Annotated in this window: 406 protein-coding genes, 7 tRNA genes and 3 pseudogenes (2 of these 416 running past the window's edge); 219 read left to right on the top strand and 197 right to left on the bottom strand. The window is 36.8% G+C overall.

Annotation, left to right across the window (positions count from 1 at the left end):
* The 5 genes from G525_RS0102455 to hemN all read right to left on the bottom strand — a co-directional run.
* Positions 1-543, bottom strand: partial view of an SCO family protein gene (locus G525_RS0102455; protein ID WP_027124735.1) — the 5' portion only. It extends 174 nt beyond the left edge of the window; the window shows 543 of its 717 coding nt (coding positions 1-543); it begins with the start codon at positions 541-543; its stop codon lies beyond the left edge, outside the window.
* A 5-nt stretch (positions 544-548) separates the two neighbouring features.
* Positions 549-1,325, bottom strand: a complete 777-nt coding sequence (locus G525_RS0102450) for a formylglycine-generating enzyme family protein (protein WP_027124734.1) — start codon at positions 1,323-1,325, stop codon at positions 549-551.
* A 73-nt stretch (positions 1,326-1,398) separates the two neighbouring features.
* On the bottom strand, positions 1,399-2,847 hold the full coding sequence (nirK, locus tag G525_RS0102445; protein ID WP_027124733.1) for a copper-containing nitrite reductase: 1,449 nt from the start codon (positions 2,845-2,847) through the stop codon (positions 1,399-1,401).
* A 132-nt stretch (positions 2,848-2,979) separates the two neighbouring features.
* Positions 2,980-3,810 (bottom strand): universal stress protein, encoded by an 831-nt coding sequence (locus G525_RS0102440; RefSeq protein ID WP_027124732.1) that lies wholly within the window; start codon positions 3,808-3,810, stop codon positions 2,980-2,982.
* An 85-nt stretch (positions 3,811-3,895) separates the two neighbouring features.
* Positions 3,896-5,260 carry an oxygen-independent coproporphyrinogen III oxidase gene (gene hemN / locus G525_RS0102435; protein WP_027124731.1) on the bottom strand — a complete coding sequence of 455 codons (1,365 nt, stop codon included), beginning with the start codon at positions 5,258-5,260 and terminating at the stop codon, positions 3,896-3,898.
* Between the two features lie 208 nt (positions 5,261-5,468).
* Here hemN and G525_RS0102430 point away from each other — a divergent pair, with 208 nt between their 5' ends.
* From G525_RS0102430 to G525_RS0102355, 13 genes are all read left to right on the top strand, one after another.
* Positions 5,469-6,053, top strand: a complete 585-nt coding sequence (locus tag G525_RS0102430; protein WP_027124730.1) for a superoxide dismutase family protein — start codon at positions 5,469-5,471, stop codon at positions 6,051-6,053.
* Between the two features lie 107 nt (positions 6,054-6,160).
* A complete protein-coding gene (locus tag G525_RS0102425) occupies positions 6,161-6,691 on the top strand; it encodes an RNA polymerase sigma factor (RefSeq protein WP_027124729.1) in 531 nt (176 codons plus the stop codon).
* Position 6,692: 1 nt separating this feature from the next.
* Complete coding sequence (locus G525_RS0102420) at positions 6,693-7,514, top strand: anti-sigma factor (RefSeq protein ID WP_027124728.1); 822 nt, start codon at positions 6,693-6,695, stop codon at positions 7,512-7,514.
* A gap of 397 nt (positions 7,515-7,911) precedes the next feature.
* Entirely contained in the window at positions 7,912-8,052 is a 141-nt protein-coding gene (locus G525_RS22180) for a hypothetical protein (protein WP_157491860.1), read from the top strand.
* A 179-nt stretch (positions 8,053-8,231) separates the two neighbouring features.
* Positions 8,232-10,781, top strand: a complete 2,550-nt coding sequence (gene uvrA, locus G525_RS0102410) for an excinuclease ABC subunit UvrA (protein WP_027124726.1) — start codon at positions 8,232-8,234, stop codon at positions 10,779-10,781.
* Positions 10,782-12,058: 1,277 nt separating this feature from the next.
* Entirely contained in the window at positions 12,059-12,313 is a 255-nt protein-coding gene (locus G525_RS0102400; RefSeq protein ID WP_027124725.1) for a hypothetical protein, read from the top strand.
* 869 nt (positions 12,314-13,182) lie between these two features.
* Complete coding sequence (locus G525_RS0102395) at positions 13,183-13,587, top strand: VOC family protein (RefSeq protein WP_027124724.1); 405 nt, start codon at positions 13,183-13,185, stop codon at positions 13,585-13,587.
* Positions 13,588-14,722: 1,135 nt separating this feature from the next.
* Entirely contained in the window at positions 14,723-16,201 is a 1,479-nt protein-coding gene (locus G525_RS0102380) for a potassium/proton antiporter (protein ID WP_027124723.1), read from the top strand.
* Between the two features lie 371 nt (positions 16,202-16,572).
* Entirely contained in the window at positions 16,573-17,910 is a 1,338-nt protein-coding gene (locus G525_RS0102375) for an amidohydrolase family protein (protein ID WP_245577714.1), read from the top strand.
* Between the two features lie 152 nt (positions 17,911-18,062).
* Positions 18,063-18,479, top strand: coding sequence for a hypothetical protein (locus tag G525_RS20040; protein WP_051209700.1), 417 nt, complete (start codon positions 18,063-18,065; stop codon positions 18,477-18,479).
* Between the two features lie 59 nt (positions 18,480-18,538).
* Positions 18,539-18,892 (top strand): bleomycin resistance protein, encoded by a 354-nt coding sequence (locus G525_RS0102365; RefSeq protein ID WP_027124721.1) that lies wholly within the window; start codon positions 18,539-18,541, stop codon positions 18,890-18,892.
* Between the two features lie 280 nt (positions 18,893-19,172).
* Entirely contained in the window at positions 19,173-19,883 is a 711-nt protein-coding gene (locus G525_RS0102360; RefSeq protein WP_027124720.1) for a hypothetical protein, read from the top strand.
* A gap of 574 nt (positions 19,884-20,457) precedes the next feature.
* Positions 20,458-21,630 carry an LETM1-related biofilm-associated protein gene (locus G525_RS0102355; RefSeq protein WP_027124719.1) on the top strand — a complete coding sequence of 391 codons (1,173 nt, stop codon included), beginning with the start codon at positions 20,458-20,460 and terminating at the stop codon, positions 21,628-21,630.
* On the opposite strand, the gene G525_RS0102350 is transcribed toward G525_RS0102355, so the two are convergent.
* From G525_RS0102350 to G525_RS0102335, 4 genes are all read right to left on the bottom strand, one after another.
* Positions 21,631-22,386 carry a LytR/AlgR family response regulator transcription factor gene (locus tag G525_RS0102350; protein ID WP_027124718.1) on the bottom strand — a complete coding sequence of 252 codons (756 nt, stop codon included), beginning with the start codon at positions 22,384-22,386 and terminating at the stop codon, positions 21,631-21,633.
* A 173-nt stretch (positions 22,387-22,559) separates the two neighbouring features.
* The gene (locus tag G525_RS0102345) at positions 22,560-22,874 is read right to left on the bottom strand and encodes a 2TM domain-containing protein (RefSeq protein WP_027124717.1); all 315 of its coding nucleotides are present in this window, start codon (positions 22,872-22,874) and stop codon (positions 22,560-22,562) included.
* On the bottom strand, positions 22,874-24,208 hold the full coding sequence (locus G525_RS0102340; RefSeq protein WP_027124716.1) for a 2TM domain-containing protein: 1,335 nt from the start codon (positions 24,206-24,208) through the stop codon (positions 22,874-22,876). Before G525_RS0102340 ends, G525_RS0102345 begins: the two co-directional genes overlap by 1 nt.
* Positions 24,209-24,226: 18 nt before the next feature.
* Complete coding sequence (locus G525_RS0102335) at positions 24,227-24,850, bottom strand: tetratricopeptide repeat protein (protein ID WP_027124715.1); 624 nt, start codon at positions 24,848-24,850, stop codon at positions 24,227-24,229.
* 597 nt (positions 24,851-25,447) lie between these two features.
* On the opposite strand from G525_RS0102335, the gene G525_RS0102330 reads away from it, so the two are divergent.
* From G525_RS0102330 to G525_RS0102310, 5 genes are all read left to right on the top strand, one after another.
* Positions 25,448-26,152: an alpha/beta hydrolase-fold protein gene (locus G525_RS0102330; protein ID WP_027124714.1), complete on the top strand. Its 705-nt coding sequence runs from the start codon at positions 25,448-25,450 to the stop codon at positions 26,150-26,152.
* Positions 26,153-26,184: 32 nt separating this feature from the next.
* Entirely contained in the window at positions 26,185-27,147 is a 963-nt protein-coding gene (locus G525_RS0102325) for an ATP-grasp domain-containing protein (protein ID WP_027124713.1), read from the top strand.
* 68 nt (positions 27,148-27,215) lie between these two features.
* Entirely contained in the window at positions 27,216-28,310 is a 1,095-nt protein-coding gene (locus G525_RS0102320; protein ID WP_027124712.1) for a carboxylate-amine ligase, read from the top strand.
* A 10-nt stretch (positions 28,311-28,320) separates the two neighbouring features.
* Complete coding sequence (locus G525_RS0102315; protein ID WP_027124711.1) at positions 28,321-29,139, top strand: type 1 glutamine amidotransferase; 819 nt, start codon at positions 28,321-28,323, stop codon at positions 29,137-29,139.
* Between the two features lie 6 nt (positions 29,140-29,145).
* Positions 29,146-30,345 carry a hypothetical protein gene (locus tag G525_RS0102310; RefSeq protein WP_027124710.1) on the top strand — a complete coding sequence of 400 codons (1,200 nt, stop codon included), beginning with the start codon at positions 29,146-29,148 and terminating at the stop codon, positions 30,343-30,345.
* A 299-nt stretch (positions 30,346-30,644) separates the two neighbouring features.
* Here the strand turns inward: G525_RS0102310 and G525_RS0102305 are convergent, their stop codons facing one another.
* The 3 genes from G525_RS0102305 to G525_RS20035 form a co-directional block, all read right to left on the bottom strand.
* On the bottom strand, positions 30,645-31,847 hold the full coding sequence (locus G525_RS0102305) for an ATP-grasp domain-containing protein (protein WP_027124709.1): 1,203 nt from the start codon (positions 31,845-31,847) through the stop codon (positions 30,645-30,647).
* A 123-nt stretch (positions 31,848-31,970) separates the two neighbouring features.
* Positions 31,971-33,383 (bottom strand): leucyl aminopeptidase family protein, encoded by a 1,413-nt coding sequence (locus G525_RS0102295; protein ID WP_027124708.1) that lies wholly within the window; start codon positions 33,381-33,383, stop codon positions 31,971-31,973.
* A gap of 5 nt (positions 33,384-33,388) precedes the next feature.
* Positions 33,389-34,159, bottom strand: a complete 771-nt coding sequence (locus G525_RS20035; protein WP_051209698.1) for an alpha/beta hydrolase — start codon at positions 34,157-34,159, stop codon at positions 33,389-33,391.
* Between the two features lie 229 nt (positions 34,160-34,388).
* Here G525_RS20035 and G525_RS0102285 point away from each other — a divergent pair, with 229 nt between their 5' ends.
* The 13 genes from G525_RS0102285 to G525_RS0102220 all read left to right on the top strand — a co-directional run bounded on the left by G525_RS0102285 (position 34,389) and on the right by G525_RS0102220 (position 48,979).
* Positions 34,389-35,363, top strand: a complete 975-nt coding sequence (locus G525_RS0102285; RefSeq protein WP_027124707.1) for an NAD(P)H-quinone oxidoreductase — start codon at positions 34,389-34,391, stop codon at positions 35,361-35,363.
* Positions 35,364-35,814: 451 nt separating this feature from the next.
* Entirely contained in the window at positions 35,815-38,571 is a 2,757-nt protein-coding gene (locus G525_RS0102275) for a T9SS type A sorting domain-containing protein (RefSeq protein ID WP_027124705.1), read from the top strand.
* A 251-nt stretch (positions 38,572-38,822) separates the two neighbouring features.
* The gene (locus G525_RS0102270) at positions 38,823-39,872 is read left to right on the top strand and encodes an ArsO family NAD(P)H-dependent flavin-containing monooxygenase (RefSeq protein WP_211222897.1); all 1,050 of its coding nucleotides are present in this window, start codon (positions 38,823-38,825) and stop codon (positions 39,870-39,872) included.
* A gap of 273 nt (positions 39,873-40,145) precedes the next feature.
* Positions 40,146-40,580 carry a BLUF domain-containing protein gene (locus tag G525_RS21595; RefSeq protein WP_051209694.1) on the top strand — a complete coding sequence of 145 codons (435 nt, stop codon included), beginning with the start codon at positions 40,146-40,148 and terminating at the stop codon, positions 40,578-40,580.
* 450 nt (positions 40,581-41,030) lie between these two features.
* Entirely contained in the window at positions 41,031-41,420 is a 390-nt protein-coding gene (locus G525_RS21590; protein WP_157491858.1) for a hypothetical protein, read from the top strand.
* Positions 41,421-41,590: 170 nt separating this feature from the next.
* Positions 41,591-41,902, top strand: coding sequence for a YncE family protein (locus G525_RS21585; protein ID WP_027124702.1), 312 nt, complete (start codon positions 41,591-41,593; stop codon positions 41,900-41,902).
* Positions 41,903-43,063: 1,161 nt separating this feature from the next.
* Positions 43,064-44,908 (top strand): PLP-dependent transferase, encoded by a 1,845-nt coding sequence (locus G525_RS0102250; protein WP_027124701.1) that lies wholly within the window; start codon positions 43,064-43,066, stop codon positions 44,906-44,908.
* 116 nt (positions 44,909-45,024) lie between these two features.
* A complete protein-coding gene (locus G525_RS0102245; RefSeq protein ID WP_027124700.1) occupies positions 45,025-45,654 on the top strand; it encodes a DsbA family oxidoreductase in 630 nt (209 codons plus the stop codon).
* Positions 45,655-45,903: 249 nt separating this feature from the next.
* Entirely contained in the window at positions 45,904-46,233 is a 330-nt protein-coding gene (locus G525_RS0102240) for a DMT family transporter (protein WP_027124699.1), read from the top strand.
* 99 nt (positions 46,234-46,332) lie between these two features.
* The gene (locus G525_RS0102235) at positions 46,333-46,596 is read left to right on the top strand and encodes a hypothetical protein (RefSeq protein ID WP_027124698.1); all 264 of its coding nucleotides are present in this window, start codon (positions 46,333-46,335) and stop codon (positions 46,594-46,596) included.
* Positions 46,597-47,093: 497 nt separating this feature from the next.
* On the top strand, positions 47,094-47,525 hold the full coding sequence (locus G525_RS20020) for a GNAT family N-acetyltransferase (protein ID WP_245577713.1): 432 nt from the start codon (positions 47,094-47,096) through the stop codon (positions 47,523-47,525).
* Between the two features lie 84 nt (positions 47,526-47,609).
* On the top strand, positions 47,610-48,449 hold the full coding sequence (locus tag G525_RS0102225) for a helix-turn-helix domain-containing protein (protein WP_027124697.1): 840 nt from the start codon (positions 47,610-47,612) through the stop codon (positions 48,447-48,449).
* Positions 48,450-48,580: 131 nt separating this feature from the next.
* A complete protein-coding gene (locus G525_RS0102220) occupies positions 48,581-48,979 on the top strand; it encodes a GlcG/HbpS family heme-binding protein (RefSeq protein ID WP_027124696.1) in 399 nt (132 codons plus the stop codon).
* A gap of 280 nt (positions 48,980-49,259) precedes the next feature.
* Here G525_RS0102220 and G525_RS0102215 read toward each other — a convergent pair whose 3' ends face one another.
* Positions 49,260-50,435, bottom strand: coding sequence for a dicarboxylate/amino acid:cation symporter (locus tag G525_RS0102215; RefSeq protein ID WP_027124695.1), 1,176 nt, complete (start codon positions 50,433-50,435; stop codon positions 49,260-49,262).
* A 1,225-nt stretch (positions 50,436-51,660) separates the two neighbouring features.
* Between G525_RS0102215 and G525_RS0102210 the strand changes: the two genes are divergently transcribed.
* On the top strand, positions 51,661-52,464 hold the full coding sequence (locus tag G525_RS0102210) for a hypothetical protein (protein ID WP_027124694.1): 804 nt from the start codon (positions 51,661-51,663) through the stop codon (positions 52,462-52,464).
* Positions 52,465-52,921: 457 nt separating this feature from the next.
* Positions 52,922-53,428 carry a GreA/GreB family elongation factor gene (locus tag G525_RS0102200; RefSeq protein WP_027124693.1) on the top strand — a complete coding sequence of 169 codons (507 nt, stop codon included), beginning with the start codon at positions 52,922-52,924 and terminating at the stop codon, positions 53,426-53,428.
* A 213-nt stretch (positions 53,429-53,641) separates the two neighbouring features.
* On the opposite strand, the gene guaB is transcribed toward G525_RS0102200, so the two are convergent.
* The 9 genes from guaB to G525_RS0102155 all read right to left on the bottom strand — a co-directional run bounded on the left by guaB (position 53,642) and on the right by G525_RS0102155 (position 67,467).
* Positions 53,642-55,114: an IMP dehydrogenase gene (guaB, locus tag G525_RS0102195; protein ID WP_027124692.1), complete on the bottom strand. Its 1,473-nt coding sequence runs from the start codon at positions 55,112-55,114 to the stop codon at positions 53,642-53,644.
* 203 nt (positions 55,115-55,317) lie between these two features.
* On the bottom strand, positions 55,318-57,741 hold the full coding sequence (locus tag G525_RS0102190) for a TonB-dependent receptor domain-containing protein (protein WP_027124691.1): 2,424 nt from the start codon (positions 57,739-57,741) through the stop codon (positions 55,318-55,320).
* Positions 57,722-59,086 (bottom strand): HTTM domain-containing protein, encoded by a 1,365-nt coding sequence (locus G525_RS0102185; RefSeq protein ID WP_027124690.1) that lies wholly within the window; start codon positions 59,084-59,086, stop codon positions 57,722-57,724. Before G525_RS0102185 ends, G525_RS0102190 begins: the two co-directional genes overlap by 20 nt.
* Positions 59,087-59,154: 68 nt before the next feature.
* Positions 59,155-60,273: an imelysin family protein gene (locus G525_RS0102180; protein ID WP_027124689.1), complete on the bottom strand. Its 1,119-nt coding sequence runs from the start codon at positions 60,271-60,273 to the stop codon at positions 59,155-59,157.
* Between the two features lie 94 nt (positions 60,274-60,367).
* Positions 60,368-61,570: a DUF4856 domain-containing protein gene (locus G525_RS0102175; protein ID WP_027124688.1), complete on the bottom strand. Its 1,203-nt coding sequence runs from the start codon at positions 61,568-61,570 to the stop codon at positions 60,368-60,370.
* A 153-nt stretch (positions 61,571-61,723) separates the two neighbouring features.
* On the bottom strand, positions 61,724-62,584 hold the full coding sequence (locus tag G525_RS0102170) for a hydroxymethylglutaryl-CoA lyase (protein ID WP_027124687.1): 861 nt from the start codon (positions 62,582-62,584) through the stop codon (positions 61,724-61,726).
* Positions 62,585-62,760: 176 nt separating this feature from the next.
* On the bottom strand, positions 62,761-63,375 hold the full coding sequence (locus G525_RS0102165) for a LysE family translocator (protein WP_027124686.1): 615 nt from the start codon (positions 63,373-63,375) through the stop codon (positions 62,761-62,763).
* 122 nt (positions 63,376-63,497) lie between these two features.
* Positions 63,498-64,529 carry a quinone-dependent dihydroorotate dehydrogenase gene (locus tag G525_RS0102160; protein WP_027124685.1) on the bottom strand — a complete coding sequence of 344 codons (1,032 nt, stop codon included), beginning with the start codon at positions 64,527-64,529 and terminating at the stop codon, positions 63,498-63,500.
* A 70-nt stretch (positions 64,530-64,599) separates the two neighbouring features.
* A complete protein-coding gene (locus G525_RS0102155; protein ID WP_027124684.1) occupies positions 64,600-67,467 on the bottom strand; it encodes a TonB-dependent receptor in 2,868 nt (955 codons plus the stop codon).
* 410 nt (positions 67,468-67,877) lie between these two features.
* Between G525_RS0102155 and pepT the strand changes: the two genes are divergently transcribed.
* The gene (gene pepT, locus G525_RS0102150) at positions 67,878-69,119 is read left to right on the top strand and encodes a peptidase T (protein ID WP_027124683.1); all 1,242 of its coding nucleotides are present in this window, start codon (positions 67,878-67,880) and stop codon (positions 69,117-69,119) included.
* 86 nt (positions 69,120-69,205) lie between these two features.
* On the opposite strand, the gene yajC is transcribed toward pepT, so the two are convergent.
* The 4 genes from yajC to G525_RS0102130 form a co-directional block, all read right to left on the bottom strand.
* Entirely contained in the window at positions 69,206-69,505 is a 300-nt protein-coding gene (gene yajC / locus G525_RS0102145) for a preprotein translocase subunit YajC (protein WP_027124682.1), read from the bottom strand.
* Positions 69,506-69,518: 13 nt separating this feature from the next.
* Entirely contained in the window at positions 69,519-70,082 is a 564-nt protein-coding gene (locus G525_RS0102140; protein ID WP_027124681.1) for a DUF1573 domain-containing protein, read from the bottom strand.
* A gap of 67 nt (positions 70,083-70,149) precedes the next feature.
* On the bottom strand, positions 70,150-71,094 hold the full coding sequence (gene nusB / locus G525_RS0102135) for a transcription antitermination factor NusB (RefSeq protein WP_245577712.1): 945 nt from the start codon (positions 71,092-71,094) through the stop codon (positions 70,150-70,152).
* 109 nt (positions 71,095-71,203) lie between these two features.
* Complete coding sequence (locus G525_RS0102130) at positions 71,204-72,304, bottom strand: Glu/Leu/Phe/Val family dehydrogenase (RefSeq protein WP_027124679.1); 1,101 nt, start codon at positions 72,302-72,304, stop codon at positions 71,204-71,206.
* 138 nt (positions 72,305-72,442) lie between these two features.
* Here G525_RS0102130 and G525_RS0102125 point away from each other — a divergent pair, with 138 nt between their 5' ends.
* The 3 genes from G525_RS0102125 to G525_RS0102115 all read left to right on the top strand — a co-directional run bounded on the left by G525_RS0102125 (position 72,443) and on the right by G525_RS0102115 (position 77,416).
* Positions 72,443-74,197: an ABC transporter ATP-binding protein gene (locus G525_RS0102125; protein ID WP_027124678.1), complete on the top strand. Its 1,755-nt coding sequence runs from the start codon at positions 72,443-72,445 to the stop codon at positions 74,195-74,197.
* A gap of 242 nt (positions 74,198-74,439) precedes the next feature.
* Positions 74,440-74,829, top strand: a complete 390-nt coding sequence (locus G525_RS0102120; protein WP_027124677.1) for a PUR family DNA/RNA-binding protein — start codon at positions 74,440-74,442, stop codon at positions 74,827-74,829.
* A gap of 79 nt (positions 74,830-74,908) precedes the next feature.
* Complete coding sequence (locus G525_RS0102115; RefSeq protein WP_027124676.1) at positions 74,909-77,416, top strand: M14 family metallopeptidase; 2,508 nt, start codon at positions 74,909-74,911, stop codon at positions 77,414-77,416.
* Here the strand turns inward: G525_RS0102115 and G525_RS0102110 are convergent.
* Positions 77,411-78,460 (bottom strand): 1-acyl-sn-glycerol-3-phosphate acyltransferase, encoded by a 1,050-nt coding sequence (locus G525_RS0102110; protein ID WP_245577711.1) that lies wholly within the window; start codon positions 78,458-78,460, stop codon positions 77,411-77,413. The genes G525_RS0102115 and G525_RS0102110 overlap by 6 nt on opposite strands.
* Before the next feature lie 10 nt (positions 78,461-78,470).
* Positions 78,471-78,806, bottom strand: a complete 336-nt coding sequence (locus G525_RS0102105) for a tRNA-binding protein (RefSeq protein ID WP_027124674.1) — start codon at positions 78,804-78,806, stop codon at positions 78,471-78,473.
* 42 nt (positions 78,807-78,848) lie between these two features.
* On the opposite strand from G525_RS0102105, the gene G525_RS0102100 reads away from it, so the two are divergent.
* The 3 genes from G525_RS0102100 to G525_RS0102090 all read left to right on the top strand — a co-directional run bounded on the left by G525_RS0102100 (position 78,849) and on the right by G525_RS0102090 (position 81,628).
* A complete protein-coding gene (locus G525_RS0102100; RefSeq protein WP_027124673.1) occupies positions 78,849-79,412 on the top strand; it encodes a thioredoxin family protein in 564 nt (187 codons plus the stop codon).
* A 76-nt stretch (positions 79,413-79,488) separates the two neighbouring features.
* Positions 79,489-80,760: a hypothetical protein gene (locus tag G525_RS0102095; RefSeq protein ID WP_027124672.1), complete on the top strand. Its 1,272-nt coding sequence runs from the start codon at positions 79,489-79,491 to the stop codon at positions 80,758-80,760.
* Between the two features lie 298 nt (positions 80,761-81,058).
* The gene (locus G525_RS0102090) at positions 81,059-81,628 is read left to right on the top strand and encodes a hypothetical protein (RefSeq protein ID WP_027124671.1); all 570 of its coding nucleotides are present in this window, start codon (positions 81,059-81,061) and stop codon (positions 81,626-81,628) included.
* On the opposite strand, the gene G525_RS0102085 is transcribed toward G525_RS0102090, so the two are convergent.
* Both G525_RS0102085 and G525_RS21965 read right to left on the bottom strand, forming a co-directional pair.
* Positions 81,615-83,138, bottom strand: a complete 1,524-nt coding sequence (locus G525_RS0102085) for a GH3 family acyl-acid amido synthetase (protein ID WP_027124670.1) — start codon at positions 83,136-83,138, stop codon at positions 81,615-81,617. The two genes, G525_RS0102090 and G525_RS0102085, sit on opposite strands and share 14 nt — an antisense overlap.
* 26 nt (positions 83,139-83,164) lie before the next feature.
* Positions 83,165-83,482 (bottom strand): four-helix bundle copper-binding protein, encoded by a 318-nt coding sequence (locus tag G525_RS21965; protein ID WP_084647681.1) that lies wholly within the window; start codon positions 83,480-83,482, stop codon positions 83,165-83,167.
* Positions 83,483-83,723: 241 nt separating this feature from the next.
* Here G525_RS21965 and G525_RS0102075 point away from each other — a divergent pair, with 241 nt between their 5' ends.
* On the top strand, positions 83,724-84,326 hold the full coding sequence (locus G525_RS0102075) for a beta/alpha barrel domain-containing protein (protein WP_027124668.1): 603 nt from the start codon (positions 83,724-83,726) through the stop codon (positions 84,324-84,326).
* Between the two features lie 15 nt (positions 84,327-84,341).
* On the opposite strand, the gene G525_RS0102070 is transcribed toward G525_RS0102075, so the two are convergent.
* On the bottom strand, positions 84,342-86,495 hold the full coding sequence (locus G525_RS0102070) for a TonB-dependent receptor (protein ID WP_027124667.1): 2,154 nt from the start codon (positions 86,493-86,495) through the stop codon (positions 84,342-84,344).
* Between the two features lie 158 nt (positions 86,496-86,653).
* On the opposite strand from G525_RS0102070, the gene G525_RS0102065 reads away from it, so the two are divergent.
* From G525_RS0102065 to G525_RS0102055, 3 genes are all read left to right on the top strand, one after another.
* Complete coding sequence (locus tag G525_RS0102065) at positions 86,654-87,322, top strand: lysoplasmalogenase (RefSeq protein WP_027124666.1); 669 nt, start codon at positions 86,654-86,656, stop codon at positions 87,320-87,322.
* A 157-nt stretch (positions 87,323-87,479) separates the two neighbouring features.
* On the top strand, positions 87,480-87,974 hold the full coding sequence (locus tag G525_RS0102060) for an RNA polymerase sigma factor (RefSeq protein WP_027124665.1): 495 nt from the start codon (positions 87,480-87,482) through the stop codon (positions 87,972-87,974).
* A 4-nt stretch (positions 87,975-87,978) separates the two neighbouring features.
* On the top strand, positions 87,979-88,620 hold the full coding sequence (locus tag G525_RS0102055) for a hypothetical protein (protein ID WP_027124664.1): 642 nt from the start codon (positions 87,979-87,981) through the stop codon (positions 88,618-88,620).
* A 198-nt stretch (positions 88,621-88,818) separates the two neighbouring features.
* Here G525_RS0102055 and G525_RS0102050 read toward each other — a convergent pair whose 3' ends face one another.
* Positions 88,819-89,628: a lysophospholipid acyltransferase family protein gene (locus tag G525_RS0102050; RefSeq protein WP_027124663.1), complete on the bottom strand. Its 810-nt coding sequence runs from the start codon at positions 89,626-89,628 to the stop codon at positions 88,819-88,821.
* 87 nt (positions 89,629-89,715) lie between these two features.
* Entirely contained in the window at positions 89,716-90,357 is a 642-nt protein-coding gene (locus tag G525_RS0102045) for an NUDIX hydrolase (RefSeq protein WP_027124662.1), read from the bottom strand.
* 6 nt (positions 90,358-90,363) lie between these two features.
* Here G525_RS0102045 and G525_RS0102040 point away from each other — a divergent pair, with 6 nt between their 5' ends.
* Complete coding sequence (locus G525_RS0102040; RefSeq protein WP_027124661.1) at positions 90,364-91,071, top strand: peptidylprolyl isomerase; 708 nt, start codon at positions 90,364-90,366, stop codon at positions 91,069-91,071.
* Between the two features lie 62 nt (positions 91,072-91,133).
* The gene (locus tag G525_RS0102035; protein WP_027124660.1) at positions 91,134-93,290 is read left to right on the top strand and encodes a M3 family metallopeptidase; all 2,157 of its coding nucleotides are present in this window, start codon (positions 91,134-91,136) and stop codon (positions 93,288-93,290) included.
* 406 nt (positions 93,291-93,696) lie between these two features.
* Here G525_RS0102035 and G525_RS0102030 read toward each other — a convergent pair whose 3' ends face one another.
* The gene (locus G525_RS0102030) at positions 93,697-94,323 is read right to left on the bottom strand and encodes a trimeric intracellular cation channel family protein (protein WP_027124659.1); all 627 of its coding nucleotides are present in this window, start codon (positions 94,321-94,323) and stop codon (positions 93,697-93,699) included.
* A 309-nt stretch (positions 94,324-94,632) separates the two neighbouring features.
* A complete protein-coding gene (locus G525_RS0102025) occupies positions 94,633-95,349 on the bottom strand; it encodes an RDD family protein (RefSeq protein WP_027124658.1) in 717 nt (238 codons plus the stop codon).
* A gap of 24 nt (positions 95,350-95,373) precedes the next feature.
* Between G525_RS0102025 and G525_RS0102020 the strand changes: the two genes are divergently transcribed.
* The 6 genes from G525_RS0102020 (at position 95,374) to azu (ending at position 101,446) form a co-directional block, all read left to right on the top strand.
* Complete coding sequence (locus tag G525_RS0102020; RefSeq protein ID WP_027124657.1) at positions 95,374-96,357, top strand: stage II sporulation protein M; 984 nt, start codon at positions 95,374-95,376, stop codon at positions 96,355-96,357.
* Positions 96,358-97,086, top strand: a complete 729-nt coding sequence (locus tag G525_RS21580) for a hypothetical protein (protein WP_157491857.1) — start codon at positions 96,358-96,360, stop codon at positions 97,084-97,086.
* Positions 97,083-98,288, top strand: a complete 1,206-nt coding sequence (locus tag G525_RS21575) for a DUF4350 domain-containing protein (RefSeq protein WP_051209690.1) — start codon at positions 97,083-97,085, stop codon at positions 98,286-98,288. Before G525_RS21580 ends, G525_RS21575 begins: the two co-directional genes overlap by 4 nt.
* 4 nt (positions 98,289-98,292) lie before the next feature.
* Positions 98,293-99,336, top strand: a complete 1,044-nt coding sequence (locus tag G525_RS0102005) for an AAA family ATPase (RefSeq protein WP_084647680.1) — start codon at positions 98,293-98,295, stop codon at positions 99,334-99,336.
* 71 nt (positions 99,337-99,407) lie between these two features.
* Complete coding sequence (locus G525_RS0102000; protein WP_027124655.1) at positions 99,408-100,739, top strand: DUF58 domain-containing protein; 1,332 nt, start codon at positions 99,408-99,410, stop codon at positions 100,737-100,739.
* 200 nt (positions 100,740-100,939) lie between these two features.
* Complete coding sequence (gene azu / locus G525_RS0101995; protein WP_027124654.1) at positions 100,940-101,446, top strand: azurin; 507 nt, start codon at positions 100,940-100,942, stop codon at positions 101,444-101,446.
* Positions 101,447-101,539: 93 nt separating this feature from the next.
* Here azu and lplA read toward each other — a convergent pair whose 3' ends face one another.
* Positions 101,540-102,541 carry a lipoate--protein ligase gene (lplA, locus tag G525_RS0101990; RefSeq protein ID WP_027124653.1) on the bottom strand — a complete coding sequence of 334 codons (1,002 nt, stop codon included), beginning with the start codon at positions 102,539-102,541 and terminating at the stop codon, positions 101,540-101,542.
* Positions 102,542-102,840: 299 nt separating this feature from the next.
* Between lplA and G525_RS0101985 the strand changes: the two genes are divergently transcribed.
* The gene (locus G525_RS0101985) at positions 102,841-103,302 is read left to right on the top strand and encodes a hypothetical protein (protein ID WP_027124652.1); all 462 of its coding nucleotides are present in this window, start codon (positions 102,841-102,843) and stop codon (positions 103,300-103,302) included.
* An 87-nt stretch (positions 103,303-103,389) separates the two neighbouring features.
* On the opposite strand, the gene recQ is transcribed toward G525_RS0101985, so the two are convergent.
* Positions 103,390-105,591, bottom strand: coding sequence for a DNA helicase RecQ (gene recQ, locus G525_RS0101980; RefSeq protein ID WP_027124651.1), 2,202 nt, complete (start codon positions 105,589-105,591; stop codon positions 103,390-103,392).
* An 86-nt stretch (positions 105,592-105,677) separates the two neighbouring features.
* On the opposite strand from recQ, the gene G525_RS0101975 reads away from it, so the two are divergent.
* From G525_RS0101975 to lptB, 3 genes are all read left to right on the top strand, one after another.
* Positions 105,678-106,643 (top strand): KpsF/GutQ family sugar-phosphate isomerase, encoded by a 966-nt coding sequence (locus G525_RS0101975; RefSeq protein ID WP_027124650.1) that lies wholly within the window; start codon positions 105,678-105,680, stop codon positions 106,641-106,643.
* Positions 106,643-107,479 carry a twin-arginine translocase subunit TatC gene (gene tatC, locus G525_RS0101970; protein WP_027124649.1) on the top strand — a complete coding sequence of 279 codons (837 nt, stop codon included), beginning with the start codon at positions 106,643-106,645 and terminating at the stop codon, positions 107,477-107,479. The genes G525_RS0101975 and tatC overlap by 1 nt, the downstream gene beginning before the upstream one ends.
* A 232-nt stretch (positions 107,480-107,711) precedes the next feature.
* Positions 107,712-108,452, top strand: coding sequence for an LPS export ABC transporter ATP-binding protein (gene lptB / locus G525_RS0101965; protein ID WP_027124648.1), 741 nt, complete (start codon positions 107,712-107,714; stop codon positions 108,450-108,452).
* A 154-nt stretch (positions 108,453-108,606) separates the two neighbouring features.
* On the opposite strand, the gene G525_RS0101960 is transcribed toward lptB, so the two are convergent.
* The 3 genes from G525_RS0101960 to G525_RS0101950 form a co-directional block, all read right to left on the bottom strand.
* On the bottom strand, positions 108,607-109,098 hold the full coding sequence (locus tag G525_RS0101960; RefSeq protein ID WP_027124647.1) for a hypothetical protein: 492 nt from the start codon (positions 109,096-109,098) through the stop codon (positions 108,607-108,609).
* 200 nt (positions 109,099-109,298) lie between these two features.
* Positions 109,299-110,174: a DUF808 domain-containing protein gene (locus G525_RS0101955; RefSeq protein ID WP_027124646.1), complete on the bottom strand. Its 876-nt coding sequence runs from the start codon at positions 110,172-110,174 to the stop codon at positions 109,299-109,301.
* Between the two features lie 52 nt (positions 110,175-110,226).
* Complete coding sequence (locus G525_RS0101950) at positions 110,227-110,988, bottom strand: CDP-alcohol phosphatidyltransferase family protein (RefSeq protein WP_027124645.1); 762 nt, start codon at positions 110,986-110,988, stop codon at positions 110,227-110,229.
* Between the two features lie 486 nt (positions 110,989-111,474).
* Here G525_RS0101950 and G525_RS0101945 point away from each other — a divergent pair, with 486 nt between their 5' ends.
* Both G525_RS0101945 and lnt read left to right on the top strand, forming a co-directional pair.
* Positions 111,475-112,545 (top strand): putative type IX sorting system protein PorV2, encoded by a 1,071-nt coding sequence (locus tag G525_RS0101945; RefSeq protein WP_027124644.1) that lies wholly within the window; start codon positions 111,475-111,477, stop codon positions 112,543-112,545.
* A 182-nt stretch (positions 112,546-112,727) separates the two neighbouring features.
* Positions 112,728-114,317 carry an apolipoprotein N-acyltransferase gene (gene lnt / locus G525_RS0101940; RefSeq protein ID WP_027124643.1) on the top strand — a complete coding sequence of 530 codons (1,590 nt, stop codon included), beginning with the start codon at positions 112,728-112,730 and terminating at the stop codon, positions 114,315-114,317.
* 275 nt (positions 114,318-114,592) lie between these two features.
* Here the strand turns inward: lnt and G525_RS0101935 are convergent, their stop codons facing one another.
* A complete protein-coding gene (locus G525_RS0101935) occupies positions 114,593-115,048 on the bottom strand; it encodes a DUF4442 domain-containing protein (RefSeq protein WP_027124642.1) in 456 nt (151 codons plus the stop codon).
* A 144-nt stretch (positions 115,049-115,192) separates the two neighbouring features.
* On the opposite strand from G525_RS0101935, the gene G525_RS0101930 reads away from it, so the two are divergent.
* The 6 genes from G525_RS0101930 to G525_RS0101900 all read left to right on the top strand — a co-directional run bounded on the left by G525_RS0101930 (position 115,193) and on the right by G525_RS0101900 (position 121,949).
* Positions 115,193-115,639, top strand: a complete 447-nt coding sequence (locus tag G525_RS0101930; RefSeq protein WP_027124641.1) for a DUF4870 domain-containing protein — start codon at positions 115,193-115,195, stop codon at positions 115,637-115,639.
* A 194-nt stretch (positions 115,640-115,833) separates the two neighbouring features.
* Positions 115,834-116,178 carry a PadR family transcriptional regulator gene (locus G525_RS0101925; RefSeq protein WP_027124640.1) on the top strand — a complete coding sequence of 115 codons (345 nt, stop codon included), beginning with the start codon at positions 115,834-115,836 and terminating at the stop codon, positions 116,176-116,178.
* Positions 116,171-118,000, top strand: a complete 1,830-nt coding sequence (locus G525_RS0101920) for a PspC domain-containing protein (protein ID WP_027124639.1) — start codon at positions 116,171-116,173, stop codon at positions 117,998-118,000. Before G525_RS0101925 ends, G525_RS0101920 begins: the two co-directional genes overlap by 8 nt.
* Before the next feature lie 95 nt (positions 118,001-118,095).
* Entirely contained in the window at positions 118,096-118,812 is a 717-nt protein-coding gene (locus G525_RS0101915) for a head GIN domain-containing protein (protein WP_027124638.1), read from the top strand.
* A 111-nt stretch (positions 118,813-118,923) separates the two neighbouring features.
* Entirely contained in the window at positions 118,924-119,760 is an 837-nt protein-coding gene (locus G525_RS0101910) for a GIN domain-containing protein (protein ID WP_035478763.1), read from the top strand.
* 449 nt (positions 119,761-120,209) lie between these two features.
* Positions 120,210-121,949 (top strand): thiamine pyrophosphate-dependent enzyme, encoded by a 1,740-nt coding sequence (locus tag G525_RS0101900; protein ID WP_027124636.1) that lies wholly within the window; start codon positions 120,210-120,212, stop codon positions 121,947-121,949.
* A gap of 273 nt (positions 121,950-122,222) precedes the next feature.
* On the opposite strand, the gene trxB is transcribed toward G525_RS0101900, so the two are convergent.
* Positions 122,223-123,203, bottom strand: coding sequence for a thioredoxin-disulfide reductase (gene trxB / locus G525_RS0101895; RefSeq protein WP_027124635.1), 981 nt, complete (start codon positions 123,201-123,203; stop codon positions 122,223-122,225).
* A gap of 225 nt (positions 123,204-123,428) precedes the next feature.
* On the opposite strand from trxB, the gene G525_RS0101890 reads away from it, so the two are divergent.
* On the top strand, positions 123,429-123,824 hold the full coding sequence (locus tag G525_RS0101890; protein ID WP_027124634.1) for an arsenate reductase family protein: 396 nt from the start codon (positions 123,429-123,431) through the stop codon (positions 123,822-123,824).
* Between the two features lie 65 nt (positions 123,825-123,889).
* Here the strand turns inward: G525_RS0101890 and G525_RS22170 are convergent, their stop codons facing one another.
* The 4 genes from G525_RS22170 to G525_RS0101870 all read right to left on the bottom strand — a co-directional run bounded on the left by G525_RS22170 (position 123,890) and on the right by G525_RS0101870 (position 125,656).
* The gene (locus G525_RS22170) at positions 123,890-124,057 is read right to left on the bottom strand and encodes a hypothetical protein (RefSeq protein ID WP_157491856.1); all 168 of its coding nucleotides are present in this window, start codon (positions 124,055-124,057) and stop codon (positions 123,890-123,892) included.
* Between the two features lie 35 nt (positions 124,058-124,092).
* Entirely contained in the window at positions 124,093-124,254 is a 162-nt protein-coding gene (locus tag G525_RS21960; RefSeq protein WP_084647679.1) for a DUF1328 family protein, read from the bottom strand.
* A 116-nt stretch (positions 124,255-124,370) separates the two neighbouring features.
* Positions 124,371-125,024, bottom strand: coding sequence for an SOS response-associated peptidase family protein (locus G525_RS0101875; protein WP_169514419.1), 654 nt, complete (start codon positions 125,022-125,024; stop codon positions 124,371-124,373).
* A gap of 182 nt (positions 125,025-125,206) precedes the next feature.
* Entirely contained in the window at positions 125,207-125,656 is a 450-nt protein-coding gene (locus G525_RS0101870; RefSeq protein ID WP_027124632.1) for a ferritin-like domain-containing protein, read from the bottom strand.
* A 609-nt stretch (positions 125,657-126,265) separates the two neighbouring features.
* Between G525_RS0101870 and G525_RS0101865 the strand changes: the two genes are divergently transcribed.
* The gene (locus G525_RS0101865) at positions 126,266-127,303 is read left to right on the top strand and encodes a helix-turn-helix transcriptional regulator (protein WP_027124631.1); all 1,038 of its coding nucleotides are present in this window, start codon (positions 126,266-126,268) and stop codon (positions 127,301-127,303) included.
* A gap of 14 nt (positions 127,304-127,317) precedes the next feature.
* On the opposite strand, the gene G525_RS0101860 is transcribed toward G525_RS0101865, so the two are convergent.
* From G525_RS0101860 to G525_RS0101850, 3 genes are read right to left on the bottom strand one after another with little or no spacing between them, the layout of a single operon-like run.
* Entirely contained in the window at positions 127,318-127,521 is a 204-nt protein-coding gene (locus tag G525_RS0101860) for a hypothetical protein (RefSeq protein ID WP_027124630.1), read from the bottom strand.
* Between the two features lie 3 nt (positions 127,522-127,524).
* Complete coding sequence (locus tag G525_RS0101855; RefSeq protein WP_027124629.1) at positions 127,525-127,875, bottom strand: phage holin family protein; 351 nt, start codon at positions 127,873-127,875, stop codon at positions 127,525-127,527.
* A gap of 9 nt (positions 127,876-127,884) precedes the next feature.
* The gene (locus G525_RS0101850) at positions 127,885-128,271 is read right to left on the bottom strand and encodes a YtxH domain-containing protein (RefSeq protein WP_027124628.1); all 387 of its coding nucleotides are present in this window, start codon (positions 128,269-128,271) and stop codon (positions 127,885-127,887) included.
* A gap of 241 nt (positions 128,272-128,512) precedes the next feature.
* On the opposite strand from G525_RS0101850, the gene G525_RS0101845 reads away from it, so the two are divergent.
* From G525_RS0101845 to G525_RS0101835, 3 genes are all read left to right on the top strand, one after another.
* Positions 128,513-129,877 carry an NAD-dependent succinate-semialdehyde dehydrogenase gene (locus tag G525_RS0101845; protein WP_027124627.1) on the top strand — a complete coding sequence of 455 codons (1,365 nt, stop codon included), beginning with the start codon at positions 128,513-128,515 and terminating at the stop codon, positions 129,875-129,877.
* A gap of 11 nt (positions 129,878-129,888) precedes the next feature.
* Positions 129,889-130,041 (top strand): hypothetical protein, encoded by a 153-nt coding sequence (locus tag G525_RS22355; protein WP_169514418.1) that lies wholly within the window; start codon positions 129,889-129,891, stop codon positions 130,039-130,041.
* Between the two features lie 195 nt (positions 130,042-130,236).
* Positions 130,237-130,701: a hypothetical protein gene (locus G525_RS0101835; protein ID WP_027124626.1), complete on the top strand. Its 465-nt coding sequence runs from the start codon at positions 130,237-130,239 to the stop codon at positions 130,699-130,701.
* A gap of 12 nt (positions 130,702-130,713) precedes the next feature.
* Here the strand turns inward: G525_RS0101835 and G525_RS0101830 are convergent, their stop codons facing one another.
* From G525_RS0101830 to G525_RS0101790, 9 genes are all read right to left on the bottom strand, one after another.
* Positions 130,714-131,544 carry an endonuclease/exonuclease/phosphatase family protein gene (locus G525_RS0101830; RefSeq protein ID WP_027124625.1) on the bottom strand — a complete coding sequence of 277 codons (831 nt, stop codon included), beginning with the start codon at positions 131,542-131,544 and terminating at the stop codon, positions 130,714-130,716.
* Positions 131,545-131,604: 60 nt separating this feature from the next.
* A complete protein-coding gene (locus tag G525_RS0101825) occupies positions 131,605-132,402 on the bottom strand; it encodes a glycerophosphodiester phosphodiesterase family protein (protein WP_035478756.1) in 798 nt (265 codons plus the stop codon).
* 215 nt (positions 132,403-132,617) lie between these two features.
* Entirely contained in the window at positions 132,618-134,159 is a 1,542-nt protein-coding gene (locus tag G525_RS0101820; protein WP_245577710.1) for a glycerol-3-phosphate dehydrogenase/oxidase, read from the bottom strand.
* Between the two features lie 116 nt (positions 134,160-134,275).
* The gene (scpA, locus tag G525_RS0101815; RefSeq protein WP_027124622.1) at positions 134,276-136,471 is read right to left on the bottom strand and encodes a methylmalonyl-CoA mutase; all 2,196 of its coding nucleotides are present in this window, start codon (positions 136,469-136,471) and stop codon (positions 134,276-134,278) included.
* Positions 136,464-137,834: a methylmalonyl-CoA mutase subunit beta gene (locus G525_RS0101810; protein ID WP_027124621.1), complete on the bottom strand. Its 1,371-nt coding sequence runs from the start codon at positions 137,832-137,834 to the stop codon at positions 136,464-136,466. Before G525_RS0101810 ends, scpA begins: the two co-directional genes overlap by 8 nt.
* Positions 137,827-138,150: an FtsB family cell division protein gene (locus G525_RS0101805; protein WP_027124620.1), complete on the bottom strand. Its 324-nt coding sequence runs from the start codon at positions 138,148-138,150 to the stop codon at positions 137,827-137,829. Before G525_RS0101805 ends, G525_RS0101810 begins: the two co-directional genes overlap by 8 nt.
* A gap of 1 nt (position 138,151) precedes the next feature.
* Positions 138,152-138,760: a uridine kinase gene (udk, locus tag G525_RS0101800; protein ID WP_027124619.1), complete on the bottom strand. Its 609-nt coding sequence runs from the start codon at positions 138,758-138,760 to the stop codon at positions 138,152-138,154.
* 46 nt (positions 138,761-138,806) lie between these two features.
* Entirely contained in the window at positions 138,807-139,214 is a 408-nt protein-coding gene (locus G525_RS0101795; RefSeq protein ID WP_027124618.1) for a c-type cytochrome, read from the bottom strand.
* A 2-nt stretch (positions 139,215-139,216) separates the two neighbouring features.
* Positions 139,217-140,323 (bottom strand): PQQ-dependent sugar dehydrogenase, encoded by a 1,107-nt coding sequence (locus tag G525_RS0101790; protein WP_027124617.1) that lies wholly within the window; start codon positions 140,321-140,323, stop codon positions 139,217-139,219.
* Between the two features lie 112 nt (positions 140,324-140,435).
* On the opposite strand from G525_RS0101790, the gene G525_RS0101785 reads away from it, so the two are divergent.
* Positions 140,436-140,510, top strand: a tRNA-Pro gene (locus tag G525_RS0101785).
* Between the two features lie 175 nt (positions 140,511-140,685).
* On the opposite strand, the gene G525_RS0101780 is transcribed toward G525_RS0101785, so the two are convergent.
* The 5 genes from G525_RS0101780 to G525_RS0101755 all read right to left on the bottom strand — a co-directional run bounded on the left by G525_RS0101780 (position 140,686) and on the right by G525_RS0101755 (position 144,979).
* Positions 140,686-141,921 (bottom strand): ABC transporter permease, encoded by a 1,236-nt coding sequence (locus G525_RS0101780; RefSeq protein ID WP_027124616.1) that lies wholly within the window; start codon positions 141,919-141,921, stop codon positions 140,686-140,688.
* Between the two features lie 394 nt (positions 141,922-142,315).
* Positions 142,316-142,717, bottom strand: coding sequence for a hypothetical protein (locus G525_RS0101770; RefSeq protein ID WP_157491854.1), 402 nt, complete (start codon positions 142,715-142,717; stop codon positions 142,316-142,318).
* A gap of 13 nt (positions 142,718-142,730) precedes the next feature.
* On the bottom strand, positions 142,731-143,570 hold the full coding sequence (locus G525_RS0101765; RefSeq protein ID WP_027124614.1) for a sterol desaturase family protein: 840 nt from the start codon (positions 143,568-143,570) through the stop codon (positions 142,731-142,733).
* Between the two features lie 4 nt (positions 143,571-143,574).
* The gene (locus tag G525_RS0101760) at positions 143,575-144,477 is read right to left on the bottom strand and encodes a hypothetical protein (protein WP_157491853.1); all 903 of its coding nucleotides are present in this window, start codon (positions 144,475-144,477) and stop codon (positions 143,575-143,577) included.
* A gap of 7 nt (positions 144,478-144,484) precedes the next feature.
* Positions 144,485-144,979, bottom strand: a complete 495-nt coding sequence (locus tag G525_RS0101755; protein ID WP_027124612.1) for a YkgJ family cysteine cluster protein — start codon at positions 144,977-144,979, stop codon at positions 144,485-144,487.
* 66 nt (positions 144,980-145,045) lie between these two features.
* Between G525_RS0101755 and G525_RS0101750 the strand changes: the two genes are divergently transcribed.
* A complete protein-coding gene (locus tag G525_RS0101750; protein ID WP_027124611.1) occupies positions 145,046-145,741 on the top strand; it encodes a class I SAM-dependent methyltransferase in 696 nt (231 codons plus the stop codon).
* A gap of 147 nt (positions 145,742-145,888) precedes the next feature.
* Here G525_RS0101750 and G525_RS0101745 read toward each other — a convergent pair whose 3' ends face one another.
* From G525_RS0101745 to G525_RS0101730, 4 genes are all read right to left on the bottom strand, one after another.
* Positions 145,889-147,505, bottom strand: coding sequence for an amidohydrolase (locus tag G525_RS0101745; protein ID WP_027124610.1), 1,617 nt, complete (start codon positions 147,503-147,505; stop codon positions 145,889-145,891).
* Positions 147,506-147,592: 87 nt separating this feature from the next.
* The gene (locus G525_RS0101740; protein WP_035478752.1) at positions 147,593-148,546 is read right to left on the bottom strand and encodes a Fic family protein; all 954 of its coding nucleotides are present in this window, start codon (positions 148,544-148,546) and stop codon (positions 147,593-147,595) included.
* A gap of 153 nt (positions 148,547-148,699) precedes the next feature.
* The gene (locus G525_RS0101735; RefSeq protein WP_027124608.1) at positions 148,700-150,427 is read right to left on the bottom strand and encodes a porin family protein; all 1,728 of its coding nucleotides are present in this window, start codon (positions 150,425-150,427) and stop codon (positions 148,700-148,702) included.
* A 102-nt stretch (positions 150,428-150,529) separates the two neighbouring features.
* Entirely contained in the window at positions 150,530-153,550 is a 3,021-nt protein-coding gene (locus tag G525_RS0101730) for a tetratricopeptide repeat protein (protein ID WP_027124607.1), read from the bottom strand.
* 368 nt (positions 153,551-153,918) lie between these two features.
* Between G525_RS0101730 and G525_RS0101725 the strand changes: the two genes are divergently transcribed.
* The 3 genes from G525_RS0101725 to G525_RS0101715 all read left to right on the top strand — a co-directional run bounded on the left by G525_RS0101725 (position 153,919) and on the right by G525_RS0101715 (position 156,752).
* Positions 153,919-154,602: a cell division ATP-binding protein FtsE gene (locus tag G525_RS0101725; protein WP_027124606.1), complete on the top strand. Its 684-nt coding sequence runs from the start codon at positions 153,919-153,921 to the stop codon at positions 154,600-154,602.
* Between the two features lie 312 nt (positions 154,603-154,914).
* On the top strand, positions 154,915-155,814 hold the full coding sequence (locus tag G525_RS0101720; RefSeq protein ID WP_027124605.1) for a glycosyltransferase family 2 protein: 900 nt from the start codon (positions 154,915-154,917) through the stop codon (positions 155,812-155,814).
* A complete protein-coding gene (locus G525_RS0101715; RefSeq protein ID WP_027124604.1) occupies positions 155,811-156,752 on the top strand; it encodes a glycosyltransferase family 2 protein in 942 nt (313 codons plus the stop codon). The genes G525_RS0101720 and G525_RS0101715 overlap by 4 nt, the downstream gene beginning before the upstream one ends.
* Here G525_RS0101715 and G525_RS0101710 read toward each other — a convergent pair.
* Positions 156,735-157,130 carry a sugar 3,4-ketoisomerase gene (locus G525_RS0101710; RefSeq protein ID WP_035478749.1) on the bottom strand — a complete coding sequence of 132 codons (396 nt, stop codon included), beginning with the start codon at positions 157,128-157,130 and terminating at the stop codon, positions 156,735-156,737. The two genes, G525_RS0101715 and G525_RS0101710, sit on opposite strands and share 18 nt — an antisense overlap.
* Positions 157,120-157,953 carry a glycosyltransferase family 2 protein gene (locus G525_RS20000; RefSeq protein WP_084647678.1) on the bottom strand — a complete coding sequence of 278 codons (834 nt, stop codon included), beginning with the start codon at positions 157,951-157,953 and terminating at the stop codon, positions 157,120-157,122. The genes G525_RS0101710 and G525_RS20000 overlap by 11 nt, the downstream gene beginning before the upstream one ends.
* 55 nt (positions 157,954-158,008) lie before the next feature.
* On the opposite strand from G525_RS20000, the gene G525_RS0101700 reads away from it, so the two are divergent.
* Positions 158,009-159,148 carry a glycosyltransferase gene (locus G525_RS0101700; protein WP_027124602.1) on the top strand — a complete coding sequence of 380 codons (1,140 nt, stop codon included), beginning with the start codon at positions 158,009-158,011 and terminating at the stop codon, positions 159,146-159,148.
* A 77-nt stretch (positions 159,149-159,225) separates the two neighbouring features.
* Here G525_RS0101700 and G525_RS0101695 read toward each other — a convergent pair whose 3' ends face one another.
* The 5 genes from G525_RS0101695 to typA all read right to left on the bottom strand — a co-directional run bounded on the left by G525_RS0101695 (position 159,226) and on the right by typA (position 165,909).
* Positions 159,226-160,518, bottom strand: coding sequence for an O-antigen translocase (locus G525_RS0101695; RefSeq protein ID WP_027124601.1), 1,293 nt, complete (start codon positions 160,516-160,518; stop codon positions 159,226-159,228).
* Positions 160,519-160,536: 18 nt separating this feature from the next.
* Complete coding sequence (locus tag G525_RS0101690) at positions 160,537-161,841, bottom strand: O-antigen translocase (protein ID WP_027124600.1); 1,305 nt, start codon at positions 161,839-161,841, stop codon at positions 160,537-160,539.
* On the bottom strand, positions 161,842-162,945 hold the full coding sequence (locus tag G525_RS0101685) for a DegT/DnrJ/EryC1/StrS family aminotransferase (protein WP_027124599.1): 1,104 nt from the start codon (positions 162,943-162,945) through the stop codon (positions 161,842-161,844).
* Positions 162,942-164,027 (bottom strand): GNAT family N-acetyltransferase, encoded by a 1,086-nt coding sequence (locus G525_RS0101680; RefSeq protein WP_084647677.1) that lies wholly within the window; start codon positions 164,025-164,027, stop codon positions 162,942-162,944. Before G525_RS0101680 ends, G525_RS0101685 begins: the two co-directional genes overlap by 4 nt.
* 82 nt (positions 164,028-164,109) lie before the next feature.
* Positions 164,110-165,909, bottom strand: coding sequence for a translational GTPase TypA (gene typA / locus G525_RS0101675; protein WP_027124597.1), 1,800 nt, complete (start codon positions 165,907-165,909; stop codon positions 164,110-164,112).
* Between the two features lie 387 nt (positions 165,910-166,296).
* Here typA and G525_RS0101670 point away from each other — a divergent pair, with 387 nt between their 5' ends.
* From G525_RS0101670 to G525_RS0101650, 5 genes are all read left to right on the top strand, one after another.
* The gene (locus G525_RS0101670; RefSeq protein WP_027124596.1) at positions 166,297-166,656 is read left to right on the top strand and encodes a hypothetical protein; all 360 of its coding nucleotides are present in this window, start codon (positions 166,297-166,299) and stop codon (positions 166,654-166,656) included.
* A 175-nt stretch (positions 166,657-166,831) separates the two neighbouring features.
* Positions 166,832-167,650, top strand: coding sequence for a 3-deoxy-8-phosphooctulonate synthase (gene kdsA / locus G525_RS0101665; protein ID WP_027124595.1), 819 nt, complete (start codon positions 166,832-166,834; stop codon positions 167,648-167,650).
* Between the two features lie 14 nt (positions 167,651-167,664).
* A complete protein-coding gene (locus tag G525_RS0101660; protein WP_035478747.1) occupies positions 167,665-168,528 on the top strand; it encodes a hypothetical protein in 864 nt (287 codons plus the stop codon).
* A gap of 2 nt (positions 168,529-168,530) precedes the next feature.
* The gene (locus tag G525_RS0101655; RefSeq protein WP_027124593.1) at positions 168,531-168,995 is read left to right on the top strand and encodes a GNAT family N-acetyltransferase; all 465 of its coding nucleotides are present in this window, start codon (positions 168,531-168,533) and stop codon (positions 168,993-168,995) included.
* Positions 168,996-169,030: 35 nt separating this feature from the next.
* The gene (locus G525_RS0101650; protein WP_027124592.1) at positions 169,031-169,510 is read left to right on the top strand and encodes an SRPBCC family protein; all 480 of its coding nucleotides are present in this window, start codon (positions 169,031-169,033) and stop codon (positions 169,508-169,510) included.
* Here G525_RS0101650 and G525_RS0101645 read toward each other — a convergent pair.
* The gene (locus G525_RS0101645; protein ID WP_027124591.1) at positions 169,507-169,866 is read right to left on the bottom strand and encodes a DUF1801 domain-containing protein; all 360 of its coding nucleotides are present in this window, start codon (positions 169,864-169,866) and stop codon (positions 169,507-169,509) included. The genes G525_RS0101650 and G525_RS0101645 overlap by 4 nt on opposite strands.
* Positions 169,867-169,872: 6 nt before the next feature.
* Positions 169,873-170,574, bottom strand: coding sequence for a tetratricopeptide repeat protein (locus tag G525_RS21570; protein ID WP_051209686.1), 702 nt, complete (start codon positions 170,572-170,574; stop codon positions 169,873-169,875).
* Between the two features lie 448 nt (positions 170,575-171,022).
* Here G525_RS21570 and G525_RS0101625 point away from each other — a divergent pair, with 448 nt between their 5' ends.
* From G525_RS0101625 to G525_RS21565, 7 genes are all read left to right on the top strand, one after another.
* On the top strand, positions 171,023-171,652 hold the full coding sequence (locus G525_RS0101625) for a hypothetical protein (protein ID WP_027124590.1): 630 nt from the start codon (positions 171,023-171,025) through the stop codon (positions 171,650-171,652).
* Positions 171,653-171,807: 155 nt separating this feature from the next.
* Entirely contained in the window at positions 171,808-172,101 is a 294-nt protein-coding gene (locus G525_RS0101620) for a winged helix-turn-helix domain-containing protein (RefSeq protein ID WP_027124589.1), read from the top strand.
* Positions 172,102-172,177: 76 nt separating this feature from the next.
* On the top strand, positions 172,178-173,569 hold the full coding sequence (locus G525_RS0101615; protein WP_027124588.1) for a DUF4153 domain-containing protein: 1,392 nt from the start codon (positions 172,178-172,180) through the stop codon (positions 173,567-173,569).
* A gap of 347 nt (positions 173,570-173,916) precedes the next feature.
* A complete protein-coding gene (locus tag G525_RS0101605) occupies positions 173,917-174,429 on the top strand; it encodes a hypothetical protein (RefSeq protein ID WP_245577709.1) in 513 nt (170 codons plus the stop codon).
* On the top strand, positions 174,426-175,055 hold the full coding sequence (locus G525_RS0101600) for a SanA/YdcF family protein (RefSeq protein ID WP_027124586.1): 630 nt from the start codon (positions 174,426-174,428) through the stop codon (positions 175,053-175,055). The genes G525_RS0101605 and G525_RS0101600 overlap by 4 nt, the downstream gene beginning before the upstream one ends.
* Before the next feature lie 21 nt (positions 175,056-175,076).
* Positions 175,077-175,457: a ribosomal maturation YjgA family protein gene (locus G525_RS0101595; RefSeq protein WP_211222896.1), complete on the top strand. Its 381-nt coding sequence runs from the start codon at positions 175,077-175,079 to the stop codon at positions 175,455-175,457.
* A gap of 451 nt (positions 175,458-175,908) precedes the next feature.
* Positions 175,909-177,810, top strand: coding sequence for a TlpA family protein disulfide reductase (locus tag G525_RS21565; RefSeq protein WP_051209684.1), 1,902 nt, complete (start codon positions 175,909-175,911; stop codon positions 177,808-177,810).
* Between the two features lie 52 nt (positions 177,811-177,862).
* On the opposite strand, the gene G525_RS0101585 is transcribed toward G525_RS21565, so the two are convergent.
* Both G525_RS0101585 and G525_RS0101580 read right to left on the bottom strand, forming a co-directional pair.
* Positions 177,863-179,065 carry an NAD(P)-dependent oxidoreductase gene (locus G525_RS0101585; protein ID WP_027124584.1) on the bottom strand — a complete coding sequence of 401 codons (1,203 nt, stop codon included), beginning with the start codon at positions 179,063-179,065 and terminating at the stop codon, positions 177,863-177,865.
* 337 nt (positions 179,066-179,402) lie between these two features.
* A complete protein-coding gene (locus G525_RS0101580; protein ID WP_035478744.1) occupies positions 179,403-180,275 on the bottom strand; it encodes a DMT family transporter in 873 nt (290 codons plus the stop codon).
* A 316-nt stretch (positions 180,276-180,591) separates the two neighbouring features.
* Here G525_RS0101580 and G525_RS0101575 point away from each other — a divergent pair, with 316 nt between their 5' ends.
* Complete coding sequence (locus G525_RS0101575) at positions 180,592-181,041, top strand: hypothetical protein (RefSeq protein ID WP_157491852.1); 450 nt, start codon at positions 180,592-180,594, stop codon at positions 181,039-181,041.
* Between the two features lie 151 nt (positions 181,042-181,192).
* On the opposite strand, the gene G525_RS0101570 is transcribed toward G525_RS0101575, so the two are convergent.
* The 5 genes from G525_RS0101570 to G525_RS0101550 form a co-directional block, all read right to left on the bottom strand.
* Positions 181,193-181,789 carry a hypothetical protein gene (locus G525_RS0101570; RefSeq protein ID WP_157491851.1) on the bottom strand — a complete coding sequence of 199 codons (597 nt, stop codon included), beginning with the start codon at positions 181,787-181,789 and terminating at the stop codon, positions 181,193-181,195.
* Positions 181,790-181,812: 23 nt separating this feature from the next.
* Entirely contained in the window at positions 181,813-182,787 is a 975-nt protein-coding gene (locus G525_RS0101565) for a hypothetical protein (protein WP_027124580.1), read from the bottom strand.
* A 195-nt stretch (positions 182,788-182,982) separates the two neighbouring features.
* A complete protein-coding gene (locus tag G525_RS0101560) occupies positions 182,983-183,933 on the bottom strand; it encodes a lipid A deacylase LpxR family protein (RefSeq protein WP_027124579.1) in 951 nt (316 codons plus the stop codon).
* 51 nt (positions 183,934-183,984) lie between these two features.
* Positions 183,985-184,764, bottom strand: a complete 780-nt coding sequence (locus tag G525_RS0101555; RefSeq protein ID WP_027124578.1) for a TIGR03915 family putative DNA repair protein — start codon at positions 184,762-184,764, stop codon at positions 183,985-183,987.
* A gap of 1 nt (position 184,765) precedes the next feature.
* Positions 184,766-186,028 carry a putative DNA modification/repair radical SAM protein gene (locus tag G525_RS0101550; protein WP_027124577.1) on the bottom strand — a complete coding sequence of 421 codons (1,263 nt, stop codon included), beginning with the start codon at positions 186,026-186,028 and terminating at the stop codon, positions 184,766-184,768.
* Positions 186,029-186,339: 311 nt separating this feature from the next.
* Here G525_RS0101550 and G525_RS0101545 point away from each other — a divergent pair, with 311 nt between their 5' ends.
* From G525_RS0101545 to G525_RS0101500, 10 genes are all read left to right on the top strand, one after another.
* A complete protein-coding gene (locus G525_RS0101545) occupies positions 186,340-188,544 on the top strand; it encodes a RelA/SpoT family protein (RefSeq protein WP_027124576.1) in 2,205 nt (734 codons plus the stop codon).
* 25 nt (positions 188,545-188,569) lie between these two features.
* Entirely contained in the window at positions 188,570-189,031 is a 462-nt protein-coding gene (locus G525_RS0101540) for a Fur family transcriptional regulator (RefSeq protein ID WP_027124575.1), read from the top strand.
* Between the two features lies 1 nt (position 189,032).
* A complete protein-coding gene (locus G525_RS0101535; RefSeq protein ID WP_027124574.1) occupies positions 189,033-190,304 on the top strand; it encodes an adenylosuccinate synthase in 1,272 nt (423 codons plus the stop codon).
* A 228-nt stretch (positions 190,305-190,532) separates the two neighbouring features.
* Positions 190,533-192,341: an OstA-like protein gene (locus G525_RS0101530; protein ID WP_245577708.1), complete on the top strand. Its 1,809-nt coding sequence runs from the start codon at positions 190,533-190,535 to the stop codon at positions 192,339-192,341.
* Position 192,342: 1 nt separating this feature from the next.
* Positions 192,343-193,524, top strand: coding sequence for an aspartate aminotransferase family protein (locus G525_RS0101525; RefSeq protein WP_027124572.1), 1,182 nt, complete (start codon positions 192,343-192,345; stop codon positions 193,522-193,524).
* A gap of 169 nt (positions 193,525-193,693) precedes the next feature.
* Positions 193,694-195,106: a tetratricopeptide repeat protein gene (locus tag G525_RS0101520; protein WP_027124571.1), complete on the top strand. Its 1,413-nt coding sequence runs from the start codon at positions 193,694-193,696 to the stop codon at positions 195,104-195,106.
* Between the two features lie 39 nt (positions 195,107-195,145).
* Positions 195,146-196,156 carry a DUF368 domain-containing protein gene (locus G525_RS0101515; protein ID WP_027124570.1) on the top strand — a complete coding sequence of 337 codons (1,011 nt, stop codon included), beginning with the start codon at positions 195,146-195,148 and terminating at the stop codon, positions 196,154-196,156.
* A complete protein-coding gene (locus tag G525_RS0101510; RefSeq protein ID WP_027124569.1) occupies positions 196,157-197,176 on the top strand; it encodes a DUF368 domain-containing protein in 1,020 nt (339 codons plus the stop codon).
* Positions 197,169-197,903, top strand: a complete 735-nt coding sequence (locus G525_RS0101505) for a shikimate dehydrogenase family protein (RefSeq protein ID WP_035478838.1) — start codon at positions 197,169-197,171, stop codon at positions 197,901-197,903. The genes G525_RS0101510 and G525_RS0101505 overlap by 8 nt, the downstream gene beginning before the upstream one ends.
* A gap of 98 nt (positions 197,904-198,001) precedes the next feature.
* On the top strand, positions 198,002-200,083 hold the full coding sequence (locus tag G525_RS0101500; RefSeq protein ID WP_027124567.1) for a DUF349 domain-containing protein: 2,082 nt from the start codon (positions 198,002-198,004) through the stop codon (positions 200,081-200,083).
* Between the two features lie 345 nt (positions 200,084-200,428).
* Here the strand turns inward: G525_RS0101500 and mazG are convergent, their stop codons facing one another.
* From mazG to ruvX, 4 genes and pseudogenes are all read right to left on the bottom strand, one after another.
* Positions 200,429-201,205 carry a nucleoside triphosphate pyrophosphohydrolase gene (mazG, locus tag G525_RS0101495; protein ID WP_027124566.1) on the bottom strand — a complete coding sequence of 259 codons (777 nt, stop codon included), beginning with the start codon at positions 201,203-201,205 and terminating at the stop codon, positions 200,429-200,431.
* A 407-nt stretch (positions 201,206-201,612) separates the two neighbouring features.
* Positions 201,613-202,008: pseudogene (locus tag G525_RS0101490) on the bottom strand (DUF5606 family protein); the annotation flags it as partial.
* A 68-nt stretch (positions 202,009-202,076) separates the two neighbouring features.
* Positions 202,077-202,667, bottom strand: coding sequence for a peptide deformylase (gene def / locus G525_RS0101485; RefSeq protein ID WP_027124564.1), 591 nt, complete (start codon positions 202,665-202,667; stop codon positions 202,077-202,079).
* A 79-nt stretch (positions 202,668-202,746) separates the two neighbouring features.
* Positions 202,747-203,157, bottom strand: a complete 411-nt coding sequence (ruvX, locus tag G525_RS0101480) for a Holliday junction resolvase RuvX (RefSeq protein ID WP_027124563.1) — start codon at positions 203,155-203,157, stop codon at positions 202,747-202,749.
* A gap of 304 nt (positions 203,158-203,461) precedes the next feature.
* On the opposite strand from ruvX, the gene G525_RS0101475 reads away from it, so the two are divergent.
* The 8 genes from G525_RS0101475 (at position 203,462) to G525_RS0101440 (ending at position 211,086) form a co-directional block, all read left to right on the top strand.
* Positions 203,462-204,277, top strand: a complete 816-nt coding sequence (locus tag G525_RS0101475) for a 2,3,4,5-tetrahydropyridine-2,6-dicarboxylate N-succinyltransferase (RefSeq protein ID WP_027124562.1) — start codon at positions 203,462-203,464, stop codon at positions 204,275-204,277.
* Positions 204,278-204,305: 28 nt separating this feature from the next.
* Positions 204,306-205,424, top strand: a complete 1,119-nt coding sequence (locus tag G525_RS0101470; RefSeq protein ID WP_027124561.1) for a glycosyltransferase family 4 protein — start codon at positions 204,306-204,308, stop codon at positions 205,422-205,424.
* Positions 205,421-206,509 (top strand): glycosyltransferase, encoded by a 1,089-nt coding sequence (locus tag G525_RS0101465; RefSeq protein ID WP_027124560.1) that lies wholly within the window; start codon positions 205,421-205,423, stop codon positions 206,507-206,509. The genes G525_RS0101470 and G525_RS0101465 overlap by 4 nt, the downstream gene beginning before the upstream one ends.
* Before the next feature lie 72 nt (positions 206,510-206,581).
* Positions 206,582-207,337, top strand: a complete 756-nt coding sequence (locus G525_RS0101460; protein ID WP_027124559.1) for a glycosyltransferase family 2 protein — start codon at positions 206,582-206,584, stop codon at positions 207,335-207,337.
* Between the two features lie 68 nt (positions 207,338-207,405).
* Positions 207,406-207,963 (top strand): L-threonylcarbamoyladenylate synthase, encoded by a 558-nt coding sequence (locus G525_RS0101455; protein WP_027124558.1) that lies wholly within the window; start codon positions 207,406-207,408, stop codon positions 207,961-207,963.
* Positions 207,964-208,033: 70 nt separating this feature from the next.
* Entirely contained in the window at positions 208,034-209,455 is a 1,422-nt protein-coding gene (locus G525_RS0101450) for a CCA tRNA nucleotidyltransferase (RefSeq protein WP_027124557.1), read from the top strand.
* Positions 209,456-209,510: 55 nt separating this feature from the next.
* Positions 209,511-210,530: a COX15/CtaA family protein gene (locus G525_RS0101445; RefSeq protein ID WP_027124556.1), complete on the top strand. Its 1,020-nt coding sequence runs from the start codon at positions 209,511-209,513 to the stop codon at positions 210,528-210,530.
* A 37-nt stretch (positions 210,531-210,567) separates the two neighbouring features.
* Positions 210,568-211,086: an IS1096 element passenger TnpR family protein gene (locus G525_RS0101440; RefSeq protein WP_027124555.1), complete on the top strand. Its 519-nt coding sequence runs from the start codon at positions 210,568-210,570 to the stop codon at positions 211,084-211,086.
* 24 nt (positions 211,087-211,110) lie between these two features.
* Here the strand turns inward: G525_RS0101440 and G525_RS0101435 are convergent, their stop codons facing one another.
* Complete coding sequence (locus G525_RS0101435) at positions 211,111-212,187, bottom strand: hypothetical protein (protein ID WP_027124554.1); 1,077 nt, start codon at positions 212,185-212,187, stop codon at positions 211,111-211,113.
* Positions 212,188-212,285: 98 nt separating this feature from the next.
* Here G525_RS0101435 and G525_RS0101430 point away from each other — a divergent pair, with 98 nt between their 5' ends.
* From G525_RS0101430 to G525_RS0101410, 5 genes are all read left to right on the top strand, one after another.
* Entirely contained in the window at positions 212,286-213,182 is an 897-nt protein-coding gene (locus tag G525_RS0101430; RefSeq protein WP_027124553.1) for an ABC transporter ATP-binding protein, read from the top strand.
* An 18-nt stretch (positions 213,183-213,200) separates the two neighbouring features.
* A complete protein-coding gene (locus G525_RS0101425) occupies positions 213,201-214,025 on the top strand; it encodes an ABC transporter permease (protein ID WP_027124552.1) in 825 nt (274 codons plus the stop codon).
* 221 nt (positions 214,026-214,246) lie between these two features.
* Positions 214,247-216,712, top strand: coding sequence for a T9SS type B sorting domain-containing protein (locus tag G525_RS0101420; protein WP_027124551.1), 2,466 nt, complete (start codon positions 214,247-214,249; stop codon positions 216,710-216,712).
* A gap of 348 nt (positions 216,713-217,060) precedes the next feature.
* A complete protein-coding gene (locus G525_RS0101415; protein ID WP_027124550.1) occupies positions 217,061-221,887 on the top strand; it encodes a T9SS type B sorting domain-containing protein in 4,827 nt (1,608 codons plus the stop codon).
* A gap of 185 nt (positions 221,888-222,072) precedes the next feature.
* A complete protein-coding gene (locus G525_RS0101410; protein ID WP_035478835.1) occupies positions 222,073-226,887 on the top strand; it encodes a T9SS type B sorting domain-containing protein in 4,815 nt (1,604 codons plus the stop codon).
* Between the two features lie 245 nt (positions 226,888-227,132).
* On the opposite strand, the gene G525_RS0101405 is transcribed toward G525_RS0101410, so the two are convergent.
* Positions 227,133-227,666: a lipid-binding SYLF domain-containing protein gene (locus G525_RS0101405; RefSeq protein ID WP_027124548.1), complete on the bottom strand. Its 534-nt coding sequence runs from the start codon at positions 227,664-227,666 to the stop codon at positions 227,133-227,135.
* A gap of 227 nt (positions 227,667-227,893) precedes the next feature.
* Here G525_RS0101405 and uvrB point away from each other — a divergent pair, with 227 nt between their 5' ends.
* Positions 227,894-229,897: an excinuclease ABC subunit UvrB gene (uvrB, locus tag G525_RS0101400; RefSeq protein WP_027124547.1), complete on the top strand. Its 2,004-nt coding sequence runs from the start codon at positions 227,894-227,896 to the stop codon at positions 229,895-229,897.
* Positions 229,898-229,990: 93 nt separating this feature from the next.
* Here uvrB and G525_RS0101395 read toward each other — a convergent pair whose 3' ends face one another.
* Positions 229,991-230,392, bottom strand: coding sequence for a hypothetical protein (locus G525_RS0101395; RefSeq protein WP_027124546.1), 402 nt, complete (start codon positions 230,390-230,392; stop codon positions 229,991-229,993).
* Between the two features lie 263 nt (positions 230,393-230,655).
* On the opposite strand from G525_RS0101395, the gene G525_RS0101390 reads away from it, so the two are divergent.
* A complete protein-coding gene (locus G525_RS0101390; RefSeq protein WP_027124545.1) occupies positions 230,656-231,462 on the top strand; it encodes an alpha/beta hydrolase in 807 nt (268 codons plus the stop codon).
* A 135-nt stretch (positions 231,463-231,597) separates the two neighbouring features.
* A pseudogene (locus tag G525_RS0101385) lies at positions 231,598-231,849 on the top strand (DUF1456 family protein); the annotation flags it as partial.
* A gap of 271 nt (positions 231,850-232,120) precedes the next feature.
* Here the strand turns inward: G525_RS0101385 and sucC are convergent.
* Complete coding sequence (sucC, locus tag G525_RS0101380) at positions 232,121-233,311, bottom strand: ADP-forming succinate--CoA ligase subunit beta (protein WP_027124543.1); 1,191 nt, start codon at positions 233,309-233,311, stop codon at positions 232,121-232,123.
* Positions 233,312-233,549: 238 nt separating this feature from the next.
* On the opposite strand from sucC, the gene lysA reads away from it, so the two are divergent.
* From lysA to G525_RS0101355, 5 genes are all read left to right on the top strand, one after another.
* A complete protein-coding gene (lysA, locus tag G525_RS0101375; protein WP_027124542.1) occupies positions 233,550-234,758 on the top strand; it encodes a diaminopimelate decarboxylase in 1,209 nt (402 codons plus the stop codon).
* Positions 234,759-234,862: 104 nt separating this feature from the next.
* Positions 234,863-235,900, top strand: a complete 1,038-nt coding sequence (locus G525_RS0101370; protein ID WP_027124541.1) for an AI-2E family transporter — start codon at positions 234,863-234,865, stop codon at positions 235,898-235,900.
* A gap of 489 nt (positions 235,901-236,389) precedes the next feature.
* Complete coding sequence (locus G525_RS0101365) at positions 236,390-239,518, top strand: S41 family peptidase (RefSeq protein ID WP_027124540.1); 3,129 nt, start codon at positions 236,390-236,392, stop codon at positions 239,516-239,518.
* 429 nt (positions 239,519-239,947) lie between these two features.
* Complete coding sequence (locus G525_RS0101360) at positions 239,948-240,718, top strand: hypothetical protein (protein WP_157491849.1); 771 nt, start codon at positions 239,948-239,950, stop codon at positions 240,716-240,718.
* 112 nt (positions 240,719-240,830) lie between these two features.
* Positions 240,831-241,601: a DUF1206 domain-containing protein gene (locus tag G525_RS0101355; protein ID WP_027124538.1), complete on the top strand. Its 771-nt coding sequence runs from the start codon at positions 240,831-240,833 to the stop codon at positions 241,599-241,601.
* 51 nt (positions 241,602-241,652) lie between these two features.
* On the opposite strand, the gene G525_RS0101350 is transcribed toward G525_RS0101355, so the two are convergent.
* The 13 genes from G525_RS0101350 to G525_RS0101285 all read right to left on the bottom strand — a co-directional run bounded on the left by G525_RS0101350 (position 241,653) and on the right by G525_RS0101285 (position 254,517).
* Positions 241,653-242,207 (bottom strand): hypothetical protein, encoded by a 555-nt coding sequence (locus G525_RS0101350; protein WP_035478833.1) that lies wholly within the window; start codon positions 242,205-242,207, stop codon positions 241,653-241,655.
* A gap of 31 nt (positions 242,208-242,238) precedes the next feature.
* Positions 242,239-242,580, bottom strand: coding sequence for a hypothetical protein (locus tag G525_RS0101345; RefSeq protein ID WP_157491847.1), 342 nt, complete (start codon positions 242,578-242,580; stop codon positions 242,239-242,241).
* A gap of 139 nt (positions 242,581-242,719) precedes the next feature.
* Positions 242,720-244,099, bottom strand: coding sequence for a M20/M25/M40 family metallo-hydrolase (locus G525_RS0101340; RefSeq protein WP_027124535.1), 1,380 nt, complete (start codon positions 244,097-244,099; stop codon positions 242,720-242,722).
* Positions 244,100-244,242: 143 nt separating this feature from the next.
* Entirely contained in the window at positions 244,243-245,121 is an 879-nt protein-coding gene (locus tag G525_RS0101335; RefSeq protein WP_027124534.1) for a PPK2 family polyphosphate kinase, read from the bottom strand.
* A 25-nt stretch (positions 245,122-245,146) separates the two neighbouring features.
* Positions 245,147-245,704: a hypothetical protein gene (locus tag G525_RS0101330; RefSeq protein ID WP_027124533.1), complete on the bottom strand. Its 558-nt coding sequence runs from the start codon at positions 245,702-245,704 to the stop codon at positions 245,147-245,149.
* A 5-nt stretch (positions 245,705-245,709) separates the two neighbouring features.
* Positions 245,710-246,873 carry a sigma-54-dependent transcriptional regulator gene (locus tag G525_RS0101325; RefSeq protein WP_027124532.1) on the bottom strand — a complete coding sequence of 388 codons (1,164 nt, stop codon included), beginning with the start codon at positions 246,871-246,873 and terminating at the stop codon, positions 245,710-245,712.
* 571 nt (positions 246,874-247,444) lie between these two features.
* Positions 247,445-248,758, bottom strand: coding sequence for an ABC transporter permease (locus tag G525_RS0101320; RefSeq protein WP_027124531.1), 1,314 nt, complete (start codon positions 248,756-248,758; stop codon positions 247,445-247,447).
* 2 nt (positions 248,759-248,760) lie between these two features.
* Entirely contained in the window at positions 248,761-249,687 is a 927-nt protein-coding gene (locus G525_RS0101315) for an ABC transporter ATP-binding protein (protein WP_027124530.1), read from the bottom strand.
* Between the two features lie 255 nt (positions 249,688-249,942).
* Positions 249,943-251,061, bottom strand: a complete 1,119-nt coding sequence (gene dnaJ / locus G525_RS0101310) for a molecular chaperone DnaJ (protein ID WP_027124529.1) — start codon at positions 251,059-251,061, stop codon at positions 249,943-249,945.
* Positions 251,062-251,100: 39 nt separating this feature from the next.
* Entirely contained in the window at positions 251,101-251,631 is a 531-nt protein-coding gene (locus G525_RS0101305; protein WP_245577707.1) for a nucleotide exchange factor GrpE, read from the bottom strand.
* 480 nt (positions 251,632-252,111) lie between these two features.
* On the bottom strand, positions 252,112-253,020 hold the full coding sequence (locus tag G525_RS0101295; protein ID WP_027124527.1) for a TIGR01777 family oxidoreductase: 909 nt from the start codon (positions 253,018-253,020) through the stop codon (positions 252,112-252,114).
* Between the two features lie 294 nt (positions 253,021-253,314).
* Positions 253,315-254,007 (bottom strand): tRNA (5-methylaminomethyl-2-thiouridine)(34)-methyltransferase MnmC2, encoded by a 693-nt coding sequence (gene mnmC2 / locus G525_RS0101290; RefSeq protein ID WP_027124526.1) that lies wholly within the window; start codon positions 254,005-254,007, stop codon positions 253,315-253,317.
* 3 nt (positions 254,008-254,010) lie between these two features.
* Positions 254,011-254,517: a DUF4920 domain-containing protein gene (locus tag G525_RS0101285; protein ID WP_027124525.1), complete on the bottom strand. Its 507-nt coding sequence runs from the start codon at positions 254,515-254,517 to the stop codon at positions 254,011-254,013.
* Between the two features lie 104 nt (positions 254,518-254,621).
* Between G525_RS0101285 and G525_RS0101280 the strand changes: the two genes are divergently transcribed.
* A complete protein-coding gene (locus G525_RS0101280) occupies positions 254,622-255,689 on the top strand; it encodes a branched-chain amino acid aminotransferase (RefSeq protein ID WP_027124524.1) in 1,068 nt (355 codons plus the stop codon).
* 103 nt (positions 255,690-255,792) lie between these two features.
* On the opposite strand, the gene G525_RS0101275 is transcribed toward G525_RS0101280, so the two are convergent.
* Positions 255,793-256,179, bottom strand: coding sequence for a pyrophosphohydrolase domain-containing protein (locus G525_RS0101275; protein WP_027124523.1), 387 nt, complete (start codon positions 256,177-256,179; stop codon positions 255,793-255,795).
* 164 nt (positions 256,180-256,343) lie between these two features.
* Here G525_RS0101275 and G525_RS22465 point away from each other — a divergent pair, with 164 nt between their 5' ends.
* Positions 256,344-256,529: a hypothetical protein gene (locus G525_RS22465; protein WP_027124522.1), complete on the top strand. Its 186-nt coding sequence runs from the start codon at positions 256,344-256,346 to the stop codon at positions 256,527-256,529.
* Between the two features lie 400 nt (positions 256,530-256,929).
* Here G525_RS22465 and G525_RS0101260 read toward each other — a convergent pair whose 3' ends face one another.
* Entirely contained in the window at positions 256,930-258,981 is a 2,052-nt protein-coding gene (locus G525_RS0101260; protein WP_027124521.1) for a dipeptidyl-peptidase 3 family protein, read from the bottom strand.
* A gap of 93 nt (positions 258,982-259,074) precedes the next feature.
* Between G525_RS0101260 and G525_RS0101255 the strand changes: the two genes are divergently transcribed.
* Positions 259,075-260,031 (top strand): GyrI-like domain-containing protein, encoded by a 957-nt coding sequence (locus G525_RS0101255; protein ID WP_027124520.1) that lies wholly within the window; start codon positions 259,075-259,077, stop codon positions 260,029-260,031.
* On the top strand, positions 260,028-260,396 hold the full coding sequence (gene crcB / locus G525_RS0101250; RefSeq protein ID WP_027124519.1) for a fluoride efflux transporter CrcB: 369 nt from the start codon (positions 260,028-260,030) through the stop codon (positions 260,394-260,396). Before G525_RS0101255 ends, crcB begins: the two co-directional genes overlap by 4 nt.
* A gap of 190 nt (positions 260,397-260,586) precedes the next feature.
* On the opposite strand, the gene G525_RS0101245 is transcribed toward crcB, so the two are convergent.
* On the bottom strand, positions 260,587-261,189 hold the full coding sequence (locus G525_RS0101245) for a DUF1684 domain-containing protein (protein ID WP_027124518.1): 603 nt from the start codon (positions 261,187-261,189) through the stop codon (positions 260,587-260,589).
* A 296-nt stretch (positions 261,190-261,485) separates the two neighbouring features.
* Between G525_RS0101245 and G525_RS0101240 the strand changes: the two genes are divergently transcribed.
* Genes G525_RS0101240 through G525_RS21555 form a run of 4 tightly spaced genes read left to right on the top strand, consistent with a single transcriptional unit; the run spans position 261,486 to position 264,211 of the window.
* Positions 261,486-262,709 carry an MDR family MFS transporter gene (locus G525_RS0101240; protein ID WP_051209681.1) on the top strand — a complete coding sequence of 408 codons (1,224 nt, stop codon included), beginning with the start codon at positions 261,486-261,488 and terminating at the stop codon, positions 262,707-262,709.
* Positions 262,710-262,721: 12 nt separating this feature from the next.
* Complete coding sequence (locus G525_RS0101235; protein WP_027124516.1) at positions 262,722-263,702, top strand: YpdA family putative bacillithiol disulfide reductase; 981 nt, start codon at positions 262,722-262,724, stop codon at positions 263,700-263,702.
* A 10-nt stretch (positions 263,703-263,712) separates the two neighbouring features.
* The gene (locus tag G525_RS21560) at positions 263,713-263,958 is read left to right on the top strand and encodes a hypothetical protein (RefSeq protein ID WP_051209680.1); all 246 of its coding nucleotides are present in this window, start codon (positions 263,713-263,715) and stop codon (positions 263,956-263,958) included.
* Positions 263,915-264,211 carry a hypothetical protein gene (locus tag G525_RS21555; protein WP_157491846.1) on the top strand — a complete coding sequence of 99 codons (297 nt, stop codon included), beginning with the start codon at positions 263,915-263,917 and terminating at the stop codon, positions 264,209-264,211. The genes G525_RS21560 and G525_RS21555 overlap by 44 nt, the downstream gene beginning before the upstream one ends.
* A gap of 7 nt (positions 264,212-264,218) precedes the next feature.
* Here G525_RS21555 and G525_RS0101225 read toward each other — a convergent pair whose 3' ends face one another.
* Positions 264,219-264,662 carry an Lrp/AsnC family transcriptional regulator gene (locus tag G525_RS0101225; RefSeq protein WP_027124515.1) on the bottom strand — a complete coding sequence of 148 codons (444 nt, stop codon included), beginning with the start codon at positions 264,660-264,662 and terminating at the stop codon, positions 264,219-264,221.
* Between the two features lie 117 nt (positions 264,663-264,779).
* Here G525_RS0101225 and G525_RS0101220 point away from each other — a divergent pair, with 117 nt between their 5' ends.
* Positions 264,780-265,175 (top strand): hypothetical protein, encoded by a 396-nt coding sequence (locus tag G525_RS0101220; RefSeq protein ID WP_027124514.1) that lies wholly within the window; start codon positions 264,780-264,782, stop codon positions 265,173-265,175.
* A gap of 75 nt (positions 265,176-265,250) precedes the next feature.
* Here the strand turns inward: G525_RS0101220 and G525_RS0101215 are convergent, their stop codons facing one another.
* The 3 genes from G525_RS0101215 to G525_RS0101205 form a co-directional block, all read right to left on the bottom strand.
* Positions 265,251-265,790, bottom strand: coding sequence for a sigma-70 family RNA polymerase sigma factor (locus G525_RS0101215; RefSeq protein WP_027124513.1), 540 nt, complete (start codon positions 265,788-265,790; stop codon positions 265,251-265,253).
* 264 nt (positions 265,791-266,054) lie between these two features.
* Positions 266,055-266,186 (bottom strand): hypothetical protein, encoded by a 132-nt coding sequence (locus G525_RS22760; protein WP_281170377.1) that lies wholly within the window; start codon positions 266,184-266,186, stop codon positions 266,055-266,057.
* A 558-nt stretch (positions 266,187-266,744) separates the two neighbouring features.
* Complete coding sequence (locus tag G525_RS0101205; RefSeq protein ID WP_027124512.1) at positions 266,745-270,167, bottom strand: methylmalonyl-CoA mutase family protein; 3,423 nt, start codon at positions 270,165-270,167, stop codon at positions 266,745-266,747.
* 230 nt (positions 270,168-270,397) lie between these two features.
* Between G525_RS0101205 and G525_RS0101200 the strand changes: the two genes are divergently transcribed.
* The 3 genes from G525_RS0101200 (at position 270,398) to G525_RS0101190 (ending at position 271,778) form a co-directional block, all read left to right on the top strand.
* Positions 270,398-271,108, top strand: a complete 711-nt coding sequence (locus G525_RS0101200) for a DUF4197 domain-containing protein (protein WP_027124511.1) — start codon at positions 270,398-270,400, stop codon at positions 271,106-271,108.
* Positions 271,109-271,269: 161 nt separating this feature from the next.
* On the top strand, positions 271,270-271,470 hold the full coding sequence (locus G525_RS0101195; RefSeq protein ID WP_027124510.1) for a Lacal_2735 family protein: 201 nt from the start codon (positions 271,270-271,272) through the stop codon (positions 271,468-271,470).
* 80 nt (positions 271,471-271,550) lie between these two features.
* Positions 271,551-271,778 (top strand): Lacal_2735 family protein, encoded by a 228-nt coding sequence (locus G525_RS0101190; RefSeq protein ID WP_027124509.1) that lies wholly within the window; start codon positions 271,551-271,553, stop codon positions 271,776-271,778.
* 194 nt (positions 271,779-271,972) lie between these two features.
* Here G525_RS0101190 and G525_RS0101185 read toward each other — a convergent pair whose 3' ends face one another.
* The 3 genes from G525_RS0101185 to prfA form a co-directional block, all read right to left on the bottom strand.
* Entirely contained in the window at positions 271,973-272,764 is a 792-nt protein-coding gene (locus tag G525_RS0101185; RefSeq protein ID WP_027124508.1) for an ABC transporter substrate-binding protein, read from the bottom strand.
* A gap of 78 nt (positions 272,765-272,842) precedes the next feature.
* Positions 272,843-273,667: an orotidine-5'-phosphate decarboxylase gene (gene pyrF, locus G525_RS0101180; protein ID WP_027124507.1), complete on the bottom strand. Its 825-nt coding sequence runs from the start codon at positions 273,665-273,667 to the stop codon at positions 272,843-272,845.
* Between the two features lie 34 nt (positions 273,668-273,701).
* Entirely contained in the window at positions 273,702-274,778 is a 1,077-nt protein-coding gene (prfA, locus tag G525_RS0101175) for a peptide chain release factor 1 (protein WP_027124506.1), read from the bottom strand.
* A gap of 455 nt (positions 274,779-275,233) precedes the next feature.
* Here prfA and G525_RS0101165 point away from each other — a divergent pair, with 455 nt between their 5' ends.
* Positions 275,234-275,896, top strand: a complete 663-nt coding sequence (locus G525_RS0101165) for an ATP-binding cassette domain-containing protein (RefSeq protein WP_027124504.1) — start codon at positions 275,234-275,236, stop codon at positions 275,894-275,896.
* A 161-nt stretch (positions 275,897-276,057) separates the two neighbouring features.
* Here G525_RS0101165 and G525_RS0101160 read toward each other — a convergent pair whose 3' ends face one another.
* From G525_RS0101160 to G525_RS0101135, 6 genes are all read right to left on the bottom strand, one after another.
* A complete protein-coding gene (locus G525_RS0101160; RefSeq protein ID WP_027124503.1) occupies positions 276,058-278,610 on the bottom strand; it encodes an adenosylcobalamin-dependent ribonucleoside-diphosphate reductase in 2,553 nt (850 codons plus the stop codon).
* A gap of 417 nt (positions 278,611-279,027) precedes the next feature.
* Positions 279,028-279,984, bottom strand: a complete 957-nt coding sequence (locus tag G525_RS0101155; protein ID WP_027124502.1) for a DUF3078 domain-containing protein — start codon at positions 279,982-279,984, stop codon at positions 279,028-279,030.
* A 30-nt stretch (positions 279,985-280,014) separates the two neighbouring features.
* A complete protein-coding gene (locus G525_RS0101150; RefSeq protein ID WP_027124501.1) occupies positions 280,015-281,193 on the bottom strand; it encodes an AIR synthase related protein in 1,179 nt (392 codons plus the stop codon).
* A gap of 243 nt (positions 281,194-281,436) precedes the next feature.
* A complete protein-coding gene (locus G525_RS22165) occupies positions 281,437-281,586 on the bottom strand; it encodes a hypothetical protein (protein ID WP_157491845.1) in 150 nt (49 codons plus the stop codon).
* 228 nt (positions 281,587-281,814) lie between these two features.
* Positions 281,815-284,001 carry a glutamine synthetase III family protein gene (locus G525_RS0101140; protein ID WP_027124500.1) on the bottom strand — a complete coding sequence of 729 codons (2,187 nt, stop codon included), beginning with the start codon at positions 283,999-284,001 and terminating at the stop codon, positions 281,815-281,817.
* 122 nt (positions 284,002-284,123) lie between these two features.
* Positions 284,124-285,077, bottom strand: coding sequence for a calcium/sodium antiporter (locus G525_RS0101135; RefSeq protein ID WP_027124499.1), 954 nt, complete (start codon positions 285,075-285,077; stop codon positions 284,124-284,126).
* Positions 285,078-285,363: 286 nt separating this feature from the next.
* Between G525_RS0101135 and G525_RS0101130 the strand changes: the two genes are divergently transcribed.
* The 3 genes from G525_RS0101130 (at position 285,364) to G525_RS0101120 (ending at position 288,749) form a co-directional block, all read left to right on the top strand.
* On the top strand, positions 285,364-286,251 hold the full coding sequence (locus tag G525_RS0101130; RefSeq protein ID WP_027124498.1) for a hypothetical protein: 888 nt from the start codon (positions 285,364-285,366) through the stop codon (positions 286,249-286,251).
* A gap of 177 nt (positions 286,252-286,428) precedes the next feature.
* Positions 286,429-286,824, top strand: a complete 396-nt coding sequence (locus G525_RS0101125) for a BlaI/MecI/CopY family transcriptional regulator (protein WP_027124497.1) — start codon at positions 286,429-286,431, stop codon at positions 286,822-286,824.
* Positions 286,825-286,826: 2 nt separating this feature from the next.
* Positions 286,827-288,749 (top strand): M56 family metallopeptidase, encoded by a 1,923-nt coding sequence (locus tag G525_RS0101120; protein ID WP_035478736.1) that lies wholly within the window; start codon positions 286,827-286,829, stop codon positions 288,747-288,749.
* A gap of 67 nt (positions 288,750-288,816) precedes the next feature.
* On the opposite strand, the gene G525_RS21550 is transcribed toward G525_RS0101120, so the two are convergent.
* Together G525_RS21550 and G525_RS21545 are read right to left on the bottom strand one after the other, a co-directional pair.
* Positions 288,817-289,053, bottom strand: coding sequence for a T9SS type A sorting domain-containing protein (locus G525_RS21550; RefSeq protein ID WP_169514417.1), 237 nt, complete (start codon positions 289,051-289,053; stop codon positions 288,817-288,819).
* Between the two features lie 30 nt (positions 289,054-289,083).
* A complete protein-coding gene (locus G525_RS21545; RefSeq protein WP_027124494.1) occupies positions 289,084-289,587 on the bottom strand; it encodes an endonuclease in 504 nt (167 codons plus the stop codon).
* A gap of 256 nt (positions 289,588-289,843) precedes the next feature.
* On the opposite strand from G525_RS21545, the gene G525_RS0101105 reads away from it, so the two are divergent.
* The 7 genes from G525_RS0101105 (at position 289,844) to G525_RS21540 (ending at position 296,122) form a co-directional block, all read left to right on the top strand.
* Positions 289,844-289,996, top strand: coding sequence for a hypothetical protein (locus G525_RS0101105; RefSeq protein ID WP_027124493.1), 153 nt, complete (start codon positions 289,844-289,846; stop codon positions 289,994-289,996).
* Between the two features lie 66 nt (positions 289,997-290,062).
* Positions 290,063-291,304, top strand: a complete 1,242-nt coding sequence (locus G525_RS0101100; RefSeq protein WP_027124492.1) for a DEAD/DEAH box helicase — start codon at positions 290,063-290,065, stop codon at positions 291,302-291,304.
* Positions 291,305-291,365: 61 nt separating this feature from the next.
* Positions 291,366-291,692, top strand: a complete 327-nt coding sequence (locus G525_RS0101095; RefSeq protein ID WP_027124491.1) for a DMT family transporter — start codon at positions 291,366-291,368, stop codon at positions 291,690-291,692.
* Positions 291,693-291,919: 227 nt separating this feature from the next.
* The gene (locus G525_RS0101090; protein ID WP_051209675.1) at positions 291,920-292,903 is read left to right on the top strand and encodes a hypothetical protein; all 984 of its coding nucleotides are present in this window, start codon (positions 291,920-291,922) and stop codon (positions 292,901-292,903) included.
* A 5-nt stretch (positions 292,904-292,908) separates the two neighbouring features.
* Positions 292,909-293,268 carry a DoxX family protein gene (locus tag G525_RS0101085; protein ID WP_027124489.1) on the top strand — a complete coding sequence of 120 codons (360 nt, stop codon included), beginning with the start codon at positions 292,909-292,911 and terminating at the stop codon, positions 293,266-293,268.
* A 51-nt stretch (positions 293,269-293,319) separates the two neighbouring features.
* Complete coding sequence (locus tag G525_RS19975) at positions 293,320-295,203, top strand: M1 family metallopeptidase (protein ID WP_035478733.1); 1,884 nt, start codon at positions 293,320-293,322, stop codon at positions 295,201-295,203.
* Between the two features lie 391 nt (positions 295,204-295,594).
* On the top strand, positions 295,595-296,122 hold the full coding sequence (locus G525_RS21540; RefSeq protein WP_051209673.1) for a hypothetical protein: 528 nt from the start codon (positions 295,595-295,597) through the stop codon (positions 296,120-296,122).
* Between the two features lie 52 nt (positions 296,123-296,174).
* Here the strand turns inward: G525_RS21540 and G525_RS0101070 are convergent, their stop codons facing one another.
* Complete coding sequence (locus G525_RS0101070; protein ID WP_027124488.1) at positions 296,175-296,858, bottom strand: M15 family metallopeptidase; 684 nt, start codon at positions 296,856-296,858, stop codon at positions 296,175-296,177.
* A 30-nt stretch (positions 296,859-296,888) separates the two neighbouring features.
* Here G525_RS0101070 and G525_RS0101065 point away from each other — a divergent pair, with 30 nt between their 5' ends.
* From G525_RS0101065 to G525_RS0101045, 5 genes are all read left to right on the top strand, one after another.
* A complete protein-coding gene (locus tag G525_RS0101065) occupies positions 296,889-297,485 on the top strand; it encodes an alpha-ketoglutarate-dependent dioxygenase AlkB family protein (protein ID WP_027124487.1) in 597 nt (198 codons plus the stop codon).
* A gap of 367 nt (positions 297,486-297,852) precedes the next feature.
* A complete protein-coding gene (locus tag G525_RS0101060) occupies positions 297,853-298,773 on the top strand; it encodes an alpha/beta hydrolase (RefSeq protein WP_027124486.1) in 921 nt (306 codons plus the stop codon).
* A 624-nt stretch (positions 298,774-299,397) separates the two neighbouring features.
* Positions 299,398-300,699 (top strand): DUF819 family protein, encoded by a 1,302-nt coding sequence (locus tag G525_RS0101055; RefSeq protein WP_051209730.1) that lies wholly within the window; start codon positions 299,398-299,400, stop codon positions 300,697-300,699.
* A gap of 118 nt (positions 300,700-300,817) precedes the next feature.
* Positions 300,818-301,510 (top strand): DUF4369 domain-containing protein, encoded by a 693-nt coding sequence (locus G525_RS0101050; RefSeq protein ID WP_027124484.1) that lies wholly within the window; start codon positions 300,818-300,820, stop codon positions 301,508-301,510.
* A 104-nt stretch (positions 301,511-301,614) separates the two neighbouring features.
* Positions 301,615-303,933, top strand: a complete 2,319-nt coding sequence (locus tag G525_RS0101045; protein ID WP_035478730.1) for a transglycosylase domain-containing protein — start codon at positions 301,615-301,617, stop codon at positions 303,931-303,933.
* 210 nt (positions 303,934-304,143) lie between these two features.
* On the opposite strand, the gene G525_RS0101040 is transcribed toward G525_RS0101045, so the two are convergent.
* From G525_RS0101040 to idi, 5 genes are all read right to left on the bottom strand, one after another.
* Positions 304,144-304,217, bottom strand: a tRNA-Thr gene (locus G525_RS0101040).
* A 58-nt stretch (positions 304,218-304,275) separates the two neighbouring features.
* Complete coding sequence (locus G525_RS0101035) at positions 304,276-304,545, bottom strand: hypothetical protein (protein ID WP_027124482.1); 270 nt, start codon at positions 304,543-304,545, stop codon at positions 304,276-304,278.
* Positions 304,546-304,619: 74 nt separating this feature from the next.
* Positions 304,620-305,591 carry a type I phosphomannose isomerase catalytic subunit gene (locus G525_RS0101030; RefSeq protein WP_027124481.1) on the bottom strand — a complete coding sequence of 324 codons (972 nt, stop codon included), beginning with the start codon at positions 305,589-305,591 and terminating at the stop codon, positions 304,620-304,622.
* 43 nt (positions 305,592-305,634) lie between these two features.
* The gene (locus tag G525_RS0101025; RefSeq protein WP_027124480.1) at positions 305,635-306,045 is read right to left on the bottom strand and encodes a 6-pyruvoyl trahydropterin synthase family protein; all 411 of its coding nucleotides are present in this window, start codon (positions 306,043-306,045) and stop codon (positions 305,635-305,637) included.
* Complete coding sequence (idi, locus tag G525_RS0101020; protein WP_027124479.1) at positions 306,042-306,569, bottom strand: isopentenyl-diphosphate Delta-isomerase; 528 nt, start codon at positions 306,567-306,569, stop codon at positions 306,042-306,044. The genes G525_RS0101025 and idi overlap by 4 nt, the downstream gene beginning before the upstream one ends.
* A 126-nt stretch (positions 306,570-306,695) precedes the next feature.
* Here idi and G525_RS0101015 point away from each other — a divergent pair, with 126 nt between their 5' ends.
* Both G525_RS0101015 and G525_RS0101010 read left to right on the top strand, forming a co-directional pair.
* Positions 306,696-308,285: a peptide chain release factor 3 gene (locus tag G525_RS0101015; protein ID WP_027124478.1), complete on the top strand. Its 1,590-nt coding sequence runs from the start codon at positions 306,696-306,698 to the stop codon at positions 308,283-308,285.
* Between the two features lie 195 nt (positions 308,286-308,480).
* On the top strand, positions 308,481-308,708 hold the full coding sequence (locus tag G525_RS0101010) for a (4Fe-4S)-binding protein (protein WP_027124477.1): 228 nt from the start codon (positions 308,481-308,483) through the stop codon (positions 308,706-308,708).
* Positions 308,709-308,788: 80 nt separating this feature from the next.
* On the opposite strand, the gene G525_RS0101005 is transcribed toward G525_RS0101010, so the two are convergent.
* From G525_RS0101005 to G525_RS0100880, 26 genes are all read right to left on the bottom strand, one after another.
* A complete protein-coding gene (locus tag G525_RS0101005; protein ID WP_027124476.1) occupies positions 308,789-309,106 on the bottom strand; it encodes a DUF3467 domain-containing protein in 318 nt (105 codons plus the stop codon).
* Positions 309,107-309,241: 135 nt separating this feature from the next.
* Positions 309,242-313,543: a DNA-directed RNA polymerase subunit beta' gene (rpoC, locus tag G525_RS0101000; RefSeq protein ID WP_027124475.1), complete on the bottom strand. Its 4,302-nt coding sequence runs from the start codon at positions 313,541-313,543 to the stop codon at positions 309,242-309,244.
* A 92-nt stretch (positions 313,544-313,635) separates the two neighbouring features.
* Positions 313,636-317,448 (bottom strand): DNA-directed RNA polymerase subunit beta, encoded by a 3,813-nt coding sequence (gene rpoB / locus G525_RS0100995; protein ID WP_027124474.1) that lies wholly within the window; start codon positions 317,446-317,448, stop codon positions 313,636-313,638.
* A gap of 213 nt (positions 317,449-317,661) precedes the next feature.
* The gene (gene rplL / locus G525_RS0100990; RefSeq protein WP_027124473.1) at positions 317,662-318,036 is read right to left on the bottom strand and encodes a 50S ribosomal protein L7/L12; all 375 of its coding nucleotides are present in this window, start codon (positions 318,034-318,036) and stop codon (positions 317,662-317,664) included.
* 59 nt (positions 318,037-318,095) lie between these two features.
* Positions 318,096-318,617 (bottom strand): 50S ribosomal protein L10, encoded by a 522-nt coding sequence (gene rplJ / locus G525_RS0100985; protein ID WP_027124472.1) that lies wholly within the window; start codon positions 318,615-318,617, stop codon positions 318,096-318,098.
* Between the two features lie 18 nt (positions 318,618-318,635).
* Complete coding sequence (gene rplA / locus G525_RS0100980) at positions 318,636-319,325, bottom strand: 50S ribosomal protein L1 (RefSeq protein ID WP_027124471.1); 690 nt, start codon at positions 319,323-319,325, stop codon at positions 318,636-318,638.
* Between the two features lie 12 nt (positions 319,326-319,337).
* The gene (gene rplK, locus G525_RS0100975) at positions 319,338-319,775 is read right to left on the bottom strand and encodes a 50S ribosomal protein L11 (RefSeq protein WP_027124470.1); all 438 of its coding nucleotides are present in this window, start codon (positions 319,773-319,775) and stop codon (positions 319,338-319,340) included.
* 68 nt (positions 319,776-319,843) lie between these two features.
* Positions 319,844-320,401: a transcription termination/antitermination protein NusG gene (gene nusG, locus G525_RS0100970; protein WP_027124469.1), complete on the bottom strand. Its 558-nt coding sequence runs from the start codon at positions 320,399-320,401 to the stop codon at positions 319,844-319,846.
* Positions 320,402-320,415: 14 nt separating this feature from the next.
* A complete protein-coding gene (gene secE, locus G525_RS0100965; protein ID WP_027124468.1) occupies positions 320,416-320,610 on the bottom strand; it encodes a preprotein translocase subunit SecE in 195 nt (64 codons plus the stop codon).
* Positions 320,611-320,710: 100 nt separating this feature from the next.
* Positions 320,711-320,783 (bottom strand) — tRNA-Trp (locus tag G525_RS0100960).
* Between the two features lie 62 nt (positions 320,784-320,845).
* On the bottom strand, positions 320,846-322,033 hold the full coding sequence (gene tuf, locus G525_RS0100955) for an elongation factor Tu (RefSeq protein WP_027124467.1): 1,188 nt from the start codon (positions 322,031-322,033) through the stop codon (positions 320,846-320,848).
* A gap of 66 nt (positions 322,034-322,099) precedes the next feature.
* Positions 322,100-322,171: transfer RNA gene (locus G525_RS0100950), tRNA-Thr, on the bottom strand.
* Positions 322,172-322,371: 200 nt separating this feature from the next.
* Positions 322,372-322,444, bottom strand: a tRNA-Gly gene (locus G525_RS0100945).
* A 233-nt stretch (positions 322,445-322,677) separates the two neighbouring features.
* Positions 322,678-322,759: transfer RNA gene (locus G525_RS0100940), tRNA-Tyr, on the bottom strand.
* Between the two features lie 66 nt (positions 322,760-322,825).
* Positions 322,826-322,899: transfer RNA gene (locus G525_RS0100935), tRNA-Thr, on the bottom strand.
* 101 nt (positions 322,900-323,000) lie between these two features.
* Positions 323,001-323,303: a ribosome hibernation-promoting factor, HPF/YfiA family gene (gene hpf, locus G525_RS0100930; protein WP_027124466.1), complete on the bottom strand. Its 303-nt coding sequence runs from the start codon at positions 323,301-323,303 to the stop codon at positions 323,001-323,003.
* A 71-nt stretch (positions 323,304-323,374) separates the two neighbouring features.
* Complete coding sequence (locus G525_RS0100925; RefSeq protein WP_027124465.1) at positions 323,375-324,283, bottom strand: tyrosine-type recombinase/integrase; 909 nt, start codon at positions 324,281-324,283, stop codon at positions 323,375-323,377.
* Between the two features lie 93 nt (positions 324,284-324,376).
* The gene (gene rpsU / locus G525_RS0100920; protein ID WP_027124464.1) at positions 324,377-324,571 is read right to left on the bottom strand and encodes a 30S ribosomal protein S21; all 195 of its coding nucleotides are present in this window, start codon (positions 324,569-324,571) and stop codon (positions 324,377-324,379) included.
* Positions 324,572-324,667: 96 nt separating this feature from the next.
* Positions 324,668-326,044 carry a carboxypeptidase-like regulatory domain-containing protein gene (locus G525_RS0100915; RefSeq protein ID WP_245577706.1) on the bottom strand — a complete coding sequence of 459 codons (1,377 nt, stop codon included), beginning with the start codon at positions 326,042-326,044 and terminating at the stop codon, positions 324,668-324,670.
* Between the two features lie 318 nt (positions 326,045-326,362).
* Entirely contained in the window at positions 326,363-327,529 is a 1,167-nt protein-coding gene (locus tag G525_RS0100910; protein ID WP_027124462.1) for an acyl-CoA dehydrogenase family protein, read from the bottom strand.
* 17 nt (positions 327,530-327,546) lie between these two features.
* The gene (locus G525_RS0100905; RefSeq protein ID WP_027124461.1) at positions 327,547-328,422 is read right to left on the bottom strand and encodes a ComEA family DNA-binding protein; all 876 of its coding nucleotides are present in this window, start codon (positions 328,420-328,422) and stop codon (positions 327,547-327,549) included.
* Positions 328,423-328,430: 8 nt separating this feature from the next.
* Positions 328,431-330,503 carry an amino acid carrier protein gene (locus G525_RS0100900; protein WP_027124460.1) on the bottom strand — a complete coding sequence of 691 codons (2,073 nt, stop codon included), beginning with the start codon at positions 330,501-330,503 and terminating at the stop codon, positions 328,431-328,433.
* 230 nt (positions 330,504-330,733) lie between these two features.
* Positions 330,734-330,961, bottom strand: a complete 228-nt coding sequence (locus G525_RS22460) for a PspC domain-containing protein (RefSeq protein ID WP_027124459.1) — start codon at positions 330,959-330,961, stop codon at positions 330,734-330,736.
* Positions 330,962-330,997: 36 nt separating this feature from the next.
* On the bottom strand, positions 330,998-332,272 hold the full coding sequence (locus G525_RS0100890) for a DUF2851 family protein (RefSeq protein WP_027124458.1): 1,275 nt from the start codon (positions 332,270-332,272) through the stop codon (positions 330,998-331,000).
* 90 nt (positions 332,273-332,362) lie between these two features.
* The gene (locus G525_RS0100885; RefSeq protein WP_027124457.1) at positions 332,363-332,545 is read right to left on the bottom strand and encodes a CPXCG motif-containing cysteine-rich protein; all 183 of its coding nucleotides are present in this window, start codon (positions 332,543-332,545) and stop codon (positions 332,363-332,365) included.
* Positions 332,546-332,552: 7 nt separating this feature from the next.
* Positions 332,553-334,460: an ABC-F family ATP-binding cassette domain-containing protein gene (locus G525_RS0100880; protein WP_027124456.1), complete on the bottom strand. Its 1,908-nt coding sequence runs from the start codon at positions 334,458-334,460 to the stop codon at positions 332,553-332,555.
* A gap of 84 nt (positions 334,461-334,544) precedes the next feature.
* On the opposite strand from G525_RS0100880, the gene G525_RS0100875 reads away from it, so the two are divergent.
* Positions 334,545-334,943, top strand: coding sequence for a DUF983 domain-containing protein (locus tag G525_RS0100875; protein ID WP_027124455.1), 399 nt, complete (start codon positions 334,545-334,547; stop codon positions 334,941-334,943).
* A 47-nt stretch (positions 334,944-334,990) separates the two neighbouring features.
* Here the strand turns inward: G525_RS0100875 and G525_RS0100870 are convergent, their stop codons facing one another.
* From G525_RS0100870 to G525_RS0100830, 9 genes are all read right to left on the bottom strand, one after another.
* Complete coding sequence (locus G525_RS0100870) at positions 334,991-336,037, bottom strand: NAD(P)/FAD-dependent oxidoreductase (protein WP_027124454.1); 1,047 nt, start codon at positions 336,035-336,037, stop codon at positions 334,991-334,993.
* 147 nt (positions 336,038-336,184) lie between these two features.
* Positions 336,185-337,084 (bottom strand): type IX secretion system ring subunit PorN/GldN, encoded by a 900-nt coding sequence (porN, locus tag G525_RS0100865; protein WP_027124453.1) that lies wholly within the window; start codon positions 337,082-337,084, stop codon positions 336,185-336,187.
* Positions 337,085-337,155: 71 nt separating this feature from the next.
* Entirely contained in the window at positions 337,156-338,694 is a 1,539-nt protein-coding gene (porM, locus tag G525_RS0100860) for a type IX secretion system motor protein PorM/GldM (protein ID WP_027124452.1), read from the bottom strand.
* A 46-nt stretch (positions 338,695-338,740) separates the two neighbouring features.
* Positions 338,741-339,382: a type IX secretion system motor protein PorL/GldL gene (gene porL / locus G525_RS0100855; RefSeq protein ID WP_027124451.1), complete on the bottom strand. Its 642-nt coding sequence runs from the start codon at positions 339,380-339,382 to the stop codon at positions 338,741-338,743.
* A 67-nt stretch (positions 339,383-339,449) separates the two neighbouring features.
* Positions 339,450-340,820 (bottom strand): T9SS ring complex lipoprotein PorK/GldK, encoded by a 1,371-nt coding sequence (gene porK, locus G525_RS0100850; RefSeq protein WP_035478726.1) that lies wholly within the window; start codon positions 340,818-340,820, stop codon positions 339,450-339,452.
* Between the two features lie 170 nt (positions 340,821-340,990).
* Positions 340,991-342,157, bottom strand: coding sequence for a formimidoylglutamase (locus G525_RS0100845; protein ID WP_027124449.1), 1,167 nt, complete (start codon positions 342,155-342,157; stop codon positions 340,991-340,993).
* Between the two features lie 3 nt (positions 342,158-342,160).
* On the bottom strand, positions 342,161-344,692 hold the full coding sequence (gene topA / locus G525_RS0100840) for a type I DNA topoisomerase (protein WP_027124448.1): 2,532 nt from the start codon (positions 344,690-344,692) through the stop codon (positions 342,161-342,163).
* Between the two features lie 154 nt (positions 344,693-344,846).
* Positions 344,847-346,076 (bottom strand): LVIVD repeat-containing protein, encoded by a 1,230-nt coding sequence (locus tag G525_RS0100835; RefSeq protein ID WP_027124447.1) that lies wholly within the window; start codon positions 346,074-346,076, stop codon positions 344,847-344,849.
* 46 nt (positions 346,077-346,122) lie between these two features.
* Complete coding sequence (locus G525_RS0100830) at positions 346,123-346,905, bottom strand: hypothetical protein (protein ID WP_027124446.1); 783 nt, start codon at positions 346,903-346,905, stop codon at positions 346,123-346,125.
* Between the two features lie 168 nt (positions 346,906-347,073).
* Between G525_RS0100830 and miaB the strand changes: the two genes are divergently transcribed.
* From miaB to groL, 7 genes are all read left to right on the top strand, one after another.
* Positions 347,074-348,516, top strand: coding sequence for a tRNA (N6-isopentenyl adenosine(37)-C2)-methylthiotransferase MiaB (gene miaB / locus G525_RS0100825; RefSeq protein ID WP_027124445.1), 1,443 nt, complete (start codon positions 347,074-347,076; stop codon positions 348,514-348,516).
* 75 nt (positions 348,517-348,591) lie between these two features.
* The gene (locus G525_RS0100820) at positions 348,592-349,866 is read left to right on the top strand and encodes a sigma-54 interaction domain-containing protein (RefSeq protein ID WP_027124444.1); all 1,275 of its coding nucleotides are present in this window, start codon (positions 348,592-348,594) and stop codon (positions 349,864-349,866) included.
* A gap of 22 nt (positions 349,867-349,888) precedes the next feature.
* Complete coding sequence (gene lptE / locus G525_RS0100815) at positions 349,889-350,395, top strand: LPS assembly lipoprotein LptE (protein WP_027124443.1); 507 nt, start codon at positions 349,889-349,891, stop codon at positions 350,393-350,395.
* A 77-nt stretch (positions 350,396-350,472) separates the two neighbouring features.
* Positions 350,473-351,357: a tetratricopeptide repeat protein gene (locus G525_RS0100810; RefSeq protein ID WP_342662715.1), complete on the top strand. Its 885-nt coding sequence runs from the start codon at positions 350,473-350,475 to the stop codon at positions 351,355-351,357.
* 3 nt (positions 351,358-351,360) lie between these two features.
* Complete coding sequence (secG, locus tag G525_RS0100805) at positions 351,361-351,711, top strand: preprotein translocase subunit SecG (protein ID WP_027124441.1); 351 nt, start codon at positions 351,361-351,363, stop codon at positions 351,709-351,711.
* A 171-nt stretch (positions 351,712-351,882) separates the two neighbouring features.
* Positions 351,883-352,158, top strand: coding sequence for a co-chaperone GroES (locus tag G525_RS0100800; RefSeq protein ID WP_027124440.1), 276 nt, complete (start codon positions 351,883-351,885; stop codon positions 352,156-352,158).
* 115 nt (positions 352,159-352,273) lie between these two features.
* Positions 352,274-353,902 (top strand): chaperonin GroEL, encoded by a 1,629-nt coding sequence (groL, locus tag G525_RS0100795; protein WP_027124439.1) that lies wholly within the window; start codon positions 352,274-352,276, stop codon positions 353,900-353,902.
* A 192-nt stretch (positions 353,903-354,094) separates the two neighbouring features.
* Here groL and G525_RS0100790 read toward each other — a convergent pair whose 3' ends face one another.
* From G525_RS0100790 to xrtF, 5 genes are all read right to left on the bottom strand, one after another.
* A complete protein-coding gene (locus G525_RS0100790; RefSeq protein WP_027124438.1) occupies positions 354,095-354,457 on the bottom strand; it encodes a heavy-metal-associated domain-containing protein in 363 nt (120 codons plus the stop codon).
* Positions 354,458-354,723: 266 nt separating this feature from the next.
* A complete protein-coding gene (locus G525_RS0100785) occupies positions 354,724-356,976 on the bottom strand; it encodes a TonB-dependent receptor (protein ID WP_027124437.1) in 2,253 nt (750 codons plus the stop codon).
* 311 nt (positions 356,977-357,287) lie between these two features.
* Positions 357,288-357,731: an HYC_CC_PP family protein gene (locus G525_RS0100775; protein WP_245577705.1), complete on the bottom strand. Its 444-nt coding sequence runs from the start codon at positions 357,729-357,731 to the stop codon at positions 357,288-357,290.
* Positions 357,732-357,751: 20 nt separating this feature from the next.
* Positions 357,752-358,189: an exosortase F system-associated membrane protein gene (locus G525_RS0100770; RefSeq protein ID WP_035478721.1), complete on the bottom strand. Its 438-nt coding sequence runs from the start codon at positions 358,187-358,189 to the stop codon at positions 357,752-357,754.
* A complete protein-coding gene (gene xrtF / locus G525_RS0100765) occupies positions 358,182-358,733 on the bottom strand; it encodes an exosortase family protein XrtF (RefSeq protein WP_084647675.1) in 552 nt (183 codons plus the stop codon). The genes G525_RS0100770 and xrtF overlap by 8 nt, the downstream gene beginning before the upstream one ends.
* A gap of 91 nt (positions 358,734-358,824) precedes the next feature.
* Here xrtF and G525_RS0100760 point away from each other — a divergent pair, with 91 nt between their 5' ends.
* Entirely contained in the window at positions 358,825-359,283 is a 459-nt protein-coding gene (locus tag G525_RS0100760; protein WP_027124432.1) for a GAF domain-containing protein, read from the top strand.
* A gap of 82 nt (positions 359,284-359,365) precedes the next feature.
* Here the strand turns inward: G525_RS0100760 and G525_RS0100755 are convergent, their stop codons facing one another.
* Positions 359,366-360,616: an ABC transporter permease gene (locus G525_RS0100755; protein ID WP_027124431.1), complete on the bottom strand. Its 1,251-nt coding sequence runs from the start codon at positions 360,614-360,616 to the stop codon at positions 359,366-359,368.
* A 206-nt stretch (positions 360,617-360,822) separates the two neighbouring features.
* On the opposite strand from G525_RS0100755, the gene purH reads away from it, so the two are divergent.
* From purH to rodA, 6 genes are all read left to right on the top strand, one after another.
* The gene (purH, locus tag G525_RS0100750; protein WP_027124430.1) at positions 360,823-362,352 is read left to right on the top strand and encodes a bifunctional phosphoribosylaminoimidazolecarboxamide formyltransferase/IMP cyclohydrolase; all 1,530 of its coding nucleotides are present in this window, start codon (positions 360,823-360,825) and stop codon (positions 362,350-362,352) included.
* Positions 362,353-362,530: 178 nt separating this feature from the next.
* Positions 362,531-363,559 carry a rod shape-determining protein gene (locus tag G525_RS0100745; RefSeq protein ID WP_027124429.1) on the top strand — a complete coding sequence of 343 codons (1,029 nt, stop codon included), beginning with the start codon at positions 362,531-362,533 and terminating at the stop codon, positions 363,557-363,559.
* A 9-nt stretch (positions 363,560-363,568) separates the two neighbouring features.
* Positions 363,569-364,393, top strand: coding sequence for a rod shape-determining protein MreC (gene mreC / locus G525_RS0100740; RefSeq protein WP_027124428.1), 825 nt, complete (start codon positions 363,569-363,571; stop codon positions 364,391-364,393).
* Complete coding sequence (locus tag G525_RS0100735) at positions 364,386-364,892, top strand: hypothetical protein (RefSeq protein ID WP_027124427.1); 507 nt, start codon at positions 364,386-364,388, stop codon at positions 364,890-364,892. The genes mreC and G525_RS0100735 overlap by 8 nt, the downstream gene beginning before the upstream one ends.
* A complete protein-coding gene (gene mrdA, locus G525_RS0100730; protein ID WP_027124426.1) occupies positions 364,889-366,832 on the top strand; it encodes a penicillin-binding protein 2 in 1,944 nt (647 codons plus the stop codon). The genes G525_RS0100735 and mrdA overlap by 4 nt, the downstream gene beginning before the upstream one ends.
* A gap of 3 nt (positions 366,833-366,835) precedes the next feature.
* The gene (gene rodA / locus G525_RS0100725; RefSeq protein WP_027124425.1) at positions 366,836-368,113 is read left to right on the top strand and encodes a rod shape-determining protein RodA; all 1,278 of its coding nucleotides are present in this window, start codon (positions 366,836-366,838) and stop codon (positions 368,111-368,113) included.
* A gap of 304 nt (positions 368,114-368,417) precedes the next feature.
* Here the strand turns inward: rodA and G525_RS0100720 are convergent, their stop codons facing one another.
* Positions 368,418-371,048 (bottom strand): valine--tRNA ligase, encoded by a 2,631-nt coding sequence (locus tag G525_RS0100720; protein WP_027124424.1) that lies wholly within the window; start codon positions 371,046-371,048, stop codon positions 368,418-368,420.
* A gap of 188 nt (positions 371,049-371,236) precedes the next feature.
* On the opposite strand from G525_RS0100720, the gene G525_RS0100715 reads away from it, so the two are divergent.
* Positions 371,237-371,662 carry a DUF1573 domain-containing protein gene (locus G525_RS0100715; protein WP_027124423.1) on the top strand — a complete coding sequence of 142 codons (426 nt, stop codon included), beginning with the start codon at positions 371,237-371,239 and terminating at the stop codon, positions 371,660-371,662.
* A gap of 52 nt (positions 371,663-371,714) precedes the next feature.
* Here G525_RS0100715 and G525_RS0100710 read toward each other — a convergent pair whose 3' ends face one another.
* Positions 371,715-372,959 (bottom strand): retropepsin-like aspartic protease, encoded by a 1,245-nt coding sequence (locus tag G525_RS0100710; RefSeq protein ID WP_157491844.1) that lies wholly within the window; start codon positions 372,957-372,959, stop codon positions 371,715-371,717.
* Between the two features lie 204 nt (positions 372,960-373,163).
* Between G525_RS0100710 and G525_RS0100705 the strand changes: the two genes are divergently transcribed.
* The 4 genes from G525_RS0100705 (at position 373,164) to G525_RS0100690 (ending at position 376,940) form a co-directional block, all read left to right on the top strand.
* Entirely contained in the window at positions 373,164-374,354 is a 1,191-nt protein-coding gene (locus tag G525_RS0100705; protein WP_027124421.1) for a pyridoxal phosphate-dependent aminotransferase, read from the top strand.
* Complete coding sequence (gene murB, locus G525_RS0100700; RefSeq protein ID WP_027124420.1) at positions 374,354-375,367, top strand: UDP-N-acetylmuramate dehydrogenase; 1,014 nt, start codon at positions 374,354-374,356, stop codon at positions 375,365-375,367. The genes G525_RS0100705 and murB overlap by 1 nt, the downstream gene beginning before the upstream one ends.
* Before the next feature lie 226 nt (positions 375,368-375,593).
* Complete coding sequence (locus G525_RS0100695; RefSeq protein ID WP_027124419.1) at positions 375,594-376,121, top strand: RNA polymerase sigma factor; 528 nt, start codon at positions 375,594-375,596, stop codon at positions 376,119-376,121.
* Positions 376,122-376,133: 12 nt separating this feature from the next.
* Positions 376,134-376,940, top strand: coding sequence for an anti-sigma factor (locus tag G525_RS0100690; protein ID WP_027124418.1), 807 nt, complete (start codon positions 376,134-376,136; stop codon positions 376,938-376,940).
* A 75-nt stretch (positions 376,941-377,015) separates the two neighbouring features.
* Here the strand turns inward: G525_RS0100690 and aqpZ are convergent, their stop codons facing one another.
* Positions 377,016-377,702 (bottom strand): aquaporin Z, encoded by a 687-nt coding sequence (gene aqpZ, locus G525_RS0100685; RefSeq protein ID WP_027124417.1) that lies wholly within the window; start codon positions 377,700-377,702, stop codon positions 377,016-377,018.
* A 189-nt stretch (positions 377,703-377,891) separates the two neighbouring features.
* On the opposite strand from aqpZ, the gene G525_RS0100680 reads away from it, so the two are divergent.
* From G525_RS0100680 to G525_RS0100650, 8 genes are all read left to right on the top strand, one after another.
* Positions 377,892-378,095, top strand: coding sequence for a hypothetical protein (locus G525_RS0100680; protein ID WP_027124416.1), 204 nt, complete (start codon positions 377,892-377,894; stop codon positions 378,093-378,095).
* A 6-nt stretch (positions 378,096-378,101) separates the two neighbouring features.
* Positions 378,102-379,214, top strand: a complete 1,113-nt coding sequence (locus G525_RS0100675; RefSeq protein WP_027124415.1) for a glycosyltransferase — start codon at positions 378,102-378,104, stop codon at positions 379,212-379,214.
* Complete coding sequence (locus G525_RS0100670; protein ID WP_027124414.1) at positions 379,205-379,750, top strand: RNA polymerase sigma factor; 546 nt, start codon at positions 379,205-379,207, stop codon at positions 379,748-379,750. The genes G525_RS0100675 and G525_RS0100670 overlap by 10 nt, the downstream gene beginning before the upstream one ends.
* A 2-nt stretch (positions 379,751-379,752) precedes the next feature.
* Positions 379,753-380,364: an Nramp family divalent metal transporter gene (locus G525_RS22800; RefSeq protein ID WP_342662714.1), complete on the top strand. Its 612-nt coding sequence runs from the start codon at positions 379,753-379,755 to the stop codon at positions 380,362-380,364.
* Between the two features lie 72 nt (positions 380,365-380,436).
* On the top strand, positions 380,437-380,967 hold the full coding sequence (locus G525_RS22795; RefSeq protein ID WP_342662713.1) for a hypothetical protein: 531 nt from the start codon (positions 380,437-380,439) through the stop codon (positions 380,965-380,967).
* Between the two features lie 51 nt (positions 380,968-381,018).
* Positions 381,019-381,897 (top strand): lipoyl synthase, encoded by an 879-nt coding sequence (gene lipA, locus G525_RS0100660; RefSeq protein WP_027124413.1) that lies wholly within the window; start codon positions 381,019-381,021, stop codon positions 381,895-381,897.
* Positions 381,897-382,901, top strand: coding sequence for a type I glyceraldehyde-3-phosphate dehydrogenase (gap, locus tag G525_RS0100655; protein ID WP_027124412.1), 1,005 nt, complete (start codon positions 381,897-381,899; stop codon positions 382,899-382,901). Before lipA ends, gap begins: the two co-directional genes overlap by 1 nt.
* A gap of 42 nt (positions 382,902-382,943) precedes the next feature.
* Positions 382,944-385,175 carry an ATP-binding protein gene (locus G525_RS0100650; RefSeq protein WP_027124411.1) on the top strand — a complete coding sequence of 744 codons (2,232 nt, stop codon included), beginning with the start codon at positions 382,944-382,946 and terminating at the stop codon, positions 385,173-385,175.
* On the opposite strand, the gene lpxK is transcribed toward G525_RS0100650, so the two are convergent.
* Both lpxK and G525_RS19960 read right to left on the bottom strand, forming a co-directional pair.
* Positions 385,168-386,172 carry a tetraacyldisaccharide 4'-kinase gene (lpxK, locus tag G525_RS0100645; RefSeq protein ID WP_027124410.1) on the bottom strand — a complete coding sequence of 335 codons (1,005 nt, stop codon included), beginning with the start codon at positions 386,170-386,172 and terminating at the stop codon, positions 385,168-385,170. The genes G525_RS0100650 and lpxK overlap by 8 nt on opposite strands.
* A gap of 28 nt (positions 386,173-386,200) precedes the next feature.
* Entirely contained in the window at positions 386,201-386,722 is a 522-nt protein-coding gene (locus G525_RS19960) for a hypothetical protein (RefSeq protein ID WP_051209672.1), read from the bottom strand.
* A 74-nt stretch (positions 386,723-386,796) separates the two neighbouring features.
* Between G525_RS19960 and G525_RS0100635 the strand changes: the two genes are divergently transcribed.
* The 3 genes from G525_RS0100635 to msrA all read left to right on the top strand — a co-directional run bounded on the left by G525_RS0100635 (position 386,797) and on the right by msrA (position 389,451).
* Positions 386,797-387,891: a Nif3-like dinuclear metal center hexameric protein gene (locus G525_RS0100635; protein ID WP_027124409.1), complete on the top strand. Its 1,095-nt coding sequence runs from the start codon at positions 386,797-386,799 to the stop codon at positions 387,889-387,891.
* A 2-nt stretch (positions 387,892-387,893) separates the two neighbouring features.
* Positions 387,894-388,676, top strand: a complete 783-nt coding sequence (locus G525_RS0100630) for a zinc ribbon domain-containing protein (RefSeq protein ID WP_027124408.1) — start codon at positions 387,894-387,896, stop codon at positions 388,674-388,676.
* Between the two features lie 124 nt (positions 388,677-388,800).
* Positions 388,801-389,451 (top strand): peptide-methionine (S)-S-oxide reductase MsrA, encoded by a 651-nt coding sequence (msrA, locus tag G525_RS0100625; protein ID WP_027124407.1) that lies wholly within the window; start codon positions 388,801-388,803, stop codon positions 389,449-389,451.
* A 44-nt stretch (positions 389,452-389,495) separates the two neighbouring features.
* On the opposite strand, the gene G525_RS0100620 is transcribed toward msrA, so the two are convergent.
* On the bottom strand, positions 389,496-390,299 hold the full coding sequence (locus G525_RS0100620; protein ID WP_027124406.1) for a class I SAM-dependent methyltransferase: 804 nt from the start codon (positions 390,297-390,299) through the stop codon (positions 389,496-389,498).
* Positions 390,300-390,369: 70 nt separating this feature from the next.
* Here G525_RS0100620 and G525_RS0100615 point away from each other — a divergent pair, with 70 nt between their 5' ends.
* From G525_RS0100615 to G525_RS0100550, 13 genes are all read left to right on the top strand, one after another.
* Positions 390,370-391,035 (top strand): hypothetical protein, encoded by a 666-nt coding sequence (locus tag G525_RS0100615; RefSeq protein ID WP_027124405.1) that lies wholly within the window; start codon positions 390,370-390,372, stop codon positions 391,033-391,035.
* 379 nt (positions 391,036-391,414) lie between these two features.
* Entirely contained in the window at positions 391,415-392,683 is a 1,269-nt protein-coding gene (gene kynU, locus G525_RS0100610) for a kynureninase (RefSeq protein ID WP_027124404.1), read from the top strand.
* Between the two features lie 64 nt (positions 392,684-392,747).
* The gene (locus G525_RS0100605) at positions 392,748-394,151 is read left to right on the top strand and encodes an FAD-dependent oxidoreductase (protein WP_027124403.1); all 1,404 of its coding nucleotides are present in this window, start codon (positions 392,748-392,750) and stop codon (positions 394,149-394,151) included.
* A gap of 116 nt (positions 394,152-394,267) precedes the next feature.
* On the top strand, positions 394,268-394,723 hold the full coding sequence (locus G525_RS0100595) for a RidA family protein (RefSeq protein WP_084647674.1): 456 nt from the start codon (positions 394,268-394,270) through the stop codon (positions 394,721-394,723).
* Positions 394,724-394,798: 75 nt separating this feature from the next.
* Positions 394,799-396,277: an aldehyde dehydrogenase gene (locus G525_RS0100590; protein ID WP_245577703.1), complete on the top strand. Its 1,479-nt coding sequence runs from the start codon at positions 394,799-394,801 to the stop codon at positions 396,275-396,277.
* Positions 396,278-396,393: 116 nt separating this feature from the next.
* Entirely contained in the window at positions 396,394-397,176 is a 783-nt protein-coding gene (locus tag G525_RS0100585; protein ID WP_027124400.1) for an SDR family oxidoreductase, read from the top strand.
* Between the two features lie 336 nt (positions 397,177-397,512).
* Positions 397,513-398,043, top strand: a complete 531-nt coding sequence (locus G525_RS0100580; protein WP_027124399.1) for a 3-hydroxyanthranilate 3,4-dioxygenase — start codon at positions 397,513-397,515, stop codon at positions 398,041-398,043.
* A gap of 123 nt (positions 398,044-398,166) precedes the next feature.
* On the top strand, positions 398,167-399,255 hold the full coding sequence (locus G525_RS0100575; RefSeq protein ID WP_027124398.1) for an amidohydrolase family protein: 1,089 nt from the start codon (positions 398,167-398,169) through the stop codon (positions 399,253-399,255).
* Positions 399,255-399,653 carry a hypothetical protein gene (locus G525_RS0100570; protein WP_027124397.1) on the top strand — a complete coding sequence of 133 codons (399 nt, stop codon included), beginning with the start codon at positions 399,255-399,257 and terminating at the stop codon, positions 399,651-399,653. The genes G525_RS0100575 and G525_RS0100570 overlap by 1 nt, the downstream gene beginning before the upstream one ends.
* Complete coding sequence (locus G525_RS0100565) at positions 399,650-400,291, top strand: O-methyltransferase (protein ID WP_027124396.1); 642 nt, start codon at positions 399,650-399,652, stop codon at positions 400,289-400,291. The genes G525_RS0100570 and G525_RS0100565 overlap by 4 nt, the downstream gene beginning before the upstream one ends.
* A 1-nt stretch (position 400,292) precedes the next feature.
* On the top strand, positions 400,293-401,177 hold the full coding sequence (locus G525_RS0100560) for a LysR substrate-binding domain-containing protein (protein WP_027124395.1): 885 nt from the start codon (positions 400,293-400,295) through the stop codon (positions 401,175-401,177).
* 74 nt (positions 401,178-401,251) lie between these two features.
* Entirely contained in the window at positions 401,252-402,172 is a 921-nt protein-coding gene (locus G525_RS0100555) for a YeiH family protein (protein WP_027124394.1), read from the top strand.
* Between the two features lie 110 nt (positions 402,173-402,282).
* The gene (locus tag G525_RS0100550) at positions 402,283-403,380 is read left to right on the top strand and encodes a transporter substrate-binding domain-containing protein (protein WP_027124393.1); all 1,098 of its coding nucleotides are present in this window, start codon (positions 402,283-402,285) and stop codon (positions 403,378-403,380) included.
* A 45-nt stretch (positions 403,381-403,425) separates the two neighbouring features.
* On the opposite strand, the gene G525_RS0100545 is transcribed toward G525_RS0100550, so the two are convergent.
* The 6 genes from G525_RS0100545 to G525_RS0100520 form a co-directional block, all read right to left on the bottom strand.
* Positions 403,426-403,716 (bottom strand): Sec-independent protein translocase subunit TatA/TatB, encoded by a 291-nt coding sequence (locus G525_RS0100545; protein WP_027124392.1) that lies wholly within the window; start codon positions 403,714-403,716, stop codon positions 403,426-403,428.
* A gap of 84 nt (positions 403,717-403,800) precedes the next feature.
* Positions 403,801-406,107 (bottom strand): M1 family metallopeptidase, encoded by a 2,307-nt coding sequence (locus G525_RS0100540; RefSeq protein WP_027124391.1) that lies wholly within the window; start codon positions 406,105-406,107, stop codon positions 403,801-403,803.
* A 60-nt stretch (positions 406,108-406,167) separates the two neighbouring features.
* Entirely contained in the window at positions 406,168-406,668 is a 501-nt protein-coding gene (locus G525_RS0100535; protein WP_027124390.1) for a DUF6702 family protein, read from the bottom strand.
* Between the two features lie 62 nt (positions 406,669-406,730).
* Positions 406,731-407,501: a peptidase associated/transthyretin-like domain-containing protein gene (locus G525_RS0100530; protein ID WP_027124389.1), complete on the bottom strand. Its 771-nt coding sequence runs from the start codon at positions 407,499-407,501 to the stop codon at positions 406,731-406,733.
* Positions 407,498-408,268: a hypothetical protein gene (locus G525_RS0100525; protein ID WP_035478716.1), complete on the bottom strand. Its 771-nt coding sequence runs from the start codon at positions 408,266-408,268 to the stop codon at positions 407,498-407,500. The genes G525_RS0100530 and G525_RS0100525 overlap by 4 nt, the downstream gene beginning before the upstream one ends.
* Before the next feature lie 19 nt (positions 408,269-408,287).
* On the bottom strand, positions 408,288-409,100 hold the full coding sequence (locus G525_RS0100520; protein ID WP_027124387.1) for a carboxypeptidase-like regulatory domain-containing protein: 813 nt from the start codon (positions 409,098-409,100) through the stop codon (positions 408,288-408,290).
* 222 nt (positions 409,101-409,322) lie between these two features.
* On the opposite strand from G525_RS0100520, the gene pepE reads away from it, so the two are divergent.
* A complete protein-coding gene (pepE, locus tag G525_RS0100515; protein WP_027124386.1) occupies positions 409,323-410,030 on the top strand; it encodes a dipeptidase PepE in 708 nt (235 codons plus the stop codon).
* Between the two features lie 153 nt (positions 410,031-410,183).
* On the opposite strand, the gene G525_RS0100510 is transcribed toward pepE, so the two are convergent.
* Positions 410,184-410,609, bottom strand: coding sequence for a GNAT family N-acetyltransferase (locus tag G525_RS0100510; RefSeq protein ID WP_027124385.1), 426 nt, complete (start codon positions 410,607-410,609; stop codon positions 410,184-410,186).
* Between the two features lie 142 nt (positions 410,610-410,751).
* On the opposite strand from G525_RS0100510, the gene G525_RS0100505 reads away from it, so the two are divergent.
* On the top strand, positions 410,752-411,480 hold the full coding sequence (locus G525_RS0100505; RefSeq protein WP_027124384.1) for a M15 family metallopeptidase: 729 nt from the start codon (positions 410,752-410,754) through the stop codon (positions 411,478-411,480).
* An 84-nt stretch (positions 411,481-411,564) separates the two neighbouring features.
* On the opposite strand, the gene G525_RS0100500 is transcribed toward G525_RS0100505, so the two are convergent.
* The gene (locus G525_RS0100500; RefSeq protein ID WP_027124383.1) at positions 411,565-411,948 is read right to left on the bottom strand and encodes an ankyrin repeat domain-containing protein; all 384 of its coding nucleotides are present in this window, start codon (positions 411,946-411,948) and stop codon (positions 411,565-411,567) included.
* A 145-nt stretch (positions 411,949-412,093) separates the two neighbouring features.
* Between G525_RS0100500 and gpmI the strand changes: the two genes are divergently transcribed.
* The 5 genes and pseudogenes from gpmI (at position 412,094) to G525_RS0100475 (ending at position 416,554) form a co-directional block, all read left to right on the top strand.
* Positions 412,094-413,611 carry a 2,3-bisphosphoglycerate-independent phosphoglycerate mutase gene (gene gpmI, locus G525_RS0100495; protein WP_027124382.1) on the top strand — a complete coding sequence of 506 codons (1,518 nt, stop codon included), beginning with the start codon at positions 412,094-412,096 and terminating at the stop codon, positions 413,609-413,611.
* Between the two features lie 55 nt (positions 413,612-413,666).
* Positions 413,667-414,080, top strand: a complete 414-nt coding sequence (locus G525_RS0100490; protein WP_027124381.1) for a BT0820 family HAD-type phosphatase — start codon at positions 413,667-413,669, stop codon at positions 414,078-414,080.
* Positions 414,081-414,371: 291 nt separating this feature from the next.
* Positions 414,372-415,190 (top strand): type I methionyl aminopeptidase, encoded by an 819-nt coding sequence (map, locus tag G525_RS0100485; RefSeq protein WP_027124380.1) that lies wholly within the window; start codon positions 414,372-414,374, stop codon positions 415,188-415,190.
* A gap of 152 nt (positions 415,191-415,342) precedes the next feature.
* A pseudogene (locus G525_RS19955) lies at positions 415,343-415,646 on the top strand (GxxExxY protein).
* A 140-nt stretch (positions 415,647-415,786) separates the two neighbouring features.
* On the top strand, positions 415,787-416,554 hold the full coding sequence (locus tag G525_RS0100475) for a class I SAM-dependent methyltransferase (protein WP_027124379.1): 768 nt from the start codon (positions 415,787-415,789) through the stop codon (positions 416,552-416,554).
* A gap of 220 nt (positions 416,555-416,774) precedes the next feature.
* On the opposite strand, the gene G525_RS0100470 is transcribed toward G525_RS0100475, so the two are convergent.
* Both G525_RS0100470 and G525_RS0100465 read right to left on the bottom strand, forming a co-directional pair.
* Positions 416,775-417,836 carry an FAD:protein FMN transferase gene (locus tag G525_RS0100470; protein ID WP_084647673.1) on the bottom strand — a complete coding sequence of 354 codons (1,062 nt, stop codon included), beginning with the start codon at positions 417,834-417,836 and terminating at the stop codon, positions 416,775-416,777.
* 9 nt (positions 417,837-417,845) lie between these two features.
* On the bottom strand, positions 417,846-418,223 hold the full coding sequence (locus tag G525_RS0100465) for a hypothetical protein (protein ID WP_027124377.1): 378 nt from the start codon (positions 418,221-418,223) through the stop codon (positions 417,846-417,848).
* Between the two features lie 212 nt (positions 418,224-418,435).
* Between G525_RS0100465 and G525_RS0100460 the strand changes: the two genes are divergently transcribed.
* The 3 genes from G525_RS0100460 (at position 418,436) to G525_RS0100450 (ending at position 421,204) form a co-directional block, all read left to right on the top strand.
* Complete coding sequence (locus G525_RS0100460) at positions 418,436-418,900, top strand: hypothetical protein (RefSeq protein WP_027124376.1); 465 nt, start codon at positions 418,436-418,438, stop codon at positions 418,898-418,900.
* Between the two features lie 548 nt (positions 418,901-419,448).
* Positions 419,449-420,480: an AAA family ATPase gene (locus G525_RS19950; protein ID WP_084647672.1), complete on the top strand. Its 1,032-nt coding sequence runs from the start codon at positions 419,449-419,451 to the stop codon at positions 420,478-420,480.
* 1 nt (position 420,481) lies between these two features.
* On the top strand, positions 420,482-421,204 hold the full coding sequence (locus tag G525_RS0100450; RefSeq protein ID WP_027124375.1) for a YggS family pyridoxal phosphate-dependent enzyme: 723 nt from the start codon (positions 420,482-420,484) through the stop codon (positions 421,202-421,204).
* Positions 421,205-421,413: 209 nt separating this feature from the next.
* Here G525_RS0100450 and nqrF read toward each other — a convergent pair whose 3' ends face one another.
* From nqrF to G525_RS0100415, 7 genes are all read right to left on the bottom strand, one after another.
* Positions 421,414-422,721 (bottom strand): NADH:ubiquinone reductase (Na(+)-transporting) subunit F, encoded by a 1,308-nt coding sequence (gene nqrF / locus G525_RS0100445; RefSeq protein ID WP_027124374.1) that lies wholly within the window; start codon positions 422,719-422,721, stop codon positions 421,414-421,416.
* 8 nt (positions 422,722-422,729) lie between these two features.
* Positions 422,730-423,461: an NADH:ubiquinone reductase (Na(+)-transporting) subunit E gene (gene nqrE / locus G525_RS0100440; protein ID WP_027124373.1), complete on the bottom strand. Its 732-nt coding sequence runs from the start codon at positions 423,459-423,461 to the stop codon at positions 422,730-422,732.
* An 85-nt stretch (positions 423,462-423,546) separates the two neighbouring features.
* Positions 423,547-424,191 carry an NADH:ubiquinone reductase (Na(+)-transporting) subunit D gene (locus G525_RS0100435; protein WP_027124372.1) on the bottom strand — a complete coding sequence of 215 codons (645 nt, stop codon included), beginning with the start codon at positions 424,189-424,191 and terminating at the stop codon, positions 423,547-423,549.
* 6 nt (positions 424,192-424,197) lie between these two features.
* The gene (locus tag G525_RS0100430) at positions 424,198-424,947 is read right to left on the bottom strand and encodes a Na(+)-translocating NADH-quinone reductase subunit C (RefSeq protein ID WP_027124371.1); all 750 of its coding nucleotides are present in this window, start codon (positions 424,945-424,947) and stop codon (positions 424,198-424,200) included.
* A 3-nt stretch (positions 424,948-424,950) separates the two neighbouring features.
* Positions 424,951-426,177, bottom strand: a complete 1,227-nt coding sequence (locus tag G525_RS0100425; RefSeq protein WP_027124370.1) for an NADH:ubiquinone reductase (Na(+)-transporting) subunit B — start codon at positions 426,175-426,177, stop codon at positions 424,951-424,953.
* A 10-nt stretch (positions 426,178-426,187) separates the two neighbouring features.
* Entirely contained in the window at positions 426,188-427,543 is a 1,356-nt protein-coding gene (locus G525_RS0100420) for a Na(+)-translocating NADH-quinone reductase subunit A (RefSeq protein WP_027124369.1), read from the bottom strand.
* A 447-nt stretch (positions 427,544-427,990) separates the two neighbouring features.
* Complete coding sequence (locus G525_RS0100415; protein ID WP_027124368.1) at positions 427,991-431,407, bottom strand: T9SS type A sorting domain-containing protein; 3,417 nt, start codon at positions 431,405-431,407, stop codon at positions 427,991-427,993.
* Positions 431,408-431,738: 331 nt separating this feature from the next.
* On the opposite strand from G525_RS0100415, the gene G525_RS0100410 reads away from it, so the two are divergent.
* The 4 genes from G525_RS0100410 to G525_RS0100395 all read left to right on the top strand — a co-directional run bounded on the left by G525_RS0100410 (position 431,739) and on the right by G525_RS0100395 (position 437,274).
* A complete protein-coding gene (locus G525_RS0100410) occupies positions 431,739-432,992 on the top strand; it encodes a type IX secretion system plug protein (protein WP_027124367.1) in 1,254 nt (417 codons plus the stop codon).
* A 137-nt stretch (positions 432,993-433,129) separates the two neighbouring features.
* A complete protein-coding gene (gene apaG, locus G525_RS0100405) occupies positions 433,130-433,516 on the top strand; it encodes a Co2+/Mg2+ efflux protein ApaG (RefSeq protein WP_027124366.1) in 387 nt (128 codons plus the stop codon).
* 330 nt (positions 433,517-433,846) lie between these two features.
* Positions 433,847-435,472: an L-glutamate gamma-semialdehyde dehydrogenase gene (gene pruA, locus G525_RS0100400; protein ID WP_027124365.1), complete on the top strand. Its 1,626-nt coding sequence runs from the start codon at positions 433,847-433,849 to the stop codon at positions 435,470-435,472.
* Between the two features lie 227 nt (positions 435,473-435,699).
* The gene (locus tag G525_RS0100395; protein WP_027124364.1) at positions 435,700-437,274 is read left to right on the top strand and encodes a T9SS type A sorting domain-containing protein; all 1,575 of its coding nucleotides are present in this window, start codon (positions 435,700-435,702) and stop codon (positions 437,272-437,274) included.
* 43 nt (positions 437,275-437,317) lie between these two features.
* On the opposite strand, the gene rsmG is transcribed toward G525_RS0100395, so the two are convergent.
* Complete coding sequence (rsmG, locus tag G525_RS0100390) at positions 437,318-437,947, bottom strand: 16S rRNA (guanine(527)-N(7))-methyltransferase RsmG (protein ID WP_027124363.1); 630 nt, start codon at positions 437,945-437,947, stop codon at positions 437,318-437,320.
* Positions 437,948-438,093: 146 nt separating this feature from the next.
* On the opposite strand from rsmG, the gene G525_RS0100385 reads away from it, so the two are divergent.
* From G525_RS0100385 to G525_RS0100365, 4 genes are all read left to right on the top strand, one after another.
* A complete protein-coding gene (locus G525_RS0100385; RefSeq protein ID WP_027124362.1) occupies positions 438,094-439,194 on the top strand; it encodes a fatty acid desaturase family protein in 1,101 nt (366 codons plus the stop codon).
* A gap of 10 nt (positions 439,195-439,204) precedes the next feature.
* Entirely contained in the window at positions 439,205-440,389 is a 1,185-nt protein-coding gene (locus tag G525_RS0100380; RefSeq protein ID WP_027124361.1) for a pyridoxal phosphate-dependent aminotransferase, read from the top strand.
* Positions 440,390-441,169: 780 nt separating this feature from the next.
* The gene (locus tag G525_RS0100370; protein ID WP_027124360.1) at positions 441,170-444,274 is read left to right on the top strand and encodes a SusC/RagA family TonB-linked outer membrane protein; all 3,105 of its coding nucleotides are present in this window, start codon (positions 441,170-441,172) and stop codon (positions 444,272-444,274) included.
* Positions 444,275-444,284: 10 nt separating this feature from the next.
* A complete protein-coding gene (locus G525_RS0100365) occupies positions 444,285-445,841 on the top strand; it encodes a RagB/SusD family nutrient uptake outer membrane protein (RefSeq protein ID WP_027124359.1) in 1,557 nt (518 codons plus the stop codon).
* Positions 445,842-446,298: 457 nt separating this feature from the next.
* On the opposite strand, the gene G525_RS0100360 is transcribed toward G525_RS0100365, so the two are convergent.
* Positions 446,299-447,792: a TrkH family potassium uptake protein gene (locus tag G525_RS0100360; RefSeq protein ID WP_027124358.1), complete on the bottom strand. Its 1,494-nt coding sequence runs from the start codon at positions 447,790-447,792 to the stop codon at positions 446,299-446,301.
* Positions 447,793-447,895: 103 nt separating this feature from the next.
* On the bottom strand, positions 447,896-449,245 hold the full coding sequence (gene trkA, locus G525_RS0100355) for a Trk system potassium transporter TrkA (protein ID WP_027124357.1): 1,350 nt from the start codon (positions 449,243-449,245) through the stop codon (positions 447,896-447,898).
* 208 nt (positions 449,246-449,453) lie between these two features.
* On the opposite strand from trkA, the gene ubiE reads away from it, so the two are divergent.
* On the top strand, positions 449,454-450,182 hold the full coding sequence (gene ubiE, locus G525_RS0100350) for a bifunctional demethylmenaquinone methyltransferase/2-methoxy-6-polyprenyl-1,4-benzoquinol methylase UbiE (RefSeq protein ID WP_027124356.1): 729 nt from the start codon (positions 449,454-449,456) through the stop codon (positions 450,180-450,182).
* Between the two features lie 37 nt (positions 450,183-450,219).
* Positions 450,220-450,933 carry a type IX secretion/gliding motility protein PorT/SprT gene (gene porT, locus G525_RS0100345; protein WP_027124355.1) on the top strand — a complete coding sequence of 238 codons (714 nt, stop codon included), beginning with the start codon at positions 450,220-450,222 and terminating at the stop codon, positions 450,931-450,933.
* Between the two features lie 70 nt (positions 450,934-451,003).
* On the opposite strand, the gene G525_RS0100340 is transcribed toward porT, so the two are convergent.
* Positions 451,004-451,729: an RNA methyltransferase gene (locus tag G525_RS0100340; RefSeq protein WP_027124354.1), complete on the bottom strand. Its 726-nt coding sequence runs from the start codon at positions 451,727-451,729 to the stop codon at positions 451,004-451,006.
* Positions 451,730-451,846: 117 nt separating this feature from the next.
* Between G525_RS0100340 and tamL the strand changes: the two genes are divergently transcribed.
* The 3 genes from tamL to accD all read left to right on the top strand — a co-directional run bounded on the left by tamL (position 451,847) and on the right by accD (position 456,734).
* On the top strand, positions 451,847-454,381 hold the full coding sequence (gene tamL, locus G525_RS0100335; RefSeq protein ID WP_027124353.1) for a translocation and assembly module lipoprotein TamL: 2,535 nt from the start codon (positions 451,847-451,849) through the stop codon (positions 454,379-454,381).
* 311 nt (positions 454,382-454,692) lie between these two features.
* The gene (gene fbaA, locus G525_RS0100330) at positions 454,693-455,760 is read left to right on the top strand and encodes a class II fructose-bisphosphate aldolase (RefSeq protein ID WP_027124352.1); all 1,068 of its coding nucleotides are present in this window, start codon (positions 454,693-454,695) and stop codon (positions 455,758-455,760) included.
* A 116-nt stretch (positions 455,761-455,876) separates the two neighbouring features.
* Complete coding sequence (gene accD / locus G525_RS0100325) at positions 455,877-456,734, top strand: acetyl-CoA carboxylase, carboxyltransferase subunit beta (RefSeq protein ID WP_027124351.1); 858 nt, start codon at positions 455,877-455,879, stop codon at positions 456,732-456,734.
* Positions 456,735-456,828: 94 nt separating this feature from the next.
* On the opposite strand, the gene G525_RS0100320 is transcribed toward accD, so the two are convergent.
* Positions 456,829-457,926, bottom strand: coding sequence for a sensor histidine kinase (locus G525_RS0100320; RefSeq protein WP_027124350.1), 1,098 nt, complete (start codon positions 457,924-457,926; stop codon positions 456,829-456,831).
* A 210-nt stretch (positions 457,927-458,136) separates the two neighbouring features.
* Here G525_RS0100320 and rpsO point away from each other — a divergent pair, with 210 nt between their 5' ends.
* The 3 genes from rpsO to proC all read left to right on the top strand — a co-directional run.
* Positions 458,137-458,406, top strand: coding sequence for a 30S ribosomal protein S15 (gene rpsO, locus G525_RS0100315; protein ID WP_027124349.1), 270 nt, complete (start codon positions 458,137-458,139; stop codon positions 458,404-458,406).
* Between the two features lie 290 nt (positions 458,407-458,696).
* Positions 458,697-460,949 carry a polyribonucleotide nucleotidyltransferase gene (locus tag G525_RS0100310; RefSeq protein WP_027124348.1) on the top strand — a complete coding sequence of 751 codons (2,253 nt, stop codon included), beginning with the start codon at positions 458,697-458,699 and terminating at the stop codon, positions 460,947-460,949.
* Positions 460,950-461,254: 305 nt separating this feature from the next.
* A protein-coding gene (gene proC / locus G525_RS0100300; RefSeq protein ID WP_027124347.1) for a pyrroline-5-carboxylate reductase crosses the window boundary here: on the top strand, positions 461,255-461,373 show its start. It continues 685 nt past the right edge of the window; 119 of the gene's 804 nt are visible here — the first part of the coding sequence; its start codon is at positions 461,255-461,257; its stop codon lies beyond the right edge, outside the window.

Here is a 461,373-nt window from a genome sequence, read left to right as displayed (position 1 = left end):
AAATTCGCGTGTGTTGTCTTCTGAAGATCGAAGAAACACCCATGGCTCTTTGTCCATAGCATTTTCTTCAGCAAAGGCTTTTAAACGTTCTGGAGTATCCGTTTTTGGGTCGATGCTCACAAGGACCATTTTCACGTTTTCTTTGGTGTTTTTTGTAAGTTTTGCTTCAATATTTCTCATATCTGCCACCAATCTTGGGCACGCTGCTTTACATGAGGTATAAATCATGACCGTCACCAGAACATCTCCTTTTAAGTCTTCAAATTGGAGATCTTCTCCGTTTTGATTCGTCCAAGTAGATTTTAGGTTAAAAATGGAAAGCTCTGATATTTCACCTGAGGCTTTCTTTTCTGAAGGTTCTACTATTGCCAGATCCATTTTACAAACCGGACAACTTCCTGGTGCATCGTACGTTTTCTCGCCTTCACATGCCATCGGACACTGATATACGGCGCGCTCATCTGTTGATGTATGGCTTTCATTTTTACAAGCAGTCAATCCTAAAAAAAAGAGGCTACAAAGTATAAATACTATTTTTTTCATAATTTTTATGGGATTTCAATATCCTTGGCACATCTAAATCCGAGATTCTTTATCGCGTAATTGGCCTTGATACTTCCTCTAAAAGCGTAGCGCATAAACGCTGCGTAATTCATTAAATCTGTAGCACCCAACGAGGCGCTTCCACAGAATAGATTGTCGTCTTTTTCGTTATCTTTTCTTGATTCTCCTGACATCAACACCGAATTAAAATCCGAAGTCCATTCCCAGACCAAACCATGCAAGTCATAAACGCCCCAGAAATTCTTAGGATTTTCACCAATCAGATTTTCATTGGATCTTGGTGCTTCGTACCATGACAGGATCTGTTCGTTATATGATTTTTTGATACGGGCATCTTTAACGGTTTCATCAGACATGGCGGCATATTCCCATTCGTCCATAGTCGGCAAACGTTTACCCTGACAGTCGCAATACGCCTTGGCCGCAAACCAACTGATATAAGTCACTGGACTGTTTAAATTGGCGTCATCATTGATTTCAAGATCATTTTTCCAATTTCTGAGATACATCTTGTCAGCGAATATTTTTTTGGCGTTTGATTTTTGCCATTCTGGATATTTCGCAACAAACGCCATATACTCTTTATTGGTCACTGGATAAACATCCAAATCAAAATCCTTGACTTCAACTACAGTAGAATCCCTTCCGTATAAAGGGATGTAACGGGCTCCATCGATACGTGCCATACCTTCAGACTGTCCATAACTAATTGTGTGTATTAAGATCAAAACAAACGACAATCTGAAGATATTGGTACGCATAATTGGGTTTTATATTAACAATTTCTAGTTTCTAAGAGTAATCAATTTTGACTTCGATCACAATTTTGAGACTCTATTTTTTAGATTTCACTTTCTTTACCATTTCAGTGGTCACCACCGTTTTATTATTGCCCCAGCTATTATAAACATAAGTCAATACATTGGCAACTTCTTCTTGCGAAATCATTTGTGCGGTCATGATACTGTTGTATTTATTACCATTGACAGTAATCTCTCCACTTAATCCGTAAAGTACTGCTTCAATAGCTCTATCAACATCCGCATTTAAATAATCTGAATTTGCCAAAGGAGGGAATGCATTGGCGATCCCTTGTCCTTCTGCTTGGTGACAAGCAATACATGTTTGACCGTAAATCTGTTTTCCAAACTTCATTTGCTCATCAAACGATTTTGCAGGAACATCAGATTCTTTAATCTCATCTGTAGTTGGCATTTTTTGGATTCCTGGTCCTTCTGGAAGGTAAATATTATCCATTTGCTCTCCTGAGTAGATTTTTTCATTTTCTTCACCAGTAACATTCAACAGACCTAAAGCACCTTTATTGAACGCTCTAAATATAGAGTGATCCACCAAAACATAAGATCCAGGAACATCTACCTTAAATTCTACCATGGCTGCACCACCGGCAGGAATCAATGTGGTTTGGACGTTGCTATTTACAAGTTCCCCACCTTCAACGTGAACCTTATCAAATATTTCACCAATCACGTGGAAAGATGACACCAATCCAGGACCGCCATTACCAACAAAAAGTCTTACGGTCTCGCCCACTTTAGCAGTTAAGGCTCCGTCACCGGTCAATGCACCAACACTTCCGTTAAACACGACATAATCCGCTTTTTCATCCACAGCTTTTTGCATGTCAAAAGCCTGTAAACCACGCTCACCATTTGGACCTGCTGTATAAAAATCACCTTGCATCACATAGTATTCTTTATCTACTGGAGGTAAACCGCCTTCTGGCTCTATCAAAATAAGACCATACATCCCGTTTGCAATATGCATTCCTACAGGCGCAGTGGCACAATGGTAAACGAACAATCCAGGAGCTAATACCTTAAAGGAAAAGACCTTTTCGTGACCTGGAGCTACAAAAGAAGATTCTGCACCTCCACCTGGCCCATTGACCGCATGTAAATCAATATTATGAGGCAACTTATTATCTGGGTGATTTTGCAAATGGAATTCAATTTCATCGCCCACTCTAGCTCTAATAAAACTTCCTGGAACTGAACCTCCAAACGTCCAATAAACATAACGAACCCCATTTGAAATTTCACCTTCAGCTTCAAGAATTTCCATCTTCACGATGAGCTTTTTCGCTTTACGCTTCCCTACCGGCGCCGGTACATGTGGCGGTGCGGTTAGTTCTGCAATCATCTCGCGATTGACAGGAATCTCTTCGGTTGAAGCATATTCGGTTTTCTTTTCTTTAAAACAGCTGAACATTAATAATAAGGACAGCAGTGATATTGTTTTTAAAAATGGTAGTGATTTCATGTTATATTTGTTTATGGTTCAAAATTAGTTCGTTAAATTTAGTTAAAATATGACAATTATCATATATCGGATATTTTTGTCCTATTTAACAGAACTGTTTTAGGGGTGTCGTCGTCCTACCCTTCTCCTTCATTAAATTTTAAGGGTCAGGACTGGCAAGTTTGCTCGGTTGGCCATATCTTCAGAAATACTTCCTTCAAAAAAATGCGCCAAACCTTTTCTACCATGGGTTGGCATCACAATGAGATCGGCACCAAAAAGATTCGAAAAATTCATAATTCCTTTCTGAATGGAATAATCTGACACATAATGGACCTTATTTAAATTGTTCATATTCCCTTCCGCCTTCATTAAAAAGTTAGCTACATTTTGTTCCATTTCCGTAGTACTCTTAAAGTTCTCACCCGGAACATTCACGTATAACAAATGGATATTGGCACCTTCACCTAGAGTTTTTAATGCCCGTTGATAAACGTCCACACTCTTTTCAGAGAAATCAGATGCAAAAACGACATTTTCAAAACTAAGATTGGTTGGCTTTTGCTTTATGACCAATACCGGAAGATCAGAATGACGTACAACTTTTTCAGTGTTTGACCCAACAAAAACCTCAGTAAAGCCACTCACACCATGGGAACCCATCACTATTAAATCTGCTTGATGCTCTTCAGCCACGACACTCACCTCACTAAACACTTTGGAATGTTTGACAATAGGCGTAATTTTCACGCCTTCAAGATAATCCCTGGTCAAAAACTCTTCAAAGCGTTGTTGCGCAAGTTTTAGAAAAAATACAATTTTTGGTTTTGGACCATCATTGGATGCCGTCAAAATAGAATCGGACATTTCCAACATATGTAATGCCAATATTTCAGCATCATTTTTTCTAGCCAATATAGCCGCCGCCTCAAGCGCATACTCTGAATATATTGAAAAATCTACTGGTACAATTATTTTATTCATGATGTTATTTTTTTAGTGCTATTATTTTAAAATATGAGGATTTAAGCAAAGGAACCAAACGGATCACTAAGGTTATACATTACCCCTATACGGTCATTGAGAACAATCGGGTTTGTGGTTGCTTTCGTTTTAATAGCAAGTCGAAAGCCATACAAATATTCCTTACAAAGGGTTTGCCTTTTTCCGTGAGGATCAATTGTGTGGCATTGCTCATTACTAAACCATCATTTTCCATTTCTTCCAAATCTTTTAAAACTTCTGGTAATTCGTCAAAATACAGCCGATCGTCATTCCAAGAGGTTTGGAATTGACACATTAAATTTAGGATGTGCTGCCTGATGATCAAATCTTCGGCATTGAGGATATGACCTTTAACCACTGGAATAATCCCTTCATCCACCAAATGGTAATAGTCCTCAATACTCTTCACGTTTTGCGAAAAACCGTACCAACTATCACTTATAGATGACACCCCCAATCCAATCATTGCCTTAGTTTTTGAAGCTGTGTATCCCATAAAATTACGGTGCAAAGATGTATTGTCCATAGCTTGGTAAAGCGAATCCGATTCTAGAGCAAAATGATCCATTCCAATTTCATGGTAGCCCGCTTCAGCAAGCAAGATTTTGCCCAATTCATACTGTTGACGCTTGGCTTCTCCTGAAGGCAAATTACTTTCATTAAATCCGCGTTGTCCATTTCCTTTGATCCATGGCACATGCGCATAGCTATAAAAAGCGATTCTGTCTGGTTTTAAAGATTTGGTCTTTGCAATAGTTTCTTTAACGTGCGCCTCTGTTTGAAATGGCAGCCCAAATATAATATCGTGGCTCACAGACGTATATCCAATGGCTTTGGCCTGTTCCGTAACCCGTTTGACATTTTCATAAGGCTGGATTCTATGAATGGCCTTTTGCACCACTTCATTATAATCCTGAACGCCATAACTCACCCGTCTAAAACCGAGATCATAAAAGGTTTGCAAATGCTGTTCCGTAGTGTTATTAGGATGGCCCTCAAAGCTAAACTCATAGTCTTCGGCTAAGGTTGCCCGTCTTAACAAGCTATTGATAAGCAGATTTAAATGTACTGGCGAAAAAAATGTTGGCGTCCCACCACCCAAATGCAGCTCTTTGATCTTTGGTCGTGAGGGCAATAGATCACAATACAAATCCCACTCCTTCACCAAAGCATTTATATACGGAATTTCAACACTATGTTGCTTTGTAATTCTCTTATGACAACCACAAAACGTGCACAGACTCTCGCAAAATGGCAAATGAATATAGATACTGATGCCTTCTTCGGCATTACTCTCTTCAAATGTTCTATAAAGCGATTCTTTCCATGCCTTCATGCAAAATGTACTGTCGTCCCAGTAGGGCACCGTTGGATAACTTGTATATCGCGGTCCTGCCACATTGTACTTATCAATTAAAGACCTTTTCATGCGTACGATTTGATTAAATTTTGGTCAAATGTATTCTAAATAAGGTAAAAAAAATATGATATAAGTCATGCCAAACGCTCAATAAAAATTAATTTTAAACCCATTATCAATAGGAGTTTACTGCGTTGATAAATATTTTTTAGAACTAATAGTAATATTCAGCCAAATTAGCAGTAATTTTAATAATTAACCACTAAAACAATTAATCATGAAACGATTATCATTTATAGGGCTTGCAGTTTTCGCATTGACTCTAACCACCTCTTGTAAAAATGAGAAAAAGGAATCTACGGTAGAAGAAATGAAAGACGAAATGCCTATGGAAACCCCAAAAAAGGAGGTTAAAAAAATGCAAGTAGAATTAGAACCAAAAAGCGACAGCAATGTGAAAGGCAATGCTGTTTTTACTGAAGAAGATGGTGTTGTTACTATGGTTGCGGTACTTAGCGGACTTACTGAAGGTGAGCATGCCATTCATCTCCATGAAAAAGCAGATTGCTCAGCAGCTGATGGTACATCGTCAGGAGGCCACTGGAATCCAACCAATCAACCCCACGGTAAATGGGGAAGTCCTGAAGGCTACCATAAAGGTGATATCGGGAATTTCACGGCAGATTCCAATGGGAATGGAACCATTACAATTACTACTGACGAATGGTGTATTGGTTGCGGTGATACCGACAAAGACATTGTAGGAAAAGCAATTATAGTGCACGATGGCGTTGATGATTTCACAACACAACCAACAGGTGATGCTGGAGGACGCATAAGTTGTGGAGGAATTATTCAATAAGACCTTTTACGTTAGACAAATAACATAAACAAGTCGCTCTAAAAAGCGGCTTTTTTTGATTTTTTTATTATTTTACCATCTTTAAAAGCCACCATAAAAAAAGGCATATGCAATTAGAACTATTGATTTCGAAATTTCAAGAAAAAGACGAAAAGGCTTTTGAAGAGCTCTACACGATGTATAGTGATAGCATGCATGGTGTTATTTACAACATCGTGAGAGATCATGATATTGCGGAAGAAATCATGCAGGGTGTTTTTATAAAAGCTTGGAACAATGCCAGCAGTTACTCTGCAGAAAAAGGCCGTTTTTTCACTTGGATTTTGAACATTGCCAGAAATGCGGCCATTGATAAAACCCGATCTAAGGCTTTTAAGAATTCCAAAAAAAACCTCGCCGCTGAATATTTCGTAGATATCTTGCAACACAGTGATAACTTAGATGAACAAACCGATGCCATTGGTATTAAGAAATTTGTGAGCCAGCTTGCTAAGAAATGTATTGAGGTTATTGAACTTTTATACTTTAAGGGATACACCCAAAAGGAAGCCTCTGAAACTCTTGATATGCCTATTGGCACCATCAAAACCCGGAACAGAAACTGCATTAAGGAATTAAGAACTATTGTACTCAAATAACATGGATATAACCGCTTATATAGACTCTGGAATTTTAGAACTCTACGTCGCTGGTGCGCTCTCTGAAAATGAAAATAAAGAGGTTTACGAGCATATGCGCAAACATCCGGAAATTCTTCATGAAGTATTAGAAATTGAAGCTGCCATTATTAAGTTAACTGCCACCACCTCTCGCAACACCAATGCCAGATTGTTTGAGTCCATAAGACAGAAATTAAAACCTAATGGATCAGATACGGCTACTGAACCCAAAGTAATTTCCATTGCCAAACCTAAATATAATTGGCTCACCTATACTGGATGGGCAGCAGCAATTCTTATTGGGGCAGCGTTGTTCTGGACCTTAAACCAAAACCAAGAGTTGGAAACTAGACTTGTAGATACGCAAATTGAAAAAAACAATCTCGAAGAGCAGATTGCAAATTCGAAAACAGATCTTGAAGCTACCAAAAATTTCCTGAACGTTTTACGCGACAAGAACATTATTGTTGTGCCTTTGGGTGGGCAGGGAGAATTTGCGAATACCTATGCCAAGGTCTATTGGAACAAGAAAGACAACAGTATCTATTTAGATGCCCAAGGTCTTCCTGAAGCCCCCGCTGGCAAAGTGTATCAAGTTTGGTCGTTAAAACTGGACCCTTTGACACCAACAAGTTTGGGTACCATTGACGATTTCAATACGGACGATAACAAAATATTTACCATAGCAAACGCTAATGAAAGTGAAGCCTTCGGGATTACCTTAGAACCAGAAGGCGGTAGTGAAACCCCAACGATGGATCAGTTGTATACCCTAGGAGTGGTGAAAAGCTCAGAATCTTAGAATTTTTTTATTTTATAATAAGTAAGCACTAGCATTTGTTGGTGCTTTTTTTGTGTCAAAAATGCTGGGTAATTTTAAAGGGAGATGTTGCACGGGTTTCATTTTGAACCCGATGTTTTAAAAATTCGCCTAAAACAGAATTTGGTTATGGATCGATTTAAAATTGGATAGAAACGGTGATTGCATCAATAAACTTGATAAGACTTTCAAATTAACCGAAAACGCTAATCCTATAAAACGCAAATTAAAAATACAACTCGAGAAATAGCTTTTAAAAAATGGAAGGAAACAATAAAACAAGAAATAGAAAATGACAGTTTACGCAAGTCTTTTTTGCGTTCGCTATTTAAAAAAATATATTTCATTTATCAAAAATAGACAAAACGAAATCTATTTAATGCCTGATGGAATATCGTCACGTGTAACAACCTACAGAAAAGCGATTGATACGACCTTAAAAAGTGAGGATAAACTTATAGACTTATATTACGCTGGCAGCGCTAAAATTTTGGTAAAAGAAGAAAATGACAGTATTTGATATGGGATTACCTTAAAATCCTTATCGGACAATTGGACAAAGGCAAAATCAGGCCAATGCTCATACTATGTTGCCAATAAAAATTAAAAGCAAATCTTTTGGAACAGATGTCTTTATAAACTTCAAAATTAAAAGTGTTATCAATCGTTCTTGGTGTAGTTTTTGCTTAATTTGTGCCTATGAATAAACCTATTGAGAATACATCCCAAAATAATGGCTTCGTTTCTATTCGAGGCGCACGACAACATAATCTTAAAAATATATCTTTGGAAATTCCACGTGATGCTCTGGTAGTTTTTACAGGAATTTCTGGTTCCGGGAAATCGTCCCTTGCTTTTGGCACCTTATATGCTGAAGCCCAACGGCGGTATCTTGAATCCGTATCGCCATATGCACGGCGACTTTTTCATCAAATGCCAATTCCTGAAGTTGACGAGATTGAAGGTCTTCCACCCGCAGTGGCATTGCAGCAGCAACGCGGTTCAGGTACTACCCGATCTTCAGTGGGCTCCGTAACCACTTTGTCGAATTTGTTGCGGATGTTATATTCACGTGCTGGCGATTATCCACCTCATCAACCTTTGTTATATGCCGATTCATTTTCAACCAACACCCCGGAAGGCGTCTGCCCCACCTGCCATGGTCTTGGTAGAATTTACGAAGTCACAGAAAAAAGCATGGTTTTGGATGACAGCCTGACTATTCGGGAAGGCGCTGTAGATTCTTGGCCAAAAGCATGGCAGGGAAAAAATCTTCGTGACATTTTAGTCACTTTACAATATGATGTGGACGTGCCTTGGAAAGAGCTTCCGAAAAAAGACCGCGACTGGATTTTATTTACAGACGACAAACCAAAAGTGCCTGTATATCGAAATCTTGATAAGAATGATGTGCAAATTGCCATCAAAGAAAAGCGGGAACCAAGTTATATGGGAACGTATACAGGTGCCAAAAACCTAGTATTGCACACGTTTGCTAATACGCAAAGCGCCATGATGAAAAAACGCGTGTCAAAATATATGCTGAGCAGTGAATGTCCTACCTGCCACGGGAAACGTTTACGCCCAGAATCGCTATCCGTGACTTTTGCCGGTTATGACATTGCTGATATTTCAAGATTGCCATTAAAAAAATTACGTTCCATTTTTTCTCCTTATAATGATGGTTCAGCTCCAAACTTGGCCAAATTTGGGGGGAAATCTACTGAAAAAGGCATTGTGGCACAACGGATTGCCGAAGATCTTGTGGCAAGAGTTGACATTTTATTGGAATTGGGACTGGGCTATTTATCTTTGGAACGTAGTACGCCTACCCTATCCCCTGGCGAACATCAGCGTTTAAGACTGGCGACTCAGGTGCGTAGTAATTTATTTGGGGTTGTGTATGTCTTAGATGAACCTTCGGCAGGATTGCATCCCGCTGATACCGAAGCATTGCTTAAAACACTGGATCGATTGAAAGCTTGCGGGAATTCGCTTTTTGTTGTGGAGCATGAAATGGATGTGATTCGTCATGCCGATTGGTTAGTGGATGTAGGTCCTGATGCTGGTGAAGGCGGCGGAGAAATTTTATATAGTGGTCCGCCCGCTGGTTTAAAAAATATTTTAAGATCTAAAACTAGAGAACATTTTTTTAATTCGCTCCCATTCAAAAAACCTGAACCGAGGAAACCTTCGGGATGGCTCAGTTTAAGCGGCGTTACCAGAAACAATTTAAGCAAGCTTCAGGCATCTTTTCCTTTAGGCGTATTGACCAGTGTTACTGGTATTTCTGGCTCGGGTAAAAGTAGTTTGGTAAGTCAGGTTTTAGTAGAGTTGATGTCCACTCAACTTGGAAACAGCCATTCTTCCGAAAAAGAAGAAGAGGATGAAGATCATTTACAAGAAGACGTCGTAGAAACCATAGGTGGTGAAATAACTGCAGGCTCAGAAAACATAAAACGTATGGTTGTGGTCAATCAGAAGCCAATTGGCAGGACCCCACGCTCCAACTTGGCAACATATACGGGCTTATTTGATGTGGTACGAAAATTATTTGCATCAACAAAATTGGCGAAATCACGCCATTATAGGGCTGGTCGGTTTTCATTTAATGTAGGAAATGGCCGCTGTCCTAATTGTGAAGGCGAAGGCTTTGTAATGGTTGAGCTTTTGTTTTTGCCAAGTGTGTATGCACCCTGCCCTGTTTGTGAAGGCACGCGTTATAATCCAGAAACTTTGGAAGTTACCTATCGTGAAAAAAACATTGCCCAAGTTCTTGGGATGACCGTCAATGAAGCAGCTGAATTTTTCGAACAAGAAGATCGCGTCATCCGTCCGCTTAAGGTGTTGCAAGAAGTTGGTTTGGGCTATTTACGCTTGGGCCAACCTGCTACGGAACTTTCCGGTGGGGAAGCTCAACGGATAAAGCTTGCAAAAGAACTACAGCGCTTGAGTCGAGGGACTACACTCTATATTTTGGATGAGCCAACAACCGGCTTGCATCCAACAGATGTTGAGAAACTACAACTTCAACTGGCAAGATTAGTGGATGCGGGCAATACGGTAATTGTGGTAGAACACGATATGCAAGTCATTGCTGCAAGTGATTGGGTTATCGACATAGGCCCCGGTGCCGGAGAAGAAGGCGGAAAAGTTGTAGTGGCAGGAACTCCCGAAAAGGTATCACAAAACAAAGAAAGTAAAACAGCAGTATATTTAGCTAGGACTCTAAACCGCCTCGAGGGCTAACTCACGACGTGGATAAAGTCCAGACTCGGCTTTACTTATTCCTCTCATTCATCAAATGTCTTTTAAATAAGTTATTCTTCTTATATGAAAGTTTTGGAAAAAAGACGTGTTTTTAAAGCTCATGGAGTTGAATGTCCTAAATACGGATTATAGGCCATGGTTTGACCTAGGCTCCTCAGTGAAATTCCCATAGCAAAAAAGCGTCGCCAGGTGGGATGTTCCAAATTAGTTTTGTATTTTTAATGGTTATATTATATGATACAGTTCAAGTGACGCAAGTCGTATAAAATGGCAATAAAAGATTTAAGTTTTGATAAAAATTTGGGCAATAGCAATAGTGCTTTTTTTAGTGGTCACTTTTCTTGTCATAAAATTTTTTGAAGGTTTTATGAAAAAAGAAACTACTGAAAAAACGCGAAAAAACTGGGGAGCACGGATGTATTATTGGCACTTCATATTGATGATTAGTGGCGGGGCAACAACTTTAATAGTATTTCTTTTAAAATGGGGCAATGTCTTGAATTTCTAAAAAAAAAAAAAAAATGAATAAATAAACATTGAACAGAGGCTTGATTTCATTTTTTTTAAAGTAACAGATCAAAATTAAAATATCCGAAATCGGATACTTTGACTTTGTTCCCATTCAAATCAAATTGCTATTTGGACTTGATAAGTAATAAGTGTAATTATCAGAACTATTTCAAATTGACAATTTTTAATTATCGGGAACTTCTTACTAACTAAATTGGGGATATGCGCCAAAATTCAACATTGGGAATTTTCCCCAACCCTGCTCACCATTAGACTTGTGCTGTGCTTCTCAACTTGGCTAATTATTATGAGCGATATGATTAAGAATAAAATCTATAATAACACTTTTTGGATTTTCTCAATGTATGTCATTCCAAGCATTACAACATTTTTTTATCTGACTCAAAGAAACAAACTGTTAAGACTTGGCAAGAGATTCTCGCAACCGACTCTAAAAACTTTAAAGTCCTAAAACACTATTTTAAGTTTTACTCTTAAGAAGTTTCGTCAGAGCGTCAGGTTCATATTAATTGACGCCAAAGTGGCTAATTAAATCATAGCTGTAGAAATGGGAATATCCATATCAATTTTTAAGATAGTAATAAGTATTATCATTGAATAGTCATACTTTATCGCGTAAAAAAACAAATAACAATCTCCAAGCCGATTCTTCTCCTTTTCCAAGTTTTATTATATTGCAATAAAACACCTTAACACTTGTTATAACACCGTATTAAAATAAAATTATGAGTGATTTATCAAATATTAAAACAGACATTGAAAATTATGCAAAAGATTCAAATTTGACTGAATTACAAATTGTGGAAAAACTTGAAAATCATTTCTTCAATAAAAAAGTCAACGAGAATTTAAAATTATACAAGAAGGGAAAGAAAAAAGTGAGTGAAATCACAAAAGATCTCAAAATATCCCCGAGAAAATTTTACGCCATTTTAGAACAGAAAAAAATTAAACACAAGACTTATAATAAAAACAAATAAACCTCAATCTCAAGAGCTTTATGAATCAATAGTCAAAAGTGTTTGTTTCATATAATTGGTCTTTAAATGTCTTAACCGTAATTCCAAGCATCTTAATCTAAGTAAAAAATACTTGATATTGAGGAATTTGAAACTGAAAACTATATCGTACCGAAGTTTAAGCTACACAAAGCTCAATTCGCTCAAATAGGGGTGGAACTTAGGCTCAACCCATTCAAAAAACACAATCGGGCGTAAGGATTCATAACACCTTAGTGTCAGATTTTCTAATTTCAAAATTAAGTTTCACCATAAATTTTATGGCATGGAAAAAATAAAATAGAGTTTTTACTCAAACCATATTATAAAACCAACCCTCAGAAAATGACTTGATAAAAAAGGTATTGTGCTAAATCCCGAGTTACATTGAAAAATTTAGAATTCTTTGAAATTGATCTCAACACAGAATTAAAATTACTCGATTTTTGTAAAATGATTATTTGAAATCTTCATTGGTTTTTGTAAATATGACAGGGTTATTATTTATTATTATTATTATTATTATTATTATTATTATGCATTGGGTCACCCTGAACAAGAGCTGACTACTTATGTGATTGACTAATTAAGATCTGGTAAAACCGCAATTGGTTTGAATATTTGGCTTGTATTTCGGACATAACCCATCATCCCAATAGTATCAATTTAGAGATGAAAAAGTGCTCAATCAAAACTTACAATTAAGACCGACCATTAGTAATCACAGCATAATATGGCTTTATTATTCATAAAGAAATGCTCTGGCCGTAATGTCTTCAAACTCTAAATTTCTTGCCTTAGGAAAAGTATGGTGTCATCAATCTAAACTATCTTTATGTTGATTTAACAATATGGAACAAATTCTCATCAATTTACCGGCCACAGACCTTAGGACATCAGTGAAATTCTATGCTAGTCTTGGATTTTCAACAAAACCATTATTCTCAGACGAGTACCAGAAATGTATGGTTTGGAGCGATCAAATCTATGTTATGCTCATGTCACCTGAAAAATTTAAAACCTATAGCCAAAGGCCAATCCCAAATTTAAAAGATGGCACAATGGCATATTTCACGCTCCCGGTTGAGAGTCTTTCCAGAGTCAATGAGATTGTTGAGAACGGATTAAAAGCAGGTGGCAAGGAACCAACACCCATGATCAATGAGAGATTTATGCAAATTAGAAGAATTGTGGATTTAGATGGTCATATGTGGGATATTCTATATATGGACCTCTCTAAATTTAAGAAAGGTTGAAGTTTTGATCCCATCCCAAATCCGTTTGTGTTTAGTTCGAACTAGGTCTCTGTGTTGAAAAAGCGACGATTTTTCATGTTTAACTAGAAGTCTGTTGCATTCGTGATATAGATTAAGGATTTAACTCACAACATTTCAGCAAAAGAATCAGGTACATCCGTGAAATTCTTATTCAAATTTTTAAAAACTGAAGTGAAAAGCTGGGAACCGCACAGTTTCGACATTCTTTGAAGCTGCTGAAATAATTATTCATTTATAAACTCGCAATAAATTAAATAGCAGATTATCACATTATTATTAAAAATCTCATTGACAATCAAATAAAACTCAAAACACCATCTTTAATTTAAAACAGTTTTGTTTTTATCTTTGAGTACACTCAACGCTATATTATTTACTATTTTAGCCTTATCCTTTGCTTTTTATTGAAAGGTTCTCTCTTCTCACAAACGAACCAATCTTTTAAAAATCCTACAACACAGCAATTGGACTCTTTAAAAAGTGAATTAAAAATTCTTTTCAAAAAATGACCAAGCCTTTAGACATATCTATATTGAAGCCAAAAATATATTGGGAAAAGACTCTTTTGAAATGGCATACTTCTGGGAAGTGGTTGAAGCTCAGTACAAAATTCTGATAAACCAACTGACATCGATTCTTGATAAATTTGGTTGGCTTGGAATATCCCAAGTGGGCAGGCTCGCAACTGGCACACAACGGCGTATGTTGCAGCACGATTCTGTTGCTTCACAAGAAAAATATGCATGATTACTAAAAGCCTCTGTATTAAAAAAGAATCCCAAGCAGTCCATTATGCCCGCCTGGTATACAGATTGCTCTAACCCTAATCAAATGCATTATATGGGTCTCAAATTAATTATAATTCTGAACCGCACTCCTTTTATGAGATAGATGCGCCAGAATTAATCGACACAAGAAGAACGGTAATTGGACTTAAATCCATTATGGAATTATCGGCAGCTCAAAATTTAGAAAGGCCTATAACTAACAATCGACCATCTTAAAAATTTTGAGATATGTCTCCAAAGTCAAAACCAGATTTTTATTTTGGCAGCAATATTCGTAAAAATAAAAAGAAGTATCTTCGCGAGAATTGGTATTTTAAAATAAAAGCATGATTCTAACCACTGAAAACATTCTATTAGTTGGCTCTATTTTACTTTTTATAAGTATTATTGTTGGTAAAACTTCTTATAGATTTGGTGTTCCTACACTCATATTGTTTTTAGCCATAGGCATGTTAGCAGGTTCTGAAGGCATAGGTGGGATCCGATTTGACAGCCCAAAAAGCGCACAGCTTATAGGCATAATTGCACTTAACTTCATTTTATTTTCTGGGGGCCTGGACACCAATTGGAAATCCATAAAACCAATCCTTGGAGAAGGTATTGCCTTGTCGACTTTAGGGGTTTTACTGACCGCTCTGTTGCTGGGAACATTTGTGTATTATGTTACCGATTTCACCATTTATGAAAGCATGCTTTTGGGTTCTATAGTATCGTCAACCGACGCTGCTGCGGTATTCTCAATTTTACGGTCAAAAAGTCTTGCCTTGAAAAAAAATATCCGGCCTACTCTAGAATTGGAAAGCGGAAGTAACGACCCGATGGCCTATGTATTGACCATCGCGTTCTTGACTTTAGTGATCAATCAAGATCAAAGTGTTGCATCCATTGTCCCTATGTTTTTACAACAAATGATTGTGGGTGCAGGTGCAGGTTTTGGATTTGGAATAACCAGTAAATATATCATTAACAGAATCAACCTTGGATTTGAAGGCCTCTACCCCGTTTTAGTGATTGCGTTGATGTTCATCACCTTTTCAGCTACTGATTTTGTTGGAGGCAATGGCTTTTTGGCCATCTATATCTGTGCAGTATACCTAGGAAATCAAGACATTATTCAAAAGAAAACCATTTTAAAAATGTACGATGGTTTGGCTTGGCTGATGCAAATTGTGTTGTTCCTCACCTTAGGACTTTTAGTCTTTCCTTCTGAAATAGTTCCATATATCGGGGTTGGCATGCTCATTTCACTGTTTTTGATTCTTGTGGCGCGCCCAATAGCTGTATTTATAAGCCTGATGTTCTTTAAAATGAAATTGAGAAGACGCTTCTATATTTCTTGGGTAGGCTTGCGTGGCGCTGTGCCGATTGTATTTGCAACCTATCCGCTTTTAGCGGGCATTGAAAAAGCAGATATGATTTTTAGTATCGTTTTCTTTATTTCGGTAACCTCTGTACTGATTCAAGGAACCTCGTTATCGGTTGTTGCAAAATGGTTGAAGGTTGGCATTCCGGAAAAAGCAAAAAAAATCACCGAAATAGACCAACTTCTCTTGGATCTACCAAAATCTTCTATGCAGGAATTTGAGATTTTACCCGACTTTTTTGCAGTAAATAAACGTATTGTTGATGTGAACTTTCCCTCATCCGCATTTATTGTCACAATAAAGCGTAACAAACAATACATCCGTCCGGGTGGTTCGACAGTCATTCATGCTCATGATATTTTAATGGTGCTTGCCGATACTCCAGATGAGTATCTTAAAGTTAAGGAGTCCCTCCAAAAGCCTCATTATTCTTTGATATAAATACATGCTATCAAAATTGGCACATGCTGAATATCGTCATAAACGCGTCAGCTCGCTAAATACTATTAAATCAAGACCCTCGGGAAATTAAACTCTCAATGATGGATCAAAACTTCCATTGCTATTTTCCTCCAACAATTTTAGCTTTATTATAAGACATTATTTCTTCATAAAACCACAAAAAACTTATAAACTAAAGTAGCCATACCAGCCCAACACATATTCTGTTGAGGCTTTAACTTTAGTTGTGACCAACAAAAACTCATGACTTACCTAACTCCTTATCTAACGAGCTGATTACACGTTTTTAATCATTTTTTTGTACTTTAAGGACTTCTAAAGCGACAGTTGTATGCTAACACATGGACGGAATGACTCCTAAACAAACCATTCATAAATATGAAAGCAACATGTATAGAGTTTTCTTGATCTTAATATACATCATTTATTTGCCAACATTCTTGGTCGCACAACAAAAGGAAACCTATATTAAAGCCGGTCTTTTCTATGATAGTCAACAAAACGTACTTTTAAAGAATAAAATTATCTATGTAAAAGGAACACGGATTGTTTCTATAGGGGACTTTAATTCTCTCCCTAATGATAAATATGTCATTGATTTATCAGAGTATACCGTACTCCCAGGTCTCATTGATGCTCATACCCATGTTCTTTTTTCACAGGATGCTGATGCTGATTTCTCTGAACACAGCATTCAATCGCTTACCATGGAAACCGATGCTTTACGAGTGCTTAGAGGTGCCAAAAGAGCCAAATCCTATTTAGATGTTGGGATTACGAGTATCAAAGATCTTGGCAATTCGGGGCTTTTTCTTGACGTAGCACTTCGAGATGCCATTAATGAAGGCACTATTGAAGGTCCGCGCATTTTTGCCTCAGGACCAATTATTGCTGCCACTGGCGGACAAATTTACGGAGTAGCTCCAAAGCATCAGAGTATTATCGATCTCGAATACCGGATCATAAAAAGTGTAGAAGATGCTAAAATAGCCGTCAGAGAGCACATAAACCAAAACGTAGATCTCATAAAAATAGCTGCAGATAATCTCCCAAACAATACCCGTCTGAGTATAGACGAAATAGAGTCCATTGTTAAAACAGCACATAGCTACGGTTTGACGGTAACTGCCCATACGGTCTCTAACCAATCTGCTTGGGATGCTATTAAAGCCGGTGTTAATGGTATTGAACATGGTTTCAATATTGCAGATTCCACGTTAGCCTTGATGGCTAAAAATAAGATTTTTCTTGTACCTACTGAAAATAGTAGAGCCTACATGAACATCTATGCAAACCTTGCGGGTCTTGAAAAAGATAATTTGGGTTGGATTGATAAATATATTGATACTTTAAAAAATAGATTAGCAAACGTAATCAGCAAAGGCATTCCTATTGTAGCTGGTTCAGATAATTATACAAATATTGGCGTATCTGCAGGAAAATCATCTCAAGATATGTTCCGCGCTTATTTTGAAGCCGGCATGAAACCCTTAGACATATTGCAAGCTGCAACATACACCTCAGCGTTACATTTAAATAAGGAAAACGAAATTGGTGTTTTAAAACCTGAAGCCTATGCAGATATCATTGCAATAAAAGGCGATCTCAATACTGATTTTGTTAAAAGTGTAGAAAGCATTGTTTTTGTCATGAAAGATGGCGAAGTATATTACCAACAATCCAATTAAAGAGTTCCCTTGATGGTAGCATAACGAAAAGTGGATCTAAAGACGGCACCTCTACTTAAATCATAAGTATATCATCTTCTTTAAATCATGTTTTAAAAAATCCAATTAAAAGCATTATTTTTATATCTAAAGCTCACCTTAAATCAGAAGATATGAAAATCAAGTATCCAAAAAAAAGACTTCGATTTCAGCTAATTCAGGCATGTATATGGCTTTCGTTTGGTGTTTTGGGCTTTGTTTTTGATACATCTCTTGTTTTTACAATTGGATATTTAATCTTAGGGCTACTTCATATGGTTCACTATGTATTTGAAAAATCAAAACAATATTTAACTATCGATAACGGAATCCTCACGAGAAACAAACTGACGCCCAAAAGCATCAACCTAAATAAACTCATACAAATCAAAAAAATTGCGGGTGATTATCTACTAAGAACCCATCATGACGAGCTAAGAATCAATACGGCCTTTATTGAAAAAAGTTCCCTCATCGAGTTGGATAAGATGTTGGATCAAATCAATCTGATAGATGAAATCCCGTTAGATATGCAATCAAGTCCGCCATAATCATTGCCCTATCCAAAACAATTTTTGATATCTAAATGAAAACTTAAATACGTTGACACATGCTTACTGCCGTTCATCCAAAGCTTCCAATGCGAAATAAAAGTGCCACTAGAGCATTCTACGATCGCTTAGGGTTTACAGAATTTGGAAACGTAGATTTTGACAATTATTTAATGCTTCAAAGAGATGACATTCAAATTCATTTTTTTCAATTCAAAGATCTTGATCCACAAGAAAATTACGGACAAATTTATATCAGGACTGATGCTATTGAAATGTTATATCAATCATTTATAGATAAAATGTTGAGCATCCATCCAAATGGAAGCATAGAAACAAAACCTTGGGGTCAAAAGGAATTTTCAATGTTAGATCCTGACCATAATTTATTAACTTTCGGACAGGCTGTTTAAACCAAATCATATGCAGACAAAAAGGATTATTGGCACAATCTTATTAATTTCTGGCTTTATACTTTATCTAGTTTCAGAAAAGTCCATTGCTTTTCTGATCTCAAGTCTTTTGGTTGCCGCTAGCATTGCGCTACTTGTAACGAAAAATAGAACACCAACAAAAAAACCGAAGAACAGCGGTCACTAAAATAAAACGTGTTATGCAAATCATGCAATCTTTTGAAAATCGTCATCAACAATCATAATTCATATAAGCTAAATCACACTAAATTTTAACGTCATGACAAATTTAAAGTTAGCGCTCCTTTGTATTTTTACATCTTTTGGCATTCAGGCGCAAGGTATTATTGGAGCTTGGGAAAACGATACGACTTCTGAAAGTGGCGACCAGTTAAAAACCGTAATAACTTTTGTAGATGGGTATTTAGCATCAACAACCTTTAATGCAAGCACTGGCAAATTTATCGCAACTCACGGCGGGAGTTGGACATTAGAAGGTGAAGTCATGACAGAAAAAGTAGAATTTGACACTACTAATTCTGATCGGGTTGGTACCGAAATATCTTATAAACTGGCCATTTCTGATAATGAAATTGACATTTTAGATACACATTTGAAATTCGATAGAATAGATGCTGGTGGCCCTGGAAAATTGCAAGGCGCCTGGTTAATGTCGGGTAGAATAATAGATGGCCAAGCGCAAGTACGCAATAAGGATAGTCCTAGAAAAACGATGAAAATTCTATCAGGGAGTCGATTTCAATGGATAGCTTATAATACGGAAACAAAACAATTTATGGGTACTGGCGGCGTAACCTACACCACCATAAATGGTGACTATACTGAGCGCATCGAATTCTTTTCAAAAGATGATTCTCGGGTAGGACTTGACTTAAAATTCAAATATGAGTTGGTTGATGGACAATGGCACCATAAAGGACTATCTAGTAAAGGTGATCCTATCAATGAAGTTTGGCGGTTGAGAGATTAGGTACACTAATCCTCATATCATAGTGTTTTACAGAACGAACACCATCTCTTCCCCAACTCGATTCACTATTCAATTTAAAAGATTGCGCGTAGTCTGGTATCTTTGCACCATTATCAATTGAATGTGTCATTATAACTAGTGAATCTTTATTAAAACAGAAAAGCACCTAACCATATTGCTACAGTTAAGCACTTTCCACTAACAAAAAAACTCTAAAACTACCACAACTCACATGGATTCTTTACAAGAATAACCTTGATTCTTCCTGTTAGCGTTAATTCCCTCAAATTAACAGTACTAAAACCTCCTTTTTCAAATATAATAGTCTAGATGAACACAATAAACGCTCTGATCATGCATACGAAAAAAGCAGTAGTTCAGTTTTTATAAAGTTCAAAAATGAAAATTATTTATTTTTATGCTGTTGAATTTTAGGTGTTCCCAGCGCCACTTCTCGATCAAAAACGTCAACCAAGCCAAAAGAAAAGAAATTTATTTAATGAAATAGAATGATTAAAACGTGACAGTCCACATCTTAAATTAATTACCTTTGCACTCTAATTGAGTGACGACTATGAATCCTTCTGCTTCTGGCTGGATAAAGAAATTATTAAAGGAAGTATCTACGGATGACACCTTTTTGAACAAACCTCTTGACACTTTTTATCAAGAATTAAAACGTTGTGGATTTATTTATGGGAGCAATGTTGGGATTGTGAACAACGCCTTACCTAAAAATGACCTTACCGATGAAGAATTGTGCAAGGCGAACCTAATCCTGGCCTTCTTCTATTTTTATAGTAAAAACCCTTCTGAAGAAAAATTTATTGATAGCGTCATCAGTTTTTACAGTGCTATTACGGTAAGCAAAACGTCTATTTTTGATTCTATTTTAGGCAAAAAGAAATCTGCTGCCCTTTTGGAAGACCTGATTGATAAACGCATCCATATTGATGATAATATTTTTACGAAAAACTTCAATTACTTCATTATAAATGCGCTGCTTTTTGTAGATGTCATTGCTTATAAAAAATTTTTAGAGACCAATAGCGTTTCTGACCACTATTTACAGGCTATAGAAAACGCCATTGAAACCATTGTGATTGAAGTGTTTGAATCCAAACATCAAAAAAGCAAATACGACGATAGTTTAACCAAACTTTTTAAAGTATCCAGACGTTATCATAATAATGAACCCATGGATTATGGTGATGCAATCAGTGCCCTTCAAACTAATTTAGAAAAACAATACACAATTGACCTTGCCTGTATGGCGTCATGGACAGATAAGTTAATAGATCAATCTGAGAACAAATTCTTGATCCAATTTTGCAATCATCTCAATCTAGATCCAAGCATTTTGGAGCACTCTATTTTGGATATTGACGGCTTTTATTCTCAAAACGATAACCGCATCGCCACTTTAGGTTCTCGGAATTTTGTTCAGAGCTTTTATGATAACTCTAGTAAAATGGTTATCAAACTCATAAGCAGAAATAGCAAGCGTTTGGTAAAGGAACTTAGGGAAAGTAAGGAATTAATGGTGCTTTTGACAAAATCCACCCAAAGAGACCTGACAGATGAAGAACATAAAAAAATTCAGGAACAACTGATGGATATTTTTAAATCCATACCAAGTTTGGCAATTTTCATGTTACCAGGTGGTGCCATTTTACTGCCGTTATTTATCAAATTTATTCCAAAGTTGTTGCCTTCAGCATTTGATGATAATAGAATTGACGATTAGCTACTCCAACCAATCCTTAAAATCCTTCACACGTTCTCTGGCTACAATAACATCCTGTTCATTATAAGTGTTCAATTTAATTTGCAGTCGGGAATTGGTATAGCTGATCATATCCTTAATCGCGTTGATGTTCACATAGAATTTTCTGCTCACCCGAAAAAACAGTTTGGGCTCTAAGTCTGAATCCAACTGTTCCAAACTAATATCTAAAAGATAATTTCTCCCGTCTTTAGTATAGGCATAGGTACCCTTATTTTCGCTATAGAAACACTCAATATCTTCAATAGCAATTAATTTAAGATGTTGCCCTAGCTTGACCGAGAACCGCTTTTTATAAGTGAGGTCCAAGGGGTTGACCAATAGTTTTCGGATGTCGTCAAAATCAATCACTACAGGTTTCTGAGTTGGCAAACGCATTTTATACTTAGCAATTGCCTTTGCAAGATCTTCTTCGTCTATAGGCTTTAACAAATAATCAATACTATTAAGCTTGAACGCTTGTAAGGCATAGGCGTCATAGGCGGTTGTAAAGATAACGGCGGAATTGATTTCTAGAGCTTCAAAAATTTCAAAGGACAAACCATCACTTAGTTGAATATCTAAAAATATCAAATCAGGATGTTTATTTTCTATAAACCAAGCAATGGATTCTTCAACAGAGTGCAGCATGGTATGCGCCTCAATCATTAAATTACCCAACATGCGCTGCAAACGGCGTGCAGATGGTTTTTCGTCTTCTATGATGATTACATTCATTTGTATTAGGAATTAGGTGTTTGGTATTAGCGAATAGTAAATCGATTTGAGGTTTGAGGAATTATAATCTTGGTGGTAGAATGTTGTCATCCTAAAAACACACAACCTCTTGATTCTTGAATCCTGATTCCTGATACTTGATACTAAATACTGAAATCCTGATTCTTAAACCATTATTCCCATTTGCTCTTCCGATCTTTCTCCATAATTTCTTTGATCTTTTTTTCTTCCCAGTTTCTGCCTAAAACGATATAAGGCATAAATACGGAAAGACCGTGCGCTAAAAGTCCAATGCCCCAAAAAAAGAGCGTTGTAAAATTTTGCCATTTAAAATAGCTTTCTCCTGCGTCCAGTTGCTGAATATTGACAACTACGATCATCAAGTTTATTACCACATATACCAATAAATGACTATAAAATCCGCTCATTCTCTTGACGCGCTTCTTGGCGCGTTCATAACGTTCCTTTTCAAAATAATTAGGTTCCATCAGTTCCATGTTTTAGTGTTCTGCTCTTTTTCCAAAATTTCTTTTATTTTTCGCTCTTCCCATTCTTTTCCGTACCCAAACACCCCAAAGGCATGAAAAATGACACCCATCCCCCAGCCCAACATAGGAAACCAGAACCATTGATAGCTCCAAGAGGTTTTATAATTAATGAATATTAAAAAAGGAATGACCACGCAGTAGGATACTAAGTTCCCAAAGAAGCCTTTAATATCTTCCACTCTCTTTTTTGCCCGATGATAGGCGTCTTGTTCGTTATATAAATATTTTGTATCCATGATAGCTGTTTGTTTGGTCAAGATTGGTATTTTCACTTTAAAGAAAGTGCTTGATTCGTCTATCAAAACATTTCTTTTGGTTAGAATATCATATCTGTTGACTATGTTTTGTAGCCCTACTCCTTTTCGTGTTTGAAGGACTTCTTTTTTCTGCAAATTATTCTGTACCACTAAATAGTTGTCTTCTACCGTGATTTTAATGTGTAAAGGTTTTGCTTCACTCACGGTATTATGTTTTATGGTATTTTCTAATAGTAATTGTAAGGATAACGGTACCACTTTGGCATCGGTATGGTTAAAATTTTCAGGAATTTCGAAATTAATACTGTTTTCAAAGCGCATCTTTAAAAGATCCATATAGGTTTTGGCAAATTCGAGCTCTTCCGCCACTGTAACCAGCTCCTTATCTTTCTGTTCTAAAACATATCTGTAAATTTTTGATAAGGATACTGTAAAGCGCTGTGCATTATCGGGGTTTTCCTCAATGAGTGACGTCAACACATTTAAGCTATTGAACAAAAAATGAGGATCTATCTGATTTTTGAGGCTTTCAAATTGCGCACTGGCCGTGTTCGCAATAACTTTTTGTTCCTTAATCTTATTCTGTTGGTACCGATTATAGAAATAAACAAAATGAAATATAATAACAATGGTCAGGGTAATCCAAAGTCCAAATCGATACTGGCTCCAACGTTGCGTGCTTATAAAATCAATTAGAGAGACCCCTCGATAAATGACATATTGAAATCCGTTTAATACCATCAAGCCAATCATGGTTATGACCACCGAACCCACAATCCCAATAACAATACGTTTGATTCCCTCTTCTTTTTTCCAATTTAATTTTTCGAGATACGCGAAGTAATAATAATTAGAATATCCCAGCAGAAAACTATACAATTGATAAAAACTGAAATCCACTAAAAAATCATTCAAACTCTCATATCGAAATCCGCCATAGATTATATTTCCTGCCACAAAAACTAAGCATCCTATAAAAAAAGTAATCAGAACGTTATGTATTGGTTTCCTTATCATGGGCTCTTTATGATTGTGTTAATTGTTACAGGATCTTAATACCGATTCGGCGTGCTCTCGTCCCCAATTAGGATAAAAAGGTTTTTCAGGTTTAAAGTTAGCAAAAAGTTCAATGGCTTTTTCTACATCCTTACAAAACGGCGCGGTATCCTGTCCAAAATATCGGGCACTTCCCATGTTCCACTCTGCTCTACCAAGCACGACCATCGGATTATTGGGAGCCAATGCATAGGCTCTATTGTACAATTCCGATATTTTTGCTGAATATTTCATGCCATAGGTCATCCCGTCAAAAGCGACCCAATTGGTCAAGATTTGCGCTTGCATAACTAAGATATCTGCATTGTCCCTTACCACGCCCATGGCTTCATTAAGAGCGTTTTGAGCCTTTTCCAATTGAGCTTTTACGATATCAGCATCCTTCTCTTCCCAAGTTTTTAGACTGTTTAATTGCGCAATATAATAATTTGGCAACCATTGATCAGGTTCTGCAGCAGCGATCCGTTCAAAAAGTTGTTCCGCTTCCGTCCATTGGTTATTCTTCCAAAAGTCAAATGCTTTTTGCATGCCTTTGTCATAATTGCTTTGTGCCGACACCATCCCGGTCACAAATAATACGGTAATAATAATTAACTGTTTCATGTCATTAAGTATTGGTTTATAAAGTCAAATATCGATGTACCTTATAAACCCATGAAATAGGATTGACTGAATTGTTATATCATAAGGATGAGTTGTAAAGTGCTGACAAAAACATCTCTTCAATAACACTTTTCATGATTAAAATCTTGATGCTATTTTAACCTTCACCAAAACATCTATTAAAATTGTGCAATTTATTTTAGATGCGTTGTGAACGCTTTCCTAAAATCAACCCTATAAAATAATTTGGCAAAAACCTAACAATTGAAGCGAGACTAATTAAAACACAATGTTTTAACGCTATTTGAGATTAAGAAGCGACCTCGGCAGGTTAATTTAAAGGCAATAACGAATTACAAATACAGATTAAAACATCATTTTACTTAAAAAAGACGCTAAAAAATTAAAATTCCCTCATATTCTTTATGTTTTCCATAAAAATTTAAGAATGCCACTACATACTATGGGATTTAAAATTAAAAAAAGTATATTGTTGTATTCATTCTAAAAAAGAATCGAATGGATTAAACTTTCACACATTTAGAAGAAATCGATTCCATTTTAAATCACAATCTTAACTAATTTAAAAATAACCCTTTGAAAGAACAACATCACAAATGGTACTCTCCTACGCTCAGCAAGGACATAGAAATGCTCGTTTTTGGCCACTCAGGATATCCCGTTATACTTTTCCCAACTACAATGGGTAAACACAATGAATGTAGAGACATGAAACTTGTGGATTCTGTACGCTGGTTTGTAGAGCAAGGTAAAGTTCAAATTTACTGTCCAGACGGCATTAATGAATTGAGTTGGTACAATAAAAAAATCCATCCCTCACAACGCGCCAAAAATCATAGTTGGTATGATCAGTTTATTTTAAATGAATTGGTCAATCCTATCTGTACTGACAAGAAGCTGAATAAGGTGGCTGTTGCAGGTCCTAGCTTTGGCGGTTATCAAGCATCAAACTTTGCGTTTAAACATCCAGAAAAAGTAAGTCATATGTTTAGTATGAGTGGTGCATTTGATATCAAATCATTTGTAGACGGTCATTATGATGACAATGTGTTCTTCAACAACCCTATAGATTTTCTTCCTGGCAGTAACCATCCCGATTTATGGAAAATGAAAATTATCCTAGGCGTTGGTGAATGGGACATTTGTTTGGAAGCCAATGATAAGATGGCACAAATACTTCGGGACAAAAACATTCCTTTTTGGTATGATGTCCGAAGATGGGCAAAACATGACTGGCCATTATGGCGTCAAATGTTTCCTGAATACCTCTCAAAATTATAATTAATCAAAATTTACAACCAAAACTGATATACATGAAGAAAATAGGCATCCTATTCGGAAAAGAAAACACATTCCCTCAAGCATTCATTGATCGTGTCAATGAAAAAAAAGTAAAGGGTATTGTCGCAGAAGCTGTTTCCATAGACATGGTAGAACAAGCTAAACCAACAGATTACGCGGTTATTATTGATAGAATTTCTCAAGACGTTCCCTTTTATCGCGCCTATCTTAAAAATGCAGCCATTTCAGGAACTGCCGTTATCAATAACCCTTTTTGGTGGAGTGCTGATGAGAAGTTCTTTAACAATGCTTTGGCAGAAAAAGTAGGTGTCCCGGTACCAAAAACATTTATTTTACCTACCTCTCATCGTCCACCAGATACGAGCGAGGAGTCGTTCCGTAATATGAAATTCCCTTTTGCTTGGGAACATATGTTTGATACCATTGGATTTCCTGCCTATATGAAACCTCATGATGGTGGTGGTTGGAAAAGCGTCTATCGTGTAGAAAATCCACAAGATCTTTGGAAAAAACATGGTGAGACAGAGAATTTGGTGATGATGCTCCAAGAAGAAATCAACTTTACGGAATATTTTAGATGTTACGTTTTAGATACGGACAACGTTCATATTATGCAATATGAGCCAAGAAATCCGCACCATTTACGATACGTGATTGATGGCCCACCCGTCAAAAAAGAAATACTGGACCTGGTCAAAAAATATTGTATCCGTTTGAATAAAGCATTAGGCTATGACTTTAATACGGTGGAGTTTGCTATCCGCGACGGCATTCCTTATGCTATTGATTTCTGCAACCCAGCACCAGATGCAGACATCAATTCCGTAGGTCAAGAAAATTTCGATTGGATTGTTGAAAATGCTGCCAATATGGCCATTAATAAAGCCAAACAATACAAGAAAGATAAAATGAACCTTACCTGGGGGACATTTGTCAAAGATCAGATTACTGGCAAGAAGACTGCTTTTAAATAAAGATTCACGGACCTTTCAGAAGCGATTCTTCGAGACTGGAAGGTCTTCACATAAACCACCCCGATTATATGAAATTCACATTAGGCATTGAAGAGGAATATCAGGTCATCTGTCCAACAACGCGGGAACTCATCTCGCATGACCAACAAATTGTTACAGTAGCCGAAAAAATATTAAATGATCAAGTCAAGGCAGAAATGCACCAGGCGGTAGTGGAAGTTGGGACCAATATCTGTCAGGACATTACGGAGGCCAGAAAGGATCTCACCCATTTGCGGAAATCAATTTCGGAAATTGCAGGATCTTTAGGGTTTAGGATTGGTGCTGCAGGCACCCATCCTTTTACGAAATGGGAAACACAACTCATTACCCCAAATCCAAGGTACGCCGAAATCGTTGATGAACTTCAAGATACAGCGCGTTCAAACTTGATTTTTGGACTCCATGTTCATGTGGGCATAGAAGACAAACAATTGGCTTTGCACTTAACTAACGCCATGCGCTACTTTTTACCGCATTTATATGCTTTATCAACCAATTCTCCGTTTTGGGAAGGAAGAAATACGGGATTTAAATCCTTTCGTTCAAAGATCTTCGATAAATTTCCAAGAACAGGTATTCCTGGGATTTTCCAAACCGTGGCTGAATATGAACATTATATCGATGTGTTGATCAAAACAAAATGCATTGACAATCCAAAAAAAATATGGTGGGATATTCGCATCCATCCCTTCTTTCCAACTTTAGAAGTACGTATTTGTGATGTACCCATGACCGTAGAAGAAACCTTAAGTATTGCGGCACTAATCCAAGCATTGGTTGCAAAACTTTACAAACTGAGAACGCAAAACCTCAACTTCATGCTCTATCATCGGGCCTTGATAAATGAGAACAAATGGCGCGCCAGCAGATACGGACTTGATGGCAGTATGATCGACTTTGGCAAGGAATGTGAAGTGCAAACCAAGGAATTAATGTTAGAATTGCTTGATTTTGTAGATGATGTTGTGGATGAACTCGGTTCCCGTAAGGAAATAGAACATGTAAAAACCATGATGCTAAATGGCACTGGGGCTGACAGACAGCTTGCCATTTTTGAAGAAACCAAGGATTTAACTAAGGTGGTTGACTATATTATGGACCAGACCATTTTAGGTACTTAGAAAAAATTACATGCTTAAAGACAAATTTAAAGTAGCCATTCTTGATATGAACAACAACCAAGCTAACCAAGGCTTACGTTGTATAGCGGATATTGTGAGAGGGTTTGATGATGAAGTAGATTACACCATATTTAATGTTAGAGGTGCACTTGAAATACCTGACAACTCCTTTGATATTTATATTTCAAGTGGCGGACCTGACAGTCCACTTGAAGATGGTCCGTGGCGGATTCCATATCTCAATTTAGTTCAAGAACTGTGGGATTTCAACAAAACCTCGCAGCACCAAAAGAAATATATGTTCTTTATCTGCTATTCGTTTCAAGTAGTGTGCGACTATTTTAAATTGGGAGAAATGAAACCAAGACGAAGAACTTCTTTTGGAGTTTTACCGATCCATAAAACTAAAAAAGGTTTAAAAGACCCCCTTTTAGAAGGCCTTGATGACCCATTTTATGCTGTGGATTCACGGGATTGGCAATTGGTTCAACCTCGTTTAAATGTATTCAAAGAACAAGGCGCTTCCATTTTAAGTCTCGAAAAAATACGAAGTCATGTCAGTTATGAACGCGCCATAATGGCGGTTCGTTTTTCAAAAGAGTTTGTAGGCACCCAATTTCATCCCGAAGCCGATCCTGTGGGCATGAGGGCGCACTTTTTGGGAGAGGCCAATAAGCTCAAGGTCATTGCGAATTTTGGCGAGGAGAAATACGATGATATGATGGACAAAATGGATGATCCCGATAAAATCATCAGAACCCATAAAATCATTTTACCCAAGTTTATTGAACGCGCCATGAAACAACTATCATCTCAATTAATCTCATAATATATTATGATTGCCACCTTACGCAAGGCGTTTAACGCTCAGTTTTCTGAAGAAAAGTATGCCGGAATGCTGGCAGACATCATCGCACAATTTGACTATACACCTAAGTTTAAAATTGCAGAAACACCGGTGTTCATTCCAAAGGAGTTAAAAAAGAAGCTGATTGAAGCTTGTGAAGATATTATGAAAGTCATTGATCAGCCCAATTTCAAGGAACTGACAGAAGGCGCATTCTTTAAAGACAGCATGAAAGTGCCCAATGAGGATGATCATTCAAAATTTATACAATTGGACTTTGGCGTATGTTTGGATGAGAACGGTAATTTAACTCCAAAACTCATAGAACTTCAAGGGTTTCCTTCACTCTATTTTTTCCAGGAATTTATAGGTGGCATGTATCGAAAGCATTATGAAGGCATTCCACAAGATTTTTCACAACACCTGAACGGATTGACCTCAGAAGACTATATTGAATTGTTACGCACAGAAATTGTTGGCGATACAGATCCAAAACAAGTCATTCTTCTTGAAATTGAACCAGAAAAACAAGCTACGGCCATTGATTTCTTTGCAACCGAAGCATTACTGGGCATCAAAGTATTGTGTATTTCAAAACTAATTAAAAGAGGTAAGCAATTATTTTATGTTGATGATAATGGCTCAGAAATTCAAGTATTAAAAATTTACAACCGTATTATTTTTGACGAATTGGATCAACGACCCGATTTAATTCGCGAATACGATTTTAAGGATGAGGTAGCTATTGAATGGATAGGCCATCCTAATTGGTTTTTCAGAATCAGTAAATACACGATGCCATTGTTAAAAGGCGATTATGTACCAAAATCCTATTATTTAGACCAACTTGAAAACATTCCAAATGATTTAGAGAATTACGTGCTTAAACCGTTGTATTCTTTTGCGGGAGCAGGGGTTCAGATAAATGTGGACAAAGCAATGATTGACGCGGTTGAGGACAAATCGAACTACCTGTTGCAAGAAAAAGTGGCCTATGCACCCATTATCGAAACGATGGATGAGCCCGCAAAATGTGAAATAAGAATGATGCTACTTCATAATAGCGAAATCAATAAGACTGAAATTGTCAGCAACCTCATCCGAATCAGTAAAGGTGAAATGGTGGGTGTTAAATACAATAAGTACAAAACTTGGGTTGGAGGCAGTACGGGTTTTTTTGAACCTTGATGTTTTGAAACCCGAATGACGCTGATCAGGAAGATACTCACTGATTTATTTTTATCTCCTTAATGATATGGAAGAATCGCTTAAATATTGATTTGAAGCAATGTTACCCAGAGCGCCACAAAAAAGACAGAGAGTTTTTCATATTATAAGAACTCGGAGAAAATCATAATCCTCACGGATTTACGCAGAACACCAATTATTCAACAATTGAATATCCCTAAGTCAAACTCCGAAGGTATTATGAAATTCTTTCAGACTGACTACTAATAATTCCTATTGCCAAATCATTAACTCGTTAATTACAAACTCTTATCCGGTGCAGGAATGCTCGCATGAAAATCTGAAGCAATGCGTTGTGTATAGTTATCCAACAATTCCATAACTCTGTCGCTACTGTCAGATACTACAATCATTCCAATATGCCATTTTTTATGCATTCGCCATACAATTTCCGGATCATTAAAGCTCGAGGTATCAGGATTCTCAAATTTGCTTAAGGATACAACGATCCCTGCATATTGATTTTTGATTTTTGGCAACTTATAAGTTTCCTTTCTTAGCGTTGCTGATTCAATTCTCGCCCATTCACCCCAGAGATTAATCCCAGAAGCAAGTTCTACCATTTCCGCTAAATTGGCACCGCCAACTCTTGAAGAGGTTTCCAAGAAAAACATGTCTCCAGTTTCTTTAGAAACAATAAACTCAGTGTGGGAGGCGCCAAATTGCATTCCGAAAGCCTTCATGACCTGGGCATTCATCTTGCTTAGATCTTTCTCTAATTGAGTTCCCATTTCACATGTTGCTGATCTAAACACCCCACCACCATGGGCCACTTCAAACGGAGTGTCCAAATATTTGCTTGCACGGGAGAACACAACTTTACTGTCTACTATCAAACTATCGACGTGATACACATCTCCAGGTGCAAACTTCTCTATCAAGTAATTATCGCGTTCATCCTTTAGCACATTGACGATCTGCCACAACTCTTCCCGACTGTTAATTTTCCGAATCCCAGTTGCCGACGCTTCCAAACGAGGTTTTAACAGCCACGGCGGACTTACGTGATCAGCATACGCATTGATGTCAGCATCATGAAAAAGTGCCGTAAATTCAGGCACATTGATGTTTTCCGCTTTTGCTTTTGTTCGCATCGCTAATTTATCTCTAAAATAATGTGACGTCGTACGGCCCATTCCGGGCATTCTAAAATGTTCTCTTAAAAGTGCTACTTTTTCAACATCAAAATCGTCAAGCGCCACAAATCGATCAAATTTTATTGTTCTAAATTTATAGGCAATACCTTTAGTGACATCATTTTGATCCCAGTTATCCACGTAAAACACGTCGTCAATTGCTTCCCAAGGCCAAACCTCATGCTCTAATTTCTTCTTGGTCAATAAATAGACGTTATTACCTTCAGCCTTACAACTTTTAATGAAATCAGCACCTTTATGATACGTCGTAACGCATAGAAAATTAAGCGGTTTTTTATTGGACATGTGTTATGGAGTTTTATTAGCTGTATTTTTAAAACTAGAAATCTCAAGATTGATCAAAGGCCTTAAAAAGCGGTGCTATTTGTTAGTTTATTTGAATTTTGATACAAAATACAAAATAAACACTTAGTTTTCTGCAATCTGCTTAATATAATTAGTAATCAATTGCACGCCATATCCACTAGCCCCTTTCATCTTAGAATATGGTGAATCACCGAAAGAAACACCTGCTATATCCAAATGCATCCACGCTTTATGATCCTCTGTAAAAGCTTCTAAAAATTTGGCAGCAGTAATGGCACCTGCAATCGGTTTACCACTAAAATTACGCAAATCAGCAATATCACTGTGCAAATCACTTTCATAATCTGAAAACAACGGCAATGGCCAAACCCGTTCATTGGTATCAAAGCCTATTTTTGAAAGTTGCTGTGCCATCTCAATATTGTTGGTAAACATGCCGGCTGCCGCATACCCCAAAGTCTGCACGACACTCCCCGTTAAGGTGGCTAAATCAATCACTTGTTTTGGCTGGAACTTTTTAATAATATAGCTTAAACCATCGGCCAAGACCAAACGGCCTTCGGCATCGGTATCGATTATTTCAATAGTTTTTCCTGAAAAACTGTTGATTACATCTCCAGGTCTGTAACTCTTGCTATCCACAGCGTTTTCGGCAGATGCCACCACGCCCACAATATTCACATCAAGTTTTAATTTAGCCGCTAATTCTACAACACCCAAAACAACCGCCGCACCCCCCATATCACTTTTCATATAATGTAAATTGGTAGAAGATTTAATCGATAATCCTCCGGTATCAAAGGTAATGCCCTTACCTACCAAACCAATATCAACCGAAGCGCCTTGTTTTGGCATATATTCCGTCACAATGACCACTGGCGGATTAGCACTCCCTTGACCTACCGCCAAAACGGCGTCAAAACCTTGTGCTTCAAGTTCCTTTTGATGAAGAACGGTACATTTATAATTGGAAGTCTTAGCGGATTTTTCAGCCCAATCTCCTAAAAATTCAGGTGTTTTCTGGTTTGCTGGTGCATCTACCAAAGTTTTAATCCGATTGATGGTCGCACCAATGGCTTTTGCTTCTTCAAGACTATTTGTAATGTCTTTTCTATTGACAATCTCAAAAGTAATGGCATTGACCTCGTCTTTCTTTGTTTTAAAAGTACCAATGTCGTAGGCCGACATTTCAAGTCCTATAACAGCCTTTTGAAGTTCTGCATCAGAAAACCCTTCGGTAACCACTTGAATAGGTGCTTTCCAATATTTTTTATAGTCAAAGCTCAGCTTTCTAAAAGCTTCATCAATCTTTACGGCATCCTTTTCTTCTCCGATACCCAATAGATAAACCCTATTACCTTCTGGACCATAAAGCATTTGAACGGTAGAAAACTCACCATTAAAATCAGGTTCTTTGATGGTTATAAATTGAGTGAGCTGCTCTAATTTTCCTTTTTTACAAGGCACAATAACATCTTGATGTGTATTAACTTTTGAAACGTATTTAAAGATCATAGTATTTAATTAAAATAGAGCCATTTAACGGCTTTAGGAAACTCGTGTCTCCAATATATTTCGGCATGAACACCAATTTCATTGAGTGAAAATTTAAATTCAATGGCGTGATTTTCAACCATTTTCTCTCTAAAGATTGCCTCCAATCTTTGGGCATTTGGCAAATGCTCCTCACTTTCCATGCCACCAGAATAGAGGTAAATTTTTGATTTCTGCAAAGGATGGAACGAGGTGGTCTGATTAAAAATAACTTTTGAAATCCACAGACTTGGTGAAAAAATCATCATTTTTCCAAACACTCCCGGGTTCTGCAACCCTGCATACAGACTGATCAAACCTCCTAAAGAACTACCACCAATACCTGTATTTTGAAAATCTGTAAGCGTTCTATAATTTTTATTGATATATGGGATCAGTTTCTCAATAATGAACTGGATGTAAAAATTTCCCTTTCCTTCACCGTAACGCGGATGGTAGTAGGGTAAATATTCATTGATGCGCTCCTGATTACCATGGTCAATAGCAATAATGATGATATCGCTATAACCTTCCTGAGCTAATTTCTCCAAAGATTTATCTATGGCCCAATCGCCAAATGGCGCCATGGGATTGAATAAATTTTGTCCATCCTGCAAATAAAGTACAGGATAATGTTTATCTGTGGTATAATAATCATGAGGCAATAAGGCCGAAATCTTACGTGTAGCCTTCAAATGTGGGATCTCATACGCCTCTTCAATAACCTTTATAATAGGTCTAAACTCCGTCACTAACATTCAAAATTGTTTAAGAGAAACGAAAATACATTTTTATGGTTTTATAATGCAATTAATTGTGATTTTATGTTAACAAAGATGTCACCTGTATGTACTGGCGTATGCTCTGTAATTTAGAGATAGTCTATAAAATTGAAGAATCAAATCTATTTTATGACCCAAAAAGCTTATCAGATATACACTGCTTCTAAATATAGTATCTTTATGGAACTCTAATCAAAAAGCATCTATGAAAGCGATACATATTATAAAATCTGGAGGACCTGAAGTATTACAGCTGCAGGAAACCCCAAAACCGAAACCTGAAAGACATCACGTATTAATCAAAGTAAAAGCCGCAGGCGTCAATCGGAGCGATATCAACACCCGAGAAAACACCGACGCATATGGCAAAGGAGCATCAAAAACCTTGATTCCTGGTTTGGAAGTGTCAGGTGAAATAGTTGAAATCGGCATGGGCGTTAAAAATATACAAGTTGGGGATCAGGTCTGCGCCCTCATCCCCAACGGTGGCTATGCCGAATATGTTGCTGTAGAAAGTTCGCATTGTCTACCCATACCACAAGGTATCAACTTAATAGATGCGGCCGCCCTACCGGAAACTATTTTTACAGTTTGGTTCAACGTGTTTCATCTGGGCCAACTTAAGCCAGGAGAGAAATTACTGATTCACGGGGGAACAAGTGGTATTGGCACCATAGGTTTACAAATGGCCAAAACGTTGGGATCCCTAGTTTACAGCACCGTAGGTAGTGCTAAAAAGATGGCATTTCTAAACGGAATGAATCTCGGAACCGTCATCAACTATAAAAACCAAGCCTTTGAAACACTTTTAAAAGATGAAAAAATAGATGTCATTTTAGACATGGTTGGTGGCGACTACACCCAAAAGAATCTTGACATCTTGAATGACAAGGGCCGTCTCATCAATATCAATGGGATGAAAAGTATGACGGCCCAAATTGATCTGTTTACAATAATGCGCAAAAATCTAACTTTGACAGGAAGTCTCTTAAAGCCACAATCGGACCAAGTCAAAACCATGATTACAAAAGCCGTTGAAAAGAATATTTGGCCACTATTTAGTTCTAAACAAATTCATCCTGTGATTTATAAAACATTCCCATTACAAGAGGCGTCAGAAGCCCATCGTCTGATGGAGAGCAGCAGTCATATTGGAAAAATTTTATTGACGATGGATTAAACCCGTTTCAATTTAAGACCTATAATCCAAAAAAACACCGCAGCGAGGTACCTTTTTAGGAACGAACCGTATATAATCAATGCGCTCAATAAAAAAGGTTGATCAATTTTCTAAGAGTTAATGTCTTATAGTTAATTCAAACTTTATTCTTTAGCGAGCAATTCTTTACTAAAAATCCATTTATTCTTCTGTAGTCATGGAGTCCGATAAAGCTCCTCATTGGCTTCTATTTTAATAGGGTGTTCAAAGCTCATTTTAGAAGCATAGCAATTCCCCCTACCCTTATGTTTTAAAGTTTTGATCCTCACAAAAATAATTGTCCATGATATCGATTTATCAACTAAATTCGATAAAAAAATAGGGCGACATTTAACCTGATCCGGCACATCATTTAGGTGAGAGTAAAGACCTCTCAAAATCAACTGAACCGTATTGTTATAAAGCATAATTTATGAAAAGACTTCTACTCTGCCTTAGCCTTGTTATTCCCTTTTGCCACATCCTTTCCCAAGAACCGTTACTCCCAATAAAAAGCGAATCGTTCGGGTTAAACAACCACACCAATCGGGATATCTCTTACTTTTCGCATATCGATTCCAACAAAAACCTCTTTGTAGTTGGCACTACTGAAAACGACTCCACCTTTACAGATGTCATTATCTTAAAACTTTACAAAAACCATAATGAGCTATGGCGGAAAACTGTCTCACAAAAAACAGATCTATCTTATGATATTCCTGAAAAGTCATTCTTAAGCCCCACCAATGAACTCTATATTGTAGGTAGAAGTTCCTTACACGCTTCCTTAAAAAATGGTGTGATTTTTATTATAAAATACAGTGCGGACGGCACGCTTCTATACCATAAAACCATCGGAACTAATGATGGCACCGATTATTTTGATTACGACTATATGAATGCCAATTTAAACGCCGATGGCTCACTGAGCTTAGTGTACGCGCCCATTGATCATGTCGAATTAACTGGACATAACTTCGTGTTCTTGAAAATAAACAACCAAGGTGACATCATCCGTTCTTTTACAAAAGAAATCATCAACAATGGGGTTATCGCAAAAGTTGAGAACGACCAGTTTTATCTTTTGGCCAAAGAACCTGTTGGCGACCTTAATTCGAGCTATACCTTTAAGTTTTATAACATCAAGAACGAAAACACCCAATCCAATTTCGAGATCACGGATGCTGCATTTTTAAAGTATTATGAAAACGCCTCCTTGGTTTATCACGCTAAAATAGCCACGGACAATGATGGCAATTTCTATATCACAGGTCAGAACAACTCCACTCACGCCACGGTAGACAAGATCCATATGGCAAAGATTGACACGCAAACCAATGTGCTCAGCTATTCCATGACCACTTCTAACAGTAATAAATACTTTTTTGTGGATGCTTTTGTAAATGCGCAAAATCAACTTATCACGGTTGCCAATAATCTAAACACGAAGGCGATTGATTTTATCCATGTGGACGCAAATAACAGTTTACAAACCCAAACAAGTCCTTCCGACAAGTTAGCCACTGGTTTTAAAATGAATGCCGATGGCAGCTTTTTTCTAACCACCAGCAATTCCAATATCAGGTTATTCAACAACGATTTAACAGAGCTGAAATCCTTCGATACCTCCGACAGTTTCGGATTGTCAGATTTCTCAAAAATTGACGACCACGCCATAGCCGTGACTGGAACCAGTTACGAAAAGATGTTTCCTAATTCAGAGTTTTATACCCAGTTGGACATTCATACCGAGAAAATAATTGAGACCCAAATAACCCATCGGTATTCCTTTTCTGGTATTGGCACTTCAAGAGTCTTTCAATTGTATGTCATCGTCGATCATGACAATAATTATTTGGTGTTCCTAAATGAGAAGATGGGTCCAGAATATTTAGGAAAGGGAGGCATTGAACCTCCACTCAATAATCGGGTCATTAAATTTGATTCCAATTTAAACAAGCTTTGGGAAGTTGGCATCCCTGATCATATTTTTAGTATTGTCTATCATCAAAATAGGACTATTGATTATTTCTTCGACGAAAACAATGATCTTTACTTCAATTTACCCAGAGCTGGAAATTATTATGGGGTGGGTTACGATATGTACAAACTGAAGCCCGATGGTGTTTTTGAGTTTATGTACAACAGTCATTTTGCCGATCTATTTCGTAGAAGCGGAGACCGCATCTTCATGGCTTCCAACTATTTTATCTATGAGGATTCTACAAAACTGACGGTTTTACATAAAGAAAACGGCAATATCCTTAACGTCATTGATCTTGGACATGAAAAGGTTTTAAATATCTTTTCCATTGGCAGTGACACTTACTTTTATACCTATGAAGCCATCACCAATAACACGCCCGATTTCTTCCATCTCTACAAAAATGGGGTGAAGCTCTTTACCAGAAACTTAGAGCATAATTACGGGATTTATCCCATGGAGGTGGATGCAGAAGGCAGCTTGTTTTTTGTTACAGATAGTGGACCTGACCGCAGACTCAATAAACTGGACATCAATAATAGCTATACATTTTATGAATCCGCCGTCAAGATTACCGGATTCAAGCAATACCTTAACGGTACTATTTTTGTCGCCCTCGACAATGGACACAGCTTAATATTGGATGAAGACCTGAATTTCTTGTCCCACTCAGAGGCAAAAGTGAATTTTCAAACATATTTAAAAGCTTGGGGCAATTATATGCTCCTAGGGACAGGCTATCAAAAAACCATGACCATAATTGACGAACAAGGCGATATTGTTAACTACTTCCAACTTCAAAGCATGTTGGATGATACTGCCCTATTTGATAAGAACGGGAATTTAATCATGGTTGGGAATTTTGGAAACAGAATCTATACTTTTAATGAATATGCTTGGTACAGAGGCTATATCCACAGTTATGGTACGTTGGAGTCCCTTTTGAGTCTCGAGGACTTTGCCGATGACCTCACAAAAAATAATGTGTTGATCTATCCAAATCCCACCTCAAACATCCTAAATATTAAAGTAAAACATCAGAACATTCAAAAGGTAATGCTCTATAATCTATCTGGCAAACTATTGAAGACTTACACTCAAAGTAGCATCGATTTGCGACCTTTTGATACTGGTCTCTACCTCATCAAAATTTTAACCGATTCTGGTGCGATCATTAACTCAAAAGTTATTAAAAATCAGAAATAAGGTCCCGCTTAACAGCTTAACGAAATGGATTTTACAAAGTAGTTTTGTATTTTTAAGGTCTCGTGGTGACAACCAAGTCTGCCCTCGAAAAAAACTAAACCGACACCAGATATGAGTATTACGGATAGAATCATTTTCGGCATCCTTATCTTATTCATCTTGGCCCATTTCATTTCACTTTACAGTTCCTTTTCAAGAACTATGAAAAGTCCAAGGTCGGCAAGATTTTTATTGATAAAAAAATATTTAAAGTGAAAATTTACGATCTCATCATCATTGGTGGCGGACAGGCAGGACTTTCAGTGGCCTATTTTTTAAGACGAAGCGGTCTGGATTATCTGATTTTGGACGATCAAGACGAAGCTGGCGGAGCGTGGTTACACTATTGGGACAGCCTTAAATTGTTTTCACCTACCGACTACAGTTCCCTGTCGGGGTGGCAAATGCCAGAAACCAAAGAAGAATACCCGCTGAGGGATGAATTTATTGCTTATCTCAAAGCCTACGAAGCCCGTTATGAGTTTGCGGTGCAAAGAAACACCTTGGTCCATCGGGTCACCAAGGATAATGCGCTTTTTAAGATGGCAACCAATAATGGAAATTTTTATGCGAAGACCGTGGTCAGTGCCACTGGCACGGCCAAAAATCCCTATCTACCATCCTATCCAAATCAAAGCACTTATCAGGGCGTACAACTTCATGCGGTGGAGTATCGAAATGCAGACCTCTTTAAAGATCAAAAAGTTATGATCATAGGCGGGGGTAACTCCGGCGCCCAGATCTTATCTGAAGTTTCAAAAATAGCCAAAACCACCTGGGTTACCTTAGATCCTCCGCAGTTTCTTCCAGAAAACATCGATGGACGCTACCTGTTTTATCAAGCTAATTCCAGTTTTTTTGACGCGACTACAGATTCCTTTAATCGCCAGGTATCCTTGAGTGATATCGTTCGGGTTGAAAGTGTTAGAGATGGTTTAGAACGGGATGTTTATCACGCAGTCAGACCCTTTGCCTCGTTTTATAAAGAAGGCGTGGTCTGGAAAAATGGCGACAGGGAAATTTTTGACGCCGTAATCTGGTGTACCGGTTTCAAACCCAATCTTCAACATTTGGAAGCTTTGGAGGTGGTGGAAAATAATCACATCGCTACCAAAGCTACCCGCTCCATAAAAGAACCTCAGCTTTGGTTGGTAGGTTATGGTTCTTGGACCGGATTTGCTTCTGGCACCATCTATGGCGTTGGTAAGACAGCCCGGTCCACTGCTAGGGAACTAAAAGCCCATTTTAAAAAACGGCTTTAGTGTCGATAGTCTTATTTTATTATAGTTGGTGATTTGCCACCATTTTTAAATGGGTAAAATATTAGTATTTAGAAGCATAATAAAATACCCTTTTCAATTACCGATAAGCACTCTACACAAAACAATATTATACGTATCTCTATGATGATCAGCGAAGAATTGGAAATTAATTAGGGGCTTTTTAAGGGCTTTTTTTAAAATGTGTACTTTTACCACACATTTGATGGAAGCATATGACATCGTGGTTTTCCATATACGAGAATAAAACATGATATGTATCAACTAAATTACCGTTCAAAATCAAAATCAGGAATAGATTATAAAGATCTAGAAGACATTCTAGCAGAGGCTAATGCTCAAAATTCAGCGTTAAACATTTCAGGATGTCTCATATACCACAACAACAGTTTCGTTCAAATTTTAGAAGGAAGAAAAAAGGACGTCTTGCATATTTATGAAAAAATCAAGAATGATAACCGGCATCATGAGGTGACTTTACTTTGGGCAAACGATGTAGACAAGCGGTTTTTTAAAGAATGGCACATGGCGTATTACCGACCGAATGATAGTAACTTGAGACAATTCGTGGATGACTTATTGTTGCTCACTGAACTCTCAGAAAAACCTTCGAGCTCACTGTTGACCTTTTGGGCATCAGTGCGCAAAATACTGCTTGGGGGCAATATCAAAGAACTTGAGCGCGTATAATGCTTTTGATAAACTTATGATAGCTATAGTTTTCTCTCTATGACAATCTTCTATTGAAAACCCGAATGTTTCAATAAGACCTTAATCCCACAATCATTTATCACCAAGTCTCTCCACCCTCTTGCTTTCAGCATTTTACTTAATCTGAGTGCCATTGTTCTTTGTTCCCGTCATTTAAAATGCTTGCATTCGCGCTTTAACAACCTTATTATGACACTAAAAAACACGAGTCAAATAGATGTATATCAAGCCAATCACTATCAGATAATTGAGTTCTCTGTAGGAAAACCCGAAAAAAGAGTATAATTTAGAGCATAAATAAAAGAAGCTTTTTAATGCCGCACATATGGCTATTCAACCTAAAAAGCTCAATAGTAACACTGGATACCAACTTTTTATTCCTATTTCAATCATGCAAAAGCCAATATAAAACTTAATAATATACCAAAAATGAAACACATTACTTGTCTATTTATGATTGTATTATTTACAACCAGTTGCAAACACAACAAAGCCGCAAAAAAACCTCTAACTGAAGATCAGAAAACGCCAACTGCAACCTTCATGTCCGAGACCTTAGGCTTGACACATTGCGAATCGGCTGTTTATGACGTTAAAAATAACATTATCTACGCCTCTTTGATAGGCAATAAAGAGAAAGGTGATGGCTCCATTGCCACAATAGACCTCGATGGAAAGCTTATTGACGCAACATTTATAAGTGCGCTTAATGACCCAAAAGGCATTGCCATTACTGAAAATCGACTTTACGTATCGGACATTACGGAACTCGTTGAAGTGGATTTAACAACCAGAGAGATACTAAAAAACACACCCTAGAAGGTCTTCAGTTTTTAAACGATGTAGCTATTGATCCTAGCGGAAATGTTTTTGTTTCTGATACAGGATCCTCCAAAATATATCAGCTGGATACCGATGGCAATTTTAGCCTATGGTTAGCGGATGACGATTTAGACAGCCCCAATGGCTTATTAATCCAGGACAACACCATGTATGTCGCATCTTGGGGAAGCCAACCCAATGGCGGTCGCGTATCTAAAATAGATATGACCACAAAAACTATTGACACCTTAACCGCCATCATTGGTAATTTGGATGGCATTAGACCTTATGATAAGGGCCATTTAATTATCTCAGATTGGAACAGTGGTACTATTCATTTAGTAAACTATAATGGAGAGACACAACACGTCCTTCAAGTTGGCCAAAGTGTAGGTGATATTGCTTATATCCATGAAAAGAATCTATTATTGCTACCCATGAATAAGCAAAGTCGACTATTATTCTACAAACTACAATAACCAGCAAATTTGAAAATGTTTATACCAAACAAAGATAAAATAAAATAGTGTTTTACTTTTTCTCTTGTCAGTTTTCAGTCTTTCCTGTAAAGAAACATCAGAAAGACCGCTATTGGCAGAACGTCTGGAACAGGTTGATACTAAAATAAATATCAAAGAACTTGAAGCGGATGTCGTGAGGTGGTGGTATTATCCGTCATATAATATCTGACTATCATCAAATTTTAAAGGTTTGAATAAAACCTCAGAGGACATAGAAATAAAACAAATTCTGATAAATTGACTCCGGGAGATTTCATTCCGATAAGTTCAAAATCTGAAAATGAGATTGATCTATACAAACTTCACAAATTGGACTATTTCGCCAATAATGACATTGCTAAAATCATAAAAAACGCAGCTTTGAACGATTTGAAGCATTTCGAATGAAAGGCTCTAAATTTCCTAAATTTGAGTTCACCGACCTTAGCGGCATTTATTATACATCTGAAAATTCGGGATGAAAAGCTATTATAGTAAAAACGTGGTTCATTAACTGTACAGCTTGTGTTGCAGAATTCTCAAAATTAAACGAGTTTTTGGAGAAATACAAAGACAACACTGACCTCATTTTTATAAGCTTGGCACTAGACTCAAAACCTGAACTGGAGGATTGTTAAAAAGAAGAATTTTCATTATCATACGGTTCCTGATCAAATTGATTTTATTGAAAAATCACTTAACCTACGAACCTATCCAACTCATTTAGTTATCAATAAAAACAAGATCATTCTCAAGGTTGTCAACAAGGCATCGGAAATAATTAATTTCTTAGATGAGAACAAGCTTTTGAAAAATGAAGCGAATCTTTTAAATCTACCACCTCCGCCTTCGCTCAGAGAAATATATAATCCGTCCTTATAGGTTTTATAAAATCAACTACTTGGAACAATTCTCAGTTCAAAAAAATTAAAATTATGCTCGCTCGAAGTACTGATCAGACAGGTTTTCTAGCAGCCGTCTCATCAATTGGATGGTTAAGTTCTCAAGTACAAAATAAACCCTTATACTGAAGGACATTTGTTATTCTGAACGAACAAGAACGCGGCCCAGAATCCCAATAGAAGACTTTTCAAAACCCTCTAATTATTGTACCTTCACCCCTTATTTAAAGACAACTTTATGGAAGATAAAAAAAGAAGTGAGTACATAAAAAACGTGTTAAAAAAGATGCCAATTGGCTGGTTGACTACCACCACACATCGGCTTGATATTTATAATGAAGACTTGGCAAAAACTCAGTTTTTAAATCAGTTTGAGTCGTTATACCATGAGAATAATTATGAACGAACGGCACTGCATAATTTGCCTACCGCATACGACTATATAAGACTAGGTCATCCACTGTCCTGTGTATTGGAGTGGGAAATTGCGCACTCAAACACTCTAAATCCAGAAAACGTCATCAGTTTCTCGTCGAGAACAGCTCCTATTCTGGCCATTCTAAGAAAAAATTTATTGGCAGCTAAAAACACCCAAATTGTTTACACGAATAGGTTACCGGATCATTTTGATGCGCAACTCATAAAGAATGTTTATGGGTATGAATTTGAGTTGAAACAGGTTGAAACAATTGAAAGCATAACTGATTTTGAAGGAAGTACCGTGTATATTTCCCAAAATGATAACCTTCATGACATTGAACTTATCCCAAATATTGATTTCTTTATTTCCACACATCCTCAGCTTGGCAGTATCATCTTGGTTAACGATACCCAAGATGAAAGTTATATCTCAGAGATTCAACATGTCAGAAGAAGAGAGACCATTGCCATGACACCCGCCAATTGTCTTGCTGCCTTAAATTTGCTGATCGATAACTCTTTTGTTATTAAGCAAGATTCTCAGGTTAACGCTAACAAAACACGTGTTGAGACAATCCTTAATGAAATAACCAACACTAGGTCTAAAGCTTTAATGGCTTCTAGTGGATTATCCATACAGTATGCCATTATGATGGGGCTCATTGACAGTGCTCAAGAACAACATAAAGGAAAAAACATCAAATTTATTGTGCCTCCCAACTGTTATGGTGGGACCAATGATCAGGCGCGACGAGTTGCATCCTGTCTTGATAATGTTGAAGTGGTTGATTTATTAGTGGATGGTGATAATGATATGGTGGAAAGTATTGCCAATATTTTGGACCGTATAGCCAATGAAGACGCCATTCCATACATCATTGCAGAAATCCCGACCAACCCAAGGGTTGAAGTTCCTGATCTCAATAAATTAAAAGAGGTTTTAAGCACAGAACGTCGCACAAAAACAGATCACCCTGCTATCGCTCCGGTGTTTATTTTAGATCAGACTTTTTGTCCGAACGTTCACTTTCTAGGGGATGAGGACATCCTTTCAACGGTAAGCTCCATTTCATACGCCAGCGGATCAAAATTTCCAAGTGGTGGATCATGCACTGCGGGCTACTGTGTAGGAAATAAAAAAACGGATGCTTTGATGGACAAAATAGAGGTGCATCTCAGGCTCTGTGATAATGAGGCCACCCCTCTTCAAATGGAAATATTGGCCAACCAACTGCCATCCATGAATCAAAGGATCACGGATGCCTATAAAAATACCCGCGAATTTGTAAACTTTATTCACGACGTCTTACCGGCGGCGAAAATCAATTTTGTTTCAGAGGGGTTGGCCGCTGAAGGCTTTACCCCATCGGTGTTTTCATTAGATCTTCCCACCAAAGGAAGTACACCCGAAGAAAGAGAATCCTACAAAAGAGCTTTGAACCTCAAATTAATCAATTTAATGATCACCGAAATACCCGATGAAAGCAAGTTCTGCGTCAGCTATGGACAGTTAAAAGGCTGTTATTGGACGATTCCCGCAACCTCAACGCAAGGAACCACCAAAGAAGGAGACAAAGACTATATTGTAAGGGTATCCGTGTCGCCAGATTTGGATTTGGAACGCCATAAACAAGTCTTTTTAAAGTTTGTTGAAGGTATTTAATTGGAGTTATGTGGAGCGCATTCAGCCGTTCTTGAAAACAAGTGAATATTAAAAACATGCTTTACACGGCTGAACACTAAAAATTAACATTAATTAATAATTTAATCGAAAAGAAAATGACAATCACAATTTGGTCGGATATCAGATGTCCGTTTTGCTATATCGGAAAGCGTAAATTAGAAAATGCACTGTCGCAATTCGAGCATAAAGATGACGTTACTATTGAATGGAAAAGTTTTGAGTTGGACCCAAATCTTAGAACGAACACCAATATCAACAGTTTGGATTATTTCGTAAATAAAGGGGCCAACAAGGATCAAATCAACCAGATGTTTTCGAACGCCACCGCTATGGCTAAAGAAGTGGGCATAGAATTTAATTTAAACGATGCTGTAGTTGCCAATTCCTTCAATGCACATAAGCTCATGCACGCTGCTAAAAAAATCAACAAACAAAATGAGGCCAAGGAACTATTATTAAAGGCCCATTTTACAGATGGAAAAAATATTGATGACCTAAAGGTCTTAGTTGCAATTGGAGAGCGCTTAGGTTTTGAAGCAACAGACCTTGAAAAACAATTAAACGATACGGCTCTGGATAAAAAGGTTGCCGAAGATCAAATACAGGCAAAAGAAATAGGCGTCACTGGAGTGCCATTTTTTGTATTCAACAATAAACATGCACTTTCTGGAGCTCAGCCAGAAGAGGTGTTTTTAGAGGCACTAGAGAAGGCTTATAACGAATAGGTTGTCTTCCATCAAAAGATGATAATTTACTTTAAGAATTAAAAAATCAGCATCAGCGTGTTTTAATACTGATGCTGATTACTTTAAAGAGGATCAAAAGTAAGTTTATAGCAATTTTGGAACGGCCTCAACACAAATATACCGCCAAACAGTCGTTAAAACCTCTATTCATACCACTTGTGCATCGTGCCGAAAAAAATAGTTTCTGTTCCTTCTGATTTGTTGTTTCTTTACCTAAAATTAGACCTTATGAAGTATCTTTTCCTATCCTTAGCCATTATCTTTGAACTCATCGGCACCAGTTTTATGCAAGCCTCAAACGGATTTTCAAAGACGATCCCTACCATTTTAACCATCCTTGCCTATACGGTCTGTTTTTTCTTTTTCTCACATGCTTTAAAATCAATCCCTTTGGGAATTGCTTATGCCATATGGGGAGGCTTGGGAATTGTGCTCTCTGCAATAATTTCAGTGGTTATTTTTAAACAATCTTTAGATTTTCCTGCCATCATTGGAATAATCCTAATAGTCACCGGAGTGTTTGTGATGAATTTTTTCTCAAAATCAGCTGTCAACTGATATTGTCATCCCTGCGCATTTTAAAATTGCCTCTAATCCCATTCTTTTCAAACGTCATAGTGCACTTTAACAATTTATTTAAATGTTTAACTTGTAACCATGAATAAAAACAAACTAATTTCTGGAGGAACAGGTATTTTGGTGGGATATGTGCTCATGATTCTGTTCATCGATATTCTATCAAAACCAAATAATGTGCCCCTTGCTTTAAAACCCATAGAAAGTATTGCAACCTACTTTTTCGGATTTACCTTTACGATGGGCACTTTCGGATGGGTTTTGGGAAGCCTAATTTTGATTGGATATTTAATAATATTCTATTTTATCGGAACTTGGATCAACAAACTTACGTTCAAAAATTAAAGACTCAACTTATCAAATATCCAACTACATAATTGAAATGGCCTGAACCGAGAGATACAATGAATCTAAAGGTCATCTGTAGTTCAATAAGCATTAGAGTTCCGACAGATCAGTATTAAGCTATTTCAATTGGAATTTTGTATATTTAAAAGTTGATCACGAGGATAATTACCTGACAAGTCTTTAGAATCGTCTTAGACCAAATCTTAAGCTGATGAAGAAAAACGCGATCTCACAACTCATTATAATTCTTACTTCTATTTCAACCACACTATATGTGATTTTTGAATTTGATCTGGCTAAATTTGGATCTTGGCTACTACTAATCTGTAGTTTGCTTATAACAATCTCAATGCTTTTATCAATCAAAGCGCGGAATAAAAGCAAATTAAACTCATAGATTTAAAGAATAAATCATAGATTAGGAGAGATAGATATCTTTATACAAACCTGGTTATTGACATCTAATTAATAAAGGCCAAAATCAAACTACTATAATGAACATCACACCCAGTACGTTTGCAGACATCAATACCATATTTGAGCTGTACGATGCCGCAACCGTCTATCAAAAATCTGTAAACAACAAGAGTTGGAGCAGATTTGAAAGCGCACTCATCGAACGAGAAATCAGTGAAAATCGGCATTTTAAGATTATGGAAGATGATATTATGGCCTGTAGCGTCGTCATTACTCTTAAGGATCCTGTTATTGGCAAAGGTTCAGCAATTGATAAGGCCATCTATCTACATCGAATTGCTACACATCTAAATTTCAGGGGACGCTCCTATTTAAAAAAGATTGTGGAATGGTGCATAGCCTATGGAAAGCAAAGACAAATAGAATACATCAGAATGGATACCCATAGTGGAAACGATGGATTAAACACACATTATATCCGTTCTGGCTTTACATACAAAAGAATTTAGGAAATTGAATGGACTAGTGATCTTCCTGAACATGATAAGACCGGCCCGTTCAGTCTATTTGAAATGAAACTAAAATAGTGAGACATGCCCATAGAAAACATTCCTGAAATATATCTTTCAAAGACAACTGAAAGACCAGATTTATTCGTCTATGATTTTAAAATGACCACCGATATAGTGAGAAGTAAGGTCAACCTTAGCATGAATATGTTCAGTTTTCTCCAAGTAGGCAAAAAACAGGTCCACTTTGCAGGAACCTCTATTGCAGTAAACAAAGACCAATCGCTACTCCTGAAAAAAGGCAATTGGCTATGGACGGAATTATTAGAAACCGAAGCTATCTATTACTGTAAACTCTTATTTTTTTCCGAAAAAATACTGATGGAGTTTTTAGAAAAACATACGACCAATATGGTCTCAGCTATAGACGATAACCCTTATTTCATCATAAGAAATGATAGTTATATGATGTCATATTTAAACTCTCTATCCACTATTGGCAATGCTCCTGCCGTATTCATGGAAAATCTACTGTATGTGAAATTTGAGGAATTGATGCTTTATCTTATTCAAAAATATGGACCAAGTTTTGAAGGATATCTGCAATCATTAATAGCCGACACTAGTTCGCCTTTTAAGAAAATTGTTGAAAGTAAAATTCACTCCAACTTAAAACTGGAAGAAATTGCTTTTTTATGCAATATGAGCCTTTCCACCTTTAAACGTCATTTCATGAGCGAGTACAACGTATCCCCTGGGAAATGGTTACAGGATAAACGATTACAAAAAGCAAGAGAAACTTTAAAAGAAGGCGTTTTAAAACCATCTGACATTTACGTTGATTTTGGATATAACAATCTCTCTAACTTTAGCATTGCTTTCAAGAACAAGTTTGGCTTTAGCCCGAGCGAAACACCGTCATAACTTCATTTCTGTTCTCATTTTTATATTTTGACCTGTTTTCATAAGTTATTGAACTGATTTAGTAAGTCATTACCGCAGTCATCGTGGTATCTTTGCATCAGAAATAATCACACAACTAAAACGATAACATTATGAATATTACTTTAGAACAAGCAGAAAAGGCTATTGCAGCTGCAAAACGAAAAGCAGCTTCAATTGATACAAAAATGAATATCGCTATTGTAGATGCAGGAGCGAATTTAGTGGCATTTGCAAGAATGGATGGTGCATGGTTAGGCTCTCTTGATATTTCTATTAAAAAAGCAAAAACAGCTCGTTTTTTCGACATGAATACAGGAATCGTTGGTGAATTATCACAACCAGGTGGTTCATTATATAATATTGAGCATTCTAACAACGGGTTAATTACTTTCCCTGGTGGAATTCCAATTAAAAACGCAAAAGATGAAATCATCGGCGCTATTGGCGTAAGCGGAAGTTCTGTTGAAAATGATCATGCTGTTGCAGGAGCTGGTGCAGAGACCATATAAATCAGTACGTACAATAAAACTACAAAGAGGATAATTAGATTTAAATTATCCTCTTTGTCATTTAATAAAATTACATGAAGACACCAACAACCCAGATCTAAAAAATAGACTGCCAAACAGTTGTGAACCAAAAAAAACACCGAAGTTTTGGCTAAGTTGGATTCTCAGCAGCATTCAGAACCATTGTGAGCGCATTACTTATTACTTTTAATGCTTTTGTGCCCTTGCTACTGCCAACTGATCATAAACTCACATGTTCATTAAGATGCTGTATAACATTTTAAACCACCCATTCCTCTTTAGTTATTTTATTAACCACCAAGGCTATAGCACCATCTCCTGTAACATTACACGCTGTTCCAAAACTATCCATTGCAATATATAATGCAATCATCAATCCCAGCATTTCTTCATTAAATCCCAGCATGGATTGTAAGATGCCTACTGCGGCCATGATTGCACCGCCCGGAACTCCTGGCGCAGCAATCATTGCAATGGCCAACACAAATATAAATCCTGCAAACAGTGTAAAACTGAAAGGCACACCTTGTAAAATCATCAAGGCCATGGCACACGCCGTAATTTTCATCATACTTCCGGATAAATGGATCGTAGCGCATAATGGCACGGTAAAGCCTGCTATTTTCTCTGAAACCCCATTTTTTAAGGCCTGCTTTAAGGTGACCGGAATGGTAGCCGCCGAAGACTGCGTACCTAATGCTGTAAAGTAGGCAGGCATCATCGTGGCCAACAACTTAAAGGGATTTCTTTTTGTTAACAGTCCAGCGATGGTGTATTGCAACAAAATCAATAAAATGTGCAAGGCGAAAATGACGCCAATAATACTTAAGAATACAGAGAAGATAGAAAAGACCTGTCCGCTAAAAGACATGCCCGCAAAAATGCCTAAAATAAAGAGTGGTAAAAGAGGTACAATAACGTTTTCAATTAATTGCATGATGATTTTCTCAAAATCTTTGACCACCAATTTCAAACTTGACTTTTCTTGATAAGAAAGCCCTAACCCGATAACAAATGCCAACACGAGGGCGGTCATGATATCCAATACTGGAGGAATATTTAGACTGAAGTAAGGCGTTAATTCTCGTCCGGATTCAGTAATTTCAGCAGTATGGTTTACACTTGATTCTAAAAGTTGTGGGAATATATTGGAGGCCGTAAAGTAGGTCATAAATCCTGAAAACAAGGTCGATCCATAGGCTATAGCAGCGGTTAGCAATAACAATTTACCGGCGCCTTTGCCCAAGTCGCAAATGGCAGGCATAATCAACCCCATGATGATCAACGGAATGGAAAAACTTAAAAACTGTCCGAAAAAAGCATTAAAAGTTGTAAAAATTCTATTGATAGATTCAGGAAGGTACAGGCCAAACACAGTTCCTAAAACTATGGCCATAAAAACTTTAAATAATAAATTTGAAAATAAACGCTTCATAATATACAGCTATTGCTTTAAGACTCTAGTGATTTGCTTTGTCGAATTTATTTAGAGTTCGCAAATATACTGTCAATGTCAAGAAAGAACGTCCTACCCTGCTTCTTTTTTATAGGTTAGTTTTTTATTTGTGCCATTATCGCAAATTGGAAAATATCTTTGGTTTCGAAAATAAGTAAGTTAATCGTTCTCTTAAACACAGTATTAATCCTGCTATTTTAAGTTGTAGTTCACTTAGTTATTAATGCTAAGAATATAGATGTCTTAATTTGAAGAAAGGTTCTTTGAAAGGCCTCCAATTGACAGTTTCTTTCCTCTGACTGTTTAAACTGTTTGTTAATTGTATAAGTTCTGTTTTAAGATCTCCATCGTCCTTATTGATAATATTTTCCAATTTCAACGAAAAAACTAGTGAATACACTTTTGTGATGATTATCCTCAAACATACAAACCAATAATTCTTTCTCCTTACATAAAACTTCATTAGAGATCCTGTTTCCAATTCAAGTATTTTCGACTGTTCTTGATCGCTACGAATTCAGAAATACCCAATCCCATTCCTATCAAACTTAATGTTGTGCCCAATTCAAGGTTATAGCGTTAAAAACGCACCACAACCTAATCCCCCATTCGTATCCAAGCAATTGCTAAAGACTTGTAACAAAAACTAACTTAGTTATTTGGTAATACTCGGTGTCAGTATAACTTAGAAAATCATAAAGTAAACATAACAACGATATGGTTCATTCTAATATGCCCAAAACTATTCAATTTCTTAAAGATCCAAATGGGGTTTCTGACGGAGAAATTGGTTACAATTAAATTCTGAGCAAATCGTGGTTAATCCAACCTACTCTTGGTTGTATCAAGACTTTATGGGACCGTTCCAAGAATTATCTCCAATTCTAAAAGCAGCCTCACCCGATTTAAAGCATGGGGTTGAGAGTGCTTTAAAGGCGACCACTATGTAAATATTGAGTTAGAATAATTTATTAATACAAATAAATATTTTTAAAGAATTCATATATTAGGTGTATAGTATTGTTGTTCAGTCATTTGAAGAGTCAATAATAGCTTACTATTAAAAAAAGATAAAAGACCATTATTTTATAGTAGACTAATGTTTTGAAATATAAAAAAAGACCTATTAACTATCGTCATCAACCATCTCAGAGCATTTAAAAACAATTAATTTAATCAACAAGCAAATAAACATCCAAAAAAAATGAAAAAACTCAACTTACTCTCGCTTTTCGCATTACTGTTTTCAGTAGTCCTGTCCGCTCAAGAAGCTACAACAGATCCTGGAGGATCAGCCCAGGCCAATAACCCATTGGCCAATATGACTGCCCTCAATTTTCATGACTATTACGTTCCTAAATTGACGGATGCCCCAAACGATGCCTATATGAACACCGCCTGGGTCCGATTTGCAAAACCCTTTGCAAGCGGAAAACTATTACTTCGTGTTTCAGCACCATTAGGAACCATTGCAATGCCAAATCAAAACACAGGATATGTAAATGCCGTTAACGGATTGGGTGATATCAATGCATTTTTATCTTACAATTTTGTTTCAGAAGCCACAAAAACTATTGGTATTGGTCCCTTATTATCTGCACCTACAGCAACGGAAGACATTTTAGGTAGTGGCAAATGGCAAGGTGGTTTTGCGTTTGTAGCATTTATCGCAAATTCACCAATCTTTCAGTTTGGTGGATTAGTGACATGGCAAGCATCTTTTGCTGGGGACGATGAGAGATCTAGTACAAACTTTGCCTCCGTTCAACCATTCTATTTTTGGCAACTTGGAGGTGGAACCTATTTGAGGGGTGCACCAATTTGGGTTTTCGATATTAAAAATGACAGTTACGCTGTGCCTCTGGCTTTAGGACTTGGGCAAGTTATAAAAGTAGGTAACACGGTATTCAATGTATTTGTTGAACCGCAGTATTCCGTACTTCACAATGGCACACAAGCACAATTTCAAGTATTCACGGGGATCAACCTACAATTTAGCAAGCCATAAATACTACTGAAGGGATGGTTATTTTTAACCTAATCCAGCTTTACCAATCATAAGCTCAACTGAACAAACTGGTTAGCAGTTACCGATCTTTCAGATGCCATTGGTATTATCAATTTAATTTTTGAAGAAAAGTAATGAGAAATTCAATACTAAATCAATATCACTTCATTATGAAAGCACGTGGCAATAAAGCGGCTACCGTAATACGGTAGAATGGACATTATCGGTCGCTATCTTCAGGACTCATTCTTTTTCAAAATTAAAATTTTCAATCACTTGACCTAGAAAGCAGACAAATCTGCACACCCATTATATTATGATATCATTGGAGCGGTATTTGCAGTGAATCAGTACCCAAAAGAAGGACGCACCGTTAGTGCAATTCCTATTTTGGATAGTGTTCCAAATTCTTTAATTTTAAGAAAAAGGAATTTTAATAATAGAAACACAGATTACCATGAGTAGAGGATTTGTAAAAGAAGAGGATCAGGAAGAGGTACCATTTGTAGCCCCGCGAGCAGATTTACCAGAAGGTGCTACCAACTATATGACCCAAGTTGGGATGGATGAACTGCTTTCTGAAAACGAAAAACTTACTGCTGAGCGCGATCAGTTGGATATCACCGACGAGAAAGAACAACGCATTGCAACCAATTATATTAATGCCAAACTCCAATTATTAAATCAGCGCATCTTCAGTGCCAAAATTGTCGACCTCAGCAAGCAACCCCAGGATGAAGTGCGTTTTGGAGCTTTAGTGAGCCTAAAAATTGGCACCGATAAAAAACTACAACATTATCAAATTGTGGGTGTAGATGAAGCGGATATTTCTAAAGGAAAAATATCTTTTATTTCACCAATTGCGCGACTCTTGACCGATAAAAAAGTTGGCGAAACGGCCGTATTAAAATTAGCAAAAGAAGATCGGGTTTTCGAAATTATGAAAATTATATATCCTAAATAGTGTTGTGATATAAAGAATCGAAACCGCTTCATATATAGAACAAAGAGTTGATTGCAACAAGCTCATAGACAGATTTTATTCAAAAAAATCACCCAAATACCTTGCTTTAAAACGTTTCAAAATAGCAGGATGTGCAAGATAGCCACAAAAAAACACGACCAATTAAAGTCGTGTTTTTTTTATAATTATCCTGCTTTCGCAGAAATAAATAGCTTATCTTGAATAATTTGGAGATTCTTCAGTAATGGTCACATCATGTGGGTGACTTTCATTTATTCCTGAAGAGGTGATTTTTACAAATTGGCCTGTTTCCTTCAAAGTTGCAACATCCTTAGCACCACAATAACCCATCCCTGCACGTAATCCGCCAATAAACTGGTGGATACTTTCAATAACTTCACCTTTGTATGGTACTCTACCTACAATTCCTTCTGGTACCAATTTTTTAATATCATCTTCCACATCCTGGAAGTAACGGTCCTTACTGCCTTGTTTCATGGCATCTATAGATCCCATTCCTCTATATGCCTTAAATTTCCGACCTTCATAAATAATCGTTTCCCCTGGAGATTCTTTAGTTCCTGCCAATAATGATCCCAACATTACAGTATCTGCCCCAGCTGCAATAGCTTTAGGAATATCACCGGTATAGCGAATTCCACCATCTGCAATCACCGGCACCCCAGAACCTTTAATAGCCGCGGCAACTTCCAAAACTGCCGAAAACTGTGGATAACCAACACCAGCAACCACGCGTGTGGTGCAAATGGAACCTGGTCCAATACCCACCTTGATGCCATCAGCACCAGCTTCTACTAAATATTTAGCAGCAGCACCAGTGGCAATATTGCCTACAATAACCTCTAATTCAGGAAATTGCTTTTTAATGGTTTTGAGCATCATTACCACACCTTTGGTGTGACCGTGCGCCGTATCAATAATTACCGCATCTACGCCAGACTTCACAAGCGCCCCTGCTCGATCCACTGCATCTGCAGTCACGCCAATAGCGGCCGCAACACGTAAACGACCAAATGTATCCTTGTTTGAAATAGGCTTGGTAGTTAGTTTTGTAATATCCCGAAATGTAATTAAACCCGCAAGTTTATAATTTTCGTCAACGATAAGTAATTTCTCGATTTTGTTCTTTTGAAGAATCCCTTCGGCATCTTGCAAAGACGTGCCAATAGGCGCAGTTACCAAATTATCTTTGGTCATCACTTCCACAATAGGCCGTGAGCCATCTTTTTCAAATCGTAAATCACGGTTGGTCACAATCCCTTTTAATACACCATTCTCATCAATAATAGGAATGCCACCAATACTATGTTCTGCCATATTTTGGGTAGCGTCCAATACTTTTGCCGTTAAGGGCAAAGTCACTGGATCTGTAATCATACCACTTTCTGCACGCTTCACTTTACGCACTTCATTGGCTTGTTGTGCAATGCTCATATTCTTGTGCAAAACACCAATACCGCCTTCTCGTGCCATGGCAATGGCCATAGAACTTTCAGTGACGGTATCCATAGCAGCGGATACAATAGGAATATTGATCTTGATATTTCGCGTAAACTGAGATTGGATATTGACCTCTCGGGGAAGGACTTCTGAATAAGCTGGGATGAGTAAGACATCATCATAGGTCAATCCCTCGCCTACTATTTTGCTTTCGTGTGCTGTCATTGCAATTGTAGTTTAATTGCGTGCAAATTTACGGAAAAATAATTGTATATGTGGCGCATCCGAAATTTATTCTCATGGCTAAATCCGATACGAAAATCTAAGATGAAAAAATTACTTCACATTAACTTTTAACGAGAACATTTAGATTCCATTTTTATGATGTAATCAATAAAAAGCGCTGAATGCCTAAAAAAGGACGCTTCTTATATTTTAATTTGAAGGGTCATATACCAGTTTCGCGGGGCTGAAGGAATGATTCCTGGTCCGGGATATCCCGTGGCTCGTCTTGTAAAGTAAGCATGATTGAATATATTGTTGATGCCCATTTCCAATTTAAAACGCTTGTAGGCATACGATAAAGACACATCCATAATATCGTAACTTGGTATTTCACCAATAACACCACTGATATTTGCGGACTGCGAATTGGTGGCATCGGTAAATTGTTGCGAGAGAAAGGTGTATTGGATATTGGCCAAAAGGTTACGATATCCGAATTTAAAACCGGTCTTAATATTCACATCTGGCACAAATTCTACCTGATTTCCTACGACACCAGATTGCTCAGAATTGGTATATTCAGAATTGATAAATGACGAATTGATGAAATAATTCATACTAAACTCATTATTGAGCTTTAAGATTTTCTTCAGATTAAAATCGAATAATGACTCCACGCCAAACATGACAGCGTCACCTACATTCCCACGTTCACTAACGATCCTACCATCTGAAAGTACCTTTTGAACAAAACCAATCCTGCCATTATAAAACAATCCAAAAACACCTAAATCATAAGATATCATATTTTTGAAATTGCCGCGCACGCCGATATCGGTAGTGAACCCCTTTTCATCCGTGATATTTGGATTGATGGCAAACGTAGGATTATTGATATTAATATCTGAATAGGTTACAGAACGGTAGTTTTGAGAAATGTTCCCATAAGCCTCAAAAGCGGCATTAGGTTTATAACTCAAACCCAATCCCAAGAGCACGAAGGATCGCTCAAAATCACGATTATCATCTACAATTTCCTCAAAGATGACATTACCTGCAGCATCTGTATTGATACGTTTGTAAAAGCCTTCACTTTGTGTTTTTATATACTCAAATCGAAATCCTGGGGTAATCGAAAACTGATCGGTAGCATAAAAAATGTTTTCTCCAAAAACAGCCGTATTGAAATTTGGAAAATCGAAGTTGGACTGGCTTGAATAATTTGGATAGCGCTCTGATTGGATCTCAAAATCTGGACCGATGCCATCACTCCCGGGACGTTGTTCTTCTCCATTGTTGGCTTGGTAGAATTTTGTGCCCACTAGAAACGTGGAGGCTTTATCAAACAATTCATATTTACTCAATATCCGAGCTTCAAAACCATAGTTTTTAAATTCTCCCTTAATCAAATCTCGTTCTTCCATAGGATCAATTTGATCCACACGATTGGTTCTAAATCCGAGCGCATAACGTGAGGCTTTGAGACCAAAGGCATTGAAGCTGAAATTGGTGTTGTCTGAAAACTTATGATCAAAATTCAAGTTGTACAATAACCAATCCACCTGAAACCAATTGCGTTCTCTGTTACTTTGATAAGGATCATTTTCAAACATTTGGTCCGTAAGTCCACCGCCCTGTTGTGCCAAATAGCGTAAGTAACTCACTTCACCATTAAGTGACGTATTTTTATTAAACTGATATCCAATATGGACATAGGCGTTTTTGGATTCAAATTCGGAATTCGGTCGGAAGCCATCCCCCTTTTTATAATTAAAATAGCCATAATAACTCCACTTGTTTTTTGTACCGCTGACACTGGTGAAATTGGTATAAAGACCGAAACTGCCCAAGGTATTTCTAGTAATCAGCTCAAAAGGTTTGTTCGGATTAGGTGCTTTCATCTTAAAATTTATCAGGCCTCCAAACTGAGTACCATATTGTAAAGACGCTGCACCACGAATAATCTGAATCTCACTTAAACCCTCAGACGCTGGCGTGTAATAGCTTTCAGGATAGCCCAAGACATCTGCACTGATATCATAACCGTTTTGTCTGGTGTTGAAATTGGCGGTTCTATTAGGGTCTAATCCGCGTCCGCCAACATTAAGCTGTAATCCAGCATCATCATTTTGATAAATGTTCAATCCCGCCACCTGGCTGTAAATTTGGCGCGCGTTATTTGATGCTAAATTGGCCATGGATTGTTCCACTAAAACCACTTCGGTTTTCTTTCCAGCAAAAATCGAGGTGCCTTCCACATCCTTCAATCGGGACAATTCAAAAACCTTAGTCTTTCGTGCTGTAATTTCAACTTCAGACAAAGCACCGCCTAATTCTTGGAGAGCAATATTTAATGTTTTATCATTGGTAACCTTTAGTAATACTTCCTTCGCCTCAAATTCATAAGAAAAAAAGACAAGCCTGAGCTCCCCTTTTGTGGTTTGAAATCTATATAAACCAGACCCATCTGTTTTGGTCAATAAGCCAGAAACCTTGTCATAAACTTCTACATTCGCAACTGGCTGTTGGGTTTGGGAGTTGGTTACAATTCCTGAAACTGTATTTTGAGACAGCGCTGAAAGCCCTACCAAACACATTAAAAAAACACTAAAATCCTTTAATTTCATCATTGAATGGTAAAATCCAGTTTTTATGCCGGAATGATTCTTTTTCTTTATATAAATCGACCGTTGTATCAACATAAGGTTGACTCAATCGACCGTTAAGTGCGACATAACTTTCCGCAAATACTTGAATATTTTTATGGCCTTGGCTTTTGAAATGGTCTCCCAAATAATGGGCATATTCCAAAATAAAATCCGGTTGAAAACTCATCTGTTTCTCTTGAAGCGACGTTAAGAAATCTGAATTATCAACTAAAAAACTTTGCCCCGTTTCTGCATCCACAATTTTAAAAGTGGTGTAACCCATCTTCTCCATAAGCATCACACGCCACGAAAACCGATAGCCTTCTTCCGTCCAAAACAATTCATTGGGATATAACAGATAACGAAAAGGAAACGCCATCTGGAAAACAAAAAACAAGGCAACGATAGGAAGTATTATTTTTTGATTTTTATACTGATAACGCTCAGTTCTGAATTTTGACGAATTGACTTTAAATGGCTGTAATAAGGTTTTAATTAAACCTAAAATACGATGGTGTAAATCGGCATCAAAGAAAATCAGCGCCGTGACAATCATGATATAGGGAAACATTCCGATAGGGAATAAAACACGCGTAAATACATGAAAGAAAACCACCAATCCAAAAGCAAACCAACGGGTCCGTTTGACTATCAATAAAAAAGGAATGCACAAATCATAGAGCATTCCGGACCAACTCATGGCAAAATGGAACCATTCCTGTTGCATGAATGAGTTGCCTACAAATGGTAAATCATATTTAGATGGTAACCAAATTCTTAGAGGCATGGCCTTAAATAGCCAATCGGAATTAACTTTGGCCAATCCAGCATATATATAGACGATACTGACCAATAACTTAATGCTGTCAATGGTCCATTTTGGAATGGACGTAAACGTTTTCTTTTTAATAAGATTGTCAACGGAAAAATAGGCGTTTGCAGGTAAAAATATCATTAGGAAACTCAACACGCTTATAAAATAATAATGGTTGAGATAAGCAGTCTTGTCCATGAGCTCAATGTAGGTGAAGCTCAAAAAAAAGGCGATGATTGCCAAACGATATTTCAGCCCGATGGCTACAAAAAATGCAGAAATGCCACAAACAGCAAAAATAAGATAGGTGTATTCTCCAATAGGTTGAACCCATTCAAAACCATAATAGGAAAAATGGAACTTTGGTAAAACATAGAGCGTTTCTATCCAACCATGCCACCAGAAGCGAACAATGCTAAATAGCATCATCACGCCAAAGCCAATCCGAAAAACTGCTAAAGGCGCGGCGGAAGTTTGTTTATTGAGATATATTTTAAAACTAGTGCTCATAAAACCAAAAAAAAGATTCTCTAAATCATTTAAAGAATCTTCTTTGTCTTTTTTATTTCATTTAAACATTAATCGCCATCAGCATCTACATAATCCACACTAATATTAAAAGCCTGAACCATATCCACCTTTAAATAAACTACCGCACGCTGCAAGGCATCATAAGCGTCAGTCATTTTTGAATTGTCAGAGGTGATTTGCGTACTAAAATTTGAATTTAATCCTTCGATTTCAGTTCTTGCCAAATCGAATTGATTATTAATAAGACTACTCAACTTTTGGCCTTCTTTATTGGTGTTTAAATAATCGAGATACGTTTTAAAACTTGGACCAGTAGCAGTTCCATTAAACGATTTTCCATTAAAAACATCCTGAACCGCATCTAAAGCTTCTAAACTCAGAGCTTTTGAAACTTCTTGATTGTAATACGCTTCTACCTTATCAGGTAAAGGCGTTGTAGAAAACACTCCTGCTGGAATTCCGATCTTATTGGCGCGCAAGCCTTTTTCATAGTAGAAAATAAAATCGTTTACAAATTTGTTCAAAGAGCTTGTTGCTGTGTTTTGTGATGAATTGACAAATTGGTCACGATAAATTGTTGTCCAATCCGTGATGACTTGTTGTGTCAAATTATCCATTTGATTGATCACGTCCATCAAATAATCCTTATAACCTTGCGCATTGGCATCTGTTGAGAATTTTGAAATAATTCCTGCGTCATCAGTTGCAACACCGTATAATAAATAATCTAAAGCCGGGAAGCCTTGTGCATCATGGTAACTTGGTGCATTCAAATCATAAGACCCAGTTGATACACCAGTTTCAATATCAGCAACAGTTACCGGATAAATGTTCATATAGTAATAATACTGGTTTAATGCCTCTGCTTTTCCAATATTATACATTTCCAAGCGTTGCCATGCGCTATAGGCCGTTAGCCAATTTTTTCGTGTGGCATCCAATGTGCTTTGATTTGGTGTGGCCACAAAACTTTCAATAGAACCTTTTAAAGTGGTTAATTTTGGAGCAAAATCTTGATAGGATGGAATGATGATATTATCAGCAAGATTTGTCAATAATGTGGATCGGTCAAAATTATCAGTCGCTCCTCCCTTTGACGAATCATCTGAAGAACTACAGGCCACTATGAGCGCTAACCCAAAAAATAAAGCTATTTTTTTTAACATGGAAATTGATGTTTTCTTAATAAAGATGCAAATTTAAAGAAGAAGTGATTGCATTCCTAATAATGCAATCACTACCTCGTCAATTATTGTTTTTTTAGTTAGCTGCTTCTTCCACAGTAAATCCAAATTTTGAAGCAATAGCTTCAGACATGCTGTCTAGAACTTCAGGGGCAACATCCCAAAATCCGTTACCGTCCATCAATGCATCCATAAAAGCGGTCACTTCTGCATGCGTGAAATAAGGCGTGTCCGTGTTTGGCTGTCTTGTAAATTGTAAGCTATTGATAAATCCTAAGGCTTCAGATAAAGCATGAAAAGCTTTAGCATGATCTTCAGCGGCCATACCAATTTTTCCACCTTGTAAATAGTGAACTGCACGAACCGCTGGAACTATCGAAATATTTTCTCTGATAATTGCAACCTGCGCATCTCTTACTTCATAATTTTTTGCAACAATTGCAGCTCTACCCAATTTTAAGGCATCATAAACCTCTGCAGCTGTTCCTGCAAAATCAGGATCTGAATCAACTTGTTTTAAATAAGTATTTAAAAAGCTGTCCGCTCCTAAAACTGGAACTGAAGGATCAACCTCATTTCCGTACAAATAGCCGTAGCCTTCATCCCACTTGTGTTCCATTGTCGTGTAGAATTTGCCTTGGTCAACAACACCGTTGTTGTTGTTTTCGATATTTGAAGCCTCATCCAAGACAGAAGTGCTTAAATAGTGGTTTAACATTTGATCGATCATTAGACCGCCAATTAATGTTTTTGCCACAGCTTGATCCAATTCTAAACCTTTGGCATCCACATATCTCATCGTTCCGCCACCGGCTTGTTGTAACTGACCGGCCGTACCTGCAGTTGCAGTCACATCCCAATTTGCAAATACTGTGGTGGCTTGTTGCTCAATCCAAGAATCCATAAGACCCTTAATTTCGTTGGATACTGTGGTATTGGCTGCAAAATAATCTTTTGATGCTGCTACTTTACTACGTACATTTTTGCCAGAGGCATTTAAATTAGTATCCGAAAAATCGCTTTCACCTTCAAGGTGTGCGAACATTGCCTGCAACTCGGCAGCTGATTTCGTATTGTCTTTTAAAGCAGATCGCAATTCCATGGCCATTTGAATTCTTGTAGTTTGACCATTAAAATCGACGGTAGAATTACCATCTCGTGTAAACTTATAAGTTAAAGGGGCTTCCACCTCGTTAATTGGGTTGTTGACGTCATCATCACTTGAACATGATGTAAATAGCGCTGAAGTAATGGCTATTCCTAATAAAATTTTTCTCATTATTATTTAGTCTTAATATAAATAGTGGTTTAATTATGGCACAAAAGTAAGACATGGAATTAAAAAAATTAAAGCTTATTTAGATTAATTTAAAATAAGATTCTAACTATTGCTTCAACTAATTGAAAACATGGGCATAAGCAGTAAGGAAATTTAATGGTAAGACTTGAAAATTTTTGTGGCCTCATTATAGGCGCTTTCAAAGCTCAAGGCATTGAGATCATTATGTTGCTTTGAAGTGAAATAAGAGAGCAGTTTTTCAGTGGGCATATTTCCCGTCAATTCATCCTTTGCCATTGGACAGCCACCAAAACCTTGGATGGCACCATCAAAACGTTTACAACCTGCATTGTAGGCTGCATCCACTTTCTCAAACCACGTGGTAGGCGTGGTATGAAGATGCGCTCCAAATTCAATATTTGAATACTCTGGAATCAGGTTCGAAAAAAGATAATGAATATTTTCAGGATTTGACGTTCCAACCGTATCGCTCAAAGACAAGATTTTTACCCCCATTTTAGCCAAGCGTTCGGTCCAATCGCCCACAACATCAACATTCCAAGGATCGCCATAAGGATTTCCAAAGCCCATAGAAATGTAAACCACTACTTCTTTATTCGTTTTATCGGCGATTTCCAAAATCTCTTTTAAAGTCACAACCGACTGGGCAATAGTTTTATGGGTATTGCGCATTTGGAAGTTTTCCGAAATTGAAAACGGGTAGCCTAAATAATCGATTTCAGAATGCTGCGATGCCTCTTCAGCACCTCTTGTATTGGCAATAATGGCTAAAAGCTTGCTTTGGGTTTTGGAAAGATCGAGTTTGGATAACACTTCAGCAGTATCTACCATTTGCGGAATGGCTTTTGGAGACACAAAACTACCAAAATCAATGGTATCAAAACCAACACGTAATAAGGACTGAATATATTGGACTTTTTTTTCTGTGGGAATAAAGTCTTTGATGCCTTGCATGGCATCCCGTGGACATTCAATTATTTTAACGTGTTGCATGGGATCAAAGATATAAATTCCTGCGACGGCAGGAATCTTTCACTCAAAAAAATTAATAGGAGTTCCTAATGGCATATAATTACCAATAATGGTGATTGAATCTCAATAAAACAGAACTTTAAAGAAGCTTATCTTAATAGCCAAGATTACGCTTATTTAGTTCTATGCACTCATTACTAATCTACAATGATATAAAGTGCAATTCCAACAAAAACAACAATTTGCAGCCATTTTAAGAAAACACCAACCCCTTTTCTTTTCAAAATGAATTCAGAAATACGTCCAGCCAATACAGCTATGCCACTAAAAGTGAGAAACGAAACCAACATAAACGTAATTCCTAAAATATAAAATTGAACAACAGTATTTCCATCCTTATCCCACAAAAACCCCGGAAAAAACGCTAAAAAGAAGATCATCACTTTCGGGTTTACCAAATTCATGATCACTCCGGTTTTAAAAAGCTGCGCATAAGATTTCCGCGGCGCGTTATCCTCCCATGATATGTGTTCGTCACTTCTATAAACTTTGTAGGCCAAATAAAACAAATAACAGGCTCCCAAAACTTTTATCGCATAAAAAAGTTCAGCCGAGGTAGTAATAATTGCCGATATCCCAAATGCCAAAAATGTGGTGTGGACGATGCATCCGCTTATTAAACCAGCGGTGGTTGCGATGCCGCTTTTAGTCCCGTTAATCAGCGACTGGGTGAGCACGTATATATTATCAGGTCCTGGAGAAATGGCGAGGGCAAGCGTGGCAATTGAAAAAGAGAGGAGTATTTCTATCATAAAAAAAGACCAAAGTACGCTATGGTAAGAAAGGTAAGACTTTCATGTATTCTAAAATCTATTATCTTGTTAAAGGTTTCAACGCTACACCACTAAAATGTTTGATATCTAGGAATTTTTAGTCATCTCGCCAATAGCGCTTTATTAATGTCCTTTATCAATTGTGGCCCTTCATAAATAAAACCGGTATACAACTGAATCAAATCTGCACCAGCGTCTAATTTCTCCAATGCATCTTGAGACGAATGTATCCCTCCTACTCCAATAATTGGAAATGCCTTATTACTTTTTTGTGATAAAAATCGGATCACTTCAGTAGATCGCTGTGTTAAAGGTTGACCACTTAAGCCGCCCATTTCTGCCTTGTTTTCACTTTTTAGACCTTCTCTAGAAATAGTTGTATTGGTAGCGATGACACCATCAATTTTAGTGGTGGATACAATATCTATGATATCCAGAAGTTGCTCATCGGTCAAATCTGGTGCAATTTTAAGAAGGATGGGTTTGCGTTTCTCTTTCAAATTATTTCTATCTTGTAGTGTTTGCAACAAATCGCTCAAGGGTTTTTTTTCCTGTAGCGCACGTAAATTTGGGGTATTAGGAGAGCTCACATTGACCACAAAATAATCAACATAATCAAAAAGTGCTTCAAAACAGATGATATAATCATTGACTGCTTCTTCATTTGGGGTGGTTTTATTCTTACCAATGTTTCCACCTATCAAAACATGATTTTTATTTCCTACCATTGGGTTCTTTTTCAACCGTTCAATGGCCTCCTCCACACCACCGTTATTAAATCCCATTCTGTTGATAATGGCTGCATCTTCCTTCAGTCGGAACAAACGTGGTTTTTCGTTTCCAGCTTGTGGCTTAGGCGTAATGGTTCCGATTTCAATAAAGCCAAAACCTAAATTGGAAAGTTCCTTATAAAGCTTGGCTTCTTTATCAAAACCCGCAGCAAGTCCGACGGGGTTGGGGAATTTCAAACCAAAAAATTCGCGTTCAAGACCTTTGTCTTTTACTTGATAAGCGTTTCTAAATAATCCGCCACATCCAAAACTATGCGCAGCTCTTATGAGTTTAAAGGTAAAATGGTGCACAGCTTCAGGATCGGATAAAAAAAGAAGCGGACGAAGAAAAGATTTATACATAGTTAGCAAAAATAAAAAACTACCCAAAGATAGGGTAGTTTTAAGATTATATAGTTTTAAAATTTTACTATTATTTAAGCGAAATACTAAGTCTGGCAAATAAAAATCGTCCACCAATACCAAATTGCTGTGCTCTCCTAGACCAGTCAAATCGACCATCACTACGGTTGTTCCCCATTCCGTTAATGTCTTTGCTCACGCGGTCTGGATAGATGTCAAATAAGTTATTTGCACCTACAGTAAGCATAAAGCTATCAGAAACTTTATAACCTACGGAAAGGTCTGTCACTATTTTTGAACCGAACACCTCTTGTAAATCTACATTTGTGGTCGCTTCCGTCACTTCTCCAAAATACACATTTCGTAGGAAAAAGTTAAAGTCACCCATGCTCAAAGTATTGAACAGGTTTACTTTGGTACGCGGTACTGCTTCTTCCAAATAAATACGGCTATCTTCTGGAAAGTAAGTATCCACTAAACCAGCATCTTCAAGAACCCGGGACGCATTTATCGGTCCCACTTGTTTGGTTTGAGAAAACGTTGCAGACAAATCATTTTTCAATACCATATTGCTTCCAATATTCATACTTTGGGTAATCACTAAATCGATCCCTTTTGACTCTGTATCAATAGCATTGGCGAAAAAGGAAGCTGCCGTGGCATTGGCCTGGGATAATAAATTATCGAGCTCTGTCCCTGTTCCGGGGCCTTCAAATTGTCCGGTATAAACCACGCGGTCGTCTATGCCCACAAAATAACCATCTAGCGTAATATTAACTCGAGCTTCAGGCCATTTTACGGTAAAACCTGCACTAATACTTCTTGAGGTTTCTTGTTTAAGTTCTGGAATTCCCAATAATTTTGCCGCACGACTATCATTGGCAAATGTTCCCACCTCTTGAGGATCTCCATTTTGATCAAAAATTGTGGAAGTTGAATTAAAGTACAATTGATGTAATGAAGGCGCTCTAAAACCAGTATTCCCCGCAACTCTAAGATTTAAGCTTTCATTGACTTTGAAAAGCGCTGCCAATTTAAAATTAATAGTCGATCCAAAATCTGAATAATTCTCAAATCGTGTGGCAAGGCTCAATAAAAACGCATCGGTAATATCAGCTTCTAAATCGAGGTAACCCGCAACACTGTTTCGTCCTCGATTGACTTCGTTTTTCGGACTAAATCCCGGAAACACTTGTGAACCACCTGGCCTTGCACTTCCAAAGAAATCTACAGATGGTTGTTGCGTAGAGGTCGTTATGGCTTCTCCTGTGGCAGTATACTGCTCATAGGAATCCTTTTGTCCTGCAACTATTTCGTAATTTTCAAGACGGTATTCCGCTCCAAATGCAACGTTAAGCCCGGAGAAAATATCCTCATAAAAATTATTAAGATCTAAATTTACGGTGTTCTGTGAAAAGTTAAACCCACCCGCATCAAAGGTTGTTGGTGAGGCATTTTGCAGTGACGCGTTAAAGGTATTTCCAATTACATATAAAAAAGCATTCCTACCATAGGTATTACTGAAATCAGCATTCCAATTTCCTACTTTGCCCTTAATACCCACTGAAAGTGACTGGTCACTAATTGTAGAGTTTATTTCTGGTAAAAATCCGTTCATATAGGCTGGAGTATAAGTCCGGCTCTGGTTTGGCAAACGATAGAAACCTCCAGAATTTCCTGTACGTGAACTGAGACCGCCAAATGAATATAACTCAGAACCATTGTCGTCTAATGGTAACGAAAAGTTAGTAAAAAACCGTCCTCCTCTAACTTCTGATTGTCCAACCCTCATATTAAAATCGGATCGGGTCATGTTTCTGCTCGCTAACTCAGCATCTGTATTATTTGCGCTTAAGATAGTACGAAGATCTGCTTTTGAGACGTTAGGGTCAAGATTAAAACCTGCCTGGTTTCCGTATTTGATAACGTCCGATACATCATCGTCCAAAAGTTTAGTGATATCATACCCATCATTAGAAGCAACACGCTCTATAGTATTATATTGGTTAAAAATACTGCCTTCCCATTCTTTCATACGATTGTAGTCATCTCTATAATCAAAATCACCAGTAAAGTTGATATAACCTCCTCTATCTCCAAGTTTCAATCCGTAGTTTGCACTGATATTGGTGGTAGCACCATCAACACCTCCTGTTTGCTCATTGGCGTTGCTAGTAAAATTTGCTCCAGTGGTCACAATTAACTTCAATTCCTCAGTGGCGTTGTCTAGCACAATATTGATAACACCGGCAATGGCATCACTACCATATTGTGCGGCGGCACCATCTCTTAAAACCTCAATACGTCTTATTGATGCGGTCGGAATCGCATTTAAATCCGTTCCAACACTTCCTCTTCCAAACGTTCCGTTAACATTGACAAGTGAGGATGTATGGCGTCGTTTCCCATTAATTAAAACCAAAACTTGATCTGGCCCAAGACCTCTCAATGACGCAGGGTCAATATGGTCAGTTCCATCGGCAATGGTTTGTGTATTGGATGTAAATGAAGGCGCCACAAAATTTAAGATCTGATTAAGATTCACTTGTGGACTCACTGAAGCAAGTTCAGAAACGTCAATGACATCTACCGGAGATAATGAGTTAACGGCAGTTCTCGCAGGATTTCTACTTCCAATCAGAGTGATTTCATTTAAAGAAACACCTGCTTGCATGGTCACATTGAGTGTGGTGCCTTCTACTGTTTTTTCAAGATTATTGTATCCCACATAAGAAAAGACCAATTTCTGTCCTATATCGGCTTTTATCTCATAATGACCATCAAAATCTGTTATAGTTCCAGACAATGTGCCTTTGACTACAATTGTCACACCACTTAAAGGTTCGTTATTCTCATCTTTAACCACCCCAGACACCTTCTGGGCATAAAGCGAATAGGAAAAAAGAATTAAAAATAGCAATAGGTAATTTTTTTTCATAATGACTTGTTTTAAGGATTAGGTTGTTTGTATGTATTTTACTGAAAATTTATGAGCTAAAACCTTTGAATAGTGATAATATAAAAGAATACTATTCGACCAATCAAATTTTACAATGTATCTTGAAAACTTTAAGATCGATTTATAATAAATTAGTTGTGCCTGCTATAAAACCTCTTGAGCACAATAATAAAAAAGCGGAGTAAGCTAATGTAGTAAGGTGAAATATTTCCTAAAGGAAATGTGATTTTTATACCATCTTTACCAAATATATAAAAACAATTCAAAAATCTAGCTAAAATAAAGGAAATACTATATTCTTCAAGAATAGGCAATAATAATTAAAATGCATTTAACAGTGTCATTCTTGTACTGAATATTGTTTATTTTGCACAATAAATTAAAAAAGTATGATTAACAAACAGCACATCATTGATAGATTTATAAGTTACGTTACCATTGACACGGAATCTGACCCAAATTCTGAAACAACGCCAAGTACAGAAAAGCAATGGGATCTAGCTCATTTACTGGTTAAAGAGCTTACCGCCATTGGCATGAAGGACGTTTCTATTGACCAGAACGCTTACATCATGGCCACGCTACCCAGCAATGTTGACCATAAGGTTCCTGTTATAGGATTTGTGTCACATTTTGATACTTCTCCTGATTTTACAGGGGCAAATGTCAAACCTCAAATTATAAAAAATTATAATGGCAAGGACATTGTTTTAAATGCTGAAGAAGATATAGTGCTTTCCCCTGAGCTTTTTGACGATTTGTTACAATATAAAGGACAAACACTTATTACCACTAACGGAAATACGCTTTTAGGCGCAGATGACAAAGCTGGAATTACGGAAATAGTCTCCGCTATGGAATATCTGATCCAGCATCCAGAAATCAAACATGGTGAAATACGCGTAGGTTTTACTCCTGACGAAGAGATTGGTCGTGGCGCGCACAAATTTGATGTTGAAAAATTTGGTGCTGAATGGGCCTACACCATGGACGGCAGTCAAATTGGAGAATTGGAATATGAAAATTTCAATGCAGCCGGTGCCACGGTAAAGGTAAAAGGCAAAATTGTCCATCCAGGATATGCCAAGAACAAGTTGATCAATTCCATCTACATCGCTACGGAGTTCATTAACTCATTACCCTTATTGGAGACTCCAGAACATACGGAAGATTACCAAGGTTTTTTCCACTTGGCGAGTATTCAGGGTGCTGTTGAAGAAACGGTTTTAAAATATATCATTAGAGACCATGACAAGGCTCATTTTGAAGCTCGCAAGGAAGCCATGCTACAAATGGCCTTTGATTTAAATTCACAATACGAAAGAGAAGTTGTCACCATTGAGATCAAAGATCAGTATTTCAATATGAAGGAAAAGATTGAGCCGGTGATGCATATTGTAGATATTGCTGAAGAAGCCATGCTTGCACTTAATATCAAACCCATAATAAAACCAATACGAGGTGGCACAGATGGTTCTCAATTAAGTTATATGGGATTACCATGCCCAAATATTTTTGCAGGAGGTCATAATTTTCACGGACGTTACGAATATGTGCCGGTCGAAAGCATGATCAGAGCTACGGAAGTTATTTGCAAAATCGCGGAATTGACGGCGTTGAAGGAGTTTTAATTCAATTTCAAAATAAAATTCCCAAATTATAGAACACAAAAAAGCCACTTCATTTGAAGTGGCTTTTTGAAGTTATAAACAAAACTTTATTTTGTTGTTACAGTCGCTGGATCAACATTGAGTTTTTGGCTCATCTCCATTGAAATTGCAGAGCGATCAAACTTGATCTTTCCTGCTAAAGTTTCAATAACACAGCTGCTATCTTTATCATTTAGGTCAACAATTTTACCGTGCATTCCGCTTTTGGTAATGACTTTGTCTCCTCTCTTTAATTCACTTGCAAACTTTTTCTCCTTTTTAGCGCGCTTCATTTGTGGTGCAATCATAAAAAAATACACTACAGCAAACATTGCTATAAAAGGTAAAAATGAACTTATTCCTTCCATTAATTCTTAATTATTAGTCGTGATTGTGGCCTTCGTGACCAGGTTGTGTGCTATACTTACGAGCCGGTTGTTGCATTATAGATTGTGTTCCTGCAGCTGGCTGCTGAACCATTGGCTGATTTGACGCATTCGGATCTCCTTCAACCATTGCTTTAATTCTTACAGTCTCAGCACCTTTTTCGGTATTTGTTGTCATGGTAATGGATTTTGAAACAACTCCATTTCCTTTCCCGTCAAACTTTACCTTAAATTCACCTGTTTCTCCTGGAGCAACTTGTTTGGTCCAATCAGAAGGCACAGTACATCCACAAGTACTTTGGATATTACTTACTACTAGTGGAGAGCTTCCCGTATTAGTATATTTAAAAACTTTTTCAACAGGTGTTCCATGTTTTATAGTTCCAAAATCATGCTCTACCTCTTCAAAAGAAAGCGATGCAAAATTTCCAGAACTAGCATCTCTCTGTGCTGCCTCCGCCACATTTTCTGATTTAATTTTGGCTGTAGCGTCTTCTTTACAAGACATAAATGCCACCATACAAAGTGCGCTAACACCTAACATCATTTTTTTCATCATATTTTGTTTTTGATTATCGTTCTATTAATAATAAATTTGAGGGTGTAAAAATAGCAATTTTTTCTTGTTACATCAACCCTCGCCCAACTTTATTTAGTTCGCCATTCTCCTTGTACTCCTTCACAATTTTATCCAATATTCCATTAATGAAGAAACTACTCTTGGGTGTAGAGTATTCTTTAGCAATGTCAATATATTCGTTAATGGTAACTTTTACAGGGATTGATGGGAATTTTTGGAACTCGCAAATGGCCATATGTAACAAAATAGCATCCAAATTGGCAATACGTTCAGCATCCCAATTTTTGGTTTTGGCGGCCACCTCTTGGCTGAATTTTGATTTATTTAATAATGTTTTTCTAAATAAAGCAGTTGCAAATTCCTTATCCTCAGTATCTTTAAACAATTTTGGAGTGAAATAATTGGCCTTATTTTCTTTTTTGAGCTTTCGAAGCAGTTTTAAAATTCCAGTATTTACCACTGGTAAATCATCCAACCAAGTCAACTTTTTGTCCTCAATATAGTCATACAACTTATCATTAGGTGCAATAATCTCACTAAACACATCAATAATGAAATTCTTGTCTTCCTTAAAGTCTGAAACACTATTGGACATATACTCCTTATATAAGGTACTTTCTAAAATACTCTTGAAAATGATATCAACATATTCAAAATCAAGATACCAATAATCCATCTTGCGCTTTTCAATATCAATCTGAAGCGCTCTGTCTTCACTCAACAATTGTAAAACTTGATTATTGATGAATTTCTTATTAGGATTTTTTTCTTCTTGGGTTGCTAAAATCTTTCGTTGGGACTTATCCTGATAATCTTCTGCACGCTTTTGCACTTCAATTAAAAGTGACAGCAGCATAAGATGCAAATCGTACATATTATCAAGACTTTTGAGCAAGAATTTCTCGTCTTGGATGAAATCATCACTTTCACCACCATCAAACGCATAAAGGGTTTGCATCACTTTAATACGAATATGTCTTCTATTTAGCATTTGTAAGAACCTATTAAATTAAAAAAGACGAAAAGCTTAATTTGCTTTTCGCCCTGCAAAAATACTATTAATTTATAACTACAAAACAAAATTATGAGATATATTGACCTTATTTTGAAGCTTCGCTTTTTCGTTTCGCAATCCGTTCCTTTGCCATATTTAAAGCAGCTATGTTGGGCGTGACATCAGTTGCGGCAGCACGTTCTAAAATTTCCAAGGTGGTATTATAGATGTTTTCTGTCTTCCGAATGGTTTCTTGTTTGCTATGTTTTTCTATTTCGGCATACACGTTTATAATTCCCCCTGCATTGATCAAAAAGTCTGGTGCATAGACAATCCCCTTCTCTTGCAACATTTCACCATGTCTATCATGAGCCAATTGGTTGTTGGCTGAACCGGCAATAATCTTAGCTCTAATTTTATCAATAGTGGCATCATTAATAGTAGCACCAAGCGCACAGGGTGCATAGATATCCATGTTCTCACTGTAAACATCATCACCTTGATAGATAGCAACCTTAAATTTATCTCTTACGATTTCCAATCGTTCCTCATTAATATCCGTGATAGTTACCTTTGCTCCTTCTTTGACCAAATATTCAACCAAAGCTTCCCCAACACTGCCTACGCCCTCTACAAATACCAATTTACCTTCCAAGACATCTGAACCAAATTTATACTTTGCCGCAGCCTTCATTCCCATCAACACCCCATAAGCGGTAGTTGGAGACGGGTTTCCAGAACCGCCCTTACTCTCTGATATTCCAACAACGTAAGGCGTAACTTCTCTTACGGTATCCATGTCTTCAGTGCTCATTCCTACATCTTCTGCCGTAATATATTTGCCGCTAAGCGAGTTCACGAATTGTCCAAAGCGGCGCATTAATTCTGGAGTCTTTTGAGTCTTAGCGTCTCCAATAATAACTGCTTTACCGCCACCTAAATTCAAACCGGTAATTGCAGATTTGAAGGTCATACCGCGCGAGAGTCTTAAGACATCATTGAGAGCCTCCCATTCGTTGACGTAATTCCACATTCTTGTACCACCAAGCGCTGGTCCTAAAACCGTATTATGAATGCCAATTATTGCTTTTAAACCAGTATCTTTGTCGTTGCAAAAAACAATTTGCTCGTGATCATCGAAAGAAAGTTGTCCAAAAACAGGATCTGCCTTTGCAAGTTCTTTAGTACTCATAACTTTTGATTCCATAGGATTAGATTTAGTTCTCTATTTTTTTCTTAAACGATATAAAAGTAACATTAAAAAAATAAACCAATATTAAAGTATTAGTAAAATTATAATCGCTAAACTGGAATATTCTGAAATGCAACCGGTCTTTATTACTAAATGAAAGAGTTACAACACGTCAATAAATATTTTTACAAGTACAGATATAAATTACTCGCAGGTATTTTAATTACCATTGTTGCAAGGATATTTCTTCTTTTTACGCCAGAGTTAGTGGGTAATTCTGTTGATATTATTGATAATTACAGAAAAGGCATCACCTCAGATTTAGGAACGGTTAAAAGCGAATTGCTCCTCAACATATTTTATATTATTGGCGCTGCAATTATAGGTGGTGTCTTTACCTTTTTGATGAGACAGACCATCATTTACGTGTCGCGACAGATAGAATACGATTTAAAAAACGAAGTCTATCAGCAATACCAACGGTTATCCTTAGATTTTTACAAATCTAACCGCACAGGCGATTTGATGAGCCGTATTAGTGAAGATGTGGGCAAGGTCCGAGAATACGCTGGTCCTGCGCTGATGTACAGTATCAATACGGTTACCCTTTTTATTATTGCTCTTATACTGATGTTCAACTCAGCACCTACACTGACTTTGTACACCATTATCCCCTTGCCAATCCTCTCTTACTTTATTTATATTTTAAGCAAAGCCATCCACAAACGCAGTACCGTAGTACAACAATGGCTGGCAAAACTGTCAACCTTTACACAGGAAACATTTAGTGGAGTTAGCGTGATCAAGTCCTACGGGATTGAAGACGTAACCAATGCTGACTTTGATAAATTATCTTCAGAAAGCAGACAAAAAAATATTGACTTAGCTAAGATTCAAGCTCTATTTTTTCCGTTAATGATCTTTTTAATTGGGCTAAGTAATATTATAGTGATCTATATAGGTGGAAAACAATATATTGATGGCGAAATTGAAAGTTTAGGCGTTATTGCCAAATTCATTATTTATGTCAACCTTCTTACCTGGCCGGTAGCTACTGTAGGCTGGGTAACTTCCGTAGTTCAACAAGCTGAAGCCTCACAAAAGCGGATCAATGAGTTTTTAAAACAAGAACCCAGCATAAAAAACAATACTACAGAGCCTTCTCACATTGAAGGGAAAATCGAGTTTAACGAGGTTACTTTTACCTATCCTGACACCAATATAACCGCGTTGAAAGAGGTGAGCTTTACGCTCCAAAAAGGGGAAACCATGGCCATTATTGGTAAAACAGGATCGGGAAAATCGACCATCTTAGATCTTATTGGACGACTATACGACGTCAACTCAGGTGAGATTAAAATTGACAACACGCTTATCGAAAATTTAAATTTAACCAGTTTAAGAGATCACATTGGTTATGTGCCCCAAGACGCATTTTTGTTCTCTGACTCCATTAAAAACAACATCATGTTTGGAAAAGAGGATGCGACAGAAGAAGAAGTGATCACCGCTGCTAAAAATGCCGATGTCCATAAAAACATCAAAGGTTTTAGCAAGGGATACGATACGGTTTTAGGTGAACGCGGAATGACTTTATCAGGCGGACAAAAGCAACGGATCTCCATAGCACGAGCGATTATCAAAGCACCGCAGATTTTATTGTTTGACGACTGTTTATCGGCGGTAGATACTGAAACTGAAGAAAAAATCCTGAACAATCTAAGAACCATTACTAAGGGCAAAACAACCGTCATTGTCAGCCACCGAGTGTCCTCAGCCAAAAGTGCCGACAAAATTATTGTTCTCGATGCCGGGAAGATTATACAAACAGGCAATCATGATACCTTAATAGGTGTGGATGGCTATTACAAAGAACTCTATATGAAACAGCTTACAGAAAACCAATAAGATTTCTGAACTCATGAATTCGAAAAATTTAAACCAATCCTTTGCATTAAACGCTTTAAAAAACTTAACAGATTCAAAACCTAGCCACTAAAGCGTTTACGTTCTGTTGCATGCCATCCCCTCTAGAGACATAAGAAAAAGATTCTTAATAGTTCCTTAAAAGAAATATCAAAAATGTTGGTTACTATTCTTTTTTTTTAGATTTTTGGTACGTAAACTGTTACTAATTAAAATAAAAATTTATGAGTGATCACGGAATGATGGAGAAAGAGGAAATATTCTCTAAAGTATTGCGCGCAGGAAGAAGAACGTATTTTTTTGACGTTAGAGCCACAAAGGCTGGGGATTATTACCTTACTATCACAGAAAGTAAAAAATTCACAAATGACGATGGTTCTTTTCACTACAAAAAGCATAAAATTTATCTTTACAAAGAGGATTTCAGCGAATTTAATGAGATTTTAAAAGAAATGACAGATTACGTCATTGACGAAAAAGGTGGCGAAGTGATTAGCGAACGTCATCAAAAAGATTTCAAAAAAGATGAATTCGATTCAGAAGACACCACTTCAGATTCAGCCTCAATTAAACCTGTTGAAAGATTTACAGACATCAATTTTGAGGACATCTAAACTATAAGAACCTAAAAGAATAATTAAACCGCGACTTTGAGTCTCGGTTTTTTTATATTTATACTTTAACTATATCCATATGAAATTTCTACTCAATCTTCTTCTTCTATCCTCTTGTTTGATCTATGGTCAAAAGGAAACTGACCTATCTTATTATTTGCCCCAAAACACTAGCTATAACGCTGCCATTCCAACACCACAATCGGTTATAGGGCATGACGTTGGTGAGTGGCACATTACTCACGACAAGTTGGTGGAATACATGAAGGCGCTCGCAGAGAGTTCAGATAGGATTACCTTAGAAAACAGAGGATCAACCTATGAAGGTCGTCCTTTAATCCTGCTCACCATTACCTCTCCAAAAAACCATCAGAATATTGACAACATCCGTCAGCAACATATTGCAGCCACTGAAGACAACAATTCAGTAAACACCAGCAATATGCCTATTGTAGTCAATCAAGGGTTTTCCATACATGGCAATGAACCAAGTGGTTCCAATGCTGCGCTTTTGGTCGCTTATTATCTCGCTTCCGCAGAAAGTGATGACGTCAAAAACCTGTTGGACCACGCGATCATACTTCTTGACCCTTCATTCAATCCTGACGGGTTACAGCGTTTTGCCTATTGGGCAAATTCCAATAGAAGTAAAAACCTGAACCCTGATCCCAATGATCGGGAATATAAGGAAGTTTGGCCAGAAGGAAGAACCAATCATTATTGGTTTGATATGAACAGGGATTGGTTGCCAGTGCAATTGCCAGAATCTAGAGCTAGAATAGAGACTTTTCACAAATGGCTGCCTAACATTTTGACTGACCATCATGAAATGGGCACCAACTCGACGTTTTTCTTTCAACCGGGAATTCCGAGTAGAACCCATCCTCTAACCCCACAACTCAATCAGGATCTGACTAAACGCATCGGTAATTTTCATGCCAAAGCGCTCGATAAAATTGGCTCATTTTACTATACAGAAGAGAGTTTTGACGACTTTTATTACGGAAAAGGCTCTACTTTTCCTGACATTAACGGAGGCATCGGCATTCTTTTTGAACAAGCCAGTTCTAGGGGTCATGTTCAGGAAAGTGAAAACGGACTATTGACATTTCCGTTTACCATTCGCAATCAGTTTACTGCGGCCTTATCTACTTTAGAAGCCGCCAAAGAAATGCGCGAGGACATCTTAAACTATCAACATGACTTCTTTAAAAACGCACGAAGTGAAGGCAACAAGGAGAAAGGAAAAAACATTGTTTTTGGTGATGCTAAAGATGCTGCCAAAACCTTTGAATTGGCAGAAATACTAAGAAGACATCAAATTATTATCCATGAGCTCAAAGAAGACGCTACCATAGATGGCAAGAAATTCAAGAAAGGCTATAGCTATGTCATTCCAAAAAATCAGAAAAACACCCGTTTAATCAACGGCATGTTTGAAAAGCGCACCACATTTAAAGACAGCTTGTTTTATGATGTATCGGCGTGGACCTTACCATTGGCTTTCAACTTAGATTATGCTGAAGGGGTGGCTTCATCAAATTTGGGTAATCAAGTGACGCAATTAGAAATGAAACCGGGCCAAGTTGCTGCAAAAAGCAGCTATGGTTACCTCATGGAATGGCACGAATATTATACGCCCAAAGTCCTCAATCAAATTCTTAAAAACGACTTACGAGCAAAAGTTGCGATGCAACAATTTGGCATCAACGGAAAAGAATATGATTATGGAACCATTTTGATCCCTGTGCAAAATCAGTCCAAAAACACCGATGAACTCTACGCTTTTTTAAATGAGTTAGCCAAAGAAGCACATGTGCAAATAGATGCTGTTTCAACGGGCTTGTCCTCTGGTATTAATTTAGGAAGTAATCAGTTTAAATCTTTGACACTTCCAAAAGTGGCCCTTATTATTGGAAATGGTGTTTCCTCGTATGATGCGGGTGAAATCTGGCATTTGCTTGACCAACGTTATGATATGATCGTCACGAAATTGGACACTGACAATTTAGGCCGTGCAGATCTCAGTCGTTACAACACAATTATTCTGCCAAGTGCCAGTCTCAACAAGGCAGACACTGAGAAATTGGCTGGTTGGGTAGAAAATGGCGGAACGCTGATAGGTTTTAAAAACACCTTACGATGGATGAACACCAATAAATTTATGAAATTGGATTTTAAAAAATCTGAAAGGGTTGCTAAAGACATCACTTACGAGCAACGCGCAGACTACAATGGCGCTCAAGTCATAGGAGGTGCTATTTTTGAAGCCAAATTGGATCGCTCCCATCCCATTAATTTTGGTTATAAAAACGACAAATTGCCATTATTTAGAAATTCAACGCTTTTTGTAAAAGCAGATAAACAGAGTTTTAATAATCCGATCCAGTACACTAAAAATCCACTTTTGAGTGGCTATATCTCTAAACCAAACTTAGATAGCTTGGCCATGACTGTACCTTATCAAATGCAGCGCATGAAACGCGGTAAAGTAGTTGCTTTTACTGACAATACCAACTTTAGGGCATTTTGGTTTGGCACCAATAAACTGATGATGAATGCCATATTTTTTAGGGAAGAATTATAATTTAACCGCAATCAGATCTAATAAAAACACACTCACAAGGTACAAAAGCGCATAAAACAATCCGAAACTCAACCCTAATACTGTTGCCATGAGCAACATAAAAATGGGCACAACCGTTATAACTAAGGCAAACCGGAAGGTTGCCGTAAATTCAGGTTCCTTAACTTTTGGCTCCAAAATAAATTTCCAAATGCCATATGGAAGAAAAAGACTAATGGCCAATACGACTTTGGCTACAGATTTTATCCTGTTTTTTGATGTACTTGATCGTGTTTGGCAATTATTAAAATTATCCGCCAGGCATTGATTGACAACTTTAGGATTAAGAAAATCTGCGTTACAACTTTGTAATTTCTGAAGTGTCACTGTGTAATTATCACAATCAATATGAGTAGTGAGCTTGGTCAAGGCCTCATAGACATCGTGTTTTAATCTTAATACTGAAGAATTTTGAGCCAAGGGCACGTATTTCTCTACTGATAAGGGCGCACCAAAATGCAACACTACATGATCTCCAAAATCTTCTGGAGCCTTGTAGTTGAAACCGACGGGCACCAACTGAATGTCAAGTTGGGGATGGTCAGTTATTGTTTCTGCTATGATTCGTGTAAAACCCTTACTTAAAGGTCTTACATAGCGTTTTATGTTATGGTTTCCTTCCGGAAATAATACGATCGCATTTTTATCATAAAGCAGTTGGGAACAGTTTTTAAATACCGTCTTGTTCTTTGATAAATTATCCCATCCATCTCTTATGCGATACACAGGTATCATCAACAAGCTTTGGAGAAACTTACTGATCCATGCTTTCTGAAAAACGCTGGCACGGGTTAAAAAATAAGAAAACTGGCCCCTTTTTGTAGCAATCAACAGCGGATCCATAAGACCATTCTGATGGTTCCCCAGATAAAGTCGGGCTTGATCTGGTTTTAAAGGTACTTCATAATTGATTTCAATCTTTTTAAAATAAAAAAATAAGGCCAATCTGAGATAACTCCGCATACTGTGCAACAATAGCAATTGCATTTTGGTACTTTTCTTCAATATTCACAATTTAAACTACTGTTGAACCATTTTTAACCCGGACTTCTGGACTTAATAAGTAAACATCTTTATTATCTACAGCTCCAATCACCAAACATTCACTCATAAATTTGCCAATCTGTTTTTTTGCGAAGTTAACAACCGCTACAATCTGCCTGTCCAATAGCTCTTCTTTCGAGTAAAGCGTGGTAATTTGTGCTGAAGATTTTTTAATTCCCAAGGGACCAAAATCAATAAGTATCTGATAGGAAGGGTTTCTAGCTTCAGGAAAATCATTGACTTCAACAATAGTTCCTACCCTTAAATCAACTTTGGAAAAACCCTCAAAAGTCATTATCTTTTCCATAAATAAAATTTAAAATAAATCATAAGATAAAAAAACAATGTCATGGCCCAAACTCCCTCAAATATGCTGCCACTAGGTACCAAAGCACCTTATTTTAATTTGCTGGATACCCTAAGCGATGAAAAGCTTACTTTAAATGATTGTAAGGGCATCAAAGGCACGGTCGTCATGTTTATTTGCAACCATTGCCCATTTGTAAAACATGTCAATTCAAAATTGGTGAAATTCGCAAAAGATTACAAATCAAAAGGCATTAATTTTGTAGCTATCTCTAGTAATGATGTCATTAAATATCCTCAAGACGGACCAGAATTTATGAAAAAAACTGCTATTGATGAAGGTTACATTTTTCCATATTTATATGATCAATCCCAAAATGTTGCCAAAGCCTATAATGCAGCGTGTACACCAGACTTTTATTTATTTGATTCCAATTTAGAATTGGTTTATAGAGGGCAATTTGATGATTCACGACCAGGAAATAGCATTCCTGTTACCGGAGAAGACATCAGTAATGCGCTCAATGCGTTACTCAACAACCAACCAATATCCAACGATCAAAAACCCAGTATTGGATGTAATATTAAATGGCGGAAGGAGCATTAAAAATAAATGTATTACAATTTAAATTGAAATAATAAATCTAATTTTGCTCCAAATTCAATACTAAGACCAGCATATCATGAAAAGGATTTTTCTAATTTTAATCGGAGTTCTTATCTTTTTTATCATTTTGATTTATTGGTCTCTAAACAGTACCCCAGAAAATTACAAAACCTCAGCCATTGTCAATCATGACAATATCAATTCAATTAATTTTCAAGATTACGATTCGCTCACCATTGCTGCGAGCACGCTATATGAAGCCAATGAATTAAAAAAATTGATGCAAGGTGAACATTATCGGAAAGCATGGGCCACCCCAATAAAGGTTCCCGTAGTTTTTTTAGACACGCTTTTAGGGGGGCTTACCATTATAAAAGAAGGAGGCGGCAACCAAACAAAATCTCTAAAGCTTAAGGATAGTATCGGTAATAAATATGCCTTAAGAAGTATTAATAAAACTCCTGCACCATTAGTACCAGAATTCGCAAAAACCTTAGGACTGGAAAACATCATTGTTGATGGTATTTCTGCACAACATCCCTATGCCGCAACAGTAGTCGCAACGCTGGCCGACGCAGCGCACATTTTACATACCGCACCGCAACTCGTTTTTATTCCGAAACAAGAGACCTTAAAGGAGTACAACGAGAATTATGGAAATAAACTCTTTCTCTTTGAACATGAAACTGAAAGCGATACCAACTGGACGGTTATTAAAGATGTGCGTACCATTATTGAAACGGATGACTTACAAAAGCTAAAATTAGAGCTAGGCACAGCACTAAAGATTGATGAACATGCCTTAGTGAGGGCAAGACTGTTCGATCTAATTATTGGCGATTGGGACAGGCATGCCAAACAATGGGGATGGGTCATTAAAAAAGAACAGTATGGAGAAATAGCCATTCCGTTGCCAGGGGATAGAGACAATGCTTTTTTTACCATTAGCGGCATCATTCCTAATATTATTTCAAATAAAAATGTCACACCGGAAGTGCGGCCATTTCAAGATGAAATCGAATATCTTCCTGGTTTGATTCACGATTTTGATGCCTATTTTCTAAAGCGTACACCCCAAACAGTATTTGTGGAAGAAGCACAGCAACTGCAATTATTATTGACCGATACGATGATTGAAAAAGCCATGCGACAATGGCCTAAGCAGATTTATGAGTTAGATGGACTTGACATTGAGAAAAAATTAAAAAGCAGAAGAGACGAAATAGTGACCTACGCAAAAGAATTTCAACGAATTTTAAATGAAAAGGACTATCCAACAGCACCATTAAAAGGTTCAGAAAACCTTGATCTCAATGGCCATTACTTGAAGTGTTTTGAATGCTTCTAGACTATCTTTCTCATAAAACTCGTGAAAACAGGAAAAAACGGTTCTATAAACCGCCTTTTTCAAATTGTGGAGCAAAAAAATTGATAACATATCGGTGTTAAAAAAAACACCGTTAAAGGCTCAAAAAATAGTCCTATTCCTTCGGGTGGAATGTCTTAAAAGATATCAACTTTAATCCTTTTACTCTTACGTTAAATAAAAGTAAAATTGGCTAATTTTCTCTCAAAATAAATGTATTTTATGCTTTAGACTTATGAAACACCTCATTTATTTAATACTATTAATTTTTAGCACTTCAATGAACGCACAACATATAATTCCTGATTCCATAGCAAAAGAAATCAATATTGCGCTGGCACATTATCCAGAACTTAAAGACACACAAATAGAATTCAGATTTAAAAAAAAGATCAAAAAATCCACCATGCAGGCAAGACCTACTTTTGGTAGCTTCTTTAGAAGTGGAAAGAACAGACGCTATGTCGTTTTGATAAGTGAAACTATTAAAATTACCGACAAAAGGTTTCTTACTAAAGATATTCCTTCTGACATTCTTGTAGGGTGGATTGGTCATGAATTGGGTCATATCATGGATTATACCGACAGAAGCAAACTTAATTTGATGTGGTTTGGAATTAAATATGTATTTTCTGATAGTCATATTGTAGAAGCTGAACGTGCTGCAGACACCTACGCCGTAGAGCATAACATGGAAGAGTACATTTTGAAAACCAAGGATTTTATTCTGAATAACGCTGAAATACAAGATGCCTACAAACTCCGGATTAAAAAATATTATTTATCTCCAGAAGAAATTATGGACATCATAGAAAAAAGAAATTCAGAAGCAGAAGCTATAGTTCCTTAACAAACGCCTCCCATTCCTTGAATTTATCTTCGTTCATCACGCGTTCCATTTTTACTTGACCACCCTTTTTCTTATTGGCGCCACTCCATTCATGAAACACTGACGGATTTACAAATTTCACCTTAACCCCTTTTAAGGCTTTACTTCGGGCAACTTTATAATTTTTGTTGGCAGCCTTTAAGAAATTATCTAAACTTTCTGAAACTTTCATCGCATCGTGGGCATCTTCAGTTCCAATATACCAACAATGGTAAAACTCATCATCTTCACAACGCTTTGCGCATATGGTATATTCAGGAATTTTTGTAGAAAACTCCGCTTCCAGATGCTTCATGGCATCATCCATTTTATTGACTGATAATTGAGATCCTACGGTATTAAGGAAAAACTTAGTACGCCCGGTAATTTTTATCTCAGCACGTTCTACATCCGTAAACGCAATAGTGTCTCCAATTTCATAACGCCACGCCCCACTTACCGTACTCATTATTAGAACATAATCTTGATCTAATTGTACCTCTTTTAAAGTAATGGAAGGCGCATCCGTTATCAAGGAACCATCCTCATTGATATATTCGGGTTTAAAGGGGACAAATTCAAAGTAAACTCCCTCATCAGTCACTAATTGCATCGCATCAGTATCCGGTCGTGCTTGGAATGCCACAAATCCTTCTGAAGCCAAATAAGTATCTATAATGGTTATAGGATGGCCCATAAGAGCATTGAAACTTTTTTCATATGGTCCAAAAGCAACACCTCCAGAAGTAAAAACTTGAAGGTTAGGCCAAATTTCATGGATATGGTTCAGGTTATGGTAACTGATCACTTTTTGAATCATTAGTTCAATCCAAGATGGAATTCCGCTTAAAGCACCAATATCCCAATTTTCAGCATTTTCAGCAATCCGCTGTACCCGTGCATCCCAATCATCAATTTTAGAGATCTCCTCTCCTGGCTTATAATAACTTCTAAACCAAAACGGAATATTGCTGGCACTAATGCCACTTATCTCGCCTTCTAAATGATCATTGTGTTCTTTCAACTCTGTGGAACTGCCAAGCATCATAATTTCCTTTTCAAAAAAATCGGCTGGAAAATCAAAATTACTTAGGGCAAACACCTGTTGAATACCCGTATTTTTAATGGCATCAATCATCTCGTCAGTTACAGGAATCCGCTTGCTTGTTTTTCCGGTCGTGCCAGAACTCAACGCAAAATATTTAGGATGCCCAGGCCAAGTGACATCATCTTCACCATCTTGAAGTCGATACCACCATTCTTTTTGAATTTTATTATAGTCAAAATAAGGAACCTTGATTGCAAAAGCGCTCGCAGGATCTTCTGATTCTAATAGCGTTTCAAAATCATAATGTTTGCCAAAAGCGGTATGCTTAGCCTTATTTAAAAGTTTTTCTAAAACTTCTTTCTGTTCTTGAACAGGATTTTTTTCTGAAGACAAGGAATCTTTGACATCAATGAATCCTTTAATAATATTGCCTAGTATTGCCATGGGCTAAAAATAAAAATAAGATAAAATTATGCTGCCATTTTTCGACATTCTTCAGCACATCTTTTGCAAGATTCTGCACATTTTTGACAATGTTCATGCTCATGTTGACCACATTGCTCCGCACACCAATCGCAAATTTCTGCACATAGTTTACAATATTCTGCTGCATGATCACTATCTGCAGCCATCATTTTGATGGACAACAAACACGCATCTATACATTCTATACAGCACTTTGGACAATCATTCATACTTTTCATTCCCGCCATTTCAACGAGGCAGTTTTGACAATCTACCAAACATTTTTGGCAGGCTTCGATACATTTTTGATACGCTGTTTTCATAATAAATAGTTTTACGCAATATCTTTAATTTACACATGGCATAGTGTTGCAATTAATAAAAGCTTTAACTCTTTTCACTTATCCTATTGTCCTGCATCACCAATTCCCCAAAATTTATTATTTTGAAAACTTCCTTGTCTTGTTTTCGAGAATCTTTGAAGATATTTGTAATCTCTGATATCAATAGAGAATAGCAGTCCTGAATTGTTCAAAATTCAGGTTACAAATATATTTTTAGATAATGATCATACTTTTAGCCTCCCAAGAAGACATAAAAAATGAAGCACAAATTCTGAATCAGCTTTTTGAGTTTAGTTTAGAGTGTTATCATCTAAGTAAACCTTATAAAAACCATCAAGAACATACCGATTTTTTAAATGAAATAGATTCAAATTACCTGAATAGAATTGTCCTCCACAATTTTCATGAGTTAACCAATGAATTTGATATAAAAGGAATCCATTTTGAAGAAGAGATACGAAGAGCTTATATTGAAACCCCTACCCGCTATTTTAAAGATTTGAATCTGTTCGGGAAAACGATCAGTTCTTCTTTTCATGAATTAAAGGAATTAGATGCTAGCGACTTTGAATTTGATTATCATATCCTAGACCTTGGAACATTTTCGACCTCCAATCCAAATCACACGATCAAAGAACCGGATGTCAACCTTATCGATAAGGCAATTATTGCTATGGGAGATATTAATAAAAATCATATTCGTGAAGTCCTTGATTTAGGCTTCAAAGGCGCTGTTATATCTAAAAGCATCTGGGAAAGCGATGAGCCTGTACAAAGTTTTATCGATCTAAAAGCTATTTATGATACTCTTATCAAACTATAAGCGAAAGGCTATCATTTACAAATTATCCAATTGATTATCGGTTCCATCGTCACTTATGGTCCAAAAGAAGCCTACAAAAAAGAACTGATCAGCAGCCGGCCGTAAAGGTCTTCTTACAAATTCTCCCGTTGCATCTGCCATATTCGCATATTGATACCCATTGATGTTTTTAAACCCTAAGACATTGTTCACCGAAAAATATAGAATCTTTTGAGGACTTAATAAATACGCCCAATTCAGACTTAAATTATTATAGGATTTCGTTTTGGCATTCAAAAATCCATCCTGATTCGGATCCGTATAATTTCTACCAGAAGCAAATGCATAACTGAACCCTACTTGACTTTTTAGAGCATCTATCCAATATTTGCCCACAACGGAAATATTGTGCGTATTGACAAAATTTGGCTGTGTGGCATAAGGATAGTTCTTGTAATCTCTTTCAGTGTCCAAAATTGAATAGCTCACCCAATAATCGACATTCTTGATGTTTCTATTATCACGCCAAAACATATCGATCCCCTTGGCATAACCACTGCCTGAATTGTCAAAATTAGTATCAAAATTTATAAATTCTGAATCGTATTTTACCAAACCTTTATATTGTTTGTAGTAAGCTTCTGCCCTAAAAATCCGACCTTCGACATTGAATTGATAATTAAAAATATAATGGGTTGTATTTTGCGGACTGAGCGCTTGATCGAACTTTAAAATGTCGTTACTCGGATTTTGATAAAAATTGCCATACGCCAATGATACCTGACTGCTTTTAGTGGTCTTGTAAGCCAATGATACACGTGGCGCAACATCTGTAGCCTCCAGTAACTGACTATAATCTGCCCGCAGACCAGCCTTCAATGCCAACTTTTTTGAGAAAATAACATCCGTCTCAACAAAGGCAGCTGTAATGTTATTGGTAAAACCATACACCGTAGTAGGATTTACTTCGTCCTGAAAAGCTTCATTAAAGCGACTGGAAAAATACTCTGCACCAAAATTTAGTTTAAATCGGTTGCTAAATCGGCGTTTCAATTTAAATTTTGCGTGATACGAATTTTCAACATTGTCGATATCGCTATCCAAAATGCTTACGTCAGTTGGGCCGTGTGTGTAACTTAAGCCACCAAAAACAGACCAGACGTTGGTCAACATGCCTTGATAGGAGCCATTAAAATAGAGGTTCTTATTGTTGAGTTTGAAATGGACGCCTTCAGAATAGTTGATATCCTCTTGGGTCAATTCAAAGTTGGACACATCAAAAGCCGTGTAAAGTTTTAGTTGTCCTTTATCAAAATGACGTCTGTAAACTGCTTCTCCTGAAGCCGATTCAAAAGGCTTCTCCCATTCATTTCGATCCGGAAAAAGCGCAATATATGGTGCCAAATTAATATATGACGCATTCACACTTAGCGAGCTTTTATTCCATTTTTGGGTATTTCCAACTCCAGCCCCCAAGGTCATTAACGAAATGTCCGTTTTATTCTGATCCGCTTCATCGATCGTATTGAGCAAAAGAACGCTTGAGAGTGCCTGACCATATTCAGCAGAATAACCACCTGTTGAAAATGTTATCCCATCAAACAAAAATGGAGAATAGCGCCCACGAGTTGGCGCATCATTAGTCGTTGGACTATAAGGCGTAAACACACGGATGCCATCAATAAAAATTTGGGTTTCTTCAGCTTCTCCTCCGCGCACAAATAAACGTCCGTCCTCAGCTACGGTCGTTGTTCCCGGTAAAGTTTGCAGCGCTCCTACAAAATCGCCTAAGGCACTTGCAGTAGTTACCACATCCAAAGGTTTTAATACCGAAACTTTGCTGTTATCTCCAGCTTCAAAAGTGCCCGCCGAAAGAACTACGGCATCCAAGGTATTGACATCTTCCCGAAGTTTAATCTGCATCTCAGTCATGGTTTTAACCTCTGCAAGTTTTTTATAGGTCTCAAAGGAGAGAAAGGAAACAATAAGCATTTGTGTGCCAGTTTCGGATGTCGTAAAGGAAAACGCACCTAAAGTATTTGTTGTGCCACCATCGTAAGCCCCTTCCAAAAACACATTGGCACCTTCAATTGGCAATCCTTTGAAATCGGTAACCCTGCCTGAAATTTTCGTTTGGGAATTGCTAATTGAAGCAATCAAAAGTAGTAATAAGGTAATTAGAAGTTTCATAATGACGGTCTGATTTATTGATGGCACAAATGTGGAGCGAATCAGGCAGAATGAAAATTCAGAAGTCCCGAACTGTTATAATTTAAGGATGAATTGCAGATTGAAGAATTTAGCCTTTTATACGATCATTTTAGTATATTAGAAGCAAATTCCAGCCCATGTTGACCAAGACCGATAAACATTTCGCAGTATTATTTTTCCTACTTATCGTTGCGGAGCTCGTCTGTGGAAGTGTAGAACGTCTTTCAACATGGCATTATATTACAAAACCGTCGTTGCTGATTGCTTTGATTTTCTATTTCAACAACCAAAGCAAAACCCTGAATTTAAAAACAAGAATTTTCACCCTAACAGCTTTGGGTTTTTCCTTATTGGGCGATATTTTATTAATGTTTGTGGACCAATCCCAAAACTTCTTTATGTTTGGTTTGATTTCATTTTTGCTGGCACACATTTTTTATTGTTATATTTTTCTCACCAATAGAAATTCTAAAAAGAATCCAATGGGCTTAATTTTGGTTTTACTCATTTATGCCATTGGCCTTTTTTATCTGATGAAAGATGGCTTACAAGACTTATTGATTCCCGTAATTATTTATATGCTCTTCATTTTATTAATGACCGTAACCGCATTTTTGAGATATAGGACACCTGCTTCAAATAGTTACATGTTGGTTTTAGTGGGCGCTATATTATTTGTAGTTTCGGACAGTATCCTAGCCTTAAACAAATTTTATATGCCTTTCGGTTTTGCAAGCTTTAGCATCATGCTAACTTATGCTTTGGCGCAGTATTTTATCGTCTTAGGACTTTTAAAACAACCATAGGCTTTATCAATACTGAACAACTAAATAATTGCATATAAAACATTTAAACCATATTATAGAAAGTTTTAATTCAACTCAATATTGAGGTAAAAATAAACTAAAAAATCTGTAACAATCCCCATAAACCAACTACTAATACTGCAACTAACTAATTGATTTGGACAAAGAATTAGAACATAATTTTGTTGCGTTGCTTGAAGAGCATCAAAATATTGTGCACAAAGTTTGCCGACTCTACACTAACCATAGAGAGGCGCATAATGATTTATTTCAGGAAATCACCATCCAATTATGGAAGGCCTACCCGAAGTTTCGTGGTGATGCTAAATTTAGCACGTGGATGTACCGTGTGGGTTTAAACACAGCCATTACTTTATATCGGAAATCTAAGCGTACAATTAATACGTACGAACTGGACATCTATCAGTTTAAGATAAAAGCGGAAGATTATGATGACACGGAAGAGCAGCAATTAAAACTACTCTATTCAGCAGTCCATCAATTAAATGATATTGAAAAAGCACTTGTCTTGCTTTATTTAGAGGATAAAGATTATAAAGAGATAAGTGAAACCTTGGGAATCAGCGAGGTGAATGCGAGAGTAAAAATGAACAGGATCAAGAACAAACTAAGAACAATATTAAATCCGTAATTATATGGATGAATTAGAACTATTAAAAAAGCATTGGAAGAAACAGGATACCGAATACCCTCAGGTTTCCGCCAATGACATCTATAAAATGATCCTAAAGCGGTCATCGTCCATTGTTAAGTGGATTTTTATCATCAGTATATTAGAATTTGCCTTATGGACGTTTCTTTCCTTTTTCTTAAAAGATCATAAAGACGCACAACATTTCGATAAATTTGATTCAGACTTTCTTCTAATCCCATTAACTGTTTTAGGTTATATCATATTGATTTATTTTTTCTATTTATTCTACAGAAATTTCAAAAGGATTTCCGTTACCGACAGTGCCAAGGTTTTGATGGAGAACATTCTTAAAACGCGGAGAACAGTAAAAAACTATGTGTTTTTCAATTTAGCGTTCATGGCCATTACTTTTGTTGCCGTTCTGTATATTGAATTTGATCAGGACAAAGCCTTCATCAGCAAAGCGCAAACGGCTGCCGCTAACGGAGAAGTCTTTATGTTTTATGCTAAGACAATTTTGATTGTGGCCGGGGTTCTGGCCGTTTTTGGAGCGGTTTTACTGTTCTTTTACTGGCTAATTTATGGCTTGTTGTTAAGAAAGCTAAATAGAAACTATAAAGAATTGAAGAAGCTGGAAATGTAGGTCACTGGCAATTCAGAAGTTATCAATATTCCCTATTGAATGTTAGGTTTGAGCTAGATATGCATATTTGCCAGATGGCTAGATAGAACCCTTCTTCGCTTGATTCTTATAGAAGTTTCTTAATAAATGAACTTCAAAAAACACTAAAATTCTTGTCTAAAAACTTTAGTATGAAAAGTTGATTAAATCAGAAACCTATCAATCCTCAATCTTATATCTGCGAAGTCTGTTCAACTCTTCTTGAGCCATGATCTCCTCTTGAGGAATTACTTTTAGAAATGATGCATGCTGCTCAATGGCATATTCAATTTTCTCCACGATTTGATCAATACTTTCGTTTTCGTAATCGATATCCAATGGGGCTTTTATTTCCATTGATTGTAGAATATTTTTCTTTTTAACGCGCAGGCCTTTTTTATCGAAAGAGCGTCTAAAACCGTCAATCACCACGGGCACCACAACGGGTTTGTAGCGTTTAATAATATGTGCGGTCCCTTTTCGAATAGGTTTAAATGGTGTCGTTGTGCCCTGCGGGAAGGTAATGACCCATCCATCGTCCAGAGCCTTAGAGATCATCGTAATGTCACTCATTTTCACTTGCCGATTCACTTCTTTTCCTTCGGCCCTCCATGTGCGTTCAATACTGATTGAACCGACATACGCGAATATTTTTGGCAACAAACCAGATTTCATGGTTTCCTTGGCCGCCACATAATAAATATTCAATTTTGGATCCCATAAATAACCGATATTCTTAATATTATCCTCCCTATTACTCAAACTCGCATTAAAGACATGAAACATCGCCACAACATCTGCAAAATAAGTTTGATGATTGGAAATGAAAAGTACGTTCGTGTCCGGTAGGTTTCTGATAATTTCAGACCCTTCAATATGAAGTTCATTAAACCCTCTAAAACGTCTGTGAGTCATGGCACCCAATATGCGGATAAGCCATTTTTTCACAAAAAGTATGTGTCCAAAAGGGTTTCTCTTAAATAATCCCATTATTTTATTTATGTATTATAATTTACTAGTCAATTCACTAGGCAACTTCAATATATTTCAGAAAACAAATTTAGTAAAAACCTCAACTTAGAGCACAGTTTTTATCAAGTCTTTTATTTCGCTGAGCATCATGGCTGTTGCTCCCCAAACCGTATGGCCATTCAATTTAAAAACTGGCACCTCTACCTCCTTATTTAAAGAAGTCATGAGCATTTGGGTACCCACATGATCTTCATTTATAAAATCGTTGAAGCTCACCTCAATCAAGTCCTCCACCTCATCATCTTGTTTAATGAATTCTGGTGTTTGCTGAGTTATGCCCAAAAAAGGATAGACCGTAAAATTACTTGGCGGAATATACAAGGTGCTCATTGCCTTTAAAACCTTGATGGCACCAATAGGAACCCCTACTTCTTCAAAAGTCTCCCTGAGCGCTGCATATTCCAACGACGGGTCTTCAGGTTCTAACTTTCCTCCAGGGAAACCTACTTGCGCAGAATGTACGCCACTATAGGTTTTTCTCAAAATCAAAATCAATTTGGTTTGATGTTCCAAATCAGGATAAAATAATGCCATTACACCCGCCTTTCTAGAATTTTTCATTAGCTCGCCCTGTCTTTCAATCAGCTTTAACCGATAGGAAGGGGACATTTTAATCTGTGAATCATTTCCTGGGAGTGGAATATGTTCTATTTTTGAGATAGATTTTAAAAATGTATCAAAATCCATTCAGATATGAGAATTTTAATGTTCGTGGGTGTATGTATCATGTTTCTTAATTGTGAAGATAAACAATCTCGTCAAAACAAAAATGATTCGCCTAAAGATTCTTTAACCACAGAAACCCATCACACTGAAAAAGAGCCTTCCGTAAAAAAACAACGGAAGTTCCCAAAACTTACGGATCAGAATGCAATGGATTTTTTCTTGAAATACGACAAAGAACACAAGGAAAACAAAGTGCGCATTACTACCGATTTTGGAACTATAGATATTCTTCTGTATGATGAAACCAAATTCCACCGTGCCAATTTCATCTTCTTGACCAAACAGCACTATTTTGACAACACACAATTTTATCGCATCGTCAATAACTTTGTCATCCAAGGAGGCAATAGTGACGACATGTCGATAGCAGAAAGACGACAAGAAATTGGCCAATACCTGCTGCCTCCAGATACCAATCGTGGTTACGTGCATGACAGAGGTGCGATTAGCATGCCCAGTAGCGAAATTGACAATGCCTATAAATTGGCCTCACCCTATCAATTCTTTATTGTGCAACAACAAGGAGGTGCCCATCATCTTGATGGCAGTTATACTGTTTTTGGAAGAGTGACCAATGGCATGGACGTGGTTGATGAAATTGCTGCTCAAGAAACCGATGGCTCAGAATGGCCTCTAAAAAACATCTACATCCGTAACGTTGAAATTATAAAATAATTAAGAAAATTGCCCTTTAATTTCGATATCTTGGAAGACTTTAAAAATTAACACTAAAACCAATGACAAAAAACAACCTGAAACACATTAAAACCTTGAGTTTATTTGCGCTTATTGCTTTTTCAAGCTGTAAAGAAGAAGAAAAAAAGGAAAACACTATGGCTACAAATGATAATGTCCTCCTACAAGAATGGACAGGCCCTTATGATGGTGTTCCGGCATTTGACAAGATGAATGTAGAAGATGTTAAGGAAGCTGTTGAAAAAGGAATGGAGCTAGGCTTGGCAGATATTGAGAAAATAGCCAACAATCCTGAACCTGCAACTTTTGAAAATACAATAGTTGCCATGGAACGCTCAGCAAAAGAGCTCAATCGCGTTTTTACATACTACGGAATTTTGAGCAGCAATATGTCCTCTCCAGAATTTAGGGACATTCAAGCCGAGTTAGCCCCTAAGCTGTCGGACTACAGTTCTAAAATATCCCAAAACGAAAAACTGTTCCAACGGATTAAAACCGTCTATGACGCCTCACAAAAAACACCTCTAGAAGCCGACCAGCAGCGTGTGGTTGATTTGACTTACAAAAGCTTTGAAATGAATGGCGCTAATTTAAACGCTGAGCAAAAGAAACGCTACGCTGAAATCAACAAGGAACTGTCATCAATCTATACCAAATTTTCGAACAACATTTTACATGACGAAGAGAATTATGTGACTTATTTAAATGAAGATCAATTGGGTGGACTATCAGAATCTTTTATCAAATCAGCTGCTAAAATAGCTTCAGATAAGGGCGAAGATGGAAAATATGCCATTACCAACACACGTTCTTCCATGGATCCGTATTTGACCTATTCTACTGAACGCGAACTGCGCAAGCAGGTATGGACCAACTATTATTCCCGTGGTGACAATGGTGACGAATATGACAACAACGATTTGATTGCACAAATCTTGAAACTTCGTAAAGAGCGCGTTGGGCTGATGGGCAATGACAATTATGCAGAATGGCGCTTACAGGACAGGATGGCTAAAACCCCAGAAAACGCAATGGATTTAATGATGGCTGTTTGGCCAGCTGCCATTGCACGGGTCAAGGAAGAAGTAGCGGATATGCAAGCTGTAGCCAATGCCAACGGCGACAAAATTACCATTGAACCTTGGGATTACAGATATTACGCCGAAAAAGTACGCCAAAAGAAATATGATTTGGATAGTGAAGAAGTTAAACAATATCTACAGCTTGATCAATTGACTCAAGCCTTGTTTTACACTGCCGGACGTTTGTTCAATTATAACTTTACGCCAGTAAAGGAAGGCAGCGTACCCGTTTTTCATGAAGATGTAAAAGTCTGGGATGTTACCGATAAGGATTCAGGCGAACATATTGGCTTATGGTATTTGGATCCGTTTGCTCGTGAAGGAAAGCGTTCTGGCGCTTGGGCAACCACATACCGTAGTCATACGACTTATGATGGCGACGAAACCGTTTTGGCGTCAAACAACTCCAATTTTGTAAAACCTGCTCCTGGTGAGCCTGTTTTAGTGTCTTGGGATGATGCGACGACATTTTTCCATGAGTTCGGTCACGCCTTGCATTTCTTTTCTTCAAATGTAAAATACCCAACTTTAAATGGTGGGGTTAGAGATTATACAGAATTCCAGTCGCAATTATTAGAGCGCTGGTTATCTACTGACGAAGTGATCAACCAATTTTTGGTACACTACAAAACTGGTGAACCTATCCCGACAGCATTGGTTGAAAAAATTAAAAAAGCATCCACGTTTAACCAAGGATTTGGAACGACAGAGTTTTTAGCATCAGCTTTGATGGACATGAAATTGCATTTGGCTGATCCCGAAAATATTGATATCGACAAATTTGAGCGTGAAACATTAAACGAAATGGGCATGCCAAAAGAATTGGTGATGCGTCACAGAACCCCTCAGTTTGGCCACGTCTTTTCAGGTGAAGGTTACGCTACAGCATATTATGGGTATATGTGGGCAGATGTTTTAACGGCAGATGCGTCAGAAGCATTTAAAGATGCACCAGGTGGTTTTTACGACAAAGAAATGGCTGATAAATTAGTGAAATACTTATTTGCACCAAGAAACTCTATGGATCCCGCAGAAGCCTATCGCTTGTTCAGAGGTCGCGACGCAAAAATTGAAGCTCTATTAAGAGACAGAGGTTTCCCTGTTCCAAAAAGTTAAATTTTAATTTTCTCATAAATTGAAAGCCACGCTAAAAAGCGTGGCTTTCTTATTCAGACTATTACAACGGGAACGGGCTAAAAAAAGCTTGTGAGATTTAAAAAATTCTTGATTCCAATATTGAAGGAAGATGTTTAAAGCAACCGGAAGAACAAGCCCGCCACAATAAATGGTAGGGAAACTTACCTGATAAAATTATTGGGCAAACCGCAATAGAGGCATTTGAAAAATACTTTTAATACCGACTGTAGGTCTGTTGCATTAGTGAAATATCAAGCAAAATATGTACTCATGACTTTTCAGCAAAGGGTCTGTGAAAATCAGTAAAATCCGTGTCAAAATTTTTAGAAGTTAAGCAAGACTCCCTCAACTAGATATCTATATGTCATTTCAAAGCCCACCTAAACTACGCTTTACTTTTGTTGTCACTCTTATACAAATTCGGTAAACTGATATTGAATTTTAAGGCAATTAACCTGACCGATATAACCACAGCACCCGCAATCATGAAAATCACGTTATCTTCTATTGGAAAGCGTCTTAAAAGAAAATAGGTGATGCCTCCCAATATACAAGCTGTGGCATAAATTTCCTTTGTTCTAAATATGACAGGAATTTCATTTGACAAAATATCTCTGATCACTCCACCAAAACAAGCTGTTATTGTTCCCAGTGAAATACAGATAATCGGATGCAACCCGGCCGTCAAACCTTTTTCAATACCCACAACTGTATAAAGCCCAATTCCGATGCTGTCAAAAAGCAGCAACGACGTACGCAAATAATTAATTTTCTGTTTAAAAATAATTGTAAAAACAGTAGCTCCAAAAATGACGTAAACATAAGTCATGTTGGTCATCCAGGTTACTGGCGTCAACCCAATTAAAATATCCCTTAAAGTACCCCCGCCTGCTGCCGTCACGAAAGCGATTATCAGCACGCCAAAAGGATCCATTTTTTTACTCATCGCTACCGATACACCAGAAATTGCAAAGGCAATCGTACCGAGAATGTCAAGGGTTTGTAGAAACATAGTTTTTCTAGAAAGTTATTTAGCGGTCAAAGATAACAACACCTGTTGAGCAATCAGAAATTTTAAGGGATTAAAATATCAATTTGCGTGTTTTATGTTTTTACAAAACCTCTAGAGATGAAAGGATTGAAAACAGTAAGTTCAAAATCTTGATGAGGTCTGAAATATGAGACTTTTATATGCTTTAATAGATAATAAAATTTCAGAATCGTAAGTCCATAACAAAATCAGGATAAGCCCTTCAACTGGGATCAGGACAAGATAAGTGACTCACACACATTTTCCGAAAAGGAAAATATGGTTCGCTGCTTACATACTTTGCGTATAGTAATTATAATCTTTTAAAATGGTATCTATAAATTGAATATCATTGCCATGAATCGCCTTTACGCCAATAACCTCTGTGATTTTGTTGCGAAGTTTAATCAAGGTTTGATAATCATTGGCTAATCTCGCTGTTGAGAAAGTGTCTTTAATAATCCGCGCATCATTATCAGAAAGCTTTATCACTGTTGGATATGTGGGCTGGTAATCATCTTGTAAATCTTCTAAAATTGTATGTCTGATACTCACTTTATCCCTTAACATTATCACAGAGGTTCCAGCGGCCATATCTCCCAAGCGCTGTGACCGTTTACTAAAAAGAATGACGAAGAACCCCAGCCCGAATATATAAATATCCACAATTCTAAAAAACCAACGCACTACATAATCAGCGAGGGAGGCTTGATACCCATCAATTTTCACCACTTTTATCTTCATCAGTTTTTTACCAATGGTCTGCCCTTCCAGGAGCGCTTCCAAGATCAAGGTATAAAACACAACAGGTAGACCTAGCAATGTATTAATACCAATCTGCGACCATTGATCCATGTCCTGAAAAGCTCCAATACTCATGTTCAACAAAGTGATATAGCCAATTTTGATAAGCATATCGATAATAAACGCCAACAAACGTTCCCCAACCCCTGAAGCGGTAAAATTAATTTTTACATTTTGGGTAGTGTTAATTTGTAACTCTGACATATTATATTTTATTTTAACAACTGTATGAGAGAAGTTGCGTTTATTAAACAAAATAAAGAAAAATGGCTGAGTTTTGAAACCGCCATTTTCAATAATGATTTTAAAAATCCAGACGAACTCGCTTCTCAATATATTCAATTGATCAATGATTTGGCCTATGCGCAAACTTACTACCCCAAAAGTAAAGTAATTACATATTTAAATCAATTAGCGGCAAAAGCTTTTCAGAAAATCTATAAAACGAAGCGCGAAGACACCAATAGGATTGTCGCATTTTGGAAAACGGAAATTCCGTTGATTATGTATCAATACAGAAGGTTTGTTTATATCGCCTTCATCATCTTTACCATTTTTACATCCATTGGCGCATTTTCAGCGGCGAATGATGGCGAATTCGTCCGTTCGATTTTAGGTGACGAATATGTCAATATGACCTTAGAAAATATTGAAGCTGGTAATCCCGTGGCAGTTTATAAAAGTGGCAGTAACTGGGGGAGTTTTATAGGCATAACCGTAAATAATTTACGGGTTGGCATTATTGCTTTCGTTCTTGGCGTTTTTGGCGGACTTGGGACCGTCTATATTTTATTTAAGAACTGTATTATGTTGGGCTCTTTTCAATATTTTTTTTACGAAAAGCAAGTCTTTTGGGAAAGCGTAAGAGGCATCTGGATTCACGGCTCCATGGAGATTTTTGCCATCGTCATTGAAGCCGCTGCAGGACTAATCTTAGGTGCAAGTATCTTATTTCCGGGAACGCACTCAAGATTCACATCCTTTAAGCAAGGGGCCAAAACAGGTGTTAAAATAGTGATCAGCACCTTTCCATTTACGTTCTTCGCTGGATTTCTAGAAGGATTTATCACAAGATATTCCCAAGAAATGCCCAAATTGATTTCGGTTGGTATTATCTTGGCAACTTTAGGATGTATTAGTTACTATTATCTAATTTATCCATTTGTTGTAAAGAAAAAACGTGATGCGCAATTGGTGCCCATAATAACTTAAATGAAACTTAACCTGTCCTTAATTTTTATCGCCTGCATGCTTCTGCTCCATGTGAATACGTCACTCTGGGCCAATACTTCTTTGCAGCCACCCCAAACCAAACGTGAATTTAACGAAGGGTTTAAAGACAACTATTCAGGTAGAAAATACAATTATGAAGGTAAAGCCGTGGTGCGCTCTACACCTTCAAAATATGGTGATGCTTCAAAGTATTCTGAAGAAACCCCCAATATTAAAGAAGATGATACTACTGACAGTTCTTCTTTCGATTTCAACGTATTCAATTGGGTTTTTATTCTTATTCTAATCGTAGCCGTGGCTTATTTGGCCTATACCCTTTTAAATGATGGCAGTAGCCGATTGTTTTCTTCAAGAAATAACGAAAAATTAAAAGCCTATGGTGAAATTACGGCTGCCAATATAGAACATGCTGACATCAAGGCGCTGATTACCAATGCGGAAAACACTAACGATTATAGATTGGCCATTAGATATTATTATTTATTAGTTTTAAAACAGCTGACTCTTAAAAATTTCATTAAATATGAGGACGACAAGACCAATGCGGATTACATGAATGCCATTGCATCACACAAATTCAGCAAGGATTTTTCATACACCTCTTATATTTATAACTACACCTGGTATGGCGAGTTTACCCTAAACTTAGAACAATACCAATTGGCAAAAAAAAGCTTTGTTCAACTAATTAAAGAGGTCAACTCATGAACAAAACGGTAATTACCCTATTAATTATTGCAGCAACCATCATTACGGTTGCCATTACGTTAGACTATAATAGCAATCGGAAAATTGATTGGGAAGAAAGTTTTAATGAGAAAAGTAACAAGCCTTATGGCGTTAGTGTGCTTTATAAGGAATTACCAAACCTTTTTGATGGCCAGAAATTAAAAACCATCTACTATTCACCTTATAACTATTTTTATGCCAACTCAGATGAAGGCTATGGCGATCACATAGCAGCAGGAAATTATGTTTTAATTGGAAATTCCAGCTATTTGGAAATTGGAGATATTGAGGAGCTGCTCATTTTTGCAGGAAACGGCAATACGGTTTTTATGTCAGACTACACTTTTCCTCAACCGTTGTTGGACACTTTGAACTTAGCGGTTAAAGTTTTAAAAAACAAAGACAGCGTTGCAATGTTGGGCTTTAATAACAGGAATTTCAGCTCTAAAAACACAACCATTGACAAAAGTGAAAGTACAGCCTATTTTTCAAAATTTGAAGCTGAATCATACAAAACTTTGGGGTATGTAAACGAAGATCTTAATTTGATCAATTTTCTGAAAATCCCTTTTGAAGATGGGCATATCTATCTGCATTTAGAACCTAAGGTTTTTACAAATTATAATATCCTGAAGGATGATCGCTACCTTTACGTTGAAGGCGTCCTCTCCTATCTACCAAATGCCACTATCTATTTTGATTCCTACACAAAATACTTCGATTCGTATTATGGCGATGCTGAAGAGAGGTCAAATTTGAGCTGGTTTCTGCAACAAACCTCCTTTAAATGGGCTTGGTATCTAGCCCTAATTTTAACGGTGTTATTTATGATTTTCAATGCAAAAAGAAGACAACGCATCATCCCCATAATAAAGCCGTTAGAAAACACCACCGTGGGATTTGTGAAAACAATTTCCAACCTTTATTATGAAACCCAGGATCATAAAAACCTCATTGATAAGAAAATCACCTATTTTTTAGAGAAAATAAGAGCTGATTACAATTTAGACACTACCAATTTAAACGAAGAGTTTATAATCAAACTCTCCCAAAAATCTGGCAAAAACAAAGAAACCGTTAAAAAAACCATTAATTTCATCAATTGGTTACGGACTAAAAATGAGTTTTTTGAAGACAATCTTTTAAAACTCAATAAACACATCGAAGAATTTTATTCATAAACTTATGGAAAACCAAGACCTTTTTGAAGGACAACCCCCTACAGATTCAGAAATCAATCACGAAGCAACCTCACAGGATTTAATATTCACCAATCGTTTGGATCTTTCTGAGTTACAGGAAAATGTGCAAAAGATGAAAGCGGAAATTGGAAAAGTCATTGTTGGACAAACAGACATGGTTGATATGCTTTTAGCATCCTTACTTGCGAAAGGACACTCCTTAATTGAGGGCGTCCCTGGTGTGGCTAAAACTATTACTGCAAAATTGATGGCAAAATCACTCAGTGTTGAGTTTAGCCGAATTCAATTTACGCCAGATTTAATGCCCAGTGATATTTTGGGCACTTCAGTATTCAACTTAAAATCGACAGAGTTTGAGTTTAAAAAGGGCCCTATTTTCAGCAATATGATATTGATAGACGAAATCAATAGAGCGCCTGCAAAAACACAGGCAGCATTGTTTGAGGTTATGGAGGAACAGCAAATCACCATTGATGGCAATTATTACAAATTGGAATCGCCGTTCATGGTTTTGGCAACTCAAAACCCGATAGAACAAGAAGGAACTTATCGTTTGCCAGAAGCACAATTAGATCGTTTTCTATTCAAGATTGAGGTAGGCTACCCTAATCTTGAAGAAGAAATTGAGATTTTAATGCGCGAACATAATTTACAAGACCGAGTTAAAACAGATGCGATCACCCCATTTTTAACTGCCGAACAAATCACCACATATCAAGCATTGGTGACTCAAGTGTTAGTAGAAGAACATTTGTTAAAATATATTGCCGATTTGATTATCGCAACCAGAAACAATCAGTTTTTGTATTTGGGAGCGTCACCACGGGCGTCCATTGCGATTTTAAAAGCCAGTAAAGCTTTTGCAGCAATGTCTGGTCGGGATTTTGTAACGCCTGAAGATATCAAACGTGCCGCAATTCCTGTTTTGCATCACCGAGTTATTGTTACGCCAGAACGCGAGATGGAAGGCATCACCAGTTCAGACGTGATTAAACAGATTATTGAGAATGTTGAGATACCGAGATAATTTTCTATCTTCAGTCGAAGAAGTCTGCGGCAAAAAAAATGTATAATTTGAGATAAAATCACAAAATAAGCTTGAAAATCTTTAAACCATTTTACATACAGCCTCGGTTTTTCTATAGTGGATTATTCATTATAGCTCTCTTTGTATTCAGTTATTTTGTTCCAATTTTATTTGGGATTGCCCAACTCTCAATTTTAGTGGTGCTTTTGCTACTTTTTCTTGATGTTTTAATCGTATTTCTAGGAAATAATAAAATTATTGGCCATCGTATTTTACCTGATAAATTCTCAAATGGCGATAATAACGAAATAGAAATCAACATTCTAAACACGTATCCGTTTGAAACTTATCTGACCATTATTGATGAAGTGCCTATTCAATTTCAAGTGCGTGACTTTGAGCTTAAGTTAAAAGTAAGACCTAAGAAAGAAAATCGGATTCGTTATATTCTCAAACCAACGGAACGAGGGGAATATCATTTCGGGAATCTTAACATCTATGCTTCAACCAAAATAGGACTTGTTGCCAAACGCTTCCGTTTTGAGAATGAAGCCATGGTGCCCACCTACCCTAGTTTCAAGCAACTGCGCAAATTTGAATTACTGAATATCAACCACAGTCTTCAGGAGTATGGAATAAAAAAAACACGGCGGATTGGTCATACCATAGAGTTTGAGCAAATTAAAGACTATGTTTTAGGTGATGATTTACGAACCATTAATTGGAAAGCGACAGCTAAGAAAAACAGTTTGATGGTCAACCAATTCCAAGATGAAAAATCACAACCTATCTATTCTATTATTGATAAAGGGCGTGTCATGAAAATGCCTTTTGATGGATTAAGCTTATTGGACCATGCTATCAATGCCACATTGGTCCTCAGTAGTATTGCATTGAAAAAGCACGACAAAGCTGGAATGCTTTCCTTTTCAAAAAAAGTAGAAAACATGGTAGTCGCACAGCGACGAAGCTCACAAATGCGATTGATTTTAGAAGCACTTTACAACGTTAAAACTGATTATTATGAAAGTGATTTTAGCCGACTTTACGCCCACATCAAACGCAATATTACCCAGCGCAGTCTAATCTTACTCTATACCAATTTTGAAACCTTAGACAGTTTAAACAGACAATTGGCCTATTTAAAAGCCATTGCGAAAAATCATCTTATTGTGGTGATTTTCTTTAAAAACACAAAATTGAACAGTCTTGTTGAGGAGAAAGCAGATACGATTCAGCAGGTTTACGATAAAGTAATTGCTGAAAAATTCGCTTTTGAAAAAAGATTGATTGTCCAAGAGTTAAGAAAATATGGTATCTACTCCATTTTAACGACGCCAAAGAACTTGACGATTGACACGATAAATAAATATTTGGAAATTAAATCAAGAGGATTGCTTTGATTTTATTTAAAGAGGTTGCAATTCTGGACAGAAATAATATGATGTTATGTTTTAGGAAGTTTGTAGAACGTTTTACGCCGTGTTCTAAACTGAATGCTTTTCAATAATTACAGTTAAAAATAAAGGTAGGGATGGTTTGAAAATCGCAAAATTCGGGTTAATTTTGTATTTCACACAATTTTAATATAAATACTAAAATAATGAAAAAGTTAGTTGTAGTATGTTTAGCAGCCCTTGCATTTAGCTGTGGTGAAGACAAAAAAGAGCAAAAAACAGAAATGAAAACGGAAACCAAAGTGGAAAAAGCAGCTCCTGCTGCAGCCGATTCGAAAGAAGCGGTTGTATCCATTGAAGGTAACGATCAAATGCAATTCAATAAAAAAGAAATTCGCGTTAAAGCGGGTCAAAAAGTGAAACTTACATTGAAGCATGTAGGTAAAATGGAAAAAGCAGTTATGGGACATAACTGGGCATTACTTACCCAAGATGCTGATGTTGCCACTGTTGGTAACGCAGCTGCCATGGCAAAGGATAATGATTATATCCCTGCAGACATGACTGACAAATTCATTGTTCACACGAAAATGATTGGTGGAGGTGAATCTGTTACTATTGAATTTGATGCTCCAGAAGCAGGAACTTATACGTATATGTGTACTTTCCCAGGGCACTACGCTTTGATGCAAGGTAAATTTATTGTTGAGTAATTACTCAATTTAATAAAAAAACCAAAAATGCCGTAATGAAAATTACGGCATTTTTAGTTTTATAATCTTCGGCTATTTATGACAACTGGAACTTCATTCATCTTCGCCATAGATTAAATCTATAAATTCGTCTTTTGCTATATCACCAAAATATTCCTTGATTTCTAAATCTTTTAATAGCCCAGAGATATCTTCTTTTTCATAGCGTGCACCAATTAATAAGTGTTCAAGGTTTTCCACGGGTTCCTTTCCAAAGAAATCTCCAAAGATTTTAAAGTCGATAATATGTCCTTTTTCCACAAAAATTCTTAAATCAATTTCTCCAATAGGAAAACGCTTGTTACGTTGGACATTAAATTTTGGTGAACGTCCGTAATTCCAATCCCAAGTGTCGTATTTCTCTTCTTTTAGGTGGTGTACGGCTTGCCATTCCTCTGGCGTTAAATGATAGCTTTCAAAAGGTTCACTTTCCTCATAAAGGCCCTCAAGCAGGAGTTGCCGGAACTCATTAATATCCAATGGCGTTTTTAAATATTCTGAAATATTTGCCACACGACTTCGTACCGACTTATGACCTTTAGATTGGATTTTACTCATTTTTACATTGAGCGCATTGGCAACTTCACCTAAATCTGTATCCAACAATAAAGTGCCATGGCTGACCATCCGCTTGCCAGTAGAAAATTGGGCAGTTCCAGAAATTTTCTTTTCGTCAACCTGAATATCATTTCTGCCTTTTAACTCAGCATTAAGACCCAATTTATTCAACACCTTAATTACAGGCGCCGTAAATTTCTTGAAATTATTTAAGCTTTTTCCATCGTGATTGGTAATGAAACTAAAATTAAGATTTCCAAAATCGTGATATACCGCGCCACCACCGGACACGCGCCGGACAATGTGGATATTATTTTCAGCAACGTAATTATGATTAATTTCTTCAAGTGTGTTTTGATTACGCCCTATTATTATGGATGGCTCATTGATATAAAACAACAGATAATCATGGTCCACACTAAAATTACGCAACGCATATTCTTCCAAAGCTAAATTTAACTTCGGATTGGTGTTGCCTTCGTTTTCTATAAAAATCATGTTTTTGTTATGTTTTATACAAATATAATTAATTGTTGATAGGAATGAGGGATTATGAATTTGGGAATATGATTGGGAATTGTTCTTATGATCGCACAAACTCACCTACGATTTAAAAAGAAGTTACAATAAAGGATGGATTTTTGCTACAAATTGGCATCCAGAACTATAAATACAGTTACCATTATTTAGTCAAGAACAAGCAAACTTGAAATGTCTCAACCTGTCTGTAACTTTTGTTTAGGAGGGAAACTTGGATTTTTAACCTTATAAGATTAGTTTTACATAAATTGATTACAATGAAATTTTCTATTACAAAGTTAAGAGCCGCCTTGGGAGATATTAAGGCAATGGAGAAGTTGCATGTTGACACCTATACTGAGGATATTATTAATGATGTTGAAGGCGAACCTTTTGCCATTTCAGAGACCAATGTGATGTATGCTGGCTTTAGTGAATTGGCAGGTTATCATTATTTTAAAACCATTATTATAGGGACCTTTCAGATTAAAACATTTAAAGGTGCAAAACTGACTGTTGTGGGCGAAGATTTTAAGTTGGAATTGAAATCAGATATGGAGGAATTGGCATCGGATTTTTCCAATGTTTCCAGACGAAGCATCACTCAAATTGATTTTGAAATCAATGAAGAAGATCTTTCAAAAGTCTCTAAGTCTAAAATTCAATCCCTTCAGCTTTCCGCTAAAAAAGAACAAGTGCTTTTTAGCATTATTGATATAGCAAAAGACGAAGAGGAATAATGATCTCAGACAAAGACGCAAAATTGAGGAAGCAAGAACGGATGACTTCAGACTAAAATCTGAGACTAGAACCTGAGGCCTGAAAACTCAATTCGCCACTTCACTTATAAATTTAATTCGGTATAAACGTAACTCTTCATCATCATAATCGCCATCAAACTCATCTATCGCCACATCAATTTTATCGGTTTTTGATTCCATAAAATAATCATGGATTTCTTCTTGCTGGTCTTCATCTAGAATATCATCGATCCAATAATTAATATTCAATTTGGTACCTGAAAAAACGATAGCTTCCAACTCCTTGATAAAGTCTTTCATGTTCATCCCTTTGGCTGAAGCAATATCGTCCAATGGTAATTTCCGATCAATATTCTGAATAATATAGAGTTTTAAAGCGGAATTGGTTCCTGTGCTTTTCACAACCAGATCGTCAGGTCTGATGATGTCATTCTCCTCTACATAGTCGGCAATAAATGCGACAAAATCCTTACCATATTTTTTGGCCTTTCCATCTCCCACCCCATGAACATTACTCAACTCTTCCAAAGTAATTGGATATTTTAGAGCCATATCCTCCAACGATGGGTCCTGAAAAATGACAAAAGGTGGTACTCCCAATTTTTTAGCATTACGCTTTCTTAGATCCTTTAGCATATTCATTAATCGCTCATCCGCTACTGCACCTTCGCTTTTTGAGGCTGTAATAATACTTTCGTCTGTGGTTTCATCAAACACATGGTCTTCTGACATCATAAAAGAAAATGGCGATTTCAAATACTCTTTTCCTTTGTCCGTCAAACGCAACACGCCGTAGGTCTCAATATCTTTCTTCAGTAGTCCAGCTACTAACACCTGACGGATCAACGCCATCCAATAGCGCTTATCCTTATCTTTTCCTATACCAAAAAATGGTAATGCGTCTGTTCTATGAGAAACGATCAGGGCATTGGACTTTCCTGTAATGACGTGCACCAAGTCTTTGGATTTGTATTTATCGTTGGTTTGCTCTACCGTATTCAATAAAACCACGACATCATCTTGCGCTTCATGCTGTTTCTTTGGAAAGCGTACGTTGTCATCCATATCGCCACCATCACCTGTCTCGTTATCAAACTCCTCACCAAAGTAATGAAGAATGAATTTTCGTCTAGACATGGAACTTTCAGCAAAAGCAACTACTTCTTGGAGCAAAGCATGTCCAATTTCCTGTTCGGCAACAGGTTTTCCAGACATGAACTTTTCTAATTTCTCAATATCCTTGTAGGCATAAAATGCCAAGCAATGACCTTCACCTCCATCCCGACCTGCACGACCTGTTTCTTGATAATAACTTTCTATACTTTTGGGGATATCATGATGAATTACAAAGCGTACATCAGGTTTATCGATACCCATTCCGAAAGCGATAGTGGCCACAACTACATCAACATCTTCCATCAAAAACATATCCTGATGTTTCACCCTTGTTTTTGCATCTAACCCTGCATGATACGGCACTGCTTTAATACCGTTTACTTGTAGCACTTGGGCCAACTCTTCTACACGTTTACGACTCAGGCAGTAAATAATACCGGTCTTTCCCTCATTTTGTTTAACAAATCTGATTATATCAGAATCAACATTTTTGGTTTTCGGACGAACTTCATAATATAAATTTGGCCTATTAAAAGATGCCTTAAACGTGTTGGCATCTGTAATATCCAAACTTTTAAGAATATCTTCCTGTACTTTAGGTGTCGCAGTGGCTGTTAACCCTATAATAGGTATATTATCTCCAATGCGCTTAATAATATGTCTAAGATTTCTATATTCAGGTCTGAAGTCATGACCCCATTCACTAATGCAATGTGCCTCGTCGACTGCCATAAAAGAAATGGTGACACTTCTTAGAAACTCAACATTCTCCTCCTTTGTGAGCGATTCTGGAGCCACATAAAGCAATTTTGTGATCCCGTTCTTTATGTCCTCCTTTACTTGCTTGATTTCGGTCTTGTTCAATGATGAGTTTAAGACGTGCGCCACACCATCATTTGAAGATACCGCCCTGATGGCATCCACCTGGTTTTTCATTAACGCAATTAAAGGTGACACGATAATTGCTGTTCCTTCTTTTATTAATGCTGGCAACTGATAGCACAACGACTTTCCTCCACCTGTAGGCATAATTACAAAAGTGTTGTCTCCCCTTACTAAACTCTTAATAACGCTTTCTTGAAGACCCTTGAATTTAGAAAATCCAAAGTATTTTTTTAGTGCTGCATGTAAGTCAATTTCTTCTTTACTCATTAATCCCTATTAGTATTTTATATACATTTGCATAGGATTAAAGATACTAATTTCTTTAGATGCATCAAACCCAAAAATCACAAATTTTGAATATTAAAAATTCTATCCTAGCTACGGCAAAAAAAACTATTGACTTAGAAAGCTCCGCAATCTCGAATCTTGCTACCTTGTTGACTGATGATTTTGCAAATGCCGTAGAATTGATCTACAGCTCCAAAGGCAGAGTGATCATTACCGGAATCGGAAAAAGTGCCATTATTGCCAATAAAATTGTTGCGACGCTCAACTCAACAGGTACCCCTGCTGTTTTTATGCATGCCGCAGATGCAATACATGGTGATTTAGGACTTATTTTACAGGATGATGTGGTCATTTGTATTTCTAAAAGTGGAAATACTCCAGAAATTAAGGTACTGATCCCATTAATTAAAAGCGCGAATAACAAAATGATTGCCATTACGGGAAACATCACCTCCTTCTTAGGGCAGCAAGCTGACTATGTCTTAAACACTTTTATTGAAAAGGAAGCCTGCCCAAATAACTTAGCACCTACCACTAGTACCACTGCCCAATTGGTTATGGGAGATGCTCTTGCCATTGCACTAGTGGAATTACGAGGGTTTTCGAGTAAAGATTTCGCCAAATATCACCCGGGAGGTGCGTTGGGCAAGCGTTTGTACTTACGCGTGCGAGACCTATCTTCCATCAATGAAAAGCCTCAGGTTAATATGGATACCAATGTGAAGCAGGTTATTGTTGAAATTTCCGAAAAAATGCTGGGCGTTACCGCGGTTGTTGAAGACGGACAAATTATTGGGATTATTACAGACGGTGATTTAAGACGGATGCTGACCAAGAACGAAGCTTTTATTCAATTAACCGCAAAAGATATTATGAGTTCTAACCCTAAACGGATAGACGAAAACGCTATGGCCGTGGAAGCCTTGGAACTTATGGAAAACAATAAAATCACCCAACTTTTGGTTGAACATAAAGGCAAATATGCAGGTGTAGTGCATATACAAGACCTTATCAAAGAAGGAATTATCTAATGACTAAAACAACCACAAACGAGATGTCTTTTTTGGACCATCTCGAAGAATTACGCTGGCATTTAATTCGGATCGTACTCAGCATTGTTATTGCAGGATCCGTCGCATTTATTTTTTCAAAATGGATTTTTGACGTCATTATTTTCGGACCGAAAAGCATGGATTTTCCAACCTATAAATACTTGTGCAAACTAGCCACTTTTTTCAATTTTGATTCTACGTTTTGTGCTGAATCTTTTCCCTTCAGCATTCAGAGTAGAACCATGGGAGGCCAATTTTCTGCAGACATATGGACTTCCATATATGCGGGGTTTATTATTGCTTTTCCATACATCATCTATCAATTATGGCGCTTTGTCAGTCCTGGACTTATGGAGAACGAACGGAAAAGCTCACGTGGTTTCATCATCGTTTCGTCATTATTGTTCTTTGTTGGTGTACTATTTGGATATTATGTCATCACCCCATTATCCATCAACTTTTTAGGCACCTATTCTGTTAGTAGTGAAATTACCAACCAATTTGATATCAGTTCCTATATAAGTTTGGTAAGGTCGTCTTCTATTGCGGCTGGCTTTGTATTTGAATTGCCAATCATTATTTATTTCTTGACAAAAATTGGACTGGTGACGCCGCAAATCCTTAAGAAATATAGAAAATATGCTTTGGTAGGCGTACTTATCATTTCTGCCGTCATTACACCGCCAGATGTAGCCAGTCAAGTTATTGTAGCTATTCCAATTTTAATTCTATATCAGGTAAGCATCTATATTTCGGCCATCGTAGTCAGGAACCAAAACCGTCAAGCTAAGAGAAATAAAGCCAAAAAGGCCTGATTGTAAAAAACACTATCTAGAAACAAGCTAATAACAGGATATTACAAAGCTAAAATAAATAAAGCTCTTGCATTTCAATCTTAGTTGCCGGTCCTTTAGTGATTCCAAACTTAAGCGGTACCAACGATTTTCCGGAAACTTTGGAGCTTCAAGGTTAAACTTTTTATAAAAAGGAATTGGTTTGTTAGGTGTGCTCTAGTATTTTACTATTTTTATACCTACAATTGAATTTATGAAATTAAGTGCATCAAATTTAATGAAATCCTACGGCGGGCGCCAAGTGGTCAAAGATGTCTCTCTCGAAGTTAATCAAGGAGAGATTGTTGGACTTCTCGGTCCCAATGGTGCTGGTAAAACCACGTCGTTCTATATGATTGTTGGATTGATTAAACCTAATGGTGGTAAAATCTATTTGGATGATAAGGAAATCACTAAATATCCGATGTACAAACGCGCGCAACACGGCATTGGGTATTTGGCACAGGAGGCTTCCGTATTTAGAAAACTGAGTATTGAGGATAATATTCTAAGCGTACTACAAATGACAAAGCTGTCAAAAAAAGAGCAGCTTGACAAAATGGAATCGCTGATTGACGAGTTTGGTTTAGAGCATATCAGAAAAAGTAGAGGCGATTTATTATCTGGTGGAGAACGTCGGCGAACAGAAATTGCACGTTCACTCGCTACAAACCCTAACTTTATTTTATTGGATGAACCTTTTGCCGGTGTGGATCCTGTGGCTGTAGAAGACATTCAAAGAATCGTTGCCCAATTGACCAAAAAGAATATTGGTATTTTGATCACAGACCATAATGTTCAGGAAACCCTTGCCATTACAGACAGAACTTATTTAATGTTTGAAGGCAATATTTTAAAGGCCGGTAAACCAGAAGAATTGGCTGAAGACGAGATGGTACGTAAAGTATATTTGGGTCAGAATTTTGAGTTGCGCAAGAAGAAAATTCTATTCTAAATTGACGGATCTTTAATAGATATTTCTAACCATCCTTAAGGTTATTGCAAATCCAATTATTATAAATCACCCACACTATCGTTAAACAACTATTTAATATATAAAAAGAGCCAATTCAAATAAGAATTGGCTCTTTTTATATATTATAGAATGATTACTGTTTCACCAATATGATTTGTCCAACGTGAGCTCCAGCACAATCAGTACCAGTAAAATCAATTACCATGGCATTATCCCCTTCTCTCAAAACTCCACTACCTGTAAAGACAGCTTCACAGTTTCTTTGAACGTCATCTAAACGAAATGAAGTCAACTTGGTTCCATCTACTTTGATTAAAAAAGTTCCATCGTATTCAGCATCACTACAGCACACTTTAAAATTTGATGTGTAAAAAAATGTTCCTGTCAACTCGTTATTTTCTGAGCTTTCCACTTTCGCAGAAATTCCAAAATCAACATACTCTTTTGTAGGAGTTGTGGAATTCCAAGTTCCCACATAATTACCTTCTAAATAAGTTAGATCTTGCTCTTCAACATGATTATTGTCATCGTCACTGCTGCATCCTAAGAAACAGAGAAGAACAATTGGAAGAATAAACATGCTTACCTTTTTTAAATTTCCTGTAAATTTGATCATTTTCTTCATCGTAGGTTAAGTTTTAAATTATACATACTGCAAAGATACAAGTTAAGTCATTCTGGAGTATCTGTAATGGATCAAATCGTAATTCATTTAAGATATATGACTATTTTCCCCAAAAAGCTGATTAAATAACCACGCGCTAAGTGATATATTTTATCTGATTCTGCCAGAATATATTGAACACTTAATAAAATTGCGCTTGATTACTTCTTAAATACACCAATCAACTTTTTCATTCCGTTAAACATCAATAAGGCCACAAAGCCAATAGCCACACCTACAATAAATTCTCTAATTAAAGAAGGCCAAGTTTCTAAAAAGTGATGAAAAAAGTCCAGATTGTGTACAAAAATACCACCGGACACAAGCAACAAGGCAATGGTACCAATAACTCCTAAACTCTTGATGACCCAGGGTAAAGCATTAACCAATAAATGACCAAAGAAGTCTGAGATGCTTTTCTCTCTATCATTAAAGTTAATCAAGCTATATCCAAAATCGTCCATTCTCACAATTAGCGCCACAATTCCATAAACGCCAACAGTTGCAATCATAGCCACTATGGTTACCACCAAAATCTGATTGAGCAGTGGTATACCCATTACGCTGCCCAACGCGATAATTACAATTTCTACGGATAAAATAAAATCGGTGACAATGGCTGATTTTATTTTCGACTTTTCAAGTTCTACAATTTCAGACGGACTCAGGTCTGCTTTATCTAATATGTCAGAATTATGATGATGAGGCACTAAATATTCATAAACCTTTTCCGCGCCTTCATAAGCCAAATATATACCGCCCAGCACCAATATTACGGTAACCGCAATTGGAAAAAAAGCACTTAACAAAAAAGCAACCGGCAGTATTATAAGTTTATTGATAAATGAACCTTTAGTAATGGCCCATAACACGGGAATTTCTCTTGATGCGACAAAGCCAGATGCTTTTTCGGCATTTACTGCCAAATCATCTCCTAAAATACCAGCCGTTTTTTTTGTTGAAATCTTGGCCATGGAGGCCACATCGTCCATAATAGCGCCGATATCATCTAAAAGTGCAAAAAATCCTGAACCCATTAATAATTGTGATTTAGTTAAAGAATGAAATTGGTGTGATGAAATAGATCACTTATTTCGTCAATGATTTTGAAAACAAAGATAATAAGACATAAAAAATAATGATCATGGGTATCGCCAAAAACTGGAATAGAACTATAAATATCACGCTCATAATGATAAAAACATAACGTACGGCATTTGTTTTAAAACTCCATTCTTTGAACTTTAAGGCAAAGAGATTGACATTTGCATTTAGCAAATAGCAGCTTAAAAAAGTCATCGCCACCAAAAACCACGGATTTAATATCACCGTATTAATGGCATTGCTATTTTGGAATTCCATAATCAAGGGTAAGGAAATAATCAACAAGGCATTGGCAGGCGTTGGCAATCCTTTAAATGAAGACTGCTGGTCTTCGTCCAGATTAAATTTTGCTAATCGATATGCAGACGCCAGTGTGATAAAAAAACCAACAAATGCTAATGGTGCATAATGCTCAAGACCTTCAAATAAGGAAGAGCTACTCCATAATGCTTCAGATCTTTCCGAAACTGAATGGCCTACAGACAAGTTCAGAAGTTTGAACATCACAATCCCTGGCACCAAACCACTAGTTACCATATCTGCCAAAGAATCCAGTTGTAATCCCAAGGGACTCTGCACATTCAGTTTTCGAGCGACAAGTCCATCAAAGAAATCAAAGAAAATTCCGAGAAACATAAATAAGGCGGCAGCCACAAAATTGTTCTGTACAGCAAATAATACCGCAATACTTCCACTGAACAGATTGAGCAGCGTAATGATATTGGGAACATGTCTTCTAAAGGCCATAATATAAGTTTGTGTAAAAATAGCAAACTATTTTTATAAGAATATGCTTATAAGCAATTATTGAAACCTTAAATACTCAAATTGTTGATCAGCGTTCCTATAACTACAGTGGTCTAAGTAAAATCAAGAGAAAGTGCACAATCTAAAATAATATCATGTTTTAATAAAATATGTTATACTCAGGATATTCTATAAAACAAGCGTAGAGATTAAATTGTTGAAATCTTTAGAAGTCCTAAAGTTATAAAGGAAATGACTTAATATTGAAAAAGGCAACATGCTCCTTGTTTATATATTTAGCTCATATCCCATGGAAGTGCGGGATTAGTTCTTCCATTAAAATCTAATGCGCTCAGCTTTTAAGTTTTGGGTTTCCATCCCGCAGGAATGCGGGATTAGTCCTGCCATCAAAACCTAATGCGCTCCGCTCTTAAGTTTTGGGTTTCACTAATAAAAATAATGTGCATCTTTGTAAAAATTTTGCGATTGAAAACAACCAGTATTTTGGCCCTCCTGCTTCTGACCATGATTACCTACGGTCAAACAGCCCGTAAATACTCCAATGAATTTATGAATATTGGTGTAGATGCCGCGGCATTAGGGATGAGCAATGCCGTTGTATCACAATCTGCAGATGTCAATTCTGGATATTGGAATCCAGCAGGCCTAATTTTTATTGAAGACAGCCAAATTGCCTTAATGCATTCTAGTTATTTTGCAAATATCGCCAACTACAACTATGCGGCTTTTGCAATGCCATTGGACAATAGAAGTGCAATAGGAATTTCGTTGATCCGGTTTGGAGTGGATGACATTTTGGATACTACACAATTAATTGATGATCAGGGCAATATTAATTACGATAGAATAAGTCTTTTTTCTACTGCGGACTACGGTGTGACCTTTTCTTATGCGCGCAAAATTCCACTTGACGGATTTAGTTATGGTGTCAATGCAAAGGTCATCCGACGTATAATTGGTGATTTTGCCTCTTCATGGGGCTTTGGGCTCGATTTGGGCATCCAATTTCAATCGCAAAATGATTGGAAATTCGGTTTGATGGCACGTGATATCACGACCACTTTCAATGCATGGACCTTTGACAAAGATAAGTTAGAAACCATAAAAGACGCTGTTGATGGGCAAAACCAAGACGTTCCTGAAGCTACTGAGATTACTATTCCAAAACTACAATTGGGAATGTCCAAAAAGTTCATATTCCGTTATGACTATTCCTTAGTGACTGCCTTAGATCTCAATGTGCGTTTTGAGCAAAATAATGATGTCATATCTACTTCTTTTGCCAGTATTACGCCTTCTTTAGGCTTTGAGTTTGGGTATACAGATTTGGTGTTCCTAAGAGCTGGGATTGGCAATTTCCAGAATGAATTACAAATTGACAACTCTGAAAACATTACCTTTCAACCTAATTTTGGGGTTGGTTTTAAATACAGAGGTATTGAAATTGATTATGCATTTACGGATATAGGCGACCAAAGTGCTGCGCTCTACTCTAACGTCTTTTCCTTAAAATTAGATTTTAGCATCTTTCGATAAATTCTAAAAGCATTTTTGTTTTTGAAGCCTATTTACCTATACGCAACATTAGCGAAGGCGGTAACTGTGAGCTCTGATTCTCAAATCTTGCCGTACTATCTTCTTGTCTTGACTCCTGTTTCTTTATTATTTGTTCTAAACACATGCTACTTATTTACTAAATTTGTTCGTAAATTTCCCCAATGAAAAACTTCATTTTTGCCATACTTTCAGGATTACTTTTAGCATTTGGATGGCCTACTTACGGATTTCCAGTAGTACTATTTTTAGGTTTTGTTCCAATTTTATTGGTGGAACGCCAAATCAGGCTCTCCAATATCAAATGGAAAAAATTGAGACTCTTTGGATACAGCTACCTCAGTTTTGTCATTTGGAATTTCATCACCACCAATTGGTTACAATATGCCGATATCTTTGGTGCCAGTTTTGCCGTATTGGTAAATTCAATGCTCATGGCACTAATGATGGTCATTTATCATAGTATTGCTAAAAGAGCCACAGTTAACATCAGTCTCCTATTTTTGATGTGTTTATGGATGGCTTTCGAAAAATTACATTTAGGATGGGATTTTTCGTGGCCATGGTTGAATTTAGGCAATGCATTTTCAGAATATTTTAGTTGGATCCAATGGTATGAATATACGGGAACGTTTGGAGGCACATTATGGATCTGGATTTTAAATATATTGTTCTTTAAGGTCATTTTAAAATATCAACTTCAAAAATCAGTAAAGAAAATTAAAACCAATAGTATCATTATTTTAAGTGTAATCATTGTGCCAATTATAGTTTCTTTAACACTGTATTACACTTATAAAATTGAAGGACAACAGCTTAATGTGATTGCTCTACAACCCAATATCGATCCCTATTCTGAAAAATACAATGTTCCCAATGACGCTATTGCTGATCTTTTAGTGAACTTGGCGGACACAAGAATAAAGCCCCAAACAGACCTTGTAGTCGCTCCAGAAACGGTGTTTGCAGACAATGTTAAAATCCATGAGTTGAGTAACGCCTATTTTAAAAGAAAATTGGATGTGTATATTTCCGAACATCCCAATATCAATATTTTAACTGGTATTTCTTTCGTGAATTTTATTACGGATAAGGCGTTGGTCAAAAAACAATCCAATTACCACAAAAGTGGATTTTGGTATGATGATTACAACTCGGCAATGCTTCTTAATACGAGCGACAGCGTACAACTTTATCACAAATCGAAATTAGTGGTGGGTGTGGAAACCCTCCCTTATCAAGACGTTTTAAAGCCCTTAATTGGTGATTTTATGATCGATTTGGGTGGAACCTTAGCCATGAAAACCACACAAGACGAACGTGATGTATTTGTTACCTCCAATCCAGCTTTAAAACCGGCTCCCATTATTTGCTATGAATCGGTATACGGCGAATTTGTAACAGGCTACGTGAGAAATGGTGCCACAATATTGACCATTATCACCAATGACGCTTGGTGGGGCGAAACACAAGGGCATAAACAACATTTGAGTTATGCGCGCTTAAGAGCAATTGAGACCCGTAGAGATATTGTCAGAAGCGCGAATACTGGGATTTCTGCGCTTATCAATGCCAAAGGAGAGATCATGTCATCATTGCCGTACGGAACCCAGGGGGCTTTATCAGGTAAAGTTACGGCTAATGAAAAAATGACCTTCTACACCTGGGCTGGCGATTATATTGCCCGTATCGCAATTTTTATTGCGTTATTCGTATTTCTTATCACTATGTTTAGAAAACCAAAAGTAACCTAGAAGTCATCTCTTGCTTTTTAAATTACACGAAACGGATGATAATATTTTATTACAGCCGTCTAGTGAAAAATATTTGAAGTCAATGATTCCATTTAAAAATAAAAGTTTCCTCGGAGTTTTAAAATAACACCATAATTTTAGAAACTATTGATATGAAGAGTGAATGGTCAATTTTAGTGTAAACACTTGGTATTTATCAATTAATTGCAATCAAGTCTTTGTTCCTTATTCTATAAACGAAATGGTCTAGATACATTATTGAACAACAATAAATTCTAACTTCTAACTTTTATCGTCCATTCAAAATTAAAATTTGAAACTTCAATCCCTTCTTGATTGGTGCCAACGGAATTCATCCAAATAGTTTGGCCTTCACCAGTTTCAATGGTTTTCTTTATTGCTGCATCAACTTTATGGCCATCAATACAAATAAAATTAATGCGCCCTGTTGCTTTTTTCGTAAATGAAGCATTATTGGTGGCCACTAACATAGAAATTGGCTTCCCACTTTCTTTAATTTTTGACATTACCAAAGCACCTGTAGTCAACTCTGCTGCCATGCCCTGAACCGCCCAGAACATAGAATTGAAGGGGTTTTGATTGATCCATCGGTGTTTGACGCTAACTTTACACTGTTGGTCATCAATATATTTTGCCCTAACCCCACAAAAAAATGCTGATGGGAGTTTAAAACTTAAAAAAGCATTGAGTTTTCTTGGTGATATTTCCATTTTCAAGATTTGTTAAGTGCTAATTTATCAATTTAAATCCAATTCCCAATTTGTTAATTTTATGTTAAATTACAGTACTGTGTTTTGCATAATACCTTCTTTTAGATATATATTTGCATTAGCAACTATTATATATCCTTAAAAATGATCGACAATCACCAAAAGAACATCGCCACTTTTATCCATTTATCAACATTTTCGAGATTCATATTTCCTTTTGGAAATTTTATAGGGCCAATCATTTTATGGGTCACCAATAAGGACAAATCTGAATTTGTTAATGAACACGGTAAACAAGCCATAAATTTTCAAATCAGTATCTTACTTTATGCCATCATCTTGGGAGCATTAACCATTCCATTTTTTATTTTCGGTATTCTAGGCCAGATTAATCTTTTAGATTTTAATGGATTTGACAATTTTCATATCAATATAGGTAAACCTTCTCCCCTACTTTATATTACTGGGGGCTTTGGAGTTTTGGCCATTACAGGATTTATTTTAGAAATAGTATTTATTGTAGTGGCGAGTTTAAAGGCTAGAGACGGTGAACTTTACAAATATCCTCTAACTATTAATTTTTTAAAATAATAAATTTGACAAATCAATCAATCAATGAATCAATCAATCAATCAATCAATCAATCAATCAAAAATCAAACAGTTTTCCATTATCAAATCAAGTGACGACCTAACAAAAACATTGTCAAATATCTTCGATTAAAACGCAAAAAGTTTCCTGCGCAAAGTCCTAAAAGCATGAGACAATAAACACAGAAAAGAACTATGAAAATTGAAAATACGAAAGCACAAATGCGGAAAGGTGTTTTAGAATACTGCATCCTCTCGGTCCTGAAAGATGAAGATGCTTATGTTGCCGAAATTTTAGGCACCCTTAAAGACGCAAAGATGCTCGTAGTGGAAGGAACTATCTATCCGCTACTGACAAGGCTAAAAAATGCTGGTCTTTTAAATTACAGATGGGAAGAATCTACGTCTGGCCCACCACGTAAATATTATGGCCTCACAGAAACGGGCAAATTATTCCTTCAGGAATTAACCACCACTTGGAATGAATTACAAAATGCAGTCAACCTAGTAACCAACTCAAAAAAATCAAGAAATGAATAAGACAGTCAACATAAATTTAGCAGGTATATTTTTTCATATTGATGAAGATGCGTACCTCAAATTACAACGCTATCTTGAGGCTATAAAGCGTTCATTTACAGATTCGCAAGGGCGCTCTGAAATCATTGCTGATATAGAAGCTCGTATTGCAGAACTCTTTAATGAGCGTGTACAAAATGACAAGCAAGTCATCAGAATAAAAGAAGTTGATGAAGTAATTTCCATTATGGGCCAACCGGAAGACTATCTTGTAGATGATGAAATTTTTGAAGATGAACCTCAAAGAGATTTCCATCAAAAAAGTAAAAGTACATCTTCTAAGAAACTATTTAGAGATACTGACAACTCCTATATTGGTGGGGTTGCGTCAGGTATAGGCCATTATTTAGGCCTTGATGCCATTTGGGTGCGATTACTTTGGATCTTGTTGGCTTTTGGCTCTGGTGGCACTTTTATTTTTATATACATCTTGTTCTGGATCTTGGTGCCTGAAGCGCTAACAACTGCAGAAAAGTTGACCATGACTGGAGAACCTGTCAATATAAGCAATATTGAAAAAAAAATTAAAGACGGATTTGAGAATGTTTCACAAAACGTTTCAGATGCTGTAAAGAATATAGATTTACCCCGACAGGGCAACAAGATTAAATCAGGTTCAAAAAGTTTTTTTGATGCGCTTGGAGAAATTATTCTTTTTTTCTTAAAGGTCATCGGTAAATTTATTGGTATTATCCTTATCCTTATTGGCGCTTCTACTTTAATTGCACTCATCGTTGCTCTATTCTCAGTTGGCGTTGCAGATGTGATCCATGTTCCAGGCATTGATTTTATTGATGCAACTAATGCGGCCAATATTCCTATCTGGATGATGTCCTTATTACTTCTATTTGCCATTGGCATCCCCTTCTTCTTTATTTTCTATTTAGGACTGAAGATATTGGTCAACAATCTTAAGTCTATAGGACAGATTGCCAAGTTTTCTTTACTAGGGTTATGGCTCATGGCCATCATTGGATTGGTAATTATAGGCGTAAAACAAGCCAGTGAATACGCTGAAGATGCGCTTGTGCAGCAAACTGAAAGCACCGTCCTCACAGGTAAAGACACCATATACATAGAGATGTCCCACAATAAGTCTTATAGTAAACAATTTGGAAGACATAGCAATCAGTGGAAGCCAGTTTATGATCATAACGACAAAAAACTCCTCTATTTAACCGATGTCGAACTCATTTTAAAGTCTACCAAGGATTCAGTCGCATCTATTAGGGTTGACAACAGCTCGAGAGGCAACAATTATAAAAATGCCAAAAAGAGAGCTGAGAACATTAATTACAATTATAAGATCACTGGTAACAAATTGGAACTTGATGGGTTTTTGACCACTGCTTTTGAAAATAAATATCGCGATCAAGAAGTTGAAGTAACGATTTATCTTCCTGAAGGTTCTATTTTATTCGTTGATCAAAATACGCACTCGTTTCACCGAAATTACTACAACAGAACATTTTATAAAAATGGTAGGGATGCTGAAAACTCTAGAGAAATCAATAATAATACTATTCTGACAGACGGAATGGAAGGCCACTATTTACAAATTATGAACACTGAAATCAAATGTCTGGATTGTCCTGAGCATTTTTATTATAAAGCGGATATCAACGACGATTCTTCCGAATTTAAGCTTGACGAAAACGGACTTAGAATTAAAAACGACAATAACTCTGTTGACATCAACAAAGAGGGCATCCAATCAAAAAATGATCGGGTAAAGGTGAATATTGATAATAATGGTATAGAAATCACGACGGAAGACAATTAACAACTGGTCGCGATAATTCAACAGTTCAGAGGATCTGATTAGTACTGGACGAAGATTTAAAAGATATTTGATAACGTAACAAAATTAAAACAATCATGAGCACTCTCATCAAAATTATTACCGCCTCCATTTTAAGCTTAACCCTTAGTTCCTGTAATTTAGGTTTGGGAAGAATGGGTAATGGGAACGTCATTACAAAAGAACGCTCTCTCATTGGTGATTTCGACCATATTGAAGTAGTCCACGGACTGGATGTTTATTTGGTACAAAGCGAAACTGAACACCTCACTGTTCAGGCCGATGAGAATTTGCATGACATTATTATGACTGAGGTAGAAAATAACACCCTTAAGATCTACGCTGATGAAAACATAGCATCTTCCACAACTAAAAAAATTATGGTCAATTTTAAAAATGTTTCTAAGATTTCGTCCACAAGTGGAAGTGCTATTTATAGCACAAACACAATTACAGCCGAAAACCTAGAACTTTATACTGCCAGTGGAAGCGATATGGAGTTGGATATAAAGGTAAATAACTTAAATTGTACGGCATCCAGTGGTAGCGACTTAACCGTAAAAGGCACAGCACACTCTCTGACTGCTAATGCTTCAAGTGGCAGTGATATCCATGCGAAGAATTTAAGTACCCAAACTGTAAATGCAAAATCATCAAGTGGTGCAGACATTCTAGTCAATGTTTCAAAAGAGTTGACTGCCAAAGCTGAAAGTGGAGGCGACATAATTTATGTAGGAAATCCAGAAAAAGTCAACGAATCAAAACAAGTTTCTGGCAGCGTTAGAGCACAATAAACAGGGCAACTAGCCCATTTCAAGACATGCTTTTAGAGCCATTTCAAACCTTAATAAAAGTTTGGGATGGTTTTTGTTTATATTTGTTCCTATAAATTTTAAATAGTCAGAATGAATAAAATCATTTTTGCATTTTTATTGGTTTTAATCTCCACCGCCTTTGCCTCAGCACAAGATGATGAAAAAATTAAAGGTGATAGAAATGTAACCATAAAGCAAACTTATATTGATCCTTTTAATACAATTGTTGTAGGTGAAGATTTTTCCGTTGAAATCATTTATAACAGCAAAGCTTCAGTTGAAATAGAAGCAGACAGTAATCTGCATGAATACATACTGTTTGAAGTAGTTAATGGCACACTCACGTTTAAGACCACTAAAAATATCACCTCTAGCAAACGTATGAATATCAAAGTTAATTATGCCGATGGCCTTGAGACAATTGAAGTTTTGGATAATGGTGAAATCCGTTCCTTGACTTCCTTGGAACTAAAAAATACAACTTTAACCACTACGGGCTCATCTCGTGCGTATCTCAATATAAAAACAAATGAGCTTAAATATACGGCATCAGATAAAGCTAGGGCCAAATTAAATATCAATGCCGAAAATGCTGTAATTGTTCTAAGTGACAATGTGAAGATAGAGGCGCTTCTCAATTCAAAATCTGCGAAAATAGACCTCTATCAACGTGCTTCGGCAAAACTAGACGGCACCATTGAAACCACTCAATTACGCGTTGACAATTCTTCCAGCTTTAGCGGTAAGGAATTCTTGACAAAAACCTGCAACCTTATTGCCGATTTAAGCAGTTCTGCCACTATTCGCGTTAGCGAAAATATTACCATTGAGGCTACTGGAAACAGTGAGGTATATTTGTACAATGAGCCAAAAATCACACTCACTAAATTTGTAGGAAACTCCAAACTGCAGATGAAAGAGCGGTAATCGTTTCGCCATAACCACCTGAATTCCTAAAGAAAATAAAGTATTATTCAATACCTTAGGTTCATTAAATTCCTTTTACTCAAGTTATTCGATTGCAGCGACGTCTGAAAGAAGTTCAATCACATTTTAATTGGATAATAACTAAGTGCAGCACTATCCGGATCCTTGAAGTTATAAACTTCACCCAATCTCAAGCTATCTCAAGGTTAAAATTTCAAGCTCCACATAAATGATGCCTCTTCTCATTTAGTGGTTACGGAGGAGACCAATCCTAAATTGAGCATAAGAGCTTTTAAAAAACGACCTTTCCCATTTAATTTACGATGAGGATTTTTGTGAATAAAAGATAAAATCCGTCAAATGTACTACCTGATCAACGCTCCCACAATTAACGCGCTCTTAACACAAAGTAAAGTTTTCGCTAGTATCTTTAAGAAAAAAGCAAAAATATGGCAAAAAATGTAGCTGATTTATTAGTAGAGAATCTGGTAAATGCAGGGGTTAAAAGATTATATGCAGTTACCGGAGATAGTTTAAACCCTATTAATGATGCCGTGCGGCGTGATGGGCGGCTGGAGTGGATTCACGTGCGCCATGAAGAAGCTGGCGCCTATGCCGCTTCCATGGATGCTGAACTTGATGGTATTGGTTGTTGTATGGGCAGTAGTGGTCCGGGTCATGTCCATTTGATCAACGGCCTGTACGACGCAAACCGCTCTGGCAACCCGGTAATAGCTATTGCCACCACAATAAACGCCAATAAAATTGGAGTGGAAAATTTTCAGGAGACCAATGTCGTCAAACTCTTTGACGATTGTAGCAAATACTGTGTAATGGCAAACACACCACAACAAGCGGCCCAGGCATTCCAATCGGCCATTCAACATGCTATCCAGAAGAAAGGCGTTGCAGTCGTCGGTTTGCCCGGTGATGTATCTGAGGCCGATGTTGAAAAGGTCAGCACTTCTCATAAAAACTACTATACCAACTCTATTCTTACTCCAGGAAAGGAAGACATGCAAGAGTTGGCTAAGGTTATTAATTCCAATAAAAAAGTGATGTTATTTTGCGGTTACGGTTGCAAAGACGCACAGAAAGAAGCGATGCTACTTTCGGAAAAATTAAATGCGCCTATGGGCTACAGTTTCCGCGGAAAAATATTTTTTGACAAAATCAACAATCCCTATGCTATAGGTTTAAACGGTTTACTGGGCAGCAAATCAGGATTTCAAGCCATGCACGATGCTGATTTGGTCATTTTATTAGGAACGGATTTTCCTTATAGCGATTTTATACCAGAAGAAAATACCATTATACAAATAGATCATAAACCTGAACGCATTGGACGCCGCGCCAAAGTGGATTATGGCTATGCCGGAAACATTAAGGATACCATTGAAGTATTGCTTCCCTTATTGGAGAAAAAATCCGACGATGGATTTTTAAAGGGTATGCGAAAATTGCACGATGAGCAAGAGGAAAAATATGCATCTTATGTACAAGAAAAATCCAAGGAAAAAAATATACATCCTGAGTTTGTAGCGTCTGTTATTGACGACATTGCGGCAGACGATGCTATTTTCACCGTGGATACAGGAATGTCTGCCGTCTGGGCTGCCCGTTATATTAAGGGAAAACGCGACCGATACCTCACCGGTTCCTTTAATCATGGCTCAATGGCTAACGCTATGCCTATGGCTATCGGTGCAGGACTTTCCAGACCAGATCGACAAGTTATTGCCTTATGCGGAGACGGTGGCATAAGTATGCTTTTGGGCGACTTAATGACTATAAGCCAATATAACATCCCAGTTAAAATCATTATTTTCAATAATCGCTCTTTAGGCATGGTTAAATTGGAAATGCAAGTGGCTGGATATCCCCAATGGCAAACTGACATGAAAAATCCAGATTTTGCAATGGTTGCTGAGGCCATGGACATTAAATCATGGAGTGTCAGTGAATGCAAGGATGTAAAAAACACTTTGCAGGAAGCCTTGGCTCATAATGGTCCTGCCCTAGTTAATATTTTTACAGATCCAGATGCGTTAGCCATGCCTCCAAAACTTGAATTTAGTCAAGTAAAAGGCTTTGCAAAAAGCATGGGTAAATTAATGTTGAATGGCCAAGCGGCGGACGTGATTGATACCGCAAAATCCAATATGAAATATTTGAAAGAACTGTTCTAGCAGTTTGAATAAATTATAAAAACTTTCTGGATTCACAAATTCACAAATCCGTCAATCTGCATCAAAACCCTTAAAAGACTATTTACTTCTTTTAAATGAGGTCATCAAGAAAACTGATGAATCATAGCGATTCAACATTGAAATGTCATTGGTATAATGAATTAAATTTTATATTTTGTGTGTAAAAAAAAATGCCTAATGTATAGTTTGCAACTATAACCTTAGGCATTTTTAAATTATTAGGATAAAATTTTTAAATTTATATATTGGTATTTAATAGTTGGTAGCAGTATTAACCTCAAATGTCGAGTCAATCGATGCTAAATAACGTTCAGCATCCAATGCCGCCATACAACCCGTTCCTGCTGCTGTAATAGCTTGCCTGTAAACATGGTCCGCCGCATCACCAGAAACAAATACCCCATCTATATTTGTTTTGGAAGTCCCTGGTACATTGATAATATAACCTGTTGGATCTAAATCCAAGAAGCCTTTAAAAATATCGGTATTTGGTTTATGTCCAATGGCCACAAAAAATCCTGTTGCTGGTATTTCATGCACCTCATCTGTGATATTATTTTTGACTCTGACACCAGTCACTACTTGTCCATCACCTAGAACTTCATCAGTATTGGTATTATACAATATTTCGATATTTGGAGTATTCTTTACTCTTGCCTGCATAATTTGTGAGGCTCTAAACTCATCACGTCTTACTAACATTGTAACTTTTTTACAAAGTTTGGACAGGTAATGAGCTTCTTCACACGCAGAATCTCCGGCGCCTACGATCACAACTTCTTGATTTCTATAGAAAAATCCATCACAAACTGCACAAGCGGAAACACCTCCACCCAATTGTAAATATTTTTGTTCTGAAGGTAATCCAAGATACATTGCTGTTGCGCCTGTAGAAATAATCACAGTCTCACAGTGAATTTCTTTATCATCTTGAACCCATACCTTATGCACATCTCCCAAGAAATCAACTTTAGATATCCAACCATCTCTTACGTCAGTTCCAAAACGTTCGGCTTGTTTTTGTAACTCTATCATCATTTCGGGGCCTGTAATACCATCGGGATATCCTGGAAAGTTTTCAACATCATTGGTAGTTGTCAATTGCCCTCCTGGCTGTGTTCCTTGGTAAAGTACGGGATACATATTAGCTCGTGCCGCATAGATTGCTGCAGTATAACCTGCTGGCCCTGAACCTATAATCAGGCATTTTACTCTTTCAATTGAATCTGACATAATTATAATAAGTTTAGAACTTACAAAAATAGAAATTTTGCAGCAATACTTCCATTAATATCATTAAAAGTTATTATGTAACAATTGGTTCAGACAATACCAAATTTTAAACTTTTTTTTATATATTTAGTAGTTGGCGGGAACCGGATGTCAATTCCAATAATACCCTAACTACTAGCGACATATTGACATAATAATCAAAACTAATTTTAATTTTAAATTCGAATGGGCGTGATTTCAACAGATAACAATGAAATAAAATTATATTTTCATTCTGAAAGTTCTATAGGTAAACAAATACAAGCATATGTATTAGCTTCAGAAAGAAAAATTTTAACGATAGACATATCCAAAACTACGGTTACAGGAACCCAATGGACAGAATTGGCTAAAGGCTTAGGAGTTCCTGTTTCAGGACTGATCAACAAGGAGCATCCAGATTTCACTCAGCATTACGATAAACGCGTTGATTTAGATGCTGACGATTGGTTAAAAATCCTTGATAAGAATCCTATTGTATTATCTAAACCAATTGCTATTATAGGCAAAAAATATGTGCAACTTGAATCGCCATCTGATTTTATCAAATATATTGAACCGGATAGTAAAAGTATTCACTAAAAAAAGAGGCCATTTATAAATAATGGCCTCTTTTTCTTATTATATAAATGCAAACTTTACATTTATTAGTTGACAGCGTCTTCAACATCATCCACAACGTCATCAATTGCATCTCCTACGTCATCAGCCGCTTTTTCAACACCGCTTTTATTCGTTTCTCTACAACTTGTAAAAGTTGTCATTACAGTTCCTAAAGAAAATAGGACCATAAAAGTCATCATTAGTTTTTTCATAATTTTATATTTGGTTTGAAGTTAAAAGTACATTTTTATTTTTTTAATCCTCCTCTTAATAGAGATAAAATGAAAAGGACTATAAAAATAAAAAAGAAAATCTTAGCAATACCAGCAGAAGCTCCAGCGACACCGCCAAATCCTAAAATACCTGCGATAATTGCAATTACTATAAAAATAATAGTCCAACGTAACATAATTTTGAGTTTTTAAGTTAATGTATGATAAAGGTAATTAATAAGGATTCATGCGCTTAACGCAATTAAAACAGAATTTAACTCATAAAGAATGGGTATCTAAAGAAGCAAAATATTCAGGTTTTAATGATAAAATGTCCACTTTCATAGGGCTCATAATAAAATTTCATCGAACGATGTTCTACGCACAATTGTTTCAACTGAGCTAAAGATGTTGAGGTATCAAACCATTGTTTGAGTTCATGATCATTTAAAACAAGGGGCTTTAAATTTGAGATATTGGGAACATCTTTAAAAGATTCATTGATTTGAGTCACTACTAATGAGCAGGTTATAAAACCATCATTCAGTTCATTGAACACACCGGCTATAGCGAATGGTTCAAAATCAGGCAAATGTACATGACAGCGTTCCACAGTACCATTGGTGAGCCACGTGGTAAAAAAGCCGGTAGACAAAATAATGCATCTTCTTTTCTCAAGGATATCCATGTATAATCCATTGTCGTTTTGAAGCGTCTCGAATTTAACATTTAAAGTGTTTACTACATCCTGAAAAACACTCCAATTATCTTCAAAGTTTTCTGGTAACAACCCCCAGATGGCGTAAACTGCTTTATGTGGATCAGAAATAGTTATCACAGAAATCGTTGATTCCATTAAGCCATCAATTACGCCTTGAGGCTTATAAAGGTTAGGAAACTCAAAGTTGACATGAAACTTTTTCTCAATGGATTCCCGATTGGCTATATTGGATATTTTATAAAACATTGCAATATTTATTAACATGTAAGTAAATCATATTTACTTGTGTTTTTTAACTTGAATGCATCAATTGGTAACGCAAATAAATGCAAAATAGCGAATCCTAAAAAGTACACACTATTGTGGTCAGCAAAAAAAAAGACACTTAAATTAGTGTCTTTTTGGTGCTTTTTCTGTTTTTACATTGATCAACTTAAATCTTCAAGTCTTTTGATATTAACCAGACCGTGCTCAATCGTGTTTTTTTGCGTTTCCAAAAGCTGTCTAGTTGAACCAGGAAGTGCGGTATCACTCAACACATCTTTATATTCTTCTACCGCGGCTTTCTCGCCTCTAATTGCTTCTTCCAACATGGACTCATCGTCATCAGAAGAAAACCATGATTTCACTTCCATCCAAGTACGGTGGGCTGCTCCTGTAACACTGCCACCTTTATCAGGCTCTTGTCCTAAATTCTTTAACTCCGACTTTAATTCATGTCCAAAATTATAACGTTCTTGCGCCTTTCCTGAAAAGTAAGATTTAAGACCTACATGCTTAGAATTTTCTGAGGCTTTTTTAAAACCTTCTTCTGCATCATAGTTCTTTTCCAACAAATCATTTAATTTATTTCCTAATCTATCTGTGTAAGCACTCATAGTATTTAAGTTTTTATGGTTGTCATAAAACTACCAAACGAATAAATTAGGGATTAATCCATTACAAAATATAATTAACCCTTATCAACGGCTTTAAAAAATTAGTTATGATCGCATCATAATTACGCAAAGTTAACTTTCAAAAGTGAGGTAAAAACCAACCATATGTTAAAGCATTGAAGCATGAGGATTTCAATCTGGATATTAAAGTTAAAATTCTCTGTATCCCACTTGGCAAAATAAATTTGAAACGGTCAAGAAAACTTAAATTTAAAACAAAAGAAAACCTCAGCATTTTTGAAGTGTTGCTGAGGTCGTCCTTCCTAACTAACCAACCAGTGTAAAGAGTATGAAACTCTTTGTATATTTCAAAATTAATGAGATATGAATTCGCGAACGTACTTAATCCCAAAAAAGTTTGACTGTATTCAATTTTACCTTTTGACACGACAGAAATAGTATAAATTTGTGAAGAACATTGATCAGATGTAGAACTTGATTAAACATTATTTATATTTGTTTAACAATAAGTACCTGACCCCATTTCATTTTACCTGTCTAAATTTTTAAAATTTAAAGAACCAACCTTTTATTAATTTTTGAGAAGTTATGATAAATGTAATTCTAAGTGCAGAGACCACCGAAGGTGCAGTTAAACAAATGCAAAGTTATTTTGGGGGTGAGATTTCTGAACGTTGGGGTGAATACACCTTAGCGTTTGATAATGATACCGCGAAAGGGTGTGTGAGATGTATTTCATTTGATTGGGGAGTAAGCTTGCTCGAGATTGATGCTATTTTTTTTGAAGACGTTTTGTTCGTTAGCGATAACGGAAGCTCTAATCCCATACATTTTACGTATTGTTCTCAAGGGTGCTACAGAACCAGATTCGAGAATGAAACGCAGTTTCAAACCGTTGAACAATTTCATTCGTCCATCATCGTTTCCAAAACAGGCTTAAAACTCTACTCGTTTTTACCCAAGGACATTCATATCATTCTCAACAACATTCGAATTGTCCGGAAGGAGTTTCTTAAAAAACGTAATAACCAACTTTCTGAACTTAATGAAAATCTTTATCGGGTTTTTGTAGATGATAAAGATGAAAAGGAATTTGCCTATTATGGTCCTATTCATTTAAAAATGGAGGACTACGTAAAAACTTTACGCGATTTAAAAACGGAAGGAATGACACGTGTTCTGCATATTGAAGGGGAAGTATATCATTTACTCTCCATGCACATTGCTCGACATGATAAATACCAAAATAACGATGTCATCCCAAGCACTCTCTTAAAAGATGAGCTAAAGATTATTAGGCGTCATGCAAAGAAAATATTGGATGATCCCTCATTAAATTATAATTTAGATCAAATATCTAAAGATTCTGGTCTTTCTCAAGCTAAATTACAGGAGGGATTCAAGTTTCTATACGCAAGAACAGTCACCGAATATATAAGGCACGTGCGCTTAGAAGCTGCGCGAGATTTAATGAACACCACCGATCTGAACATTTCTCAAATTGTATATACCATAGGATTTACAAGTAGAAGTTATTTTTCGAAAATATTCAAGGAGAAGTATGAAATGACTCCTCACGAATTTAGAAAGCAGGTTGTGATGGTGAATGTGGAAGAGACTGAATAAAAAAGATAATAAAATTATCTTCTAATCAACTTTTTAAGCAGTACAAGAACACCATATTTTCCAGCAAACTTCAATCCAGTGTTCACCCAGTTAAGAGGTTTCATATCTTCCTGAAAATCATTCTTTAGACCTTTAATCTCTTCCCAAGCAATTTGTTTTTCAAGGCTCAGCCGATTTAAATCATAGTCGATTTCGTCAAACGATTTATAGGTTTTCATGAGTTATGATTTAAAGAATTTGGATTGTAACTTACTAATTATTCTGGCATCAACTAGATATCTTACCTTGTAGATAATGAAAGCGATGATTAAAAATAGTGCTCCCACTATAAGATAACCTAAAGCATAGCTTTGTAGAAGTTCACCAATGGCAATAGCACCAGCTATAGCCAATAAAATTAAACCTATAAATAATACAGCACCAATTATAAGCGCTTTGCCTGCCATACTAATGGTGTAGGACAATTGCTGAAAGACTTTTAATTTGAAATATTCGTAAGATTTATCAATATATCTTTCACCAATATCTGATGCTTTATTGGAGGTATTATTTATAGATTCAAAAATGTTCATATTTTAAAATTATGATTTTTGTAGTTTCTTGTTTTTTTCTTTCAAAGTAGCCAATTTATTTTCCAATGTAGTAATTACATCTTCAGTTTTATGACTTGCATCAGATACAATATATTCTACTTTTTCATCTAATGTCATTTTCTTTGCTTGCACAGAGTCTACAAAACTATCTCTTAAATGAGATGCTCTATCTGCTAAATGAGATGCCTTATCAGAAATAGTATCTCTTGCAGCCATGGCTCCTTCAGCAAATCTATCCTTTGCCGCTAAAGCTTCATCTGAAATTCGTTGTCTTGTATGCACACCTTTATCTGGTGCAAATAAGATTCCTAACGTTGCGCCAATTGCTGTACCAGCTAAAATGCCAATAAGTGTGTTACTGCTATTATTTCCCATAATATTCGTTGTATTTTAAATTGTTAATATTAATTTTTTGAGTCTTAACAAAACTATAGTAGAAAACAAACAAGGGTTGTCTCAAAACATTAAATTTTTGACTATTACACGATAACACTTGCGCTCTCAAAATATTTCTTATATTTTCGATAAGAACTCATTCACATTATAACAAATGTAAGCTTGAAATCCTAAATGTTAAAGCCATTTATAACGAATTTAACATTAAAAGTAATTAATTATGAAAAAATCCATTAAAACTATCAATCCGTTCAACAATCAAGATATTAAAGAATATAAACTGCATACAGCTCAACAGTTGTCTGATATCCTGGAGTGTTCAAATACCACCTTTTACAACTGGCGACAAACATCCATTAAGGAGCGTTGTAGACTCCTAATGAATCTGGCTCAAATTCTAGAGGACGATAAACGGGATTTGGCCAAACTGATAACCCAAGAAATGGGCAAGCCCTATTTAGAAAGCATTGCTGAAATTGAAAAATGCATGACCTTATGTGATTTTTACGCCACCAACGCCGATGATTTTCTAGCTGATGAACTCATCGAGACTGATGCCTCGGAGAGTTTTATCAGTTACGATCCGCTGGGCACAATTTTGGCCATTATGCCATGGAACTATCCCTTTTGGCAAGTCATGCGATTTGCAATCCCAACCTTAACCGCAGGAAATACGGCTATTTTAAAACACGCTGCCAACGTTTCGGGTTGCGCCATGGCCATAGAAAAACTTTTTGAAAAAGCAGGCTTCCTTAAAGGCTGTTTTACAACCATCCTCGCCAGCCATGATGCCGTGGAAAATCTTATAGCGAATGATAGGATTAAGGCCGTCACATTAACAGGTAGTGAGAAGGCTGGTCAATCCATTGCCGCCATCGCTGGAAAGCACCTCAAGAAAACGGTTTTGGAATTGGGTGGAAATAATGCCTGTATTGTTTTAGATGATGCGGACTTAGACAAATACATGGACGTCATTGTTCATGCCAGAATGCAAAACGCAGGACAAAGCTGCATTGCGGCAAAACGATTTATCGTTACTGAAAACATTTACGATGATTTTTTAAAACGGTTTAAAGAAAAAGTAGCTGCACTAAAATCTGGAGACCCGATGGATAAACACACCACCATAGGCACTTTGGCGAGAGCTGATCTAGGAGAAACTTTGAAAAAGCAGATTGAGGATTCCATCCAGTTGGGAGCAACAGTTGTTACTGGCAACAAACTAAATAAAGCCTATTTTGAGCCCACAATATTAATAAACATTACTAAAGACATGCCCGTTTTTAAAGAAGAAACCTTCGGGCCAGTGGCTCCAATTATGAAGGTGAAAACTTCTGAAGAAGCCTTTAGAATGGCCTCCGATACAAATTACGGCTTAGGAACGATGGTATTCACCCAATCTATTGAAACAGCCCAAAACTATATTGACACCATTGAAGATGGGGCCTATTTCGTGAACGAATTAGTAAAATCTGATGCTCGACTTCCGTTTGGTGGTACAAAATCATCAGGCTATGGTCGGGAACTCTCTAAAGAAGGGATTCACGAATTTGTAAACAAGAAAACAGTATTTATTAACCACTAAACAAAAAACTTATGAGTTTTATTAAAGAGGAAGAGGAAAAAACAAACGATTATATTTTTCAAAAGGATGCCACCACAAAGTCTACCACCATGTTTGTGGCCATTGTCTTGGTTGTTTTAATCATTGGAGTCATTATATCGGGCTTTTACTTTGAATGGTTTTAATTTGGGATCTAGACGTCCCAGGCTAACTAAAATTAATGAATATGGTGCGTCCATACTTTAAAATCGGTAATGAAAACTGTGTTTGAGATCATAATGCACTTTAGATGTGCGAGTTAATTGATTATTAAATGAGATAAGTCCTCTATTTTTTGTAAATTAGAAAGACAATTATATAATAATCAAAAACTTAACCTTATGAAACTCTCATTTCTATTTATAGTGATTATAGCATTCAGCGCTTGTAACAATCAGAAAAACCCGGAAATAACGACCAAAACGGAGACAGAAGATCATACTCTAAAACTTAATGGCACTTGGGAAATGATCGGTTATTATAATTATGTGGATAATAAAGTCACTGATTCTTTTCGAACCAACGACGGTTTTAGGCAAGTTAAAATGTATACAGACAAAAAAGTCATGTGGAGCAAAAATGTACCGTCCGATTCTAGTGAATGGTTTGGATATGGGAATTATAACGTTCACGAAAATGAACTTAATGAAACCTTGGAATACGGATCAGAAATGATGCGCAGAATAATTGAAGAGAAAAAAGAATTCAATTATGAACTTGTATTAGAAAAAGATAAATTCAGCCAAATTGAAATTGACGACGATGGCAATCGACTTTATTCTGAGAATTATAAACGCATTGAATAAATCGAGTTAATCTTATTTCAAGTTAAATTGAACAAAAACAGGAAAATGGTCTGAAGGAAATTTCAAATTGATGGCGCTTGAAAGAACGGCATATTTTTCGACCTCAATTTGATTTGAAACCATGATGTAATCTATTCTTTGAGTTACAGGTTCATTATATTTAAAACCATTAAACGTACCTTCTGGTCCAAAGACATACTTCGCCTGATTTCTAGAATCCAAAAACTGCAGCTTTAAACTAGTTACCAGTTCAGAGTCTGGTTCTACATTAAAATCTCCCATAATCAGCACAGGATAATTCTTTGTGTTCACCGCTTTAATTTTCGCTAAGATAAGCTTCATTCCTTCCTTTCTGGCCACTTCCCCAATATGATCAAGATGGGTATTGAAAACCCAGATTTTCTTGTTATTCTCTTTTAATGTAAACAAACCAAATGTGCAAACTCTTGGATAAGCAGCGTCCCAATCTGTGGATACCTGGTCTGGAGTTGTTGAAAGCCAGAAGGTGTGTTCTTGTGCAACACTTACTTTCTTGCTGTTGTAATAAATGCCTGAATGTTCTCCTTTTTGCTCGCCATCACGTCCTTTCCCTATAAACTTATAATAGGGTAAGGCTTCTTTTAAATCTGCAACCTGATTTGGTCTTGCTTCTTGAACTCCTAAAATGTCAGGTTCTAAAAATAAAATTTGGGAACTTAAAAATCTCTTTCTATGGGGCCAAGCATTTTCATTGTCAGAAGCAATATCCAGACGTAAATTATAAGTCATAACTCTGACTTCTTGACTTTTAACATCATTGTATCCCATCAAAAACACAAAAAACAGAACTATAGCTCGTTTCATAATTCAATTATTTTTAATGAAGAATCATTTGTCTCCAAAACAAAAAATTCATCCTTTCTACTATTTTGCTAATTTTATTTTGACGCGTTCAAATAATAATTCTGGTTCATTTGTGGTAATATAATCGAATCCCTCATTTAAATACCAATCCATATCATCCGATTTATTAATAGTCCAAACGTTCAATTTTAAATTAAGGCTTTTGGTATTCTTAATCCATTCCGGATTCTTTTTATATATATTCGCAGCATAATCCAAACCAGAAATACCTACGTCATTTAAGGCAACAGGAGACATCGAGCCATCTAAAAGCTGGGTTTTTGCCTTAGGATTTATTTCTATAATTCTCTTTAATAATTCATCACTAAAACTAATATAATATGACATATAACTTTCTGCTTTGAGCTCGCTCACGAGGTCTAGAACTTTTTTCGCCATTATGGCATTCCGACCTTCCATTTTTGACGGTTTGATTTCGCAAACTAATCCGGTGCTTCTATTGTTATCCATACCCGCAATCAGAAAATCTCTCAGAGTTGGAAGAGGCTCGTCATTGGACAATTTATGTTTGGACAATTGCGAATAGGGTGTATCTTCAATAATCAAACCCTTAAAATGCGGATCGTGGGTTACGACCAACACAGTATCCGAAGTCATACGAACGTCAAATTCTGAACCAGCACAACCTAATTCAATAGCATATTTTAAGGCTGCAATAGAATTTTCAGGAAAATTGTGAGCCTTAAAGGCGCCTCTGTGTGCAATGACGGGGTTTTTGGCAAATGCAATAGTATCTACCTTAGTCGATTTACAGGAATTAAAGCTTATAAAAGACAAAACAATGAATATGAAGCGCATGATGAAAACGTTATGGCTTCTAAAAATATGAAAATTCCAAGAACAATTGGCAACGTCAGCATTATATTTTCGTTATGAAAGCGTATGTTGATAAAGGCTGAACACTTTCCAAAATGACGTATGAACCGGCATTTTTTATAGGTGACTGTTCTAAAGACCAGTCCAGTATTGTAAAGAAATAGTGAAATGTGATTTTAAAAATAGACAGGCGCAAATTATAATATATACTGCGCCGTCAATTTAATGAATTCATCAATTTGCGATTGCTTCCAAGCATCATCTTTTGCTAAATGACTTGCTAAGATCTCCGCTACTACAGGTGCCACGGCTCGTGCAGCTTTGGCATCCAAAAACAAAATACGCACCCGTCGTGCCAAGACATCCTCAACAGTTCTTGCCATTTCATTCTGAACTGCCCAAACCACTTCAGCCTTAAGGAACTCCAATCGTCCGTGCAATTTTTCTCCCAAATTTGAAGACCTTTCTATCAATCGTTTAATATGTTTTTGATCGGTACCATAAACATAAAGATGATCCGTATCATCGGCTGAACCACCTGCACCGTGAATACTAATATGCTTGGTTTGACACTTCCTATTTGGTAATTTTCCTAATGAAATACCCTTGTTAATGGTATCTTGGGCCATCTTTCTATAAGTGGTCCACTTACCTCCAGTTATGGTTATTAAACCAGATTCAGAAACTATAACTTTGTGGCTCCTTGAAATTTCCTTAGTTTTTTCTGAAGCATCTTTAGGAGCAGCCAGAGGCCTTAGTCCTGCAAAGACACTTAAAACGTTTGATCTCGCAAGTTTTTTATTTAAATATGCATTTGCAGTTTCCAAAACAAAATCAATTTCAGTCTCCAAAGGTTTTGGTTCCAAACTATGGCTATTCAACAACGTATCTGTTGTGCCAACCACTACCCGATTATGCCAAGGCACTAAAAAGAGCACTCTCCCATCTGCCGTTTTTGGAATCATAATGGCATCTTTACCAGGCAAGAAAGAACGGTCCAAAACCAAGTGAATCCCCTGACTTGGCCGTACTGTATTTTTGGCATCCTTATTATCCATTTGCTGGATGTTATCAGCAAATACGCCTGTAGCATTAATGACCACTTTAGCCTTAAACGCATATGCTTTATGAGATTCGTTATCTACAGCGTTAACGCCATAAACTTTTCCTTTGACATCATTTTGCAATTGGGTTACACCAAAGTAATTTAACACTGCTGCGCCATGCTCGATAGCCGTTTGCGCCATATTAATTGCCAGACGTGCATCATCAAATTGGCCATCATGATAGACAATTCCACCTTTCAGATGTTCTTTTTTAAGTGTCGAAAGTCGAAAAGCAGCATCCTTTTTAGATATTCTAACGGATTTTCCGAAGCTCAATTTTCCGGATAAGAAGTCGTATGTTTTTAGGCTAATCGTATAAACAAATGTATCCCACCAATTATAGGTGGGTAGAATAAATGATTGGTTATTGACCAAGTGGGAGGCATTCTTTAGCAGCAAACCTCTTTCGTATAAGCCTTCCTTGACCAGATCAATATTGCCTTGGGCCAAATAGCGCACACCGCCATGAATGAGCTTCGTGCTTCTGCTAGAGGTTCCTTTGGCAAAGTCAGATTGTTCCAAAAGCAAGGTGCTGTAACCTCGTGTCGCGCTATCCAAAGCAACTCCTAATCCTGTAGCACCACCTCCAATAACAATGACATCCCAATCCTTGTTATTATCTATTTGTTTCAATAAAGAGGTTCTGTCAAACAATATTTAGAATTGGTTTTCAAAAAATGAATAAAACATGACATGTAAATAAAAGGAGTATCGATAAAAATATTGTGAAAGCGAATTGAAAAAATGTATCAATCTAGCAAAATCTCCAAAATTTGAATGGCAGCCTCACTGATTCTCGTTCCAGGACCGAATACTGCAATTGCGCCTGCATCAAATAAATACTGATAATCCTGTTTAGGAATAACGCCACCTACAATAACCATAATGTCCTCACGACCGTAATTTTTCAATTCTTCAATAACCTGCGGCACCAAGGTTTTATGACCTGCCGCCAAAGATGAAACTCCAAGGATATGGACATCATTTTCCACCGCCTGTTTTGCAGCTTCTTTTGGTGTTTGGAATAACGGACCAATATCGACATCAAACCCAACATCAGCATATCCTGTTGCGACCACTTTTGCGCCTCTATCGTGCCCGTCCTGTCCCATTTTTGCAATCATGATTCTAGGACGACGACCATCTTGTTCGGCAAATTTATCAGCCAATTCTCTTGCTCTTTTGAAGGAGCTATCGTCTTTAATTTCTTTACTGTACACCCCTGAAAATGATTTAATTTGTGCTTTATATCGACCGAAAGCCACTTCTAATGCATCACTAATTTCACCTAAAGTAGCGCGTTCTCTAGCTGCTTCGACTGCTAAGGCTAGTAAATTCTCATTCCCAACAAGGTTGGAATCTGTTGAATCAGGCTCGGAATTGATACTAGAATTGGAAATGTTTTTTGCCGCTGCAGTTAAATTGGACAGTGCTTTTGCAACGTTATCAGAATTTCGCTCAGCCTTTACTCTATTCAAGCGCTCTATTTGAGAAAGTCTCACCGTTTGATTATCGACTTCCAAAGTTGAAATAGGGTCTTCTTTTTCTAGCCTGTATCTATTGACACCCACAATAATATCCTGGCCGGAATCTATTCGCGCCTGTTTACGTGCTGCAGCTTCCTCGATTCTCAATTTTGGAATACCCGCTTCAATAGCTTTTGTCATTCCGCCCAGATCTTCAACTTCAACTATCAACTCCCAAGCTTTCTGAGCGATATCATGGGTCAATTTTTCCACATAATAACTTCCAGCCCATGGATCGACTGTTTTTGTTATGTGAGTCTCTTCTTGTAAAAATAACTGTGTATTTCTGGCAATTCGCGCTGAAAAATCAGTAGGCAATGCAATTGCTTCATCTAAGGCATTGGTATGTAAGCTTTGAGTTCCCCCAAAAGCCGCCGCCGCCGCTTCAATGGTCGTTCTCGCTACGTTATTAAAAGGATCTTGCTCAGTTAAGCTCCACCCAGACGTTTGGCTATGGGTGCGCAATGAAAGCGATTTATCGTTTTTAGGATTGAACTGCTGGACTATTTTCGCCCATAACATCCGCGCTGCGCGCATCTTGGCGACTTCCATAAAGTGATTCAATCCGATGGCCCAAAAAAAGGATAATCGCGGCGCAAAGGTATCTATATCCATTCCGGCCTCTAGTCCTTTTTTGATATATTCCAATCCATCAGCAAGGGTATATGCCAATTCAATATCACACGTTGCTCCTGCTTCTTGCATATGATAGCCAGAAATACTGATGCTGTTGAATTTTGGCATGTTTTTGCTGGTATATTCAAAAATATCAGAAATGATCTTCATGGACGGTGTAGGCGGATAAATATAAGTATTCCGCACCATAAATTCTTTTAAAATATCATTTTGGATAGTGCCTTCCAAGTACTCAGGCTTCACTCCTTGCTCCTCAGCCGCCACGATATAAAACGCTAGAATGGGCAGTACGGCACCATTCATCGTCATAGAAACTGACATTTTATCCAAAGGAATCTGATCAAAAAGAATTTTCATATCCTCTACAGAATCAATGGCCACACCCGCCTTTCCGACATCTCCTACTACGCGTTCATGGTCAGAATCATAACCCCTGTGGGTGGCCAAATCAAACGCTACCGATAAACCTTTTTGTCCGGCGGCCAAGTTCCGTCTGTAAAAGGCATTACTTTCTTCAGCGGTTGAAAAACCGGCATATTGACGGACGGTCCAAGGTCTGCGCACATACATCGTGGAGTATGGCCCGCGAAGATTTGGTGCAACGCCGGCAATAAAATTGAGATGTTCAATGGAATTCAAATCCGCTTTGGAGTATGTCGCTTTTATCTCGATATCTTCGGCAGTTAGAAAAGTGCTTGGTTGGTACTGTTCTTCAGAAGAACTTCCTTCTTTTGCCTTTTGGCTTCTCTCCAAAGTGATATGTTGTATATTCTTTCTATTCATCTTCCAATCGTTTCTGTTCAACAGTCTCCGCCAATCGTTTTTCGATAATAGGTTCGATCAAGGTCTTTACTGGATTCTTTTTAACAAAAGGATATAACTCCAACTCATGCTTCATTGTATCACTAGCGTTCGGGTGTTTATTGGTACCCAACAATATCAATTTACCGGTATCAAACTGTCTCTGTTCTTTGTCGGCACATTCCTTAATTTTCTTTTGAATGGTACCTTCCTTAAGCTGATATAAAAAACCACCATTGGCTTCTATATCCTTAAACAGATCCAAAGCCTTTTCCGCTAATTGATCAGTTAGACTTTCTATATAATAAGCGCCATCTGCAGGGTTATTCACCTTGTCAAAATAACTTTCATGTTTTAAGATCAACAATTGATTTCTTGCAATGCGTTCTCCAAACTCGTTGTCCTTATGGTAAAAGGCATCGTAAGGCAAATTACAGATACTATTGGCACCACCAAGAACGGCGCTCATACATTCTGTGGTAGTCCGCAGCATATTGGTATTATAATCGTAAAGTGTCTTATTGCGTTTTGTTGGGTCAACAAAAATAAAACAGTCCGTATTATAACCAAAAGCTTCTGACAATGTCTGCCATAATTTTCTTAAAGTGCGAAGTTTGGCGATCTCAAAGAAATAATTGGTGCCTACCGAAACGTTGAAGGTGACTTTTATAGCCCGTTTTTCGGCATCAGAAAACAGGGCATCAAAAAAGTTCAAATACTCATTAGCCTGTGCCATAGCGTAGGCCAACTGTTGCACCATATTGGCACCTGCATTTTGATAGAGTCCAACATTAACTGTAAATGAATTTGTATGCCTAACAATGGCTTCAAATTCTGAATGGTCAGATTTTAGGTTTTCAAACCAATTTCCGGATTTTGCAAGATTACCGATAATATCGGTTTGAAGATGAATGTTTTCCCTGGCAGGAATGACGTTAAGTTGTTCAGCAAATTTAGCTGACAGGAAATGGCACTCAAAAAAAATAATGGTTTTAGTCAAATTGATATTAACCAAAAGGTCTTTGATATTGACATCTTCAGAAGGCAAAACGAACTTGATGCTTTCCGCCCCGCGTTCAAGAGCATTGATCGCTTTAAAATTTGATTTTTCAACATTCGCCACGAAAATAGTTTGGCAAATTTGCCATTCAGTAGCTTTTGCATCAGAAACATCCGGAGATGCCTCAAAGTTATCCGCATGGTAAAAAGGTTTGACATGAATGCCTTCATCGGTTTTCCAGATAAGCGTTTCATTATAATCGGCACCTTTTAGATCATATTGAATGAGTTGTTTCCATTGTTTGGAAGACACTTCAGCAAAATCATCAAATAGCTTTTTAGTCATTTTCATTTTGGTTACTTATACTATCCTCATATTCGATAATATATATTTCTTCATTCTCCCTTTTCATATAGTATTTCTCCCGAGCCAATCGTTCCAATCCTTCTTCAGTGCTCAAGGCTTTTATGGCTTTTTTATCTTTTAGGATCTCTTTTTTGAAAAAATCCCGCTCATTCTCCAAATCGTCCATTTCTGAATTCAATTCGTGATGGATCAAAAAGGAATTGGCATCAAAAAACAACATCCATATCCCAAATCCCACAAAAATGATGACGTACAGATTTTTAAATCGTTTTATATGTTTGCGATTGATTTTCAAATTATACTAAACGTTGGTTAATAATAGATTTCACAATATCAACTGCCACAGTATTATACTTATTGTTTGGAATGATGATATCAGCATATTCTTTCATCGGTTCGATAAACTGTTGGTGCATGGGTTTTAGAGTGTTTTTGTAGCGGGCCAACACTTCATCCAAATCACGACCACGCTCTGAGATATCACGTTTCAATCGCCTAATCAAACGTTCATCACTATCTGCATGCACAAAAATTTTGATATCGAACATTTTGCGCAATTCCGGATTGGTCAGAATTAAAATACCCTCAACAATCATTACTTTTCGTGGATGCGTTAAGATGGTATCTCCTGTTCTGTTGTGTTTTAGAAACGAATATACAGGTTGATGGACATCTTTTCCTTCGCGTAAATCTCTCAAATGGCTTTCCAATAATTCAAAATCAATAGAACGTGGATGATCAAAATTAATTTTTTCCCGTTCATGAAAACTCAAATGGGTGGTATCCATATAATAGGAATCTTGAGAAATCACCCCAACTTCACCCTCAGGCAATTCATTTAAAATTTGATTGACGACCGTTGTTTTTCCACATCCTGTACCGCCAGCAATTCCTATAATAAGCATTCTCTATGGTTTAAATTTCAGGGCAAATTTAACCAAATATAAAGAACTACTCTCTCTCAACTTTAGAAACTTCAGTAACGGTTACCATTTTGTCATCTTGATTTCCCCAAGAATTTAAAATATAGTTCATGACATCTGCAACCTCATTATCGGAAAGTCCTAATGCGGCCATCGCGCTGTTATATTTAATACCGTTCACCGTAATTTCTCCTGACATTCCATGTTTAACAGCCTTGATACTTTCTTGACGTTTTTTCAATAAATAATCTGAGTTGGCCAAAGGCGGAAACGCTTCAGGCACGCCTTTTCCATCTGGCATATGGCAGCTCATACAAAAATCCTCATATACCGCGGCTCCCTTTGCAATACTCTCTTTCATTTCTGGCGTTTGCGCTGGAGCTGAGCTACAAGAAAATATTAGAGTTAAAAAAAATAGAACTATGTTTGTTTTCATAATTATTTATTTGGCAGCAATTTTACGATTCCCAAATTTTCAATGCCTACATAAATATAGCCATCAGGCCCCTGGTTGATACTTCTCACACGACCCAATCCATCTAAAAACCGTTCTTCTTTCACAACTTTCCCGTCTTTTAAAACAACTTTATCCATATAATTAAATTTTAAGGACCCTACCATTAAATCTCCTTTCCAACCTGGATAAACCTCACTGGTTATAAACGCCATTCCACTTGGTGCTATTGAAGGGTCCCAATAATGAAGCGGTTGCTCCATTCCTTCTTTTTCAGTTATATCAGTAAAACTTGTTCCTACATAATTGACACCAAAACTAATAACGGGCCAACCATAGTTGGCGCCCTTTTTAATGATATTAATCTCATCACCCCCTTTTGGTCCATGTTCATGCGTCCAAACCTCTCCCGTTTCAGGATGCACTACCATGCCTTGCGGATTACGATGTCCATAGGAGTATATTGCTTTTTTAGCGTTTGCATCATTTACAAATGGATTGTCATTGGGCACAGAACCATCGTCATTAAGACGATAGACTTTGCCACCATCTCTCGTAATATCTTGCGGATTGACGTCTCTTTCGCCTCGTTCTCCAATAGTAAAATAAAGATAACCATCGTTATCAAAAACAATACGCGAGCCAAAATGCTGCCCTTTGGTTGTATTTGGAGTGGCTTTGTAAAGCAATTTCTTGTCAATAAGTGAATTGTTTTCAAATTTAGCGCGCATCAATGCAGTGTTTCCACCCTCTTCATCACCCTCCGAAGAAGCGTAAGTAAAGTAAATCCAACCATTTTTCTCATAATTAGGATGCAGGACGATATCCATTAATCCACCTTGGCCTCTGTTATAAATATCTGGCAGCCCATGAATTTCTATTTTTTTTCCGTCCTTAAAATGAATCATTTTCCCCTCTTTCTCATTAATCAACATTGATCCGTCGGGTAAAAATGTAAAGCCCCACGGGATGCTCAATTCTGGAACTACGACCTCATGGCCATGTTCAGTATTGATCGGATTCTTATCCTGAGCACAAGAAGTTACGCCAACAAATGCAAATAGTAAAATAATAAAATTCTGGAGTTTCATACAATTCGTCTTTAATCTCTAAATTTATAAATAATAATTGTTACTATTCAAAGAAAAGCTATATATTTGCACCTTGATTTTAAAAAATAAAATCGATTGAAGATAACCAATTCGGGGTGTAGCGTAGCCCGGTTATCGCGCCGCGTTTGGGACGCGGAGGTCGCAGGTTCGAATCCTGCCACCCCGACAAAATAGAGGTCGTCACGTCTAAAAGCGTGACCATCCTTATCAGAAAAAGCTTAATAAATCAAAGATTTATTAGGCTTTTTTAATTTTTTAGCCTTCCCCAAAACATTTGGCGTGGACCACTCGAATACGCTTTTATTGGTAAGTGTTATGAAAAAGAAAGACTTCCAATTAAATCAATCAAAGCGCATCGCCTTAACCGGAGAAATCTTAGTGATGATAATGGAAGGAATTATAAGCATTAATAAACAAACGATAAATGTTCCTAAATTAAGCATTAAAATATAGTCTAAACTAAGGTAGACTGGAGCTTCAGACACGTAATATTCTTTAGGATTCAAAGCTACAATTCCAAAATACTTCTGTGCAAATAATAATCCCAAACCAATTAAATTGCCCCATAACAATCCCAATCCTATGAGATAGGTAGCGTTATATAAAAATACTTTTCTAATACTCCAATTGTTGCTTCCCAAGGCCTTTAAGATGCCAATCATTTGGGTTCGCTCCAAAATAAGAACCAATAAAGCAGTAATCATATTGATACCCGCTACAAGAATCATAATGCCAATAATACCGTAAGTGTTATTGTCAAAGATACCAATCCATTCAAAAACAGAAATATATTTCTGCTGCACGGTGGTTGCATCAAGATCTGAGGGAATAGTGTCATAAATTTCAATCCCTTTGGTTTCCATTTGATTAAAGTCATCAAGAAACACCTCAAAATTCCCCACTTGCTCCTCGTCCCATTTATTGAGGCGCTGCACTTGACGAATATCTCCCATAACAAATTTCTCATCCATTTCCTTCATTCCAGAATTGTAGATGCCCACAATCTCAAAAGCTCTTAACCAAGGCATCTGATCAATGTTTTCTTTCTTAAATACAGTTTGGAAAGAATCGCCCAGCTTAAATTGCAATCGGCTCGCTAAATATTGAGATATCACAACTTCATTGCTCATCTCTCCTGAGTAATTTGGCAATCTCCCCTCCATTAAGAACTCTTCAAAATAATGCCAATTATAATCTGAGCCAACTCCTTTGAGCACAATACCCTCAAAATCAGTCTCTGTACGAATTACTCCAAATTTGGTAGCTGTAGCCTGAACGTGCGCAATCCCTTTAACATCCTTAAACTCTGGATAAAAGTCTTGGTTTTTACTGATAGGAATTTCAGATTCATCGGAAGCATTACTGTCATAATTTGTAATAGCGACATGACCATTAAACGCAACAACCTTATCTCTTATTTTTTGCTGTAATCCGATTCCTGTAGCAATTGCGATAAGCATCACAACCATACCGATAGCAATGGCCGAAATACCAATTTTTATGATAGGTGCAGACACACTACTTTTATAAGCCTTACTACCTATAATGCGTTTAGCTATAAAAAACTCGTAATTCAAAATTTTATGATGCCTTTAAAGTTGTTCAAAAATACATCATTCCAGATAATAATGACGATTGTTTTTATTTTGATTTCTGGTAGAAATGGAATCAAGAATACGCTCTACGAAGTATAAAACATAGAGGAGGAAGACAGAGCACAGCGTTCGGACCCCGAATGAACTATCAACTGACGACTTCCCTCTATAGATTTTTAAATTCGGTGCCAATCGCAAGTGAAACCAATTAAATCTACGGAAAAACAAATGCGTTGGAATTATTGGCAATCAATTGAATGTTATTTTCAAAAAACACAGAAAAAGAGTTATATAGCATTAATAATCTAAAGTACATTTAGGTTTGCTAAAAATGTTTTAAAAAAAATTTTAAACTTGAGAAACAATAGACCATGGGCTAATTATTAGCAGGAACTCCTTTTTCAATTTTCAGTAACGCTTCTTCTTTAAATTCATCAAGTATCTGAACGACAAATACAATACGCTTTTGATCTTGTCGCACCACAAAAACATGTCTTCCCTTAGTAAATGTAGTGAGCGGGATCTTTAAAAGGTTTTCAAACACGTATCTATCAAACTCTCTCTTTTGTGCGTTATTTATGGAATACACGTAATCAATTCTATCTTTACTTTGCAAAATTAAGGTGTCGTTAGTTTTGCAGAGTTCGTGAGAAAGCCCTTTGGCGGATATGTTTAAATTTTTTCGCAGCACAGCATAATTTTCTTGAGCTCGAAAATTTTGGAACCAAAAACAGAACATGAGCGTCCATAAAATATAGCTGTAGTTTTTTCTAATCATAAAAAGATTGGACTTATTTTACCGTTTCAGCAGTCGTTGGTTTTCTATACTTATGAAATGGCTGTACCAACAATTCACTAATATTACCATTCGTAACCTCATCTGGAAAAGTATCCACACCATAAATGATTTTTTCTCTATCCAAAACCATAAAAGTCCCAAACAAGCGATCCCAGATAGAAAATATATTGCCATAATTAGAATCTGTAAAAGGCAACACATTATGATGATGAACTTTGTGCATGTCTGGTGATACTATAAAATAGCTCATGAGTCGATCTAATTTCTTAGGCATTTTAATATTGGCATGTGTAAATTGAGTGGCAATTAGTGATATGGATTGGTACAGAAAAACTAAGGCTATGGGTGTACCGATGATAAATACTCCGAAAAGCGTAAAAACAAATCGGATAACACTTTCCAATGGATGATGTCTGTTTGCAGTAGTTGTGTCAACATGATGATCTGTGTGATGAACCAGATGAACCATCCATAAAAGTTTTACTTTATGCTCTACAAAATGCGGCAGATAAGCGCCAACAAAATCAAGTAACATCACCCCAATTAAGGCATATAACCATAAGGGCATTTCTGGCAACCAATTGATAATACCAAACTCGTTAACCTTTACCCAATCGGCAGTATGCAACAACAATAAGGCTAAGCCAAAATTAATCGCCACTGTAGTTAGCGTGAAAAATATATTGGGTAAGGCGTGTCTCCATTTCATGTAAGTAAATTTGAAAAGTGGCAGCACCCCTTCCAAAACCCAAAACAAGGTAATACCTCCTACAAGAATAATACTTCTGTGAAGTGAGGAAATGGTTTCGAAATAGTTAAAGATTGGCTCCAAAATATCAACGATGAAGATTAATAATTAATTCAGCTTTCTTCAAATTTACTGAAGAAACCTTATTTTTCCATAGCGCTGCATTTTTTTTATCCTTTCTCAGCTGATAAGCAGTATAATAAAGAAAAGAAATGAGAGATTCATTGGTGTCATCAATTTCAGTAGTGTCAAACCTTTTTAAGGAGCGAATTACTTTTCCCGGTCTATCCTCGATGAGATATTGAGACAGCCGGAACAAGCTACTTGTATTTTTATATTTCGTCCTATTCTCTGCATCTGCCTCCATTAAATAGCCGTCAGCCTCGTCCAAATATATGTTAGCCAATTTTATCATATTTTCCCGGACCTTATCATTCACCAAGATTGCATAGTTCATATACTTAGATCCTAATCGGAAAGCCGTACCAAAATTCCTCTGCTCTGAATAATTCTGCAATTCAGCTTTTAAAAATGACGTATTTAAAGCGTAGGCCCCAATGAACTCCGATAAGTTAAAAAATGCTTCTGGAGACCATGAGATATTAACAATATTGAAATTGGCATCCATTATTTTAATATTATCATCCTGAAATTGAGCGATATAACTTTGACTCCGAGTATCCTTTATTTGATCATATAACTCGGCGTAAAGATCTTCACTAACCTTCACAGGCACAAAATAATCCCAAATGATTTTATCTATTTCCTGATTATCAAACATACTATCAAAAATGATTTCATTTCCATTGGCATCATTCATAATGACCGGATAGGGTATTAGAGCAGCATTTTCCCACATCACAAAGAGAAATTTATCCTGGACCAAAGCAACACGCTTTGCAGCGCGCAATGATGTCAACCATTCTTGAGACATACATAACTGGGACGTAGCTATGGCTAACATTATAAACAGCAGAAACTTTTTCATCATAATCACTTTAAAATTTTATTCGTTTTTTCATTTCCTCTACAATATTAAAGGCTGCAGGACAAATGGCCACATTGTTCATTGTAAGATTCGAAATTTGCTGAAATTTTTTTCTATCGGTATGTGGAAATTCTCTACATGCCTTTGGTCTAACTTCATAAATGGAACAATAATTATCAGCACCTAAAAACGTGCAAGGCACACTTTGTAACACATAATCATTATCTTCATCAACTCTCAAATAGTGCGCAATAAACTGTGATGGCTTTAATCTGAAATGCTTGGCAATCCGCTCCACATCTTTATCGGTAAACAAAGGCCCCGTCGTTTTACAGCAATTGGCACATTTGAGGCAATCAGTGCGTTCAAATTCTTGCTCATGCAGTTCCTGCATAATATAATCCAATTGTTTAGGCGGCTTCTTTTTAAGCTTTGCAAAGAAGGTTTTATTTTCCTTATGCTTATCTTTGGCGAGCTTTGGGAGATTATCAATAATGTCTTGCATAGTGTAAAAATAATACATTTAAAACATAAGATTTCCGTCTAAGCGGAAATGAAAAAAAATATTTCAATGAAAGACATTTTTGGAAAAGCATTATTGGATTATTTCAGCGGTGATTTTACGGTAAATATTGTGACCTCCACAAATATTTCTGATGATGATGAATTACCACTCGCCTACCTGTTCCGAGAATATAAGGATATGTCTAAATTAGAACAAAAAGCATTGCATCTGGCAAAAGGAAAAGTGCTTGATGTAGGCTGTGGCGCTGGAAGTCATAGTTTATATCTTCAAAATAAAGGTTTAGATGTTAAAGCAATCGATGTTTCTGAAGGTGCCGTAGAAGTGACCCAAAAACGAGGTGTTAAAAATGCCAGTTTAACTTCCATATTAGATGAAACAGAAACTTTTGATACCATTTTGTTAATGATGAATGGCACCGGAATTTTTCAAGAACTCTCAAAAACGCCGCATTATTTAAAACATTTGAAATCTCTTTTAAATCCAGATGGCCAAATTTTGATAGATTCTACAGATATCAAATATATGTATGAGGACGATGATGGCGGATATTGGCAGGATATGCATGCCAATTACTATGGAGAACTAGATTATCTTTTGAGCTACAAAGGAGAAGAAGCACCACTTACCACATGGCTCTATCTGGATTTCAATACCTTATTGACGGCTTGCAAGTCAGTAGGTCTAAATTGTGAATTGGTGATGGAGGGTGAGCATTATGATTATTTGGCGCGTATATTTTAGGAGTTGTGACACAGAGATTCACGGAGAAATCACTGAGTGTCGCGGAGAATATTATTAAAATTAGAAATTCTGAGTGCACACCTGTTTAGCGCTGTGCTTCTCTGAGAGCCTCTGTGCATCTCCGCGATATAGCTTTAACTCAAGATCTTATTGTTTCTCCCCACCCACAAAAGTCTGCTCCACCTTGATATTCGGGATGTCGTGGATCTCAGCAGTCATAATATCTTTATCCAGAATAATAAAATCAGCAAATTTCCCTTTTTCAATACTCCCCTTTTCATTTTCTTCAAAATTGGAATAGGCCGCCCAAATGGTCATTCCTTTTAAAGTTTCTTCACGGGTCAATGCATTTTCCATTTGATAGCCACCTCTTGGGAACGACTCCAAATCCTGACGTGCTACTGCTGCATAAAAGGTTAAAAATGGACTTACCTGCTCCACCGGGAAATCTGTCCCTAAAGCAACTTTTCCGTAGGCCTCCAATAACTGTTTAAAAGCATAGGCACCTTTAACACGTTCAGCACCCAAACGCTCTTCTGCCCAATACATATCTGATGTTGCGTGGGTAGGCTGAACAGATGGCATCACGTTTTTATAGAGCTCGAAATCTTCTGGAGATACAATTTGCGCATGCTCTACACGCCAGCGTCTACCGTCTTTATCCTTGAGTACTTTATTATAGGTCTGTAATACCGCATGGTTTGCCGAATCGCCAATGGCATGCGTATTCATCTGAAATTCAGAATTTGCAATACGTTCTGCAGCAGCATTAAAGGTTTCCATATCCGTAACCATTAATCCAAAATGATTTGGTTTATCACTGTATGGCGCTCTTAGCATGGCGCCCCTTGAGCCCAAAGCCCCATCAGCATAAAACTTAAAACTGCTCACGTTCAGTTTATCATTTTTGCGAACCCCTTTTTTAAGATAATGATCAACATTTTCCTGTGATCCCGAAATCATAGCATAAATTCGAATTTTCAAATCGCCGGATTGTTGCAAGCTATCAATAAGTTCAATCACTTCCTGAGATAAACCTGCGTCATCAACCGTAGTCAACCCGTAATCCAAACATATTTTTTGAGCATCTAAAAGTGCGTTAATAGTTTCTTGTCTAGAAGATTTCGGCCAATGTGCCATCACTAAATTCTCAGCATTATCGACTAAAACACCTGTTAACTGCCCGTTTTCAATAACCACTTCACCTCCGCTTACGTTACTGTCCACGGTCACTTTTCCCAAATCTAACGCCGCTTGATTGGCTAAAATGGCATGGCCGTCAATACGTGTTAACACGATCGGCGTATCAGGATATAAGGCATCCAACAAAGCTTTATTAGGAAATTCCCTGACCTCCCAGCTATTTTGATCCCAACCGCGACCGGTTATAAAATCTAAATTTTTCTCGTTTTGAAAGTCGCTGATGCGTTGAATGATTTCTTCAAAACTTTTGGTGCCTACCAAATCCACAGATTGTTGGTTTAATCCCAGGCCCAAAAAGTGACAATGGGCATCAATAAAGCCGGGAACGATGGTTTTGCCGTTGGCATCAATAATAGTGCTAGAAGCATATTTATCCTGAATAGCTTGTGAACTTCCTATTTCCAGAAATTTACCATCTTTAATGACGAAAGCTTCGGCATTGTCAAAATCATCATTTACAGTATAAATATTGCCATTTATAACGATAGAATCGACCTCTATTTTTTCATTTTCACAAGAAAAGATGAGGGCTATATAAAGGAGAACTAATAGTTTTTTCATCGTAATGATTGGTTTTAGTTGGAAATTGGTTGTTTGGTTGTACTGTAAAAATAAGAAAAGCATTTCAAATGAAATACTTTTCAAAACTCATCTTTTACGTTTTCTTTTTTTTACATAATCGTCTATTGCTTCTTTTGTTGTGAGCCAATTTCTACCTTCTTTATAAGCATCAATCTTACCTTTACGGGCCAAGAGACTGATATATTCCTGTCCATACGGTAGATTTTCTTCTTCTACCAAGTTTGATATTTCCGTATATTCTGAAGTGTTTCCTGGCATTGCATTTAGATAAATATTAAGGGTACGTTCAAGAGCATGTGCCATCAAAAGCATCAATTTTCCATAACGCCCCTTATTGGCATCATTGAGTGCGGCATAGTATTTTGCACGATCATTGGTTAAAATGATAGCTGGCGGAAAACCATGTTTCATCAAAATTAAGTTCATTGCCAACCTTACGGTTCTGCCGTTACCATCAAAAAAAGGATGTATCCAAACAAACCTATGATGAAACACCGTGGCAAGCTCAACAACGTTTAAATTTAAAGGATTCTCATTTATAAAGGTAAAAAGGTCATCCATGAAACCAGAGACTTTTATGGCATTTGGAGGCACAAAATTTGCTCCTGAAATACGAACACCACCATTGCGAAGTCTACCTGCAAACTCCTCTTCAATAGCATTCAGCACCATGCCATGAAGAGATAGGATTTCATTAATGGAAAGCATTTCACATTTCGCTACCAATTTATAAAGAAGATTTATGGCCCGCTCATGATTTTTTGCTTCAAAATGTTCTCTGAGTGATTTCCCTTTAATAGTAATCCCATCTTGCAATATCATTTGAGTTTCTCTTAAACTCAAGGTGTTTCCTTCAATACTATTGGAGTTGTAAGTCCACTCAATTGTCAAAGCTTCCCTTATTTTATTTATGGCCATTGAGGGCAAAGGCCTGTGCTTTTTTAAGTGCTCAAGCTTCATTTCAAGACGCTCGAAAAACGGCATCAACTCTTCACGATATGTGAGATCTATATCTTTCACTTCACAAAGATATAATTTATATCGGATATATCTAAATTTAACCCTATCCGATATTAATATTTTTTCAGTTATGACAAAAAAAGCACTCCGATATGGAGTGCTATTCTTAAAATAGTATATTTTAAATTTTGGAAACTATTCTTGAGATCCTGTTTAGAAATCAAACTGATAAGTGGCTCCCGCTAAAAACTGAATGCCCTGAACCGGTGTATTCAACCAACGTTGATAGTCGTTATTTGCAATATTGTTAGCCTTTACATAAAACGAAAGTTGGTCATTTAAACGGTATCCTACATGCGCATTGGCATCAAAATAACTATCTAATGCTAGTGTTTGTTGGATAGGTTCTAACGTTTCATATTCGAATAGTTGATCTTTGCGTTCGCCTACATAAAACATGCCTGCTCCTGCAAACCAATTTTCGTCAATTTGATAATCCATAAACAATGAAGCCTTTAGATCTGGAAGATTCCAAGCTTCTGCTTGATTGTCCGTATTATAGGAGAAATATTCGGCTTTAACGCCCAACTTAAAATTTCTGTTCACATCTACATTCAACTCTCCTTCAAATGCTATAGTTTTGACGTCATCATAGACCATTCCAAAAGAATTTCCATTCTGATAATCTTCAGTTGCAGCAACCATAATTGGATTCGCACTGTACAATGCTTTATTATTTTCGTTCAAAAAATGTCCACTCACACTATAACTAATACTGTTGGATAATTTCCCTTTTAAACCCGCAGAAAGATCATATTTCTTATCAGTCGGTTCAATATATAGCGTAGGAGATACAAACGGATTTGCTTGGGCGAAATCATAATAGGAATTTTGCTTTAATCCGCCTTCAAACCCTCCAAAAGCAATCATCAATTCGTCAATTATCCTTAAGCTTGCTTTAATGTTTGGATAAATATGTAATTTGCTAGCGCCAAAATCTCCAGTATTGTTCTTATATACCAAATTCACGCCCAAATTAAGGGTTAAATCATCTTGAGTCAACTGATAGCTTGGTGCGATTCCAAAGCTCACATTGCCGTATTTCAATTCATTTTCCGTATAATAATCTCTATCAAAAGAGCCTCCTATATAATCGATGGTGACTTCAGCTGTTATCAATTCATTCTGAATAGGAACATCACCAGAAGCTTTGACCACAAATCGATTTTCACCAGAACCTTGGTTGTCTCCAAATCTTCTAAAACGCGCACTGGCATCTTTAAAAAAGTAATCATGCAGTTTTACTTTTGCACCAACATTACCTCCATAAAATGAATGGCTCCCGTTAATGCCCTCCGCAGATGTCGCATCAAAATAAGGTTGTGGCAATCCATACCAGTTGAATTTTTGATACAAAGCGCCGCCATCGACCGTCCAGGACAAATCCCTAAGTCTTTGACTGTAGTTCACGTTCAGGTGAGTGTCAATAAAATCATCATCCAACAAAAGTCCATTAATACCTCCACCAGAAGAATGGTGCGACAAATAACCGCCTACGTTTTCTCCTCTGCCCAACTCTTGGTTCAGATAGACTTCTCCTAAAATTGTGGTGTAACTCCCTACGCCCAAAGAGGCATAATTATCATATAACTTTACAGCTTTAGCTTTGTTGACCGTAGCAGCCTTCCCCTTGGCTGGGGTAAAGGTGGAGGCTACAGGTATTGAGAATATGTTGTATTTAATCTTCTTTTTTGCCGTATTGACATCATCATCCAAAATTGCAGTTTCCTTTATTTTGAAAGCATCAGCAACGGTCGGCGTATACGGCTTGACTACAGTCACCACTTCAGGATCTAAAGTGTCTTTGGTGCGTTCTTGTGCAAAAGAGGCCGTACTTATTAATACCGCGGTGAAAACTATATAATTGATTTGTTTTAGCATTATTTATAGTGTTAAATTCTAACTATGAAATTTCAGACTCCAACAGGAAGTGGCATACATGCTCTCGAAATATTTTCAGGAGAGTTGTGCCCTCGCAGGAATTTAGTTATCTGTTATGATTGATGAGTTTGTTTTTGCTTCTTGTGCTTTGATTGTATTGAGTTGTGCTTGTGCTTCTTGAACTACATCAGTAAATTCAGGGAAGTTTGAGACCACACTTTCTAAAATATAAGTAGCTTGAAACGCATCTTTTAAGGCATAAAAATTCTTAGCCATGACCACCAAGCCTTTCGCACTAAAATATTTATAACTACCGTAATCCTTGGCCAATTTTTGTGCCGTTGCATTGGAAGCTTCGTAATTACCTTCCTTGTTTTTAAAGTAAGCGTTATAATATAAAGCTTCTGCCGCTAGTGCACCAGTGGCAATTTTTTCCACAGTTTCGTATGCTGATTTCGCCTTGGATTCATTTCCGGTCTTAATGGCGGAACGCGCAATGATAATCTGGGCGTCACTTTTTACCTTATTATCCAGTTTTCTCCCTGAGAGCACCTTTTCTGCATAATTTTCGGCTTCTTTATACTTTTCCTGTTGGTAATAAGCATTCATCAAATTGGACTGCGCATAAGTAATATTGTGCGGATAGTCCGCTTCCGTTTCTAATTGTTTTAAAATCGGGATGGCTTTGTTCCATAACGAACCATTTAAATAAATCTCTGAAAGTTTTACCATGGCTTGCTCCGTATATTCGCTTTTTGGTTTATTGACCACAAACTCATAATGAAGCTGTGCATTTTCTGGAAGCAATTTCTTAGAATATAATTCCGCCAGGTAAAAGTGTGATTTTAACGCATTTATTCCATTAGGAAATTGGTTGATATAACCATTGAACTGCTTAATGGCATTATCCGTTTTGTTTTCCAAATACTGCTTTTCTGCCGCCAAAAATGTCGTATTATCCAAATCAGCATCGGTAACTTCCACGTAATCCAAGGTTTTTACCCACGCTGCATATTCATCTACCCTACCTAAATCAATATAGATTAACCGTGCAGTGGCAACTGCTTGAATGGCTTCTTCACTGCTAGGATGATTTCTGGCAACATTTTTAAACTTGCCCAAAGCTTGCTCATTCTGATTTGCATTATAATAGATCAGACCTTGTCTTAAAATTGCTTTTGAATTAAATACTGAGTTTTTGTACTCCGCATTCAATCGGTCATACATAGCGATTGCCTTATCGTTTTGGTTCGCTTTTACGTAAGAATTGGCCAATTCATACATGGCATCATCTCTTAAAGACGATTTACCATAGCTATTGATAAACCTGTTCAATTCCTGAATTTTGGTACTGCCCTGACCAATATAGCCATAACTCATTGCTTTTTGAAAATCGGCATAATCTGGTTCAATTTGCTTTAAAGCGATAGCTTTATCATAAGCACCAATGGCATCCTTATAATCTGACGATACAAAATAACCATCTGCCAATCTTAAATAGGCATCATTCAATCGCAATTTGTCATCCTTATGTTCATTGACAAAACTCTTGAAATGCTCCGTTGATTTTGTATAGTTTTTCTGTTTGAAATACGTATAACCCAAATTATAATCGATGTTGATCATCTCAGGAGTTGAAGCCGCTTCATTTTGTTGCTTAAATTGCCTGAACCCGATTAAAGCCTCATCATAGTTACTAATATGATAATCTGTTTCTGCTTTCCAAAATGTCGCTCTTGCAGTAAATTTCGCATCACGAGGTTCCTTAAGAGATTTTTCAAACAATTCTTTTGCTGCCCTGTAATCCCCTTCATTATAAATTTCAATTCCACGGTAAAAGGCCACCTTTTGATAAGCCACCTTATTTTCAAAACTGTTTTTACCTTCCAACAATCGTAAGGCTTCCTTGTAGTTTTTTGAGGTGATATATGAATCGATCAATAAGGTTTCTATTTCCGTTTTGCTCGCTGTTTGTGAATACTTATCCAGATAACTGGTCAACACTTGTGGTACGGATTGGTACGGATTGCCAATTTCATAACTTAGCTTTGCATAATTCAACCAAGCATCTTCTTGGATCTTTAAATCATAATCCATTTGCGACGCATTCCTAAAAGCGTTCAAAGCTTCTTGCTTCTTACCCAAATTCACGTAACTCTCACCTAAATGGTAATAGGCGTTTTGAGCAACACTATTGTTGCCTCCAATAATCTTATTGAATTCAGAGATGGCTTTCTCAAAATCATTTTGTTTGTAATAGGCGTAACCCAGCTGATAATAATCGGTATTGCTCCATTTTCCTTTTTTACCGTTATAAGCGGTTAAATACGGAATCGCTTCTTTGTATTTTTGAAGGTTAAAATAGCTTTCGCCAATAATTTTAGACAATTCTGATTTTTCTGTCGGATTGCTTTTTTTCATTTGCTCCTGAGCAAGTGCAATAGCCTTTTCAAATTTTCCGAGCTTGAAGTTTAAATCAGCTTGATAATAGGAAAGTTTTTCCTGATATTTCACATTATCGCTAACCTGTTCAAAGTACTCATTTGCCCGATCATAATCATCACCTTCATAAGCCATAAATCCGATATAATATTTCGCTTGTGATCCATATTCTTTGGAATTCACTACACGATTGAAATATTTCTGTGCTTCTACCTGATCTTTGGTACTGTATAAACTGTATCCATAATTGAACGAGAATTTATCACGTTCAGCAATGCCAATGCTTCCTTCATCAACTTTATCATACCATTTTCTGGCGTAGGCGTATTTACCATTTTCAAAATAGTAATCTGCAACGTCCATAAACGCCGTATTTCGCTTGGTGCTCGTTGGGTGTTTTTCAACAAAATCTTCAATCAGCGCATCTGCGTTGATCTGATTGAGGCGCACGGCACAATTTGCATAATAATAAGTGCAATCTGCTTCCAACTGTTCATTGTCCGTAGCATCTTTTACCTTATCAAACATACTTTGAGCTGCTTGATATTGTTTATTATTATATAAAGTCAGTGCTTTTTGATAATCGACCAATTCATTAGTATAGGTAGCCGATTGCTGTGCGTAAGAATATCCTATAAACATTAGGAAACTTACAAAAAATGTGAATTTTTTATGAATCATTAAGTCCGTTTTTTTTTGACGATCAAAGATACTTGAATCTTAAATCTATAACGAAGGAAAAATTGTTTAATTATACACGAAGTTATTAAAAGTCGTCAGTCTACAGTCGTCAGTCTGCAGCGTACCAGTCGACATACAGTCTTTAGGGAAAAGATCTATCTATTCAACAATTTACAGTAAAACTAAACTTTCTTACAGTCTAAAGGACATCCCTACTTTCACCGACAAACTGTTGCGCAAATAAACAGGGACTTAACGACTGATAATTGCCAACTGATGACTGCCAACCACCATCTCATTTTCGAAAAGTTTGATATTTGATTTTTTTAATAATACATTTACAACTCTTAAAAAACTCACGTAAAAAAATGTCTGAAACTGTTTTAGAATTAAAGGATGTCTCCATATATCAGGGGGACAGCATGGTGTTGTCTGAAGTAAATGTTGAAATGAAAAAAGGGGACTTTGTGTACCTTATCGGTAAGACAGGAAGCGGGAAAAGTAGTTTTATGAAAACGCTTTATGGCGATTTGGAATTGACTACGGGTGAAGGCCATATTGTCGATTTTGATTTGAGAAAATTAAAAGAAAAAGACATTCCTTTTTTGAGACGTAAATTGGGGATTGTTTTTCAGGATTTTAAATTGTTGCCGGACAGAACGGTTAATAGCAACTTAGAGTTTGTTTTAAAAGCCACAGGCTGGAAAGACAAAAAAGAAATCAAGGAACGTCTTGAAAAAGTTCTTAATAAAGTAGCAATGAAAACTAAAGGGTTTAAATTCCCACACGAGCTTTCAGGAGGTGAGCAACAGCGCATTGCCATAGCAAGAGCTTTATTGAATGACCCTGAACTCATTTTAGCCGATGAGCCGACGGGGAATTTGGATCCGCAGACGAGTATTGAAGTCATGGAAGTCTTACGGGAAATCAACAAAAACGGCAATACCATTCTCATGGCGACACATGATTATGCACTCTTACTCCGCTACCCGAGTAAAACTTTAAAATGCGACGAAAACAAGGTTTTTGAAGTGGTGCAGCGTAAAGGTTAATTTACCACGAAACATAAAGCTTCAGAAATCGCTACCATTTCATGAACTATTAAGGTTAATATCTTTCGATTTACTTCACAAATCGCGGGTTATTATTAGCTGCGTGTCTTATACTTTCATCCTTATTTTTCCATGGATGAGCGAATGTTGCGCTCCCACAAAAGGTCTTTTAAAACACTCGTTGATAATTCCATTTAAAACAGAGGTCTTCCGTTTTTTAAGCACTAAATAGATCATCTCAATTTATTTCTTTTATAATAAGGCTCTTTTTAGTGCTTTAAAAAATGTAAATTTAAAACTTATTCGCTTGTAATGATTTCGGTATTAATCCCTGTTTATAACTATAATATTGTCGCATTGGTTAAAGAACTTCATCGGCAACTTACAGAAGCTAAAGTTATATTTGAGATTTTAGCGCATGATAGTGGTTCTGAGGCTCGTTTTATAGAACTCAACAAACAAATCAATACCTTTAAATTTACAAATTACAACCCTTCTAAAATGAATGTTGGTCGTGAGCAGACACGCCAAGTCCTTGCCCAAAAAGCAGAATATAATTGGTTACTATTTTTAGATGCTGATACCATGCCCGCAAATTTAGATTTTATCAAAATATATTTATCTTATCTCACTTCAAATTATGATGCGGTTTTTGGAGGCATTCTTTATGATGAAAAGAAGCCTGAAAACGACTCTATGTTGCGTTGGATATATGGTCATCAACGTGAAACCATTACTGCAGAAATACGAACCAAAAAACCTTATCGCACTATTGTATCTGCCAATTTTAGCATCAGAAAAGAAATCTTTATTAATTTAAATGGTCAAATTAGTGGCAAAGGCTATGGCTATGATGTTTTATTTTCTAGTCTGCTGAAATCGCATTCCATCAAAGTTGCCCATATTGATAATCAGGTGGTCCATTTGGGTATCGAAAAAAGTCATGTTTATCTGACCAAAACAGAAGAAGCCATCAATATTCTTTTGAAACTTTATAAAGAAGGAAGAATAGATCATGATGACAATGGTTTGGTAGGATTTTGTACGAAATTAAAAAAATACCAATTACACCATGCGTTCGCTTATTTTTATAGAAAATACGCATCGCAAATGAAATCGCATCTGCTAGGAAAAAACCCGTCAATTTATATGATTCAGCTCTATAGAATATCCTATATGTGTTATAATTTTAAAAGGGATATCGTAAAATGAATTGTTTTTGCTCTATAATCATTCCGCTTTACAACAAAGAAAAGCATATTCAAACCACAATAGCATCGGTATTGGCGCAAACGCTTCAGGATTTTGAAATTATTATAGTCAACGATGGCTCCACTGATGGCAGCAAAAACGCGGTTGAGACGTTTACAGATCAGCGTATCAAGGTTTTCGACATTGAAAACCGAGGGGTTTCTAATGCCCGTAATTACGGTGTTGAGCAAGCTTCTTCAGATTTGATCGTTTTTTTGGATGCCGATGATGTATGGAAACAGAACCATCTAGAAAATCTAAGAACACTTTTTGAGCAGTTTCCAAATTGCGGACTTTATGCCTCCGCTTATCTAAAAAAAGACAAAGAAATAAATATTCCTTCAGTATTTAATACTATTCCTACCATTAAAAATTGGAGAGGTATTGTAGAAGATTATTTTGAAGGGTGTTATATCGACAGTATTGCCTGGACCTCTGCCGCAATGGTTCCCAAAATTGTGTTAAACGAGTTGGGAGGTTTTAATATCAATTGTGATATGGGAGAAGACATCGATTTATGGATTAGGATTGCTTTAAAATTCCCTGTGGCTTTTAGCAACCAAGTGACGGCCATATATAATTTAAATGCTGACAATCGCATCTCAAATTCTAACACAAATTTGAAACAATTTATAGATTTGGATTCTTATGAAGAAGCTGCAAAATCAAATTCTAGTTTAAAGAAATATCTGGATCTCAACCGATTTTCCATTGCCATCCAATATAAATTAGCAGGAAATAAAGAGAAGGCAGCAGTGTTGATCAATAAGATTGATCTGAATAATTTGAATTCAAAACAGCGCACTTTGTTAAAACTGAATAGAACGGCTTTGAAACTTGCATTGCATATAAAAAGTGGGCTTCACAATTCAGGAATTCTATTAAGTAGCTTTAGATGATTTGAAGTCTTCATAATCCCTGATATATTCACTCTCGTCAAATTCCGTTGAAGCCAATACCAAGCACACCGCACCGGAAGAGAAATTCTCAATCTCTCGCCATACGCCAGTTGGAATATACAAACCAATATTAGGCTTATTCAACATTATTTTTTTTCGATTTTCACCATCATCTACTATAATTTCAAAGCTCCCACTCAAAGCAATTACAAAAGATTCTTGCTTCAAATGAGAATGCCCGCCTCTATACGCATCACTAGGAATATCATATAAGTAGTACACACGTTTGATTGCAAAAGGAATGCAATCTTTTTCAATAATTGACAAATGACCTCTAGGATCGGCAATTTTAGGAATATCTAATAATTTAACCTTCATAAAGCTTATCAATTTCGCCCGACTTGAGCAGGGATTTATATTTTGCAATTCCGTTTAAACCCATTTGAAACTTAGTTGGCATTTCTTTAAACGAAATATAATGGTGTCTGTATATAAAAAGCACATATTTCAACAACCAAAGATAACTCAAATTGCCATAAAAGCGATGCGCTAAGGCTGATCGTGCAAAAAGGGCATTGTCACTCCCCATCAAACCTCCAGAACTTTCGTTGGGATGCCGAACAATGGTCTGAGAAACATGAATCATCTTTAAACCTTTATCATAAGCACTCCTCAAGAATGCATATTCTGTCTCCCCCTCAAACACAGATCCAACCCCAAAATAGTGATTAAAATAAATTTGGTGTTCTTTAAATACCTGCCTTTTGAAGGAGATGACCCAAGTAAAAATTTTCTTTAAGGATTTCTTAGAATGCAACCCTTCTGGATAATAATCAGTAAACAGCTGACCTTCCTCATTAATGGCCTCAAAGGAAATCATGGCAACATTTGGATGGGCAGAATAGGCCGCTTCAATATGCTGTTTCAAATTGGGCTGATAAACAATATCATCATCGCCCATTAAGCATACATCTTTAGAGGCATGTCTTATAGCCAGGTTCCGACTTGCTGGCGAACCTCTTTCTAAAGAATTGATGACTTTTATATTAGAACGGTCAGAAACGAGCCATTTATCCTCATCTGTTTGGTTGACAATAATGATGTCAAAATCATCAATTGCATTCAATGAAAATATCGCATTTAAGAAACTCAAATCCTCCCTAAACATAGTAGAAATGAGTATTTCAAATGATATCTTCATAAAGTGAGTTCTTCTAAAAGGTGTTTTATTACTTTTGTTCAAAAGTAATATTTTTATGCGGATATTGTTGGTTGGTGAATATAGCAGACTCCATAATTCTCTTAAAGAAGGGCTTGAAGCTTTAGGACATGAGGTTGTGATTATCGCCAATGGGGATGGTTTTAAAAATTATCCTGTTGACCTTAAAATTGACCATTCGTTTCATCATCCGATCCTAAAAAAATTCAAGGTCGGGTTCTATAAGCTCACTTCAATGGACTTAGGTGCTTACGAAATCTTTTTCAAAGCAAAATTTCATTCCAAAAAACTCAGAGGATTTGACGTGGTCCAGTTGATTAATGAATATGCATTAAAAGCCTCACCCAGTTTGGACATCACGTTCTTAAAACAGCTTTTAAAGCATAATAAAAAACTTTTTCTACTCTCCTGTGGCATTGACTATCAATGTATGCGCTACATGATGGATGGAAAATTCAACTATAGCATCATGAGTCCATATTTAAAGGATCCTTCACTGAAACCATTATATAAATTTCAATTGGAATATTTGAATGATTCTTTTAAAAACCTTCACGATTTCATATATAAAAATGCTCAAGGTGTGATTGCTACAGATATGGATTATCACCTTCCTTTATTAGGTAATAGATCTTATTTAGGATTGATTCCAAATCCAATTAACACAGATAATATTGCATATCTTCCCATTGAGATTACTGATAAAATTAAAATATTTCACGGTATCAACACCTCGGCAGTGGTCAAAAAAGGAAACGAGTATTTTTCAAAAGCCCTAAAAATTATCGCTGATAAATACAAAGACGAAGTAGAAGTTGTTACTACCCACAGTCTGCCTTATGATCAATACATAAAAATCTACGATGGCTGCCACATTTTAATGGATCAGATATATTCTTTTGACCAAGGCTTTAATGCCCTTGAAGCCATGGCCAAAGGAAAAGTGGTCTTTACAGGTGCGGAGCAAGAGTGGTTAGATTATTACGGCGTTGAAGAAGACACTATAGTCATTAACGCTTTACCAAACGTGGATTACTTAGTCAAAAAACTGAGTTGGTTGATTGAAAATCCTCATAAAATCTTAGAAATTTCGAAGAACGCAAGGGAGTTTGTCGAAAGGGAACATTATTACAAAGCCATTTCACAACAGTATTTAAACCTGTGGGACAAAAACTAAGTCACTAACTCCACTTCTGTCATATGACATTAATTAAAGTTTTCAAAAACCACAATCACATAGAATCTAATCTAGCCCTATTCTTCAAGTTTTCCAAAAAGAGCGTTTTTGAACACCATTAGTATTAAAATAATATACACAACATAATTTACAAAATGTGCCATTGTGGCTCCAATAACGCCATATTTATCAATTAGAAAAATACTGGCAAAATACAAGGTTGCAAAGGACAAACCTTCTGTGATCAGATACTTCCAAAACATGCCCTTTGCCAAAAGTTGGGTCGCAATTATAACTGAAATGACCTTGATAAAATCGCCTGTCAATTGCCAAAAAAAGAGATCTTCGACGGGTGTAAAATCCTCTGAAAAAACCAACAAAATAATAATATGTCTCAAAAAATAGGTGGTAATTAACATCAATGCAATTATTGGCAGAATAGTTTTAAAGAGCATGTAAAGTTCACGTCTAAATTCCCTATGTGTTTGGATTTCTGAAAAGCGGGGCAGCACATACAATGTAAGCAGAGAGGTGACAAACATTAAATAATAGCGAGACAACCGGTTCATGGCTTCCCAATATCCGGCCTCAACAATAGATTGGGTATCGATAATATAATTTCTAATGGAGAGCATGACCAAAGGTGCCAACAATGCCGTGAAGAGAGACATTATAGAAAATGAGCCAAGTTTTTTAAGTTGGTTGAATTTAAATTGCTTGAAGGAAATGAGTGAAAACAAGTCAACGTTCTTAGAAATACTAGTCATGGTAATGATGAATATTAAAACTTCAGAAAGTACTACCGCTAATAAAGCACCTTGGATTTGACGGAAATAAATTAGAAAAACCGTCAGGAGTGTACCAAAAACATGACCAAAAATTTGGATTGCTACAATTCTTTTAAAATCAGAAAGTCCGTTTAAATAGCCAAGAACTATAGAATTGATGGCATACAAAGGTAAGCCTATAGCGATAATTTTTATTATATAACCATAGTCATTACGCTCAGTAAACAATATGAGATTCATATAGTCCGCACTAAAAAAAACACCTATCCCTATTACTATCGATGAAGCCAGAACGCTATAAGATACTGTTGACAAGGTTTGGGAAAGCTTAACGGTATTGTCCTTAAATTCAGCTACATATTTGACAATCCCGTTGTAAAACCCCAGTGTTGAAAACGATTGTAGGGATGTAAAGAAATCTCTCAAGTTCCCTACAAGTGCCAATCCAGAAGGTCCAATGTAAAATGCTATAAATTTTGAAGTGATAAATCCGGCAAAAATTCGTGTGATAACCGATACCGAGTTTAGTGAGGCTATTTTAATTAAAAGATTATTACTGATATAGTCCTTAATTTTTTTCATGGAATGATTTAAAAACACTTAGTCCTCATTCTGCTCATTCAATATCCCAAAAAGCGACGTCCCAAATATCAACAAAATAATACCATAATGCATCAAATAGCTTACAAAGTGTCCCATAACTGCCCCTTCAACACCATAAATATCAATCAAATATACACTAGACAGATACATGATGATCAACAAAAAAATCTCAATGATGATAAAATGGGTAAACATTTTTTTGGCAATAAATTGATAGGCAATCACTATGGATAGCACTTTTACAAAATCACCCAACAGCTGCCAAAAAAATAACGCTTCAGTGGGCTCAAAAGCCTCAGAAAACATGAGCGGTACCAAAAATGATCGTATTAGGTAAATAACGATCAATCCTAATCCAAAAAGAGGCATCGTCCTTTTGTAAAAACTAAAAACCTCCTTCCTAAATTCCTGCTTGCTTTCAATTTCACTGAACCGCGGCAGAAAGTATAGGGTCAACAACGAATTTATGAACATGAGATAATAATCTGAAATGCGCTGCATGGCTTCCCAATATCCAGCTTCCTTAATCCCTACTTCATCAATAATATAGTTTCTGATCACGATGGAAACCATTGGGATGGCTATGGCCGTAACTAAAGCCATTACTGCAAATGGCGCAAACTTTTTTAACACCCCTAGATTAACGTTGGATATTCTTAAAGATGATGTCAGACTGCGTTGATTTACAAACCCAACAAAAGTAATCAGTAAGATAAGTGACGGAGCAACCACAGCGGCAATTAAAGCACCGTCAATATTATTTTGATAAATTAAGAGCAAAGTCACTGAAAGTCCCAAAACCTGACCAATGATATTGATGATCAATAAGATTTTATACTTTGAAAAGCCGTTCATGATGGCAAAGCTGAACATATTCAACGCATAGAATGGCAATGCCAAAGCCATTATTTTAATGACATACGCATAATTATAAAAAGAAGAAAACAGAAAATCATTAATCGATTCTGCATTATAATAGCTAATAAGAGAAATAAGGATCGTTGAGAAAAATCCTAAATAATAGGCCGTGGATAGGGTTTGGCTCAGTTTAAAAGCATCATTCTTTACCTCTGAAATGGATTTGACCAGTCCATTATAAAAACCTAAGATTGAAAAAGTATGCATTACACTTATAAAGTTCCTGAGATTGCCGATGAGCGCCATCCCTTCTGCTCCTATAAAAACTGCTATGGCTTTAGAGGTTAAAATCCCCGCAACAATTTTAGTAATAATGGTTGCCGTATTGAGATTGGCTACCTTAAACAGCACATGCTCATTAATATAGTTATTGAACTTCCCCACTTAATACGCGTTTAAAACATTAATAACAGTGGACACCTCTTTCTCCGTCATAACCGGACTTATAGGAATACTAATAATAGTTTTATGTATCTCTTCAGTAATTGGAAACTTGCTATGCTTAAACATTGACAATGCTTCTTGTTGATGCGGCGGAATAGGATAATGCACCAAATATTCAATATCACAAGACTCCAAATAATCTATAAAGATGGATCTGTCCTTGACTCTGACAACAAATACATGAAAAACGTGATCTTGGTCTCCACTATAAAACGGAAGTTTTATTCTTTTATTCTTTACCTCTCTTAGATATCTTTTGGCGATATCTTGTCGCTTCGCATTATCCTTATCTAGTGATTTTAATTTGATATTCAAAAATGCAGCCTGAAGTTCGTCCAACCTGCTATTGACACCTATAATTTCATTCACGTACTTTGTTGAGCTGCCATAATTCCGCATGGCTTTAAGGGTTTCGGCTAAATTTCCATCATTTGTGGTAACTGCACCTGCATCGCCCAGAGCCCCCAAATTCTTACTGGGATAAAAACTAAATGCTGCAGCGTCTCCAAAAGCTCCCGCCATTTTCAACTTAGAACTTATAGCTGCGCCATGCGCTTGTGCCGCATCTTCAACAACTAACAGACCTTCTGATTCAGCGATGGTTTGGATGGCGTCCATATTTGCTAATTGGCCGTAAAGATGCACTACCAAAATAGCTTTAGTGTTCTTGGAAGTATGTTTCTTTATTTCTACAGGTGAAATATTATAAGCTTCAAGATCAGGCTCAACGAGAATTGGTTTCAATCCAGCATTGAGTATCGAAAGAATGGAAGCGATATAAGTATTGGCAGGAACGATCACCTCATCATTCGGCTGTAATTTTCCCAAATGTATATAACTTTTAAAAATCAAGGTCAAAGCATCCAATCCGTTGGCTGTTCCGATACAGTATTTGGTCCCACAATACCTTGCAAAATCAGTTTCAAACTGTGCCACTTCAACTCCTAAAACATAATGCCCAGAATCTAAAAAACTCTTAAAACGGTCTTGAAAATTCTTCTCAAAACGCTCATTAATCTTATGGAGATCCAAAAATTTTATCATTTCAGGATTTTTTTTAAGTCTGTATAATTCTTCGTCTGTATTTGATAAAAATCCTGTGTTATGGTTCGGGCCCCAAAACCCTCTTTCCAAAATTGAAGCCCCTCATTTATATTTTCACCTCTATTTTCGTTTGAAGTACCAAAATCAAAATAGCGCTTATCTGCATAAAACTTACTAATCAAATAATCATGCAGAGCGTCCAAACTTCCTAAAGTATTTTTATCAGGATTTCCAGAAATATATTGACAATGCGCCACATATTCTGTCTCAAATATGGTTGCACCGGCTACAATTTCTCCGCCATGGTAAACATTGAATTGTTTTATATTTTCAGGAAATTTGTGCTTTAAATCTACTATTTCCTCAAGCGAATGCACAGGAATGGCATCGTGTTTATTTTTTAAGTTAGGTTTGAGAATCACATTCCAAAACAGCTCAAAATTATCGTCATTTACAATCTCTAAGTCGTACTTTTGTGCACGTTTGATACCTTCTAGCCGACTGGCCGAAAAGTTAATTTTATTCTGATTATCAATGACTGAAAGCACATCTCTCCTAACCAATTCTGCCTTTAAAATGAAATTCAGATAACGGACTTCTTGGGATGGAATACGATGATAAATGGAAGGCATTTCCTTTAGATATAATGTAATGATGTTTTGTTCTTTAAGAAACTTCAAAAGCAACTCAAAACCATGCAATACGATTTCAAATCTTATATTATTAGGTAACAAAAGCCCGCCATAAGTCAAGCCTTGGTGCGAGTAAACTGTATCTCCAACCCTATTAGCAGGCATCAGCGCTACCAATTTTTTTTTATCAAAAATCATCAAAGAAAAATCCTCAAACCTATCCTGATGATACTCCATAAAATCGCGCTGAAATAAAAAAGTAGCATTTTTGGAATCGGACACAAAGGCATTCCAAACCGACTTAAATTTGGGCTGATATAGTTCAATAGAATACGCTTTCAAAAGCCTGTAGGAGTTAGAAGATTTTATAATGTAATTCAGCTTCCAAAATACAATATTTTTAACGAAGGTTTTGGATGTCGTTCTAATTATTCGTTCAACTTCAAACATTCTTCGTCATCTCTTATGACCCTAAACAAAAAAAAGGAACTCCAATTGGAATTCCCTTTTAAAATGATATCAAATAATGATATTATACTGTTTTGTTTCTCTTACGTTCTACTTCTGTTAAATAGATTTTACGTATTCTTAAATGGTTTGGAGTAACCTCAACATATTCGTCTTTTTGGATATATTCTAAAGCTTCTTCCAAAGAAAATTTAATAGCAGGAACAATACGTGCTTTATCATCAGCACCTGAAGAACGTACGTTACTCAATTTCTTGGTTTTTGTGACATTAACCGCCATATCATCACCACGAGAATTTTCTCCAATCACCTGGCCTTCGTAAATATCTTCTCCCGGATCAATAAAAAACTTACCTCTATCCTGCAATTTATCAATAGAATAAGGAATCGCTTGACCTTTCTCCATAGATACCAATGAGCCATTTTGTCGTTCTGGAATACCACCTTTAAGTGGCTGGTATTCTGTAAAACGGTGAGACATAATAGCTTCACCAGCTGTAGCTGTCAATAATTGGTTACGTAAACCAATAATACCACGTGATGGAATAATAAATTTACATACCATACGGTCGCCTTTGGCTTCCATACTTAACATTTCACCTTTACGCATGGTCACCATTTCAATGGCCTTACCTGATACGGCTTCTGGTAAGTCAATGGTCATCTCTTCAACTGGCTCACATTTCACACCATCAATTTCTTTGATGATTACCTGAGGTTGACCAATTTGGAGCTCATAGCCTTCACGACGCATCGTTTCTATCAAAACAGACAAATGCAAGACCCCACGGCCAAACACCATAAATTTATCTGCACTATCGGTTGGATTAACACGCAATGCCAAGTTTTTCTCAAGCTCTTTAGTTAAGCGATCTTTGATATGGCGAGAGGTGACGAACTTTCCGTCCTTACCAAAAAATGGCGAATCATTAATGGTAAATAACATACTCATTGTAGGTTCATCAATGGCGATCGTCTTTAATCCTTCAGGATTTTCAAAATCGGCAATAGTATCTCCAATATCAAATCCTTCCAATCCAACTAAAGCACAAATATCTCCAGTTTGAACCTCATCCACTTTTCTACGCCCTACGCCTTCAAAAACGTAAAGTTCCTTTATTTTTGATTTAACGATTTTTCCATCGCGTTTTACCAAAGAAATATTCATTCCTGTTTTTAAAATCCCGCGCTGTAAACGACCAATCGCAATTCTACCAGTAAATGAAGAGAAGTCCAAAGAAGTAATCAACATTTGAGTAGTTCCTTCTTCAATTTTAAACGATGGCACATGTTCTATTACCATGTCCAATAACGGCTCAAGAGAATCGGTTGGATTTTTCCAATCGGTACTCATCCAATTATTTTTAGCAGAACCGTACACCACTGGAAAATCCAATTGCCACTCTTCCGCACCCAATTCAAACATCAAATCAAAAACAGCTTCATGTACCTCATCTGGCGTACAGTTGTCCTTGTCAACCTTATTGACGACAACACAAGGCTTTAAACCTAAATCAAGTGCTTTTTGAAGCACAAAACGTGTTTGCGGCATAGGCCCCTCGAACGCGTCAACCAACAGCAAAACACCATCAGCCATGTTCAATACACGTTCAACTTCACCTCCAAAATCCGCGTGACCAGGAGTGTCAATAACATTTATTTTTGTGTCCTTATAATTAACAGAAATGTTCTTAGAGGTAATCGTAATTCCTCTTTCACGTTCCAAATCATTGTTATCAAGAACTAAATCGCCAGTGTTTTCGCTTTCACGAAATGTGTGACAGTGGTACATAATTTTATCAACCAAGGTGGTCTTACCGTGGTCAACGTGTGCAATAATTGCAATATTTTTTATCTTTGCCATATATATGGTGCCATTTTTCAGCGTGCAAATGTACGCTATTTTTTTTTCACAAGCATTCTTGAAACTTCAGGAATTTTAATTTTTTTTTAGTTCGGGAATTTTATTTGCCATTTTAAAACCGGCACATAACGCATTGAACTTGACAAAATTACCCTCTACAACTTAAAATAGATCTCGATTTTTTATAGTTAATAAAATGTTATTGTTCCGATTTTAGACACTTTCAAAAGGTATCTTACGTTCTAGAATTGATAAATGGTAAATAGCCATTCCTATTAAAAATTTTGAATAATTGGCAATTGACGTCTGACCATTTATGGCCCTAAACCCTGTAACTTAAAAAATATCAGGTATAGATAAATGGATCAAAACATTTAAAATTTACAGATGAAAGCAATTAAAGCATACACAAATTTTATCCCTTACTTCTATTTTATAGCAGTGATTATTTATTGGTTTACTGATGTCAACAGAAGTCAAGGCCTCACCGCCTATCCTATTCTATTATTTGGAATTCCGTTTTTGTGGCAATTGATCAAACCTAATGATAAGCTTAATTTCTCATTGGGCATCACTTTTGTCTGTCTCTCCTCGTATATCATATTAGCTTATTTGTTCGACTTTTTGAACATTGTCAACCTTTCTTATGACACCAAACGATTTTTAATTATGGGAGGGTTTTTCGTTGTTGGAAATTTTGTTATGGCACTCTGGATGATTAAAAATAGTATCAGGAAAGCGTTTTAAAGATCTCTTTTCAGCCTCAGGAATGATCGTCGGTCCTATGCAGCTTTCCCAACCTTAATTGCCCCCAAATTCCCTTTTGAAATAGCGATACTGTTTAATATCATAAATCCATATTAAAGAGTCATAAATGCGCACATTATTTTCCGTAACTTTGCACATTTAAAATAATAGACCAATGACGCTCAACGACGTTCCAAAAATAAAACACACAACTGCCAATAATTTCTTTTTACTTTGTGGACCATGTGCCATTGAAGGAGAAGATATGGCCTTACGTATTGCCGAAAAAGTAGTAGCAATTACAAACAACCTCCAAATTCCTTATGTTTTTAAAGGAAGTTTCAAAAAAGCAAATCGGAGTAGAATTGATAGTTTTACGGGAATTGGTGATGAGAAGGCCTTAAAAATACTTCGTAAAGTCTCCAAAACATTTGATGTTCCCACTGTTACGGATATTCACGAAATTTCAGATGCTAAAATGGCGGCCGAATATGTAGATATTTTACAGATTCCTGCTTTTTTGGTGAGACAAACAGATTTGGTGGTGGCCGCTGCAGAAACCGGAAAAGTTGTCAATCTAAAAAAAGGACAATTCATGAGTCCAGAAGCCATGAAACATGCCGTTCAGAAAGTAAAGGATGCAGGTAATGAAAAAGCTTGGATTACAGACAGAGGAACCATGTTTGGTTATCAGGATATGATTGTTGATTTTAGAGGCATTCCTACCATGCGCAAATATGCGCCTACCGTCTTGGACGTGACCCATTCTCTGCAACAACCTAATCAAAGTATTGGTGTTACTGGTGGCAGGCCTGATATGATTGAAACCATTGCCAGAGCTGGAGTTGTCAACAACGTTGATGGCCTATTTATTGAGACTCATTTTGACCCCGCAAACGCTAAAAGTGATGGCGCTAATATGCTACATTTAGACAACTTGGAAAAACTGCTGACCAATTTGGTGGCTATTAGAAAAACAATCAACGCTTTATAAAATTACCTTTTAAAATGTTTAAAAAAATTCAAACACCATTCCTTGGTGGAATCCTTTTTTTGCTCACATTAAACAGCTTTTCACAAGATCTCAAAGAACCTACAAAATACACAGCCACTAATAAAGGTAAAATCTTTATAAGTTGGGGAGGAAATAGGTCGGCTTTTACAAATTCTGACATTACTTTTAAAGGTGATGATTACGAGTTTACAATACAAGACGTCACGGCGCACGATAAACCCAAAGGTTGGCACATTGATTATATCAATCCTGTACGGATGACCATTCCGCAAACCAATTTTAAGTTGGGATACTTTTTTTCGGACCATTATACGATATCTCTAGGGGTAGATCATATGAAGTATGTAATGGATTCTAACAAAAACAGGGTCGTCAATGGCTATATCGATTTACCGTCCAATGAAATAGGATCAATATACAACGGTGTTTATGAGCAGCAGAACTTTTTGGTTTCTGATGAATTTTTACAATTTGAGCATACCGATGGATTAAATTATGTATACGCAGAAATTGCTAGATATGACGATATTTCCTCCATTTTCAACATTCAAAACACTGATAAGTTTCAAATAAATATTACAGAAGGCATTGGCGCAGGGGTGCTATACCCAAAGACCAACACCAAGCTTCTTAATCGCGAACGTTATGATGAATTTCATATTGCAGGCTTTGGGGTTTCTGCAAGTGCTGGTTTGAACTTCACCTTCTTTAAACACTTTTTCATTCAAGGCGATTTAAAAGGCGGATATATTAATATGGGAGATATTAGAACCACCCACAACCCAAGTGAAAGCGCCTCTCAACATTTTTTCTATGCGGAGAGCGTGTTTAGTTTAGGCGGTATTTTTAGAATATAATTATGATAGATATTAGACAAGCAACACTAGAGGATGTTCCGGAAATAACTGCTATTTACCGAGATACAATCCGTACCATCAATAGTAATGATTACTCTGAAAAACAAATTCAAGTTTGGTCTTCTGGTGCTGATGACCTCCAAGAATGGAAAGATCGGATTCAAAGCACCTACTTCCTTGTTGCAGAAATCAAAAATCAAATCGTTGGTTTTTCTTATCTCATCAACGGAAATCACATGGATGGATTATATATTCACAAAGATTTCCAGAGGCGTACCATTGGATCAAAACTGCTCCGCATCATGGAATCAAGAGCATCTGTCAACGGGTTTGAGGTTCTGAAAAGTGACGTGAGCATTACAGCGTTTGATTTTTTTGATTCTCACTATTACGAAGTGGATAAAAAAAAGAAAAAGAGTTATAAAGGGTTAGCGTTTGAAACCTTCGCGATGTACAAGGATCTTTAACGTCAACTATTATTAGCAGGATATAAATTTCGAAGATGCCAAAAATTGTCCTGAAGACCTTCATTAATGCAAATCAGCAAATCGTTTTTGATTTGTCGCGTAGTATTGATCTTCATAAAATATCCACTCAAAACACCAAGGAAACTGCCATTGCTGGAAGAACTAGCGGACTTTTGGATTTAAACGAATCAGTAACTTGGCGCGCCAAACATTTTGGATTTTATCACCAACTGACTTCAAAAATTACAGAATTATACCACCCTCATTATTTTGCAGATGAAATGGTCTCTGGGATTTTTAAAAATTTCAAGCACGAACATCATTTTAAAGACGCCACTAATGGTACGCTTATGACGGATATCTTCACCTATTGTTCGCCTTATGGGGTTTTAGGTAGATTGGCAGATCAGTTCTTCCTTAAAAAATACATGTTCGAATTTCTTTCAGAACGAAATCAGATTATTAAAGAGTATGCAGAGTCCGAACGTTGGAAAGCCATTCTTGAAAAAAGCTAGTTCAAAAACTTAAATGCCCTAAAGTGATAGGCTTGTTTAAGCATTTCGATGACAATCTCATCATCAATAGCTTCTACACTTTTATATCGCAAGGACTTCATACGCTTTCGATTATCGGTCACGAGAAATTCTGTCAACTCGGTAAAACGGGCAGCATTCCAGAACACGAGATCTACATAATCTTTAGATTGGTTGATGTAACACAAAGGACGTTTATCCACATAAACAATTGGCATGTGCCATTTAAACAACAGCTCATTATCAGGAACAGTCACATCAATTAAAAGTTGCAGGTGCATAATAATTGACTGGTATGGTTCTGATTGCTTTAAGATATAGGCTTCTGCCGGCTTCATAATTAATTACTCTGATATTTTCAAATAGTCGTCGAGAGGCACCAACATGTTAGTGGATTGACTCATTTGGTCTGAAAGAGCTTGAGCTGCGGTAACCATTGCAGAAGTTAAGCCACTAGTTCTTGAAATATTATTCCTTGCTTGGTTTTCAGGAGAAGTATCCATCATTGTTGACATAAGCAGAAGTGCGACGCCCGCAACCTTGTTTTCTTTCACACCCTGACCGCGGATATATAACATTCCGAGATTACCAACAGCCAATCCATCACCTTGAACCGAAGCCTTACGATACCACTCATTTGCTTTATGGAAATCCACCGATGTTCCAATTCCATTTTCAAAGCACACACCAAGATTAAATTGTGCAGCCGAATTGCCCTGTAGAGCAGATTCGTTATACCAATAAACTGCTTCCTTTGGATTTTTAGTAGTCCCAAGACCTTGTTCATACATGAGTCCAACATTGTACTGAGCGAAAACATGCCCTTCATTAGCCGCGGCCAAAAATTCTTTATATGTCAACGGCATATTGTTGACTTCGGCCGCCTTAAGCGCAGCTTCAAAATGGGCTATTCCTTTAGCTGAATTAGCGCCATTTTCTGGTGCAGCATGGGATATTTCCTCTTGAACCGGAGTAGTTATTTCTTCTTGAGCTGGAGAAACCTTCTCTTGAGGAGGACTATTAACTTGTCCTTTACAGGATATCATAACCAGCAGACATGCGCTTAGCAAAACGATCCGAAACGTGAAGCGTACTTTTTTCAATGGTTTCATTTTTCATTTATTTTTAAAAGAAATTTTAACGATCGGTAACCGACGAGCTTTTAAATATCTTTTGGTTAAAATTAAAGCGGCTTTTTATTACATTATCAAAAATAGCAGTTCATTAACGAAATAAGGTTGCTAGTGCTATTTTTATTTTAAAATTTAATTGAGAATTAAGGCTGCTTATCAATACTCTGTACATTTGTTTTCATCGTTTTCCACGCTGAGAGTGGTCAATTCAGAAACGTACAAATTCCCTCAAACTATCGCTCATCTCCTATCTCTCACCAATAACTCATACACATAATCCACCATTGTTCCAAAAATAATAAACTTTTTACTTGCACGCATGAACAAAATAAATTTACTTTGTAATTCAAAGTACTTTAGCATGAAATCAAAAGACTATCTAAAAGACATCAGTGAGATTAAGAATATGATGCATAAATCTTCTCGGTTTATTTCGTTGAGTGGATTGTCTGGCATACTTGCCGGTATGTACGCTTTAATTGGCGCTTTTATAGCATACACTATTATTAAAGATGCCAACGCCATCATAAATCCTGGAGTAGGATACTTCGCCGCTTTTGACGCTGTCGGCACTCTATTCTCAATTGCTGTTGCGGTGATTTCACTTTCAATTATTACAGGAATTTTCCTAACAGTCAAAAAAGCAAAAAAGAACAATGCGCGTATTTGGGACGGTTCGTCCAAAAGGCTAGTTATAAACTTCTTAATTCCTATTGTTACGGGCGGGCTTTTTTGTTTAGTATTGATAGATCAAGGCTTGTTTGGCCTGATTGCTCCGGCAACACTGATTTTTTATGGCTTGGGCTGTATCAATGCCAGCAAATACACATTGGGTGACATTCGATATTTGGGGTTAATTAATGTCGCTTTAGGACTCATCGCTACACAATTTATCGGATATGGTTTGTATTTTTGGGCCTTTGGTTTTGGGATTATGCATATTGTATATGGGGCTTTGATGTATTTTAAATATGAGACTGATGGGAAGTAGCGTTGGTAAGCGCTCGCAGAGTCATGGAGACGTATATTTAAATGACTCTATATAATGATGCCCTCGACCTGCTTAATGCCCATTCAGAACGACAGATTAGAAAAACTGATAATTACATTTTTAACTTTGATATTTCTGCTTTCGCAGGAAATAGTATGAGCATTATTGATAATATAAATAAAGTATTTGATCATAGAATCCGTTTAGGAATCATGTCTGTGTTGATGGTCAATGAATACGCCGACTTCAACGCCCTAAAAGAACTTTTGGAAGTGACTGACGGCAATTTGGCAAGCCATACAAAAGCGCTTGAAAATGCAGACTATATCAAAGTAGAAAAACAATTCATTGGTAGAAAACCAAACACCCGTTACAGCACCACCAAACTAGGGGAAGCCGAATTTAAAAAACACATCGTAGCTCTTGAAAAACTCATTAAAAAATCCTAGAAATCTTTATTCTGTATGCCCAAACATTTTTTTTATCAATTCACTTTGAAAAACAAAGTACTTTAAAAATTAAACTATGAAAACTATTACCACCATCCTTGCCGCACTTCTATTCAGCACCTTATTTTATGGCCAGAACATCGGCATCAATCTTTCAATCCTTAGTTTAATGACTATCGTTGTTTTAATACTGACACATCCCACAATAGCCAGACAAAAAACGACCATAGTGTATATTTCAACCTATATTCTATCTGCGATTATGGTCTTTTATAACCATTCCGTACTCGCAATATTTTCAAATTTTGTTGCATTTTTCACTCTCATTGGAACATTTTCAGAATCACGATCTTCTATGTATATCCGTTGGCTAAATGGCCTCTATTCTACTATTGCTGGATATTTCCATAGAAAAGTCAACTCAAAACACAATCCAGAACAACCAATTTCGAAAACCATTATTGATTATCTACAGCTCGCAAAATTGATTGGTATTCCTCTAGTTATCGGTATTGTATTCGTTCTTTTATATAAAAATGGAAATCCTGTTTTTAATGACGTCATTGGGGAAATTCATTTTGACTTTATCAATTTTCAATGGTTGCTCTTTACTGCACTATGTTTTTTTCTATTCAACAATATCCTAACACCGGTAGCCATTAATCCCGCTACAGAACAAGACCTCATCACTGATAATCACCTGTACCCATCTGAGCCACTTCTTCAAATTAAACTTAAAAAAGAACAACAATTAGGCATTGTGCTGCTGGCGTTGCTCAATATCTTATTGGTCTTTTATAGCGTCACGGATATTTATGATTTGATTATCAATACCAGCGTCACAGCTCCAGCTTTATCAAGTCAGGTCCATGATGGCATTAACGCCTTGATTGCGTCTATTATCATCGCCATTATTATCATTCTTTATTTTTTTCGAGGCAATCTCAACTTTTACAAACAAAATAACACACTTAAAAATCTTTCCTATTTATGGATCATTCTCAATATTGGCTTAATCATCTTAATTACCGCAAAAAACACTAATTACGTCGCAATTTTCGGGCTTACCTATAAACGTATTGGCGTTTTTATCTATCTCTTTTTGACCTTGGTTGGTCTAGTGACTACATTTTTTAAGGTTCGAAACATTAAAAATTTATGGTTTCTATTTAGAGTCAATACACAGGTTGCATTTGTTGTATTGATAGGATCGAGTTGTATAGATTGGGATTATGCCATTACAAATTACAATTTGAATAATGTCAAAGGTATCGATATGGGCTATTTGATTGACGTCATCGACAATAACGCTACCTCACTCTATAACTATTCTGAACAGCATCAAGTTCCTGACCACTATAAAAAACGTATCCGAGATAAATATATCGATTTCATTGAAACCGTCTCTCATAGAAATTGGCAGGAATGGACCTATGACAACCTCAAAATCAGTAAATCTTTTGACTGATGGACCTACTTCAAAATTTGTTTAAATCGACCATTTTGGCAACCTTAACTTTTTTGGTTAATCATATTTTCAAAAACTTTTGAGGCAGACATGTTCTTATTGCTGATCCTTTCAATAATTCCTGTCTTTAGTTGTTGTGCAATAGTGATCAGCTTCACAATCTATCCATTTTTTCGAGCATTCGAAAAGAAGAGCGACCCTAAAGAAATTGGTTTTAATAGGATCTTTCCATATTACAGTACGCTAAATTTTGGTCTATGCTCTTATTTCATCGTGTCCAGTAATTTTGAAAATCACGTTGTTGCATTTTTCATGGCCTCATTCATTACGACGTCATATTCTTGGATGTGGTTCTCAAAGACGAATGCTTCATGACGGGCTATAGAAAACAACTGATTTCATGGATGTTTGTTATGTCTCAGAACATTTTCCCCAAACTTTTTAAAAATCATGAACCTTGGAGGACTTATAGGGCAGAGCTCCTCACCTCTCCCGAAAATACTATTGGAAAATATTTGGGATTATTCTTAGAAAAATACGGTCTTGAATTGATTTCAAAAGTTGAACGCCATCCCTATCACACGATAACGAGATATGGCCCCAAAGTGGAAGATGAAATTGCATTGCACTATTTGTGTTTAAGCAATGGCAAAAGAAGTCTGTATATGTATGGTGCCATCTTACTCGCAATTTTACCTGAGTATTACAATTATTATCTCAGATCCTTTCGATTAGGAAAACAAGGCAACCCATTTCACCATTACGATTATAAAAAATTGTTAAATGTACCGATAGATGATTTTCGACAAGCTATCTTTTCAACAAGAGAATTTAAACTCGTCAATCGTCCACTCATATGAAATTTCTAAAAATTATTTTACTCCTTATTCTCTTTATAGTTCTTGCATTGGTTTCAACCAACTATTGGATTATTTATAAGGCCCAAGACCATGTGTACACCAAAATTAGTGACCTTCCCAAAAATAAAATTGGTCTGTTATTAGGTACCAGCAAATATGTTGCGAAAGGTCAAATAAATCACTATTATACCTATCGGATTGACGCTGCCGTTGCCTTATTTAAAGCGGGAAAAATTGATATTATCTTAATCAGTGGTGACAATGGCAACGAATATTATGATGAACCCACGACGTTTAAAAATGATCTCATGAAAAGAGGAATCCCAGAAAAAAGGATTGTGTTGGATTTTGCGGGTTTTAGAACTTTGGATTCCGTAGTTAGAGCCAAAGAAGTTTTTGGACAAGATGCTTTTACCATTATTTCTCAGAAATTCCATAATGAGCGTGCCATCTATTTGGCCAAGAACTTCAATATCGATGCTATTGCTTATAACGCGAGAGATGTTGATAATCGTTATGGACTAAAAACCAGGGCAAGAGAATATTTGGCAAGAGTAAAGGCTTGTATTGATGTTTTATTCAATGTTCAGCCGAAATATTTAGGTGAAAAATTAAAAATCGAATAACGTATGGCATTTGAATTCAACATGAGGTATTTTCTTTGGTTTCTTTTTCTTCTGGCAACAGAAACCGCCATTGCCATCTTTTTAAAATCAGGATTTATCCGCCATACTTTTGGCGATTTTTTAGTGGTCATTTTATTGTACTGTTTTTTCAGGAGCTTCTGGAACACTAAACCTAAAATTGTTGGAATCACAGTAATACTAATTGCCTATACCATCGAATTTTTGCAACTATTCAATTTCTTAGAATACATGCATCTAAGTCACAGTACTGCAGCAAAACTCATTTTTGGCAACACGTTTCAATTTGGTGACTTGCTTGCCTATACCCTCGGAATTATAACTATACTCTTCATTGAACATCAATTTAATTCAAATGGAACATCTCAAAACTCTCGTTTTTAATCGGTTCAACACAGTAGCCATGCTAACGGTCTCTATGGCTCTAAGCATTGTACTTTAAGTCTCCGAATGAAACTCAACCAATCTTTCTCTATCTTATTTCTGATCTGGAATTTATTTTTAGCTGTAATACCATTTCCTTTAACTAGTTCGGGATGTATTTGGAACGATAGTTAAGATATAATTCATGGGAAATCATACAATATCCTGCTCAGCTGTTTGAGGATGTTTTTACCATTTTACGGCACGTGTCCTTACCTTGACCTTTAGTCTTTTCCTAAGTGTCAGTTATTGGCATTTAAAGGTTTGATCCACACCGAAAATCCAAATAACATTTAACATCGACTGATCTCCAAGATTCCACAAACCAATTCTTATCAATTCAATATCACACTCAATTAATGAATAACTGAATTTTCTGTATTTTTATGATCAAATAAATCCAAAATACCACATGAAAAAAATCTCTATTTACTCATTTTTAATGCTTTTTACATTTTTCTCCTGTAAACAGGAATCTGAAAAGAAAACGCAATCACTAACAATGGGGCAATTGACCATCTCCAATGAGCATCCTCAACCTGGTAAAAATCTAGATCTGGTTTACGCGAGCGAAGATGAAATCGAAGCATTTTATGCCTACATGGTGGGGGAGAACAACTATCCTTTAGACATTGATTTTTCAGAATCAGATGGCCAGCAAAAAGCATCAATAAAAATTCCAGATTCTGCCGTCGCATTTGCTGTTATCATAAAAGCTGATGACACCTATGATGCCAACGATAAGAAAGGGTATCTGGTAGCCTTATATACTGAAAATGGCGAACAGATTTCTGGTAGCAAATCGGCATTATCTTACTTTGCAATAACAGATGGTCGCTATTACGATATTAAAGGGGATGCCAAACAAACTATGGAAATCTTAAAAACTGATTTAAATTCAAATCCTGGACTTAAAAGCACTTGGGAGGTGCCCTATTTACAACTGGTTTATAAAAATGACAAATCAGAAGGCGAAAAACTAGTCCGCGACTATTTAGATTCCTTATCTAAAAAAACTGACCCATCAGAATTAGAATATGCCTCAATGATGCACCTATACGACATGATGGGCCAACAGACTAAGTATGATTCTATTAATGCTGTAACCGTTGAGAAATTCCCAAAAGGTTCGGCTGCTCGTAATGCCATGTATATGCATTTTGATGAAGAAACGGATCTCGATAAAAAATCAACAATTTTAACCAACTATCTAGACCTAGCAAAAGCCGATAATACTAGTGATTTTATGGCTAGTACGTTAGCAAAAAAACATTATGAACTCAATGATATGACCAACTTCGAAAAATATCTTTCGATGGTTGATGATAAAATCAATAGAGCTTCTACATTAAATAGCCTGGCATGGCCATTGGCTGAAAGTGGCAAAAACTTAGATAGCGCTGAAAAGATGTCTAAACAATCGGTGGATTTAATCATTTCGTTACAGAAAAATCCAGAGCTAAAATCTGATTATTCCACTAAAAATCAATATTTAAAAAGCTTAGATTCTCGATTCAGAATGTTTGCTGACACTTATGCTTTGATATTATTCAAACAGGACAAAGTCAAGGAAGCTATTACCTACCAAGAAAAAGCACAAGGCCCAAAGGCTGATGATCCTGAAGCAAATCAACGTTATATTGAATATCTATTAGCAGACAATCAATATGAACTTGTTAAAAACAAGTCGGAAAATTTCATCAAGTCAGGCCATGGCACTGCAAAAATAAAAGAGGCTTTTAAAACGGCATACCTTAAAGGGAATCCGTCGGCAACAGATGTGGAGGATAAATTGGCCGTCTTGGATGAAGCAGCCTATAACAAGCAAGTTGCTGACATTAAAAAAACGATGCTCGATGAAGAAGCGCCAGCCTTCACTTTAAAGGATATGGCCGGGACAGACGTGTCTTTAGCATCTTTAAAAGGTAAAACAGTCATTTTAGACTTCTGGGCCACTTGGTGTGGACCGTGCAAAGCATCTTTCCCAGGCATGCAAGAGGTGGTCACAAAATACAAAGACAATGATAAAGTGGTCTTATTATTCGTGGACACTTTTGAACGTGGAGCCACTAGAAAAAAAATGGTAGAAGATTTTATCAAGCGTAATAACTATGATTTCCATGTGGTTTATGATTCTGAAATTGAAGGCACGAGAGATTTTGAAGTTGCCGGAAAATATGACATTACAGGAATTCCTACAAAGGTGATTATTGGACCCGATGGACGCGTGAAATTTAAATCGGTGGGCTATAGTGGTTCCAACGAAAAACTGATCAAGGAAATGGACATTATGATTGATATCTTAAAGTCCTAATCGCGATATTTATCTCATGAAAAAGCCTGAAATTAAGATTTCAGGCTTTTTTTTATTTCCCATCAACATAAGCTTGTAGATAGTCAAAACGTTTGGTGAGTTGTCCGTTTTCAGTAATTTTGGCACGTTTAAGAATGCCACGTTCATCATCATTAAAGAAAGCGGGAATGACGCTCTCTAAAAACATCTCTCCAAAACCTTCGCTGGCATTCTTTGGAAGCTCGCAAGGCAAATTATCAACCGCCATGACGGTTATGGCACCTGGAGCATCAAAAGCAACTTCCTTTTCAGTTTTAGCATTATAGCCGTAAAATGGATCAGCAATTGTTGAAGCTCTTAAGGTTGAAGCAACCGGACCATCAATATCACAACTGATATCTGCCACAAGGTTGATCTTAAAATCTGCAGATTTTACATCTTTTCGAGAGAATAAATAAGGTGCATTGTTGCCATAAAAATGTCCCGCAATAAACATATCGCTCTGTTTGGCATAAGGCATAAAATTACTCACGTATCCTGTTGGATCCTTATAAAACTGTTGTTTATTGCCCACTTTTCCGTCCTTACGTTTGTTATATTCCATGACATCCACCATACAATATACAGGTTCTGTAAACTTTGACGTGAGAAACAGGGCGTCACCTATTTCCTTTATTTCCAAATGATCTAGAATTTCTTTGGCACCATGGGCCACCTTTCCAGTTCCTGAAAGCACTATTTTTATTGCTGGAATACTAATTTTATCCAACTCGGTCTTTACCTCATTTAAATCAGAAAGCGTTTCAACTTTAGGCAAATTGAATAATCCATCCCTAAGGCCTAATGCCCTAAAAGCGTTATATGCGCCAACTAAACCGGCGTAACGGCCAAAACCAATCAAGCGTGTACCGCTTTTGTTAACGATGGTTTCATGATCATACAATTCGATATTCTTTTCCAGAATTGCCCGTAGCAACTTCCTATTGTAAGATTGCTTTTTGATTGTATGCGAAAAGAAAAAGTATTTTTTACCTGGAATCAAAGCTTCAATTGGCACTTCCTTTACCCCGATCATCACATCTGCATCAGAGATATTGTCGGTTACTTCAAACCCTAAAGCTCTATAAGCTTCATCTGGAAATACCCTAATATCACTTGACTCTACAACAAATTCTGCGTTAGGAAATTTTAACCTTGCTTCCGCTAATTCCCTAGGAGAAAATACGACGCGTCTGTCTGGTGGATTTTTTCGTTCTTTGATTATGGCAAATTTCATATAATTTTATGGAATTAGGTTAAAGACAAACTTAGTGATGCAGTTATTTCGCCATGATCCTGAAAAGCCAAAAATATCTTTTTAAATATCGTCAACTATGGAATGAGGACTGCACACTGAGTTATTTTTTACGAAAATAAGCGGATTTGAAAGTTCTAGCAAGCATTCGCTAATTAAAATATTCGCAGCTTAAGACGGACAGAATCGCACGCCGTTTCATATTGTAGAAACTGTAGGATCCAAGCAGCCATTCAATCACTCTTTTTAACAATGATGTAGGCACACTTACAATGAAAGAAAAATTTCACTCAGAGGTGAACTATCGGAATTGGTAATTTTAATCTTTTGTTTTTTTAAAAAATGCTTTTTCGTAAAACGTGAGTCGGATACCAAAAAGAAGTACAAATCCGCCAATAACCATTTGAAGGGAGATCTGTTCATCAAGTAACCACCAAGCCAATATGGACGCCAATACCGCTTGTCCCAACAAACTAACAGATACTCGTGTGGCGCGCATATGTTTGGTGGCAAAGCTGATCAGCAACCACGCCAAAAGCTGACATACCAGTCCTTGAATAACCAATACCAACCATCCCTCATCAGAAAACCCGCCAAAAGGTTCATTCAAGGCATAACTTAAAACACCCAGAGCAACCACAGAAGAAAGTAAACTGATGGTCATGAAAGTCATCACTTCCATCTCTCCCAAAATCCTTTTACTAGTTAACATATAAATGGCATAAAGCATTCCCGAAAGAATTCCAAAGGTAAATGCCAAGTTGAAGTCGAAGTTCAAAAACAAATCAAAACCCACTAAAAGCACCATTCCAGCAATGGCCACTATAGTACCAATCCAAAAATTTTGTTTCGGTTTATCTTTAAGAAATAGAAAGGCACCAATTCCCACCCAAACTGGCGATAAATTTGTCAACAGGGTGGCTTGCGTTGCGGTGGATTGCTGTATTGCAATATTCCAAACGCCTACATCCAGACCAAAAACGACCCCACATATAACAGAGAGCCAAAATGTTTTTCGGGAAGTTACCTTAAACTGTTTTGTAATCAGCACATAAGGCAAAATCACGGCAGAAGCGATGGCCATTCTATAGAATGCCGATATCAGCCCTGGCGTTAAATTTAACTTTACCAAAATTGGAAATATTGAAATGCAGATGATTCCGATAGCCAATGCAATCCTTGGTTTTGTCATATCTATAATTATTAATTATGAAGCCCGCAAAATTAAGATTTAAAACCATTAGCAATAGATACTAAATGAGTTTGTTTTGATACTATATTATCCTAAAAAATAATTAAAAAGATTCATGAGTGTATCAATACTATTAAATTTAATACTGTAATTTTAAATCTGTCCGCTCTATAAGATTTAACTTCGCATCATTTTATTTAAGATTGAAATGGTGTTTTTTTTATGAATGCGTATTTTTACATTCCCACGTGAACATCAGGACGATGGTGGTATTTACCTTGTTTTTTATTTAGATCAATATAATTTAACCGTAAACATGAGATTTCATACTTCAATTTCAGAATTCAGAACCAGACTTTCAAGTTCTGAAAGTCAAGCAAAAATAACCAAGTCTGATCTTGATCAATTTTACATTCAGCTCAAAACCTTTGACTCTAGATTCAAACTATTCCCGAAGTATTATCACAACTATATTGAGAATCTAAATCGTCTGCGGCCAGATCTAGATGACACCCACCCAGATTGGACATTTCTAAAAATCGCTTTAGCAGATAAAAAGTCGAAACCTACGAAAACCCTACCTATTTTTGTGTACCATATAAAATATGTCTATAAAATAACTTCACCACTTTTTATTGCCCACCAAAAAAAGCAGAACCTAAAGAAACTAAATGCACCGGCAAAACTTGAAGCAAAAAATAACAAACCCAAATCGTCAAAAGAATGGATAAGAGTTCCCATGCCACGAAATCAACCTAGAAAATGAGAATACCATTCATTTTACCTATCAATTAATAACAAATTTTATTAGGGTTGATTATTTTGTCTCAATGCCCAATTCCATGAACAAAAAACGCTATAACTTTATTGCCCCAATTATAAAGATAGGATCAATCAGACCAAAATGTTGTTACGCTCTATTTTCTGTTATTATAGAATTCGATGGCTTTTAAATAATTCTTTCCCAATGGCTCCGTTTGACCATTCAAAAAACCATTCAGTTCAGGGTGGTTCTCATCAATCCAGCTCAAGAGTTTCGTTCTGTTTTTGAGAAATAGGATATCATTAAAAACCAAATACTTGGTTCTTTCAACGCGATCAATTTTATGATCATTAAATCGTATAGTTTCATTCCAAACTATGGGTTCTTCGTGAAGTAATAAGATTCTTTTATCGATTTTTGAGATTTTTGCTTTTACAACTCCATTTTCTTGTGCAATTTCAAGGATTTCGTATTGGGGTTCAAATACTGAATCCCATTTCAACCATTCGACATAATCTTTTCGAGAAAATTTTTCTTCATAATCATCTTCACATTCTCTGACGACGACACTATCACCTAACAGGGCGCCAATTGCAGAATCATCTGAAGTATCAAGACTTTTATAGTAGCGTTCAGCAAGAACTAAGATGTCATCTTCTTTTTGAGAAGATTTGCACGAAACAAAGCCAATGGCCATAAATAGAGCGAGTATTAGTTTTTTAGCCTCTCTATTTTGTTTTAAATACATCATTAAAACTTCTCTTAAAATAAATGTTAGAAGGGCAGATTAATAGATTTTGGCAGCACAAAGTCTTTCGTGTAAGGATTCTCAAGAAAACTAAGTAGCGGTCTTTGTGGTTGGAGAATATCATCCTTTTCAATACCGTAAACCTGCCAGTAATTGGAAAGTAACTGGGCAAATATATCTTCATTCCAAAAACCAAAAAGTGGCGCTTTACCGTCTGAGTCAACTTCTATTGTAATCCCATGATCATCGTTTCCGATTTTGTATTCGGGTACGTACTGTAAGATATAATCGGTGTAATGAAACCGAGCGTACAACTCTTCAAACTGCACAGGATGCAAAACATGACCTTCTATTTTCTCTAGGACCTCTTTTTGCTTTTCTTCGATAACTCCATTATCCTGTAAACAGGCAATAAATCCAAAACCATTGACGCCAAAAGAGAACATTAGATTAATCGTATCGTCACGATAACTAAAAATATCAGAAGAATATTTCAACGGAAATACAACGATGCTCCATGGTTTTTTCCCAACAAAAGAAATTGGTTCAATAATAGATTGTAGCATGAGATGAAAGTGGCCAAAGCGTGCTTTCAAAGAGGGTGAAAGTTCAAAATCTTCCCCTTTTCTTAACAGTCGGTCTCTTTCATATACCATTTCATAATACAACAAACCATACACCATTCTACCCGTCCATAGAAAAAGCAATTTCTCATCAAGATCTGCCATGCCCTCGAATCCATTTTTATAAGCGTCTTGAATTTTTAGATCCAACTCCTCAAAAGCCTGCTTGACTTCTGGGGAACACGGTAATTTAAGATCTTCATAATGATAGGATTTTGCTTTATCCATCATTTCCACCCGTTCATGCCCGAATTTAAAATGTGCCATGAGCCACTTAGGAAATACGGTCATTTCTTCAGTGGTCAAAACTCCAGAAAGAAAGCAAAAATGCTCATCAAAAATTAGATCCTTAAAAGGGTTAAAAAGTAATTGGGACATAAGTATTCAGAAAATTAATAGTATGTTTAGGCAAAGTTAGCCATAAACAACCGCTTCTTTTGGGAATTTAGATAGAAATTATAGCATTGCTAAAAACATAAACTTCCAAGCCAATGGATCTTCTCATTTATTTGAAGCAACCAAGTAAATAATCTGGGTAAAAACAAATATCTATTAGGAATCTGACCTGTTTTCTTAAAAAGTAAATCCTATCTTGATGCCTCCCCATCCTGCAGAAGTACCTGATTCAAATTCTCTGGTGATAAGTGACCGTGTATATTCAAAATAAAGCGTTCGGGTCTGTAGCACCAATCCATAGTTGAACTGCGCAGTCAATCGCGCCACTTGCTTATCATCTATTATATATGCACTTTTCTTATTGAAGAGGCCGCCTTGCAATGTGGCATCATAACCAATTACCGAAACCATCGGTTGCATATAGGCATAAAGATTAAATTTTCTTTTAGCAGAAGAAGAGAAAGGAGCGTTTAAGATTCCAAAACTACTATTCAACCCGAACGATGCGTTAGTATAGAGTGTTCCTAAATTTCCAGAAAACTGAGCCTGCAAAGACCATAAATCAAGAATTCTTACTAATTGTTTTTCAAAGTTGAGTCCGTAATTTACGACCAGATCATTCTTTATCTGGTGTTGCCAGCCCAATGGAATATCATTTCCCGTTGCTTCATGGATGCCTACTTGCATCTCTTTACCAAACGCTCCAGGGCCAATAAGTCCGAGACTCAAAGACGACGTTAATCGTGTTTTTCGTAAGGTATTTGTGGTACTCACAAAACTCTTCAACATAATGGCAGCGGCAAAAGGTCTGTCGCCATACTGAATTTCAGGACGCTCATAAAAGCGCGGCGTATAGCCAATATGCTCAATCGCCAACCCATAACGTTTGATTTTCTCTTTTGGAGCAAGTAAAATCTTGTTAATTGGATTCTTTTTTAGGCTAGGCATCACCAACTCAAAACTGTAACCTTGCGTGTAATTCCGATCTGTGGCATCAAAATAATCATTGTCATAATTAAAACGAAAATATGTGTCGTTTTCAATATTGCGATAAGAAACGGTGTAGTCAATTTTTTGGGAAAATAGAACTGTAGGAAAAAAGACGCATAGAAAAAGATAGGTGTTCACGTCCTACTTACGTTAAAAAAAGGTCTTAGGTTTTCAACAATAAAAAAAGGCCTAGCGCAACTTTTCGCTCAAATACTTCCAATACCTCTTGGGCACATGTTGCACATGCAATTTGATATTTTTTCTTGAAGGAATATTGGTGCTCTCAAAATAATCTTGCCACAAGGTTTGAAACTCCAATTCCTCAACGGCAAAATAATCTATGGAAGTTTTTGTCGCATCAAAATTCTCGGGCAAAGTTAAATAGATGATGTCCACCTTATTTAAATCGTAAAACAATCCGTAGTGGCGTTTTAAGTCATAAATGATCCATTTTTGATCGGCATATCTTTTTTCAAAATGATTTGAAATAAGCGGAAGCACATCAAAATCAGGTTCGATATTCGCAAAATAAACATGGTCTTTAGTTAATTTAAAACGCACAAAAGCTTCCATTCTATGCTTTTCTCTACCTACACTTTTAGCAATTTGAGAAATCTTTAACACAATTGCGTTTGAAAAATCAGATTCTATTGAAACTTTACTCCTGAGAGCTTGCTGAATATAAACCAATAAAAGCGATTCTACATGGACTTGCTCACTTAAAAACGCATAGTACAAACGCAAACTTCCTATAGCCGTTGACTTCTGTTTAAGGCCCTTCCATACCCGATCGGCCTTTTGTAAATCTGTCACAATCTCAGTAGAACTTCCAAATAATGATTCTTGCACATTGTCACTTTTCTGGAAAGAAACACTTTGCAATCTTAATTCGTAAATATGGAAGATGCACGTAAGAAAGCCATCAAAAGTAGCGTCATAAATAAGAGTATGCTCCTCTGTTATTAACATCTTATTCAAAAAGGTTCAATTGCGGACTTAATATTTTCTGATATTTACTTGTCGAATTTTGCAAGATGATGGATTTTAACTGAGGTCCTGTCAAATCTCTTCGTTCAAAATCTCGAGAATCACAAACTAAAAAATACTTTGCTCTATTCAACGCAACGCCCATGCGTTTAAGATGTTCCCAATTTAACTTTCGAAATTTTCTTGCCTGAATTATTTTACCAACGGACTTCATTCCCAATCCCGGAATTCTAGCCAGCATCAGTTGATCTGCTTTGTTCACATCAACTGGAAAATGTTCCATATTTCTTAAAGCCCATCCTAATTTTGGATCGACATCCAAATCTAGATTTTGATGCTCATTATTCACTATTTCATGCACTTTAAATCCATAAAAACGCATCAACCAATCTGTTTGATACAACCTATTTTCTCGGAGCATCGGCACATCTGTGCCTATTTGTGGTAAACGGGAATCATAACTTATAGGAATATATCCAGAATAATAGACACGCTTTAAGTTGAATTTTTCATAGAAATAATTGGACGTCCACATGATCTGTTGATCTGTTTCACCACTGGCCCCAATAATCATTTGTGTACTTTGACCTGCCGGTGCATATTTTGGCGTACTTTTAATAATATGCTTCTCAGATTTATATTGAATAATTTCGTTTTTCACCTTTAGCATCGGCTTAAGGAAATCTTCCCGGTTTTTTTCGGGTGCCAGTAATTTCAAACCTTCTTTTGTAGGAATTTCTATATTCACACTTAACCGATCCGCGTAGAGTCCAGCCTCTTTCATTAATTCATCTGAAGCTCCAGGTATGGACTTTAAATGAATGTAACCATTAAAGTTTTCTTCCAAACGCAATTTCTTCGCCACTGCTACCAAGCGCTCCATGGTATAGTCCGCACTTTTAAAAATACCTGAACTCAAAAACAAACCTTCGATATAATTCCGACGGTAAAAATTAATGGTCAAATCCACCACTTCCTGAACCTGAAACGCTGCTCTTTTGATATCATTACTTTTGCGGGTGACGCAATAGGCACAGTCAAAAATACAATGGTTGGTCAATAAGATTTTCAGTAATGACACACAACGTCCATCTTCAGTATAGGAATGGCAAATACCCATTCCCGTGGCATCTCCAAGACCTTTGTTGGTATTGTTTCGATTGCTCCCACTGGAGGAACAAGAGACATCGTATTTAGCAGCGTCGGCAAGAATTTTTAATTTCTCCTGGGTTCGTTCGAAGGACATCATTGTATTTAGGGTAGTTTAACTAATTACAAAAGTAAAATTTACCGACCATCACGTTTACCTATAAACCTTTATTATTTAGCTTAAAAACATAGACGTCTCCATCCTATCCAAAACCTTATGGACCTCCATAAAAAAATCAACCTAGATTTTTTAGTTGGAAGAGCTAGCCTACCTACTTAAGAACTCCAAAAAAAGAAAACTTGACCATAAGAGAACATCTGCCCACTATTCTAGCACGACGCACGATAATCAAAGAATTCTCCCCGAAAAATATTGCCCATTTACTTTCTTTGTATTACATTTAGTTTATGACAGAAGTTGATATAGAAAAGGAAAATGCCGCCATTGCAAAAGCCTACAAGGAACTGCTCAAAGTAAGTTACCAAACCCTTACCGTTGACGATAAAAAACTGATAAGACAAGCTTTTGATGTTGCCGTTGATGCACATAAAAATCAACGACGAAAATCAGGAGAAGCCTATATCTTTCACCCCATTGCGGTGGCAAAAATTGTAGCTCAAGAAATTGGGCTTGACGCGACGTGCATTGCTGCGGCGTTATTGCATGATGTGGTAGAAGATAATCCTGACTACACCCATGAATTCATTGAAAAAAAGTTTGGTAAAACGGTATCGCGCATTGTTGATGGGCTTACAAAAATATCATCATTGAGTAAAGAGGCTGATGTCTCTACGCAAGCCGAAAATTTTAGAAAGATGCTGTTGACGCTCAATGATGATGTACGCGTTATCATTATTAAAATTGCAGACCGCCTCCACAATATGCAAACCATGGATTCTATGCGTCCTGATAAACAGGAAAAAATAGCGTCTGAAACACTTTATATCTATGCGCCATTGGCCCATCGGATTGGGCTTTATAATATTAAAAGTGATCTTGAAGATCTAGGTCTAAAATATACGGAACCTGAAGTCTATAAAGATATTCACAACAAAATAAAAGAGAGCAAAGAAGAGCAAGATGCATATATTCAAGCGTTTTCTAAGGTAATTGTAGATTCTTTAGACAAGGAAGGTTTGAACTATGACATTAAAGGACGCCCTAAATCCATCTACTCCATCCGTAGGAAAATGCTCAAACAAGGTGTTTCATTTGATGAAGTGTATGACAAATTTGCGGTACGAATTATTTACAAATCGGATTTTGCCAATGAGAAATTTCTCGCTTGGAAAATCTATTCTATTGTGACGGATCACTTTATCCCGAATCCTATAAGATTACGGGATTGGATTTCCTCTCCTAAATCAACTGGATATGAAGCCTTGCACATTACTGTTATGGGTCCTAAGGGACGTTGGGTAGAAGTGCAGATTCGAAGTGAGCGCATGAATGAGATTGCCGAAAAAGGGTACGCAGCACACTACAAATACAAAGAAGGCAATGCTGAAGACGCATTGGATACTTGGATTGACAAACTGCAAGAAGCCCTGGAAAGTAATGAAACCAATGCTGTAGATTTTGTGGAGCAGTTTAAGCTCAATTTATATTCTAAAGAAATTTATGTGTTTTCTCCCAAAGGTGATTTAAAGTCTTTGCCTAAGGGTGCAACACCGCTCGATTTTGCCTTTAGTATCCACACTGAAATTGGCATGAAAACCAGAGGGGCAAAAGTCAACGGAAAATTGGTGCCTTTAAGCCACGAACTCCAAAGCGGTGACCAAGTAGAAATACTGACCTCAGAAAACATAAAACCTAACAGCAACTGGTTGGATTATGCAACCACAGCTAGGGCGCGAAGTAAGATTAAATCGTCATTAAAAGACGAAAAGAAAGAAGTTGCAGAAGAAGGCAAGGAAATTTTAAGACGAAAATTAAAGCAGCTCAAGATTACTCTAGATGAAAAGTCCATTAATGAAATGGTCGTTTTCTTCAAACTAAAAACCAGTTTAGACCTCTTTTTTAGAGTGGGCATTGGCTCTATAGACAACCCAATGCTTAAGGATTTTGCTTCCTCACGTAGCAACGCTTTTATGAGCTATATCAAAAGTAAGATCCGAAAGCCAACGGTTGTTCAAAATATCGATAAGGACGAAATCACTGCCAAATACGACATGTTGGTATTTGGTAAGGAGGAAGAAAAACTGGACTACAAACTTTCTGCCTGCTGCAACCCTATATCTGGTGATGAAGTATTCGGGTTCCTAACCATAAATGAAGGTATAAAAATCCATAAAAAGAACTGTCCAAATGCGTTGAGCCTGCAATCAAATTATGCCTACAGAATTATGCAAGCCAAATGGATTGACTCTTCACAGCAGGAATTTGCCGCACAAATCACCTTATCTGGAATTGATAATATGGGACTGGTAAACACCATCACAAAAGTAATTTCCAGCAACATGCATGTTAACATGAAAAGCATTAGTTTTCAAAGTGATGACGGTGTTTTTTCGGGTAAAATCAATGTGGTGGTTAAAAATAATACCATGCTTAATAAACTCATGGATAATCTAAAAAAAATTAACGGGATTGATAAGGTCACAAGAGTTTAAAAAGTGTAAATTTGCAGCATAACTTATGAGTCTAAAAACAAAACATAGCAATCAGGAAATCGTAAAGAACGTGTTCACCACCTTTTTAGAAGGGAAGGGGCATCGCAAGACACCTGAACGCTATGCCATACTTCAGGAAATTTATGATAGTGAAGAACATTTTGATATAGAATCTCTCTACATCAAAATGAAAAACAAAAACTATCGTGTGAGTCGTGCAACGCTTTATAACACTATTGAACTATTATTGGAATGTGCTCTGGTGCGAAAACATCAATTTGGTCAAAATCAGGCACATTATGAGAAGTCCTATTTTGATAAGCAACACGATCACGTTATTTTAACAGATACCGGTGAGGTCTTCGAATTCTGCGATCCAAGAATCCAATCGATCAAAAAAACGATTGAAGAAGTCTTTGACATCTCTATCACCAACCACTCACTTTACTTTTACGGAACAAAAAACGAACAATCTAAAGAATCTTAAAATGGCAGTAGATTTACTACTAGGATTACAATGGGGAGACGAAGGCAAAGGAAAAATTGTCGATGTAATGACCTCAAAATACAATATTATTGCACGCTTTCAAGGCGGACCAAACGCTGGGCACACCTTGGTTTTTAATGGCAAAAAACACGTGTTGCATACCATTCCATCAGGGATTTTCCACGAAGACACTGTCAATTTAGTGGGCAACGGGGTGGTCATTGATCCTGTCATTTTCAACAAAGAACTGGATAAACTTGAAGAACAGCATGTAGACTATAAAAAGTCATTGTTGATTTCTCGTAAAGCACACATCATTTTACCAACACACCGTTTACTAGACGCTGCAAGCGAAGCTTCTAAAGGAAAAGCCAAAATCGGTTCCACCCTTAAAGGTATCGGCCCAACGTATATGGACAAAACCGGTAGAAATGGGATTAGAGTTGGTGATATAGAATTGGTGGATTGGAAAGATAAATACCGTGCTTTAGCCGATAAGCACGAAGCCATGATTGCGTTTTACAATGTTGAATTACAATATGACCTACAAGAACTTGAAAATGAGTTCTTCAAATCTATTGAGGTCTTAAAAACATTGACATTTATTGATTCTGAAGAATATTTACACCAAGCACAAAAAGAAGGTAAAACTATTTTGGCGGAAGGGGCACAAGGTTCATTATTGGATATTGATTTTGGAACTTATCCTTTTGTAACCTCTTCAAATACTACTGCAGCAGGCGCTTGTACAGGTTTAGGTATTGCACCTAATAAAATTGGTGAGGTCTTTGGGATCTTTAAGGCTTATACGACAAGGGTTGGTTCAGGACCTTTTCCTACTGAGTTGTTCGACGAAGTTGGAGAAACCATGGGCAGGGTTGGTAACGAATTTGGCGCTACCACCGGACGTTCACGTCGTTGTGGGTGGTTAGACTTAGTAGCTTTGCGTTATGCTTGCCAAGTGAATGGCGTGACCAAATTAATTATGATGAAAGGCGATGTCCTTTCAGGATTCAAAGATTTAAAAGTGTGTACCGCCTATAATTATAAAGGTGAAATTATTCACCATTTACCATATAACATCGAGGCAGAGAACGTTACCCCTATCTATACTGACTTTAAGGGATGGAACGAGGATTTAACCGAAATGACTGATGCCTCCAAAATGCCACAAGCCTTAGTAGATTATATTGAGTTTTTGGAAAAGGAACTCGAAATTCCAATTACTATAGTATCCGTTGGTCCAGACAGAAAGCAAACAATTGTAAGATAAGTTTAGAAACGAGCCTGCCTGTGCAATCAGGCAGGTTTCATAGTTTGACACCAACCGAGGCGCAATTTGTATTGTCTATATCTTTGAAGTCATGTTTAAACGGTATCATAAGTGTAATATAAGTGTACCAATCATAAGAGATTGTTGAATTTAAGAATCATCATTACTATGAGAAAGACGCCTAAATTTATGTTAACACAAAATAATTCCTAAACAACAGAGTTACTTTTGAAAACCACTTGTTACACCTTGAAAGCATTATACGTTTTTGCAGCTATATTTTTAGGCTTGAACTTGTCGGCAACTTCACAAACTAAAAAACTCAAAAAAATCCGCGTAGAATATTCAGGTTTTGTCGATTCTGACAGCCTAAGAGGTCCTGGCGTTTCCGTTTTCACAAGAGATAATACCCAACAGGTTCACTTTACCCATGAAGGCATTAATTTATGGTGTGACCAAGCCGTCTATTACGAAAAAGAAGATTTTATTGAGGCCTACAGCAATGTAGTCATGAAACAAGGTGACACCATTACTATGACAGCTAAATATGCCGAGTATAGTGGTAAAACCCAATTGGCATTTGCAAGCGGCGATGTGGTATTGGAAGAGCCAAAATCTGTCTTAACCACAGACACACTTCATTTTGACCGTATAAAACAACAAGCCTACTACCAAAACAAAGGGAAAGTCGTAAGAGACACTTCTGGCACTATTACCAGTCAAATTGGTCGCTACTATATGAACAGCAAGAAATATCAGTTTGTTCAAGATGTGGTTTTGGTCAATCCACAATACACGTTAAATACGGAACATCTTGATTTTTATACAGAAACAGGACATGCGTATCTTTTTGGCCCCTCTACAATCGTCGGTGAAACCAATACCATCTATGCAGAACGCGGATTTTACGACACCAATAACGACACGGGGTATTTTGTTAAAAACTCAAAGATCAATTATGAAAATCGCGTTTTTGAAGGGGACAGCATGTATTTTGACAGAAAAATAAGTTTTGCTTCCGCAACCAACAACATTGTTGTTACAGATACCATTAACAACAGTATCGCACGCGGGCATTATGCTGAAATTTGGCGCGCCAAAGATTCTGTATTTATAACCAAACGCGCTTTGGCGATTACAGTCCAAGAGAAAGATTCTATTTACATGTATAGTGATACGTTAATGGTAACCGGAAAGCCAGAACATCGGATCACCAGAGCTTATTATAACGCTAAAATATTTAAAAGTGATTTGAGCGGAAAAGCAGATTCCATTCATGCCGATCACAAATCTGGATTGACACAACTAATTAATCTGGAGCGCTTCTCCTCTACTGACATTTTCACCGTCAAACGAAGGCCAATTCTTTGGAATCTCGGCAATCAAATGACGGGAGACACCATTCACCTGATCTCTAATCCCAAAACGGAACAACTGGATTCTCTCTTGGTTTTTGAAAATGCCTTCTTAATTAGCAAAGACACGCTTGGCGCTGGGTTTAATCAAATTAAAGGACAACGGCTGATAGGACTCTTTAAGGACAATGATCTTTATAATGTGGATATCATTAAAAATGCAGAGGTCATTAACTATTCAAGAGATGATGATCAGGAATTGATTGGTATCAACAAATCCAAATCAGGGAAAATCAATTTGAAAATCTTGGAAGATTATAAAATCATTACGTTACTAGATGAAGTGGATGGCGATATATGGCCAGAATCAGAGTTTCCAGATAATGCACGAAAATTAAGAGGTTTTGATTGGCGTGAAGAAGAACGCCCAAAGAGCGTTGAAGATTTGTTTAAAGATGATCCCCCTTTAATACTACCCATAATTAAAGGTTTAGATGATTATATTCCTCAGGAGGAATTCTTTGATGAGGCCTTGATGCAACGTGTGGAGGATGCCAAGCCAAAAGATTCCAAAAAAGATGAGGAGCAAAAAGCGTCACGTACCATCCCTAAGCAAGCGCTTAAAAAAGCGGATTCATCCAATGTAAATAAAGTACAAGAACCCAAGAAAAAGGACAATTAAAATGACGAGCGATTTCTTACAGTATCAAGCACAAACCACACCGCATCCTTTAGCCTTAGAAATTTCTCACGCTGAAGGCTGTTATGTTTTTGATACGAATAATAAACCTTACCTCGATTTTATCGCGGGTGTTTCTGCTTGCACTTTGGGGCATCGTCATCCAAGAGTGGTCAAAGCAATAAAAGATCAGTTGGACAAATATATGCACGTTATGGTTTATGGCGAATATATCCAACAACCGGCCGTGGAACTCACTAAGTTATTGGCAGAACATTTGCCAGAATCCTTAGAATGTACTTACCTCGTCAATTCTGGGACCGAAGCTGTTGAAGGCGCCCTAAAGCTGGCTCGCCGAGCAACTGGCAGAAGCCAAATTATAGCTGCACACCACGCATACCATGGCAACACTATGGGATCTATGAGCGTCATGGGTTACGAAGAACGGAAACAGGCATTTAGACCCTTAATCCCGGATGTCAGTTTTATTAACTTTAATAATAAGGAGGATTTAAATCAGATCACGAGAAAAACGGCGGCCGTCATATTAGAGACCATCCAAGGAGGCGCAGGTTTTATTGAACCCTATGAAAATTATCTAGCGAAGGTAAGAACACGCTGTGATGAAGTAGGTGCTTTATTGATTTTAGATGAGATTCAACCAGGGGTAGGTCGTACTGGGAAATTATTTAGTTTTGAGCATTACAATTGTATTCCGGATATTTTAGTAACTGGCAAAGGTCTAGGAGGCGGAATGCCAATTGGCGCCTTTTCAGCATCAAAATCAATGATGCACACCTTACAGAATCGACCAAAACTAGGACACATCACTACATTTGGTGGCCATCCTATTATAGCTTCTGCCGCCTTGGCAACATTAAAAGAAGTTACAGAAAGTACTTTAATGGCCGAAGCGGTTGAAAAAGAACACGTATTCAGGAAACATTTAGTCCATCCATTAATTACTGAAATTAGAGGTCGCGGATTAATGCTGGCCGCCATGACACCATCCGCAGAGATCACAAATCAACTGATTTTAAAGGCGCAAAGTAGAGGTTTGATACTATTTTGGTTACTTTTTGAGCCAAAAGCCATCCGGTTAACACCACCATTAACCATTTCAACTGCCGAAATCATCGAAGGTTGTCAACTTATGATCGAAATTTTAGACGAAATTCAATCATAATTCCTTAGGTTTGCACAGTTGACAACTTGCTGTAAATTAAGCAATAAACTAAGAAAAGGACGATGAACGGTCAATACTGTTAATTAATTTGTTGAAAACATTCGTCTTTAAATCCTCTTTTCTCTAATGTTAACGTTACATTTATTTCAACGAACAATACCAAGTGCTTATGGAGTTTAGTCAACATGACGACGACGATAATTATTCGCTAACAAAATTTGAATCCATGTTAAAAACAAACAACGTGTTGTTTTTTGATTCAAATGAGTTTGAAAATATAATTCAATTCTATTTTGAAAACGGCCGAATTGCGCTTGCAAAAAAAGCTGTCAAATTAGGATTGGAGCAGCACCCTTCATCCATAATTTTAAGGCTTTTTCAAGTTGAAATTTACATTTTGGAAGACAAACTGCCACATGCAGAAAAGCTTCTGGACGCTCTCTATATCTTGGAACCATCCAATGAGGAAGTCTATATTCAAAAGGCCAGTATTTTATCAAAACGCAACGAGCACCAAAAAGCAATTGATACCTTAAAAATAGCTTTGAAATTATCAAATACAGAAGAAGATGAAGCCGATTTACACGCATTAATTGGTATGGAGTATCTTTTCATGGATCAATTTGATAACGCAAAGACCTATTTTATCAAATGTTTGGAGTTGGATATGGAAGATTATTCCGCACTCTATAACATTATTTATTGCTTTGAATTTTTAGATCTTCACGACGAAGCCATAGATTTCCTTAACCGTTATTTGGACAAAAATCCGTATTGCGAGGTAGCATGGCACCAATTGGGGAAACAATATTTCTCTCTAAAAGATTATAAAAAATCATTGGCAGCTTTTGAATTTGCTATTATTTCAGACGATACTTTTGTGGGAGCCTATCTTGAAAAAGGAAAAGTCTTGGAGAAAATGAAGAAGTTTGACGAGGCCATTGAAAACTACAATATGACCTTGGCACTTGATGAACCAACCTCTTTTGCTCTATTGAGGATTGGCAATTGTTACGAGAAGTTAAGTGCGGATGATCTTGCCGTGCAATATTACTTCAAAACAGTCCATGAAGACCCTTTGTTGGATAAGGGATGGATTGCCATTACGAGGTTTTACAACAAAAAGAAAGATTACCATAAAGCACTTTACTATATCAACAAGGCCATTAATATTGATGCCGATAATGTTAAATATTGGAAACTTTATGCTCAGATCAACCACCGCCTGAATTTTATTGAAGAAGCAGAACGTGGCTATAAAAAAACGTTGGATCTAGGAAACTACGAATTGGACACATGGCTTGCAAGAGCTGATGTACTTATTAAGTTAGGCGAACATGAAGCCTCGGCACTCAGTTTGATTCAAGCGTCGGAATTTTATCCAGAAACCGCTGAAATTGAGTACCGATTGGCAGGAATATATTTCACCCTCTTTGAAAACGAAAAAGGGCAATACCATCTCAAAAACGGATGGCTTCTCAATTCTGAATTATGTTTTATTTTACAGGAACTTTTTCCATTAATTGCTGATCATCAAATGGTGGTCAATATTATTTCAAATTCGAAAAAAACCTCCAAGTAAATTTATATATCTTTACGCTTCTTAGACGTAAAATAAAAAATGCAAAGACGCTTTTCAGATTACCTATTCATTTCACTTAAAGGGATTGCCATGGGTGCAGCCGATGCTGTACCAGGAGTTTCGGGAGGTACCATAGCTTTTATTTCCGGTATTTATGAGGAATTAATTACCACCATTAGCGGAGTCAATTTAAGTCTATTGACTACTCTAAGAAAAAGTGGTTTTGCTGCTTTTTGGAAACAGCTCAACGGTAACTTTTTGCTAGCCCTACTCATAGGAATAGTCATCAGCTTTATTTCTTTTATGAGGCTAGCCAAATACTTGATTGAACAGCATCCGGTACTCATATGGTCGTTTTTCTTCGGACTCATTGTAGCCAGCATCTTCTTTGTTGGAAAACAAATAAAAACATGGAATTTAAGCGCCATTGGTTCCTTAATATTTGGAACACTCGCGGCTTTTTATATTACAACATTACCGTCAATGGCAAATAATGACAGTTCCATTTTCTTGTTTTTTGCGGGAGCATTGGCCATTTGCGCAATGATTTTACCGGGTATTTCCGGATCGTTTATCTTGGTTATTTTGGGCGCTTATAAAACACTTAGCGATGCCTTAAGCATTTTTGATTTTAAGAAAATAACCATTTTTGCCGCTGGAGCAGTGATTGGATTATTGAGTTTCAGCAGGGTGCTAAAATGGTTGTTCAATAACTATAAAAATACCACTTTGGCGGTTTTAACAGGGTTTATTTTTGGTTCTCTAAACAAAATTTGGCCTTGGAAGGAAACCTTGACCGTTTTAGAAAAAGCGACGGGACAGACTGTTCCCGTTTCTAATATCACGGAATATGGAACGCTTGAAGTCTATCAAAGACAGATCAACAACTTTGAAACCTTAAAAATGGTGTCCGAAAAAAGTGTACTGCCACTTCATTATTCAGAAATCAACCAAGCGATTGATCCACAAATTGCAATGTCCATTGTACTTATGGTAGTCGGATTTTTAACTATCTTCATCCTTGAAAAAGTAGGCTCCAAAACTCCATAAATGCAAAGCACCAGAACCTTTTCTGACAAACTTTTCCTGGTCATAAAAGGCTTGGGGATGGGTGCTGCAAATAAGGTTCCTGGTATTTCTGGTGGTGTAGTAGCGTTTGTGGCAGGTTTTTATGAAGAGTTTATCTATTCACTCCAAAAAGTAAACAAAACAGCCTTTAAACTTCTCTTTAACGGCCGATTCAAAAGTTTTTTCAATTATGTCAACGGGCGCTTTTTGAGTCTGCTCTTCCTTGGTATGATTATCAGTTATTTCAGTATTTCTAAAATCTTGGATTATTTTCTCATCCATTACGAACTGTATATCTGGAGCTTGTTTTTTGGGATGATCGTAGGTTCAATCTATTATATCAACAAAGATTTTAATGACTGGAATTACAAAACTATAGTTTCTCTTATTATAGGCATAAGTCTGGGCATAGGGATTAGTTTTTTGGATCCCGCCAAAGAAAATGACAATCTGTTTTTTGTATTTTTCTGTGGAATTATCAGTGTTTCTGGGATGACACTCCCAGGTTTCTCTGGATCTTTCATCCTAATTTTATTAGGCAATTATGTATTGTTATTAGTAGATTCCGTCAATGCGCTTTCTGACACGTTCTATGAGATTATTGTTGGGGACTTTAGTTTTTTAAAGAATTCCGAACGGATCAGAATGCTTCAAGTACTCATCGTTTTTACCATAGGTTCAGTAGTGGGATTAGTTACCTTTTCGCATATGCTAAGTTATATCCTAAAACATTACAAGAGCATTACTACAGCCTCAATCATTGGTTTTATTGTTGGTTCGTTAGGCGTTGTTTGGCCATGGAAACACACTATTTATAGAATGACGGATGAAGGAAACTTGATCTATGATTCAACCGGCAAAAAAATAGTCTCTAATTATGAACGATTTATTCCTGACTTAAATAGTGAAACATACTTAGCAATTGTTTACATTGGAGTAGGAATTGCAATCGTCCTCGCATTAGAGTGGTATGGACACAAAACAAAAAAAATCAATGTCTAAATTTGGACTTATCGGTAAGAATATTTCGTACTCATTTTCTAAGGCGCACTTTACGGCCAAGTTTGAAAATGAAGAACTTCCTTATACCTATCAAAATTTTGATATTGAGGATATATCAAAGGTTCCCGAAATTTTAAAACAGGAAACTGATATTGTAGGCCTTAATGTCACCATCCCATATAAAGAACAAATCATTCCTTACATAGATAGCCTCCATAGAACGGCAGAAAAAATTGGAGCCGTAAACACCATAAAATTTTATCCATCAGGAAAAACTAAAGGTTTTAACACGGATTACTACGGATTTACAAAATCCATCGAGCCTTTCCTAAAATCTCACCATAAAAAAGCCTTGATTTTGGGTACTGGTGGCGCTTCAAAGGCGATTGCTTATGCCTTAAAAAAACTCAAGATTCGTTTTGAATATGTATCAAGAAGCCCCAATCCAAAAGCGGCATACGTTTATGCAGATCTCACGGAAGACATTATCAATGCACATCAAGTTATCATCAACTGCACACCCATTGGCACCCATCCTAAGGTGAATGAATGCCCCGATATTCCCTACGACGGAATCACAAAAACACATTTACTTTTCGACCTCATCTATAATCCCACACAAACCAAGTTTTTGATGTGCGGAGAAATCCAAGGGGCCGCTATTTGCAATGGTTCAAAGATGTTGGAGTATCAAGCGGAAAAAGCTTGGGAAATCTGGACTAAATAACCGAAATCGCTTAAAATCACAGGTTACTCTTTTGTAATCTGAGGCGTTGTTAGTATATTTACTTCTTTAGAAAAGCAAGAAATTTAATTATTATGACAATGTCAGAGAAAGATAACCTGCAGGATGCAGATGGAAAAGAGATTTTAAAAGACGAGGCTATCACTTCTGATAATACAGTCTCGAAAAAGCAATCCTCAACAAGCGGTAAAGGTGCAGGAACTGAAGAGACTGTAACAGCTGATCCTTTGGAAAATAAAGAAGCAGATAGTGAAGATTCGGCTCCTGAAACCTCAAATCAGAAAGATTCCATTGCTCCTACTTCAGAAGTTGCTCCTGAAGCCGAAAAGAAGACAGCTACTTCAGAAGAAACACCTGGAAAGAACAAAGATGCCTATGTGGACGAAATTGAAGAATCCAACGCTGAGGACGCTGAGGATGAGAGCAATGTAGAACGCCATAATTTGGAAGATAAGGACTACCACGCCATGACCATGGAGCAGTTGGCAGATGAGTTCGAAAACTTATTAAAAAACAAAAAAGTACAAACCATAAAATCTCATGTTGATGAGATTAAAACAGAGTTCAATTCTAAATTTTCCGAAATTCTTGAAGAAAAGAAAGAAGACTTTTTGAACGAAGGCGGAAGTGAGATTGATTTCTTTTATTCAAGTCCGCTTAAAAAACGCTTCAATACGCTTTATAAGGATTATAAAAACAGTCTAAATGCTTATTATAAAACCTTAGAAACCAATCTAAAATCAAACCTTGAAAACCGAATGCGTATTATTGAGGATATCAAAGGCCTCATCAATGTTGAAGAAAATATTAACACCACCTATAAGTTTTTCAAGGACTTACAAGAAGAATGGCGCAATGCCGGTCCAATTCCGAGGGATAAATACAATAATGCATGGAATACCTACCACCATCATGTAGAAATATTTTATGACTTTTTACACCTCAATCGTGATTTACGCGATATGGATTTCAAGCATAATCTTGATCAGAAACTAAAAATTATCGATCGTGCTGAAGAATTGGCTAAAGATGACAATTCTAACAGAGCTTTCAGAGAATTACAGGTACTCCATAAAATGTGGAAAGAAGATTTGGGACCTGTTGACAAGGAACATAGGGAAGTTATTTGGGAACGCTTTAGCAGTGCTACCAAAACAATCCATGATAAACGTCAAGCATATTACGCCGATGTAGATAAAGCTCACGAAGCGAATCTTGAAAAAAAGGAAGCCATTATCGCTAAGATTGAGGAAGTAGCAAAAGATAACCTCAGCTCCCATCAAGCATGGCAAAACAAAATTAAGGTTATTGAAGGCCTCCGTACTGAGTTTTTCAACGCTGGTAAAGTTCCCATTAAGGTGAATGAAGCCACTTGGGCAAAATTCAAATCTGCAGTAAGGTCTTTCAACAAAAATAAAAATAACTTTTATAAAAACTTAAAAAAAGACCAGTACACCAATCTGCAAAAGAAATTGGAACTGATCAAAATAGCTGAAGATAATAAGGATAGCGACGATTTTGAAACCGTTACGCCATTGATGAAGAAAATCCAAAATGATTGGAAAGCAATCGGTCATGTCCCTAGAAAGGATAGTGACAAAATTTGGAAACGTTTTAAAGCGGCATGTAACCATTATTTTGACAAACTCAATGCAGAAAAGAATGCAGCCAATAAAGACCAAGAGAAAGCATTTGAACAGAAATCAAAACTGCTTGATGAATTAAAAGATTTGAAATTAAGCGGAAATCCAGAAGAAGATTTAGAGACGATCAAGCAAAAAACTGAGGAATGGAATACTTTAGGTCAAGTTCCACAAAATAAGCGTTTTATTGAAGGCAAATTTAACAAAGCGGTCGATGGTTTGTTCAACAATTTAAAAATGGACAAATCTGAAGTGGAAATGATTAAGTTTGAAAATAAATTAGAGCATCTCTCTCAACCAGATGACACGAGACTATTGGATAATGAACACCATTTTATCCGTAAGAAAATTGATGAAGTTAGAGGAGAGCTAAATCAGCTTGAAAACAATCTTCAATTTTTCTCGAATATTGATGAAAGTAATCCTTTAGTTAAGGATGTTTTGAATAATATCGAAAACCACAAGGAAAACTTAGCGGTTTGGGAAGAGAAGTTTAAGAAGTTAAAGGAACTCTATTAACAGCTTTCTTTCACAGATATTGAACGTCCAACTTTTCCTAAGGAGAGGTTGGATTTTTTTTTCCGCATTATAGTTTGTCATTGCCAGCCTTGGGTGGGCACACCCAATAACGACTTTAAATTTTCAGTATTCACTAAAAAATACGAATAGCCTTAAAAATCAAATCCTACCTGTGAAAACAGGTAGGATTTTGACCCCTAACTAAACTAAATTTTTAACCTTAACTAATACCGCTTAAAATATAATTAAGATTACCTACTTATGATTATGAAACTTTAAGTTAAGTTCCAATATATCATATATACGTCTGCAATGCCATATTTGGATTACGGGATTGAAAATAAATCATACCTTTTTTGCTTCTTCCCAGAAAGCATCCATTTCCATCAACGTCATTTCAGATAAAGGCTTATTGATTTCCCGAGACTTAGCCTCTAGATATTGAAATCTTTTGATAAATTTTTTATTAGTGCGTTCCAGGGCATTTTCTGGATTTATTTTTAAAAAGCGCGCATAATTGATAATTGAGAATAGAACATCTCCCAGTTCAGCTTCCATTTTATCGGCATTTCCATGGGTTATTTCAATTTTCAACTCGTTCAGCTCCTCCTCTACTTTTTCATAGACCTGTTCTGGATGTTCCCAGTCAAATCCTACTCCTGCCACTTTATCCTGTATCCGGTTTGCTTTAACCATTGCCGGGAGGCTTTTTGGAACGCCTTGCAAGACACTGGTGTTGCCTTTTTCCTTTAACTTAATCTGTTCCCAGTTGCGTTTAACATCATCTTCATTTTCAACTTTGACATTACCATAAATATGTGGATGGCGTTCAATGAGCTTATCGCAGATACCATGACACACATCTGCAATATCAAAGCTATTGGTTTCACTACCTATCCGAGAATAGAAGACAATGTGTAATAAGACGTCTCCCAATTCCTTTTTGACCTCATTCAAATCCTTATCCAAAATAGCATCCCCAAGTTCATAAACTTCCTCAATGGTCAAATGTCTGAGCGTTTCCATAGTCTGCTTTTTATCCCACGGACATTGCTCGCGCAATTCATCCATAATGGTTAAAAGTCGGTCAAAGGCTTGTAATTGTTTTTGTCTGCGTGTCATATAGATTTTTTTTCGTCTGAAATCCAAAATTACAAAATTGAAAAAGCTAAATGCCGTTAATGTGTGGAATCTTAAAAATAGAATTAAGCACAAAATACTAAGAATGAAGAAAGATCGCCAAGAAAAAACTGTACTAGAAGTTTAAAACAGCTCATACCAAATTTTATTTAAAAGAAAAACCCACAATATTCTAATGACATCGTGGGCATGGTAAATAAAGTATCAAGTTTTTATACTTAATACTCATATCTTAATTCCTATTACGTTTTTCTAGCGCTTGTGTTTTTGGTAGATCCACCTTTCTTGGAAGCCGAAGCTTTTGGAACCACATTTTTAATGGTGGTTGGATTAGAAGTTGCTTTAGATTGAGCCTCATCAACTTTGGCTGCATTTGACTTATCTTCTGGCGCTTCATCAAGTGCAGATAATAAATCATTTGTCTGCAACATATTATACCACTGAATTACTTTCTTGATATCACTTGGGTACACACGATCTTCATCATAATCTGGCAACACTTCAAAGAAATATTCCTCTAATTTATCCTTAGAATCCTTATGACTGATTGCCGTTTGTTTGCCACCTTCCTTTTCACGTACTTTCTTCAATACCTCACGTAATGGCACCTCTTCAGTAAGTGTGTACATCGCAATCTCGCTCAACACACTCACGTTGCTGTGAATATTAACGGTAATCCGTTTATTATCGAGCAACGATTCAGCAACAAAACCGCTTCGGGTTTGGGTTACTATTTTATATAGTCCTGGTTTTCCTGAAATGGATAAAATCTTATCTAAACTCATATTCTTTATATGCTTTTTATATTTTGAAGTTGACAAATATATACTTTTGCCCTTATGGTTCTAAAAAATTAACGTTTCTTTTTCATGGCAGGAAAACGCATTTTATAATCTACGCTAATGTTTCCTTTAGAAATATTATTCAATCTACTTTTTATCAATCGCTTTTTTAGGGTTGATAGTTTATCGGTAAATAAGATACCGTCAATATGATCGTATTCATGCTGAATCACTCGGGCAATAAGTCCGTCGAATTCCTCCACGTGTGTATTAAAATCTTCATCCTGATATTGGATTTTGATTCTAGGCTTTCTAAAAACATCTTCCCTAACTTCAGGAATGCTTAGACAACCTTCATTAAATGCCCATTCATCTCCAGTTTCTTCCAAAATCTCAGCATTGATGAACGTACGCTTAAAATCCTTTAACTGTGCCTGTTCTTCTTTGGTCAAATCTTCATCCTCAGAAAACGGTGATGTATCCACCAAAAACAACCTAATGGCAAGCCCAACTTGAGGCGCCGCCAAACCAACACCGTAAGCATCGTACATGGTTTCAAACATATTAGCGATAAGTTCATTGAGATTGGGATAGTCTTTAGCAATGGCTTCCCCTTCCTTTCTCAGTACAGGATCACCGTAAGCAATAATAGGTAAAATCATTAGTCTTTAAATTTACGATTGCAAAAGTACAATTCTTATTAGGATTTTTGAAACTTGAAATAAAATTGTTAATCACCGGCTATTGATGATACAAATAACTTTGTAGAATGATGGTCGCACTAATTTCGTCCACTAAAGCTTTATTTTTACGTTTTCCTTTTGAAAGCCCACTGTCAATCATGGTTTGCATCGCCATTTTTGAAGTGAAACGCTCATCGACGCGCTTAACTGGCATATCTGGAATGTTCTTGGAAAGTTTGTTCAAAAAAGTTTGAATGGATGCTTCACTTTCAGAAACGTCATTATTCATTTGTTTGGGTTCACCAACTAGAAACAATTCCACTTTTTCTTTTGAAATATAATCCTTTAAAAACGGCAATAACTCTTTGGTGGCCACGGTGGTTAATCCGGAAGCAATCATCTGATATTCATCGGTTACTGCAATGCCAGTCCGTTTTGTTCCATAATCTATTGCTAAAATTCTTGCCATAGTGGTTCCCACAAACGAGGGTGTCTTTTTTAAATTAATAGTATACAAAGTTACATCAATTAAATTACGGACTCAAAATATCTTAAATCTAATCTATTTCAATCCTTATATGCCTTGTCTTAGCAGTAATTTACAATGTTCCGCAATTGAAAAAATCACACCAAGTCAGAGGTTACCAATTACTGTGTAGAATCTTAAAAAAACATAGTATTTCACTGAAGTGCACAGAGAATTCGCAGAGATCCTCGGAGAAGTTTTATAAAATCAATTATACGTTTATCTTTGTGTAAATTTAAATTGAGACATGAAACAACTCCAACATATTATAGAAAACGCCTGGGAGAACCGCGAATTACTCGCAGATAAAGTTACTATAGAAAGCATCAGAAGCGTTATTGATTTATTAGACGAAGGAACATTAAGAGTTGCAGAGCCAACCACAAATGGATGGCAAGTTAACGAGTGGGTCAAAAAAGCAGTAGTTCTTTATTTTCCAATTCAAAAAATGGAAACTTTTGAAGTGGGCATTTTTGAGTATCACGATAAAATTCCTTTAAAACGAGGCTATGCAAATAAAGGCATACGGGTGGTTCCTCATGCCGTTGCGAGACATGGTGCATATATTAGTAAAGGTACCATCTTAATGCCAAGTTATGTCAATATTGGTGCTTATGTTGATGAAGGTACGATGGTTGATACTTGGGCAACCGTAGGCAGTTGTGCTCAAATTGGCAAAAATGTGCATCTCTCTGGTGGTGTTGGTGTTGGCGGTGTTTTAGAACCATTGCAAGCGGCCCCGGTAATCATTGAAGACAATGCTTTTATTGGCAGTAGATGTATTGTGGTAGAAGGTGTAAAAGTAGAAAAAGAAGCCGTCTTAGGCGCGAATGTATGTTTGACCGCCTCAACAAAAATCATTGATGTGACCGGTCCTGAACCTGTAGAGATGAAAGGTATTGTACCAGCTCGCTCTGTGGTGATTCCTGGGAGTTATGCGAAAGAATTTCCTTCAGGAACCTATAACGTGCCATGTGCTTTGATTATTGGAAAGCGCAAAGAAAGCACCAATAAAAAAACGTCATTAAATGAAGCCTTACGCGACTATAATGTGGCGGTATAATGGTTACTTTTAAAAGATTAAAAAGCTTATGAATATTGGTTTTGATGCGAAGCGTATTTTTCATAATACTACAGGACTCGGTAATTATGGAAGAGACCTGATACGCATTCTGAATACATCATTTCCAAAAAATACATTTTTCTTATACAATCCAAAACCCAGAAAAGTAGATAGGTTTCAACTTACTGATCAAACTATTGAGGTTCAACCCAAAGGATTCTTTTGGAAAAAATTTTCCTCAATTTGGCGACAAGGGCCTATGGTAAAGCAATTACTAGAACATAATATTGTGCTTTATCATGGTCTGTCTGGTGAAATCCCTAAAGGTCTAAAAAAAGCGAATATCAAAAGTGTAGTGACCATTCATGATTTGATCTTTATCAGATATCCTGAGCTCTATTCATTTTTTGACCGGAAAATCCATTTTAAGAAATTCCAATTTGCGGCAAGCAACAGTGACAAAATTATTGCCATTAGTGAGCAGACAAAAAAAGATATTGTAGAATTTTTGAAAGTTGATCCGACTAAAATCGAAGTTATCTATCAAGGCTGCAATAATGCTTTTAAAAAACAATACCCGCAAAAAGAAACTGAACAAACAAGAATTAAATTCAATTTACCTAATGACTATATCTTGAATGTTGGGACCGTGGAAAAGCGCAAGAATCTGCTCAACTTAGTCAAAGCTATTGAAAATTCAAATACTACCTTAGTAGTGGTTGGGAATCATAAATCTACGTATGCCGAAGAGACAAAAGCATATATCCGCTCCAAGGGAATGAAGGACCGCGTACTTTTCTTGAAAAACGTAAGTACAGAAGAACTCGCGCTGATTTATCAAATGGCGACAATTTTTGTTTATCCAAGTATATTTGAAGGGTTTGGAATTCCTATTATCGAAGCGCTATATTCATGCACACCTGTCATTACTTCTAAAGAAAGTTGCTTTAGTGAAGCGGGCGGTCCCGATTCCATTTATATACATCCTGAGGATTATAAATCTATTGAAACGGCCATTCAAACTGTTTTAGAAAATATAGAACTTCAAGAGAAAATGAAAACGAAAGGATATAATTATGTACAAAAGTTTAACGATGATGTGATAGCGAAACATGTCTTTGACACCTATAAAAGTCTGGTCTCATGAAAACGATTTGCTTTTTTAACACGGTAAACAAATGGGGAGGTGGCGAAAAATGGCATTTAGAATCCAGCATATACATGCAGAAAGAAGGGCACGATGTACTCTTGATATGCAATGAAGGAAGTGAACTTCATAAACGTGTGCAAGAAACAGAAGTTAAACATTTGGTAATCAAGATCAATAATCTTAGTTTTCTAAATCCACTCGCGATTCTTAAAGTAAAGAGGATTCTTGAAAAACATCATGTTGATATCATTATTCTAAATCTTTCGAGAGATTTAAAAGTAGCTGGATTGGCAGCAAAATTAGCTGGAGTAAAACGAATTATTTACCGAAGAGGCAGTGCCACCCCAATAAAAAATACAGTACTAAATCGTTTTTATTTCAAATCTGTAGTAAATGATGTTTTGGCCAACTCCATTGCCACAAAAAAAACAATTCTTGAGAAGAATGCCTCCTTGTTTCCTGAGGATAAAATTAAGGTCATATATAACGGAATTGAGGTTAAAGATTTTTATAAAGAGGGATGCCACCCTCTTTATTCCAAACAAGACAATGAATTGATCTTGATTAATCTTGGTCGGATGGAGTTTGAAAAAAATCAAAAATTTTTAATTGAAGTCGCTCAGGAATTGAAATCCAGAAAACTTAATTTCAAACTTATTATTGGTGGTGATGGTAGGTTAAGAGAAGATCTTGAAAAGTTGTCTGAAACGCTCAATGTGTCGGACAAAGTCATTTTCCCAGGATTTATTAAAAACCCAAAAGACCTAATGTATACCGGTGATGTGTTTCTCCTATCATCTTTATGGGAAGGTTTCGGTTATGTTCTTGCAGAAGCGTCACTCTGTAAAGTACCAATAGTTGCATTTAATGTGGCCAGCATACCTGAAGTCGTCCTTGACAATGAAACAGGTTTTCTTACGCCTCTCAATGATCTTCAATTATTTGCTGATAAAATTGAATTCCTTTACCACAACCCTGAAATTAGAAAAGATATGGGCTTGAAAGGCCACAATTATGCGGTCAATACATTTGATAGCAAAAAAATACAACGCGCAATTGCCAACTACTTAATTGATGGCTAAAGGTTGGATTCCATAACACAAAAGCCTTATTTTTGCAATGAAACTTCGCGTTCAATAAACCTAACATTTGGCATGCAAAAACTAACTGCTATTATTCCTGCAGGTAATGAAATTCAAAATATTGAAGCCGTTATCGGATCTGTCGGTTTTGCTGATGAAATTCTAGTGGCAGATAGCTTCAGTATGGACGGTACTTATGAAAAAGCGCAACAACTTGCAACAAAAGTGGTCCAACGAGAATTCCAATATCCGGCATCTCAGAAAAATTGGATAATTCCGCAGGCAAAGCATGAATGGATTTTATTGGTTGACGCAGATGAACGGGTTACGCCAGAATTAAGAACCGAAATTTTAGAAGTCTTAAAAAATCCTGATGCAAAATATGTGGCCTATTGGATAGGAAGAACCAACATGTTTATGGGGGAACGCGTCAATTATAGTGGTTGGCGTAATGATAAAGTGATTCGCCTTTTTAAGCGTGATTTTTGCAAGTACGAAGACAAACATGTCCATGAAGAAATTATTGCAAATGGTCATATTGGTGCTCTACAAAATAAACTTCTTCATCACGGTTATACGTCTCTCGACAAATATGTAGAAAAAATGAACCGGTACGCAACGTGGCAAGCTAAAGATTATGATCATAAAACTGGGAAACTAACCCCCTACCATTTTATGCTTAAACCCTTCTGGGGATTTTTCAAACATTTTATCGTTCAGAGCGGATTTAGAGATGGTGTGGTTGGTCTGACCATAGGATATATGCAAGGGTACGTGGTGTTTATGCGCTATGTTAAATTATGGCTGCTGCGAAAGAATAGGGAGTGATTTTGGGGTGTCAGTTGTGGGTTTGGGGTTTTGAGTTATGAAGAATATTCAATTTCAAATTAAAATTTATGCAAAAGGAAATATCGAATGCTTTACAGGTTTTAAGAGACGGTGGACTTATACTCTATCCGACAGATACGGTTTGGGGAATTGGCTGTGATGCCACCAATGCTGAGGCTGTAAAAAAGGTGTTTCAACTTAAGGAACGTGAAGATCATAAAGCACTAATTTGTTTAGCGGCCGATGATCGGATGTTGAGCAAGTATGTTAAGGAAATTCCGAGTGTGGCTTTTGATCTTTTTGATATTTCAGAAGAGCCCATCACCATTATTTATGATGATGCCCAAAACTTAGCCAAAAATTTAATTGCTGAGGATAATTCCATCGCAATTAGAATCCCCAATGACGATTTTTGCTTTCAGTTGATCAGACGCTTTGGGAAACCTATTGTATCAACCTCAGCAAATATAAGCTCTCACTCCACTCCAAGATCATTTGAAGAAATAGAGTCTGATATTTTAAAAGGTGTGGACTATGTCGTAAATTTGCATCGCGAAAAACGTTCTACTAAACCCTCTTCAATTATTAAGTTGAGTGCTAATGGGAGAATGAAAATTATTCGGTAACAAAATTCCAACATTCAAAATCCAAATTCCAAGAATCCATTTGAAATTTGGAATTTGACATTTATATATTATGAAGGAACAAGCCCTAGAACATCCTGTTTTCAAGATCATCTCTCAATCTGCAGAAGAGTTAGGAATCGATGCCTATGTGATTGGTGGCTTTGTTCGCGACTATATTCTAAAACGTGGACAACATAAAGATATTGATATTGTTGCCATTGGTAGTGGCATTGCACTTGCTAAACAAGTTTCAAAAAATATTTCAAACCATCCTAAGGTCCAAATATTTAAAACTTATGGCACCGCAATGTTGCGCTATGAGGATATTGAAATAGAATTTGTAGGCGCACGGAAAGAGTCGTACAGTGAAGAAAGTAGAAATCCAATAGTTGAGAACGGTACTTTGGAGGATGATCAGAACCGGCGTGATTTCACCATCAATGCAATGGCTTTAGATTTGAGCGCTTCAAATTTTGGTGTCTTATTGGATCCTTTTGATGGGATAACCGATTTGGATGCGAAAATTATCAGAACACCATTAGATCCAGATGTTACTTACAGTGACGATCCGTTGCGAATGATGCGTGCCATCCGTTTTGCTACACAGCTTAATTTCACTATAGAAAAAACATCACTTGAAGCCATATCAAAAAACAAGGAGCGCATCAAAATCATTACCAACGAGAGGATTGTGGTAGAACTCAACAAAATCATTGAAAGCGACACACCTTCGATTGGATTTTTGTTATTGGAACAAACTGGCCTATTGGATTATATTCTTCCGGAATTGACAGCGTTAAAGGGAATTGACGAAAAAGAAGGTCAACGTCACAAGGATAATTTTTACCACACGCTGGAAGTCCTTGATAATATTGCCCAAAACACGGATGATCTATGGTTGCGTTGGGCAGCACTTTTACACGATATTGGAAAAGCACCTACAAAAAAATTCAGTAAGAAAGTAGGTTGGACATTCCATGCCCATGAATTTGAAGGTTCAAAAATGGTCTATCACTTATTCAAACGTTTAAAAATGCCATTGAATGATAAGATGAAATTTGTTCAGAAAATGGTGTTTATGAGCTCCAGACCTATTGCGCTGGCGCAAGATGTTACCGATTCTGCGGTTAGGCGTTTGGTTTTTGATGCAGGCGAGTATGTTGATGATTTAATGGTGTTGTGCGAGGCAGATATCACTACAAAAAATCCGAAGAAATTTAAAAAATATCACAATAATTTCAAACGTGTTAGAGATAAGATTATTGAAGTTGAAGAACGCGATCAGATCAGAAATTTCCAACCTCCAGTTTCTGGAGAAGAAATTATGGAGGCCTTTGGTTTAAAACCTTCACGAGAGATTGGAATGATCAAGGAATCTATAAAAGAGGCCATTTTGGAAGGTGAAATACCGAATGATCACAAAGCCGCTTATGATTTGATGTTAGAGGAAGGGAAACGTTTGGGACTAGCAGCAGTAGGGATTAGGGATTAGGGAAATATTTATTTTTAGATTCAATTTTATTTTGAATTTCAATTTCAAATAAACAATGGCAAAACAAAAAGATAACAAGAAGGTCATCTATTGGCTTCTAACGGGTTGTACACTACTTTTTATCATGGTTGTAGTTGGTGGGATTACTAGATTAACGGATTCTGGCCTATCCATTTCAGACTATAAGATCATTACGGGCACCATTCCTCCGTTGAATGATGCAGAGTGGCAGGAAGCTTTTGATCTTTATCAACAATATCCTGAATTTCAAAAGCTGCATTCACATTTTACTTTATCAGATTTTAAAGGTATTTATTTTTGGGAATGGCTACATCGTGTCATCGGAAGGTTGATTGGTATGGTCTTTATCATCCCGTTTATCTATTTTCTACTAACCAAACAATTGACTTCCAAAACTATCAATAAATGTCTTGTCCTGCTTTTTCTTGGTGGGTTTCAAGGTTTTTTAGGTTGGTACATGGTTAAAAGCGGATTGGTAGATATGCCAAACGTAAGCCATTACCGTCTATCCGCTCATCTAACAACTGCCTTCTTCACGTTTGCAGCCACTCTTTGGGTGGCTCTGGATTTAAAGTTTCCCCATAAGAAATCCATTGACAAAAGCTTCAGAAATCTTATTATTAGTGGTTATACCGTTTTGGCAATCCAAATTATTTATGGTGGTTTTGTTGCAGGTTTAAAGGCAGGCTTATTGCACAATCATTGGCCATTTATGAATGAAGGTAAATTTATCCATGAATCAGCTTATGCCATTGATCCGTTTTATTTAAACCTAATTGAGAACCCAAGTGGCATTCAGTTTGTACACCGTACCATTGCGTATGTGGTCGTGATATTTATTGGCATTATCTGGTATCGTGGCAAACAAATGGCACTGACCTCAATGCAAGACAAAGCCATCAATAGCCTTCTCATTCTTGTGTGTTTTCAATTTTTATTGGGCGTACTAACCATCATATATGGCGTTCCGTTATGGCTGGGAGTGGCACATCAAATTGGCGCATTCTTCCTCCTTTCTGCCATGACATTTACCTTACATCGCTTTAGCAGATAATAGAAAAAGTCTTACCTTTGCAAATCAAAATTTACCCATGGTTTACAGATTCAGAATTATTCTTGACAACGACACTGATGATGATGTTTTTAGAGATATAGAAATAAGAGATACAGATACTCTTGAAGATTTACACAATAGCATAACCCAAGCGTTTGGGTTTGATGGTATTGAAATGGCCTCCTTTTATGTGAGTGACGAAGACTGGAATCAAGGTGAAGAAATCTCAATGTTTGATACTGGTGAAAGTTACGACGAAAGCAGAACCATGGGAGAAACTCCCTTAAATACAGTTGTTAAAGAATCACAAACTAAATTAATTTACGTGTACGATTTTTTCAGCATGTGGACATTTTACGTGGAATTGGCTGAAATAGTTGAAGAAGTTGAAGGCACAAATTATCCAAATTTGATGTTTGTATATGGACAAATCCCAACGGAAGCCCCTCAAAAATCATTTGAAGCTGAAGATGACTTTGATGATTATGATGAGTTTGATGATGATTTTGACGTTGAAGATTATGAGAATATGGATTTTGATGAGAATTGGAACTAAAAGGACAACTTTTTACTTTGACATTTAATAACCTCGCATACCCTTAAACTCCTTCATATTTACAGTTTCATAATTCCGCTTAACGAAATCGAGGGCGTTTTTTACAATTTCACCCATGTTCTTACTGCGTTTAAATTTCAAATCTTGGGTATAGTCAAAAATCGTCATTTTCAAAAGCTTGATATGTTCTGGTTTGGAAAGCGTATCAGCCACCATACAATCCAATAATTCTCGAATACGTTCGTGATAACTGATTAATCTTTTGGCTACTATGGAACGTTCTTCCAATTTATATTGATCAATGGATGCTTGTTGAAATTTCTCCTGCACCAATTGCACCATTGCCAAATTCTCCTTAAAAAACTGTGGTCGGTATACGTTAAACTTACCTTCATAACTTTGCTGATCAAAATCGATCGCCCTAATTTTATAAACTACGTGATCAAAATCATGTGTAGGGACTATCACATAGTTATAAGAACGCATATCACCTAAAAGCCTAATCATACAGCGCTCGTTAAATTTCACAAACTCTTTTGCAATTTGCGATTTTTCTGAAGGTGTACAATTGGGCAACATGTTTTTTATAAATTCATCTCCAGGAACTCCAGCAATATGTTCTTCTATTAAGGTATTCTGAAATACCAAAAAATTCAAGTTATAGGGTGACAGCATGTGTTCCAATTCCAAGCCATAGATACGAGAAGCATCGGCCCTTTTAACATAAAAATAGGTGTAGTTATCATTTAAGATGTTCCGGATCTTGATGCGGAAAGGTTTAGAATTTCCAAAAGTGCAGTAATCAATAGCATCAACATTTAAAAATGAGACATCACGATCATTTCCGTCGGAATGCAAACTGCTGTAGACTTTTTTCAAACTTATATCTATTTCCTGACGTTCAAATTCATTAAAATACACCCTTATCCACAGTGTATCGTTATCATCTTTATCGTAAAGTGTAATGGCCCCTTGAAAGCGCAACAAATCCTCATAAAAAATAGGCAGTCTAATATTTCTGTTATATTCAGAAAGATACTCGTGCAATTTCTCCGTTACGGGATATGAGGGTTTACGTAATGATATTTTAAGATCTTCCATAATTTTTGTGTTATTCCAAATGTAAGATTTTATATTTACAGATGTAACAAAATTATGTATCACTCGTCATACTTGTAACTAATCAATCAGAAAACATCTTGGAAAGTATACTAACCATCAAAAACCTAACCAAAAAATTTGGTTATTTGACAGCGGTCAAAGATTTGTCTTTTACCATCAATAAAGGCAATGTTTACGGAATTCTGGGTCCTAACGGGAGTGGTAAATCCACCACTTTAGGGATTGTGCTTAACGTAGTCAATAAAACTTCGGGTGAGTTTAGTTGGTTTGACGGTCAGACTACAACTCATGATGCTCTTAAAAAAGTGGGTGCTATTATAGAAAACCCCAATTTCTATCCTTATATGACGGGGTATCAGAACTTAAAATTAGTTTGTAGAATTAAAAATGTGGATTACAGTAAGATTGATGAAAAGCTTGCTGTTGTTGGACTTTTGGATCGAAAGGATAGTAAATTTAAAAACTTCTCCTTAGGAATGAAGCAACGTCTCGCCATTGCCTCTGCGCTCTTAAATGATCCTGAAATATTAATTTTAGATGAACCTACCAACGGCTTGGATCCGCAGGGTATTCATCAAATTCGGACTTTGATTAAACAGATTGCTAGTGAAGGCACGACCATCCTCTTAGCTTCCCATCTTTTGGACGAAGTAGAAAAAGTCTGTTCTCATGTTCTTGTTCTTCGTAAAGGAGAACGGTTATACTCAGGTCGTGTGGACGAAATGATTTCTAGTCATGGTTTTTTTGAGCTAAAATCGGTTCAACATGGCACTTTGGTGTCGTTTCTTCAGAACAATCCAGATTTTATCAGCGTAAAAGAAGAAGGCGAGCTCATCACCGCATTCCTAAACCAGCCTATGGATGCCTCAACTTTTAACAAACTCATGTTTGAAAAAGGCATCACACTTTCCCATTTGGTAAAACGCAAAGAAAGTCTGGAAGAACAATTCCTCAAATTAACTGACAACAACTAATCCATCAAAGCCATATTTATGTTACGACTCGTCAAATTAGAACTACAAAAACTACTCTTAAACAGAGCGAGTGTAGTCCTCATATTTATTTCCTTTGTACTGCCTTTTACGGTTTTGATACTTTCTTCCATAAAAATTAATTTCTTCGGATTTTTTACTTTGGAATTGGGAGAGCTCGGGATTTTCAATTTTCCAATCATTTGGCATATTACCACCTATTTCGCAGCCTTCTTTAAACTGTTTTTTGCGATAGTTGTTGTCAGTATGATCGGTAATGAGTATAGTAACAAAACCATCAAACAAAATCTGATTGATGGATTGAGTAAAAAGGAATTTATACTTTCTAAATTTTATACCATTGTATTATTTTCAGTTTTAGCCACTGTTTTAATTGCCGTGGCCTCTTTTTTCATCGGACTTTATTATTCAAGTTACAATGAAGCCTCTATTATTTTCAGGGAAACCGAGTTTTTATTGGCCTATTTTATAAAATTGGTAGGTTTTTTCTCTTTGTGTCTGTTCTTTGGTATGTTGCTAAAACGCTCTGCATTTGCCTTGGCTTTTCTTTTCGTCCTATATATTTTTGAATGGATTGCGTTTTGGATTATATTAAGGGCCACGAGCTCTGAGATTGCCTGGAAAGTAAAGAATTTTTTCCCCTTAGAGTCTATGCAAAATTTAATCAAGCAACCCTTTCAGCGATTGATTATGACCAAATACCCCGAAAATATTGACATGGCTTATGACTATGCCGTTTATTGGTATGAACTAGTAATTGTTCTGGGTTGGACAGCAATTTTCGTTTTTTTATCGTACAGATTATTAAAACAACGTGATTTATAATATATTTGGTGGAATTGCTACGGACGTTAAAAATCACTATTAAGGCTTATTAGAAATTAAGTTTTTTAAAAAATAGTGTTTAAAAAAGAAGTCAAAGGGACTTCAACCTTAAACTATGATGTAGACGGATGTGCAAATAACCAAACATATTGAATTCTTAATTCAGATTATGATCAAGTCCTGTCTCTTATCGTTCACTATATGCTAAACCGTTTCACTTTTTGAAAACACTTCTTAAGTTTCTTCTGTTATTTAGTGCTGTGTTCTTTATTCAAATCAGCCATGCCCAAGATCTCATAAAAGGCCCCACGGATTGTAGTGATGCTGTAATTGTTTGCGGAAATTCCAGCGTGAATTTAGACGTTAGTGGCATCGGAATTCAAGAATTGAACAATTCAAATACCTGTGGAAGTAGTGAGCACAATAGTATCTGGCTGCAGGTAACTTTGGTCACCGATGGTACTATGGGCTTTATCTTAAGACCAAATAGCAGCGCCATTGAAGAAGACTATGATTTTTTTGTTTTTGGACCGAATGTTTCTTGTAATAATATTGGACAGGCCATTAGATGTTCAACTACAAATCCAGCAGCAGCTGGAGCTAGCAACAATCTAACCGGGATGAATGAAAGCTCCTTTGACACTTCGGAAGGTCCTGGTCCACAAGGAGACAGTTTTGTCAGATGGCTGGATGTCTCGGCTGGTGACACATATTTCATCGTCATTGACAGACCCATTGGAAATAGTGGCTTTGTATTGGAATGGACAGGAACTGCTCAATTCTCATCCCCTCCAGTCAATCAAGCAAACACTTTATTAACCACTATTGATTTGGAAGAATGCGATACTGTATTACCTTATAACGATGGTTTTACGAGTTTTGAATTAGAGGAAAACACACCTCTAATTAGAGGAACTCAATCTGATATTGCAATTAGTTACCATTTGGATGAGAGTGATGCCATCCTCAATAAAGATCCGCTTTCTAGTCCGTATACAAATATTGAAAATCCGCAAAAGATTTCGGTAAGGATCACAAATACGATCACCGGGTGTTTTGAACTTGCCGATTTCTCGCTTAATGTCAATTTAGGACCTGATTTTGAGCAACCAACCATCTTCTATGAATGTGATGCCGATGGAGACAACAACAACGGACGAACCTATTTTGATCTGGAATCCAAAAGTGTCGAAATTCTTAAGGGCCAAGATCCTTCTGCGCTCAACATAAGTTATCATAAGGATTTCGCTGCCGCAGAAAAAAGCACACCTACTTTGCAGAGTCCATATTATAATGAAGTCGCCAATCAACAGCAAATATATGTCAGGATCGAGGACGTAAACAACCCCAATTGTAGAAAAATTATTCCCTTGGATCTTGTGGTCAATCCGCTACCCAGCGCTTTTGACACGACACTCATCCAATGTGATGAGGACGACATTTCTGATGGCTATACCATCTTTAATCTCATCCAGGCTAAAGATGCCATAACAGGCGGGATAAGTGATAGAAGCCTGAGTTTTTACACAAATCTGACCGATCTTAAAAATGACCTAAATGAAGTTAATAGCAATGCTTTTTTAAATTATTCAAATTCGCAGGTGCTAAATGTAAAAGTTACCAATGATTTGACTGGTTGTTTCAGCGTTGCTACATTAACGTTAGAGGTCAGTACCACGGCTGCCAATGATGCACAATTGAACGCTTGTGACAATGATGGCATTGAAGATGGCTTCTATACGTTCACTCTTTCTGACGCCGATACTCAGGTTTTGAATAACTTGCCCATTGGGCTCGAATTAGTGTATTATGAAACTTACGAGGATGCGCTCCTGGAAACTAACCCATTGCCGAACAGCTTTATGAATACACAGGTTCATTCACAAACTATCTTTGCCAGGGTAGAAAACAGCAATGCCTGTTACGGCATTAGCGAAGTAGAACTCACTGTTTATAAAATGCCTGATATTGAATTGAAGACTGAGGCCATTTATTGCCTAAACAATTATCCGGAAATGATCACCCTTAGTGGTGGGGTGATTGGTGATACCTCCAGCAATTATACCTACAGTTGGTCTTTGGACAATCAGTCTTTAAATGATAGCTCTTCTGAAATCATGGTGAATTCACCGGGAACCTATTCAGTAAGAGTCACCAACAGTCATGGCTGTTTTAAAGATAGAACAATAAGTGTACAGCCTTCAAATATTGCCACCATTTCCAATATTGATATTGATGATGGTTCCCGAAATAACGTCATTTCTGTGATGGCTATTGGCGAAGGTAATTATGAATATGCACTTGACGTCAGAAATGGACACTATCAGAAAAGCAATACTTTTGAGAATGTTGTCCCTGGTTTTCATACGGTTTATGTTAGAGATAGCAACGGTTGCGGAATAACTGAAGAACTTATTTCGGTAATTGGGTTTCCAAAATATTTTACACCAAACAATGATGGTTTTAATGACCGTTGGCAAGTGTATGGTATTAACGAACAATTTCAAGCCAATAGCACCATTTATATTTTTGACAGAAAGGGCAAACTACTCAAGGAACTAAATCCACTCAGCAGCGGTTGGGACGGTACATTTATAGGGAAAGAAATGCCAACAAGTGATTATTGGTTTTCTGTAACACTGCAAGACGGTAGGGTTTTTAAGGGTCATTTTACACTGAAACGTTAATCGATTAGGTTAATGTTCTTCTTATTTTTCCATATGCTTTTACCTTTGTCAGCTCAGAGTGCATTTAGATATTGATTAAAAGAACAAAACCACTTCCTTAGTTATTATTTAGGGAATTCATTCACCTTCCACATATAAGAGCCTCACTTCTATATTGAGAAGAACACAAAGGTCTTACTTTTCAAGTTCTTGGCATTATTTTACGAACAAATGTTAATCTTACATGCTGTTTGTCGTATTATTTTGCATTTCATCTAATAATAAACTACTTTTCACCCTAATTAAAGCTCAAGAATCTCCTCCTGCCCATAAAAGAGATTCTCGTTACTCAGACTTAACCTATAAAGAATGAAATCGTTCCAAATTTCCCTCCTTGTTTTTGCATGTATTTTGTGTAACAATGCATTCAGTCAACGTATCACTGTAACTGGCAATGTCAGTCCACAGGAACTTATTGAAAATCATCTTATTCAAGGCTGTGTAGAAACCTCTAACATCGCCTCTCCCGTGAATGGATCTATCAACGGATTTTCAAGTTTTGGTTATTTCGAACGTGGAAACTCTAACTTTCCTTTTAAAAATGGCATAATTTTATCAACGGGAAATGTAACGTCTGCAGGTAATAAGACCATAGGAAAAACCTTAAATGAAGGTGAACCTAATTGGCTTTCAGACCCCGACCTTGAAACTGCCTTAGGCATTTCAAACACTCTCAATGCAACTGTTATAGAATTTGATTTCGCATCGCTTTCCAATCAGATTCAGTTTAATTACCTCTTAGCATCTGAAGAATACTATGGAAATTTTCCTTGTGAATATTCGGATGGTTTTGCTTTTTTAATCAAACGGGCCGGAACCAATGACCCTTATACAAATATCGCACTAATTCCTGGCACCTCAACCCCTGTTAACACCAATACCATTCATAACGAAATTGTGGGTTTTTGTTCGGAATCAAACTCCGAATACTTTGAAGGCTATGGTCTTGGAGACACCAATTACGATGGCAGAACAAAGGTGATGACCGCCATTGCAAATACCGTTCCTGATGTCGTCTATCACATTAAACTAATTATTGCCGATCAAACAGATTCAAATTATGATTCCGCCGTTTTCATTGAAGGCAATAGCTTTTCTGCTGTGGTTGACTTAGGAGAAGATATTACCACTTGTGCCGATCAATTGGTACTTAATGGGGACATCGACAATCCCGAAGGCATCTATTCATGGTTCTTGGAGGATGCGCTTCTTTCTGGAGAAACAGCATCGACCTTAGCTGCCCATGAATCTGGAAACTACACTGTAAAAATTAAAATTCCCTTAGGAAGTACTTTTTGTACCATTGAAGACAGCGTTTCGATTGTATTAAGTTCAACCCAGACGGCTTCACCTATTGCCGATTTTGGACTATGTGATGATATTTCTGGAGATGGCGTAGAGGTTTTTGATCTAAAAACTAAAGATGCCGATGTTATTAAGGCGGTTCCTAAATCTGATTATACAATTTCATATCATTACAATAATCAAGATGCCCTAGATAATAGCAATGCCATCAAGGATCCGATTACAAATACCAGTAACCCGCAATCTGTTTTTGTAAGGATTGAAGACATCAAAAATGGCTGCTTGGCCTATTCTTCTTTTAATATTGTGGTGCATGAACTACCACAGATCACAACACCTTCAGACCTTATTGCTTGCGATGAGGTTGCACAAAATGGCTTGACATCAATTGACCTGAATCAAAAAAATCATGAAATAACCAATGGTGTCTCTGATTTAATAGTCTCCTATCACCATACACCAACTGAAGCGGATGTTGGAGACAACCCAATTGCTTCTCCATACTACAATCAATCAAAAATGGAGCAATTATATGTTCGTATTGAACACCCTAAAACAGGATGTGCCAGTACAACAACGCTTAATATTATTGTATTGGATAATCCCATCATCAACAGAGAGGAGCACTTCCTAGACGCTTGTGATCCCGAACATGATGGTTTCACAAATTTCAACCTTAATGAGATTACTCCAGATGTCTTGAATGGTTTAACGGGTGTGTCCGTAAGCTTTCATGAGTTATATGATGATGCCTTATCAGGAAGCAATGCCATAGAAACTCCGTCAAGCTTTCTGAACACTAAGAAAGATTTTCAAATTCTTTACATTAGAGTTGAAGATGATATTACCGGCTGTGCCTCAGTGACTCCCTTTGAAATACATACCAATCTTTTGCTCACGGGCACATTAATTAAAGATTTTTCAATTTGTGACGTTAAAGATGGCAAAATACCCTCTTTTGACCTTAACGACATTGCAGAGGTCATTATTAACGATCTTCCTGATGTAACCATTACTTTCTATGAAACCATAGAGGATCAAAATATGCAAGTCAACGCATTAAATCCTGCCCTGCCTTATACTCCGAAGCCATTCCCTAAAACACTCTATATTACTTTAGATAGTTCTACCTGCAGTGAAACTTCACAGATAGATTTACTTCTCAATCCGTACGTTGATTTTCCATCTATAGGTTCTGTGAATTATTGTGATACGGATCAAGATGGCTATACTTCTATTAATTTAAGCTCTTTTGACTATGCTGTAGCAAACCAAGAGGAGGGCTACGCTGTGCGCTATTATTTAAGTCAGGACGACGCGGACAAAAACGTCAATAGCCTACCAAATTTTTATGAGAACACCACCAATCCTTTAAGACTATATACACGTACCACCTCGAAAACCACAGGATGCTCTGACGTAAAAAGCTTTGAAATCACCGTTCTCCCAGCCCCAGAAACTACAACTCCAGCAGATATTATTATTTGTGACAATGATCAAGATGGCTTTTCTATTATAGATTTAAGTAAAAAAATAGAAGAGTTGGTAAAAGATCAAAGCAATAGAACGTTTTCTTTTCATACGAGCTTAGATCATGCAGAAAACAAAACAGAAGCCATTGGGAATTTCACATCTTATAACGCCAGCAATGAAACGATATTTGCGCGCGTAGAGAACCAACGAACTGGGTGCCATTCCATAGAACCTATTAAAATAATTGTCAATACCCTACCTATCTTTACTGCTATTAGCAATTATATTTACTGCGAAAGCGACAGTGATGGCTACGGAGAATTCATTTTTAACACCAAAGATTCTGAAATTCTAAATGGTCAAAATGGTAAAATCACTTCATATTATCTAAAATCAGAAGATGCCGATGCAGGAATAAATACTTTAAATAAAGCCGTGGTTTATGAAAACATCAGCAACCCCCAAACTATTTATGTTAGAGTGGAAAACACGTCAGATGCTTCTTGTTATGGCACTTCATCTTTTACAATTGAAGTAGGTACCAGTCCCGAATTTAACCTAGCATCCGATTGGTTTGTGTGTGACGATATTTCCAATGATTCCAAAGAAATTTTCGACCTATCATCAAAGGCCGCTGAAATATCTGCTGGTATCAATGACAATCTAGACATTACATTTTACTCCAGTTATGCAAATGCCCAGAATGCGATGAATCCTATCGCCACAAGATACACAAATATTAAAAATCCTCAGCAAATTTATGCTCGCATAGAGAACGGCACTATTTGTGCCTCCATAACAAGCTTTAGTATAGGTGTCATTAAAGCGCCTGATGCTAATCCTGCTAAACCTATTGAGCAATGTGACACTGATGCAGATGGCCGCATGACCTTCGATTTAAAAAGTTCTGAATTCGATATTTTGGATGTGAGACAAAATAATCTGGTCATTGCTTATTATGAAACACCAGAGGATTTAGAGAATGAAACGAATCCGATTATGCAACCGGAATCATACACAAACATTTCAAACCCACAAACTGTCTACGTACGCCTCACCAACACTATTTCAAAGTGTTACCTATCTATTCCGTTAGATTTAATTGTCAATTTACCACCGGAATTCAACTCAATTGATACCGTTACTATTTGTGATAACGACAGCAAGATTTATAATTTATCAGAAGTGGATGCTATTCTTGTGAATGACACATCCAACTTAATTATTTCGTATTATAAAACCCATAAAAATGCATTAAATGCCTCTAATGCCTTGAATAATATGTATAAATATAATTCGACGCTGGAAAAACTCTATGTGAGAATTGAAAATGGTCTAACCAATTGCTTCACTACTCATCAATTTACATTAAAAGTTGAGCCATTACCAATTGCTTATGCCGCTCCTGATTTAGAGCATTGCGATGATAATTTCGATGGTCTTTTCACATTTGATTTATCACAACAGAGCTCCAAGATTCTTAATGGTCAAGACGCTGCTAAATTCAAAATAAGCTATCATATCAATAATGAAGATGTTAATTCAGGACTAAACGCACTCAATACACAATTTGCTGCCAGAGACTTAGAGGTCATTTATGTTAGAGTTGAAAATAATTCAACGGGATGTTATAGCACCACGGAGTTTAAAATTTATGTGCATCCAAGACCAGTTGTCGACATTCCAGATCAAGTCATTTGTTTAGATAATGGTCCACTCTTAGTCAGTGCCAATACCAACAAGAGCGACGACAGCTATTTATGGTCTACTAATGCGACCTCACCAGAAATTGAAATCGCCGAAATAGGAACATATTGGGTTAAAGTGACCACTATTTTTGGCTGTGAAACAACTCAGAGTTTTAATGTTATAGAATCTGAAATGGCAACCATAGAGTTTACAGAAACCGTAGATTTTTCTGACCCGAACAACATTACCGTGACCATCAGTGGAATTGGAAACTATCTATATGTTTTGGACGATAACCCTCCACAAAAATCGAATGTTTTTGAGCGTGTTCCTATTGGTCTGCATTTAATTACAATAATTGATTTAAATGGGTGCTCAGAAGTGACCAAGGAAGTGATTGTTATTGATACTCCAAAGTTCATGACTCCAAATGATGATGGTTATTTTGACACTTGGCATATTACAGGAGTAGAAACGCTTCCGGGAACCGTAATTAATATCTATGATCGTTACGGAAAACAATTAACACACCTTACTTCAACTTCTAAGGGCTGGGACGGCACGTATAATGGTTCAAAAATGCCAGCCGCAGATTATTGGTTTGTTGCCGATGTAAAAAAGAACAATACCTCTTTTCAACTTAAAGGCCACTTTGCTCTAAAACGCTAATTGTAGTTTAAAAAATGCAGAATATATAAAAAATGGTATTTCAGCCATAAAAGAAACCATCTCAACTTTAAAATCCTCAATATTGAGGATTTTTTGGTATTTTTAGACGGCTATTTAATACTTAACCTCTTTTCAGCTCTGATTTTTTTATGGTAAAAAGAACTTCTATAATAAGTTTCGTGTTTATGGCCCTCTGTTTTATGCTTAATGCACAACAAATTTCTACCAATAGCAGCAATTCATTAGAAAATTTAATTCAAACTACCCTTGGTCAGGGTTGTGTTGAAATAACCAATATTTCCTCTTCTATCAATGGATCAATTGATAATCTTTCCAGTTACGGCAGTTTCACAAAAGAAACATCTAATTTTCCTTTTCAAAGTGGTTTACTTTTAAGTACCGGAAGCGTCAATTCCGCAGGTAATGGGCTGAACTCAGAACCACTTAATGACGGTTCTAATTCATGGGGTACGGATCCAGATTTGGAAACCGTGTTGGGAATTACAGGAACCCTTAACGCAACCTCCATTGAATTTGACTTCATTTCAGCTGCCAATAGTATTGCCTTTAATTATTTATTGGCATCAGAAGAATATTTCGGTGATAATCCCTGCCGCTATTCTGATAAATTTGCATTTTTAATTAAAGAAGCGGGTTCCGCAGCACCATATACAAATATTGCACTGTTGCCTGGCACTTCTATTCCGGTAAGCACGACAAATATTCATCCTAAGATTGAGGGGTCTTGTCCTGCTGAAAACCCACAATATTTTGAGGGTTATAACCTTGGAGACACTAATTATAACGGGCGCACCACCAAGCTAACAGCATCAACAAATATTGTTCCAAACGTGACCTATCATATAAAGATTGTCATCGCTGACCAAGTTGATCACGAACTTGATTCTGCTGTTTTTATAGAAGGCAATAGTTTTAATGCCACTGTGGATTTAGGTCCTGATATTACAACGTGTGCAAATGTCACGACATTAAATAGTAATAGTGTTAACCCTTTGGCCACTTACGAATGGTTCAAGGATAATATTTTGATATCCGAAGCAAAAGACAAATCGATTGAAGTGACTGCATCAGGCAATTATAGAGTTGAAGTACGACTTCCATTGGGTAATAGTTTTTGTAAAATCGAGGATACTATCAATGTTACTTTAAATGTGCAAGACACCTTACCTAATATTCCAAATTATATTTTGTGTGATGATGCCTCCAATGATGGTAAGGAAAGTTTTGATCTTTCAACTAGAAATGATGACGTCTTACAAAGCTTACCTACATCTACCTATACGATAACTTATCATTTGACATCACAAGACTCTCAATCTGGAGAAAACCCAAAAACAATCATTGAAAACACGTCAAACCCACAAGACATATATATCAGAATATATGATGAAATAAACAAGTGTGCATCACTATCGGGAGGAAGATTGGTCGTAAACCCATCCCCTGTAATTACCACTCCAAAACCCCTCAAAATTTGTGACGTTGATGCTGTTCCGGATGGGCTTACGGAGATTGATCTGACACTGGTCGATGCAGAAATTACAAGCAAGTTTACAGATCTTTCTGATTTATTCGTCACCTATCATCTGAATCTTGAGGATGCTAACGCTGGCAATAACGCCCTATTCTCACCTTACACAAATAGTAGCGCCAACGAAACGCTCTATGCACGTCTCTATGACGCCTCTACAGGTTGTTTCAGCACCACTACTCTGGGCATCACTGTCTCCAAGGCCCCTATTATAAAAATAGAAAAACCATTTATAAATGCTTGTAACGATGTTGGTGATGGTTTTGCTACATTTGATATCGCTTCTGAACTAAATACAATTTTAGATGGTTTAAATGGGGTTTCAGCGAGTGTTCATGCAACAAGTGAAGAAGCTGAAAACAACTCTAATCCAATCTCTAATATTGGGAACTATCAAAATGTACAAGCAAATCTTCAAGTCGTTTATATTAGATTGGTTGATAACCTCACAGGATGTTTTTCTATATTTCCGTTGGAACTACATACCAACATTGCGCTGACTGGATTAAATACTGAAGATTTCAATGGCTGTGATAACCTGCAAACTGGAATTGTTGATTTTGATTTAAATGCCGTTGAAGGACATATTTTAGATAATTACGAGGGCTTTGAAGTTGAATTCTTTGAAAATGATACCGATCAGGAAAATAACATAAATCCCCTAGACAAAACCATTCCATTTGTGCTAACTTCTAGTCCGACGCTCATTTATGCTACTGTAACGAGTCTTAATTGTACGGAATTAATTGCTATCAACCTCACTATCAATTCACCATTTGTATTAGACTTCTCGAATCCTGTTCCACCTGTTTGGTGTGATAAAAATCAAGATGGTAAGGCTGATGTTGTTTTAGAATTTTACGATTCCTACGTGACCAGAGGTATCGACAATGCGACCGTCGAATATTTCAAAAATCAAAATGATGTTGAACCGATTGAGGACGCTTACATTTATGTTGACCAATCAAAAGTTATTTACGTGAGAGTAACCGACAACTCGACGTCATGTTCTGCATTTGCACCTCTCACCATTAATGTTGTGACACCACCTACAACGATTGGCTATGGTACAATTTCAATCTGTAAAGATCCTTCTGATGGTTATAATATTGTCGATCTTACAAGCGTAATCGACGACATAGTCCCAGATACGAACGGATTTAAAATTTCATATTATAACAATTCAAACTTGGCATTTGCTGATGAAAATCCTATAGCTGATCCCGTACATTATAGAAGTTCTCCGTTTAAATACATTGCTGTTCGCATTGAAGATGAGATTACAGGGTGTTTCAGTATTGGTGCTATTTATATTTATATCAATAGTCCCCCTAAATTTCCCCAATCCGGTATCACAAATTTTCAAAATTGCAACTCCGATGGCAGTAATGTGGCAGACTTTTATTTTAATGAAAAAGATGAAGAAATTTTAAATGGTCAGACTCAAAAAATAGTCTTGTATTACGAAGACCCCTTAGATGCTGAAAACCGTGAGGTCGGAAAAGAAATTGACAAATTCTCTGCTTATCGTAACACCACAGGAGGTTCTCAAACGATTTATGTTCGCGTGGAAGCTGAAAATGATTCAACCTGTTATGCCACTTCCACTTTTGTTTTGGAAGTAGACAATTTACCTTCCTTTAATGATGCCACCGATGTGTTTGTATGCGATGATTTAGATAACAATGGTAAAGCTACATTTGATTTAAGTATCAAGGAGACAGAAATAAGAGTTAATTCTACTGATAAAATAACATTTTACACCTCAAATGAAGATGCTGAAAATAATGACAATCCTATTCCGAATTTAAATTTCACAAATACTGTGAATCCACAGACTATTATTGCACGTATAGATAATGGGACATTTTGCTATTCTCTGACCTCCTTTATTGTAAATGTGGTACCATTACCGCAAGTGGAAGCCCCTACTGATCTCTATTTCTGTGATACAAATTTGAGTTCTCCGGGAGTATACGATCTTCAGGTGGTAAAAATATTGGATTCTAGACCAGAAAATATTAGAATCACTTATCATGAATCTGAAGACGACGTTTTTGCAGACATTAAAATCCCAAACCCTGAAAATTATACCAATACATCAAATGGCCAAACAGTCTATGCAAAAATCAATAACACCTTGTCCGATGATGATTGCTTTGTCACCTTGCCCATTACTTTAAATATTGCCACACCTCCTACAACAAATGATTTTAAAGAGTATCCTGTCTGTACGAATCCTGAGCGCTATTTTGATCTCACAAATATTGATGGTGTTATATCCTCAGAATCTAATATTCAAATCACCTATTTTAATTCTAGCAATGATGCAATGGCGAACGAGTTGGATACAGCATTGGATACAGACTACAACTACACCTCAGCAAACGATCAAATTTTTGCACGATTAGAAAACACAATAACCGGATGTGTTTCTTATTATGATTTTACAATAGTAGAAACGCCATTGCCTATAGCAAACAAACCTAATGATTTACAAGGCTGTGACGATGATTCTGACGGTAAACTAGTTTTTGATCTTTCGGATCAATCGGGAGACATTTTGGGCAATCAAAGTTTGGCAAACCACATCATTACCTATCATGAAAGCCAAATTGCTGCAGATAATGGAACTTCTATTTTAGATAATTCCTATGCGGCAATTGATGGACAAACATTATATGTAAGGGTTTTAAATACTGAAACGGGGTGTTTTAGTACCACAGAATTTTCCACCATCGTACATCCAAGACCTAATGTTAATATTCCAGATCAGTCAATCTGCAGCAATAATCCGACTGACTCTGTAATCGTCAATGCGGACACCCATAACCCAACGGATACCTATCTATGGTCAACTGGTGAAACCACTCCAGAAATTGAAATTCGTGCCGTTGGCATATATTCAGTGACAGTTACTGGCGATTTCGGATGTCAAACAACTCAAGAATTTAATGTTCTCGAATATGAATCAGCGACCATTGAATCCATAGAAACAGTTGATTTTACAGACCCCAATAATATCACTATCACCATTAGTGGCAGTGGCAACTATCTCTTTAGTTTGGATGGAGGGCCTCCGCAAGAATCCAATGTATTTCAAAATGTTACTCTAGGCTCTCATATGGTATCCATTACTGATGCGGTTGGCTGTACTGAAATAAACAAAGAAGTAGTGGTCATTGACGCTCCTAAATTCATGACCCCAAATAATGACGGCTATTTTGATACGTGGCACATTAGCGGCATCGAAACCTTACCAGGTAGTACCATTAATATTTATGATAGATATGGTAAGCTTCTCACGACCTTAACATCAAGTTCTAAAGGATGGGATGGCACCTACAATGGCAGATTGTTACCTTCCACGGATTATTGGTTCTTTGGAAAAATTAAAAAAGATAACAATACTTTTGAAGTAAAAGGTCATTTTTCTTTGAAACTTTGATGGCCAAATCAATTGACACTATGACAAAAATTCATTTCAGAAGATCAATTCCCGCTTTTGTTAATATTAGTAAATTTAATAGGAAATCTTTTGTGCTAACCTTTCTTTCTAAAGTATCATATAACACATTTTAACCAAGTGTCTTTTTTTAAAGCATTCTAAAATTCATAAAAAAACGTCCATGATAAAAATTACCATGGACGTTAGTATAAGATAAGATGATTTCATTGAATCATCACCTGGTTTTAGTAAAATGCATTATAATCAAATTTCTGACCCCCTACAGAGGCACTGGCCATAAGTCCCGCTTTTGGCAATGCAAACGTAGCGACACCGTCATTATAACCGGTACTTACTGCAACTCCTTTTTCTACAGCAACAGCTGTCGCTTCAGCAGAAAATTTGAAATTACCTTCTTTGAACCTGTTTAGGTCAACGTCTGTCTCGAAAAACATGACCTGAATAATAGCTTGTCCTCCCGCTTGAAGTCCAATATCCAATTTCTTCAAATCAGCCATACCAACAGCAACACCATGTTCATAAACCACACCATTTCCGGAAGCACCGCCTATAATAAATCCGCCTTTCCCGACATTTGGAAATAAAACGTACCCAGCAGCCTTATCAAAATAGTTCGAAAGACCAGGATCAGCTTTAAGAAGTTCTTTTTTAGCATCTTTAGCATCAGATATTATCTTTTTATCTTTTTTGGTTTGTGAAAAAGCACTGAATGCAATCAGCATACAAATAACGAAAGTAAATTGTTTTAAATTTTTCATGAGTTTTAAAAATTTTGGATTAAGTAATTGTGTCTTTTATTCTCAATGGTTCAGTGAGGGGAACCATATTAAATAAGCTACTGTAAAAATAATCTAAAAATAATTTTAAATCTAATCTTTATGCTGTATTTATTAACTCAAATACACTATGAATCAATACAAAAGACCAGAAACATCTAAATAAAAATATCAGTTCATCTTCAAAAAACTTTGGTTAAATTTGCAAAATGAAATTCAAAATCAAATCAGAATTTAAACCTACTGGTGATCAGCCCCAGGCCATAAAACTGTTATCAGCTGGAATCGAAAACAATGAAAAATACCAAACCCTACTAGGTGTAACGGGTTCTGGTAAGACTTTTACCGTGGCCAATGTCATCGAAGAAGTCCAGCGCCCTACGTTGGTCTTGGCACATAATAAAACTTTAGCAGCCCAACTGTACTCTGAATTTAAGCAATTCTTTCCTGATAATGCCGTGGAGTATTTTGTGTCTTATTATGATTATTATCAACCGGAGGCCTACATTCCAACCTCAGGAGTTTATATAGAGAAAGATCTGTCCATCAATGAAGAAATAGAAAAGATGCGATTGAGCACTACCTCGTCCCTCCTCTCTGGCAGACGTGATGTCATAGTGGTGGCTTCGGTCTCGTGCTTATACGGAATTGGAAATCCTGTGGAATTTCAAAAAAATGTTATTACCCTTAAAAGAGATCAGGTTATTTCTAGAACGAAATTACTTCATAAACTAGTGCAAAGTCTGTACTCTAGAACTGAAGCAGATTTTAATCACGGGAACTTCAGGATAAAAGGAGACACCATTGATATTTTTCCTGGGTATGCCGATTATGGCGTACGTGTCCATTTTTTTGGTGATGAAATTGAAGAAATTGAAGCCTTTAATATTCTAAACAATAAGGTTATTGAAACTTATGACCAAATCAACATTTATCCTGCAAATATGTTTGTAACCTCTCCTGAAGTTCTTCAGGGTGCGATTAAATCAATTCAGGAGGATTTGGTAAAACAGCACGATTATTTTAAGGAGATTGGGAAGCACTTAGAAGCAAAACGATTAAAAGAACGTACAGAGTTTGACTTGGAAATGATTCGCGAATTGGGTTACTGTTCTGGAATTGAAAACTATTCTCGATATTTGGATGGTCGCTTACCTGGAACGCGTCCGTTTTGTTTGTTAGATTATTTTCCTGATGATTTTTTAATGGTGGTTGACGAAAGCCATGTCACAATCTCACAAGTGCATGCCATGTATGGCGGTGATAGAAGCCGAAAAGAGAACCTTGTTGAGTATGGTTTTAGACTCCCTGCAGCCATGGATAACAGACCACTGAAGTTTGAAGAGTTTGAAGCCTTACAAAATCAAGTAATTTATGTGAGTGCCACGCCTGCCGATTATGAAATGCAAAAAAGTGATGGTGTTTTTGTTGAACAATTGATTCGTCCAACAGGATTATTGGATCCCGTTATTGAGGTCAGGCCAAGTTTGAATCAGATTGATGATTTGATTGATGAAATTCACCAACGTGTCGATAAAGACGAGCGGATATTGGTCACTACCTTGACCAAACGCATGGCGGAGGAATTGACCAAATATTTGGATAGAATTCAAATTAGAGTCCGTTATATTCATAGCGATGTGGACACCTTGGAACGAGTAGAAATTATGCAGGACTTGCGTAAAGGAATCTTTGATGTATTGGTAGGCGTTAATTTATTGCGTGAAGGGTTAGATTTACCTGAAGTATCCTTGGTTGCTATTTTGGATGCCGATAAAGAAGGTTTTTTGAGATCCAACCGATCTTTAACCCAGACCGTAGGTAGAGCTGCACGACACTTAAATGGAAAAGCCATAATGTATGCAGACAAAATTACCAATAGTATGCAAAAAACTATTGATGATACTAATTACAGACGTGAAAAACAAATTGCCTATAATACAAAACACCACATTACACCTACGGCACTCAACAAAAGCTTGGATAACGTACTCTCAAAAAATTCAGTAAGCACCTATAGCTATGAAATGGAAGCAATAAAAGCAGCAGAACCTGAAAGCAAGTACTTAACTAAAGATCAATTAGAAAGGAAAATTAGAGAGAATCGTAAACTTATGGAGCAAGCCGCCAAAGCATTAGACTTTATTGTTGCTGCTCAACTAAGAGATAATATTAAAGGGTATCAAGCGAAGCTGGAGGCGTTGAAAGCGTGATGTTGGAGGCTAGAAGCTCGGAGTTAGGAGTAGAAGTTAAGATTTATAAGTTTAGGAGTTAGACTGAAAACAGATAACCGACAAGAGACAACCCTAATTATACTGTACCTTAAAAATATCAATCAAGAAATCGGGCGGAACGATCTTATTTGGAAAACTATCCATTAAATCCAAAACACGATTTATAGATTCATGGCCCAAACCCATTCGCAAACCAAAATTATGGAGTTTGACGAGTTCCTTATTTGACATATGCTGCCCAAGGTTCATTAATAAGACGAGTCTATGAAATTGAACAATACGCTCACTATGCGATTTTAAATGCACATAAGTAACCGGAAACTCAAACAAATAATCGAAATCTTCTTGACATATTTCCAATTGTTTGGCAACTCCTAAAAGGAATTTATATTCTATCGACTTTATGGAAGCATCAGTTTGAGCAAAAGCAATCATTTCTGAAAGAAGACTCAACTTTTCTACACGATTTATCATACCAGAGGGAATTATTTTACTTTTATAAAGTTAAAGAAAATTAAATTTTGATAATCGTTGATTATGAGTAGCTTATCGAAAAACATTCTGTAATTCAACGGTATTATTATGATTTCAAATACCCAAATTACTTAAGACCCTACAAATGAGATGTTTATAAAAAACTGGTGTTTCAGCGAATTCTCTCAAATCAAATTTCAGTTTTGATGAACGGTAAACGTCGTTTATTCATAAATTTGTTATCTAATCCAATTTCGGTCTTTATGAAATTACCTCATATTCTATATGTATTCCTTTTTACAGTTAGTAATCTTTGTCATTCACAAAGCACAGCGTCATCACAAGTTTCAACATTTAGTATAAACGCGCCACAGTTGCAGGTTAATAAGAACATTTGGGTATATCTTCCAAAAGACTATTCTCAATCCAATAAAAATTATCCTGTGATCTATATGCATGACGCACAAAACCTCTTTGATGCAGAAACCTCTTATGTAGGCGAATGGCAGGTGGATGAGTATCTCGATTCTATTTCTGGCAAACAAGCTATTATTATTGGAATAGAGCACGGTAATGAAAAGCGGGTGGATGAATTGACACCATATCCCAATGAAAAATATGGCGGTGGACATGGTGATACCTATCTCAGTTTTATCATCAACACCTTAAAACCACATATTGATGCCACTTATAGAACACTAAATGATGTGAAACACACCACCATCTTTGGTTCTTCATTAGGAGGCCTCCTCTCTTTTTATGCAGTTATAAAATACCCTGATACATTTGGAAATGCAGGGGTCTTTTCGCCATCATTTTTGTATAGTAATCGTATTTTTGATTTCATTTCTAAAACTGAGGTGTCTCCTGATTCCAAATTTTACTTTTTGTCAGGCTCTGAAGAAAGTGAAGAGATGGTGCCTGATCAGGAAAAAATGGTGAAGCTTTTACTTAGTAAGGGCGTTCCGAAGGCACATATAAAAAATATAATTATAGAAGGCGGAAAACATAACGAAACATTATGGCTACAAAATTTTCCGGAAGCCTTTCAATGGCTAATTAAGAATTAAGAATTAAGAATTAAGAATTAAGAATTAAGAATTAAGAATTAAGAATTAAGAAAAATAAAAGTTTTAGCTTTATCATAACGAAAAGACAATCAAAACTTGTCTAAAATATATTAACAAACGAACCCTATACTTATAATGACCAATAACGATATTTTTAAAAAATTAAGAGTTGCTCTCCAATTAAGGGATGACGAAATTGTAAAAATCCTAGAACTTGTGGATTTCAGAATCTCCAGAAGCGAATTGGGTGCATTTTTCAGAAAAGAAGACCATCCCAATTATATGGAATGTGGTGATCAAGTGTTACGCAATTTTTTAAACGGTCTAGTGATTCATTTGCGCGGACCAAAACCAGAGAAAGGTGCAAAAGAAGAAAAGCCTAAGAAAAAAGAGTAAAAGGTAGATAGGATACTTTTATAAAACACAAAAGAACTGGTTCGACCTCATTCATTGTGTAGTGTTTTTTTTTTAGAAATCACGATAAGCTCTAACTAAAAGACCTCATAGGTGCTAAAAGCTGTATCTGTCCAAAGCTTTTAAAAACTCAAGACTCTCTGTTTAGATTTTGAGGTCAGATCCCCTAAAACTGCGGGATTAAAAGACCTGTCAGGTTTTGAAAACCTGACAGGTCTGAGATAAATAATATCTATAAACTAACTTAAGCTAAAACAGCTTGTACTTTATCAGCAGCCTCCTGGAATTCAGTAGCACTCATAACGTCCAATCCTGAATCATCAATCAATTTTTTAGCGATGTCAGCATTTGTTCCTTGTAAACGTACAATAATCGGCACGTTGATATTTCCCATATTTTTGTAAGCATCAATAACACCTTGTGCAACTCTGTCACAACGTACAATTCCTCCAAAAATATTGATTAAGATAGCTTTTACACCCGGATCCTTTAATATGATTCTAAAAGCTGCCTCAACACGAGCGGCATCTGCAGTACCTCCTACATCTAAAAAGTTTGCTGGCTCGCCACCTGCCTGTTTTATCAAATCCATAGTTGCCATGGCCAAACCTGCACCGTTCACCATACAACCAACATTACCATCTAAATCCACATAGTTCAGACCTAAAGCACCGGCTTCAACTTCAATGGCGCTCTCTTCTCTTAAATCACGTAAATCTAAATAATCCTTATGTCTGTATAACGCATTGTCATCAATAGTAACCTTGGCATCTACAGCGATAATTTTGTCATCACTAGTTTTCAATACAGGATTTATTTCAAATAAAGACGAATCAGATTTATCATATGCAGTATATAGGTTCGTAATAAACTTGGTCATTTCTTTGAAAGCATTCCCTTCCAAACCAAGGTTAAAAGCTACGCGTCTTGCTTGAAAAGGCAAAATACCTACAGCTGGATCAATTTCTTCAGTAAAGATTAAATGTGGTGTTTCTTCTGCAACAGTTTCTATGTCCATACCTCCTTCTGTAGAATACATGATCATATTACGTCCTGTACTTCTATTCAAAAGCACTGACACATAAAACTCACTTGTTTCGCTTGCTCCTGGATAATACACATCTTCAGCCACTAATACTTGATGTACCTTTTTTCCTTCTGCTGAAGTTTGAGGTGTAATCAATTGCATGCCAATAATCTTGCCTGCAATTTCTTCAACTTCTTTTAGGTTTTTGGCCAATTTAACACCGCCACCTTTTCCACGGCCACCTGCATGAACCTGTGCTTTGATCACGTGCCACCCAGTTCCGGTTTCAGCGGTCAATTGTTTTGCTGCAGCAACAGCTTCATTAGCGTTTTTCGCTACAATACCACGTTGGATACGTACCCCAAAACTGCTTAAAATATCTTTTCCTTGATACTCGTGTAAATTCATATTGATCAGTATATAATTGTTCTCTTTTCGCATCCTGAAACTGCTTCAGTCAAAGCGGAAATGTCTAATTTAATTGCAGCACAAAAGTAATCAAGTTAAATGTTTTTACCAATAAATTTGAGTATTGTTTGTTGGCCTTGATTTCTTTATATCAAAAGTTATATGACTTTGGGACTTTTTTTTTAGCTCGGGTAAAAAAAAGGATTTAGATTTACGGCTATTAAAATTTAATTAAAAAATGGAACAAAAAACCTTACTTCAGATTGCAAAAGACTTTGAAAGTCCAGTTTATGTCTATGATTCAGAAAAAATCGGAGCGCAATATAAACGCCTAACATCGGCATTCAATAAGGTTAAAAAGCTAAAAATCAATTATGCTGTTAAAGCATTATCCAATATTTCAGTATTGAAATTCTTAAAATCTTTAGGTTCTGGTCTCGATACCGTGTCTATTCAGGAAGTTAAATTAGGATTAAAAGCTGGATTTTCGCCAGATCAAATCATCTTCACTCCTAACGGCGTTTCTCTTGAAGAAATTGAAATGGCGTCCAAACTGGGGGTACAGATCAATATAGATAATTTATCCATTTTGGAACAATTTGGAACACGACACCCTAAAACACCAGTTTGTATTAGAATAAATCCGCACGTTATGGCGGGTGGTAATACTAATATTTCCGTTGGCCATATTGACAGTAAGTTTGGAATTTCAATTCATCAAATTCCGCTTTTATTACGCATTATAGAGAACACAAATATGAATATCAATGGTATCCATATGCACACAGGTAGTGACATTCTTGATATTGATGTATTTCTTTATGCCAGTGAGATTTTATTCGAAACCGCTTTAAACTTTAAAGACTTGGAATTCATTGATTTTGGATCAGGATTTAAGGTGCCTTATAAAGAAGGTGATATCGAAACCAATATCGAAGAACTCGGACAAAAACTTACGGATCGCTTCAATAGCTTCTGCAAAAAATACGGAAAGGAATTGACTTTAGCTTTTGAACCTGGAAAATTTTTGGTGAGTGAAGCTGGTGTTTTTCTAACCAAAGTGAACGTGGTCAAACAGACAACATCTACTGTTTTCGCACAAGTGGACTCGGGCTTTAATCATTTGATAAGACCAATGCTGTATGGATCTCAGCACGAAATCATCAACATTTCAAACCCAAAAGGTCGTGAGCGTTTTTATTCCGTTGTAGGTTATATTTGCGAAACCGACACTTTCGCCAACAATATCAGAATCAATGAAATTAGCGAAGGTGACATATTATGTTTTAAAAATGCAGGAGCTTATTGTTTTACCATGTCCAGTAATTATAACTCACGCTACAGGCCAGCGGAAGTGTTATGGCATAATAAAAAAGCCCATTTGATCAGAAAGCGTGAAACATTTGATGATATCATGAAAAATCAAATTGAGATTGATTTGAGTTAAGAATTCTTTTTTTTGCGATTGTTTTTTGGACGGAATAACAGAAACTTGCACTATAGTTTAATAGAAGATCACCCTATCTAAATCCATCATATAAACGAGTAAGAATGAACCAAATACCCCCTAAAATCATCCGTCAAATATTTGTGATTCTTCTCGTCTTGTTTATGGGAAGTTTGATTTTTATTGAGATGTTGCCTTATCTCACCGGGGTTCTTGGTGCGATAACCATTTATATTCTTTTCAAGAAATGGATGGGCTATCTGGTCAAAAAGAAAAAATGGAACGCCTCTTTTGCAGCCGTCCTCATAATGTTCTTGTCATTTATTGGAATTCTAATTCCGCTTGCAGGAATAATTTGGATGCTGAGCAATAAAATAGGAAGAGCGGTAAATAATAGTGAACAAGTAGTCACGGCCTTTAAACATCAGTTAACTATTGTCGAGGAATATATGGGTTTTGATATTGCTTCAAAAATCGATACCAGCGCCATAACTGGATGGATTTCCTCAAATTTACAGATTGTTGCGGGTGGTACTTTTAATGCTTTTATTGCCATTGGACTTATGTATTTTATGTTGTTCTATATGTTGACCAACCGACGGGAATTGCGTGAATCCTTAATAGAATACCTTCCATTGGAAAAAGATAATTTGAAAGAAATTGGATTAGAGGTACAAGCAATGGTTCGCTCCAATGCTATTGGAATCCCTTTGGTGGCCATTGCTCAAGGCATCATTGCCCTGATCGGGTTCTTGATTTTTGGTATTGATGAACCATTTTTCTGGTTCGTTATTGTTACAATAGGTTCAATGATTCCTTTTGTGGGTACTCTCATAGGAATTTTACCGGTTTTCTTAATTAGCCTTTCTTCTGGAGATTCGTTTCAAGCCTGGGGTATCCTTATTTATGGCTTTGTTGTTGTAGGCTCCACGGATAATATCATACGGCTTTATGTTCTTAAAAAGTTAGATGACGTCCATCCTCTTATCACTCTAATTGGGGTAATTGTGGGGGTTCCTATTTTTGGTTTTATAGGATTGATTTTTGGACCTTTGTTGATCAGTCTTTTTCTCGCATTAGTGAGTATTTATAAAAAAGAATATGGTAAACGGCATTCGGCTACAAAGACTGAAAGCGTTTAATGATGCATTGAATGGGTGGAAAAACGTCTACAATATTACCTACATGTCAATCGTTTTTTTTTGGCCATCGGTTGATCTCCAAAGAAGTACATTCATAGTGTTATTGTGAAGATCAGTTGATATTATGGACATTAATTAGCGCTAAATAACAGTTCCAGCCTCATTTTTCTTAACTCAATTACCTTCTTAAAAACCCAAGCGGTAGGATCTCTTTTCTAGGATCAAGACAGACTGAAAAATTTCGCAAATAATCTTTAACGAGACTCATGGAAGGTAGCGTTAGATTATTTTCCCTTAGAAAAAGTGTGCATTAGACTCACTCGAGCTTCTTCAAAGGTTACAATTCTCGACTATTTTGGCTGTTTATAGTTTTATGTTCCTTGCTATAAATAATGTAGTATAGCCCTTCATATTATAATTGATGAGGCACAAATGATTATTCTAAAAATAATTAACTTACATCCTTTAAATTAAAATTTTCTAAATTTTATGAAACCACACGATCTCCTATCAATTTTAATTGCCTTGGTATGTATTGGAACCCTTAATGCTCAAGAGACTTTTTTTCAAATGGATCCCACCTTGACCCCAGATGGACAAACCATCGTTTTTAGTTATGATGGCGATCTATGGAAAGTGCCTTCAAATGGTGGCGATGCATTTAGGCTCACGGCCATGGAGGGAGAAGAAACGCTGCCACGTATTTCACCAGACGGGAAATGGCTGGCCTTTAGTGCTACACAATATGGCAATAAGGATGTTTACGTAATGTCAATAAATGGCGGTGAGATTATTCAACTTACATTTCATGATGCGGCAGATGATGTGGACAGTTGGTCTTGGGATTCTAAAGAAATTTATTTTACATCATCACGTTACAACCGTTTTAGCGGCTATAAGGTTGCTGTTTCTGGTGGCACACCTCTACGGTTGTTTGATAATTATTTCAATAATGTCCATAATGTAGTACCCCATCCTAAAACAGACGAAATTTTCTTTAATGAAAGTTGGGAAAGCAAATCTTTTACACATCGTAAACGTTACAAAGGCGCTTATAATCCAGATATTAAATCGTATAACCCAAAAACCAAAGCATACAAAGAGTATACGGATTATAACGGAAAGGATATGTGGGCCACCATAGCTAAAAATGGTACCGTTTACTTTGTATCAGATGAAATCAACGGAGAGTATAATCTCTATACATTTAAGGATGGAACTAATAAAACAGCATTGACAAAATTTGAAACCTCAATTGGTTGGCCTCAAGTTAATGCCAACGGAACTAAGATTGTGTTTACTAAAGACTATCAGATTTTCTTATATGATGTGGCGTCAAATAAAACTAAAAAAGTTGTAATGAGAATAAATACGAATAACACTCTCGCTAAAGCGCAGGATTTTAATACGAAGGGTGAAGTTAATAGTGTATCCATATCACTAGATAATAAGAAAATGGCATTCATTTCTCGCGGCGAATTGTTCGTATCGGACATTAAAGGACAGTTTATTATAAAATTAAACACGAATCCCAATGAGCGCGTTAAGGAGGCAAAATGGCTAAAGGATAATCGCACGTTATTATACAATCAAACTGCTTCTGGGTACACCAATCTTTTTACTATTCCTGCCGATGGAACAGGAACAGAAAAAAGACTTACTAACGAGGCGAAGAATAACGCCAATCTTGTTTTAGACCATAAGATGGAACATGCGGCTTATATCAGTGGTCGTGAGGAGTTAAGATTACTGGATCTTGAAACATTCAAAAGCACGACTTTAGTGACTGATGAGTTTTGGGCACTTCGCCCACCAGCACCTCAATTTTCACCAGATGACTCCTATATTTTATACAGTGCATTTCGTAATTTTGAGCTCGATATTTTCACATATCAAATTGCCACCAAAGAAATTATAAACCTCACAAATACTGGGGTCACAGAAAGTAATGCAACTTGGTCTCCTGATGGAAAATACATATACTTCCAATCAAATTTAACACAACCTTCTTTCCCAAGGGGTATTGGCGATACTCATATTTACAGAATGGCCTTAGACAACTATGACGCTCCCTTTAAAACCGAAAAGTTTAATGATCTTTTTAAAATGGACGAAAAAAAGAAAAAGGATAGCATCAAAGAACCCATATCAATCACCATCACTAAAAATGGTTTGATGGACCGCATTGAACGTATCAGTCCAGCATTTGGGTCTCAAAGTGACATTTACTTAATTACAAAGGATGAAACCACTTATGTCTATTATTTTTCAAATCACGATCAAGGAAAACAACATTTATGGCGGACTATTATTAAACCTTTCGAGGACAACAAAACCGAAAAAGTAGATGACCAATTAATTAGGCAAGGTCAGCTAGAAGTCAACAAAGATAGCTATTATGCGCTATTAAATGGCACTATAAATTCCCTCGACGTCGATAGTAACAAACTCAAGAAAATTGAAACCGAGGCCACTTTTAGAAAAAACTTATCCAATGAATTTCATCAGATGTTTTTTGAAGCCTGGGCGGGTTTTGAGACCAACTATTATGATGAAAATTTCCATGGCGAAAACTGGCAAAAACTTAGAGATAAATATGCCCAATTCTTACCTTACGTTACAAGACGTTCACAATTAGGTGTGTTATTTAACGATATGCTTGGTGAGTTAAATACCTCCCATTTTGGATTTTATACCTCTGGAAAAGAAGATGAACCGTATTATGATAGTGCAACTACTGAAACTGGGATTGTATTCTCTCAAGACAACCCCTATAAAGTAGCCCGTATTGTTAGTAAAAGTCCTGCGGCTATCACAGGAAAAGATATTAAGCTTGGGGATATCTTAACCCAGGTAAACGGGAAGCCTGTAGACACCAATAAAAATAGAGAAGCCTATTTCTCAGGACCATCCAACGACGATGAGATGCAATTAACATTTAAAAGAAATGGCAAAGACATTAGTGTAAATCTACATCCAATTGCAACTTATGAATTTAAAGATCTGCTTTATGATGAATGGGTAGAAGACAATCAAAAGTATGTCGATAAAAAAAGTAATGACAAAATAGCCTATGTCCACATGAAAAATATGAGCAGTGGGGAACTCAATAACTTTATGAAGGAAATGGTTTCTGAAGCTTATAGAAAGGACGCTTTAATATTGGATTTAAGAAATAATACGGGCGGAAATGTGCATGATGCGGTTTTACAATTCTTATCTCAAAAACCCTATGCACAATGGAAATATAGAGAGGGAAAATTGGCATCACAACCTAATTTTGCTCCGGCAGCAAAACCAATAGTCCTATTAATTAATGAACAATCTTTAAGTGATGCTGAAGTTACAGCTGCTGGTTTTAAAGAGTTAGGCTTAGGAAAAATAATAGGAACCGAGACTTACCGCTGGATTATTTTCACCTCAGGAGCCAGTTTGGTAGATGGCTCCTCTTATCGTTTACCATCTTGGGGCTGTTATACCTTGAGTGGGGAAAACTTAGAACTTACAGGTGTAAAACCAGACCTTTATATTAAAGAAAACTTTGAAGATCGACTCTCGGGCAATCAACCGCAATTAGATGAAGCCATAACTGAAATATTGAAGGATCTAAAACCATAAATAATTTTTATACACAGAAAACAAACTTAGACCGGCTTTCGTATAAATAATTCCAGACAAATCATCAAGGAACGTCAATTGCAATCATATCATGAAAACTGATTTATAAAAAAGGAGACAGCGAAAAAGATATTGATAAAATTCTTGGAGGACATCTTTTAGCGGTTTTTAAAAATTTAATAAAACCAACTGAACGACTCTTAAGGGCTTAAGGTCCGGATCTATTTGCAGATACAAGGCCAATTGTATTATAATGTAAAATTCGAAATAATGGTGTTATCGAGAGCAACAAATTTATGTACGTATTTACGACCAAAGAGGTCGCCAAGATTCTAAAAGCTATATCAGAAATTTCCGCTATATTACCTTTAAATTTGTCAAGATTTTTTAGCGATGATAAATAAAATCCAACTTAAAATTAAGAAAAACATGGCTAAACTCGTAAAGCAATTAATTGACTATAAAAAGAGTGAGGACAAATCAGGAAAAGTTCTTAAAAATAGATTGGCTGAAATATTGCTCGTAAAAGTCGGTATTTTATTGGCACTAGCCATTTATGGATGGTATCAAGACCATAAAGAACAACAGCATATAAAAGAATATTTTGTAAGCATCTATCATGAAGTATCTCCTGCAATTGCTATCGGGAAAGCAAAAACTATGCAGACTGATTCGCTCATTCATATGACAGAAAGATGCTTGCACATATTGAATTCCAAAAATAAGGATTCACTTATTTACCTAAAAGACAATTTGGCCCCATTAGTAATTATCAGAAGTCAAAGCTTTGATTTTCCTATGGTGAAAGAGTTTTTGGGCAATAATTATACGGTTAAAGTTAAAAGTAAGAAAACGATTAAACTCCTTCGAAAACTACAGCAAGAATTATCTAATATCAATCAAGCCCACGAGTACAGTAATAACCAACATCAGCTGGTTGTACAGCCTTTTATCAACAAATGGATTAATTATTCGGAAGTTACCCTTCCTAATCGCAAGAAATTATTAGTTCAAGGTGGACCTAAAACACAATATGATCAATTGCTCAGTAATTTAGAAGTTTGGAATTTATTGTCTTTAAAATTAGAAGCTTACAAAGCTCAAACTATCCGCCAACAAAACTTTACAGTATTATTACAGGATTTAAGCAAAACGCTAAAAAACCAACTAAAAATTGAAGATAGCGAGCTCGGTTCATAAAAAGTCACAGTGCCAACTTTAACGATTGCAGAAAGTTCAATAGTTTAGGTCTTAAAGATGTCCGGCACTCATAAACGCATTAACCAAAATTCATTTAAAAAAAAACTGAAAAATGTTTAAGGAAAAAATTGCACGATTCGGACTCAGTGCCATGGGATTTGTCTATGTTCTTGTGGGTGTTCTAACCGCAATGACCGCATTCAACTGGGGTGGACAAAAAACGGGAACTAAAGGGGCCATCGCTTATCTGGCCGGTCAACCTTTCGGTAAAATTCTATTGGCTACAATGGCCATAGGTTTATTCAGTTATGCCTTTTGGCGGATGTATCAAACATTTTATGACACTCGAAATTTAGGCACCAATTTCAAAGCGCTTTTTACGCGTGGCGGTTACTTTACGGGAGGACTATTTTACGGGGCCTTAGGAGTAGTTGCGGTAAAATTGATTTTTGGTGGTGGATATGACAATCAACAAGATCTTATTATTAAAGCCTTAAATTCAACCTACGGAAGGACTTTTGCTGTTATTTTTGGATTGATCCTCGCAGGAAAAGCAATCTTTGAAATCTATTTTGTACTCTCAGGTCAATTTAATAAGAATGTCCAGTCTTCAGAAATGCCACCAAAAGCGAAAACTACTTTGTTAAAATTTGGTCTGATTGGACACTCGGCACGCGCTGTAGTTTTTGGTGTCATGTCATTCTTAACGATACGCACAGGGGTCACAATTAGAAATAAAAAAATGAGTACCCTGGAAGATGCCTTTCAATTTTTAAATAATGAATTCGGCGATATTGTTCTTGGGCTCGTTGCAATTGGCTTTTTATGCTTTGGACTTTTTATGTTTGTCAAAGCGAAGTATCTGTATATCAATATCCATTAATATCATTCTCTCTACTTTAGACATTCTTCACTTCTTTCATCCATTTTGAAATTAACTCTTTACAGTTCCCATGAAGTGGTTCACTTTCGAGCTGATGGGATTTCCTGAAGCCCGTCTTAAAGAGGCAATTTGCCCACAATGCCATATCGCATCAGCAATAGGACCATTAACTTGATTCCAAAATGGAATTTGACGTTCCCCAAAAATTATTTTAAACTGTGAAATATCTGTACTTCCTCGTAAAATATCCGCCGCTTCTTTTAGATTAAAAAGGGTTTGTCTGCGTCGATCATAGAAAGTCATCTCTGAAGTATCATGGTTACCATTTGCACTCTTTAAAGTTGAATTGACAATCGTATAAGACAGATCAAGAATATGATCAATGGTCTCTTCTATAGAACGCACATCTTCATTCAGTCTAAAGCGTAAATCTGCTTCCCTTAGGCCTTCAGTTGCCCAATAATATCGAAATCCTAAGGCATCAACCATTCTTGCCGCCATAGTTCCTGCAGTATAGTGATCAGCATACGCTGGCAATTCAAAGTAAGGTAATGCTTCTTTTTTTTGTGACATTCCCATAAAACCTCTACATAAAATAATGCTCATGGCAAACATTTTCATTTTAATCTATTTTAAATTAATGTTCAATATCATCCGTAGTGTTAAGATTTCCATCTGGTCCCGGAGAAATTAAAATATATCCTTTTCCTGAAGAATGCCGCTCGTAATGCAATTCACGATTCCGATAATCCTTATGGATGTTTTGAAGCAACGGATTATATCGAACTATTGAAGCCAATGCCAATGGATAAGTACCAATTGTAGTTTTCTCGTGTCTTAAAAGCGCTGCCACATCTGATAATTTTTTTGCAGTCTCTGCTTCGGCATTTCCAGATAAAAGAACTGTAAAACCTAATAATGGTAATGTGGGTAAAAACAGCAAACCAACCATTAATAGTTTCTGCGTGGGATAAACCAATTTAGTTTTTAGAAGCTTATGCTTACGCTCTTAGGTCCGTTGTTTTTTCTATTATTCCAGAATCTGAAGTCTTTAAATAGTAAGAGCAATTCAGCTAATATACCTGCAATAGATCCCAGGATATATTATTAAATCAAAATCACTCTGCATCTATACCATAGGTATCGAATAAATAGACCAATGAAGCCATGGTCGCTGCTCCCAGCTCCAATTCTCTTTTATTCACCGCAGAAAAAACATCTGTTGACGCATGATGGTAATCAAAATAACGTTGAGAATCTGGTTTTAAACCAGCCAGCACAATTCGGTCATTTTTTAACGGACCAATATCGGCTCCACTGCCACCTTGTTCAAAATAATGGATCAAATAGGGTTTGAATAAGTCTTTCCAACCTAATACTTTATTAAACACATCCTCACTACAATCAAATGAAAACCCTCTCGGTGTAAAGCCTCCAGAATCACTTTCCAATGCGAAAATGTGGTTTTCATTTTTGGATTTTGCTATTTCAGCATATTTTTTTCCACCTCTGAGCCCATTTTCTTCATTCATAAAAAGAACCACCCTAATACTTCTTTTCGGCTTAATGCCGCTTTCTTTTAACAATCGAAGCACATCCATAGATTGAACGACACCTGCGCCATCATCGTGAGAACCGTCACCTAAATCCCAAGAGTCCAAATGTCCTCCAACCACAATATATTCATCTGGAAATTGAGATCCCGTTATTTGACCAATAACGTTGTATGATTCAACATCTGCCAATTGTTTGCAGGTCTGCTTAAAGAAAAAAGTAATTGTCGGATCTAAAGCCAACATCGTACTCAATAGGTCAGCGTGATTAGTACTGATGGCTGCTGACGGAATGCGCTGTGATACAGGTAAATCGCCATAAGTCATGCTTCCTGTATGCGGATAATCATCCATCCTTAAGTTTAGGGAACGAACAATTACGCCAACCGCTCCCAATTTCCCGGCTTCCATTGCTCCGGCATAACGTTGGTCTGCACATCCACCATAAGCTTCAAAAGTATCAATCAAATCAGCTTGCATTGGACGGTTAAAGAAAACAATCTTGCCTTTAATTCTATCCAACCGTATCGTCTTTAACTCCTCTATTCCACTAACTTCGATAACCTGGGCCCTTACACCCCCATTTGGAGTTTCCACAGAACCTCCCAAAGCACAAATATTGACTTGGGTTGTTTTTCCGGGCATTGTCTCAATGTATGCCAATTCAGGCAAACCTCTCACCCATTTCGGCACCATAACAGGTTGTAGCCATACTTTATCCAATCCTAATCCCTCTAGTTCCGCCCTGGTATATGCCACTGCGCGTTCAGCACCTAAAGAGCCTGAAAGTCGTGCGCCAATCTTATTTGACAAATGCTCCAACCATTCATAACTTTTTCCATTGGTTAGTGAATTACTATAGATTTTTTTGATGTTATTAGCATCATTTTGGGCAGAAATATCGATAGAGATAAAAATGATCAGTACAAGAAAAAGGTGTTTCATGGAATTTGTAGGATTGATTTGAAGTACTAACTATACTGTTTTACAATAAAAATTGAACAGAAAAGACTCTAGAATAAATATATACATCTAAACCTATACAATTTTAGAAATTGCAGTAGCTTCAATTTTACTAAAACAAAAGACTATTCTTTTTCCAACTGCTTCCTATATAAATCTAGATTAGCCTTAATCTCATCATTCAATTCAGGCTCTTTAATGTCTTTATAAGTTTTTAAGGTATCATATAAAATCCGAGCCACTAAATATCTGGAGGTTTTTTTGTCATCACAAGGGATGGCATACCATGGGGCATAGGGTTTTGAGGTTTTATTGAGAAGCTCTTCATAACAGGTCATATAATTACCCCATAATTTGCGCTCTTTTAAATCTCCAGGAGAGAATTTCCAATTTTTATCTTCACGATCCAAACGTCTCAGCAGTCTATTTTTTTGTTCATTCTTTGAGATGTTTAAGAAGAATTTAAAGATGATCATACCATTATTGGCAATATGTTTCTCAAAATTATTGATATCTTCATACCGACCTTCCCAAAATTCAGCATTAATATCATCAACCGAATCTATGCCCGGGATATTTTCATTAAGTATATATTCCGGGTGTACTTTAGTCACTAAAACATTCTCATAATGGGTACGATTAAAAATACCAAATTTACCACGGGCAGGAAGCACCACATAATGACGCCACAAATAGTCATGTTTAAGTTCTAATCCAGTGGGTGTCTTAAAACTGTAGACCACTACCCCTCGAGAATTAAAATCTTTAAACACTTCTCTCACCAAACTATCTTTCCCAGCAGTATCCATACCTTGTAAGCAAACCAAAACAGCATATTTACCATGGGCATACATTGTATCCTGTATTTTTCCCAAACCTTTACGAACGTCTTTGAGGTGATCTTTAATGTCGCTTTTTGAAGCCTCTAAATCAAACGTCGTCTCAAGATCTTCAATTTTAATGTTTTCAGTGATTTTAAAATCTTCAATATTAATAGCTCTCATCAGGTATGTATTTAAAATTATATTATTATTTGAGATCCAATTTGTCGTTAGCATCTTCCTTCTTATCCTTAAAAACCAAAGGATGATCTGTGACACCCAATCCAACAATTTTAATAATGCTACTCACAGCATTAAAGAGCATCAAAACCACACTTATTAAACCTCCACTCAATAGGGAAGAAAGTGCTAAACTGACGTAATAAATTGTAGTATACCAAGTGCTCGGCACATTATCTGCCTCTGTGATGGGAATATTCAGAAGTTGAAAAAAGATGATTGCCAAAATGAAAATGGCGGTATCAATTTTAGCAATAAGCAACACATGAGTGTAATGTTCTTTGGTAAGTTGGGATTCAGTCCTAGAACTCACACTTAACAAAGTTAACAAAAGTGCTAAAATAGTGGCAGATGCCAACGCAATTGTATTACATAAGGTGTTTATTCCTGGAAGTGAGGATTTAATTAAAACCTTAGCCTCGTAACCACTAATATTTCCCAGAAAATAAGCACCTAAACCCATTATAATTGCAGAGATAATCCCTCCATAAAGTGCTCTTCTATTATATTGAGTAAGTTTTATCATTCTAATTATTTAGAAGCGAATAGCTTAACATCATTTTCACTCACTTCTTTTTCTCCAAGAATTATGAGACGCTCCACAACATTTCGTAATTCTCTAATATTTCCAGTCCAATCATAGGCTTGCAATAACTTGATGGCCTTGCCAGAAAAAGACTTTTGTGCCGTACCATTCTGTTCGGCAATTTTTGTGGCAAAATGTTCAATCAATAGTGGAATATCTCCTCTTCTATCATTTAACGATGGCACTTGAATCAAAATTACGGCCAACCTATGGTATAAATCTTCCCTAAACTTACCCTCTTCAATTTCTTTACTCAGGTTTTTATTAGTTGCAGCAATAACGCGCACATCTACTTTAATATCTTTATCACTTCCTACACGTTGCACACGGCTTTCTTGTAAAGCTCTCAAAACTTTTGCTTGGGCAGAGAGACTCATATCTCCAATTTCATCGAGAAATATGGTTCCACCATTGGCTGCTTCAAATTTTCCAGCTCTATCTTTAACAGCACTTGTAAAGGCACCCTTTACATGACCAAACAATTCACTTTCTATCAATTCAGAAGGGATAGCCGCACAATTAACTTCAACCAAAGGACCTTTGGAACGGTCGCTTTTTTCATGAAGCCAATGCGCCACGAGTTCCTTACCTGTGCCATTAGGTCCGGTAATCAAAACCCTAGCATCAGTAGCCGCTACCTTTTCTATCATATCCTTGATGTGGGAAATAGCTTTACTTTCACCAATCATCTCGTAGTTTTTGCTCACCTTTTTCTTGAGCATCTTGTTCTCAACCACTAATTCCTTGCTATCCAAGGCAATTCTTACGGTATTGAGTAATCGGTTTAAATCAGGTGGTTTTGAGATATAGTCAAAAGCGCCAAGACGCATAGTATTGACAGCTGTATCCAAATCGCCATGACCGGAAATCATGACTATTGTACTTTCGGATTTTATTTTTTTTGCAGCTTCCAAAACTTCCACGCCGTCCATTTTGGGCATTTTAATATCGCAGAGAATTAAATCATAATCCTCTTTTTTTATCATTTCAATTCCAATCAGCCCATCTTCTGCTTCGTCTACCTGATAGGTATTATTTTCTTCAGAAAGAATTTTTACTAAAACGCGACGTATACTTGCTTCGTCTTCTATAACTAATATTTTTGGCATTTTTAAAATTTAAAATTTTTATTCCTGTTCTAAAATAGAGGATATTTTTATCATCAATGGCATAAATAGCATCTCTTTTTTATTTTTCAAACCCTAGGTATTAAAAAAGCGCTTTGAACCGTATCCGTAACACAAAAGTCATTCCGTAAAAAAATATCAGATCCCAAAAGGATTACTGCAATGGTTGGCGGGGTGTTTTCGAGAGCACAGCTGTTTAGTCTTTCCTAATTATTCAACATCGCAAAGTCATGAACAAGAATTTAGATTGCAGTTAGCAATGAAACGCTTTGTAATAAATCAAGGTTGACAATGATTTCAGATTGAGCAAACGATATCTCTAATAACCGTCAATTTAGCCTTCCTTCCTATCCTGTCATGAATTAATTCTTAACATAGTGAGATCATTAGAATAAATCAACAGCAAAACCTTAATTCACGATTCATGCTTGAAGAAAATATACCTATTCAATCGACTTTAAAATGACTTTAAAATATCAGAGGCTAGGTCAATTCGGATAATGACAAATTTAAAAAAATATCCTAGCACTATGCTTTAAATGCGGCGAGAGATTTAATACTTCAACCATTTAAAGAGTTCTTTATAGGTTGGTTTTTTACCATACATTAGAATCCCTACTCTATAAATTTTCGCAGCAAACCATACGGTAAAAACAAATGTACAGACCAAGATAGCAAACGACAAAAGCTGTTCCCATATTGGAACACCAAACGGAATTCTCATCAACATCACCACTGGAGACGTTAAAGGTATAAAAGAAAATATGGTAGAAACGGTTCCGTGAGGATCTTCAATAACTGTAAATACCCCAACATAAACAGCCAAAACAAGTGGCATGATTATAGGCATCATAAACTGCTGCGTATCCGTTTCGTTATCAACCGCAGCCCCAATAGCCGCATATAGCGAACTATATAGAAGATACCCTCCAATGAAGAAAAACAAAAAGGCAATGCACAGGTTAATAATTGGTAGGTTGACAAAACCAGTAATCAAGTCTTGGGCAATATTTTGAGCATCAGACGAGGCCATGGCCTGATTAATCATTTCTTGTTGTGGCGATTGGATTTGCATCAAATCAATACCAAAAATTGCAGAGACCAAAAATAATAATACCCCACCGAGAATAATCCAAATCAGAAATTGTGTAATGCCCGCCAATGAAGTTCCAATAATTTTGCCCATCATAAGCTGAATAGGTTTTACTGAAGAAATAATGACTTCAATAATTCGGCTTGTTTTTTCCTCAATCACGCTGCGCATGATCATATTTCCGTAAATGATAATAAACATGAACAATAAATATCCAGCGGCACCACCAAATGCCAGTTTTAGATAGCTATCAATTTTAGAGGTTTTTTCACCACCAAAAGTTTCTTGGGCAATATTTACGGTAGTTTTTGAGGCCCTGATTTGTGCAATATCCACCCCGTCATTTTGTAATTTAATTTCAGATAAGCGCTTTTCCATTTTTCGCTCTAAATTGGAAATTATGGATACAGACGGTGATTCATCTGAATAAAAGTTGACAGATTCAACTAAGTTCAGAGTATCAGAACTTTTCTTAATGTATAAAAGTCCAAAATTTTCTTTGGCTTTAACCAATTCTTTCGCAACGTCCAATCCAGCATTGTTTATGAGCGTGTAGGTTGTGTTTTCTGTGTTTTCAAAAACATCTCCCACAATGCCTGTTTCATCCAAGATTGAAATTGAACGCTTCTTGTCATTATTGATTTGAGATAAATACGCAACCACGCCAATAAGTGCAATCATGATTATTGGACTTAAGAAAGTCATGACAATAAACGACTTGTTGCGTACTTTATTCACATACTCTCGTTTGATGATGAGTGGTAAATGATTCATTCTTAGTTATTTTTTACAGTTTGTATAAAAATGTCATTAGCACTTGGTATGACTTCAACAAAATGATGGATTTCAGCTTTTGAAGTCAAAAAGCTCAACAGATCATTGGACGAGGTTTCTTTGGGCAGTTTAATGTTCATTTTGATATCATCATTCAAATTTTTGAAGGTTGCTGGAAACACTTCAAATTTCTCCTTAATCATTTGAGTCACCTCGTCAGGATTGGAAGATTGCATGCCAACTTCAAATGTATTGGTCTTAAACTGACGTTTAATATCGGTCAATCGTCCGTCTAAAATTTTATTGGATTTATGAATCAATGCCATATGGTCGCACATTTCTTCTACAGATTCCATGCGATGCGTAGAAAATATGACCGTGGCACCTTCATCTCTTAATTGGATAATTTCATCTTTAATAAGTGAAGCATTGATAGGATCAAAACCAGAAAAAGGTTCATCAAAAATCAAAAGTTTCGGTTGGTGAATTACCGTAACTATAAATTGTATTTTCTGGGCCTGTCCCTTACTGAGCTCCTGTATTTTTTTATTCCACCAATCGCCAATCTCAAGTTTATCAAACCAGTATTTCAAACGGTCTTTCGCATCTTGTTTGGACAATCCTTTTAATTGTGCCAAATATAGAACCTGCTCTCCCACTTTCATACTCTTATAAAGACCACGTTCTTCTGGCAAATAACCAATGTCACGGATGTTTTCTGGTTTCAAAGAAGACCCGTCTAAGAGCACCTCGCCCGAATCCGGCATGGTAATTTGATTGATAATCCGGATAAGAGTGGTTTTACCTGCTCCATTTGGGCCTAAAAGTCCGAAGATACTTCCCTTAGGAACTGCGATAGAGACTTCATTTAGTGCCTTAAAATTTCCATAACTCTTGGAAACAGCATTAGCAACTAATAAGTTATTCATAAATTGACGTTTGAAATGTTGCGTTTAAAGAATCGTAAATATATTAAATGTAAGTGTGCAGACTAACCTTTCTGAAATTATTTTGTCTTAATAATCATAAAATATCATCGCATTTGAAAAACAATAAACGCGTAAAAAACAAAACCCACCCTTAATAAATTAAGGATGGGAAAAAATTGCTATGAAAAAGAAAAATATCACCAAAATAAATTAGTGATATTCAAATATAGTCATTTTTATCAGTTTTCCAATTGGTTATGAAAACATATCCTTGACTTTTTCGAAAAACGATTTGTCAGAACTTTCAGGTTTTGGCTGAAAATGCTCATCACTTCTGAAGTTTTCAAAAAATTCCTTTTGCTCTTTATTCAAGGTTTTCGGGGTCCATACATTAATATGCACTAATAAGTCTCCTTTTCCATACCCATTAATACTTGGGATACCTTTACCTCGCAATCTTAAGATTTTACCGGACTGTACGCCAGCATCTATTTTGATACGCACTTTACCTGTAACCGTATCAATTTCTTGACTGGTCCCTAAAACCGCATCTGGTAAACTTACATATAGATCATAATGCAAATTATCACCTTCACGCTTTAAAGAGGAATGTTCTTCTTCTTGAATGGCCACCAACAAATCTCCAGAAACGCCATTTCCAGGAGCTTCATTACCTTTTCCAGAAACCTTTAACTGCATCCCATCTACCACACCTGCAGGTATTTTGACTGATACCGTCTCTTCTTTAAGAATTAAACCTTGAGCATCTGCATCAGCTGGTTTTTTATCGATCATCTCACCTGCACCACCGCATGTTGGACATGGGGATGACGTTTGCATACGTCCCAAGATAGTATTGGTGATTCGCATGACTTGCCCAGAGCCGTTACAGCTTGAACAGGTTTTATAGGTTGTCCCTGAAGCCTGAACTTTACGTTTTACCTTAAGTTTTTTCTCGACGCCATTAGCAATTTCTTCTAAGGTCAAGGTAATCCTGATTCTTAAATTACTGCCTTTTACACGTCTTTGTTGACCACCTCCAAAGCCGGAAAACCCGCCTCCGCCACCAAAGCCACCACCAAAAATATCGCCAAATTGACTAAAGATGTCATCCATGTTCATGCCGCCGCCATTAAAGCCACCACCGCCACCTTGGAATGCTTGATGGCCAAATTGGTCATATCGCGCCTTCTTATCAGGATTGCTCAAGACTTCATAAGCCTCAGCTGCTTTTTTGAACATCTCTTCAGCTTCCTTGTTATCTGGATTTTTATCTGGATGGTATTTTATGGCCTTTTTTCGGTAGGCTTTCTTAATGTCTGCCGCCGAAGCACTTTTGTCGATCTTTAATATGTCGTAATAATCTTCCTTCATTGTATGGTATTTCTAATCAATTCCTTAATAATTACCTTCTTAAAATCCTGTAATTACTTTTGGGTAACGGATTATTTTATCGCCTAATTTGTAGCCTTTTTCAATGACATCAACAACCTTGCCTTTTAAATCGTCAGACGGGGCTGGAATTTGAGTAATGGCCTCATGTATATCGGCATTGAAAGCATCTCCGTTTTCAACAGTAACTTCTTCAAGCCCTTTACTATTGAGCGTGCTCTTAAACTTATTACGAATAAGTTCAACGCCCTTCAAAAGGTCATTGTCTTCTGCTTTTTTAAGTTCATTGAGTGCTCTGTCAAAATCATCCAAAACAGGTAAAAGGGACGCGATTACATCCTGACCCGCAGTTTTGAATAAATCCATGCGCTCTTTTGAGGTGCGTTTTTTGTAATTTTCAAATTCTGCAAACAGTCTTAGAAACTTATCTTTTTCTTTGCCCAATTCCTCATTTAATTGGTCCTCAACACTCACTTCTTCAATCTGAGTTTCGTCATTTATTGACTCTTCAAAGTTGGTGTCGAAATCTTCAATTTTATCTTTTTTGCTCATAATCTTGAACTTCATTATTTATCTTCATTTCTCAATTGGCAAAAGTACTGCCAATATTGAAAAAATGTCATAATGTCACGACATATTTCATCTTGCCACCCCATAAAGCGCCATTAGGGAATTGCACTGATGACATTTTCAAAAATGATGGAAGTGGCTTAACTGAAATGTTCGATCAGGATTAATTCTTAATTGGCTTCAAAGACTAACAGAATTGATTCTTCAAGAATGATGGATTGATGTCATCCTTTTCGAAGTTGCGTATGTCAATTACTAGGATATGGTATAATCCTGAATGTAAAAAAACAAAGATGAACTAAAAATTCCAACGCTAGGAAGTTGAACTGTAAGTTGGAGCAAGAATTTAAAAGTGATAAAATTAATGATAGTATCGATTCGCTATTTTTTTGTTGGACGAATAGCATCCCAGAACATAAACAAAAGAAAGCCAAGCCTTTTCACACAATTGTTGGAAAGACCTTAAACTAAAATAGCCTCCAATGCAGGATGAATGTTGGAATAGGTGAAGTCAAACACACTTTCTTCTATTTTCTTTGAACTTACCCGTTGACTTTCAAAAAGAAGAATGTGCATCTCACCTAATGCTAATTTCATCGTAAATTTAGGAATATTTGGCATGAACAAGGGTTTATTAAGCGTTTTTGCTATGGCTTTTGTGAGTTCTGTATTAGTAATAGGATTTGGTGCAACACCATTATAGATACCCTCCAACTCATTTTGAATAAGATGCACAAAAATACCTGACAGATCATAAATATGAATCCATGATTGCCATTGATCTCCTGAACCAAAGGCAGAACCCAACCCCAATTTTATAGGTTTTACCATTTGAGGTAATGCGCCCTCTTTATCATCTAACACCAAACCGATTCTAACTTTAGAAACGAACAATCCCAAGTCTGAAAACTCATCTACCGCATTTTCCCAAACTGTCGTCACTTCTCCTAAAAAAGTAGGAGATGCTGGAGTGCATGACTCTTCATAATATTTTGTGAATGAATCTGGATAAAACCCGATGGCGCTCGCTGAAACAATTTGCGTTATATGGTGGTCTTCAACTTTTGACAATGCATTTTTTAAGCAACTGAGCGACTGAACTCGGCTCTCTATTATTGTTTTTTTATAACTTTTGGTCCATCGCTTTGCAATACTGGCCCCAGCCAAATTAATTATAGCATCAACACCCTGAAAACATGCGGCATCTAAAATGTCTTCTTTAGGATTCCAATAAAAGCCTTTATAATTATCGTCAGATTTAATCTTTTCTTTTGAAGTCGTTAAATAGTGAACAGAGATATGCTCCTCATGACACCTTTTGACAATTTCCTTTCCTATTAAACCTGTAGCTCCTGTAATTAAAACCTTCATCTATTTCATGCTTTTTTATAAAGTTAACTAATGATAGGCTTATTGATGACTACTTTAATTAAGCTTTAACAGAATTAACAAATAATTAGGCCGAATTGAGGTTCACTAGGATTCATGATATTAAAAATTCTTTGGTCATGCGCAAGGTGCTTAGAGATTTTTCATTTCAAGCGCACTTGGTGCATCACTCGCCGAATGTTAGGTGCCTTTTCATAAAGGCACATTTGGCGCGTACCTTACCGAATGTTAGGTGCCTTTTCATAAAGGCACATTTGGCGCGTACCTTACCGAATGTTAGGTACCTTTTCTGGCTCTTAACATTTCCCTCTTCCCTGGTGGACCAGGGAGTCTTTCAACACTAAATCCAACAGATTGCAGGGCTCGACGCACACTTCCTTTTGCGGCATAGGTAACCAACACCCCCTCTGATTTTAAAGCGTCATACATGATCTTAAAAATAGATTCCGTCCAAAGTTCTGGTTGCACACGTGCACCAAAGGCGTCAAAATAAATGAGATCGAATTGGTCCTTTTCAGTAATTTCTTTGAAAAGCTTTTGTTGTTTCTTTAGAGTGAAGTGGGATGTCAAGCGGTTTTCTTTTTCCCAAGTGCAGTTATGCATCTCCTCAAAAAGAGCTATTTTTTCAAGAACCTGAAGCTCTTCGGCATAATTTAAGGCTTCCATCTCTTTTGACGAAATAGGAAACGCTTCAACTCCCACATAATGGACATCCATTGGATGCTTTTCGGACTGCAATAAGGTCAAAAATGCATTAAGTCCTGTTCCAAATCCGATTTCTAAAACTGAAATCTCTTGTACTTTGCCGTTTAAAAATTTCAAAAGATCAAAACAAAAAAGCAAACCATGTTTAATGTACACGTGGTTTGCTTCTTGTATGGCTCCATGAATAGAATGGTATTGTTCATTCCATTCTTCAATCTGGATGGTCTTAGAACCATCGGCCGTAGTAATTATTTTACGTAGCAATGGTTATTCGCTTTTCAACAGTACACCATCCGCCTCAAAAGAAAACGTAACTTTAGGCTCTGTGATTGCTGCAATTTCTTCGGCTGATTTCCCAGCGTCTTCTGCATAATGTTGTAATTCATCAACAGGTACTTCATTCACATAAGCCTTTCCGTTGATCACAACTTCTTTTCCAGCGATATCTTTTGGCATAAAAAAGCCATAATCTTTAAACTTGACCATAATTTGTTCTCCGTCATCAAGATCGACTTTCATCCAACACCCCTTAGATTGACAAACCTCGTCTACCTTACCAATCATTTTAGCATTTATGGTGTCCCCAACCTGCATGGCCCCATAAGCTATAGCCATATCTGATGTCGATTTTGCGGCATCCGCTGAAATCTCTTCACCAATTGATGTATAATCAGCAAGTTCGTTTTCTACTTCTTTTATTTCCGTCTTTTTATCTTCGGATTTGCAAGCCATTATGGTTAACGCAATTCCAAAAATCATAAGAATTTTCTTCATAGTTTATTGAATTTTATAGTGACAAATATAAGTTTTTTTAAATCAAATATTTGATTTTTTATACTGCGGGAAATCACTAAATTTGCAGCATCAAAAAAAATATGATGACAAAACACACTTCACACGAAATCGATATCGTAAAGTCTGATACTACTAAAATTGACGCTGTTGATTTTGACAACTTGATCTTTGGTAGAACTTTTACGGACCATATGTTTATCTGTGACTATGAAAATGGCGAATGGCAAACCCCAAAGATAATGCCATATCAACCGATGACCATGGATCCATCCGCTCGGGTATTCCATTATGGCCAGGCAGTTTTTGAAGGCATGAAAGCCTATAAAGACGACAATGGTAAAGTTTGGTTATTTAGACCAGAAGATAATTTTAACCGTATCAATAAATCGGCGGCGCGTTTGGCCATGCCAGAATTTCCGAAAGAGTATTTCATGAAAGGCTTGACCACCCTGTTGCAAATGGACAGTGCGTGGGTAAAACCTGGAAAAGGAAATTCACTTTACATCAGACCTTTTATAATTGCTACAGACCCGGCCATATCAGCTTCTCCTTCAAGCAATTACAGATTCATGATTATTTGCGCTCCTGCAAAAGCTTACTACACCGGGAAAATTCGCGTATTAATTGCGGAAGAATACAGTAGATCAGCTAATGGTGGTGTAGGTTTCGCTAAGGCAGCGGGTAATTATGCCGCACAATTTTATCCAACAAGTCTTGCTCAGAAGAAAGGATTCCAACAGGTTATTTGGACCGATGCTGACACGCACGAAAAATTGGAAGAAGCAGGAACTATGAACGTGTTCTTTAGAATAAATGACACCTTAATTACCGCTCCAATTAGTGATCGAATTTTAGATGGTGTGACGAGAAGAAGCATCATTCAGCTCGCAGAAGATCATGGAATTGAGGTGCAAGTTAGACCTATAACAGTGACGGAAATCAAGGAAGCCTCTAAAAATGGTTCGCTGAAAGAGATTTTTGGTGCAGGAACGGCGGTGGTCATCAGTCCTATCTCAGCATTCGAACATGCAGAAGAGCTTTTTGAACTTCCTAATATCGAAAATTCTTACGCGGATACCTTAAAAGATAAGATGCTCAGCATCCAGCACAATATGGCTGAAGATAAGCACGGATGGACCGTTCAAATATAGTCTTTAGTTGACCCTGTTAGGTTCAAATCTAAGACTAAACAAAGATTCCAAATTCCAATACTTACACGTTGGAATTTGGAATTTTTTATTTGGTGCTTTTAAGTTAAGAATTAAGAATTTTTTCAATATTTGGCTTGAAGTAATTTGATCCTTTTAAAACTTTCCCATCCTCGCGATAGATTGGCTCCCCATCCTCTCCTAACTTGCTCATATTACTTTTTTGGATTTCATCAAAAACCTCTTCAATTTTATGTTGAAAGCCGTGTTCAATAATTGTTCCGCATAAAATGTAGAGCATATCACCTAAGGCATCAGCCACTTCAACCAGATCATTCGCATTGGCTGCCTCTAAATACTCCTCATTTTCCTCTCGCATCAATTTGTAGCGCAGCATGTTTTTTTCTATTCCCAAATCGGCTTTTGGGGTCTCTCTATGTCCAATTTTAAATGCTGTATGAAATTCCTTTACGGCCTCAATTTTTTTCTGCATAATGAAAAGGGTATATACTATTATGTACTTTAAGAACTGAAGCAATCGTCATTCCTTTAAATTCAAAAAAATGAGCTAGAATATCAAAAAGTAAAGGTGTCATTTTTAGGATTACTGGCTTCAGATTCTAAATGGTTTGACTAATTTTGCATAAAAATAGTTATATGTTTACTAATGGTCAATTGATTTTCGGGATTTTATTTGCAGTTGTGTTTGCCGTAATCATTATCTACAGTTATCGTAAAGATTTAAAACTTCACAGAAAATACTACAAAGGCAGCATATGGATCCTCCTTGCCTTTATTGCTTTTATTTTAATGATTTCAGCGGTTAAGTATATATTTATATAGTGTGTTTATCATTTAACTTGTTGGTAATTGGAGCAAGATTATAAACACTTTAAATTTCCATTAGGGTATGACTCCGAAGATTTTAATCTTTAAGTTGAGTTCTTAACTTTTAATGCTTTGAAGAAAATTACAGGAAGTAAACAAGAATGTTTAATTCTCAAATAACTGAATCAGCAACTTTTATATAATTTTAGATTCGGTTGAATTTTTATTCATTCGGATGATGACATTTTTGAGAAATACAGATGTATTAAAAATAATATCGCCATGACTGTATTCATTTTACTAATCGCACTTATTGTCTTCAACCTTTTACTTTTAAAATATAGTGTCAATAAAGAAACGGGAATCTAAATTTTAGATTCCCGTTTCATTTTAAATTAAATCTTGAAAGAAAGTTTTAATTCTCTTCTTTCAAAAAGCTATACTTTCTACTGTAGTCTAACATTTGGCTTTTAAAAGATTCGGGTTGGGTTACATTTATAGCAGTAATCTCACCCTGGTCATTCATTTCTGGCACAAGTACAGGATTGACAAACCCACTGTAAGGCGCATCTGTAAATTGTGCATTTCTTTCCAATATTTCTTTGTGCAATTCCTGATCTACCTTAACGCCATAAGTTTCAACCAAAGCTTCTACGGCCTTATAATCACCTTCTGATTTTATGCGTTGGGTTTCACGAAGCAATTGTCCGAAAAGATCATGCAGTTTTTCATAATCGGTAATATTATAATAGGTTTTGCCATCACGTGTAATTCTTTCTATAATATTATCATTCTTACCTTTTTCAAAAACCCAAGCACTCACCCACTGTCTATTTCTCATATGTGCCTCTTCAACTTCATCACCTAAATTCAAGCGGATTAATTGGGTCATTAATCCATTACGAATATAACCATCATAAGCAGCCATTCCAACTTTTTTCCAATCATCCACCAAGCCTAACTCCTGCAGTTTTGGATTATACAAATAATATAGACCCACCAAATCAGCACGTCCTTCTTCCAAGGTTGATGCATAATTTTTGAGTGTTTCTTTGGTTTCACCTACACCAGGATTCAATTGTCCTGAGGCATGTCCGATGACTTCATGCAAGGCCGTATGTAATTTGTCTCCTACTTGCCCATATTGCTCCTCAAGCTCGAGCTCCTCACTATCATTAACAAACTCTTGTAGCCTGCCTGTGCTCCCAGCATTATTATAAGCTTCGATAATGTTACCCAAAGAAACGGATTTGCTGCCAACAGCAGCACGAATCCAATTGGCATTTGGTAAGTTGATTCCAATTGGAGTGCTTGGAGAGGCATCTCCGGCTTCACCGGCCACATTGACCACCTTATACGTAACACCCACAACATTTTTCTTTTTATGAGCATCCATTAGAGGTGAATGATCCTCAAACCATTGGGCATTCTCGGATAATACTTTCATCTTTTGAGACATGTCAAAATCATTGATCTGAACAATACTTTCATAAGAACCCCTATAGCCTATCGGATCATTATAAACTTCAATAAAACCATTGATATAATCCACATTGCCGGCTGTTGCCGCTGTCCACGCTACATTGTAGTCATCCCATGTCTGTAAATCACCAGTTTTATAATAGGCTATCAATAATCCTAAGGCATCTCCCTGCTCTTTATTCTCAGCGACACCCTGCGCCAGTTTCAACCATTTTATGATTTCATCAATGGCTTTGCCATATAAGCCACCTGATTTATAAACTAATTCCTTTAATTGGTCATTTTCCTTGACCAATTTAGAGTTAAGACCAAAGGACAAAGGTTGCTCAGGACTTGGTGATTTTTTATTTTTATAGAACTGTTCTACATCGGAATTGGTCACATTTGGCCCATAGAAATTAACAGCAGATTGTGCTACATTATCCACACCTTTGGCTTGATTGACTTTCTTTGAATCCTGATCATTGAATATGACTTCAAAAGCTTCTCCTTCCAAATGGGCATTGGTAGCCCTCAGTAAAGTTTTCAAATAGTCTTGAGAAAACTCCGCCTTTAATTTATCATTGGAATAATGGTGATGGATTCCATTGCTAAACCATACACGTTTTAAATACGTTTCAAAGCTCTTCCATTCATCAGAAGATTTATACCCATCATAATTACTGTAGATGGTCTCTAAAGCTTTTCTGATCTTTAGGTTATGACGGTAGTTTTGTGCCCACATAATATCACGCCCTACAAGACCCGCATGAGTTAAGTAGTATACCAAGGTTTGTTCTTTCAAGGTCAAATTTTCCCATCCTGGAATTTGGTAACGCAGTATTTTTACATCCGCAAATTGTTCAACGTTATAATCAAATGCTGAAGCTTCCTTTTCAGTTTCAACCTTTGGGGCAGTCGCATCATTGCTCAATTTTGGTTCGTTCTTACAGGCAAAAGTTAAGCTCATTGCCAACGAAATCCCGAATATCACTTTTAAGTTCATTAGTTTTGTTTTAAATTATTGTGCTACAAATGTAATATTTATTAAGAACCTATTAAAATTGTCTATCTTTGATAAACTCTACAATATCACTCAATGAAATTTATAAAATACCTCTTATTCTTACTGTTAATTGCATTTATCGGAATGGCCATTTATGTTGCGGTTCAGCCAAATGATTTTGAAGTCACGGAAACTACGACTATAAATGCCCCAAAAGCTGTAATTTTTGATATTATTTCTGACACGTCTAATGTTGATTTGTCATCGTTTTGGAAAGACACGGAAACCTTAAAAATGGTTACCAACAATACCAGTGATTCTATTGTTCAAACCTTTACGAGCAGCCGGATTAAATCTTCAAAACTAAAATGGAATTTGGAATCTAATGGTGATGGCTCAACAACAGTAACGAGAAGTCTGGATGCCGACCAATTAGCTTTTATGACCAAAGCTAAATTCGTCTTATTTGGAGATAATAAAAATGAACTTTCACAACAATTTTTAAATGATCTAGAAAATCTTGATAAGAGAGTCACAAAAAGTATGACAGCTTACTCGGTTACTATTGATGGCGTTACAGACTATGGTGGTGGTTTTTATATGTACAAGACCATCTCTTCTACGGGAAGCAATATAAGTGCCACAATGGCAAAGCAATTTGGAGAAATAAGCCGTTTTATGGACTCTCACAATATTTCTGCCAGTGGGATGCCAATGACCATTTATATTGAAATGAACCAAGAGAATGGCAACGTTATCATGAGCAATGCCATTCCGGTAAGCGAAAGCGTGATTGTAGCTGAAGACAGTAATATTTTGAGTGGTTATATGGAGCGTACCAAAGCCCTTAAAGTTACTTTAAAAGGCAACTATAGCAATTTAAAGGAAGCATGGGCGACGGCTAGGAAACATTTAATTGATCATAACATGGAAGCTTCAGAAATGAGTCCTTTTGAGATTTATAAAAATGACCCTGGCAACCATCCCAACCCTGCAGCTTGGATTACGGAACTTTATATTCCTATTAAAGAAATTACCGAAAATTTGTGAAGCAAGTCCTATTAGTTTTTGTTGGTGGTGGCTTTGGAAGCGTCTTGCGGTTCATCATCGGAAAGTACCTCAACAGTCCTGCAACAGGTATTCCTTATGGCACATTTGCCGCTAACGTATTAGGAAGTTTATTGATTGGAATTATTTTAGGATTTGCAGCAAAAAACAATTCAATATCCGAAAACCACATTGCTTTATTGGCAACGGGATTCTGCGGCGGATTTACCACATTTTCTACTTTTGCGTATGAAAACCATGTGTTTTTAAAATCGGGTGATTTTATGAGTTTTGCAGTATATACCATTCTAAGTTTTGTCATTGGTTTCTTAGCGGTTTTTGCAGGAATATATTTAGTCAAAGGTTGATCTTGGCATATGCAGGGTTCTCAGATGAGACTCGGTGTGCATATTGCACATAAAGCCTTTAAGTTCCCTCCATATTTCTTAAAAACCATTTTGGTTTTATTATTGCGTTGTAAACCAAGATTGCTAATCCTTATGTTTTAAATTCCATCTCATAACTGCTTACTGCTACCTGCTCACTATAGACTGAAAACTACTTCTCAAACGCCATAACACCTGCCTTGACTTCAATATCTAAATAATTTTCGCGAGGTACAATCGGGCAAGAGTATTTCTCATCATACGCACAATATGGATTATACGCTGTATTGAAATCGATAATCATGGTTTCACCGTTCGGCATCCGTAAATCAATATAACGTCCACCTCCATAACTCTCATCACCATTGGTATCATCTAAAAAAGGTAAGAACAAGTAATCTTCATAGCCATCCTCCTTCAGTAACTCTTGATTTTGGTAAACGTTCAACTTATAGGATTCTCCTTTAAGTTCAAAAGTAATTTCCCCGTACTTTATATACTCAGGAAGTCTATCTGTTGTGGTTTTCATTTGAAATGACTTTTCATCTGTAGATTTTGTCAGTGTGGCCTGCACTACAAAAGTTGAATCCACTTTAAAAAAATCAATTCCTGTAAAATTTCTGCGATCCTTATCCTTTAAAGGCGATTTTGACGCATCCTTAAACTCTGAGTTTAGATTTCTTTGGAATTCCGTTTCTCCTTGAATTGTTTGTTTATTCTGAGCGCAGCCCCATAAAAAAATGAATCCCAATAAAAAAAAATATAACGTTCTCATAAAAAATAATTGATTTGTAAAAATACAACTTTAACTTATTTTCCCTAGCTTTGAACAACAATTAACAAGATACTCATGGACAATAATGTCATTTCATATCAGCAAATTAGGACGTCTACGTTATTTAGTCGGACTTGCTATATGCTGTGATATTATATAAATATATTTTAATCAGTATTAAAAGTCCGGCGTTAGCGTCGGACTTTTTGTTTTCACCTAAATGTATAGTTTACTAGACAATTCAATAAACGTCTTCTTATGATATTCTGCTTTTCATTTGAACAAACCCAACCCTTATGAAGATTTTCAACTTCTTTTATCATAACATCGGCCAAGCCTACCTCAACACTTTCAGGGGCTTGTCTAAAGAAGTCTGGTGGTTAGCACTGATTACGCTGATCAATAGAGCAGGTACTATGGTGATTCCTTTTCTGTCATTATACCTCACTTCCGATTTGAATTTTTCTCTGGATGATGTGGCTTGGATAATGAGTGCTTTCGGTCTTGGGTCTTTGGTGGGTTCTTGGTTTGGTGGGCAACTCACGGATAAAATAGGATATTATAAGGTCATGTTCATCAGCTTAGTTTTGAGTGGAATTCTATTTATTGGCATGCAATATTTAGAAACCTTCAATGCCATTTGCATCGGTTTCTTCATATTAATGGCTGTAGCAGATATGTTCAGGCCCGCCATGTTTGTGGCACTAAACGCCTACAGCAAACCAGAAAACAAAACTCGAAGTGTGACATTGATCAGATTGGCTATCAATCTCGGGTTTTCAGCTGGGCCTGCCATCGGTGGATTGATTATAACCACAATGGATTATAGCAGTCTGTTTTGGATAGATGGTATAAGTTGTATGATTGCAGGCATTGTTTTATTAAAGGTATTGCATCCTAAAAAATCCAAAACATTGGATGCTGAGATCAATCCCAATCCAGAATCAGCATATACCGACAAATCCTTTATTATTTTTCTTTTGGCGATGGTCATTTTTGGAGTTATTTTCCTTCAATTTATTTCTACGATTCCCTATTTTTACAAGGAAGACGTTGGGCTTTCGGAATTTGAGATTGGCCTGTTGATGGCTATGAATGGCCTTTTAATATTTATCTTTGAAATGCCACTTATTAAATGGTTAGAAAACAAAAACTACACTAAAATAGGATTGATGGCCTTTGGATTGGTCTTAACCAGTATTAGTTTTCTATTTCTAATCGCCAATCCATGGCTTGGTTTTATCATCATCAGCATGATCCTATTGACCTTTGGTGAGATGATCGTATTTCCTTTTTCAAACTCTTTTGCATTGGATCGCGCAAAACGTGGACTAAAAGGAGAATATATGGCACTTTACAGCATAGCTTTCTCCATTTCCCATATTTTTGCACATAACCTAGGGTTTCATTTAATTGATGCCTACGGATTTCATATGACTTGGACAATTATGGCTGTATCAGGTTTACTTGGGCTAGGACTCCTGGTTTATTTGAAAGGTCAGATGAATTCCAAAAATTAAATTATTAAAAACATGACAACACCATATAAAGTACTAATTATTGGAGCGGGCCCAATTGGACTTGCTTGCGCCTTGGAATGTAATAAAAAGAATTGGAACTATGTCGTTCTTGAAAAAGAAACGCTGACCAACTCTTTGTTCAATTATCCGAAAAATATGAGTTTTTTTTCAACATCAGAAAAGCTCGAAATTGATGAGATTCCATTTATTAGCAATAATCCCAAACCGAACAGAGATGAGGCCCTAGAATATTACAGACGGGTGGCCACGTCCAATAGACTGAAAATAAATTTATACGAAGAAGTCAACGCTATAAATAAAGAGGGTGATCACTTTACAGTGATTTCCAACAAAACAGAATATGTCGCAGAGAACGTCATTATAGCTTCCGGATTTTATGATATTCCTAAATTATTGGAAGTTCCTGGTGAAGAGTCATCTAAAGTTACCCATTACTATAATGAAGCCCATCCTTACGCCATGCAGCAGGTTGTTGTGGTTGGAGCCAGTAATTCAGCCGTTGATGCTGCCCTTGAAATATGGAGAAAAGGAGGCCATGTCACCATGGTGATCAGAGGATCTGAAATTGGAGATCGCGTAAAATATTGGGTGAAGCCTGATATTATCAATAGAATTGGAGAAGGTAGCATTAAAGCGTATTACAACTCAGAAATCGTCGAAATCACAGAAAACGATATCACAATTACAACTCCAGATGGCGAAATTTCTTTTGCAAATGATTTTGTTGTGGCACTGACGGGGTATCGCCCAAATTTTAAATTTCTAGAAGATTCTGGAATTAATTTATCAGCTGATACCGCTCGCCTACCTCAATATGATGCACAAACCATGGAAACAAATATTTCGGGTTTATATTTAGCGGGTGTTATATGTGGCGGTATGGAAACCCATAAGTGGTTTATTGAAAACTCAAGGATCCATGCGAAATTGATCACTGAACATATCGCAACCTTAGACATTAAAAAAGAATAGATGATGAGCAATGGGAAAAATTACCAGTATTCCAAAAAACAAGGGGAATTATGGATCGGTGGACTCCTTTATTATCTCAGTAGAAAAAACGGACATTGAGTTTAGTGATCCGATGGAGGCCGAAATAATCCAGCATAACCTGAAATACATGGGTGTCAATGCAGCCACAATTCCCGTTAAAATTGCAGGCGCATCGGACAAAAACAAGCTCTATGATCTTAAAATGGAAAGCCGCACTAATCAGAAAAGCCGCTAGAGAGTTGGTTATAGATGCTAGAGGCTTGCAAATGCATGGCTATCCTGATATTAAATACTTGGATGTCTTACGGAATGCGATTGAACACTTTAGAGTTTTGTTTGCAGAATGGGTAAAAACCTTTGATTGCTGGAACTATAGTATTGACCGTTGGGGACTTTTTAATCCGCTTAGTTTGAATTATGAAGATGGAGATCCTGATGATGATTTGCCTTTCAACTTTGATGATTTTGATGGGTTCGATGATCTTTAAATAGCAGCTATTTTATAGGTGTGACTTCATTGTATTTGATCACATGAGATAAAACAATCTGAGTTTTGGTTTCTCCATACACAATGAGCTGGTCAATAAATCCTTCCAAATGCTTTTGGTTTTTAAGGACCACTTCCATCACAATGTTTTCATTACCCGTTATCCGGTAGCAGTTCAACACCTCATCGTATGTTTTTACTTTTTCCAAAAACGGTTTGAGCATGCCCATAAATGCCCTCAACGTGATAATGGCCTTGAGTTGATAGCCTGCTTCAAATGGTGACACAAAGGCATGATACCCTTGAATGACACCCGCATCTTCCATCTTTTTAATGCGTTCAGAAACGGCCGGAGAACTGATTCCTACCTGCCGTCCAATCTCTGCATTGGACAGACGCGCATTGTTTTGTAAACACCTCAAAATCTTCCAGTTAAGTGAATCTATACTCATTTAAAAAAAATTAACTATAATACTTTAATTATTAAAGCAAATATACAATTTTACTTTAAAATCGATTATCATACATGTGATTTAGTCACTAAATTTGATAAATTGCTGTTTCTAAAAATGTTGTACCCAATTCCATCTCACCTATCTGAATTGCCTATTTACAAAAAGGCAATGGATATTATTATTTTATCCAGAAGCATTTCAACCTACTTAAATCAGGATTTATGTTACTTAAATTCAGATGGTTCAGAAGACCATCATATTTATTTTTCTGGAGATATTGTGCAACAATCCTCTTCGTTGGCTCCTGAGATTGTCAATGCTGAAATGGAGCGCCATTCTGATAAAAAATACAAGCACATTGCTTCTTTAGAGCGCTTAACTACCATGCTCTATAAAAATTGCAAACGTTTAGAAAAAAGTCATAGTAATGGCAGGGATTACCTTCCTATTTTGAGAGGAGAATTACGAAAATTCAGAAGATTACAACAAACTTGGACGATGACCTTATAATGTGAAAAATAGTTTGTCCCTGAATGAAGACTACCGGGCAAATATTAAAAAAATATGCTTAAAAACTAAAGCGATTTAATTGCAGACTTTGCAATTTTCCTTTTCTTTCAATTCGCCCACCAAATAACCCTTTTCATTGATTTTAAAATCACAACAGTTCACAAACCCCTGTGCTATGAGTTTTCTACCGCGTTGCACCTGAGATTTCACAGTTGATAATGGCAAGTGTAATCGCTCGGAGATTTGAGCTTGTTTCAGGCCTTGAATATCGGCCAAAATTAGAGGATCTCTATATTTTTTGGGCAACGCTTTAATGATGCCGTGCAAACAATCTTCCCTTGTATGCTCAGAGTGATTGGCTTCAGCCTCGACAGGTTCTTCAGAGACTGGATAACTAAGATTATTATTTCTAAAATAATCAAGAACAGTATACCTTGCGATGGAAAAGAGCCATGGTTTTAATTTCGCTTCATCTTTTAAGGTGTTCAATTTTGTATGGACTTTTATAAACGTTTCCTGAAGTAAATCATCAGAAGTCACCTCATCATTCACCTTAGATAAAATAAAGAGCTTGATATCTTTTGCATATAATTCCCAAACCTTTTTCGTTTTCATAAAACCGCATTAAAAAAGAGTCAACCTTAGTATAAAATTACTAAAATAGACTCTTATAGTTAGCATTTTAAATTAAGCTTAACAGTTGCAATTTTGACAGGTACAATTTTCACATGTACATGCCGCACAATTTCCTTGTTGACAACTATCGCAATTGCATACGCATCCATTATTTTTCATGGTCTATATATTTTAAGGTTCAACTAATAGACGTGAAAAGTTTAAAAAAGACGCATTTTAAGGCGATTAATTTTGAGAAAAGAATCAATCCAAACCATTCCATCCTTCAATTTGGCTTTCTGCCAAATGATATTTTTCTGATTTAATGGTGTTGATCAACCAATCAAAATAATTTTCAGATCTTCTAGTGAAGTTGTAATGTAACGTTGTTTCCATAATTGAATCATTTTTAGGTTATACTTAAAGAGGTAAATAGCGACATTATAAATTTAGTTCTGAAAATTGAATGGAACACAATTCACAAAGAGAAATTAGTTGTTTTACATATTTAACTCCTTAACACGTATGGTTTTACAAAAAATAACGATAAACGGATAAGGTTATAAAATAAAAAATTCCGAACTCAAAAAAGTTCAAGATTACTATAAGTTACGATAAAATGGCTAGAAGCCTCTGAATTCTACTAAGAGCAGTTTACCTAAATTGTGGAAAACGCAACTTTCGATTCAACAAAATTCTGACGGGTTCAAAAAACCCCTCTCAAAAGCGGAATATACCCTTTGGCTCCGCTCATGACAAAAGGTAAAACTTGATTCAACAAATTTAGAATAGGTATAAAAGATCCCGCCCAATAGCGGAATAAGCAACTCACATATATTTTCCGAAAAGGAAAATGTGGTTCTACAAATTTCGCATGAATATGAAGAGATTCCGCCCAAAAGCGGGATAAGCGACTCACACACATTTTCCGAAAAGGAAAATGTGGTTCGCTGCTTACATATTTCGTCTATACTGTCCGCCTACTTCAAATAACGCTTCAGTGATTTCGCCCAAGGAGCATACTTTACAGACGTCCATCAGCGCCTCAAAAATATTCTCGTTATGAATAGCTTTGTATTGTAAATCTTTCAACAATTCTGTCGTATCATTTGCTTTATGAAGGTTTTCAAGCGTTTTGATCTGAAATTGCTTTTCTTCCTCCGTTGCTCTTATCACTTCTTTCGGAATAACCGTTGGTGATCCTTTACTGCTTAAGAATGTATTCACTCCTATAATTGGAAAATCGCCATTATGCTTTAAAGTCTCATAATACAAGCTTTCCTCTTGGATCTTACTGCGTTGGTACATGGTTTCCATAGCACCAAGAACACCTCCTCTTTCAGTAATACGATCAAATTCCAACAACACGGCTTCCTCTACTAAATCTGTTAATTCTTCAATGATGAACGAACCTTGGATTGGGTTTTCGTTCTTTGCCAGTCCTAATTCTTTATTGATAATCAATTGAATCGCCATAGCACGTCTTACCGATTCTTCGGTTGGTGTAGTAATGGCTTCATCATAAGCATTGGTGTGAAGTGAATTACAATTGTCATAAATGGCATACAAGGCCTGAAGTGTCGTGCGGATATCATTAAAATCAATCTCCTGCGCATGTAAACTACGCCCTGAGGTTTGAATATGATATTTCAACATTTGTGCTCTTGGGTCGGCGCCATATTTATTTTTCATGGCTTTCGACCAGATTTTACGGGCCACACGCCCTATTACAGCATATTCAGGATCAATCCCATTGGAGAAAAAGAAAGATAAATTGGGTCCGAATTTATTAATGTCCATGCCCCTGCTTAAATAATACTCCACGTAGGTAAATCCGTTAGATAACGTCAAGGCCAATTGGGTAATTGGATTCGCTCCTGCCTCAGCAATATGATAGCCAGAGATGGACACCGAATAGAAATTCCGTACATTATTTTCAATAAAATACTCCTGAACATCTCCCATCAACCGCAATGCGAATTCTGTAGAAAAAATACAGGTATTTTGTGCTTGATCTTCTTTTAAAATATCGGCTTGAACAGTCCCTCTAACCTGAGCAATCGTTTTTGTTTTGATATCTTGATAAACCTCATTTGGCAAAACTTGATCCCCAGTAACACCCAATAGCATTAATCCCAATCCATTATTACTTTCTGGTAATTCCCCTTTGTAGGACGGGCGCTCCACATCTTTATCTCTATAAATTTTAGCAATTTTTTTCTCTACTTCCTTTTCGAGTCCGTTTTCTTTGATATACAGCTCACATTGTTGATCAATGGCGGTATTCATAAAAAAGCCTAACAGCATTGGTGCGGGGCCATTGATAGTCATACTCACGGATGTCATTGCATGAGACAAATTAAAACCAGAATATAGTTTTTTAGCATCATCCAAACAACAGATACTTACGCCTGCATTTCCTATTTTTCCATAAATATCAGGTCGATGCCCAGGATCATTCCCATAAAGTGTTACACTATCAAAAGCGGTTGACAATCGTTTTGCAGGCAAGCCCATGCTCACATAATGAAAACGACGGTTAGTTCTTTCGGGACCACCTTCGCCAGCAAACATACGCGCAGGATCTTCTCCTGTTCTTTTAAAAGGATATAGTCCTGAAGTAAAAGGAAATTCGCCAGGAACATTTTCCTGTAAGACCCATTTTAAAACATCACCCCAAGCTTGGTATTTAGGCAATGCTATTTTTGGAATCTGCAAATGTGATAAAGACTCTGTATGGGTCTCAATCTTTATTTCCTTTCCTCTCACTTTAAAGGTATAAATAGGGTCCTTATAAGTGTTTACTTTATCTTCCCAACCGGTTATAACTTCCCAATTATAGGGATCAAGATTTAATTTAACCCGATCAAATTCGGCCAAAAGTAATTTTATAAAATCTGTATTTTCGGTTGTGCCAGAACTGACAGAAACAGCTTCCAACCCTGCTTTGTCCAATTCAGGCGTTTTTCCAAGGACAGATTCCATAGTTTTATAAATCCCATAAAGCTTTTGGGCCACTTCAACTTGTTCATTGGCAGTTTTGTCATACGCGCGATTATTTTCTGCAATTTCGGAGAGATAACGCGTTCTTGATGGTGGAATCACGAAAATCTTTTCACTCATTTCTTCAGAAATGGTAAAGTTCGATTTTAAGTCCGCCGCTGTTCTTTCAACGATTTTGTCCATTATCGCTTTGTAGAGGGTATTCATTCCCGGATCGTTGAACTGTGAAGCAATCGTTCCAAACACCGGCAAATCCTTTTGATCCACATCCCATAAGAGATGGTTACGAACGTACTGTTTTTTCACATCGCGCAACGCATCCAAAGCGCCACGTTTATCAAATTTATTAATCGCAACCAAATCCGCAAAATCGAGCATATCAATCTTTTCCAACTGTGTCGCAGCGCCAAATTCAGGGGTCATGACGTAAAGGGACACATCAGAATGCTCAATGATTTCAGTGTCAGACTGACCAATTCCGGAGGTTTCAATGATGATTAAATCGTATTCTGCGGCCTTTAAAACCTCAATCGCCTCATTGACATATTTAGAAAGAGCCAGATTAGACTGACGGGTGGCCAAACTCCGCATGTAAACACGCGGATTGTTAATAGCATTCATACGAATACGATCGCCAAGTAAAGCACCTCCAGTTTTTCGTTTAGAAGGATCAACAGAAACCAAAGCCACTGTTTTCTCCGGATAATCGATTAAAAAACGACGTACCAATTCATCCACCAAAGAGGATTTTCCTGCGCCACCAGTTCCAGTAATTCCTAGGACAGGTGTCTTGGAGGTTTTATTTTTAACATGGATTTTATCTAAGGTAGCTTTTGCTACATCTGGATAATTTTCAGCTGAGGAGATGATTCTTGCTATAGATTTTGGATTCTTCTTATCCAAATCATCCACTTCGTCATTAAGCACATCACCTATCGCATAATCTGAAGTTTCTACCAAATCATTGATCATCCCTTGCAACCCCATTTCTCTTCCGTCGTCAGGCGCATAAATCCTAGTAATCCCATAATCCATCAATTCCTTGATCTCATCTGGAAGAATGACACCACCACCACCGCCGAATATTTTGATATGGCCAGCCCCTTTCTCCTTCAACAAGTCATACATATATTTGAAGTACTCATTATGGCCTCCCTGATAAGAGGTTAAGGCAATGGCATTGGCATCTTCCTGAATTGCGGTATTGACCACTTCTTCTACGCTTCTGTCATGCCCTAAATGGATGACCTCAACGCCTGTTGATTGGATGATGCGACGCATAATATTAATGGCGGCATCATGACCATCAAAAAGTGAAGCAGCAGTTACTATTCTGACTTTATGTTTTGGCTTATATGGTGTTGCTTGTATCATTGATAAGAATTGAATTTATACGTGACACAAATTTACAGATTTTATAAAAGAAGATCACCAATATTAAGAATAGTTTAAAACATCCAAAAACCTAGACAATCCATCACTTTTGTTCACTTTTATAATTTCATCAACAGGGTCTCCAATTTTTAAATGCCCAAAATGTCTAAACTGAAATCAGTTTAAGTAAACTATTTGATATATTTTTGCGCTCACTAAAATTGATTTTTATGAAAAAGACGTGTGTTGCTTTACTTATGCTATTGACCATGAATTCTTGTGCGGAATTACAAGGTGTTGTCAATTCTTTGCCACAGCAAAGTGGAGGCGTGATGAGCACTACTGATATTGCCGCCGGTCTAAGACAAGCACTTGATTTTGGAATTGAAAAACAAGTCACAACACTTACTAAAACTGATGGTTTTTATAAAAACGATCTTGTAAAAATACGTTTGCCCGCCGAGTTACAAAAAGTCGATAAAGGCCTACGGGACATTGGACTTGGAAGTTTGGCGGATGAAGGTCTTAAAGTCCTGAATAGAGCTGCGGAGGATGCTGTCAAGGAAGCAACTCCAATTTTTGTCGAGGCAGTGAAAGGCATCACTTTTGCCGACGCCAAAAACATTCTATTAGGAACCGATGATGCCGCAACTCAATACCTTAACGCTAAGACCCAAACGTCTTTGTATGAAAAATTTCACCCAGTCATTAACAGATCTTTCGCTAAGGTTGGTGCAGATCAAATTTGGCAAAATTTGATCAATAGATATAATGCCATCCCATTTACCAGCAACGTCAATCCTGATTTAACTGATTACGTCACTGCAGAAGCTCTAAAAGGCGTCTATACAATGATTGCCGTAGAAGAAAAAGAAATCAGGAATCAGGTTGGTGCAAGATCTACAGATTTATTAAAAAGAGTATTTGCATTGCAGGATTAATCCATTTATATTTCAGACACTTATAGCCATTAATGCGCTGTATTAAGTCGGTCAATCGTTGGCCGACTTTTTTTTATGATTATTTTTTAAATTTTAACTTGCTGCCTAACAATATTTTAAATATATTTAACTTTCATACATTCCTCTAAAATGTTGTAGTCATGAAAACTATATTAGAAATTAAATCGCACCAACTCAAACTACAAAAGCGATACAAACAACTCATTGAACAGGCCTACAACGTGCGTCAAACGGATCATGCTTTGAGCGATATTTCAGAATATAAAGCCATTAAGCTTTTAAATAAAATGAACCGACTGAATTATTTAAATAGAGAACCAACACGCCGAAGACTTACTTAAAATATTATCAATATTTTAACTTTATACTCACATCCTTAGCATGTTATTTGCTCGTATATATAGATTAATAATATAAACATATGAGCACACAATTTTGCAAAGTCGGAAAAATTAAGTTTGGCCTTAATGAGGTTTTGAACATCAAGGAGGTTGAAAAAAATTACTTGAAATTTACTGAGGAAGCCTATAATTTACTTCAATCGGATTCTAGCCTAAGTGATTTTTTATATCACGAGGCTTCAAAATTAAGAAAGATTATTCTGAGTTTAAAAAACTCTAAGACTAATGATGTAGATCCTGCGTTTTAGCTGGATGACAGATTTGAAAGTCTATATAAACATATTTTTTCATTGAAAGTAACCTAATTAATATCTTGGTTGATTCAATGACTTTTCAGACGTTCGCTTATTTTAAAAAGCATTGAAGTCAACTCGTGACCCAATGCGAACTAATAATTTTGATATTCGCATTTTGAGTCACATACTATCAATATTAAGAATCACTATATTGACCTGCTTTCTTCCTGCAAAGTTTTAAAATAATCAAATGCCTTCATTAATCGAGACCCATACCAAGAAAACATTTCCCCATCCACTACCATTATTTTCGCATTGGGGAAGTAAGGTTGGATAGTTTGAATATGGTCTTGCTTGAAAGGAAAAGGTTCGGTGGAGAGTAAAACAAATTCAGCGGATTCTGTCTTGGCTTTATCTAAGATTATTTCCGGATAACGGGTTTCATTCCCAAAATAATTTTCAAATCCATTCAACTGCATCATCTCATCTATAAAGGTGTCCTTAGCAGCGACCATCCACGGCTCTTTCCATATAAAGTACGCTGCATTTTTAGCAGTTTGATCATTTAGATAAGCCTCAAAATTCGATTTTTTTTGAGCTATAGCTTCAACAAGTTGATTGGCTATTTTTTCAGTAGAAAACAACGTACCGTATAAATCAATTAATTCTAAGGCATCGCTAAAAGTATTCACATCACTGATATGAGTGGGTGCTATATGCTCTAATTCCTGAATCATCTCTTTTGTGTTCTCTTCTTTGTTACACAAGATGATATCAGGATTTAACGCTTTTATTTTATCAAAATGAACTTGTTTTGTGCCTCCCACGATGGTTTTCGTTGTTTTAAGATGATGTGGATGGGCACAAAACTTTGTGATCCCCACAATAGCAACTTCCAATCCTAGATCGACTAATAATTCGGTCTGTGACGGCACTAACGAAATGATCCGTTTTGGCGTTTTATCTATGACGATCTGTCTATGGAGTTGATCTCTCATTTTGTCAATCGGGCTATTTTTTTATTTATGCTCACAATCAGCATTTTCAGTCCCAAAACTACTGAACTCAGCAGCTTGCTACTGTTTCTGTTCACTCAAAAGAAGAGCCATTTCCACCTGTAGTTCTTTGGATTTCTGGGTTGCGGCTTCCGCAAAATCCTTTCCGTCTGAGGCATAGATTATGCCTCTTGAAGAGTTGATCAACAAACCAACATCAGTAGTCATTCCATATTTACAAACCTCTTGCAAATTGCCTCCTTGCGCCCCAACACCAGGAACCAGCAAGAAGTTATTTGGAATTATTTTACGAATATCCGCCAAATATTCAGCTTTTGTCGCGCCTACAACATACATAAGATTTTCAGAGTTTTTCCAAGTTCTTGAAGTTTCAAGCACCTGCTTGTAAAGCTCTTTTCCTTCTATCTTTTTAACTTGAAAATCGAATGCGCCTTCATTAGAAGTTAGCGCCAAAAGTATGGTGTGCTTGTCCTTAAACTCCAAGAAAGGTTCTACGGAATCTTTACCCATATAAGGTGCAACAGTAACACTGTCAAATCCTAAATCGTCAAAAAACGCTTTGGCATACATGCTACTCGTATTCCCAATATCGCCCCGCTTGGCATCCGCGATGGTGAAAATTTCAGGATAGTTTTGATTAAGGTACTGGATCGTTTTTTCAAGTGATTTCCAACCCTTCAATCCGTAGGCCTCATAAAAGGCCGTATTAGGCTTATAGGCCACGCACATGTGGTGGGTTGCATCTATGATGGCCTTATTAAATGAAAAAATCGGATCTTGCTCTTTGAGAAGATGTTGGGGTATTTTATTTAAATCGACATCCAATCCAATACAAAGAAAGGATTGTTTCTTTCTGATTTGCTCAATAAGTTGTGGTGTTGTCATAGAATAAAAAAAGCCTCAAAAAGAGGCTTTGAATTTATATTATATCTGTATTTGCTTTTAACTTCTCGGTATTTTCAGCCAATTGTAACTCATCAATGATGCGCTGTATATCGCCGTTAACAATATTGCCCAGATCATAAAGCGTCAAACCAATTCTGTGGTCTGTAACACGCCCTTGGGAATAGTTATAGGTTCTAATCTTTGCACTTCTATCACCTGAACTCACCATAGAACCACGCTTTTCAGCATCCAACGCATTTTTCTTTGCCAACTCCATTTCATATAAACGGGAGCGCAATACCCTGAATGCCTTCTCTTTATTTTTATGTTGTGATTTTTGATCCTGACACTGTGCCACCAATCCGGTTGGAATATGCGTTAAACGTACTGCAGAGTACGTCGTGTTTACCGACTGACCTCCTGGACCTGAAGAACAGAAAAAATCAATACGTACATCTTTAGGATTGATTTCCACATCAAACTCTTCAGCTTCAGGAAAAACCATTACGGTTGCAGCACTTGTATGCACACGACCTTGGGTTTCGGTTTGCGGCACACGCTGAACCCTGTGCACTCCAGCTTCAAACTTCATTGTTCCGTAAACATCTTCACCGGCAACCTCAAATTGAATTTCCTTAAATCCACCATTGGTACCTTCACTATAATCCACTACGTCCACTTTCCAACCTTTACTTTCGCAGTATTTGCTATACATTCTAAATAAATCTCCAGCAAAAATACTCGCCTCATCACCACCTGTACCTGCACGCAGTTCCATAACCGCATTTTTAGTATCCTCAGGATCTTTAGGAATCAATAAAACCCGGATGGCCTCTTCCAGTTTCGGAATCCCTTCTTTCGCTTCATCATATTGCATTTTGGCCATTTCCACCATTTCTGGATCACTGCCATCATCTAAAATTTCTTGGGCTTCAGCCAAATTGTTAGTCAACTCTAAATATTCCTCACGCTTGTCCATCAACTTGCGCAATTCTTTATATTCTTTATTCAGCTCAACATAACGCTTCTGATCCGTCATAATATCGGGCTGGATGATTAAATCACTCACCTCGTCAAAACGCTGCTTAACTATTTGTAACTTGTCTAACATATATGGTTTTATTGTGATGCAAAAGTACGATAATTTCTTAATTTCGAAGAAGGAATTTTTCTCCTCGCTTAAAGAAAAGTGACAATCTGTTCCTGATTGGCATCCATCAAAAAAACAGCGCTTTATCGTTTTTTAAAAATAATTGTTTAAATATTACGTTTCAACATAATGATACACCGCTTGGGAGCCATCTTTTTGTTTTATAAACCATTTTTTATATGGTCCATGGCGATCAATGTTATGATCGTTATTTTCAATCCTTATATTTTACCCAGTATTGTTACAAAACTATTGCTAACATTGTTTGTATGGTACTTGGTACATGAAACTGGCGCTAAACGGAAATTGATTTTCTATAAGAACTTAGGGATTTCAACTTTGCGCCTTTTTTCAACACTTTTTTTATTTGATATTACAATTACCATTATCTTTCTTTTAATTATGAAAGCTTTTATATGATTATTGAATTGGACAGTGTTGAATTGTATTTTGATAAACGTCGTATTTTAAACGGTATTTATTTAAAGGCTGAAACCGGTAAAATTGTTGGACTTCTAGGACGGAATGGTTCTGGCAAAAGTTGTCTGTTACAAATCCTTTTTGGATCCCTTCAACCAAAATACAAGTTTCTAAAGATCGATGAAAAACCTTTACTGAAACCACTTTACGGTCAAAGAAATGTCGTTTACCTACCACAGCACCATCTTGCTCCTGACCATTTAAAAATTAAAACACTCTTTAAGCTTCTAATGTTGGACTGGGAAGAATTTATCGCATATTTCGATAGTTTTTCTACAAATTACAATTCGAAAATGTATAAGGTATCCGGTGGCGAACGTCGCGTCATTGAAACCTATGTTGTACTGAAACAGGAAAGTGCTATCATTTTATTGGACGAGCCGTTTTCGAATATCGCGCCTTTGCATATTGAAAAAATAAAAGAATTGATACGTGCCGAAAAAGAGAAAAAGGCTATTGTTATCACAGATCACTACTATAGAGACGTTATTGATATTTGTGACGACCTATACCTCTTAAAAAATGGCTGTACGCAAAAAATCGAAAATTTGGACGCCTTGGAAGATTATAAATATCTTAATCTTGGTACTTTAAAATAAAATGCATTACTGAGTCGCTCATACCGGTAGTTCGCAAAAAAAAAGAATAGAATATATCCCAATAAAAAAAGCGTAGTCGAAACACTTTTGCTATCTCGATTACGCTTAAAATTACTATAATCTCAATTAAATTACAGTCATCTATCTATACAATGCACGTTTTACCCACATTTTGAAGAGCCACAATCCTTACAGGTTAAACAACCTTCCTGATAAATAAGATTTGTAGATTTACAACTGCTACACATTTGCCCCTTAGCTTGGGTACCATCTGCAACAAAACGCTTTAAAGCCCTTGCCACCCCATTTTTCCATGTATTGATGGATTCTGTGTCCAATTGCAAACTGTTAATCAAGTCCACCACTTTATCTATCGGCATCCCATGACGTAAGGTACTTGAAATCATTTTAGCGTAGTTCCAATATTCTGGATTGAACTTATGTGAGAGGCCTTCAATAGTGGTCTTATAACCTCTGATATTCTTATACTGAAAGTCATAACGCGAAGTCCCATCTTCATTCCTATTTTTGATTATAAACCCCTCATTGGCCCAGCGAGGGATCAAAATTCCGTCTTCATCATCCGCAAGACCTGTGAAAATCTCATAAGGTTTACCATCAATGAGACCTATAAAAGCAATCCATTTTTCTTTATTGTTCTGGAATCTTACTACATCAGCTTCCAATATCTGTGGGCGCTTTGTTGGAAACGTGGTCAAAATATCCTGATCTTCCTCTTTCTTCTCATCGTTAGAGATCAACACGCCAGAACGAGAGCCATCCCTATAAACGGTTACACCTTTACATCCAGCTTCCCATGCTTCCATATAAAGCTTTCCAACCAATTCTTCTGTAGCATCATTCGGTAAATTGATGGTGACGCTAATAGAATGGTCTACCCACTTTTGAACCGCCCCTTGCATGGACACTTTGCTCATCCAATCGACATCGTTGGAAGTTGCTTTGTAGTATGGCGATTTTTTAATCAAAACATCCAATTCTTTCTGCTCATAATTTTTGGCAACGTCATACCCGTTGACTTCCATCCATTGTTTGAATCTGTGATGAAAAACTACATATTCTTCCCAAGAATCACCTATTTCATCCACAAAGTCTACGCGAGCTTCCTTATCATTAGGATTTACTTTACGACGTCTCTTATAAACCGGCATAAATACAGGTTCAATCCCAGAAGAGGTTTGGGTCATCAAACTTGTGGTACCGGTGGGGGCTATGGTCAATAAAGCAATGTTACGACGACCGAATTCTGTCATATCATAATAGAGCTTTTCATCGGCTGCCTTTAAGCGCTGAATGAACGGATTATTCGTTTCACGTTCAGCATCAAAAAATGCAAATGCACCACGTTCCTTAGCTAAATCCACCGATGCACGATAGGCAGCAAGCGCCAAAGCTTTATGAACTTCAACTGAAAATTCATTGCCTTTTTTACTTCCGTATTGAATGCCCAAACCGGCCAGCATATCACCTTCTGCAGTAATTCCAACACCCGTTCTTCTGCCTTCCTTAGCTTTTGTTCTAATATTTACCCATAAATTCCTTTCTATCGCTTTAATATCGGCGTCTTCAGGATCAGCATCTATTTTTTGTAAAATCACATCGATCTTTTCCAATTCCAAATCGATGATATCATCCATGATACGCTGCGCAGATGCCACGTGCTTTTTGAAAAGTTCAAAGTTAAATGTTGCTTCTTTTGTAAAGGGCTGTTGTACATATGAGAATAAATTGATGGCCAGCAATCGGCAGGAATCATAGGGGCATAATGGAATTTCGCCACAAGGGTTTGTCGAAACGGTTTTATACCCTAAATCAGCATAACAATCTGGCACGGATTCATTGATGATGGTATCCCAAAATAAAATTCCCGGTTCAGCAGATTTCCAGGCGTTATGTACAATTTTCTTCCAAATGCCATTGGCTTGAATGGTTTTTGAGAATTTAGGATCTTCACTAAAAATTGGGTATTTTTGAGTGTAGGTGCTGTTGGATTTGACAGCTCTCATAAAATCGTCATCGATTCTAACTGAAACGTTAGCTCCGGTAACCTTACCTTGCTCCAATTTGGCATCAATAAAATCTTCAGCATCTGGATGATTGATAGAAACCGACAACATTAGAGCACCCCTACGACCATCTTGCGCTACTTCCCTTGTGGAATTGGAATAACGCTCCATAAATGGAACAATGCCCGTAGAGGTCAACGCTGAATTTTTAACCGGTGAGCTTTTTGGACGGATGTGCGACAAGTCATGTCCAACACCTCCACGACGTTTCATCAGCTGCACCTGTTCTTGATCAATTTTCATAATCCCACCGTATGAATCCGAATCACCAGAATTGCCAATAACAAAACAATTTGAAAGTGATGCAATTTGAAATGGATTCCCAATACCTGCCATTGGGCTACCCTGAGGAACGATATATTTGAAATCCTTGATAAGGTCAAAAACTTCTTGTTCGGTTATCGGATTCTGATATTTTGACTCAATTCTTGCAATTTCTTTTGAAATACGACGGTGCATATCATTTGGCGTCATTTCGTAAATATGACCTTGAGAATCTTTAAGAGCATATTTATTCAACCAAACTCTGGCGGCTAAATCATCACCTTTAAAATAAGTTAAGGACGCTTCAAAAGCTTCTTCTTGAGTATAGGTTGCGGTAGGAGCACTAAGGGTGTCAACTTTCATGGATTTTTATGCTTTATCAATTGAAAACTAATTGTTAGAAAGCATAAAGAAACAAAAAATAAACAATCCATCACATGATCAAAATCATAAAGTCTACATTAAAATACATGTATTTTACTTAAAATCAAATGATTAAAGATTTATCAACATTATAAAGTTAACAAATTTTAAAAATAAACTTTGGAAATCTAAAATAGATGTTTTCTTAAAAAGGAATGTTTTAGAGATGGGACTCAACGCTAAAAACATGCTAATAAGTAAAAAAATTAGATTTGTTTGACCCCAATTATTAGGGTCTAAAATATAATTTTTTATAGGTACGGTCCAAATTCTTAAATTGACCTTAACAACTTTGAACCCATAAAGAATGAACTCAATTTAATAACAGCAAAAAGAAGATATCAAGAAATTTGCAGCCTAAAAATTAAAAGCAACACCAATACCTAGAAGTTGCTTCCATTGCACCCTGGCGCCGCTTTCCACATACTCTCCCTCCACTTCGGTTGCTGTAGTCGTTTTGATATCGTCATCATATCGTAGATGAGAAGTCAAAGAAGCCTTAACGTATTGATTAACCTTAAAATCAAAATTGACAAGCCAATCCACATCCACATTTCCAAAACTTTGAATATAATCAGTGTATAAGCTAAGTCTTGTTGAGATATTGATGTTTTCGAACATTTCAGTTTCAAAAAAGTGGGTTACCAGAATACCGACCTCATTTCTCATTCTTTGGCCGGACTTGACTAGGTTGCCATCCTCATCATATATGGCGGGATCGACACCAAAAGCACCACTATTTGATAAGTCTTCATCAAGAACAAAAGTGGTTTTGACGGTTAAAGGCGAAAAATAAAATGAGAATTTCTCCATATCCTTGCCATATTCAGCACCTCCACCAATAAACATGTAACCAGGGGCCATGAATTTTGAAATCTCCCGCTCGCGGTCTGGATATTTATAACCATTGGTAAACTGCGATTTAAAGTTAAAATGAGCAGAAAAAAACCAATTGGTCAAGGAATCCTTTCTATATCCCATACTCGAATTTAGCTCAAGAAGATCCTCCGTTTTTCTCAAATTCTGACTCTCTTGTTTATTCATTCCATAGCGCGCTTCTCCTCTGTTTTTCCAATAAAAATTATCGCCAATAAAATTATAAGATGATTTGAATCCCAAAAGCCCAGAAATTGAATTACTACCTCCCGAACTCCAGTTGACAAAGGTCACTTCACTGATATCAATACTAGCTCTGTTGCTTAGAACCCATTTAGGTACCTCTTTAATAGGTAAGGAATCCTTTCCGGCATTTGTAGTTTGACCGATTGAAAATTGGCATAGCAATACCATGCACATCCATAAAATCTTTCTCATTAAGTAGGAATTAATGTTTTAGACTAGTTTTTAATACTTAAATTCTCCATATTCACTTGAAATGGTCAACTGCTTTTTAGCGGCATTTTCCACCCTTCCTACTATTTGCGCCTCCACGTTAAAGGATTTTGATATTGCAATCAAATCCTCAGCTATGGATGGCGGCACATATAGCTCCATACGGTGGCCGCAGTTGAACACTTCATACATTTCCTTCCAATTGGTATTGGATTGTTCCTGTATCAATTTAAATAACGCAGGAATAGGGAATAAATTATCTTTGATAATATGAAGGTCTTTTATAAAGTGAAGAATCTTGGTTTGGGCACCACCACTGCAATGCACCATTCCATGAATATCTTCAGGTGTATATTTAGATAAAATCTTTTTGATTATTGGTGCATATGTCCGAGTTGGCGAAAGCACCAGCTTCCCTGCATTCACCGGTGATCCTTCAACAGCATCGGTCAATTTTACGGTTCCAGAGTATACCAAATCCTTAGGAATTGCGGCATCAAAACTTTCTGGAAATTTTTCAGCCAAATAATTATGGAACACATCATGCCTTGCCGAAGTCAGACCATTACTGCCCATCCCACCATTATAGGCGGTTTCATAACTCGCCTGTCCAGATGAAGACAACCCAACAATAACATCTCCTGCTTTAATATTTGCGTTATCGATAACTTCCGATCGTTTCATTCGTGCCGTAACCGTGGAATCTACAATAATGGTACGCACCAGATCGCCTACGTCAGCGGTTTCACCGCCTGTAGAGTGGATGGTTACACCAAAAGACCGTAATTCTGAAATCAGTTCTTCTCCACCATTTATAATTGCAGAAATGACTTCTCCAGGAATGACATTTTTATTTCTTCCAATTGTAGAGGACAACATGATATTATCTGTAGCCCCCACACAAAGCAAATCGTCAATGTTCATGATCAATGCATCTTGCGCTATACCTTTCCAAACAGAAATGTCACCCGTTTCTTTCCAATACATATATGCCAAAGATGACTTTGTCCCCGCACCATCAGCATGCATGATGAGACAATATTCCTCATCGTTGGTAAGATAATCTGGCACAATTTTACAAAATGCTTGTGGAAACAAGCCCTTATCAATATTCTTGATGGCATTATGAACATCTTCTTTAGAAGCTGAAACACCTCTTTGGGCATACCTTTTATTAATGTCTTGACTCATAATTTAAATTGGAAACGTAAAAATAAGGATTGTATTTTAGTTTTCCCTGATATTCGTATTTGAATTAAGTATTGCGCTTGTTTTTAACCTTCGCTCCTCTAAATATTCTCTGGGAAACCTTGGAGGATTACGTTGATTATAGGTATAAAAAAAAGGACAACTAATTTTTTAAATTAATTGTCCTTTTATTGTTTTTCAAAATATGATTACAATATAGATTTTATTTAAGTTTAGCCCAACTTATTACTTAAGTTGAGAATCTTTTTGAATCCCATTATGGATGACTGCCACAGTATCTTGATTTGAAAGCGCAGCATCATCATTTGAATCATCTTGAGAAAACCAATAGGTCGCGAATGCCAAAGCCGCAAGGCTTAGAATAAGTTTTTTCATCTTAATAGATATTGATTAATAGCACTACAAATCTACGAAAACAAGACGCTGATTTCGTGTCTTTAACGATGTTTTCGTTTAGTTGCGTTTTAATTAGACAAACTACCAGATTTAGACGGACATCTAAGTAAACTTACCCATTTGAGGACGGTTTGAGAGCAATACAGCACACAAAAAAAACCTCTAGCAAGGAGGTTTTTTATGATTTCGAAAAAGTGTTATTCTAAATTAACTTGTAAACAACAATTCACGGTATTTTGTCATCGGCCAAAGCTCATCATCTACTAATAATTCCAATTTATCACAATGATATCGGATACTGTCAAACAAAGGTTTTACCTTAAAACAATAATCATGTGCTTTCTTTTCAAAGTCTTCTACTAGGTTAGCCGTTCTTCTTTCATCGGTCATTCTAGTAACATCAGAATTAATAGAAGAAATATGCCCTGAAATATCTTCGATCAAATTAAGTTGTTCTTGGGCAAATTTCTTAAAGTCTTTCCCATAGATCTCCTTTAAACCTTTGACATTTTTAATTAATCGGTTTTGGTACTGAACTGCCACAGGTACAATATGATTTCTTGCAATATCGCCCAATACCCGTCCTTCAATTTGGATACGTAGCACATATTCTTCCATTTCAATCTCGTAGCGTGCTTCGCTCTCCACTTTATTCATAACGCCCATTTCTTCAAAAAGCGCGATTGCTTTTTTGGATACTTTTGCTTTCAACGCTTCAGGGGTCGTCCTGTGATTGCTTAAGCCTCGCTTTTTAGCCTCTTTTTCCCATTCTTCACCATAACCATTACCCTCAAAAAGAATGTTTTTTGACTTTTTGATATAGTCTCTCAATACATTGAAAATGGCATCATCTTTTTTCATTTCCTTGTCATTGATCAACTTATCAACTTCAACTTTAAAATCCGTCAATTGCTTGGCCACAATTGTATTTAAAACAGTCATGGGATTGGCACAATTGGCAGTAGATCCTACGGCTCTGAATTCAAATTTATTACCTGTAAATGCAAATGAGGAGGTTCTATTTCTATCTGTATTATCCAGTAATACATCCGGAATCTTCCCAACAACATTCAGTTTTAAATCGGTTTTTTCCTCTGGCGACAGTTTGCCATTGGTCACATTCTCCAATTCGTTCAACACATTTGTCAATTGTTCTCCAATAAAAACGGACATAATTGCGGGCGGTGCTTCATTTGCACCCAAACGATGATCATTGCTTGCCGAGGCTATTGCTGCTCTTAAAAGCTCTTCATGATCGTTCACAGCCTTTATAGTATTGATGAAAAACGTTAAGAACTGTAAATTACTCATTGGCGTTTTGCCTGGTCCTAACAAATTAATACCTGTATCTGTAGTCAAACTCCAGTTATTGTGCTTACCAGAACCATTAACCCCAGCAAACGGTTTTTCATGAAACAAAACCTTAAAGTTATGTCGTTCTGACACTTTGTGCATCACATCCATCAGTAAGGAATTATGGTCGACCGCTAAGTTTGCTTCATCAAAAATTGGTGCCAATTCAAATTGGTTTGGAGCCACTTCGTTATGTCTTGTCTTAACCGGAATTCCTAAAAGCATACATTCTACTTCCAAATCCATCATATAAGACAATGCTCTAGCTGGAATAGATCCGAAATAATGATCATCCAACTGTTGCCCTTTTGCCGCTGAATGGCCCAATAAGGTGCGACCTGTCTGTACTATATCTGGTCTGGACGCCGCTAAGGCCCTATCAATTAAAAAATATTCTTGCTCCCAACCTAATGATGTATTTACCTTCTTCACGTTCTTGTCAAAATATTTGCAAACCGCAACTGCTGCAGTATCCATCGCAAACAAGGCTCGTAGCAAAGGGGTTTTATAATCTAAAGCTTCTCCTGTATAGGACACAAACACTGTTGGAATACATAAGGTAGTGCCGTAAATAAATGCCGGAGACGTTGGGTCCCATGCTGTGTAACCTCGAGCTTCAAAAGTATTTCTAATTCCTCCATTAGGGAAACTGGATGCATCGGGCTCTTGTTGCACCAATTGTGAACCGCCAAATTTTTCAATAGCCAATCCGTTACCAATAGTTTCAAAAAACGCATCATGTTTTTCAGCAGTAGAACCTGTTAATGGCTGAAACCAGTGTGAATAATGGGTTGCCCCTTTTGAGATAGACCATTCTTTCATTCCTGTTGAAATATGATCGGCAACAGATCGGTCTATCTTGGTTCCATTTTCAACTGCAGACATGACACTATTAAAAGCTTCTTTGGTAAGAAACTGCCGCATGGTGGCCTCATTAAAAACATTGGAACCAAAAATTGCAGATCGGCGTTCTGTTTCCTCAAAAACAATAGGTTTACGATCGAGAGTTTTTTTAATAGCATGAAAGCGTAGCGTTGACATAATTTGTGTATTTGGTTAAAATTATGTCACAAAAATAAAAAAAATAGAAGACAAAATAAATTGCACCCCTAAAAATTTAGGGTGCTGGGTTAAATTTTGTGATATTCGCAATAATCACCCCTCTAATTTTCGACATAAAAGGCTAAAAAGATAAAAATGAGGTAGGATGCAAGCAAAATGAATCCTTTGAGTCGACCTAGCTCGAATTTCTTTGGAAGAAAAATCATAGGAATTAAAACAAATGCAAATGCTATCATCCAAATCATATCATTGCTCAATATTTTTGGACTATTCACTACAACTGGTTGAATGATTGCCGTAAGTCCGAGTACTGAGGCTATATTGAAAATATTAGAGCCAATTAAATTCCCCAATGAAATGGCTTTCTCCTTTTTTAAAGCTGCGATCACAGAGGCTGCCAATTCTGGAACACTTGTACCAATTGCGACCATGGTTACTGAAATAACGCGTTCACTAACACCAAAAGAAATGGCCATTTCCTTGGCACCAAAGACAAGCCATTCACTACCAAAATAGAGCGCGGCGGCGCCAATAAGCAACCAAATAGTAATTTTGAACCCTGAAGTGATTTGCAAAGACTCATCAACATCTTCTATATTGGTTTCAGGCTGCCTTCTTGAGCGTCTGATCAAAACCATAAGAAAGATCACAAGAGAAAGCAATAAGGCTGCACCTTCCCATCGGTTGAGAACATTTCCGCTTTGCAACATAAAATAAAGCACCACGGATAGCAACATCATCATTGGCCAATTAAGTTTGTAAAAATTCTTGTCAACAACAATTGGAGAAATAAGAACGGTAATACCCAAAACCAAACCAATATTTGCAATATTGGAGCCAATGACATTGCCTAAAGCAATATCTGAAGAACCGGCTAAGGCAGCCTGTAAACTCACCAAAAGCTCAGGAGCTGATGTTGCAAATGACACCACGGTCATACCAATGACCAATTTGGAGATATTAAATTTAAGTGATAACGCAACGGAAGCACGTACTAAAAATTCGCCACCTACTACCAAAAGAATTAAACCTAATACTACCCAAACAATACTCATAAATTATTTTTTTTGCGAAGATACTATATTCATAGTACGATAAAACTATTGAAGTTTATCAAAATAGAAAAAAATCACTCATCCACTTTTAAAAATTTTCTTTTATAATTTTCAACATGAACATCTAAAATTAAAACTTATCGCATAAAAATTTTAATGCTCTAATGCTCAATATTTAAATCACATTCTTTTGATTTTCACAATCGTTAACATTCCAAACAAAAGTTTCGTTAAACTTTTATATCATATTTAATTATGTAATAATCTTGAATAAAAACGACATAAAATGAAAACTGCTAAATTTATTAAAATCGGATTGGGCGTAATCGTTGTTGCCATTATTGGTCTAATTTCCTTAAAAACTTTCGCCCACAAATCAAAACCCTTTGCCCAAGCAAAAAGCGAGGTTTATACGGATGTGAATAAAGTTCCTAACGACAACACGTCGGTTACAATTGACAGTAATACTTCAGATTCAGAATTTGAGGACATCCAAACGCTTCTCAAAGAACAACAAATTACCGCTTCCTTCACTCAAATAGAACGCAACGCTGATAGCAAAATTATTGGTATCAAAATAGAACTGACTGATGTTAACGGAAATCAAGCGGTAAGCCACATGTCCAGTAATGTGCCAATCCCGCAGATTATCTTTGGAAAAAAAGATGATACACTTTATATCACAGGCTCTAGCAAAGAACAAGGAGCGATGGCATTTTTTAATCGCCCTAATATGTCTCCATTTGGATTTGATCCAGATTCTCTCGATTTATCTTCGATGCCACAATTTGGAAATTTAAATTTTGACGATTTCTTCGATGCTCAGGATCATGCTTTCTTTTTGAATGGCCAAACATTAAATCTAGACGAACTCAGGGAAAAGATGAAAAAACAAATGGAATCCAGCGGTTTTTCAAGAAACAATCTCTCTTGGTTTTTCGACAATCACGACAATGATTCGGCATTGAATAAATTTAATTTCCCCGATGATAAGAATTCGAAAAAGATTATTATTATAGATGGTAAAGAGTCGGATTTTCGTACACTGAAGCAATTGGCAAATTCCAACAGCCTCCAATCAGTGGACCAACTTCAACCTGATACCGCCACGAGCATTTATGGCAAGAAAGCAAAAGATGGTGCCATTATAGCCACAACCAAAAATAACAAATAAACTTCAACACTGTTAAGGAGGAAACACACCCAAAGCGGTGTGTTTATTATTTAAACAGTATTAATAACTACACATTTCGTTAAATAACTATTTTTATAGTTGTATAACTAAAAAAATAGTTATCTTTGAATTTCAAAATAGAATTTTCATTTTTTAGTTTACAAAAAATAACGACACATGCAAAAGCTCACTAATAAAGAAGAAGAAATCATGCACATCATCTGGAAGCTTAAAAAAGCGTTCGTAAAAGATGTCATGGTTGAGATCACAGAAGACCAACCACATTATAATACCCTATCCACTACTATCAGAAATTTGGAAGAGAAAGGCTACGTAAGTTATCATGCCTACGGAAAGACCCATCAGTATTTCCCCATTGTCAGCAAGGAAGCTTATAAGAAACGGTTTATGAGCACTGCTATCGAAAATTATTTCAATAATTCCTATAAGAACGTGGTGTCGTTTTTTGCTAAGGAAGAGAAAATAAGCGTGGCTGAACTTCAGGAAATTATTGCGCTCATTGAGACAAAAAAATCTCAAGAAAGCGAAACCAACAACACAAAAACACTTTAATTATGGAGTATATACTAAAAGTGAGTGCATTAATAGCTATTTTTTACGGGTGCTATATCTTCTTTTTGCAGAAGGAAACATTTTTCAACGCTAACAGATGGTTTTTATTAGCAGGATTGATTACCGCACTTCTATTTCCTTTTATGATAATTCCCATTTATTTGGACATACCAGCAACTACCTCTAGCGGATTTACAATGATTGCGACAACCGTCCAAACTCGTCCAGAAGCATCATTTAACGTCTCCACTTTATTGTTGTGCATTTACGCCCTTGGTGCGAGTTTCTTTTTTGGCAGATTGCTCCTCCAATTCTTTTCGTTAACCATCCTTATTAAAAATAACAACAAGGAAAAATTTGGCAAATATAACTATGTAAAAACTTCACAGAATATAACACCTTTTTCATTTTTCAAATGGATTGTTTTTAATCCGAAGCTTTTTAATGAGGAGGAATTGGAACTCATTCTAGAACACGAAAAGATTCACGCCTCCCAATTGCACAGCATGGATGCTGTATTAATTGATCTTGCCACGGCTTTATTTTGGTTCAATCCTTTCATCTGGCTTTACAAAAAAGCACTCAAACAAAATTTAGAATTCATTGCCGATCATCACACTCAAAAGCAAACCGATTGTGAAGAGCGCTATCAAATGCTATTGCTTAAAACCAGTTTGCCAGAACAAAATTTAACAGTCATCAACACTTTTTATAATTCATCAATCCGTCTTAAAGTATTTGGAAAACCAATCACACTTTTCACCGCTTTCGGACAAGTCAAAAAACGAATCGTTATGTTACACAAATCAAAATCAAATCTTATGAACACTTGGAAATACAGTATTATCGTTCCCTTATTGGCCATTTTCGCCATGACTTTTAATACCGAAACTATCGCGCAAACTTCAGTTAACCCTACAGAATCACCAAAACACGATCAACAAAACATTTTAAAATTTGTGGTGACCAAGGATACCAAGGATCAACAACTGGATTTCATAAAAGATAAACTTTCGGAAAATGGAGCGATCATCACCTTCAAGAACATAAAAAGGAATTCAAAAAACGAGATTATTGGAATCAAGGTTGCGTATAACCATGAAAACTCAAAGCTTGTTCATTCCAAAAAATTATCTGAACCAATTGATCCTATCGAAATTTCGATGAACCCGTCCAATGGAAACATTGATGTGGGCGAGCAAGCTCATCAGTTGAGCCAAACCTTTAAAGTTGAACCGGATGATGATGGACAGTCAGTTCTTGAAAAAACCACGAACAATCAAGATGAATCCTATCATGTGATTTATAAGAAAATAAACAAGGACGGCTCAATCAAAGATTCAATATTCATGGAGAGGACCACAGACAAAGTCAACTGGACCAATGCTCAAGGTGAAGATGTAGAAGTCTTATCTGTTAAAAAAAGAACTAAGGAATCCCAGATCTTTAAAAACGATGAAAATTCACCATTGGTAATTTTTGATGGAAAAGAGATCAAGAATGACGAAATGAACGCCATTGACCCAAACAGCATCGACAATATTCAGGTGTTAAAGGATAAAGCTGTCACAAAAAAGTATGGCGATAAAGGAAAGAATGGGGTGATTCTTATTACTTCCAAAAAGAACGCTAAAACTGAAGACCAAGAATCAATCTTTGAAAAGAAAAACAGCCAAAAAATCAAAAGTTCTGAAGTTGATGAAAACACCGAAATCATACATGAACAACCTTCAAATTTATTCTCACAATCTAAACATCAACCACTTTACATTGTTGACGGAAAAGAAACTACAAAAGAAAAAATGGATGCTATAGCAGCAACTGATGTTGAGTCCGTTTTTGTTTTAAAAGATGAACACGCCACTAAAAAATTCGGAAAGAAAGGCGAAAATGGTGTGATCATTGTTACAACAAAAAAGAATTAACAAGGATTTAAATTCTTTAAGAAGTCCCAAATTCATAATTTAATTTGGGATTTCTATTTTATTGTGGTTACTCTACCATAATCTTTTTATTCAAGGATTTTCCTTGTGATTCCAACCGCATCAGATAAATACCTGATGATAATCCGAAATCTGAGTTAAGTCCTAAAGACACCTCTTCAGTCACACGATGCTGCACCACTTTACGGCTATCGATGCTAAAGACTTCTATTTGGTTATCGTTCTGAATTCCTGAAATGTAAATTCTATCTCTAGTTGGAATTGGATGAACTCTAAGATTAAGCACCTTGTCATCTTTTAAACCCAACTCCTTACTTCAAACCTGTCCTACTCTATTACCCCAAACATATTCAATCAATTCAGGCTGATCGATAAAAGGATTTCTATTAATTTGCCACGTATAAATGATATTATTTCGGTTCATTTCAAAATCGTCAGGCGGGTCGTTCCTGCGCCATCTCAATAAGGTTTTTGAATCGCCCAATTGCCCTAAAACTCCTTCTGGAGATCCATTGACAATCTCAAGTCCGTTGTACTGCACCGCCATATAAAAAACACTGCGTGCCACATCTCCTTTAAATTTACCTAAAGTCCCTTTTGGCCCATTATACTGCCCATAAAGTAAATTATTGCGTCGGCTGTTTTCCCGAGTGTCCACTGCACTTAGTGCGTGTGCATCACTCATTCCATGACGCAGCGAATTGGTATTCCAATACATCTCTTTACCATCAAACACATCATCCAAATCGATTTTATAAAAGCCGCCTTTACTTAATGGAAAGATGTGTTCTCTATTCCATTTTTCCAAATGTTCTCCCACATTTAAAAATCAATTAAAACGTATATATTGAAACGACAATTGCAATTTAACACGAATCATTAACTCTTTAAACACCACGAATATGATCACACTTGTCAAAATTATTTTAAGTATTATTTTTTCCATTGGCTAAATGCAAAAACTAAGTTAAGCTCAGTTCCAGAATGAGTTTCTTCTTGGTTTTTGGTATTCAGGATTAATTTTTAAATTTAAAGACTTAAATTTTTATCTTTGGTGTTAACGCAACTAGGTCTTTATGAAAAAAAACTTCTTTCAATTTTTAGCAAAGATCAATAAAGCTGTTCTTCCGAGCTATTCCAAAAAAGGATTGGATCTTTCAAAAGCGTCCAAACTGCAAATGGCAATTATTGGGTGGCGTGTGTTTGTTACCAAAAACGCCATTGATTAAAAAGCACGTCGTGGATCTCAAAATTCCCACTATATTTTCTGCTATCTTTGCACAAAATAATTATAAATGTCATTTAAGGACTTACAACTCAATAAACCCATTTTAAAAGCGGTAGCTGAATCTGGCTACGATACGCCTACCCTAGTACAAGAACAAACCATCCCATTGGTTTTGGCCAAAAAAGATGTAATTGCCTCTGCGCAAACGGGTACTGGTAAAACTGCAGCATTTGCACTGCCCATTTTACAGCTCCTTTATGACCATCAAGATGCCGTAAAGAAAGGCAAAAAAGTAAGAGCTTTAATTATTAGCCCAACTAGAGAATTGGCCATTCAAATTTCTCAAAACTTCAAAACCTATGGTGCCCATACCAACTTAAAATCGATGGTTATTTTTGGAGGAGCGTCCATTGATCCACAAATTGAGCTGCTTAAAAAAGGTGTAGACATTGTCATTGCAACTCCCGGTCGTTTGCTCGATTTGCACAAACAGGATCAAATCAATTTAGATTATATCGAAATCTTGGTGTTGGACGAAGCCGATTTGATGCTGGACATGGGGTTCATTGATGATGTCACAAAAATTGAACGCTTGTGTCCAAAGGAAAAACAAACTCTGTTATTCTCTGCAACCATACCTTTTAAAGTGGAACAATTGGCAAATTCCATATTGAAATCGCCAGAGCGTGTTGAAGTCACCCCAACATCATCGGCCGCAAAAAATGTGAGCCAAGTATTATATTTTGTCCCTAAGCAAAATAAGATTGAATTATGTCTACACCTTTTAAGAAACACAATTAAAGGCCATATTTTAATATTTAGGCGCACAAAATTTGGTGTAGAAAAATTGGAACAAACCTTAATCAAAAATGGATTTAAAGTTGAAAGTTTCCATGGTGACAAAACGCAAACCGATCGACAATCTGCTTTAAACAAATTCAAACATGGCGACGTCAATATCCTTATAGCAACCGATGTGGCCGCAAGAGGGATTGATATTGACGAATTGGATGCCGTGGTCAACTTTGATATTCCACATATTCCTGAAACCTATGTGCATCGCATTGGCAGGACTGGGCGAGCTGGAAACTTTGGGAATTCCTACTCCCTTTGCTCTGCAGACGAAAAAACGTATATCAAAACCATTCAACAATTGATCAACACACAAATTCCTGTAGAAAATGAGCATCCTTATCCATTAGATCCGAACGCAAAACCTATTATTCATAAGTCCAATAAAACGGGAAGCAAACATAAAAAAGGACGTAAAGGACAAGGATCAAAAAGCAATAAAAAGCGCTGGTACTAGAAGCTTAGAGCTTGAGGTTGAAAGCTCGAAGTAAAGCGAAAAAATTTAATATTTAGGTCTTATGAATTGGATCATTTTAATTATAGGGGGGTTATTTGAAGTGGGATTTGCAGCTTGTCTGGGAAAAGCAAAATATGCAACAGGGGCAACTGCAACATGGTGGTATATAGGTTTCTTGGTCTGTTTGACCATCAGTATGTTACTTTTGATCAAGGCTACCGAAACCTTACCCATAGGAACGGCCTATGCGGTATGGACAGGAATTGGCGCGATTGGCACCGTATTAGTGGGTATTTTTATATTTAAGGAATCTGCCGACTTTTGGAGAGTCTTCTTCCTGGCAACGCTTATCTTATCCATTGTCGGATTAAAATTTGTGTCTAATTAAGGTCCTCATATAGATCTTTTTAATTACAACCCTTCAATAAAAAATAATTTTTCAATCCATCTAACATTAAACACTTCACTTTTTTTAGCCGCTTTTTTATTAATAATGTATCTTTAAAGTCTAAAAGCTTGAAAGTTGACTGATCTCAAAATCGATAATATCATCTTGAACGGCTTATATGTTCTCAGCACAAAAAAATAAAAGCGGACATTGAAGAAAACAGCCCTATGAATTATAAATCTGCCCCAATTTATATGTTCCTATTTTGTGTAGGCATTAGCTTTTCCCAAACCAAAATAAAGGATGCCCAATCAAACTACCCTGTTTCTTATGCCACCATTTCTTTTAATAATGGCAATGGACTATTTGCAAATGATGAAGGCGAATTTAACTTTACAAAAACTCTCTACCCAGACATTGATTCGCTCTTTATTTCGGCGTTAGGCTATAAAGAGGTCAAGATTGCCACTTCTAACCTGCCAGATACCATCTTAATGGCTATTGATGTCAATGCTTTGGATGAAGTCTTGATCACGGCTAACTTGGATCGAAAGTTTAAGGAAGAGAAAATCAAAGCTTATCTAGATGACGATTATTACCATTGCTGGTTGCCAACAATAGAGTCTGAAATTGCAGTGTTTTTCAAAAATCCAGATACGGCATTAAAAAAAATCACGAAAGTTCATTTTCCCATAACACTAGAATCTAAGGATTGGGAAAAACGCAAACGCTCCAATGCCGATAAAAAGCCGTTTTCTACATTATTTAAAGTGAAATTCTACAACAATAGCAATGGCTATCCAGGAAAAGAGCTCATCTATAAAACCATTGTTTTCAGAGCGACAGAAAAGCAAGGGGATGAATTTATTCTTGACATTTCAGAGGAGGACATCTTTGTTCCTGATACCGGTTTCTTTGTTTCCCTACAAGTTTTGGGCTATACGGACGATAATGGAAAACTACTGTCCAACAAAAAATATAAGGAAATGAAATCAAGAGATGGCGGCGTTATTAAAATTCCGACCAATTTCAGACCCCTCCTACCATTTACAGATGAGATTTCTGAAAACAGAACTTATATCAAACGTGTTTTCGTCAATGACAATGAATGGACGCGCTTTGAAAAAGGAGGCGATTTTCAATCCACCTTACTCCAATCAGGACTCAATAATTATGGTATTGGATTAACCTATAATGCCTATAAAGACTAAAATTTATGATATATCCTTGGCATCTTTACCTCATGGCGGCAATTTACATTTTTGCCGGACTCATGCATTTTATTCGACCTAAAACCTACTTACGCATCATGCCAAGATATTTACCCAAACCCAAACTAATGGTCAGTCTTAGTGGGATAGCAGAAATTCTATTGGGGTTAGGGCTTTGTTTTCCATCAACAAAAAATGTCGCTATTGGAGGTATCATTGCAATGCTCGTTGTATTTTTATTAGTCCATTTTTACATGCTTTCCGGCAAGAAACAAGGTGCTGGCATTCCACAGTGGCTATTGATTTTGCGTATTCCCTTACAATTTGGCCTCATGTATTGGGCCTATTGGTATTTACAACTTTAATTTCATTCAATTAAATATTATCTTCGAAAACTAAAATTGTACAACATTCTCATGAACAATCAAAAAGCAATACTATATCTCATCTTCCTGATTATGACGAGCTGTGCAGAACAAAAGGAAGAACCCATAGTGGTCTATAGCTATGTGGAGGAACCGCATTCTTATGCAAAACCAAACAATGCCTTCATTGAGCATCTGAATTTAGATATTACGGTTGATTTTAAAAACGAACGTATTCGTGGAACAGCCACTTATGACATTGTGAGCAATAACAGTACACAAATTATTTTAGATTCCAAACATCTCGAAATCGACTCCGTGACAGCCGATGGGAAAGACACTGAGTTTTCATTGGGTGCGAACGATAAGCTTTTGGGACAACCTTTGACCATCACCATTGACAAAAACACTAAAAAGATTGCAATCACCTATAAAACTACCAAGGACACAGAAGCCTTACAATGGTTGAAACCTCAGCAAACGGCAGATAAAACCAATCCATTTCTATTTACACAAGGGCAGGCCATTTTAACGAGAACTTGGATTCCAATTCAAGATAGTCCTCAAATACGGATTTCCTACGAAGCCAGGGTTAAAGTTCCTAAAGGATTAATGGCGGTGATGAGTGCTGAAAATCCGAAAACAAAATCTGACGACGGTCTTTACCAGTTTCAAATGAAACAGGCCATCCCATCCTATCTTATTGCATTGGCGGTTGGTGATTTTGAATATAAGGCCATCAGTGACCGTACAGGTGTTTATGCTGAAAAATCAATGCTAAATAGAGTGTATGAGGAGTTTTCAGATATGGAAAATATGGTGTCGGCCGCAGAACGACTTTATGGAACTTATGCTTGGGAACAGTTTGACGTGATTGTTTTACCTCCGAGCTTTCCTTTTGGCGGCATGGAAAATCCTCGCTTAACTTTTGCGACACCAACGGTTATTGCTGGTGATAAAAGTTTGACCTCTTTGGTGGCGCATGAGTTGGCACATTCATGGTCTGGAAATTTGGTCACCAATGCTACCTGGAATGACTTTTGGATCAATGAAGGGTTTACTGTGTATTTTGAAATGCGCATCATGGAAGCGCTCTATGGCAAAGAACGTGCAGATATGCTCGCGTTAATTAGTCGACAGGATTTAGATGATGAATTGGACAATTTAAAAGACACCCCAAATGCAACCAAACTAAAGCTCAACTTGAAAGGCAAAAATCCAGATGATGGGATGAATAGTATTGCTTATGATAAAGGCTATCTCTTTTTAAGAACCTTGGAAGAAACCGTGGGTCGCGATAAGTTTGATGCCTTTTTAAAACACTATTTCAAAGAACATGCCTTTTCATCCATGACCACAGAAAAATTTATACCCTACCTCAGCACCAATCTGTTGGAAAAAAACAAGGTTAATTTTAATGTGGACGAATGGATCAACCAACCAGGAGTTCCAAAAAACCAAGCCATCATCAACTCTGATAGATTCAAAAATGTCGAACAGACGCTTCAAGAGTTTCTAGCTTCAGATAAAATTAATAATGAGGTGACCACAGATTGGACACCTCAAGAATGGGTGCATTTTATTCGGAATTTCCCACAAACGATGACCGATGACCAAATGAAAACTTTGGACAAGATCTTTAATCTTACCAATTCTACGAATTCCTATATTCAAATGGTATGGTATGAACAAGCTCTAAACCATGATTATCACGGAAAAAATATAGATTCAAAAATTCAGGAATTTTTGGTTTCAGTTGGCCGACGATGGTATGTGGAAACAATTTTCAAAGCGTTCAAAAGAAACGATAGAACGGAAGATGCTTTGAAAATTTACGAAAAATCCCGGCCAAATTATCATTCTGTTACCGCAAGCACCATCGATGATTTATTGGGATTTGAACCTGATCAAGAAGAAGTGAAGAACATAGAATAGAAACCCTTATAGCTTTAACATTTGCACTAAGGGGAAAAGATATTTTAATAAGCACTAGAGCGCAAAGTAGTATAGTTTTTTTAACAAATTGGAAGCCTATTGTATTCTTGAAATAGAAAACGAATCATCTTCTCATACATTTTCAGAAAGGAATCAATGAAAATCCCTGATGTCAATAACTATCGGAACTTCTCAAAATATTAGAAGTTAAAGCTAAATACACTTAATTATATATTTACCAGACATTATTAGGCTGGCCTACACGTCCGAGCAGGCGGGGTTTTAGCTTTATTAGAGACCAATGAACTAAGTTATATATTCAATTAGGGGTATACTTTCGGGTCAACTGTGGCAAGTAATTTAGAAAAAAATTAAAGATGAAACATTCTATATGAAATTGTTCGAGTTCAATCCTGAAAAACTAAATCATGTTTTCACGATAACAAATCAGGATCTAAACAAAGAAGCCGTGCTAAATATACTTAACATAAGTAACATTTCGCTCAATGAGTTTGCTCATGAATTAATCAATTCCACCTCCTTTGATTTGGGTAATTTGGGCACCACCACATCTATTATTGAACTTAAATTAGAAGATATAGGCTTAAATTGTGGTGGAAGTTTTTCAGATATTGAATCTGCTATTTCAAATTCTAACATTTCAGTTTGTCCAATTGAATTAGGCCCATATTTAAGGCTTAAATACAATGCGCAAATAGAATCAAAAATTTTTACTAAAAATCAACATCCTGATGAATCTATAGTCATCTTTTCAAAACCAATTATTAGAAATGATCTTTACCCAAAAGGCTTTTATCTAAGAAATTATGATGGAAAACTTTGGTTACGCGGTTATAGATGCTCAGAAGATTATATTTGGAATGGTAAAGATAGAATGCTATTCCAATACATTCCATAAGGTTATATTATTCTAATAGATAAAAAGTAACTGAATTATTGTTTCTGAAGTATCATTCCACCAAAAAATCAAAATAAGTATCAGGAAAAGGCTCCCATCTTAAAGTGAAATGCCACCATTCCTTAGGATAATTTCTGAAGTTATGCTTCAGCATCGCGGATTGCAGAATTTCCCGATTTTTCATTTGAGCTTCGGTAAGATTCGTGTAATCCAACCATGATTGCTCCCCAAAAAAATCATAGGATCCTCCCATATCCAAAGGCTCGCCGGTTTCACCATTAGTCACGGTTAGATCTATCGTACTCCCTCGGCTATGGCCTGACTTAGATGCAATATACCCTTCCTGAAACAAAAACTGCTTTTCTACTTCAGGATAAAACTCTCCCTTATTTATGGTGTCCTCCAATTCTTTTGCCCACTCAACAAAGTGGTTTACGGCGCGCTGTGGTCTATAGCCATCATAGACTTTTAGACATAAGTTTTGATTTCGAATCTCTTCTTGGACTTTTTTTAAGGCATCCGTGGCATTTTTGGTAAGAATCAATCTATTGGCACGATAGCCTTCAATGGGTATTCCCACAAAGTTATGGTCTGTAAAATAGCGCAGTTCCACTTCCAAATCAGGAATATGGTCTTTAACATACACAAATCCCTCAGGTAATGGTGCTGTTGGAGATTCTACAAATCCAAAACCTAAGATAATTAGTACTAAAAGCAATGCTTTGTTTTTCGTCATAGTTGTGCTAATTTAGATAAAATTTATACTATGGACTTATTTTCTGCAGAAAAAAAACACCTTCATTTACCAAATGCGGAAGTCATCTACATTCCCAATTTCTATAATCCCCAAACTGCATCCGACTATTTCGAACATCTTAAAAAAAGTGTCCCTTGGCAACAAGATAACATTAAAATTTTTGGAAAAACACATTTGCAGCCACGGCTAACAGCATTATTCGCCACCAACGAAAAACCATACCGCTACTCCAACATAACGATGACGCCCAATAAATGGACGCTTCAATTGGAGAGGATCAAAAGAGATATTGAGACCCTATGTCATCATGAATTTACCACTGTTTTACTCAATTTATATCGGACTGGAAACGATAGCAACGGTTGGCATGCTGACAATGAAAAAGAACTGGGAAAAAATCCAGTAATCGCCTCTTTAAGTTTGGGCGAGACGCGGTCATTTCATTTTAAACATCGCACAATTAAAGATGAAAAACACAAACTGAATTTAGAACATGGGAGTTTACTTATTATGAAAGGAGAAATGCAACACTTTTGGTTGCATCAAATTCCGAAAACGAAAAAAGTCACTAGGGAACGTATCAATCTTACGTTTAGAACCTTATAGAAAAAGAAAGAACCGAGGTCCCTCAACCTCGGTTCTCCTAATTTGCGTTTTTATAATGTGTAGATTTAGGGTCTCTAAGTCAACAACAAAAGCAAATATTAATTAATTAATCCATTGAACTAAAACATAAATTCTAGTACACTTCAAATATAGATTTATAATTCAATTCCCCAGTCCAAATACTTAATAAATCGATGAAATACATTAAATTTTAACAAAATAGGTCAAAAAGTGACATTTTAACGACTAAATACACATCTATTTTCAACGAATTAAATGAAATTATATTATCAGATATTTCATAATTTGGCGTTCATTATTAAAGTTGGACAACGTAATTGTATCTTCGTGTATCAAAAATTAATATATGAAAATCTTATTAATATTTTTTAGTCTCATTACTGGACTGGCTTTTAGTCAAGAAAAGACATTTTCCGAAACAGATCTTACCATTTCGAAATGGATTGACGGCAGCCTGATTGTTCCAAATTCTGGATCCGATCATCTCGCAATTATCATCGCCGGCTCTGGGCCAACAGATAGAAACGGGAACCAAAACTTTCTAAAAACGAATAACCTTAAAAAGCTAGCGCAGGACCTTGCACAAAATGGTATTGCCAGCTTTAGATATGACAAACGCATTGTCAAACAAATTAAAATGAGCGCGGTTGATCAAAACACTAAATTTGATGATTTTGTCTCTGATGCCATTGATGTGGTCCATTATTTCAAAACTAAGCAAGAATTTAAAAACATCTATATTATAGGCCATAGTCAAGGAAGCTTGATCGGCATGTTGGCTGCACAACAAAACGTTGATGGCTTTATTTCTTTGGCAGGCGCAGGTCAACCCATTGATGATGTCATTATTGAACAGGTACAAAAAACAGCTCCTATGTTCACTGAAGATACCAAAAGAGTATTTGACATTTTGAAGAAAGGGCAAACCACCACCGACTTCCCCCCGGCTTTAGCTTCAATCTTCAATATGGATATACAGGAATTTATGATGAGTTGGATGAAACATGATCCTGCAGCCATCATTAAAACATTGAGCATTCCCGTTTTAATTATCAATGGCACTAAAGATTTACAGGTTGAAACTGCTGAAGCAGAACTGCTGCATGAAGCCAACCAAAAATCTCAATTGAAACTAATCGAAAAAATGAACCACGTATTATTTATAATTGAAGGTGATACACAAGAAAACGCAAAATCATACAATGATCTTAACGGGAAAATCTCAGAAGATTTAATTAAGACTATTGTTGGTTTTATAAAAAAATAAAGACTTCATTATAGAGTATAAAAAAGCACCTTTTTCAAGGTGCTTTTTAACTAACTAACCAACCAAAATGTAATATTAACGTCTCTAAAGGTTAACTACTCCTTTTTTGTAATGTAGAGCATAATTATTTACAAGTATCTATATCCAAATTCCGTGCCACATTTAAATTTGACACTAAATTATTTATTGCTAATTTGCGGCTCAAACCAACGTCAAATGAGTCCATTTTATAAAATTTTACTTTTACTCGGAGCCATAGCTTTTTCTAGTGGTTCCACCAATGCTCAAAGCTTAATAATCGATAAAGCAAATGAGAGTTATTCTGAAAATTTTGACATACCTGTATCTGTTGATTCAATTGCATTCAATAGATTTCAAATCCAGCTTTCGACTAGCGATCCTTCGTTAAGCATCAACCAAGTTGTTTTAAATAAAAAATTTTCAAAAGGAACTCTAAAGTTTTCTTCAACGGGTTCAGCATATAGTATTGATTATTTAAGCGACGCACCAATCACCATACATAAGAAGGAAAAGCTATTCGACTTGAGACTAAATACGACCGATCGTTTTTCTGAACAAAATCTAATTATTATCAATAAAAGCAGCTTCTATAATAATGAAGAGATGCTTTCCATTACCGAAAAAATAAAGTCTTCAACCGTCAATCAATTTGTTTTTTTTAAGAATGATGCTATAGTTTTTGGGTTATTAATGCTTTCGCTTGGTTTTGTGTTTTATACAGAATCTAAAACAAATGGCTTTTGGCCAAAGTTTTATAAATACATTCCAGGGCTCTTGATGTGTTATATGATTCCAGCCATTTTTAATTCCTTGGGATTGATTTCGGCTGACGTTTCAGAAACCTATTATGTTGCAAGCCGCTATCTGTTACCAGCTTCTTTGGTACTACTGACTATCAGCATTGATCTGAAAGCTGTCTTCAACTTAGGCTGGAAGGCTTTGGTAATGTTTTTTACTGGAACCATTGGGATTGTTATAGGTGGGCCAATTGCAATTTTGATCATTTCTACATTTTCTCCCGAATCTGTGGGAGGTGCAGGTTTCGATGCCGTTTGGAGAGGCTTGGCCACTTTAGCCGGAAGTTGGATTGGTGGTGGTGCCAATCAGGCAGCCATGTTAGAAATATATCAATTTAACCAAGAACTCTATGGAGGCATGGTATTGGTAGATATTGTTGTCGCGAATATTTGGATGGCCGTCCTTTTATTAGGGATTGGCAAGCGTAAAAAAATAGACAATTGGTTAAAAGCAGACAATACCGCCATAAACGAATTGCAACAAAAAGTGCAAACCTTTACCGAAAAAACGATTAGAATTCCGTCCTTGACAGATTTTATAATCATTCTAGCCTTCGCCTTTGTTGCAGTTGGGGTTGCACATTATGGTGCCGATATAATTTCGAACTATCTCTCTGATAATTTTGAAGCCGTCAGCGATCCAAAAAGTGCACTCTCGTCGTTTGGAAGTCAGTTTTTCTGGCTGATTTCAATTTCAACATTATTAGGAATTTTGCTCTCTTTTACAAAAGCGAAAAATTATGAAGGGGCTGGCGCAAGTAAGATTGGGAGTATCTTTATTTACGTATTGGTCGCGACGATTGGAATGAAAATGGATTTGGGAAAAATATTTGAAAATCCAGGACTGATTCTTATTGGTTTGGTTTGGATGACCATCCATGCCTTACTTCTTATTCTTGTTGCTAAACTCATTAAAGCTCCCTACTTTTTCTTGGCCGTAGGAAGTCAAGCCAATGTTGGTGGTGCAGCTTCCGCACCGGTGGTTGCCGCCGCCTTCCATCCTTCACTAGCAACCGTGGGTGCCCTTTTGGCTGTCTTTGGTTATGTTGTAGGAACTTACGGGGCCCTTTTATGTGCCGAACTCATGAGAATAGTTGCGGTAGGTTAGTTTTTAAAAGATTTTTATAAGATATTTGCGCACCAAAATCAGGTCCTCAGATCAACGCTTTTGAGAGACTAAAATTCTAAATAACACTATCCAAATTCTTAAAAAATTAGAAATTCCAATGAAGAGAATCGCTTTTTTTATCAGCTTACTTATTGTCTCGTCTTGTGCAAAAGACCAATCAAATTTTACACTTAAAGGATCCATCAAGGATTTAAAAAAAGGAACCGTATATCTTCAAAGAGTGGCAGATTCCTCCTTGGTTTCAATAGATTCTTTAGATATAAACGGTGATTTGCTTTTTGAACTTCACGCAAAATTGGATACACCAGAAGTCCTTTACCTAAAACTTGATAAGAATGGCCAAGAAAGTGGTTTAATACCATTTTTTGCTGATCAAGGTGTTACAGAAATCAAGACTTCCTTAAAAAACTTTCTTTTTGACGCAAAAATAAAAGGCTCCAAGCAACAAGAAAAAATGGAAGAATATAAATTGATGATGACAAAATTTAAGGATAAAAACCTCGACCTCATCAAAAATAACTTTGAAGCTCAAAAAAGTGGAGATTCTATTCGTATAGATTCAAGTTTGAAGGAATATAACAACCTAATGGTTAGAAAATATTTGTACACCGTCAATTTTGCCATCAATAATAAGAATAGCGAAATTGCACCTTATTTGGCAATATCAGAAATCCCTGATGCCAATGTGAGATATTTGGACACAATAAACAAAGTGCTAAGTCCAGAAATCCAATCGTCTAAATATGGCAAAGAATTGCAAGATTTGATTGACCAACGAAAAAAAGAATAACGTTAGTTATTTAGAGATTGTAGCATTCAACCCCGGTCCATTATCAATACATTCTTAAAATACTTAACAAGAATCTCCGTTATTTTGTAAAGACATTTATCATAATGAACATTCACAAGGCTAAACTCATCCAATGGGCTAAGAGAATAGGTTACGGCCTAAGCATTCTCTTAGCTCTTTTCATTTGCTTTTATGCCAGTATCTATTTTGGTCTCTGGGGGAAAATTCCTGACTCTGAGCACTTGTCACGTTTAAAGCAAAGCCAAGCAACCCAGGTTTTAGATGCGAATAACGATTTGATTGGGAAAATTTATGTTTACGACAGACAGTCCATCAAATATTCTGACTTTCCCCAATATTTAATTGATGCTTTAATTGCCACGGAAGATGTGCGCTTTTATGAACACAACGGCATTGATAATAAAAGTTTGCTTCGTGTGTTCTTCAAAAGTATTCTGTTGTCGAACGATTCTTCTGGAGGTGGAAGTACAATAACTTTGCAATTGGCTAAAAACCTCTTCGGCAGGAAAGATTATGGCGCCCTTGGGATTGTAGTCAATAAAATTAGGGAAAGCATCGTTGCACGACGTATAGAAGGTCTCTATTCAAAGGAAGAAATCTTGACCTTATATCTTAATACGGTTCCTTTTCCGGATAACACCTACGGCATTGAAAGTGCTTCAGAAAAATTTTTCAATGTCCACACAAAAGATTTAACGCTCGTACAGGCTGCAACTTTAGTTGGATCGCTTAAAGCGAACACCAGTTATAATCCACGACGGTACCCTAAAAAATCAAGGGCTAGAAAAAATGTAGTCATCCATCAAATGGAGAAATACGAGTATCTCTCCCCTACTGAAGCCGAAATTGCCAAAAGGGATAGTATTGTAGTTGACTATCAAAAGTATTCACCTAATGAAGGATTGGCGCCTTATTTTAGAGCACAAATTAAAAAACAGCTGGATAGTATCTTACAACAGAAAAAGTACTTGAATCCGGATGGGGAGATGTATAATATTTACCACGATGGTTTAAAAATTCATACCACCCTTGACAATAACATGCAGCGCTATGCCGAAGCTGCCATGAAAGAGCACATGGGCGATTTGCAAAGACAGTTTGAAAAAGCGTACGGACAAAATGCACCATGGCTTAAAGGAAAATCAGCTTTTGAAGCTGCAAGAAAGCGATTGAAACCTTATAAAAAGCTAAAGGCAAAAGGTCTGGATGATAAGGCCATTGAAGATTCCTTGAGACAAAAACATCAAACCGATCTCTTTTCATGGGATGAAATTGCTGTAAATTCGATGTCCACCTTGGATAGTTTGGAATATTATTCAAAATTCCTCAATGTTGGATTGGTATCGTTAGATCCGTCCAATGGGGCTATAAAAGCATATGTTGGCGGGATTGACTACGGATTTTTTCAGTTTGACCATATTATGCAAAGCAAGCGCCAGGTAGGCTCTACATTTAAACCTATTGTTTATACGGCTGCCCTAGAAAACGGCATGGATCCATGTACGTACTTTCCTCTAAAAGCGATTACTTATACAGATGTAAATAACTGGCGTCCCACGAACGCGGGAAGTATTGAAGATGAAGATTTGAATTATTCTCTTCAAAAAGCCCTCAGTAATTCCATAAACACCATTGCTGTAAAGGTACTTTATGAAACTGGTGTTGAAAAGATCATAGAACAAGCCAAAACTATGGGCATTAAAAGCGAAATCGAGACCGTGCCTTCCATTGCCTTAGGTTCTTCCAATTTAACGGTTTTGGAATTAGCAAAAGCCTATACGTCCTATGTTAACGGCAGTAAAGTCTCAAACCCTGTTTTTATTACAAAAATTGAAGACAAAGATGGGAATGTCATCGCGTCTTATAACGATCTTTATCCTGATCAACCACGGGAAACCATGGCATTTAGTGACGCCACCAGGCAAGTAATGCTAGAATTCTTGAAGGCCACTGTTAACGAAGGTACTGCTGCAAGATTGCGTACAACTTACCAATTGCCAAATGCCATTGCAGGAAAGACGGGAACGACCCAAGATAATAAGGATGGTTGGTTTGTTGGCATTATGCCAAACTTGGTGACTGTGACTTGGGTTGGCAACGACAATCAACAGATAGGGTTTAGTTCCACCGGGCTTGGGCAAGGTGCTAATTCTGCGCTTCCAATTTTTGCCAAATACCTTCAAAAATTAAATGCCGATTCTAAGTTCAATCATATCACCAAGGCCGCTTTTGAGATTCCATCTGATGCGGTATTAAATTCCTTAAACTGCGAGGCCACAAAAACGGATGGCTTTTTCAAACGCCTGTTTGGTAACAATAAGGACGAACGTAGTTTTGAAAAGAAAGAAAAGAAGAAAAAGAAAGGGGGCATCTTTGGTTGGCTTAAAAAGAAAGATGACTAAGGCCCTGTTCATCATACAGAACTGGTAGACGTTTATGAAGCTAGGCGCACACAACTAAGAGCCTGAGTTCATATACTGTAATAAAGTGAAATATTGCACTCTTTTCTTTAATACCCTACTTTATAATTTCATCACTTCGAGATATTTAAGAAAGAAAGACAGGAAATGTTCATAAAATCAAAAAACCTCTCGAAATGAGAGGTTTTTTTGAGCCGATAGAGGGACTCGAACCCACGACCTGCTGATTACAAATCAGCTGCTCTAGCCAGCTGAGCTACATCGGCCTAAGAAGTTGCAAATATAATCTTCAAAATTAATTTTGCAAATCTTTTAAAAAATAATTTAGTCTAAAGCATTGATTTTTTCAATCAGCGCACGACCTTTAGTTTCCAATTCAGCATTCACCGATTTAAAGTGTGCCTTTTTGTTCTCAACACTTCTATCATTGACCTTAGTAATTAGCTCATCAAACGTAGTGATTGCTTCGTCAACGATTGCTTCAGTTTTCTTGGTATCTTTGCCTTTATTCGCGTATTCCCAAACATAAGCTGCTTCAATAATATCTCCTAAAACATAGTTAATGTCTTTTTTTAGGTCTCTAACATTTGCCATTTTATCAATTTTAAAATTTTTACAAAAGTAGTCAATTAATAGCTGTCTTTCCTAACGGATTGTGTATATTTTAACTACACATATACCTCCAATAAGGTGGCGTCTTTTGCAATAATTTGATACGTAGAAATTGCTGCTGGAAGCAATATGGTTTCTCCTTTGTTAATAGTTATAGAGTGATTTTCTGTCTTAATTTGTGCCTTACCTTCAACACATATATAAATCATGAAAGAGTCATGTGAATTTTGCTTCTGAAGCTCTGTAGTCACTTTTAAATAATTGGTGGTAAAATAAGGACACTTGACCATCTCATTGGAAGTATTGGCGTTTTTGTCATAGGAAACCCTAAAATTATCTTCCATGTCAAATCCTATGGCATCTATAGCCAAATCAGTATGAAGTTCACGCTCATTACCTAACTCATCCGTTCTGTCCCAATCATAAATGCGATAGGTAATATCACTGGTTTGCTGAATCTCCGCAAGCAATACGCCTGCTCCTATGGCATGTACCCGACCCACTTCAATAAAATAGGTATCGCCTGCTTTTACTTTATCAAAATTTAAAATTTTTGGTAGCGACTTATTTTCCAAATGCTCAAGATAAAGTTCTGGGGTCATTTTCTGATTGAAGTCCACAATCAAATTCGAATCTGCATCGGCTTGCATCACATACCACATTTCGGTTTTCCCGAAAGAATTATGACGTTTTGCAGCCAACGCATCATTGGGGTGTAGTTGAATGGATAAATCTTCTTTGGCGTCAATGAATTTGATCAATAAAGGAAATTTATTACCAAATTTCTCATAGTTTTTCTTACCAATCAAGTCCGCTTTATATGTACTCAATAAATGTTTTAACGATTGGTTCTCTAAGCTTCCATTTGAAACTAGTGAGGTATCACCTTCAACATCACTAATCTCCCAACTTTCACCAATATTTGGCAATTTAGAATTTTTATGCAAAAAGGAATTTAACTTCGTTCCGCCCCAAATTTTATCTTTCAAAATAGGGTGAAATTTCAGTGGATATAAGGTGTTTTTCAAAATTCTTCGGTTTTAGGTTATACTTATAAAAGAGGTTTTCATTTTAAGTACCTGAATAGGTAACGAAATTGCGAGGTGTTTCATACAGCGTAATTTCCAAATCAAGAGACTGTTTCAATTTGGGTTTAATCTTGTCATAAATCACCACAGCAATATTTTCGGCCGTAGGATTTAAGGTTTTAAATTCCTCAACTTCAATATTTAAATTTTTATGGTCAAAATAGTCTTCAATTTCATCTTTAATGATGTCTTTTAACACCTTCATGTCCATCACAAATCCTGTTTCTCTATCGATACGACCCGTCACACTTACGGTCAATTCATAGTTATGCCCGTGGTAATTGGGGTTACTGCATTTTCCAAAGATTTCAGCATTTTTTTCGTCGCTCCATTCTTTTCTGAAAAGTCGATGTGCAGCATTAAAATGTGCCTTTCTGCTAACGGTAACAATCATGATTGTACTCGATTTATATGTTCGTAGAATTTATCAAAAATAATTTTAAACCATGCCGTATAGATATCAGGATTTACGGCCATATCTTTTTTTATAGCTTCTAATGACATCCATTTCCATGCAGCCACTTCATCCGGATTAATAACTGGATCCTTTTCATAATTTCCAATGAGCACATGGTCAAACTCATGCTCTGTCAATCCATTGTCAAACGGTGCTTTGTAAATAAACGAAATGGTGTCTTCTATCTCTGTTACAAACCCCATTTCTTCCTGAAGCCTTCTTTTTCCAGCCTCAATATTGCTCTCTCCTTCACGCTGATGGCTACAACACGTATTTGCCCAAAGTAAGGGCGAGTGGTATTTATGTGATGCGCGTTGTTGCAACATCAGTTCATTTTTTTTATTAAAAACAAACACTGAAAAAGCGCGATGCAATAGTGCCTTTTCATGCGCTTCCATCTTTGGCATTAAGCCAATCTGCTCATCTTTTTCATTGACGAGTATTACGTTTTCTTCTGTCATAGCTTACAAAGTTACCAACAAATGTTATAATAAGTACCAATGTTTACTTAAAATTAAAATCGGTCTGTTTCTTCTATTAAATATGCCTTCAATAATAGTATCTTTGCAACCCATTTTAAGAAGAATATGAGTTTTAGAACAGAAATAGATAGACGACGTACTTTTGGCATTATTGCGCATCCAGATGCTGGAAAGACGACACTAACCGAGAAATTGCTTCTTTTTGGTGGTGCCATACAAGAAGCTGGTGCCGTTAAAAGTAACAAGATTAAAAAAGGTGCAACAAGTGACTTTATGGAAATTGAGCGTCAACGTGGAATTTCTGTCGCTACTTCCGTACTTGCTTTTGAATATGAGGGCACTAAAATCAATATTTTAGATACACCTGGACACAAGGATTTTGCCGAAGATACGTTTAGAACTTTAACCGCTGTAGACAGTGTGATTGTGGTTGTTGATGTGGCGAAAGGCGTTGAAGAGCAAACCGAGAAACTCGTTGAAGTGTGTAGAATGCGTAGCATACCTATGATTGTTTTTATCAATAAAATGGATCGCGAAGGAAAGGATGCTTTTGATTTACTTGACGAAATAGAACAAAAACTTGGTTTGAGCGTCGTGCCCATGAGTTTTCCTATTGGAATGGGTTATGATTTTAAGGGCATCTACAACCTCTGGGAAAAAAACATCAATCTGTTTAGTGGTAGTAGTCGAAAAAATATTGAAGATACTATTGAAATTTCCGATTTAGAATCTAAAGAAATAGATGCGCTTGTTGGTAAGAAAGCCGCAGACACCCTTCGTGAAGAAGTAGAGCTCGTAGAAGGCATATATCCAACTTTTGATAGAGACGACTATTTAAATGGGAAGCAGCAACCTGTGTTTTTTGGCTCTGCGCTGAACAATTTTGGAGTTCGTGAACTTTTAGATTGCTTTATTGAAATTGCACCAAAACCAAGACCTAAACAAAGTGAAGAACGTCTGGTTCAACCAGATGAAAAAGACTTTTCAGGTTTTGTATTTAAAATACACGCCAATATGGATCCGAACCATCGTGACCGATTGGCATTCATAAAAATTGTTTCGGGCACGTTTGAGCGCAACAAGCCGTATCTACATGTTAGAAACAATAAAAAAATGAAGTTCTCAAGTCCAAATGCCTTTTTTGCAGAAAAAAAAGAAATTGTGGACATCTCCTACCCTGGGGATATTGTAGGGATACACGATACTGGAAACTTTAAGATAGGTGATACGCTTACCGAAGGTGAAAATATCAACTACAAAGGGATCCCAAGCTTTTCTCCAGAGCATTTTAGATATATCAATAATGCCGATCCGTTAAAATCGAAACAACTTTATAAAGGGATTGATCAATTGATGGACGAAGGTGTGGCGCAGTTATTTACTTTAGAACTTAATGGAAGAAAAGTCATTGGTACTGTTGGCGCTTTGCAATATGAAGTGATCCAATACCGATTAGAGCATGAATACGGTGCTAAGTGTACCTATGAGAACCTAAATGTTTATAAAGCGTGTTGGGTAGAGCCAACTGATGCTAAAAACGAAGAGTACAAAGAATTCTTAAGGGTTAAACAACGTTATTTAGCCAAGGACAAACAAGACCAACTCGTGTTTTTGGCAGACTCCCATTTTTCCTTACAAATGACCCAACAAAAGTATCCAAGCATTAAGTTGCATTTTACATCAGAATACAAATAGGAAACATAATATTTCAATCGATAAGTAGCCATATCCCGTGAGAACTTTGGAGTTTAATCCATAAAAGGTAGTTCGTCGATAATTATCATTTATAGTTGGATGTTATCGGATAATTGATGACCTTAATAAGGCACTTAGAAACAGTGTATATTTTTTTATAAAATCAAATAGATTAAAAACCCAATTGATCTACTTATGAAAACAAATTCTAATCAGTTTAGTAATGATGACATTACTATTACCTACGAACCATCTGTATGTATTAACGCTGGACGTTGTGCAAGAGAGCTTTCTGATGTTTTTCGAACTTCAGTGATTCCATGGATTGACCTAGATGGTGCGCCATCACAAAAAATTGTTGAACAGGTTAAGAAATGTCCTTCAGGAGCTTTGAAATTCCGATTGAATCAAAAAGTAGCTTAAATGATTAACAAAAAAAAATCCCTTTGAAGTAAATCAAAGGGATTTTTAAATTACTGGTGGCAAAACCTCCAAGAAACTATTTAAGCTTGACCTGTCGGTCCAAAATTTAATGGCATTGGTGGTTGCTCGTAATCTTTAATTTCACCATGGGCGTTCTCAAAGCGCTTTACGTTTTCACCTAAAGCTTTTAGCAAGCGTTTTGCGTGCTGTGGTGTCAAGATAATTCGTGACTTTACTTTGCTCTTTGGAGTTCCTGGCATAATGCTCACAAAATCAACTACAAATTCAGATACGGAATGGTTAATGATGGCCAGGTTGGAATAAATTCCTTCTGCTACCTTTTCATCCAATTCTATATTGATCTGTCCTTGTTTTGGGGCTTCTTTAGTATCGCTCATAATTCTTAGATTTCTGCAAAGGCAGAAATTTCATCTTTAAAAGTTAATATTCGTAATAATTCAACGCGTCCATTCTATAACTATAGCTTGAGACTCGCCAATTTAAAAAGATCCCCGCTCTCGCGGGGATTTGTATTAGTTATAATTAAACTCTTCCTTAGCTTTCATCATTTCATTAAACTCTTCCTTAGAACCAACGATGATATTCTCATAGCGTCTTACACCAGTTCCAGCAGGAATTCTATGACCAACAATCACATTTTCTTTCAAGCCTTCTAAATAATCAACTTTAGCGCTTACAGCAGCTTCGTTAAGTACTTTAGTCGTTTCTTGGAACGATGCCGCAGAAATGAATGATTTAGTCTGTAGTGAAGCTCTTGTAATCCCTTGTAAAATAGGAGTCGCAGTAGCTGGTTGAGCATCTCTTGCCACAGCCAACTGACCATCTTCTCTTCTCACAACAGAATTCGCATCTCTTAATTGACGCATTGTTACAATTTGTCCTGGTTTAAGAGTTTTAGAGTCTCCGGCATCTTCAATCACTTTCATTCCAAAGATCTTATCGTTTTCTTCGATGAAATCAGATTTATGAGCCAGTTGGTCTTCTAAGAAAATAGTATCCCCAGAATCAATAATTCTCACTTTACGCATCATCTGTCTTACAACCACTTCAAAATGCTTATCGTTGATCTTCACACCTTGCAAACGGTATACTTCCTGTACTTCGTTTACCAAGTACTGTTGTACCGCGGCTGGGCCTTTGATGTTTAAGATATCATCTGGAGTGATGGAACCATCAGATAATGGCATACCTGCTTTAACATAATCATTTTCTTGAACAAGAATCTGACTGGATAGTTTTACCAAGTATTTTTTGACCTCACCTAATTTAGATTCGATAATAATCTCACGGTTACCTCTTTTGATTTTCCCAAAAGAAACCACACCATCAATCTCACTTACTACAGCAGGATTAGAAGGATTACGTGCTTCGAATAGCTCAGTAACACGTGGAAGACCACCTGTAATATCTCCAGACTTAGCTGATCTACGAGGTATTTTCACCAACACTTTACCAACATTAATCTTCTCACCATCATTAATCATCAAGTGGGCACCAAGTGGTAAGTTATAAGAACGCATCGCGTTACCTTTAGCATCTTCAATATGCAAAGTTGGAATCAATTTCTTGTTTCTAGATTCAGAAATTACTTTCTCTTGGAAACCTGTTTGTTCATCAATTTCAACTTGATATGTAACCCCTTGTTCGATATTTTCATAAGATACCTTACCGGCAAACTCAGAAATAATAACACCGTTATAAGGATCCCAAGAACAAATGACCTCTCCTTTTTTCACTTTGTCTCCTGGCTTGCAGTAGATGAAAGATCCGTATGGAATGTTATGTGTACTTAAGGTAATTCCTGTTTTAGCATCTACCAATTTGAACTCAGAGGTACGAGAAATCACAACATCAACAGCATCACCATTGTTATCAGTTCCTTTAACGACTTTTAGATCTTCAATTTCAGCAATACCATCAAACTTAACGATCAGTTTATTTTCTTCAGAAATGTTACCCGCAATACCTCCAACGTGGAACGTACGGAGCGTTAACTGTGTTCCAGGCTCTCCAATAGATTGGGCAGCAACTACCCCAACAGCTTCACCTCTTTGTACCATTTTACCAGTAGCAAGGTTACGACCGTAACATTTAGAACAGATACCTTTGGTAGCTTCACATGTCAATGCTGAACGTACTTCAACCGACTCTAAAGCCGAGTTTTGGATACGTTTTGCAATAGCATCACCAATATGTTCTCCTGCACCAACTATCAATTCTTCAGTCAATGGATCATAAACATCGTTCAATGATGTTCTACCAACAACTCTATCTTCAAGTTTTTCAATAATCTCCTCATTTTTCTTTAAGGCGGTTACTTCAATACCTCTCAAAGTACCACAATCTTCACTGTAGATGATGACATCTTGAGATACATCCACCAAACGACGTGTTAAGTAACCCGCATCCGCTGTTTTAAGAGCCGTATCTGCAAGACCTTTACGAGCACCGTGAGTAGAAATAAAGTATTCCAAAATTGAAAGACCTTCCTTAAAGTTAGAAAGAATTGGATTTTCGATAATTTCTCCACCACCTGCATTAGATTTTTTAGGCTTTGCCATCAATCCACGCATTCCGGTTAACTGACGAATTTGTTCTTTAGATCCACGAGCTCCAGAATCAAGCATCATATATACTGAATTAAATCCTTGCTGATCCTCACGGATACGTTTCATCGACAATTCAGTCAATTCCGCATTCGTTGATGTCCAGATATCAATAACTTGGTTATAACGTTCGTTATTGGTAATCAATCCCATGTTGTAATTGGCCATAATACCATCTACTTGCGTGTTGGCACTGTCAATCATGCCTTGCTTTTCAGCAGGGATAATAATATCACCTAAACTGAAGGACAAACCACCTTGGAATGCAAACTTATATCCCAGATCCTTGATCTCATCTAAAAAATCTGCTGTTTCAGGAACAGAAGTTGCTTTTAAAATGTTACCAATAATATCTCTTAATGACTTTTTGGTCAATACCTGGTTGATATAACCTGCAGCTCCAGGAACCGTTTCATTAAACAACACACGGCCCGTTGTTGTTTCTACAATCTTTTGTACTAACTCTCCTTCATCATTGAAGTCTTCAGTTCTTACTTTGATAGCCGCATTCAAATCAACCATCTTCTCATTGTAAGCAATAGTTACTTCCTCTGGAGAATAAAAGGTTAATCCTTCACCTTTTACTTTAACTTCATCAGTCGATCTACGTTCTTTAGTCATATAATAAAGACCAAGAACCATGTCTTGAGAAGGTACAGTAACAGGAGAACCATTTGCAGGATTCAAGATATTATGAGAAGCCAACATTAATAATTGTGCTTCTAAAATAGCCTCCGGGCCTAAGGGTAAATGTACGGCCATTTGGTCACCATCAAAATCGGCATTAAATGCCGTACATACTAATGGGTGCAATTGGATGGCTTTACCTTCAATTAATTTAGGTTGGAAAGCTTGAATACCTAGTCTGTGCAATGTAGGAGCACGGTTTAAAAGCACTGGATGTCCTTTTAAAACATTCTCTAAAATATCCCAAACTACAGGCTCTTTTCTATCTATAATTTTCTTTGCAGATTTCACAGTTTTTACAATGCCACGCTCAATCAGTTTTCTGATGATAAATGGTTTATAAAGTTCTGCAGCCATGTTTTTAGGCAATCCGCATTCAAATAATCTCAATTCTGGTCCAACGACAATTACTGAACGTGCTGAATAATCCACACGCTTACCCAATAAGTTTTGACGGAAACGTCCTTGTTTACCTTTTAAGGAATCAGATAAGGATTTTAATGGTCTATTAGAATCTGTTTTAACTGCCGAGGCTTTACGTGTGTTATCAAATAATGAATCTACTGATTCCTGCAACATACGCTTCTCATTACGTAAAATTACTTCTGGAGCTTTGATCTCAACCAAACGCTTCAAACGGTTATTACGAATAATCACACGACGGTACAAATCATTCAAATCTGACGTTGCAAAACGGCCACCATCCAAAGGCACCAACGGACGTAATTCTGGTGGAATTACTGGGATAGCCTTCATAATCATCCATTCTGGAAGATTTTCACGGTTTGCGTTAGAATCGCGGAAAGCTTCCACAACTTGAAGACGCTTTAATGCTTCAGTTTTACGCTGCTTTGAAGTTTCAGTGTTTGCTTTGTGACGTAATTCAAAAGATAAATCGTTCAAATCAATTCTTGCAAGCAAATCAATCAAGCATTCCGCTCCCATTTTTGCAATGAACTTATTTGGGTCAGATTCATCTAAATATTGGTTATCCTGCGGAAGTGATTCAAGAATACTTAAATACTCTTCTTCCGTCAAGAAATCCATTTTTTGCAATGGTTCCCCATCCACATTTTTAGCATTACCAGGCTGGATCACCACATAGCGTTCGTAGTAAATGATCATATCCAATTTCTTGGAAGGTAAGCCTAACAGGTATCCAATTTTGTTTGGTAAAGAACGGAAATACCAAATGTGTGCTACAGGAACTACCAAATTGATATGTCCTACACGGTCACGACGTACTTTCTTTTCAGTTACTTCAACACCACAACGGTCACAAACTATACCTTTGTAACGGATACGCTTATATTTACCACAAGCACATTCAAAATCCTTTACAGGACCAAAAATACGCTCACAGAACAAACCATCTCTTTCTGGTTTGTGTGTTCGATAATTAATAGTTTCTGGTTTAAGAACCTCACCACGAGATGCTGCTAAAACAGACTCTGGAGACGCTAAACCAATGGAGATTTTATTAAATCTCTGTACTGTATTCTTATCTTGTCTTCTTGCCATTTTTTATGGTACTAACAAATTATAATTTAATTTTTATGATTGGGTAGAGACAGATTGTAATCTGTCTCTACATTGGAATAATTTCTAGGAAATTATTCCTCCAATCTAATATCCAATCCCAATCCTTTCAATTCGTGCATCAACACGTTGAAAGATTCAGGAAGTCCTGGTTCTGGCATTGGCTCTCCCTTAACGATAGCTTCGTAAGTTTTAGCTCTACCTATAACATCATCAGATTTTACTGTTAAGATCTCACGCAACGTTGCTGATGCGCCATAAGCCTCAAGTGCCCATACCTCCATCTCACCAAAACGCTGACCACCAAATTGAGCTTTACCACCCAATGGTTGTTGTGTAATCAATGAGTAAGGTCCGATAGAACGTGAGTGCATCTTATCATCCACCATATGTCCTAGTTTCAACATATAAATGACTCCAACAGTTGCAGGTTGATCAAAACGATCTCCTGTACCACCATCATATAAGTATGTATGTCCGAAACGTGGAATACCAGCTTCATCAGTCAATTCGTTGATTTGGTCCAATGTGGCACCATCAAAGATTGGTGTTGCATAGGTACGTCCTAATTTCTGACCAGCCCATCCAAGAACAGTTTCATAAATTTGACCAATATTCATACGAGAAGGTACACCAAGTGGATTCAGTACGATATCTACAGGAGTTCCATCTTCTAAGAATGGCATATCTTCCTGACGAACGATACGTGCAACAATACCTTTGTTACCGTGACGACCCGCCATTTTATCACCAACTTTCAGTTTACGTTTTTTAGCAACATAAACCTTAGCCAATTTGATAATGCCTGCAGGCAACTCATCCCCTACTGAAATGGTAAACTTCTCACGACGCAACGAGCCTTGAAGGTCGTTTTCCTTAATCTTATAATTATGGATCAAATCCGCAACTAAAACATTGGTTGCATCATCAGTGGTCCAAGTTCCTGAAGTTAAATGCGCGTAATCATCTACAGAGTTCAACATCTTCAAGGTATATTTTTTACCTTTTGGAATGATTTCCTCACCAAGATCATTAAAAATCCCTTGAGCTGTTTTTCCGTTTACGATTGTGAATAGTTTATCGATTAAAATTGCTTTCAATTCATCAAACTTTCTATAGTAAACAGATTCCAAGGCATCAATATCCTCTTTATCCTTAGCGCGCTTACGCTTATCCTTTACCGCTCTTGAGAACAGTTTTTTCTCAATTACCACGCCGTGCAATGATGGAGACGCTTTCAATGACGCATCTTTTACATCTCCCGCTTTATCACCAAAAATCGCTCTTAACAACTTTTCTTCCGGTGTTGGATCTGATTCACCTTTAGGCGTAATCTTACCAATTAAGATATCACCAGGTTTAATTTCAGCACCTATACGAATCATACCATTTTCATCCAAGTCTTTAGTAGCATCTTCAGAAACGTTTGGAATATCATTGGTCAATTCTTCATTACCTAATTTGGTATCACGAACTTCTAATGAATACTCATCAATATGGATGGACGTAAAAATATCATCACGCACAACTTTTTCAGAAATAACGATAGCATCCTCAAAGTTGTAACCCTTCCATGGCATAAACGCCACTTTCATATTACGCCCAAGAGCAAGCTCTCCTTTTTGAGTTGCATAGCCTTCACAAAGTACTTGTCCCTTTTTAACTTTATCACCTTTAGTAACAATAGGTTTTAAGTTAATGGACGTCCCTTGGTTGGTTTTTCTGAATTTCACCAACGGATAAGTTTTGGTGTCACTTTCAAAGCTCACCATGGCCTCTTCCTCAGTACGTTCATATTTGATTGTAATTTCGTTGGCATCAACGTACTCAACAGTACCAGCACCTTCGGCATTAATCAATACTCTCGAATCTGAAGCTACTTGACGCTCTAAACCAGTACCTACAATTGGTGCATCTACACGCAATAATGGAACTGCCTGACGCATCATGTTAGATCCCATCAAGGCTCTATTGGCATCATCATGTTCTAAGAAAGGAATCAAGGATGCTGAAATAGAAGCCACTTGGTTAGGAGCAACATCCGTATAATTGGCCGTTGCCGGATCAATTACAGGGAAATCTCCTTCCTGACGTGCAATAATCTTATCTTCAATGATTTTTCCGTTGTCATCAACCTTAATATTTGCCTGAGCAATCAACATATCCTCTTCTTCCTCAGCACTTAAATAGGTGGGTATATTTTTAATGTCCACAACACCATCCGTAATCTTACGATAAGGTGTTTCAATGAAGCCCATTCCGTTTACTTTCGCAAAGACAGAAAGCGAAGAAATCAAACCAATGTTTGGCCCCTCTGGAGTTTCAATAGGACATAATCGGCCGTAATGTGTATAGTGAACGTCACGCACTTCGAAACCTGCACGCTCTCTAGATAAACCTCCAGGTCCTAATGCTGATAAACGACGCTTGTGTGTAATCTCAGCCAATGGATTTGTTTGATCCATAAATTGAGATAGCTGATTTGTTCCAAAGAAAGAGTTGATCACGGAAGACAAGGTCTTAGCGTTAATCAAATCAATTGGTGTAAACACCTCATTGTCACGAACGTTCATACGCTCACGAATAGTACGTGCCATACGGGCCAAACCAACACCAAACTGTTGTGATAACTGCTCACCTACCGTACGCACACGACGGTTAGAAAGGTGGTCAATATCATCAATCTCAGCTTTAGAGTTGATCAGCTCGATCAAATATTTAATAATGGTAATGATATCTAATTTGGTAAGCACTTGCTTATCCATTCCAATATCAAGACCTAATTTTTTATTCATTCTATAACGGCCTACTTCACCTAAAGAGTAACGTTGGTCAGAGAAGAATAATTTGTCAATAATACCGCGCGCAGTTTCCTCATCTGGCGGCTCTGCGTTTCTTAATTGACGGTAAATATGTTCAACAGCTTCTTTTTCCGAGTTTGTCGGGTCTTTTTGAAGCGTGTTATGTATAATTGCGTAATCTCCCTGCTGCGCGCTTTCTTTGTGTAAAAGCACAGTTTTTGCATCTGCTTCAAGGATTTCCTCAATATTATCTTTATCTAAAACCGTATCACGATCAAGCACAATCTCGTTACGCTCAATGGATACCACTTCACCTGTATCTTCATCAACAAAATCTTCATGCCATGTGTTCAATACACGTGCAGCCAATTTACGACCAATGATTTTCTTAAGACCAGACTTAGATACTTTTACCTCTTCTGCAAGGTCAAAAATTTCAAGAATATCTTTATCACGTTCAAAACCTATAGCTCTGAACAAGGTCGTAACAGGTAATTTTTTCTTTCTATCAATATAAGCGTACATAACGCTATTGATATCTGTAGCAAATTCAATCCAAGAACCTTTAAAAGGAATGACTCGGGCAGAATAGAGCTTAGTTCCATTTGCATGGAAGGATTGACTGAAGAAAACTCCTGGAGATCTGTGTAATTGTGAAACGACAACACGCTCAGCACCATTAATACAAAAGGTTCCACTTGGCGTCATGTAAGGAATTGTACCTAGATACACATCCTGAACGATAGTTTCGAAATCCTCATGTTCAGGGTCTGTACAATACAATTTCAAACGTGCTTTAAGGGGCACACTGTATGTTAATCCTCTTTCAATACATTCTTCAATTGAATATCTTGGTGGGTCAATGAAATAATCCAAAAACTCCAAAACAAATTGATTGCGAGTGTCGGTAATTGGGAAGTTTTCCATGAAGGTATTGTAGAGACCTTCATTCCCTCTTTCTTCAGATTTAGTCTCTAATTGGAAAAAATCCTGGAAGGATTTTATTTGGATATCCAAAAAGTCAGGATAATCCGTTCTATTTACAATAGAAGAGAAATTTAATCTTTCAGCTTTTTGTGCTAACATCGATGAACGAGATTTTGATTAAAAAAATAGTTGTTTTTTTATGTACATCTAACCTGATTTTTTCATTGCGATTCAATGGTCAGATTGAATTCGCCCATTACAATCATGTCAACCGGCATAATTTTGAATGGTTCATTTAATATACACAAAAGGGTTTAGGTCATTCCGAACAATACGGAAGACCTAAACCAAAATTTGTTGTTTGGGCTAAGCTTATTTAAGCTCAACTTCTGCTCCAGCGTCTTCTAATTGACCTTTTAAAGCTTCTGCTTCATCTTTAGAAACACCTTCTTTAATGTTGCTAGGTGCATTATCAACTAATTCTTTAGCTTCTTTCAAACCTAAACCAGTTAATTCTTTTACCAATTTAACAACTGCCAATTTAGAGGCACCTGCCGCTTTAAGAACTACGTCAAATTCTGACTGCTCTTCAGCCGCTTCAGCAGCACCACCGCCACCTGCAGCAACTGCAACAGCAGCAGCAGCTGGTTCGATACCATACTCATCTTTTAATATTGTAGCTAATTCGTTAACTTCTTTTACTGTTAAATTAACTAATTGTTCTGCGAATTCTTTTAAATCTGCCATTTTCTATCGTTTTAATAATTTTAATAAAATATAATTTGTTTAAGTGCGTACTAAGTTGATTATCCTTCTTTTTCGGATAATGTTTTAAGGATTCCTGCAAGTTTACCACCGCTAGATTTAAGAGCTGAAATAACGTTCTTAGCAGGAGATTGTAACAACCCTACGATATCGCCAATTAACTCTTCTCTTGACTTGATGTCCACAAGTGCATCCAATTGCTCATCACCAATGTAGATCGCCTCTTCAATAAAAGCTCCTTTAAGCAAAGGCTTATCAGATTTTTTACGGAATTCTTTGATTACCTTAGCTGGAGCATTTCCAGTTTCAGAATACATTACTGAAGTATTTCCTTTTAAAGTCATTGGAAGGTCTCCAAAGTCTTTATCAGAAGCAGCCATAGCCTTTTCCAACAATGTATTTTTTACGACGGCCATTTTAATGTTTGCCTTAAAACAGGCACGACGTAAATTTGAAGTGTTTCCTGCGTTTAATCCAGATATATCTGTTAGATAGATATGTGTATTCTCCGCTAATTGAGCAGTCAACTCTTCAATAACTTTTGATTTTTCTTCTCTTGTCATAATGTTAAAGTTTAACTACTAACCTATTTTAGTATCAATTGATATACTTGGACTCATGGTACTAGACATAAAGATGCTCTTTACGTACACACCTTTAGCTGCAACAGGTTTCATTTTAATTAAAGTTGTTAGAAGCTCGTTTGCGTTATCCATTAATTTGTCAGCAGTAAATGATGCTTTTCCAATTGGTGCATGTACGATTCCCGTTTTATCAACTCTAAAGTCAATTTTACCAGCTTTTACTTCTGCAACTGCTTTAGCCACATCCATAGTTACTGTTCCTGTTTTAGGATTTGGCATTAAGCCTCTCGGACCTAATACTCTACCTAAAGGACCTAATTTACCCATGATTGAAGGCATGGTAACGATAACGTCAACATCTGTCCAACCATTTTTGATTTTCTCAAGGTATTCATCCAATCCTACATAATCAGCACCTGCATCTTTAGCTTCCAGCTCTTTGTCAGGTGTCACCAATGCAAGAACTTTCATGTCCTTTCCAGTTCCGTGAGGTAAAGAAACGACACCTCTTACCATTTGGTTTGCTTTACGAGGATCTACTCCCAGTCTTACAGCGATATCCACCGAAGCATCAAATTTTGTATAGGTAATTTCTTTCAATAAAGCCGTAGCTTCTTCAAGAGAATAAAGTTTGTTTTTGTCAACTTTAGCCCTTGCCTCTTTTTGTTTTTTTGTTATTCTCGCCATTTCAGAAATGTTTTAATTAGGTTTTTTACCTGTTACAGTAATACCCATTGATCTTGCTGTTCCTGCAACCATGTCCATAGCTTTGTCAAAAGTAAATGCATTTAAATCTTGCATTTTGTCTTCAGCAATTGCTTTAACTTGATCCCAGGTCACTTTTGCTACCTTCTTTCTGTTCGGTTCTCCAGATCCTTTTTTTACTTTGGCCGCTTCCATTAATTGTACCGCAGCTGGTGGAGTCTTAATAACGAAATCAAACGATTTATCCTTGAACACAGAAATCACAACAGGTAATACTTTACCGGCCTTATCTTGAGTTCTAGCATTAAATTGCTTACAGAATTCCATGATATTAACTCCAGCAGCTCCTAAAGCGGGTCCTACCGGTGGCGATGGATTCGCTGCACCTCCCCGAACTTGTAGCTTAACTACTTTACTTAATTCTTTTGCCATTTTTAAAATTTTAGTTGTACGTCTTTCCATTGGAAGCCAAAAGACATACGATCTATTTGTAACAATTATTAAACTTTTTCAACTTGCATATAACTCAATTCTAATGGCGTTTTTCTACCGAAAATCTTCACCATCACTTCAAGTTTACGCTTTTCTTCATTTATGTTTTCGATTGTTCCATCAAAACCATTGAAAGGTCCATCGATTACTTTAACAGTTTCTCCTTTAGTGAATGGAATAGCAACATTAGAATCAGCATCTACAGTCAATTCATCTACTTTTCCTAACATTCTGTTTACTTCAGATTGTCTCAAAGGCACAGGATCTCCGCCTTTTGTTTCCCCTAAAAATCCAATTACATTTGTAATCGATTTTATAATATGAGGGATCTCACCGGTTAAATTGGCTTGAATCATAATGTAACCTGGAAAATAAACTTTCTCTTTATTGATTTTTTTCCCGTTACGGATTTGAATTACTTTTTCAGTAGGCACCAAAACCTGATCTACATAATCCTGAAGACCCAATCGGGCAATTTCATTCTCGATATAAGTTTTGATCTTGTTCTCTTGACCGCTAACGGCCCTTACAACATACCATTTTTTATTTCCACTAATTTCAGACATCCTCTATTTTTATTTTACTTGATCCAGCTAAAATAAGCTTCGATAACTCCACTAAAAACAGTATCAACTCCCCAAATTGCTAATGCGAATATAATTGAGAAAACAGCCACCACTATGGTCAAACGCTGTGCTTCAGCCCATGTTGGCCAAGTCACATTGTTTTTTAATTCACCAAATGATTCTGAGATATAATTTACAAGTCCTGCCATTACAGTTGTGTTTATTTAAAAATTGAGAGTCTTAAATTGCACTCTCTTAATATGCTTTTATTTTTACTTCAAATTAAAAGTAAGCTTTCAAAGCGCTAAGCACGGGTTGAGAGACTCGAACTCACGACACCTGGTTTTGGAGACCAGTGCTCTACCAACTGAGCTAAACCCGTAAACACAATCAAGGCATCTTGAAAAAATCAAGACGCCTTAATTAATATTTAGTTCATTATAATTAAGCTAAGATTTCAGTTACCTGTCCTGCACCTACTGTACGTCCACCTTCACGGATAGCGAAACGAAGACCAACATTCATTGCAATTGGCTGAATAAGCTCTACTGTAATTGTCAAGTTGTCACCAGGCATAACCATTTCAACACCATCTGGCAACATAATGTTACCTGTTACGTCAGTTGTACGTACGTAAAACTGTGGACGGTAGTTATTATGGAATGGCGTATGACGACCACCTTCTTCTTTCTTAAGGATATAAACCTCTGCTTTAAATTTAGCGTGTGGTTTTACAGAACCTGGCTTAACGATAACCATTCCTCTAGTAATTTGAGTTTTCTCAATACCTCTTAATAAGATACCTGCGTTGTCTCCAGCTTCACCTCTATCAAGGATTTGACGGAACATCTCAATACCAGTAATAGTAGAAGTCAATTTCTCAGCTCCCATCCCGATGATTTCAACTGGATCTCCAGTTTTGGCAATACCAGTTTCGATACGACCTGTAGCAACAGTTCCACGACCAGTAATAGAGAAAACATCTTCAATAGGCATCAAGAAAGGCTTGTCCATATCACGAACTGGCTCTTCAATCCACGCATCAACTTCTTCCATTAATTTAAGAAGCGCATCTACCCATTTTTGCTCACCGTTAAGTGCGCCTAAAGCAGAACCTTGAATAACAGGACAGTTATCACCATCATACTCGTAGAATGACAATAAATCTCTAATTTCCATTTCAACTAGTTCCAATAACTCTTCGTCATCAACTAAGTCAACTTTATTCATGAATACAACAATTCTAGGAATACCAACTTGGCGACCTAAAAGGATGTGTTCACGTGTTTGTGGCATAGGACCATCTGTTGCAGCAACAACTAAGATAGCACCATCCATTTGAGCAGCACCAGTAACCATATTCTTTACGTAATCCGCGTGACCTGGACAGTCAACGTGAGCGTAGTGACGATTTGCTGTTGCATATTCTACGTGTGATGTATTGATTGTAATACCTCTTTCTTTTTCTTCTGGAGCGTTATCAATTTGATCAAATGATCTTGCTTCTGAAAAACCTGCATCAGCTAATACTTTAGTAATAGCTGCTGTCGTAGTTGTTTTACCGTGATCCACGTGTCCAATTGTACCTATGTTAAGGTGTGGTTTTGAACGATCGAAAGTTGCCTTTGCCATGTTTAATTTATTTTAATCTTAATTTATATTAGTGTTCAAAAATTTAATTTTGCTTATTCGAAAAAGAGCCAATGACGAGAATTGAACTCGTGACCTCTTCCTTACCAAGGAAACGCTCTACCCCTGAGCTACACCGGCGTTTGAGTTTGGTGGTTTCAGGTTCCTGATTTCAAGTTCGAAAAGTTGTAACAAGAAACTTGAAAACTTACCCAGAATAGTACATCACATTTTTCATTATGATAAGCGCTATTCTTTGAGGGGATATCAAACCTTTCGGTATGATGACAATCCTCTATTAAGTGGTTCATCACGCCTTTTGGCATGATGAACAACTTTAGAGCGGGAGACCGGGTTCGAACCGGCGACATTCAGCTTGGAAGGCTGACGCTCTACCAACTGAGCTACTCCCGCAATTTTTTTTGGATATTTTAAAAATAAAACTCCAAATTCCAATATTCAATGAACGCTTTCAAACTTTATGTCCAAATTATATTGGGTTTTTAAGTTTGAGATTCCTGCCTTCGCAGGAATTTGTGGATTACCTCCCGTTGGTCGGTGATCCGCAAGGGTGACCCCTTACTAAAACTTTTAAAACGCAGCTTCACAAAAGCGAGCTTTTAACAACTGCTTATTTAAAAGTTTTGTGGGGAGAGCAGGATTCGAACCTGCGAAGACGTAGTCAGCAGATTTACAGTCTGCCCTCGTTGGCCGCTTGAGTATCTCCCCAAAAACAATTCAAAATTTCAAGTTTTAAATTCCAAATCCCAATAATTGGAAGTTGATCTTTAAAAGAGCCGATAGAGGGACTCGAACCCACGACCTGCTGATTACAAATCAGCTGCTCTAGCCAGCTGAGCTACATCGGCTTTTTACGATATTTTCCTTCAATAAAAAAGCCCGCTATTTCTAACGGACTGCAAATGTATAGAATTATTTATTTATTCAAAACATTTTTTGATTATTTTTTTTAAATATGTGATCTTAATTTTTCTTTTCTCTTCTTCAACTGTCTTTCTAGAGATGAAACTGCCATATCTGCACCCTCTTCAAAGGTCTTACATTGCTTCTTCACTACAAAGCTATCTCCAGGAACACTAACCCTAGCTTCAAATATCTTATTCTCTTTATCACTGGTGTTTTCAACTTTGAGATAAACATCAGATTGGATGACCTTATCATAAAACAAATCTAATTTATCCATCCTCTTCTGAATGAATTCAATCAATTTCTTGTCGGCGGTAAAGTTAACGGATTGTGTGTTTACTTTCATCTGTTTGGTTTTTAATAAATTAAGAGCATAAAACTACTTGAATTTTATGCTTTCATTTGGTTAGACACTAGTTAATCATTTTTACTTCTTGGATGGGCATTGGCATACACTTTTTTTAATTCGGCTATACTATTATGGGTATATACCTGAGTAGCTGCCAAGCTAGAATGCCCTAACAATTCTTTAACAGCATTTAAATCAGCTCCTTCATTAAGCAAATGAGTCGCAAATGAGTGCCTCAATATATGCGGACTCCTTTTTACTTTGTGAGAAGCTTTACTAAAATACTCATTTATAATTCTGTAAACAAGCGTTTCATAAATTTTTAACCCTTTCTTAGTCAAAAACAAATGTTCCTCATCTTCTACAGTTTCCAATTCATTTCGTAATTGCAAATAATTGTTTGCAGTAAGCACTACTGTATCAATTAACGGAACAAAACGCTCTTTATTTCGCTTACCAAGAACCTTTAGCGTTTTGTTGTTTAAGTCGATATCTTTCAACTTAATTTGAATAAGTTCTATCCGTCTGATACCCGTAGCATAAAACAGCTCAACTATAAGCCGGTTTCTTAGTCCTTCAAAGTCAGTTTCTTCCTCTAGAATTTGAATAACGGTTTCCATTTCCTGTTGAGAAAATGGAATTTGAACTTTCTTATCTGTTTTTAAAGCTTGATGTTTTGACAACGGATTAGATTGCATACGTTCCGTTTTGATCAAAAATTTAAAATAAGAGTTCAGTGATGAGATTTTGCGATTGATACTTCTGTTCGAAATTTTTTGCTCCACCAAGGAAACAATCCAACTTCGTATTTGAGAATAATTGACATCGTGCATGGTTTTTGATCCATATTCTTGATTAAAAAACTCCAAACAACTGACAAGATCTGTAAGATAAGCCTTGACGGTCAGCTCAGAATAGTTTTTCTCATGGAGTAGATACTCAGAAAAAGCTGAAAATTGTGATTTTACTCTGGTCATTGATGAACCTGGATTGATTTGGTTCTTTAAATATAGGGCAAAAAAAATTCCTGCACTTGCAGGAATCTCTTTTATTTGAATTCAATAAAACGTTTACACATTTTCTTGATCTCTTAGACGTTGAATATATTGTGCTTTCTGATGCGCAGTTCTATTGAGAACTGAAGGCTTTTCAAATTGCTTACGTGCTTGCAATTGACGCTTCGTACCAGTTTTATCAAACTTACGCTTGTAACGTTTTAACGCTCTATCTATATTTTCTCCTTCTTTAATTGGTATTATTAACATAGTGTCTTAACCTCCTCTCTTTTAGAATTTTCAGGCTGCAAATATAAAAACAAATTGATAATTTACAATTAAAAATTAAAAATTATTTGGCCGCACTTAATCCTTATATAAAGAGGATCTCTTGGTCAAATCCTGAATCAGCTTTTCATCTTCTTCACTTTCTAAGAGCGTATTGTAGTTTCTCCAAAATTCCTTATCATAAGGCTTTAGTGCAAAAATATCAGGATCCCAAGGCTTCTGGAGTGCCGTTTCAATTTTTTCAGGATCAAGAATGATTTCCGTAAACAACAATTCCTGAACTGTGTAGTAAAAGCGTTCATCGGTATTCCCGTCTGCAGGATTTACCTCTCCTGGTTTTGTTGGCTTATAACCCACATTTACCAACTTTGGAGTTTCATAATACATGTAATTAGGATACATTTTATCTTGATACTCCCTAAACGTCATGATCAACTTATGATTGATTTGCGTATCAAATAGCGTTTTGCTCCTACTCTTTTGCGCATTTGATGCAGCAACCAATTCATACTCCAATTTTTTAATAGCGTAATTGTCGTAATAGATGTATAACCAACCTTTGGCATGGTAGCCGTCATTGAAGATGCCTTTTGTTTCAAGGTTTATAAATTGATGACTTTCAGAGATTTCAATTTTATAAATCTTACGATCATCATCCACTAAAATTGTATCTAATCTGAATTGGTGCTTATCCAAGACATTCTCATCAAATAACGCACGATTATTACCAGCGTTTCTCAAGACATTGAGCTTGCTTTCAAATAAATTTTGAAGACCATTAATTCGCGTATCATTCCATTTGATAGCTTTTACCAACGACGATGTTTTTATGGTATCCCGCCTTAAATTTCTCGCTTTAAGATTTCCTCTGTTTGTTTTTTCTTTAAGATATGCCGTATACGTGAGTAAACTGTCGACATCTCGCAAGTCGTAACTTTTTCTTACTTGATCTACATTTATTTTTAGATTGGATGCCGCTGAAGACAAATAACTAGAGTCATAAACCGTAATAGCACTTTCAATCAGCCATTTAAATTCCCGACGATTGCGTTCCTTATGACGTAAAAACCCTTTTTGTAAATAAGGTGTTTCTGGCATATTCACAGACAGTTTCTCAAGAGCTTTTAATACAATATCATTACCTGTTTTAGGCCTGATTTCAGCAGTAAGGACAATCTCATCCAACGATGCGATATCCTCTTCCATATAAATTTCTTGAGTATTATCAAATTCACCCACTGGAATTTTAAAACTTTTAAATCCAATGGAGGAAATGACCAAAGTGTCCTTTTCAAATTGATTCGGAACCATGAGAACAAATTTACCATCAGCATTACTGACGGTTCCAATAGTCGTGTTTTGTACGTAAATGCTGGCACTTTCAATAGGCATTAAAGTGCTAAAGTCAGAGATTTTATTTTTTAGTTCCTTCTGTGCAGAAGCTGAAACACTCAAAAAGCAAATTGTTAACGTAAGTAGGCATTTGAAATAATTGACTTTCATATGTAAGTAGGTAGATTGGTTATATATCAAACTTATAATTTTGTCATGGATTCTCATTTAAGCCAATTTGGGGGATTTTGGATAAACAAGAATACACTTCATTGGATATTAGGTTTATAGTTTTATTAATAATCATCTTTGACATTATTTAATTAAACATTTGTCAAAATTGTGATCAAATTATTTAGATTGCAGGCTTATAGTCCTTTTTATCAATCACCATTTTAGCGCCATTGGAAACAATTTTCGCCAAAATGGTGATCAAATTATTTAGGTTGCAGGCTTATAGTCCTTTTTATCAATCACCATTTTAGCGATAATTTCTCTCAAAATCTCAGAAGTACCACCTCCTATGGGTCCTAATCTGCTATCTCGCAACATACGCGCCAAAGGATAATCCTCCATGTAACCATAACCACCTAAAAACTGAAGGCAGCCATAAATTACCTCATCCGCCATTTTGGTGGAGTGCAGTTTAGACATGGTGGCTTCCTTCACCACATACTCCCCTTTATTGAGTCGAAAAGCGACTGAATAATTGAATTCCTTACAGATTTCCATATCCGTATAAAAATCTGCTACCTTATGGCGTAAAGCTTGAAATTTATCAATGGTTCTGCCAAAAGCGGTTCGTTCTGACATGTACTGAACGGCATACTCCAAAGCAAATTCTGCTCTTGCATGAGAATTAATCCCCATAATCAACCTTTCCAGCGCGAAGTGTTGCATGATGTATGGAAAGCCTTTGCCTTCCTCGCCCATAAGTTGATAGGCAGGAATAGTAACATTATCAAAAGCAATTTCTCCAGTGTCTGAAGCTCGCCATCCCAATTTATCAAGTTTGGTGGCTGAGATGCCCGGTGTATCTCTGTCCATCACAAAAATACTCATTCCATTGTGTCCTGCCTCCGGATCGGTTTTTGCCGCAACTACCAAGTAATCACTATAAATCCCATTAGTGATAAAGGTTTTTGAACCATTAATCACATAGGTATTACCCTTCTTTATAGCAGTAGTACGCATTCCCGCAACGTCACTTCCGCCAAAAGGTTCCGTAATGCACAAACAGCCTATTTTATCTCCTGAAATACTTGGTGCTAAATATTTTTCTTTTATTTCATGACTTCCTTCTTTGTTGAGATGGGTCATGGCAAGATAAGCATGGGCCCACATGGCAGCTGCAAAACCAGCAGAATTGATTTTTTGCAATTCTTCAAGAAAAATTACAGTATAGAATAAGTCTAGGTTCATTCCGCCATAAGCTTCAGGGTAATTGATCCCAAAAAAGCCCATGTCACCAAATTTTTTCCAAATAAACCGTTCAATCGTCCCCGTCTTTTCCCATTTATCAATATGTGGAACCACTTCCTTTTTTAAAAAATCCTGTAAACTTTGTCTAAAAAGTTGATGTTCTTCTGTGAAGTACATGCTGTTCATATGTTTTCTTTTTTCATTTAATTAATGGTCAAATATAACTTAATTATCTCGAATTTTTGAATTGGAAACTTTTTAACACGCAACAACTCATCAAATGATTTGAAGCCGTCTCTTAGCGTTCTCTGCTCAATAATATAATGTGCGATCTCATAGTCAATATGCTGAATAGTGACCAGTTGATCTCTTGTTGCCGTATTTATATCTAACTTTTCGACGTGCCTTGGGGTCTTCACCGCGAAGTCATTGGTAAGACGCTCTATTACTTCGGGGGTTAATCCGTAGATATCCTGAAGTTGAATTTCGGAAATAAAACCACCTTTAAACTTGTTTCGATATTTGATTATATTATCTGACAGCTTTTCACCAATGCCGTTCACCTTTTGCAGTTCTTGGGCTGTGGCAGTATTTAAATCGTGTTTTTGAACATCCTTTTTTGGAGTTTTATTTTTAGAGTAATCTAGCTTAGCTTTTGGTTTTGATTCCGTGACCCATTCTGGAAATTTAAAAAAGGGTGCTAGCTGATTGAGCAATGAATCAGAAATTTTGGTCACATCTTGAAACTGTTTGGCTGAATTGACCCATTGATCTCGCGCTCTAAATTCCAATAATCGGTCAATTTCCTCTGTGGACATCCCAAGTGTATACCCCTTATAATCGGTGATGTAATTTGGATTGAACGGTAAAACTTTTGGTTTATTAGCCTCTACTTCCAAGCGCTTTAAGGAATCTATTTGATGCCTGAACTTTTCCAAAGCTTTTGTATCCGTTGGAATATCTTCAGAAGAAAAGTCAGCGAAGGCGTAAATACATTGAAAAACGACGATGAGAATAGCCAATAAAAAAATCCCATTCCGTTGACTGTTAGAAAACTTGAAATGGGATTTAAATGTCATCTTTTTTTCTATTTATGAGGCTCCTGCTTTCTGTAAAGCAGATTTGCCTTTAGTTTTTTAATATAAGAATCCAGATCGATTTTGACTTCTTTTGACATAATGTATAATCCAATAATATTTGGAAAGGACATCGCAAGAATCATCATATCTGAGAAATCCAATACAGCCCCCAAACTCACTGAAGCACCAATCACCACAAAAACTAAGAATAGCATTTTATAGATGAATTCGATTTTTTTACTTTTTCCAAATAAGTAAGTCCAAGCTCTCATTCCGTAATAGGACCAAGAAATCATGGTTGAAAATGCAAATAAGAAAACTGCCAATGCCAATACATAAGGGAACCAAGAGATTTGACTTCCAAAAGCATCCGAAGTCAATTGTGCACCTGCCATGCCTTCAACTTCATGCATTCCTGTAAAAATCAATACCAATGCGGTCAATGTACACACCACAACGGTGTCAATAAACGGTTCCAGCAAGGCTACAAAACCTTCTGACGGTGGATGGTTTGTTTTAGCGGTACTATGGGCTATTGCTGCAGATCCCACCCCAGCCTCATTTGAGAATGCCGCACGTTGGAAACCAATCACCAAAACCCCTATAACCCCACCTTTTAATGCAGTGGCACTAAAGGCACCATCATAGATAGCAGCAAATGCAGGCCCAACATTTTGAATGTTCATGATAATAACTGCCAATGCTGCAACTATATATATAGAAGCCATAATTGGCACTACCTTTCCTGTGACTTTGGCAATACTACTGATACCGCCAATAATAACTATTCCAACCAACACGGCGGTAACAATTCCAAACCAAAATCCGTGACCAGCCAAAACTGGAAATTGACCAGCCAATTGTTCAAAAGATTGGTTGGCCTGAAACATATTTCCTCCACCAAAAGAGGCGCCAACTGCTAAGACCGCAAATAAACCAGCAAGTACTTTACCAAGACCTTTCATTTGACGTTTTTCAAGTCCGTAGCGTAAATAATTCATCGGGCCACCAAACACACGTCCGTCGGGTAAGATATCTCTATATTTTACACCTAATGTACATTCCACAAATTTTGTGGACATTCCTAAAAGACCACAAACAATCATCCAAAAAGTGGCTCCTGCACCGCCCAATGAAATTGCCACCGCAACTCCAGCAATATTACCAAGACCAACAGTCCCTGAAACTGCTGTAGCCAAGGCTTGAAAATGGGTTACTTGACCAGGTGCATCAGGATCGTCGTATTTTCCACGAGCCAAATCAATCGCATGTCTAAAGCCTCTAAAGTTTATAAAGCCCATTCTTAAAGTAAAAAATAAAGCGCCCAATACCAACCATATTACAATAAATGGAATTGGTTTGGTTAGAGGATCTCCATTTGGATGCGTTAAGACCAATGGCTTATCATAAACAACTTGGCCGAAAAAATGCGCACCCTGTTCAATGACATGCTTTTTATTATCTGAATTATAAATTGTTTTTCCAGCGGCAGTAAGGTGTTTCAGTTCGCCACGGGCTGAAGCTTTTATAGTAATCTCCTTTCCTGTATTGTCCGTTATAATAGCAATGGGTGTGTCTTTGGATACTCTAGCGCCTTCTGGTTGGAGCCATTCCTTAAGAACATATTTATTGTCGATGTCATTTGTCCAATCTGGAATGCCTATTTGTTTGACATCCGCATATACCACAGGGTCATAAACACCTATTGCGGCAAATGGATCCCAAAATAAAATAGCCCCTAGGGCGGCAACTGCGGGAGTCATTGTTCCATTAAATACTTCTGTAATTGCTTGCGTCTTTACCGTATATACAACCGTTTTTGTGTCTCCAACGGCATCTGTTATGACCACAGTATAAGGTACTCCTTCAGTTAAGCCGACAGCCTCACTGGAGTTAGAAGGTGTGCTCTGATTGCTCCATCTATAAGTGTACGGCGCAACACCACCTGATGCAGTGACTTTTATAACCCCATCATTAATATTGTCAGTAGGGTTAATAGCTTCTCCTTTAACATCAAAATCTTGAGCGAAAAATAAAATTGGCAATAATGTACTAAATAGGGTAAGAAGACACTTCTTCATAGGTGGATTTTAGTTAGTTATTAATAATTGGTTAAAAAACACCACAAGATGCTAAAAAAAATTGATTTTATAAAGATTTGGTTGTTAAAATGAAAAACAGAACTTTTCATGATAAATGTAGAAGTAATATCATTCATCCTACCGATGATAAACAACACTGCAAACCACTAGGATAAGGTGATTCCTATTTATTAATTTATTCCCTAGAGTCGCACACTTCCAGTCATCAACTACAAATCAAAAACTGAAGAGCGTTTTGTATAAATTAAATCTTTGATACGCATCCAGAAGGCAAAAAACAAATAAAGTGCAAATCCAAAACCTACAGTTACAAAGGCCAGGTACATAAAAGATATGCGCACAACTTTAGCCCTAATACCCAACCTGTCCGCAATACGTTGGCAAACGTAGTACCCACGTTTTTGAAAATAGACTAAGGCTCTATAGAAAATATTCATAATGCAAAGTACCACTTTTTTTATGTGATTGCCAAGTTACTGTTTCAGCAAAAGCCAATTTCCAACAGCGCAACTCATGCATCTGTTCTTATCACAATATTCGGTTTTTAGCTGGATGAGGGCCTGGGAGGTCATAGCCGAGTTTGAGATAGGTTTTAAATTATTAAAAGCTTTAATCATGGCATTCTGTTCTGACGCTAGTTTTTTGGCCATCAAAAGACTAGATTCTCCCGCAGGTTTGCCTTGTTGTTGTACATAACAAAATCTCAATGGAAGAATGCTATTGATCAATAACAAATCAACGAAGCTTTTGGTCAGCGTTTTTTGAGAAGCGCGGGAAGTTTTTTCAAAAGTGAAATGGGTCTTCCAAAACTCAGAACTACTGATGTTAAAAATTTTATATAAAGCTTCAATAGTTTCAGCTGCCATTACTTTTGTAAACAAATTGGGATGCTCATAATAAAGCATTGCGAGTTGTGACAATCTAATGGTTGGAAAATTTGGAGGTCTCAATCTGAAGAATTGAAGCGGAATGACATTCTTATTGGAAAGATTGAACTTCTGTTTGAGGAACCTATATTCGTTGGACAGGTTTAAGTAATACGCATTTTCAATCGGTTTTTCCAACATTCCCAATTGTCCAAAAAACAAGGCTTCCAATTGAAGCGGCCGCGATTTCGATTTTCTTAGGATGGAAAAATCAAAAGAATTGGCCATGCTCAGAAATGCTTCTCCATTAACTTTTAATCCAAAATTTTTAGCTAAAAGTTTAAATAATACGCCTTCCCAATCATTTTTTGAATTTCTCAATAAAACTTCAATGGCACTCGCCTTTCTTTCAAGTCGTTCAATGTACAAACGCTCTAACCAATTTGAAACCACAAACTCATCTACGTCAGCAAAGTCATTTTCACAATTGATCCATTTATGTGGTGACATTAAAAGCGTTTGATAATTCTGAAATACATTTTTATGGATTAGCTTCTTAAGTTCTAAGGTTGGGATTTTGGAATTGTTCTTTCTGTAAATATCTGTATCATGCTCATAAACCACATGTAAAATAACAGTATCATAGGCGGGGTCCACTTCATGATTATGTACATACCAATCACTTGATTTAATATGAATCTCCACATTACCTGCCCATAGCTGCTCGTTAATTTTGAGTTGGGCATTAAAAAAATCAGGACCTCCGTTTAAATTGTGCTGGCCAATGTTGAGCAAAGAAATAGTTTCACCTGCTGTTGTTTTTAAATCAGCGGTGTTAAACTTTTTGAATTGCCATACGTAATGTAGAAAGTTCTCCTGCATGTCATTAAAATTAGCATAATAATGACTTGCTTTTACATAGTGGCTGAAATATTTTTGATGAGAAGCGCGTTATTTTACTTTGTAACCCTACTATTGCTCAATACTTTCAGAACTAAAAGACTCTAGCTGTCCGTCAGAAATGGTGGCTGTTATTAGAATGGGGTTACAGCAAACCTCACAATCTTCCACATAAGTTTGGTTTGGAACGGAATAATCAATCAACATTGAAATTTCCTCCCAACAATACGGACATTGAAAAAAATGCTCTTCCATAATCGTTCTAATTCATTTGTTCGAGTTCTTCCTGAACGGTTTCCCATTCTAACATTAATTTTGAGAGCTTTTCCTTTTTACCTTTATAATAGTCAAAAAACTTTGGATCAGCCACCGTTTTATCATAATCTGTTGCGAGCGCTACATCCATGGATTTGATGTCTTTTTCGTGCTGGCTTATTTTAGCCTCCACATTGCTTAGCTTATTATTTAAAGACTTCTGTTTTTTCTGACCTTCGTAAGTCTGCTTATTGGTCTCTTTCGGTTCGTCCTTGATAATATCGCGCTTCTCTACTTCGCGCAAATTCTCAACATTACGTTGCTCCAGATAAAAATCAATATCGCCCAAATACTCTTTGATTTTTTGATCTTTAAACTCATACACACTTTTGGTCAAGCCCTGAAGAAAATCCCTATCATGCGATACTAAAATTAAAGTGCCTTCAAACCGCTTCAAAGCTTCTTTTAACACATTCTTTGACTTAATATCCAAGTGGTTGGTGGGCTCATCCATCACCAAAACATTAAAAGGTTGCAATAACAATTTAGCAAGAGCCAAACGGTTACGCTCACCCCCAGAAAGTACTCTCACATATTTCTCAGCTTCCTCGCCCCTAAATAGGAATGAGCCTAAAATATCGCGAACCTTACTTCTATTCTTTTCATTGGCAGCATCAATCATGATGTCCAAAACAGTTTTGTTTCCATCTAAATACTCGGCTTGATTTTGAGCGAAATATCCAATTTGGACATTATGGCCAAGTTTTAAATGACCTTCATGCTTTAACTCTCCAACGATTATCTTTGCCAATGTAGATTTTCCTTGACCATTCTGACCTACAAAAGCAATCTTACTTTCGCGCTCAACATTCAGATCAATGTTTTTTAGCACTTGCAAATCGCCATATTTTTTAGAGATATGCTCTGCTTCCACCACTACTTTCCCAGGCACAATAGAAATTGGGAAATTAAGGGTCATGACGCTATTATCATCTTCGTCCACCTCAATACGGTCCATACGATCCAACTTTTTGATCAGCGATTGGGCCATTGTTGCTTTGGACGCTTTGGCTCGAAATTTCTCAATTAATTTTTCAGTCTGCTCAATTTGTTTTTGCTGATTTTTTTGTGAGGCCAACTGCTGCGCCTTAAGTTCATTTCGGAGAACTAAATACTGCGAATATGGTTTTTTATAATCGTAAATCCTTCCCAAAGAGATCTCAATAGTACGATTGGTGACATTGTCCAAAAACATCTTATCGTGCGATACGATAACCACAGCTCCAACATAACTCCTTAAAAAACCTTCTAGCCAAATAATAGACTCTATATCCAAGTGGTTGGTTGGCTCATCCAGCAGTAAAATATCATTGTTTTGTAGTAATAATTTGGCCAACTCAATACGCATACGCCATCCCCCTGAAAAAGTATCTGTCAGCTTCTCAAAATCCTGGCGCTTAAAACCCAACCCTTGGAGGATTTTTTCGGTTTCACCTTGATAATTATATCCACCTATAATTTCGTACTGATGTTGGATGTCGCTCAAATCTACCATAAGCTGATGGTAAATATCACTTTCATAATCAGTGCGCTCCACCAACTGATGATTGATATCATCAATTTTAGCTTCCAATTCCTTGATTTCTTTAAAAGCTTCGTAGGCTTCTTCAAGAACTGTCCTGCCTAAGACAAAATCAATATCCTGTTTCAAAAATCCAAAACTTAAATTTTTATCAGCGGCAATTTGACCCGTATCCGGTTCCATTTCCTTCGAAAGAATTTTAAGCATGGTAGATTTCCCAGCGCCATTTTTTCCGATAAGACCAATTCTGTCACCAGCTCCGAGTCTAAAAGTAATATCTTCGAATAGGTATTCGCCTTGAAAGGAAATAGAAAGATTATGTATATTGAGCATTATTTGTAAGTATTGTTACAAAACATTAATTTTAAAAATCTTAATTTTGTTTTTTATTTGAAAATGCAAAAGTAATCATAATCCATGATAAATAAAGGAAGTAAACTATATAGTATTTTTACCGGATCATGTCCGAAGTGCCATGAAGAATCAATGTACCTCAATCCTAATCCATATGTGCTAAGAGATACCCTAAAGATTGGAGAAAAATGTTCCCATTGCCAAACGAAGTATCGTTTGGAGCCTTCATTCTTTTTTGGCTCCATGTACGTCAGCTATGGGGTTGGTATTGCATTTTCAGTGGCCGCATTTATTATTAGCTATTTCTTCTTGAATTCTTCTCTGATGACAGCATTTATAGCCATAACAGTGACTCTCATTGTTTTTATGCCAATTATTATGCGCGTATCAAGAACCATTTGGATAAACATGTTTATCCACTATGACAAGGATTTGGCCCAAAAAAATCCTAAGAAAAGATGATAAGTGCTCTTGCAGAACATTTATCCAGAGCAAGGTATCGTGGCATCCTAATCTTGGAAGCGTTTAATATCTATTTCTTCTTCCAACGGGAGGTCATTTTCCAAAAGTTGGAATAATTGCTTCGCGACATAAGGTCCAATCATTACGCCACGAGTTCCCAATCCATTTAAAATGGCTACATTCCTGTATTTTGGATGCCTACCAACCAAAGGTCTTCTGTCCTTAACGGTAGGACGAATGCCAGCCACCTGATCCACGACTTCATACTTACAGGTGATGAGTCCTTTTAGCTTATCCAACAACTCCATTTTTGCAGCTTCAGTAATATCGTGCGTAGTGTCCTCCCAATTATAGGTGGCTCCTACCGAATAGCAATCGTCTAGTTCCGGAACCACAAATACAGAAGATTTTAATATAAACGCCATTTTTAAGTCTGACGCTTTAATGGTCAAAACTTCACCTTTGGCCACATTAAGAGGTAATTCCTTAAAAAATGGATTCTTAACCATGCCAAAACCCTCAGCAAAAACAATAAATTTAGATTTGATGTTTTCATAGATTACGAAATCATGCTGAAGTTTTAAATCAGAATAATCAAAAGTTTCAGTGCTATAACTATTAATCGTTTTCAAAAATAATTTGTAATGTTTTAGCAATGCCGAGGTATCCACACGTCCCGTTTCTAAAACTCTTCCAAAACCGAAAGGTGCATTAACTGTATCAATTTCGTTTTTGATGATTTGTGGAGACAGATAATCTTCCAACAAAGGCTTATCGGAAGCATTGAACCATTCATTTTGCTCTTCCACCGACGCAAACCTTCTATAAACTGGCAACTTATGATCTAATTTGACGCCTAATAGGTTCTCCAAATGTTCGTAAAAAGGTAAGGCTATCTCCAACTGTTCCTTGGCTTTCCAAACTGGCGAAAAACGCTTAAGAATAACAGGGTTATACAAACCAGCAGCGACTACAGAGGACTGCTGTGATTCATCATCAAACACTATAAAGGTTTTCTCATTGGCTCTTAGTTCCTCACAAAAAGAGATGCCCGCCAATCCACAGCCTACAATGATATAATCGACTTCTTTCATGCCCACAAAAATACCATTCTTAATCGATATTACTTTACTGTGCTTTCAAATTTTGCAATGAAAAAATTAGAAATATATCGGGGTTATTTGAACAAAAAAAGCGCCCACTTAAAAAGTGAGCGCTTCAATTAAAACAATAGGCAGTTACTAGTAAGCCCACATATCTTGTTCAAAATCACGAATCTTATCTTTGATACGATCAGATTCCAACAGTTGCATTAAGGCGTTGTCAGCAACATACTCCTTAACTTCTCTGTCTCCGTAAACATTTTCTTCTTTGTACATATAGCCATTGAAACGTCTTGAATTCAACAAGTGGTCATACGAAAATGGCATGGCACTATTTTGATTGTTGAATGCTTTGGCTTCATGCAAAACATTTCTTACCTCTGGATAGAATACCCAAAATAAGGCAATAGGTTGTTTGTTGGCTTCATCATCAGAGTCAATAAAATTCACGTCTGGTGCAGCTGGTGCGATTCCCAACAGTCTATACTTCAATTCGCCTTGACGCTTATCAAAATACCACAACCCCTTTATAAGGTAAGCACTGATATCATAAGACTGAATATCTCTCTTTAAAATATATTCTGGAGACACAAACCCTTCTGAATTGTACTGTTGGTATCCAATATCTAAAGTGTCAGTTTTTGACATGATAGATTGGATGTCCTGTGGTTTACGTTTGGTGGTAAAATAAGAATCATCATAAACGTTTTCAATCTTTCCGTCTCTGATACTTTTCCATAGTACATCAAACAAAGAGCGTCTGTTTGCTCCAATGTTATTGGTGTCTACCGGATAGTATAATGGAAAATTGACACGTTCATCAAGAACTATTTTCTCCCAAGTCATTTTTGAAAACATGATATCTCTATCATCAACATAACCGTATTCAAGCGGTCTGTCGTTATCCATAGCTTTTTGGGCGTCAGATTTTACACCAATTTCTTGGGGTGTTTTTGCATTGAGCAAGTTTGTTTGTCCAAACGAACTCACTGCGAACCCAACACTTAAAACGGTTAATAAACAATATTTTAATTTCATCTTTTTAATTATTATTTGGGATATTAATACCTTGATGTACTCAACGTGATTACAACGTTCCTAAATTATATTTAGTTTGATATTTCAATAAATACTGGTGATGCAGGAAGCAATTTAATACTGCTGTTTCCTTTGATCTCAGATTTAATTTCAAAAATCTGAACACCATCACCTCTTGATGCTTTACGCAATGCGCTTCGTGCTTGATCATTCATTTTATTACCATTAACAGTAACTGTTGGCTGACCTGGCACTTTAATTTTGAATGATGTCACGTTGATGTCAAGATCAAAATCAAAGTCGAATAATTTAGCATTAACTGTCGCTATTTCAACATTGTTCTTTGGTAAGCTTACATTATCAGCTTGTCCAGCAATAGTTCCTGAAGGCTTAGGAATATCCTTGATTCTGAAAGACGCTTTATCATTAACAGGAGATCCATCAGGAAGCTTTCCATTAACATTAATCGTCACCTCTTTACCAGAACCCGGTCTCATTACATATTTACCAGTTCCTGACCCTTTGCTTAATCCAGGAGCAGATGCTGTTACGTTATTATCAGAAACACCAGCAAATGATATGGTCATTGGGTTATCGACACCGCGGTAAACCACATTCATCTTGTCTGCTGAAATAGTTGCAGAGTTTGGTTTAGGAACTACAGCATAGGTACTTGTGATTGGAATTTCAACTATTTCATCACCTTCCTTAAATTGTAAACTTCCTTTTATATCACGTTCTCCTACAGCTCCTGAAGGGAAATCAAGAAGTACTTGACCTGCTTGGGTATTGTCCAATTCTTTTCCGTTAATTGTGATCTTTTCGAAATTCAGAGTATTGTCAAAACGGCCCAATACTACTTTCCCTTTGAAATTTTCACCACTAAAGAATGCCGTTTTATCAGGAATTACAATTGCTGTATAATTTTTCATAGACAATTGCTTCACCTGCTCACCTGCCAACATAGAAGATAAGACTTCAGACTCTATTGTTTTAACATCGGCTTGTAATTGCGTAAGCTTCGTTAAAGACGCCACCATAGGGAAGCCTTCAAAATGATAGTTCACCCATCCTTTTTTGATGCCATCGGTGGTTTTCTGATCATCAGTTGCGAATTTTTTACGAATATCAGCTTGGATATCTTGATTACCTTCGCCTAATTCCTGAATCACACCTTCTCTATAAGTTTTGATTTGATCTAAAAATTCCTGACCTGCTTTCGTCAATTTATCACCGTTGAACCATTTCTCATCAAGAAAATCAGTCCTATCCATTTCCTCGTATTTCTTTGGATCTTTTACCGATTTCAATAAGCCAGATTTAACGGATTCTAGATAGCTGTAAAAATCTGTTGAAAGTTTGTCAATTGCATCTGCCTTTGCTTTTAATGGCTCATATTTAGCTGGTTGTTCAGCAACTTTGCTTGCCAGACCATCCATAAATGCATTGTTACGAATCGTTGCAGATTCATTAGAATCAGTGATTCTTTCGTTCATTAACCCAAATGCTGAAAGCACTTCTTTCGACATATTAAGCGCCATCATTGCGATAAACACCAAATACATAAGGTTAATCATTTTCTGTCTTGGGGATAATTTTCCTCCTGCCATCTCTAATTAGTTTTTAGTTGTTGGTTTGTATAATTTCTACTAATTACTAATTATTTCTGTTCATTGCAGAAAGCATACCACCATAAACACCATTCAATGATGATAGGTTAGATGCCAATGACTTCATTTGATCTTTAAGTTTTGTTGCGTTTTCAACAGCTTCTTCGTTAATCGCAGCCTGGCGACTTGCAGATTCCATCTGAACTTTATAAAGACTGTTCAATGACTCCATTTGAGCAGCAGCCAATGACATTTCTTCACCGTACTTTCTGGTAGCAGTCATCGAATCTACTGTTGGGTTGATCCCTTTTGCAGCACCTTCAAAGTTTTTGATACTATTCCCTAAACTGGCCATTAATTCGCCATCAATTTTTGCATCTTTAAGTAATTCATCCAATTTTTTAGATAAAAGACCTTCAGCATCTTTCTCTTTTAATTGTTCCTTTTTTGTATGAACAGTTTGACCTCCTGCCAATTCAGGATACACTAATGACCAATCCAAATCGTCATCAATAGGTTCAAAAGCCGAAACAGCAAATACAACTGACTCTGTTACCAGACCGAGGATCAACATTTCGTTACCAAAGGGCCAGTGCATAATTTTAAAAAGTGCTCCTAGGATTACAACTGCGGCCCCTAGACCGTAGGTCATTACCATAATTCTTTTTCTTGTTCTTGATTGTGCCATAATGTTTGTTTTAAGTTAAGTTAAAGTTCTTAAGTAGATTAATATTTAGTTTTGGTTGTAATACGTATTAATTTTTGTTTGTGGCTGCGTTGGCAGTAATATCAGTACCCATATAATCCTGTACGGTTCTAAAGCCGATATAACTACGTGCTGAATCAGCGTACTCGTAATCTCTTGAACTCACCTGTAGGAAGTAAGCAACGTCTTTCCATGAACCACCCCGTACCACTTTACGTTGGTTGTTGGCATCATTGACATTAGGATTAATAGTAGACATGTACTCATAAGATGCTGGATCATAAGATCCGTGTACCCATTCTGAAACGTTACCAGCCATGTTATAAAGGTTATAATCATTTGGTTCGTAGGATTTTGCTTCAACAGTATATAATGCCATATCGGCAGCATAGTCGCCACGCAATGGCTTAAAGTTGGCTAAGAAACACCCTCTATCGTTTTTAGCATAAGGACCACCCCATGGGAATGTTGCACCTTGCAAACCTCCTCTTGCAGCATATTCCCACTCTGCTTCAGATGGTAACCTGAATGAGTTAACGGCCTGTCTACCTCTTGCCTTTTGGTAAGAGTTTTTATATAAAGTTCTCCAGTTACAGAATGCATTAGCCTGTTTCCAAGACACACCTACTACCGGATATTCACCATAAGCATCGTGCCAGAAATAATCATTGTGCATTGGCTCATTATAAGAGTATGCAAAATCTCTAATCCAAGCGGTAGTATCTGGGTAAATTTCAACCTCTTCAGTAACTAAAACGTCCTTACGTTTTAAATCTCTGTTTTTGGCCGCCTTCTGGATGTCCATATAAGTGTATTGAAACTTAAATTTCTTAACATCCCAAGTACGTTGGCCGTTATAAGATTCTTCCATTGGCAAATACATGGTGTCCATAACTTCAGCATAGTACTCATCTGGATACTTGTTGTTGTCAAAAATAAGTTTCACGTTTTTGTTCAATTTACGACCTTCATAACCTGTAGGACCTAACCCACTATAATTGTCGTACATGTACTTTTCATAAACGGTCATATTTTCTGGATCCGCATCTTTAAATGCGAATTCTCCAGTACCTCCATCGCCAGGAGTCAAACCAAAATCATCAGCAATAATGGCCAACTTCGTTCTGATAGTAGAATCTCTTACCCAATTTACGAACTTGCGATACTCACTATTCGTGATTTCAGTCTCATCCATGTAAAAGGCTCTAACTGTGGCAGTTTTGGTTGGTGCATCCTGTATACCAGCCAAATCATCATCAGATTTACCCATAATGAATGACCCACCAGGGACAAGCGCCATTCCGTATGGTTTTTCTGGATGCCATTTCTTTCCTTTAGCACCTACTAGTTCTCCTCTGTCTCCAGAATTACAACTAGCCATGAGGGCTAAAACAGCGGTTAATAAAGCGAACTTCTTCATATTCATATAAACTCGAGGTTAAATTATTTAGTCTTAATGTTCAGTTTGTATATTTTGAGGGAGTAAACATATCTATATATTTTCAAAAAAACAATTTTTTTTTCACTTTTTTTGCATTTCATCCCAAAAAGAGGGCGTTTCATCGATTAAAGAAATGTTAACAAAACTGATTAGAAACTGTTTTTTCTATAGGCTTTATACCATCTTTCGGGTATTTTTCCTTGTATGGCCTCTTCGTAATCCTCATACATGCAAGGTAATAACGTATGCTTTTTTAATTTATTATTGGCCTCTGGTAAAAAAGGAATTTCGATCCACCAACGTCCTGTTTTGATACTCTTGTAAAAAATCAGTTCATCATCATCTATCAAGACGTTAAACTTCTGATAATTGATATCATCATTTAAAGGATCTTCCTTTATCCGACAATTCACCCCTTCAATAAAGTACCAGAGCATTTGCGAGACAAGCATTGCAGTAACGTGATCATCTTCTGAATGTTGGTATTCATAAACACCAAACGAGGACACTTTATTGCTGATACCTGCATATCGAGCAATGGCACAAATTTCCTTACCATCTAATCCATTAGGCGAATATTTTTGCTTACTTGATAACTCAGAAGCCTTAACCGACTTCAAATCGACGCTGACAATATGGGCATCTCTCATCACAGGTTCTACCAAGGCTATTGATTTAGACACTTCCCCCAACCGATAGGCTTCAAAGTAAAGCTTCTCCATTAAATCTATTTCTTCTTGAGAATTGAAATAGGTTTGATACCCAATAGTTGAATAGTTAAACAAATTGTAGGGCTGTTCTAAGATAATCTTCCCTAAATAGCTATTATTCTTTATAGGTAAGGTTGAATCGCCCAGATCAAAATTACTATCCACGTTAACAATATTCACCATTGGCAAAATACCGTCATAAGCTCTGTAATTGGAATAGGTCAAATCTTGACTACCTCCTAATATGATAGGGATGATTTGCTTTTCAAGCAATACATTGATGGTTGTTCTCAGAGCAAAATAAGTATCTTCTACACTATCGCCTTTTCTAATATCTCCCAAATCTGCCACAGTGGTGTGCCAATTTCCAGGAAAAAGATGGTACAAGACCTTTCTGATCATATTCAATTGCACATCCGTCCCTATATAATTGACATCGTTTCTATTTTCAAGAACACCTATAATTGCAATCTTTACATCGTCAAGATCTGGAAGTCCATCCGCATTGGAATGTATCTTAAACTTTTTACCCAAAGCATGCGGCAATAAAAGCTCATTGTCTGCCAAAACCTCATCAGAAACAGGAGATAAAAAATTAAAAGTCATGATTTACTTCTTTTTAGGAGTTGCTTTTTTTGCGGCCGTCTTTTTAGGGGTGGACTTTTTGGCTGGCGCTTTTTTGGCAGTTTTCTTTTTAGAAGCTTTGGCTTCAATCATTGCTTTTGCACTTTCTAAGGTTAACTCAGAAACATCAACGGTTTTAGCCAATTCGATTTTAGTTTTACCCTTTATTACGTTATGACGTCCCCATCGTGCTTTTTCTACACGTATGCCTTCGTCTTCCCAATTGTGGATAACCTTATCTATTTCCTTTTGTATTTTATCCTCAATCAATTGTACGATGTCTTCATCCGATAAATTGTCCCAATCGTATTTTTTATTGACGTTAATGAACATCTCGTTCCATTTGATAAATGGTCCAAAACGTCCTTTACCTTTCTGAACAGGTAAATCCTTATACATATATATAGGTGCGTCTGCTTTTTCCTTTTCCTTAATCAACTCTATGGCCTCGTCAAGCTCCACATTCAAGGCTTCCATCCCTTTTGGAAGTGAGATATACTTATCACCAAATTTCACGTAAGGTCCAAAACGGCCATTGTTGACCTCAACAGTTTCGTCTTTATAACTGCCCAATGTTTTTGGAAGTTGGAAGAGATCCATCGCTTCCTCATAAGTTATTGTATTTAATTGCTGGTCTGGAGACAGACTGGCAAATAATGGCTTTTCTTCTTCCTCAACGGTTCCTATTTGTACCATTGGCCCAAATTTACCTAAGCGTACACTCACCTGACGACCTGTTTTTGGATCTTTCCCCAAGATACGTTCGCCTGATTCCCGTTCTGCATTTTCTTGAACATCTTCAACCTGCGGATGGAAATCCTTATAGAAATCCTTCATCATTTTGGTCCAATCTTCCTTGCCTTCTGCGATTTCATCAAAATCAGCTTCTACTTTTGCCGTAAAATTATAATCTAAAATACTCGCAAAATGATTGACCAAGAAGTCGGTAACGATCATTCCAATATCAGTTGGAACCAGTTTACCTTTATCTGATCCAACTTTTTCTGTGAGCTCCTTATCTTTTACCTTTCCATTTTTTAAAGTCAATTGTGTATAGTTACGCTCTGTTCCTTCCACAGATCCTTTTTCTACATAATTTCTATTCTGAATGGTTGAAATGGTTGGGGCGTAAGTTGATGGACGACCAATGCCCAATTCCTCCAATTGTTTTACCAAAGAAGCTTCTGTATATCTGTAAGGCGGTCTTGTGTAACGCTCAGTGGCCGTAATATAAGAGTTGAGAAGAGTTTCGTTCGTTTTCATTGCAGGCAACATCCCGTCCTGTTCTGAATCTTCGTCATCCGTACCTTCTAGATACACTTTTAAAAACCCTTCAAAAGTGATGACCTCTCCATTCGCACTGAATAACTCTTTATGGGTTGAAGCACTAATTTTTACGTTAGTACGCTCGAGTTCGGCTTCGCTCATTTGCGAAGCGATGGCACGTTTCCAAATCAAATCATATAACCGTGCCTGATCTCTATCAATCTGTACAGAATGCACAGAAAAATCAGTAGGCCTAATCGCCTCATGCGCTTCTTGTGCACCTTTTGATTTCCCTTTATAATTGCGTGGTTTACTATATTTAGAACCATAAGCCTCCTTGATTTCTGCTTCCGCACCTTTACGGGCATCGTCAGATAAGTTGACACTATCTGTTCTCATATAAGTTATCAATCCAGCTTCATACAAGCGCTGTGCCATAGTCATGGTTTTCGATACCGAAAAATAGAGTTTACGCGACGCCTCTTGTTGTAAGGTTGAAGTGGTAAATGGTGCCGCTGGAGATTTCTTAGCGGGCTTTTTGTCTAATTCAGCAACTTTAAATGCGGCTGATGCATTGGATTCTAAAAATTTATAGGCTTCTTCTTTAGTAGAAAAATTCTTCGGAAGCTTTGCCTTAAAAGTCTGCCCCTCTTCATTAGAAAATTCAGCATCAATTCTATAAGACGCTTCTGGATTGAATTCTTGTATTTCTCTTTCGCGTTCTACAATAAGTCTGACGGAAACAGATTGCACACGGCCTGCTGAGAGTCCGCCTTTAACCTTGCGCCATAATACAGGAGATAATTCATAACCCACAATTCTATCTAATACCCGGCGCGCCTGTTGCGCGTCTACTAAATGGTAATCAATATCACGAGGGTTTTCAATGGCTTTTAGAATGGCAGTTTTGGTAATTTCATGAAAAACAATACGTTTGGTCTTTGCTTTGTCCAATTTTAAAGTCTCAGCTAAATGCCAAGCAATGGCCTCACCCTCACGATCCTCATCACTTGCCAACCAAACCATATCGGCTCCTTTTGCTAAATCTTTCAGTTTTTTTACAACTGCTTTTTTATCTTTGGATACTTCATAAGTTGGCTTGAAATTGCCGTCAACATCAACCCCCAATTCTTTTGAAGGTAAATCGGCAATATGCCCAAAACTAGACTCTACCTTAAAATCCTTTCCTAAAAATTTCTCAATTGTTTTAGCCTTTGCAGGGGACTCAACAATTACCAAGTTCTTCGCCATATTAATTTTTTTATGGCTACAAATGTATATGAAAAATAATTATTCAACCTAATTAAAAATATTTAAGCCCATTTATGTGCATTTAATCGATTGATGGATAGGAACAAAAAAAGCCTAGAGATTCAGGCTTTAGAAAAATATTAAGAGTATTTTTTTAATTCAATGAATAGCTACTCAATAGTTGCAGTTTACTATCCATATATTGGTATTGATATAACACGCCATTACCAACCATTAATAAACTATTTTTTAAAGGAATGACATCTTTGGCATGCACATTTGGAAACGATTCGATTTGTTTTAAAGCCCGAGGATTGGTTTTATCAAATACTTTTAAGCCTGAAGTGCCATCACAAACAAACAAGCTGTTATTACTGAAACCTAAACCATAAGGATTGTCCAGAGCATATCTGTCCGCCAAGGTTGGTTTTGTTTTATCCGAAATATCTATAACTTCAAGCACACTTTCCAATTGACCACAGGCATTTCCGCCTCTTAAAGTAAGATAGGCATAATTGCCATCCACAACAATAGGATCACAGCCTTCCCAATGGACAAATTCAGATACATAACTAGGACTTGCCGGATTTTCCATACTGTAGATATACGTCCCATTGGTGCCGCCTAAATAGAGATAATCATCTGCATAGAACATGGTTTCAATATTCCATCCAGACGGTTGTATAGTTTCTAAAATTGGTGAACCCAAATTAGAAATATTGAAAATAGACATTTCATAAGAACCCACCGTATATAAGTAATCTTTAACAATCTGAAAACGCGCTAAAGAGCCACCAACGCCAACATTTGAACTCTCTGCTACATTAGAAAACGCGGCATCATTGAAAACTAAATCATTGGGATTGAAGATTTCGCGGCGTTCTTGTACAATGTTCCACCCTACTACAACATTATTTTCAAAGTCAAAATTATTAAAATCAGCATATTCTGCTTCATTGGGAATGCGGTAATTATAGACAGAAAATACGTCTTCCAAACGCTCAACAAGTTTTATGTTCTGAATATTGGAAACATCAAAAACAACTAAATCTGTAGCACTATCTGCATAGAGAAAGTTATTCTTAATAGAAATATCCTCATTACCAGGTATTTTTAAATATGAGATTGTCTTAGGTGCTTTTGGATTTGAATTGTCCACCACATGAACGCCATTATCCTTATCAGAAATAAAGATATAATTGTCATAGGCATAAATTTTACCAGCTTCAACTATGGCCTTTGCTGATTGTACGTCAATTGAATTTCTAAATTCAGTTTTGGACATCATTTCTGGCACAGCAACGTTGATCATTTCATAGTCTTTGTCGTCATCATGACATGACCATAGACAAACAAAAGCAAAAAGGAGTAGTATGTGTTTCATGAGAGGTGGTTTTATTAATAGATGCAAAACTTTGTAAAAGGTTGCGTTACAGGAACTCTCTTTCACCAATTCTATTTAATTCACTTAAATCATCAAACCCAACCGTACCTTTATATATATAAAAGATAGGATGATACATGAAAGGCGCAAAAAACAAACCTCCAAGTCCGCAAGATACCATACTCAAGACCATAACCGTGACATAAGAAACCAAAAGCAACCCAAAAGTCAATACCCATTTTTTATTTCCCAATCTAAAACTTGAACCAACGATATCTCCTATGGACCATTCTGGATTAAACGCAAAAACCAATGAAAAGAAGGACATCGGCACCATGACATAAATAAATGGTAAATAAAAGAATAAAACTGCAGGAAGTGCTATTAAAATAGTCACAAACATCAGAAGGAAAATTTTACCAAGATACCTGCCCTTCAGGAAAAAAAACATGTCCGAGGTTTTGACCATCTGGCCTTGATCTAAGTGGCTCAAAATTCTAAAAAACGCAGCGATCAGTGCAACTTGAATGCCTCCAACGGCAAGGACACCTACACAAAACAACAAAATATAAACTATAGAAAAACCAGCAAATAGACCACTCATGGCATTAGGATCCATTTGCCCAGATTCAGATTGCGCAATCAACATCATAATCATCGGAACATATAAAACAATTATTAATGGTAGCATCAAAATCATCACAAATAATTGCATTAAAAAACCATGCAGCCAGCTTTTTTTGAATAATTCAATGGATTGATTAAAGATAGTTCCGAAATCCAATTCTCTAGCATTGGCTACCTTGGATTGAAATTCTTGTGGTGTCATGATTTCCTGTTTAAATTAATTCTACAACCAAAGAAACCATTAATATTTAACATTATCAAAACAATTTTATGCACTGTCACTTTGTCACAATCATTAAAATAATCCTATCTTTGCAGCTGCCTTTTAATGAAGGTGTAAAATTTTACCAATAGAAGTTTCAAGACACTTATGGAGAAAATTATCGACGAAAACAAACAAGGAGAAAGCCTCGTACTCGAACAAAAAACGGAAAATAATCGCAAGCTTTTTATTGAAAGTTATGGCTGTTCCATGAATTTTAGCGACAGTGAAATTGTGGCTTCCATCTTATATAAAGAAGGTTACAACACCACCCAAAAATTAGAAGACGCCGATTTAGTTTTAATAAACACCTGTTCTATACGCGATAAAGCAGAACAAACGATTCGTAAACGTTTAGAAAAATATAATGCCGTAAAACGCATCAATCCAAAAATGAAAGTTGGGGTTTTAGGCTGTATGGCTGAACGTTTGAAAAGCAAACTCCTTGAAGAAGAAAAAATTGTAGACCTTGTTGTGGGCCCTGATGCATACAAAGATCTTCCTAATTTATTGTCAGAAGTTGAGGACGGCAGAGATGCCATTAACGTTCTTTTAAGTAAAGATGAAACCTATGGCGATATTTCACCTGTGAGATTAAATACCAATGGGGTCAGTGCTTTTGTGTCCATCACTCGTGGTTGTGACAATATGTGTACATTTTGTGTGGTGCCATTTACCCGTGGACGGGAACGCAGTCGTGACCCGCAAAGTATTTTAGAAGAAGTCAATGACCTCTGGAATAAAGGTTATAAGGAAATTACACTGTTAGGCCAAAATGTCGATAGCTATTTATGGTACGGTGGCGGACTAAAAAAGGATTTTGATAAAGCCAGTGACCTTCAAAAGGCAACCGCAGTCGGCTTTTCTAACCTTATGGAATTATGCGCAAAAGCGCAACCTAAAATGCGCATCCGTTTTTCAACTTCAAATCCACAAGATTTAACTTTGGACGTGATTGAAACGATGGCTAAATATAAAAACATTTGCAAACACATCCATTTGCCAGTGCAAAGTGGCAGCAATCGTATTCTAAAAGAGATGAACCGCTTGCACACGCGGGAACAGTATTTTGAATTGATAGATAATATCAAACGCATCCTTCCTAGTTGTTGCATTTCTCATGATATGATTGCCGGTTTCCCTACCGAAACAGAAGCGGATCATCAAGACACCTTGAGCCTAATGCAATATGTCAAATATAATTTTGGATATATGTTCACCTATTCTGAACGTCCTGGCACTTTGGCAGAACGCAAATTGGAAGATGATGTTCCTGAAGATGTTAAGAAAAGACGTTTGGATGAGATTGTGCAATTACAACGACAACATAGCGAAATTAGGACCAGACAGTTTGTAAATACAACCGTGGAAGTTTTGATTGAGCGCGAATCTAAAAAATCAGATAATGAATGGTCAGGAAGAACCTCACAAAATGTTGTGGCGGTTTTCCCTAAAGAAAACTATAAGATCGGTGACCTCGTAAATGTTAAGGTTAACGATTGCACGAGTGCAACTTTAATAGGAAAAGCCATCGAATATGCAGTTATTTAATAATTTAAAATTTTCAACGTATCAGGTTATGCTTTGCAACACAAGCATTCTTAATTCTTAACTTTTAATTTATAAATGGAATCAATTCAAGCCATAAAACAGCGTTTCGGGATTATTGGGAATGACCCAAAACTCAACCGATCCATAGAAAAAGCCATTCAAGTTTCCCCCACGGATATTTCGGTGTTGGTAACTGGAGAAAGCGGTGTTGGAAAGGAAAGTATTCCAAAGATCATACATCAATTATCACATCGCAAGCACGGCAAATATATTGCTGTAAACTGCGGCGCCATACCTGAAGGCACTATTGACAGTGAGCTTTTTGGACATGAAAAAGGAGCGTTTACAGGCGCCACAAACACACGCGAAGGCTATTTTGAAGTTGCGGATGGCGGAACCATTTTCTTGGATGAAGTTGGCGAATTGCCACTCACAACGCAAGTACGCTTACTTCGTGTCTTAGAAAATGGCGAATTTATTAAGGTAGGCTCCAGCAAAGTACAGAAAACAGATGTCCGCATTGTGGCTGCTACAAATGTCAATATGTTTGAGGCCATTAAAAAAGAAAAGTTTCGAGAAGACCTTTATTACCGATTGAGCACTATCGAGATCCATTTGCCTCCATTGCGTGAGCGCAAGGAAGATATCCATTTGTTGTTTCGGAAATTTGCTAGCGATTTTGCGCTTAAATACAAAATGCCAACCATCAAATTGACAGATGAAGCTGTAGAAGTACTCTTGAAAAACAGATGGAACGGAAATATCCGGCAGTTACGCAATGCTGCGGAGCAAATTTCAGTATTGGAACATACAAGAACCATTAGCGCCGCCACTTTAAAGGGCTATTTGCCAAGTCAAGGTGACAATCTCCCGGCGGTAATCAAAAATTCAAAAAGTGATAGTGACTTTAGTAGCGAGCGCGAAATTCTCTACAAGGTCCTTTTTGACATGAAGAGTGATTTAAATGATTTGAAGAAACTCACCATGGAACTCATGAAAAATGACAACGCCAATGAAGTACAAAAGAAAAACGAAAGCTTGATTCAAAAGATCTATCGTGACAAGGAAGAAGATGACGACGACGATTACGAAGAGACTGTTGAAGATTTAGAAGTCCTTTCTATTCCTGAGAAAATGAACCAGCTCTCTGAAGCCATTGATGAATCTAATGATAAATATTATTTTGCTGAGGAAGTTGAAGAAGAGGAAACCTTGTCCTTACATGATAAAGAATTAGAATTGATCAAAAAATCATTGGAACGTCATCAAGGAAAACGCAAATTGGCAGCGGCTGAACTTGGAATTAGCGAGCGTACCTTATATAGAAAAATCAAACAATACGATCTGTAAGTCGATATCCAATAAAAAACACGTGAAAAAATTTAAAATCTTAGTTCTCCTTTTTAGTCTTGGACTGATATCTGGATGTGGAAGTTATTCATTTACTGGAATTTCTCTACCAGCATCCACAAACACCTACCAAGTAAATTATTTTCAAAATGACGCGCTCCTGGTCGAGCCAGGATTAGACCGAACCTTCACAAATGCACTGGCCGATTTAATCCAAAATCAAACCAGTTTGCAATTGGTAACTTCTGGCGCCGATATTACTTATGAGGGTGAAATTACTGAATACCGTATTTCGCCAACCACAGCAACAGCTGATATTACTGCTGCTCAAAACCGTTTGACTATTGGTGTGCGCGTACGCTATTATGAGAAAGACAATCCTGACAACGATCTCAGTCAACAATTTTCATTCTTTTATGACTATCCAGCCGCAGCACAGTTGGTTGGTGCACAAAAAGATACGGCAATTTCAGAAATTCTTGAGCGGATTACACAGGATATTTTAAATGCCACTCTTGGCAAATGGTAACTTATAACGTGAACAAACAGGATTTTACATACTTACTTACACATTCTCAGCAACTAACTTCTGCTCAAACCGAAACCGTGAGAGAAATTGTTAGTAAATATCCCTATTTTCAGCCCGCCAGGGCTTTGTATTTAAAAGGATTAAAATCTAAAGAAAGCTTTAAATACAATCAAGAGCTCAGAATTACGGCAGCTTATACTACGGATAGAAGTATTTTATTTGATTTTATAACCTCAGAAGCATTCAATCAAAATGAAATCTCAAAACTTATCAAACAAAATACAGAACTCCTAAAAAGTATTGAAGTTAAGGATGCTGATGACATTTCTGTGCTCAAAAGTGTCACAATTGATGATGCATTAAAACAACATATTAAAGATAGCGAAGGTGTTTTGGACCCGAATTTATTTGAAGAGAAACAAGGACCAACTCTTATTTCTTCTGAAAACAATTCAAATAAACCTATCATTGCTGTAGATATTGAAAACATTCAACCATCACCAGAAGAACAATTGAGCATTGGAAAACCCTTAAATTTTGACAAAAACGAAACCCATTCATTCACGCAATGGCTAAAAATCACCAGTTTCAAGCCTATAGAAAGAGAGCCAAAAGAAATCGTATTGAAAGATGAGCCTCTATTAGAAACCGGTACTGAGAAACCAAAACCGGAATCTCCGTTAGAAAAAAAATTCGATTTGATCGATAAATTCATCACTAACAATCCGAAAATTGCACCTGTTAGAGAATCGAAGCCTACAATTAACTTGGCGCAAACGCAATTGGTACAGAATGATAACCTCATGACAGAAACTTTGGCCCGAATATATTTGGAGCAAAAAAATTATGATAAGGCAATTCAATCTTATAGAATTTTAATTTTGAAATATCCAGAAAAAAGTGGTTTCTTTGCAGACCAAATTAAAGCAGTAAAACAATTACAGGAAAATAATAACAAATAGCACATGAGTACGTTTTCAATATTTTTAGTCCTTATCATCATAGTATCCTTCTTGTTGGTGGTTGTCATCATGGTTCAAAATCCAAAAGGAGGAGGATTATCTTCATCATTTGGCGGCGGCGGTACACAACAATTAGGTGGTGTTAAAAAAACAACAGACTTTTTAGATAAAAGCACGTGGATTTTAGCTACTGTTTTACTCGTTTTGATATTGGTATCCAATATTGCTATTGATGGTGCAACAGGAACTACTGAATCTAAAGCGTTGGATAGTGATGCAGCAACCAGCATGCCAGCACCGGTCAAACCCGCTACAGAAACTCCTGCAACGCCAATTGGCACTCCAGAAAACTAAATCAATTCAACACCAAATAATCAAAATGCCAACAAAATCTGTTGGCATTTTTTTGTTACTGAAACTTTGTCAGTTCAGGGCTCATGGCACATTTTTCGCAACTACATAATTCGTAAACAAAATCAATTAACCTGTCACGTCCACGACGTGATTTAAAAAAATAATACAACTATGGGATTAAACATTAAACCATTGGCAGACCGTGTTCTTATTGAACCTGTAGAAGCTGAAACAAAGACAGCTTCAGGAATTATCATTCCAGACAACGCTAAAGAAAAACCTCAAAAAGGTAAAGTTGTCGCCGTTGGTGCGGGTACTAAAAAAAATCCAATGACTGTAAAAGTCGGTCAGACCGTTCTTTACGGAAAATATGCAGGAACAGAACTTAAACTTGAAGGCAAAGATTATCTCATCATGCGTGAAAGTGATGTTCTCGCGATTATCTAATCAAGTTCTTGCGCCTGCCTGTCGGAAGACAGGAAGGCAGGAATCTCCTTTTAAATAAAATCAATTACAAAACAAAAAGTTCCTGTTTTCACAGGAATGTAAAAAATTTATAATTATGGCAAAACATATAAAATTTGATATTGAAGCACGCGACGGATTAAGACGTGGTGTTGACGCATTGGCCAATGCAGTTAAGGTAACTTTAGGACCAAAAGGTCGTAACGTTATAATAGGCAAATCTTTTGGTGCACCTCAGGTGACCAAAGATGGTGTTTCTGTTGCAAAAGAAATTGAATTAGAAGACGCTCTTGAAAATATGGGAGCACAAATGGTAAAGGAAGTTGCTTCCAGAACCAATGATTTAGCAGGTGATGGCACAACTACAGCAACCGTTTTAGCGCAAGCAATCGTAAGAGAGGGTTTGAGAAACGTAGCTGCAGGAGCAAATCCTATGGATCTTAAAAGAGGGATTGACAAAGCGGTATCTGCTATAGTTGCTGAATTGGAAAAGCAAGCTAAAAAAGTAGGCAATTCTACAGAAATGATCAAACAAGTAGCTTCCATTTCAGCTAACAATGATGATGCCATAGGCGAATTGGTAGCCCAAGCGTTTACTAAAGTTGGTAAAGAAGGTGTCATCACTGTTGAAGAGGCTAAAGGTTTAGATACCTACGTTGATGTTGTAGAAGGGATGCAATTTGACAGAGGCTATCTTTCTCCGTATTTTGTTACCGATGCAGACAAAATGATTGCTGATTTAGAAAATCCTTATGTTTTATTATTCGACAAAAAGATTTCTAATCTTCAAGAAATACTTCCTATCCTTGAGCCAGTAGCTCAATCGGGTCGTCCATTATTAATCATCGCTGAAGATGTTGACGGTCAAGCCTTGGCTACTTTAGTAGTGAACAAACTACGTGGCGGATTAAAAATTGCTGCTGTAAAAGCACCAGGTTTTGGAGACAGACGTAAAGCAATGCTAGAAGACATTGCCATCTTAACTGGTGGTGTAGTGATTTCAGAAGAAAGAGGTTTTTCTCTTGAAAATGCTGATTTGACGATGTTAGGAACTGCAGAAACCATTACTGTTGACAAAGACAACACAACCATTGTGAATGGTGCAGGTAAGGCTGAAGATATTAAAGCTAGAGTCAATCAAATCAAAGCACAAATTGAAACAACGACATCTGACTATGATAAAGAAAAGCTTCAAGAGCGTTTGGCTAAATTAGCTGGCGGTGTGGCTGTACTTTATGTAGGTGCTGCTAGTGAAGTTGAAATGAAAGAGAAAAAAGACCGTGTGGATGATGCATTGCATGCTACGCGAGCTGCTGTTGAAGAAGGTATTGTTGCCGGTGGTGGTGTTGCGCTAGTAAGAGCAAAATCAGTATTGGAAAAATTAACCACGGATAACCTAGATGAAACCACAGGAGTTCAAATTGTAGCACGTGCTATCGAATCACCGCTACGCATCATTGTTGAAAATGCTGGTGGCGAAGGAAGTGTTGTTGTTGCGAAAGTTATGGAAGGCAAAAAAGATTTCGGTTTTGATGCTAAAACTGAAACTTATGTGGACATGTTGAAAGCAGGAATTATTGATCCTAAGAAAGTAACACGTATTGCTTTAGAAAATGCGGCGTCTGTTGCTGGAATGATCCTTACTACAGAATGTGCTTTAGTTGACATCAAAGAAGATGCACCATCAATGCCAATGGGCGGCGGCGGCATGCCAGGAATGATGTAATTTTATGAAATTCCTAAATATATTTTTATAAAAAAACGCCTCAAAATTTTGAGGCGTTTTTGCTTTTTACAGTATGTGAAATTAAAGACTAAAATTTCGTTACATCGAATTTTAAGACGCGATCCCAATCATTTTTCGACAATGCAAATATATTATTCGCATTCTAACATATAGAAATTATGAACAGCTTGATTACTGTTTATCGTCTTTATGATCCTCTCTCACCGCTTCATCTCTATAATAACAACAGGTGTGCAAACTTTGATAGGCTTCGTCTGTTGCCTTGATTTCTTTTGTGTCATGACCCACTTCAGCAATACTTTGTTGTATGGCCTTTAAACTGGTTTTGCGTTCATCAAAAATTAATTTCAATTCGTGTGTATTGACGTCCCAATTGGCAATTTTTACACCTTTGGCCTTGATGGCCGCTTTTTCAATCCGTTCTTTACACATGTTGCAAACACCGTCTACTTCAATGGTAGCTTTGGCATTTTTATTCTGTGCAAAAGTGAGTGTTCCAATCAATAATGCGAATACTAATACTATTTTCTTCATATTTTACCTAACCCTTTCCGAAGGAAAGGGGATTCATTTTTTTTAAATTAAACTTCTGTTTTTGTTTTAATTAAATTACAATCATTCCTGATGAATAATTGGTAGTTTGTATTAATGATTATCCGCCACGAATACAAGAATTTTTAACTGAGATATATTTATTTTCCTGCCTGAGCGGAAGGTCAGATTCATGGTTGTTAATTTTAGCTTTTTATTTATGAGATTCCTGCCTTCCTGTCTGCCAACAAGCAGGCACAGGAATTTGACTATTTTATTTTAAATCGCAATCCCGCATAATACATGCTTCCAAAAATTGGTCCATACACAAAAGTCGTATCAAAATTTGCTCCAAAAGGATCATCTGCTCCTAAAATTGGATTACTCTGTCTTACATTGGTGATGTTTTCTCCACCTAAATATACCTCAAATTTTTCAGAAAACACTTTGGTCACCTGTGCATTCAAGGTTCCAACGGTAGGTGTATATTCCGGTAATTGGTATTGGATAGGGTTGGATGTCGTTGATGTATACCGTTGTTCGCCCAACCAATTATAGGTGACGTCAAATTTCCATTGTGCCAAATTTACGGTTCTTTTGGTTTCATAAGATATGTTACCAAATAATCGGTGTTTTGGAGTTAGGGCTTTTTCCAACTTTCCAGAGTTGTATTGGGTTTGGATGTCATAATATTTATAGGCCGTTCTAAGATCAAATCCCTCAAAAACATTATAATTCAATTCTATTTGAAAACTATTGGCATAACTTTCGCCATCAAGATTATAGAAATTCAATTGCTGCGGATTTTCATAATCGACCACTACTTGATTTTTGAAATCCGTTCTGTAGTAATCAAAGGTCACATCGGCTTTATTCCCAAAAAGATTGAAGCCCTGCAAAAAAGAAATACCATAATTCCATGCAATTTCCGGATCTAGGCCATAAGCACCTTTCAAACTGCCCATTGGTGTGTCCCCATCAATCAATAACGCTCTCGATGTAGCAAAAACACTCTGGTTTTCTGCAAATATACTTGCACTGCGTTTGCCTCTCCCAAAGGATGCTCTTAATGCCGATTTTTCCCAAGGGGTATACCGCGCATGGACTCTCGGTGTCACAAATGTTCCCAAAATATTATGTCTGTCAATTCGAACACCTGCCGTCAAATTAAAATCTTCCAAATTATCAAAGTTGTATTCAAAGAAAGCACCGACTGAATTTTCAGTACGTTCAAAATCTTCCGTCAAAATCAGTTCATCATAATGATCGTACGTATAACTCAACCCTGTTTTGATCTTATGTCTAGAATCGCTGATAATGGTGTTATAAATTCCATTAATATACAAGCTGTTATGTAAAATATCGTAGCGGTTCAATCCAAAATAAGAATCTTGTTTATGAGAGCTAAATGCAGTTTGAAAACCAATACTCTGCCATGGAATATTAGGATTTACATATCCAGACTTCACGGAGACATCAACTCTTTTGGTATCAATTTCACTTCCCCAGAAATTCGTGGTCAATTTATCCCTATCCGGATCAAAATCCAATTGACCGGTTTGCTTGGAATCGTCCAAATAGTTAAAATTGATAAAGCTCACAAAGCCTTTTTCAGGATTGGTATATTGCCAACGGTTCATCAAGTTGATTTGCTTATAAATGGGCATATCCATAAAACCATCATCATTCACATCGTGTTTTTTATTGTGGGTATTTCCATGCAGATACAAACCTGTACTCCATTTCTCACTGACTTTTGTATTCAAGTGCACATTAGCCTCCATGCGCTCGCTACTCGCCCCGTAAAGATTTACGAATAACTTGTTATCAGTCGTTGGCTTGACAAGCTCAGTATTAATTTGCCCAGCAATGCTTTCAAACCCATTGACCACACTACCCGCTCCTTTTGTTATTTGAATACTTTCTACCCAAGTTCCCGGTGTAAAACTCAAGCCGTAAGCTTGTGAAGCACCGCGAATGGTCGGAATATTTTCAGCAGTAATCAAAATATAAGGGCTTGTTAATCCCAACATCTTTATTTGACGAGTGCCCGTAATGGCGTCTGCAAAATTGACATCAATGGAAGGATTGGTTTCAAAGCTTTCTGAGAGGTTACAACAGGCAGCTTTAAGTAATTCATCACTGCTCACAAACATCACATTGGCAGATTGCATATACGATTTTGAAGTGGCTTGTTTACGAGAGGTTACCGTTATTTCATCCAATTCGCTCGTAGCCTTAAGATCGTGTTTAATGTATTTTGGTGTACTAATGTTAATGGTGTCTGTTTTATAGCCCACATAACTAACCACCAATTTTGTGTGTTCCTTTTGATATGAAATACTGAATTTCCCGTCGATATCTGTAGTGGCACCGATAGAAGTATCCAACCAATAGACATTAGCACCAGGAAGAGGCATGGTTTTTTTCTGTTCTGTGATCTCAACGATAATACCGTCAATTTTTTCTTGCGAAAAAACAAGCGTTGGTAAAAACATGAGAAAGTAAAATATATGTTTCATTTATTAGTCAATATTATTTTTAAACTTAAAGCAATTAATCATTGGCATAGTAGCGTTGGCATAAATGCTAAAAACGCAATTAATAATTCTGTAGATACTGCTCCCTTTCTCATTTGTTATGATTTTGAAAAATTTCGGTATTTGGTTGGAATGTTATCTACGCAGCTGTTGTGACATTAGAAACACTTTAAACACAAAATGATAAGGAGTGGCAATAAATTAATGAGATATTACTTTGTAAGATATTTGATTATTTCATTTTTAAAATAGCGAGCGTAACACTACGCTTCACTAAGGTTATTTTTGATAAATCAAATGATGAAGACCTGGTTTAAAACCTGAATATTGGCAACCAAATGAGGTGGCGAATAATTTTTATGTGGATAGACCTGGGAAGGCTTACCCTTAAAAAGATTGATATAAGAATAGAGTAAACTTGTAAGGAAAAATTGTTTTTGGACCTGTAAATCTTCAAAAGAAGCCTTGTTTAATTGATCCTGACCTTTAATAATTTCAACTTCGTTTTTACAACATGATTTTTTTTCCGGACTTAGTTTAGTCAAGGTATCCATATTCATCCCACAGGTATCCGCATGAGAAAAAATGGCAACATCAATCAATGTGTCACCACAAAAATGCTTTTCCAAAGTAAAGGACACCGTAGACAGGAACACTAAAAGTGCCATTACCATAGAAGAAATTTTATGAAAGATATTATGATACATTGTCGCAAAACTACAAAAAAATGTATTCATCTAAACGAATTTAAAAATCCTTATGATGTTTTACTTTTTAATTGATGATAATAAAAAGCTGGTAGCAATAACAATAAGAGAAGTGGTTGGATTAAAAATCTTCTAATATTAAAAAAAATATAGTAATCTTCTTGACGTGGATTAACAACAAAATACAAATAGAGGGCCAATAAAATCAGGAATGATGCGATATATATAAGGGCTGAAAATTTAACAATGTTCCTATCTTTGAAAAAGATAAAAATAATCCCCAATGAGATTACCGAATTTAAAAAATACCTCAGCGACGTAAAAAGTGTAACTTTTAAAACTTCGCGACGCGGATTATCCAAATAGAGATAATCATTTTTAAAGAAGGTAAGATAAGGGTCATAGAACAATTCGTTCTCAAAGGCGCGTATCAGGATCAACAATCCAAAAAGCGCCAATAGTCCTGTCATTTTCATTATATTACCCATCAATCCTACTTAAGCTCGAAAACCTGTTGACCCAAAACATCCAAAGCAAAAAGACCATCCCGTAAATAACCAACGGAAAAACAACGCCGTGCATTTCCTCAGTCCGCCATGGGTAGCGATATATCCCAACCGATAAAATAGCAACCCTCAAAACATTTACAATGTATAAAAGAATACTGCCCGTCAAAACATAGAGGAAAGTGCTGGTGAATTTTCCAGCAAACGCAATTATAAAGGATACAAATAAAATGATGACACTTATCGAATTACAACCTTCAATGATACGTGCAACATATTTTCCATTAATAATGACTTTCATTGAAGGCTCATCAGGATGCTTCAATATTTGGGAATCGTAACCAAAAGCCAGGACCAGCGCGTCACTTTGTTTGGCAACTTGATTCGTAAAGAAATCTGGATAATAATCTGATCCGTCAGAATAATCTAAGTATAATTTATAGGCAAAAGTCAAAACGCCATATACCAATAAAAAAGTCAAGATAAACTTTAGTACAGATTTGTATTTTAGAATTAGAGATTTCAATAATTAAAAATTACGGTTGCGGTGTTAAAAATATACAAAAAGGGGAATTGAAACCCTACTTTTTGGATACTTTTACTAAAATATCTAAACAATGACACCAAACATACTTCAGCCTCAAATAATATCGATAATTTCCGATAACAATAAAACTGTCAATGAGCGATTGCTTACCATATGTGAGGTCCTGGAATCCAATATTTCATACTACAATTGGGTTGGTTTTTACTTTAGAAATGGTGATAAGGAAGAATTAAAACTAGGTCCGTACGTTGGTGCACCAACCGATCATACCATTATACCTTTTGGAAAAGGCATTTGCGGGCAAGTTGCGGTGAGCAATCAGAATTTTGTGGTTCCAGATGTTTCGGCGCAAGACAATTATATCGCATGTAGCATGACCGTAAAAGCCGAGATTGTAGTTCCAATTTTTGTGAACGGTGAAAATATTGGTCAGATTGATATTGATTCAAATACCATTGATCCGTTTACCGAAGAAGACGAGCGTTTTTTGGAGTTCGTTTGTACTCAGGTCGCTACTATTCTTGAATAAACTCCAATATTAAAATTCCAAATTCCACGAGTTCTATGCGACCATTGGAATTTGGAATTTAATTTTTGGAATTTTAATCCACCTACATGCCAGTACGAATGGCTTCCACCGGATCTAATCGCGATGCGGAAATAGCAGGAATAACACCAGAAATCAATCCGATGATTGAAGAAAGAATGAAGCCTAGAAACATATTACCCGCAGAAAGAACAAATTCGAAATCGCCCGTAAATTGTGAAGCAATCAAAGATCCAATCCAGACAAAGAAAAGTCCAACAAGCCCCCCGATTACTGCTAAAATAACCGCTTCAAACAAAAACTGAAATAAAATGAATCTATTTTTAGCGCCTAATGATTTTTGAATCCCTATCAAATTTGTACGTTCCTTTACGCTAACAAACATAATATTTGCAATTCCGAAACCACCTACTAACAAAGAAAACCCACTGATAATCCATCCCATAACATTCATCGTTCCAATAATGCCATCAATAGCGTCTGTGAAACCGGACATTTTATTCACAAAAAAGTTATCCGGCTCCCCCGCTTTCAACCCTCGGTAAGCTCTAAATTTCTGCTTTAAAACCCCTTCAAAAGCGCCCATATCAACGTCTTTTTTTGGTTTGATGATTACCGCTCCAGGAATACCCTCAACCCCACCACTTTGAAAACGTCTGACAAAATTGGCTGGCACAAAACCTTTATCATCGGGACCTCCTCCAAGACCAGTACCCATTTTCTTTATAACACCAATAACGGTTAATTTACGGCCATATACTCTGATCTGCTTGCCCAAAGGATTGGTATTGCCAAATAAATTTTCAGCAATAGCGTGCCCCAGAACAATAACAGGAGAGCCATTGGTAGACTCGGATTCTGTGTAAAAACGGCCTTCTTCTATTTTAATATTTTCAATCTCATAAATCTCATTGGAAACCGGACTAATATCAACACCAGAAATAGTCTCTGAACCATATTTAACGGTTTGTGGACTTCCAAAAATAACATAAGCCGATGCAGCAATATCTGGCACACTTCTTCTGATGAAATCAAAATCATCATATTCCGTTGCAGGAAAATTATCACGCTGCCATCGCGGAACTTCAGTAGGACCAAAAGAAAATTTTGTCAAATACATCGTATTTTTATCCAATCCTGAAAGTTGTTCTTGAATATTTCGATCCAACGAATCGACCGCAGCCAAAACCGCAATTATGGAAAAAATACCAATAGTAACCCCCAGCAAAGACAAAAATGTACGCAGCTTATTGTTTGTAAGGGCATTTATGGCAAATGAAAAACTTTCTTTAAATAAGCGAAGGTAAAGCAGCATCTGTTTTTTGCGGTTTTATAACGAATTTAAAGATAGGACGTTTTCAATAATATATTGTTACAAAAAACTTAAATAAACTCCCACTTGATACCTCAAATTGTCTTCAATAATATGTATTTTTGCGCTTTAAAAATTTGCATTTTATTTAATTTTGATTTTTATATGGTTTCCAAGGAAAAATGAGACCAAAACAAACACAACACAACATGCACAATAAAACTATTTCATCTGCCTTAATTTCAGTTTTCAGTAAAGACGGATTAGAGCCTATTGTTAGAGAACTAAATCAATTGGGCGTTACTATTTATTCAACTGGAGGCACTGAAAAATTTATAAAAGATTTGGGTATTGAGGTCATTCCTGTAGAAGATGTCACCTCCTATCCGTCTATTTTAGGTGGACGCGTTAAAACATTACATCCAAAAGTTTTTGGAGGAATTTTAAACCGTCAAAATAACACTCAGGATGTAGCAGAATTGGCCGAGTTTTCAATCCCACAAATTGACTTGGTTATTGTGGATTTATACCCTTTTGAAAAAACAGTCGCTTCAGATTCAAGTCACGAAGATATTATCGAAAAAATTGATATTGGAGGAATTTCGCTGATCAGAGCTGCCGCCAAAAATTATGCGGACGTAGTTTGTGTGTCCTCTGTTGATGATTACAGCGAGTTCTTAGAACTTTTAAAATCTAAGAAAGGAGAAACTTCAGATACCGACAGAAAACGTTTTGCAGCCAAAGCCTTCAATATTTCTTCCCATTACGATACGGCAATTTTTAATTATTTCAATAAGAATCAAGAAGAAGCTGTGTTTAAAATCAGTGAAACAAACGGAAAAGTTTTGCGATATGGAGAAAACCCACATCAAAAAGGATTTTTCTTCGGCAATTTCGAAGAGATGTTTGACCAACTACATGGCAAGGAATTGAGCTATAACAACCTTTTGGATGTTGATGCAGCGGTTAATTTAATAAATGAATTTAAAGGTGAAGCATCAACGTTCGCCATATTAAAACACAACAATGCGTGCGGATTTGCGCAAAGAGACACCCTACACCAAGCTTATGTTGATGCGTTGGCAGGTGATCCTGTTTCTGCATTTGGTGGTGTCTTAATTGCCAATACTGAAATTGATAAGGCCACAGCTGAAGAGATTCACAGTCTATTTTGTGAAGTAGTGATTGCTCCTGGTTTTTCTCCGGAAGCAAAAGAAATTTTACAAGGCAAGAAAAACAGAATCCTTTTAGTACAAAAAGACGTAGAACTTCCAAAAACAACTGTGAGAACATGCTTAAATGGTGTTTTGGTACAGGATAAGAATAATAAAACAGATGTGATAGCAGATTTAAGCTATACCACCAACAATAAACCCTCAGAAAACGAGTTAGAAGATTTGATCTTTGCTTCCAAAATTTGCAAGCATACCAAATCAAATACCATTGTATTGGCTAAAAACAAACAATTGTTTGCCAGTGGTAACGGACAAACAAGTCGTGTTGATGCACTAAACCAAGCTATTCATAAAGCCAAATCTTTTAATTTTGATTTGCAAGGCGCAGTCATGGCGAGTGATGCCTTTTTTCCTTTTCCTGACTGTGTGGAAATTGCAAAAGATGCAGGAATTACTGCGGTAATTCAACCTGGAGGTTCAATCAAAGACGAATTGAGTATTGATTATTGCAACGCCAATAATGTGGCCATGGTGTTTACCGGAACACGTCATTTTAAACATTAATTAGAAAGCTAAAACCGCTTTCTAAGTAGTGATTTTAAGTATAATAAAAGAAGCATAATTCCGAATAAAATGGGAAGAAGGGCGTAAAGAATAAAATCTTTAATATTTATGAAGTTTTATTACATTTACAACTAGAATAAAAACAAAGTTATATCAACTTATACAATCAACAATACACATGGGATTTTTTGATTTCTTAACAGAAGAAATAGCCATAGATTTAGGAACCGCAAATACCTTAATTATCCATAACGACAAAGTTGTTGTAGATAGTCCATCCATAGTTGCAAGAGACCGAATTTCAGGAAAAATTATTGCTGTTGGTAAAGAAGCCAACATGATGCAAGGAAAAACGCACGAAAATATCAAAACAATCAGGCCCTTGAAAGATGGGGTTATTGCCGATTTTGATGCCTCTGAACAAATGATCAATTTGTTCATCAAAAACATCCCTGCCTTAAAAAAGAAATTTTTCACTCCTGCTCTGCGTATGGTTGTTTGTATTCCATCAGGGATCACAGAGGTTGAAATGCGTGCGGTTAAAGAGTCTTGTGAGCGTGTTAACGGTAAAGAAGTCTATTTGATTCATGAACCAATGGCAGCAGCCATCGGTATTGGTATTGACATTATGCAACCAAAAGGCAACATGATTGTCGACATAGGAGGCGGTACCACAGAAATTGCAGTCATCGCCTTAGGTGGTATTGTCTGTGATAAATCAGTAAAAGTTGCCGGTGACGTATTTACAAACGATATTGTATACTATATGCGTACACAACACAACTTATATGTTGGTGAACGCACGGCTGAAAAAATCAAGATTCAGATTGGAGCCGCAACTGAAGATTTAGAAGTTCCACCAGAAGAAATGAGCGTTCAAGGACGGGATCTATTAACTGGTAAACCGAAACAGGTTCAGATTTCTTACCGAGAAATTGCTAAAGCACTTGACAAATCAATTTTACGAATTGAAGACTCTGTTATGGAAACTTTATCTCAAACCCCGCCAGAGTTGGCTGCGGATATTTACAATACCGGTATTTATCTTGCAGGAGGAGGCTCTATGTTAAGAGGCCTAGACAAACGTTTATCCCAAAAGACGGATTTACCTGTGTATATTGCTGAAGATCCTTTACGGGCAGTCGTTAGAGGAACGGGAATCGTATTAAAAAACCTTCCTAAATTCAAAAGTATATTGATAAAATAGTAAGCCCAAATGCAACAAATCATAAATTTTGTACTTAGGAACAAAACTTTCCTCGTGTTTTTGTTGCTTTTCGGTCTGTCTCTGTTTTTCACTATTCAGTCACATTCCTATCACAAAAGCAAGTTCATCAATTCGTCAAACTTTGTCACTGGAACTGTGTATCAAACGGCAAATGGGATTGGCCAGTATTTCAATTTGACCAAAGAAAACAAAGCCTTATTGGAAGAAAATCGAATGTTGAAATCCATTGTACACAATTTGGATGTGGATACTTCAAAAACAATTCTAAAAGACAGTTTGAAATTAAATCCACATTTTAAATTCAGGACTGCGGATGTATATAAAAACAGTTATTCCCAATCCACTAATTATTTGACTATAAATAAAGGAAAAAAAGATAGCATTAAAATAGATCATGGGGTCATTACCTCTCAAGGAATTGTTGGAATTGTTGAAAACACCTCACAAAATTTCTCATCGGTATTATCCATTTTAAATACTCGGAGCAGAATCAATGCCCAATTAAAAAAGACCAATCATATTGGGTCTTTAGTTTGGAATACTGAATCAGCCGAATTTGCACAACTTATTGACATTTCAAAATTTGCACCCGTTGCCATTGGCGACACGATTATTACAGGTGGACAATCTACTATTTTCCCAAAAGGTATTTTAATTGGAACAGTTAACTCCTTTAAAATTGATAGTGGCGGTGACTCTTACATTGTAACCGTAAAATTATTTAATGACATGACCAATATTGGTCACGTTTACGTTATTGAAAATTTGCAGGCTTCTGAAATAAAATCCCTTCAAAAACCAAAAGATGACTAAGGCAACTCTCAATCAGGCCGCTATATTTGTCATTTTGGTTTTGGTCCAAGTATTGATCTTTAGCCATATCAATTTTATGGGGTATATCAATCCGTATATTTATATTCTTTTTATCATTTTATTTCCAGCAAACAACAATCGCACATTATTTGTATTCTTGGCATTTTTACTAGGACTATCTGTAGATGTGTTTTCAGACTCAGGAGGTGTACATGCAGCCGCCTGTGTTACTTTAGCCTATATAAGACCTGTATTCCTTAAGTTTTCATTCGGAACGGTCTATGATTATCAGTCCATAAAATTCAATCAAATTGATTTTAACAGTAAGTTTATCTATTTTACTGCACTGATTTTAATCCATCATTTCATCATGTATTCCTTAGAGATTTTTAACATTTCTAACATACTATTAATCCTTCAAAAAACGTTATTTTCAGGAATTTTCACTATACTTCTTTCTTTGATTATCACCATTCTTTTTAGCCAAAAACGAAAATGAGAAAATTACTGCTCCTTTCAATAATAGTTATTGTAGGCTTGGTTTTTATTGCACGCTTATTTTATCTACAAGTGTACAATGAAGACCCGTACAGCTTGTTTGATGACAATGCCATCCGTAAGGTTTATGATTATCCTAAGCGAGGGTACGTTTATGATAGAAATGATAATTTATTGGTAGCCAACCAACCGTCTTATGATGTGATGTTCATTCCGCGCGAAGTGAAAGCTATGGATACCTTAGAATTTTGCAACCTTCTAAAAATAACAAAGGAAGATTTCATTAAGTTTTACGATAAGGCTTACCGCTATTCCCCACGTTTACCTTCGGTATTTATTCCGCAGCTTTCAAGAATTGAATATGCCGTTCTGCAGGAAAAAATCAGGAAATACCAAGGGTTTTACATTCAAAAACGTTCATTAAGAGACTATCAGACGACTATAGGTGCTAATGTATTAGGAGATATTGGTGAGGTCAACAATTACATTATAGAAAATGAACCCTACTATAAAAGTGGTGATCTTATTGGAAAACAAGGGGTTGAATTGTCTTATGAGGAAGTTCTTCGTGGCGTAAAAGGTATTAAGTTCATTCAAAAAGATCGCTTCAATAGAGATATTGGGCCTTATAAAGATGGCATTTACGATACTTTGCCACAACCAGGAAAAGACATCAGCATTACCATTGATTCCAAATTACAGGAATATGGCGAGCTTTTGATGCGACATAAACATGGCGGTATAATTGCAATAGAACCAAGTTCTGGTGAGATTCTTGCAATGGTTTCTGCGCCCTCCTATAATCCAAATTTACTGGTGGGAAGACAGCGTTCGAGAAATTTCTCTAAGCTATATACGGACACCATAGCCAAACCTCTTTTTGACAGAAGTTTGAAAGCACAATATGCACCTGGTTCACCGTTTAAAGTACTCAGCGCCTTGGTCGGTCTTCAAGAAAATGTGGTCACCACTCAAGATCAATTCTCTTGTAGAGGGGGTTACTATCTTGGTAGTAGACGGTTGACAGGTTGCCATGCCCATGCAAGTCCACTATCAATGAATCAAGGAATAGCACAGTCTTGCAATGCTTATTTTGTAAATGTTTACAGACGTATTATCGATAAATATGACAAACCACATGACGGAATGGATGTTTGGAGCAATCACATTAAAAGTTTTGGATTGGGTGATTATTTAGGATATGATCTGAAGATAGGGAATAAAGGACGTATTCCTGATGGTGATTTTTATGATAAATGGTACGGCAAGAACAGATGGTCTTCAACTTATAACATATCCAATTCTATTGGACAAGGTGAAGTTGAAGCCACACCAATTCAATTAGCAAATATGGTCGCTGCCATTGCAAACCGCGGCCATTTTTTTACGCCTCATATTATTAAGAAAATTGAAGGCCAGGAGATTGATGAAAAATACACAACACCTAACCATACCACCATAGATAAGAAACATTTTGAACCTGTAGTGCAGGGGATGTTTGATGTTTATAACACTGGTACGGCATATTCACTACGTGTGCCAGGCATTGACATCTGCGGAAAAACGGGGACCGCTGAAAACTTTAAAAAAATAGACGGTAAAACTACCCAACTCACTGATCATTCCATTTTTGTCGCTTTTGCACCTAAGGATAATCCAAAGATTGCCATTGCGGTTTTTGTTGAAAATGGGTATTGGGGAAGTCGATTTGCAGGTCGGATTGCGAGTTTAATGATCGAAAAATATATTAAAGGTGAAGTCACAATGAACTCCATGGAAAATTGGATCCTCACACACAGTTTAGAGGATGAATATGCCAAACCTTACTCTGGAAAACCTTTTGGTATCAACAGACAATCAGCATTACAAGTGATTGATAAAATAACAAAAGATACCGTAATAAATCCTATAAGTAACCGACCATCACCATTTAATCAATAATAGATGCAAAGAGAGTTTAGAGGATTAAATTTTGATTGGATTACTATTATCTTGTTCCTATTACTTGTAGGTTTTGGATGGCTCAACATCATGTCTGCTTCACACTCTGGAGAGATCACCAGTTATTTTGACATGAGCCAACCTTATGGAAAACAGTCCGTTTTCATTATTTTCACACTCTTCTTAATCGTTCTGATTCTTGCATTGGACGCCAAGTTTTATGAGCGGTTTGCAAGTATTATCTACATAATATCCATGCTATCATTGATAGGTCTGTTCTTTTTCGGTAAAAATGTGAACGGCGCCCTTGGTTGGTATGGGGTTGGAGGAATGACAATTCAGCCTAGTGAATTCGCTAAGTTTGCAACTTCATTAGCACTTGCAAAATACATGAGTGATCTTCAAACCAACATGAAAACATTTAAAGATCAACTTAAAGCCGTAGCATTTATTTTATTACCTGCCATTTTGATCCTATTGCAAAATGATGCTGGAAGCACCGTGGTTTATGCCGCCTTCTTTTTTGTCTTTTACAGAGAAGGTTTACAGCAGGTTTATCTTGTGGTTGCTATTTTCCTAATTGTTTTATCTGTATTGGCGCTTAAATTTAATGTTGTAGTTGCCGTTTTGGTCTCTGCGATTCTAATTTTTGGGCATCATTTCTTTGGACAAAAGAAACGGCCTCAAATTTTTCAACCTATTGCCATTCTTCTGGTATGCATCCTTTTTTCTTTTGGGGTCAAATATTTCTATAACAATATTTTGCAGTTTCACCAAAAAGACCGCATCAGTTTATGGCTTCGTTTAGAAAAAGATCCAACGAAACTCCATGATATGAAGCAGACCATTCTTTATAATCTCCACGAGTCTGAAAAAGCAATCAGCTCAGGAGGATTGACAGGAAAAGGGTTTATGCAAGGTACTCGAACCACCGGTAAATTTGTTCCAGAACAGCATACGGATTATATCTTTAGCACAGTTGGAGAAGAATGGGGTTTCTTGGGCAGCGCGTTATTAGTAATTCTTTTTGTAGCACTATTACTCCGGATCTTGTATCTGGCCGAATTACAAAAATCAACATTTAGTAGAGTTTATGGCTACTGTGTGGCCTCCATACTATTTGCTCACTTTATGATCAATATCGGGATGGTGATGGGCTTGATTCCTACTATAGGAATTCCCCTTCCGTTTTTTAGTTACGGAGGATCCGCACTTTGGGCCTTTACTATTCTGTTGTTTATTTTCGTAAAATTAGACTCCAATCGGATCAATGAGTGGTAACCTTTGTGTTTTAAAATTCAAAGTATAAATACAAAGAACTCCAAAATGAAAGTACCATATTTCAATTCATAAAACCCACAGCTATTTCACGAAAGTTCACAGAGTTGAGAGCATCACAGAAAGTTTATGAAAATATTTTGAGACAACCGTTCGTAACTTGTTAATTCCATTGTAAGCTAAATGCTCGTCTTAGATAAAAATAGGACGCATCTTAGTGTCACTCTATTCTTAAATTAAAGCATTACCTTTTATTCAACGGTTCGTGCAATATTTGTGTCTAAAAGAATGATCTGCCAGTTCACATCTACTTCAAACTTGCCAAACTTGTTTTAATAGTCTCAATTTTAGCCAAAGCATCTGCTTCCTTATTACGTTCGTTTTGTAAAACTTGGGCAGGCGCATTGTTCACAAAGCGCTCATTGGACAATTTTCCTTGAACCGATTTCAGAAACCCTTCGGTGTACTTCAATTCAACATTCAATTTCTTGAGTTCTTCTTCCACGTTAATGGCCCCAGAGATTGGGATAAAATATTCGTTCGCGTTTACCCTAAAACTTAATGCGCCATCAACAGCTTCATTAACGGTGTCCATTTTGGAAATATTCCCCATCTTTTTAATGACGGAATTGTAGCGTTCTGATAGTTTTTCGTTATTTATGAACGACAATTCTATGCTGTCCTTAAATGAAATATTCTTGTCTTTTCTTATCGTTCTAATTCCAGAAACGACCTCCTTTATCATTTCAAAATCAGAAATCAGTGGTGCATCAAATGCCTCTACTTTTGGATAGTTCGCAACGATCAATGCTTCTTTGGGCGTTCGTTCTGCAATAAAATGCCAGATTTCTTCCGTCAAAAACGGCATAAAGGGATGTAACAGTTTCAAGTTAGATTCAAAGAGTTCAATCACACTGCTAAATGTTTTTGAATCGATAGGCTGTTGATATTCTGGCTTAATAAGTTCTAATAACCATGAACAGAAATCATCCCAAACTAACTTATAAATTCCCATTAAAGCATCAGATAATCGGTATTTACTGTAGTGATCCTCAATTTCAGCTAGTACCTGTTGGAACTTAGCTTGGTACCATTCAATCGCGATTTTTGAAGCCTCAGGCTGTTCCAATTCTGAAACTTCCCAACCGGTCACCAATCTGAAAGCATTCCATATTTTATTGCTAAAGCCCTTTCCTTGGTTGCACAAGTCTTCATCGAACATCAAGTCATTACCAGCTGCAGAACTTAACAATAATCCTACGCGCACACCATCGGCGCCATAATCATCAATCAATTTTAAAGCATCAGGAGAGTTCCCTAAAGATTTACTCATTTTTCGACGTTGTTTATCACGCACCAATCCGGTAAGATAAACATTCTCAAATGGTTTTTCATCTCGGTATTCATAACCAGCAACAATCATTCGTGCCACCCAAAAGAATAGAATATCCGGTCCTGTCACCAAATCATTGGTTGGGTAATAATATTCAATTTCAGGATTATTGGGGTTCTTAATCCCATCAAAGACACTTATTGGCCATAACCATGACGAAAACCACGTATCTAATGCGTCCTTATCTTGATTTAAATCATTTAAAGTTAGTTGTGGGTTGCTCAGTTTTTCTTTAGCTAATATTAGAGCGGCATCGGCATTTTCAGCAACTACAAAATCTTCTTTTCCATCGCCATAGAAATAAGCTGGAATTTGCTGACCCCATAGCAATTGACGCGAAATATTCCAATCGCGAATATTTTCCATCCAATGACGGTAGGTATTATTAAATCGTTTTGGAAACAACTTCACCTCTTCATCTTCCAAAACAGCTTTAATAGCAGGTTTTGCAAGCTCTTCCATTTTCAAAAACCATTGATCAGATAATCTTGGTTCTATAACGGCTTTGGTACGTTCACTTGTTCCAACTTTATGGACAATGTCTTCGGTTTTTTCAAGAATCCCCAAATCTTTCAATTCTTGGGTAACGTCCTTCCGAGCCACTACCCTATCTTTTCCTTGATGGTGCATCCCGAAACTATTTAATGTGGCATCATCATTAAGGATATCAACAACTTCTAACTGATGTCTGTCCCCAATTTCCTTATCGTTGACATCATGCGCAGGTGTTATTTTTAAACAGCCTGTCCCAAATTCCATATCCACATAATCATCTGCAATAATGGGCACTATCCTGTTACAAATAGGAACTATGACATTTTTTCCTATCAAATGTTGAAAACGTTCATCATTAGGATTCACACAAACAGCAGTATCTCCCAGAATAGTCTCTGGACGCGTGGTTGCGATGGTCACAAAACCGTCCTCATTTTCAATCTGATATTTTACATAGTACAATTTGTCAGTACGCTCCACATGGATCACTTCTTCATCTGACAAGGTGGTTTTCGCTTCAGGATCCCAGTTGACCATGCGGTAGCCACGATAAATCATGCCTTTATTGTAGAGATCCACAAAAACCTTGATCACGGATTCGCTCATCTCAGCATCCATGGTAAACTTGGTCCGGTCCCAATCACAAGAACACCCCAATTTTTTTAATTGTTCTAAAATGACGCCACCATACTCATGGGTCCAATCCCAAGCATGGTTTAAAAATTCTTCGCGAGATAACTTATTTTTATCAATACCCTGTTCCTTCAACTTAGCGACAACTTTTGCTTCTGTCGCAATGGAGGCATGGTCTGTGCCGGGAACCCAACAGGCATTTTTACCTTGTAAACGAGCCCGACGAATGAGGACATCCTGAATGGTATTGTTCAACATGTGACCCATATGCAAAACTCCCGTGACATTTGGTGGCGGAATAACAATCGTATAGGGCTCGCGTTCATCAGGAACGGACTTAAAATACTTGTGTTCCATCCAATAGGAATACCACTTGTCCTCCACGTTGGAAGAGGAATACTTTGTTGGGATTTGCATGCTTTGGTACTGTTTTTGTATAATGATTGGCAAAGTTACTTATAATTCTGTTTTTGCGAAATTATAAAATCAAATATTCACCTCAAGGCAGATGCCTTTTTTAAACAGAATATGCATTACAACTAATATATTTTGTGAAACGGTTAAAAGTAACTAATTTTGACGGTATCAATTTTAAAATTAAAATGATGAAAAATTTAATTGCAATTTTATTTGTAGGAATGTTAAGCATTTCTGCTTTTGCACAAGAAAAAGTAGCGAAGATTGAATTTAAGACTGACGTAATTGATTACGGCATAATCGAAAAAGGCGCTGACGGCGTTCGTGTTTTTGAATTTACAAACACGGGAAATGCCCCCTTGATCATTACAAAAGTATCTTCTACTTGCGGCTGTACTATTCCTAAAAAGCCTGAAGGTCCAATCCTTCCAGGTGACAAGGGCGAAATTCAAGTAAAATACAATACGCAACTTGTTAATCCAATTAGAAAAACCATTACTGTAATTTCTAATGCAGACACACCAACTATTGCTCTAAAAATCAAAGGTGATGTTATCGACCCATCTAAAACAAGTGTTTTAGAAAAAAAGGATAGAAGTTTAATGGAACAATAAATATCTGTTCTCTATTCATTTAAAAGCTCTCAAAATTTGAGAGCTTTTCTTTTTAAAATAAACTTTCCAATTTAAAGTGAAAGGTCATAATCACGCCCTCCCTATCAATTTTGAGTTTAATGAACACGCCATCTTTTTCCTTAAAATAAGAATTGACTTCTTGCAATTGCAGATTATGTGTTTGTTTACCATTAACTGACAGAATAACATCTCCAACTTTTAAGCCTGAACGTTCTGCTGGTGAATCTGGTCTTAATTCCACTATTTTGAATGCGGGTTTGAGTTGATACTTGTAGGCAACAACTACCGTGGTTTTAAAAATGTTGTCATCCTTATTTTGGCCATCCTTGAACCGATTATTGTTATCTCTTTCCTTAACCATTCTTACCCCATCTTGCTCCACGATAATTCCACTTTTATTATATTCAAATGGCTCATTAAAATGCTTATTCTTGTTAAAAGTAACTTTTTCATTCGCATAATCCATGATGATGTTGAATCTCTTTAATAACTCACCCGCCATACTGCCACTGCGCTCTTTGAATTTTCTGGCAAAGCTAATGGCTGCTGAATCTGGATAAGCGACATTGACATTCTCGAGGTGAAAATCATTTATGGAAAATCGGTCCAGTTTTGATCGTTTACCATGCACACTACCGCTTAAACCCTTACCTAAAAAATCTTCAAAATATTTGTCGTTTTTTGGAACCAATCCTAAGGAATCATCTTCAAACAGCCACAACGCATCACTACCTCCTGAGTCCATGAGCAGTTTAACAGGAATATCCTTTCCCTTTACTTCGGCGATAGCGTCAATGTAGGGCTTGTTATTAACTATGGTCAAATTGAGAGTTTCGCATTTGCGACAATTTTTATACCTAAAAGCTTGAGGGTCATTAAACCTGATAAACTTCGATCCATAATTGATTTCTACAATAAAATCCTTAAAAATGTCATATCCAATAATCCCATGCACTTGAATACCCAGTCGAGGAGTGAAATTAATAGACGCATCAGTAATGATAAAAACATCTTGATTGACATTTACCGCCTTGCCAATTTTAAAAACATTTTTTTTTGACCTCAACGCTATAATAGATCCTTCATCCCCCAAACCCCGCAAGTAAATACTTTCCACATTGTTGAACTGCAATGAATCGGCCGAGTTGATAATATTGAACAAAATTGGCTTACTGACGCCAGAATCTAAAATAAATGACAATTCTACGCCATTTATTTCAATAGGAATGATAATGAGATTGTCTATGAGTTGAAATTTTACCTTTGAACGTTCCATTTTCGGCAAATTAAAACCAGTCTGCGAAAATGACAGTCCGCAGAAGCATACAAGGCAAAAAATGTGAAACAACTCTTAATCATACATTAGAAGGTAGAGTTGGACCAATTTACAAATCTTTAAGCCGACATTCTTTTTTTACCTGCTTATTTTGAAAATTCTTTGAGATAATTTTCAGAACTTTACCGCTTAAATATTAAGATAATGCCAAAAATTTCAAGAAAAGGCCAATTAATGCCTTCCTCACCAATCAGAAAATTAGTTCCATATGCTGAACAAGCTTACAAAGATGGAAAAACCGTATACCACCTAAATATTGGGCAACCTGATATCAAAACTCCTGAGGTCGCGATGGATGCTGTTAAAAACACTTCTTTGGACATTTTAGCATACTCACGCTCTGAGGGTTCTGAAGGGTATAGAAAGAAAATAGCACAATACTACGCAAAAAATGATATTCATGTAGATCATAATGACATCATTGTAACCACTGGAGGTAGTGAAGCTTTACTTTTTGCTTTTGGCAGTATCATGGACTCTGATGACGAAATCATTATTCCTGAACCATTCTATGCCAACTATAATGGGTTTTCCACAGCGTCAGATATTAAGGTCGTTCCTGTGATTTCTAAAATAGAAGATAATTTCGCGTTACCAGCTATTGAAGAATTTGAAAAACTGATTACAGACAAAACAAAGGCCATTCTAATTTGCAATCCTGGGAACCCTACAGGATACTTGTACTCAAGGGAAGAGATTAAAAAACTGGAGGCTATTGTAAAAAAGCATGATTTGTTCCTGATAGCCGACGAAGTTTATAGAGAGTTTGTTTATGATGGGAATGAGTTTTATTCCATTATGCAAGAAGAAGGTTTGGAAGAACATGCAATTATGATTGATTCTGTATCAAAGCGCTATAGTATGTGTGGTGCACGAATTGGTTATTTGGTTTCAAAAAACAAAGAAGTCATTAAAACGGCATTAAAATTTGCACAAGCGCGATTAAGCCCGCCTACGTTAGCCCAAATTGCTGCTGAGGCTGCCTTAGACACACCTCAAAGCTATTTTGATGATGTTATTGTAGAATATGTAAAGCGAAGAAACACGCTCATTAAAGAATTGAAAACCATTGAAGGATTAAAAATTGCTGAACCAAAAGGTGCTTTTTATTGCATTGTAGAATTGCCTATTAAAAGTGCAGATCATTTTGCGCAATGGCTATTGGAAAGCTATGAATACAACAAACAAACGGTTATGGTCGCACCAGCTGCAGGATTCTATTCAACACCAAACATGGGATTAAATCAAATTAGAATTGCTTACGTTCTTAATGAAGAAACCTTGATCAAAGCAGTTCATATATTAAAAGAAGCTTTAAAAGTATATCCAAACTAGTGCAAATTCAAGAAAACATATCGTTAAAGTCGCTGAATACCTTTGGACTTGATGCTCGAGCAAAATATTTCGTGAAGGTTGAAACCATTGCTGATCTAAAAGTAGCTTTATGTTTAGATGCCTATCCAAATAAATTCATTTTGGGTGGTGGCAGCAATATGTTGCTCACTAAAGATTTGGATTGTTTGGTGATTCATGTGGCTTTAAAGGGCATTGAAATTACTGATCAATCTGAGGATGAAGTGCTCGTTAAGGCCAATGCTGGCGAAAATTGGCATGAATTTGTCCTATGGTGTTTGGATCACGATTTTGGTGGCATCGAAAATCTGTCGCTCATTCCCGGCAATGTGGGGACTGCTCCCATTCAGAATATCGGTGCCTATGGTGTTGAACTGAAAGATGTTTTTGAATCATGTGAAGCCCTGAACATAAGTACCAAAAACATTGAAACGTTTACCAAAGATGATTGCCAATTTGGATATCGCGAATCTGTATTTAAACAAGATAAAAAAAATGCTTATGTTATTATAAGTACCACTTTAAAACTCACCACTACCCAACATCAACTACATACCGAATATGGCGCAATTGCATCAGAATTAGAGACTATGGGCATTTCTGAGCCCAGCATTCAAGACGTTTCCAATGCGGTGATCGCAATAAGGGAAAGTAAACTTCCAAACCCTAAGGAAATAGGCAATAGCGGCAGCTTCTTTAAAAATCCAATTATTTCCAAATCCATTTTTGAAAAGCTCAAGACCAACTTCCCCGACATGCCAAGTTATGTTGTTTCTCAAAATAACGTTAAAGTTCCCGCCGGTTGGTTAATTGAAAAATCTGGATTTAAAGGTAAAACCTTTATCGATTACGGCGTCCATAAAAAACAAGCCTTAGTACTTGTTAATTACGGAGGGGCCAAAGGATCTGACATTCTTGGTCTGGCTAGATTGATTCAAAAAACAATCAAACAGATTTTTGGGATTACCATTGAAACTGAAGTAAACATTATATAAAAAGGCTTCAACATTTTATAGTTGAAGCCTTAAAATAATCGTTGTAGTGTCAAACGAAAAAGCTATTAATCAAATTCTTTTAAAGAAGAATCTTAACACTACAGATATAAATGCAATATTTTAAAAATAAGATAGTTTATTTGTAGTTTTACCACCTTATATTTGATATACGTCCGAAAGCTGAATTTGGACTTTTGGATCCCAATATTCAATTAAATTTTAACTTTTGAGCTATTCTTTAGAAGAACATATTGTCCAACTACTTGAAAAAGGAGACAGAGCTGCCATTAATTTACTTTATGAAAATTATTCAGACAGCCTTTATGGTGTTATTTTGAAAATAACCAACAATGAAGAACTCGCTCAAGACGCCTTACAGGAAAGTTTTGTAAAAATTTGGAAGAACGCTAAAAAATACGACTCCAAAAAAGCGAAACTTTTTACATGGTTGTACAGAATTGCACGCAATACCGCTATTGATAAACTTAGGAGCTTCAATAATCGGTTTAATAAGGAAGTCCAAATTGATAATTCAAACGTATATATTCTACCAACTACAAGTTTAAATCAGGATGTTATTGATTTAAAAGCGCACGTTAGCAAACTAGAAGAAAAGTACCAAATAGTTTTAAACGCCTTATTTTTTGAAGGCATGACTCAACAAGAAGCTAGTGACGAATTAGATATTCCATTAGGTACTATAAAATCTAGATTAAAAATTGGTTTGAGGGATTTGCGAAAACTCTTCAATTAAAGAATAGAAACAATGGAAAAAAAATTACAAATTTTTATGGATTCGGGCCTATTGGAAAATTACATCCTAGGTACCACAACTCCTAATGAAAATTTAGAAGTTGAAAGCTATATGGCTGAATTTCCTGAAGTAGAATCAGAATATGAAAGACTTCAAGATAATTTAGAAATTTTAGCGAAGGCGCATACGGTAGAAGCTCCAGAATTTATTTTGGACGCCGTTATGGAGGAAATTACTGAGGAGACTCCTGTTATTCAAATGCAGGCTTATGCTCCTACACACAAAAGCACACCATGGTACAGTATTGCAGCAAGTATTGCAGCACTAATTTTTGCAGGATCGGCATTTATGCTTCATGATCAAAACACGTCATTAAATCATGAGAATCAAGTTGTAGTCGATGAGATTTTTGATTTAAGAAGTGATATTGAAGATAATAATAACAAGCTTGAAAATGTGATGCTTCAGTTTAAGAATTTGAATAACCCAGAAACTGAAAAATACGTTTTACGTGGGAATTCAAGAGCCAAAAACCTTCAAACTGTGGCTTATATCAATGCTGTGGATAAAACATCAATGATCGATGTGGTCTCATTACCTAAACTTCCAGAAAATCAGACCTATCAAATTTGGGCTGAATTACAGGATAGAATGGTGAACTTGGGTATTCTTGATGCATCAGAGCGCAAATTGAAGACTATTCCTTATATGGAAAATGCACTTGGGTTAAGTATCACTATTGAGCCTAAAGCAGGATCAAAAATCAACAATCCACATGCTGAAAATTCAGTGGCAGAAATCACATTGAAAAATAAATAATAATATATTTTCAATTCAATTATAATAGGAAAGAGGCTACCCGATAAGGGAGCCTCTTTGTTTTTAAGCACATTACTAATGTTTACTGAAAAATGTTTTGTGAAGCACACCAGCCACCAATGCGCCGGCAATTGGTGCTAACCAAAAGAGCCAAAGCTGAGAGGTATATTCAGCTCCTGCAAATAACGCTTGACTTGTAGATCGAGCAGGATTGACCGAAGTATTTGAAATTGGAATACTAATCAAATGAATTAAGGTCAACGCCAATCCAATTGCGATTCCAGCAAATCCCGCTGGTGCCTTTGGATAGGTACTTCCTAAAATAATAACCAAGAAGAACATGGTTAAAACAAACTCAGTAATTAGAACAGAAACCATTCCATAACCTCCAGGAGATAATTTGCCATATCCATTGGACGCAAAACTTCCTATATCCACAAAATCAGATTTACCAGATACAATAAGATATAAAACTCCTGCAGCGGCAATAGCCCCAATTAGCTGTGCAACAATATACCCTAACAATTCTTTTGCTGGAAACAGTCCTCCTGCCCATAAACCTAAGGTTACAGCCGGATTGAAATGAGCGCCTGAAATGTGACCAACGGCATAGGCCATTGTCAACACTGTTAAACCAAAGGCCAGAGCTACGCCCAGAAAGCCAATTCCCAATTCTGGAAATCCCGCGGCGAAAATTGCACTGCCACAACCGCCGAAAACGAGCCAAAAAGTCCCGAAAAACTCTGCTAATAATTTCTTCATATTTAAAATTTGTTGGTTAATATGTCATAAATCTAAGAAATAATAAGATCTTAGATACTAGCTGTTTATAAAAAAAACAGAGATAATTATGTCCACCTACAAAAGCATCCCAAAAAGATAAAAGCACGAAGTCGTCAGATACCTAAAAATATTCCAAAAAACCCGTATCTTTGTACAAATTTTTAACCAATGAAACTTTTACTCATTACATTAATTCTTCTAGGTCTTGGCGTTGCTGGTATTGCTATAAAAATATGGGCAAAAAAGGACGGGAAATTTGCTGGTACTTGTGCTAGCCAAAATCCAATGCTCAATAAAGAAGGGGCCTCTTGCGGCTTCTGCGGAAAAACACCTGAACAATTTGAAAACTGTAACGAACCTCAACATTCATAAGGGTTAATGATTATCTTTCATGTGCTTTTCTACATCTTTATTGTAGTCATATTTATTCAGTTATTCTTTTATGCTTATGTTTTTTCTAATGTAAAACAGAAAAAAGACGAAAAAACCAGCTCCAATAAACCTCCAGTCTCAGTGATTGTTTGTGCTAAAAATGAAGCTAAAAATCTAGAAAAATTTTTACCTTTTATTTTAGATCAAGACTATCCAAACTTTGAATTGGTATTGATAAACGACGGATCAACCGATACCACCTTAAAAGTTATGGAGCGTTTTAAGACGCATCATAGCAATATAAAAATTGTAAATGTAAAAAGCATTGAAACCTTTTGGGGCAACAAAAAATATGCACTTACCTTAGGAATTAAAGCGGCAACACATAACCATCTTTTGTTTACAGATGCTGATTGTAAACCTGCCTCCAATCAATGGATCAGTGAAATGGTAAGTCATTTTTCAAATGAATTTCAAATTGTTCTCGGCTTTGGAACCTATGCCAAAGTAAAGAAATCGTTTTTAAATAAACTGATTAGGTTTGAAACCTTAATGACTGCTATTCAATACTTTTCCTATACAAAATTAGGACATCCTTACATGGGCGTTGGCCGAAATTTGGCTTACACCAAAGATTTGTTTTTTGAGGCTCGTGGCTTTATGGATCATATGCATATCAAATCTGGAGATGATGACCTTTTCGTAAACCAGATTGCCACTGCTAAAAACACATCCATTTCTTTATCCAAAAACAGTTTTACCCAGTCGCTAGCTAAAACATCATACAGTGATTGGATGATGCAAAAACGGAGGCACGTATCTACGGCAAAACATTATAAGCCAAAACATAAGACTGTTCTTTCCTTATTTTATTTATCGCAATTTTTATTTTTAGCACTAAGTATCTTGCTCCTTAGTACCATGTTTAATTGGAAAATAGTACTTGGGTTATTAATTTTCAGATATATAGCACTTTTTATAACATTGACCATTGCTGCTAAAAAATTAGAAGAAAAAGATTTAATTCCTTATTTTCCGTTTCTCGAAATATTTTTAATTGTTGCCCAATTCTCTATATTTATAAAAAATCTAACTTCAAAACCCATCCCTTGGAAATAGAAGTCATCATTAAGAACGCAAAAAAAAATGACCAATCTGCATTTAAGGCACTTTTGGATTTTTTTTGGAATGATGTTTATGGTTTTCAATTAAAACGCACAGAAAATGAAAATGATGCTGAGGACATTGCCATTCAGACATTTTCAAAAGCATTTGACAAAATTGGTACTTATAATGAGAACTATGGATTTAAGACATGGTTGATTACCATTTCCAAAAACATTCATATTGATTTAATTAGAAAGAGAAAATCCTCCATTTCTAATAGATCCGGTCATAAGGACCACGAGAATTTTTATGATATTATTGACGAGTCTCCTTCACCTGAAGACAAACTCATCACCGAACAGAATTTAGCAAAACTGCTTCGTGATATTAAAAAGCTAAAACCACATTATCAAGAAGTCATCAATTTGAGATACTTTCAGGAATTATCCTATAAGGAAATATCTGAAGAACTTAATGAACCTATCAATAATGTTAAGGTTAAGCTTTTAAGAGCAAAAAAATTACTGGCAGAAATAATTATGAAATAGCAGTGCAGATCCGTTTAAAAAAATTAGGCCCCGGGTTATTATTTGCCGGAGCTGCCATTGGCGTTTCTCATTTAGTACAATCTACTCGTGCTGGAGCAGATTTTGGTTATGGTCTTATCTGGGCCTTAGTACTTGTCCATATTTTTAAATATCCATTTTTTCAATTTGCACCAAGATATGCTTTAGCAACTGGGGAAAGCCTTTTGGACGGTTATAAGAAAATGGGAAAAGGCGTTTTAATTGCTTATTTCACTCTCACCTTTACGACTATGTTTACCATCCAAACTACCGTAACCATCGTTACTGCAGGCATAGCATCTACGTTATTTGGAAATCTGATTTCAACAGAAATATGGGCCATCATTATTCTCTCCATTTGTGCGCTCATTCTGATCAAAGGCAAATACAGCCTTCTTGATCAAATAATGAAAATTATTGTCATCACGCTAACAATAAGCACTATTATAGCCGTTGTACTAGCGTTAAACACAAACCCGCAACCACTTTCATTCGCGCAGATAATGCCAGAAAACACCTTGGAGATTGGTTTCTTAATCGCATTTATGGGCTGGATGCCCGCACCTTTAGATATTTCCGTATGGCAATCTCTTTGAGCTCTGGAAAAACGAAAAGTAAATAAAGATTATGATGTAAAGTCATCACTTTTTGATTTTAATGTGAGCTACGTGGCAACTCTTATTATCGGACTCGGATTTATGGCACTTGGAGCATTAGTGATGTTTCAAAGTGGCTTAAGCTTTAGCGAGAAAGCCGCGGAATTTTCCAATCAGCTGATTTCAATGTACACCAAAAGCTTAGGAAATTGGTCTTATCTGATCATTGGTATTGCCGCATTTACGACAATGTTCAGCACGACATTAACCACTTTGGATGCCTCACCTAGAACCATGGCCAGAAGCTCAGAACTACTATTTGGCCATTTTTCAAAACATAATTATTTGTTATGGATTGGCATTCTCATTCTTGGAACCGTTTCTATTTTCTTCTTTCTAGGTTCGGAAATGGGCCTGCTCATAAAAGTGGCGACCATCATCTCATTTTTGACCGCACCATTTTATGCCATTATTAATTACAAGTTAATTAGCAGCCAACACACACCAATTGAATGGCGACCATCGGTAAAAATGCACATCTTAAGTTGGTTTGGGATTCTGTTTTTAATTGGATTCAGCATTTGGTATCTGACCACCCTATAATATAAATTTACAAATTTACTTTGTACCTTTGTATTTGAAACTTTCCAATACATGAGTGCAGAAACTATTTCAAAAATAATTCCAGAACATCAACCAAAACCTAAATGGTTGAGAGTAAAATTACCTACTGGTAAAAAATACACAGAACTTAGAAGTTTGGTGGACAAATACAGTTTAAATACTATTTGTGCTTCAGCAAGTTGTCCAAATATGGGCGAATGTTGGGGAGAAGGAACGGCTACCTTTATGATTCTAGGAAATATTTGTACACGTTCTTGTGGATTTTGCGGGGTTAAAACCGGACGTCCAGAAACCTTAGATTGGGATGAACCCGAAAAAGTGGCACGATCCATTAAAATCATGAACATTAAACATGCGGTTTTAACCAGCGTGGATAGAGATGATTTGAAAGACATGGGGAGTATTATGTGGTCAGAGACCGTTAAGGCCGTACGACGCATGAATCCAGAAACAACCATGGAAACACTTATTCCTGATTTTCAAGGAATAGAGCAACATATTGACAGAATTATTGACGTCGCTCCAGAAGTGGTTTCGCATAATATTGAAACCGTTAGAAGATTAACCCGAGAAGTGAGAATCCAAGCCAAATATGAGCGCAGTCTCGGAGTTCTTAAATATTTGAAAACGCAAGGACAACGCCGAACAAAGTCAGGTATCATGCTTGGACTAGGAGAAACTCGAGAAGAAATTATTGAAACACTTCATGATTTAAGAGCCAATGATGTAGACGTCGTCACAATAGGACAATATTTACAACCTAGTAAAAAGCATTTGCCCGTAAAACAGTTTATTCTTCCGGAACAATTTAAAGAATATGAAGCTATCGGATTGGATCTCGGCTTCCGACATGTGGAAAGCAGCGCCTTAGTAAGATCGTCTTACAAAGCTCAAAAACATATCAATTAATGATCAGAGTTGCCATAAACGGGTTTGGACGCATTGGGAGGCGGCTGTTTAGACTCATTCAAGAACGTGAAAACATTCAGATAGTTGCTATAAACGATTTGGCTGATGCCAGAACCTTAAGCCATTTGTTAAAATATGATAGCATCCATGGGGTTTTAAAGAACACCATTACTTTTGATGACAGCCATATCATTCTAGATGATCTAAAAGTTCCTTTGTTGAACCACACTCAGATTGAAGCTATTGACTGGAAACCCTATAATGTAGATTTTGTCATTGAATCCACAGGAAAGTTTAAAACTTTAGAAGCTCTTGAAAACCATATTAAAAATGGCGCAAAAAGGGTTATTCTCTCCGTTCCTCCCATAGATGATGCTATAAAAACCATTGTCTTAGGTGTAAATGATGACATCCTCTCAGGCACTGAAACCATAATATCCAATGCTTCCTGTACAACGAATAATGCAGCACCAATGATTGCCGTTATAGATGATCTTTGCGGGATCAAACAAGCCTATATTACCACTGTACATTCTTATACCACTGACCAAAGTCTGCATGACCAACCTCATAAGGATTTAAGGCGCGCAAGGGCTGCAGGTCAATCTATCGTGCCCACTACAACAGGTGCAGCGAAGGCTCTGACCAAAATTTTTCCTAAATTGAATGATGTTATTGGCGGCTGTGGCATCCGAGTTCCGGTTCCTAACGGATCGCTCACTGATATTACTTTAAATGTTGAAAAAACTGTTTCAATTGAAGATATCAATCAAGCCTTCAAAATAGCCTCTGAAACCCATTTAAAAGGAATTTTAGAATATACATCTGACCCAATTGTGTCTATTGATATTGTTGGTAATCCGCACTCCTGTATTTTTGACTCTCAGATGACTTCCGTCATCGGCAATATGATTAAAATTGTGGGATGGTATGATAATGAAACAGGTTATTCAAGTCGTATCTTAGATTTAATCAGCGATTTATCGATGAAAGAAACACTTTAATCGAATAAATAATTATATTTGTTCGATTTATGTGACCAAAAAATGTCCCAACCGAAATACTATATCGTTGCTTTTTTTATACTGATATCGACCGTTCTATGTTCTCAAAATAGTACTGTCGACGATATTGACATTCTTAAAATGCGCATTGAAAACTACGTGACCCAATCGGGTTTTGAAGTAGAGCGCGGTGATTACTACAATGCCAAGGATAACCTCCAAAAGGCTTTGGATATTGCCAAAAAGATTGGAGACAAGAAGAAGGAAGGCAGTATATATACAAAAATCGCAAAAGTTCAATTTCTTGTGGAAGAGCCCGAAAGTGCGCTTGTATCTTTAACCAAAGCTGCTGAACTCCAAAGAGAAGACAATGACTACGCTAACCTCGCCATCACTTACAATGTTCGAGGTGTTTTGCATACCAGTAAAAAGGAATATCAAACTGCGATCGATTTTTTTAATTCCGCCAAAAATTTATATGAACAAGAAGGCCTTGAGCGCCTTATTTCCGATGTTAATCTAAACGAAGCCAAGGTTTATATTCAATTGGAAGATTATAAAACTGCTAAAGCAAAACTTGAAAAGACCATCATTTTAGCCAAAAAATATGACCAGCCAAATATTTTAAGCAGCGCTTATATAAATAGTGGAAAAGTGCTCCAGAAATTAGACAACCCAACCTTAGCGCTTACTATGACCAATCAGGGGCTCGATCTTGCGGTGGCCAATAATATTCCAGAATATATCAACGACAGTTATTTGACTTTAAGCGAGATATACCAAGAAAACAATGACTATAAGCTCTCCAATGAATATCTTAGGAAATATATTAACCTATCAGATTCTTTATTAGATATAAAACGTGAAAACCTTGCCCCTGGTAAGAAATCCCAGTTTATCAATGAATATAAAGATACTGAGTTTAAGCAATTGGAAGTAAAACTTGAGGAAGCCGATGCGTCAAATAATTTGACTAGAATAACGACTATTCTAAGCATCGCATTAATTACAATTCTGTCCTTATTGACCTTATCGCTTTACAAAAACAATAATATCAGACTTAAAACCAACAATATGCTCCATAAAAAAAATGATGAGCTTATTGTGGCCAAAGAAAAAGCAGAATTGGCATCCAAAACCAAAGCCAACTTTTTATCCACCGTAACCCACGAGCTCAGAACACCATTATATGCCGTTACCGGCTTAACAAATATGCTTTTGGACGAAGAACCAAAACCAGAGCAATTGCCACACCTTAAATCGCTTAAGTTTTCCGGTGAATATTTATTGACTTTCATCAATGACATCCTTCAAATCAATAAAATTGAGGCCAACAAAGTTGAATTGGATCCTGAAGTATTCAATCTCAGGAAAAAGGTTGAAAATGTAATTTCGGCATTGAACAATTCGGCTATGGACAATAACACGAAACTCCATTATGAATATGACCAAGATCTGCCTTCTACGTTTATGGCAGATCAATTGAAAATCTCGCAGATTCTGATTAATCTTATAGGAAACGCTATTAAGTTTACAAAAGATGGTGATATATGGGTAAAATTATATAAGGTCAATCAAACCGATAAAAACTATACCATCCGATTCGAAATTCAAGATAATGGTATTGGTATCACCAAAGAGAAACAAGAGAATATGTTTGAAAGCTTCTCTCAAGGCTCTATTCAAATCAATAGAAAATATGGCGGAACAGGACTTGGGCTCTCCATTGTAAAAGGGCTGATCGAAATCTTAAAAGGAAAAATATACCTCAAAAGCGAACTTGGAAAAGGATCGAGCTTCTTTTTTGAAATCCCGCTAACCTATGCACCAGAACCAGTTATTACAGATAAACCAAAAACCCTTAATGAATTTAATACTTTGGACTTGACAAATATCAAAATTTTGGTTGTTGAAGACAACAAGATCAACCAAATGATAACCCGTAAGATTTTAAATAAGATGAGCCTTTATTGCGATGTTGTGGATAATGGCGAAGATGCTGTAGAACGCGTTAAACAAGAACAGTACGACGTTGTCCTGATGGATATCCACATGCCTGGTATTAGCGGACTTGAAGCTACGAAAATCATTAGAACCTTTGATAAGGAACTCACTATTTTCGCTCTTACAGCCGTAACTATTGAAGATAAAATGCATGAATTTGACGAAGCAGGATTTGATGATATTATCTCAAAACCATTTAAGCAGGAAGATTTCGAAAAGAAACTTTATAACGTGTTAAAATCTAATGAAAAATCAGCAACGTCTATTTAACAAATCTACTTATAAGCCCATCAAACTCTTTCCGTCTATCAATTTTTATTTCAATTGGCAGATAATATAAGGCCTCTTGATTGTTAAAATGAGGCTGTAAGCGCACCATGTCCTTTTCTGTGGTGACAATCATTGGTTTTTGTTTCAAAATATTGAGGTCATTCTCAGTAAAATCATGATGATCCTTAAATTTCAAATGCTCAAACTGCAATCCCATTAATTTTAAATGCTCAACCAAAGGTTTTGGATTGGCAATTCCCGTAACCAAAGTAAACGATTGACTTTTAAGAGTTTCCAAATTGAGATGCTCTTTAGTATTTCTTATCGATTGAGAATAAGCAATATGCCCAAAAAACACCTCTTGCCCTTCTAAAGGATTTATTTTTTCTTTGATTATTCGTTTTTCGTCATCTGCTAAATTTTCCGGACATTTAGTCACCACAATAATATCAGCACGTCTGGCACCTGCCCTCGGTTCTCTTAAATTCCCGGTCGGTAATAGGATATCATCTGTATAAAGATCATCAAAAGCAGTCAATAAAATATTAAAACCCGCTTTTACGCGTCTATGCTGATAGGCATCATCCAACAAAACTATTTCTGGAGGATTTTTTAATGCCAACAATTGCGCCATTCCATGTACTCTATTAGCATCCACACTTACAATAATATCCTTAAATTTTCGATAAAACTGAAACGGCTCATCTCCTATGGAAAGTGCTGTGGCCGATTCATCAGCCATTACAAACCCTTCTGTCTGTCTTTTATAGCCTCTGCTCAATGTTGCAATATGGTGATCAGGTTTCAATAATCGGATCAAATATTCAATCATTGGTGATTTTCCTGTGCCGCCAACACTTAGATTTCCTACGCATATCACAGGAACGTTATAAGATGTGGACTTTTTAATTCCTAAATCATATAATTTATTTCTAAGCCAGGTGACCACGAAGTAAATGGGGACAACCGGAAAAAGGAAATACCTTAAAATTTTCATCTGTTCGATTAATCTGTTTTGTGCCATTTTATATTTCGGCACGTTTGTCTTCAGGAATATTCACAACACCGCAACCGTCTACTAAAATATGACCATTTTTAGTTACTACTGTCATTGTCATCTTAAAATCATCCCAGTCAATACCTTTAACTGTCACATAACCAGTTCCTAGATCAAACTCATGAAGTTCAACACCTTTATGAGGGTAATCTTGGGCATCTAATATAGGATCAAACCCAAGTCCTACTTGTGGGTTCTCTTCCCAAGCCCTGATCAGCATATTTTCTAATTTCTCTTTTAAACTTTCTGTAACAAGAGACGAGCCTTTAACAAATTCTAGAATTTCAACATTGTTGTTATTTTCGATATAAGCATTTAGAAAATCAAGTGCCACCTGATAATTCTGATCTTTAGAAGACCCTTCATTTTCTAAGTGTTGATATAAGTCAGTGTTTGAAAGTTCCAAATCCAGCGCTTCAGGTTGTTTGTTTTTTTCAGATTGGCATGAGAACAAGAACAAGGAAAACATTAACGCAATGCTATGTTTCATAATAACCAAAGTACTTAGTTACAACGAAAATATAATATTTTATCTTTGCGAGTAACCTAAAAACAGAAAAACATATGATTATCCAAGATGTCATCAATCACCTCGAAGAACTGGCGCCTTTGGCGTATGCCGAAAGCTTTGATAACGTAGGTTTGTTGGTTGGTGATAAAAACAAGCCATTGACAGGAGTTCTGGTAACCTTAGACACTTTAGAAAGTGTTGTGGACGAAGCAATCGACAACAACTGCAACCTCATTGTCAGCTTCCATCCGATTATTTTTAAAGGTCTTAAAAAACTTAATGGCTCCAATTATGTAGAGCGCGTGGTCTTAAAAGCCATTAAACATGACATTGCCATTTACGCCATTCATACGGCCTTGGACAATTGTCTTCAAGGTGTGAATGATATTATTTGCAAAACGTTAAATATAGAAAACAAAAAGATCCTGCTTCCTCAACAAGGCACTATAAAAAAATTGACCACTTACGTTCCACAGAAAGATGCTGATGTCTTACGCACTGCCCTATTCAAATCTGGAGCTGGCAACATTGGGAATTACGAAAATTGCAGTTTCAATACTGACGGGACTGGCACTTTTAAAGGTAATGATGATTCCAATCCAAAAATTGGAGAACGTGGGGAATATCGCCAAGAAAATGAAACCCAAATTTCAGTGACCTTCCAAAAACATCTAGAGCGCAACATTCTCAAAGCCTTGTTTGAAAGCCATCCCTATGAAGAAGTGGCTTTTGAAGTGACAACGCTAGACAATTATAATCAGCAGATAGGGATGGGAATGGTTGGCGAACTTCCAAATGAGATGACAACCGAAGAATTTTTAGATTTTGTTAAGCAGAAAATGAACGTTTCGTTTATAAAACACTCAAAATTAATCAAAACCAAAGTCAAGCGGATTGCCGTACTTGGTGGTTCTGGTAGTTTTGCAATTGCCGCGGCCAGATCAGCAAATGCTGATGTTTTTATTACTGCAGATTTAAAGTATCATGATTTTTTTTCTGCAGAAGATCAAATTATTTTAGCCGATATTGGACATTATGAAAGCGAACAGTTCACAAAAACCTTTTTAGCTAACTATCTCTCAAAAAAAATTACTAATTTTGCAGTCGTTTTATCGACGATAAACACCAATCCTGTAAAGTATTTATAATTATGGCAAAAAAAGCTGAACTTTCTGTTGAAGACCGATTAAGAGCATTGTATGACTTACAACTCATTGATTCAAGAGTTGACGAAATCAGAAATATTAGAGGTGAACTTCCTTTAGAAGTAAGAGATTTAGAAGATGAAGTTGAAGGACTTAATACTAGACTTGAAAAATTAAACGGGGGTTTGACACTGGTTGATGACGACATCAAATCAAAAAAGAACCTGATTGAAGAAGCGAAAACTTTGATCAAGAAATATGCTGAACAGCAAAAAAATGTTAGAAATAACAGAGAATTCAATTCGATCACCAAAGAAGTGGAATTCCAAGAACTGGAGATTGAACTTGCCGAAAAACACATAAAAGAATTTAAAGCTCAAATTGAGCAGAAAAAGGAAGTTATTTCTGAAACCAAAGACCGTTTAAAAGACCGTCAAGCGCATTTAAAGCATAAGAAAAGTGAATTAAACGCTATTTTGGCGGAAACAGAAAAAGAAGAAACAGCATTGATCAAAAAATCCCAAGAATACCAAGAATCAATTGATCAACGTTTGGTAAATGCTTACCATAGAATTAGAACGAATGTAAAAAACGGATTGGCGGTAGTAGCCATTGAAAGAGGTGCTTCTGGTGGATCTTTCTTTACCATCCCACCACAAGTGCAAGTTGAGATTGCATCTCGTAAAAAAGTTATTACAGATGAGCACAGTGGACGTATTTTGGTTGATGCACAATTAGCCGAAGAACAAAAAGAAAAAATGACCAAAATGTTTAGTAAACTCAGCTAAACATCTATTACATACACTTAAGAGCCTTTACAAAAATGTAAAGGCTCTTTATTTTAACACAACTTTCTTATTTTATATCTTAAGGTTTTATTGTAACGGACGACTACTTAAAAAAATCAAATTTATGAAATCACTTCTCTTATCATTATCCTTCATAGTTTTGTTCAGTTGTCAGAACAAAGCGCAAACCAACCCTAAGCAGAACGCGGTTAGCATGGCTGAGCCTATTGAAGTCCCTATTAGCGATGGAAAAGCAAAAGCCTATTTTGCCAGTGGTTGCTTTTGGTGTGTGGAAAATATTTATGAGCATGTTATAGGCGTGGATGAAGTGGTAAGTGGTTATGCAGGTGGCCATACCAAAAATCCAACTTACGAATCAAGCAATACTGGTAAAACAGGACATGCAGAAGCCGTAGAAGTGAGCTATGATCCTAATGTTGTGAGTTTCGCTACCTTAGTAGATGTTTATTTTGGCTCCCAAAACCCAACCCAGATCAATGGTCAAGGCGGCGATCGAGGATCACAGTACCGTTCTATCATATTTTATCAGAACGATGCTCAGAAAAAAATTATAGAAGCAAAGAAGTCGGCGTTGGCAAAAAAACTGAATGCAACAATTGCCGCTGAGGTCTATCCATTCCAAAAATTTTGGATCGCTGAAGGTTACCATCAGGATTATGAGAAAAAGAACCCACAAAATCCATATATCCAAAATGTATCCATCCCAAGATATGAACGCTTTAAAGCAAAATTTCCAGAGTTAATTAAAAAATAATCAGCTGACAGACCTTTCAGGTTTTGAAAACCTGAAAGGTCTTTTTAATTAATCTTAGTCGCTTTCAATGTAAAAATTAAAGGATAAAGCTTATCCTGAGTCACATACATTCCAGAATGTGTTTTCACTAAATCCGGCAATATATTATAGGGGCTCTCATCATGTTCCTGTAGATAGTCGATATGTAATCCCGCTTCAGACAATGCAGAGACTACTTCGCCCAATCCATGATTCCAACCATATTCCTTACTGACCATTTTTGAATTGGTATTGGCATAAGTGCCTTCGTATTCTTCATAAATGGCCTCATCCTGCATATACCCATATTTTAAGGTGGGGTTCCCTTCCAAATAATCAAACATCCAAACCATGGGATGAAATTCAGACATAAAAAATGTGCCTCCTTTTTTTAGGCGTTCTGCAATCATTTGTCCCCAAGGCTCTAAATCAGGCAACCATCCTATCACACCATAGCTCGTAAAGACGATATCAAAAGTATCAGCAATCAATTTAGAGGTGTCGAGCACATTGCAACATATAAAGTTAGCATCTAGTTGTAATTCTTTATTCAATTGCTGGGCCAAGGTTATCCCTTCATCACTAATATCAACGCCCACACACTTTGCTCCCATTCTACTCCAGCTCAAAGTATCCTGACCAAAATGACATTGTAAATGCAAAAGACTTTTTCCTTCCACATTCCCTAGTGCCTCTAATTCATAAGCCATTAGTGATGATTTTCCATTTTTGAAAGCGTCAAGATCATACATTTCACTCGCGGCATGTACTTTAACCTTGTTATTCCATGTCGCTTTATTTATTTTGAAATAGCTCTCATTAGACTCCATAATATCTGATTAGATTCTAAAATTAAAACTTCTAGAGCATTCTTCCTTATCTTTACTAAAAATATTAAAGATGAAAAATTCACTAATTTTAGTCCTAATCGTGACACTCTTTACTTCCTGCAAACAGAAGGAAGCCTCCAAAGCCATCGAAAACGAATGGTCCGCTGCGGAAAAAATTTCAAACGCCAATGGTTTTGAAAACTGGAAAAATGTATCCGAGATCCAATTCACGTTCAACGTAGATAAGGATACAACGCATTTTGAAAGGTCTTGGACCTGGCATCCAAAAACTGAAGATGTGATCATGATTTCAGGACAAGACACCGTCGCCTACAATCGCAAATTGGTGGATAGCATCTCTATGAATGCAGATAAGGCATTTATCAACGATAAGTACTGGCTTTTGGCGCCATTTCAATTGGTTTGGGATACCTCAGCCAGCCTTTCTGAAGAATCGCTCTCTGAAGCTCCTATCAGCAAAAAACAAATGAACAAAATCACAATTACCTATCCCAACGAAGGCGGTTATACGCCCGGAGATGCCTATGATCTTTTTTATGACAATGATTATATCATCCAAGAATGGGTGTATAGAAAAGGAAATTCAAAAGAACCTAGCATGATGACCACATGGGAAGACTATGCGGATTTCGATGGAATAAAAATTGCCAAGACTCACAACAGACCAAACGAGAATTGGAAACTCCATTTTTCCAATGTAAAAGTTACGAAGTGAGACTTTGAAAAATCAATATAGAAACAATCTCCCATAATCCAAACTAGGGTTAGGACACGTATATATTATATCAAAAAAGTATTCCGCAGTAGGCGTCCCTATATATTCAAAGAGCTTCCACTTTAAAAGTTGAAGCTCTTTTTTTGTGAAATTAAATTTAGAAGTTCGTTTGGTGCCATTGAAAATTCTGATTTAATCTTTCCCCTATTTTTAATTGAAAATTAAGACTCCCTTAGTCTTTTTCAATAGCCAAAATTTGAAATTGGACCCTATCCTTGATACGTTAAATTTTTCATTTTAAATTTTTAAACTCACTTTTCTGTCATTCATTCTAAACTTATAATTCCTATTTTTGTGTGAAACCGAAAATTAATTCACCTTGTCAAACTATCAATTAGGATTAGAATACGCTGAACAACAAGATCAGAAGGATGCTTTGGCATCTTATAGAACTAAATTTCATATCCCAAAAGACAAGCACGGGAACGACTTGATCTATATGACAGGGAATTCACTCGGACTTCAACCGAAATCAACAAAAGATTATATCAATGAGGAGCTTGAAGACTGGGCTAATTTGGGCGTTGAAGGCCATACAGATGCTAAACATCCTTGGTTACATTACCACGAATTCCTAACCGATAACATGGCAAAGGTGGTAGGCGCCAAACCTATTGAGGTGGTAGTCATGAATACGCTGACCGCCAATCTTCATTTGATGATGGTCTCTTTTTATAAACCGACTCCAAAGCGCTATAAGATCCTAATTGAAGCCGATGCCTTTCCATCAGACAAGTATGCGGTGGAATCGCAATTGCGCCATCATGGTGTCGATCCCATCACCGGATTGATCCTTTGGAAGTCTAAAAAAGGTGAGGAATTGGCCAATTATGACGATTTAGAAACTATTTTAAAAACCCATGGAGATGAGATTTCCCTAGTGATGATAGGAGGCGTGAACTATTATACAGGCCAGTTTTTTGATTTGAAACGCATTACCCAACTTGGTCATAAACACGGCTGCATGGTGGGGTTTGACTGTGCCCATGGTGCTGGGAACGTGGCATTGAACCTACATGATTCAGGTGCTGATTTTGCGGTTTGGTGTACCTATAAATATTTGAATTCCGGACCAGGAAGTTTAGGGGGGTGTTTTGTACATGAACGACATGCGCACAACAAAGATCTCAATCGGTTTGCCGGTTGGTGGAGCCATAACAAAGAAACACGTTTTAAAATGCGTGATGAATTTGACCAACTTCCGGGTGCAGAAGGTTGGCAACTGAGTAACCCATCCATTTTATCAATGGCAGCCATCAGAGCTTCATTGGATATTTTTGCAGAAGTAGGCATGGAAAAGTTGACCAAAAAATCAAAACATCTCACAGGCTATTTTGAGTTTTTGATCAACGCACTGAACAATAAGGATATTAAAATAATCACGCCTTCAAATCCTGCTGAACGTGGATGTCAACTCTCCATCCAAGTAAAAAATGCCGATAAAAAACTACACTATAAATTAACAGAAGATGGTGTTATCACTGATTGGCGTGAACCAGATGTTATACGCTGTGCCCCCATTCCATTATACAATTCCTATCGGGATGTTTATGAATTGGTGGAGAAGTTAAAAAAGATATTAACCTAACCTGCAAGCTTTCTAAAACCTTGTAACTTTAAATAATAAGATTCCCGTATTCGTGGAAGATAGCATGAATCAAAAACAAAACATACTCATCATCGGCGCCGGACTTTGCGGAAGCTTACTCGCTTTACGCTTAGGACAACGTGGTTATAATGTCTCGCTTTACGAAATGCGCCCAGATTTAAGAAAAGCGAACGTCAGTGTAGGGCGTTCCATCAATTTGGCACTTTCTGACAGAGGCATCAAAGCGATGAAACTGGTGGGCATTGAGAACAAAGTCAAAGAGCTGTGCATCCCGATGAATGGTCGCATGTTGCACGATATGGAGGGCAATACCGTTATGGCGCCTTACAGTGGACGGGAACATGAGTATATCAATTCCATTTCACGCGGTCTTTTAAACGGCCTGTTGTTGGACGAAGCGGAACAGCATGACAATGTCAAAATTTATTTCAACAAAAAATGTAAATCCGTCGACTTTGAAAAAACAACAGCCCTATTTAAAGATCATGAAACTGATGCTGAGTTTGTAGAAGATGCTGATATTATAATAGCCACAGATGGCGCTGGCTCAGCATTGCGAAAAAGTTATTTTTTAGGAAAAAAATTTCTATTCAGCTTTTCGCAAGATTGGTTGTCACACGGCTATAAAGAATTAAGCTTTTTACCAACGGAAGATGGTGGATACAAAACCTTTAAAAACGCCTTACATATTTGGGGACGTGATAGCTTTATGCTGATTGCCTTACCTAATTTAGATGGCAGTTTTACGGTAACCTTATTTTTAAGCTATGAAGATGGCGAATACAATTTTGGGAATTTAACTACAGAAGTAAAAGTCATCGAATTCTTTCAAAAATATTTTAAAGACGCTCTGGAACTGATGCCAAATCTCATTGAAGACTTCTTCACCAATCCAACGTCTCCTTTAGGAACCGTAAAATGTTCCCCTTGGCATTATAAAGGAAATACGCTTTTAATGGGCGATGCCGCACACGCCATTGTGCCATTTTACGGACAGGGAATGAACGCCTCTTTTGAAGATGTATCCATATTTGATGAAGTATTGAATGAAGGCCATCACGACTGGGAGTCCATATTCAAAACATATGCAAAGAAACGAAAAAAAGATACGGATGCCATTGCAGATTTAGCAATCGATAACTTCCATGAAATGAAAGGCCATGTCAACAACATTATTTTTAGAGAAAAGCGTAACTTGGAAATGGCATTGGAAAAGAACTTTCCCAACGATTATTCCTCAAAATATTCATTGGTTACGTTTAATGAAGACATTAGTTATCATGAAGCCATGGTAAGAGGTCGTGCGCAGGACAAAGCAATCTTGAATATGTTGGCAGACAAAGAACTCGATCTTAATGACGATTTAAAGAACAATTTAATAAAAATAAAAGCTGCTACAGACGAAATTTTAGATAATGACCGTGTGACGAAAAATTTTAAGCATTAATAAAATAAAAAATTCCTTCCTTTTTTTCAAGGGAAGGTGGATTCGTTCCGAGAAAAACCGGACAAAAACGGAAGGTTTTTTCAAAACCTTGTAGGTTCAAAATAAAAAAATAAATAATGAGTATAGATCACAATGAGATTCCTGCTTCCCTGCCTACCGGACAGGCAGGTGTAGCTACAAATGTAAAACCAAGAGGTGCCTATCCGCTGACCAGACGTACGGGTGATTTTATATATGTTTCCGGAACCAGTTCCCGTCGTGCTGACAATACCATTGCGGGCGTTGACATTATTGACAATATGGGCACCAAACATCTAAACGCCGAAGTTCAAACCCGTGAGGTCATTAAAAACATTGAAAAAAACCTTGCGAAAGAAGGCGCCACGCTTAAAGATGTGGTAGATGTCACATCGTTCTTGGTAAATATGAATGATTTTGCAGGCTACAATAAAGCCTATGCCGAGTTTTTTGATAAAGAAACCGGACCGACCAGAACCACTGTGGCTGTGCATCAATTACCGCATCCCGATTTGGTGGTTGAAATTAAGGTCGTCGCATATAAAAAACAGTAAATCAGAAAACCCCACAGGTCTTAAAAACCTGTTTGGTTTCAGGAGCAGAAACACTCTTAAAATATTCGTGAATTCGTGGTAAATACAGAGATACATAAGGAGATCCCTGCTTTCGCAGGAATTCGGAACTACATCAACGGAGTATACATCCATCCAATTCAAGACAATTGGATAGACAATTACAATCCTAGTAATGGCGTAGTTTACGGTAAAATTCCAAACTCTTCCAAAGAAGATGTTGAAAATGCCTATATCGCTGCAAAATCAGCTTTTCCGAGCTGGTCTCAAACTACGTTGGAAGAACGTAGTAGAATACTTATAAAAATTTCAGAATTATTAGAAGCTAACTTGCAACGTTTCGCAGAAGCTGAAAGCAAGGATAATGGGAAACCTGTATCTTTGGCCAAGAAAGTCGATATCCCCAGAGCAGCCAGTAACTTTCGGTTTTTCGGAAATGCCATAACCCAATTCGCTAGTGAAAGCCATGAAAGCGTAGGTCAGGATGCGATAAATTTCACCTTACGACAACCCATTGGCGTTGTGGCTTGTATTTCACCTTGGAATCTTCCGCTCTATCTCTTTACTTGGAAAATCGCTCCAGCCATTGCTGCTGGAAACTGCGTGATTGCCAAACCCAGCGAAATTACTCCAATGACCGCTTATTTACTTGGCGATATTTGTACAAAAGCTGGATTGCCCAATGGCGTTCTGAACATTGTTCATGGACTGGGAACTACCACAGGACAAGCCATCATTGAACATCGAGACATCAAAGCCATTAGTTTTACAGGAGGTACTGCAACGGGGGCACATATAGCAAAAGTGGCAGCACCTCTATTTAAAAAGTTATCTTTGGAATTGGGCGGGAAAAATCCAAATATCATTTTTGCCGATTGCGATTATGAAGATATGCTCAATACGACCATTCGTTCGTCATTTGCAAATCAAGGACAGATTTGTTTGTGCGGAAGCCGCATTTTTGTAGAAGCCTCAATTTATGCGAAGTTCAAAAACGATTTTGTTACTAGAGTAAAAGCACTCAAAGTTGGACATCCTTCAAAAGCATCAACCAATATTGGTGCTTTGGTGTCAAATTCACATCTAGAAAAAGTAATGAATTATATAGAAATTGCCAAAGCAGAAAATGCGACGATACTTTGCGGTGGTAAGAAAGTTGTTGTAAAAGATTATGAAAACGGTTATTATATCGAACCTACGGTCATTGAGGTGACCTCAAATAATTGTCGAGTAAATCAAGAAGAAATATTTGGGCCCGTAGTCACTATTATGCCTTTTGAAAGTGAAGATGGAGTTTTAGAAATGGCTAATTCTGTCAACTATGGATTGTCTGCCACACTTTGGACCAACGACTTAAAACGCACTATGCGCATGAGCAACCAATTACAAACGGGCATAGTTTGGGTGAACACTTGGATGATGCGCGATTTACGAACCCCATTTGGAGGTGTAAAGGCCTCAGGAGTTGGAAGGGAAGGCGGATTTGAAGCCTTAAGGTTTTTTACGGAGGCTAAGAATGTGTGTATCAAATATTGATCCCACCCCTGCCCTCCCGAACGGAAGGAGTTTGAATGGGACCACAAATAAGATTTGAAGAATAAATATTAACTAAATAAAAGTTCTTCCCTTCGGGAAGGATGTAAAATGGGATTATGGATTTAAAACTAAACAATAAATACGCACTAGTTTGCGGTAGTACAGCAGGAATAGGAAAAGCAACCGCTATAGCTTTGGCTTCAGAAGGTGCCAACGTGACTTTAGTGGCTAGAAATGAAGCTAAATTGAAGCAGGTTGTTTCAGAACTTCCAAACTCCAAAAATCACCGATACATCGTAGCAGATTTTTCGAATCCCGGGGAATTACAAAGCAAAGTTTCTGAATTTATTAACGAGCATCATGGTTTCCACATTCTGGTAAATAACACGGGTGGACCTGCTGGTGGGCCTGTTTTTTCAGCAAAACTAGAGGAATTTGAAAATGCCTTCACCCAACATTTAAAATGCAATCATGTTTTGGCACAAACTATAGTTCCTTTCATGAAGGAGGCAAGATATGGTCGAATCATCAATATCATTTCTACTTCTGTAAAGCAGCCTTTGGATGGTCTTGGGGTGAGCAATACCATTAGAGGTGCCGTTGCGAGCTGGAGCAAAACTTTAGCGAATGAACTTGGTCAATATGGAATTACAGTCAATAATGTACTTCCGGGAGCTACGGATACCGATCGTCTTGCAGAAATCATCAAAAATAAGTCGGCCAAAACGGGCCATAGCGAAGAAGAATCTGCCAATGCCATGAAAAGTGGCGTTCCTGCTAAACGCTTTGCAAAACCTGAAGAATTGGCTTATGCCGTGACTTTCCTTGCCAGTGAATGTGCAAGTTATATCAACGGGGTAAACCTTCCTGTGGATGGTGGACGGACAAAGTCATTGTAATCCTAACCTTCCCGAAAGAAGGGAACTGTGGCGAAATTCAATATACTCGAGCTTCAAAAATTAGAGCGCAAAAATTTATGGTGGCTGAGCGCAATTGAAGTTACACTTGTGAGGGCTTCGTATAAAAATAACTTTTTTAAATAATGGAGGTGTAAATTATTTATCAAGGGTAAAGTTTAATTTTAAGAACGAAGACGAAACACTTTCTGTTCTGCCGTTTTATACTTAATTTTAATTGCTAAATCTGCGTGAGGGATGGAGGCATTGTTGGAGCTCCTCGAAGAGAGCGACTGCCGAGAGCCCGACCCGTTAGGGACACGCCCAAAAAACAAGACTATGAACCTAGTATCTCCAATAAATTTTAAGAAATGGATTGAAGAAAATCGTCATTTGCTAAAACCACCTGTGGGCAATAAAGTGGTTTGGAAAGACGGCGATTTTATTGTGATGGTTGTAGGCGGACCTAACAATCGAAAGGATTATCACTATAATGAAACTCCAGAATTTTTCTATCAAGTTGAAGGTGATATCATCTTAAAAATCATAGATAATGGCATACCAAAAGATGTGCACATTAAAGAAGGTGATATTTATTTGCTGCCTCCAAAAGTGCCGCATTCTCCGCAACGAGGTGCAAATACCGTAGGTTTGGTGATAGAATATAAACGACCTGAAGGCATGCGGGATGCGCTGCTTTGGTTTTGTGAAAACTGCACAACAAAACTCTATGAGGAAGATTTTACAGTTGAAAATATTGAAACTGATATGCCTAAGATTTTTGACAAATATTACAGCGATACAGAAAAGCGAAAATGCCCAAATTGTGGTGAATTGATGGAGCCACCTAAAAAAGTAAAAATAGACTAATCAATACACCCTTTCTTTATATGAGAAAGTGAATTCACCTGTAATAAGTGGAGTGAGTATACAAGTATTTTATTTTTAATTATAAACCAGTAAAATCAATTCTCATTTTATTGAGAAATAATCATGACAAAACGCAAACTTCGCATCAACGGACATTCACACCTACTTCCTTACCCAGAAGAAATTCCACAATTCATGAAGGATAAAGAGATTTTTTGGGTGGATAAAGATCGGAAATATATGCTTCAAAAAGATTGGAGTCGTCCAGTTACAGATTCGAGTTTCTTTTTGGATGATAAATTGGCTTGGATGGAGCGCTTTAAAATTGACCATGCGGTTGTTTTAAATCTATCTCAATTGTATGGCAATGGATTGCGCGTAGAAGAGATGAAGCAGGCACTTCGGTTTCAAAATGATTTCAATGCCAAAATTCAAAGAGAAAACCCAACTAAGTTTACTTGTGGTTTTGTGGTACACCCTGGTTTTGTTCGCGGGGCCTGTTGGGAAATCGAACGCTGTGTAGAAGAATTGGGTATGCAACTGCTCTGCTTACCAACCCATTATATGGACACTATTGGAACATGGCGCTGTATTTTTGATGAAGAAAATGAACCCATTTTTGAATTGGCAAACAAATACAATCTGGCGGTTGAAATCCATCCTTATGATGGTGAAAAATTTATAAAACTGGAAAACACCTCTTGGCGTTTCCATTTAATATGGATGTTGGCACAATGTGCTGATGCTTATCACTTTTTGACCTTAAACGGGTACCAGGATAAATATCCAAATATGCGTACTTGTTTTGCGCACGGAGGTCAGTTGGCACAAATTAATTTAGGAAGGCGTATTCAGGGTTTTGATGGAAGGCCTGATTTATTTGAAGGGAAAAGCCACCCTAGAAAAGCGGTGGGCCATAAAAACATTTTCTTTGATACATTGGTTCACGATACTGGTGGCTTGCAACTCTTACTCAAAAACCAAGGTTCAAAACAGGTCCTTATGGGCTTGGACGATCCTTATCCATTAGGAGAAATGGAAAGTGCCAAACAATCTTCCTATCCTGGAAAAATTTTAGATTTGGCCATGGAAAGAGAGATTATTACTGAAGCTGAGCGTGATGCTATTTGGGAAGACAACGTGATCAGATGGCTTTGCGGCGATCATGAAGAAGCAAAACAAAAGTTAACTAATAGAATATTAGGTTTGTAATGGATTTCAATCTTTACATCAAATATTCACAGAAGCAACTTAGATTTAGTCTGTTAACTGGCATCGTATGGTTAGCTTTTTTTGTCTTTTACTTTTATTCTGAAAATGACCATGATATAGGTTATATATATTTAGCCATAGGTGTTTTTTCACTTGGAACTTATGTTTATAAAAAAACGGTTCATTATGCCACTATAAAAGATGGCGTTTTAATTAGAAACCAGATCATTCCCAAGCGTATAGAACTTAATCAGATTATGGATGTAAAGTTTGATTCAGGCAAGTACACATTCATGACGGAAAATTCAGCTATCACCCTTAATACAATGGGCATAGACACACAATCAATTGAAGATTTACAAAAAGTCATAGCGCAGTTAAAACTCTTAAAATCATGAATTTATTTCCAGACCATTTAGATCATTATATAACTATAAACTCTGAAAACGAACCAGCATTATTGCAGCAACTTTCCCGGGAAACACATCAAAAAATATTACAACCCCGCATGCTCAGTGGCCATTATCAAGGCAGGGTGTTAAGTATGATTTCGAAATTGGTTACTCCTAAATACATATTGGAAATAGGAACCTATACGGGCTATTCTGCTTTGTGTTTGGCTGAAGGACTTCAAAAAGATGGCGAACTTCATACCATTGACACCAATGAAGAATTGGTAGATTTTCAACGCAGATACTTTAATGAATCCAATTTTGGCAATCAGATCCATCAGCATTTAGGGAATGCATTGGAGCTCATTCCGCAATTAAAACCCAATTTTGATATTGTCTTTATAGATGCGGACAAAGAAAATTACAGTAATTACTTTCATCTTATCATTGACAGATTAAAGGCAGGAGGCATCATATTATCTGACAATGTACTTTGGAGCGGAAAAGTCCTTGAACCTCTAAAGAAAGATGATGTTTCTACAAATGCAATTATTGCCTATAATAAACTACTTAAAAATGATGACCGTGTAGAAACGGTTATGCTGCCTATTCGTGACGGTTTGACGATAAGTAGAAAAAAATAGAATGAACACAAAATTGCATATTTTTAAAGTAGTTGCCGAGCAATTAAGTTTCACAAAAGCTTCGGAACTTCTTTTTATCTCTCAGCCTGCCGTTTCAAAAACCATTAAGAACCTTGAAGAAGCTTATAAGAGCAATTTCTTTATCAGGAGACGAAATTCTATTGCCCTTACTGAAGACGGGAAGGCTTTTTTGATCTATGCCAATCGCATTTTGAGCATTTACCATGAAATGGAAAATCAGTTTTTGAACTTGAAAAATGCATTGCCTGAACATATACACTTTGGCGTGAGCACAACGGTTGCAAATTATATCATTCCAAAAATACTTGCAAAATTCAGAACGCAGTATCCGCAGGTTCATGTCGAAATCACGAGTGGGAATTCAGAAGAAATAGAACATCTCATCTTAAATGAACATCTCAACTTTGGTATCACTGAAGGGAAACACAGCAACCCGCAACTTCATTTCAAGAAATTTACGAAAGACGAAATAGTCCTTGTGACGAACGTTAAAAACACCACCATAAAGAGTAATATAATAGACAAATCTGCCTTGCAAAACCTTCCGATGGTAGAAAGAGAAATTGGTTCGGGAACCAGGGGTGTCATATATAGTATTTTGAAAGAAAACAAGATTTCCTCACTCAACACCATCTTGCATCTCAATAGTACAGAGGCCATAAAAAACTATCTCTACCATTCTGATAGTTATGCATTTTTGTCAATCAATGCGGTTACAGAAGACTTGATGAACAATAAACTAAAGGTTATTGATATTAAGGAAATTAGCATGGAGCGTTGGTTTTATTTTGTTTCCAGAACGGGTTATAATTCCAAAATCATGGCGTTCTTCGAAAAATTTACGGCATCTCATTATAACTTTTAGTTATTAAGAGTCAAATATTAATTTGCTTCTTAGTTATAATTAAACTCTAATTTTGTGTCTCTAAAGCAACTGACATGAAATTTATTTTATCAAAATCAATATTTATTATCCTAATTTTAATAGCGCTCTTTGGGTTTCTCAATAGTCCAGTAGCTTTACTTTTAGGTTTTTTATTCACCTTGATTTTTAGTAATCCATTTATAAACCAAAGTCAAAAAGCCATCCATTTACTGCTTAAGATTGCCGTAGTAGGGCTTGGTTTTGGAATGGTTCTAAAAGAAACTCTCCGAACCAGTAAAGATGGATTTGGCTTGACCTTCTACTCTATTATATTGACGGTGAGTTTAGGGTTGATCCTAACGAAAATTTTAAAGCTCGACAAAAAGCTGGGCCATCTCGTAACCTCAGGCACTTCAATATGTGGCGGAAGTGCCATTGCCGCCATTTCCCCTGTCATCAAAGCTGATGGAAAAACGATTAGTCTAGCTCTAGGGATTGTTTTTTTACTCAATGCTATTGCTCTATTTATATTTCCTGCAGTAGGCCATGTGCTCAATTTAAGTCAACATCAATTTGGGTTGTGGTGCGCCATTGCTATTCATGATACCAGTTCCGTGGTAGGTGCCGCCATGGGCTATGGTAATGAAGCCTTAAGGATCGCGACCACCGTAAAATTATCCAGAACTCTATGGATCATACCTCTCTCTATTTTCTCTATGTTTCTTTTTAAAACTAAAGGCGAAAAAGTTAGAATTCCGTATTTCATTTTGCTTTTTATTTTAGCTATCATCATCAACAGCTATAACGTGCTTCCTACGATTATTACTACCAACATAGTATTAATCTCAAAACGCTTATTGGTGGTTACTTTATTTTTGGTTGGTTCGACTATTTCAATTACAGATTTAAAGGAAATAGGTAGTAGGCCTATCCTACTCGCTATTTCACTCTGGATTTTCATTTCTATTTTTTCATTACTATATATATGTTACTAGCACTGCTCTTTTAGCGCAAAGTTCCAAGAGCATTTTGTCAAAAAACTTGTATAAATCTAAAATCTTTAGTATTATTTAGGGTACATTCGACGACTTACAAAAACTAATTTATGACATTAAAATCCATTGCATCATCTTTACTTCTCATCTCTTTTACATGTATACTACCTATTTCAACGCTCCACGCACAAGATGACGTGGATCAATCCAAAGAATTAGTGGTGGGCATTGCCGGCAGTGAGCCATTTGTATTTGAAAAAAACACGTCATCAAACGGAATTGCAGTAGAAATATGGGAAGACCTTGCCAAAAATAAATCCTGGGATTATTCTTATAAAATATATGAATCTGTAGAAGACGCACTTTATGCATTGAACAAAGGTGACTTAGACGTTGTGGTTGGCCCTATCAGCATCACGGCAAAACGTTTAGAGTATATGCGATTTTCACAACCTTACTATAATTCAAGTTTAGCCATTATGTCCCGAGTTGATGAACTCAGTCTTTGGCAAAAAGTAAAACCACTATTTAGTATGAAGTTGTTAATAGCGGTGGGCATATTTCTAATCATCCTAGGCATAGTGGGAACATTTTTATGGTTGGCGGAGCGAAAAAATTCTCCAGAACAATTTTCTGAAAGACCTATTGATGGCATCGGTTCAGGTATGTGGCTTGCCATTGTAACCATGAGTACCACGGGATACGGAGATAAAGCACCCATTACTCTCTGGGGAAGGATAATTGCCGGAAGTTGGATGATTATTTCAATAATATTTGCCACCTCAATGGTAGCTGGTATTGCGAGTACGCTTACCTTATCCTCGTTAGGAACCTCAACAATCTCGAACGTAGAAGAATTGTCAGGACGAAAAGTTGCCACCATCACCGCATCTCCATCAGAAACCTTTTTAAGGGAGTATAAAGCTAAAGTTACTGGCGTAAATACACTAGTGGAGGCCATGACAAAACTAAAAAACAAAGAAGTGGATGCTGTGGTTTATGACAGGCCGCAACTTTTATTTTATATGAAAAATCATAAGGATGAAGATCTCTTTATCGCCAAGGCGGAATATTTTAGACAAGGCTATGGTTTTGCCTTTCCAACTAATTCTGAATTGATCTATCCTGCAAACAGGGCTTTACTAGAACTTGCAGAAGATCAAGAAATTACAAAAATTGTAGATTATTATTTAGAAAGGGACGAATAGTTACGCTTCTCTCCAAAAAGAATTGTCTAAGTTATTAAAATCGTGTTACAATTTGCGTTTCACTGAACCCAGAGTTTCTTCCAATTCATCTTTCACCTTTTTCACTTCATCGGTAAAAGCCTTGGTGTGTTCTGTAGTATTGATACCGTTTTTGTCTGCACTTTTGGTAATCTCAGATTTGAGGTCATTGGTAGCATCCTTAAGGGTACGCATACCTTTGCCCATGCCTTTGGCAATGTCAGGAATTTTATCTGCACCAAAAACCATGACCACTATAAATAGTATAAACATGATCTCGGTGGTGCCTATGAATAAGAATGTAGAATGTAGTATCACAATGCAAATATAGTGAGATGTTTTGAATTCAATAAAAAAGCGGACTGTTAAATTAATCTACTTTTTTAGTTAAATTTTTATATGTTAATCTTTCAAATTAGTCTTGAAGCTATCAAATTGACTTTGCTCTACTTTTCTCGGCCACGAATTATTTGACGTATCAATGTCAGCAGTTTCTGCATTTGGATCTATTTCAAAAGAGATGATCTCCTTTTGAGACGGAATAGCTCTACTCACCTGACGGTCGTTTAATCTCCAGATCTCCGCTGGATAAGTTTCTGTTTTTGACGTGCCATCCGCATAATTGAATTTTACAATGATAGGCATGACCAATCCTCCTGGTTTTTCAAACGTAATATTATAAAAGTATTTTGGTGTTTTTATAGATTTACGCTCCTCTTCCGTAAAATTGTCCATCAGGTATTCTTTAAGTGTTGGAATATCTTCCGCTTGAATGCCGTTTTTGATTTTATCAGTAAGTTCATCACTTCCTTCTTCAACCATAAATACCATAGGCGAGAGGTCCTCCATATTCAAATCTCTTCGTGCGGCGACATCTTTTATATAGTTATTTGGTTCAGACGACACGTAAAACTTGGTAACTTCCTTAATTCCTATATCTACCCAGTCGGTAGTATAGAACCAACCTCTCCAGTACCAATCCAAATCAAATGCTGAAGCATCTTCCATAGTTCTGAAGAAATCTTCCGGCGTAGGGTGTTTAAACATCCAGCGGTGCGCATATTCCTTAAAAGCGTAATCAAATAATTCACGCCCCATTACGGTTTCTCTTAAAATATTGAGAGCCGTTGCCGGTTTTCCATAGGCGTTATTTCCAAATTGGTAGGTGTTCAAACCCTTGCTCATAATTGGTGCTATAAAATCCTGATTGCCTTCCATGTATGGAATGATATTAGCTGCTGGTCCGCGTCTGGAAGGAAATGTTTTATCATTTGGCGACAAAGCTTCTGGGTAGGCTTCACCAAAATCCTGTTCTGCCACATATTGCAAAAAGGTATTTAAACCTTCATCCATCCAGGTCCACTGACGTTCATCACTATTGACAATCATTGGAAAAAAATTATGTCCCACCTCATGAATAATAACTCCCATCATGCCGTATTTTACACGATCACTATAAGTGCCATCCTTTTCTGGACGTCCGTAATTCCAACATATCATAGGGTACTCCATTCCTTGTCTTTGGGCATGGACAGAAATAGCTTTATGATATGGATACTCAAAGGTCATTCTTGAATAGGATTTTAGCGTACTTGCCACAACTTTAGTGGACCATTCTTCCCAAAGTGGATTCCCTTCTTTTGGATATAATGATACGGCCATCACATCCTTATCTCCCACTTTTACAGCCATCATGTCCCAAATAAATTTACGGGACGTGGCAAAACCAAAATCACGCACATTCTCTGCATATAATTTCCAGGTTTTCTTTTTTGTTGACCTGCTTCTTTCTGCGGTTTCTGCTTCTGTCTGTGTGACAATGAGAACAGGTTTATCATAAGATGTTTTTGCTTTTTCATAACGTTGCATCATCTCTTTAGAAAACACTTCTTTTCTATTCATCAATTTTCCAGTGGCATCCAATATATGGTCTGCAGGAACCGTAATATTCACTTCAAAATTCCCAAATGGCAAAGCAAACTCATCACGTCCCCAAAACTGTGAATTTTGCCACCCTTCAACATCACTATAAACTGCCATTCTTGGATGAAACTGCGCAATGACATAAGCTCTATTGTCGTCTTCAGGGAAATATTCATAACCCGAACGTCCTCCGTCTTTAACATGATCATTGATATTGTACCACCATTTTATGCTGAAGGAAAATTTCTCTTTTGATTTTAAAGGTTGCGGAAGTTCTACGCGCATCATAGTTTGATTGATGGTATGCGGCAAGGGTTTACCGTTGCTATCCTTTACTTCCAAAATATTGAATCCGCCATCAAAACTCTCTGTTAAATAATCGCTTGCAAATTGTGACGTCGATGTCGCTTTCGCTACCCCCCTGCTTTCAATTAACGGCGATTTTGAATCCTTTGCCCGTTGGTTCTGATCTAATTGCAACCACAGATAGGTTAGTACATCGGGCGAATTATTGGTATAGGTGATCACCTCATCTCCAGATATTTTTGCATTGACGTCATCCAGCTCGATATTCATTTTATAATCTGCTTGCTGCTGATAATAAGCCACACCAGGAGCTCCAGAGGCCGCCCTATACATATTGGGAGTCGAAAACTCATTGTACAATTGCCTAAACTTATTAGTATTGACATGTCCGGGTTTCCGATCTGATTTACTGTTATTTTGAGCAAAACTGCTTATAGACGCTGTAAGGGCCAGGAAGCAGAATAGTTTAAGTGTTTTCATGAAGTTATATTATATAAATAGATGGAAATTTAAATCTTTTGGCATTATCATAAGAGCGCACTAAAAACTTAAGAGTGCCCTATCGTTCTGATTGACTAAAATAAAACTTTGGCTTTTGTCATTAATCTTGAGTTTTATAATATTCTGCTGATCATCAAAAGCATCAAACAACACTTTATTTGTTATTTGAAAAGAGGCGATGTTGCTCACATCCACAACTTCCAAGTAACAAAAAACGATATCATGGTCGTATTCTTTTCCTATGAATTTAAAATCGATGGCTTTTCCGTTGATTTGGATGGAAATTTTATCATTTAGATAGCGCTTCAGGTATTCTTCAACTTCCTTCGCTTCATTTTTGGGAGCAAAAGTTAGATGCTTGTCATAACGGGAACGGAGCGCGTTTTCCAAATCGTCAATAAAAATTCTGGAAATAATCTGCACAGACTTTTTTTCTTTGACATAGGCCACTTCAGTAACACTCACATAAAACTTATGCGCATTGACTGAAAGCAATAACGGACAAATCAGTCCTAAAATAAAGATTTTAACAGATGTCATAAGCCGAGTGAATTACAAAAATACTGTTTTGTGAAGTGATAAAAACAGTCTTAAACGCATTTTTACTCTTTTTGTCTTTGTAAAATGTCTTTATAGGCATTTAATTTAGCCTGCAAGAATTCAAATGTAGCAATTGGATTCTTTATTTTACATAAATTTTCAAATTCCGGATCATCTTGGCAATAATAGAAAAACTCTGCTTTCGGTCCTTCGTCCAATTTAAAACTGCTAAATAAATCTTCAGAAAAATTTGCTTTCATTCTGTCAAGACAACTATCCAATTTCTCAAATTTTACATGTTCTTTCAAGCGTTTTGTACGTCCTGAAATAGCATTAATGATAGGAACAATAGGAATGAGGCCTCCACCCGAAGTAGCTTCATACAGGCGTCTTTCAGTTTGTGTTTTCAACTTCCCCGTATATCCCGGAATTCCCAAATCATAAAAATTGAGATCTCGCTTCAGTTCAACGTTACTGATGTCTGACAGCAAATTTCCTGTAAGCACCTTCCCAATCACAACTTCGTCTAACGCGTTGACCAATTCTTCCAAAAAAACAGGCATTTGTTTAGAAGCGATTATGAATTTGGTAACCACAATTTCTTTGGATTGATACGAGATACCGGAGAAAAGAATGGTATCATTCAATTTTGCAGGAATTGTAAATTCACCTTCACTATTGGAAATGGTAAATCTGCTCGCAGTTTTATTGATAATATGAATCCCATCCACTTCATTCACTGCCCTTATTTGCCCAGTGATATCTATCGATTGACTATAGCTATTAAAAGCGCCAAACAATAGCACTAAGCTAAAAAAAAGTATGTTTCTCACTCTTCAGGTTTAGATTGGAGAATCGATTTAAAGCTGACCAATTTCTCTTTCAGAAACTCGAGCATTTTAAAATCGTCATTAATGAGACAAAGATTATCAAATTGTTCATTATCAGCACAGAAATAAAAGAACTCATTCCTATAACGTTCTTCTAAAGAAAATGCCGTAAATAAAATTTGAGAAAGATTTGATTTGGTTCTAGCAATGCATTTATCTTTATTTTCAAGATGAATTCTGTGTTTTAATAATTTCGTTCTTCCAGAAATGGCATTCAAGATAGGATCTACTTCAAGAGACCCACCCAACAAAGACAACAAATGAATTGGCTTGAAGTCTCCTGCAGTATACAATCTTCGTTCGCTTTGTGTTTTTGGTTTTCCGGCATATCCAGGAATTCCCAAATCGAAAAAATTGATACCGCGCTTTATTCCCGAAATTGCGAGGTCTGAACTTAAATCGCCAGTCAATATTTTCCCTACCACCACTTCATCTAAAATATTTACTTTTTCAGATAAATAAATGGTTAGAGATTGAGATTGAATCATATCTTGTCTTACGACCACTTTCTTTAAGACATAAGACACGCCTGAAATTGCTAGGGTGTCATTCAATTTAACTGGTATGGTAAATTGACCTTTATTGTTTGAAATGGTGAAAGTGAGAGAAGTATTATTAAGAATATGAATCCCTTCTACGTCGTCATTAGCAATGATCCGTCCATGAATGTCAACGGTTTGACCCATCAGGAACGGCATTCCCAAGACCATAAAGAAAGGGATTACGTAATTATTCCTTCCCACCTTCCTTCGCTAAAAATTCTTTACTTTTAGTGCTAATAAACTCTAAGAACTGGAATTCTTTTCCTGAATCTAATAGGGAATAGTCAATATCTTGCTCTTCCACATAATTTATAAAATCATTCACTTTGTCCTCAGGAATATTAAAATTCTCAACTAAAAACTTAGAACTGTAAACGTCCGTAAATGCTTTATGGGGATCTTCAGGCCCCATGACCTCTATATCTTTATTCTTTTTAGAAGTAAAAATTGGTCTTAAGAATAATTCCATAATTCCAATAACATCAAAACCATATTGAATGTTGTTTCCGGTTCCTGGCATCGCTACGTTGACAACTTTTGATTTGTAGTCGTCAGGAAATTCATATTCATTCATATTTGCCAATCCAAAATAAATAGCATCTAAATCTGGATTAAACGTTTTGACACTCTCAATATCTACAAGCAAATTCCCTGAAAGGTCATAAGGCAGAATGACAACCTCATCAAGTTTGTTGATTTTCTCTACTAAAAACACCGTCATTTTTTTCGTTTTAATGATGTTTTTATCAATGGTCACCGTGAAATCCTGAAACTGTAATGCTCGAAATTCAATAATATCATTTAACGCTACACTAACCTTAAACAGACCATTTTCGTCAGTAAGCACACCTTTTTTGGCCGACGTATTATAAATGGTAATGCCTTCCAAATCATCACTATCCACAACAATTTTTCCTGAAATCTCCACACGATTAATGTTTTGAGCGTTCAAACAAAATAAAGGAGATAGAAGAAATAGATAAAGTAAAGCTGTTTTCATATGATTTAATTTTAGTTAGGTTAGATAAAGAAAGCACGAACTCTCTTAATTAAAATCTAAAACCTGATTAAACTTTTGTTAAATTGGCAGATTACTTAAATTTACAACAAATATTTTTAGCTTATACGACCACCTTAAAATTAAGAGGGATTAGTAAGCCAAATGGGAGGGTTTGTTTCAAACCTTGTATAAATTCCAAAAAAAAAAAAAATCAGCGTAGATATGAAACAAATGATAATTGCCAGTACGTCAACCTTACATGGTAGCGGCTATTTAGAATACCTTTTAGAAGAATTGATGTTCTTTTTTAAGGATACCGAAACCATTTTGTTTATTCCCTACGCACGACCAGGAGGCATTAGTCATGAAGAATATACTGAAAAGGCCCTAGAAGCATTTTCAAAAATTCAAAAACAAATCAAAGGCATTCACGAGTTCGATAATCCTAAAGAGGCATTAAAAAATGCCAAAGGCATTTTTGTTGGCGGTGGAAACACCTTTGTGCTGGTCAACCAACTTTATAAAAATGATTTGATCAGCACTTTGCAAGATGTCATTCAGGACGGAACCCCCTATTTAGGAACGAGTGCAGGCAGTAATATTTGTGGGCTTACTATAAATACAACCAATGATATGCCTATTGTCTATCCTCCAAGTTTCAAAGCTTTGGCAATGGTTCCATTCAATATCAATCCGCATTATTTGGATCCGAATAACAACAGCAAGCACATGGGAGAAACACGTGAAACGAGAATTCAGGAATTTCATGCCTATAATTCGCAACCAGTAGTCGGACTGAGAGAAGGAAGTTGGCTTCAAGTGGATGGAGATAATATTTCTTTAGAAGGGGAATTGGACGCGCGTATTTTTATATATAATAAAGCTCCTTATGAAGTGGAGTCAGGAACGGATTTGAGTGGATTGAAGTGAATGAAATTTGAGATGTGAGATTTAAGTATAAAGCATTAAGATAGGCGTAAAGTTGACGGATGACCCTATTATAGCGCCATTGTTCACTTAAGAAAGCGCCAAGGGATTTTGATCAATTTGTAAAATCCGTATCTAAAAAAACGTAATCCTTTATTAGAGCTTCTTCAAAAAATGATAGCCCAAAATCTCAAAGCCTTCATTCATATAGAATTTATGTGACGGATTATTTTGCACATAGGTATTGAGTTCTACCGTTTGGAAACCCTTTTGTGACACGTAATCATAAATACATTTCATAAACTGTTTTCCCAAGCCTTTCTTTCGGTAACCATCATCAATAAAAACATGATCCAGTTCCACACTTCTTCCGGAGTAATGACGTGTACAAAACCACATGCCGGCAACTCCAATGAGTTTTTCACGATCATAGAGCGCAGCGCACTCATAATTTTGCGTAACCATTTCCGCAAAACGTTGTTTGAGCACCGCTTCAGAGATTTTATTACCGTTCAGCTTTTGTATTAACGGTATGATCGAATTGATGTTAGTAGGATTTATAATTTTAAAAGAAATGGGCATACTCTAAATTTTAAGTAAAAATAAATAATTTACTTGAAAACTAAATTGGTTAAGTTTGATAGATTAACAAAAAAGAATTGCACCCGCTTCGCCAATAGATTTAAGATAAGAGATGAGAACATTTAAATTTTAAACTAAATACATGAATAGAAAAGATTTTATAAAAGCAGCTGCTCTTAGTGGTATTGCCATGGGTATTTTACCACAATTGGCATTTCAGAATGCCGAGTTGAGTTATGAGGAATTAATAGGGAAAGGAAATCCAACACTCTATGGTAACGGATTCCAAATACGAAAGGAGGCCTTCGATGCGTTCACAAAAATGAAAAATGCAGCTTTAGAAGATCATATTTCAATTCAAGTGGTTTCCAGTTATAGAAATTTCGATCATCAAAACCGAATTTGGGAACGTAAATACAAAAGCAATACACAACAAGGATTGTCGCCAGAAAAAGCCATTCAAAAAATAATAGAATACTCCACCATTCCCGGCACTTCTCGCCACCACTGGGGCACAGACATGGACCTCATTGACGCCAATGTAGCGCAACCTAAAAGTGTTTTGAGTCCAGGTCATTTTGAAGGAAAAGGATGCTATGTCAACTTCAAAAAGTGGATGGATAAAAATTCTAAAGCCTATGGCTTTTATTTGGTGTATACTGACCTTCCTAATCGTAAAGGGTTTAAATATGAACCTTGGCATTACAGTTATAAACCACTTTCATACGGCTATCTTCAAGCATATAGAAAATTAAATATGAAGGATATTCTCAAGAAAGAATCCTTGTTGGGACATCAATACTTAACCACTTCGTTTTTGGACAAGTATTACGCTGAAAACATTTTAGATATTAATCCTGAGCTTTTGTAGATTCAAATAAATCAAACGACGATCGAAACGAAAAAAGCCTCTTATAAATAAGAAGCTTTCCTAAAACCAACTCAACTTTCATCGTTATGAAAGGTTTTTTAAATAGGCCATAGCATCTTTGGCATGAGACTGCTTTGCATAATCCATAGCCGTCAATCCTCTTTCAAATTTCTTTTTAAGTTCAGCTCCATGTTTTACGAGTAGTTCCAAAATATCCATCCTGTTATATTTGGCAGCATACATGGCGGGCGTCATCCCATTTGATTTTGTATTGACATCAGCGCCTAATTCAATCAACGTTTTTACAGTTTCAAAATCGCCCTTTACAATAGACAAACAAAAAGGGCTGACGTCAGATTTGGATTTGATGATGGCTGAGAACTGATTAGTTTCAACAGATGTGGCGGCGTTAGAGCTACTAAAGGCAAAGCCTAAAGCCAATGCGGAAATAATGATTGTTTTTTTCATGATGAATGATTTTTGATTATATAAGAAAGACGATTAAGAAACCGAGGTGTTACAGTATTCGTATTAAAAATGTCATAATTTTACAGTGATAATCTACCAATTGATTTCTTAAACTTTTATCTTTGAATCTCAAAATAAAATCACAATGAACAAAAAAGTCATCCTAATGATTCTTGACGGTTGGGGAAAATCTCCAGACCCAAAAGTATCAGCCATAGATAATGCCAATACCCCATTTATTGATTCTCTTTATACAAAATACTCTAGTGCTTCACTTAGAACTGACGGCCTTCATGTTGGTTTACCTGAAGGACAAATGGGAAATAGTGAAGTAGGCCACATGAATTTAGGTGCTGGTAGGATTGTGTATCAAGATTTGGTAAAAATTAATCTAGCTGTTAAAAACAATACGCTATCCCAAGAAAAAGTGCTGTCAGATGCGTTCAAATATGCAAAGGAAAACCACAAACCAGTTCATTTTTTAGGATTGCTCAGTGATGGGGGCGTACATTCCCATATCAATCATTTATTTGGTTTATTGGATGCTGCAAAAGCATATGATCTTGATGAGGTATTCGTGCATGCCTTTACGGATGGACGTGACGTAGATCCGAAATCGGGATTAGGCTTTGTTGCACAACTTCAAAATCAACTCAAGGACAGTTCGGCAGAATTAGCCTCTATAACAGGACGCTACTATGCTATGGATCGTGATAAACGATGGGAACGCATTAAATTGGCCTATGATGGACTCGTCAATGGGATTGGAGAGCCTTCTACAGATGCCATTCAGACCATACAAAAAAGTTATGACCATGACGTTACGGACGAATTTATAAAACCTATTGTGATGACCGATCATGATGGCAATCCTAAAACCTCTATTAAGGATGGCGATGTGGTTATTTTCTTCAATTTTAGAACAGATAGAGGAAGACAGCTCACTGAAGCTTTGACCCAATGTGATTTTCATGAGCAGAACATGCACAAACTCGATTTGTATTATGTAACCATGACCAATTACGATGATGTTTTTAAAGGCATTAAAGTTGTTTTTGAAAAAGACAACCTCACTGAAACATTGGGAGAGGTGTTGGAAAAGCATCATAAAAAACAAATCCGAATTGCTGAAACTGAAAAATATCCTCATGTGACATTTTTCTTCTCGGGAGGACGCGAAATTCCGTTTGATGGGGAGAAGCGCATTCTACGGAATTCACCTAAAGTAGCAACCTACGATCTGAAACCAGAAATGAGTGCGTTCGAACTCCGTGATGCCTTAGTTCCAGAATTGGAAAGTGAGGAGGTTGATTTTGTTTGCCTCAATTTCGCCAATGGCGACATGGTTGGACATACCGGCGTCATGGAAGCGGCAATTAAAGCTTGTGAAGCTGTAGATAGTGTTGTGAAGGATGTAGTTACCACCGCTTTGGAACATGGATATACCACGCTTTTGATCGCTGACCATGGCAACTGCGAAACAATGATCAATCCCGATGGTTCTCCAAATACAGCGCATACGACTAATCCGGTACCTATTATTTTAATAGATAAAGATTTAAAACAGATAAATGACGGTATTTTAGGAGATTTAGCACCCACCATTTTGAAATTAATGGGCGTGCCACAACCGAAAATCATGACGCAACATGCTTTGATATAATGATTATAGGCCAATAGTTTATTTATTGTATTTTTGACCCGCTAAGCATTGAATCATGAATTTTCAGAACAGACTCATCATAGGTGTAGATTTTGATGGCACTATTGTGGAAGACCGTTATCCAGGGATTGGAAAACCACGTATTTTTGCCTTTGAAACGCTAAAACGACTTCAAGAAGACGGGCACCGATTGATTTTATGGACCTATCGATGTGGTAAAAGCCTTGATGAAGCGGTAGAATTTTGCGAACAGAACGGTATTATTTTTTACGCGGTTAACAAAAGTTTTCCGGAAGAAAAGTTTGACAATACCAAAAGCCGTAAAATAAACGCCGATCTTTTTATCGATGATCGCAATATAGGTGGGGTTTTGGGATGGGGAGAGGTCTATCAAATGATTACAAAGGAGGAACCAAATATTCCTGTAAAACCTAAAGGAGGTCTGTTTTCATTTTTTAAAAAGTTCTAATTTTTAAACAGTTCCAAATTAGGGTTCATCATTTGATATTTTTCAGATGCTATTGACAATAATCGTCACGCCCTTTCAGAAGATCATATCAGTAAAAAGCTACAAACATACATCTATGGTCTATAGTTTTTCACTAATAATCTATGCCATATTTCACAGATATTATTTTTTAGATTCCTGATATTAAAACATAAAAATCGCTAATCCCAGGCTTTAAAAGTCAAGAAATATCATTTCCCTTAAAATGTCAACCGATTTATTTTAAGTATCTTTGCGCCATATTTTTTTACAATGATTATACAAAAAACTAGAGAAGAAATAGAATTAATGCGCGAAAGTGCTTTAATCGTTTCCAAGACATTGGGCATGCTGGCTAAGGAGATAAAACCGGGTGTTACGACCATGCAATTGGATAAAATGGCAGAAGAGTTTATACGCGGTCAAGGTGCGATTCCTGGATTTTTAGGTCTTTATGATTGTCCATCAACTTTACTATGTAGTACCAACGAAGCGGTTGTTCATGGGTTACCAACAAACGTTCCTTTAAAAGAAGGTGATGTGGTAGCCGTTGATTGTGGTGCCATTAAGAATAATTTTTATGGTGACCATGCCTACACTTTTGAAATTGGAGAAGTGGCTCCTGAAGTAAAAAAACTCCTTCAAATCACTAAGGAATCTCTATATATTGGCATTCGTGAACTGAAAGTTGGCAATCGTGTGGGTGATGTAGGTTATGCCATACAAAATTATTGTGAAGCGCAAGGTTATGGTGTGGTCCGAGAATTGGTAGGTCATGGATTGGGCAAAAAAATGCATGAAGATCCTGAAATGCCAAACTACGGTAAACGTGGCCGCGGGAAAAAATTTATTGAAGGGATGGTTGTAGCCATCGAACCTATGATCAATTTAGGAACGCATAAAATCAAGCAATTGGAGGACGGTTGGACTATCGTTACCTTAGATGGGAAACCAAGTGCGCATTTTGAGCATGACGTGGCTATTGTGGATGGAAAACCAGAAATATTATCAACCTTTGGATATGTCTATGAAGCATTGGGGATTGTATCTAATGAGGAGGATGAGTTTAGACGGGAGGCTCTTATTTTATAGATCCATTAGATTATTTTTTTGACACGAATTTCACGGATTGGCACTAATTACTTTCGGCTTTCACAATTAAGAATAGATCTCTGAAAACCAAATATTAAAGTAAGAAAGCTTGTATTCATTTCACTAATTTAGATTTCTCTAGCTATAGTAAAATGGTTCAAGATTTAATTTTCAAAGAAGAATCATATAAGTTTATTGGTCTTTGTATGGAAGTCCATAAGCAATTAGGTAAAGATTTTAATGAGGTTGTATATGATAACGCTTTAGAAATTGAATTTATTGACAATAAAATATACTACTCGAGAGAAAGATGTTATGCTACCAACTATAAGGGAAATACACTGTCGTATCAATATAAAGCAAACCTTAAACTACTTAGCAGTTTCAAAACTTAAACTCGGACTTTTGATCAATTTTGGAGAAGTCAGTTTGAAATATAAAAGAATTGTTCTCTAAAATGGACATTGACAAACCTATAAATGAACATTGGGTTTTTCATAAAAATTCGTGAAATTCACATTTTTGAATATCCGTAAAAGCTTTCCACCAAAGTTCGTGTAAATTATTGAAATTCGTGTCTTAAAAACACTAAGCCCGTGTCTAAAAAACTCTTCAAATACATCCTTAACACCATCCCAAGACCCATTCTCATCAGGTTGAGTTACGTAGCACGCCCTATTTTGGCACGCTATTTAAAAGGCAACAATTTTACCGATCCTATTGATGGTAAAAGTTTTAAGTCGTTTTTACCCTACGGATATGGGAACCAGCGTAACAACGTTTTATCGCCTTCTACGTTAAGCTTGGAGCGTCATAGATTACTCTGGCTGTATCTTCAAAATGAAACTGATTTCTTCACGGCTCCAAAAAAAGTCCTGCATTTTGCGCCCGAGCAAGCATTTTACAAACGCTTCCGTAAAATGACAAACTTGGAATATGTCACAACTGATTTAAATTCGCCATTGGCAGATGTGAAAGCAGATATTTGTGACCTGCCGTTTCAGAACAATGAATTTGACATCATTTTATGCAATCACGTTCTCGAGCATATTCCAGATGATACCAAAGCAATGCAGGAAATGTATCGCATTATGAGACCAGGAGGTTATGGCATTTTTCAGATTCCACAGGATTTAACAAGACCTGACACCTTTGAGGATGATAGCATTACCGATAGAAAAGAACGTGCTAAAATCTTTGGTCAATACGATCATGTTAGGATTTACGGACGCGACTATTTTGAAAAGCTCCGCTCTATTGGATTTAAGGTAGAGGCGGTTGATTACACGTCTAAGTTATCCGACACTGAGGTCACTCGCTTTTGTTTGGCAAAGGGAGAGATTATTCCTTTGGTGCGGAAGTGAGGGCACAACTGTTTCACAGAGCTGCAAGGAGCCTTATTTGTGCTCTGGAGAATTGGCGAGCTCAGACGAAATAATTTTGCGAAATTTTCTTAAGATTTTGTGGAGCTTTAAGTTACAGTTTAGTGAGTAATTCCTTTTATCCAGAAATCTGCGGCGTAGCTTAGAAGAGAATTCTCGTGGTGTTTTTTAAGCTGAGGTTATGCTGCGCAGGAATTAATGACTAATCCTCAGGAAAACCATTCAAAGCAAGCGTTTCCAATTCCCTATTGGAATTTTCAAAAATCAGAAATACTTTTAGTTCCGGATGAGAAGCTAAAAAGGCCTTCACTTTATCAAGTCCCATCGCTTTAAACGCCGTCGCATAGGCATCAGCGGTCATACAGTCTTTTGCCAAGACTGATATACTCAATAAGTTGGTCTTACTTGGATATCCCGTTTTTGGATCAATAATATGCGAATAGCGATTACCGAGACTGTCGGTTTTATATTTTCTATAAGTGCCAGATGTTGCCATGGCCTCATCATGTAACGAAATTGTTTTTAGAAGGGATTGTTCAGTATCAAAATGAGGGAGCTCCACGCCTACTTTCCATGGTTTCTGTTTTTCAAAATTCTGACCTTTGCAGCGTATTTCGCCACCAATTTCTATGAGATAATCTTTAATATTGTGACTTTCCAAAAAGTCCGCAATCACATCCACACCATAACCTTTGGCAATGGCATTGAAATCAATAAATGTGTTTGGATTCTCCTTGATAATTTTATTTTGATCCAATTGGACATTATCCAACCCCACAGACACCATTAAACTATCAATTTTAAGACTATCCAAAGCCACAATCTTTCCTTCCGGACCAAAATCCCATGCGTTAACCAAAACCCCTATAGTGGGGTCAAAAACGCCATCAGTCGCTTTATAAATCTTTTTTGATGCATTGAATACATTTTTAAAATGCGCGTCTACAGTAAAAGCTTCGTTCCGATTAATTTTTGAGATATCAGAATTTTTTTGGTAAGTGGACATTGAAATATTGATAATATCAAATAGACTATCAAACTGACGCTGGAAACTTTCATTCTGTTCCGAATAGTATTGCACACCGTAGGAGGTTCCAAACACTTCGCCATATATTTTGGTATTTACAGGTTTTTGTTGGCATGAAAAAACCAATGAAATAAAGCTGAAGCTAATTACAGATGCCACGAATACGCGACTATTTCTAAAAATAAAACTCCTGAAGTGCCTTGAAACTTGGTGGTAAACTGTATAACTCCGTAACATATCTCTTTTTTAATTCAAATTGGTTTCTATGACCTGGATACCGTTGTACTCAATCAAATATTCCTCATCCAAATATATTGGCAACTTCTCACCGTTCGGATTTCCTAAACCTACACCGGCATATAATACTTTGGCATCACTTTCCATGGCATGTTTCTTAAAAGTTTCCATCCAAATGATATCGTAATTATTAGGATTTTCAGGTAGGACTACCGCTCTAACGATGACGAAGAAATACTGTTTCGTTTTATCAATACAAACAAACTGCGGATGTTTTTTCAACTGACTGTTAATTGCTATAAATTCAAATCCACGAGCCTCTAGATCCTTTCCCACGTGGTTCATGGCGAGGTTGTGCATTTCCTGTTTTGTAAGTGCTTTGCTCATTCTGCAAAAATACAATAATACCAACGATCAGCGTCTTAAGAAAAATCTAAATATAATTAAATGCTATAGACCGAGAGCATTAAAATTAGTCTTGAAATTTAAATGAGAGTACCGGAATTGTTTCAATAGAACGTCGTAGGTTTTGTTAAAAAAATGGAAATCTTTTATTTCACCTCTCATTTTAGTATCTTAATGGTCATAAATATCATGCTATGAAGACTTCACACCGATTAGATCTGGCCATTCTAAAGCTATATACTGCATTTCACAACAATGAGCTCCATCCTGAATGCTGTCAGAAATGCGCCGTTGGAAATATCTTGGATAACACTGATTCTTGGAAACATCTTTCTGATGGTCATGGCTCCTTAAAATTGAATTACGTTGGACTTGTGAATCAAAATTTGGGCAAAAAATTTAATGGATATTCACCTGCAGAATTGTTGAAAATAGAAGCCAGTTTTTTGAAAGGTTGTGGTTACTCTTTACCATTACACCATAACGGGACAAAACCTAAAAACCCCACAAACAAAAAAGTACTTTTTAATGGACTCTGCGAGACGGTAGCTTTTCTATGCGATTTGGACGGTATTGATAACGTTATGGATTATTCTAGACTTTTTGAATATGATAACGACCAACCACGCTACCAATTGGGCAAAATCTTAACCGATTAGAAGATTTATTTCCAAAGTAATAATCTCCCAATACTAAAATCATTTTAAATTAGTTGGGAAACCAAGCGGTTGATGATCAACACAATCAGGTGCAGTAGACCTATTTATAAGCTCTTCACAAATTAATTGTTCTCGATTTACAACGAAATCCTACTGAAAAACGTAGTGGAAAGACCAAATAACTCGATAAGTCTTCCTATCCTAGGATGGTTTCAAATGCGCTACTACAATTGTTATTACTTATTGCTAAAATTAATCCAACCCATTTTAAAACTTCATAACACTGTTTAGAAGAAAAGAGATAAGTTAGAATAACAGGAATATTCAGGAATTTATTGACGCAAAATGGAGGATATATCCTTATAGATTGGGATAAAAGACCATTAGGAACAAAGGATTTTCCTCTCACATATTGCCACTATTTTAGTAAATTTGAATAAATAAGAAACTGCATTGATTTCTACTGTGATTTTTGGTTTATTCAAAACCCAATGTTCCACCTAGAATCGCAAAACACTAAAAACTATAATCTTTAGAAGATCTTAACCATGGCGCATCACAGTACCTATTTAAATTCAAAAAACAAGGTTATTCCTTTGGACCAACTTCATCTCAATGAAGATATCCGAAAGCGGATAAATCAGTTATTAGAAGAGTTTACTTATATTAATGCGCTAAACAATCTGAATATTCCTGTTGATCATAAAATTTTGCTCTACGGCCATACCGGATGTGGTAAAACAGCTACCGCATATGCTATAGGACATGCATTAAACAAAAAAGTAATTGCAATTAATTTAAGTGGATTTGTATCTTCAAAATTAGGGGAAACAGCAAAAAATCTTTCTGATCTCTTTAAAAAAGCAGCGCATGACAACGCGATTCTTTTTATTGATGAGTTTGATTTCATCGGCAAACTTAGAGATTATGATGAAAAAGATTCCGGTGAAATGAAACGTTTAGTAAATACTTTACTGCAACTCATAGATAATTTGGCAGAAAACACTTTGTTGATCTGTGCAACGAACCACTTAGGAATTATTGATACAGCATTATTGAGACGCTTCCAAATTAGATTGGGGTACACATTACCTACGGAAGAAGATCTTAATATCTATTACGATAATATTCTATCTGGTTTTCCAGAGCATCTTAACACTATAAAAAGAACTTACGGCATATCATACGCCGAAGCTAAAGATACCATCTACCAACAGATTAAAGCAAACATCATCCAATTTGAAAAACAGAAAAAGCATCTGCTCTTTGCTTACGATACTCAAAGTCCAACTGATTTGGAAACTGAAAATAATGGTAAAAAACATGAAGGCGCTGTGGATACAATATCAGGATTTACAATTAATGAATCCAAAACAGTTGAAAGCAGACCTTTAAACAGCCTGTCAATGATTAATAAATCTAAGGACCTGACTGCTAAAATTAGGGGAATGGTGTTTGAGATTTCTGGAGCGGAACTTGCCCAAAAAGATAAAAAAGCGAGTCATAATTCTGAAAGAGTCTTGGTCACAACTGATTCAGGGGTTGAAGTCTGGGTTTATATTGACGATAAGTCACTCTAACATGGAAAATCAGATTCAAAACAATATTGCAAAAATTCTTGAAAGAATTGAAGTCGCCTGTCATAAAGCCAATCGCAATACCGATGAAGTGAAGCTTCTCCTGGCCACCAAAACGGTTTCTGCGGAAAATATAAAAATTGCACTTAACACTCATCAAACGCTAATTGGTGAGAATAAAATTCAAGAGATTAAAGAAAAATATGAGCTCCTTAAACCTATTGCCCATCAAAAACACTTTATTGGCCATCTTCAAACTAATAAAGTCAAAGAACTTCTTAGATATGATGTGAACTGCATTCAGTCCTTAGACCGGCTTAAATTGGCTGAAAAACTACAAAAGCGATTGGAATATGAAGACAGAACGATGGCTGCATATCTACAGTTCAACACGTCTTATGAAGAAAGTAAATTTGGCATGGATCCTAGAGAAGCATTAAGGTTTGCAATGGACGTACAGCAGTTTGATCGCATAAAAATCAAAGGCCTGATGACGATTGGTCTATTTTCTGCAGAAGAAGAAAAAGTACGGAAATGTTTTAAGCGGCTTAAAAACATCCAACTCCAGCTACTCGACAAAGACATTCCAGTAACTGAACTATCTATGGGCATGAGTGGGGATATGGAAATTGCGATTGAGGAAGGGGCAACTATGATCAGGATTGGAACTGCAATATTTGGAAAACGCGAACATCCTGATAGCTATTATTGGAATGAAGGTAAATAAATTTATGCGTTGCATAATTCCGATGAGAAAATTCCAAAACTACTTCTCTTTTAAAGTTTCGGATCAAAGTGATAATAATTCCATTTGACATTTTTCAAAACAAAAAACCCAACACATAAGTATTGGGTTTTTAGCTTTCTACTGAAATAGTGATTTATTTTTTAATTAAGTCTCTGCTTTCATAGATTCTAATCTTTGCTAGAACTTTACTAGCCACCAAAGTCGTCAAATCTGATATTCTCATCTGGGATTCCGAAATCCTCACCCATTTTTTGAACGGCTTGGTTCATTAATGGAGGCCCACAGAAATACAATTCAATATCTTCTGGTGCATCATGATGATTCAAATAATTATCAATCACACAATTGTGAATGAATCCTACGAAACCATCACCTGGAGCATCAATATTTTCTTTGACCTTCCAATTATCTTCCTCCATAGGCTCAGATAATGCCATATAGAACTTAAAGTTAGGGAATTCACGCTCCAACTCATGGAAATGCTCTAAGTAGAACAACTCACGTTTAGAACGACCACCATACCAATAAGTTACTTTACGACCTGTTCTTAAGGTTTTGAAGAGCTGATACAAGTGCGAACGCATTGGCGCCATTCCTGCTCCACCGCCAACATACAACATTTCACTGTCAGACTCATTGATAAAGAATTCTCCAAAAGGTCCAGAAATAATAACCTTATCACCTGGTTTTTGCGCAAATATATAAGATGATGCAATCCCTGGATTGACGTCCATCCAACCATTTTTAGCACGGTCAAAAGGCGGTGTTGCAATACGTACGTTCAACATAATTTCACGACCTTCTGCGGGATAAGAAGCCATAGAATACGCACGTTCTACTGTTTCATCATTTTTCATCACCAAAGGCCAAAGCTTAAATTTGTCCCATTCTGCTTGAAATTTATCGGGTGTGTCATGTTCTTCTGGATGCGCAGTGATATCCATATCTGAAAATTTAATTTCACATTCAGGAATTTCGATCTGAATATATCCACCGGCCTTATAGCCCATATCTTCAGGAATTTCAACAACAAACTCCTTAATAAATGATGCAACGTTATAATTTCTAACTACAGTTGCCTCCCATTTCTTAATCCCAAATACCTCTTCAGGGATAGTGATTTCCATATCCTGTTTTACTTTTACCTGACAAGATAAACGGATACCTTCCTTAAGTTCCTTTCTGCTAAAGTGAGGAGTCTCGGTAGGTAAGGCTTCACCTCCTCCTGAAAGCACATGGCATTCACATTGAACACATGTTCCACCACCACCACATGCAGATGGTAAGAATATTTTTTGGGCTGATAAGGTGTTTAATAAGCTGCTTCCTGAACCAACCTCTAATTTACGCTCACCATTAATGGTGATTGTTACCGGTCCTGAAGGAGACAGTTTTTGTTTCACTACAAGTAAAAGCGTTACCAATAATAAAGTAACCACCAAAAACGCGACAACTGTAGCAATGACTGTTCCTAATGTGCTTGCTGCTAATATCATAATCATTATTATTTAGTATCTGTATCGTTTATTGTTTCTACTACAAGATCAGAAGTTTTAAGCTCCTTTTGCTTATTAACCATCCCATCTACAGTTTCTACATTATCATCTATAGGTTCATCACCTCCAGTAAGCATTCCACCGAAACTCATAAAACCAATGGCCATTAAACCTGTAATGATGAATGTGATTCCTAACCCTCTTAATGGTGCCGGCACATTGCTATATCTAATTTTTTCTCGAATGGCAGCAATAGCAAGAATTGCTAAAAACCAACCTATTCCTGAGCCAATACCGTAATTAAGTGCTAAACCTAAAGTTGCAATTTCACGGGATTGCATAAACAATGATCCCCCTAAAATAGCACAGTTAACAGCAATCAATGGTAAGAAAATACCCAATGAATTATATAATGACGGTGAAAATTTCTCAACGACAATTTCAACGAGTTGTACCATGGTTGCAATAGTAGCAATAAACATGATAAAGGATAAAAAGCTCAGGTCATAATCTGCATATTCAGGTCCCATCCACTTTAAGGCGCCTTCTTGCAATATATATTGATCTAAAAGCCAGTTTAAAGGTACTGTTATTGCCAAGACAAAAATTACTGCAGCACCAAGTCCAACTGCAGTAGCCACCTTTTTAGACACTGCCAGATAAGAACACATACCCAAGAAGTACGCGAAAATCATGTTGTCTACAAATATCGATTTGAAAAATAACTCTATATGTTCCATTTGTTATAGTCTTCAGTCTTCAGTCCACAGTCTTCAGAAGCGTTTTGACTGCTTACTGATAACTGCTTACTGCAGACTATTTAAATTAGTCTTCTATTAAATCTTTGTTTCTGCTACGCTGTACCCAGATGATCACACCGATAACGATCAATGCCATTGGAGGCAATACCATGAATCCGTTGTTTTCATATCCAAAAGCGTACAATCCTGTTTTCTCTACCGAGTCGCCTAGAACTTTGAATCCCAATAATGTTCCTGAACCTAAAAGCTCCCTAAAGAACCCGACAATGATAAGAATAACACCATAACCTAAAGCATTACCTACTCCGTCCAAAAAGGATCTCCACGGACCATTTGCTAAAGCAAAGGCTTCAAAACGCCCCATAATAATACAGTTGGTAATGATCAACCCAATGAAAACAGAGAGTTCTTTACTTAAACTATAAGCATAAGCTTTCAACACCTGATCAACAATAATCACTAAGGTTGCAACCACAACCAATTGTACAATAATTCTAATTTTTGAAGGAATGATATTTCGCATCAACGAAATAACAACGTTACCTGCGCCAAGTACAAATATCACAGATACTGCCATCACTATAGATGGTTTTAACTGTGCGGTAATTGCCAAGGCAGAACAAATTCCTAAAACCTGTATAGTAATAGGGTTATCATCCGCTAGAGGATCTAATATTAGTTTACTATCTTTTTTTGATAAAAGTCCCATACAATTTTATTTTAATGTCTTGAAATAAGGCACATACATTCTTAAATCCTTTTTAATCATCGCGGTTACACCGTCTCCAGTAATGGTAGCACCGGCAATGGCATCAACTGCATTGTCAGTTTTTCTATCATTTTTAGGATCTGCATTACCTTTGGCAACAGTTATTCCTTCAAACGCTCCAGAATCATTGAAAAGGTGCTCTCCTTCAAAATCATCCATAAAATAACGCTGCTTAATTTCACTTCCCAAACCAGGTGTTTCACCGGCGTGATCAAAAAACACACCTTGTACCACCATATCTTTATTAACTGCTACAAAACCCCAGATGGCATCCCATAAGCCTTTTCCTCGTATTGGAATTACATAAATAGGTTTGCCATCCTTTTCACCTTCAAACAACGGTAATTTACGCGTGTAATTAGGATCCTTAGCTTGAGATTCTTCCTTTTTAATATCCAATAAATAGGCTTCTGAATCTTCCGTTACTTTATCTCCTTCAATTATATATTGTTTAGTGATGAATTTCTTAAATTCATCTTCAACAATGTCTGTAGAAACAAATTCCACATCACTTGGATTTTCATTGGCATCAACGCCCATGGCATACAATATATTCTGCTGTATTTCAGAACGCTCATTAGCTTTCACCATAGGTTTTAAGCCTTGTGCAAGTCCTGCTAGTATAGAACCCACTACTAAAACCATAACAATGGCAAAAATAACTGTATAACTATTTTTATCTGTATCGATCGCCATAACTTAAGCTGTTTTTAATTTTCCTCGTTTTAATCTCTTCTTCACATTGACCTGAACTACATAATGATCAATAGTTGGTGCAAATACATTCATTAACAATATGGCCAACATCACTCCTTCTGGATACGCGGGGTTAAAGACACGAATCATAATGGATATAAATCCAATTAAGAATCCGTAAATCCACTTTCCTTTGTTTGTTTGGGATCCGGTTACTGGATCTGTTGCCATATACACAATACCAAAGGCCATACCACCAATTATTAAATGATGCCAGAATTCAGTACTCATTAATCCGTAAAACTTGCTAGTTTCAGTAATCCACCCTGCATCTACGACCACATTAAAGATATAGCCCATAACTAAGGCGCCAAGAACGGCACTTAACATAATACGCCAGCTTCCTATTTTTGTAAAAATGAGGAATAAACCACCCAAAAGAATCAAAAGTGTTGAGGTCTCTCCGACAGAGCCTGGGATAAACCCATAAAACATGTCCATAACAGAGTAATCAACATGATGCGATTGCGCTAAGCTACCTAATATGGTTTCACCAGAAATTGCATCAGCTGTAGAGCCATTTGCAATTTCCTTTGTTCTTTCCACTGCTCCTTGAACCCACACTTTATCTCCACTCATCCAGGTAGGGTAGGCAAAGAATAAGAATGCTCTAATGGTCAAAGCGGGATTCAAAATATTCATACCTGTTCCACCAAATACTTCCTTACCGATAACGACACCAAAGGCAACAGCTACAATTAACATCCACCACGGGATATCAATAGGAACGATTAGTGGCACGAGCATTCCCGTTACCAAGTAGCCTTCTTCAACTTCGTGGCCTTTTATGACGGCGAATAAGAATTCAATTCCTAATCCAACACCATAAGAGATAATCACTAGAGGTAAGATTTTCCAAAAGCCTAAAATAAAATTTTGCAAGGTCCAAAATTCACCGCTAAAAAAACCACCGGTGACGGCTTGTATCTCTCCTGCTGCTAAATAATGCTGATATCCTGCATTAAACATTCCGAAAATCAAACACGGAATCAGCGCCATAATCACCGTATTCATGGTACGCTTCAAATCGTCTGCGGATTTAATATGCGTTCCACCGTGTGCGGTATCATTAGGCGTATATAAAAAAGTATGTAGGGCATTAAAGGCCGGTGCCATTTTTGTCCCTTTATATTTCTCTTTTAAATTATGTAAGTTCTGTTTTAAACCCATTGTCTCTATATTAACCGATTTCTTGTATCATTAAATCCAAACCTGCTCTAATAATCTGCTGATGTGGCTGTTTAGACACACATATAAATTCTGTTAAGGCAAAATCCTCTGGAGCAACTTCAAACATTCCTAAGGCCTCCATTTCGTCCAAATCTTGATACAAACATGATTTTAAGATTTGCATTGGATATATATCTAGCGGAAAAACCTCTTCATAATTGCCAGTAAGCACAAAGTTTCGGTGTTCACCATTCATATTTGTGGTCAGGTCATACGTCTTGTTTGGTGTCAACCACGAAAAAGTTAACGCTCTGGTGTTAGAGATTTTATCAAAAACGGGCTTGTTCCAGCCAAACAACTCATAATCATTACCTTCCGGAATAATTGTAATAAGATTACTATAGTACCCCAAATAACCATTTGGCGCTACCTGTTTTCCACTCAATACGTTTCCAGAAATAATACGATCGTTTCCATTTTGCTCAACACCATTGTCATAAACCATAGTGGCTACTTCACTTGCTATTTTAGTAACAAAGTAACGTGGCTTTTTCACAGAAGACCCAGCAAGGGCAACAATACGCTCAGCATTGAATTTGCCCGTAAGCAATAGTTCTCCAATGATTACTAGATCTTGCGGGGCAATAGTCCAAACGGTCTCCCCTTTGTTGACTGGATCAATTTTATTGATTTGCGTTCCTACGTTCCCACAAGGATGTGGTCCGGACACTTTATGCAACGTAATTCCTGAAAGACCAGCTAAAGGTGAGCTTGAATCTTTACCAACGCTCACGTGCACTTTGCCCTGGGTCAACTTACCTAAAGCGGTGATGGCAGCTTGCAATTCAGCTTCTTTGCCTTGAAGCACATAATCAAGGTCAGCAGCCAATGGGGCGCTATCGTATCCTGAGATGAAAATTGCTTTTGGAGACAGGTCCGGTTTTGCAATAACATCATATGGGCGCTGTTTGATAAACGTCCAGCAACCCGTAGCCAGCAAATGCGCTTTTATAGTATCAGCATCTACAGAGGCGACGTTCAATTTACCATAATCTTGGTAAATCTGCTCTTTATCTGCTTGAATTTTGATACCCACAATGCGGCGCTTTGCAGCGCGCTCAATTTCAACGATCTCTCCGGAAACTGGTGAAACAAATTTCACCGCCTCATTGGATTTATCAAAAAAGACAGGTTCTCCAGCTTTCACTTTTGCACCTTCTTTAAAAATCAATTTTGGAGTAACACCGTGGAAATCATCAGGTCTTAGAGTATAGAAATTGCTTAAAACAGCCCTTTCAGTAGTTTTCTCAGCTACACCCTTCAATTTGATATCGAGACCTTTTTTAATCTTAATGTCGTTTGACATATTATAAGTCTATTGGTTAATAGTTACAATTATGTGATTTTATACAGTAAAAATCGGTGCAAATTTACTAAATATAACCCTAATTTAGTTTTAAATTAAAGGACATATTACTTATTTATAATCTTTCTAAATAACTTATTTGATCTGCAGTCTGAATTTGTAATTATCTTACTAAAATCTTCATCAAATTTAATTCATATTAATGAAATAACCGACAATTCAAACTAAAATTTCGCTGCGTAATATCAGGCCAAATCGGAGTTAAAAAGTCTACTTAAACACTTATTGCTCTTTTTAAATATATTACTACGCAATACACAGCTTTCATTAAAAAGTTTTCTATTGAAATTAAGTTTCAACAATTGAATATAGATGCTGTTCTAATCAAAAAAAACCACTAAAGCAAATGCACTTTAATGGTTTTTTTTATTTGTGGGATCACCGTTATTAATTCGTCACTTTTTTAGTGACCACACTCGCATTTTCCAATTTAATTTGAGTGAGATATATGCCTTTTGGAAATTGAAATGGCGTATTGAATGCATCAGATTTTCCGTTGATTTTATGATCCATTAACTTTTTGCCCGCAAGATCATAGACCACGACATTTTCAATATGTTGGGATGCTTTGACATAAAGTTGATTGTTCCGTACATATACAAACGTATCCTTTGTTTGTAACTCATCAACCGATAGCGTTTGATCTGTGTAGCGCAACACAAAACGATCTGAGAGATCTCCCGCATTGGCCGTAAAACTGTAAGGTGTAGTTCGCAAATTATGAATGACATTATTATAGGTGTCTTCTAGATAAATGCCTTGGTCTTTATTCAATAGCACACTTCCCTTAAGATGATCAATGCCAAGCCTATAGATGCCATTTTTTGGAACAGCAATACCCAAGCTCACCTGATCGGTATCGTCAAAAGGTAAAGCACGGCCTTGAATGACCAATTTTTTATCATCTAAATGGGAATATAATCTGAAATTGACATCGCCAAGAGACACCGCGTCATAGAGATGATCATCACCATTGGTAGCACCTTCAGCATAACCGACTAAAGCAACGGTGGCTATATTTTTATCATTGCTCAGAGAAAGCCATAACAACTGTTTTTCATTATTTACATTTAAAGAGGCCTGAGAACGTTCTGAATTTCTATAAAACACATCATTCTCATATGCTTCTTCATTTTCATCATAACGCATCGCATTGGTGAACTTAACGAAGCCCTCTTGTTCTGCTTGTACTACAAAACCTTGGCCTGAAGCAATAACGCCATTGCCATCAGTCGATTCCTTTATATGATCAGGCACTGTACCTCCCAATAAATTGTACGTCAAATAATCATCTTGATTATAATTATTTTTAAATCGATCATCATAAAATGGAATATCGCCACCTGAAGAAATTGCAGTTCCATGGGTCCAAACTTGCACAAAACCCTTTAACAATGGACTAGCACCAGTAGCGTTCTCAATTAAAAACTTATCAACGCTTATCGCTGATGGGTAGGGGTTTCCTATTAAATTCCAATCTCTATTTTCGATTGTTGGAATTGGAATTGGAGAAGTTTTAACCATTATAGTGTAATCTCCATTATTTGGAACACCATAGAAACTATTTCTCCTTGCATAATTAGTCGCCAGATCAGAAGCTGAAGGATTTGTGACCCGAACAATATAGCCTTTTCCTGTGGTCATATATGTGTTGGTTGGTGCGACCCAATTTCCAGATGTTCCTTCATGATTGGCAGCTTCCACATTCCACTCGTACCTTTTATTACCAGGAAGATTTGCTACAGGATTTTCAGCAACTGGTGAGGACCAATAGACGTAATCTGATGGCTTGAGACCTTTTGCTATGCGTTCGACTACAATCTTATCCAAATTTTCATTTGCAATAATATTCTTAGTCTGTAAAAGACTAGCGCCATCTTTTAATGTGAAGGTTCCCGCAGGCCTATAAGGAAACTCCATTGTCTCTGCTACCTCAGAGGCTATCGAAATTTTACCATATAATTTAACACTTTGTCCTGTCGAAATGGCGACATCAACTCCTGCTGCTACAAAACAATCACACCCTTCTAAATCAACTACCTCGTCAAGGTTAGATTCAATTTGATTATAATCAGAAATAAATACTAATCCTCTTTCCTTTTTATCTATACTTTCAAAATCACCATATGGAGAGCTCCAAGTACCATTCCACACTACAGGCGTCCCTCCCTCAGCCAATTCAACGGGAACTATAACTGACCCCTGACCATTTTCAATTCTTAATTTATATATTCCTAGTTTGGATTCAGTAATATCCGAAATAGTTAAAGCAGCTGCAGTTGCGCCTTTAACTGTTTGAGCAATACCATCTTTCCATAATTGATACTCGAAGAGCATGGGCAGGCCATCACTTGCCTCTGGACCTCGAATTTGACCTGGAACATCAAAATCTTCGATACCGACATTACCTTCTTCTTCTACACGCCCTACCTTGATTTTGAATGTAACCGAGGAGTTGTTGACTATCCGACATACATATTGTGGCAAAATAGTTTTAGCAACAGGGCCTTTAATATTAAATGTCTCCTGATTATAAGCCATAAAAGCAATATCAGCACTACCACCGGAGTTCATATTAACATTATTTATACTTTGGATAGCTTCCGGCGTACCTACACCAAAGTCCTCTAGTTTAAAAGCTACCATTCTTATGGGCCTAAATCGATCCTCAATATACTTTGTAGCACGTCCATTAGGATTAGCGGAAGCAAAATCCAAACCATCAGCAAATGTGAACAAATTCAATTTCCAATTTGCCAAATAAGGGCTACCAGTTTTTTGGATTGTTAGTTTAATAGGATGCCCCACAACATCTCCATTCTCCTTAGCGTAATAATAAACGTCACTTGGTCCTGGATCCGCCATTTGCGTAATTAAAAGATCTGGAGCATCATCTCCCAAAACTCCTGGCCTTCCGTTACCACTAAAAAATTGAACATCGGTTTTGCTATTAAAATTACCGACGGCCGTCCCCAATTCCAATCCGTTCTTACCATCAATAATAACCTCTAAAATAGTTAAAGCCTTAATTTCAGTTAAACTTGCAAAATCTTCTGGCGTTTCGCTAGCCGCTTCAATACCGTCGACCATATCTCCAATCATAAGAAAATTGAGACCACTTGTCGTACCACGCACCCCATTTGTGGAGTAAGCTTTAAACACTTTCTTTTTGTAGAGTATACCATCCACAATTTGTTGCTGTGTCAATATTCCTAAATCTACCAATTTAGTCTCTAAAAGCAAATCATTAACTCCCGTTGAGTATATAATATCTACACCACCACCAAGAGGCCTGATTTTATAACCAAGTAATTTGTGTTTGTTATTTGGCGAAGCCGCGGTGTTTCCAACACTCCAGTCACTGGATTTCCAAAACCCATTGCCATTATAGTCCCAATCTGTATAAATTTCTTTTACATTAAAATGTTTATCGGAAGCAAGAGTATGTGATACAGGGGCTATGTAAGTAATGGGATAAGAATTAGCACTAATGCCTTCTCCAATAGTTAGAACTCTATTGGGAATATTACTAGACCCCTCATTTGTGATCTCGAAAGTCATTATAGAACTACTTACTAAATTTCTATTATCAATAGTCATATCAGGAATGGTAATGTTCCTTAACGTAGTTCGATCAAAACCATTTCCTGTAATTGTTATCTTTGAGCCTGTAGTAATTCTTGTTGGCGATACATTAGCAATACTCTGTGCGACAGAAAAAGAAGAACTAACCATGCACAGCAACACCAAAAGTGCCTTTAAATTTAACACCATAAAATTCAGAGAAGCAATTTTTAATTTCATATGTAGACAGGTCAATTTGGGCGCCCGTTATCTCCTTCTGAATTTTAAGACAGGGCACTCCTAAAACTCTTATCTATGCAAGGAGGGAATGCAAAGGTCCATTGTATTTAGCAATCAAAGAAAATTTTTAGATATGGTGCGCAAAATGTCAGATGAAATACCATTTTACAAGATCGTACAATCTGAAAACCATTCATGCCTATCTAAGACTTTAATAATTATAAAGTTAAGCAACATATTACAATACAGAAAGCACAAAAAATCAACGGTGGTTCAATAAATTTCATAGGCATAAATTTTGTGTATCTTTACACTTCAAAATAGTCTTTAAATGACCTTAAGAATCCTAATTTTCTTATTTGTACCCACTCTTATCCCATCTTTCAGCAATGCTCAGGTTTTTGAAATGGCACCTCCCAACCATATAAAAACAATTGTTTTTAGAGGCGATACCAATGAGAGTCAATTACCCATTCTAAAATTGGGTGAACCCCTACTCCTAGAATTTGACGCGCTCACCGGAAACGAACCCGATTTCTATTATGTCATTGAGCATTTTAACTACGATTGGACCCCTTCCAACTTGGTGAAATCTGAATACTTGAGAGGCTTTGACAACCAGCGCATTGTTGATTACAAAAATTCATTTAACACCTATCAGATCTATTCTCATTATATGCTTCAAATTCCCAATCAACAGACCAAAGGTCTATTGGTAACTGGCAATTATCTGATAAGCATTTTCAACGACAATGACGCATTGGTGTTTTCAAGAAAATTTATGATTTATGAGGATCTTGTAAGTGTTGGGGTTGCCTTAAAGCGTTCACGCGAGGTCAAGGATATTGATAAAAAACAATCGGTGGATATTGTAATAAACAGTCGAAATTTAAATTTCAACAACCCTTTGGAAAACGTTAAAAGTTTGATCATCCAAAACAACAATCTTAACACGGCGATTTCTAACGTAAAACCACAATACACCCTCGGCAACCAGTTAATTTATAAATACACTTCAGAAACCAGTTTTTGGGGTGGCAATGAATATCTCTATTTTGAAAATAAAGACGTAAGAGCAGCCAATGTAGGGGTGCAATTTATTGAACTCAAGGACATTTACCACAACTACCTTTTCATCAACACCCCAAGAGCCAATCAGCTTTACACTTACAATCCTGACATTAACGGCAATTTTTTAATCACCGCCTTAGATGCAGAAGATGTTTCTATTGAAGCCGATTATACCATGGTCCACTTTGCTCTTAAGCATCCCGAATTAACGGACGGAAAGTCGATATATGTCTATGGGAATTTCAATAATTACGCTCTTGAACCAGAAAACGAACTTCAATTTAATCCCGAAACAGGACTTTACGAATGTGCCTTTCGCTTAAAACAAGGCTTTTACAACTATAAATATGTGGTAACGGATAGCAACGGAACACTGAACGAAGGGGCGATCAGCGGGGATTTTTATCAGACGGAAAACAACTATAAGGTGTTGGTATATTACAGAGACTTGGGGGCTCGGTACGACCGATTGATTGGGGTTGGCGACGGCTCTTCTGTAGATATTTCAAATTAGCTTAAGTCACCAATCGAAAAATCATTTTTCACACTCATATTTTTAGTTAATGGTAAATGAGTCACATCAAATATTAAAAAGATTACGTAAATACTCTAAATTGTACTATTTTAGCAACAATCAAAACCCTCCTCACCATGGTTCAACAAGTTACGAGCGGCATCAAAATTAGTGTAGAAACTACTTTTGAAGGCACTTTTTATAAAAACTACAAAGTTCATTTTGCTTTTGGTTATAAAGTGACCATAGAAAATCAGAGTAAGGATGCTGTCCAATTGAACACGCGTCATTGGAGAATATTGGATGCTTTAAATAATATAGAGATAATTGAAGGCGAAGGGGTTATTGGCAAAAAACCCGTTTTAAAACCTGGAGAATCCCATACTTACACCTCAGGATGCTTGCTGTCATCTCCTTTCGGCGCTATGCAGGGCCATTACAATATGATCAATTTAACAAAAACCAATAAATTCAAGGTTTATATCCCATCCTTTAAACTCAGTGCGCCTTTCGCGTTAAACTAATTTTACTTTAAATTTATCTTTAACGTATTACTCTATTAGATCGAAAAGAATCCCTTTTTTTTTCGCTTAAATATTTACTGCTATATTCGCTCCTCAAATTCTCCAGCACCCATCTTTAATTACATCCCATAGAAAGACACCTTGCTAACTTATTTTGTTATAAACTAAAATTGTTTTAAATATGAATTTAAGATGACTCATTAAGGTTGCCTTCTTAAAAAAATCAAGCAGGAGATTTAACGTGCATTTAGCATTGTAAGCCCTAAAAAAACACACAAAATTTTGTACCTTTGGCACTTAAAATTTTAAACATTCAAAATCAAAATACTCATGGGAAAAGGATTTTTCAAGGTGCCAATCGCCGTAAACGAACCCGTTAAAACTTACGCTCCAGGATCGTCAGAACGTGAAGCTGTTCTAGCAGAATATTCTAAAATGTATAGCAGCAAAGTTGATGTACCTCTTTATATCAATGGTAAGTATGTAAAAACCAAAAATACGAAAACCATGACTCCTCCCCATGATCATAAACATGTGATTGGATCCTATCATTTGGCTGAGAAAAATCATGTTGAAGATGCCATTGCTACTGCTCTTGAAGCTAGAAAAACATGGTCTCAGTTACCTTGGGAACATCGGGCTGGTATTTTTCTTAAAGCGGCAGAATTGATTGCAGGTCCTTACCGTGCTAAAATAAATGCAGCAACTATGCTTGCACAATCTAAAACAATCTATCAAGCCGAAATTGATTCCGCATGTGAATTAATTGATTTCTTAAGATTTAATGTGCAGTTTATGACGGAGATCTACAACGATCAACCTCAAAGTACAAGTGATGCATGGAACCGAATTGAATACCGACCTTTAGAAGGCTTTACGTACGCTGTAACACCTTTCAACTTCACGGCAATTGCTGGTAATTTGCCTTCATGCATGGCTCTGATGGGAAATGTGGTCATTTGGAAACCAAGTAATCACCAAGTATATTCCGCAAAAGTCATTATGGATGTGTTTGAAGAGGCAGGTGTTCCTGCAGGCGTTATCAATGTTGTTTTTGGTGATGCTGCAATGATTACCGATACACTTATGGCCAGTCCTGATTTTTCTGGCTTACATTATACAGGTTCAACCTCCGTATTCCAAAATTTATGGAAGAAAATTGGAAATAACATTACAAATTACAAAACCTACCCAAGAATTGTAGGAGAAACAGGAGGAAAAGACTTTATCGTAGCTCATAAAACCGCCGATGCCAAACAAGTTGCGACTGCTATTGTAAGAGGTGCTTTTGAATTTCAAGGTCAAAAATGCAGCGCCGCCTCAAGAGGGTATATTGCCAAGAGCCTATGGGGCAAGGTTAAAGAATATGTTATTGAAGACCTAAAAACCATCAAGATGGGTTCTCCAGAGGACATGAGCAATTTTGTTACTGCCGTCATCCATGAAGGTTCTTTTGACAAATTGGCTAATTATATCGATCAAGCAAAAAAAGATAAAAATGCTACGATTATTGCCGGAGGAAATTATGATAAAAGTAAAGGCTATTTCATAGAACCAACGGTTATTGAAACCACCGATCCTAAATATAGCACCATGTGCACTGAACTTTTTGGTCCTGTGATGACCATCTATGTTTATGATGATAAAGATTACAGCAAGACCTTAAAACTAGTAGATGAAACCAGTGAATACGCTTTAACCGGTGCTATTTTAGCAACTGATAGATATGCCATAGACGAAGCTGTTAAAGCACTCCAAAATTCAGCTGGAAACTTCTATATCAATGATAAACCAACAGGTGCCGTAGTGGGCCAACAACCTTTTGGTGGTGCAAGAGCATCAGGAACCAACGACAAAGCAGGTAGCTTACAAAACCTTTTGCGTTGGATTTCGCCAAGAATGGTTAAAGAAACCTTTGTGACACCAACAGATTATCGTTATCCGTTTTTAGGCTAACTATTTCAGTTTCAAAGCACATTTAAAAGAAATCCTCAAATTAACGTTTGAGGATTTTTTTTGTGCCGTGCAAATAAATTATTTTTCAACTTAGCACAACCCATCAAAACTATGTATATTTAAAGTATCATTTAAACAAATCTCTCATGAAAAAAAACTAGTTACTTACCTTATTATTGACCAGTTCTTTCATATTTGCCCAAACTCCGGGCGGTGAAAGCACTATCATGACAGTTGACGGTACTATACCTTATCAAGGACATGATGAAACTTCCCCATTGGTGGGTTCTGCCCAATATAAAATCTATTACGACAATGTTGATGGGGTCTTTGACAAGCCGATTTTTCTGATTGATGGTTTCGATCCTAACGATTCACGAGACATCCCTGCTGTATATGATCTTTTAAATTATGGCACATCGGGAATGAACTTGGGCGATTTAGTCCGAAATGAGGGTTTTGACTTAGTTATCGTCAATTTTGAAGCGGCCTACCCTAGCCCCACCGATGGCACGACACTTATGGGTGGTGCAGATTTTATTCAACGTAATGCTTTTACTTTTGTGGAACTTATCAACATCATAAACAGCACAAAAGTGGGCTCTGAACAAAATGTAGTCATTGGTCCAAGCATTGGAGGGCTCATCTCTAGATACGCACTGAGATATATGGAGCAAAACATGTTGGATCATGACACTAGGCTCTACCTGGCTTTTGACACCCCACATTTGGGAGCCAACGTTCCAATTGGCATGCAATACCTTTTCAATTATATGGTCAATGGCACACCAGGTCTTTCGGAGGCTGAACCGTTGGTAAACGGCCTGTTGAATAGTCCTGCCGCAAAACAAATGCTAATCGATCATTATTTAGGACATGTTAATGGTTCTGGAGTTGTACAAACCAACGCTACACATACGCCAATGGGGGCCCCAAATTTTAGAGATGCCTTCCAAGCAGAAATGGACGCCATGGGCTTTCCACAAAACACACGAAACGTAGCTATTACAAATGGTAGTGGCAAAGGAGAAATGACAGGAACTCCAGGAATGGAACTCATCAATGAAACCTTTGACACAGGTAATGTCAATATTGGAGGAATTCCTGTTCCAACTAGAGCAAAAGTTATCGTGAATTTTGCACCAGCAGCAGACCAAAGCATAAAGGTGGCAGACTTTGTTGGTCAAGCGTGGATTTTTGCGTGGGCTGACGTTTTAGGTTTTAGCGCAACTGCCCAATCACCTAGCACTTCAGATGGTTTGGATAGTGCACCTGGAGGGCAATTTGATTTATATACCTTTGATGATGGCAGCAATCCTTTAATAACTCAATTTACTGAGAGTCTCAAATCCCAATACTTTAGTTTCATTCCAACGTTAAGCGGGATGGCCATAGAAAACGAAACGAATTGGTATACAAATCCAGATCCATCGAATTCACCTTTTAGCGCCTCTTACATTCCAGCGGATAATGAACCACATATCACCTTAACTCAAGGGAACGTCACTTTTGCATTGACTGAAATATTTCAAGGTACGCTTGGCACTGACAATTTTGTCAAGACGCACCATCTGAGACTACAACAAAATCCGGTGCGCAACGCTGTAACCTTATTAAGTAGCACTGATTTTAAAAATGCAACTGTTTCCATTGTGGATCTTACTGGAAAACTGGTCTTAAATTCAAGTATTTCTCTGTCTAAACGTACAACTGTTCCTCTTAATTTAGAATCGGGTCTATACCTTCTGAATGTTCAAACCGAGGATGGATTGAGATACCACACAAAATTTGTAGTAAAATAAAATTTTTGTATTCATAAGCAAAGCAAAAGGCTGAATTTTGAATTCAGCCTTTATATTTTATTGGTAGATGCACCAATTTTTTCGTTTCAAAGAATTCTTCTTTATAAAATTCAGAAATATCATAAATGGCAGCTTTAGGAAAGTCCAATAATTCTTCAGTCAAATCACCGCCTTTCAAATAGATAATCCCATTTTTAAGCTCATGATTCTGCTTTTTGGCTATTTTCCCATTTACCCAATGCACGAAAGTAGGCATAGCTGCAACGGCTCTACTCACAATAAAATCATAAGTATCTCCTACTTCTTCAACTCGACAATGCGAGGTTTTCACATTGGTCAATTCCAAACCTTGAACGACCTCATCAACAACTTTTATTTTTTTGGCGATGCTATCGACTAAATGAAAATTTGTTTCAGGAAACAGAATGGCCAAAGGAATTCCTGGAAAGCCACCTCCTGTGCCAACATCTAGAACTCGAGATCCTGGCTTGAATGAAATTAGCTTCGCAATAGCCAAAGAATGAAGCACATGGCGCAGGTATAACTCGTCAATATCCTTGCGTGAAACCACATTTATTTTTAGGTTCCAATCTTTGTAGAGATCTTCCAATTGTCCAAATTGGATCCTCTGAAGTTCAGATAAATCAGGAAAATAATGTTTAATGAGTTGCATTCTGCTCTAATTTTTAGCAAAAATAAGCATTTTTATATGGATATTTTTAGCATATTCTTATCTAGTTCGCGGCATTAATTGATTATCTTTGCAGCATCTTAATATGGTGGCTTGATTTTTGAAGTTATCTTAATAAATACACATCGATGACACATCAAACTCTATCCTTCTCGAGAAATGATTCTGCAAAATTTTTCAGAACATTAAATAAACGGGTCAATGATTACTTTAAAGATAACAATATAAAGCGCACAGGAAACTGGAAAATATGGTTGAAAACTGTAGTGATGTTTACCTTATTTTTAACGCCATATTTTTTAATCCTTACTCTTGATTTACCAGGTTGGTCCATGTTGCTGCTAACCATTGTTATGGGCGTTGGAATGGCAGGAGTAGGCATGAATGTGATGCATGATGGCAATCACGGCGCTTTCTCGAATAAAGAATGGATTAACCGTCTCATGGGAAGTAGCATCTATATTCTGGCAGGAAATGTTTATAATTGGAAAGTGCAGCACAATGTACTTCATCATACCTATACGAACATCCATGGACATGATGAAGATTTGGAAGCCGGACGTATTTTACGATTCTCAAGACATTCAGAATGGCAGAAGCACCATAGATTTCAGCATTATTATTCTGTTTTGTTATATGGTTTATTGACTATCAACTGGGCTATAACCACTGATTTTTTGCAAATGAGGCGCTATATGAAACGTAAATTGTCCTATGGCAAATTCCCTAATCCGGCAACGGAATGGAGCAAATTGGTGATTTCAAAAATTATATATGTTTCCATTTGGATTGTTTTACCTTTGGTTTTGACAGATATTGCATGGTGGAAAGTGCTCATCGGTTTTTTTGTTATGCATTATGTTGCCGGCCTTATTTTGAGTGTTGTATTTCAATTGGCACATGTTATGGAAGACGCTGAAATGCCATTACCCGCAGAAAATGGAACAATGAAAAACACGTGGGCCATTCATCAATTAAATACCACAGTTAATTTTGGTACAAATAGTAAAATTATAAATTGGTTCACTGGCGGATTAAACCATCAGGTAGAACATCATATTTTTCCTCACATTAGCCACATTCATTATTCTAAAATCTCAAAAATCGTCAAGGAGACTGCTTTAGAATTCAACTTGCCATATAAAGAATACGCGACCACGCGCAAAGCAATTGCTGCACATTTCAGATATTTAAAAGAAATGGGACTTAATCCTGCTCTTCACGCTTAATTATTATTAAATGAACTTACTTTCAGATAGAATTGTAAACATGTCTACTTCTGCTACCTTAGCCATGGCTGCTAAAGCCAGAGAATTACGGGCAGAAGGAAAAGACATCATCGGGTTGAGCTTAGGCGAACCAGACTTTAACACACCAGACTATATAAAAGATGCCGCCATACAGGCCATCCATGACAACTATAGTTCGTACACCCCGGTTGACGGGTACGTAGAATTAAAAGATGCGATTATCAATAAATTCAAACGTGACAATAGTTTAAAGTACACTCATAGTCAAATAGTGGTATCAACAGGCGCTAAGCAATCACTTGCTAATCTCGCCGCTGTATTAATCAACAAAGGTGATGAAGTCATCTTACCTTGCCCCTATTGGGTGAGCTACGCCGATTTAGTGAAGCTCAATGACGGCGTACCGGTTGAAGTACCGACCACAATCGCAACCGACTTTAAAATGACACCAGAGCAACTGGAAGCTGCCATTACACCTAATACCAAAATGCTTTGGTACAGTTCACCTTGCAACCCAAGCGGTTCTGTATACAGTAAAGAGGAACTACGCGCTTTAGCAGATGTGTTGCAAAAACACCCGAATATCATCGTGGTTTCTGATGAGATTTATGAGCATATCAATTTTTCAGGCGAGCATTCAAGTATGGCGGAGTTTGAAGATATGTATGAACGGACGGTTACTGTAAATGGTGTTTCAAAAGCCTTTGCCATGACTGGTTGGCGTATTGGTTATATTGGAGGTCCTGAAAAAATAGCACGGGCTTGCAACAAAATGCAAGGACAGATTACAAGTGGTGCGAATTCCATCGCCCAACGTGCGGTTATTACAGCTCTAATTGAACCGCCATCGCGAGTACAGTTTATGATTGATGAATTTAAAATTCGTCGTGATTTGGTGCTTGATTTACTAAACGACATTGAAGGATTTAAAACGAATATTCCTGAAGGTGCATTTTATGTTTTCCCAAATGTGTCCTATTATTTTGGTAAGACCCTAAAAGGAAAGACAATAAATAACGCATCTGATTTCTCATTATTCCTGCTTGAAGAAGCACTCGTGGCCACAGTTGATGGCGGTGCGTTTGGAAATCCAGATTGCATTAGAATTTCTTATGCAGCATCTCAAGACCAGATAAAAGAAGCCCTAACACGTATAAAAATTGCGGTTTCTTAAAACTCACTCTTTTTTTTAAAACCATATAAGCCACTTTAATCGCGTGGCTTTTTGGTTTTTAGGTGTTAGACTCACCATGAAATTCATTTCTTAAATGAGAATGACTCAACGCTATCATCGTATCTATTTTATGATATTTTTTTTTAACACTACATCCTATTAAGAGTAAATGATGCGTATTAGATTTTGCTCGCCCTATAAAAAAACGAGTTAACTCTATTATTTTTTCCAATAATTGTTTGGCTTATATCTACTCCAATTTTAATACAGCCTACTCTCCTTATTTTCATTTTAAAATATGCGCCAACCGTATGTTTTAGAATTAATTTTTTAACATCATTTTACACAAAATTGAATATCCCAGTTGTATCCCAAATACTGACATTTCTATAATGTTATGCCTGAATAAATTAACCATAATTATTCCCTAATAAAAATCATTTTTGAACAAACTCCGAAGGCTCAACTGAAGCTTTAAAAAAATAAGTAGGACAAAAAGTCAATTACGGCCACAATCTTCAGTTAATGTTACTCTTAGCAGACACATTGGGATCAAAATATAAGAGAATTTGATAATTTTTAAATCTGTTAAATTCATTTATAATATTATACAAACAACTAATATTCAGCATGTTGAACAACCAGAATACCATATAACAAATATTCCATAAGAGCAATTTTAACATTATTTTTGTTAATATTATGGTTATTTAACATAAAGTATTGTTTCATATAAATATTTTGGCTTCATTTGCTGGCATAATTCTAACCATTTCATAAATGAAAACAAAATTTAGTTTAATTCTAACACTTTGTATAGTGTTAATTGCACAAATGACATTTGCGCAACAAAAATCCATTTCAGGAACAGTTTCTGATGAATCTGGGATATCTTTAGCTGGAGTCAATATTCTAGTAAAAGGAACAGCGACTGGAACTCAAACGGATTTTGACGGTAAGTATGCCATTAATGCAAAAACGGGTGATATTTTATCATTCACTTACGTGGGACTAAAAACCCAAGAACAAACAGTAGGTGCTTCCAACATCATTAATGTTGCCATGGCCGAAGATGCTTCTGTTTTAGATGAAATCGTAGTCGTAGGTTACGGAGTACAAAAAAAATCAGAGGTCACTGGCGCCATCTCTAGCATCTCCGGATCTGACATTCAAGGTTTGGTAACTCCAAGTTTTGAATCTCAATTAGCTGGTAGAGCTGCTGGTGTGCAAGTAACCTCAAATAATGGAATTATTGGAGAAGCCCCAAGAATTAGAATTAGAGGTATTGCCTCAATTGGTTCTGGAACCTCCCCACTTGTAGTAGTTGATGGAATGCCTATTTATTCTGGCGACATAGGAGGTTATGCCTCTTCAAATGGATTAGGAGACATTAACCCAAATGACATTGAATCTTATGAGATCTTAAAAGATGGGGCCGCAACAGCAATTTATGGTTCAAGAGCAGCCAATGGTGTTATCTTAATTACCACCAAGAAAGGAAAGCGCGGCACTATGAAAGTTAGCTACAATACCGTGACTGGTTTTGCTTCCGCAATCAAAACTTTCGATCTTTTAGAAACACCTGATTTTTTACTTATTGCTAATGAAAAACGTACAAACAGAGGACAGGCTCCTTGGGCAATTGGCAATGAATATAATACAGATTGGCAAAAAGCAGTACTTAATTCTGGGGCTCTTCAAATAGATCACAACCTTTCTTTAAACGGTGGATCTGAAAGCACAAAGTATTTTTTCTCAATAGGCTATGCAAACCAACAAGGTGTTGCAAAATCAAACAGCTTGGAACGATTCAATTTGAGATCAAACATCGAGCATAAAATGAACAAATGGCTTACCGTGGGTGGAAGCATTGCCATTACAAGAACTGAATATGATGGTTTGAATACGGGCATGAACTCATTGTCAGGTAATATTTTTAACGCCACCAGACAATTACCAAATACACCTATATACAATTCTGAGCACCCAACCGGCTATAACTTATCTTCTGATAACAGTGTTGTGGGCCAATGGGATAACACTGATCCAGTAGGAGATAATATTTCAAATATCGCTTACGTTTTAGACAAGAACGTCTATCAATCAAAAATCAATAGAACTATCGTGAACACGTTTGCGTCTATGGATTTATTTGATGGGTTTAATTATAGATTTCAAGCAAGTGCGGACAACCCAATAACCTCTGGATTTTTATATTGGAATCCTGTTCATGGTGATGGTAGAGGATCTAATGGAAGGTTACAAAACAGCAGTAGTGATTTGTTAACGTGGAACATCCAAAATATTATCTCATATAACAAATCATTCAACGATGCACATAATGTAGGAGTGACACTAGTTGCAGAATACCAAAAAGCCAAAAATCAGTCATTTTTTGGAACAGGTACAGATTTATTGGATGAATTTTATAACCAAAATCTAGTTACCAACGCCTACGGAACGCAAACCTCTGGTGGTGGCATTACTGAAAATGGCATCATTTCTTATGTTGGCCGTTTGAGCTATAACTACAAACAAAAATATTTCCTTCAAGGCTCTATCCGACGTGATGGGATATCAAAGTTAAGTGAAGCCAATCGTTGGAATAACTTTACAGGGTATTCTGCTGGATGGAATATTGCTAACGAAGGATTTTGGGGTGATCTAAAAAATACCATTAATGAATTTAAATTAAGAGGGTCCTACTCTGAAGTTGGAAATACTGAAATTGGGAGTTACCCATACTTAGGATTAACCTCTGCTTCAAAATACGGGAATTTGAACGGGATCACCTTTAGTCAATTTGGAAATGACCAATTGTTATGGGAAACCAGTAAAAAGACTGACTTTGGATTGGATGTAGCCTTATTCAACAACAGATTGAGATTGAATCTTGACTACTATAACAATGATATTGATGGTTTAATCTTAGATGTTCCACTTCCTGCGTCCTTAGGTGTTCCTGGCAACCGAATCAAAAAGAATATCGGTGCGATGAGCAACAAAGGCTATGAATTTGGAGCAGAGTTTAGAGCTATTTCAAATGATAAATTCTCTTGGAATATTACAGCCAATCTTACTTTAGACAAAAATGAAGTCTTGAGCATTCCTGAAGGACAGGATATTTTGGGTGGCACATTTTCTGATGCGAATATTGCCCAAAATTTAATCATTAGAGAAGGCGAACCAATTAACTCCATTTATGGGTTTAAATATTGGGGATCTAACCCTGCAAATGGGAATCCAGTGTATTACAAAGCAGATGGGTCATTAGTTCAAGGAAATATCACCAATGGAAAATATAGTGTATTTAATGCTAGCAATCCTTCTGATCTTTCAGAGAGCGCTACGTTAAGTGCGAGTTCAGACCGCGTAATTTTAGGAAGTTCATTACCAAAATACTATGGTGCACTTATCAATCGATTTACTTATGGTGATTTTGATTTAAGTTTTATGTTCCGTTTTAGTGGTGGCAACAAAATCTTCAATTCCACCAGAAGAGATTTAGTGACCCAAAACTTAAATAACAACAGTACAGAGATTTTAGGCAGATGGCAAAGTCCAGAAAACCCAGGAGATGGGGTAACACCAAGATTATGGGCAAGTAGTAATACTTTTACCAATTTAACAGGTAGCGCCTCCTCAAGGTTCTTGGAAGATGGTGATTTTATTAGCTTGGACAACCTAACTTTAGGCTATCAAATGCCAAAGTCATTAACTGAAAGAATTAAAGTTGACACTATCAGATTATTTGTTCAAGGACAAAACCTATTAACTATTACAGATTATAATGGTTTGAATCCTGAGATGGAAACCGGCGGCGTTGATCTAAATGGAACTCCTAGAGCAAGAATTTTATCTGTAGGATTAAATGTTAATTTATAATATTAAAAAGATGAAAAATATATTCAAATTTTTAGCAGTAACTGTCATCGGAATCGGAATGGTTTCATGTTCAGAAGAGGCTATTTTAGACTTGAGCCCTATCAATAATATTTCTATTGATGATGCCTTTTCTTCTCCTTCACTAATTGAAAGTTCGCTTAATGGCATGTACAATGCAGCCGCAATTGGAGAATACACCGGTACAGGAAGAGGTTATATTTGGGGCGCTGCGTTCGTGCAACAAGGTGACAATAGAGGTGAAGATGTAGTAAACACTGCCACCTTCTACCAATTGACCTATACCGCTACTTATGATGGTACAACTGCAAATAACGTATATTATTGGGTGGACGGTTACAGACTGATCAACAGAACCAATCTCGTTATTGAAGGTGTTACAAAAGCCATTGAAAATGGTATCATAAGTGCAGAAGTAGGTAATGATTATATTGGGCAAGCTAAATTTTTACGAGCCATTACCCATTTTGAATTGTTAACTTATTTTGCAAGACCTTATAATTTTTCTTCTGGTGCATCTCATCCAGGAGTTCCTTATAGAGAAGTTGGCATTGATACCCAAAGTGAAATTGATTCAGAAATGTTAAAAGGCAGAAATACTGTTGCTGAGTGTTATCAAAAAGTTTTAGCAGATTTAAATGATGCTGAAAACACCATTACCAACACCCAGCTCACCAAGGCTTCTAAAAATGCCGCTATTGCCTTTAAAACACGTGTATATTTACACATGAGAGATTGGAACAAGGTAATTACCGAAGGTACTAAACTTGCAGGCGCTTACACTTTAACAGCAGAACCAGATGGCGTATTTGACGATAGCTACAGCAACACTGAATCTATCTTCTCAGTATTACAATCTGACACCAATAACCCTGGCGTGAATGCGGCTTTAGCTTCTCAATATAATAGAAGACGTTTGGTTGCCATTAGCCCTATCATTTGGAGAGATCCAAGTTGGTTGGTGGATGACAAACGAAGAAAGGAAACTTATGAAGCTGATGCTCCAGACGGAATGGTGTTTACAGTAGACGGAAGAAAATATACTGCAAAATACAGAGACGGTGTGACGTACACGGATGCTTCACCAATCATCAGATATGCTGAAGTATTATTAAACATGGCTGAAGCACAAGCTCGAAAATCTCCAGCAGATTTATCTGCCTCTCTAGAACTTTTAAATCGAGTGAGAAATCGATCATTAGAGAATCCTACAGCTCAAGCCTACACATCTTCCTCATTTACAACTGCTGCTGCATTAGTTGGTGCTATCTTAAAAGAACGGAGAATTGAATTCTTAATGGAAGGTAGACGTTGGTCAGATATTCACAGATTACAAGGTGATGATCTTCAACCAATCGATGGTATTCCTGCAAAAGTAGATAATGGAAATCCTCCAGCTTCTGCTTACGTTTTGGGCACACCTTATACAGGACCTTACGGCGTAGCTGCAATTCCTGGAACCGATACTAGATTTTTATGGCCAATTCCTCAAATAGAAATTGACGCTAATCCAATTTTAGCTACACAGCAAAATCCAGGTTGGGAATAATGATATTTTTGTTAGTCTAAATTGAATAGCTCGACAATTTTAAAACTTGTATAGCTATAAAAAAACCGTCTCGAGGTTCGAGACGGTTTTTGCTTTTTAAGATGCTCTTTTTCAAACAGTCAACACGTCATCTCGAAGAGATAAAATGAAAGATCCAGCTCAACAAAAGAAGCTTTCTAAAGATTGACATCAGATCTACCCAACATTTCTAATTCACATCAGTTTTAAAAATCAAGGTAACCCCTGAAAGTAGCCTGTACTATAAAAATGCCCCATAACAAATCCGCTTTTACCCGCATTTAATTGAAGAACAGGAAATTACAATTAATAGAGATAGTGTGGATAGAAATGTATTTAGTAGAAAAGGCACATCGTAAGATAATGATCATTTTTCTTCCAAATGCCTTAATGAAAGCGTAAACCACTATCCAGTAATTTGTTATTTCAGATTTTGAAATCACCTATTCCTCCAAAAGAAAGGCGTCAATAAAATCAACACTGTAAATAATTCCAAACGCCCAATGAGCATCAGGAAAGAGGCCCACCATTGCGCTAGTGGCGGCAACGCAGCATAGTTGTTCACCGGACCAAAATTACCCAAGGCAGGACCGATATTACCCAAGCTTGAAGCTGATAAGCCGATAGCTGACTGGAAGTCAATCTCAAACATTGAAAATACCAAGGCGCCCACTATAAAGGAAATCATGTAGAGAATAAAAAAACCGAGGATATTGTAAACGATGACCCCCGTTATTGCCTTTGCATTATAGCGCACAGGTAATACGGCATTGGGATGAAGTGCACGTTTAAATTCTAAAAAACCATTCTTTATCAATATCAAATGGCGCATAACCTTTACCCCACCCGAGGTACTGCCTGCAGACCCCCCTAAAAACATCAGCCCGAAGAAAAGCACTACTAAAAAAGGCGTCCATAAGGTATAATCTGCACTAATAAAACCTGTGGTTGTGATTACAGTTAACACCTGAAACAAGGCGTGCCTAACGGCACTTTCAGCTCTTCCCCAAACCATGGGGTGGTCAATTGAAGAAAGCGATAAATCAGCCCTAAAATAAATAATCAATGCCGCAATTGCAGTAAACGAAACGACAAACCTAAAGTACCAACGTAATTCCTCATCATTCAAGGCCTTTTGCACACGCCCTTTAAATGCATAATAGCTCAACACAAAATTGGAACCAGCTAAAAACATAAATATGATGATAATATATTGAATGGTAGGATTGTCATTCCAATAGGCGACACTCGCATTTTTTGTTGAAAACCCACCCGTGGATATGGTACTCATAGAATGATTAATCGCATCAAAGAAGGACATTCCAGCAACCTTTAATAAAATAGTTTCTGCGGCGGTATAACCAAAATAAATCAACCATAAACGTTTTGCAGTATCTGTAATACGCGGATGTAATTTATCGGCACTAGGCCCTGGAGCTTCCGCGGCAAATAACTGCATGCCTCCAATTCCAAGTAATGGCAAGATGGCTATCGCCAAAACAATAATCCCCATGCCACCAATCCAATGGGTTGTACTTCTCCAAAACAAAACACCTTTCGGAACAATTTCAATATCATTTAATATGGTGGCCCCAGTAGTCGTATACCCAGACATGGTCTCAAAAAATGCACTTGTAAAGCTAGAAATCACCTCTGTTGCCAAATACGGCAAAGCTCCAGAAACCGCCATGACAATCCATCCAAAGGCCACTACCATATAGCCTTCACGCTTATTCATCTCTTTGCTGTGGTTTTTTGTAGATAGCATTAAAAAAACACCTATTAACAGCACTGCCAAACCAGAGATAAAAAGCTCCAAAGTAACGCCATCTTTATAAAGGAAACTGACTAGAGTTGCCAACAGCATAAAGCCACCATTAAAAAGAAGCAGCAGTCCAAAAAAATAAATGATGATTTTGTAGTTGATTTTCATAGAGTTTCTTACAAAAATGGCAGACTTAAAGTCAAAGACCGTCGACGTATTCCTATTTAATTAAATGTGAAGTTATAAAGATGCTATTATATAATTTAACGGCTTAAAAAAAGAGTTTTTCAACGTCAGTTATAGACTTAGGAAGACAACAGACCACTACTCTATCTCCAGCTTGTACTTTAAAATCTCCCAGCGGAATAATTCCTTTCCCATTCCGGATCACACCACCAATAATGGCCGAGCGCGGAAAATCCAAATCCTTGATAAACTTGTCCGTAATTTTTGATCGGGTCTTTACCACAAACTCCAACAACTCCGCATTCATATTATTGAGCTTGGTCATTGCTACCACTTCACCTTTACGGATGTATCTAAAAATATTATTGGCTGCCAAGAGCTTCTTATTGATCAAGGTGTCAATTCCAATAGATTCAGAGATTTGATAGTAATCCATGTTTTCAACTAAGGCAATGGTTTTTTTCACACCTTTAGATTTGGCCACTAAACATGACATGATATTAGTTTCTGAATTTCCAGTCACCGCAATGAAAGCATCCATATTGCTAATATTCTCTTCTTCCAACAAATCCACATTTCGTCCATCGCCATGTATGACTAAAGCGTTCGGCAAATCATCGGCCATCTCAAAGGCCACATCCTTATCACTTTCTACCAGCTTAACATTGAATTTGGCGGCACATAAGTCTTTCGCTGTTTTATGACCAATCTTACTACCACCAAGAATCATGACATTCTTAACATCCAATCTCATTTTTCCTGAAAGTCCAAACAACTCTTCTGCTCCCCCTTTTGAGGTCACAAAAATCACTTTATCGCCTTCCTTAAATTGCGTGTCGCCACGAGGTATGATGGTATATTGTGTTCCGAACCGCTGAATCGCGATTGGTACAAAATGAAGTTGAGGAAATACCTCCGCAGCTTCCTGAACCGTTTTATCAACAAAAAGTGCCGTCTTTGACAACCTCAAACTCAGCATGGTCAGTGCGCCTTCCTCAAATTCATAACCATCATCAAAACCATATTGGTTTAAAAGCAGCTCTATTTCTCCTGCAGCTAAAGATTCTGGTGAAATTAGTTCGTCGATGCCAAATTTAGAAAAACCAACCTCGTCCTTTTGGTCAATAAATTCTGTATTTGAAATTCTCGCAATGGTTCGTCTCGCACCTAGTTGTTTTGCCAAAACACAGGCGGTAATATTTGTGGTTTCTGAAGAAGTTACAGCAATAAATAGGTCTGAACTTTCAATGCGAGCATCCTTTAAAACCGCAATTGAGGTGGTGTCACCTTTAATAACTCTGATATCCAAATGATCGATGGCATAAACCAAACTGGCCTTTTTTGTATCTAATAACGTGATCTCTTGTGATTCGTAGGATAGTAACTTCGCCAAATGGAATCCGACTTCACCTGCACCTGCAATGATTATTTTCATTTAATTTTGTATTCAAAACGTCACACAAATATAAAACATTTAAAAGTCTCCGTTAAAATTTACAACTGTTATAATAAATTTTCAAAATATCAAAGTACATTGTTAGAAAGCGTTATCTCTTTAGATAAAGTCCATTTCATTTTAGCTTTTCATTTAAAGTTGCCGAATTTGCAATGAAAAAATATGTAATTTTGGCAAAAACATTGGTATGTCAGAAAAAGTGAAGCCATATAAGGATAGTGAGTTGAACAAAAAGCAACAGGTGGCTCAAATGTTTGATACAATTTCAAACGAATATGATGGATTAAACCGCGTTATTTCTTTTGGAATTGATGTTAAATGGCGAAAAAAAGTTGTTGACATCATTACAAAATCTAATGCTAACCGAATTCTTGATATAGCTACTGGAACGGGTGATTTGGCAATAAATCTTGCTAAAACCAACGCAAAAGAAATTATAGGCCTAGATATTAGTGAGGGCATGCTTGAGGTGGGCCGAAAAAAAATTGCCGAACGTAAATTGGATCACAAAATTAAAATGATGCTTGGTGATTCTGAAGACCTTCCTTTTGAGGATAATAGTTTTGATGCTATTTCTGTAGCATTTGGGGTTAGAAATTTTGAAAATCTAGAGAAAGGGCTTTCTGAAATTTTACGGGTTTTAAAACCTAATGGAATATTTGTGATTTTGGAAACCTCTGTTCCCATAAAAACACCCTATAAACAAGGCTACAAATTCTATTCTAAATACGTTTTGCCAACCATCGGAAAAGTGTGTTCAAGAGATCGGGTGGCGTATTCATATTTGAGTGAATCAGCTTCTGTTTTTCCTTACGGAGAAGCTTTAAACAATATTTTAAGAGAAATTGGGTTTAGTAATGTGAAGGATTTGCCACAAACCTTTGGAGTGGCAACCATTTATACGGCAAACAAGTAAATAGCTCCAAACAAATTAGATCCAGAACCTCTAAAGAATGAAAAGAACCAGCATAATCATACTGCTTTTACTGATTTGCAATTCAGCATCAGCCCAATTATTCACTAAAGAAAAGATTAAAAACCAAGAGAATTTCGATAAGCAATTATTGACTTGGGGCTATTTTCTAGGCTTTAATAGCTATGATTTTAAATTTGAATACGAACAAGATCTAAAAGATATTCATGTTCAAACCAATGTCGGTTTTAATGTAGGTTTAATTGGCGATTTAAGGATCAATGAGTATTTTAATCTGCGCTTTGAACCAGGTTTGTATATTTCTCAAAGAAACCTGCAATATGATGAAAGCTATTTTGAGGGTATGTCATTCAATCAATCAGACTTATTGCGGGAAGTCAAATCCACTTATATTCATTTCCCCTTATTGTTAAAAGCATCGACCAAACGGATTAATAATTTTAAACCTTTTTTAGTTGGAGGTTTTTCTACGGCATTGAACTTATCAAGTAATGAAGATAATCCCGACGACAACAGTGCGGGCCAGTTCCGTACCAAAAAAGGGATGTTCTTTTATGAGGTGGGTTTTGGCGTTGACCTGTATTTGGAATGGTTTAAGTTCACCCCTTCCATAAGAGGGATTTTTGCCATTAATGATGAACTGGTTATAGATTCAGATATTGACAGCCCGTGGACAGGCAATGTGGCTACAATGAAAACACGGGGTGTTTTTGTGAATTTCACGTTTCAATAAAAGGCTCCCATGGATTTCGCGCATTTTGGAAAACTGCCTACTAAACTAAATGATAAACGTCCTCTAATCCCTACCCCCTCCTTTTAAACTCACTCAACAAAATAGCCGTTGCGGTAGCTACATTTAAACTTTCAGTGGCATGATGTTGGCTAAAACTAGGGATGCTTATCCTATTCTCAATAAGCGCTTCTATTTCTGCCGAAATGCCGTTGGCTTCATTGCCCATTATCAATATGCCCTTTTCAGGCAGTACACTTCCATAAACATTAATTCCATCCATAAAAGCCCCAAACTTTTGAAGGTCGGCCTCTCTTAAAAATTCTTCTAAATTCAGGTAATTCACATGGACCCTGGTTAAAGAGCCCATAGTGGCTTGCACCACTTTGGGATTGTAACAATCCACAGTCGTCTCGCTACATACCAAATGCTCTATCCCAAACCAATCACAAAGTCTAATAATCGTCCCCAAATTACCCGGGTCTCGCACAGCGTCCAATGCCAAAATTAGATGGTCTTGGGACACTTTTTTAGGGTTAGGAATTTCAAAAATGCCGACCACTTGTTGCGGGGTGGTTAAAGCACTTATTTTCTTGAGATCAGGTTCAGAAATCAAACTGAATTTTTCAGGTGGGCAATCATATTGATCAGTTACAGCATACAGATGATTTAAGCGGACATCAGATTTTAAAAACTCATCAACCCCCTTTTTTCCTTCAACAATAAAAAGCTGATGCTTCGTGCGTTGCTTTTTTTGTCCTAGGCTCGTAATTAATTTTATCTGATTCTTTGTTAACATTAAAATGTATTTACTTTTGTTACGTTAATAATTCCTACTAAGGATTTTTTTAATGTTTGTTTTACCACCTTTAAATACAGTAAATTTGACCCCATCAATAGTTATATCTATTTTCCTTTGAGACTTAAGATTGCAAAAATATCATTTATAACGACATTATTCATAATGCTGTCTGCTTGTAATGCGGTAAAACGTGTTAACGATGATGAACTTTTGCTAATGAAGAACACTGTTTACGTCAACGACAAAAAAAATAACACTGACGCCCTTAACAGCTTACTGTATCAAAAACCAAACGGAAAAGTCCCCTTTTTCGGAATTCCAATCAGGCTCAATATATACAATTTGGCACGACCTAATATCGATTCGATCCTAGAAGCCAAATATAGAAATCCCGACAATCCAAAAACAGGACTAAAAAACTTTATTTCACTCAAGCAGTATGAAGAGATAATCAATTCAAAACGAGATTTTAACAGTTGGCTCAAGTCAACGGGAGAGCCGCCTGTAATTATCAGTCCTTTAAAAGCGGAAAAATCTACTACAAATCTTAAAACGTATTACTACAAAAATGGGTGGTTCAATGCCGATGCTTTCTACAAAGTAGATACAACAAATACCAAAAGGGCAAATTTAAACTTTTATATAGAGACGGGAAATCCTTATTATTTGGATTCGATTAGAACGAAAATATCGTCACCAGTCATAGATACGCTTTATAAATCGCTCAAAAACAACTCACTGATTGTTACGGGCGAACAGTTTAAAGAGGCCAACCTCACCAATGAACGGGATCGTTTAACGACCGAATTGCGCAATTCGGGACTTTATCATTTCGCCCAGGATTATATCACCTTTGAAATCGATACGATTGGTACTCATAGAAAAGTAAACACTGATATTATCATTCAAAATAGAATGATCAGGTATGATGATTCCGTGCAGGTAAGGCCGTTCAAGATTTACAAAATTAAGGATGTCAACATTTTTACGGATGACTCCTATCAAAATAAAAACCTTCCACCCACAGACACCATCAACTATAAAGGGTTTAATATTTACAGCTACGGAAAGTCCAAATACAGAGCAAAAGCTTTAACAGATGCCGTATTTATCACCAAAGATGCTGTCTTTAAGGATATCAACCGCACCCGGACTTATCGTTATTTGAGCGAGCTTAGGACGTTTAAATATCCAAACATTGAATATATAGAGAATGTACAGGACACCACTTTAACGGCCAATATCTATTTAATTCCAAAGAAAAAATTCGGGCTTAATTTCAATGCTGAAGTGTCTCAAAGCAATATCCAAACTATTGGGTTAGGATTTAGCGGTGGCCTTCTGATCAGGAACGTTTTTAGAGGAGCAGAAACCTTAGAAGTTTCCGGGCTAGGCTCCATCGGCGCTTCAAAGGAAGCACGAAACAATAAAGATTCATTTTTTGATATTACTGAGGTTGGCGCAACGGTCAAACTCACCATTCCTCGTTTATTTTTTCCGCTAAATACAGATAGGATCATCCCAAAATACATGTCGCCAAGCACTCGAATCAGTACTGCGGCCACAAGCCAGCGCAATATAGGATTGGACAAACAAACCTTTACCGGAATGTTGAGCTATAATTGGTATCCTAATCAAAAAGTGACGAACACGCTTGATCTCTTTAATGCCCAATTTGTCAAAAACCTTAATGTCGATAATTACTTTGGGGTCTACCAAAATTCTTACAACAGTCTGAACAGTATTGCAAAAGACATTAATTATATTGATGACGACGACAATTTATCCATTCCTGATGGAGCAGATCAGTTTATTTTTGATGTTCTTGACGATGATACCGCATTAACCCCAACAGATCAAGAGTATAAAACCGTAAGCAATATTGACCAAAGAAAAACAAGGTTGACTGAAAATAACCTCATCATTTCTTCAAGCTTTAATTATATTAAAAATAGAAGAGAAAATATTTTCGACAATGATTTTTCCATCATCAGACTTAGAGTCGAATTTGCAGGAAACATATTGAACGGTCTTTCAAAACTTACAGGCGCCGGAAAGAACGAGAGTGATCGTTATGAGGTTTTTGGGGTGGCGTTTTCACAATATGCCAAAACGGAGTTTGATTACGTTAAGTACTGGGACTTAGGAAAGAAGAATGTTCTTGCCGTTAGAAGTTACGCAGGTATTGCAATCCCTTATGGCAATGCTACCAATATTCCATTCTCAAAAAGCTTCTTTGCTGGTGGTCCCAATGACAATCGCGCGTGGACGGCTTATAACCTAGGTCCAGGCAGCTTAAAATCGACCAATGAATTCAACGAGGCCAATTTCAAACTACACTTTAGTGTGGAACAACGTTTTAATCTTTTTGGCTCTTTATACGGTGCCTTTTTTGTTGACGCTGGAAACATCTGGAACGTGTTTGACGATGTCACAGATCCGGCGCAGACCTTCGATAGTTTTAGCTCTTTAAAAGACATTGCCGTAGGATCAGGGTTTGGCTTGCGGTATGATTTCAGCTTCTTTGTCATCCGTCTCGATATTGGATTTAAAACTTATGATCCTTCCTATGACTTAGGAAACCGCTGGTTTAAGGATTACAACTTTGGCAATTCAGTTTTTAATATTGGGATTAACTATCCTTTTTAAGAACACAAATTTCATCCCTTTCATAATAAAAGATAAAAATTGACCATCCTTAGTTAAATCCGTGAAACTCGCACTAACCAAAAAAGCAATCTCGACAGTGCATATTATATAGTAATTTCTGAAGCTAATAATAGCAAAGATATCCTCAGAATATATGCGGTTGATCAATTTAATTTCTAGAGCTGGTTGCAGCTCTCAGACTATATCGATTTCGGTTTAAAAAGGTGATATGTTTATAAAACAACCCTATCAAAACTATGATTTTGCTTTAATTTCATTATTTTTGAAACTAATTAAAATAACAAAACAATATGAGTCACAACATAAAGCCAGGAGTTGCAACAGGCAAAGAGGTACAGGCTATTTTTAAATTGGCAAAAGAAAAACAATTCGCTTTACCAGCGGTCAACGTTATTGGATCCAACACCATTAATGGAGTTTTAGAAACTGCTGCAGCTTTAAATGCACCGGTTATCATTCAGTTTTCTAATGGTGGTGCTGTTTTTAATGCAGGTAAAGGCTTGAGTAATGACGGACAAAAAGCTGCTATTGCTGGCGCGGTTGCTGGAGCAAAACACGTGCATCTTATGGCAGAAGCTTATGGTGTTCCGGTAATTTTACACACGGACCATGCCGCAAAAAAATTATTGCCGTGGATTGATGGACTTTTAGATGCCAGTGAACAGCACTTTAAAGAAACTGGAAAGCCTTTATACAGTTCTCATATGATTGACTTATCTGAGGAACCTATTGAAGAGAATATCGAAATATGCAAGACCTATTTGAAGCGTATGAGCAAAATGGGCATGACTTTAGAAATTGAATTAGGGATAACGGGTGGTGAAGAAGATGGCGTTGATAATTCAGATGTAGACGTTTCTAAATTATACACACAACCAGAAGAAGTGGCCTATGCTTATGAAGAATTGAGTAAAGTGAGCGATCAATTTACAATTGCCGCAGCTTTTGGAAACGTACATGGCGTATACAAACCTGGAAACGTAAAATTAACTCCAAAAATTCTTAAAAACTCACAGGAGTTCTTATCTAAAAAGCATGATTTACCTCACAATCATATTGACTTTGTATTCCATGGCGGATCAGGTTCTAGTGTTGAAGAAATCAGAGAAGCAATAGGTTATGGAGTAATTAAAATGAATATTGACACGGATATGCAATATGCATTTATGACCGGAATCCGTGATTATTATAAAAATCATGAGGCTTATTTACAATCGCAAATTGGAAGTCCTGATGGTGACGATTCTCCAAACAAAAAGTATTATGATCCACGTGTTTGGCTCAGAAAAGGTGAAGAAACCTTTGTTGAGAGATTAAAAAAGGCCTTTGAAGATTTAAATAACGTAAATACTTTATAACTTTGCGGCAGGTTTTGGGATGTTTTCTCCTAATCACTTGAAAAAATTATAAGACCGGTTATAATCATCTAATCATAAGATTTCTGCCTACGCAGGAATGTAAATCATAAGTCACTATGTCTTGGTTTAAAAGAAAAACAAAAGGAATCACCACTACTACAGAGGAGAAAAAAGACACGCCGAAGGGCTTGTGGTATAAATCTCCAACGGGTAAAATTATAGATACGGAAGAACTTGAGAAGAACTTTTTTGTAAGTCCAGAAGATGGATACCACGTAAGAATTGGGAGCAAGGAGTATTTTCAAATTCTGTTTGATGACAATAAATTCAAAGAATTGGATGCCAATTTATCTTCAAAAGACCCTTTAAAATTTGTAGATACCAAAGCTTATCCAGATCGTTTAAAAGCCGCTGAAGAAAAAACCAAACTTAAGGATGCGGTACGTTGTGCCGTAGGTAAATCTAAAGGAAAAAACATTGTTGTGGCCTGTATGGATTTTGCCTTTATTGGGGGCTCTATGGGCAGTGTGGTAGGCGAAAAAATTGCACGTGCTGGAGAATATGCCTTAAAGAAGAAATTGCCATTCATCATCATCTCAAAATCAGGAGGTGCACGTATGCAAGAAGCTGCTCTTTCATTGATGCAACTGGCAAAAACATCGGCTAAGTTGGCACAGTTGGCTGACGCCGGTTTGCCTTATATCTCTTTATGCACGGACCCGACAACTGGTGGTACAACCGCCTCTTTTGCCATGCTGGGCGATATTAACATCAGTGAGCCAGGAGCCTTGATTGGTTTTGCAGGACCACGTGTCGTGAGAGATACCACAGGTCAGGAATTGCCGGAAGATTTCCAAACCGCAGAATTTCTATTAGAACACGGATTCTTGGATTTTATTACTGAACGTAAAGATTTGAAGAACAAGATTAACCTTTATATTGATTTGATCACGAATCAACCATTGCGGGTTTAATCTAAATCTCATTTAAAAAAACTGAGCCACATAAAACGAATTAATTAATTTAATTGTTTCAAGTGGCTTTTTTATTGATAAAAAGTCCTAAGTATTAAGCTTTCTGAAAATAAACGCTGAAGGTTGAGCCCACATTAACTTGGCTTTTGACCTCTACTCTTCCTCCCATACTTTCAATATGATTTTTAGTAATGAATAAGCCCACCCCTCTAGAATCACGTATATGATGAAATGTTTTTCTAAACTGGAACAAGTCATTTCTATATAATTCTAAATCAATTCCTAATCCATTGTCCTCAATTTCCAATATTACAAAGTCATCTTGGATTTTTGTCCGCAACCGCACATAAGATTTTCGATCTTTTGAACTGTATTTAATGGCATTGGTCAAAAAATTGAGAATAATGCTGTCTAAATAAATAGATACTCCAAGCACAAAAATATCATCATCCACCTCATTAAAGATCTCACAACGTTCATTTTTGGCAATAGCATTCATATTATAAATGGCGTTCTCCACAAAAACACCTAAATTTTTAGATGACAAATTTCCATGAAGAGAAAAATCATCCCGTCTGACCTCATTCAGATTGGAAATGGTGACTTCTAACTGAGACAACGACTCCTTGAGCATTTTAAAATTCTCGTCATTTTTGATTCCTGCGGTCTCTTCCTCCATAAAGTCAGTAATCATCCCGAGATTGCCAATATGGCTTCGGATATCATGGGTGGCGATATGCGCAAAATTGGAGAGCATATCATTCTGATTTTTGGCAATTTCCTTAATGGAATTCATTTCCCATAAAATCTCCTTTTGCTTGGTGATGTCCACCACTTGCGAAATGAAATATAGCGCACTACCATCGAGATGCTTTTCCATGGAAACTGATAATAAGGTCCACACCACATTTCCGTTTTTGTGGAAATAACGCTTTTCAATTTGATAACTTTCAATTTCGTTATTAACTAATTTCTTAAGAAACTCAGTATCAGCATCTAAATCATCCTTATGCGTAATCTCAGGAAATTTCATCGTATAAAACTCCGTTTCAGAATATCCCAAAAGCTCCATCATGCTGCGATTGACTTTAACCCAACTATAATCTAAACCAACGATGGCTATTCCATTTGGTGCGTTTTCGAATATATTTTCAAAAAGCTTATCTTTTATATTAATCAGTTGTGTTGGCATCTCTTATCTTAAATCGCTTCGGGTCAAAAATAACTTAGATTTTGCCATAAGCTTAACGAATTAACAAATATTTATAGTCAATTTCCTTCAAATCATCGATTAAAAGAAATATCAATGGGCAGTATTATTCATATTATAATAATTACTATCTTTGCACCGTGATTCGAAAACCGAGTTGCGTACATAACAATCATTTACAATAATATTAGCATGTATTTAGATCAAAAAGAAAAAGAAGCCATCTTTGCAAAACATGGTAAAGGAGCAAAAGACACGGGTTCAGCGGAAGGGCAAATTGCTTTGTTTACCTACAGAATCAGTCATTTAACAGAACACTTAAAAAACAATCGTAAAGATTATAATACGGAGCGTTCATTGGTCATGTTAGTTGGTAAGCGTCGTGCATTACTTGACTACCTAACTAAGAAAGATGTCTTAAGATATCGTGCCATCGTAAAAGAATTAGGATTAAGAAAATAATCCCTTCAAAGACCACGCCTTTCAGCGTGGTTTTTTGTTTTGCGTTTGGTTTTTTTGCGTTAGGGATGGAAGCGGCATCCTTTTACAGCTTTTTGGCGCTGTAAAAGATATAGCGGACAGCCCGACCCTTTTTAGGGGAACGCCCAAAAAAGAATAGGAATAAGAATAGTAACGCAATCGAGAGCGTCTAACACTCGAAATAGAAGAAGCTCAATACAGTTTTTCATTGGTCCACACACAACACTACACAACAACACAACGACCATTGTTTAATTAGAATTAAAAAATTTATGATTCCAAAAGTTTTTAAAGAGGTCATTGACCTTGGTGATGGACGTACAATCTCCATCGAAACCGGAAAATTGGCTAAACAAGCTCATGGTTCGGTTGTTGTGCAATCGGGAAAATGTATGTTATTATGTACGGTTGTTTCCAATTACAAACAAAGTGATGTTGACTTTTTACCGTTGACCGTAGACTATAGAGAGAAATTTGCTGCTGCAGGACGTTATCCTGGTGGTTTCTTCAAAAGAGAAGCAAGACCAAGCGACGGCGAAGTATTGACCATGCGTTTGGTGGATCGTGTATTGCGTCCATTATTCCCAAGTGATTACCATGCAGAAACTCAAGTGATGATCCAGTTAATGTCTCATGATGAAGATGTGATGCCAGATGCCATGGCTGGATTAGCGGCTTCTGCAGCTATCCAATTGTCAGATTTCCCATTTGAATGTGCTATTTCTGAAGCGCGAGTGGGTCGTATTAATGGTGAATTTATCATCAATCCAACAAGAGCACAGCTATTAGAATCTGACATCGATATGATGATTGGAGCTTCAGCGGACTCAGTGATGATGGTTGAAGGTGAAATGGATGAAATTTCTGAAGAAGAAATGGCCGAAGCCATTAAATTTGCCCATGAAGCTATTAAAGTTCAGTGTGCTGCTCAGTTAAGATTAGCTGAAGCCTTTGGAAAGAAAGCTGTTCGTGAATACGAACCAGAACGAACCGATGAAGATTTAGCGAAAAAAATTCATGATATGGCATACGATAAAGTGTACGCCATTGCAAAAGCCGGATCAGCTAAACATGAAAGAAGTGCTGCTTTTGATGGCATTAAAGAAGACATCAAAGCGAGTTTTTCTGAAGAAGAATTAGCAGATTATGGTGGCATGGTATCTCATTACTATTATAAAGCCGAAAAAGATGCGATTCGTGACCTTACCTTAAATGAAGGTTTGCGTTTAGATGGTCGTAAGACAGACGAAATCAGACCAATCTGGTGTGAAGTGGATTATTTACCATCTACACACGGTTCTGCTCTTTTTACACGTGGAGAAACTCAAGCCTTGGCGACCGTTACTTTAGGTACTTCAAGAGAGGCCAACCAAATAGACATGCCATCTTTTGAAGGTGAAGAGCGTTTCTATTTACACTATAACTTCCCTCCTTTTTCAACTGGTGAAGCACGTCCAATCCGTGGAACGTCTCGTCGTGAAGTAGGACATGGAAACTTGGCACAACGTGCTTTAAAAGGTATGGTTCCTGATGAGTGTCCTTACACCGTAAGAGTGGTTTCTGAAGTTTTAGAATCTAACGGTTCTTCTTCTATGGCTACAGTTTGTGCGGGAACAATGGCGTTGATGGATGCAGGAGTTCAGTTGAAAAAACCAGTTTCTGGAATTGCAATGGGATTGATTTCTGATGCAGCATCTGGAAAATATGCAGTATTGTCTGATATTCTTGGTGATGAAGATCACTTAGGTGATATGGACTTTAAAGTTACTGGTACTGCAGATGGTATTACCGCGTGTCAAATGGACATCAAGGTTAAAGGTTTGTCTTACGAAATTTTAGTGAATGCTTTAAAGCAAGCACGTAACGGTCGTTTACATATTCTTGACAAATTGGTAGAAACCATTGCTCAGCCAAATGACGATGTAAAAGCACATGCTCCAAAAATGATTACCCGTGTGATTCCTAACGAATTCATTGGTGCGTTAATTGGACCAGGTGGAAAAGTCATTCAAGAATTACAAAAAGCAACCAAGACAACGATTGTTATCAACGAAGATCCTATTACTGAAGAAGGTATTGTGGAAATTTTAGGTACCAATCAAGAAGGTATTGATGCGGTTCTTACAAAAATTGATTCGTTATTGTTTAAACCAACCGTCGGCGGATCTTATAAAGTTAAAGTCATTAAGATGCTCGATTTTGGGGCCGTTGTTGAGTATTTGGACGCACCAGGAAATGAAGTGTTATTGCACGTAAGTGAATTGGCATGGGAACGTACTGAGAATGTTTCTGACGTGGTGAATATGGGTGATGTTTTTGAAGTAAAATACTTTGGCGTAGATCCTAAGACACGTAAGGAAAAAGTATCTCGTAAGGCGTTATTGGACAAGCCAGAAGGTTATGTTGCTAGACCGCCAAGAGATAACAATAGAGACAATAGAAGTGGTGGACGTGATAATCGTGGATCTCGTGACAATAGAGGTCGTGATGATCGCAAACCAAGAGAAGATAAAAGAGATAATTAATTTCTGATTTTAAATTCTTTATATATCAAACCTCTCATGTTTTTAATACTTGGGAGGTTTTTTTATACCCTGATTTTAAAAAAGCACCCGACAAACTTGCAAAATCCCGACAACCTGTCACCTCGTCAAATTTTAACAATTGAGAATAGGACAAGATTCTCCTCTGATAATTCATAAATTGATGAATCTAGGCATTCAAATTTATCAATTTGGCGATTCTCCTAAATTAGTTCGATAAAAGGGGTCTTCCGTACAGTCCTTGCAGCTCTAGTAGAAATTAATATTGATAATCAATAACTTAAAAAATGAAAGTATTAGTCATTGGAGCAGGAAATATGGGATTGACCTATGCCGAAGGTATGGCAAGCTCACCTTTGCTCAGTAAACATAAACTCCGGATTTTTGACACGGATCCAAAAAAAAT

It is taken from the genome of Gelidibacter mesophilus DSM 14095 (genome assembly GCF_000423005.1).
Taxonomy (GTDB): domain Bacteria; phylum Bacteroidota; class Bacteroidia; order Flavobacteriales; family Flavobacteriaceae; genus Gelidibacter; species Gelidibacter mesophilus.
The sequence above is the reverse complement of the archived record's forward strand: the minus strand, read 5'-3'. Positions and strand labels throughout refer to the sequence as shown.

Excerpts from the sequence above, each read along its gene's own strand:
- G525_RS0102450 (WP_027124734.1), bottom strand. The coding sequence starts at position 1,325 with ATGCGTACCAATATCTTCAGATTGTCGTTTGTTTTGATCTTAATACAC.
- nirK (WP_027124733.1), bottom strand. The coding sequence starts at position 2,847 with ATGAAATCACTACCATTTTTAAAAACAATATCACTGCTGTCCTTATTA.
- G525_RS0102440 (WP_027124732.1), bottom strand. The coding sequence starts at position 3,810 with ATGAATAAAATAATTGTACCAGTAGATTTTTCAATATATTCAGAGTAT.
- hemN (WP_027124731.1), bottom strand. The coding sequence starts at position 5,260 with ATGAAAAGGTCTTTAATTGATAAGTACAATGTGGCAGGACCGCGATAT.
- G525_RS0102430 (WP_027124730.1), top strand. The coding sequence starts at position 5,469 with ATGAAACGATTATCATTTATAGGGCTTGCAGTTTTCGCATTGACTCTA.
- G525_RS0102425 (WP_027124729.1), top strand. The coding sequence starts at position 6,161 with ATGCAATTAGAACTATTGATTTCGAAATTTCAAGAAAAAGACGAAAAG.
- G525_RS0102420 (WP_027124728.1), top strand. The coding sequence starts at position 6,693 with ATGGATATAACCGCTTATATAGACTCTGGAATTTTAGAACTCTACGTC.
- G525_RS22180 (WP_157491860.1), top strand. The coding sequence starts at position 7,912 with ATGCCTGATGGAATATCGTCACGTGTAACAACCTACAGAAAAGCGATT.
- uvrA (WP_027124726.1), top strand. The coding sequence starts at position 8,232 with ATGAATAAACCTATTGAGAATACATCCCAAAATAATGGCTTCGTTTCT.
- G525_RS0102400 (WP_027124725.1), top strand. The coding sequence starts at position 12,059 with ATGAGTGATTTATCAAATATTAAAACAGACATTGAAAATTATGCAAAA.
- G525_RS0102395 (WP_027124724.1), top strand. The coding sequence starts at position 13,183 with ATGGAACAAATTCTCATCAATTTACCGGCCACAGACCTTAGGACATCA.
- G525_RS0102380 (WP_027124723.1), top strand. The coding sequence starts at position 14,723 with ATGATTCTAACCACTGAAAACATTCTATTAGTTGGCTCTATTTTACTT.
- G525_RS0102375 (WP_245577714.1), top strand. The coding sequence starts at position 16,573 with ATGACTCCTAAACAAACCATTCATAAATATGAAAGCAACATGTATAGA.
- G525_RS20040 (WP_051209700.1), top strand. The coding sequence starts at position 18,063 with ATGAAAATCAAGTATCCAAAAAAAAGACTTCGATTTCAGCTAATTCAG.
- G525_RS0102365 (WP_027124721.1), top strand. The coding sequence starts at position 18,539 with ATGCTTACTGCCGTTCATCCAAAGCTTCCAATGCGAAATAAAAGTGCC.
- G525_RS0102360 (WP_027124720.1), top strand. The coding sequence starts at position 19,173 with ATGACAAATTTAAAGTTAGCGCTCCTTTGTATTTTTACATCTTTTGGC.
- G525_RS0102355 (WP_027124719.1), top strand. The coding sequence starts at position 20,458 with ATGAATCCTTCTGCTTCTGGCTGGATAAAGAAATTATTAAAGGAAGTA.
- G525_RS0102350 (WP_027124718.1), bottom strand. The coding sequence starts at position 22,386 with ATGAATGTAATCATCATAGAAGACGAAAAACCATCTGCACGCCGTTTG.
- G525_RS0102345 (WP_027124717.1), bottom strand. The coding sequence starts at position 22,874 with ATGGAACCTAATTATTTTGAAAAGGAACGTTATGAACGCGCCAAGAAG.
- G525_RS0102340 (WP_027124716.1), bottom strand. The coding sequence starts at position 24,208 with ATGATAAGGAAACCAATACATAACGTTCTGATTACTTTTTTTATAGGA.
- G525_RS0102335 (WP_027124715.1), bottom strand. The coding sequence starts at position 24,850 with ATGAAACAGTTAATTATTATTACCGTATTATTTGTGACCGGGATGGTG.
- G525_RS0102325 (WP_027124713.1), top strand. The coding sequence starts at position 26,185 with ATGAAGAAAATAGGCATCCTATTCGGAAAAGAAAACACATTCCCTCAA.
- G525_RS0102320 (WP_027124712.1), top strand. The coding sequence starts at position 27,216 with ATGAAATTCACATTAGGCATTGAAGAGGAATATCAGGTCATCTGTCCA.
- G525_RS0102315 (WP_027124711.1), top strand. The coding sequence starts at position 28,321 with ATGCTTAAAGACAAATTTAAAGTAGCCATTCTTGATATGAACAACAAC.
- G525_RS0102310 (WP_027124710.1), top strand. The coding sequence starts at position 29,146 with ATGATTGCCACCTTACGCAAGGCGTTTAACGCTCAGTTTTCTGAAGAA.
- G525_RS0102305 (WP_027124709.1), bottom strand. The coding sequence starts at position 31,847 with ATGTCCAATAAAAAACCGCTTAATTTTCTATGCGTTACGACGTATCAT.
- G525_RS0102295 (WP_027124708.1), bottom strand. The coding sequence starts at position 33,383 with ATGATCTTTAAATACGTTTCAAAAGTTAATACACATCAAGATGTTATT.
- G525_RS20035 (WP_051209698.1), bottom strand. The coding sequence starts at position 34,159 with ATGTTAGTGACGGAGTTTAGACCTATTATAAAGGTTATTGAAGAGGCG.
- G525_RS0102285 (WP_027124707.1), top strand. The coding sequence starts at position 34,389 with ATGAAAGCGATACATATTATAAAATCTGGAGGACCTGAAGTATTACAG.
- G525_RS0102275 (WP_027124705.1), top strand. The coding sequence starts at position 35,815 with ATGAAAAGACTTCTACTCTGCCTTAGCCTTGTTATTCCCTTTTGCCAC.
- G525_RS21595 (WP_051209694.1), top strand. The coding sequence starts at position 40,146 with ATGTATCAACTAAATTACCGTTCAAAATCAAAATCAGGAATAGATTAT.
- G525_RS21590 (WP_157491858.1), top strand. The coding sequence starts at position 41,031 with ATGAAACACATTACTTGTCTATTTATGATTGTATTATTTACAACCAGT.
- G525_RS21585 (WP_027124702.1), top strand. The coding sequence starts at position 41,591 with ATGTATGTCGCATCTTGGGGAAGCCAACCCAATGGCGGTCGCGTATCT.
- G525_RS0102250 (WP_027124701.1), top strand. The coding sequence starts at position 43,064 with ATGGAAGATAAAAAAAGAAGTGAGTACATAAAAAACGTGTTAAAAAAG.
- G525_RS0102245 (WP_027124700.1), top strand. The coding sequence starts at position 45,025 with ATGACAATCACAATTTGGTCGGATATCAGATGTCCGTTTTGCTATATC.
- G525_RS0102240 (WP_027124699.1), top strand. The coding sequence starts at position 45,904 with ATGAAGTATCTTTTCCTATCCTTAGCCATTATCTTTGAACTCATCGGC.
- G525_RS0102235 (WP_027124698.1), top strand. The coding sequence starts at position 46,333 with ATGAATAAAAACAAACTAATTTCTGGAGGAACAGGTATTTTGGTGGGA.
- G525_RS20020 (WP_245577713.1), top strand. The coding sequence starts at position 47,094 with ATGAACATCACACCCAGTACGTTTGCAGACATCAATACCATATTTGAG.
- G525_RS0102225 (WP_027124697.1), top strand. The coding sequence starts at position 47,610 with ATGCCCATAGAAAACATTCCTGAAATATATCTTTCAAAGACAACTGAA.
- G525_RS0102220 (WP_027124696.1), top strand. The coding sequence starts at position 48,581 with ATGAATATTACTTTAGAACAAGCAGAAAAGGCTATTGCAGCTGCAAAA.
- G525_RS0102215 (WP_027124695.1), bottom strand. The coding sequence starts at position 50,435 with ATGAAGCGTTTATTTTCAAATTTATTATTTAAAGTTTTTATGGCCATA.
- G525_RS0102210 (WP_027124694.1), top strand. The coding sequence starts at position 51,661 with ATGAAAAAACTCAACTTACTCTCGCTTTTCGCATTACTGTTTTCAGTA.
- G525_RS0102200 (WP_027124693.1), top strand. The coding sequence starts at position 52,922 with ATGAGTAGAGGATTTGTAAAAGAAGAGGATCAGGAAGAGGTACCATTT.
- guaB (WP_027124692.1), bottom strand. The coding sequence starts at position 55,114 with ATGACAGCACACGAAAGCAAAATAGTAGGCGAGGGATTGACCTATGAT.
- G525_RS0102190 (WP_027124691.1), bottom strand. The coding sequence starts at position 57,741 with ATGAAATTAAAGGATTTTAGTGTTTTTTTAATGTGTTTGGTAGGGCTT.
- G525_RS0102185 (WP_027124690.1), bottom strand. The coding sequence starts at position 59,086 with ATGAGCACTAGTTTTAAAATATATCTCAATAAACAAACTTCCGCCGCG.
- G525_RS0102180 (WP_027124689.1), bottom strand. The coding sequence starts at position 60,273 with ATGTTAAAAAAAATAGCTTTATTTTTTGGGTTAGCGCTCATAGTGGCC.
- G525_RS0102175 (WP_027124688.1), bottom strand. The coding sequence starts at position 61,570 with ATGAGAAAAATTTTATTAGGAATAGCCATTACTTCAGCGCTATTTACA.
- G525_RS0102170 (WP_027124687.1), bottom strand. The coding sequence starts at position 62,584 with ATGCAACACGTTAAAATAATTGAATGTCCACGGGATGCCATGCAAGGC.
- G525_RS0102165 (WP_027124686.1), bottom strand. The coding sequence starts at position 63,375 with ATGATAGAAATACTCCTCTCTTTTTCAATTGCCACGCTTGCCCTCGCC.
- G525_RS0102160 (WP_027124685.1), bottom strand. The coding sequence starts at position 64,529 with ATGTATAAATCTTTTCTTCGTCCGCTTCTTTTTTTATCCGATCCTGAA.
- G525_RS0102155 (WP_027124684.1), bottom strand. The coding sequence starts at position 67,467 with ATGAAAAAAAATTACCTATTGCTATTTTTAATTCTTTTTTCCTATTCG.
- pepT (WP_027124683.1), top strand. The coding sequence starts at position 67,878 with ATGATTAACAAACAGCACATCATTGATAGATTTATAAGTTACGTTACC.
- yajC (WP_027124682.1), bottom strand. The coding sequence starts at position 69,505 with ATGGAAGGAATAAGTTCATTTTTACCTTTTATAGCAATGTTTGCTGTA.
- G525_RS0102140 (WP_027124681.1), bottom strand. The coding sequence starts at position 70,082 with ATGATGAAAAAAATGATGTTAGGTGTTAGCGCACTTTGTATGGTGGCA.
- nusB (WP_245577712.1), bottom strand. The coding sequence starts at position 71,094 with ATGCTAAATAGAAGACATATTCGTATTAAAGTGATGCAAACCCTTTAT.
- G525_RS0102130 (WP_027124679.1), bottom strand. The coding sequence starts at position 72,304 with ATGGAATCAAAAGTTATGAGTACTAAAGAACTTGCAAAGGCAGATCCT.
- G525_RS0102125 (WP_027124678.1), top strand. The coding sequence starts at position 72,443 with ATGAAAGAGTTACAACACGTCAATAAATATTTTTACAAGTACAGATAT.
- G525_RS0102120 (WP_027124677.1), top strand. The coding sequence starts at position 74,440 with ATGAGTGATCACGGAATGATGGAGAAAGAGGAAATATTCTCTAAAGTA.
- G525_RS0102115 (WP_027124676.1), top strand. The coding sequence starts at position 74,909 with ATGAAATTTCTACTCAATCTTCTTCTTCTATCCTCTTGTTTGATCTAT.
- G525_RS0102105 (WP_027124674.1), bottom strand. The coding sequence starts at position 78,806 with ATGGAAAAGATAATGACTTTTGAGGGTTTTTCCAAAGTTGATTTAAGG.
- G525_RS0102100 (WP_027124673.1), top strand. The coding sequence starts at position 78,849 with ATGGCCCAAACTCCCTCAAATATGCTGCCACTAGGTACCAAAGCACCT.
- G525_RS0102095 (WP_027124672.1), top strand. The coding sequence starts at position 79,489 with ATGAAAAGGATTTTTCTAATTTTAATCGGAGTTCTTATCTTTTTTATC.
- G525_RS0102090 (WP_027124671.1), top strand. The coding sequence starts at position 81,059 with ATGAACGCACAACATATAATTCCTGATTCCATAGCAAAAGAAATCAAT.
- G525_RS0102085 (WP_027124670.1), bottom strand. The coding sequence starts at position 83,138 with ATGGCAATACTAGGCAATATTATTAAAGGATTCATTGATGTCAAAGAT.
- G525_RS21965 (WP_084647681.1), bottom strand. The coding sequence starts at position 83,482 with ATGAAAACAGCGTATCAAAAATGTATCGAAGCCTGCCAAAAATGTTTG.
- G525_RS0102075 (WP_027124668.1), top strand. The coding sequence starts at position 83,724 with ATGATCATACTTTTAGCCTCCCAAGAAGACATAAAAAATGAAGCACAA.
- G525_RS0102070 (WP_027124667.1), bottom strand. The coding sequence starts at position 86,495 with ATGAAACTTCTAATTACCTTATTACTACTTTTGATTGCTTCAATTAGC.
- G525_RS0102065 (WP_027124666.1), top strand. The coding sequence starts at position 86,654 with ATGTTGACCAAGACCGATAAACATTTCGCAGTATTATTTTTCCTACTT.
- G525_RS0102055 (WP_027124664.1), top strand. The coding sequence starts at position 87,979 with ATGGATGAATTAGAACTATTAAAAAAGCATTGGAAGAAACAGGATACC.
- G525_RS0102050 (WP_027124663.1), bottom strand. The coding sequence starts at position 89,628 with ATGGGATTATTTAAGAGAAACCCTTTTGGACACATACTTTTTGTGAAA.
- G525_RS0102045 (WP_027124662.1), bottom strand. The coding sequence starts at position 90,357 with ATGGATTTTGATACATTTTTAAAATCTATCTCAAAAATAGAACATATT.
- G525_RS0102040 (WP_027124661.1), top strand. The coding sequence starts at position 90,364 with ATGAGAATTTTAATGTTCGTGGGTGTATGTATCATGTTTCTTAATTGT.
- G525_RS0102035 (WP_027124660.1), top strand. The coding sequence starts at position 91,134 with ATGACAAAAAACAACCTGAAACACATTAAAACCTTGAGTTTATTTGCG.
- G525_RS0102030 (WP_027124659.1), bottom strand. The coding sequence starts at position 94,323 with ATGTTTCTACAAACCCTTGACATTCTCGGTACGATTGCCTTTGCAATT.
- G525_RS0102025 (WP_027124658.1), bottom strand. The coding sequence starts at position 95,349 with ATGTCAGAGTTACAAATTAACACTACCCAAAATGTAAAAATTAATTTT.
- G525_RS0102020 (WP_027124657.1), top strand. The coding sequence starts at position 95,374 with ATGAGAGAAGTTGCGTTTATTAAACAAAATAAAGAAAAATGGCTGAGT.
- G525_RS21580 (WP_157491857.1), top strand. The coding sequence starts at position 96,358 with ATGAAACTTAACCTGTCCTTAATTTTTATCGCCTGCATGCTTCTGCTC.
- G525_RS21575 (WP_051209690.1), top strand. The coding sequence starts at position 97,083 with ATGAACAAAACGGTAATTACCCTATTAATTATTGCAGCAACCATCATT.
- G525_RS0102005 (WP_084647680.1), top strand. The coding sequence starts at position 98,293 with ATGGAAAACCAAGACCTTTTTGAAGGACAACCCCCTACAGATTCAGAA.
- azu (WP_027124654.1), top strand. The coding sequence starts at position 100,940 with ATGAAAAAGTTAGTTGTAGTATGTTTAGCAGCCCTTGCATTTAGCTGT.
- lplA (WP_027124653.1), bottom strand. The coding sequence starts at position 102,541 with ATGATTTTTATAGAAAACGAAGGCAACACCAATCCGAAGTTAAATTTA.
- G525_RS0101985 (WP_027124652.1), top strand. The coding sequence starts at position 102,841 with ATGAAATTTTCTATTACAAAGTTAAGAGCCGCCTTGGGAGATATTAAG.
- recQ (WP_027124651.1), bottom strand. The coding sequence starts at position 105,591 with ATGAGTAAAGAAGAAATTGACTTACATGCAGCACTAAAAAAATACTTT.
- tatC (WP_027124649.1), top strand. The coding sequence starts at position 106,643 with ATGACTAAAACAACCACAAACGAGATGTCTTTTTTGGACCATCTCGAA.
- lptB (WP_027124648.1), top strand. The coding sequence starts at position 107,712 with ATGAAATTAAGTGCATCAAATTTAATGAAATCCTACGGCGGGCGCCAA.
- G525_RS0101960 (WP_027124647.1), bottom strand. The coding sequence starts at position 109,098 with ATGAAGAAAATGATCAAATTTACAGGAAATTTAAAAAAGGTAAGCATG.
- G525_RS0101955 (WP_027124646.1), bottom strand. The coding sequence starts at position 110,174 with ATGGGTTCAGGATTTTTTGCACTTTTAGATGATATCGGCGCTATTATG.
- G525_RS0101950 (WP_027124645.1), bottom strand. The coding sequence starts at position 110,988 with ATGGCCTTTAGAAGACATGTTCCCAATATCATTACGCTGCTCAATCTG.
- lnt (WP_027124643.1), top strand. The coding sequence starts at position 112,728 with ATGAAAAACTTCATTTTTGCCATACTTTCAGGATTACTTTTAGCATTT.
- G525_RS0101935 (WP_027124642.1), bottom strand. The coding sequence starts at position 115,048 with ATGGAAATATCACCAAGAAAACTCAATGCTTTTTTAAGTTTTAAACTC.
- G525_RS0101930 (WP_027124641.1), top strand. The coding sequence starts at position 115,193 with ATGATCGACAATCACCAAAAGAACATCGCCACTTTTATCCATTTATCA.
- G525_RS0101925 (WP_027124640.1), top strand. The coding sequence starts at position 115,834 with ATGAAAATTGAAAATACGAAAGCACAAATGCGGAAAGGTGTTTTAGAA.
- G525_RS0101920 (WP_027124639.1), top strand. The coding sequence starts at position 116,171 with ATGAATAAGACAGTCAACATAAATTTAGCAGGTATATTTTTTCATATT.
- G525_RS0101915 (WP_027124638.1), top strand. The coding sequence starts at position 118,096 with ATGAGCACTCTCATCAAAATTATTACCGCCTCCATTTTAAGCTTAACC.
- G525_RS0101910 (WP_035478763.1), top strand. The coding sequence starts at position 118,924 with ATGAATAAAATCATTTTTGCATTTTTATTGGTTTTAATCTCCACCGCC.
- G525_RS0101900 (WP_027124636.1), top strand. The coding sequence starts at position 120,210 with ATGGCAAAAAATGTAGCTGATTTATTAGTAGAGAATCTGGTAAATGCA.
- trxB (WP_027124635.1), bottom strand. The coding sequence starts at position 123,203 with ATGTCAGATTCAATTGAAAGAGTAAAATGCCTGATTATAGGTTCAGGG.
- G525_RS0101890 (WP_027124634.1), top strand. The coding sequence starts at position 123,429 with ATGGGCGTGATTTCAACAGATAACAATGAAATAAAATTATATTTTCAT.
- G525_RS22170 (WP_157491856.1), bottom strand. The coding sequence starts at position 124,057 with ATGAAAAAACTAATGATGACTTTTATGGTCCTATTTTCTTTAGGAACT.
- G525_RS21960 (WP_084647679.1), bottom strand. The coding sequence starts at position 124,254 with ATGTTACGTTGGACTATTATTTTTATAGTAATTGCAATTATCGCAGGT.
- G525_RS0101875 (WP_169514419.1), bottom strand. The coding sequence starts at position 125,024 with ATGTTTTATAAAATATCCAATATAGCCAATCGGGAATCCATTGAGAAA.
- G525_RS0101870 (WP_027124632.1), bottom strand. The coding sequence starts at position 125,656 with ATGAGTGCTTACACAGATAGATTAGGAAATAAATTAAATGATTTGTTG.
- G525_RS0101865 (WP_027124631.1), top strand. The coding sequence starts at position 126,266 with ATGATAAATGTAATTCTAAGTGCAGAGACCACCGAAGGTGCAGTTAAA.
- G525_RS0101860 (WP_027124630.1), bottom strand. The coding sequence starts at position 127,521 with ATGAAAACCTATAAATCGTTTGACGAAATCGACTATGATTTAAATCGG.
- G525_RS0101855 (WP_027124629.1), bottom strand. The coding sequence starts at position 127,875 with ATGAACATTTTTGAATCTATAAATAATACCTCCAATAAAGCATCAGAT.
- G525_RS0101850 (WP_027124628.1), bottom strand. The coding sequence starts at position 128,271 with ATGGGAAATAATAGCAGTAACACACTTATTGGCATTTTAGCTGGTACA.
- G525_RS0101845 (WP_027124627.1), top strand. The coding sequence starts at position 128,513 with ATGAAAAAATCCATTAAAACTATCAATCCGTTCAACAATCAAGATATT.
- G525_RS22355 (WP_169514418.1), top strand. The coding sequence starts at position 129,889 with ATGAGTTTTATTAAAGAGGAAGAGGAAAAAACAAACGATTATATTTTT.
- G525_RS0101835 (WP_027124626.1), top strand. The coding sequence starts at position 130,237 with ATGAAACTCTCATTTCTATTTATAGTGATTATAGCATTCAGCGCTTGT.
- G525_RS0101830 (WP_027124625.1), bottom strand. The coding sequence starts at position 131,544 with ATGAAACGAGCTATAGTTCTGTTTTTTGTGTTTTTGATGGGATACAAT.
- G525_RS0101825 (WP_035478756.1), bottom strand. The coding sequence starts at position 132,402 with ATGCGCTTCATATTCATTGTTTTGTCTTTTATAAGCTTTAATTCCTGT.
- scpA (WP_027124622.1), bottom strand. The coding sequence starts at position 136,471 with ATGAATAGAAAGAATATACAACATATCACTTTGGAGAGAAGCCAAAAG.
- G525_RS0101810 (WP_027124621.1), bottom strand. The coding sequence starts at position 137,834 with ATGACTAAAAAGCTATTTGATGATTTTGCTGAAGTGTCTTCCAAACAA.
- udk (WP_027124619.1), bottom strand. The coding sequence starts at position 138,760 with ATGCTTATTATAGGAATTGCTGGCGGTACAGGATGTGGAAAAACAACG.
- G525_RS0101795 (WP_027124618.1), bottom strand. The coding sequence starts at position 139,214 with ATGAAAACAAACATAGTTCTATTTTTTTTAACTCTAATATTTTCTTGT.
- G525_RS0101790 (WP_027124617.1), bottom strand. The coding sequence starts at position 140,323 with ATGAAACTCCAGAATTTTATTATTTTACTATTTGCATTTGTTGGCGTA.
- G525_RS0101770 (WP_157491854.1), bottom strand. The coding sequence starts at position 142,717 with ATGATTAGAAAAAACTACAGCTATATTTTATGGACGCTCATGTTCTGT.
- G525_RS0101760 (WP_157491853.1), bottom strand. The coding sequence starts at position 144,477 with ATGATGAAAAAGTTTCTGCTGTTTATAATGTTAGCCATAGCTACGTCC.
- G525_RS0101755 (WP_027124612.1), bottom strand. The coding sequence starts at position 144,979 with ATGCAAGACATTATTGATAATCTCCCAAAGCTCGCCAAAGATAAGCAT.
- G525_RS0101750 (WP_027124611.1), top strand. The coding sequence starts at position 145,046 with ATGAAAGACATTTTTGGAAAAGCATTATTGGATTATTTCAGCGGTGAT.
- G525_RS0101745 (WP_027124610.1), bottom strand. The coding sequence starts at position 147,505 with ATGAAAAAACTATTAGTTCTCCTTTATATAGCCCTCATCTTTTCTTGT.
- G525_RS0101735 (WP_027124608.1), bottom strand. The coding sequence starts at position 150,427 with ATGCTAAAACAAATCAATTATATAGTTTTCACCGCGGTATTAATAAGT.
- G525_RS0101730 (WP_027124607.1), bottom strand. The coding sequence starts at position 153,550 with ATGATTCATAAAAAATTCACATTTTTTGTAAGTTTCCTAATGTTTATA.
- G525_RS0101725 (WP_027124606.1), top strand. The coding sequence starts at position 153,919 with ATGTCTGAAACTGTTTTAGAATTAAAGGATGTCTCCATATATCAGGGG.
- G525_RS0101720 (WP_027124605.1), top strand. The coding sequence starts at position 154,915 with ATGATTTCGGTATTAATCCCTGTTTATAACTATAATATTGTCGCATTG.
- G525_RS0101715 (WP_027124604.1), top strand. The coding sequence starts at position 155,811 with ATGAATTGTTTTTGCTCTATAATCATTCCGCTTTACAACAAAGAAAAG.
- G525_RS0101710 (WP_035478749.1), bottom strand. The coding sequence starts at position 157,130 with ATGAAGGTTAAATTATTAGATATTCCTAAAATTGCCGATCCTAGAGGT.
- G525_RS20000 (WP_084647678.1), bottom strand. The coding sequence starts at position 157,953 with ATGAAGATATCATTTGAAATACTCATTTCTACTATGTTTAGGGAGGAT.
- G525_RS0101700 (WP_027124602.1), top strand. The coding sequence starts at position 158,009 with ATGCGGATATTGTTGGTTGGTGAATATAGCAGACTCCATAATTCTCTT.
- G525_RS0101695 (WP_027124601.1), bottom strand. The coding sequence starts at position 160,518 with ATGAAAAAAATTAAGGACTATATCAGTAATAATCTTTTAATTAAAATA.
- G525_RS0101685 (WP_027124599.1), bottom strand. The coding sequence starts at position 162,945 with ATGATAAAATTTTTGGATCTCCATAAGATTAATGAGCGTTTTGAGAAG.
- G525_RS0101680 (WP_084647677.1), bottom strand. The coding sequence starts at position 164,027 with ATGTTTGAAGTTGAACGAATAATTAGAACGACATCCAAAACCTTCGTT.
- typA (WP_027124597.1), bottom strand. The coding sequence starts at position 165,909 with ATGGCAAAGATAAAAAATATTGCAATTATTGCACACGTTGACCACGGT.
- G525_RS0101670 (WP_027124596.1), top strand. The coding sequence starts at position 166,297 with ATGAAAGCAATTAAAGCATACACAAATTTTATCCCTTACTTCTATTTT.
- kdsA (WP_027124595.1), top strand. The coding sequence starts at position 166,832 with ATGACGCTCAACGACGTTCCAAAAATAAAACACACAACTGCCAATAAT.
- G525_RS0101660 (WP_035478747.1), top strand. The coding sequence starts at position 167,665 with ATGTTTAAAAAAATTCAAACACCATTCCTTGGTGGAATCCTTTTTTTG.
- G525_RS0101655 (WP_027124593.1), top strand. The coding sequence starts at position 168,531 with ATGATAGATATTAGACAAGCAACACTAGAGGATGTTCCGGAAATAACT.
- G525_RS0101650 (WP_027124592.1), top strand. The coding sequence starts at position 169,031 with ATGCCAAAAATTGTCCTGAAGACCTTCATTAATGCAAATCAGCAAATC.
- G525_RS0101645 (WP_027124591.1), bottom strand. The coding sequence starts at position 169,866 with ATGAAGCCGGCAGAAGCCTATATCTTAAAGCAATCAGAACCATACCAG.
- G525_RS21570 (WP_051209686.1), bottom strand. The coding sequence starts at position 170,574 with ATGATATCCTGTAAAGGACAAGTTAATAGTCCTCCTCAAGAGAAGGTT.
- G525_RS0101625 (WP_027124590.1), top strand. The coding sequence starts at position 171,023 with ATGAAATCAAAAGACTATCTAAAAGACATCAGTGAGATTAAGAATATG.
- G525_RS0101620 (WP_027124589.1), top strand. The coding sequence starts at position 171,808 with ATGAGCATTATTGATAATATAAATAAAGTATTTGATCATAGAATCCGT.
- G525_RS0101615 (WP_027124588.1), top strand. The coding sequence starts at position 172,178 with ATGAAAACTATTACCACCATCCTTGCCGCACTTCTATTCAGCACCTTA.
- G525_RS0101600 (WP_027124586.1), top strand. The coding sequence starts at position 174,426 with ATGAAATTTCTAAAAATTATTTTACTCCTTATTCTCTTTATAGTTCTT.
- G525_RS0101595 (WP_211222896.1), top strand. The coding sequence starts at position 175,077 with ATGAGGTATTTTCTTTGGTTTCTTTTTCTTCTGGCAACAGAAACCGCC.
- G525_RS21565 (WP_051209684.1), top strand. The coding sequence starts at position 175,909 with ATGAAAAAAATCTCTATTTACTCATTTTTAATGCTTTTTACATTTTTC.
- G525_RS0101585 (WP_027124584.1), bottom strand. The coding sequence starts at position 179,065 with ATGAAATTTGCCATAATCAAAGAACGAAAAAATCCACCAGACAGACGC.
- G525_RS0101580 (WP_035478744.1), bottom strand. The coding sequence starts at position 180,275 with ATGACAAAACCAAGGATTGCATTGGCTATCGGAATCATCTGCATTTCA.
- G525_RS0101575 (WP_157491852.1), top strand. The coding sequence starts at position 180,592 with ATGAGATTTCATACTTCAATTTCAGAATTCAGAACCAGACTTTCAAGT.
- G525_RS0101570 (WP_157491851.1), bottom strand. The coding sequence starts at position 181,789 with ATGATGTATTTAAAACAAAATAGAGAGGCTAAAAAACTAATACTCGCT.
- G525_RS0101565 (WP_027124580.1), bottom strand. The coding sequence starts at position 182,787 with ATGTCCCAATTACTTTTTAACCCTTTTAAGGATCTAATTTTTGATGAG.
- G525_RS0101555 (WP_027124578.1), bottom strand. The coding sequence starts at position 184,764 with ATGTTAATAACAGAGGAGCATACTCTTATTTATGACGCTACTTTTGAT.
- G525_RS0101550 (WP_027124577.1), bottom strand. The coding sequence starts at position 186,028 with ATGTCCTTCGAACGAACCCAGGAGAAATTAAAAATTCTTGCCGACGCT.
- G525_RS0101545 (WP_027124576.1), top strand. The coding sequence starts at position 186,340 with ATGACAGAAGTTGATATAGAAAAGGAAAATGCCGCCATTGCAAAAGCC.
- G525_RS0101540 (WP_027124575.1), top strand. The coding sequence starts at position 188,570 with ATGAGTCTAAAAACAAAACATAGCAATCAGGAAATCGTAAAGAACGTG.
- G525_RS0101535 (WP_027124574.1), top strand. The coding sequence starts at position 189,033 with ATGGCAGTAGATTTACTACTAGGATTACAATGGGGAGACGAAGGCAAA.
- G525_RS0101525 (WP_027124572.1), top strand. The coding sequence starts at position 192,343 with ATGACGAGCGATTTCTTACAGTATCAAGCACAAACCACACCGCATCCT.
- G525_RS0101520 (WP_027124571.1), top strand. The coding sequence starts at position 193,694 with ATGGAGTTTAGTCAACATGACGACGACGATAATTATTCGCTAACAAAA.
- G525_RS0101515 (WP_027124570.1), top strand. The coding sequence starts at position 195,146 with ATGCAAAGACGCTTTTCAGATTACCTATTCATTTCACTTAAAGGGATT.
- G525_RS0101510 (WP_027124569.1), top strand. The coding sequence starts at position 196,157 with ATGCAAAGCACCAGAACCTTTTCTGACAAACTTTTCCTGGTCATAAAA.
- G525_RS0101505 (WP_035478838.1), top strand. The coding sequence starts at position 197,169 with ATGTCTAAATTTGGACTTATCGGTAAGAATATTTCGTACTCATTTTCT.
- G525_RS0101500 (WP_027124567.1), top strand. The coding sequence starts at position 198,002 with ATGTCAGAGAAAGATAACCTGCAGGATGCAGATGGAAAAGAGATTTTA.
- mazG (WP_027124566.1), bottom strand. The coding sequence starts at position 201,205 with ATGACACGCAGACAAAAACAATTACAAGCCTTTGACCGACTTTTAACC.
- def (WP_027124564.1), bottom strand. The coding sequence starts at position 202,667 with ATGATTTTACCTATTATTGCTTACGGTGATCCTGTACTGAGAAAGGAA.
- ruvX (WP_027124563.1), bottom strand. The coding sequence starts at position 203,157 with ATGGCAAGAATTTTAGCAATAGATTATGGAACAAAACGGACTGGCATT.
- G525_RS0101475 (WP_027124562.1), top strand. The coding sequence starts at position 203,462 with ATGAAACAACTCCAACATATTATAGAAAACGCCTGGGAGAACCGCGAA.
- G525_RS0101470 (WP_027124561.1), top strand. The coding sequence starts at position 204,306 with ATGAATATTGGTTTTGATGCGAAGCGTATTTTTCATAATACTACAGGA.
- G525_RS0101465 (WP_027124560.1), top strand. The coding sequence starts at position 205,421 with ATGAAAACGATTTGCTTTTTTAACACGGTAAACAAATGGGGAGGTGGC.
- G525_RS0101460 (WP_027124559.1), top strand. The coding sequence starts at position 206,582 with ATGCAAAAACTAACTGCTATTATTCCTGCAGGTAATGAAATTCAAAAT.
- G525_RS0101455 (WP_027124558.1), top strand. The coding sequence starts at position 207,406 with ATGCAAAAGGAAATATCGAATGCTTTACAGGTTTTAAGAGACGGTGGA.
- G525_RS0101450 (WP_027124557.1), top strand. The coding sequence starts at position 208,034 with ATGAAGGAACAAGCCCTAGAACATCCTGTTTTCAAGATCATCTCTCAA.
- G525_RS0101445 (WP_027124556.1), top strand. The coding sequence starts at position 209,511 with ATGGCAAAACAAAAAGATAACAAGAAGGTCATCTATTGGCTTCTAACG.
- G525_RS0101440 (WP_027124555.1), top strand. The coding sequence starts at position 210,568 with ATGGTTTACAGATTCAGAATTATTCTTGACAACGACACTGATGATGAT.
- G525_RS0101435 (WP_027124554.1), bottom strand. The coding sequence starts at position 212,187 with ATGGAAGATCTTAAAATATCATTACGTAAACCCTCATATCCCGTAACG.
- G525_RS0101425 (WP_027124552.1), top strand. The coding sequence starts at position 213,201 with ATGTTACGACTCGTCAAATTAGAACTACAAAAACTACTCTTAAACAGA.
- G525_RS0101415 (WP_027124550.1), top strand. The coding sequence starts at position 217,061 with ATGAAATCGTTCCAAATTTCCCTCCTTGTTTTTGCATGTATTTTGTGT.
- G525_RS0101410 (WP_035478835.1), top strand. The coding sequence starts at position 222,073 with ATGGCCCTCTGTTTTATGCTTAATGCACAACAAATTTCTACCAATAGC.
- G525_RS0101405 (WP_027124548.1), bottom strand. The coding sequence starts at position 227,666 with ATGAAAAATTTAAAACAATTTACTTTCGTTATTTGTATGCTGATTGCA.
- uvrB (WP_027124547.1), top strand. The coding sequence starts at position 227,894 with ATGAAATTCAAAATCAAATCAGAATTTAAACCTACTGGTGATCAGCCC.
- G525_RS0101395 (WP_027124546.1), bottom strand. The coding sequence starts at position 230,392 with ATGATAAATCGTGTAGAAAAGTTGAGTCTTCTTTCAGAAATGATTGCT.
- G525_RS0101390 (WP_027124545.1), top strand. The coding sequence starts at position 230,656 with ATGAAATTACCTCATATTCTATATGTATTCCTTTTTACAGTTAGTAAT.
- sucC (WP_027124543.1), bottom strand. The coding sequence starts at position 233,311 with ATGAATTTACACGAGTATCAAGGAAAAGATATTTTAAGCAGTTTTGGG.
- lysA (WP_027124542.1), top strand. The coding sequence starts at position 233,550 with ATGGAACAAAAAACCTTACTTCAGATTGCAAAAGACTTTGAAAGTCCA.
- G525_RS0101370 (WP_027124541.1), top strand. The coding sequence starts at position 234,863 with ATGAACCAAATACCCCCTAAAATCATCCGTCAAATATTTGTGATTCTT.
- G525_RS0101365 (WP_027124540.1), top strand. The coding sequence starts at position 236,390 with ATGAAACCACACGATCTCCTATCAATTTTAATTGCCTTGGTATGTATT.
- G525_RS0101360 (WP_157491849.1), top strand. The coding sequence starts at position 239,948 with ATGGCTAAACTCGTAAAGCAATTAATTGACTATAAAAAGAGTGAGGAC.
- G525_RS0101355 (WP_027124538.1), top strand. The coding sequence starts at position 240,831 with ATGTTTAAGGAAAAAATTGCACGATTCGGACTCAGTGCCATGGGATTT.
- G525_RS0101350 (WP_035478833.1), bottom strand. The coding sequence starts at position 242,207 with ATGAGCATTATTTTATGTAGAGGTTTTATGGGAATGTCACAAAAAAAA.
- G525_RS0101340 (WP_027124535.1), bottom strand. The coding sequence starts at position 244,099 with ATGAAACACCTTTTTCTTGTACTGATCATTTTTATCTCTATCGATATT.
- G525_RS0101335 (WP_027124534.1), bottom strand. The coding sequence starts at position 245,121 with ATGAGAGCTATTAATATTGAAGATTTTAAAATCACTGAAAACATTAAA.
- G525_RS0101330 (WP_027124533.1), bottom strand. The coding sequence starts at position 245,704 with ATGATAAAACTTACTCAATATAATAGAAGAGCACTTTATGGAGGGATT.
- G525_RS0101325 (WP_027124532.1), bottom strand. The coding sequence starts at position 246,873 with ATGCCAAAAATATTAGTTATAGAAGACGAAGCAAGTATACGTCGCGTT.
- G525_RS0101320 (WP_027124531.1), bottom strand. The coding sequence starts at position 248,758 with ATGAATCATTTACCACTCATCATCAAACGAGAGTATGTGAATAAAGTA.
- G525_RS0101315 (WP_027124530.1), bottom strand. The coding sequence starts at position 249,687 with ATGAATAACTTATTAGTTGCTAATGCTGTTTCCAAGAGTTATGGAAAT.
- dnaJ (WP_027124529.1), bottom strand. The coding sequence starts at position 251,061 with ATGAAGGAAGATTATTACGACATATTAAAGATCGACAAAAGTGCTTCG.
- G525_RS0101305 (WP_245577707.1), bottom strand. The coding sequence starts at position 251,631 with ATGAGCAAAAAAGATAAAATTGAAGATTTCGACACCAACTTTGAAGAG.
- G525_RS0101295 (WP_027124527.1), bottom strand. The coding sequence starts at position 253,020 with ATGAAGGTTTTAATTACAGGAGCTACAGGTTTAATAGGAAAGGAAATT.
- G525_RS0101285 (WP_027124525.1), bottom strand. The coding sequence starts at position 254,517 with ATGAAGAAAATTCTTATGATTTTTGGAATTGCGTTAACCATAATGGCT.
- G525_RS0101280 (WP_027124524.1), top strand. The coding sequence starts at position 254,622 with ATGACAAAACACACTTCACACGAAATCGATATCGTAAAGTCTGATACT.
- G525_RS0101275 (WP_027124523.1), bottom strand. The coding sequence starts at position 256,179 with ATGCAGAAAAAAATTGAGGCCGTAAAGGAATTTCATACAGCATTTAAA.
- G525_RS22465 (WP_027124522.1), top strand. The coding sequence starts at position 256,344 with ATGTTTACTAATGGTCAATTGATTTTCGGGATTTTATTTGCAGTTGTG.
- G525_RS0101260 (WP_027124521.1), bottom strand. The coding sequence starts at position 258,981 with ATGAACTTAAAAGTGATATTCGGGATTTCGTTGGCAATGAGCTTAACT.
- G525_RS0101255 (WP_027124520.1), top strand. The coding sequence starts at position 259,075 with ATGAAATTTATAAAATACCTCTTATTCTTACTGTTAATTGCATTTATC.
- G525_RS0101245 (WP_027124518.1), bottom strand. The coding sequence starts at position 261,189 with ATGAGAACGTTATATTTTTTTTTATTGGGATTCATTTTTTTATGGGGC.
- G525_RS0101240 (WP_051209681.1), top strand. The coding sequence starts at position 261,486 with ATGAAGATTTTCAACTTCTTTTATCATAACATCGGCCAAGCCTACCTC.
- G525_RS0101235 (WP_027124516.1), top strand. The coding sequence starts at position 262,722 with ATGACAACACCATATAAAGTACTAATTATTGGAGCGGGCCCAATTGGA.
- G525_RS21560 (WP_051209680.1), top strand. The coding sequence starts at position 263,713 with ATGGGAAAAATTACCAGTATTCCAAAAAACAAGGGGAATTATGGATCG.
- G525_RS21555 (WP_157491846.1), top strand. The coding sequence starts at position 263,915 with ATGATCTTAAAATGGAAAGCCGCACTAATCAGAAAAGCCGCTAGAGAG.
- G525_RS0101225 (WP_027124515.1), bottom strand. The coding sequence starts at position 264,662 with ATGAGTATAGATTCACTTAACTGGAAGATTTTGAGGTGTTTACAAAAC.
- G525_RS0101220 (WP_027124514.1), top strand. The coding sequence starts at position 264,780 with ATGTTGTACCCAATTCCATCTCACCTATCTGAATTGCCTATTTACAAA.
- G525_RS0101215 (WP_027124513.1), bottom strand. The coding sequence starts at position 265,790 with ATGAAAACGAAAAAGGTTTGGGAATTATATGCAAAAGATATCAAGCTC.
- G525_RS22760 (WP_281170377.1), bottom strand. The coding sequence starts at position 266,186 with ATGGAAACAACGTTACATTACAACTTCACTAGAAGATCTGAAAATTAT.
- G525_RS0101205 (WP_027124512.1), bottom strand. The coding sequence starts at position 270,167 with ATGATACAAGCAACACCATATAAGCCAAAACATAAAGTCAGAATAGTA.
- G525_RS0101200 (WP_027124511.1), top strand. The coding sequence starts at position 270,398 with ATGAAAAAGACGTGTGTTGCTTTACTTATGCTATTGACCATGAATTCT.
- G525_RS0101195 (WP_027124510.1), top strand. The coding sequence starts at position 271,270 with ATGAAAACTATATTAGAAATTAAATCGCACCAACTCAAACTACAAAAG.
- G525_RS0101190 (WP_027124509.1), top strand. The coding sequence starts at position 271,551 with ATGAGCACACAATTTTGCAAAGTCGGAAAAATTAAGTTTGGCCTTAAT.
- G525_RS0101185 (WP_027124508.1), bottom strand. The coding sequence starts at position 272,764 with ATGAGAGATCAACTCCATAGACAGATCGTCATAGATAAAACGCCAAAA.
- pyrF (WP_027124507.1), bottom strand. The coding sequence starts at position 273,667 with ATGACAACACCACAACTTATTGAGCAAATCAGAAAGAAACAATCCTTT.
- prfA (WP_027124506.1), bottom strand. The coding sequence starts at position 274,778 with ATGTTAGACAAGTTACAAATAGTTAAGCAGCGTTTTGACGAGGTGAGT.
- G525_RS0101165 (WP_027124504.1), top strand. The coding sequence starts at position 275,234 with ATGATTATTGAATTGGACAGTGTTGAATTGTATTTTGATAAACGTCGT.
- G525_RS0101160 (WP_027124503.1), bottom strand. The coding sequence starts at position 278,610 with ATGAAAGTTGACACCCTTAGTGCTCCTACCGCAACCTATACTCAAGAA.
- G525_RS0101155 (WP_027124502.1), bottom strand. The coding sequence starts at position 279,984 with ATGAGAAAGATTTTATGGATGTGCATGGTATTGCTATGCCAATTTTCA.
- G525_RS0101150 (WP_027124501.1), bottom strand. The coding sequence starts at position 281,193 with ATGAGTCAAGACATTAATAAAAGGTATGCCCAAAGAGGTGTTTCAGCT.
- G525_RS22165 (WP_157491845.1), bottom strand. The coding sequence starts at position 281,586 with ATGAAAAAACTTATTCTAAGCCTTGCGGCTTTGGCATTCGCGACCTAT.
- G525_RS0101140 (WP_027124500.1), bottom strand. The coding sequence starts at position 284,001 with ATGTCAACGCTACGCTTTCATGCTATTAAAAAAACTCTCGATCGTAAA.
- G525_RS0101135 (WP_027124499.1), bottom strand. The coding sequence starts at position 285,077 with ATGAGTATTGTTTGGGTAGTATTAGGTTTAATTCTTTTGGTAGTAGGT.
- G525_RS0101130 (WP_027124498.1), top strand. The coding sequence starts at position 285,364 with ATGAAAACTGCTAAATTTATTAAAATCGGATTGGGCGTAATCGTTGTT.
- G525_RS0101125 (WP_027124497.1), top strand. The coding sequence starts at position 286,429 with ATGCAAAAGCTCACTAATAAAGAAGAAGAAATCATGCACATCATCTGG.
- G525_RS0101120 (WP_035478736.1), top strand. The coding sequence starts at position 286,827 with ATGGAGTATATACTAAAAGTGAGTGCATTAATAGCTATTTTTTACGGG.
- G525_RS0101105 (WP_027124493.1), top strand. The coding sequence starts at position 289,844 with ATGAAAAAAAACTTCTTTCAATTTTTAGCAAAGATCAATAAAGCTGTT.
- G525_RS0101100 (WP_027124492.1), top strand. The coding sequence starts at position 290,063 with ATGTCATTTAAGGACTTACAACTCAATAAACCCATTTTAAAAGCGGTA.
- G525_RS0101095 (WP_027124491.1), top strand. The coding sequence starts at position 291,366 with ATGAATTGGATCATTTTAATTATAGGGGGGTTATTTGAAGTGGGATTT.
- G525_RS0101090 (WP_051209675.1), top strand. The coding sequence starts at position 291,920 with ATGAATTATAAATCTGCCCCAATTTATATGTTCCTATTTTGTGTAGGC.
- G525_RS0101085 (WP_027124489.1), top strand. The coding sequence starts at position 292,909 with ATGATATATCCTTGGCATCTTTACCTCATGGCGGCAATTTACATTTTT.
- G525_RS19975 (WP_035478733.1), top strand. The coding sequence starts at position 293,320 with ATGAACAATCAAAAAGCAATACTATATCTCATCTTCCTGATTATGACG.
- G525_RS21540 (WP_051209673.1), top strand. The coding sequence starts at position 295,595 with ATGAAATTGTTCGAGTTCAATCCTGAAAAACTAAATCATGTTTTCACG.
- G525_RS0101070 (WP_027124488.1), bottom strand. The coding sequence starts at position 296,858 with ATGACGAAAAACAAAGCATTGCTTTTAGTACTAATTATCTTAGGTTTT.
- G525_RS0101065 (WP_027124487.1), top strand. The coding sequence starts at position 296,889 with ATGGACTTATTTTCTGCAGAAAAAAAACACCTTCATTTACCAAATGCG.
- G525_RS0101060 (WP_027124486.1), top strand. The coding sequence starts at position 297,853 with ATGAAAATCTTATTAATATTTTTTAGTCTCATTACTGGACTGGCTTTT.
- G525_RS0101055 (WP_051209730.1), top strand. The coding sequence starts at position 299,398 with ATGCTTTCCATTACCGAAAAAATAAAGTCTTCAACCGTCAATCAATTT.
- G525_RS0101050 (WP_027124484.1), top strand. The coding sequence starts at position 300,818 with ATGAAGAGAATCGCTTTTTTTATCAGCTTACTTATTGTCTCGTCTTGT.
- G525_RS0101045 (WP_035478730.1), top strand. The coding sequence starts at position 301,615 with ATGAACATTCACAAGGCTAAACTCATCCAATGGGCTAAGAGAATAGGT.
- G525_RS0101035 (WP_027124482.1), bottom strand. The coding sequence starts at position 304,545 with ATGGCAAATGTTAGAGACCTAAAAAAAGACATTAACTATGTTTTAGGA.
- G525_RS0101025 (WP_027124480.1), bottom strand. The coding sequence starts at position 306,045 with ATGATTGTTACCGTTAGCAGAAAGGCACATTTTAATGCTGCACATCGA.
- idi (WP_027124479.1), bottom strand. The coding sequence starts at position 306,569 with ATGACAGAAGAAAACGTAATACTCGTCAATGAAAAAGATGAGCAGATT.
- G525_RS0101015 (WP_027124478.1), top strand. The coding sequence starts at position 306,696 with ATGAGTTTTAGAACAGAAATAGATAGACGACGTACTTTTGGCATTATT.
- G525_RS0101010 (WP_027124477.1), top strand. The coding sequence starts at position 308,481 with ATGAAAACAAATTCTAATCAGTTTAGTAATGATGACATTACTATTACC.
- G525_RS0101005 (WP_027124476.1), bottom strand. The coding sequence starts at position 309,106 with ATGAGCGATACTAAAGAAGCCCCAAAACAAGGACAGATCAATATAGAA.
- rpoC (WP_027124475.1), bottom strand. The coding sequence starts at position 313,543 with ATGGCAAGAAGACAAGATAAGAATACAGTACAGAGATTTAATAAAATC.
- rpoB (WP_027124474.1), bottom strand. The coding sequence starts at position 317,448 with ATGTTAGCACAAAAAGCTGAAAGATTAAATTTCTCTTCTATTGTAAAT.
- rplL (WP_027124473.1), bottom strand. The coding sequence starts at position 318,036 with ATGGCAGATTTAAAAGAATTCGCAGAACAATTAGTTAATTTAACAGTA.
- rplJ (WP_027124472.1), bottom strand. The coding sequence starts at position 318,617 with ATGACAAGAGAAGAAAAATCAAAAGTTATTGAAGAGTTGACTGCTCAA.
- rplA (WP_027124471.1), bottom strand. The coding sequence starts at position 319,325 with ATGGCGAGAATAACAAAAAAACAAAAAGAGGCAAGGGCTAAAGTTGAC.
- rplK (WP_027124470.1), bottom strand. The coding sequence starts at position 319,775 with ATGGCAAAAGAATTAAGTAAAGTAGTTAAGCTACAAGTTCGGGGAGGT.
- nusG (WP_027124469.1), bottom strand. The coding sequence starts at position 320,401 with ATGTCTGAAATTAGTGGAAATAAAAAATGGTATGTTGTAAGGGCCGTT.
- secE (WP_027124468.1), bottom strand. The coding sequence starts at position 320,610 with ATGGCAGGACTTGTAAATTATATCTCAGAATCATTTGGTGAATTAAAA.
- tuf (WP_027124467.1), bottom strand. The coding sequence starts at position 322,033 with ATGGCAAAGGCAACTTTCGATCGTTCAAAACCACACCTTAACATAGGT.
- hpf (WP_027124466.1), bottom strand. The coding sequence starts at position 323,303 with ATGAAAGTAAACACACAATCCGTTAACTTTACCGCCGACAAGAAATTG.
- G525_RS0100925 (WP_027124465.1), bottom strand. The coding sequence starts at position 324,283 with ATGACCAGAGTAAAATCACAATTTTCAGCTTTTTCTGAGTATCTACTC.
- rpsU (WP_027124464.1), bottom strand. The coding sequence starts at position 324,571 with ATGTTAATAATACCAATTAAAGAAGGAGAAAATATAGATAGAGCGTTA.
- G525_RS0100910 (WP_027124462.1), bottom strand. The coding sequence starts at position 327,529 with ATGAACAGCATGTACTTCACAGAAGAACATCAACTTTTTAGACAAAGT.
- G525_RS0100905 (WP_027124461.1), bottom strand. The coding sequence starts at position 328,422 with ATGACATTTAAATCCCATTTCAAGTTTTCTAACAGTCAACGGAATGGG.
- G525_RS0100900 (WP_027124460.1), bottom strand. The coding sequence starts at position 330,503 with ATGAAGAAGTGTCTTCTTACCCTATTTAGTACATTATTGCCAATTTTA.
- G525_RS22460 (WP_027124459.1), bottom strand. The coding sequence starts at position 330,961 with ATGAATATTTTCTATAGAGCCTTAGTCTATTTTCAAAAACGTGGGTAC.
- G525_RS0100890 (WP_027124458.1), bottom strand. The coding sequence starts at position 332,272 with ATGCAGGAGAACTTTCTACATTACGTATGGCAATTCAAAAAGTTTAAC.
- G525_RS0100885 (WP_027124457.1), bottom strand. The coding sequence starts at position 332,545 with ATGGAAGAGCATTTTTTTCAATGTCCGTATTGTTGGGAGGAAATTTCA.
- G525_RS0100880 (WP_027124456.1), bottom strand. The coding sequence starts at position 334,460 with ATGCTCAATATACATAATCTTTCTATTTCCTTTCAAGGCGAATACCTA.
- G525_RS0100875 (WP_027124455.1), top strand. The coding sequence starts at position 334,545 with ATGATAAATAAAGGAAGTAAACTATATAGTATTTTTACCGGATCATGT.
- G525_RS0100870 (WP_027124454.1), bottom strand. The coding sequence starts at position 336,037 with ATGAAAGAAGTCGATTATATCATTGTAGGCTGTGGATTGGCGGGCATC.
- porN (WP_027124453.1), bottom strand. The coding sequence starts at position 337,084 with ATGAAATTAAAATATTGTTTATTAACCGTTTTAAGTGTTGGGTTCGCA.
- porM (WP_027124452.1), bottom strand. The coding sequence starts at position 338,694 with ATGGCAGGAGGAAAATTATCCCCAAGACAGAAAATGATTAACCTTATG.
- porL (WP_027124451.1), bottom strand. The coding sequence starts at position 339,382 with ATGGCACAATCAAGAACAAGAAAAAGAATTATGGTAATGACCTACGGT.
- porK (WP_035478726.1), bottom strand. The coding sequence starts at position 340,820 with ATGAAGAAGTTCGCTTTATTAACCGCTGTTTTAGCCCTCATGGCTAGT.
- G525_RS0100845 (WP_027124449.1), bottom strand. The coding sequence starts at position 342,157 with ATGACTTTTAATTTTTTATCTCCTGTTTCTGATGAGGTTTTGGCAGAC.
- topA (WP_027124448.1), bottom strand. The coding sequence starts at position 344,692 with ATGGCGAAGAACTTGGTAATTGTTGAGTCCCCTGCAAAGGCTAAAACA.
- G525_RS0100835 (WP_027124447.1), bottom strand. The coding sequence starts at position 346,076 with ATGAAACACATACTACTCCTTTTTGCTTTTGTTTGTCTATGGTCATGT.
- G525_RS0100830 (WP_027124446.1), bottom strand. The coding sequence starts at position 346,905 with ATGACACCACAAGAATTTCAATCCAAGGTAGCCAATGCTAGAGAATTG.
- miaB (WP_027124445.1), top strand. The coding sequence starts at position 347,074 with ATGGAGAAAATTATCGACGAAAACAAACAAGGAGAAAGCCTCGTACTC.
- G525_RS0100820 (WP_027124444.1), top strand. The coding sequence starts at position 348,592 with ATGGAATCAATTCAAGCCATAAAACAGCGTTTCGGGATTATTGGGAAT.
- secG (WP_027124441.1), top strand. The coding sequence starts at position 351,361 with ATGAGTACGTTTTCAATATTTTTAGTCCTTATCATCATAGTATCCTTC.
- G525_RS0100800 (WP_027124440.1), top strand. The coding sequence starts at position 351,883 with ATGGGATTAAACATTAAACCATTGGCAGACCGTGTTCTTATTGAACCT.
- groL (WP_027124439.1), top strand. The coding sequence starts at position 352,274 with ATGGCAAAACATATAAAATTTGATATTGAAGCACGCGACGGATTAAGA.
- G525_RS0100790 (WP_027124438.1), bottom strand. The coding sequence starts at position 354,457 with ATGAAGAAAATAGTATTAGTATTCGCATTATTGATTGGAACACTCACT.
- G525_RS0100785 (WP_027124437.1), bottom strand. The coding sequence starts at position 356,976 with ATGAAACATATATTTTACTTTCTCATGTTTTTACCAACGCTTGTTTTT.
- G525_RS0100775 (WP_245577705.1), bottom strand. The coding sequence starts at position 357,731 with ATGAATACATTTTTTTGTAGTTTTGCGACAATGTATCATAATATCTTT.
- G525_RS0100770 (WP_035478721.1), bottom strand. The coding sequence starts at position 358,189 with ATGGGTAATATAATGAAAATGACAGGACTATTGGCGCTTTTTGGATTG.
- G525_RS0100760 (WP_027124432.1), top strand. The coding sequence starts at position 358,825 with ATGACACCAAACATACTTCAGCCTCAAATAATATCGATAATTTCCGAT.
- G525_RS0100755 (WP_027124431.1), bottom strand. The coding sequence starts at position 360,616 with ATGCTGCTTTACCTTCGCTTATTTAAAGAAAGTTTTTCATTTGCCATA.
- purH (WP_027124430.1), top strand. The coding sequence starts at position 360,823 with ATGCACAATAAAACTATTTCATCTGCCTTAATTTCAGTTTTCAGTAAA.
- G525_RS0100745 (WP_027124429.1), top strand. The coding sequence starts at position 362,531 with ATGGGATTTTTTGATTTCTTAACAGAAGAAATAGCCATAGATTTAGGA.
- mreC (WP_027124428.1), top strand. The coding sequence starts at position 363,569 with ATGCAACAAATCATAAATTTTGTACTTAGGAACAAAACTTTCCTCGTG.
- G525_RS0100735 (WP_027124427.1), top strand. The coding sequence starts at position 364,386 with ATGACTAAGGCAACTCTCAATCAGGCCGCTATATTTGTCATTTTGGTT.
- mrdA (WP_027124426.1), top strand. The coding sequence starts at position 364,889 with ATGAGAAAATTACTGCTCCTTTCAATAATAGTTATTGTAGGCTTGGTT.
- rodA (WP_027124425.1), top strand. The coding sequence starts at position 366,836 with ATGCAAAGAGAGTTTAGAGGATTAAATTTTGATTGGATTACTATTATC.
- G525_RS0100720 (WP_027124424.1), bottom strand. The coding sequence starts at position 371,048 with ATGCAAATCCCAACAAAGTATTCCTCTTCCAACGTGGAGGACAAGTGG.
- G525_RS0100715 (WP_027124423.1), top strand. The coding sequence starts at position 371,237 with ATGAAAAATTTAATTGCAATTTTATTTGTAGGAATGTTAAGCATTTCT.
- G525_RS0100710 (WP_157491844.1), bottom strand. The coding sequence starts at position 372,959 with ATGGAACGTTCAAAGGTAAAATTTCAACTCATAGACAATCTCATTATC.
- G525_RS0100705 (WP_027124421.1), top strand. The coding sequence starts at position 373,164 with ATGCCAAAAATTTCAAGAAAAGGCCAATTAATGCCTTCCTCACCAATC.
- G525_RS0100690 (WP_027124418.1), top strand. The coding sequence starts at position 376,134 with ATGGAAAAAAAATTACAAATTTTTATGGATTCGGGCCTATTGGAAAAT.
- aqpZ (WP_027124417.1), bottom strand. The coding sequence starts at position 377,702 with ATGAAGAAATTATTAGCAGAGTTTTTCGGGACTTTTTGGCTCGTTTTC.
- G525_RS0100680 (WP_027124416.1), top strand. The coding sequence starts at position 377,892 with ATGAAACTTTTACTCATTACATTAATTCTTCTAGGTCTTGGCGTTGCT.
- G525_RS0100675 (WP_027124415.1), top strand. The coding sequence starts at position 378,102 with ATGATTATCTTTCATGTGCTTTTCTACATCTTTATTGTAGTCATATTT.
- lipA (WP_027124413.1), top strand. The coding sequence starts at position 381,019 with ATGAGTGCAGAAACTATTTCAAAAATAATTCCAGAACATCAACCAAAA.
- gap (WP_027124412.1), top strand. The coding sequence starts at position 381,897 with ATGATCAGAGTTGCCATAAACGGGTTTGGACGCATTGGGAGGCGGCTG.
- G525_RS0100650 (WP_027124411.1), top strand. The coding sequence starts at position 382,944 with ATGTCCCAACCGAAATACTATATCGTTGCTTTTTTTATACTGATATCG.
- lpxK (WP_027124410.1), bottom strand. The coding sequence starts at position 386,172 with ATGAAAATTTTAAGGTATTTCCTTTTTCCGGTTGTCCCCATTTACTTC.
- G525_RS19960 (WP_051209672.1), bottom strand. The coding sequence starts at position 386,722 with ATGAAACATAGCATTGCGTTAATGTTTTCCTTGTTCTTGTTCTCATGC.
- G525_RS0100635 (WP_027124409.1), top strand. The coding sequence starts at position 386,797 with ATGATTATCCAAGATGTCATCAATCACCTCGAAGAACTGGCGCCTTTG.
- G525_RS0100630 (WP_027124408.1), top strand. The coding sequence starts at position 387,894 with ATGGCAAAAAAAGCTGAACTTTCTGTTGAAGACCGATTAAGAGCATTG.
- msrA (WP_027124407.1), top strand. The coding sequence starts at position 388,801 with ATGAAATCACTTCTCTTATCATTATCCTTCATAGTTTTGTTCAGTTGT.
- G525_RS0100620 (WP_027124406.1), bottom strand. The coding sequence starts at position 390,299 with ATGGAGTCTAATGAGAGCTATTTCAAAATAAATAAAGCGACATGGAAT.
- G525_RS0100615 (WP_027124405.1), top strand. The coding sequence starts at position 390,370 with ATGAAAAATTCACTAATTTTAGTCCTAATCGTGACACTCTTTACTTCC.
- G525_RS0100605 (WP_027124403.1), top strand. The coding sequence starts at position 392,748 with ATGAATCAAAAACAAAACATACTCATCATCGGCGCCGGACTTTGCGGA.
- G525_RS0100595 (WP_084647674.1), top strand. The coding sequence starts at position 394,268 with ATGAGTATAGATCACAATGAGATTCCTGCTTCCCTGCCTACCGGACAG.
- G525_RS0100585 (WP_027124400.1), top strand. The coding sequence starts at position 396,394 with ATGGATTTAAAACTAAACAATAAATACGCACTAGTTTGCGGTAGTACA.
- G525_RS0100580 (WP_027124399.1), top strand. The coding sequence starts at position 397,513 with ATGAACCTAGTATCTCCAATAAATTTTAAGAAATGGATTGAAGAAAAT.
- G525_RS0100575 (WP_027124398.1), top strand. The coding sequence starts at position 398,167 with ATGACAAAACGCAAACTTCGCATCAACGGACATTCACACCTACTTCCT.
- G525_RS0100570 (WP_027124397.1), top strand. The coding sequence starts at position 399,255 with ATGGATTTCAATCTTTACATCAAATATTCACAGAAGCAACTTAGATTT.
- G525_RS0100565 (WP_027124396.1), top strand. The coding sequence starts at position 399,650 with ATGAATTTATTTCCAGACCATTTAGATCATTATATAACTATAAACTCT.
- G525_RS0100560 (WP_027124395.1), top strand. The coding sequence starts at position 400,293 with ATGAACACAAAATTGCATATTTTTAAAGTAGTTGCCGAGCAATTAAGT.
- G525_RS0100555 (WP_027124394.1), top strand. The coding sequence starts at position 401,252 with ATGAAATTTATTTTATCAAAATCAATATTTATTATCCTAATTTTAATA.
- G525_RS0100550 (WP_027124393.1), top strand. The coding sequence starts at position 402,283 with ATGACATTAAAATCCATTGCATCATCTTTACTTCTCATCTCTTTTACA.
- G525_RS0100540 (WP_027124391.1), bottom strand. The coding sequence starts at position 406,107 with ATGAAAACACTTAAACTATTCTGCTTCCTGGCCCTTACAGCGTCTATA.
- G525_RS0100535 (WP_027124390.1), bottom strand. The coding sequence starts at position 406,668 with ATGACATCTGTTAAAATCTTTATTTTAGGACTGATTTGTCCGTTATTG.
- G525_RS0100525 (WP_035478716.1), bottom strand. The coding sequence starts at position 408,268 with ATGGTCTTGGGAATGCCGTTCCTGATGGGTCAAACCGTTGACATTCAT.
- G525_RS0100520 (WP_027124387.1), bottom strand. The coding sequence starts at position 409,100 with ATGAAAACAGCTTTACTTTATCTATTTCTTCTATCTCCTTTATTTTGT.
- pepE (WP_027124386.1), top strand. The coding sequence starts at position 409,323 with ATGAAACAAATGATAATTGCCAGTACGTCAACCTTACATGGTAGCGGC.
- G525_RS0100510 (WP_027124385.1), bottom strand. The coding sequence starts at position 410,609 with ATGCCCATTTCTTTTAAAATTATAAATCCTACTAACATCAATTCGATC.
- G525_RS0100505 (WP_027124384.1), top strand. The coding sequence starts at position 410,752 with ATGAATAGAAAAGATTTTATAAAAGCAGCTGCTCTTAGTGGTATTGCC.
- G525_RS0100500 (WP_027124383.1), bottom strand. The coding sequence starts at position 411,948 with ATGAAAAAAACAATCATTATTTCCGCATTGGCTTTAGGCTTTGCCTTT.
- gpmI (WP_027124382.1), top strand. The coding sequence starts at position 412,094 with ATGAACAAAAAAGTCATCCTAATGATTCTTGACGGTTGGGGAAAATCT.
- G525_RS0100490 (WP_027124381.1), top strand. The coding sequence starts at position 413,667 with ATGAATTTTCAGAACAGACTCATCATAGGTGTAGATTTTGATGGCACT.
- map (WP_027124380.1), top strand. The coding sequence starts at position 414,372 with ATGATTATACAAAAAACTAGAGAAGAAATAGAATTAATGCGCGAAAGT.
- G525_RS0100470 (WP_084647673.1), bottom strand. The coding sequence starts at position 417,836 with ATGTTACGGAGTTATACAGTTTACCACCAAGTTTCAAGGCACTTCAGG.
- G525_RS0100465 (WP_027124377.1), bottom strand. The coding sequence starts at position 418,223 with ATGAGCAAAGCACTTACAAAACAGGAAATGCACAACCTCGCCATGAAC.
- G525_RS0100460 (WP_027124376.1), top strand. The coding sequence starts at position 418,436 with ATGAAGACTTCACACCGATTAGATCTGGCCATTCTAAAGCTATATACT.
- G525_RS19950 (WP_084647672.1), top strand. The coding sequence starts at position 419,449 with ATGGCGCATCACAGTACCTATTTAAATTCAAAAAACAAGGTTATTCCT.
- G525_RS0100450 (WP_027124375.1), top strand. The coding sequence starts at position 420,482 with ATGGAAAATCAGATTCAAAACAATATTGCAAAAATTCTTGAAAGAATT.
- nqrF (WP_027124374.1), bottom strand. The coding sequence starts at position 422,721 with ATGATATTAGCAGCAAGCACATTAGGAACAGTCATTGCTACAGTTGTC.
- nqrE (WP_027124373.1), bottom strand. The coding sequence starts at position 423,461 with ATGGAACATATAGAGTTATTTTTCAAATCGATATTTGTAGACAACATG.
- G525_RS0100435 (WP_027124372.1), bottom strand. The coding sequence starts at position 424,191 with ATGGGACTTTTATCAAAAAAAGATAGTAAACTAATATTAGATCCTCTA.
- G525_RS0100430 (WP_027124371.1), bottom strand. The coding sequence starts at position 424,947 with ATGGCGATCGATACAGATAAAAATAGTTATACAGTTATTTTTGCCATT.
- G525_RS0100425 (WP_027124370.1), bottom strand. The coding sequence starts at position 426,177 with ATGGGTTTAAAACAGAACTTACATAATTTAAAAGAGAAATATAAAGGG.
- G525_RS0100420 (WP_027124369.1), bottom strand. The coding sequence starts at position 427,543 with ATGTCAAACGACATTAAGATTAAAAAAGGTCTCGATATCAAATTGAAG.
- G525_RS0100415 (WP_027124368.1), bottom strand. The coding sequence starts at position 431,407 with ATGAAATTAAAAATTGCTTCTCTGAATTTTATGGTGTTAAATTTAAAG.
- G525_RS0100410 (WP_027124367.1), top strand. The coding sequence starts at position 431,739 with ATGACCTTAAGAATCCTAATTTTCTTATTTGTACCCACTCTTATCCCA.
- apaG (WP_027124366.1), top strand. The coding sequence starts at position 433,130 with ATGGTTCAACAAGTTACGAGCGGCATCAAAATTAGTGTAGAAACTACT.
- pruA (WP_027124365.1), top strand. The coding sequence starts at position 433,847 with ATGGGAAAAGGATTTTTCAAGGTGCCAATCGCCGTAAACGAACCCGTT.
- G525_RS0100395 (WP_027124364.1), top strand. The coding sequence starts at position 435,700 with ATGACAGTTGACGGTACTATACCTTATCAAGGACATGATGAAACTTCC.
- rsmG (WP_027124363.1), bottom strand. The coding sequence starts at position 437,947 with ATGCAACTCATTAAACATTATTTTCCTGATTTATCTGAACTTCAGAGG.
- G525_RS0100385 (WP_027124362.1), top strand. The coding sequence starts at position 438,094 with ATGACACATCAAACTCTATCCTTCTCGAGAAATGATTCTGCAAAATTT.
- G525_RS0100380 (WP_027124361.1), top strand. The coding sequence starts at position 439,205 with ATGAACTTACTTTCAGATAGAATTGTAAACATGTCTACTTCTGCTACC.
- G525_RS0100370 (WP_027124360.1), top strand. The coding sequence starts at position 441,170 with ATGAAAACAAAATTTAGTTTAATTCTAACACTTTGTATAGTGTTAATT.
- G525_RS0100365 (WP_027124359.1), top strand. The coding sequence starts at position 444,285 with ATGAAAAATATATTCAAATTTTTAGCAGTAACTGTCATCGGAATCGGA.
- G525_RS0100360 (WP_027124358.1), bottom strand. The coding sequence starts at position 447,792 with ATGAAAATCAACTACAAAATCATCATTTATTTTTTTGGACTGCTGCTT.
- trkA (WP_027124357.1), bottom strand. The coding sequence starts at position 449,245 with ATGAAAATAATCATTGCAGGTGCAGGTGAAGTCGGATTCCATTTGGCG.
- ubiE (WP_027124356.1), top strand. The coding sequence starts at position 449,454 with ATGTCAGAAAAAGTGAAGCCATATAAGGATAGTGAGTTGAACAAAAAG.
- porT (WP_027124355.1), top strand. The coding sequence starts at position 450,220 with ATGAAAAGAACCAGCATAATCATACTGCTTTTACTGATTTGCAATTCA.
- G525_RS0100340 (WP_027124354.1), bottom strand. The coding sequence starts at position 451,729 with ATGTTAACAAAGAATCAGATAAAATTAATTACGAGCCTAGGACAAAAA.
- fbaA (WP_027124352.1), top strand. The coding sequence starts at position 454,693 with ATGAGTCACAACATAAAGCCAGGAGTTGCAACAGGCAAAGAGGTACAG.
- accD (WP_027124351.1), top strand. The coding sequence starts at position 455,877 with ATGTCTTGGTTTAAAAGAAAAACAAAAGGAATCACCACTACTACAGAG.
- G525_RS0100320 (WP_027124350.1), bottom strand. The coding sequence starts at position 457,926 with ATGCCAACACAACTGATTAATATAAAAGATAAGCTTTTTGAAAATATA.
- rpsO (WP_027124349.1), top strand. The coding sequence starts at position 458,137 with ATGTATTTAGATCAAAAAGAAAAAGAAGCCATCTTTGCAAAACATGGT.
- G525_RS0100310 (WP_027124348.1), top strand. The coding sequence starts at position 458,697 with ATGATTCCAAAAGTTTTTAAAGAGGTCATTGACCTTGGTGATGGACGT.